Annotated in this window: 438 protein-coding genes, 4 tRNA genes, 3 rRNA genes, 1 other RNA gene, 5 pseudogenes and 1 riboswitch (2 of these 452 cut by a window edge); of the genes and pseudogenes, 214 read left to right on the top strand and 237 right to left on the bottom strand. The window is 39.9% G+C overall.

Translation table 11 applies throughout. The features are described 5' to 3' along the window. The 3 genes from lon to QUE03_RS14360 form a co-directional block, all read left to right on the top strand. On the top strand, positions 1-157 hold the 3' end of the coding sequence (gene lon / locus QUE03_RS14370; RefSeq protein WP_286262633.1) for an endopeptidase La. It extends 2,195 nt beyond the left edge of the window; 157 of the gene's 2,352 nt are visible here — the last part of the coding sequence; the start codon falls outside the window, past its left edge; its stop codon occupies positions 155-157. A 273-nt stretch (positions 158-430) separates the two neighbouring features. Further along, on the top strand, positions 431-703 hold the full coding sequence (gene hupB, locus QUE03_RS14365) for a nucleoid-associated protein HU-beta (protein ID WP_085299093.1): 273 nt from the start codon (positions 431-433) through the stop codon (positions 701-703). Positions 704-910: 207 nt separating this feature from the next. After that, positions 911-2,818, top strand: coding sequence for a SurA N-terminal domain-containing protein (locus tag QUE03_RS14360; RefSeq protein ID WP_286262632.1), 1,908 nt, complete (start codon positions 911-913; stop codon positions 2,816-2,818). Between the two features lie 231 nt (positions 2,819-3,049). Here the strand turns inward: QUE03_RS14360 and QUE03_RS14355 are convergent, their stop codons facing one another. From QUE03_RS14355 to QUE03_RS14345, 3 genes are all read right to left on the bottom strand, one after another. Then, positions 3,050-3,460 (bottom strand): hypothetical protein, encoded by a 411-nt coding sequence (locus QUE03_RS14355; RefSeq protein WP_286262631.1) that lies wholly within the window; start codon positions 3,458-3,460, stop codon positions 3,050-3,052. Between the two features lie 308 nt (positions 3,461-3,768). Next, positions 3,769-5,934, bottom strand: coding sequence for a malate synthase G (locus QUE03_RS14350; protein ID WP_286262630.1), 2,166 nt, complete (start codon positions 5,932-5,934; stop codon positions 3,769-3,771). A 401-nt stretch (positions 5,935-6,335) separates the two neighbouring features. Further along, positions 6,336-7,271, bottom strand: a complete 936-nt coding sequence (locus QUE03_RS14345; RefSeq protein WP_286262629.1) for a LysR family transcriptional regulator — start codon at positions 7,269-7,271, stop codon at positions 6,336-6,338. Positions 7,272-7,588: 317 nt separating this feature from the next. Here QUE03_RS14345 and QUE03_RS14340 point away from each other — a divergent pair, with 317 nt between their 5' ends. Both QUE03_RS14340 and QUE03_RS14335 read left to right on the top strand, forming a co-directional pair. Next, positions 7,589-9,187, top strand: coding sequence for an isocitrate lyase (locus tag QUE03_RS14340; RefSeq protein ID WP_286262628.1), 1,599 nt, complete (start codon positions 7,589-7,591; stop codon positions 9,185-9,187). A gap of 181 nt (positions 9,188-9,368) precedes the next feature. After that, positions 9,369-11,393, top strand: a complete 2,025-nt coding sequence (locus QUE03_RS14335) for a methyl-accepting chemotaxis protein (RefSeq protein WP_286262627.1) — start codon at positions 9,369-9,371, stop codon at positions 11,391-11,393. 72 nt (positions 11,394-11,465) lie between these two features. Here the strand turns inward: QUE03_RS14335 and can are convergent, their stop codons facing one another. After that, positions 11,466-12,071, bottom strand: coding sequence for a carbonate dehydratase (gene can / locus QUE03_RS14330; protein ID WP_286262626.1), 606 nt, complete (start codon positions 12,069-12,071; stop codon positions 11,466-11,468). A gap of 147 nt (positions 12,072-12,218) precedes the next feature. Here can and QUE03_RS14325 point away from each other — a divergent pair, with 147 nt between their 5' ends. Further along, positions 12,219-12,497 carry a peptidylprolyl isomerase gene (locus QUE03_RS14325; RefSeq protein ID WP_286262625.1) on the top strand — a complete coding sequence of 93 codons (279 nt, stop codon included), beginning with the start codon at positions 12,219-12,221 and terminating at the stop codon, positions 12,495-12,497. 39 nt (positions 12,498-12,536) lie between these two features. Here the strand turns inward: QUE03_RS14325 and QUE03_RS14320 are convergent, their stop codons facing one another. Continuing rightward, positions 12,537-13,154, bottom strand: coding sequence for a hypothetical protein (locus tag QUE03_RS14320; protein ID WP_286262624.1), 618 nt, complete (start codon positions 13,152-13,154; stop codon positions 12,537-12,539). Positions 13,155-13,326: 172 nt separating this feature from the next. Further along, the gene (locus tag QUE03_RS14315; RefSeq protein ID WP_286262623.1) at positions 13,327-13,494 is read right to left on the bottom strand and encodes a DUF2897 family protein; all 168 of its coding nucleotides are present in this window, start codon (positions 13,492-13,494) and stop codon (positions 13,327-13,329) included. Positions 13,495-13,672: 178 nt separating this feature from the next. On the opposite strand from QUE03_RS14315, the gene QUE03_RS14310 reads away from it, so the two are divergent. Next, positions 13,673-14,839 (top strand): methyl-accepting chemotaxis protein, encoded by a 1,167-nt coding sequence (locus QUE03_RS14310; RefSeq protein ID WP_286262622.1) that lies wholly within the window; start codon positions 13,673-13,675, stop codon positions 14,837-14,839. Between the two features lie 97 nt (positions 14,840-14,936). Here QUE03_RS14310 and QUE03_RS14305 read toward each other — a convergent pair whose 3' ends face one another. Next, positions 14,937-15,569, bottom strand: a complete 633-nt coding sequence (locus QUE03_RS14305; protein WP_286262621.1) for a PilZ domain-containing protein — start codon at positions 15,567-15,569, stop codon at positions 14,937-14,939. A 196-nt stretch (positions 15,570-15,765) separates the two neighbouring features. Here QUE03_RS14305 and QUE03_RS14300 point away from each other — a divergent pair, with 196 nt between their 5' ends. The 6 genes from QUE03_RS14300 to QUE03_RS14275 all read left to right on the top strand — a co-directional run bounded on the left by QUE03_RS14300 (position 15,766) and on the right by QUE03_RS14275 (position 22,997). After that, on the top strand, positions 15,766-16,314 hold the full coding sequence (locus QUE03_RS14300; RefSeq protein WP_286262620.1) for a GNAT family N-acetyltransferase: 549 nt from the start codon (positions 15,766-15,768) through the stop codon (positions 16,312-16,314). Between the two features lie 52 nt (positions 16,315-16,366). Continuing rightward, positions 16,367-16,861, top strand: coding sequence for a nuclear transport factor 2 family protein (locus QUE03_RS14295; RefSeq protein ID WP_286262619.1), 495 nt, complete (start codon positions 16,367-16,369; stop codon positions 16,859-16,861). A gap of 173 nt (positions 16,862-17,034) precedes the next feature. Continuing rightward, on the top strand, positions 17,035-18,261 hold the full coding sequence (locus QUE03_RS14290) for a lipoprotein-releasing ABC transporter permease subunit (protein ID WP_286262618.1): 1,227 nt from the start codon (positions 17,035-17,037) through the stop codon (positions 18,259-18,261). Then, the gene (lolD, locus tag QUE03_RS14285) at positions 18,254-18,937 is read left to right on the top strand and encodes a lipoprotein-releasing ABC transporter ATP-binding protein LolD (RefSeq protein WP_286262617.1); all 684 of its coding nucleotides are present in this window, start codon (positions 18,254-18,256) and stop codon (positions 18,935-18,937) included. The genes QUE03_RS14290 and lolD overlap by 8 nt, the downstream gene beginning before the upstream one ends. Positions 18,938-18,944: 7 nt before the next feature. Then, complete coding sequence (lolE, locus tag QUE03_RS14280) at positions 18,945-20,219, top strand: lipoprotein-releasing ABC transporter permease subunit LolE (RefSeq protein WP_286262616.1); 1,275 nt, start codon at positions 18,945-18,947, stop codon at positions 20,217-20,219. A gap of 144 nt (positions 20,220-20,363) precedes the next feature. Next, positions 20,364-22,997, top strand: coding sequence for a M1 family metallopeptidase (locus QUE03_RS14275; RefSeq protein ID WP_286262615.1), 2,634 nt, complete (start codon positions 20,364-20,366; stop codon positions 22,995-22,997). A 45-nt stretch (positions 22,998-23,042) separates the two neighbouring features. On the opposite strand, the gene QUE03_RS14270 is transcribed toward QUE03_RS14275, so the two are convergent. Then, positions 23,043-23,558, bottom strand: a complete 516-nt coding sequence (locus tag QUE03_RS14270) for a DUF2062 domain-containing protein (RefSeq protein WP_286262614.1) — start codon at positions 23,556-23,558, stop codon at positions 23,043-23,045. A 32-nt stretch (positions 23,559-23,590) separates the two neighbouring features. Here QUE03_RS14270 and QUE03_RS14265 point away from each other — a divergent pair, with 32 nt between their 5' ends. The 5 genes from QUE03_RS14265 to kdsB all read left to right on the top strand — a co-directional run bounded on the left by QUE03_RS14265 (position 23,591) and on the right by kdsB (position 30,031). Further along, positions 23,591-26,125, top strand: coding sequence for a DNA internalization-related competence protein ComEC/Rec2 (locus QUE03_RS14265; RefSeq protein ID WP_286262613.1), 2,535 nt, complete (start codon positions 23,591-23,593; stop codon positions 26,123-26,125). A gap of 99 nt (positions 26,126-26,224) precedes the next feature. Further along, positions 26,225-27,970 carry a lipid A export permease/ATP-binding protein MsbA gene (gene msbA / locus QUE03_RS14260; protein ID WP_286262612.1) on the top strand — a complete coding sequence of 582 codons (1,746 nt, stop codon included), beginning with the start codon at positions 26,225-26,227 and terminating at the stop codon, positions 27,968-27,970. A 14-nt stretch (positions 27,971-27,984) separates the two neighbouring features. After that, on the top strand, positions 27,985-29,019 hold the full coding sequence (gene lpxK / locus QUE03_RS14255; protein WP_286262611.1) for a tetraacyldisaccharide 4'-kinase: 1,035 nt from the start codon (positions 27,985-27,987) through the stop codon (positions 29,017-29,019). 59 nt (positions 29,020-29,078) lie between these two features. Next, positions 29,079-29,261, top strand: a complete 183-nt coding sequence (locus QUE03_RS14250) for a Trm112 family protein (RefSeq protein WP_286262609.1) — start codon at positions 29,079-29,081, stop codon at positions 29,259-29,261. A 2-nt stretch (positions 29,262-29,263) separates the two neighbouring features. Continuing rightward, positions 29,264-30,031 carry a 3-deoxy-manno-octulosonate cytidylyltransferase gene (gene kdsB, locus QUE03_RS14245; protein WP_286262606.1) on the top strand — a complete coding sequence of 256 codons (768 nt, stop codon included), beginning with the start codon at positions 29,264-29,266 and terminating at the stop codon, positions 30,029-30,031. 70 nt (positions 30,032-30,101) lie between these two features. Here kdsB and QUE03_RS14240 read toward each other — a convergent pair whose 3' ends face one another. The 6 genes from QUE03_RS14240 to QUE03_RS14215 all read right to left on the bottom strand — a co-directional run bounded on the left by QUE03_RS14240 (position 30,102) and on the right by QUE03_RS14215 (position 36,648). Next, positions 30,102-33,242: an efflux RND transporter permease subunit gene (locus QUE03_RS14240; protein ID WP_286262605.1), complete on the bottom strand. Its 3,141-nt coding sequence runs from the start codon at positions 33,240-33,242 to the stop codon at positions 30,102-30,104. A 14-nt stretch (positions 33,243-33,256) separates the two neighbouring features. Next, positions 33,257-34,555: an efflux RND transporter periplasmic adaptor subunit gene (locus QUE03_RS14235; protein ID WP_286262602.1), complete on the bottom strand. Its 1,299-nt coding sequence runs from the start codon at positions 34,553-34,555 to the stop codon at positions 33,257-33,259. Positions 34,556-34,806: 251 nt separating this feature from the next. After that, complete coding sequence (locus tag QUE03_RS14230; RefSeq protein WP_286262600.1) at positions 34,807-35,175, bottom strand: hypothetical protein; 369 nt, start codon at positions 35,173-35,175, stop codon at positions 34,807-34,809. Between the two features lie 252 nt (positions 35,176-35,427). Continuing rightward, positions 35,428-35,871 carry a YaiI/YqxD family protein gene (locus QUE03_RS14225; protein WP_286262596.1) on the bottom strand — a complete coding sequence of 148 codons (444 nt, stop codon included), beginning with the start codon at positions 35,869-35,871 and terminating at the stop codon, positions 35,428-35,430. A 4-nt stretch (positions 35,872-35,875) separates the two neighbouring features. After that, on the bottom strand, positions 35,876-36,319 hold the full coding sequence (locus QUE03_RS14220) for a DUF3291 domain-containing protein (RefSeq protein WP_286262594.1): 444 nt from the start codon (positions 36,317-36,319) through the stop codon (positions 35,876-35,878). A 26-nt stretch (positions 36,320-36,345) separates the two neighbouring features. Next, positions 36,346-36,648 (bottom strand): antibiotic biosynthesis monooxygenase family protein, encoded by a 303-nt coding sequence (locus tag QUE03_RS14215; RefSeq protein ID WP_286262592.1) that lies wholly within the window; start codon positions 36,646-36,648, stop codon positions 36,346-36,348. Between the two features lie 229 nt (positions 36,649-36,877). On the opposite strand from QUE03_RS14215, the gene QUE03_RS14210 reads away from it, so the two are divergent. The 4 genes from QUE03_RS14210 to QUE03_RS14195 all read left to right on the top strand — a co-directional run bounded on the left by QUE03_RS14210 (position 36,878) and on the right by QUE03_RS14195 (position 40,866). Then, entirely contained in the window at positions 36,878-37,543 is a 666-nt protein-coding gene (locus QUE03_RS14210) for an SDR family oxidoreductase (RefSeq protein WP_286267869.1), read from the top strand. A 20-nt stretch (positions 37,544-37,563) separates the two neighbouring features. Further along, positions 37,564-37,914: an MGMT family protein gene (locus QUE03_RS14205; protein WP_286267867.1), complete on the top strand. Its 351-nt coding sequence runs from the start codon at positions 37,564-37,566 to the stop codon at positions 37,912-37,914. A gap of 433 nt (positions 37,915-38,347) precedes the next feature. Next, a complete protein-coding gene (gene codB, locus QUE03_RS14200) occupies positions 38,348-39,598 on the top strand; it encodes a cytosine permease (protein ID WP_286262590.1) in 1,251 nt (416 codons plus the stop codon). After that, positions 39,592-40,866, top strand: a complete 1,275-nt coding sequence (locus QUE03_RS14195; protein ID WP_286262589.1) for a cytosine deaminase — start codon at positions 39,592-39,594, stop codon at positions 40,864-40,866. Before codB ends, QUE03_RS14195 begins: the two co-directional genes overlap by 7 nt. An 82-nt stretch (positions 40,867-40,948) precedes the next feature. On the opposite strand, the gene QUE03_RS14190 is transcribed toward QUE03_RS14195, so the two are convergent. The 9 genes from QUE03_RS14190 to QUE03_RS14150 form a co-directional block, all read right to left on the bottom strand. Next, on the bottom strand, positions 40,949-41,434 hold the full coding sequence (locus QUE03_RS14190) for a hypothetical protein (RefSeq protein ID WP_286262587.1): 486 nt from the start codon (positions 41,432-41,434) through the stop codon (positions 40,949-40,951). A 111-nt stretch (positions 41,435-41,545) separates the two neighbouring features. Continuing rightward, the gene (locus QUE03_RS14185) at positions 41,546-42,898 is read right to left on the bottom strand and encodes an FAD-dependent oxidoreductase (protein ID WP_286262585.1); all 1,353 of its coding nucleotides are present in this window, start codon (positions 42,896-42,898) and stop codon (positions 41,546-41,548) included. Continuing rightward, entirely contained in the window at positions 42,895-44,172 is a 1,278-nt protein-coding gene (gene kynU, locus QUE03_RS14180; RefSeq protein WP_286262584.1) for a kynureninase, read from the bottom strand. Before kynU ends, QUE03_RS14185 begins: the two co-directional genes overlap by 4 nt. A gap of 11 nt (positions 44,173-44,183) precedes the next feature. Next, the gene (locus QUE03_RS14175) at positions 44,184-45,023 is read right to left on the bottom strand and encodes a cyclase family protein (protein WP_286262582.1); all 840 of its coding nucleotides are present in this window, start codon (positions 45,021-45,023) and stop codon (positions 44,184-44,186) included. Next, complete coding sequence (locus QUE03_RS14170; RefSeq protein WP_286262580.1) at positions 45,020-46,030, bottom strand: amidohydrolase family protein; 1,011 nt, start codon at positions 46,028-46,030, stop codon at positions 45,020-45,022. Before QUE03_RS14170 ends, QUE03_RS14175 begins: the two co-directional genes overlap by 4 nt. Before the next feature lie 11 nt (positions 46,031-46,041). Then, positions 46,042-46,566: a 3-hydroxyanthranilate 3,4-dioxygenase gene (locus QUE03_RS14165; RefSeq protein ID WP_286262578.1), complete on the bottom strand. Its 525-nt coding sequence runs from the start codon at positions 46,564-46,566 to the stop codon at positions 46,042-46,044. Positions 46,567-46,574: 8 nt separating this feature from the next. Further along, positions 46,575-47,021 (bottom strand): RidA family protein, encoded by a 447-nt coding sequence (locus QUE03_RS14160; protein ID WP_286262577.1) that lies wholly within the window; start codon positions 47,019-47,021, stop codon positions 46,575-46,577. Positions 47,022-47,330: 309 nt separating this feature from the next. Continuing rightward, entirely contained in the window at positions 47,331-48,773 is a 1,443-nt protein-coding gene (locus QUE03_RS14155; RefSeq protein ID WP_286262575.1) for an aldehyde dehydrogenase, read from the bottom strand. A 37-nt stretch (positions 48,774-48,810) separates the two neighbouring features. Continuing rightward, positions 48,811-49,587 (bottom strand): SDR family oxidoreductase, encoded by a 777-nt coding sequence (locus QUE03_RS14150; RefSeq protein WP_286262572.1) that lies wholly within the window; start codon positions 49,585-49,587, stop codon positions 48,811-48,813. Positions 49,588-49,902: 315 nt separating this feature from the next. Between QUE03_RS14150 and QUE03_RS14145 the strand changes: the two genes are divergently transcribed. Beyond that, a complete protein-coding gene (locus QUE03_RS14145; RefSeq protein WP_286262570.1) occupies positions 49,903-50,844 on the top strand; it encodes a tetratricopeptide repeat protein in 942 nt (313 codons plus the stop codon). Between the two features lie 106 nt (positions 50,845-50,950). On the opposite strand, the gene QUE03_RS14140 is transcribed toward QUE03_RS14145, so the two are convergent. Continuing rightward, entirely contained in the window at positions 50,951-51,403 is a 453-nt protein-coding gene (locus QUE03_RS14140; RefSeq protein WP_286262567.1) for an Hsp20 family protein, read from the bottom strand. Between the two features lie 277 nt (positions 51,404-51,680). Here QUE03_RS14140 and QUE03_RS14135 point away from each other — a divergent pair, with 277 nt between their 5' ends. Continuing rightward, the gene (locus tag QUE03_RS14135) at positions 51,681-52,847 is read left to right on the top strand and encodes an energy transducer TonB (protein ID WP_286262566.1); all 1,167 of its coding nucleotides are present in this window, start codon (positions 51,681-51,683) and stop codon (positions 52,845-52,847) included. Between the two features lie 95 nt (positions 52,848-52,942). Beyond that, positions 52,943-53,215 carry a hypothetical protein gene (locus QUE03_RS14130; RefSeq protein ID WP_286262564.1) on the top strand — a complete coding sequence of 91 codons (273 nt, stop codon included), beginning with the start codon at positions 52,943-52,945 and terminating at the stop codon, positions 53,213-53,215. Positions 53,216-53,290: 75 nt separating this feature from the next. Here QUE03_RS14130 and QUE03_RS14125 read toward each other — a convergent pair whose 3' ends face one another. Both QUE03_RS14125 and ygfZ read right to left on the bottom strand, forming a co-directional pair. After that, on the bottom strand, positions 53,291-53,779 hold the full coding sequence (locus QUE03_RS14125) for an FKBP-type peptidyl-prolyl cis-trans isomerase (protein WP_286262560.1): 489 nt from the start codon (positions 53,777-53,779) through the stop codon (positions 53,291-53,293). A gap of 17 nt (positions 53,780-53,796) precedes the next feature. After that, a complete protein-coding gene (gene ygfZ, locus QUE03_RS14120; protein WP_286262558.1) occupies positions 53,797-54,780 on the bottom strand; it encodes a tRNA-modifying protein YgfZ in 984 nt (327 codons plus the stop codon). Positions 54,781-54,909: 129 nt separating this feature from the next. On the opposite strand from ygfZ, the gene QUE03_RS14115 reads away from it, so the two are divergent. Then, entirely contained in the window at positions 54,910-55,182 is a 273-nt protein-coding gene (locus QUE03_RS14115; protein ID WP_286262557.1) for an FAD assembly factor SdhE, read from the top strand. Positions 55,183-55,231: 49 nt separating this feature from the next. Further along, positions 55,232-55,657, top strand: coding sequence for a hypothetical protein (locus tag QUE03_RS14110; protein WP_286262555.1), 426 nt, complete (start codon positions 55,232-55,234; stop codon positions 55,655-55,657). 39 nt (positions 55,658-55,696) lie between these two features. Here the strand turns inward: QUE03_RS14110 and nadB are convergent, their stop codons facing one another. Next, the gene (nadB, locus tag QUE03_RS14105) at positions 55,697-57,295 is read right to left on the bottom strand and encodes an L-aspartate oxidase (RefSeq protein WP_286262553.1); all 1,599 of its coding nucleotides are present in this window, start codon (positions 57,293-57,295) and stop codon (positions 55,697-55,699) included. 289 nt (positions 57,296-57,584) lie between these two features. On the opposite strand from nadB, the gene rpoE reads away from it, so the two are divergent. From rpoE to QUE03_RS14045, 12 genes are all read left to right on the top strand, one after another. After that, positions 57,585-58,163 carry an RNA polymerase sigma factor RpoE gene (gene rpoE / locus QUE03_RS14100; protein ID WP_286262551.1) on the top strand — a complete coding sequence of 193 codons (579 nt, stop codon included), beginning with the start codon at positions 57,585-57,587 and terminating at the stop codon, positions 58,161-58,163. A 16-nt stretch (positions 58,164-58,179) separates the two neighbouring features. Beyond that, complete coding sequence (locus QUE03_RS14095) at positions 58,180-58,773, top strand: sigma-E factor negative regulatory protein (protein ID WP_286262550.1); 594 nt, start codon at positions 58,180-58,182, stop codon at positions 58,771-58,773. Then, positions 58,770-59,729: a MucB/RseB C-terminal domain-containing protein gene (locus QUE03_RS14090; RefSeq protein WP_286262547.1), complete on the top strand. Its 960-nt coding sequence runs from the start codon at positions 58,770-58,772 to the stop codon at positions 59,727-59,729. The genes QUE03_RS14095 and QUE03_RS14090 overlap by 4 nt, the downstream gene beginning before the upstream one ends. Beyond that, a complete protein-coding gene (locus tag QUE03_RS14085; protein WP_286262546.1) occupies positions 59,726-60,199 on the top strand; it encodes a SoxR reducing system RseC family protein in 474 nt (157 codons plus the stop codon). Before QUE03_RS14090 ends, QUE03_RS14085 begins: the two co-directional genes overlap by 4 nt. Positions 60,200-60,340: 141 nt before the next feature. After that, entirely contained in the window at positions 60,341-62,131 is a 1,791-nt protein-coding gene (gene lepA, locus QUE03_RS14080) for a translation elongation factor 4 (protein ID WP_286262544.1), read from the top strand. A gap of 7 nt (positions 62,132-62,138) precedes the next feature. Next, positions 62,139-63,053, top strand: a complete 915-nt coding sequence (gene lepB / locus QUE03_RS14075) for a signal peptidase I (RefSeq protein ID WP_286262542.1) — start codon at positions 62,139-62,141, stop codon at positions 63,051-63,053. Continuing rightward, entirely contained in the window at positions 63,053-63,745 is a 693-nt protein-coding gene (rnc, locus tag QUE03_RS14070; protein ID WP_434019780.1) for a ribonuclease III, read from the top strand. Before lepB ends, rnc begins: the two co-directional genes overlap by 1 nt. Further along, on the top strand, positions 63,735-64,646 hold the full coding sequence (gene era, locus QUE03_RS14065; RefSeq protein WP_286262539.1) for a GTPase Era: 912 nt from the start codon (positions 63,735-63,737) through the stop codon (positions 64,644-64,646). The genes rnc and era overlap by 11 nt, the downstream gene beginning before the upstream one ends. A 6-nt stretch (positions 64,647-64,652) precedes the next feature. Beyond that, complete coding sequence (gene recO / locus QUE03_RS14060) at positions 64,653-65,327, top strand: DNA repair protein RecO (RefSeq protein ID WP_286262537.1); 675 nt, start codon at positions 64,653-64,655, stop codon at positions 65,325-65,327. Positions 65,328-65,335: 8 nt separating this feature from the next. Beyond that, a complete protein-coding gene (pdxJ, locus tag QUE03_RS14055; protein WP_286262535.1) occupies positions 65,336-66,067 on the top strand; it encodes a pyridoxine 5'-phosphate synthase in 732 nt (243 codons plus the stop codon). Between the two features lies 1 nt (position 66,068). Further along, positions 66,069-66,449, top strand: coding sequence for a holo-ACP synthase (acpS, locus tag QUE03_RS14050; RefSeq protein ID WP_286262533.1), 381 nt, complete (start codon positions 66,069-66,071; stop codon positions 66,447-66,449). A 210-nt stretch (positions 66,450-66,659) separates the two neighbouring features. After that, positions 66,660-66,908, top strand: a complete 249-nt coding sequence (locus tag QUE03_RS14045) for a hypothetical protein (protein WP_286262531.1) — start codon at positions 66,660-66,662, stop codon at positions 66,906-66,908. 56 nt (positions 66,909-66,964) lie between these two features. Here QUE03_RS14045 and barA read toward each other — a convergent pair whose 3' ends face one another. Continuing rightward, the gene (gene barA, locus QUE03_RS14040) at positions 66,965-69,745 is read right to left on the bottom strand and encodes a two-component sensor histidine kinase BarA (protein WP_286262529.1); all 2,781 of its coding nucleotides are present in this window, start codon (positions 69,743-69,745) and stop codon (positions 66,965-66,967) included. A 131-nt stretch (positions 69,746-69,876) separates the two neighbouring features. On the opposite strand from barA, the gene rlmD reads away from it, so the two are divergent. From rlmD to QUE03_RS14020, 4 genes are read left to right on the top strand one after another with little or no spacing between them, the layout of a single operon-like run. After that, positions 69,877-71,202: a 23S rRNA (uracil(1939)-C(5))-methyltransferase RlmD gene (gene rlmD / locus QUE03_RS14035; protein WP_286262527.1), complete on the top strand. Its 1,326-nt coding sequence runs from the start codon at positions 69,877-69,879 to the stop codon at positions 71,200-71,202. Positions 71,203-71,252: 50 nt separating this feature from the next. Next, positions 71,253-73,454: a GTP diphosphokinase gene (gene relA / locus QUE03_RS14030; RefSeq protein WP_286262520.1), complete on the top strand. Its 2,202-nt coding sequence runs from the start codon at positions 71,253-71,255 to the stop codon at positions 73,452-73,454. Positions 73,455-73,480: 26 nt separating this feature from the next. After that, complete coding sequence (gene mazG / locus QUE03_RS14025; RefSeq protein ID WP_286262518.1) at positions 73,481-74,281, top strand: nucleoside triphosphate pyrophosphohydrolase; 801 nt, start codon at positions 73,481-73,483, stop codon at positions 74,279-74,281. Positions 74,282-74,329: 48 nt separating this feature from the next. Then, the gene (locus QUE03_RS14020; RefSeq protein WP_286262516.1) at positions 74,330-74,704 is read left to right on the top strand and encodes a YbaN family protein; all 375 of its coding nucleotides are present in this window, start codon (positions 74,330-74,332) and stop codon (positions 74,702-74,704) included. 23 nt (positions 74,705-74,727) lie between these two features. On the opposite strand, the gene QUE03_RS14015 is transcribed toward QUE03_RS14020, so the two are convergent. Further along, positions 74,728-76,329: a GGDEF domain-containing protein gene (locus QUE03_RS14015; protein WP_286262514.1), complete on the bottom strand. Its 1,602-nt coding sequence runs from the start codon at positions 76,327-76,329 to the stop codon at positions 74,728-74,730. Positions 76,330-76,509: 180 nt separating this feature from the next. Then, the gene (locus tag QUE03_RS14010) at positions 76,510-77,091 is read right to left on the bottom strand and encodes a DUF4202 domain-containing protein (protein WP_286262512.1); all 582 of its coding nucleotides are present in this window, start codon (positions 77,089-77,091) and stop codon (positions 76,510-76,512) included. Between the two features lie 284 nt (positions 77,092-77,375). On the opposite strand from QUE03_RS14010, the gene pyrG reads away from it, so the two are divergent. The 12 genes from pyrG (at position 77,376) to rpoS (ending at position 87,770) form a co-directional block, all read left to right on the top strand. Next, on the top strand, positions 77,376-79,016 hold the full coding sequence (gene pyrG, locus QUE03_RS14005) for a CTP synthase (protein WP_286262510.1): 1,641 nt from the start codon (positions 77,376-77,378) through the stop codon (positions 79,014-79,016). Positions 79,017-79,133: 117 nt separating this feature from the next. Further along, positions 79,134-80,432, top strand: a complete 1,299-nt coding sequence (eno, locus tag QUE03_RS14000; RefSeq protein ID WP_286262508.1) for a phosphopyruvate hydratase — start codon at positions 79,134-79,136, stop codon at positions 80,430-80,432. Between the two features lie 177 nt (positions 80,433-80,609). Beyond that, positions 80,610-81,227 (top strand): hypothetical protein, encoded by a 618-nt coding sequence (locus QUE03_RS13995; protein WP_286262506.1) that lies wholly within the window; start codon positions 80,610-80,612, stop codon positions 81,225-81,227. Positions 81,228-81,337: 110 nt separating this feature from the next. Continuing rightward, on the top strand, positions 81,338-81,634 hold the full coding sequence (gene ftsB, locus QUE03_RS13990; protein ID WP_286262503.1) for a cell division protein FtsB: 297 nt from the start codon (positions 81,338-81,340) through the stop codon (positions 81,632-81,634). A gap of 27 nt (positions 81,635-81,661) precedes the next feature. Then, positions 81,662-82,372, top strand: a complete 711-nt coding sequence (gene ispD / locus QUE03_RS13985; protein WP_286262501.1) for a 2-C-methyl-D-erythritol 4-phosphate cytidylyltransferase — start codon at positions 81,662-81,664, stop codon at positions 82,370-82,372. Further along, a complete protein-coding gene (ispF, locus tag QUE03_RS13980) occupies positions 82,369-82,854 on the top strand; it encodes a 2-C-methyl-D-erythritol 2,4-cyclodiphosphate synthase (protein WP_286262497.1) in 486 nt (161 codons plus the stop codon). Before ispD ends, ispF begins: the two co-directional genes overlap by 4 nt. After that, a complete protein-coding gene (gene truD / locus QUE03_RS13975) occupies positions 82,847-83,890 on the top strand; it encodes a tRNA pseudouridine(13) synthase TruD (RefSeq protein WP_286262495.1) in 1,044 nt (347 codons plus the stop codon). Before ispF ends, truD begins: the two co-directional genes overlap by 8 nt. Positions 83,891-83,900: 10 nt before the next feature. After that, complete coding sequence (surE, locus tag QUE03_RS13970) at positions 83,901-84,653, top strand: 5'/3'-nucleotidase SurE (RefSeq protein WP_286262493.1); 753 nt, start codon at positions 83,901-83,903, stop codon at positions 84,651-84,653. After that, complete coding sequence (locus QUE03_RS13965; protein ID WP_286262491.1) at positions 84,650-85,312, top strand: protein-L-isoaspartate(D-aspartate) O-methyltransferase; 663 nt, start codon at positions 84,650-84,652, stop codon at positions 85,310-85,312. The genes surE and QUE03_RS13965 overlap by 4 nt, the downstream gene beginning before the upstream one ends. Then, positions 85,309-85,887 (top strand): YqaA family protein, encoded by a 579-nt coding sequence (locus QUE03_RS13960; RefSeq protein WP_286262489.1) that lies wholly within the window; start codon positions 85,309-85,311, stop codon positions 85,885-85,887. Before QUE03_RS13965 ends, QUE03_RS13960 begins: the two co-directional genes overlap by 4 nt. 38 nt (positions 85,888-85,925) lie before the next feature. Then, the gene (locus QUE03_RS13955; RefSeq protein WP_286262487.1) at positions 85,926-86,765 is read left to right on the top strand and encodes a peptidoglycan DD-metalloendopeptidase family protein; all 840 of its coding nucleotides are present in this window, start codon (positions 85,926-85,928) and stop codon (positions 86,763-86,765) included. A gap of 75 nt (positions 86,766-86,840) precedes the next feature. Further along, positions 86,841-87,770, top strand: a complete 930-nt coding sequence (gene rpoS / locus QUE03_RS13950; RefSeq protein ID WP_286262485.1) for an RNA polymerase sigma factor RpoS — start codon at positions 86,841-86,843, stop codon at positions 87,768-87,770. Positions 87,771-87,841: 71 nt separating this feature from the next. Here the strand turns inward: rpoS and QUE03_RS13945 are convergent, their stop codons facing one another. After that, positions 87,842-88,102 (bottom strand): hypothetical protein, encoded by a 261-nt coding sequence (locus QUE03_RS13945; RefSeq protein WP_286262483.1) that lies wholly within the window; start codon positions 88,100-88,102, stop codon positions 87,842-87,844. 292 nt (positions 88,103-88,394) lie between these two features. Between QUE03_RS13945 and QUE03_RS13940 the strand changes: the two genes are divergently transcribed. Genes QUE03_RS13940 through rlmM form a run of 4 tightly spaced genes read left to right on the top strand, consistent with a single transcriptional unit; the run spans position 88,395 to position 91,402 of the window. Next, positions 88,395-89,312 carry a transcriptional regulator GcvA gene (locus QUE03_RS13940; protein ID WP_286262481.1) on the top strand — a complete coding sequence of 306 codons (918 nt, stop codon included), beginning with the start codon at positions 88,395-88,397 and terminating at the stop codon, positions 89,310-89,312. Next, the gene (locus tag QUE03_RS13935) at positions 89,309-89,956 is read left to right on the top strand and encodes an alpha/beta family hydrolase (RefSeq protein WP_286262479.1); all 648 of its coding nucleotides are present in this window, start codon (positions 89,309-89,311) and stop codon (positions 89,954-89,956) included. Before QUE03_RS13940 ends, QUE03_RS13935 begins: the two co-directional genes overlap by 4 nt. Continuing rightward, complete coding sequence (locus tag QUE03_RS13930) at positions 89,937-90,317, top strand: DUF423 domain-containing protein (protein ID WP_286262477.1); 381 nt, start codon at positions 89,937-89,939, stop codon at positions 90,315-90,317. The genes QUE03_RS13935 and QUE03_RS13930 overlap by 20 nt, the downstream gene beginning before the upstream one ends. Then, entirely contained in the window at positions 90,314-91,402 is a 1,089-nt protein-coding gene (rlmM, locus tag QUE03_RS13925; protein WP_286262475.1) for a 23S rRNA (cytidine(2498)-2'-O)-methyltransferase RlmM, read from the top strand. The genes QUE03_RS13930 and rlmM overlap by 4 nt, the downstream gene beginning before the upstream one ends. A 78-nt stretch (positions 91,403-91,480) precedes the next feature. Here the strand turns inward: rlmM and QUE03_RS13920 are convergent, their stop codons facing one another. The 5 genes from QUE03_RS13920 to QUE03_RS13900 form a co-directional block, all read right to left on the bottom strand. Continuing rightward, on the bottom strand, positions 91,481-92,488 hold the full coding sequence (locus QUE03_RS13920; RefSeq protein ID WP_286262473.1) for an isocitrate dehydrogenase: 1,008 nt from the start codon (positions 92,486-92,488) through the stop codon (positions 91,481-91,483). Positions 92,489-92,691: 203 nt separating this feature from the next. Next, on the bottom strand, positions 92,692-93,069 hold the full coding sequence (locus tag QUE03_RS13915) for a DUF3192 domain-containing protein (RefSeq protein WP_286262470.1): 378 nt from the start codon (positions 93,067-93,069) through the stop codon (positions 92,692-92,694). A gap of 109 nt (positions 93,070-93,178) precedes the next feature. Continuing rightward, positions 93,179-93,991, bottom strand: a complete 813-nt coding sequence (xni, locus tag QUE03_RS13910; RefSeq protein WP_286262468.1) for a flap endonuclease Xni — start codon at positions 93,989-93,991, stop codon at positions 93,179-93,181. Then, a complete protein-coding gene (ppnN, locus tag QUE03_RS13905; protein WP_286262465.1) occupies positions 93,988-95,355 on the bottom strand; it encodes a nucleotide 5'-monophosphate nucleosidase PpnN in 1,368 nt (455 codons plus the stop codon). Before ppnN ends, xni begins: the two co-directional genes overlap by 4 nt. 43 nt (positions 95,356-95,398) lie before the next feature. Then, positions 95,399-97,009 carry a diguanylate cyclase gene (locus tag QUE03_RS13900; protein WP_286262464.1) on the bottom strand — a complete coding sequence of 537 codons (1,611 nt, stop codon included), beginning with the start codon at positions 97,007-97,009 and terminating at the stop codon, positions 95,399-95,401. Positions 97,010-97,281: 272 nt separating this feature from the next. On the opposite strand from QUE03_RS13900, the gene QUE03_RS13895 reads away from it, so the two are divergent. Continuing rightward, complete coding sequence (locus QUE03_RS13895; RefSeq protein WP_286262462.1) at positions 97,282-99,081, top strand: M61 family metallopeptidase; 1,800 nt, start codon at positions 97,282-97,284, stop codon at positions 99,079-99,081. A 40-nt stretch (positions 99,082-99,121) separates the two neighbouring features. Here the strand turns inward: QUE03_RS13895 and queF are convergent, their stop codons facing one another. After that, positions 99,122-99,970, bottom strand: a complete 849-nt coding sequence (gene queF / locus QUE03_RS13890) for an NADPH-dependent 7-cyano-7-deazaguanine reductase QueF (protein ID WP_286262460.1) — start codon at positions 99,968-99,970, stop codon at positions 99,122-99,124. A gap of 54 nt (positions 99,971-100,024) precedes the next feature. Here queF and syd point away from each other — a divergent pair, with 54 nt between their 5' ends. Beyond that, positions 100,025-100,588, top strand: coding sequence for a SecY-interacting protein (gene syd / locus QUE03_RS13885; RefSeq protein WP_286262458.1), 564 nt, complete (start codon positions 100,025-100,027; stop codon positions 100,586-100,588). Between the two features lie 103 nt (positions 100,589-100,691). Here the strand turns inward: syd and QUE03_RS13880 are convergent, their stop codons facing one another. Further along, positions 100,692-101,003, bottom strand: coding sequence for a hypothetical protein (locus QUE03_RS13880; protein WP_286262456.1), 312 nt, complete (start codon positions 101,001-101,003; stop codon positions 100,692-100,694). A 171-nt stretch (positions 101,004-101,174) separates the two neighbouring features. On the opposite strand from QUE03_RS13880, the gene QUE03_RS13875 reads away from it, so the two are divergent. Continuing rightward, positions 101,175-101,546 carry a DUF3192 domain-containing protein gene (locus tag QUE03_RS13875; protein ID WP_286262452.1) on the top strand — a complete coding sequence of 124 codons (372 nt, stop codon included), beginning with the start codon at positions 101,175-101,177 and terminating at the stop codon, positions 101,544-101,546. Positions 101,547-101,613: 67 nt separating this feature from the next. Here the strand turns inward: QUE03_RS13875 and QUE03_RS13870 are convergent, their stop codons facing one another. Continuing rightward, a complete protein-coding gene (locus QUE03_RS13870; RefSeq protein ID WP_286262450.1) occupies positions 101,614-101,844 on the bottom strand; it encodes a DUF2789 domain-containing protein in 231 nt (76 codons plus the stop codon). A 195-nt stretch (positions 101,845-102,039) separates the two neighbouring features. Here QUE03_RS13870 and QUE03_RS13865 point away from each other — a divergent pair, with 195 nt between their 5' ends. Further along, complete coding sequence (locus tag QUE03_RS13865) at positions 102,040-102,693, top strand: GNAT family N-acetyltransferase (protein ID WP_286262445.1); 654 nt, start codon at positions 102,040-102,042, stop codon at positions 102,691-102,693. Between the two features lie 6 nt (positions 102,694-102,699). Next, positions 102,700-103,002, top strand: a complete 303-nt coding sequence (locus tag QUE03_RS13860) for an Mpo1-like protein (protein ID WP_286262442.1) — start codon at positions 102,700-102,702, stop codon at positions 103,000-103,002. A 95-nt stretch (positions 103,003-103,097) separates the two neighbouring features. On the opposite strand, the gene QUE03_RS13855 is transcribed toward QUE03_RS13860, so the two are convergent. The 10 genes from QUE03_RS13855 to QUE03_RS13810 form a co-directional block, all read right to left on the bottom strand. Then, positions 103,098-104,249: a patatin-like phospholipase family protein gene (locus QUE03_RS13855; protein WP_286262440.1), complete on the bottom strand. Its 1,152-nt coding sequence runs from the start codon at positions 104,247-104,249 to the stop codon at positions 103,098-103,100. A 170-nt stretch (positions 104,250-104,419) separates the two neighbouring features. Further along, positions 104,420-104,779 carry a DUF3718 domain-containing protein gene (locus tag QUE03_RS13850; protein ID WP_286262438.1) on the bottom strand — a complete coding sequence of 120 codons (360 nt, stop codon included), beginning with the start codon at positions 104,777-104,779 and terminating at the stop codon, positions 104,420-104,422. Between the two features lie 70 nt (positions 104,780-104,849). Beyond that, positions 104,850-104,937, bottom strand: a riboswitch (cyclic di-GMP riboswitch). Positions 104,938-105,080: 143 nt separating this feature from the next. After that, entirely contained in the window at positions 105,081-105,737 is a 657-nt protein-coding gene (locus QUE03_RS13845) for a 3-oxoacid CoA-transferase subunit B (protein WP_286267863.1), read from the bottom strand. Between the two features lie 19 nt (positions 105,738-105,756). Further along, a complete protein-coding gene (locus QUE03_RS13840) occupies positions 105,757-106,458 on the bottom strand; it encodes a CoA transferase subunit A (protein ID WP_286262436.1) in 702 nt (233 codons plus the stop codon). Between the two features lie 59 nt (positions 106,459-106,517). Beyond that, positions 106,518-107,429, bottom strand: coding sequence for a hydroxymethylglutaryl-CoA lyase (locus QUE03_RS13835; protein WP_286262435.1), 912 nt, complete (start codon positions 107,427-107,429; stop codon positions 106,518-106,520). After that, a complete protein-coding gene (locus tag QUE03_RS13830) occupies positions 107,426-109,441 on the bottom strand; it encodes an acetyl/propionyl/methylcrotonyl-CoA carboxylase subunit alpha (protein ID WP_286262433.1) in 2,016 nt (671 codons plus the stop codon). Before QUE03_RS13830 ends, QUE03_RS13835 begins: the two co-directional genes overlap by 4 nt. 3 nt (positions 109,442-109,444) lie before the next feature. Then, entirely contained in the window at positions 109,445-110,242 is a 798-nt protein-coding gene (locus tag QUE03_RS13825; RefSeq protein WP_434019779.1) for an enoyl-CoA hydratase/isomerase family protein, read from the bottom strand. Between the two features lie 6 nt (positions 110,243-110,248). After that, positions 110,249-111,856 (bottom strand): carboxyl transferase domain-containing protein, encoded by a 1,608-nt coding sequence (locus QUE03_RS13820; protein WP_286262431.1) that lies wholly within the window; start codon positions 111,854-111,856, stop codon positions 110,249-110,251. A gap of 154 nt (positions 111,857-112,010) precedes the next feature. After that, a complete protein-coding gene (locus QUE03_RS13815; protein WP_286262429.1) occupies positions 112,011-113,180 on the bottom strand; it encodes an isovaleryl-CoA dehydrogenase in 1,170 nt (389 codons plus the stop codon). Between the two features lie 32 nt (positions 113,181-113,212). Further along, positions 113,213-113,605, bottom strand: coding sequence for a MerR family transcriptional regulator (locus tag QUE03_RS13810; protein WP_286262425.1), 393 nt, complete (start codon positions 113,603-113,605; stop codon positions 113,213-113,215). Between the two features lie 409 nt (positions 113,606-114,014). On the opposite strand from QUE03_RS13810, the gene QUE03_RS13805 reads away from it, so the two are divergent. The 12 genes from QUE03_RS13805 to rrf all read left to right on the top strand — a co-directional run bounded on the left by QUE03_RS13805 (position 114,015) and on the right by rrf (position 126,566). Next, positions 114,015-115,199, top strand: coding sequence for an acetyl-CoA C-acyltransferase (locus QUE03_RS13805; RefSeq protein WP_286262423.1), 1,185 nt, complete (start codon positions 114,015-114,017; stop codon positions 115,197-115,199). A gap of 96 nt (positions 115,200-115,295) precedes the next feature. After that, a complete protein-coding gene (locus QUE03_RS13800; protein ID WP_286262422.1) occupies positions 115,296-116,453 on the top strand; it encodes an acyl-CoA dehydrogenase family protein in 1,158 nt (385 codons plus the stop codon). Positions 116,454-116,461: 8 nt separating this feature from the next. After that, positions 116,462-117,238 (top strand): enoyl-CoA hydratase, encoded by a 777-nt coding sequence (locus QUE03_RS13795; protein ID WP_286262420.1) that lies wholly within the window; start codon positions 116,462-116,464, stop codon positions 117,236-117,238. A gap of 10 nt (positions 117,239-117,248) precedes the next feature. Then, positions 117,249-118,370 carry an enoyl-CoA hydratase/isomerase family protein gene (locus QUE03_RS13790; RefSeq protein WP_286267861.1) on the top strand — a complete coding sequence of 374 codons (1,122 nt, stop codon included), beginning with the start codon at positions 117,249-117,251 and terminating at the stop codon, positions 118,368-118,370. 18 nt (positions 118,371-118,388) lie between these two features. Then, a complete protein-coding gene (mmsB, locus tag QUE03_RS13785; RefSeq protein ID WP_286262418.1) occupies positions 118,389-119,285 on the top strand; it encodes a 3-hydroxyisobutyrate dehydrogenase in 897 nt (298 codons plus the stop codon). Further along, positions 119,286-120,047, top strand: a complete 762-nt coding sequence (locus tag QUE03_RS13780; protein WP_286262414.1) for an SDR family oxidoreductase — start codon at positions 119,286-119,288, stop codon at positions 120,045-120,047. Between the two features lie 75 nt (positions 120,048-120,122). After that, on the top strand, positions 120,123-120,659 hold the full coding sequence (gene gmhB / locus QUE03_RS13775) for a D-glycero-beta-D-manno-heptose 1,7-bisphosphate 7-phosphatase (protein ID WP_286262412.1): 537 nt from the start codon (positions 120,123-120,125) through the stop codon (positions 120,657-120,659). A gap of 531 nt (positions 120,660-121,190) precedes the next feature. Next, positions 121,191-122,733: ribosomal RNA gene (locus tag QUE03_RS13770) — 16S ribosomal RNA — on the top strand. A 105-nt stretch (positions 122,734-122,838) separates the two neighbouring features. Further along, a tRNA-Ala gene (locus QUE03_RS13765) sits at positions 122,839-122,914 on the top strand. A 29-nt stretch (positions 122,915-122,943) separates the two neighbouring features. Next, a tRNA-Ile gene (locus tag QUE03_RS13760) sits at positions 122,944-123,020 on the top strand. A gap of 389 nt (positions 123,021-123,409) precedes the next feature. Continuing rightward, positions 123,410-126,290 (top strand): 23S ribosomal RNA (locus QUE03_RS13755). Between the two features lie 161 nt (positions 126,291-126,451). After that, positions 126,452-126,566: ribosomal RNA gene (rrf, locus tag QUE03_RS13750) — 5S ribosomal RNA — on the top strand. The 16S, 23S and 5S rRNA genes sit together here with 2 tRNA genes alongside, the layout of an rRNA operon. A gap of 79 nt (positions 126,567-126,645) precedes the next feature. Here rrf and QUE03_RS13745 read toward each other — a convergent pair. Together QUE03_RS13745 and QUE03_RS13740 are read right to left on the bottom strand one after the other, a co-directional pair. Continuing rightward, positions 126,646-127,152 carry an acyloxyacyl hydrolase gene (locus tag QUE03_RS13745; RefSeq protein ID WP_286262410.1) on the bottom strand — a complete coding sequence of 169 codons (507 nt, stop codon included), beginning with the start codon at positions 127,150-127,152 and terminating at the stop codon, positions 126,646-126,648. A gap of 88 nt (positions 127,153-127,240) precedes the next feature. Continuing rightward, positions 127,241-127,648, bottom strand: coding sequence for an ExbD/TolR family protein (locus QUE03_RS13740; protein WP_286262408.1), 408 nt, complete (start codon positions 127,646-127,648; stop codon positions 127,241-127,243). Positions 127,649-127,826: 178 nt separating this feature from the next. Here QUE03_RS13740 and ylqF point away from each other — a divergent pair, with 178 nt between their 5' ends. After that, a complete protein-coding gene (gene ylqF / locus QUE03_RS13735) occupies positions 127,827-128,762 on the top strand; it encodes a ribosome biogenesis GTPase YlqF (RefSeq protein ID WP_286262405.1) in 936 nt (311 codons plus the stop codon). Between the two features lie 17 nt (positions 128,763-128,779). Then, positions 128,780-129,205, top strand: a complete 426-nt coding sequence (locus tag QUE03_RS13730; RefSeq protein WP_286262403.1) for an HIT domain-containing protein — start codon at positions 128,780-128,782, stop codon at positions 129,203-129,205. Between the two features lies 1 nt (position 129,206). On the opposite strand, the gene megL is transcribed toward QUE03_RS13730, so the two are convergent. Continuing rightward, positions 129,207-130,418 (bottom strand): methionine gamma-lyase, encoded by a 1,212-nt coding sequence (gene megL / locus QUE03_RS13725; protein ID WP_286262401.1) that lies wholly within the window; start codon positions 130,416-130,418, stop codon positions 129,207-129,209. A 315-nt stretch (positions 130,419-130,733) separates the two neighbouring features. On the opposite strand from megL, the gene QUE03_RS13720 reads away from it, so the two are divergent. Next, complete coding sequence (locus QUE03_RS13720; protein ID WP_286262399.1) at positions 130,734-132,308, top strand: sigma 54-interacting transcriptional regulator; 1,575 nt, start codon at positions 130,734-130,736, stop codon at positions 132,306-132,308. 30 nt (positions 132,309-132,338) lie between these two features. Here the strand turns inward: QUE03_RS13720 and QUE03_RS13715 are convergent, their stop codons facing one another. The 4 genes from QUE03_RS13715 to QUE03_RS13700 form a co-directional block, all read right to left on the bottom strand. Continuing rightward, positions 132,339-133,136: a response regulator gene (locus QUE03_RS13715; RefSeq protein ID WP_286262396.1), complete on the bottom strand. Its 798-nt coding sequence runs from the start codon at positions 133,134-133,136 to the stop codon at positions 132,339-132,341. Positions 133,137-133,156: 20 nt separating this feature from the next. Beyond that, positions 133,157-133,486 (bottom strand): SUI1 family translation initiation factor, encoded by a 330-nt coding sequence (locus QUE03_RS13710; protein ID WP_286262394.1) that lies wholly within the window; start codon positions 133,484-133,486, stop codon positions 133,157-133,159. A gap of 101 nt (positions 133,487-133,587) precedes the next feature. Then, positions 133,588-134,514, bottom strand: a complete 927-nt coding sequence (locus QUE03_RS13705) for an electron transfer flavoprotein subunit alpha/FixB family protein (protein WP_286262392.1) — start codon at positions 134,512-134,514, stop codon at positions 133,588-133,590. Beyond that, positions 134,511-135,263: an electron transfer flavoprotein subunit beta/FixA family protein gene (locus tag QUE03_RS13700; RefSeq protein ID WP_286267860.1), complete on the bottom strand. Its 753-nt coding sequence runs from the start codon at positions 135,261-135,263 to the stop codon at positions 134,511-134,513. Before QUE03_RS13700 ends, QUE03_RS13705 begins: the two co-directional genes overlap by 4 nt. Before the next feature lie 310 nt (positions 135,264-135,573). On the opposite strand from QUE03_RS13700, the gene QUE03_RS13695 reads away from it, so the two are divergent. Next, positions 135,574-137,223: an electron transfer flavoprotein-ubiquinone oxidoreductase gene (locus QUE03_RS13695; protein ID WP_286262390.1), complete on the top strand. Its 1,650-nt coding sequence runs from the start codon at positions 135,574-135,576 to the stop codon at positions 137,221-137,223. A gap of 90 nt (positions 137,224-137,313) precedes the next feature. On the opposite strand, the gene QUE03_RS13690 is transcribed toward QUE03_RS13695, so the two are convergent. The 4 genes from QUE03_RS13690 to QUE03_RS13675 all read right to left on the bottom strand — a co-directional run bounded on the left by QUE03_RS13690 (position 137,314) and on the right by QUE03_RS13675 (position 141,655). Further along, positions 137,314-139,488, bottom strand: coding sequence for a S46 family peptidase (locus tag QUE03_RS13690; protein WP_286262387.1), 2,175 nt, complete (start codon positions 139,486-139,488; stop codon positions 137,314-137,316). Positions 139,489-139,722: 234 nt separating this feature from the next. Next, positions 139,723-139,926 carry a type II toxin-antitoxin system antitoxin gene (locus QUE03_RS13685; RefSeq protein ID WP_286262385.1) on the bottom strand — a complete coding sequence of 68 codons (204 nt, stop codon included), beginning with the start codon at positions 139,924-139,926 and terminating at the stop codon, positions 139,723-139,725. Between the two features lie 13 nt (positions 139,927-139,939). After that, on the bottom strand, positions 139,940-140,788 hold the full coding sequence (locus tag QUE03_RS13680; RefSeq protein WP_286262383.1) for an SPFH domain-containing protein: 849 nt from the start codon (positions 140,786-140,788) through the stop codon (positions 139,940-139,942). 201 nt (positions 140,789-140,989) lie between these two features. Further along, on the bottom strand, positions 140,990-141,655 hold the full coding sequence (locus QUE03_RS13675) for a DUF3313 domain-containing protein (protein WP_286262381.1): 666 nt from the start codon (positions 141,653-141,655) through the stop codon (positions 140,990-140,992). A 369-nt stretch (positions 141,656-142,024) separates the two neighbouring features. Here QUE03_RS13675 and QUE03_RS13670 point away from each other — a divergent pair, with 369 nt between their 5' ends. Continuing rightward, entirely contained in the window at positions 142,025-144,055 is a 2,031-nt protein-coding gene (locus QUE03_RS13670) for a S9 family peptidase (RefSeq protein ID WP_434020202.1), read from the top strand. A 100-nt stretch (positions 144,056-144,155) separates the two neighbouring features. Here QUE03_RS13670 and trhA read toward each other — a convergent pair whose 3' ends face one another. Further along, positions 144,156-144,827 (bottom strand): PAQR family membrane homeostasis protein TrhA, encoded by a 672-nt coding sequence (gene trhA / locus QUE03_RS13665; protein WP_286262376.1) that lies wholly within the window; start codon positions 144,825-144,827, stop codon positions 144,156-144,158. Between the two features lie 283 nt (positions 144,828-145,110). Here trhA and QUE03_RS13660 point away from each other — a divergent pair, with 283 nt between their 5' ends. Continuing rightward, positions 145,111-145,563 carry a hypothetical protein gene (locus QUE03_RS13660; RefSeq protein WP_286262374.1) on the top strand — a complete coding sequence of 151 codons (453 nt, stop codon included), beginning with the start codon at positions 145,111-145,113 and terminating at the stop codon, positions 145,561-145,563. A gap of 112 nt (positions 145,564-145,675) precedes the next feature. Then, positions 145,676-146,248, top strand: coding sequence for a PhnA domain-containing protein (locus tag QUE03_RS13655; RefSeq protein ID WP_286262372.1), 573 nt, complete (start codon positions 145,676-145,678; stop codon positions 146,246-146,248). A 155-nt stretch (positions 146,249-146,403) separates the two neighbouring features. Here QUE03_RS13655 and QUE03_RS13650 read toward each other — a convergent pair whose 3' ends face one another. The 4 genes from QUE03_RS13650 to QUE03_RS13635 form a co-directional block, all read right to left on the bottom strand. Continuing rightward, a complete protein-coding gene (locus tag QUE03_RS13650; RefSeq protein WP_286262370.1) occupies positions 146,404-147,192 on the bottom strand; it encodes a YggN family protein in 789 nt (262 codons plus the stop codon). A gap of 44 nt (positions 147,193-147,236) precedes the next feature. Then, entirely contained in the window at positions 147,237-148,919 is a 1,683-nt protein-coding gene (locus QUE03_RS13645) for a flagellar assembly protein A (RefSeq protein ID WP_286262368.1), read from the bottom strand. A gap of 62 nt (positions 148,920-148,981) precedes the next feature. Further along, positions 148,982-149,308 carry a hypothetical protein gene (locus tag QUE03_RS13640; protein ID WP_286262366.1) on the bottom strand — a complete coding sequence of 109 codons (327 nt, stop codon included), beginning with the start codon at positions 149,306-149,308 and terminating at the stop codon, positions 148,982-148,984. Positions 149,309-149,509: 201 nt separating this feature from the next. Further along, positions 149,510-150,802: a CinA family nicotinamide mononucleotide deamidase-related protein gene (locus QUE03_RS13635; RefSeq protein WP_286262364.1), complete on the bottom strand. Its 1,293-nt coding sequence runs from the start codon at positions 150,800-150,802 to the stop codon at positions 149,510-149,512. Between the two features lie 101 nt (positions 150,803-150,903). On the opposite strand from QUE03_RS13635, the gene QUE03_RS13630 reads away from it, so the two are divergent. The 4 genes from QUE03_RS13630 to dapA all read left to right on the top strand — a co-directional run bounded on the left by QUE03_RS13630 (position 150,904) and on the right by dapA (position 153,901). Beyond that, a complete protein-coding gene (locus QUE03_RS13630; protein ID WP_286262362.1) occupies positions 150,904-151,674 on the top strand; it encodes a DUF4097 family beta strand repeat-containing protein in 771 nt (256 codons plus the stop codon). A 193-nt stretch (positions 151,675-151,867) separates the two neighbouring features. Then, positions 151,868-152,584 (top strand): hypothetical protein, encoded by a 717-nt coding sequence (locus QUE03_RS13625; protein WP_286262360.1) that lies wholly within the window; start codon positions 151,868-151,870, stop codon positions 152,582-152,584. A gap of 5 nt (positions 152,585-152,589) precedes the next feature. After that, positions 152,590-152,970 carry a hypothetical protein gene (locus tag QUE03_RS13620; protein ID WP_286262358.1) on the top strand — a complete coding sequence of 127 codons (381 nt, stop codon included), beginning with the start codon at positions 152,590-152,592 and terminating at the stop codon, positions 152,968-152,970. Positions 152,971-152,989: 19 nt separating this feature from the next. Further along, positions 152,990-153,901: a 4-hydroxy-tetrahydrodipicolinate synthase gene (gene dapA, locus QUE03_RS13615; protein WP_286262355.1), complete on the top strand. Its 912-nt coding sequence runs from the start codon at positions 152,990-152,992 to the stop codon at positions 153,899-153,901. A gap of 37 nt (positions 153,902-153,938) precedes the next feature. Here dapA and QUE03_RS13610 read toward each other — a convergent pair whose 3' ends face one another. Further along, entirely contained in the window at positions 153,939-154,802 is an 864-nt protein-coding gene (locus tag QUE03_RS13610; RefSeq protein ID WP_286262354.1) for an RluA family pseudouridine synthase, read from the bottom strand. Positions 154,803-154,871: 69 nt separating this feature from the next. On the opposite strand from QUE03_RS13610, the gene QUE03_RS13605 reads away from it, so the two are divergent. Further along, complete coding sequence (locus QUE03_RS13605; RefSeq protein ID WP_286262352.1) at positions 154,872-155,231, top strand: ribonuclease E inhibitor RraB; 360 nt, start codon at positions 154,872-154,874, stop codon at positions 155,229-155,231. Positions 155,232-155,570: 339 nt separating this feature from the next. Here QUE03_RS13605 and QUE03_RS13600 read toward each other — a convergent pair whose 3' ends face one another. The 4 genes from QUE03_RS13600 to QUE03_RS13585 all read right to left on the bottom strand — a co-directional run bounded on the left by QUE03_RS13600 (position 155,571) and on the right by QUE03_RS13585 (position 160,402). After that, positions 155,571-156,245, bottom strand: coding sequence for a nitroreductase family protein (locus QUE03_RS13600; RefSeq protein ID WP_286262350.1), 675 nt, complete (start codon positions 156,243-156,245; stop codon positions 155,571-155,573). Positions 156,246-156,437: 192 nt separating this feature from the next. After that, the gene (locus QUE03_RS13595) at positions 156,438-159,221 is read right to left on the bottom strand and encodes an ATP-binding protein (RefSeq protein ID WP_286262348.1); all 2,784 of its coding nucleotides are present in this window, start codon (positions 159,219-159,221) and stop codon (positions 156,438-156,440) included. Positions 159,222-159,247: 26 nt separating this feature from the next. Next, on the bottom strand, positions 159,248-159,952 hold the full coding sequence (locus QUE03_RS13590) for a response regulator transcription factor (protein WP_286262346.1): 705 nt from the start codon (positions 159,950-159,952) through the stop codon (positions 159,248-159,250). Positions 159,953-160,015: 63 nt separating this feature from the next. Continuing rightward, entirely contained in the window at positions 160,016-160,402 is a 387-nt protein-coding gene (locus tag QUE03_RS13585; RefSeq protein ID WP_286262344.1) for a hypothetical protein, read from the bottom strand. 393 nt (positions 160,403-160,795) lie between these two features. Between QUE03_RS13585 and QUE03_RS13580 the strand changes: the two genes are divergently transcribed. Then, positions 160,796-161,191: an MAPEG family protein gene (locus QUE03_RS13580; protein ID WP_286262342.1), complete on the top strand. Its 396-nt coding sequence runs from the start codon at positions 160,796-160,798 to the stop codon at positions 161,189-161,191. A 103-nt stretch (positions 161,192-161,294) separates the two neighbouring features. Here the strand turns inward: QUE03_RS13580 and QUE03_RS13575 are convergent, their stop codons facing one another. Next, positions 161,295-161,939 carry a glutathione S-transferase family protein gene (locus QUE03_RS13575; protein WP_286262340.1) on the bottom strand — a complete coding sequence of 215 codons (645 nt, stop codon included), beginning with the start codon at positions 161,937-161,939 and terminating at the stop codon, positions 161,295-161,297. A gap of 325 nt (positions 161,940-162,264) precedes the next feature. On the opposite strand from QUE03_RS13575, the gene QUE03_RS13570 reads away from it, so the two are divergent. From QUE03_RS13570 to QUE03_RS13550, 5 genes are all read left to right on the top strand, one after another. Further along, on the top strand, positions 162,265-163,131 hold the full coding sequence (locus tag QUE03_RS13570; RefSeq protein ID WP_286262338.1) for a MipA/OmpV family protein: 867 nt from the start codon (positions 162,265-162,267) through the stop codon (positions 163,129-163,131). Then, positions 163,119-163,568, top strand: coding sequence for a DUF3019 domain-containing protein (locus QUE03_RS13565; RefSeq protein WP_286262336.1), 450 nt, complete (start codon positions 163,119-163,121; stop codon positions 163,566-163,568). The genes QUE03_RS13570 and QUE03_RS13565 overlap by 13 nt, the downstream gene beginning before the upstream one ends. A 277-nt stretch (positions 163,569-163,845) precedes the next feature. Next, positions 163,846-164,553 (top strand): TonB-dependent receptor, encoded by a 708-nt coding sequence (locus QUE03_RS13560; RefSeq protein WP_286262334.1) that lies wholly within the window; start codon positions 163,846-163,848, stop codon positions 164,551-164,553. Between the two features lie 92 nt (positions 164,554-164,645). Then, complete coding sequence (locus QUE03_RS13555; RefSeq protein WP_286267858.1) at positions 164,646-165,365, top strand: response regulator; 720 nt, start codon at positions 164,646-164,648, stop codon at positions 165,363-165,365. Positions 165,366-165,383: 18 nt separating this feature from the next. Further along, positions 165,384-166,724, top strand: a complete 1,341-nt coding sequence (locus QUE03_RS13550) for an ATP-binding protein (RefSeq protein ID WP_286262332.1) — start codon at positions 165,384-165,386, stop codon at positions 166,722-166,724. 38 nt (positions 166,725-166,762) lie between these two features. Here the strand turns inward: QUE03_RS13550 and QUE03_RS13545 are convergent, their stop codons facing one another. Next, a complete protein-coding gene (locus QUE03_RS13545; RefSeq protein ID WP_286262331.1) occupies positions 166,763-167,155 on the bottom strand; it encodes a glycine zipper domain-containing protein in 393 nt (130 codons plus the stop codon). 395 nt (positions 167,156-167,550) lie between these two features. Between QUE03_RS13545 and QUE03_RS13540 the strand changes: the two genes are divergently transcribed. Further along, the gene (locus tag QUE03_RS13540) at positions 167,551-167,787 is read left to right on the top strand and encodes an RNA recognition motif domain-containing protein (protein ID WP_286262329.1); all 237 of its coding nucleotides are present in this window, start codon (positions 167,551-167,553) and stop codon (positions 167,785-167,787) included. 139 nt (positions 167,788-167,926) lie between these two features. Here QUE03_RS13540 and purL read toward each other — a convergent pair whose 3' ends face one another. Continuing rightward, entirely contained in the window at positions 167,927-171,868 is a 3,942-nt protein-coding gene (purL, locus tag QUE03_RS13535; RefSeq protein WP_434019778.1) for a phosphoribosylformylglycinamidine synthase, read from the bottom strand. A gap of 254 nt (positions 171,869-172,122) precedes the next feature. Between purL and mltF the strand changes: the two genes are divergently transcribed. Then, entirely contained in the window at positions 172,123-173,559 is a 1,437-nt protein-coding gene (mltF, locus tag QUE03_RS13530; protein WP_286262326.1) for a membrane-bound lytic murein transglycosylase MltF, read from the top strand. 725 nt (positions 173,560-174,284) lie between these two features. Here the strand turns inward: mltF and QUE03_RS13525 are convergent. The 5 genes from QUE03_RS13525 to QUE03_RS13505 all read right to left on the bottom strand — a co-directional run bounded on the left by QUE03_RS13525 (position 174,285) and on the right by QUE03_RS13505 (position 177,716). Further along, positions 174,285-174,530: a GNAT family N-acetyltransferase gene (locus tag QUE03_RS13525; RefSeq protein WP_286262323.1), complete on the bottom strand. Its 246-nt coding sequence runs from the start codon at positions 174,528-174,530 to the stop codon at positions 174,285-174,287. A gap of 373 nt (positions 174,531-174,903) precedes the next feature. After that, complete coding sequence (locus QUE03_RS13520) at positions 174,904-175,383, bottom strand: arginine repressor (protein WP_286262319.1); 480 nt, start codon at positions 175,381-175,383, stop codon at positions 174,904-174,906. 22 nt (positions 175,384-175,405) lie between these two features. Then, positions 175,406-175,975, bottom strand: coding sequence for a tRNA adenosine(34) deaminase TadA (gene tadA / locus QUE03_RS13515; protein ID WP_286262317.1), 570 nt, complete (start codon positions 175,973-175,975; stop codon positions 175,406-175,408). Then, a complete protein-coding gene (hemW, locus tag QUE03_RS13510; RefSeq protein ID WP_434020200.1) occupies positions 175,975-177,123 on the bottom strand; it encodes a radical SAM family heme chaperone HemW in 1,149 nt (382 codons plus the stop codon). Before hemW ends, tadA begins: the two co-directional genes overlap by 1 nt. 8 nt (positions 177,124-177,131) lie before the next feature. Then, positions 177,132-177,716, bottom strand: coding sequence for an XTP/dITP diphosphatase (locus QUE03_RS13505; protein WP_286262313.1), 585 nt, complete (start codon positions 177,714-177,716; stop codon positions 177,132-177,134). A 200-nt stretch (positions 177,717-177,916) separates the two neighbouring features. Here QUE03_RS13505 and QUE03_RS13500 point away from each other — a divergent pair, with 200 nt between their 5' ends. Then, a complete protein-coding gene (locus tag QUE03_RS13500) occupies positions 177,917-178,828 on the top strand; it encodes an EamA family transporter (protein WP_286262311.1) in 912 nt (303 codons plus the stop codon). Between the two features lie 130 nt (positions 178,829-178,958). Here QUE03_RS13500 and QUE03_RS13495 read toward each other — a convergent pair whose 3' ends face one another. The 4 genes from QUE03_RS13495 to QUE03_RS13480 all read right to left on the bottom strand — a co-directional run bounded on the left by QUE03_RS13495 (position 178,959) and on the right by QUE03_RS13480 (position 181,627). Continuing rightward, positions 178,959-179,408 carry a DUF4426 domain-containing protein gene (locus QUE03_RS13495; protein WP_286262309.1) on the bottom strand — a complete coding sequence of 150 codons (450 nt, stop codon included), beginning with the start codon at positions 179,406-179,408 and terminating at the stop codon, positions 178,959-178,961. Between the two features lie 63 nt (positions 179,409-179,471). Further along, complete coding sequence (locus QUE03_RS13490) at positions 179,472-180,020, bottom strand: YggT family protein (protein ID WP_286262307.1); 549 nt, start codon at positions 180,018-180,020, stop codon at positions 179,472-179,474. Between the two features lie 93 nt (positions 180,021-180,113). Further along, the gene (gene proC / locus QUE03_RS13485) at positions 180,114-180,926 is read right to left on the bottom strand and encodes a pyrroline-5-carboxylate reductase (RefSeq protein WP_286262305.1); all 813 of its coding nucleotides are present in this window, start codon (positions 180,924-180,926) and stop codon (positions 180,114-180,116) included. Between the two features lie 26 nt (positions 180,927-180,952). Beyond that, on the bottom strand, positions 180,953-181,627 hold the full coding sequence (locus QUE03_RS13480; protein ID WP_286262303.1) for a YggS family pyridoxal phosphate-dependent enzyme: 675 nt from the start codon (positions 181,625-181,627) through the stop codon (positions 180,953-180,955). Between the two features lie 32 nt (positions 181,628-181,659). Between QUE03_RS13480 and QUE03_RS13475 the strand changes: the two genes are divergently transcribed. Both QUE03_RS13475 and QUE03_RS13470 read left to right on the top strand, forming a co-directional pair. Beyond that, positions 181,660-182,703 (top strand): type IV pilus twitching motility protein PilT, encoded by a 1,044-nt coding sequence (locus tag QUE03_RS13475; protein WP_286262301.1) that lies wholly within the window; start codon positions 181,660-181,662, stop codon positions 182,701-182,703. Positions 182,704-182,727: 24 nt separating this feature from the next. Next, entirely contained in the window at positions 182,728-183,867 is a 1,140-nt protein-coding gene (locus tag QUE03_RS13470) for a PilT/PilU family type 4a pilus ATPase (RefSeq protein ID WP_286262299.1), read from the top strand. 73 nt (positions 183,868-183,940) lie between these two features. Here the strand turns inward: QUE03_RS13470 and QUE03_RS13465 are convergent, their stop codons facing one another. The 8 genes from QUE03_RS13465 to QUE03_RS13430 all read right to left on the bottom strand — a co-directional run bounded on the left by QUE03_RS13465 (position 183,941) and on the right by QUE03_RS13430 (position 191,444). Next, positions 183,941-184,660, bottom strand: coding sequence for a substrate-binding periplasmic protein (locus QUE03_RS13465; RefSeq protein ID WP_286262297.1), 720 nt, complete (start codon positions 184,658-184,660; stop codon positions 183,941-183,943). Positions 184,661-184,808: 148 nt separating this feature from the next. Further along, positions 184,809-185,732, bottom strand: a complete 924-nt coding sequence (locus QUE03_RS13460) for an AEC family transporter (RefSeq protein ID WP_286262295.1) — start codon at positions 185,730-185,732, stop codon at positions 184,809-184,811. A gap of 96 nt (positions 185,733-185,828) precedes the next feature. After that, complete coding sequence (gene ruvX, locus QUE03_RS13455) at positions 185,829-186,275, bottom strand: Holliday junction resolvase RuvX (protein WP_286262293.1); 447 nt, start codon at positions 186,273-186,275, stop codon at positions 185,829-185,831. Continuing rightward, a complete protein-coding gene (locus tag QUE03_RS13450; protein WP_286262291.1) occupies positions 186,275-186,829 on the bottom strand; it encodes a YqgE/AlgH family protein in 555 nt (184 codons plus the stop codon). Before QUE03_RS13450 ends, ruvX begins: the two co-directional genes overlap by 1 nt. Before the next feature lie 45 nt (positions 186,830-186,874). Continuing rightward, positions 186,875-187,828 carry a glutathione synthase gene (gene gshB, locus QUE03_RS13445; RefSeq protein ID WP_286262288.1) on the bottom strand — a complete coding sequence of 318 codons (954 nt, stop codon included), beginning with the start codon at positions 187,826-187,828 and terminating at the stop codon, positions 186,875-186,877. Positions 187,829-187,837: 9 nt separating this feature from the next. After that, a complete protein-coding gene (gene rsmE / locus QUE03_RS13440) occupies positions 187,838-188,566 on the bottom strand; it encodes a 16S rRNA (uracil(1498)-N(3))-methyltransferase (protein WP_286262285.1) in 729 nt (242 codons plus the stop codon). Positions 188,567-188,683: 117 nt separating this feature from the next. Beyond that, the gene (locus QUE03_RS13435) at positions 188,684-190,066 is read right to left on the bottom strand and encodes a sensor histidine kinase (protein ID WP_286262281.1); all 1,383 of its coding nucleotides are present in this window, start codon (positions 190,064-190,066) and stop codon (positions 188,684-188,686) included. Then, positions 190,026-191,444 (bottom strand): sigma-54-dependent transcriptional regulator, encoded by a 1,419-nt coding sequence (locus QUE03_RS13430; RefSeq protein ID WP_286262279.1) that lies wholly within the window; start codon positions 191,442-191,444, stop codon positions 190,026-190,028. The genes QUE03_RS13435 and QUE03_RS13430 overlap by 41 nt, the downstream gene beginning before the upstream one ends. Before the next feature lie 177 nt (positions 191,445-191,621). On the opposite strand from QUE03_RS13430, the gene QUE03_RS13425 reads away from it, so the two are divergent. The 3 genes from QUE03_RS13425 (at position 191,622) to QUE03_RS13415 (ending at position 196,224) form a co-directional block, all read left to right on the top strand. Then, positions 191,622-192,935: an efflux RND transporter periplasmic adaptor subunit gene (locus QUE03_RS13425; RefSeq protein WP_286262277.1), complete on the top strand. Its 1,314-nt coding sequence runs from the start codon at positions 191,622-191,624 to the stop codon at positions 192,933-192,935. An 86-nt stretch (positions 192,936-193,021) separates the two neighbouring features. Beyond that, positions 193,022-193,702 carry an ABC transporter ATP-binding protein gene (locus tag QUE03_RS13420; RefSeq protein ID WP_286262274.1) on the top strand — a complete coding sequence of 227 codons (681 nt, stop codon included), beginning with the start codon at positions 193,022-193,024 and terminating at the stop codon, positions 193,700-193,702. 14 nt (positions 193,703-193,716) lie between these two features. Beyond that, a complete protein-coding gene (locus tag QUE03_RS13415) occupies positions 193,717-196,224 on the top strand; it encodes an ABC transporter permease (RefSeq protein ID WP_286262272.1) in 2,508 nt (835 codons plus the stop codon). 76 nt (positions 196,225-196,300) lie between these two features. Here the strand turns inward: QUE03_RS13415 and QUE03_RS13410 are convergent, their stop codons facing one another. The 3 genes from QUE03_RS13410 to murI form a co-directional block, all read right to left on the bottom strand. Beyond that, a complete protein-coding gene (locus tag QUE03_RS13410; protein WP_286262269.1) occupies positions 196,301-197,842 on the bottom strand; it encodes a tetratricopeptide repeat protein in 1,542 nt (513 codons plus the stop codon). Between the two features lie 256 nt (positions 197,843-198,098). After that, the gene (gene metK, locus QUE03_RS13405) at positions 198,099-199,286 is read right to left on the bottom strand and encodes a methionine adenosyltransferase (protein WP_286262267.1); all 1,188 of its coding nucleotides are present in this window, start codon (positions 199,284-199,286) and stop codon (positions 198,099-198,101) included. A gap of 167 nt (positions 199,287-199,453) precedes the next feature. Then, positions 199,454-200,350, bottom strand: coding sequence for a glutamate racemase (murI, locus tag QUE03_RS13400; protein WP_286262266.1), 897 nt, complete (start codon positions 200,348-200,350; stop codon positions 199,454-199,456). 96 nt (positions 200,351-200,446) lie between these two features. Between murI and QUE03_RS13395 the strand changes: the two genes are divergently transcribed. Continuing rightward, positions 200,447-201,691, top strand: a complete 1,245-nt coding sequence (locus QUE03_RS13395) for an MDR family MFS transporter (RefSeq protein ID WP_286262264.1) — start codon at positions 200,447-200,449, stop codon at positions 201,689-201,691. Positions 201,692-201,748: 57 nt separating this feature from the next. Here QUE03_RS13395 and ssrS read toward each other — a convergent pair. The 3 genes from ssrS to QUE03_RS13380 form a co-directional block, all read right to left on the bottom strand. Continuing rightward, a non-coding RNA gene (gene ssrS / locus QUE03_RS13390) (6S RNA) lies at positions 201,749-201,930 on the bottom strand. Between the two features lie 89 nt (positions 201,931-202,019). After that, positions 202,020-203,198 (bottom strand): hypothetical protein, encoded by a 1,179-nt coding sequence (locus QUE03_RS13385; protein WP_286262262.1) that lies wholly within the window; start codon positions 203,196-203,198, stop codon positions 202,020-202,022. A gap of 12 nt (positions 203,199-203,210) precedes the next feature. Further along, complete coding sequence (locus QUE03_RS13380; protein ID WP_286262260.1) at positions 203,211-203,570, bottom strand: cell division protein ZapA; 360 nt, start codon at positions 203,568-203,570, stop codon at positions 203,211-203,213. Between the two features lie 108 nt (positions 203,571-203,678). On the opposite strand from QUE03_RS13380, the gene QUE03_RS13375 reads away from it, so the two are divergent. From QUE03_RS13375 to QUE03_RS13305, 15 genes are all read left to right on the top strand, one after another. Beyond that, the gene (locus QUE03_RS13375) at positions 203,679-204,245 is read left to right on the top strand and encodes a UPF0149 family protein (protein ID WP_286262257.1); all 567 of its coding nucleotides are present in this window, start codon (positions 203,679-203,681) and stop codon (positions 204,243-204,245) included. After that, the gene (gene pepP, locus QUE03_RS13370; RefSeq protein ID WP_286262255.1) at positions 204,245-205,582 is read left to right on the top strand and encodes a Xaa-Pro aminopeptidase; all 1,338 of its coding nucleotides are present in this window, start codon (positions 204,245-204,247) and stop codon (positions 205,580-205,582) included. Before QUE03_RS13375 ends, pepP begins: the two co-directional genes overlap by 1 nt. Positions 205,583-205,656: 74 nt before the next feature. Continuing rightward, on the top strand, positions 205,657-206,913 hold the full coding sequence (ubiH, locus tag QUE03_RS13365; protein WP_286262252.1) for a 2-octaprenyl-6-methoxyphenyl hydroxylase: 1,257 nt from the start codon (positions 205,657-205,659) through the stop codon (positions 206,911-206,913). Between the two features lie 25 nt (positions 206,914-206,938). Next, positions 206,939-208,177 (top strand): FAD-dependent monooxygenase, encoded by a 1,239-nt coding sequence (locus tag QUE03_RS13360; protein WP_286262249.1) that lies wholly within the window; start codon positions 206,939-206,941, stop codon positions 208,175-208,177. 380 nt (positions 208,178-208,557) lie between these two features. Further along, positions 208,558-209,646, top strand: coding sequence for a glycine cleavage system aminomethyltransferase GcvT (gene gcvT, locus QUE03_RS13355; RefSeq protein ID WP_286262247.1), 1,089 nt, complete (start codon positions 208,558-208,560; stop codon positions 209,644-209,646). Between the two features lie 121 nt (positions 209,647-209,767). Beyond that, on the top strand, positions 209,768-210,157 hold the full coding sequence (gene gcvH / locus QUE03_RS13350) for a glycine cleavage system protein GcvH (protein WP_286262244.1): 390 nt from the start codon (positions 209,768-209,770) through the stop codon (positions 210,155-210,157). A 99-nt stretch (positions 210,158-210,256) separates the two neighbouring features. Further along, positions 210,257-213,145 (top strand): aminomethyl-transferring glycine dehydrogenase, encoded by a 2,889-nt coding sequence (gene gcvP / locus QUE03_RS13345; RefSeq protein ID WP_286262242.1) that lies wholly within the window; start codon positions 210,257-210,259, stop codon positions 213,143-213,145. 217 nt (positions 213,146-213,362) lie between these two features. After that, positions 213,363-214,022 (top strand): HEPN domain-containing protein, encoded by a 660-nt coding sequence (locus QUE03_RS13340; RefSeq protein ID WP_286262240.1) that lies wholly within the window; start codon positions 213,363-213,365, stop codon positions 214,020-214,022. A gap of 261 nt (positions 214,023-214,283) precedes the next feature. Further along, positions 214,284-215,180: a WYL domain-containing protein gene (locus tag QUE03_RS13335; RefSeq protein WP_286262238.1), complete on the top strand. Its 897-nt coding sequence runs from the start codon at positions 214,284-214,286 to the stop codon at positions 215,178-215,180. Then, positions 215,180-218,056, top strand: a complete 2,877-nt coding sequence (locus QUE03_RS13330; RefSeq protein ID WP_286262236.1) for an SNF2-related protein — start codon at positions 215,180-215,182, stop codon at positions 218,054-218,056. Before QUE03_RS13335 ends, QUE03_RS13330 begins: the two co-directional genes overlap by 1 nt. Continuing rightward, positions 218,056-219,849: an AIPR family protein gene (locus tag QUE03_RS13325; RefSeq protein ID WP_286262234.1), complete on the top strand. Its 1,794-nt coding sequence runs from the start codon at positions 218,056-218,058 to the stop codon at positions 219,847-219,849. Before QUE03_RS13330 ends, QUE03_RS13325 begins: the two co-directional genes overlap by 1 nt. A gap of 8 nt (positions 219,850-219,857) precedes the next feature. Further along, positions 219,858-221,486 (top strand): site-specific DNA-methyltransferase, encoded by a 1,629-nt coding sequence (locus tag QUE03_RS13320; RefSeq protein ID WP_286262231.1) that lies wholly within the window; start codon positions 219,858-219,860, stop codon positions 221,484-221,486. Then, positions 221,486-223,198, top strand: a complete 1,713-nt coding sequence (locus QUE03_RS13315; RefSeq protein ID WP_286262229.1) for a site-specific DNA-methyltransferase — start codon at positions 221,486-221,488, stop codon at positions 223,196-223,198. The genes QUE03_RS13320 and QUE03_RS13315 overlap by 1 nt, the downstream gene beginning before the upstream one ends. A 23-nt stretch (positions 223,199-223,221) precedes the next feature. Then, the gene (locus tag QUE03_RS13310; RefSeq protein WP_286262228.1) at positions 223,222-225,960 is read left to right on the top strand and encodes a DEAD/DEAH box helicase; all 2,739 of its coding nucleotides are present in this window, start codon (positions 223,222-223,224) and stop codon (positions 225,958-225,960) included. Between the two features lie 58 nt (positions 225,961-226,018). Beyond that, positions 226,019-226,144, top strand: coding sequence for a hypothetical protein (locus QUE03_RS13305; protein ID WP_286262226.1), 126 nt, complete (start codon positions 226,019-226,021; stop codon positions 226,142-226,144). A 105-nt stretch (positions 226,145-226,249) separates the two neighbouring features. On the opposite strand, the gene QUE03_RS13300 is transcribed toward QUE03_RS13305, so the two are convergent. Continuing rightward, positions 226,250-226,501 (bottom strand): hypothetical protein, encoded by a 252-nt coding sequence (locus tag QUE03_RS13300; protein WP_286262224.1) that lies wholly within the window; start codon positions 226,499-226,501, stop codon positions 226,250-226,252. 335 nt (positions 226,502-226,836) lie between these two features. Between QUE03_RS13300 and QUE03_RS13295 the strand changes: the two genes are divergently transcribed. The 3 genes from QUE03_RS13295 (at position 226,837) to QUE03_RS13285 (ending at position 229,249) form a co-directional block, all read left to right on the top strand. Further along, entirely contained in the window at positions 226,837-226,965 is a 129-nt protein-coding gene (locus QUE03_RS13295) for a hypothetical protein (RefSeq protein ID WP_286262221.1), read from the top strand. A 39-nt stretch (positions 226,966-227,004) separates the two neighbouring features. Continuing rightward, the gene (locus QUE03_RS13290; RefSeq protein WP_286262220.1) at positions 227,005-228,603 is read left to right on the top strand and encodes a hypothetical protein; all 1,599 of its coding nucleotides are present in this window, start codon (positions 227,005-227,007) and stop codon (positions 228,601-228,603) included. 250 nt (positions 228,604-228,853) lie between these two features. Next, positions 228,854-229,249, top strand: a complete 396-nt coding sequence (locus QUE03_RS13285; protein ID WP_286262218.1) for a PDDEXK-like family protein — start codon at positions 228,854-228,856, stop codon at positions 229,247-229,249. A gap of 29 nt (positions 229,250-229,278) precedes the next feature. On the opposite strand, the gene QUE03_RS13280 is transcribed toward QUE03_RS13285, so the two are convergent. Continuing rightward, entirely contained in the window at positions 229,279-230,118 is an 840-nt protein-coding gene (locus QUE03_RS13280; protein ID WP_286262216.1) for a BrxR family helix-turn-helix transcriptional regulator, read from the bottom strand. A 179-nt stretch (positions 230,119-230,297) separates the two neighbouring features. On the opposite strand from QUE03_RS13280, the gene QUE03_RS13275 reads away from it, so the two are divergent. From QUE03_RS13275 to QUE03_RS13260, 4 genes are all read left to right on the top strand, one after another. Further along, positions 230,298-233,813 carry a hypothetical protein gene (locus tag QUE03_RS13275; protein ID WP_286262214.1) on the top strand — a complete coding sequence of 1,172 codons (3,516 nt, stop codon included), beginning with the start codon at positions 230,298-230,300 and terminating at the stop codon, positions 233,811-233,813. Positions 233,814-233,883: 70 nt separating this feature from the next. Further along, entirely contained in the window at positions 233,884-235,764 is a 1,881-nt protein-coding gene (locus tag QUE03_RS13270) for a hypothetical protein (protein WP_286262212.1), read from the top strand. Positions 235,765-235,786: 22 nt separating this feature from the next. Continuing rightward, positions 235,787-236,446: a hypothetical protein gene (locus QUE03_RS13265; RefSeq protein WP_286262210.1), complete on the top strand. Its 660-nt coding sequence runs from the start codon at positions 235,787-235,789 to the stop codon at positions 236,444-236,446. Positions 236,447-236,569: 123 nt separating this feature from the next. Next, positions 236,570-237,250: a hypothetical protein gene (locus tag QUE03_RS13260; protein ID WP_286262208.1), complete on the top strand. Its 681-nt coding sequence runs from the start codon at positions 236,570-236,572 to the stop codon at positions 237,248-237,250. Between the two features lie 260 nt (positions 237,251-237,510). Here the strand turns inward: QUE03_RS13260 and QUE03_RS13255 are convergent, their stop codons facing one another. Then, positions 237,511-238,974: a KAP family P-loop NTPase fold protein gene (locus QUE03_RS13255; RefSeq protein ID WP_286262206.1), complete on the bottom strand. Its 1,464-nt coding sequence runs from the start codon at positions 238,972-238,974 to the stop codon at positions 237,511-237,513. 1,155 nt (positions 238,975-240,129) lie between these two features. Between QUE03_RS13255 and QUE03_RS13250 the strand changes: the two genes are divergently transcribed. Continuing rightward, complete coding sequence (locus QUE03_RS13250; protein ID WP_286262204.1) at positions 240,130-240,954, top strand: hypothetical protein; 825 nt, start codon at positions 240,130-240,132, stop codon at positions 240,952-240,954. Between the two features lie 196 nt (positions 240,955-241,150). On the opposite strand, the gene QUE03_RS13245 is transcribed toward QUE03_RS13250, so the two are convergent. Next, positions 241,151-242,755, bottom strand: coding sequence for an energy transducer TonB (locus tag QUE03_RS13245; protein WP_286262202.1), 1,605 nt, complete (start codon positions 242,753-242,755; stop codon positions 241,151-241,153). Positions 242,756-243,694: 939 nt separating this feature from the next. Further along, the gene (locus tag QUE03_RS13240) at positions 243,695-244,360 is read right to left on the bottom strand and encodes a GAF domain-containing protein (RefSeq protein ID WP_286262200.1); all 666 of its coding nucleotides are present in this window, start codon (positions 244,358-244,360) and stop codon (positions 243,695-243,697) included. A 391-nt stretch (positions 244,361-244,751) separates the two neighbouring features. Here QUE03_RS13240 and QUE03_RS13235 point away from each other — a divergent pair, with 391 nt between their 5' ends. Beyond that, positions 244,752-247,613: a M16 family metallopeptidase gene (locus QUE03_RS13235; protein ID WP_286262198.1), complete on the top strand. Its 2,862-nt coding sequence runs from the start codon at positions 244,752-244,754 to the stop codon at positions 247,611-247,613. A gap of 152 nt (positions 247,614-247,765) precedes the next feature. Here the strand turns inward: QUE03_RS13235 and QUE03_RS13230 are convergent, their stop codons facing one another. Genes QUE03_RS13230 through QUE03_RS13220 form a run of 3 tightly spaced genes read right to left on the bottom strand, consistent with a single transcriptional unit; the run spans position 247,766 to position 248,910 of the window. Then, entirely contained in the window at positions 247,766-248,170 is a 405-nt protein-coding gene (locus QUE03_RS13230; protein WP_286262196.1) for a hypothetical protein, read from the bottom strand. Then, entirely contained in the window at positions 248,170-248,724 is a 555-nt protein-coding gene (gene def / locus QUE03_RS13225) for a peptide deformylase (RefSeq protein ID WP_286262194.1), read from the bottom strand. Before def ends, QUE03_RS13230 begins: the two co-directional genes overlap by 1 nt. A gap of 15 nt (positions 248,725-248,739) precedes the next feature. After that, positions 248,740-248,910 (bottom strand): hypothetical protein, encoded by a 171-nt coding sequence (locus QUE03_RS13220; protein WP_286262192.1) that lies wholly within the window; start codon positions 248,908-248,910, stop codon positions 248,740-248,742. A gap of 84 nt (positions 248,911-248,994) precedes the next feature. On the opposite strand from QUE03_RS13220, the gene QUE03_RS13215 reads away from it, so the two are divergent. Both QUE03_RS13215 and zapE read left to right on the top strand, forming a co-directional pair. Then, positions 248,995-249,360: a hypothetical protein gene (locus QUE03_RS13215; RefSeq protein ID WP_286262190.1), complete on the top strand. Its 366-nt coding sequence runs from the start codon at positions 248,995-248,997 to the stop codon at positions 249,358-249,360. A 68-nt stretch (positions 249,361-249,428) separates the two neighbouring features. After that, positions 249,429-250,643: a cell division protein ZapE gene (zapE, locus tag QUE03_RS13210; RefSeq protein ID WP_286262188.1), complete on the top strand. Its 1,215-nt coding sequence runs from the start codon at positions 249,429-249,431 to the stop codon at positions 250,641-250,643. 54 nt (positions 250,644-250,697) lie between these two features. Here zapE and QUE03_RS13205 read toward each other — a convergent pair whose 3' ends face one another. The 4 genes from QUE03_RS13205 to QUE03_RS13190 form a co-directional block, all read right to left on the bottom strand. Further along, positions 250,698-250,973 carry a hypothetical protein gene (locus QUE03_RS13205; protein WP_286262186.1) on the bottom strand — a complete coding sequence of 92 codons (276 nt, stop codon included), beginning with the start codon at positions 250,971-250,973 and terminating at the stop codon, positions 250,698-250,700. Positions 250,974-251,125: 152 nt separating this feature from the next. Then, the gene (hmpA, locus tag QUE03_RS13200; RefSeq protein WP_286262183.1) at positions 251,126-252,331 is read right to left on the bottom strand and encodes an NO-inducible flavohemoprotein; all 1,206 of its coding nucleotides are present in this window, start codon (positions 252,329-252,331) and stop codon (positions 251,126-251,128) included. 334 nt (positions 252,332-252,665) lie between these two features. Then, positions 252,666-253,100, bottom strand: a complete 435-nt coding sequence (locus QUE03_RS13195; RefSeq protein ID WP_286262181.1) for an RrF2 family transcriptional regulator — start codon at positions 253,098-253,100, stop codon at positions 252,666-252,668. Between the two features lie 247 nt (positions 253,101-253,347). After that, a complete protein-coding gene (locus QUE03_RS13190) occupies positions 253,348-256,617 on the bottom strand; it encodes a VPS10 domain-containing protein (RefSeq protein WP_286262179.1) in 3,270 nt (1,089 codons plus the stop codon). Positions 256,618-256,931: 314 nt separating this feature from the next. Here QUE03_RS13190 and QUE03_RS13185 point away from each other — a divergent pair, with 314 nt between their 5' ends. The 3 genes from QUE03_RS13185 to QUE03_RS13175 all read left to right on the top strand — a co-directional run bounded on the left by QUE03_RS13185 (position 256,932) and on the right by QUE03_RS13175 (position 262,340). Then, on the top strand, positions 256,932-258,020 hold the full coding sequence (locus QUE03_RS13185) for an efflux RND transporter periplasmic adaptor subunit (RefSeq protein ID WP_286262178.1): 1,089 nt from the start codon (positions 256,932-256,934) through the stop codon (positions 258,018-258,020). Further along, the gene (locus tag QUE03_RS13180) at positions 258,017-261,139 is read left to right on the top strand and encodes an efflux RND transporter permease subunit (RefSeq protein WP_286262176.1); all 3,123 of its coding nucleotides are present in this window, start codon (positions 258,017-258,019) and stop codon (positions 261,137-261,139) included. Before QUE03_RS13185 ends, QUE03_RS13180 begins: the two co-directional genes overlap by 4 nt. A 127-nt stretch (positions 261,140-261,266) precedes the next feature. Continuing rightward, a complete protein-coding gene (locus QUE03_RS13175) occupies positions 261,267-262,340 on the top strand; it encodes a type 1 glutamine amidotransferase domain-containing protein (protein WP_286262174.1) in 1,074 nt (357 codons plus the stop codon). Between the two features lie 106 nt (positions 262,341-262,446). On the opposite strand, the gene QUE03_RS13170 is transcribed toward QUE03_RS13175, so the two are convergent. Continuing rightward, the gene (locus QUE03_RS13170; protein ID WP_286262172.1) at positions 262,447-263,055 is read right to left on the bottom strand and encodes a peptidylprolyl isomerase; all 609 of its coding nucleotides are present in this window, start codon (positions 263,053-263,055) and stop codon (positions 262,447-262,449) included. A gap of 261 nt (positions 263,056-263,316) precedes the next feature. On the opposite strand from QUE03_RS13170, the gene QUE03_RS13165 reads away from it, so the two are divergent. Continuing rightward, positions 263,317-263,535: a tautomerase family protein gene (locus QUE03_RS13165; RefSeq protein ID WP_286262171.1), complete on the top strand. Its 219-nt coding sequence runs from the start codon at positions 263,317-263,319 to the stop codon at positions 263,533-263,535. Positions 263,536-263,629: 94 nt separating this feature from the next. Here the strand turns inward: QUE03_RS13165 and QUE03_RS19670 are convergent. Together QUE03_RS19670 and QUE03_RS19665 are read right to left on the bottom strand one after the other, a co-directional pair. Then, positions 263,630-263,926: pseudogene (locus QUE03_RS19670) on the bottom strand (tyrosine-type recombinase/integrase); the annotation flags it as partial. Between the two features lie 33 nt (positions 263,927-263,959). Continuing rightward, positions 263,960-264,154: pseudogene (locus QUE03_RS19665) on the bottom strand (site-specific integrase); the annotation flags it as partial. Between the two features lie 111 nt (positions 264,155-264,265). Here QUE03_RS19665 and QUE03_RS13155 point away from each other — a divergent pair. From QUE03_RS13155 to QUE03_RS13135, 5 genes are all read left to right on the top strand, one after another. Further along, complete coding sequence (locus tag QUE03_RS13155) at positions 264,266-264,604, top strand: hypothetical protein (RefSeq protein ID WP_286262169.1); 339 nt, start codon at positions 264,266-264,268, stop codon at positions 264,602-264,604. An 88-nt stretch (positions 264,605-264,692) separates the two neighbouring features. Beyond that, a complete protein-coding gene (locus QUE03_RS13150) occupies positions 264,693-265,193 on the top strand; it encodes a GNAT family N-acetyltransferase (RefSeq protein ID WP_286262167.1) in 501 nt (166 codons plus the stop codon). Positions 265,194-265,302: 109 nt separating this feature from the next. Next, positions 265,303-265,941: an NAD(P)H-dependent oxidoreductase gene (locus QUE03_RS13145; protein ID WP_286262164.1), complete on the top strand. Its 639-nt coding sequence runs from the start codon at positions 265,303-265,305 to the stop codon at positions 265,939-265,941. An 822-nt stretch (positions 265,942-266,763) separates the two neighbouring features. After that, the gene (locus tag QUE03_RS13140; RefSeq protein ID WP_286262162.1) at positions 266,764-267,591 is read left to right on the top strand and encodes a hypothetical protein; all 828 of its coding nucleotides are present in this window, start codon (positions 266,764-266,766) and stop codon (positions 267,589-267,591) included. A gap of 182 nt (positions 267,592-267,773) precedes the next feature. Beyond that, a complete protein-coding gene (locus QUE03_RS13135) occupies positions 267,774-268,007 on the top strand; it encodes a CDGSH iron-sulfur domain-containing protein (protein WP_286262160.1) in 234 nt (77 codons plus the stop codon). Positions 268,008-268,205: 198 nt separating this feature from the next. On the opposite strand, the gene QUE03_RS13130 is transcribed toward QUE03_RS13135, so the two are convergent. After that, positions 268,206-268,889, bottom strand: coding sequence for a winged helix-turn-helix transcriptional regulator (locus QUE03_RS13130; protein WP_286262157.1), 684 nt, complete (start codon positions 268,887-268,889; stop codon positions 268,206-268,208). A gap of 168 nt (positions 268,890-269,057) precedes the next feature. Next, positions 269,058-270,245, bottom strand: coding sequence for a methionine aminotransferase (locus tag QUE03_RS13125; RefSeq protein WP_286262155.1), 1,188 nt, complete (start codon positions 270,243-270,245; stop codon positions 269,058-269,060). 319 nt (positions 270,246-270,564) lie between these two features. Between QUE03_RS13125 and QUE03_RS13120 the strand changes: the two genes are divergently transcribed. Genes QUE03_RS13120 through arsJ form a run of 5 tightly spaced genes read left to right on the top strand, consistent with a single transcriptional unit; the run spans position 270,565 to position 275,283 of the window. Then, positions 270,565-271,389, top strand: a complete 825-nt coding sequence (locus tag QUE03_RS13120; protein ID WP_286262153.1) for a metalloregulator ArsR/SmtB family transcription factor — start codon at positions 270,565-270,567, stop codon at positions 271,387-271,389. A gap of 51 nt (positions 271,390-271,440) precedes the next feature. Continuing rightward, positions 271,441-272,472, top strand: coding sequence for an ACR3 family arsenite efflux transporter (arsB, locus tag QUE03_RS13115; RefSeq protein WP_286262151.1), 1,032 nt, complete (start codon positions 271,441-271,443; stop codon positions 272,470-272,472). Between the two features lie 21 nt (positions 272,473-272,493). Further along, complete coding sequence (locus QUE03_RS13110) at positions 272,494-272,985, top strand: phosphatase domain-containing protein (RefSeq protein WP_286262150.1); 492 nt, start codon at positions 272,494-272,496, stop codon at positions 272,983-272,985. A 27-nt stretch (positions 272,986-273,012) separates the two neighbouring features. After that, positions 273,013-274,023: an ArsJ-associated glyceraldehyde-3-phosphate dehydrogenase gene (locus QUE03_RS13105; protein ID WP_286262149.1), complete on the top strand. Its 1,011-nt coding sequence runs from the start codon at positions 273,013-273,015 to the stop codon at positions 274,021-274,023. Positions 274,024-274,029: 6 nt separating this feature from the next. Further along, the gene (gene arsJ / locus QUE03_RS13100) at positions 274,030-275,283 is read left to right on the top strand and encodes an organoarsenical effux MFS transporter ArsJ (RefSeq protein ID WP_286262148.1); all 1,254 of its coding nucleotides are present in this window, start codon (positions 274,030-274,032) and stop codon (positions 275,281-275,283) included. A 45-nt stretch (positions 275,284-275,328) separates the two neighbouring features. Here arsJ and QUE03_RS13095 read toward each other — a convergent pair whose 3' ends face one another. Continuing rightward, entirely contained in the window at positions 275,329-276,255 is a 927-nt protein-coding gene (locus tag QUE03_RS13095; RefSeq protein ID WP_286262146.1) for a LysR family transcriptional regulator, read from the bottom strand. Positions 276,256-276,384: 129 nt separating this feature from the next. Between QUE03_RS13095 and QUE03_RS13090 the strand changes: the two genes are divergently transcribed. The 3 genes from QUE03_RS13090 (at position 276,385) to QUE03_RS13080 (ending at position 278,775) form a co-directional block, all read left to right on the top strand. Further along, the gene (locus QUE03_RS13090; protein ID WP_286262144.1) at positions 276,385-277,410 is read left to right on the top strand and encodes a zinc-binding alcohol dehydrogenase family protein; all 1,026 of its coding nucleotides are present in this window, start codon (positions 276,385-276,387) and stop codon (positions 277,408-277,410) included. A 52-nt stretch (positions 277,411-277,462) separates the two neighbouring features. Then, the gene (locus tag QUE03_RS13085; protein ID WP_286262142.1) at positions 277,463-277,753 is read left to right on the top strand and encodes a putative quinol monooxygenase; all 291 of its coding nucleotides are present in this window, start codon (positions 277,463-277,465) and stop codon (positions 277,751-277,753) included. A gap of 239 nt (positions 277,754-277,992) precedes the next feature. Further along, positions 277,993-278,775 carry a phytanoyl-CoA dioxygenase family protein gene (locus tag QUE03_RS13080; protein WP_286262140.1) on the top strand — a complete coding sequence of 261 codons (783 nt, stop codon included), beginning with the start codon at positions 277,993-277,995 and terminating at the stop codon, positions 278,773-278,775. Positions 278,776-278,837: 62 nt separating this feature from the next. On the opposite strand, the gene QUE03_RS13075 is transcribed toward QUE03_RS13080, so the two are convergent. Then, the gene (locus QUE03_RS13075) at positions 278,838-279,740 is read right to left on the bottom strand and encodes a LysR family transcriptional regulator (protein ID WP_286262138.1); all 903 of its coding nucleotides are present in this window, start codon (positions 279,738-279,740) and stop codon (positions 278,838-278,840) included. A 129-nt stretch (positions 279,741-279,869) separates the two neighbouring features. On the opposite strand from QUE03_RS13075, the gene QUE03_RS13070 reads away from it, so the two are divergent. The 3 genes from QUE03_RS13070 (at position 279,870) to QUE03_RS13060 (ending at position 283,853) form a co-directional block, all read left to right on the top strand. Further along, on the top strand, positions 279,870-280,415 hold the full coding sequence (locus QUE03_RS13070) for a carboxymuconolactone decarboxylase family protein (protein WP_286262135.1): 546 nt from the start codon (positions 279,870-279,872) through the stop codon (positions 280,413-280,415). A gap of 50 nt (positions 280,416-280,465) precedes the next feature. Further along, entirely contained in the window at positions 280,466-282,055 is a 1,590-nt protein-coding gene (locus tag QUE03_RS13065) for a pyridoxamine 5'-phosphate oxidase family protein (protein WP_286262134.1), read from the top strand. A 163-nt stretch (positions 282,056-282,218) separates the two neighbouring features. Continuing rightward, the gene (locus QUE03_RS13060; RefSeq protein WP_286262132.1) at positions 282,219-283,853 is read left to right on the top strand and encodes an AMP-binding protein; all 1,635 of its coding nucleotides are present in this window, start codon (positions 282,219-282,221) and stop codon (positions 283,851-283,853) included. A gap of 110 nt (positions 283,854-283,963) precedes the next feature. Here QUE03_RS13060 and QUE03_RS13055 read toward each other — a convergent pair whose 3' ends face one another. Then, positions 283,964-284,419, bottom strand: a complete 456-nt coding sequence (locus tag QUE03_RS13055; protein WP_286262130.1) for a hypothetical protein — start codon at positions 284,417-284,419, stop codon at positions 283,964-283,966. Between the two features lie 494 nt (positions 284,420-284,913). On the opposite strand from QUE03_RS13055, the gene QUE03_RS13050 reads away from it, so the two are divergent. The 5 genes from QUE03_RS13050 (at position 284,914) to QUE03_RS13030 (ending at position 289,845) form a co-directional block, all read left to right on the top strand. Beyond that, complete coding sequence (locus QUE03_RS13050) at positions 284,914-285,402, top strand: hypothetical protein (RefSeq protein ID WP_286262128.1); 489 nt, start codon at positions 284,914-284,916, stop codon at positions 285,400-285,402. A 348-nt stretch (positions 285,403-285,750) separates the two neighbouring features. Further along, positions 285,751-286,413 carry a substrate-binding periplasmic protein gene (locus tag QUE03_RS13045; protein WP_286262127.1) on the top strand — a complete coding sequence of 221 codons (663 nt, stop codon included), beginning with the start codon at positions 285,751-285,753 and terminating at the stop codon, positions 286,411-286,413. Between the two features lie 128 nt (positions 286,414-286,541). Then, positions 286,542-287,366, top strand: coding sequence for a M90 family metallopeptidase (locus QUE03_RS13040; protein ID WP_286267855.1), 825 nt, complete (start codon positions 286,542-286,544; stop codon positions 287,364-287,366). Between the two features lie 267 nt (positions 287,367-287,633). Then, positions 287,634-288,017 (top strand): hypothetical protein, encoded by a 384-nt coding sequence (locus tag QUE03_RS13035; protein WP_286262125.1) that lies wholly within the window; start codon positions 287,634-287,636, stop codon positions 288,015-288,017. A 79-nt stretch (positions 288,018-288,096) separates the two neighbouring features. Beyond that, positions 288,097-289,845 (top strand): peptidoglycan-binding domain-containing protein, encoded by a 1,749-nt coding sequence (locus QUE03_RS13030; RefSeq protein WP_286262123.1) that lies wholly within the window; start codon positions 288,097-288,099, stop codon positions 289,843-289,845. Between the two features lie 186 nt (positions 289,846-290,031). Here the strand turns inward: QUE03_RS13030 and QUE03_RS13025 are convergent. Continuing rightward, a pseudogene (locus QUE03_RS13025) lies at positions 290,032-291,015 on the bottom strand (TonB-dependent receptor domain-containing protein); the annotation flags it as partial. Between QUE03_RS13025 and QUE03_RS13020 the strand changes: the two are divergent. Next, a complete protein-coding gene (locus tag QUE03_RS13020; RefSeq protein ID WP_286267854.1) occupies positions 291,015-291,401 on the top strand; it encodes a trehalase family glycosidase in 387 nt (128 codons plus the stop codon). The pseudogene QUE03_RS13025 and the gene QUE03_RS13020 overlap by 1 nt on opposite strands. Here the strand turns inward: QUE03_RS13020 and QUE03_RS13015 are convergent. Genes QUE03_RS13015 through QUE03_RS13000 form a run of 4 tightly spaced genes read right to left on the bottom strand, consistent with a single transcriptional unit; the run spans position 291,394 to position 295,770 of the window. Next, entirely contained in the window at positions 291,394-292,632 is a 1,239-nt protein-coding gene (locus tag QUE03_RS13015) for a sensor histidine kinase (RefSeq protein WP_286262121.1), read from the bottom strand. The two genes, QUE03_RS13020 and QUE03_RS13015, sit on opposite strands and share 8 nt — an antisense overlap. 1 nt (position 292,633) lies before the next feature. After that, positions 292,634-293,323, bottom strand: a complete 690-nt coding sequence (locus QUE03_RS13010; protein ID WP_286262119.1) for a response regulator transcription factor — start codon at positions 293,321-293,323, stop codon at positions 292,634-292,636. Between the two features lie 19 nt (positions 293,324-293,342). After that, positions 293,343-294,764 carry an ArnT family glycosyltransferase gene (locus QUE03_RS13005; RefSeq protein WP_286262117.1) on the bottom strand — a complete coding sequence of 474 codons (1,422 nt, stop codon included), beginning with the start codon at positions 294,762-294,764 and terminating at the stop codon, positions 293,343-293,345. After that, the gene (locus tag QUE03_RS13000) at positions 294,757-295,770 is read right to left on the bottom strand and encodes a glycosyltransferase family 2 protein (protein ID WP_286262115.1); all 1,014 of its coding nucleotides are present in this window, start codon (positions 295,768-295,770) and stop codon (positions 294,757-294,759) included. The genes QUE03_RS13005 and QUE03_RS13000 overlap by 8 nt, the downstream gene beginning before the upstream one ends. Positions 295,771-295,895: 125 nt before the next feature. On the opposite strand from QUE03_RS13000, the gene QUE03_RS12995 reads away from it, so the two are divergent. Beyond that, a complete protein-coding gene (locus tag QUE03_RS12995) occupies positions 295,896-296,264 on the top strand; it encodes a GtrA family protein (protein ID WP_286262113.1) in 369 nt (122 codons plus the stop codon). Positions 296,265-296,392: 128 nt separating this feature from the next. Here QUE03_RS12995 and QUE03_RS12990 read toward each other — a convergent pair whose 3' ends face one another. Together QUE03_RS12990 and QUE03_RS12985 are read right to left on the bottom strand one after the other, a co-directional pair. Next, a complete protein-coding gene (locus tag QUE03_RS12990) occupies positions 296,393-297,946 on the bottom strand; it encodes a methyl-accepting chemotaxis protein (protein ID WP_286262112.1) in 1,554 nt (517 codons plus the stop codon). A 443-nt stretch (positions 297,947-298,389) separates the two neighbouring features. Then, complete coding sequence (locus QUE03_RS12985; protein WP_286262110.1) at positions 298,390-299,256, bottom strand: AraC family transcriptional regulator; 867 nt, start codon at positions 299,254-299,256, stop codon at positions 298,390-298,392. Positions 299,257-299,440: 184 nt separating this feature from the next. Between QUE03_RS12985 and QUE03_RS12980 the strand changes: the two genes are divergently transcribed. Further along, positions 299,441-300,598: an iron-containing alcohol dehydrogenase gene (locus QUE03_RS12980; protein WP_286267852.1), complete on the top strand. Its 1,158-nt coding sequence runs from the start codon at positions 299,441-299,443 to the stop codon at positions 300,596-300,598. A gap of 40 nt (positions 300,599-300,638) precedes the next feature. Here QUE03_RS12980 and QUE03_RS12975 read toward each other — a convergent pair whose 3' ends face one another. The 4 genes from QUE03_RS12975 to QUE03_RS12960 all read right to left on the bottom strand — a co-directional run bounded on the left by QUE03_RS12975 (position 300,639) and on the right by QUE03_RS12960 (position 303,923). After that, on the bottom strand, positions 300,639-301,238 hold the full coding sequence (locus QUE03_RS12975) for an acyl carrier protein phosphodiesterase (RefSeq protein WP_286262108.1): 600 nt from the start codon (positions 301,236-301,238) through the stop codon (positions 300,639-300,641). A 206-nt stretch (positions 301,239-301,444) separates the two neighbouring features. Next, positions 301,445-302,548: a c-type cytochrome gene (locus QUE03_RS12970; protein ID WP_286262105.1), complete on the bottom strand. Its 1,104-nt coding sequence runs from the start codon at positions 302,546-302,548 to the stop codon at positions 301,445-301,447. Between the two features lie 167 nt (positions 302,549-302,715). After that, the gene (locus QUE03_RS12965) at positions 302,716-303,423 is read right to left on the bottom strand and encodes a pirin family protein (RefSeq protein WP_286262103.1); all 708 of its coding nucleotides are present in this window, start codon (positions 303,421-303,423) and stop codon (positions 302,716-302,718) included. Between the two features lie 56 nt (positions 303,424-303,479). Further along, complete coding sequence (locus tag QUE03_RS12960) at positions 303,480-303,923, bottom strand: DoxX family protein (protein WP_286262102.1); 444 nt, start codon at positions 303,921-303,923, stop codon at positions 303,480-303,482. A 130-nt stretch (positions 303,924-304,053) separates the two neighbouring features. On the opposite strand from QUE03_RS12960, the gene QUE03_RS12955 reads away from it, so the two are divergent. Together QUE03_RS12955 and QUE03_RS12950 are read left to right on the top strand one after the other, a co-directional pair. Next, the gene (locus QUE03_RS12955) at positions 304,054-304,947 is read left to right on the top strand and encodes a LysR substrate-binding domain-containing protein (protein ID WP_286262098.1); all 894 of its coding nucleotides are present in this window, start codon (positions 304,054-304,056) and stop codon (positions 304,945-304,947) included. A gap of 193 nt (positions 304,948-305,140) precedes the next feature. Continuing rightward, entirely contained in the window at positions 305,141-305,656 is a 516-nt protein-coding gene (locus QUE03_RS12950; protein WP_286267850.1) for a YbhB/YbcL family Raf kinase inhibitor-like protein, read from the top strand. 307 nt (positions 305,657-305,963) lie between these two features. On the opposite strand, the gene QUE03_RS12945 is transcribed toward QUE03_RS12950, so the two are convergent. Further along, complete coding sequence (locus QUE03_RS12945) at positions 305,964-306,140, bottom strand: hypothetical protein (protein ID WP_286262097.1); 177 nt, start codon at positions 306,138-306,140, stop codon at positions 305,964-305,966. A gap of 153 nt (positions 306,141-306,293) precedes the next feature. On the opposite strand from QUE03_RS12945, the gene QUE03_RS12940 reads away from it, so the two are divergent. The 3 genes from QUE03_RS12940 (at position 306,294) to QUE03_RS12930 (ending at position 307,434) form a co-directional block, all read left to right on the top strand. Continuing rightward, the gene (locus tag QUE03_RS12940) at positions 306,294-306,524 is read left to right on the top strand and encodes a hypothetical protein (protein WP_286262094.1); all 231 of its coding nucleotides are present in this window, start codon (positions 306,294-306,296) and stop codon (positions 306,522-306,524) included. A gap of 122 nt (positions 306,525-306,646) precedes the next feature. Beyond that, on the top strand, positions 306,647-307,045 hold the full coding sequence (locus QUE03_RS12935; RefSeq protein WP_286267848.1) for an OsmC family protein: 399 nt from the start codon (positions 306,647-306,649) through the stop codon (positions 307,043-307,045). Between the two features lie 71 nt (positions 307,046-307,116). Further along, entirely contained in the window at positions 307,117-307,434 is a 318-nt protein-coding gene (locus tag QUE03_RS12930) for a DUF2956 domain-containing protein (protein WP_286262092.1), read from the top strand. Between the two features lie 35 nt (positions 307,435-307,469). Here the strand turns inward: QUE03_RS12930 and QUE03_RS12925 are convergent, their stop codons facing one another. Next, positions 307,470-307,808 (bottom strand): GIY-YIG nuclease family protein, encoded by a 339-nt coding sequence (locus QUE03_RS12925; RefSeq protein ID WP_286262091.1) that lies wholly within the window; start codon positions 307,806-307,808, stop codon positions 307,470-307,472. A gap of 328 nt (positions 307,809-308,136) precedes the next feature. On the opposite strand from QUE03_RS12925, the gene QUE03_RS12920 reads away from it, so the two are divergent. Continuing rightward, the gene (locus tag QUE03_RS12920; RefSeq protein WP_286262089.1) at positions 308,137-309,741 is read left to right on the top strand and encodes an ABC-F family ATPase; all 1,605 of its coding nucleotides are present in this window, start codon (positions 308,137-308,139) and stop codon (positions 309,739-309,741) included. 84 nt (positions 309,742-309,825) lie between these two features. Here the strand turns inward: QUE03_RS12920 and QUE03_RS12915 are convergent, their stop codons facing one another. Continuing rightward, on the bottom strand, positions 309,826-310,683 hold the full coding sequence (locus QUE03_RS12915) for a PA4780 family RIO1-like protein kinase (protein WP_286262088.1): 858 nt from the start codon (positions 310,681-310,683) through the stop codon (positions 309,826-309,828). Between the two features lie 154 nt (positions 310,684-310,837). Continuing rightward, a complete protein-coding gene (locus QUE03_RS12910; RefSeq protein WP_286262086.1) occupies positions 310,838-313,162 on the bottom strand; it encodes a peptidase U32 family protein in 2,325 nt (774 codons plus the stop codon). A 150-nt stretch (positions 313,163-313,312) separates the two neighbouring features. Here QUE03_RS12910 and QUE03_RS12905 point away from each other — a divergent pair, with 150 nt between their 5' ends. After that, entirely contained in the window at positions 313,313-314,032 is a 720-nt protein-coding gene (locus QUE03_RS12905; protein WP_286262084.1) for a glutathione S-transferase, read from the top strand. A gap of 189 nt (positions 314,033-314,221) precedes the next feature. Then, positions 314,222-314,974: a hypothetical protein gene (locus tag QUE03_RS12900; protein ID WP_286262082.1), complete on the top strand. Its 753-nt coding sequence runs from the start codon at positions 314,222-314,224 to the stop codon at positions 314,972-314,974. Between the two features lie 61 nt (positions 314,975-315,035). Here QUE03_RS12900 and QUE03_RS12895 read toward each other — a convergent pair whose 3' ends face one another. From QUE03_RS12895 to QUE03_RS12860, 9 genes are all read right to left on the bottom strand, one after another. Beyond that, positions 315,036-317,828, bottom strand: a complete 2,793-nt coding sequence (locus tag QUE03_RS12895; protein ID WP_286262079.1) for an ExeM/NucH family extracellular endonuclease — start codon at positions 317,826-317,828, stop codon at positions 315,036-315,038. A gap of 464 nt (positions 317,829-318,292) precedes the next feature. After that, positions 318,293-318,958: a hypothetical protein gene (locus QUE03_RS12890; RefSeq protein WP_286262077.1), complete on the bottom strand. Its 666-nt coding sequence runs from the start codon at positions 318,956-318,958 to the stop codon at positions 318,293-318,295. Between the two features lie 34 nt (positions 318,959-318,992). Beyond that, positions 318,993-319,337, bottom strand: coding sequence for an antibiotic biosynthesis monooxygenase family protein (locus QUE03_RS12885; protein WP_286262076.1), 345 nt, complete (start codon positions 319,335-319,337; stop codon positions 318,993-318,995). A 221-nt stretch (positions 319,338-319,558) separates the two neighbouring features. Next, positions 319,559-320,449 (bottom strand): hypothetical protein, encoded by an 891-nt coding sequence (locus QUE03_RS12880; protein WP_286262073.1) that lies wholly within the window; start codon positions 320,447-320,449, stop codon positions 319,559-319,561. Between the two features lie 198 nt (positions 320,450-320,647). After that, positions 320,648-321,418, bottom strand: coding sequence for a hypothetical protein (locus tag QUE03_RS12875; RefSeq protein WP_286262071.1), 771 nt, complete (start codon positions 321,416-321,418; stop codon positions 320,648-320,650). 117 nt (positions 321,419-321,535) lie between these two features. After that, the gene (locus tag QUE03_RS12870) at positions 321,536-322,378 is read right to left on the bottom strand and encodes an MBL fold metallo-hydrolase (protein WP_286262069.1); all 843 of its coding nucleotides are present in this window, start codon (positions 322,376-322,378) and stop codon (positions 321,536-321,538) included. Positions 322,379-322,543: 165 nt separating this feature from the next. Beyond that, complete coding sequence (locus QUE03_RS12865) at positions 322,544-322,705, bottom strand: YqaE/Pmp3 family membrane protein (protein ID WP_286262066.1); 162 nt, start codon at positions 322,703-322,705, stop codon at positions 322,544-322,546. A 170-nt stretch (positions 322,706-322,875) separates the two neighbouring features. Further along, on the bottom strand, positions 322,876-323,235 hold the full coding sequence (locus QUE03_RS19640; RefSeq protein WP_350227389.1) for a nuclear transport factor 2 family protein: 360 nt from the start codon (positions 323,233-323,235) through the stop codon (positions 322,876-322,878). Positions 323,236-323,565: 330 nt separating this feature from the next. Beyond that, positions 323,566-324,027 carry a nuclear transport factor 2 family protein gene (locus QUE03_RS12860; protein ID WP_286262064.1) on the bottom strand — a complete coding sequence of 154 codons (462 nt, stop codon included), beginning with the start codon at positions 324,025-324,027 and terminating at the stop codon, positions 323,566-323,568. Between the two features lie 243 nt (positions 324,028-324,270). Between QUE03_RS12860 and QUE03_RS12855 the strand changes: the two are divergent. Continuing rightward, positions 324,271-324,519 (top strand): annotated as a pseudogene (locus QUE03_RS12855) (IS110 family transposase); the annotation flags it as partial. Positions 324,520-324,917: 398 nt separating this feature from the next. On the opposite strand, the gene QUE03_RS12850 reads toward QUE03_RS12855, so the two are convergent. Beyond that, positions 324,918-325,415 carry a cytochrome P460 family protein gene (locus QUE03_RS12850; protein ID WP_286262062.1) on the bottom strand — a complete coding sequence of 166 codons (498 nt, stop codon included), beginning with the start codon at positions 325,413-325,415 and terminating at the stop codon, positions 324,918-324,920. Positions 325,416-325,538: 123 nt separating this feature from the next. Here QUE03_RS12850 and QUE03_RS12845 point away from each other — a divergent pair, with 123 nt between their 5' ends. From QUE03_RS12845 to QUE03_RS12835, 3 genes are all read left to right on the top strand, one after another. Further along, complete coding sequence (locus QUE03_RS12845; RefSeq protein WP_286267846.1) at positions 325,539-325,961, top strand: MarR family winged helix-turn-helix transcriptional regulator; 423 nt, start codon at positions 325,539-325,541, stop codon at positions 325,959-325,961. A gap of 193 nt (positions 325,962-326,154) precedes the next feature. Beyond that, on the top strand, positions 326,155-326,394 hold the full coding sequence (locus QUE03_RS12840) for a type II toxin-antitoxin system ParD family antitoxin (protein ID WP_286262060.1): 240 nt from the start codon (positions 326,155-326,157) through the stop codon (positions 326,392-326,394). Then, positions 326,394-326,687 carry a type II toxin-antitoxin system RelE/ParE family toxin gene (locus tag QUE03_RS12835; protein ID WP_286262058.1) on the top strand — a complete coding sequence of 98 codons (294 nt, stop codon included), beginning with the start codon at positions 326,394-326,396 and terminating at the stop codon, positions 326,685-326,687. The genes QUE03_RS12840 and QUE03_RS12835 overlap by 1 nt, the downstream gene beginning before the upstream one ends. Before the next feature lie 42 nt (positions 326,688-326,729). Here QUE03_RS12835 and QUE03_RS12830 read toward each other — a convergent pair whose 3' ends face one another. From QUE03_RS12830 to QUE03_RS12625, 42 genes and pseudogenes are all read right to left on the bottom strand, one after another. Then, positions 326,730-327,221, bottom strand: a complete 492-nt coding sequence (locus tag QUE03_RS12830) for a hypothetical protein (protein WP_286262055.1) — start codon at positions 327,219-327,221, stop codon at positions 326,730-326,732. A gap of 130 nt (positions 327,222-327,351) precedes the next feature. Continuing rightward, positions 327,352-328,544: pseudogene (locus tag QUE03_RS12825) on the bottom strand (IS3 family transposase). 93 nt (positions 328,545-328,637) lie between these two features. After that, a complete protein-coding gene (locus tag QUE03_RS12820) occupies positions 328,638-328,853 on the bottom strand; it encodes a hypothetical protein (RefSeq protein WP_286262053.1) in 216 nt (71 codons plus the stop codon). A gap of 161 nt (positions 328,854-329,014) precedes the next feature. Beyond that, on the bottom strand, positions 329,015-329,602 hold the full coding sequence (locus tag QUE03_RS12815; RefSeq protein WP_286262051.1) for a hypothetical protein: 588 nt from the start codon (positions 329,600-329,602) through the stop codon (positions 329,015-329,017). 153 nt (positions 329,603-329,755) lie between these two features. Continuing rightward, positions 329,756-330,544, bottom strand: a complete 789-nt coding sequence (locus tag QUE03_RS12810; RefSeq protein WP_286262049.1) for a hypothetical protein — start codon at positions 330,542-330,544, stop codon at positions 329,756-329,758. Positions 330,545-330,682: 138 nt separating this feature from the next. After that, positions 330,683-331,875, bottom strand: a protein-coding gene (locus QUE03_RS12805; protein WP_286262047.1) for an IS3 family transposase whose coding sequence is annotated in 2 segments (ribosomal slippage) — positions 330,683-331,567 and positions 331,570-331,875 — 1,191 coding nt in all. Because the reading frame shifts where the segments join, the coding sequence is not laid out codon by codon here. Between the two features lie 85 nt (positions 331,876-331,960). Then, positions 331,961-332,629, bottom strand: coding sequence for a DUF6998 domain-containing protein (locus tag QUE03_RS12800; protein WP_286262045.1), 669 nt, complete (start codon positions 332,627-332,629; stop codon positions 331,961-331,963). 130 nt (positions 332,630-332,759) lie between these two features. Continuing rightward, positions 332,760-333,083: a hypothetical protein gene (locus QUE03_RS12795; RefSeq protein ID WP_286262043.1), complete on the bottom strand. Its 324-nt coding sequence runs from the start codon at positions 333,081-333,083 to the stop codon at positions 332,760-332,762. A 107-nt stretch (positions 333,084-333,190) separates the two neighbouring features. Beyond that, on the bottom strand, positions 333,191-333,760 hold the full coding sequence (locus tag QUE03_RS12790; RefSeq protein WP_286262041.1) for a hypothetical protein: 570 nt from the start codon (positions 333,758-333,760) through the stop codon (positions 333,191-333,193). Between the two features lie 127 nt (positions 333,761-333,887). After that, positions 333,888-334,709, bottom strand: coding sequence for a hypothetical protein (locus QUE03_RS12785; RefSeq protein ID WP_286262039.1), 822 nt, complete (start codon positions 334,707-334,709; stop codon positions 333,888-333,890). Between the two features lie 138 nt (positions 334,710-334,847). Then, complete coding sequence (locus QUE03_RS12780; protein ID WP_286262037.1) at positions 334,848-335,879, bottom strand: DUF2157 domain-containing protein; 1,032 nt, start codon at positions 335,877-335,879, stop codon at positions 334,848-334,850. A 128-nt stretch (positions 335,880-336,007) separates the two neighbouring features. Beyond that, positions 336,008-336,331, bottom strand: a complete 324-nt coding sequence (locus tag QUE03_RS12775) for a low molecular weight protein tyrosine phosphatase family protein (protein ID WP_286262035.1) — start codon at positions 336,329-336,331, stop codon at positions 336,008-336,010. Between the two features lie 119 nt (positions 336,332-336,450). Beyond that, complete coding sequence (locus QUE03_RS12770; protein ID WP_286262033.1) at positions 336,451-336,699, bottom strand: hypothetical protein; 249 nt, start codon at positions 336,697-336,699, stop codon at positions 336,451-336,453. A gap of 145 nt (positions 336,700-336,844) precedes the next feature. Continuing rightward, positions 336,845-337,417, bottom strand: coding sequence for a hypothetical protein (locus tag QUE03_RS12765; RefSeq protein ID WP_286262031.1), 573 nt, complete (start codon positions 337,415-337,417; stop codon positions 336,845-336,847). 131 nt (positions 337,418-337,548) lie between these two features. Further along, positions 337,549-337,917, bottom strand: a complete 369-nt coding sequence (locus QUE03_RS12760; RefSeq protein WP_286262029.1) for a DUF2200 domain-containing protein — start codon at positions 337,915-337,917, stop codon at positions 337,549-337,551. 125 nt (positions 337,918-338,042) lie between these two features. Then, the gene (locus QUE03_RS12755) at positions 338,043-338,570 is read right to left on the bottom strand and encodes a GNAT family N-acetyltransferase (RefSeq protein ID WP_286262027.1); all 528 of its coding nucleotides are present in this window, start codon (positions 338,568-338,570) and stop codon (positions 338,043-338,045) included. A gap of 87 nt (positions 338,571-338,657) precedes the next feature. Continuing rightward, positions 338,658-339,725: a DUF6414 family protein gene (locus tag QUE03_RS12750; RefSeq protein WP_286262025.1), complete on the bottom strand. Its 1,068-nt coding sequence runs from the start codon at positions 339,723-339,725 to the stop codon at positions 338,658-338,660. 103 nt (positions 339,726-339,828) lie between these two features. Continuing rightward, positions 339,829-340,422 (bottom strand): hypothetical protein, encoded by a 594-nt coding sequence (locus QUE03_RS12745; protein ID WP_286262024.1) that lies wholly within the window; start codon positions 340,420-340,422, stop codon positions 339,829-339,831. A gap of 104 nt (positions 340,423-340,526) precedes the next feature. Further along, positions 340,527-341,348 (bottom strand): FRG domain-containing protein, encoded by an 822-nt coding sequence (locus QUE03_RS12740; protein WP_286262022.1) that lies wholly within the window; start codon positions 341,346-341,348, stop codon positions 340,527-340,529. Between the two features lie 126 nt (positions 341,349-341,474). Continuing rightward, positions 341,475-341,822 carry a hypothetical protein gene (locus QUE03_RS12735; RefSeq protein ID WP_286262020.1) on the bottom strand — a complete coding sequence of 116 codons (348 nt, stop codon included), beginning with the start codon at positions 341,820-341,822 and terminating at the stop codon, positions 341,475-341,477. A gap of 14 nt (positions 341,823-341,836) precedes the next feature. Next, complete coding sequence (locus tag QUE03_RS12730) at positions 341,837-342,379, bottom strand: hypothetical protein (RefSeq protein ID WP_286262019.1); 543 nt, start codon at positions 342,377-342,379, stop codon at positions 341,837-341,839. A 105-nt stretch (positions 342,380-342,484) separates the two neighbouring features. Continuing rightward, positions 342,485-342,916 (bottom strand): hypothetical protein, encoded by a 432-nt coding sequence (locus tag QUE03_RS12725; RefSeq protein ID WP_286262017.1) that lies wholly within the window; start codon positions 342,914-342,916, stop codon positions 342,485-342,487. Between the two features lie 180 nt (positions 342,917-343,096). Beyond that, positions 343,097-343,450, bottom strand: a complete 354-nt coding sequence (locus tag QUE03_RS12720; RefSeq protein ID WP_286262015.1) for a hypothetical protein — start codon at positions 343,448-343,450, stop codon at positions 343,097-343,099. A 398-nt stretch (positions 343,451-343,848) separates the two neighbouring features. Beyond that, positions 343,849-344,307: a hypothetical protein gene (locus tag QUE03_RS12715; RefSeq protein WP_286262013.1), complete on the bottom strand. Its 459-nt coding sequence runs from the start codon at positions 344,305-344,307 to the stop codon at positions 343,849-343,851. Positions 344,308-344,422: 115 nt separating this feature from the next. Further along, positions 344,423-344,764, bottom strand: a complete 342-nt coding sequence (locus QUE03_RS12710; protein ID WP_286267844.1) for a DoxX-like family protein — start codon at positions 344,762-344,764, stop codon at positions 344,423-344,425. Positions 344,765-345,336: 572 nt separating this feature from the next. Then, positions 345,337-345,690, bottom strand: a complete 354-nt coding sequence (locus QUE03_RS12705) for a 2OG-Fe(II) oxygenase (RefSeq protein WP_286267017.1) — start codon at positions 345,688-345,690, stop codon at positions 345,337-345,339. A 109-nt stretch (positions 345,691-345,799) separates the two neighbouring features. Then, entirely contained in the window at positions 345,800-346,165 is a 366-nt protein-coding gene (locus QUE03_RS12700) for a hypothetical protein (protein WP_286262011.1), read from the bottom strand. A gap of 119 nt (positions 346,166-346,284) precedes the next feature. Continuing rightward, complete coding sequence (locus QUE03_RS12695) at positions 346,285-346,578, bottom strand: hypothetical protein (protein WP_286262009.1); 294 nt, start codon at positions 346,576-346,578, stop codon at positions 346,285-346,287. A 153-nt stretch (positions 346,579-346,731) separates the two neighbouring features. Then, a complete protein-coding gene (locus tag QUE03_RS12690; RefSeq protein ID WP_286262008.1) occupies positions 346,732-347,154 on the bottom strand; it encodes a hypothetical protein in 423 nt (140 codons plus the stop codon). A 109-nt stretch (positions 347,155-347,263) separates the two neighbouring features. Then, positions 347,264-347,578: a DUF2834 domain-containing protein gene (locus QUE03_RS12685; RefSeq protein WP_286262005.1), complete on the bottom strand. Its 315-nt coding sequence runs from the start codon at positions 347,576-347,578 to the stop codon at positions 347,264-347,266. 137 nt (positions 347,579-347,715) lie between these two features. Continuing rightward, positions 347,716-348,408 carry a hypothetical protein gene (locus QUE03_RS12680; RefSeq protein ID WP_286262003.1) on the bottom strand — a complete coding sequence of 231 codons (693 nt, stop codon included), beginning with the start codon at positions 348,406-348,408 and terminating at the stop codon, positions 347,716-347,718. Positions 348,409-348,827: 419 nt separating this feature from the next. After that, positions 348,828-349,094, bottom strand: a complete 267-nt coding sequence (locus QUE03_RS12675; RefSeq protein ID WP_286262001.1) for a hypothetical protein — start codon at positions 349,092-349,094, stop codon at positions 348,828-348,830. Between the two features lie 119 nt (positions 349,095-349,213). After that, the gene (locus QUE03_RS12670) at positions 349,214-349,690 is read right to left on the bottom strand and encodes a hypothetical protein (RefSeq protein WP_286262000.1); all 477 of its coding nucleotides are present in this window, start codon (positions 349,688-349,690) and stop codon (positions 349,214-349,216) included. A 131-nt stretch (positions 349,691-349,821) separates the two neighbouring features. Next, positions 349,822-350,340 carry a hypothetical protein gene (locus QUE03_RS12665; protein WP_286261998.1) on the bottom strand — a complete coding sequence of 173 codons (519 nt, stop codon included), beginning with the start codon at positions 350,338-350,340 and terminating at the stop codon, positions 349,822-349,824. 184 nt (positions 350,341-350,524) lie between these two features. Next, entirely contained in the window at positions 350,525-350,815 is a 291-nt protein-coding gene (locus QUE03_RS12660; RefSeq protein WP_286261996.1) for a hypothetical protein, read from the bottom strand. A gap of 131 nt (positions 350,816-350,946) precedes the next feature. Further along, a complete protein-coding gene (locus QUE03_RS12655) occupies positions 350,947-351,474 on the bottom strand; it encodes a hypothetical protein (protein ID WP_286261994.1) in 528 nt (175 codons plus the stop codon). Positions 351,475-351,603: 129 nt separating this feature from the next. Continuing rightward, positions 351,604-351,966, bottom strand: a complete 363-nt coding sequence (locus tag QUE03_RS12650) for a hypothetical protein (protein WP_286261993.1) — start codon at positions 351,964-351,966, stop codon at positions 351,604-351,606. Between the two features lie 129 nt (positions 351,967-352,095). Further along, entirely contained in the window at positions 352,096-352,845 is a 750-nt protein-coding gene (locus QUE03_RS12645) for a hypothetical protein (RefSeq protein WP_286261992.1), read from the bottom strand. A 400-nt stretch (positions 352,846-353,245) separates the two neighbouring features. After that, on the bottom strand, positions 353,246-353,533 hold the full coding sequence (locus QUE03_RS12640; protein WP_286261991.1) for a hypothetical protein: 288 nt from the start codon (positions 353,531-353,533) through the stop codon (positions 353,246-353,248). Between the two features lie 108 nt (positions 353,534-353,641). Continuing rightward, positions 353,642-354,001 carry a hypothetical protein gene (locus QUE03_RS12635; protein WP_286261989.1) on the bottom strand — a complete coding sequence of 120 codons (360 nt, stop codon included), beginning with the start codon at positions 353,999-354,001 and terminating at the stop codon, positions 353,642-353,644. Between the two features lie 117 nt (positions 354,002-354,118). Further along, positions 354,119-354,394, bottom strand: a complete 276-nt coding sequence (locus QUE03_RS12630) for a hypothetical protein (RefSeq protein ID WP_286261987.1) — start codon at positions 354,392-354,394, stop codon at positions 354,119-354,121. 109 nt (positions 354,395-354,503) lie between these two features. Beyond that, positions 354,504-354,902: a DUF6508 domain-containing protein gene (locus QUE03_RS12625; RefSeq protein ID WP_286261985.1), complete on the bottom strand. Its 399-nt coding sequence runs from the start codon at positions 354,900-354,902 to the stop codon at positions 354,504-354,506. A gap of 239 nt (positions 354,903-355,141) precedes the next feature. Between QUE03_RS12625 and QUE03_RS12620 the strand changes: the two genes are divergently transcribed. The 4 genes from QUE03_RS12620 (at position 355,142) to QUE03_RS12605 (ending at position 357,473) form a co-directional block, all read left to right on the top strand. Further along, complete coding sequence (locus tag QUE03_RS12620; protein WP_286261984.1) at positions 355,142-355,261, top strand: phage integrase N-terminal SAM-like domain-containing protein; 120 nt, start codon at positions 355,142-355,144, stop codon at positions 355,259-355,261. Positions 355,262-355,409: 148 nt separating this feature from the next. Then, a complete protein-coding gene (locus QUE03_RS12615; protein ID WP_286261982.1) occupies positions 355,410-356,615 on the top strand; it encodes a DEAD/DEAH box helicase in 1,206 nt (401 codons plus the stop codon). Further along, positions 356,616-357,098 (top strand): GNAT family N-acetyltransferase, encoded by a 483-nt coding sequence (locus tag QUE03_RS12610; RefSeq protein ID WP_286261979.1) that lies wholly within the window; start codon positions 356,616-356,618, stop codon positions 357,096-357,098. Positions 357,099-357,209: 111 nt separating this feature from the next. Continuing rightward, complete coding sequence (locus QUE03_RS12605) at positions 357,210-357,473, top strand: DUF2999 family protein (protein ID WP_286261978.1); 264 nt, start codon at positions 357,210-357,212, stop codon at positions 357,471-357,473. Positions 357,474-357,551: 78 nt separating this feature from the next. On the opposite strand, the gene QUE03_RS12600 is transcribed toward QUE03_RS12605, so the two are convergent. Then, the gene (locus tag QUE03_RS12600; protein ID WP_286261976.1) at positions 357,552-358,763 is read right to left on the bottom strand and encodes an immunoglobulin-like domain-containing protein; all 1,212 of its coding nucleotides are present in this window, start codon (positions 358,761-358,763) and stop codon (positions 357,552-357,554) included. Between the two features lie 302 nt (positions 358,764-359,065). Here QUE03_RS12600 and QUE03_RS12595 point away from each other — a divergent pair, with 302 nt between their 5' ends. From QUE03_RS12595 to yegD, 3 genes are all read left to right on the top strand, one after another. Further along, positions 359,066-359,803, top strand: a complete 738-nt coding sequence (locus tag QUE03_RS12595) for a dienelactone hydrolase family protein (protein ID WP_286261975.1) — start codon at positions 359,066-359,068, stop codon at positions 359,801-359,803. 289 nt (positions 359,804-360,092) lie between these two features. Further along, positions 360,093-361,784, top strand: a complete 1,692-nt coding sequence (locus QUE03_RS12590; RefSeq protein ID WP_286261973.1) for a M28 family metallopeptidase — start codon at positions 360,093-360,095, stop codon at positions 361,782-361,784. 200 nt (positions 361,785-361,984) lie between these two features. Further along, on the top strand, positions 361,985-363,343 hold the full coding sequence (gene yegD / locus QUE03_RS12585; RefSeq protein WP_286261971.1) for a molecular chaperone: 1,359 nt from the start codon (positions 361,985-361,987) through the stop codon (positions 363,341-363,343). Positions 363,344-363,387: 44 nt separating this feature from the next. On the opposite strand, the gene QUE03_RS12580 is transcribed toward yegD, so the two are convergent. Continuing rightward, entirely contained in the window at positions 363,388-364,626 is a 1,239-nt protein-coding gene (locus QUE03_RS12580; protein WP_286261970.1) for a MalY/PatB family protein, read from the bottom strand. A gap of 216 nt (positions 364,627-364,842) precedes the next feature. Beyond that, the gene (locus tag QUE03_RS12575) at positions 364,843-365,385 is read right to left on the bottom strand and encodes a DUF2780 domain-containing protein (RefSeq protein ID WP_286261968.1); all 543 of its coding nucleotides are present in this window, start codon (positions 365,383-365,385) and stop codon (positions 364,843-364,845) included. A 336-nt stretch (positions 365,386-365,721) separates the two neighbouring features. Between QUE03_RS12575 and QUE03_RS12570 the strand changes: the two genes are divergently transcribed. The 10 genes from QUE03_RS12570 to QUE03_RS12525 all read left to right on the top strand — a co-directional run bounded on the left by QUE03_RS12570 (position 365,722) and on the right by QUE03_RS12525 (position 375,052). After that, positions 365,722-366,375, top strand: coding sequence for an ANTAR domain-containing response regulator (locus QUE03_RS12570; RefSeq protein WP_286261966.1), 654 nt, complete (start codon positions 365,722-365,724; stop codon positions 366,373-366,375). 442 nt (positions 366,376-366,817) lie between these two features. Then, positions 366,818-368,140, top strand: a complete 1,323-nt coding sequence (locus QUE03_RS12565) for a CmpA/NrtA family ABC transporter substrate-binding protein (protein ID WP_434020191.1) — start codon at positions 366,818-366,820, stop codon at positions 368,138-368,140. A gap of 87 nt (positions 368,141-368,227) precedes the next feature. Next, positions 368,228-369,172: an ABC transporter permease gene (locus tag QUE03_RS12560; RefSeq protein ID WP_286267842.1), complete on the top strand. Its 945-nt coding sequence runs from the start codon at positions 368,228-368,230 to the stop codon at positions 369,170-369,172. 88 nt (positions 369,173-369,260) lie between these two features. Next, positions 369,261-370,064 carry an ABC transporter ATP-binding protein gene (locus tag QUE03_RS12555; protein WP_434020188.1) on the top strand — a complete coding sequence of 268 codons (804 nt, stop codon included), beginning with the start codon at positions 369,261-369,263 and terminating at the stop codon, positions 370,062-370,064. Between the two features lie 72 nt (positions 370,065-370,136). Further along, positions 370,137-371,342, top strand: coding sequence for an alginate export family protein (locus tag QUE03_RS12550; RefSeq protein ID WP_286261959.1), 1,206 nt, complete (start codon positions 370,137-370,139; stop codon positions 371,340-371,342). A gap of 181 nt (positions 371,343-371,523) precedes the next feature. Beyond that, entirely contained in the window at positions 371,524-372,348 is an 825-nt protein-coding gene (locus tag QUE03_RS12545; RefSeq protein WP_286261957.1) for an SDR family oxidoreductase, read from the top strand. Between the two features lie 51 nt (positions 372,349-372,399). Next, positions 372,400-372,936, top strand: coding sequence for an SRPBCC family protein (locus QUE03_RS12540; RefSeq protein ID WP_286261954.1), 537 nt, complete (start codon positions 372,400-372,402; stop codon positions 372,934-372,936). Between the two features lie 114 nt (positions 372,937-373,050). Next, positions 373,051-373,461, top strand: coding sequence for a GFA family protein (locus QUE03_RS12535; protein WP_286261952.1), 411 nt, complete (start codon positions 373,051-373,053; stop codon positions 373,459-373,461). Positions 373,462-373,699: 238 nt separating this feature from the next. Continuing rightward, a complete protein-coding gene (gene yghU, locus QUE03_RS12530) occupies positions 373,700-374,572 on the top strand; it encodes a glutathione-dependent disulfide-bond oxidoreductase (protein ID WP_286261950.1) in 873 nt (290 codons plus the stop codon). A gap of 93 nt (positions 374,573-374,665) precedes the next feature. Further along, positions 374,666-375,052, top strand: coding sequence for a VOC family protein (locus tag QUE03_RS12525; protein ID WP_286261948.1), 387 nt, complete (start codon positions 374,666-374,668; stop codon positions 375,050-375,052). Positions 375,053-375,112: 60 nt separating this feature from the next. Here the strand turns inward: QUE03_RS12525 and QUE03_RS12520 are convergent, their stop codons facing one another. Then, entirely contained in the window at positions 375,113-376,105 is a 993-nt protein-coding gene (locus QUE03_RS12520) for a GlxA family transcriptional regulator (RefSeq protein ID WP_286261945.1), read from the bottom strand. Positions 376,106-376,222: 117 nt separating this feature from the next. Here QUE03_RS12520 and QUE03_RS12515 point away from each other — a divergent pair, with 117 nt between their 5' ends. Beyond that, positions 376,223-378,325: a molybdopterin-dependent oxidoreductase gene (locus QUE03_RS12515; protein WP_286261943.1), complete on the top strand. Its 2,103-nt coding sequence runs from the start codon at positions 376,223-376,225 to the stop codon at positions 378,323-378,325. Positions 378,326-378,377: 52 nt separating this feature from the next. Further along, a complete protein-coding gene (locus tag QUE03_RS12510) occupies positions 378,378-379,295 on the top strand; it encodes a DUF1295 domain-containing protein (RefSeq protein ID WP_286261941.1) in 918 nt (305 codons plus the stop codon). 125 nt (positions 379,296-379,420) lie between these two features. Here QUE03_RS12510 and QUE03_RS12505 read toward each other — a convergent pair whose 3' ends face one another. The 7 genes from QUE03_RS12505 to QUE03_RS12475 form a co-directional block, all read right to left on the bottom strand. Continuing rightward, positions 379,421-380,197, bottom strand: coding sequence for a type 1 glutamine amidotransferase domain-containing protein (locus QUE03_RS12505; protein WP_350227388.1), 777 nt, complete (start codon positions 380,195-380,197; stop codon positions 379,421-379,423). 110 nt (positions 380,198-380,307) lie between these two features. Further along, on the bottom strand, positions 380,308-380,478 hold the full coding sequence (locus QUE03_RS12500; protein ID WP_286261940.1) for a hypothetical protein: 171 nt from the start codon (positions 380,476-380,478) through the stop codon (positions 380,308-380,310). Between the two features lie 84 nt (positions 380,479-380,562). After that, positions 380,563-381,093 (bottom strand): GrpB family protein, encoded by a 531-nt coding sequence (locus QUE03_RS12495; RefSeq protein ID WP_286261938.1) that lies wholly within the window; start codon positions 381,091-381,093, stop codon positions 380,563-380,565. Positions 381,094-381,125: 32 nt separating this feature from the next. Then, positions 381,126-381,431: a hypothetical protein gene (locus QUE03_RS12490; protein WP_286261936.1), complete on the bottom strand. Its 306-nt coding sequence runs from the start codon at positions 381,429-381,431 to the stop codon at positions 381,126-381,128. A gap of 103 nt (positions 381,432-381,534) precedes the next feature. Beyond that, a complete protein-coding gene (locus QUE03_RS12485) occupies positions 381,535-381,987 on the bottom strand; it encodes a hypothetical protein (protein WP_286261934.1) in 453 nt (150 codons plus the stop codon). Between the two features lie 485 nt (positions 381,988-382,472). Continuing rightward, positions 382,473-384,329, bottom strand: a complete 1,857-nt coding sequence (locus QUE03_RS12480; protein WP_286261931.1) for a bifunctional protein-serine/threonine kinase/phosphatase — start codon at positions 384,327-384,329, stop codon at positions 382,473-382,475. Beyond that, on the bottom strand, positions 384,319-385,788 hold the full coding sequence (locus QUE03_RS12475; protein WP_286261929.1) for a NarK family nitrate/nitrite MFS transporter: 1,470 nt from the start codon (positions 385,786-385,788) through the stop codon (positions 384,319-384,321). The genes QUE03_RS12480 and QUE03_RS12475 overlap by 11 nt, the downstream gene beginning before the upstream one ends. Before the next feature lie 870 nt (positions 385,789-386,658). Here QUE03_RS12475 and QUE03_RS12470 point away from each other — a divergent pair. Continuing rightward, positions 386,659-387,213, top strand: a complete 555-nt coding sequence (locus QUE03_RS12470) for a cytochrome b (RefSeq protein ID WP_286261928.1) — start codon at positions 386,659-386,661, stop codon at positions 387,211-387,213. 51 nt (positions 387,214-387,264) lie between these two features. Here QUE03_RS12470 and QUE03_RS12465 read toward each other — a convergent pair whose 3' ends face one another. After that, on the bottom strand, positions 387,265-388,287 hold the full coding sequence (locus QUE03_RS12465) for a GGDEF domain-containing protein (RefSeq protein WP_286261926.1): 1,023 nt from the start codon (positions 388,285-388,287) through the stop codon (positions 387,265-387,267). Between the two features lie 375 nt (positions 388,288-388,662). Here QUE03_RS12465 and QUE03_RS12460 point away from each other — a divergent pair, with 375 nt between their 5' ends. After that, positions 388,663-389,382 carry a hypothetical protein gene (locus QUE03_RS12460; protein WP_286261924.1) on the top strand — a complete coding sequence of 240 codons (720 nt, stop codon included), beginning with the start codon at positions 388,663-388,665 and terminating at the stop codon, positions 389,380-389,382. A 366-nt stretch (positions 389,383-389,748) separates the two neighbouring features. Here QUE03_RS12460 and nirD read toward each other — a convergent pair whose 3' ends face one another. Together nirD and nirB are read right to left on the bottom strand one after the other, a co-directional pair. Beyond that, positions 389,749-390,087 (bottom strand): nitrite reductase small subunit NirD, encoded by a 339-nt coding sequence (nirD, locus tag QUE03_RS12455; RefSeq protein WP_286261922.1) that lies wholly within the window; start codon positions 390,085-390,087, stop codon positions 389,749-389,751. A 12-nt stretch (positions 390,088-390,099) separates the two neighbouring features. Beyond that, positions 390,100-392,715, bottom strand: coding sequence for a nitrite reductase large subunit NirB (nirB, locus tag QUE03_RS12450; RefSeq protein ID WP_286261920.1), 2,616 nt, complete (start codon positions 392,713-392,715; stop codon positions 390,100-390,102). Positions 392,716-393,099: 384 nt separating this feature from the next. On the opposite strand from nirB, the gene QUE03_RS12445 reads away from it, so the two are divergent. Further along, positions 393,100-393,846 carry a DUF6090 family protein gene (locus QUE03_RS12445; RefSeq protein WP_286261918.1) on the top strand — a complete coding sequence of 249 codons (747 nt, stop codon included), beginning with the start codon at positions 393,100-393,102 and terminating at the stop codon, positions 393,844-393,846. A gap of 69 nt (positions 393,847-393,915) precedes the next feature. Here QUE03_RS12445 and QUE03_RS12440 read toward each other — a convergent pair whose 3' ends face one another. From QUE03_RS12440 to QUE03_RS12420, 5 genes are all read right to left on the bottom strand, one after another. Beyond that, entirely contained in the window at positions 393,916-395,154 is a 1,239-nt protein-coding gene (locus tag QUE03_RS12440; protein ID WP_286261916.1) for a hypothetical protein, read from the bottom strand. Next, positions 395,129-396,541 carry an MBOAT family O-acyltransferase gene (locus QUE03_RS12435; RefSeq protein ID WP_286261913.1) on the bottom strand — a complete coding sequence of 471 codons (1,413 nt, stop codon included), beginning with the start codon at positions 396,539-396,541 and terminating at the stop codon, positions 395,129-395,131. Before QUE03_RS12435 ends, QUE03_RS12440 begins: the two co-directional genes overlap by 26 nt. A gap of 194 nt (positions 396,542-396,735) precedes the next feature. Beyond that, the gene (locus tag QUE03_RS12430; protein WP_286261911.1) at positions 396,736-398,274 is read right to left on the bottom strand and encodes a M56 family metallopeptidase; all 1,539 of its coding nucleotides are present in this window, start codon (positions 398,272-398,274) and stop codon (positions 396,736-396,738) included. Positions 398,275-398,301: 27 nt separating this feature from the next. Further along, positions 398,302-398,682: a BlaI/MecI/CopY family transcriptional regulator gene (locus QUE03_RS12425; RefSeq protein WP_286261908.1), complete on the bottom strand. Its 381-nt coding sequence runs from the start codon at positions 398,680-398,682 to the stop codon at positions 398,302-398,304. 249 nt (positions 398,683-398,931) lie between these two features. Then, the gene (locus QUE03_RS12420; RefSeq protein WP_286261906.1) at positions 398,932-399,450 is read right to left on the bottom strand and encodes a prepilin-type N-terminal cleavage/methylation domain-containing protein; all 519 of its coding nucleotides are present in this window, start codon (positions 399,448-399,450) and stop codon (positions 398,932-398,934) included. A gap of 191 nt (positions 399,451-399,641) precedes the next feature. Between QUE03_RS12420 and QUE03_RS12415 the strand changes: the two genes are divergently transcribed. Then, positions 399,642-400,442, top strand: coding sequence for a formyl transferase (locus QUE03_RS12415; RefSeq protein ID WP_286261903.1), 801 nt, complete (start codon positions 399,642-399,644; stop codon positions 400,440-400,442). Positions 400,443-400,468: 26 nt separating this feature from the next. Here QUE03_RS12415 and QUE03_RS12410 read toward each other — a convergent pair whose 3' ends face one another. The 3 genes from QUE03_RS12410 to QUE03_RS12400 form a co-directional block, all read right to left on the bottom strand. After that, positions 400,469-400,882, bottom strand: a complete 414-nt coding sequence (locus tag QUE03_RS12410; RefSeq protein ID WP_286261902.1) for a hypothetical protein — start codon at positions 400,880-400,882, stop codon at positions 400,469-400,471. A gap of 79 nt (positions 400,883-400,961) precedes the next feature. After that, on the bottom strand, positions 400,962-403,061 hold the full coding sequence (locus tag QUE03_RS12405) for a DmsC/YnfH family molybdoenzyme membrane anchor subunit (protein WP_434019776.1): 2,100 nt from the start codon (positions 403,059-403,061) through the stop codon (positions 400,962-400,964). Positions 403,062-403,094: 33 nt separating this feature from the next. Continuing rightward, on the bottom strand, positions 403,095-405,299 hold the full coding sequence (locus tag QUE03_RS12400; protein ID WP_286261899.1) for a molybdopterin oxidoreductase family protein: 2,205 nt from the start codon (positions 405,297-405,299) through the stop codon (positions 403,095-403,097). Between the two features lie 963 nt (positions 405,300-406,262). Here QUE03_RS12400 and QUE03_RS12395 point away from each other — a divergent pair. From QUE03_RS12395 to QUE03_RS12385, 3 genes are all read left to right on the top strand, one after another. After that, positions 406,263-406,682 (top strand): RidA family protein, encoded by a 420-nt coding sequence (locus QUE03_RS12395; RefSeq protein ID WP_286261897.1) that lies wholly within the window; start codon positions 406,263-406,265, stop codon positions 406,680-406,682. A 115-nt stretch (positions 406,683-406,797) separates the two neighbouring features. After that, positions 406,798-407,121, top strand: a complete 324-nt coding sequence (locus QUE03_RS12390) for a hypothetical protein (protein WP_286261895.1) — start codon at positions 406,798-406,800, stop codon at positions 407,119-407,121. A 70-nt stretch (positions 407,122-407,191) separates the two neighbouring features. Further along, positions 407,192-407,386, top strand: coding sequence for a hypothetical protein (locus tag QUE03_RS12385; RefSeq protein WP_286261893.1), 195 nt, complete (start codon positions 407,192-407,194; stop codon positions 407,384-407,386). Positions 407,387-407,587: 201 nt separating this feature from the next. Here QUE03_RS12385 and QUE03_RS12380 read toward each other — a convergent pair whose 3' ends face one another. From QUE03_RS12380 to ctlX, 3 genes are all read right to left on the bottom strand, one after another. Beyond that, positions 407,588-408,379 carry a S1 family peptidase gene (locus QUE03_RS12380; protein ID WP_286261891.1) on the bottom strand — a complete coding sequence of 264 codons (792 nt, stop codon included), beginning with the start codon at positions 408,377-408,379 and terminating at the stop codon, positions 407,588-407,590. A 328-nt stretch (positions 408,380-408,707) separates the two neighbouring features. After that, positions 408,708-410,120 (bottom strand): alanine/glycine:cation symporter family protein, encoded by a 1,413-nt coding sequence (locus QUE03_RS12375; RefSeq protein WP_286261888.1) that lies wholly within the window; start codon positions 410,118-410,120, stop codon positions 408,708-408,710. A gap of 52 nt (positions 410,121-410,172) precedes the next feature. Further along, positions 410,173-411,093, bottom strand: a complete 921-nt coding sequence (ctlX, locus tag QUE03_RS12370; RefSeq protein WP_286261886.1) for a citrulline utilization hydrolase CtlX — start codon at positions 411,091-411,093, stop codon at positions 410,173-410,175. A 154-nt stretch (positions 411,094-411,247) separates the two neighbouring features. Here ctlX and QUE03_RS12365 point away from each other — a divergent pair, with 154 nt between their 5' ends. Continuing rightward, entirely contained in the window at positions 411,248-411,685 is a 438-nt protein-coding gene (locus tag QUE03_RS12365; protein WP_286261884.1) for an Lrp/AsnC family transcriptional regulator, read from the top strand. Positions 411,686-411,692: 7 nt separating this feature from the next. On the opposite strand, the gene QUE03_RS12360 is transcribed toward QUE03_RS12365, so the two are convergent. Further along, positions 411,693-412,469, bottom strand: a complete 777-nt coding sequence (locus QUE03_RS12360; RefSeq protein WP_286261882.1) for a pseudouridine synthase — start codon at positions 412,467-412,469, stop codon at positions 411,693-411,695. 117 nt (positions 412,470-412,586) lie between these two features. Beyond that, entirely contained in the window at positions 412,587-413,735 is a 1,149-nt protein-coding gene (locus QUE03_RS12355; RefSeq protein ID WP_286261880.1) for an acyl-CoA dehydrogenase family protein, read from the bottom strand. Positions 413,736-413,885: 150 nt separating this feature from the next. Here QUE03_RS12355 and QUE03_RS12350 point away from each other — a divergent pair, with 150 nt between their 5' ends. Together QUE03_RS12350 and efpL are read left to right on the top strand one after the other, a co-directional pair. Beyond that, positions 413,886-414,908, top strand: a complete 1,023-nt coding sequence (locus QUE03_RS12350; protein ID WP_286267836.1) for a GlxA family transcriptional regulator — start codon at positions 413,886-413,888, stop codon at positions 414,906-414,908. A 125-nt stretch (positions 414,909-415,033) separates the two neighbouring features. Then, a complete protein-coding gene (efpL, locus tag QUE03_RS12345) occupies positions 415,034-415,609 on the top strand; it encodes an elongation factor P-like protein EfpL (RefSeq protein WP_286261878.1) in 576 nt (191 codons plus the stop codon). Positions 415,610-415,690: 81 nt separating this feature from the next. On the opposite strand, the gene QUE03_RS12340 is transcribed toward efpL, so the two are convergent. The 4 genes from QUE03_RS12340 to QUE03_RS12325 all read right to left on the bottom strand — a co-directional run bounded on the left by QUE03_RS12340 (position 415,691) and on the right by QUE03_RS12325 (position 417,479). After that, positions 415,691-416,554, bottom strand: coding sequence for a hypothetical protein (locus QUE03_RS12340; protein ID WP_286261876.1), 864 nt, complete (start codon positions 416,552-416,554; stop codon positions 415,691-415,693). A 19-nt stretch (positions 416,555-416,573) separates the two neighbouring features. Next, the gene (locus tag QUE03_RS12335; protein ID WP_286261874.1) at positions 416,574-416,945 is read right to left on the bottom strand and encodes a GntR family transcriptional regulator; all 372 of its coding nucleotides are present in this window, start codon (positions 416,943-416,945) and stop codon (positions 416,574-416,576) included. A 322-nt stretch (positions 416,946-417,267) separates the two neighbouring features. Further along, a tRNA-Asn gene (locus QUE03_RS12330) sits at positions 417,268-417,343 on the bottom strand. Between the two features lie 60 nt (positions 417,344-417,403). Beyond that, positions 417,404-417,479 (bottom strand) — tRNA-Asn (locus QUE03_RS12325). A gap of 594 nt (positions 417,480-418,073) precedes the next feature. Between QUE03_RS12325 and QUE03_RS12320 the strand changes: the two genes are divergently transcribed. Both QUE03_RS12320 and uvrB read left to right on the top strand, forming a co-directional pair. Then, a complete protein-coding gene (locus tag QUE03_RS12320; RefSeq protein WP_286261872.1) occupies positions 418,074-419,450 on the top strand; it encodes an MATE family efflux transporter in 1,377 nt (458 codons plus the stop codon). After that, positions 419,447-421,447, top strand: a complete 2,001-nt coding sequence (uvrB, locus tag QUE03_RS12315) for an excinuclease ABC subunit UvrB (protein ID WP_286261869.1) — start codon at positions 419,447-419,449, stop codon at positions 421,445-421,447. Before QUE03_RS12320 ends, uvrB begins: the two co-directional genes overlap by 4 nt. A gap of 5 nt (positions 421,448-421,452) precedes the next feature. Here uvrB and QUE03_RS12310 read toward each other — a convergent pair whose 3' ends face one another. The 3 genes from QUE03_RS12310 to QUE03_RS12300 form a co-directional block, all read right to left on the bottom strand. Then, on the bottom strand, positions 421,453-421,665 hold the full coding sequence (locus QUE03_RS12310) for a hypothetical protein (protein WP_286261867.1): 213 nt from the start codon (positions 421,663-421,665) through the stop codon (positions 421,453-421,455). Positions 421,666-421,786: 121 nt separating this feature from the next. Beyond that, a complete protein-coding gene (locus tag QUE03_RS12305; protein ID WP_286261864.1) occupies positions 421,787-423,151 on the bottom strand; it encodes a sigma-54-dependent transcriptional regulator in 1,365 nt (454 codons plus the stop codon). Further along, entirely contained in the window at positions 423,141-424,655 is a 1,515-nt protein-coding gene (locus QUE03_RS12300) for a sensor histidine kinase (RefSeq protein ID WP_286261862.1), read from the bottom strand. The genes QUE03_RS12305 and QUE03_RS12300 overlap by 11 nt, the downstream gene beginning before the upstream one ends. Positions 424,656-424,942: 287 nt before the next feature. On the opposite strand from QUE03_RS12300, the gene QUE03_RS12295 reads away from it, so the two are divergent. Continuing rightward, positions 424,943-425,518, top strand: coding sequence for a hypothetical protein (locus QUE03_RS12295; RefSeq protein WP_286261860.1), 576 nt, complete (start codon positions 424,943-424,945; stop codon positions 425,516-425,518). Positions 425,519-425,611: 93 nt separating this feature from the next. Here the strand turns inward: QUE03_RS12295 and QUE03_RS12290 are convergent, their stop codons facing one another. Genes QUE03_RS12290 through QUE03_RS12280 form a run of 3 tightly spaced genes read right to left on the bottom strand, consistent with a single transcriptional unit; the run spans position 425,612 to position 428,185 of the window. Continuing rightward, complete coding sequence (locus QUE03_RS12290) at positions 425,612-426,601, bottom strand: endonuclease/exonuclease/phosphatase family protein (protein WP_286261859.1); 990 nt, start codon at positions 426,599-426,601, stop codon at positions 425,612-425,614. After that, positions 426,591-427,154: a hypothetical protein gene (locus tag QUE03_RS12285; RefSeq protein WP_286261857.1), complete on the bottom strand. Its 564-nt coding sequence runs from the start codon at positions 427,152-427,154 to the stop codon at positions 426,591-426,593. The genes QUE03_RS12290 and QUE03_RS12285 overlap by 11 nt, the downstream gene beginning before the upstream one ends. Continuing rightward, the gene (locus QUE03_RS12280; protein WP_286261855.1) at positions 427,154-428,185 is read right to left on the bottom strand and encodes a hypothetical protein; all 1,032 of its coding nucleotides are present in this window, start codon (positions 428,183-428,185) and stop codon (positions 427,154-427,156) included. Before QUE03_RS12280 ends, QUE03_RS12285 begins: the two co-directional genes overlap by 1 nt. Before the next feature lie 360 nt (positions 428,186-428,545). Between QUE03_RS12280 and QUE03_RS12275 the strand changes: the two genes are divergently transcribed. The 6 genes from QUE03_RS12275 (at position 428,546) to QUE03_RS12250 (ending at position 435,844) form a co-directional block, all read left to right on the top strand. Continuing rightward, complete coding sequence (locus QUE03_RS12275; RefSeq protein ID WP_286261853.1) at positions 428,546-430,582, top strand: TonB-dependent receptor; 2,037 nt, start codon at positions 428,546-428,548, stop codon at positions 430,580-430,582. Positions 430,583-430,717: 135 nt separating this feature from the next. Beyond that, positions 430,718-432,505, top strand: a complete 1,788-nt coding sequence (locus tag QUE03_RS12270) for an ABCB family ABC transporter ATP-binding protein/permease (protein ID WP_286261851.1) — start codon at positions 430,718-430,720, stop codon at positions 432,503-432,505. A gap of 21 nt (positions 432,506-432,526) precedes the next feature. After that, on the top strand, positions 432,527-433,102 hold the full coding sequence (locus tag QUE03_RS12265) for a DUF1415 domain-containing protein (RefSeq protein ID WP_286261849.1): 576 nt from the start codon (positions 432,527-432,529) through the stop codon (positions 433,100-433,102). 301 nt (positions 433,103-433,403) lie between these two features. Next, entirely contained in the window at positions 433,404-434,054 is a 651-nt protein-coding gene (locus QUE03_RS12260; protein ID WP_286261847.1) for a LysE family translocator, read from the top strand. A gap of 129 nt (positions 434,055-434,183) precedes the next feature. After that, entirely contained in the window at positions 434,184-434,972 is a 789-nt protein-coding gene (locus QUE03_RS12255) for a hypothetical protein (protein ID WP_286261844.1), read from the top strand. A gap of 23 nt (positions 434,973-434,995) precedes the next feature. Further along, a complete protein-coding gene (locus tag QUE03_RS12250; protein ID WP_286261842.1) occupies positions 434,996-435,844 on the top strand; it encodes a glucosaminidase domain-containing protein in 849 nt (282 codons plus the stop codon). An 80-nt stretch (positions 435,845-435,924) separates the two neighbouring features. On the opposite strand, the gene QUE03_RS12245 is transcribed toward QUE03_RS12250, so the two are convergent. The 4 genes from QUE03_RS12245 to torS form a co-directional block, all read right to left on the bottom strand. Next, positions 435,925-436,689 (bottom strand): outer membrane protein OmpK, encoded by a 765-nt coding sequence (locus QUE03_RS12245; protein ID WP_286261840.1) that lies wholly within the window; start codon positions 436,687-436,689, stop codon positions 435,925-435,927. A gap of 3 nt (positions 436,690-436,692) precedes the next feature. Next, positions 436,693-437,985, bottom strand: a complete 1,293-nt coding sequence (locus QUE03_RS12240) for an NCS2 family permease (protein ID WP_286261837.1) — start codon at positions 437,983-437,985, stop codon at positions 436,693-436,695. Between the two features lie 56 nt (positions 437,986-438,041). Next, positions 438,042-438,953 (bottom strand): tRNA 2-thiocytidine(32) synthetase TtcA, encoded by a 912-nt coding sequence (ttcA, locus tag QUE03_RS12235; protein WP_286261835.1) that lies wholly within the window; start codon positions 438,951-438,953, stop codon positions 438,042-438,044. 222 nt (positions 438,954-439,175) lie between these two features. Then, a complete protein-coding gene (torS, locus tag QUE03_RS12230) occupies positions 439,176-442,154 on the bottom strand; it encodes a TMAO reductase system sensor histidine kinase/response regulator TorS (protein ID WP_286261831.1) in 2,979 nt (992 codons plus the stop codon). A gap of 53 nt (positions 442,155-442,207) precedes the next feature. On the opposite strand from torS, the gene torT reads away from it, so the two are divergent. Continuing rightward, positions 442,208-443,215 carry a TMAO reductase system periplasmic protein TorT gene (gene torT, locus QUE03_RS12225; RefSeq protein WP_286261829.1) on the top strand — a complete coding sequence of 336 codons (1,008 nt, stop codon included), beginning with the start codon at positions 442,208-442,210 and terminating at the stop codon, positions 443,213-443,215. A gap of 5 nt (positions 443,216-443,220) precedes the next feature. On the opposite strand, the gene torR is transcribed toward torT, so the two are convergent. Further along, positions 443,221-443,943, bottom strand: coding sequence for a two-component system response regulator TorR (gene torR, locus QUE03_RS12220; protein ID WP_286261827.1), 723 nt, complete (start codon positions 443,941-443,943; stop codon positions 443,221-443,223). Positions 443,944-444,130: 187 nt separating this feature from the next. On the opposite strand from torR, the gene QUE03_RS12215 reads away from it, so the two are divergent. The 5 genes from QUE03_RS12215 (at position 444,131) to torD (ending at position 449,805) form a co-directional block, all read left to right on the top strand. Next, a complete protein-coding gene (locus QUE03_RS12215; RefSeq protein ID WP_286261825.1) occupies positions 444,131-444,892 on the top strand; it encodes a TorF family putative porin in 762 nt (253 codons plus the stop codon). Positions 444,893-445,170: 278 nt separating this feature from the next. Beyond that, positions 445,171-445,350 carry a trimethylamine N-oxide reductase system protein TorE gene (gene torE / locus QUE03_RS12210; RefSeq protein ID WP_286261823.1) on the top strand — a complete coding sequence of 60 codons (180 nt, stop codon included), beginning with the start codon at positions 445,171-445,173 and terminating at the stop codon, positions 445,348-445,350. Between the two features lie 71 nt (positions 445,351-445,421). Beyond that, positions 445,422-446,600: a pentaheme c-type cytochrome TorC gene (gene torC, locus QUE03_RS12205; RefSeq protein WP_286261821.1), complete on the top strand. Its 1,179-nt coding sequence runs from the start codon at positions 445,422-445,424 to the stop codon at positions 446,598-446,600. 14 nt (positions 446,601-446,614) lie between these two features. Further along, entirely contained in the window at positions 446,615-449,107 is a 2,493-nt protein-coding gene (gene torA, locus QUE03_RS12200; RefSeq protein WP_286261819.1) for a trimethylamine-N-oxide reductase TorA, read from the top strand. Next, on the top strand, positions 449,104-449,805 hold the full coding sequence (gene torD / locus QUE03_RS12195) for a molecular chaperone TorD (protein WP_286261816.1): 702 nt from the start codon (positions 449,104-449,106) through the stop codon (positions 449,803-449,805). The genes torA and torD overlap by 4 nt, the downstream gene beginning before the upstream one ends. Before the next feature lie 155 nt (positions 449,806-449,960). Here torD and uspE read toward each other — a convergent pair whose 3' ends face one another. The 10 genes from uspE to ccoN all read right to left on the bottom strand — a co-directional run bounded on the left by uspE (position 449,961) and on the right by ccoN (position 459,030). Continuing rightward, positions 449,961-450,887: a universal stress protein UspE gene (uspE, locus tag QUE03_RS12190; RefSeq protein ID WP_286261814.1), complete on the bottom strand. Its 927-nt coding sequence runs from the start codon at positions 450,885-450,887 to the stop codon at positions 449,961-449,963. 159 nt (positions 450,888-451,046) lie between these two features. Continuing rightward, positions 451,047-451,766, bottom strand: coding sequence for a fumarate/nitrate reduction transcriptional regulator Fnr (gene fnr, locus QUE03_RS12185; protein ID WP_286261812.1), 720 nt, complete (start codon positions 451,764-451,766; stop codon positions 451,047-451,049). A 47-nt stretch (positions 451,767-451,813) separates the two neighbouring features. Continuing rightward, positions 451,814-452,485 carry a sulfite exporter TauE/SafE family protein gene (locus QUE03_RS12180; protein ID WP_286261809.1) on the bottom strand — a complete coding sequence of 224 codons (672 nt, stop codon included), beginning with the start codon at positions 452,483-452,485 and terminating at the stop codon, positions 451,814-451,816. A gap of 77 nt (positions 452,486-452,562) precedes the next feature. Then, on the bottom strand, positions 452,563-452,769 hold the full coding sequence (gene ccoS, locus QUE03_RS12175; protein WP_286261807.1) for a cbb3-type cytochrome oxidase assembly protein CcoS: 207 nt from the start codon (positions 452,767-452,769) through the stop codon (positions 452,563-452,565). Beyond that, entirely contained in the window at positions 452,766-455,147 is a 2,382-nt protein-coding gene (locus QUE03_RS12170; protein ID WP_286261806.1) for a heavy metal translocating P-type ATPase, read from the bottom strand. The genes ccoS and QUE03_RS12170 overlap by 4 nt, the downstream gene beginning before the upstream one ends. Next, entirely contained in the window at positions 455,147-455,641 is a 495-nt protein-coding gene (locus QUE03_RS12165) for a FixH family protein (protein ID WP_286261804.1), read from the bottom strand. Before QUE03_RS12165 ends, QUE03_RS12170 begins: the two co-directional genes overlap by 1 nt. A gap of 154 nt (positions 455,642-455,795) precedes the next feature. Then, positions 455,796-456,770 carry a cytochrome-c oxidase, cbb3-type subunit III gene (ccoP, locus tag QUE03_RS12160; protein WP_286261802.1) on the bottom strand — a complete coding sequence of 325 codons (975 nt, stop codon included), beginning with the start codon at positions 456,768-456,770 and terminating at the stop codon, positions 455,796-455,798. Next, positions 456,763-456,945 (bottom strand): cbb3-type cytochrome oxidase subunit 3, encoded by a 183-nt coding sequence (locus QUE03_RS12155; RefSeq protein ID WP_286267834.1) that lies wholly within the window; start codon positions 456,943-456,945, stop codon positions 456,763-456,765. The genes ccoP and QUE03_RS12155 overlap by 8 nt, the downstream gene beginning before the upstream one ends. 5 nt (positions 456,946-456,950) lie before the next feature. After that, positions 456,951-457,595, bottom strand: coding sequence for a cytochrome-c oxidase, cbb3-type subunit II (gene ccoO / locus QUE03_RS12150; RefSeq protein WP_286261800.1), 645 nt, complete (start codon positions 457,593-457,595; stop codon positions 456,951-456,953). A gap of 10 nt (positions 457,596-457,605) precedes the next feature. Further along, a complete protein-coding gene (gene ccoN / locus QUE03_RS12145) occupies positions 457,606-459,030 on the bottom strand; it encodes a cytochrome-c oxidase, cbb3-type subunit I (RefSeq protein WP_286261798.1) in 1,425 nt (474 codons plus the stop codon). 266 nt (positions 459,031-459,296) lie between these two features. Here ccoN and QUE03_RS12140 point away from each other — a divergent pair, with 266 nt between their 5' ends. Further along, positions 459,297-459,767 carry a hypothetical protein gene (locus QUE03_RS12140; RefSeq protein WP_286261797.1) on the top strand — a complete coding sequence of 157 codons (471 nt, stop codon included), beginning with the start codon at positions 459,297-459,299 and terminating at the stop codon, positions 459,765-459,767. Positions 459,768-459,778: 11 nt separating this feature from the next. On the opposite strand, the gene QUE03_RS12135 is transcribed toward QUE03_RS12140, so the two are convergent. Both QUE03_RS12135 and QUE03_RS12130 read right to left on the bottom strand, forming a co-directional pair. Continuing rightward, positions 459,779-460,405: a LysE family translocator gene (locus tag QUE03_RS12135; protein ID WP_286261795.1), complete on the bottom strand. Its 627-nt coding sequence runs from the start codon at positions 460,403-460,405 to the stop codon at positions 459,779-459,781. A gap of 242 nt (positions 460,406-460,647) precedes the next feature. Further along, positions 460,648-461,373 carry the 3' portion of a porin family protein gene (locus QUE03_RS12130; RefSeq protein WP_286261793.1) on the bottom strand. Its footprint extends 378 nt past the window's final position, so only the last 726 of its 1,104 coding nucleotides appear in the window; its start codon lies off the right edge, out of view — the gene reads right to left on this strand; the stop codon is at positions 460,648-460,650.

Raw genomic sequence — 461,373 nt, 5'->3', positions numbered from 1 at the left:
AACAGTGGTTATTCCTAAAGACAACGAACGTGATCTGAAGGAAATTCCAGCAAATGTTAAACAGGATTTAACAATTCACCCAGTCAAATGGATTGAAGAAGTGCTTGAAATTGCACTGGAACATCCAGTTGAAAAGTGGAAGATTGCTGAAAAATAGAGTTGTTAAGGTACTTTTTTAGACAAAAAGTGAAAAAAAATCAAAAAAACTGCAATTTTCACTTTTCAAACGCTGAAACTATGGTAAGTTAACTAACGCTGATAAGGCTAGACCTCAATATTAATAGGGGTTTGGATAAAGATAATAATAATTATCTATATTAATTTTTCTTAAACTCAGTGCTTGATGTTCAAAAAGAAGCTTGCTATAAACTTCTGCAGGACGCTACAAACAAAATAGTGCTGAATAATAACAAATGAAGGGGAAGACACTGTGAATAAGTCTCAACTAATAGAGAAAATTGCTGCTGGTGCTGATATTTCTAAAGCTGCAGCTGGCCGTGCGTTAGATTCGTTTATCGAAGCGGTTACTGAAGAATTAAAAGGTGGTGAGCAAGTAGCACTTGTTGGTTTTGGTACGTTCTCAGTACGTGACCGCGCAGCTCGCACGGGCCGTAACCCGCAAACGGGTGCAACGATCGAAATCGCTGCGGCTAAAATCCCATCTTTTAAAGCTGGTAAAGCATTAAAAGATGCTTGTAACTAATCATTAGTTATAGCAATTAAGATTACAAAGACCACCTACGGGTGGTCTTTTCTTTTGTACGCCATTTAAAAATATCATTCGAATGCATATTTAAACGATATATTGGTTAGATTATGTAAAATATCGCTGCATGTGACTTCAAGCAAGGCGCTGCATCTGTTAAAATCGCGCACAAAGAAGATACTCATAAGTGTTTAAGAGATAAAAATGTTAGAGAATATTAGAGAAAACTCTCAAGGAGTGATAGCCAAAGTGATTCTTGGCTTTATTATTTTAACTTTTGCTGTAGCTGGGCTAGGTAGTTATACCAATTCAGTTGACACGTCAGTAGCAGAAGTTAATGGCGCAAAGATATCTCAAGCAGACTTTGAGAAATCATATCAAAGCCAACGTAATAGAATGGCGCAACAATTTGGGGAAATGTTTGAAACTATTGCGGCTGACCCAAATTATATGGCAACGTTTAGAACGGGTGTTTTAGACACTCTTATCAATGAATTATTGATGGATCAAAATGCAGACGAATTAGCCATCCGCGTATCAAACGAAAAAATTAAAGAAACGATACGCACGATGCCAGAATTTCAAATAGACGGTGTTTTTGATAACAATCGCTACCTTGCTATGATCAATCAGGCAGGCTTTTTCCAATCATCTGATTTTAGAGACTACCTACGCGTTGAAATGACACGTCGTCAGTTAAGCCAATCACTTGTTTCAAGTGAGTTCAGCTTACCGTACCAGTTAAAGCAATTAAATGATTTGCAAAATCAAACTCGTGACATCCGTTACGCGACTATTTCAGCTGAGCAATTTAAAGCGCAAGTAGAAGTAACAGATGAAGAAATAAAATCATTTTATCAAGCTAATCAAGCGAGATTTCAAAATGACGAAAAAGTTAAATTAGAATACGTAAGCTTAAACGTTGACGATATTGCAAAAACGATCATTGTTTCAGATAAAGACATCGAAACATATTACCAAGAAAACATGGCTGCTTACCGCACCGATGAACAGCGTCGTGTTGCTCATATCTTAATTGAGTTTGGTGAAGATGAAGACAGCGCAAAAGCGACAGCAGAATCCGTATTGGCGAAATTAAACCAAGGTGAAGACTTTGCTGCACTTGCCAGAGAGTTTTCTGCAGATATCGCCAGTGCTGAAATTGACGGTGACTTGGATTGGATTGAGCGCGGCGTTATGGAGCCAGCCTTTGAAGAGGCAGCTTACGCGCTTTCTGGCGTTGGTAGCCACTCTGAACTTGTCGAATCTAGCTTTGGTTTTCATATCATTAAGTTAACGGACTTTAAAGCTGAAGAAATTCAAGCGCTAGCTGATGTTAAAAGTGAGCTAGAAAGTAATGTGAGTAACGAGAAAGCCCAAGATAAATTCTTCGAATTACAACAAGAGTTGGCGCGTGTGAGTTTTGAATTTCCTGACTCACTAGAAGATGCCGCTGAAATTGTGAGTAGTGAAGTTAAAGTCTCTGATTGGATTGCTCGTGCCGGTAACTTACCACCATTTAACAATAACAAAATTATTGACGCTGCATTCTCAGATATCGTGTTGGTCGAAAACTTAAACTCTGACATTATCGAAGTTAACGATAGTGTGGTGATGGTTTTACGTTTAGCAGAGCACCAAGAAGCTGATGTTAAACCACTAGAAGAAGTAAAAGCTGGTATTAAGGCGAATCTGGTTGCTGAAAAAGCATCGGAGAAAGCTAAACAGAGCGCCGATGAGCTGTTAGCCTTGTTCATCGAAGGTGCTGATGTTTCAACGAAGCTTAGTGAAGTTAACGCAACCATCACACCTCAGACTGGTGTTACTCGAAACTCTGCTGATCTAGATAATTCACTTGTTAGACAGGCGTTTACATTAGCGCATCCTACTGAAGGAGCTGTATCGGCGGCGACTGTGACCTTGAGTAACGGTGATATTGCAATTGTAGAAGTGCAAGCGGTTAATATTATTGAAGGTGAACCTAACCCTAGCCTTAAGCAACAGCAGGACGCACAAATCTCTCAAGCGAGTTATAAGAGCTACCTTGACGCTTTAAAAGCAAAAGCTAAGGTTACGCGTCGTCAAACGGTTGAGCCTGCAACGCCATATTAGGCTACTCAGAATATAAATGATGAAAGGCGCATTGTGCGCCTTTTTTATTACCAAATAGCTTTGGCTTTGATGCACGATGCCTATTATAGGTGAGTAACTATAGGCAGCTTTTAGATAATCGAACTAATGGCTTTAAAAATTATGGTGCTAAGCTAATTAGATTTTTTTTAGGATCAAAAAAGGTCCTTCACAGACCTTTTAACAAATTCATTAAAGAGGAAGTTACTGTAATTATGATTTACACGTTTTCTGCCCTGCAACATGTCTTAAGCCTTTTTCACCTTCTACATCTTTATTTTCATAAATGGGTAAATTGATGTCGGCGATAAACTGTTGTAGCTTGTCATTGAATACAGTCGCTAGTTCAAAAAACTGATTTTTCTTACGTGCTTGTTTAAATTGTTCGCTCGGTGGTGTTGCCATTGGGATACGTACCAATGGTTTATCAAAAACTTGCAAAAATGATTGAGGATCTTTGAATTCTTGATTGTTTGTGATCGGGAATATTTGAGTCATGACCACCATTTTTGGTGCTTCAACGTCTTGAGTAGCAGAAATACTGGCAGCATGAGAGAGCGTAAAGCAAACCCCTAAAGTACTTAGTGCTGTGCCCAAAAATATTGGCTTTAATAGTGCTTTCATACATCTCCCCCTTTAACGACAATCCTAAAACTTTGTCTCTTGTGCCAAAAAAATGTAACTATTTTGTACATTGTTACTATAAGCGTTAAATTCTTTCTGTGCGAGTACTGTGGGATAAGTGGACGGTTATTTAAGATAAAGCGCATTTAATGTGCGCTCTGCCTTATTTTTTACTCAGTATCCGTATTGATTTATAGGGTTGTGGGGGTTAACCATTTACTTAGTATTCACGAATTCTGATACACTTTTTTCATTAAAATAGCACAGATGGAAACTAGAACAGGAAAAGTAATATTCTACCTTCAAGGTTATGAATTTTTTTTCACTAGTCGGTAATGGTGCAGCAGAGGCTCTGTATAACCACTGGGTTGACTGTCACCTTTAAACACTAAATCGCAAGCAGCGCTGAATGCAATACTGTTATCTATGTCATCGCACATCGCGACATAAGTTAAGTCATGTACATTTTGCTGGTCGACTATCCGAGCCATTTTTTTCATGCTGTTCATCACTTGGTCTTTGGTGCAAATGCCATGCATCAACCAATTGGCAATATGCTGACTAGAAATGCGTAAGGTTGCTCTATCTTCCATTAAACCAACATTGGTAATGTCAGGTACTTTTGAGCAGCCAATACCTTGATCAATCCACCTAACGACGTAACCTAAAATGCCTTGTGCGTTATTATCCAATTCGTCAGATATTTCTTGCTCGCTCCAATTGGTGTCGGTAGCTAGTGGAATGTTTAAAATATCGTCAAGTAGTGCGTCTTCTCGCTCGAATATAGCTTGTTGTAGCGAAAAGACATTATGTTGATGATAATGCATTGCATGTAATGTCGCAGCAGTAGGTGAGGGCACCCAAGCAGTGTTTGCCCCAGATTTAACATGCGCCACTTTCGTTTTGTACATATTTAACATCTGATCAGGTATTGGCCACATGCCTTTACCAATTTGCGCTTTACCGCTTAATCCGCAGCTAAGGCCCACATCAACATTGTTGTTCTCGTAAGCTCCAATCCATTTGGTTAGCTTAATATCACCTTTTCTGGCCATAGGCCCAGCATGCATCGAAGTGTGTATTTCATCTCCAGTACGATCCAAAAAGCCAGTATTGATGAACACGACGCGAGATTTCGCTGCATGAATACAGTTTTTTAAATTAACAGTGGTACGTCTTTCTTCATCCATGATCCCCATTTTTATGGTGTTAGGTCTAAGGTTAAGTGCTTGCTCAGTTCGTGCAAATAAGGTGTTGGCAAAAGCGACTTCTTCTGAACCATGCATTTTAGGTTTAACTATATAAATCGAGCCTTGCCGACTGTTTATGCCCTGATACTTGCCGCTTATATCTAAACTGGCAATTAAGCTTGTAATCACTGCGTCAACGATACCTTCTGGTACATTGTTGCCTTGCTCGTCGAGTATAATGTTATTTGTCATTAAATGGCCAACATTACGGACAAACATTAAACTTCGGCCTTTAACTGATACTGAGTTGCCACTAACTGTCTTAAATGACTTGTCTTGAGCCATGCGACGGACAAAAGATGATTCACCTTTATTAATAGATTCAGTTAAACGACCCGTGATTAATCCAAGCCAATTTTTATAGGCTATTACTTTGTCTTCAGCATCTACAGCTGCTACCGAATCTTCACAGTCCATGATGGTAGTTAATGCTGACTCGAGTTTAATGTCAGACATGCTTGCACGGTCTGAGCGGCCAATAGGGTTGTCGTCAAAACACAATTGAATATTTAATTTGTGGTGCGAGCAAAGGATTTCAGTAGGCTGGTTTTTATCACCGTTAAAGCCGACCAATGCATCAACGTCCTTCAGTAATGTTGATTCGCCATCCGTCAATGTTGCTTTCAAGTCATTGCCAATGATCTGATAACTAATAACGTCTGCATGAGAGCCATTAGCTAATGGTAGATTGTCATCCAAAAACTGTTTGGCAAAAGCAATGACCTTGTTGCCTCTCACTGGGTTATAGTTACCCGCTTTTTCTGCACCGTCATTTTCATCAATAATGTCTGAGCCATACAATGCATCATAGAGGCTTCCCCAGCGCGCGTTAACAGCATTTAAAGCAAATCTAGCATTCATGATCGGTACAACCAATTGTGGTCCTGCCATGTGAGCCAATTCATCATCGACTTGTGCTGTTTCTATCTCAAAATCGCTTACTAGGGGCTCGATATAACCAATTGAAGAAAGGAAAGATTTGTATGAAGATAAGTCTTCCACTTGATAAGAGTTGGCTTTGTGCCAATCATCAATTTGTACTTGCAGGCTCTCTCTTTTGGCTAACAAGGCCTGATTAACCGGAGTTAGATCAGTAATGATTTCTGCAAAGTCTGACCAAAATTTTTCAGAAAGTAATGAGGTTAGAGGTAAAACCTCTTGTTCTACAAATTGGTACAAAAGCGGGGATACTTGAATATTTTCTATAGCAATGCGTTGGTTCATCGAGACAGCCCTTTACATGAGATGATTTTCCGAATGTTCCATTAAATATGGAACCGATAAGGCAATGTATTGTTTCTGAGTCTGCCAATCAATACAGTGAATTATTAATGAAGCGAATCAGTCCTGAGTGTTTCCTGTTTTTGTCTTTTAATTGGTTTGGTAATAGTCTGTATTTACAAAGAGTTGCAGACTTAATGAATGAATTTTATTACAGTATTATATGTTTTATTGTATCGTATTATACTTGGTATTCATTGTGTGAATTAAACCCCTGTAATTCATCATGTTCAATGAATAATGGACATTTGAAAATTCTAAGATTGAAAATGTGTAAGCTATAAAAAACCAGAAGCATAAGCTGCTTCTGGTTTGTTTTTTGTCGATGCATTGGACTCTATACCTTAACTTTCCGCCGCAGCCTCCATCACCAACTGCCTGAACCAAATGTGGCTTGCATCATGATGCAGTAGCGGGCTCCAGATCATTTTCAATTCAATATCTGGAATGTCAAAGGGCGGTTTTAAGATGGTGAAATTAGCATCATCTTTATGCAGCAACGCCGCCTTACTTGGCAATGTCGCGATTAACCCGTCTTCATAAGCCAATTGCATGGCAACATGGTAATTACGGGTGAATACTTTTATATCCCTTTTCTTACCTAAGCGTGATAATGCCTCATCAACCCAGCCAAGCTTTTGTACGTCTTTGGGATCCATCCCTACACCAACACCAAAGCCGGTTTTAGATACCCAGACGTGTTTAGAGGCTAAATATGAATTCAGATTAAATTTAGTCACTACCGCATTGTCTGCGCTAAGCAAACAGGAGAATTCATCACGCCAAATAGTTTTTTGATGGAATGATTGTGGCAACTCATCAAAGCGGTTAATCGCCATGTCTATCTTGCCCGCTTCTACATCGTGAAAATTAACATCACTTGGTGTCATGATGTCCATTGTGACACTAGGGGCAATCTTATTCAGTTTCTTAAGCAATTTAGGAATCAAGGTAGATGCGGCATAGTCGCTAGCCATAATACGAAATACACGCTGACTACTTTCTTCGTTAAACTCTTCTTCGCCTTGCAAAGCTTCTTCCAGCTCTAATAATATTTTCCTGATCACAGGTGATAATGCTCTCGCTCTTTCAGTGGGCACCATGCCATCAGATGTGCGTACTAAAATAGGATCGCCAAATAAATTACGTAATCGTTTTAGGCCGTTACTCATTGCTGGTTGAGTGATGTTTAGCTGACTTGCCGCCCGAGTTACGTTTTTCTCCCTTAATAGAACATCAAGGTAGATTAGTAGGTTAAGATCTATTTTAGATATATTCATAGTGTCTATATTTTTTCATTAAAACATAAGTAAGTAATATATTTGTGCCGCCTGAAATAAGCAACCAATTGTTTACTAATTAATGCTGTTAGGCTTATCTTTTTGTTCTATCTTACTGTAATTTAACGCATATTCTATCTACAGTTGCCGAGAAATTCACATACATAAATGGTGTGAATGCTCACGATAAAAACTATAAATTTAGTAAATCATAACTCGGTGAAATAGTATTGGTGTCACAGGAAACGAATGGTTTCAGTTTGAACAACAAACCAATTAGTGGCTTACCACTGAGTATATTAATAAGGGTGTTTATCATGTCTAATTATCAAAGCGCAATTGAAGCAGTAAGAGCAATTAAAGCAAAAGCAGGAAGTTCGTGGGATGTTATTGATGCTGAGTCTGTAGCACGCATGCGTACTCAAAACCAATTTAAAACAGGTATTGATATCGCTAAATATACTGCCGACATTATGCGATCTGATATGGCAGCGTTTGACGCCGACAAAACCAAATACACACAATCATTAGGTTGCTGGCATGGGTTTGTTGGGCAGCAAAAAATGATTTCAATTAAGAAGCATTTTGGCGGTCAAACAAAGGGGCGTTACTTATACCTTTCAGGATGGATGGTTGCGGCGCTTCGCAGTGAATTCGGCCCTCTTCCTGATCAGTCTATGCATGAGAAGACGTCAGTAGCTGCACTAGTTAAAGAGCTTTACACTTTCTTACGACAAGCTGATGCACGTGAATTAGGTGGCTTGTTTAGAGAGTTAGACGCAGCAAAAGCAGCGGATGAGTGTGCCAAAGCAGCGCAAATTCAAGACGCGATTGATAACCATGTGACCCATGTTGTACCAATTGTTGCAGATATAGATGCAGGTTTTGGTAATGCAGAAGCAACTTACTTAATGGCAAAACAAATGATTGAAGCGGGTGCTTGTGCGCTTCAAATTGAAAACCAGGTGGCTGATGAAAAGCAATGTGGTCACCAAGATGGTAAAGTTACCGTTCCACATGCAGACTTTCATGCAAAAATTCGCGCATTGCGTCATGCTTTCCTTGAGCTTGGCGTTGACAATGGCATTATCGTGGCGCGTACTGATTCAGAAGGCGCCGGCTTAACAAAAGAAATAGCCGTAGTTAAAGAGCCAGGCGATTCAGGTGATATCTACAACTCGTACTTAGATGTTGAGGAAATTGATGTGGCGGACATGAAACAAGGCGATGTTGTTTTCAATCGCGACGGTAAGTTAGTTCGTCCGAAGCGTCTGCCATCAGGTTTATACCAATTCCGCCAAGGTACAGGTCATGAGCGTTGTGTATTTGATTGTATTGGAGCTATCAATGCAGGTGCTGATTTATTATGGATTGAAACAGCAGTACCTACAGTTCATGAAATCAAAGGGATGATGGATGAAGTGCGCAAAGTTCACCCAGATGCGAAACTTGTATACAACAATTCACCATCGTTTAACTGGACGTTAAACTTCCGTCAGCAAGCTTATGATGCATGGGCAGAAGCTGGTAAAGATGTTTCAGCGTACGAACGTGCTGATTTGATGAATGCTAAGTACGATGATTCTGAATTGTCTGCAGAAGCTGATGAGCGTACACGTACTTTCCAAGCAGATACATCACGTGAAGCCAATGTATTCCATCACTTAATCACGTTACCAACTTACCACACTACTGCGTTGTCTGTTGATAACCTAGCTAAAGAGTACTTTGGTGAACAAGGTATGCTGGGCTACGTTAAAAATGTTCAACGTCAAGAAATCCGTCAAGGTATTGCATGTGTTAAGCATCAAAATATGTCAGGTTCAGACATTGGTGACGACCATAAAGAATACTTTGCCGGTGAGAACGCACTTAAAGCTGGTGGAGCGAAAAACACCTCTAATCAGTTTAACTAATTCAACGTATTGTTGTTGAATACAACACCCAACCAGTGAAAAGACCGCTTAGCGGTCTTTTTTTTGTTTTAAAAGTTAATTTCTACAAACAAATTATATTTGTTAATATACCAGTGGTAGGACAAGCAATTCGACAATCATAAAAATAATAATAAAACTAAAAAATTGAAGTAGGTGTTCCATGAACTTAAAAGTTGCTCATAAAGTCATTATTGGCTTCGGCGTCATTATTTTATTGTTGATATTCACCAGTATGAGTTCGATAGGGATTTTGGCTGATATTGAAGAGGCAACGGTAAAAGTTGACGAACTTGCTATTCCAACACAACAGCAAAGCAATGCCATGCAAATCAGCTTGCTCAAGCAGGGTAAGTTGTCTTCGCAAATACCTAACACGACAACATTAAATCAATTGGAGCAGATTGAAAGCTCATACCAGAAAATTGGTCAACAACTTTCGACGCAAAAATCTTCACTCATAGCGCTACTCAAACAGCAAAAACTAGACAAACAAGTATCAGCCATTTCTAAAACGTATGAGAGTTTTAACAATGGCTTTGAATTAATGCTCTCTTACAAACGCAATGTTATAAAAAGCACGGCACAGCTAAGCGAATATCAAGCGACGTTAAACTATAGCCTTGATGAGGCAGGCTTGTTTTTAGGGGATTTATCGTATTTGGATGATCCAGATAATCAGGCTACCGTAGATCGTATAGCTGGCTCTGCGGGACAAATTGAAGGCTACCTCATTGGTGTGACCAATTCTAGTCAAGGCGTGGCGATGATCAAAGACCTTATTGAGCTAGAAGACAACCAAGCTGTAATACAGTCATCGATAAGTAACATCAATCAAATGGTGAGCTACCTTGTGCGTGAAGGCGAAGAATACAATACAGATGGCGTTATTGAATCATTTGTTGAAGAGTACAACAAAGCAAGCGCTATTTTAATGAGTGAACAAGGTTTTTTCAGTGCAAAAAGATCACAACTTGAATACCAAGAAGCCTTACTTGAGAGTACGAGTGAAACAGAATCATCAGTTAATCAACTGGTAAGCTTGATTGACAAGCTATTACTGCAAGTTGATGATAATCTGCAAGCACTTCAAACCGGTGTACTTGAAGACGTTAATCAAGGGCAATTGACTACCATGGTTATAATGGTTGTAATGATTGTCGCGGGCTCTGGCATTGCCTTCGCCACTGTTCGAGCGATGATTTTACCGCTAAGTCGAATTAACAATGTCTTGGGCTATATTGCCCAAGGCGATTTATCACGCCACTTGCATGTGACCTCTCAAGATGAATACGGTGTGCTGTCGACCAATGTCAACTCTGTTCTTGACCACCTTAAGACCTTGATTGCCAATATTGGTGACAATTCAACTTCACTTAATGCGGCTGCTGCACAATCTACACATGAAATTAAAGCGGTGGCGCAATCGCTAACTCAACAACAAAGCACGGTCGAGAAAATGACTACAGTAACTGATGAGTTAAACCGTAATGCGGATGATGTACTTTCTAAATCAACGCACGCAGAAGAGCAAATGACGCAAGCGCTTTCACAAAGCGGTGAGTTGGAGCAGCGGGCTAATACTACTGCGGCTCGCATCAGTGCGTTAACCTCAATGTTAGATGATACTGCTGGTCTTATTTCGGTATTAAATAGAGAAGCGACTAACATTGGCGGAATTTTAGAAACTATTCAAAGTATTGCTGATCAAACCAATTTATTAGCGCTAAATGCAGCAATCGAAGCGGCAAGGGCTGGCGAGGCTGGTCGAGGTTTTGCGGTGGTTGCGGATGAGGTCAGAATGTTGGCCAGTCGTACGCAAGAGTCTACGGCCGAAATTAACGCCATGATAGAGTCGCTTCAAAACCAGACGAATAAAGTAGTTGATGAAATAGGAAATGGTAAAGCTGAAGCTAATCAATGCCAGCAGCAAACTGAGAACTTGCTTGAGTTCTTAGTGATCATTAATCAAGCTATTGAGCAAATGCATCAAATGAGCAGTGAAATTTCAGCATCAGCAACTCAGCAAAACTTATTGAGTAACGAGATAAACTCGGGCATTTTAGAAGTGTCTCAAATTAGCCAAGCAAGCAGTGAAAAATCAGTTTCAACACTCGAATACAGTGAAGAAGTATCGATTTTAGCTGATAAGTTGAAATACTCGGTGGATGAATTTAAAGTCAATTAGTTAGAACGTTATGAAACTTATCGACAAAAAAAGCCGCAAATAGCGGCTTTTTTTGTCGAAGTACAATGAGATTTATAAGGTAGATCCGCTAACGGCAACATTCAAATCTTTCAATATCCCATCTTTCAAGTTGTAAACTAAACCATAAACGGTAAGCTCTTGTCCATTGTCCCATGCTTTTCTTAAAATTGAGCTATTCGACACATTGGCGACTTGTTCAATGACATTTAACTCACAAAGTAAGTTAATTCTGTCTTTTTCATCAGTTAGGCCTTCAAATTTGTCTTCATGGAAACGATACACGTCTTTAATGTGGCGTAACCAGTTATCAATCAACCCGCGTGATTCATTGTCCATTGATGCCATTACCCCGCCACAGCCATAATGACCACAAACGATAATATGCTTAACTTTTAATACTTCAACTGCATATTGAATGACAGATAAACAGTTAAGATCCGTATGGACAACAACGTTTGCAATATTACGATGAACAAAAATTTCGCCAGGATCCATACCCAATAACTGATTGGCCGGTACACGAGAATCTGAACAACCTATCCATAAATACTCAGGTGATTGCTGTTCTGATAAATTTTGAAAAAATTCTGGGTCGTTTTCTTTTACCTTATCTGCCCAGTTCTGATTGTTTTTAAACAAGTTTTCTATTGTGTTCATAAAAATAAAAAGACCTATTAATTAATTTTGACGACAGGTTAACATAAAAATAACCTTGTACTGGTTGAATTAGTGCTCATATGAAATTTTACATGAAATAAATTTTCGATTTTTATAAAATACGTACACTTAATGAAGGAGACAAAAATGGCAACAGCCTGCGCACGACATATTCTAGTAAAACAAGAGGCATTAGCAAATAAGCTTAAAGAACAAATTGCTAAAGGTGCTGATTTTGGTCAAATAGCGAAAAAAAATTCAATTTGTCCGTCCGCTAAAAAAGGAGGCGATTTGGGCGAGTTTAAACGCGGCCAAATGGTTAAAGCCTTTGATGATGTGGTCTTTAAAAAAGAAGTGTTAAAAGTACATGGACCGGTAAAAACAAAATTTGGCTTTCATCTGATACAAACCATCTACCGCTCTTAAGTGAGCCGTGCTGATAGTGTTGTTTAAATACTACTGTCGCTACTCACACGTCAAAGCAATAAAATCTTTTCGCTGAAACAAGTCATCATATTTGTTTTCTAAGTATTTTGTTTGGATAATCCACTCATTAATCATTTCTGTAAGCACAACAAAACGCTTAAGTGGTGGTTTATCTTCCAAAATCTTAAGATCAATGATCGTATTGTTCATGCGCTGAACAATCATTTTGTAGCTATCTTCTTGGTAATCAATAAGAGCACCAATTTCTGTAGCCAGTTCAAAATTTGCATAGACGAGATAGCCTGATTCTCCCGCTAGTGTCCAAGCTGAATAGCGAAGCGGCTCGCTAAGCAGCATTTCCTGAAATTGGCTAAGTTGGGTTTTTGTTTCAGATTGTGCTTGCAGTTCAACAATGGCAGACTCAGCAAGGGATAACATGCCCTGTTGACGTGGAATGAAATCGTTCTTTAGTAGTACCTTATTAAACGTTAATTCTGACTTTACGTTACATAAGGCAATCATGGTTCGTTGCTCTATGTCTTTATCTTCATCCCAATCTTGCAATGCAAAAGCAAATAAAATACTCGCTCCAATAAATATCGACTCAGCAAAGATTGCTCGCCATTTTATTGGTGAGTGTTTTCGCGTTAACGGCATTAAAAATATCCTTTTAGTAAGGGGAGATCAGAAAGTAAGTGTGAAATTAGCATACTCAATACCTATTCAAAAGTTAAAGTAATAAGGTTAAGGAGCGTTGGTTTGCCGAGAAAGCAAGCTCAAAATGCTGGAATCAATTAAAGTTTGCTCAACTTAACTAACGCAGTACATGCTATTTTTCTTGCTCTTCTATCGCATCAAGCTCTTTATTACGTTGATTGATTTCTTCAAGTTGTTGTTCTGTCAATTTGAATTTCTTGGCTGATTGTTTTAACAACAAAATGCCGCCAACAATTAATCCCAATGCTATTGCACAGATGGCGATTACCCAAAAGTTCATACGTGCTCCCTGATCGATGTTGAATTTGGCTGTCTACTAATTGTACGATTAAACATAGAACCTTGCTAAATTCACTTAATTGCATTCAATTGACTAAATAGTATTAGCAAAACGGGTAATTTGTCGATAAATTGGTTAGTCAGAATTAAATAATAATAATTAGAATCGGAACACGCATATGTTAGATCGTATACAAGTCAAGCTTCTACTCCCTACAGCTGTTATTGGACTGATCTTTGTTGTCATAGCTTTCTTATTTGGTGAAGGGCTAGGTAATAATGGTACGTTAGTCTTAATTTTAGTCATGGTGCTAGCACAATCTACTGGTAGCTATTTCTACAGCAAATTGCAGCTGAGAGATCGCTTGAATAAACTACAGACGTTTTTAGATTTAGTGGTGAGCACAGAGCAAGCCCCAGAAGCGCCACTCAAAGATCAAGGTAGCGATGAGCTGTCTCATTTCACTAATCAGTTAAGTGATTTTATTGTCAATTTAGCCGATGTAATTAAAGAAATTCGTGGTGAATCGGAGCAATTAAGCCAAGGCTCAAATCAGCTAGCAACACAAATGAGTGAGTCGGTTGAGTCTGTCAATGAGTCGACCGGTCAGATTGAACAAATTGCCGATTCGATTCATCAAGTCGCGGAAACTTCAGGTATTTTATCCGAAAGTGCAGAGCAAGTGAGCGAAACAACAAGTCGAGTGATGGAGATTTTAGCGCAAGGTACTTCGTCATCTAATACTAGCCAAGTTACCATTGAAGCCGTGACAAAAGAAGTTAACGGTATGGCTCAAGATTTGGCTTTATTGCAAGAAGAATGTTCTCGCATTGGCACGGTTTTAGATGTTATTCGCGGTATTGCCGAGCAAACTAACTTGCTGGCGTTAAATGCGGCCATTGAGGCGGCGCGTGCAGGTGAGCAAGGAAGAGGCTTTGCCGTCGTTGCAGATGAAGTTAGGGCTTTGGCGCATCGCACACAAGAATCTACGGTTGAAATTCAGTCGATGGTTGAAGGGTTACAAGATAAGTCAAACAATGCTGTTAATGCGATATCACGTGGCCAAGAGTTGACCCAAGAGTCTCTGGCACATTCACAGGAAGTTGTTGGGGCGTTAGACCAGGTCGGCGATGCGTTTGCTGATGTTGATAATTTAACCTCGCAAATTGCCAGTGGGACAGACGAACAAAGACTAGCTACTGCTTCGATAAATGAAAAAGTGGCAACGGTGGTTGGCTTGAGCCGCGAAATCACCGCGGGTTTATCTTCGGTAGCAGAGCATGCAGAGCGACAAAAGCATACATCGGCAGAGGTTGATACCACCCTTAATAGAATTTGCGTATAGTTATATCACGCTATACCTTAGGTATTAAAAAAAGGGCGATGACGCCCTTTTTTATTGGTTAGATCTCACTGATGAAGCTACTGCTATGAAAACTATATCACTGGTTCGCTTGATTGCGCTGTTTTGATAAGTCTTGTAATTGCTTTGATTGCAAATGCAAACTAGTGCGCACTAACACTTCACGGTCTTCTTCTCGAAGGTAATGGAATATGACTTTGTGTTGATGACACTCATTTTTATTATTACTATCACTATCACTACTTTGAGGCATAGCCTCTAACTCAATAACTTCACCAACACAGAATACAGCACAATTTTCTTCTAACAAAAATACTTTCATTTCTAGCATTTGGCCAATATTAAAAGCGCAATCTGATTCAAAAATGACACCGCCGCCACCAAATTTAATGCCACGGTATCGGTGTTCAGGCTCATCTTGTTGACTGAGAATGTAACCGACAAGCAAGTCAATTTTGTTGGCTTGATGATTCAAAAATTCGACCAATTGACCCGCTACACCGCTGAGTGCCTGAATCGGTCGCAGCGCTGCTTGATCGAGTGCTACTATGTCGCTGGATATGCGAAAAGGGAGTGGCATTTTACTGAGGAAATGTTCAAAACTTGGCAGACGGTTAGTATCAATTGCCACCAAGTTTACAGAAAATTTATGTTCAATTGAGAAAAACTCATTAAATTGCTCAAGTTTCGTCGTGTTTTCGGCAGTGGTCATAATATCCTAACTTATTGATTTACTAGTCGCTGAGTCATTAATATGACATTATTCAGTGAGAAATTAGTTCATTTTATACTAGCGTTTAGTTGATATTCAATCTAATCAGCGTTTTACATATGCTGACATGAATTGATTAGTGATAGAGAGTTAGCTTTGCTAAAGTATTTGAATCTAAAAACATGCATGTGATCTAATGAATAAATTTTCAAATCAAACGATAACCTACCGCAACGAACTAAACGGCGACCAACCACATATTTCTGGTGTTATTACAGCAGCATTTGCCGAACATCCATACTCTGATCATAAAGAACAAGATATTGTTCAGCGACTAAGAGAGGACGAGCAACTATCCGTGTCGATTGTAGCGACTTGTACTAACACAGATCTGGATGATGAAAACAATACTTCTATTGTGGGACATATCAGCTTTTCTAAAATCACGATTGACGGTGAAGACAAGCAATACTATGGCCTTGCGCCCGTGAGCGTTTTACCTGCCTATCAACAACAAGGTATTGGCGCTAAATTAATTGAATTAGGGTTAGAGCAAATCAAGCAATTAGGCGCAAACGGATGTGTCTTGGTGGGTGAGCCTGAGTATTATCAACGATTTGGTTTCGTTCATGATGCAGCTGTAACATACTCTGGCCTGCCAGCAGAATTTTTTATGGTGCTACATTTTTGTGAGAGAAATGTAGCAGGTGAAGTGCAATATCAAGCTGCATTTATGCCCGAATAAGTGTTATAACATGCACAAATAGTGCTAAAGACAATAAGGAAGTGGAGTGTACATGATAATACTAAGGGCACTACTTTTATGCACGCTACTAAACACGAATGCTGTCGATGCCCAAGCTCATAAACCCGTAGCTGAGGTTGCTAAGTCATATTTTGATACATACTCAAAGCGTAAAGACTTTGAACGATTTATGACGTTCTATTCGGATAAGGCGCAGTTTGTCGACGTGATTTATGGTAATAATCTAAAAAACAAAGCTGAAATTAAAGCATTTTTAAACTGGCACAGAGGGGAATTTAAACGCTTATCCGGTGATCGTATTTTAACCGTCACTCGACAAATCGTTGAGGGTAACTCCGTAGTTACTGAAGGCTATTTTCACCAATTTAGTTATGATGGAAAAGTGCTGGGTCCTTGGTTATTTGTTATTAGCCAAGAATTTGATCATACCAACAAAATTGTGAAGCAAACAGACTGGATCAATTATACCCCCAGAGAAATCTTTTTAGGAGGTGAGAATTTAAATAATAAGTTGATTAATAAGTAGGGAGGTTAATACATAACGCTTTCTTTCGAAAAACAGTGTCGCAACAAAAAAGGGCAATCGATAAACCTCTTTACATTCAGGCGCATTTAAATTGCATAAGTTTGTGTTATGCTTGGCGCAATACTTCAATTAGCCATTAGTACATTAACTGGCTGTAAGCTAAATAGTTTTTAATGTTTCAACCTGTAAGTTTTTTCATCGGTCTCAGATACAGCAGAAGTCAAAATCATTCTGGCTTTATTTCGTTTATCACATTTTTTTCCATTGCAGGAATATTACTTGGCGTTGCCTCATTGATCACGGTTGTGTCGGTCATGAATGGTTTTGAAGGAGAGTTAAAAAAGCGTATTCTTGGCATTGTTCCTCATGTGATCGTTGAAGCGCCAACTGCGAGTCAGTTACCTCAAGATATTCAAACAAGATTGCTTGCCCACCCTAGTGTCGTCAAAGTTACGCCATTTGTTGAAATGGAAGCTTTAGTACAATCTGCCAGTCAACTCCAAGGCGTTTTAGTTCATGGTCTCTCACCTGAACTAGAGCAAACTAATTTGGTTAATGAACACATGACCCTAGGTACACTATCTTCTTTATCTGAGACGCCATATCAAGCGGTTATTGGACGGTCATTAGCGCGCAAACTATCGGTAAATATCGGTGATAAGTTACGCCTTGTGTTGCCTAATAAAACCCTATTTACCCCAATGGGGAGAATACCTATACAACGCACATTTAAAGTGTCGGGTATCTTTTATGTTGGCTCGCAAATTGATGACAGTGTCGTTTATATTCACACAGATGCCGCTAATAAGTTACAAAGAAAAAAGCCTGAACAATCCTCACAATTAAGGATTTATCTTGATGATCCTTTTATCGCTGATGGCGTTGTTAACCATTTTAAACAGCAATTTCCGAAACTCGAGTTTACTGTTTGGAAACAGAGCCAAGGGGCGTTATTTTCCGCGGTCAACATGGAAAAAAATATGATGTGGCTTATGCTCAGCCTGATAGTAGCGGTAGCTGCTTTTAATATTGTTTCAGCCTTGGTCATGGTCGTGAATGATAAACAAGGGGAAATTGGTATATTGCAAACCATAGGGATGTCACGCCTAGGGATAGTGAAAATATTCATGACTCAAGGGTTAGTCAATGGCAGTTGGGGCGTTATTTTAGGGGCAAGCCTAGGGGTATTATTAACCCAAGCCTTAAACCCAATCATGGAGCTTTTTGGTCTAAATGTATTTGGACAAGGTTATGCAAGTCAACAATTGCCGATTCGAATTGAGTGGCCAGACATTGGCGTTATCGTATTGTCAGCCTTTGCCATGAGCCTACTTGCCACCCTTTATCCCGCTTATCGAGCATCACAAACACAGCCCGCAGAGGTATTAAGAAATGAGTAGTGTGCTTAGCTGTCAGCAGCTTTCAAAAGTATACCGCCAAGGAGATGTTGAAACTCCCGTTTTAGCTGATTTGAATTTAGAAGTTAAAAAAGGTGAATTGCTGGCTATTGTCGGTAGTTCAGGTTGTGGTAAAAGTACGTTTTTGCATTTAGCAGGAGCGCTTGATCTGCCCAGTGCAGGACATGTTTTTATTAACGATATTGATATTCATACCTTAGACGATAAAAAACGGGCAAAATTTAGAAATCAGCATATTGGCTTCATTTACCAATTCCATCATCTAATGATGGAGTTTACCGCAGAAGAAAATGTCGCGATGCCATTGCTAATTCGTGGAGATGCACCGAAGTTAGCCGTTCTTGAAGCGCGAAAGGTGCTCGAGCAAGTGGGCTTGGCTCACCGAATGAGTCATAAACCGTCAGCGCTATCTGGAGGCGAAAGACAACGTGTCGCGATTGCGCGAGCGTTAGTGACTAAGCCTGCGATTATTTTAGCGGATGAACCCACGGGGAATTTAGATTTCGACACCGCAGAAGCTATTTATCAATTGATCAAACAGCTCAATCAGCAGGTGCAAACCAGTTTTGTTGTTGTCACGCACGATTTGACCCTTGCAGGTAAGATGGATCGTCAATTAAAGCTAGACCATGGCAAATTATTGCCATTGGATGAGTAGCAGAAAGATGTTTAAGCCACTAAGTTTATTTCTTGCCTTTCGTTATATTCGTGCACGACAAGTGGGTGGATTTGCTTCGTTTATTTCTGCTTCATCAACCATAGGTATTGCCTTAGGTGTAATGGTGTTGATCATCGTCCTTTCGGCAATGAATGGTTTTGAGCGGGCTTTGGCGGATCGTTTGTTATCCATCATTCCACATGGTGAGGTTATCGCCGTCAATGAGCCAATTGTAAATTGGCGGGATAAAGCGAAAAAAATCATCACTCACCCTGATGTTATTGCAAGTGCGCCTGTGATTAAGCTCAATGGCATGATCCAGCATAAAGCGGAGCTTAAGTCCCTTGAAATTAGAGGTGTTGATCAAACGCTAGAACAACAGGTTTCTGCAATCACAGACTACTTAATTGCAGGGCAGTGGGATACATTGTATTCAAGTACTGACCCTTCTCAGTCACAAGGTATTATTATCGGCAGTGGTATCGCTAAAAAGTTGGGTGTTAGCCTTGGTGATAAAATTCAGTTGTTGCTGCCCGCATCAGATATTAATCAAGGCTTGTCAGTTAAATTTCCAACGCCGAAAAAGCATAATTTAATGGTTGCCGGAATATTTAAATTTGGCGGCATTGTTGATGATAATTTAGCTTATATCTCTTTAGCTAAAGCTCAAGACATTAAGCAATTGTCGCCAGAGCAAGTGGACGGTATTCGCGTTAAAGTGAGTAAAGTCTTTAATGCCCCATCGATAACTCGTGACGTTGCTTACAGCTTTGATCATTATGTTTATATTCATGACTGGACACGCACGCAAGGGCATTTATACAACGATATTCAATTAGTGCGTATGGTGATGTTTATTGTCATGGTATTGGTTATCGCGGTGGCAAGTTTCAACATTGTTTCCACACTGATTATGGTGGTCAATGAAAAGCGTGGTGACATTGCGATATTAAAAACCATGGGCGCAGCGCCTAGCACCGTGATGATAGCTTTTGTGATTCAAGGTATGATGAACGGTTTCATTGGAAGCCTTTCAGGTGGCATTTTGGGAGTTATCATTGCGCTTAATTTGACCGAAATTTTTGCTGCAATAGAAACGTTTTTTGGTGTCACGTTCTTATCTGGTGATGTTTACTTTATTGATTATTTGCCAACACAGTTAGTGCAGTCAGATGTTATTGCTACTATTGTTGTGGCTTTGATTATGAGCACCTTAGCAACTATCTACCCCGCGTGGCGAGCAACAAAAGTAGAGCCAGCAGCAGTACTTGGCCAAATTTAGTTGCCATTTTAAGTGGCAGTAATATGACCAACAACTTGTTCTCACGCCTATTTACAACTGCTAACAAATTGCGTTAGCGTCGATCAGTCCATGCCTAGTGTTTACATTTTTTTTACATTATAGTGTGAGATTGGTACCCCATACATGGTAGATAGAATAATGAATAAGCTCTTGGCTAAATTACTTAGTCCATTGGTACTGTTGTGGTCGTTATTGACTGTCAGCACAGTATTCGCACACGTTGATAGTGCACACAACAATCAAAAGCAGCACGACTATCAATTACTCAACACGGTTAACCCAACACACCAAATTGTTTCGCTGAAGTTAGACCCAGCTTCAGACGCTTTTACCGGACAAACCAAAGTCGACTTAAATTTTGCAGAAGACGTTAAGCGCTTTAACATGCACTGGATCGGGCTAGATATTGAAAAAGTGGTGCTTTTAAAAGGGAATGAGCACAGGGCATTGACGATTACTGATGCTAAACAATATGACATGTTTTGGCTAGGTGATGGTGATGTTATCAAAGCCGGTGATTATCAGCTAAAAATTAAATTTAAAGCAAAGTATTCTAAAGACGCTTTAGGTTTATATAAGACCAATTATCAAGATAACGACTACCTATTTACTCAGTTTCAGTCACTGTATGCACGCCGTGTATTTCCAGTATTCGATGAGCCGTCAGCCAAAATACCTTATCAACTGATCCTGACAGTACCGACAGAACTAACCGCGCTGACCAATACCCCCGTAAAAAGCTCAAAAATACACAGCGATTTTAAAACGATCGTATTTGAAACTAGCCCTCCGATGCCAAGTTATCTAATTGCCCTAGCGATAGGTCCGTTTGACAGGAGCCCAATTGAAGGGCTTTCCGTCCCAGGAGCAATTTATTCTCCAAAAGGCAGCGGCTCACAAACAGGTTATGCGGTTACGCATACCCCTGCTATTCTAACAGCGCTCGAGCAGTATTTTGGTATCGACTACCCTTATAAGAAATTAGATTTTATTGCAGTGCCGGATTACGCCTTTGGTGCGATGGAAAACCCAGGGTTAGTAACCTACCGAACAGAGTTGTTGCTACGTGGTGATAACGCTAGCGCAGGACAAGCAATCAGCACTCTCAATGTTATTGCTCATGAATTAGCGCATATGTGGTACGGCGATTTAGTCACCATGAAATGGTGGGATGATTTATGGCTTAACGAAGCGTTTGCTACTTGGATGGCGCAAAAAATACTCGATAATCTATACCCAGAGTTACGCTCTGAGCTGCAATTGCCACAACAAGCAGCCTTTGGTGAAGACGCTTTAGTCGCGACAAAATCGATTCGCAAAGAAGTTAAAAATAATAATGATATTGAAGATGGTATGGGGCTGAACTATACCAAAGGCCATGCCATGCTTGCGATGATTGAGCAAATGGTCGGTAAAGAAACCTTCCAACTCGCTATTCAGACTTACATGAAAAAGCACAGCTGGGGCAATACCATTGCTGATGATTTATGGAATGAAGTTTCTATTGCATCAAAGCAAGACGTCAAATCTATTGCTGATAGCTATTTGAATCAACCGGGCTTTCCGTTAGTGACGTTTGGTGAAAAAGGTAAAATCTCTCAACAACGCTATCGAAACTTGAATGCACAAGTGACAGAGCAAAATTGGCAAGTGCCTGTAGCAATTAAATACAAAGTGAATGGCGAAGTGAAACAGACCTCTTATTTACTGAGTGAACAAGAAAGTGTTTTTGCACCGGGCACTGAAGCTGAATGGGTTTTCCCGCTAGATAATGGTAACGGCTATTACATGTGGCAAACATCAGCGCGCCAATATCAAGCGCTATTGAATGATCTTGATGCATTGACGCCAAAAGAACAAATTGCGTTAATCATGAACAGTAATGGTTTACTTACAGCAGGTAAAATTGGTATGGCAGAGCATTTTGAACTGCTATCAAAACTTGCGAAAACAGAAGATGCCGTGGTGTTTCGCGAAATTATGGAAAACATCAAATATACCAGCGAGCTTTATATCAGCAATGACAATCAAGGCAAAATTAGCCGATTGGTTAATGACAGTTTAAACCCTTGGTATGAGAAAATTGGTGTTAGCACAAAAGAGACGGATAGCGACGATATCTTGTCTTTACGTCCACGATTATTGCGTACTTTAGGGCAGCTAGGTAGTAATCCTAAACTTGTCACTGAGCTTAATAAAATTGCGATAACATACTTAGAATCTCCTAAAAGTGTTGATGCCAGTCTAGGCCGTGAAGCACTGCGCATAGCTGCAATGAAAGGCGATGCAAGCTTAGCCAAAAAATACATAGACACATACTTAAGTACTCAAGACGCGACTTTAAAATCAAATATCACCGCATCGTTTTATTTTGTCGACGAGAAAGCCATAGACTATGTGCTTGCTGAAATGCTTGCTGACAGAATGCCATCGGGTGATAAAGCAAGACCGGTATCTGGGCTGTTTTATATCAATAAGGATCACAGTTACTTATACCAATGGATGGATAATAACTTTGAAAAATTTAGCCACGCTATTCCTGAAAATATGCAAGGGTATATGCCATTTATTATGGGTGCAGAATGTCGAGCTGAAAACTTAGCTAAGTTAGAAGCGTTTTTCAAAGACAAAGACGCGGCATATCAGGCGAGTATGATTAAAGCGATGGAAAGTGAACAAAACTGTATTACCTTGAAACAAAAAGAAGAAGCTTCTTTCAATGCCTTCTTGGACGAGTACACCGGACTTTCTGATTAAAGTTACGGATTGAACTGATAAGTTTTATCGATAAAAGCGAGTCGTTTAGTTACGGCTCACTTTTCTTTTATTCCATTCTTTGATGACGTGATAACGCCATAAACCTTGGATGGCAAAATACCCTAAAGTGGAAAACGTAATTGCCGCTGCACCACAGCCAATCAAAAATTCTGGACCGATAGTTGTAATGCTATCAACGACCCATTGCCAACTGGCCTCAAAATAAAATTCATGTTCTTCGCCACCAACAATCCAAGTGCCTAATAGCCAACAAAAATAAAATATTGCCGGCATGGTTAGTGGGTTAGTGATCCATACCAATGCAATCGCAAGCGGTAAATTTGCATGTACTATAATGGAAGTGCCAGCAGCTAGTATCATCTGAAAAGGGACAGGGATAAACGCGAAGAAAAGCCCTACAGCAAATGCTTTTGCAACGGAATGACGGTTTAAATGCCATAAATTTGCGTTGTGTAATAACGCACCAAACACCTGCAAATGCTTATTGCTTTTAATGGTGTTGTGATCTGGCATTAATCGTCTAATGGTTTTTTTAGGCATAAATAAATATAGGTTTAAGGATATTCATCACCATGGATAGGTGGTTACTGAGCTTCTTTATAGGGGCTATTTTGTCATTGTTTAGTCCTACAGTGCCAGTCATTTTTTACAAAACTTTGCTTAGTATCATGCTTTTAACCTTTTTAATCGCTAAGCAATGGCGTTCGTCTTTAGCATTTATTATAGGCGCACTTTGGCTATTATTTAATGCTTATCAAATAGAAAATATCTGGCAACGAAACGATGTAATACCAGCTGCTTTGTGGGGTAAAGAACAGCGGTTGACAGTACACGTCTCTTCAATCGTTACCCATCCTTCCTCTGAGTATAGCCAATTGAGCAAGCAAGCTCGGGGGACGATGTGTCAGCTTAAACAGCAGAAAACAAGCATAGATAATGAACACTTCTATGGTCAAATTACTTATTTGAATGCTCAAAAGTTGCTTTACCCAGTCAACATTCGGCTTAGCATTAGCCGTCAATTTCTCATCTGTCACCCGGAAACAATACAGCACGGACAAACGCTAATATTGTTCGCAAAACTCAAACCTAGCTATAACTTTGCCAATAAAGGCACTTTTAATTATAAAACATGGCTGTTGAGCAAAGGAGTTTCTACCACTGGCTATATCAATACGCAAAAGGTGATCTCAGTAGCTGATGGGTCATTAAGTACACGTTATCAATGGTACCAACAATTTGAACAACTCGTCGAAGAAGAGCCATTAAGAGCCATCTTATTTGCTTTGACTTTTGGCGAGCGGGCTTCGTTTAATGATGAAACATGGCAGGTGCTACGACAAACAGGAACGCAGCATTTAATCGCCATTTCAGGGTTGCATATTGGACTAGTAGCAGCGTTTGCCTACCTGTTTTTACGACTATGTATTAGGACCTTTCCCTTGTCCAGATTGCTCAGAAATCAAGGTTTACCTACCAATGTATCTAATGCTTTATTGTCAGCCAATGCGCAGCCTTTATTGCTCTTAATAGCTGGTTTTACAGCCCTGTTTTATGGATATTTAGCGAATTTCAGCACGCCAACGACACGTGCGTTAGTCATGCTATTTTTAGTGCTAATCGCTCGAAGTTGCTATCTTCATCTCTCTTTTTTACGGCTGATGCTACTGACTTTATTTCTATTGGTTCTCATCGCGCCGATGAGTCTTTTGACGGCGAGCTTTTGGCTAACGTTTTATGCAGTGATAGTTATCGTGTTTATTTTGTGGCGATTTAAACCGACAGCCAATCACGTATTGAATCAAAGTCTTATTCAATCATCCGCCAGCAAAATAAAAAAGTACATCGTGATATTGGTGAAAATTCAACTGGCGATAACGCTATTGATGTTGCCGATTAATTTAATCATTTTTGGCCAGTTTTCTTGGTTATCAGCCGTGGCAAATCTTGTTGCTGTGCCTGTAGTGAGCTTATTGTTAATGCCACTTTTACTGTGCGCTATGTTAGCACTTCCGATAAACCTGTCGCTTTCGTCTATTTTTATTGAATTGGCACTACGAGTTTTAACACCACTGTGGCATTTTTTAACCTATTTATCACAGCGACCACACGCCATTGTTGAGTTGAGCATCCATCTGCAAGTGCTGATGATTATTATTGTTTTATGCTTTATTGTCCTGCTGTTGTCACCCAAAATTTTGTTATCCATTTCATCACAATTGCGCAACATAAAATTAAGGTTTAAGACTCATCTCTTACCACTGATACTTTCCTTATTGACGCTTGCGTTTGTTCAATTTAAAGATGAAGCTTGGCAACTTCATGTCTTAGATGTTGGACAGGGCTTAGCGGTTGTTATTATTAAAAATCAACGGGCGATTGTTTACGATACAGGTGCTCATTACCCCTCAGGTTTTAACTTTTCAGCTAGCGTAATTACCCCGTTTCTAAAGGCAAATAACATCAATGAAATTGATTACTTGTTTATCAGTCATGATGATAATGACCATGCCGGCGGGATAATCACTTTGCGTGAGAATTTTGAGATAAACCATTTGGTCTTCAACGAAGCGCATATGCTAGGCGATAAAACTTCCTTAGCAAGTCAAAGTAATCATCAACCCTGTATTTCCGGGCTAAATTGGCAATGGCAAGGATTAGCTATTAGGGCGCTTCATCCTTTAAAGGAAGCTGGTAAAGACAATGATGATTCCTGTGTGCTGATTGTTAAAGGATCATCTCATAGTGCGTTACTGACAGGCGATATTTCGAAAAAAGTTGAACATCAATTAGTTAACCTTTATGAAACAATACAACCTCTGAAAAAGCTCAATGTTGATGTTTTGGTCGCGCCGCATCATGGCTCAAAAACGTCCTCTAGTCAGAGATTTATCAACTGGGTTTCCCCTCAATACGTCGTCTTTAGTGCTGGTTTTATGAATCGGTGGCATATGCCTAATGCAGAAGTACTTGCAAGGTATGAACGGGCGGCTATTGAGCACTTCACGACGTCAAAAAGTGGCGCCGTAAGTTTCATTTTTTCGGGTTCTAGGGTTGAAATAAGCCAACATCGTCTAGATATTGTCCCATATTGGTTCGCAAATTAATGGCTTACGGTCAATTATCAAGGCAATTGCTTGGTAGATAAGGGATTTAAGGCTAGAATATGTGGGCGCTATTATTACTTCTTTTTCTCTGAGAGCTGCATGCAAGACAAACCACAAACGAGCACTTGGCAAAATTTCATTCGTTTAATGCAATACGCAAAGCCTTACAAGGCGGGCTTTATCGTCGCAATTATTGGCATGTTAGGTTATGCAGCGGTTGATAGTTACTTTTTTTCCAACTTACAGCCGCTACTTGATGATGGGCTAACAGGAAAAAACCCTAACATCATGAAATGGGCTCCCGTTTTTGTGATTGTATTGTTTATCCTTCGCGGTATTTTCCATTTTATGGGTAATTACTGCCTTGCATGGGTGGGCAATAACATCGTAGCAGATATTAGGCAGCGGCTGTTTGAGCACATCATGGCAATGCCGGTTAAATATCATGATAAAGAATCCACAGGTACGTTAATTTCCAAATTGACCTTTGATACCGAGCAAGTGCTTAGTGCTACCAGTAAAGCCTTACTGACGCTCGTGCAACAAGGGGCGTTTGTTACCGGTTTACTGATCGTGATGTTTTATAATAGCTGGAAATTATCAGCCATCTTTTTACTGATTGTGCCGATCATTGCAGTTATCGTTACGTTTGTCTCGAAACGCTTTCGTATGGTTAGCAAAAAAATTCAAGACAGCATGGGCGTGGTCACCAGTGCCGCAGAGCAAACCTTTAATGGTCATAAGGTGGTACTAACCTTTGGTGGTCAACAACGTGAAAGCGAACGCTTTGGCAAGATCAACAAGCACAACCGTCAACAACGCATGAAAATGGTGGCGACTAAAGCGTCAAGTGTTCCAATTATTCAAATCATTGCGTCATTTGCATTGGCATTTGTGCTCTATATCGCTAATTTAGAATCGATGAAAGAAAGCTTAACACCGGGTATCTTTACTACGGTGCTAAGCTGTATGGTGATGTTGCTCCGCCCATTAAAGTTATTAACTACCGTTAACAGTGAGTTTCAACGAGGCATGGCCGCATGCGCCAGTATCTTCAAAGTACTAGATGCTGAGAAAGAGAAAGATTTAGGCACCACGGCACTGGAAAAATCTCGAGGTGTATTGGAGCTAAAGGATGTTGATTTTGGTTACGACGGAGAAGAGCAACTGGCGTTGAAAAAGCTTTCGTTTAAAGCTGATGCTGGGCAAACTATTGCTTTAGTTGGCCGCTCTGGTAGCGGTAAATCAACGACAATTTCATTGTTACTACGCTTTTATCAAGCCAATGCCGGTAAAGTTCTTGTGGATGGTGAAGACATCAATTCTTATAAATTAGCGGATATACGAAAGCAGTTTGCCTTTGTGTCGCAGCAAGTGGTGCTTTTTAATGACTCTATTGCTAATAATATCGCTTACGGTAAACCCGATGCCAGCCGAGAAGAAATTAATGCGGCTGCTAGAAGTGCCCATGTCATTGAGTTTGCCGATAATATGCCAGACGGATTAGACACCAACATAGGCGAAAACGGCGCCATGCTCTCCGGTGGCCAACGACAACGCGTTGCCATTGCTAGAGCTTTATTGTGTGATGCGCCGTTCTTAATTTTAGATGAAGCCACCAGCGCGTTAGATACAGAATCAGAACGGCATATTCAAGACGCATTGCAAGTATTACAGCAAAATCGAACATCTATTGTCATTGCGCACCGTTTATCCACCATTGAAAAAGCCGACCAAATCCTAGTGATGGAACAGGGCGAAGTGATCGAGCAAGGCAAACATGGGGAATTGTTGGCCAAAGAAGGGGCTTATGCTCAATTGCACAGCTTTCAATTTGGTCAATAAAGGCTTGATTTAAAATGAGATTAATCGAGAAGGTATGGTTTTCTGGACATAATGCAAAATGGCTTTTAGTACCATTACTTTTCCCTTTAACCCTACTTTTTTGGCTGTTATCATCGCTTCGTCGTCAAGCCTATAAATGGCAACTCCTTAAAGCTTCCTGTTCAGGTATTCCCGTTATCGTTGTTGGTAATATTGGTGTTGGCGGTAATGGTAAAACGCCATTGGTGATTCACTTAATTCAAATTTGTCAGCAGCTTGGTTTACGTCCAGGGGTGATAAGCCGCGGTTATGGCGGTAAGTTGCAAGCAAGACAAACTTACCCATTGACCCTAAATCAATATACGCCAGTTGAACAAACCGGTGATGAACCGTTTTTGATTTATCATCGCTGCAATGTGCCAGTTGTTGTGGGGCCTGAACGCATATCAAGCGCAAAGCAGCTTAAATCTTTAGGTTGTGATATTGTCATTGCGGACGATGGCTTGCAGCACTATAAATTAAAGCGAGACTGCGAAATTATTGTGGTTGATGGTAAACGCGGATTCGGCAACGGTTTGTTGTTACCTGCCGGGCCGCTTCGTGAAGGTCAGTGGCGCTTATCAAGTGTACAACATGTTGTGCTCAACGGAGACAACAAGTTAGCAATTGATGTCAAGCATCAGAAAATGAATTTACAAGCCTGTGAAATAGTGAATATCAGCACGGGTGAGCGATGTCATGTTGATGAATTTATTCATAGCCATCCGCGAGTTAATGCTGCGGCTGGTATTGGCGATCCGAGTCGCTTTTTTAACACGTTAAGGGACAACGCTTTTATTACAGAGCAAGTAAAAGCCTTTGTTGATCATCATCATTTTGTTGAAAAAGATTTTCAATCGTTCAAAGATGACTTACCTCTGTTGATGACTGAGAAAGATGCGGTAAAATGCAAAGCATTCGCCAGTGCAAACTGGTGGTATTTAGCGGTCATCGCGAATTTTAGTGAATCAGATAATCAAGCGTTTGTTGATACCATTACTGATATCAAGAATGTAAAAAAAGATAGTTAAGCAAGTTCGTACTAAACAATACGGTTTAGACAATATTTAATGACAAAAGAGTAGTAATTATGGCATTTGACATCAAACTAATGGAAATTTTGGCCTGTCCAGTTTGTAAAGGTAAGTTGGACTTAGATCGTGAAAACAATGAGTTAATTTGTAATTTTGACCGACTGGCTTACCCAATTGAAAAAGATATCCCAGTGCTTTTAGAAAATGAAGCACGACGTATAAATTCAGAAGAGGCGTAATTATGTCTTTTGTTGTTGTTATCCCTGCGCGTTACGAGTCTTCGCGTTTACCAGGCAAAGTGCTAGCAGAAATTGACGGTAAGCCGATGATCCAATGGGTGGTTGAGAAAGCTCAGCAAAGTGGTGCGGAGCGCGTAATTGTCGCGACCGATAACAGCAAGGTTGAACAAGCCGTACTTGGCTTTGGTGGAGAGGTGTGTAGAACAAGTGCGGATCATCAATCAGGTACTGAGCGACTTGCCGAAGTGGTGGAAAAATACCAGTTTGCCGATGATCAAGTGATTGTCAATGTGCAAGGTGATGAGCCATTTATTCCAGCTAACAATATTAGCCAAGTAGCAAAAAATTTAGCGGGTCAAAACGAAGCCAACATGGCAACCTTAGCGGTCAATATCGCCAGTGTTGAAGAGGCGTTTAATCCTAATGCGGTAAAAGTATTGTGCGATAAAAAAGGGTATGCGATGTATTTTACCCGTGCAACCATACCATATGATCGTAATCGTTTTCTAGGCAAAGACACGGTGACTGAAATAGGTGATTTTTATCTACGTCATATCGGAATTTATGCGTATCGTGCGGCTTTTATAAAAGAATATGTCGCGTGGCCAGCAAGCCAGTTAGAGCAAACAGAATCATTAGAGCAGCTAAGAGTTTTATGGCAAGGTGAAAAAATCCATGTTGATGTCGCGCCGCACAATTTACCGGTTGAAGGTGTAGATACGCCTGAAGATTTAGAAAAAGCACGCGTGTACGCAGCGAGTTTAAAGTAACACTTTATCGGTTATTTTTTTGTGTATTCCCCATTAAAAGGCCTCATCAAATGATGAGGCCTTTTTAGTGTTAGTCGCTGTGATTTGAAAACTTAGGGTAAAGAATCGGCAACACATAAAGTGTTAACAGGGTTGCTGAAAATAACCCGCCAATTATTACCGTTGCTAATGGCTTTTGTATTTCCGCGCCAACGCCATTTGACACCAATATAGGTATCAGGCCGAGTGCCGAAGTGATAGCTGTCATTAATACCGGTCTAAGGCGAGATTGAGCGCCCTCAAATATTGCTCGCTGCATTGCAACACCAGCAGCAATACGTTGGTTAATGCTTTCCACCATCACTACACCATTAAGCACAGCAACACCAAAGAGGGTGATGAAACCCACGGAGCTTGGTACCGATAAGTACTGTTCAGAGATGTAAAGCGCAAACACTCCACCGATTGCAGCAAGCGGAATATTGACCAGTATCAGCCCTGCTTGTTTTAGTGAGCCAAAGGCAAAGAACAGTAAACCCGCAATTAGCAATAAGGATAACGGAACAACGATTAATAATCGTTTTTGTGCACGTTGCTGGCTTTCAAATTGACCGCCGAAACTCACGCTATATCCTGCTGGTAGTTCAACCTTTTTGTTAATTGCCTTGCGAATGTCAGCGACTATACTGCCCATGTCTCTGCCTTGAACATTGGCTTGAATAACCACACGACGCTGGACATCATCACGACGAATTTGTGGTGGCCCTGAGGCAATGCTGACATCGGCAATATCACCTAGTCTTACCCAAGCCCCTGTTGGTGATTGCATCCTTAACTCGGCAATGGCCGCTTGGTTTTGTCGAAAACGCTTGGCTAAACGAGTGTAAATATCATAGCGTTCATTACCCTTAATGATTTGTCCTGCCGTTTGTCCGCCTACGCCATCTCGCACGACAGACATCACATCTTCTACAGATAAGCCATATCGAGATAATTGTCTGCGATTAGGCGCAATCACTAATTGAGCTTCCCCTGATATTTGCTCAAGGGCAACATCTCGTGTGCCGTCGATTTGTTGTACCAGTAGCTCTAATTCTTTGCCTTTTTCGGCGAGCACATCAAGATCAGCGCCAAATAATTTTATCGCTAATTGCGCTTTAACACCGGAAAGTAGTTCATCAACTCGGGTGGCAATTGGCTGTGAAAAATTAAGTAGTAAGCCCGGAAATTGCTCTAACTTTTTAGCCATTAAGTCTTGCAATACTAAACGCGAATTTGCGCTTTGCCACTTCGTGATGGGTTTTAATCCTAAGTAAATCTCAATGTTATTAACCGGCTCAGGATCGCCGCCTATTTCCGCGCGACCGATGCGGCTCAAAGCATATTCAACCTCAGGAAATTCCATCAACATATCTTCTAGTTTGGGTGCTAATTCTAATGCAGTTTCTAGGCTGCTTGATGGCGCCAAAGTGACCCGCAAGTTAATGGTGCCTTCTTCTAATTCAGGAATAAACTCTGTCCCTAGCTGTTGTGATAAGCCTATTGCTAACACTAATAATAAGCTAGCAGTCGATAACACTAACTTGGGCGCTTTAATCGCCGCGGCTAAGCTAGTTTTATAAGCGTGAGCGATAGGGGTTAAAACAAAGCTTTTCCTAAACGTAGGTTTTGATTTAAAGAGCAAACAGGCAGTTGCTGGAACAACGACCAAAGCGACTAATAAAGCTGAAACAATCGCCAACATGATACTGATTGCCATGGGTTGAAATAGCTTTGCTTCCACCCCTTCAAAGGTGAACATAGGCGCAAATACCACTAAAATAATTAACGTTGCAAACAGGGTAGGCTTGGCCACTTCTTGGCCAGCGATTTTGATCCGCTCGATATTGGACAGCTCTTGCTCGGATGCTGATTGCTTAATCGATAAGTGTTTAAAAATATTTTCAACCATCACCACCGAGCCATCAACCAACATACCAATGGCGACGGCTAAACCGCCAAGCGACATCAAGTTGGCAGAAAGCCCAAGCCATGACATTAACATTAAGGCGATGCCGATTGAGATTGGGATAGAGATCAACACCAATAGTGTGGCGCGCAGGTTCATTAAAAACAGCGCCAGAACAATAACAATAAAGACAAAGGCCAATAACAACGCTTGAACGACTGTATCGACTGAAGCGGTAATCAATTGACTTTGATCGTAAAACGGCTCAAAGGTAACACCGTCAGGTAAGGCTTGTTGAATTAAAGTCACGCGCTCATTAATGCCATCAATGGTTGATTTAGTGTTTGCACCCATGCGCTTTAACACAATACCTGATACCACTTCGTCTAGCCCTGAAATGCTATTGTCAGAGTTTCGACGAGTCATGGTGACCGCGCCTTGACGAATTTCACTACCGAGTTCTACCTTGGCAACATCTGCAACGGTAATTACAGCACCATTAACGGTTTTAAGTGGCGTTTGAGATATTTCAGTAAGGCCTTGCAGATCCGGCTTGATCCAACCTGTACCTCGGATCACCAATTGCTCTTGGCCACGATTCATGTACCAACCGCCTACGTTAGTGTTGCTTCGCTCAATTGCTGCAACCACATCTTGTTGTGACAAGTTGTAAGCGAGCAAGCGAGACGGGTTAATGTTGACTTGGTATTGCTTTACCTGACCACCGAACGAAAGCACATCAGTGATGCCATCAACAGGCATTAATAAAAGCTTCACCACCCAATCATTTAAACTACGTAGTGCAGTTTGATCGTAGCCAGATACATCGTCTGCCATCAGTAAGTATTGATACACTTGGCCCAGCCCAGATGTATTTGGGCCAAGCTCTGGTGTACCTAAACCCGCAGGTATGATTTCTTTTGCACTTTGCAAACGCTCAAACACTAACTGTCTGGCAAAGTAAATATCGGTGCCTTCCTTAAACACCACGGTGATGCCTGACAAACCTGTTTTAGAAATTGATCTTACTTCCTCTACATCAGGCAGGGCATACATGACCGATTCAATCGGGAAGGTGATCAGTTGCTCGACTTCTTCAGAGGCTAAGCCTGGCGCTTCCGTATTAATGGTCACTTGCACGTTGGTCACGTCAGGAAAGGCATCAAGGTTTAGTTTGGGGATTGCTATAAATGCCGCGGTTAAAATACTTAACAAGGCAATGACCACGATGAATCGATTGGTTACCGCCCAACCGATCAGACGACTTACGCTATGGTTATTCATTACGTTTGCTCCGTTTAGTGGTTGTGCGGGTCAAAGCCGCTTTTCGCTTGTTCAGATGCAATAAAAAACGCTCCTTGTATGGCAACGTTCAAACCCGGCTGTATACCTAATATTTCTTGAAAACTCCCAAACACGCGGCCTAAGCGAACTTCGGTGGGCACAAACTTGCCCGGTGCTTGTTCAACAAAAATTGTCCAGTCGCCATCAGCGCCGCGCATCAGTGCGGTTTGTGGCACGGTAATCACTTTGGTTTGGCTGTTTGCTTCAAAAAATACATCACCAAACATACCGGCGTGCAGATCATGGCTGTTGTTTTTAACGGATAACCGGATGATCCGGGTTCGAGTGACAGGGTCAATAGTGTGGCCTTGTTGGATAATGCGGCTAGGGTAGTTTTTGCCATTGATGGTCAATGTGGCTGTGCCGCCCAGCGGGAGTTTAACATCTGCATTTGGGGCAAGATTTGCTTCAACCCATAACTCTGATTCATCGACGATTGTGGCAAGTGCTTGTCCTGCGTTTACGCGTTGTCCTTGTTGAAAATCATCATTGAGAATTACACCATTTTGCCCCGCTTTTAAGTAATACCGTCCTAACGTGGCGTTATCATTATTTACTAACGTAGCAATGTCTTTTTGGCTTAGGCCGTAGGCCAGTAATATCGCACGCGCCGCAATGTATCGAGTATAAGCCTCTGATTTTTGTTTCTCGCTTAATATTGTGTCATTAAGGTTTTCCACTCGCTGCCAATCTGCATAAAAGGTGCGATATTCAGCTTGTGCTTGTGCCACTGTTTCACTAAACAAGGTAATTAGAGTTTGGTCTTTCTTAACGTGCTGACCAAGAGAAATGTGACGTTTTATCACCACGGAATCAACGCGTGGAGAGATTAAAAAGCTGGTATAGCCATTCGCTTTTACTTCGCCTGGTGCATATAGCTTTTCATTCATCAATTGAGCATTAAGTATTTGTACTTTGATGTTGGCCAATTGCATTTGTTTTTGGGTGAGTGAAACTAACGCTACGTTTTCATGATTTTCATTAGCGTTTTGATGCTCTTGATGTTGATCTGTATGGTCCTTGTGGGACTCGTGCTCATCATCATGGTCATTTGTGTTCTTTTCTTCTTGATGGGGTTCTTCTTGATGAGTTTCTTTATGGGCATGTGTTTCGTTTTCTGCATGCTCATGTGTAACTTCGCTCAGTTGTTCAGCCTGTGCGCCTGGGGAGGTGTTCAGGCCATACGCGGAAAACTGACAAGAGAGTAGAATAGACGCGACAATCAACGCGCCGTTTTTTGATAAAACAGTCATTTTTAAAGCTCTTAAAATAGAAATACAACCAATGAACAACTAAGGCTTTGTGCTAAGTTATTCGTAAAGTGATTAAGGCTATTGACCATAATTGTGGGCTGTCTGCTGTTCATTAGACGGCGCTTTCAACACGATGCACTAGATTTATTTAATACATACATGTGTGAACCCATTAATGGGTAAAATAATCGTAAGATCGGTCATAAAGCTGACAGAGCGCTCAACAAAGAGATCAATAGACCATTTCTAGGTTAAGCGGTTGGAGGGCGGTATAAACCGTTGTAATGGCCTAGTTTGGGAGCATTTAAGTAGGTGAAAACAGCCAACTGTTGACTAACAGGTAATAAACTTTCGTTGTCGGGTGTTACCCAGTTGGTGTGTGAACCATGGCAATGACCACAGTGATGACAATCAGATACATTGTGATCCGCGCCAGTAGAATTTCCTGCATTCGTCTCGTGGTTCAATGGATTAGCTGAATCGTCACTGAGATGATTGTGTTCAATTTGAATGTGTTCAATATCAAGTTGATGAGCATCTTGAGCGCTAGACACAACGGCAAACGATTGTGAAACAATCGATAATAATAAAAAGATGCTTATCGCTAAGCGTTTTATCATTTTGCGTGGTCCTTAACGTTGATGGCTTGGCAGATTTGCATTGGAAATTAGGTACAAGTCTATCATTTATTGTTTATGACTGACAAAAAAGCACCGTCATTATTCGTCAGTTTTTCACTTAATAACCACCAAATAATTAATTAATTTTATGATGATTGTTCAATATTTATTGAATTATTAATAAGTTAAGAAAATGTAGCGCGATTACAATTATTAACATTGTCGCGTTAGCAGATGACTTCTTACTTAAATTTAACGCTTGGCCAATATGCTATCTAGATGATTTGCAAAGGCTTGTCGATCGCTTTGACTCAGCGCCGCAGGGCCGCCCGTTTGTACACCGCTCGCGCGCATGGTGTCGTAAAAGTCGCGCATATTAAGACGTGATTTTATGTTGTGTTTAGTAAACAGCTCGCCGCGAGGGCTTAATGCGGTTGCCCCTAATGTGATCACTTCATCTGCAAGGGGAATGTCTTGCGTGATCACTAAATCACCCGCTGACACGCGTTTGACGATTTCATTATCCGCCACATCAAAACCTGAGCTCACTTGCATGAAGCGTATATTGGGAGAAGGTGGAACGTTAAGTGGATGGTTAGCTAATAGTACAGTGTTGACCTTTGTACGATCAGCTGCTTTAAATAAAATGCTTTTAATTACGCTTGGACAAGCGTCAGCATCAACCCATATATTCATTAAATTAATTGGCCTCAAATGTTTGCTTAAAACTGAACGCTTCAGGCGTTTCACCATTAGCTCTCAGCGCTTCGAGTCTCTCAATACCTTGCTCTACGGTGGGGTGTTCATTGTCTTCAATCCACCACAGCACATAAGTCGCAATGCGAGGTTTTTCAAACCATTGAGCTTTTCGTTTAAAGAATTTTACATGGTCTGTTTTAAACATAAAAGTTTTAAGTGCGTCTACGTCTTTCCATACAGACAAGTTGATGATGGTGTTAGGATTATCAAAGGCTTGAATATTGGTGGCATTGCCCGTTTCGTCTTCAAGTCGCCAAACAAAACCGGGGCTTTGCTCAGCAATACCATTGATACGGTCAAGGTTGTCAGTAAACTCTTTAAGTTGTGGGCTATCTAGAGGTGCAAGTGCGGTTGCAATGTTTAGTTCAGCGAGTACTTTCGCCATAGTTAGTACGTCCTTTTAAGTGAAAATTAAACTTTGTCAGTGTCAAATTGGTAATCGCGTTGTACTTCAACAACTTGAATGCGGTATTGACTATACCATTTTTCTTGTCCCATTTTTTGGGCAAATAAATGTCTGGTATCTTGTTTCCATTGTTTGATGTCTTCAAGCGAGTGCCAATAAGAAATGGCAATTTCATCTTCTCCTTCGCTCACGGCAACAAACTCAATGCAACGGTATTTTGAAAACGCTATTTCACGTAACTCTTGCACTAAATTGTCATATTCTACGTCTAAATTTTTCGTGGTTGCTCTAAAGATAACAGCAAACATAGCTTTTCCTTGAGTTGAAGGGAATTGACGAAATTACAAGAGCTTAAACATAGCGGGTTTGTCTTTGTTCGCCAACAAAATGATCGTAAATATATGTTTTCTTAATCGCAATTATTGTTCAGGTTTTGCCAATATATCGTTTTAATGAACGTTAAAAGTCCACCACGCGGTATTAATTTTATATACTGTATTTCATAATAAAATTTACCTACTGAACAGGAATTTCATGATGACAAAAAATGTGGTGATCACAGGAGCAAATCGAGGCATTGGTTTAGCCATGGCAACGCAATTTAAGCAACAAGGCTGCCATGTGTTTGCCCTTTGTCGTCGTACTTCATCGGCGTTAGATGCGCTCGGCGTAAGCGTGATTGAATCAGTTGACGTGGCAACAGAGCAAGGCATTTCAGTGATGGAAAATGCACTAGCCAACGTCAATATTGATGTCTTGGTGTGCAACGCCGGTATTTTAAGAGATGAACAACTAACCAACCTAAACTTAACCACCATTCGCGAGCAATTTGAAGTTAACGCCATTGCACCACTACGGGTTGTTGAAGCCTTGCAAAACCAAATTAATGAAGGCGGCAAAGTGGCGATGATCACCTCTCGCATGGGCTCAATTGCCGATAATGGCTCCGGTGGTCGTTATGGCTATCGGATGTCAAAAGCAGCGCTTAATGCCGCATCAGTATCATTAGCACATGACCTTGCACCGCGAAATATTGCGGTCGGTATTTATCACCCCGGATATGTGCAAACCGATATGGTTAACCATGGCGGTGATATTTCTGCCGATGTATCAGCCACTAGAATCGTGGGATTAGTTAACGAACTGACTATGGCGCAAACCGGCGGCTTTAAACATTCAAACGGTGAGACACTGCCTTGGTAATTGCTAAACCGCCTCAGCCCATTAATCCGCAGTACGTTAAAATATGGCGTACGGTGCAATTAATCCCGATGGGAAAAGTTGCCTGCTATGGGCAAGTTGCTGATTTAGCAGGCTTGCCCGGACGTGCGCGCATGGTAGGAAAGGCGCTCGGCTATGTGCCTGAGGCAGGGCACAACGGACAACCCGTGCCATGGTATCGAGTGATTAATTCACAAGGTAAGATATCCTTCCCTGTTGGCAGCGAGTACTTTGAGCGACAAAAAGCCCACCTACAAGAAGAAGATGTGGTAGTTATTGGCGTGCGAATCAAACTCAAAGAATTTCAATGGCAGCCCGACCTTGCTGAGTTACTGTTTCAGTTAGAGTATTAATTTTACGCGCTTATACGACGGTTAAGCGCGACACCGATTTCCCCCTTCCACCCAATCTTACAAAAGTGTTACGTGTTTTTGCTCTTATTAAGCTGTTAGGCATTTCAGGGATTGGGAGTTAACCTTTGACCAAATTAGCAAATAAAATTATTTTAACCACCGTTGTATAAATAGCTAGTTATCCAAGATATATGACTTGATTGTGCGCATGTAAACCTACCTACGGACGTGCTGAACCCGCTAAAAAAACCACGCTGAGTTAACGCTTTTTTACATTAGTACTTGCTGGATTTTGCTATATTCCCCGCCATTAATAGAGGCTGTTTGGTATTACTTTTTGTGGATTGTGATGTACCTTGCCGATTGGTTTACCCGATTAGCCTTACACAAGGTTATTTAATGCTTGTGTTGAATTAACCAAGAGTAGTTAACAATGACAGACAGTGAATACGGGCTGGCACCCGTCCCTAAAACCGAACGAAAAAGTTTTATGGCGTTAACCATGGTGATGCTGGGCTTAACCTTTTTCTCTGCCAGTATGTGGACGGGCGGTAAGTTAGGTACAGGCCTTTCTTTTGATGATTTTTTTAGCGCAGTACTGATAGGTAATTTATTATTGGGTATATATACCGCAACACTGGGCTACATTGGCGCGAAGACAGGTCTTTCAACACATTTATTAGCGCGTTACTCCTTTGGTGTACGCGGCTCTTGGTTACCTTCTTCTTTACTGGGTGGTACCCAAGTCGGTTGGTTTGGTGTTGGCGTGGCGATGTTTGCCTTGCCTGTGCAAAAATTTACCGGCATTGATGGCAATGTGCTGATTGGTGTTTCTGGCTTGTTGATGACAGTAACCGCTTACTTTGGTATGTCGGCATTAATGATTTTATCTTCCATTGCGGTACCTGCAATCGTTGTTCTTGGTGGTTATTCGGTATTACTCGCGGTTGACTCTGCTGGCGGCGTGTCAGCACTTGCGCAGCACACACCTTCTGACCCGATTGATTTTAATATCGCATTGGCGATGGTGGTTGGTTCATTTATTAGCGCAGGTACTTTAACAGCCGATTTTGTTCGTTTCGGTAAAAGCCCACGTACGGCGGTATTTATTACCTTAATCGCTTTCTTTATTGGCAATTCGTTAATGTTTGTTTTTGGCGCTGCCGGTGCTGCTGTCACAGGCGAAGCTGATATTTCAGAAGTGATGGTGCTACAAGGATTGTTACTGCCTGCCATTATCGTGTTAGGGCTAAATATTTGGACAACGAACGACAATGCTTTGTATGCTTCGGGCTTAGGTTTTGCCAATATTACGGGCTGGAGTTCAACTAAGCTCTCTTTTATCAACGGCATCATCGGTACTATTTTCGCGTTGTGGCTGTATAACAATTTTGTTGGCTGGCTTACCTTTTTATCGTCTGCTATTCCACCAATCGGTGGAGTGTTAATTGCAGATTATTTATTGAACCGTGCGCATTATCACTCATTTGAAAGCGCGACTTTTGCTGATGTGCGCTGGAATGCCATAATCGCCGTCGTGCTGGGAATCATGGCGGGGCAGTTTTTACCGGGCATTGTGCCAGTTAACGCGGTACTTGCTGCGGCAGTTAGCTTTGTTGTACTTAATAAACTACGTTCAGATGATGTTGAGTCATCTTTGGCAGAAGAAGAGCAATCATGTTAATTAAAAATGTATGTTTGTCAGGTAAGCCTGGCCTTTGGAATATCATAACTAAAGACGGTAAGTTCAGCGCTATTGAATTTGCCGATGTGGCGATTGCCGATTCAACAGAGTTGGATGTTATTGACGCCAATGGCGGCATGGCGACTGCGCCATTTATCGAGCCTCATATTCACTTAGATACAACACAAACGGCAGGACAGCCAGCGTGGAACCGCTCTGGTACTTTGTTTGAAGGTATTGACCGTTGGGCTGAGCGCAAGGCAACAATTACTCATGAAGACGTGAAAGAGCGTGCTAAACAAACGATGCTTTGGCAAATTGCTAACGGTGTTCAATTTGTTCGAACTCATGTGGATGTGTCTGATCCTACATTAAAGGCGTTAAAAGCCATGTTGGAAGTGAAAGAAGAAATGGCGCCTTACATTGAAATGCAGATTGTTGCCTTTCCTCAAGAAGGGATTTTGTCTTTCCCTAACGGTAAAGCTTTAATTGAGCAGGCGATGGAGCTAGGCGCTGATGTAATTGGCGCAATACCGCATTTTGAGTTTACCCGTGAGTACGGGGTTGAATCACTAAATTACATGTTTGACTTGGTAGACAAATACGACTGTTTGGTTGATGTGCATTGTGACGAAATAGATGATGAACAATCACGGTTTTTGGAAACGCTTGCAACTTTGGCGTACGAGCGTGGGATAGGGCACAAGGTTACAGCAAGTCACACGACCGCGATGCATTCATATAACGGAGCTTACACGTCGAGATTGTTCCGTTTGTTATCAATGAGCGGCATTAACTTTGTTGCTAATCCTTTAGTGAATATTCATTTGCAGGGGCGCTTTGATGATTATCCTAAACGCCGTGGTATCACGCGAGTCAAAGAGCTGCTTGAGGCAAATATTAATGTTTGTTTTGGCCATGATGACGTATTTGATCCGTGGTACCCAATGGGCACAGCCAATATGCTGCAAGTGCTACATATGGGGCTACATGTTTGTCAGCTCATGGGATACGACACCATCAATGATAGTTTGAAGCTGATTGGGCAGCATAGTGCGCGTACCCTGCAAGTAGAAAACAAGTATGGCATTGAAGTAGGTAAGCCAGCGAGTTTACTTATTTTACCTGCAGAAAGTGAGTTTGATGCCGTGAGACGCCAAGTACCTGTGCAGTATTCTATTCGCGCCGGCAAAGTGATCGCAGAGACCCAATTGCCCAAAACGCAAGTTAATCTAGAGCAGCCTCACATCGTTGATTTTCGTCGCTAATAGCGCCTTGAACAATTCTAAATGCCTAGTTACGCCTAGTTGTACAATGCGCGAGCTAGGCGTTTTTTGTTGCCTATTTTGGCTAGTATCGCCTAACAAAATTCCCATAGAGCCGACCTTGAATTGGCCTTTCAATCAGATAAATAGTCCCGTTGTTTCTCATTGTTTGAAGCTTATTTATTGGGATGGTGTAGAGCTTATCTGCGAAATAATCCTCATTACTTAAATCTCCATGCTCAATACTATTGACCACCGCGTGTTGCCATTGATAGTAAATTCTGCCGTGAACGAAGACGACATTATTGCCAGTCACACGCACAACTTTGGCTAATTGATATTTGTTTTTAAGCTCTGAGCTGTTATTGAGTTGTTGGACGTTTAGAAAATAAAGATCATTAATTTTAGGGTCTAAAACTAACACAGAGGCTCTGGTTTGAGCGGCCGTATGAGAAGCATATTCTACATAGCCAAAATAGGCTGCCATGAACAAACAAGTGAACAAGACGAGCTTATTTAACGTTATTGAGAATGGCATTTTTCGCGCTTGTGTTGGTGCGGCTACGGTCACTTTAATGTTCCTTTTAAAGTTATAAATTGCTGCTACCTCAGTCAATTGAGGTAGCTAGCATACTGATTGATATACTTAATCATATCACCTTGAAGGTGTTTTGATTCAACGCTACAAATCGTACTTTCGTAAAAGCTGGTCAATCATGGATTTATCCAATTGACTTGAACAGCTATAACAGTCAGTTAATTCGCTTAACAAGGCTTGGTGTTTTTTGCCCAATTCAAACGCTTGTGAGTAGGGGATATGCTCAAACATGACCATGGCATAACGGGGCGTAAATCGCTCAGGGAACCACTCTTGAATTTTAAAGGAAAATTGCTTTTTCAATAAAAATTCATGCTGGCGAACGCTATCACGCATTTCCACATAGTTTTCTAATGCCATATTAGCAATGGCATCGGCATTGACTTTGCGAGCAGCGGTAATGGCTTTAAAATACTGTTGCCAATCGGTTGGTTCAGTTGTTAACTCTGGCACGAGTTGGGCAATGGTGTCGCAATCTTCAAAGCCACAATTCATGCCTTGGCCATGAAACGGCACGATGGCATGAGCGGCATCGCCGACGATCAATGCTTGATCGTTATAATGCCATGGCGCACATTTGATGGTGGCAAGCCTGCCGGTAGGGTTTTGCTGATAACGATCGGTCAGATCGTCGAGTAACGGCTGAATATCAATAAAGTGGTGCGCAAAGAAATTGTTGATCTCTTCATCGGTTTTAATGCTATCAAAACTGGTGACGCCGTGATTAGGCATAAACAAAGTGACAGTGAAACTGCCGTCAAGGTTTGGCAGAGCGATTAACATAAACTCACCACGAGGCCAGATATGCAGCGCATGCTTTTCTAGTTTATGTTCGCCATTATTATCAGGCAAAATCGTCAGTTCTTTGTAGCTGTGATCAAGCACCGCTTCTTCATTCTCTGTACTGCCTTTGTTTAAAATGGCGGTACGTACTGGAGAGTTAGCTCCGTCTGTACCAATTACTTTATTAAAATCAACAATGGTTGCTTGTTGATTTTGATGAGTCATCGTTAAGATGTTTTGGTCAAAATCAATAGCAGTAACGCGATGTTCAAAATGAAAGTTCACTCGGCCCGTTTGCTCAGCTTTCGTCATTAAAAAGCTATTTAACTGAGCACGGGAAATAGAATAGATGACGTCTTGCTCACTTTGACCATAAGCTTGTAATGTCGAAGGCTGGCCATCAAGGTGGATCATTCGGCCGCGCATTGGGATCAACAGCTGGTTAATTTCATCCATCAAGCCCAAATCTTGCAGGGGTTTAATGCCGCGATTGGCTAGCGCAAGGTTGATTGAACGGCCAGCAGAAATGTCTACTTTTCGCATGTCAGCACGCGACTCATACACGTCGACTTGGTAGCCTTTACGCGCAAGTATAATAGACAATAGCGAGCCGACCAAACCGCCGCCCACTAGCGTGAAATGTGGCGTGTTCATGCGATACACTCCTTTAAAATTCTAACAAAGTGATAGCAATCGGCAAAGCTATTATAAAGCGGGACAGGGGCGACACGAATGACATTGGGCTCGCGCCAATCCGTGGTGACGCCACGTGCTTCAATGGCGTTGAACATGGCTTTGCCATCAAGCCCATCGACGTTGATCATGATCGATAACTGACAGCCATACTCTGCTTCATTGTTGGGGGTGATCACGCGAATTTTCTCACCAAGCTCTGCGGCTAAAAGCGATCGTAAATAACCACTTAGTTTGAGTGATTTTTCTCTAAGTGGTTTCATACCGCCAGCAAGTTCAATGGTTTCATACGATCCTCTAACTGCTGCCAAACTTAGAACAGGTGGATTGGATAACTGCCAGCCTTCCGCAGATGGAATGGCTTGAAACTGATTTTCCATTTTAAAGCGGGTGCTTTTGTCATGGCCCCACCAACCCGCAAAACGATTAAGTTTTTTATTTTCAACGTGTTGTTGATGGACAAAACAGCCTGCAACCGAGCCTGCGCCACTGTTAAGGTATTTGTAACTGCACCAACAGGCAAAATCGACCTGCCAATCATGTAAATTCAGCTCGATATTGCCTACCGCATGTGCAAGGTCAAAGCCGACTTTAATGCCTTTGGCGTGAGCCTTTTCAGTGATGGTTTTCATGTCTAACACTTGTCCTGTGTAATACTGAACGCCGGGGAGTAAAATCAGTGCTATTTCATCGCCATGCTCTTCAATCAGTTGATACAAATCATCATGATTGAGTAGCTCTTCTGCTTGGCGTGGCTGCCAGAGCAACATATTTTCATCAACATTTAGGTGATGGTGCTTTAGTTGAGATTCAACCGCGTAGTGATCAGATGGAAAGGCATGATCTTCGATTAAAATTTTTGTGCGTTTGCCACTGGGTTGATAAAAACTAACCATCATTAAATGTAAGTTGGCGGTTAGTGAATTCATCATCACCACCTCTTTGGGCAATGAGCCGACCAGCCGACTGGCATGTTCAGTTAGAAATTCGTGGTAGGGCATCCAAGGGTAGTCGCCTTCAAAGTGGCCTTTTACGCCGCGCTCTTGCCAAGCGTCGAGCACTTCCATGACTGCTTCTTTGGCTAATATTGGCTGTAGCCCTAAAGAATTACCGGTGAAGTAATATTCTTCTTCGCCGTTTTCCTGTTTGGGAATTGAAAAGTGGTTACGCATGTATGCCAAGGGATCGTTTTCGTCTAACTGCTTGGCGTATTCCAATGTTGTATTTATTGTCATTTTTATTCTTCTTATTCTTGTAGTGGCTCAGCGGCATATAAAACCGGCTTCGATGGTGTGGCGTCATTGATCAGCGCGGTGAGCTGCAAGTTGATAAAGTAAAACCCGTCACTAATGATGTCATCAAAATAGGCCAATTCGGTGATGGTCTTATTGATTAAGCTGTTGGTTGTTGGCTGATGTTGCTCTTCAATAACTTGCCAAAACAAATGATGACAGGTGAGTAGGCCATCATCATGCAGCCGATCTATTGACGGTAAGTCGACCAATAGATGCTCCACACCACGCTCATTTAACAACAAAATGGCTTCACGACTAAAAAATGCAGGTTGATTGTCATCATTATAAATTTCCGTTTTTTTAGTGCTGGCGTTGGGTAAGGTGCGAATGGCCAAGCTTTGCAATTGAGCGTTGCTGTAGGTATTAAGCGATGGTTCAAGTTGCGCACGGGTAATCAACATATCGTTATCAGTTAGCGCTGGGGAATAGTCTTCTTGTGAGCTTATACCGTGTTCTGGCATAACAGATACTAAAACACAAGGCATCAACGGCGGCGGAGTGATTGTGCCAATAGGTAAAGATAATGCGGCTGATTGATCGCAAATGTGGGCGATAGATTCTGTGTGAGTACCATTGCAGTGAGGGTTAAAATTGAGTAAGTTCACATTGCAACTGCCACCTTGTTCAGTATTGCCAATAAAGCTGCCTGCTGTCATCGGTGTTTTTTGTGCTTGTTCTGCGCCGTAATGGTTAGGTTGCTCACCATTGAAGTTGAGCTCGATGGCAGCGCTATACGGGAAGTCTGTATTGACTTCATAGTTTGTGTTGTCGAGGGTTATCGTGCATTTCACAAAAATTGCTCCTTGGTTAGTCCAAGCCAATCTAGCGCGCTGCCATGGAGTAACTGTTTTTTTGTTGGTAGATCTAACCCTGCATTTTCAATCAGCTTGCCGGGTTCAAGTTCACCTAAGGGGAAGGGGTAATCAGTACCAAGCGCTAAGCGCTCTGCGCCCATTAAATCGATAAGGTATTTGAGCGCTAATTTATCGTGTACTAAGGTGTCTAGGTAAATCTGCTTAAGAAATTCTCTTGGGTTAATATCGCAATCAACTGCACACAAATCAGGGCGAACATTAAAACCGTGCTCAATTCTGCCGATGGTTGCAGGAAATGAACCACCGCCATGAGCAAAGGCAATTTTAAGTTGTGGTAATCGGGCTAATACACCGCCAAAAATCATCGAGCAAATAGCTAAACTCGATTCGGCTGGCATGCCAACGAGCCATGGCAACCAATAGTCAGGCATTTTTTCTTTTGCCATCATGTCCCACGGGTGAACAAAGACGCTGGCGCCTAAATCTTGAGCCGCTTCAAAAATAGGAAATAGGTTATCGTTATCTAAGTTCCAGTCATTAATGTGCGAGCCAATTTGAATACCGGCTAAGCCAATATCTTTAACACAACGTTCTAGTTCTTTAATGGCAAGATCCGGTGATTGCATTGGTACAGTACCTAAACCAACAAAGCGTTTCGGATGGTCGGCAACAATACCTGCAATATGATCGTTGAGGTACTTTGATAAGTCCAACGTGTGTTCAGGTTTTGCCCAATAGTTGAACATAACGGGCACAGTAGACAATACTTGCACGTCGACTTGGTGTTTCGCGCAGTCATGCAGTCGCGCCCCAGGATCCCAGCAGTTTTCTTCAATTTCTCGAAAAAATTTATCGTCCATCATCATTCGAGCACAGCCGCACTTGTGATGATCTAAATGAACAAAACCGCCATAGCCGTACTTCTCACGCAAGTTCGGCCACGTTTTAGGTAAAATGTGGGTATGAATATCAATTTTTAACATATCGACCACCATTAGGATTTAGTACTGACAGTGCCACATTGCGTACAGGTGCAGTGGACTGGCATGTTGAAGAAATTGTTAAAAACCTTTGGCAAATCCGTTTCGATATTGGCGAGGCTAAATTGCTCACGGTAGAGTTGCTGAGAGCAGTTACTGCAAAACCAAACGAGCGCATCTTGCTGCTTTGGCGCACGTTTTTGTTCAACCACTAGGCCGACACTGTGCTCAAAACGTTGTGGAGAATGAAGCACTTTAGGCGGCAGTAAAAATATCTCGCCTGCTTTAATGGCAATGTCTTTAAACTCATCGTTCTCGACAACTTTTAAGATCATTTCACCTTCTATTTGATAAAACAATTCTGGGGTTTCGTTGTAGTGATAGTCACTGCGGTTGTTTGGGCCACCCACGACCATGACAATAAAATCGTCTTGTTCAAAAATTTGTTTATTGCACACAGGAGGCTTCAGCACATCGCGGTGTTCGTCTATCCATTGCTGTAGATTAAACGGTTGGCTAAAAGATGTAGTATCAGACATGACAGCTCCTATTGATGGTCGGAAAGTGTGGCAATGCACTTGAGTTCGATGGCGATAGGGGTAGGTAATTTATTGACTTCAACGGTGGTGCGACAAGGTTGATTATCAGCAAAATACTCGGCGTATATTTTATTATAGGTGGCAAAGTCATCATCCATGTTTGTGAGAAAAACCGTGACATCGACTAAGTCCATCCAAGTAGCACCAGATGCTTCAAGTACCGCTCTGACATTGTCAAACACACTGCGACACTGTGCTTCTATATCATAACTAACAATTTTATTGTCTTTATCGAGTGTGACGCCGGGAATGTCTTTACTGCCTGCCTTTCTTGGACCCACGCCAGAAAGAAAGAGTAAATTGCCGACTTGTCGAGCGTGTGGGTAAAGCCCAACGGGTTTTGGCGCTTTGTCTGCATTTATTTTTTTATTGTTTTCACATGAACTTGCTGTCATCACAACTATCCTGTTTGGCTAAAGCTCAGGCATTACCTTCGCTAAGAGTTTATGCACTTTGTTTATTAGTGTTTTAGTAACAATGCACAAATTGACGATGCTTATTGTGGCTATCGTTTTAAGTTTAGAAAATATTGAGTAGGTCGCTATTTTTTGCACGCAATGGTTAAATCTCGCAGCATGAACAGTGCTAAATAACGTTGAAAGGCAGAGGTTATTTCGGCGTGAATTTGCAGCCTTGAGAGCTGGCAAATATGGCTCCGGAAGATTTAAATTTATAGCAAATATGGCTCATTGGTATTTAGCTCATTAATATTTAATACAAACGTTCTTCGGCTCGGTAAAAAAGCGCATGGCTTCGAGACCACCTTCGCGTCCTACACCTGACTGGTTCATGCCACCAAAGGGGGTACGTAAATCTCTAAGTAACCAACAATTGACCCAAACTATGCCGGTATTAATGGCCTCACTTAATCGATGGGCACGGGCAAGGTCTTGTGTCCACAGGGTCGAAGCCAAGCCATATTGGCTTTCATTAGCAAGTTCAAGGGCTTGTTCATCAGTATCAAATGGTTGCATGCTGACCATAGGGCCAAAGACTTCTTCTTGATTACAACGAGCAGAGTTGCTTATGCCTTCTATGACGGTTGGCATAATAAAATACCCTTGAGCGCAGCGATTATCGCCTTGAACGGAGTGACCACCCGTTAGTATTTGTGCGCCTTCTTGTTTGGCTAAGTCGATATAGCTTAAAATTTTGTCAAAGTGTGGCTTTGATACAATAGCACCTAACTTTGTGTCTTCGATCATAGGATCGTTAGGTACCAGTTGTTTAACTTTTTTGACAAAGGCCATTTTAAATTTATCGTAAATACTGCGCTCAATATAAATTCTTGAAGCACATAAACAAATTTGTCCTTGATTGGTAAAACTTGCCTTGACTAATTGCTCAACGGTATTGTCAAAATCACAATCGGCAAAGATAAGTGCTGGATTTTTACCGCCTAATTCGAGCGATAGCTTCTTAAATTTAGGTGCCACTTGTGCGGCAATTGCAGCGCCAGTATTGCTGCCGCCCGTGAAAGAAATGGCTTTTATTTTTGGGTGCTCACAAATAGCGGCGCCCACTGAAGCGCCTTTACCGTGCAAGATATTGAGCACGCCATTTGGCAGACCAGCGTCTTGACATATTTTACCGAGTAAGTACGCCGTATATGGGGTGATTTCTGATGGCTTGGCAATGACGCAGTTTCCGGCGGCTAGTGCAGGGGCAATTTTCCAAGTAAAAAGGTAGAGCGGTAAATTCCAAGGTGAAATACAGCCAACAATACCAACTGGCAGGCGTAGCGTGTAGTTTATCGCCTGATCTGCCATGGCATGAGATTCACTGGAAAACTGTGAACTGGCATGGGCAAAGAATTTGAAATTACTCGCGGCTCGAGGGATATCAACACTTCTTGCCAGTGATATTGGTTTACCGTTATCTTTGGCTTCTGCGTTTGCTAACGGTTCAAGTTGGCGTTCAATTTCTACCGCGATATTAAATAAAATTTCAGCGCGTTGCTCTATGGGCATTACGCGCCAAGCAGACAATGCCGACTCAGCGGCTTTAACAGCTAACGTTACATCGTTTTCATCACTGTCGGGCAACTGGCTATATATTTGCCCAGTTGCCGGCTCAATATTATCGAGGTATAGACCACTCAACGGAGCAACATATTGACCATCAATAAAGTTTTTCAATAATTCCACAAATGATACCTATTTTAATAAGCTAATACGTTTGCGCTTACAAACAAAGTGTGCGGCCGCCATCAACAGGTAAGTTAATCCCTGTAATGTAGCCTGCAGCAGGAGAGGCTAAAAAGGCGGCAGCGGCTGCAAACTCGCTGGGCTCTGCAAAACGGCGCACTGGGATCTGTGCTTTTTCATTGTCTGTTGCTTGCTCTATGGTGATGTTTTGTTTTGCGGCTTTGCCCTCGATGATGGCATCAAGTCTAGCGGTTGCGGTTGCCCCAGGGAGAACATTGTTGACGGTAATGCCAAACGGCCCTAATTCGCTTGCCAGTGTTTTTGCCCAACTTGCTACAGCACCTCGAATGGTATTAGAGACGCCTAGACCAACTATAGGCTGTTTTACTGAAGTTGAAATAACATTGATAATTCGCCCATAACCGTTGTTTCTCATCGCAGGAATGAGTGCTTGGACGAGATGGTGATTGGTCACTAAATGTAAGTTAAAGGCATCAATAAAAGCCGTTGAATCAGCGACATGGGCGGGTCCTGGGGCTGGGCCACCTGTATTATTGATGAGAATGTCGTAACCACCGTGCTGAGTGATATCATTTTCGATAGTGCTTTTTACTTCCTCTGGTTTTGAAAAGTCAGCAATGAGGACATGGTGTCTTTGATTACGCTCAGTAGAAAGCTCATTTTTTACTTGTTCTAAAGCTACTTTGTTACGCGAAAAAAGGGTGACATGTGCACCAAGGTTTGCAAGCTCTATCGCACAAGCTTTACCAATTCCTTGGCTGCTGCCACAGACAAGTGCTCGTTTATTACTCAAATTGAGATCCATAATTAACCCTATTGTAATATTTTTTATTGGTCATTTTTTGACGGATTGTCATTGTTTTATCACAGTAAATTTTTTTTTGTCAGCAATTTACCAAAATTAACTGTAACAAATGAGTAAATTATTTTTGACAATCAAGAGTGGGCGGAGATAATAAAGTTAAAGGGCTGTGTTTTTATGTCGTATGAGTCGTTGATAATAATTATGACTAATATGTCCCTATAGGCTCCAAAAACACGTTAGGTTAATTTGTCATCACCGCCTTTAGAAAATGGCTTTTCACTAAATTTATAAATAAGGATTATTTTGAAGTTTGCTAGTCATAAGGCGCATTCAGTTTTAGTATCTTTAGCGATGTCCTGTTCGCTTGCCATAGTTTCGTCTAGCGCTAAAGCTTCTGATAGCCGTATTCATGAAACATGTGAAACAAATCCTCAGCAGTGCTTGATAGATATTCAATTGAAACTTGATACTGAAACGTATCAAAGTAGAGTTTGGTTTCAATACAAACTTTACCAATTAGATGCACTATTTGAGCTACTAGAGTTAGACGAGCTTTACAATGAAGTGACACCTTGGCTTAACGCTGATGATATACCATTGAAATTTAAACTTGCTGTTGAAATATATTATGCAAAATTGCTTCGTGGTAAAAATGAGAAAGAAAAGGCGGTATTTCACTTAGAAAGAGCCATTCATACATTACAGGACATTAATGAAGTTGCTCCTGATCCTATGTTAGAGGTGCAAATAGCGAATGCGCTTAACTCTCTAGAGCGTTATCAGCAAGGTTACGACTTACTAAAGCCACTTGAAGATAAATATCGCAATCGGCATATGCCTGAGTTCAAGCATGAACTGTATGAAAATTTAGGACACTTTGCATACCGCCTTGGTGATTTTGAACAGCACCTACAATACCGATTAAAAGCGCAGCGCTGGGCAAAGGAACATAGTAATAAAGTGCAAATTGCAATTTCTACCTACAATATTGCTAGGGCTTATCAGATGCTGTCAAAATATGAAGAGGCATTTGTTTACTTTGCTAAAGCAGAAGAAATGCAAGCGATGGGCAAGCATGATCAAAATATGATTTGGTTTCGCCGAGCAGAAATGGCACTTGAAATGAGTGAGTTATCAAAAGCGAAAGAGTATTTTGCTTTTGTTGATCGTGAAATACCTAGTGATTATTACATTGAGATGTTTGATCAGTTTGAGGTAAAGCTCAAAGCTAAAAGGGAAAATTAGCGAATCTGTGTTGCCATTATAGTTGTTGAAATAGACAAACTCTTACATAAAAAAGCCCGGTGACAAACCGGGCAAAAACAATAAGGGAGAAATATGTCTAGAAAGGTTACTCAGTGCTTCCTTCTAGTAGGCTTTTGCCATTAATTGCAATTTTTCTGGGCTTTAATGCTTCCGGAATTTCTCTTTCTAAATCTACATGCAGTAAACCATTTTCCATAAAAGCACCAATGACTTTTACGTGGTCTCCTAGCTGGAATTTTCGTTCAAAATTACGTTCGGCGATACCTTGATAAAGAAAGTTACGTTCGCCTTTGTCGGTCACTGCTTTTGTGCCGGTAATAATGAGGTGGTTTTGTTTAGACTCAATGTCTAATTCAGTTTCAGCAAATCCTGCTACCGCCATGGTAATGCGATATTTATCTTCGGCTAAAGACTCAATATTGTATGGAGGGTAAGAAGATTGTTTTTCTGAACGTGCCGCTTTATCAATAAGACCTGCTAAGTGGTCGAATCCGATGAATGAACGGTAAAGTGGGCTTAGATCTGTGTTAGTACGCATAATTCATATCCTATCTATGTAAGCAATATGTAATACCTAAATTTCCATTGGCTGTGTTCAAAAACCGATTAACGCGAATTTGAAATATATCCAACTTCATTTAAGTGTGCCTTTCCTAAAGGAACAGGCGGTTAATGAAATGTAATCCCTATTCAGGCGACTACGTAATAAGAGATAGGGCCATCAAAATTGTTTTCAAGAGAAAAACATAAAAAAAATTAAAATAAATTTAATTGTGCTAATTTAGCACAGTGAAATTAACGCAAAGGAGCTGCAAATGGTTCATTTCAAAACTAAAAATCTGCTTATCATTTTTCTTTTCTGTGCTTTTAATTTATCGGCTGCGCCAACAGCAGAGTCAATTGCAAAAGAAATTACCACCATCACCAATGCGAAAGCGCTCAAACGAGTACCGCCTAAATACCCCGTTGAATATGCGAAACAAGGTGCTGAAGGCTGGGTGATTGTCAGTTATGTTGTCGAGCCTGATGGCAACACCAGTAATGTTTTGATTGAACGCTCTTCAGGTCGAAAGCGTTTTGAAAAAGAAGCATTAAGAGCGATTAAAGATTGGAAATATAACCCAGCGCTTGAAAACGGAGAACCCGTTCAACAGTGTCGTAATAATGTCAGACTTGATTTTAGAATGAAGAAAGAAAGAGCCGGTGTTTCTAGAAAATTTCTCTCGTTATATAAAAAATTTGTCTCTGCGCTAAATGAGAAAGACGCTGAAAGAATCGAGAAATTGGCCCCTCAAATGAAAAGCTATAAGATATTTGTGGCCAATGAGAGCTTTTTTAAGTTCACAAGTATGGCAGATTATTACGAGTACAAAGGAGACATTGAAAAGCAATATTCAAATTTAGGCTTAGCTGTACATAGTGGCGTTGATGCTAAATTTTATCGTAAATTATCTGACAAAACGTCAAAAGGTGACAGTGAACCACAAGAGGCTTGGTCGACTAAAGAACGTAACAAAGCTCAACAAATTCGAACCGTTTTACACCGTAAGTTAATGATTGAGCTTGATAAAGGCAGTGTCTCACATGCGCTAAATACGGTGAATAAGTTGCTGGCAGTGTCACCTACAAAAGAGATTGGCTCCATTTATCAGCGGCAGAAAGAAAGCTTGGATAATTTTATCGCCTCTGAGCATGTGCTTTCTACGAAAGCGACAGTAAATAACAATGGTATTTGGCAACACCAATTGTTACGGAGTGATTTTTCATTTACTGAAATTCAGGGAAAACTCGACTCAGTAGATGTTCGCTGCCAAAACAAGCGGCATGTGTTTTCTATCAACGAGCAGACCCAGTGGAAAATTCCGGAGAATTGGAAAACTTGTCACTTATATGTCAAAGGGAAAGAAGGCACAGAATTTTCACTGCTTGAATTGCCACGCTCATTGAGCAATGACACAAAGGTAGCTGCGCATAAAAACTGAAATTAGGAATTTTCTTTTTTTTTTGTAATAAATTTATCCAATGACAGACTAGTACTATTAAGAAAAACAATTCAGTCGAACGTTGGGAGAAAATCATGGAAGTTATTCAAGTGCTTGGTCTTGTCATTTTAGTTATCAGTTCAATTGCCGTTTTGGCGGTTATAGAAAAAAAATACGACCTTAATTTGGGCATCAGCTCTTATAATTATGATGATATGGATTGCTGGGGCTTTGGACACCAGTCAACAAGAAAGCAGTTGGCAGAGAAAGATAAAACTATCGCACAATTGATTGAACGAGTTGAGGTGTTGGAGAAGATTGTGACGGATCCAGCAGAGCAGTTAAAAAGAGAGATTAATCAACTTTAGTTATTGATACATATCGACATAAAAAAAGCGCCTTATCTGGGCGCTTTTTCAGTTCAAACGAGTTATCACATGCTATTAGTGCTCGTGACCACAACCGCCTTCAACATGAACATGGCCATGTTCAAGCTCTTCCTCAGTTGCTTCTCGAACTTCCAAAATTTCGACATCAAATTTTAAGTCTAAACCAGCAAGCGGGTGATTGCCATCTACCGTAATTTCATCTTCAGCAACATCGATCACGATAACGGTTTGTTCACCTTCGTCTGTAGATGCTCTTAGTTGAGTACCAACGTCTAAGTCTTCAATACCTTCAAAAAGTGATTTTGGTACCGTTTGTACGTAACCGTCTTCACGCTGGCCGTAAGCTTGTTCAGCAGCCACTTCAACATCAAATTTATCACCGGCTTTGTGTCCCGCCAACGCACTTTCTAAGCCAGGAATTAAGTAACCTGTACCGTGAATAATAGCGAGAGGTTTGTGATCGTATGAGCTGTCGATTAGTGTGTCTTCACTGTCTGATACCGCGTAGTGCATTACGACGACTTTATTTTCAGCAATGTTCATAAAATTTCCTGTACAGGTTATTGGGTTGTATATGGGAGCGCGATCATCGAAGCGGTCGAAGATGGCTGTTGTTTAAATCTTATATTAGTGTCGGTAGTTAAATCATTGGCGACAACGGCCTGAACATAGTATTTACCGCTATCACTTCGATAATAGCTTAATGTGTCTCCAGCATTTCGCCAGTTATCGCCCAATTGTTTTTCTAGAGAAACTTCTTCATTAAAGTCAATGAGCGTGCCTGTGAACAGACTCATTGTTTTCTTATTTTTACCAAGGTATTGCATGCGTGCGACGGTTTCTTGGCCTAGGTAGCAGCCTTTGTTAAAACTAATGCCGCCAATTGCGTCTAAGTTCAACATTTGTGGCACATATTGTTGAACAGCATGTTCAGGTAGAATTGGGAAACCTTCGGTGATCTCTAATAGCGTCCACACGGATTCATTCATTTGTGGAACGGTCATTTCCGCAAGATATTTTTCCAATGTTTCATTATGGCCTATCAATAAATATCGTCTGATATTACCAGCGATGTAAACGATAGTTGTATCATCACATTGCACCACAGGGCTAAGCTCATCAGGCACTTTATTGAATTTTTGTTTAATGAATTCAATACTTTTTTTACCAACACAGGCAAGTAATGAATTGTTGGATTGCGTAATTTCTACTTTTGCAAAAACACCAAATTTTTTGAGCTCAGTTAAAGACTTATCGATACTTTGAGTGGGTTGTAATAGCAATAGGTGCTGTTGTTGCTGAATTAACCTAAACACAGAGAGTAACTTTCCTTTGGCGTCACAATGACCACCGGTAAGAAAATTATGTTCTGTAAGCGACGCAACATCGCAAGTAACTTGCCCTTGAAGGTACTTTTCTTGCTCGTCACCCGCGATGGAAATGGCTGAAAAATCAGTTAATTTCATGACAAAGCTTTCAGGAAGTTGTTCTAGTGTCGGAGAAGAATATGTTGCTTTGCCTGATTCATTTGTGCTTGAAGACATAAATAATAGAAAACCAATAACAATTTATTGTCTTAAATATAGGCGAAAGCAAAAAATTCAAGTCTAGTGGTGCGAATTTGTTTGTTAAATTGCTAGAATAGTCCTAGGTTTATTTAATTGTGGTGAATTATGCCAACAGAAAGTGCTACTTCGACAAATGAAAAAAACAAAGCGCGTTTACGATGGGCTTGCCGTCGTGGAATGTTAGAGCTTGATGTACTTTTTCTTCCTTTTGTAGATGAAGCGTATGACAATATTAGCGACCATCAAAAGTTAGAGTTTGAGCGTTTATTAACGTGTGATGACCCTGACTTATTTGCTTGGTTTATGGGACATGCGGTTTGTGAAGACAAAGAGCTTAACGAAATGGTCCAACTTATACTCAAGCGAGTTAAAGTGTGATCTATCGGTAAAACCTTCCTTATTGATTATTGAGCTCGTTTTAGGGCTCGTGTTTATTGCAATATCTTTCCTGAGTTTTTCCTATGTTGCTGTAGCAGCAATCGCGTGGCAAATCGTACTTTGTAGCGCCTTGTCACTTATGGTTGTTTATAAGCTGCTGATTAAACTTTTTAATAAGCGAAGGACAGGTGAATCTTTATCAATTGAAGGCGGTAGTCAAAAAGTCGTTTTCAACAATCAACAATATCAGCTAAAGCAAACAAGTCGCGTTGCCTTTTATGGTTGCTATATTATTGTTGGTCAAAAAAAGCAGCTCCTCGTTGATGGCTTAACGTTTGCTGATCGTTTTCTTCAATACTTTTATTCGCTTTATCAACAACGGCTAATTTTTGTTGATCGTAGATCCTTAACGGCAAAACAATTCTCAACCTTGTGCTTTATTATTAAATGGGCACAACAGGGTGAACATGAATAACTTACAAACTTTCTAGACCAAGTATTTGTTTAAACAATATTACCGTGGCTTTAAAATCGTCGGGCTAGTTTCTGTCAACATATCTGGAAAATCTAATGTGTAGTGTAACCCGCGACTTTCTTTTCGTTCTAGTGCACTATTGATAATTAATTCAGCCACTTGTGCTAGGTTTCGTAACTCCAACAAGTTATTAGTTACTCTAAAGTTACGATAATATTCATCAATTTCTTTTTGAAGTAACTCAACCCGACGTTTTGCTCGCTCTAAGCGTTTGGTCGTTCTGACAATACCGACGTAATCCCACATGAATAGACGGAGCTCGTGCCAGTTGTGTTGAATGACTACTTCTTCGTCTGAATCGGTGACTAGGCTGTCGTCCCACTGTCGTAATTTTAAGTAAGGTTTTTTGGTATCAATTGTGTTGGTAATATCTTGTGCTGCTGTTCGGGCATAAACTAAACACTCAAGCAATGAATTACTGGCCATTCGATTAGCACCGTGAAGCCCAGTGTAGGCTACTTCACCAATGGCGTATAAATTATCAATGTCTGTTTTCCCTTGCTCGTTTATCATCACACCACCACAAGTGTAGTGCGCTGCCGGAACCACTGGAATAGGGTGCTTGGTCATATCGATACCAAGCGACTGGGTTTTTTGATAAATAGTGGGGAAATGTTGCTTAATAAAGTCGGCAGGTTTGTGGCTGATATCCAAATACATGCAGTCTGCACCAAGACGTTTCATTTCATAATCAATAGCCCTTGCAACAATATCTCGCGGCGCGAGTTCAGCTCGTTCGTCAAACTCTGGCATAAATCGGCTACCGTTAGGGCGACGTAATATTGCGCCTTCGCCTCGTAAAGCTTCGGTTAATAAGAATGTGCCAGCTTCGGCATGATAAAGGCAGGTCGGGTGAAACTGGTTGAACTCCATATTGGCAACACGGCAACCGGCGCGCCAGGCCATGGCGATACCGTCGCCACTTGCGACATCAGGATTTGACGTATATTGGTAAACTTTACTAGCACCACCCGTAGCTAAAATGGTTTTTTTAGCATGCACTGATTCAACTTTCTCACTATTTCGATTCCAAATATAGGCGCCGACACAGGCTTTATCTTTGTTTTTATCGCAAATCAGATCTATTGCGTTATATCGCTCAAAAATACGGATACGATTATGTTGCTTTATTCGACTTACTAAGGTTTCTTGGACTGCTTGACCGGTGGCATCTGCTGCATGCAAGATACGTCTGTGACTATGTCCGCCTTCTCTCGTTAAATGATACTTGATATCGCCGTTATCATTCTTAACTTGATTCGGCTCTTGATCAAAATTAACCCCTTGGTTAATCAACCACTCTAAACAGCCTTTAGCGTTTTCCGCGGTGAAACGAACGGCTTGCTCTTCACACAACCCAGCTCCGGCGATGAGTGTATCTGACACATGAGCATCCACACTGTCATTTTCGTCAAATACCGCAGCGATACCTCCTTGAGCATAAAAAGTTGAACCTTCGTTTATCGGACCTTTGCTTAATACAATAACATCGGCGTTTTTAGCTAAATGAAGTGCTAAGGTTAAACCTGCTGCGCCACTGCCAATTATTAAAACATCGCAGTTATGTTGCTTATTCATTTAATTTCCAAGGAGTTAATCTGACAAATTTGATATTATTCGAAGTTCTCAGCAATTTTGTCGTAAACAAGGTAAAATTCAAGAACGCAATAAGGTTTAATGCGCGCTAATACACATTTAATTTTACCGATTTATTATGATACAGCAAAGTAAATGCAGCGGTTTGGCGCAAAATAATAACTTTTTTTTAATTTTAGAGAACTTTTTTACATAGACGTAGTCATAACTGATGCGTTTGCTAAGAGCCAGATGTAAGAATAAGTAGTTTAGTTTGGGAGAATTGGCTCGGATGAGCGAACAAAACGTCGATCAAAAATTGGTCGAGCGGGTTCAGAAAGGGGATAAAAACGCTTTCAACCTGCTAGTGAAAAAATATCAACATAAAGTGTCCAATTTAGTGACGCGTTATGTGAAAAACCAAGCAGATGTGCCTGATATTGTTCAAGAAGCTTTTATCAAAGCATATCGCGCCTTGCCTAATTTTAGAGGTGAAAGCGCATTTTATACTTGGTTGTATCGTATCGCGGTGAATTGTGCCAAGAATCATATGGTTGCTGGTTCAAGGAAACCGCCAAGTTCAGATGTTGAAATTGAAGATGCGGAAATTTATGATGGGGGTGACGCATTGCGTGAAAATGCATCGCCTGAGAAATTATTACTGACAAATGAAATTAAAAAAGTAGTTTTTGACACCATTGAGCAATTGCCAGAAGAGTTGCGTATTGCAATTAACTTTCGAGAGCTTGAGGGGTTAAGTTACGAAGAGATAGCCACTATCATGGAGTGCCCTGTTGGCACGGTACGCTCAAGAATTTTTAGAGCTAGAGACGCGATAGATAAAAAAATTAGGCCATTACTTCAGCGCTAATAATTAAGGTGTATTTATGATAGAAAAAGAGTTTGAGGCAGTATCATCGCTTGTTGATGGTGAACAACCAAATAATGAGTTGCTAGATCAAATCGGTCATGATGAACAACTGTCTGATACTTGGGAACAATATCATCTCATTGGTGATATTATGCGTGATGAGGTCAGCGACAATATATCATTGGAACTTTCTGACAATATTGCTGCTGCTATTGAACAAGAGCCTACGGTTTTAGCACCTAGAGCAAGTAAGAGCTTTACTAGTAAAGTGAAAGGTAAAGTGGTTCAGTTTGCAAGACCTTTTGGTCAGATGGCTATCGCAGCGTCAGCGGCAGGGCTAATGATCCTTGGCGTGCAAACCAATGTTGCTGAGAATGAAACTGTTGCTCCTTCACAGGTTGTACAAACGATACCGTTAGGTGGTATTGCAGATCCTGTAAGCTTTAACTATACGACCAATGATAGAGCGTCTCAGAAGCAGGCTTATATCGAACAACAACGTCGTTTTCAGGCATTATTAGCTGATCATCAGCAACAAATTAAATTAAGCTCAGTCACCAAAGTGCAAGAGACTGAAGCAAATGAAAAGGTTGAAGAATTACCTAAATGAAATTAATCAGTAGTTTGTTGCTACTGTTAAGCATAAGCTTTTCAGTAGCTGCAATTGAAAATGAACTAGCCAAGACTTGGCTTGAACGTCTATCCGTCTCCCTCAATAAACTTAATTTCAATACTTCTTTTGTTGTTGTTAAAAATAATCAAGCAGAGCCTTATCACTGGTTCCACGGTGTTGTTGAAGGCAATACAGAACTTGAGATTTTGGCGTTACTTAATGGACCCCGCAGAGATGTTTTAAGAAAAGGCCAAACGGTGAGTTATATTGAGCCTGAATTCCCTCCTTATTCTGTTATTGCGGACAATATTTCTGGTCCCATTCCGTCAGTTTTTAGTAAAGATGTCAGTGTATTGGAGCAGAGTTATAATTTTATCTCCGTTGGACGTAGCCGAGTATTAGGTCGAGCCGCCCAGCTTGTTAGAATTGTGTCAAAAGATGAACACCGACACGGCCACTGGCTATGGTTAGATCAAGAGTCTGGCTTACCATTGAAATTGGCGTTGATCACTCGCAAAGGACAACTGTTAGAGCAAGTTCAGTTTACCCATTTAGAGATAACCGATCAGCCAGCAGAAAGTCTTACTCAGCTTAACGTTGCAGAGTTACCTGCGGTTGTTGAAATCCCTGATGCTGCTGTTCAGAAATTTGCTTGGAAAGTTAATTGGTTACCTGACGGTTTTAAACGCTTGAAATCTGATCGTCACCGTATCACGCAAACAAAACAGCCAGTTGAATTTATACTCTTTAGCGATGGACTAGTAGACGTGTCAGTGTATGTTGGAAAAAGCCAGGACAGCCAACGTGCTGTTGATTTTGCTCGAGACGGTGGCACGGTGGTCTTGAATCAAGTGGTTGATGGCTTTGAGATTAGTGTTGTCGGGAAAATTCCTTCGAAGACTGCTAAAATAATCGCAGACTCCGTAGCTTTTGTTGCCCCAATATCTGAATGATTGAAGAACGTGCTGTTGTAAAAGAACTTTTCCCAGATGCGATTATGGTGGAAAGTGTTATTAAGTCGACTTGTAGCCAGTGCCATCAAGTCGATAACTGCGGCAATGGTCAAGTTGCAAAAGCATTACCACAGAAAAAACTCTCGCTATTAATCCCAACAACAGAGCGTTTTGTTGTTGGAGATGAGCTAATCATCGCTATTCCTGAACGTTTTTTATTGCAATCAGCTTGGCAAGTATACATGTGGCCGTTACTTGGACTGTTAATTTGTGCAGGGGGAGGCCAGTATTTGCTAAACAAAGGTTTTTTGACTCATGAGCTTTATGTCGTTGGCTTTGCCTTACTAGGCGGTTTTAGTGGCAGTAAATTAGCTAAGTGGTGGCAAGACTATTCTGGTTTACAAAAAAAACTTGTGCCGAAAATTTTGAAAACGGCACCTAAGAATATAGAGACCCTTTACGTCTCTTAACATTTATTCTCATCAGAATTGCCAAAACTGGCAACTAAAGATAGCCCCTAGCGAGTAAATTCGCTAAAATCTCGCACCAGAATCCCAGTTTGTACCCAGAAACGTGTGAATGCGTTTCCATAAATGAGAAAGTCTTTTTAAATGAAGCACATACGAAATTTTTCTATTATTGCCCATATCGATCATGGCAAATCAACACTTTCAGATCGTTTGATTCAACATTGTGGTGGCTTAGCTGAACGAGAAATGGAAGCACAAGTTCTCGACTCTATGGACATCGAGCGTGAACGCGGTATTACGATTAAAGCCCAAAGTGTGACATTGGATTATAAAGCTAAAGACGGTGAAACATATCAATTAAACTTCATTGATACACCGGGACACGTTGATTTCTCGTATGAAGTATCACGCTCGTTAGCCTCGTGTGAAGGTGCATTGCTAGTTGTTGATGCTGGACAAGGGGTGGAAGCACAGACGGTTGCAAACTGTTATACCGCAATAGAAATGGACTTAGAAGTTCTACCTATATTAAATAAAATCGATTTACCTCAAGCAGATCCTGATCGCGTAAGTGAAGAAATAGAAGATATTATAGGTATCGATGCCACTGGTGCAGTCACATGTTCAGCGAAAACCGGTATTGGTATTGAAGATGTATTGGAAACCATCGTAGAAAATATTCCACCGCCAGAAGGTGAGCCTGAAGCTAACCTTCAAGCCCTGATTATCGACTCTTGGTTTGATAATTACCAAGGCGTTGTGTCCCTGGTACGCGTTATGAATGGCGAAGTGAAAAAAGGTGACAAGATGGTCGTTATGTCGACTGGACAGACGCATATCATCGATAAGGTCGGTATTTTCACTCCTAAGCAAGTGGAAACGGGGGTACTAAAAACCGGTGAAGTTGGCTTTATCATTGCCGGCATTAAAGAAATTCACGGTGCACCAGTTGGTGATACAGTGACGTTATTTAAAAGAGAAGCAGAAAGTGCATTGCCTGGCTTTAAAAAAGTTCAACCGCAAGTGTATGCGGGTATATTCCCGATCAGCTCAGATGATTATGAAAATTTCCGCGATGCTTTGAATAAATTAAGCCTAAACGATGCTTCACTGTTTTTTGAACCGGAGAACTCTTCTGCACTTGGCTTTGGTTTCCGTATTGGTTTCCTTGGCATGTTACATATGGAGATCATTCAGGAACGTTTGGCTCGTGAATATGACCTAGACCTTATCACCACTGCGCCAACGGTAAACTATGAAATCGCTTGCACCAATGGGGAAATCTTATCGATAGATAACCCGAGTGATTTACCTGCGACGAACAATATTGATGAAATTCGTGAACCAATTGTTCAGGCTAATATCTTAGTGCCTCAGGAACACTTAGGTAATGTAATTACTTTGTGTATTGAAAAACGTGGTGTTCAAAAGGACATTATCTATCATGGTAACCAAGTGGCAGTAACTTATGAGTTACCAATGGCCGAAGTGGTGATGGACTTCTTTGATAAGCTAAAATCAACCAGTCGGGGTTACGCGTCATTAGACTATCACTTTGTGCGTTTTGAAGCAGCGGATATGGTGCGCGTTGATGTGATGATCAATGGTGATCGTGTAGATGCATTGGCGATGATTACCCATCGTTCAAATTCGGTGTCTCGAGGTCGAATGTTAGTTGAAAAGCTTAAAGAGCTTATTCACCGTCAAATGTTCGATATCGCCATTCAAGCCACGATAGGCAACAACGTAATTGCACGTACTACTGTGAAACAGTTACGTAAGAACGTAACGGCGAAATGTTACGGTGGTGATATTTCTCGTAAGAAGAAGCTTCTTCAAAAACAAAAAGAAGGTAAAAAACGCATGAAACAAGTGGGAAATGTAGAAGTACCACAAGAAGCGTTTTTAGCCGTGCTGAAGCTAGATAAATAGGATATTTATGGCAGTTTATTTTTCAATATTTTTGGTTATTATCACCGTTGTTACAGGGATAGTATGGGTTGCGAATAAGTTCTATTTGGCACCACAACGTCAATTAAAACTGCAGGCTGTATTGGAGCAGAGTGATAAAGTATTATCAGACACAGAGAAAGAAAAGTTAGTCGAACCGACAGCAATGGTTGATACCGCAGTGCAAATCTTCCCTGTTATAGCGTTCGTGTTGATATTGCGTTCGTTTTTATACGAGCCATTTCAGATTCCATCAGGTTCAATGATGCCGACATTACTCGATGGTGACTTTATTCTCGTCAATAAGTTCAATTACGGTTTACGCGATCCTGTTGTGAGAAATAAATTCTTTGAAAATGGTTTACCAGAACGTGGTGATGTCGTGGTTTTCAAATACCCGGTGAATCCTCAAATTGACTATATCAAACGTGTGATAGGCCTACCTGGTGATCGTGTTATTTATCGTAACAAGTCGATTTATATCAAACCCGCGTGTTCTCAAAGCGACGAAAAATGTCCAGAGTATCAACAAGTGGCGCAAAATTTTGTAGAAAAATACGAAGATGAATCATCAGATTTAGGCCGTTTTGTTTCTGAAATGCCAAACCAGACTCATGAAATACTGATTGATGCCAATACGTTGCCGCGAACTATGCATTACTTTAAACAGCAAGGTACACAGCGCGATGAGTTTGTCGTACCCAAAGGACAATACTTTGTCATGGGTGATAACCGTGATAACTCGCTAGATGGCCGTTTTTGGGGATTCGTACCTGAAGATAACTTAGTTGGCCAGGCGGTTGCGATATGGATGAGCTTTGATTTTGATAATGATGCAGATAGCTTTTTTCCTAGCTGGATACCAACGGGCGTTCGATTAGAACGTATTGGCGGAATAGAGTAGTGATCAAAAATACACCGCAAGCATTGGCGCGATTAAGTAAACGATTGGGTTATGAATTTAACGACGAGCAATTATTAATACAATCGTTAACGCATCGCAGTGCCAAAGGCGATCACAATGAGCGTCTAGAGTTTTTAGGCGACTCGATACTCGGGTGTGTTGTTGCTGAGCGCTTGTTTAATCAATTTCCAAAGGAAAGCGAAGGTGATTTAACACGCATGCGCTCTAGCCTAGTAAAAGGCGTCACATTAGCTGAAATAGCAAGGGACTTTAAATTGGGGGAGCACCTAATCTTGGGGCCAGGTGAAAAGAAAAGTGGTGGTCATCGCCGAGAATCCATTTTGGAAGATGCGGTTGAAGCTATTATTGGCGCTGTTTATATTGATTCTGATATGGCAACGTGTAAGGCCTTGGTATTAAGTTGGTTTGATGTCAGGTTGAGTAAAATTAAGCCTGGTATTAATCAAAAAGATCCGAAAACACGCCTTCAAGAGTTTTTACAAGGCCGTAAGATACCACTACCTCAATATGAAGTGGTTGATATTAAAGGTCAGTCTCATAATCAAGAATTTACCATAAAGTGTACAACGCAAGTGACAGAGCAAAGCATTATCACAAAAGGCAGTAGTCGCAGAAAAGCTGAACAAGCTGCTGCAGAAAAAGTATTGGAGATAATAAACAATGACAAATAACACAACCTTTTGTGGATTAATTGCCATTGTCGGACGACCTAATGTTGGCAAGTCGACTTTACTTAATGCGCTTTTGGGGCAAAAAGTCAGTATTACGTCTCGCAAACCACAAACAACACGACACCGCATTTTAGGCATTTTAACCGAAAAAGATAAACAGGCGGTGTTGGTTGATACGCCTGGATTACATTCGGATGAGAAACGTGCCATTAACCGTTTGATGAATCGCGCAGCAAGTAGCTCTATTTCTGAAGTAGAATCGATCGTTTTTCTTGTTGAAGGAACCCACTGGACCAAGGACGATGAATTGGTCCTCAACAAGGTCAAACAAAGTGGAGCACCTTGTATTTTGGCTATCAACAAAATTGACAATGTACAAGATAAAGAAGCGTTATTACCACATTTAGAAAAATTGGGTAAATTGCATAATTTTTCAGACATTATCCCTATCTCTGCTAGCAAGGGTGACAATGTCGATAAAATCAAAGCGATGTGCCTAAGTTCATTGCCTGAAAGTGATTTTTGGTTCCCAGAAGATTACATCACCGATCGCTCTAGTCGTTTTATGGCATCCGAAATTTTACGTGAAAAGCTAATGCGTTTTACCGGAGATGAATTACCTTATTCGACAACGGTAGAAATAGAGCAGTTTAAACAAGACGCTAAAGGCATATTACACATCAATGCCTTGATTTTGATTGAACGAAATAGTCAAAAGCGCATGGTGATTGGTAATAAAGGTGAACGCCTTAAAACGATTGGCCAAGAAGCGCGTCGTGATATGGAAGACTTGTTTGATCAACAAGTCTTCTTAGAAACATTTGTGAAAGTGAAATCGGGCTGGGCAGATGATGAAAGAGCACTGCGTAGTTTAGGTTACGGAGATGACTATTCAGGATAAATTTTTATGATGGACATCGAGCAACGAGCATATGTATTGCACAGTCGTCCATATCGTGAAAATCAATTATTGGTTGATTTGCTAACTGAATACGACGGTAAAGTAGGCGCGGTTGTTTACAGTGGTAAATCAGCTAAATCTAATAAGAAAAGTATTCTTCAGCCGTTTAACCCTATTAAAATTAAACTAAAAGGCCGCTCTAGTCTAAAAAAGCTGAGCTTGCTCGAAAATGATGGAAAGTCCTTAAAATTACAAGGTAATTACTTATTTAGCGCATTTTATGTCAATGAGTTATTAGTGAGATTGCTGCCTGAACTCGTTCCTTGTGAGCCTTTATATCAAGTGTATCTAAAAACCTTACAGCACCTTGTAACTCATGATGGTATTGAACCTGCGCTACGACAATTTGAAATGACGTTGTTGCAAGAACTAGGTATAGCGTTAGATTTTGAACCTGCGTATCAACTTGATTTACCATATCTTCGTTTTTGTGCTGAAATGGGGCTAGTATCCACAGATAAAAAACAAGGGAGTTATGATAAACTTCATGTCCAAGCTATCGCCGAACAGTGCGTCAGTAGCCCAGAAGTGCTATTGACTTTTAAGCGTTTAATGCGACAGATTATCGAGCAATTGCTAGGTAATAAGCCATTAAATAGCCGGAAACTATTTATAAAATGAGTAAAAGAATGAAGGAAATATATTTAGGCGTAAATGTTGATCATATTGCTACGTTAAGACAAGCACGAGGAACAAACTATCCAGATCCTGTGCATGCTGCCTCTGTTGCTGAACATGCTGGTGCTGATGGTATTACGGTGCATTTGCGTGAAGACAGAAGGCATATACAAGATCGAGATATCTACGTACTTAAAGAGACTTTAAAAACACGCATGAATTTTGAAATGGCAGTCACCGATGAAATGCTTGATATTGCTTGTGACGTTAAGCCTGAGTTTGTATGTTTAGTCCCAGAAAAACGAGAAGAACTAACCACTGAAGGTGGTCTTGACGTTGTCGGTCAGTTGGACAAAATCACGCAAGCTGTTGCGCGTTTATCTGAACAAGCTATCAAGACAAGTTTATTTATCGATGCTGACAAAGCACAAATCGAAGCGGCAGTTGCAACGAAAGCGCCATACATCGAAATTCACACTGGCCATTACGCAGATGCGACAACAGAAGCAGCACAAGAAAAGGAGTTAGCACGCTTAATTGAAGGCATTAAATTTGCTGACAGCCTAGGCTTGAGAGTGAACGCAGGTCATGGATTACATTATTTTAATGTTAAACCGATTGCTGCAATCGAAGAAGTGATTGAGCTTAACATCGGTCATGCCATTATTGCTCGTGCTGCGATTGACGGACTTGACAAAGCGGTACGAGACATGAAGCAATTGATGACAGAAGCTCGACGTTAGTATGTCAGTTGTAGGAGTAGGCACGGATATTGTGGATATTTCACGCATTGAAAATATGCGTGAACCTGCATTGTCAAAACTGGCTAGGCGTGTGCTAACTGACGCTGAGTTGGCACACTATCAAACGATAAAATATGCATACCGATTCTTGGCAAAAAGGTGGGCAGCCAAAGAGGCAGCATCAAAAGCTTTAGGCACTGGCATCGCGGCAGGCGTGTCATTTCAACATTTTGAAATTCAATCTTTGCCAAGTGGGCAACCGAAACTGCACCTGTCTGGTAAAGCGCTAGAGCTAGTGAGTGAGCTTGGCGCAAACTCATGGCATATCTCTATTTCTGATGAAAGCAACTTTGCTACCGCATTTGTTGTGCTATCGAATTAACACAAACCTCTAATAAAGAGCTGTACAAGTCAATGATTCTTATATGCTTTTAGAGGACAGTAATTTCTTTCCCTCGATAAAATTAACGCTTAATTAAAACTTACAATAAAATATATCTGTATGATTTTTAATCTCTGGTTATTCTTGAACTATACTCTAATATAGGCCCACTGTACGCTTAAGGGTGTAGTTATAGAAGGTGTAGTTAAAATGACTGAAGCGGATAGGAAATCATTAATCGAAAGGAGAACCGAACAACCTGAAAACTCGGTTTGGTGGTCTCGCTTGTCTCTTGCACAAAAGTTTTCAGCAAGTAGTCTCGGTAAATTTGGTTATGAGCTTGCGTTTATACGTAACGAGAATGGTCATAGCTTAGCGGTCTTATCGTGCAATGGTGGAGTTGCTGTTATTACCGAAGATGGCGAAATTAATACGTCACCTAGTATACGCATTAGGTAGTCTAGCTTCCTTGATAGTAGCGATAGAATTATAATAGTCAGCAGTAAATTGCGATTTTAATGTACCACTTCATTTATTTCTTTCATCACTTCTGGTGTTTGTTCAACGATGTTATCGATATGCTCAAAAAACTCAAAAAATTCAGGCTCTAAGTCATCTAAACTTTTTCCTTGTTTAAGATCGGTTTCTATTTGATGGGTTATTTTTCCAAGCAACGGAACGCCTGTGTAGCAGCAAGCACCGTTAAGCTTGTGGATCAGTATTTTGGCTTGTTCAATATCTTGGCTAGTGAGAGCATCTAATATATGCAATTTGGTTTCAGGTAAACTATTGACTAAGCCACTGAGCAAATCTTTAGCCAAGTTCGCTTTATTTCCTGCCCGTGTCAATGCAATTGACCAGTCAATTTCTTCCGTAGAAAAGTTAAAGAGGCTTTCATCAAGCTCACTCAAAAACTCTTTGTTTGAGGAACTGAGTAAATCGATATCACAATACTCATAGATGGTATGTCGTAGCATCGACTCATCAATAGGTTTAGTCATATATGAGCTAAAGCCCTCTTCGATTAGTTTTTCTTTTTCTCCGCTCAATGCATGTGCCGTGACCGCAATGATTGGTGTTTCATCGTTAAAAGTTTGTGATTTTATGGTCTTTAACGCAGTAACGCCATCCATGACCGGCATTTGAATATCCATAAAAATAAGCGCGTACTTTTCATTTTCACAGCACTCTACTGCTTCTTTACCGTTCTTTGCGGTAATTACTTCAGTTACCTGCTCGGTTAATAGTGCCTTAATAAGCTTCAGGTTGGCTTCATTGTCATCAACTGCAAGAACCTTAAGTGGGGCTTTTTTATTACTAATAATAGGTAGTTTTTCGGCCAACATTTCCTGGTTCGGAATTAATGCTCGGCTTAGTCTTTCTGGTGTTAGTGGTTTACTCAGACAACTTCTTGCACCGGCAGCAACAAGCGCTTCTTGAAGGTTAGGTGAGTTACTGTTAATCGCTAAGTGCAAGTTAGGTATTTTTGCTTTAACGTAAGTGATCAGGTTTTTAAGATCATTTAGTGCATCTGGGGTGACGGGGTGAGATATTAATGCGTAATCATAAAAATCACTTTGCTCAATGGCAGTGGTAAGTTCATCTAAACGGTCAACGGGCATAACCTGCATATCCCAGCTGGCCATAATCTCGCTCGTGGCAATACGTCCGTGTGTATGCGGTTCGAAATATAGTATGCGCTTACCTGCCAGCTCACTATGCAAAATGGGCGAACTGATAGGCATAGGATTAAGTTCGCAACTAAAGCTGAACCAGAACGTAGAACCTCTATTTTCTTCACTGACAAAGCCGACATCACCATTCATTTCTCGCGACAGTCGTTGTGAAATAACTAACCCTAAACCTGTACCTCCGTAAAGGCGCGTAACACTTTTGTCCGCTTGGCCAAAGGCGTCGAAAATCGTTTTTTGCTGATTTAAATTCATACCAATACCGGTATCGGTAACGGTTATTTTTAATACGGCACGGTTTTCTTCAATGGTGATGCTATCAATATCGATACAAATAGAGCCTTTGTCGGTAAATTTTATCGCGTTATTGACCAAGTTGATCATGATTTGCTTAACACGCATCGCATCACCAATGAGTGAATCAGGTAATTGTTGATTAATGCGTAGCGACAATTCAATATTTTTCTTATGAGCACTTGGCGCTAACAAGGTCAATGCTTCTTCTATCGTTTCTCGTAGTGCAAATGGAATACTCTCAATGACCATTTTACCTGCATCAAGCTTGGAGAAATCCAAAATGTCATTGATGATGGCTAGCAGGTTGTTTGCCGAGCGTTCGATCGTTTGTAAGTAATCGCGTTGTGTTTCAGTTAAAGGCGTTTTTAGCACTTGTCTTGTAAAGCCAATAACGCCATTGAGCGGCGTACGTAGCTCGTGACTCATGTTTGCCAAGAATTCTGACTTAACTTTGTTGGCGTCTTGTGCCTTACGTTTTGCAATATCAAGTTCTACGTTTTGTATTTCAAATTGTTCTAAACTTTCACGCAAATCTACGGTGGCTTGATCAACGCTGCGCTGCATCTCATCGTGATAGTCTCCTAAAGATTGAGCCATCGCATTGATACCATTTTTTAGAAAATTAAGCTCGCCTATGAGCATACCACTAACTCGGCTTTCCAATTTGCCTTCACGGATTCGATCGACCGCATGAACCATTGAGGAAACGGGACGGGTTACGTTACTGATCAATTTAAAGGCAAAAATTGCACTGATCAATGCACCAAAAACAACGATAGCAAAAGCAATAAGAATTTGGCTTTGTTGATTAAACCGAATTTTACTTTTATCAATTTGAATTGCGATATAGCCAATTTTCCGCTCATCGACATTTAAAAAGCTATCACTGGCGCCTTCGTCAATAATAGGTGTTCGATAAATAAGAAAATCGTCTATATCAATAGCAGTGGTTTCGTTAGGGATGATTTCAGTGGGACTTAAACGCATTAGGTTGGTATCGCCACGCAAACTGCTGCTGACAACCACTTGATTGTCCTTCGCTAACACCGCAATGTTTTTAACCAATCCTGAATGGTTTTTATGAGCTAGGCCAATCAATTGCCTTAGCTTAAAACGTTCTTTGTTTTTCAGTGCATCAACACTTGAAATAGCGATCGGCTCGATGATGCTTTGCGCACGCAACGATAAATAGTCATTGAGTTCAATATATCGGCTATAAGAGAAGTAACTTGCGATACTGATACCAATCAATGTGGTTGGTATAATGGTCAGCAACACTACCCAATCTTTAAGACTAATTTTATGCATTTGTTAGGCGAACTTAGTGTAAAATCATATGCTTGTTTTTGTACATCATGTCATATCACGGTTGAAAATTATAGCACTCGCATTCTTAGACTATGTAAAGCGCTTTAGGCAAAGGTAAATGGTATCAACAAATGGTTAAAATTTTTAAAGCAACCCAACAAAAAAAAGCGATAGGTCAAACACTCGATCTAGAAATCGAGCGATTAGACAATAACGGTCTTGGGGTTGCAATATATAAAGGGAAACCTGTCTTTGTTGCAGAAACTTTACCTAATGAGAAAGTTAAAGTTCGTGTTGTGGAACATAAAAACAAATATATGAAAGCAAAGCTGCTTTCTGTAACTTCAATGAGCTCAAATAGAGTTGATGTACAATGTCGTCATTTTAGTCAGTGTGGTGGCTGTGATTTGCAACATTTGTCATCGGAACAACAGCGAGCGTTTAAGCAGCAAAAAATTTCTAACTTGTTTAACCGCGAGGGGATGAATAACTTACCTTGGCAGTCTGCCGTTCACGATGAGGCATGGAAGTATCGTCGTAAAGCGAGGATCGGTGTTCAATTTGATAAACGTGGTGATGCAATCATTGGTTTTAGAAAGAAATTAACCAATGAACTTATTTCGATTAAGACATGCCCCGTATTAGAGCAAACATTAGCGAATGTATTTGTTGAACTTAAAAGTACTGTTGCTCAGCTAACACAGTATAAGTCCATCGGACATATTGAAGTTATTGCGAATGCCGAGCGAAACAATGTGGTTATTCGTCAATTGGAAAAACTGACAGAGCACGATAGAAATTGCTGGTTGGCTGCAGAGCAAAAATTTGACTGGCAAGTTTTTATTGATGATGGAAACAAGGTTTCAACGCTATGTTCAAATAGCCACATAGCGTTAAATTATGCGCTAAATGAGCAGTTAACAATTAACTTTAGACCGGATGATTTTATTCAGGTTAATGCAAAAGTAAATCAGAAAATGGTTGCGCAAGCAATCGATTGGCTGGCGTTGTCGAATGATGAACAGGTGCTAGATTTATTTTGTGGTATCGGTAACTTTAGCCTTGCGATGGCAAAACAATGTAAGCACGTTATCGCTGTTGAAGGAGTCGCTACCATGACGGAACACGCTAAGCTCAATGCCAAAGCTAACCGCATTGATAATTGTCAATTTTATCATGCGGATTTAAACGCCGACTGGAAACTGCAAGGGTGGGCGAAAAATAAATTTGATAAGGTGCTTTTAGATCCAGCTAGGGCGGGGGCGTTCGAAGCGTGTCAGCAACTAGCTGAGCTTAAGCCAAAACTAATCTTGTATGTCAGTTGTGAGCCAGCATCTTTGGCGCGTGATAGTAAGCTATTATTAGCAGCCGGCTATCAAATTGAAAAAATAGCGCTAATTGACATGTTTTCTCAGACAAAGCATGTTGAAACTATGGTATTGTTTCGACAAAATTAAGCGCAATCAAACTTCCAATCAACGAATGTTCAGTCAGTTAAGGATACCTAATGGTCTCAGTGCGTAAATCACATTTAATGTCGGATACAAGTTTTGAGCAATGGCTTGAAACATTGGACATAAGTGACGCAAAAAAGTTGGCTTTAGAAAGCCTATGGCGAGATGTTTCTGTTCATTTTTCAAAAGACCATGAATGCCAAATCAAGTCATTAGAAATGGTGGAAATTTTATCTGAGCTAAACCTTGATAATGACTCATTGTGTGCCGCATTCTTAGTGCCTTTAATAGAATATAAGCATTTGACGCTTGTTGAAATACAAGAAAGTTTTAGTGATCAGATATTCCTTTTGTGTAAAGGTGTTGCACAAATGGAGGCGATAAAAACGCTTCAGCAAAGTCAAACCAGTCAAGTTGCGGCTAACCAGGTGGATAACATTCGAAAAATGTTATTAGCAATGGTCGATGATGTGCGAGCTGTCGTTATAAAACTCGCGGAACGTTTGTGCTACTTGAGAATTGTAAAAAACAGTGAAGAAGAACTAAAAGTTATTGCCGCGAAAGAAACCGCCAATATATATGCCCCTTTGGCTAATCGATTAGGGATTGGTCAATTAAAATGGGAACTTGAGGACATAGCCTTTCGTTACCTACACCCGGATGTCTACAAGAAAATCGCTAAACAGCTCGACGAAAAGCGATTAGCGCGTGAACAATACATGGTCGACTTTGTTTCTTCACTTCAGGCACAACTGGATGAAATGAATGTCAGCGGCACCGTTTATGGTCGGCCAAAGCACATTTATAGCATTTGGAAAAAAATGCAGAATAAATCGCTAGATTTTGACCAGCTGTTTGACGTGCGAGCGGTCAGGGTGATTGTTGATGAGCTTCAAGATTGTTATGCCGCGCTAGGGGCTGTACACACTACGTGGAAGCATTTGGCAAATGAATTTGACGATTATGTCGCGACGCCAAAACCCAATGGTTATCAGTCCATTCATACAGTGGTATTAGGACCTGAAGGTAAATCAGTTGAGGTGCAAATACGTACCGAGCAAATGCATCAGGATGCTGAGCTAGGTGTGGCAGCACATTGGCGCTATAAGGAAGGCAGTGCCAGTGGTAAAACCTCTGGTTTTGACGAGAAAATTAGCTGGCTAAGAAAAATTCTTCAATGGCAAGAAGATGTTTCAGAAAATGGCCAAATGCTAGATGAATTGAGAAGCCAAGTTTTTGAAGACAGGATCTATGCATTTACACCTAACGGTGACGTGATTGATTTACCCGTGGGCGCCACACCGCTCGATTTTGCTTATTACATTCATTCTAACGTAGGGCATTGCTGTATCGGTGCCAAAGTGTTTGGACGAATTGTGCCCTTTACACATAAATTACAAACGGGTGATCAGGTTGAAATTTTAACCAGTAAAAAGCCTAACCCTAGCCGCGATTGGTTGAACCCTAATTTAAATTACATTCATTCGGCGCGGGCAAGAGCGAAAGTTCAGCACTTCTTTAAGTTACTTGACCGCGACAAACACACGGTACAAGGCAAAGAGTTACTCGAAACGGAATTGGCAAAACACGCAATAACATCACCAGATTTTTCCCGTGCCATCGAGCGATATAATGTCAGCACAGTTGACGATTTATATGCAGCTATCGGCTCTGGAAATGCTCGATTACAACAAGTCATTAATTATTTGTTGCAGCTTCATGAGAAAACTCAACCTTTAGTCGATATAGACCCCGAGAGTATTGTCACAAAACCGCAGCAGCAAAACTCGCAAACGCAAGAAAAGGATAGCGTAACGGTATCAGGTGTGGGCAACTTACTCACTCACATGGCCAAATGCTGTCAGCCAGTACCAGGAGATGAAATTGTAGGGTTTATTACTCAAGGGCGAGGGATCTCAGTTCACCGGAAAGATTGCGATCAATTATTTAATGCATTGCATCAACACCCAGAGCGTGAGATTGAAGTACAGTGGGCGAATAACGAACAGCAAACTTATCAAGCTACATTGCAAGTGACCGCTAGCGATCGCCAAGGACTATTGCGTGATATTTCCACTATTATTGCAAATGAACGAGTACACATTGTCGGCATGGCAAGTCATTCTGATGAACAAAAACGAACAACGAGAATGTCACTCACTTTAGAGATTTCAAACAGTGAAATGCTGAGTCGCTTATTGGTTAAATTACGCCAGCTGGATGACATAATTGACGTCAAGCGTTTGTCTCACTAATGCTTGTAAAAATATAGGAAAGTAGAATGCTTGATGCAAAACCCTCAATGGAAAAGCTACGCTGGATCATGACACAATTGAGAGATCCCGTGTCCGGGTGTCCGTGGGACATTAAGCAGGATTTTGCCTCTATCGTCCCACATACGCTAGAAGAAGCATATGAAGTTGCAGATGCAATTGCACAACAAGATTTTACAGAGTTGGAAAAAGAGCTCGGTGACTTATTGTTCCAAGTTGTGTTTTATGCGCAATTGGGACAAGAAGACAGAAAGTTTGATTTAGATTCTGTGATTGCGGCGATATGTGAAAAACTCATTCGTCGCCATCCTCATGTCTTTGGAGATACGTCTTTAACTACAGATGCTGAAATCAAAGCAAATTGGGAAAATGAAAAGGCTAAAGAACGTCAGCACAAGAATAAAACTCGTGCGCTGAGCATTCTCGCCGATATTCCTAAAAATTTACCCGCGTTGTCACAAGCAAACAAGATTCAAAAACGCTGTGCTCATGTTGGTTTTGACTGGAATAATCTTGATGATGTTTTTGCTAAGGTGGAAGAAGAGGTTCAAGAAGTTAAGGAGCAACTTTATGGAGAACAAGATAAATTAGCAGAAGAGTTAGGGGATCTGCTGTTTGCAGTAGTTAACGTTTGTCGACATATTAAACAAGATCCTGAAGCAATATTGCGAGCCGCAAATAATAAGTTTACCAAGCGCTTTGAAGCGGTAGAGAAAAAAGTTGAAGGCTCAGGAAAAACTATTCAGGAACACGACATTACAGCGCTGGAGCAGTACTGGCAGCAGGTAAAAGTTGAACAAGCTTCTTAAATTGAATGAATTTATACTGAATTTGCCATTGTATGCAGAGTTAACTAAGTGAAATCAATCGCCTTAAAACTAGTAGGTCTTGTATTTGTTGGGCTTGCCATTCTTGGCGCGGCTTTGCCTGTTTTACCTACAACACCATTTTTATTAGTTGCCGCTGGCTGCTTTGCCAAATCATCGCCTTATTTGTATGAAAAACTGTTATCAAATCGTGTGTTTGGTCCATTAATTAATGATTGGCAAGAACATAAGTCTATTGCACGTAAAAGTAAGTACATTGCATTAGGCTCTATTGTATTAGCGCTAATGTGGTCATGGTTCTTACTTGATGATATTAAAATCAAACTCTTGGTGCTCGTTTTAATCTTATTTCCGGCTGTATTTATTTGGCGGTTACCTTTAACTGAGCATAAAAAAAGCGGCTAATTAGAGCCGCTGTCATGTTTGTATCAGTTGGTTTCTTTCTGTTTATCAATCATTGCTAATTCGTCTTTGTGAGCAACGACGATGCAATCTTTTCCACTGCTTTTGGCTTTATAGAGAGCTTTATCGGCCATATTAAAAACATCAATTGTATTGCTGGTTTCTTCAGAAAAAGTAGCGATACCAAATGAACAGGTGATGCGCAGTACTTTGTTTTTACGGCGCAGCTCAAATTTTAATGAGTTGATTACTTCGCGTATTTTTTGCGTAATATTAATGCTCTTCTTAATGTCCGTTGCTGGTAAAATGATGACAAATTCTTCACCGCCATACCTAGCGACATAGTCAGTTGAACGAATACTCTTTTTCAGGGTTTGTCCTAAACATTTAAGTACTTGATCGCCAATACTATGGCCAAAGGAATCATTAATGCTCTTAAAATTGTCAACGTCAATTACCATCAATGACAAAGGTTGTTTAGTGATGTTCCAATCTTTTCGTTCTTTATTGATTTGATAGACATAGCCCTTACGGTTTCCTACGGTGGTTAGTTCATCGACAAGGTTTGTTTCTTCAGCAACATTTAGTTTTTGTTCAAGCTTGTCAACAAAGGTCGTAGTACTCTCTATTTTGAAGTTGAGCTCTTTGATGGTTGCTTCGTTATTCTGATGTATATTATTTTGGGTTGTTGCATATTCATTCATGATCTTTGACAACAATTGGACATTGTCTTTAATGTGTTTCTGCATACCTTCAATGGTATCGATTGAACGAGCTTTCACTTCCATATTTTTTAGCTTTGTAACCATGCTTTTCTTCATGCCCTGACTTTCTGCTTGGGCCGACTCTACTAAATGTTCAATCACGGTTGTTTTGTTAAACGCCTCAACTAAGCTAGCGTGAATATCATTTAGCATTTCTTCTGCGGCGCAGCGTTCCCTTTGTATCAGCAATGCCAAATATGTGGTGGTTCTTTCAAGAAGGTTTATCGAAGCGAAAAAGGTTCCTTTGCCTTCTGGGATTTTGTTTGCTTCATCTAGCAAGTTGCCAATAAATTGATCGTTAGGGTAAGTTTTGGCTAGTTGCTTCGAAATAATTACCACGTCTTTGATCAGCTTTTTACTGGCCAAATGAATATCGGCAGCCACAACATCAGTTTCTTCGGTTTCAACATCTTTCTTAGCAATAATGACCTTAGAGTCATCTCTCAATTCGCTTAAATTACTGCTAAAGGACTCAATGGTTCGGCCCGTTTTGATCAAAATGCTGTGCAAAGGTTCATTGATAGCTAAATCTTCAAGAATATCGTTAATTTTATTTAGCTGTTCAGTAGATAAATTCTTGGTAAGCGTCTTTTTAAGGATCGCCTTTAATGTTCTTAAATCTCGTTGCTGGGCTTGGTAGTCGACATTATCAACATTCTTCTTCATTTTAGCGTATTGCTCAACTAAAGATGCGAAGGTGAACATCGCTTGATTAGATTTTAGCGCATTACGGATATTGTCAATTTGTACGGCTAATGGTCCATAATTCGGGGCAGATTCAATAAAATGCCGTAATGCTCTTTTTAATTCAGTATTAGAGCGCTTCAGCGTTTGAAGGTCTTGAGTTGATACGTCGGTGTTCATTCAATATTCCGTACAAATTAACCGTAGAATAAATGGTTATTAAATTTATAAGCCACAGAGTGCTTACGTTGCTACTTGCTCACTCTCTTATACCGCTGATTGAATTTCAATCAACCAGCGAAGTGTGACTACAAACAATACCAAAGTTTGGCAGTAAATTGTAGTCATCGGCATGAATGGCTACGCTAGCGCCTTTTGTATTAATGAGGCTAAATGCGCTGGAAGAGTTAAAGTAAGCGCAATGTTTTTTGCTTGGTCAGACATTTTTTTCCATGTTTTTTGCACAATGGAAATAATCTTTTCTTCACTATGTTTTGCGGCAAATGGTTCAAAATAGTAGGTTAAAAAAACCAAGCAAGCGACATCTTCTAACGTTTGTGTGTTTGGGTTTGTGCGTAATTTTTCTTTTCTGACAATGGCGCCTGTTATTTGGATATCTTCTAAATTATATCCACACTCTTGCATGACTTGTTCGGTCAATTGTGCGTGAAATAAGCCAAGCTCTTTACGCCATTTTAAATAGCCAGCTTTACCTAGTGGATATTCATTACGTTTGATATGCCATCTTTTAATATGTTGTGCACGTACTGCTATTTGTAAATACTGATCTGCATCAGGCCAATATTGAGATAGACAGGCCGACATACGTTGTCCATAAATCAATTCTTTTGCAACAGGCTCACCACCGACTATAGTGTGATTGGGATCTTGAGCGTTTATTTCGTCAATTTTGTTGAGTACGTCGATTAACGCATTGTCCATAGTAAAACTCTTATTCTCGTATTAGTTTGGGGATATCAGGGAGTATATAGTAGGGTGGATGCTCACTAATTTCATCAACTATTTATGTTTTAATTTATCGACGAGAACTTAGCAAAATTGTCTATATTTATCCTGATATTTTCTGCGTAGGTGCCTTGTCGTTAAGGCTCAATTTCGGTATAATGCCGCCCCGTCCTGCTATTCTAGCTTCGTTAAATTTAATTGAATCAATTTAACGGTTAGCAGTAGCCAATTTTCAATACTTCCTGACTTCTGGGTTTAACATGACGACAAGATATATTTTTGTAACGGGCGGTGTAGTTTCGTCCTTAGGTAAGGGCATTGCTGCTGCCTCTTTGGCTGCCATATTAGAAGCTCGTGGTTTAAAAGTAACCATGCTAAAGCTTGATCCTTATATTAACGTTGACCCAGGGACAATGAGCCCTATCCAACACGGTGAAGTTTTTGTAACTGAAGACGGTGCAGAAACTGATTTAGATTTAGGGCATTACGAGCGATTTATTCGTACCAAAATGACTAAACGTAATAACTTTACTACGGGCCGTATTTATCAAGATATCCTGGCGCGTGAGCGTCGTGGTGAATTTTTGGGTGCGACCATTCAAGTAATTCCTCATATTACCAATGACATTAAGCGCCGAGTTATTGAAGGTGCTGAAGGTTACGACGTTGCCATGGTAGAAATTGGCGGTACGGTAGGTGATATAGAATCACAACCGTTCCTTGAAGCTATTCGCCAACTAGGTACAGAGCTAGGCCGTGAACGTGCCATGTTCATGCACTTGACTCTTGTGCCATATTTAGCAGCGTCAGGAGAAATTAAAACCAAACCAACACAGCATTCTGTAAAAGAATTACGATCTATTGGTATTTTCCCTGACATTTTAGTTTGCCGTAGCGAAGGCGTTATTCCGGCGAATGAACGTTCTAAAATTGCGTTGTTTACTAACGTCGAAGAAAAAGCTGTTGTTTCAATGCGTGATGTTGACAGTATTTATAAAATCCCTGCACTGTTAAAGTCTCAAGGAACAGATGAAATCGTTTGTAAGCGATTTGGTATTGAAGCACCAGAAGCGGATCTTTCAGAATGGGAACACGTCCTTTATCAAGAAGCAAACCCAATTGACGAATTAACCATTGGTATGGTGGGTAAATACATTGAATTACCGGATGCCTATAAATCTGTTAATGAAGCATTAAAACATGCAGGTATTAAGAACCAAGTTAAAATAAAAATTCAATACGTTGATTCTCAAGCACTTGAAGCAAAAGGCTCTGACGCATTGAAAGAGTTGGACGCTATTTTGGTTCCTGGCGGCTTTGGTGAGCGTGGCGTTGAAGGCAAAATTATTGCTGCGCAATATGCTCGTGAGAACAAAGTGCCTTACTTAGGTATTTGTTTGGGGATGCAAGTTGCGTTAATTGAATACGCAAGAAATGTCGCGGGTCTTGAAGGTGCTCACAGTACTGAGTTTGATCCAGAAACTGAGTTTCCTGTAGTTGGTTTAATTAACGAATGGCTAGATGAAGAAGGCCAGATTGAATACCGTAGTGAGCATTCAGACTTAGGCGGCACTATGCGTTTAGGCTCTCAATTGTGTCACCTTGTGAAAGGTACCAAAACATGCGACGTATATGGCAGTGAAACAATTTATGAAAGACACCGTCATCGTTATGAGGTAAATAATAACTACCGAGACCAATTAGAAAAAGCTGGTTTGGTTTTCTCGGGGCTATCTTCAGATAAGAAGTTAGTTGAGATGATTGAACATAAAGATCATCCATGGTTTATCGCGGGTCAATTCCATCCAGAGTTTAATTCAACTCCACGAGATGGGCACCCATTGTTTGAAGGCTTTGTGGCAGCAGCATTTGACTACCACAAATCAATATCAAACCAATAACACGAAAACCGTAGCCATTTGCTGCGGTTTTTTTATCGTTCTAGATTAATGTTAAACATGGTAAAGCACGCCTTTGCCAATAAAAAATATGTGCCGAGAAAGGCGAAGAGGAATCAAATGTCTACTATTGAAAAAATTATTGCTCGTGAAGTCATGGACTCTCGTGGAAACCCAACCGTAGAAGCTGATGTTTATTTGGCATCAGGTGCATGGGGGCGCGCATGTGCTCCATCTGGCGCTTCAACCGGTTCACGCGAAGCACTCGAATTACGAGATGGTGATAAAGCGCGTTATTTAGGTAAAGGTGTTTTAAAAGCAGTAGCAGCAGTAAACAACGACATTGCAAAAGCGCTCGCAGGAGTTAACGCTTTAGAACAAGCCAATGTTGACCAAATTATGATCGACTTAGACGGCACTGAAAACAAGGAAAATTTCGGCGCTAACGCTATCCTTGCTGTATCTCTAGCAAACGCAAAAGCTGCTGCTATGGAAAAGAAAGTGCAATTATTTGAACATATTGCTGATCTTAATGGCACATCAGGTCAATACTCTTTACCTTTACCAATGATGAATATCATCAACGGTGGTGAGCATGCAGATAACAACGTTGATATCCAAGAATTCATGATTCAACCTGTTGGTGCGCCGAACTTCCGTGAAGCATTGCGCATGGGGGCTGAAATCTTCCACGCCCTTAAAAAAGTGCTTTCCACAAAAGGCATGAACACGGCGGTAGGTGACGAAGGTGGTTTCGCGCCAAACTTAGAATCAAATGCTGATGCGCTTGCTGTTATTAAAGAAGCAACAGAAGCGGCAGGTTACGAACTTGGTAAAGACGTAACTTTAGCACTTGATTGTGCAGCGTCAGAATTTTACGATGCTGATAAAGGCATTTATGACTTAACGGGTGAAGGCAAGCAATATACGGCGAATGAATTCTCAGATTTTCTTGCAAGCCTTTGTGCACAGTACCCAATCATCTCAATTGAAGACGGATTAGATGAATCAGATTGGGATGGTTTTAAATACCAAACTGACCTTATTGGTGATAAAGTGCAAATCGTAGGTGACGATTTATTCGTGACTAACACAAAAATTTTGGCGCGTGGTATAGAACAAGGCATTGGTAACTCAATCTTAATCAAATTCAACCAAATCGGTTCATTAACAGAAACACTAGCGGCAATAAAGATGGCGAAAGATGCTGGCTTTACCGCTGTTATTTCACATCGTTCTGGTGAAACTGAAGATGCGACGATCGCTGATCTAGCGGTAGGTACGGCTGCCGGTCAAATCAAGACAGGCTCTTTATGTCGCTCTGATCGTGTTTCGAAATACAATCAACTATTGCGTATTGAAGAATTCTTAGGTGATAAAGCTGTATTTAACGGCCGTAGCGAAGTAAAAGGTCAATAATAGCTCTTATTATCCGAGTAAAGATTAGAAAGCCAATGCTACCGCATTGGCTTTTTTCGTTTTATGGTAATAATGTTTTGAGCCTTTAGAAATGGATGAAGATTTATCTTTGCCTTGTTATCAAGTATGCTTAAATACTAAACAAATATTTTATAAAACTCAGTAATTTAAACCTTCATGACTCAAGCTTCTTTTTGGCATCAGCAATCGCAGTCTCCGGATTATGCTGAGCTGTGCAATGCGCTGTACGAGCGTGAAATCAGTATATTGACACGCGCTAACATTGACTCTGTACAAACTTTGCAAGCTAAGTTGAAAAGCTTGCCTTATTATATTCAGCGCGCTGCCTACTTGATGGTTACGATAGATACGCCGCTGGATTTAGATACTCAAAATGCGACATGGTCAGCAAAACAAGGTAAGAAAATGCCATTGGCTGGTCAGACAAACGATGAAGTCTGGCAGTGGTATATAAAATCAAGCATTTCTGTTGGTGTTGTTGTCCCAATTTACAAAGAAAGTCACATAGCGATAGATTGCATTGATCGTATTGACATAGAAAATCAACGCTATAGAACAAATCTACATGGCTGGTTTTCACCACAGCAAATAAGCGATGCCAATATTAGGTTATTAAAGCCAACTAAGAAAGTGATGATGGCAGCGTGTGCAGGCCATTGCTGGCAAAGCTCTGGTCCGGTAAGACCGCAGATCCCCTCCATGCGAGAACTTTTACTCTCTTGCTCGATTAATTGGCGCAATTTTAAGCGTTCAGTGCAGATAAATGAGCACTAACGGCTCATTTATGAGGATAGTTATTTACTCTAGCTGATCGCTACTTATAATAGCTGTTAGAGTTTTGTCATTTTTATCATGAGTGTACTTCGTTTGAATTTACTGGTGCCATGCGCGTAATTACCGCAATTTTATTTGTTTTTTTATTACTACTACAACACCGGCTTTGGTTCGGGAAAAATAGTGTGCCTGACTATTTAGCACTAGAAGCGGATGTCGCACGTCAAAAAGAAACCAATGAAAAATTAGTGCAACGTAATAAATTACTTTATGCCGATACCGACGACTTAAAGTTAGGTGTTGAAGCCATTGAAGAGCGTGCCAGAAATGAGCTAGGGATGATCAAAGAGAATGAAACATTTTTCCGTATTATTCCAAATGACAACAAACCTAGAACCACCAAATGATCCTATTTATTTTTGAGAAGTACCTAAGTGCCATTAATTAACAACATTTCGCTTATTGCAGTAGTACCCGCAGCCGGAGTGGGAAAACGAATGCTAAGTGATTGCCCTAAACAATACTTAACAATTGGCGGGAGGACTATCATAGAGCATACCCTTGAGCGTCTATTAAGCCACTCGATGATCAAAGAAGTGATCGTCGTGCTTGGTAAAGAAGATGGTTACTTTGCTCATCTCAACATTGCTTCTCATCCTCAAATTCGTACTGTTTATGGTGGAAAAGAGCGAGTAGATTCTGTTCTGGCTGGGCTTAAGGTGATTGACTCTGTGAAGTACCCTTGGGTATTGGTGCATGACGCGGCCCGTCCTTGCGTCAAACTAACAGATATCGACTCACTTATCTCTCATTGTATTGCTACTGAACAGGGGGGGCTTCTCGGCTATCCAGTGCGAGATACGATGAAGCGAAGTGAAGATAGTGGTGTAGTGTTAAGTACGATAGAGCGTGAGCGTTTGTGGCACGCATTGACGCCGCAAATGTATAAGGTGACTGACTTGATCCAATCGATTGAAGTTGGCTTTGACAAAGGGCTCACTATTACTGACGAGTCTTCTGCAATAGAAGCGTTTGGCTTACCTAGTACACTGATTGAAAGTCGAAGTGATAATATTAAAATTACCCGCCCAGACGATTTAGCGTTAGCTGAATTTATCTTAACAAACCAGATGGAAGAAAAATGAGAATAGGTCATGGCTTTGATGTTCACAAATTTGGTGGTGAGGGGCCTCTCGTTATCGCTGGAGTTAGTATTCCCTATCAACAAGGGTTTATTGCACACTCTGATGGGGATGTTGCCATACATGCTCTGTGCGACGCTATTTTAGGTGCATTATGCTTAGGAGATATTGGCAATCACTTCCCTGATACGGATGCCAGCTATGAGAATATATCCAGTCGCATATTACTAAGGCACGTTGTTGACTTAATGACTCAACACAATTACAAAATTGGCAATGCCGATATAACAGTCGTAGCGCAAGCGCCCAAAATGGCGCCGCACTTGCTAGCTATGCGGAGCTGTCTTGCTGAAGATTTGGCAACAAATATTAATCAAGTAAATGTAAAAGCAACGACAACTGAGCAATTGGGTTATACCGGTCGAAAAGAAGGGATAGCAGTACATGCTGTAGTGTTACTTGTTCAAGAGAGCGCTAATGACTAAAAAAAATCTAGCTTATTTACATGGTATCCCCAAGGCATCTGGAGATTTGCGTAGTGAATATGCAGACTTCAAAGTATTTGAATTGTTACCTTTTTCGCCAAGTGGCGAAGGAGAACATCTTTTCATTCATATTCGAAAAACCGGTGCTAATACAGTTTATGTGGCAAGGCAGCTAGCAAAGTATTTTGGTGTTAAAGAGAACCTCGTTGGCTATGCGGGATTAAAAGATCGCTTCGCCGTGACTGAGCAATGGTTTGGTGTGCACGTACCCGGCAAAAAGGTATATGACTTGTCTGATTGTGAAATTGATGGAGTCGAGATCCTCAGTTATCAACGTCACAATAAAAAACTTAAAACGGGCGCCTTGCTGGGCAATCGATTCGAGTTATTATTGCGCAATGTGACGGACATAAACGATGTGAAAGCTAGATGGAAGCATGTAGAACAACATGGCGTTCCTAATTATTTTGGCGAACAACGATTTGGTTTTGAAGGCGGTAATATTGATAAAGCTAAAGCGCTGTTTGCCGGTGTAAAAGTCAAAGACAAGAAAAAGCGCAGTATTTACCTATCGGCGGCGCGCTCTTTTATTTTCAATGAGCTCGTTCATCAACGAATTGAAGATGAAACATTTAATGAGATTCAACAAGGTGACGTTTGTATGCTTGCAGGCAGTCAATCGGTGTTTATTGTTGATGATAAAACAGAAGAGTTAGCACAGCGGTTAGTAGAGAATGATATCGACCTTACAGCTTCCATGTGGGGGGCTGGTGATCTCATGACCCAAGGTGAAGTTGAGCAATTTGAAAGTAAGATGTTGTCTCTGTTCCCAGAGTTATGTGCAGGTCTTGCCAAATTCGGCCTGAAACAAGAGCGTCGACGTATGCGTTTGAACGTTGCGCAGTCAAAAATTGATGTTCGGGATAATAATGTGCTGCTAACTTTTGTATTGCCAGCAGGCGCATATGCAACTACCGTATTGCGAGAAGTAATCAATTATCAAGATGTTAGTGAACGACATCCGATTCAAGAGTAAGTAATTTATTATGAAAATTTTATTAAGCAATGACGACGGTGTGCATGCTCAAGGGATTAAAATACTTTACCAAGAACTGGTTAAGTTTGCCGAAGTGATAGTTGTTGCTCCAGACAGAAACTGTAGTGGAGCGAGTAACTCATTAACACTGCTCAACCCACTACGTGCCCATAAACTAGATAGTGGTTTTTACTCTGTAAATGGGACCCCTACAGACTCTGTCCATTTAGGGATCAGCCAGCTTATGTCTAGTGCACCAGATTTAGTAGTTGCCGGCATCAATAACGGCGCTAATTTAGGTGACGATACCTTGTATTCTGGTACGGTAGCGGCGGCGGCGGAAGGGCGCCATATGGGGTTACCTGCTGTGGCAGTATCATTAGTTGGCAAAGAAGAAAGCCATTATCAAACTGCTGCAGTCATTGCCGCCAATATTATTAAACGTTTGGATCAGCACCCATTAGCTGCAGATCAAATCATAAATCTGAACGTACCCGATATACCGTTGTCAGAAGTGCAAGGCATCGAGGTGACACGCTTAGGGCATAGGCACAAAGCAGAGACCATGAAAAAGACGACCGATCCATGGGGGCGAGATATTTTTTGGTATGGCTCCTTAGGACAAGAGCTTGATTGTGGAACAGGTACCGACTTTAATGCAGTCAGCCGCAATTTTGCTTCGGTAACACCTCTAACGGTAGATATGACAGCCCATCAAAGTATGGATAATATGAAGAAATGGATGAGTGAATTGACGGTATGAATCTCAAAGTAGGACGGAGCGCAAGCGGAAAATCAGGACGAAGTGGTGAGCTGCTTGCTCAAAAGTTGCATGCTGAAGGGATTTCAAATCAGCAAGTACTTAAAGCAATAGCGTTATCTCCACGCCATATATTTGTTCCTGAAATATTGGCACACAAAGCGTATGACAACACAGCGTTACCGATCGGCCAAGGTCAAACAATCTCTCAACCTTATATTGTTGCTAAAATGTCGGAGCTTCTATTGACCGAATATTTGCCCCAAAATGTACTAGAAATAGGTACAGGATCTGGTTATCAGACGTCAATATTGGCCCAAATTATTCCAAAGGTTTTTTCAGTTGAACGTATTAAGTCACTGCAATGGCAGGCTAAAAGGCGTTTACAGTCGATGGATTTACATAATGTCTCAATGAAACATGGCGATGGTTGGCAAGGGTGGGCTTCTAAAGCACCATTTGACGCGATAATTGTTACTGCTGCGCCGACATCAATACCAGAAGCTTTGTTAACACAACTGGCTGAGGGAGGGAAGCTTGTGATCCCCGTCGGAGATCATGCGCAAATATTGAAAATAATTACTCGCAATGGCGATAACTTTCATGAACAACAAGTCGAAGCTGTGAGATTTGTACCTTTGGTACCGGGTTCAGTGATATGAAACTGTTTTCAGCCCTTTATGACTGGACGATGAAGTGGGCAAAACATAAACTAGCGCCGCTCATCTTAGCTGCTTTAACTTTTGCTGAATCCGTATTTTTTCCAATTCCACCAGACGTGCTGCTGGCGCCCATGGTGTTGGCCAAACCTAAACGAGCTTGGCATTATGCCACAATAACAACGATATCTTCTGTGCTGGGCGGTATTGCAGGTTATGCCTTAGGTTATTACATGTTTGATGCATGGGTTCAGCCACTAATTGCTGAATTCGGTTATCAAACGCGATTTGATACAGCGGTCACGTGGTTTGAAGAGTGGGGTGTTTGGGTGGTTTTTATCGCTGGATTCTCGCCCGTTCCCTACAAGCTCTTTACGGTAAGTGCTGGCTTTCTGAATATGATGTTTATTCCGTTTTTGATCGCGTCAACCATCGGCCGTGGGATGAGGTTTTATCTAGTCGCAGGACTGATTAAACTAGGGGGAGAGAGCATGGAAAGAGCCCTTCGCAAGTGGGTTGATGTAATCGGCTGGGGGCTAGTAGTTTTGATTGTTATTGCGTATGTTACATTAAGGTAATGAATTTTTATGAGTATGCTAAGGACTAAGCAATAGGCATGAAGGCAATTAGCGAATGGGTGTTTTTCTTCCTGATTTTGATAATGACAGGCTGTTCTTCGAGAAATACGCCAGCACCGGTTGTCGAGTCAAAAACAGCTATTTCTTTAAAGCGTCCATCGGTCAGCAGCATAAAGACAAGTACCTACCGGGTTAAAAAAGGTGAGACCCTTTATTCTATAGCGTGGCGGGCAAAAACCGACGTTAGAACTTTAGCTGAGCTCAATAAGTTATCCTCGCCATACAAAATTTATCCTAATCAAAAGTTAATTTTAGCCTCAAAAAGCACCCAGCCTATTAAAAATAAGCCTTCGGCGAATAATTCGATTAAAAGCTCTGGTTCAACCAGTACTAAAGTGAATAATAAACCAGTTGCATCTAGTAAAAAGCCGGCGTATGGTGGAACTGTAAGTGGACAAAAAACAAGCAAAAAGTCCGCTTCACAGGCTAATGTTTTTTCTCAAAAAATAAGAAAATGGCAATGGCCAGCCAGAGGGAAAGTTATTGCGACATTCTCAACGGCAATCCAAGGTAATAAGGGAATTGACATTGCAGGTCGCCGTGGCGATAAGGTTAAGGTAGCTGCTGATGGTGTTGTGGTTTATGCAGGTAGCGCATTACGTGGCTATGGTAAGTTAATCATAGTAAAACATAATGATGATTACCTCAGTGCATATGCTCACAATGACCAGATCTTAGTTAAAGAGCAGCAAGTTATTAAAGCCGGCAATGTAATAGCCAAGATGGGAGATACTGATGCTGAAAGAGTCATGCTTCATTTTGAAGTTCGCTTTCGGGGTAAATCTGTAAATCCTTTGAAGTACTTGCCTAAAAAATAATCATAAGAATATATATGGAGTTTTAGTGAATAGATAATCAATTATTGGCCGTTGCTAGTTGAGGGGATATTTAGCATGAGCATACAAAAAGAACAAACAATTGAACGGGAATCAAAAACGAGTAAGAAAGCAAAGGAGAGTGCGAGTAAAACTCAAGACGAGCCATCATCTAACTTAGATGCTACACAAATTTATTTGAGTGAAATAGGATTTTCACCGTTATTAAGCGCAGAAGAAGAAGTTTATTTTTCTCGATTATCACTTAAAGGTGATGAAGCCGCGCGTAAACGTATGATTGAATCCAATCTTCGCCTTGTGGTAAAAATTGCTAGACGCTATAACAATCGTGGCTTACCTCTATTAGATCTTATTGAAGAAGGAAATCTAGGTTTAATACGAGCAGTTGAAAAATTTGATCCTGAACGAGGATTTAGATTCTCTACTTACGCTACTTGGTGGATACGTCAAACCATTGAACGTGCCATCATGAACCAAACACGTACCATTCGATTACCTATCCATGTAGTTAAAGAATTAAATATTTATCTAAGAACTTCTCGAGAACTGGTTCAAAAGCTTGATCACGAGCCGACCGCTGAAGATATCGCTCTCGCATTAGATAAACCCGTTGCTGATGTCAGTAAAATGTTGCGTTTAAATGAACGCATTACTTCTGTTGATACGCCGTTTGGCGGAGATTCTGATAAAGCGCTTTTAGATGTTATTCCGGATGAAAAAAGCCAAGGTCCAGAAAACAGCCTACAAAATAATGATATGAACAATAATATCATTAACTGGTTGAACGAGCTCAATAGTAAACAAAGAGAAGTATTGGCACGTCGATTTGGCTTGATGGGGTATGAAGCGGCAACTTTGGAAGATGTCGGCGCTGAAATTGGCTTAACACGAGAGCGTGTTCGTCAAATTCAAGTTGAAGCATTAAAACGTTTGCGGGACATTTTAAGCCAACAAAATTTATCTATCGAGTCAATATTCCAAGTTTGATTTTTTCTTAGAAAAACTAATGCCGTCTTGATGTAAATTTGATATATCAAGACGGTTTTTCATTTTCATCGTTATTCTGCAATTAAGCTATTGTTTGCGATAAGCTCTTTGTCATTGGCTTTAGCATTAATGCTTATTTGAGCTAGTAGCGAACTAGCATCTTGTTTTACATCATTTGTTGCAACTAACATTAAGCTTTCATTTAAATATGCATGCGCTACGTTTTGAAAGTCTTGTGTATTGATTTTCGTCACATCTGTAGGCTCTGCAGCTTGTACGAAACCAGCTGAAAACAATGTGCTGAGTAAAATGGCTTTAGTTAAGTTTTTCATATTGGTACCTCAAATTATCGTTAAATATCCATATAGAAATTAAAGGACCTATCTCATGCTGCAATAAATGGGTTGGGGACATTTATTACCATGCGAGCTGTTATTCAGTGTCTAGAGATGATGTCCTTCATCTACGAGGCGAATAATACGCCTGTTTGTACATTTATTACACCGATATAAAGTAATGTTATTCATTAAAAAAACTAATGAATAAGTTTTGTTTTCTTTCGATTTGTTGTCATAATGTCGATATGGGTAAATTCCTTAAACAAAACTAGAATCAAGGTATGCAATGTCTACTAGACTTCCTCCATTAAATGCATTGCGGGCTTTTGAAGCATCAGCAAGACACCTTAGCTTTACAAGGGCTGCAGAAGAGTTGTTTGTTACTCAAGCTGCTATAAGTCATCAAATAAAATCTTTGGAAGAACACTTAAGTATCAAGTTATTCATGCGAAAAAATCGCTCGTTACTGTTAACTGAAGAAGGACAGTCATATTTCTTAGACATCAAAGATATTTTTAATGCACTTCATGAAGCAACAGATAAGTTATTAGCTAGGGGGGCAAAGGGAGCAATTACTGTAAGTTTACAACCAAGCTTTGCCATTCAGTGGTTAGTGCCACGATTGAATGCGTTCAATATTTTACATCCCGACATTGATGTCAGGATCAAAGCGGTTGATCAACCTGATAACTCACTTACTGAAGACGTGGATGTGGCAATTTACTATGGACGCGGGAGATGGTCGAATGTGCATGCTGAAAAGTTACACACGGAGTACCTTATTCCTGTATGTTCTCCTTTATTATTGAGTGGGAAAAAACCGTTGTTTTCGTTAAACGATCTGACGCAACATACGTTACTTCACGATACTTCAAGAAGAGATTGGAAACGTTGGTTTAAAGAGGTCGGTGTAAAAGGGATTAATGTTAACCACGGTCCTATTTTTAGCCATTCCTCCATGGTACTTCAAGCGGCGATTCATGGCCAAGGAGTAGCGCTAGCTCATAGTGTGCTTGCAAAACCAGATATTACCTCTGGTCGCCTTGTATGCCCTTTTAATGAAGTACTTGTTAGTAAAAACGCCTACTACATTGTTTGTCGAGAGCAACAATCTGATTTAGGTAAAATAGCCGCGTTTAGAGACTGGGTTATGGATACAGTAGAAAACGAGCAAGAAGAAATTAGCGATGGCCAATTAAAATGAAGACTTCGTCTATTATGGAACATGCAGAAAACCCAAAAGCACTGTTTGTTTTTGCACATGGCGCCGGTGCAGACATGAATTCCTCTTTTATGAAAATCATGAGCGAATTGTTATTAGGTCGCAACATCAGTGTGATGAAGTTTAACTTTCCTTATATGGACAAAAGGGGGCAAGACGGCAAACGCCGCCCGCCTGATCGGATGCCCGTACTACTTGATACCCTCGCGCATCATCTTAACGTGTTAGAAAACAAGCTGCCGATAATGTTGGGTGGAAAATCTATGGGTTCACGAGTTTGCGCTACGTGGCTTGCCGATACAATAGACCATGGTTCAAATTGTATCTTAGGGTTAGTTGCGCTGGGTTACCCTTTTCATCCTATTGGCAAGCCTGAGAAGCTGAGGTTAAAGCCGTTACAGGACAATTCACTGCCAACACTGATTATTCAAGGTGAAAGGGATAAACTAGGTTGTAAAAATGAAATAGCCAATTACCATTTGCCAAAAGAGTGCAACATTAAATATATGATTGACGGTGATCATGACTTAAAACCTCGTGTAAAATCAGGTTATACGCATCAGCAACATATACAACAGGCAAGTGAACTCGTAGAGAAATTTATTGATGAAAGACTGCAGTATTAAAGGTGCTATCAAGTACTTTATTGCCAGTAGTGGGGCATTTTGCGTGTTGTTTGGTGCGTGGCTATCACATGGTGCTGCTTTTCTTAATACTGGGCAGCAGCAAAGCTTAATAACGGCATTAAACTATCAATTTATTCATACGTTAGCGTTACTTTCAGTGTATGTCTGGTATAATCTCGCGCCTCAAAAGTCACTTAAAATTACGTTACTGTTGTTTACAGCAGGTATACTGCTTTTTTGTGGCAGTATTTATTTAAAAACACTAACAGAATTTTCTATGCTCGGTAAACTTGCTCCTATAGGGGGAATGACTTTAGCTGTCGCTTGGATTTCGTTGGTATTTCAGAGACAGAAATCATGAAAACCTCAATTGTTCTGTATTGTCGCCCTGGTTTTGAAAAAGAATGCGGTGCGGAAATTCAAGAAAAAGCCGCTTGGAAAGATGTGTTTGGTTACCTAGAGATCATCAAGAAGCAAGGTGTTGTCTATTTCCATCTACAACAAAAAGATGATGCAGAGCGCTTAATGGAGTCATTACCATTATTTAGGCTAATCTTCACACGCCAGTGGTTTATCACATTAGGTGAAACGTTAGCGTTGCCAGAATACAATCGGGTAGAAGCAATTGTGGAACAGCTAGGTACTGATTGGCAATATGCAGATCTACGCATGGAAACTCCAGACACTAATGATGGTAAGGCGTTGTCTAAGTTTTGCCGTAAATTAGCAGTTCCTCTTCGTCAGGCATTAAGAAAAGGCAAAGTGTTGACTGCAAAAGGCGATCAGGAAGGCGCAATATTGCACGCATTATTTTTTAATGGTCAAGAAGTACAACTTGGTTATTCTCTGCCGGGTAATAGCTCTCCCCATGTGATGGGTATTCAGCGCTTAAAATTTCCAAATGAGTCGCCAAGCCGTTCAACATTAAAACTTGATGAAGCTTTTTTAACTTTTGTTCCAAAAGATGAGTGGCCTGAACGATTAACGTCAGGTATGAATGCTGTAGATTTGGGGGCTGCACCTGGTGGGTGGACATACCAATTAGTCCGTCGTGGTATGATGGTTACTGCGATTGATAATGGGCCAATGGCTGAGTCGCTGATGGAAACTGGTCAGGTTAAACATCGCATGGTTGATGGCTTTAAATATATTCCACAAAAGCAAAATGTTTATTGGTTAGTATGCGATATGGTTGAAAAACCGCATCGAGTTGCTTACTTAATGGCGCAGTGGTTGTTGCATGGCTACTGTAAGGAGGCAATGTTCAATTTAAAGCTGCCTATGAAAGGACGTTATCAACAAGTCAGCAAAGACATTCAAATGATAAAAGATACTTTCGCCGAGCATGGCGCGAAATACAAACTTCAAGCAAAACATCTGTATTATGACAGAGAAGAAATAACGATTCATGCACGTTTGCTAACGCCACCACCATTAGCAGATTAAGTACTTTTCTAGGGACATAAAAAAAACCGGTAATAGCCGGTTTTTTTTATGTTTAAAACATGAACTAATTTCGTAAAATTATAAACGTTCTAATAAGGCGTCAGTGAAGTCTGTTGTGCCGTGTGAGCCACCTAAGTCACGAGTTGTACGATCGCCACTTTCAATCACCTCAGTAATAGCGTTTCGAATATTCTCTGCTTTATCGCCCATATCTAAGTACTCTAACATCTGGATAGCCGCTAAAATAACTGACGTTGGGTTTGCTAAGTTTTTACCGGCAATATCTGGTGCACTACCATGTACCGCTTCAAAAATGGCGCAATCTTTACCAATGTTAGCGCCAGGCGCCATACCTAAACCACCGACAAGGCCGGCACAAAGATCTGATAAAATATCACCGAACAGATTCGTTGTAACAATCACGTCAAATTGCTCAGGGTTCATCACTAATTGCATACAGCAGTTATCAACAATCATTTCTGTTGATTCGATATCTGGGTATTGCGCCGCAACTTCGCGAGCTACTTTAAGGAATAAACCTGAAGTAGATTTCAAAATGTTCGCTTTATGTACAGCAGTGACTTTTTTACGACCTTCTTTACGAGCAGTTTCATAAGCAAACTCGACAATACGCTTAGCACCTTCTCGTGTGATCAAGCTCATTGCTTCTGCCGTTTCACCACAATCAGATACTGTTTGACCTAAACCTGAGTACATGCCTTCTGTGTTTTCACGAATAGTAATGATGTCGATATCTTCGTAACGGGCTTTTGTGCCTTTAAAAGAAATTACAGGGCGAACATTGGCGTACAATTGGAATTGTTTACGCAATGTCACATTGATTGAGGTAAAACCTTCACCTACAGGGGTTGTTAATGGGCCTTTTAAAGTAATTTTATTCTTCTTAATCAGCTCCATTGTTTCTTCAGGAACTAGTTCACCATGTTTTTCTAAGGCAGTTAGGCCTGCATCGGCAAATTCATAATCAAAATTACAACCTGCTTTGTCTAAAACTTTAAGTGTTGCATCGATAATATCTGGTCCGATCCCGTCGCCTGGAATTACAGTGATAGTTTGCTTAGCCATTAAAATGTACCTTTCAATAAAATGAGATCAATATAGCCTGTGGCAAGGCAGCGAGTGCATTAAAGAATATAACTGCTCAAACCACTTGGTCAGTTGCGCCGCTTTATACCATGGTTAGCTTATGTAAGCTAGTGTAAAAACTTACAACAAAACGTTAACTTGATGTATTAGCCATTAGTATAGGAAAGTTCTAAATAAAATGGTCAAAAGGACTTAAATTGTTCGTAAGCCGTGCTGCCTATGGCGGTAAGTATTCCATTACTAAATAATAGAGGAGTGCATTCTTCTAACGTAGTAATTCCGTCAGATTTCATGTGTTGAGTACGGTAAAAAAGTACTTGATAATTGGTGCCCGCACTTTTTTTCGCTTCAGTGATATCTGGGCTTCCAAGCTCGGTCAGTGCTTGTTCGAATGTAAAAGTATCTAATTTCAACTTGGCAATATATTGACGATTAAAGGCTTCACGATCTTCCCATTTCATGTTTGACGGATTATCGTCATAGAAATTCACTACTAGCAATACAAAAACACCATATGCAGCCAAAGCCAATAATACACGAGAGATAATTTTCTTATTCATCAATAGTTACTTATACATTTTTTATTCAATTAATCTGTGTGTAAGAATAGCGTTTAATGTGAGCTTTTAAAATAGCTTTGAATAGTTTCTTTACAAAGTTTTAGCAAATTTAGACCGGTTGGAGGGTCGGTAATCGAATATCTTTTAAATTAAAGCCTAGTGGAATGTCGTACTTAAGTGACAATAGCTGATGGCTTAATTTTATAGCATCTGTATGTTCTTCTATTTTAGCTTTGACTGACGATTTTAGGTCATCAGCACTAAGAATGGATTGAATAGAGCCATATTGGTTGATGAGCGCAGATGCCGTCACTTGGCCTATACCTAGAACGCCAGGGATTTTATTTGTGTTATCTCCTGTTAAAGTCCATAGGTCTACTAGTTGTGATGTTTTGACATTGAACTTTTCAAAAACGTACTGTGGATTTAAAAAACGGCGGTGGAAATAGTCATAGACGGAGACATTGTCGTTTAATAATGACAAAAAACATTTGTCGGTTGAGATAATGGTTGTGCGCTGATTTCTTAATGCGACCTTGATTGCTAGTGTTGCAATGACATCATCTGCTTCGTCTTCATCAGGATCAAGTGAGTCGACTCCCATGGCAAGAAATTCATCTTGGATGTCGGGGAGCCTTTCAAATAAATGAATTGGCATCTTTTTCCGTCCTTTTTTATAGTCGGGAAAAAGTTCATATCGCCAACAAGGCTTCTCACTGTCAAAAACCGCTAGGGCGTGCGTAGGTTCAAGAGTAGAAAGTATATTTGATAGTGCCGTGGAGCAGGCTTTTTGGGTATTAAATAATACTTGTTGTTTGGTGTTTTCTGACAATTCATTGTTAAGTAAGAAAGGACGCTCTTGAACCGCATAAATGCGGCGGATCAAGTTTAGAGCATCGACTAGTACTACATGAGCTGTCATTCAGGAGCGCCTTGTGCAATTTGGTAACAGGGTACATACTTGCTACCTGGTAATTTCATCCGTTGTTGTTCTACAAACGAAGCCAATAATTTATCCATCAGCTTCATTATGCGAGATTCTCCGGTAATGGTAAATGGTCCATGCTCCCTAATGGCTTTGATGCCTTGAGATTTTACATTTCCAGCGACAATACCTGAGAAAATTCTTCGTAAATTCGCGGCGAGTTCTGCTGTCTTCATATCACTCTTTAATGCCATCTCTGACATGTTCTCGTGAGTAGGCTCGAACGGGTGCTGAAAATCTGATTCAATATTCAGTGACCAGTTAAAATGAAACCCATCACTGGTGTCAACACGGTGTGAGATGACTTCACTTAACCCTTTTTTCATCTCCACGGCCACGAGTTGCGGGTCGTCAATAATAATTTGGTATAAGGCTTGTGCTTCAGCCCCTAGTGTTGCTTCGATAAAGTTGTCAATTTCTCGAAAGTAAGCTTCACTAGCTTTTGGTCCGGTTAAAATAATTGGTAAGCGTTGTTCTTGATTTTCTTCATGCAACATAATGCCAAGAATATAAAGCAGCTCTTCTGCTGTGCCTGCGCCTCCGGGAAAAATAATAATACCATGAGATAATCGAACAAAGGCTTCAAGACGCTTTTCGATATCAGGCATGATCACTAATTCATTTACAATAGGATTAGGTGGCTCTGCCGCGATAATACTAGGCTCAGTTAAACCAATATAGCGACCAAAATTATTACGTTGTTTAGCATGGCCAATTGTAGCCCCTTTCATAGGCCCTTTCATTGCCCCAGGTCCGCAGCCAGTACATATATTAAATCCACGCAAGCCTAGCTGATAGCCTACTTCTTTGGTGTATTGATATTCGATACTATTGATTGAGTGTCCGCCCCAGCAGGTAACTAAATTTGGCTCTGTATCAGGTAAAATAACGTCAGCATTGCGTAAGATATCGAAAACGACATGAGTTGTTTGTGCACTTGATTGTTCTGGTTTTATCGTCAGTTGATTGTAGCGATTGTGGGTAAATAATATATCTCTGAGCACGGCAGATAAATGCTCGCGAATACCACGAATTATCGTGCCGTCAACAAACGCTTCTTGTGGAGGATTAGTCAGTGCTATTTTTATGCCGCGTTCACGTGTAACGACTTGAATTTGAAAATCTAGAAACTGTTGATAAATTTCTTCTGCGTTGTCTGTATGACTCCCAACATTTAACACTGCCAGCGAACAATTTCGATATAAACAGTGTATTTTGCTTTCAGCTGATTCTTGCAGCTCATCCACTTCTATTTGTGATAATAAATTCATATTACCGACAGGGTTTAGCAAAATTTGCATATAGACTTCTCCTTGTGACTGGAAATTGAGTTCTGATTAAGGCTTATAAATAAATCACCTTATTCTTACCTTGCTCTTTTGCCTGATACAACCCAGTATCAGCACGTTCAAAAGCCGTATGAATGTTGTCTGAAACATTGACATGGGTGGCACCAAATGACGCACTAATGTTGACTTTGGTGTTCTTAAACTTAAACGGCAACTTAGCTATTTTTTTGCGTAATGTATCCAAGCTTTTTAGTAGTGCGGTTTGATTGACTCCGCTATAAATAAGGACAAATTCCTCACCGCCATAACGAGCGATAAAGACCGAATCATCGATAGATGATTTCAAAATATTAGCAATAACTTGTAAGGTTTTATCACCAGCCGTATGTCCATAAGTGTCATTAATGCGTTTGAAGTTATCCAAATCCAAAACCACTATTGCCAAATCGAAGGGCTGATGATGAAATTTGACCATGTTATACGAGAAATACTCGTCAAATGCCGCACGGTTATGGAGTTTAGTTAACGCGTCTCGTAGACTTTTCTGTTTTTGCTCTGCCAAACGCTTCTCAAATGTCTTACTTTGCTTTTCTAACAGGTCAACTTTCTCTTGCATAGAATTTAGTTGTTCATTTAGTAAGGTAAAATGGCTTAGCTCAACATCTGATTTATTGTTGATGGTGCTTGCAATTGTGAGCAACTGATTTTGTATTTCGTCTTTCACTTCTGTTAATGAAGGAGACTGTTCAACGGTTTGTGTTAATTCTGATAATTGCTTAGATAATTCACTATTTATTTTTTTCTGCTGCGTTTGATAGCTCGATGTACTGTCCATCGTTTCACATACAGATGATTGAACTGTTGCGAGGGCTTTGCTCAATGAAGAAAGAAAAGATTTCGCTACTTTACGTTCTATGCGCATGTCCTCAATAATGATATTGAAGATAGTTAATAATGTTTCAAGTAGTTCATCTGCACCCAATTCCGTGGATAAATTTGATTTTAATTTATTCAGTTTTTCGAGTTGTTTATCAGAAAGCTGAATATCACTTAAAATCCTAATAATTTCCCTTAGTACGTGATTGTTAGATAGCGCGTCACTTTTACTCGCAGCATGTTCGCCCTCCGAATCACTAGCCTGTGCGCTCTTTTGATTTTGTCTCGTTTCAGATAGTACTAACTTATTGCCGATTGCTTGACCATACAAGTCAATTAGCTCATTAAGTTTTGGGATATATTGAATTAACGCTTCTTTATGATCAGGGTTGTCGTTCAATAATTTGCGTAAATTGCGGCGCACGTCATTAGGTAATCCATTAACTTTTTGCAGCGTTTTACCGGCAACATGTAACTGTTCATGCATGTCACGTATATGTCTTTCATTTTTACTTGCGTGTTGATTGATGATTTTAGATATTGTTTCGATTTCTTTTTCTATCTCTGATATAGGAGCAGATTTTTTTAATAAAGCACGCAGTTTTGCTAAACGATTATCCAGTTCTAGATCTATGCCTTTGCATATTTTTGAAAGTTTACCAATAAAGGTCGTTAATAGGGTAGTCTGAGCATTAAAATCTTCTTCTAACAATGCTCTAGACTTGATGGCGGTATCGAGTTTTTCTTTCGCTATTTTTAGTTGCCTTGTAACAACCAATTGCTCGCTCATATTTACTGCTTCCATGATTTTAGATATTAACGTTTCTATTCATCTTATGTGAAAGGATGTTCAAGGTACTGCTCACTCTTATAGCAAGCATTCTTCCAAAGTAAGTATAGGTTATATATACCAGAACTCGTTGATAAATGTAGTATAAGTCGCATAAATATCAGTCACTTTTAAAGAAAAAATGTATTTTTGTATTTCAAAATACCGAAAATGCCAAGAAGTAGGTACACTATAGCATCGGTAGCACAAAGCAGAATAAAGATATTAGAAATATGACAATAAAATCTCCCCTTAAATACCTTGCAGGCGCCTTAGCTTTGTCTGCAATTTTCCAAAGTACAGCAGATGTTGCAGTGAATATTGATTTATCTGAGGCTGAACATCATTATGCGCTGGTTGAGCTGCAACTTCCACAATCTACCAAAGCAAGTGTTGACTTTCATCTACCTGTTTGGCGCACTGGTCGTTATGAAATACTGAACTTAGCCAATGGTATTAGAGAATTTCACGCGAGTTCAAAAAATAAGCAATTAACATGGAATAAAATTGACAAAGACACATGGCGCGTTTCAGGAGACTTATCAAAAGGTTTTAATATCACCTACCAAGTATATGCGAATCAGTTAGCTAAGCGCACTCGACATGTTGATGATAGCCATGCCTATCTCGATGCTTCAGCCGTCGTTATGTACACTGATGAAGTACGCGATGATAAGCATGTGGTCAGTCTACATGTGCCTAGTGATTGGCGTTCTGTGTCTGGCCTAGAGTCTGGGAGTCATGCTCACCAGTTTATTGCGCCTAATTATGATGTGTTAGTTGATTCGCCGATTGAAACAGGTATTAATGAATGGCATCAGTTTAAAGTCGATGGTCGCGACTATGAATTAGTGATTTGGGGAAAAGGAAATTACGACAGCGAGCAAATGGTTAAAGACCTAAAAGTGCTTGTGGCACAAGGTGATGTTATTTGGCCAGACTATCCTTTCTCAAGATATGTCTTTATGGTTCACGCCACCAGCGGGGCACGCGGTGCCACTGAGCACTTAAACTCAACTATTATCCAACGTTCACGTTATAGCTTTTCTGAACGGAAAGATTATTTAGGTTTTTTATCTACTGCTGCCCATGAATTTGTACATACATGGAATGTTAAACAGTATCGCCCTGAAGGTTTAGTTCCTTATGACTATCAACAAGAAAACTATTCTAATTTGTTATGGTTGTCTGAAGGCTCGACTAGCTATTTACAAAATCAACTGTTGATGCGTGGTGAATTAATGACCACCAAAGAATGGTTAGATAATTTATCAAAGCGTATTATCGGCTATCAACATAAACCCGGACGCAAGGTACAATCTGTTGCTCAAACCAGCTTTGACAAATGGATTGAAGAAGGCGGAGATTATGGTAAAAATCACGGTGTGAATATTTATGCTGAAGGCTTCTTAGTGTCATGGATGCTTGATTTTGAAATACTCGAGCAAACCCGTTTAAAGAAAAGCTATCGTGATGTGCACAGTGCTTTGTCTACTGATTTTGCTATTCCTAAAACATTTAATGATCAAGATGTTAAAGACATCTTAAAGCAAGTCACCGGCAATGATTATCAAGCCTGGTGGCAGAAAAATGTTGATGGTTTAGCTGATCCAGATTTTGACGCGTTGCTAAGTAAAGCAGGTTTAGAAATTAGTTATGGGAAAAAAGAGAAATCTAAAGCGTGGTCGGGTATTTCTGCTAAAGCTCACGCAAGTGGCTTTATTATTACCTCTGTGGAAAAAAGCTCCGCAGCTTGGCAAGCCGGCTTAACTACTGATGATATTATTGTTGCAGTGGATGGTTTAAGACTTCAAGGCAAAGATTTAGAAACTCGCTTGAAAAACTTTAAACCAGAACAAAAAATTGCGTTAACGTTTTTCCGCCGCGATCAACTTATGACCAAAGACATCGTGTTGGCGTCGTTACCTGCTGAAAAATTAAAAGTTGTTACTAAAAATAAAGCCTCTCGAGCACAAAAAGCGTTTTTTAAAGCATGGACTGGATTGGATTTTCCTAAGTCTGACAAAAAATAATGCTCAAGGTTAAGTAAGCATTAAAATGAAGAACACTTCGTTATTGACGAAGTGTTCTTGCATTTGGCGCAGACATTGGTTCGGAGCTTCTAAAAGGATTAATATCTAATCCGCCTCGCCTTGTGTATCTTGCAAACACTTCCAAAGAAGAAACATCACAAAACTTTTTGATATCACAGTATATACGCTCTACACATTGTTCATGAAATTCATTGTGCTCTCGGAAAGAGACCAAGTAGGATAGTAATTTTGCGTGATTTATCGCCTTGCCAGAATATTTTATGTAGACGCTAGCCCAGTCAGGTTGATTAGTGATAAGGCAATTTGATTTTAATAGGTGACTAACTAAATGTTCTTCAACTTTTGCATCGCTTGGAACATCACTGGCCAATAAGCTTGGATCATAATCGTAGCTGAGCACTTCTATGTCTTCTTCATCGATGCAAGTTGCGGTGATTGGCGTTATTGATAGCGCAGGACATTTATCGACGGCAAACAAGCTCACGACAACTGGTGCATTGGCTGTTTTTGACAAATCCTTAATCAGAGCTTCTTCAACTTGCTGTTGTGAAACGAACTGGCTTTGATTAAAGCTGTTGAGATATAACTTAAAGGACTTTGATTCAACTATATTATCGCTGGTACAAGGAACACGAAATTCGGCAACCGCAACCACAGGTTTACCTTTGGTGTTTAACCATGATAACTCGTATCCGTACCAAACATCTTCACCGTAAAATGGTAAATTTTCAGTGGTCAATGATAAATTGTCGCGATTAAGGCTTCTAGGGACGCCTTGAAGCAAGGTTGGATCATATTTATTACTATACTCGGTTGATTTTCCGAGCGTTAAGCCTTCTAATGCGCTAGAGTTTTGATAGTTAGCCATGGTGAATTTGTAGTAGTTACATCTTAGCCGCTATTTTAGAGGAAATTGGAATTAATGACAGGTAAAAATAGTTTACTTCAGCAAGCTCTTTTAGGTTTTGCTCAGCAATATGTTCAGGCATATCAGACACAATATTCACACCTGCCATTAATTGAGCATGATGATGAATGGCCATCACCTTGTTTTGTCTCAACATTTAAGGAAGGGGAAGCTGATTGTTGGCAGCCGATTGCTATTGAAGAGTCATTGTCATTGAGTAATGTAGAAAAGGCTTTGGAGCTAAATCTACATCTTGATATTAAAGAATTCTTTACAACTCTCTATAGTGATAGCCTTGATGCTAGCTGTGAGCACGGTGATTTGAGTTTGCTGTTTTTGTGGAGTGAGCCTGATTTTGAGCGGTTACAAGAAAACATTATTGGTCATGTGTTGATGAAACAAAAGCTCAAGCAAGAATTAACTATTTTCTTTGGTGTTACCAACGAAGAAGATCTTATTTTATCCGTTAAAAATGATAACGGTGAAGTGTGGGTCGAGAGAGTGGGCAAAGAGCCCCATAAAAAGTTGGCTGATTCTTTAACAGAATTTATTGGCCTACTAACGCCTAGAATACCCTAACTCTTATTTAATCTGTGGACAGGGCAATACAAAAAATCATTTTGATTAACAAACAATTGATTGCCCTAAACAGCCCCATTACCTTATATGGTCTTTAATAAGGCTAACCACCTTTGCTCTCAACTAATTTTCTCAATAATTGCTTTATCTCATCAATATCAGCTTTGAGCGGGGCTAATCGCTGCTCTAACATTTCTAATGTAATACTAGCTGCTTCTACCGTTTGTTCAGGCTCTTTGTTAACGGTGGGGAGTTCGGTATTTTCTGGTTCATGTTGCCAGCCTTTTAAAGTCGAAATGATAATAGGCAATGGAGCCGAATTACTGAGTTTGTTTTTTATTAAGGCGACCGTCGGTTTTTTCCCTCGATTAGCCAGTTGATTGGCAATGGCGATTATTTCATCTCTAATGGTCATTTATCTTAACTTGGTAGTGAAAATTTTAACTATGTTAGCTAATTTGACTAACTAATTCTTGTGGTTTTTACCTGATTAATATCAATACCCTTTAAAATCAATGGGTTAAATAGTTGGCGCGATGGTTGCCTTATTAGAATTATCATAATAATGAAATTGAGAGAATTAACGATGAAAAAATCACTTTTACCTTTACTACTTATTGCACCATTGACTTTAGGATTAACAGGGTGCGTAGTTGCCGTTGGTGGTGACGATGATGGTTATTCTATGGGCCACAGTTTTGAAGATCGCGAGTTTGAAAACCGAAAAAAAATTGCGCGATTAGAGCTAAACAGCTCGTTTAATGATGTTCAATCACGCTTTGGTACAGCCGATTTTAATGAAGTGTACCAAAAAGACGGTGAAAGCATTCAGGTTTTATATTACCGTACGAATCGCAAACATAAAGATGGTGTGACGACTAAAGATGAATGTACGCCATTAATTTTTAAAAACGGACAACTGGTGAGTTGGGGTGAAACAGCCTACGCCATGCTTTAATTATTTACATAGTATATCAATCAAGGGAAGCAGTGCTTCCCTTTTTTATTGTCTCTGTCTGTCTGACCTAGCGTAACATCGTATCTAAGGTATCAACTATTTCTGCCCAGTCAGAATCTTCGGAGATGGCGTCAGATAGAAAACTTGCTTGTGCATCACTCCAAAAGTGTGCTTTTGCAAGTGTTGTGTGGCTTGGTATACCACGATGTAGGTTCAAAAATTCTTCAATATTTTTATCAGAATTTTCCAAGCCAAGTTGGGCAAATAAACAAGGCAAAGTATGGTTTGATCTATCCATTTCATCATCCAACTTTATGAATAATTATTATCTTAAGTATAGTTGCTTTAGTCGACGAATTTATAAAATATTGACCTAGTTTTAAACTTCCTGTTAAGGTGAACCACTAAAAAATAAGAATAAGAATTAACCAAAGTTTATTATTTATTAGCGATTTATTCGACAATAAATACACCAAGTAATGGGGAATATGCTATGACAGATGCAGTATCAACAAAGACAAACGTTGATATCAGAGCAACATATCTAACTGCTGAAGAGCTAAAGCTTGCAGCTTCGTTATTGTATCAAGCTTACCATGATGATCCCGTTTTCTTAGAAATATTTAACGGAGACAAAGACGATTATGAGCAGCGTTTACGAGCCTCAATTCGTGAAGAACTTGGCGTGTTTTGGCAAGCTAAGCAGCCAATGGTCGGTCTATACCTAGGTGAAGCCATGGTGGGCGTAGCCTGTTTAAATAGTCCTGATGATGGAGTTGGTAGTGAGCGATTTTGGCATTGGCGGCTAAAGATGTTACTGAGTGCGGGGTATTTCAGCACCAAGCAAATGATGGAAAAAGAAAAAACCGTTATGTCCGCTGTGCCACTAGACAAGTTTCATATGTTATCTTTTATTGCAATCCACCCGTTACATCAACAACATGGTTTTGGTCATTATTTGATGGCGGCCGTAAATACTGTACTTCAAGAACATTCACAAAGTCAGGGCGTTGCTGTTTATGCCACCAATGAGAAATATCGAAAATTCTTTGAAGATGTTGACTATCAGCATGTGAAAGAAGTTCAGGTGGGAAAAGTTTCAGGCACGCTAATGGTTCATTACCGAGAACAGCCGGCAACGGATTAAAAGTAGATGAGCAAAGAGTATCAATCGTTCAAAGAATTTTATCCATTTTATTTATCACAACATGAAAATAAAATTTGCCGCATTCTACATTATGTTGGAAGCATTGTTGCGCTGTGTTGGCTTGTTATGGCGATTATGTCCTTGACGCCAATCTTCTTACTGTATGGTGTTATTAGTGGCTATGCATTTGCTTGGATAGGTCACTTTTTCTTTGAAAAGAACCGTCCTGCGACCTTTAAATATCCTTGGTATAGCTTTATTGGCGATTGGCAAATGCTCAAAGATGCAATATATAAAAGTACCAAGTAAGGTACTTTTTTATGTGTTCCTTCATTTTACGGCTGTATTGCTTGAATTAGCTGAGCTTTATTAGCATCAGTTTAGCCTTTGGGGTTGGTTACACACTAAAGCGACAAAAATTCGCGTATTTTCGCCTCTTCGTTCAAGGCATCCTCATAGCCTAACTTTATTAGTTGTTTACAAAAGTTTTTTTCAAATAATAAGTAACTGATCATACTCGATTCAGCATCATTGGTGATGCCCATTGTTCTGAGTAATATGCGAATAGATACAGGCAATTCATCATAGTATTCCGTCGCAATAGCATTGAAATCATGACTTGGATTTATTACTAAGCTCTCAATCGGCTTTAACCCTTCTTGTGAGGCGTGTAATTCGTCAGGGATCAAAGATAGGGTTTTGTTAATCCTTTCCATACGCTCCAAATCACTTTGCAAGGTATCAGAGAATACGGAATCAAGCATATGCCCAGCAATAGCGGAAGTAGATGGTGGGTGAGGGTTATTCTCTTTTGCATGAATCAGCTCTTTGGGCTGTTCTACTCCTACAATGAAGAGTTTTTCAGCACCTAAGTGAATTGCTGGGCTTAATGGCGAAAGTTGATGAATTGAACCATCGCCAAAATGTTGATGTTTTATTTTTACTGAAGGGAAAATCATCGGGATGGCTGAAGATGCCATAAGGTGCTCACTGTCGAGCTGACAGGGCTCACCTCGACGTTTAGCTCGAAACCATGGAGCAATGCTCTGTTCAGATTGATAAAAGCTTAATGAGTCGCCATTAGAATAGCTTGACGCTGTGACTGATACCGCAGATAGATACCCACGTAATATATTTCGATCTATGCGTTGAAAGTCGATCACTTGGTTAAAGAGTTTTCGCAATGGTTCATTATTCAGTAAGCTATGAGGCGTTTTAGTCGCATAGTCAGCCTGATAACTGGCTAACACTCCTTGAAAAATGTAGCCGAAAACCCTAACTGGATCACCGTAGTAAATATGTTGTGTCTTTAGGTTTTTCCAAATCCATTCGAGTTTTTTCACTCCTAAGTGGAAACAGGATGAGTAGCAAGCTAAGGCGGTTGCATTAATTGCTCCGGCAGAGGTACCACACAAAATAGGAAAGGGGATGCCGTGATTTCGTGGTATAAATTGTGCGATAGCTGACAATACACCTACTTGGTATGCGGCTCTTGCCCCGCCTCCGGTAAGTACAAGTCCTTGTTTGCTTCCTTTGTAAGTTTTTTTTCCAGCCATATCAGCGCATTTGTATTTGTTATAAAGTTAATTTTAATGGGTGAAATACAATAGTGCGAGCGATAAGTGATTAAAATTGATAATAAAAAAGCCAGCGAATGCTGGCTTTTTAAGCGACATAAGAATTATTAACTAGTAAAACATTAAAACTAACGTCTACCAGAGAATAATTAGCTACTAACGCGAGCGTTAGCGGCGTCTATTAAAGGTTGCGACCCTGTTTGAATTGTTGAAAGATTAGCTGCCACAATTTTCTTAGATAATTTTTTAATCATCATAGAGCCTGTTTCTACTGATCCCCTTGCCGAAGCAAATTCTAACAAGTTTTTCCCATTACATTGAATACCGTCAAAAATACTACGTATTTTTAATTTGTTCGACTTTAAAAACGAACGCATGCGTTTTTTGTCATCAGCGGCAACATACTCGCAAACACTTTGTGCAATGTTTGCTGCTTGTGCCTGTGGTGCAGTAACTACAGACGTCATAAATAAAGCTGTGATGGTAGAAGCTAGTAATAATTTTTTCATTTTTAATAACCTTAAAGCAAATTTGTTAAACAGTTATAAAAAGAAAAAACCACTGGACGTACCCTTTTAACGAGGTAACTCCGCTGTCATAGATATTAAATATCCTTAGACCGGTGGTTTTGCGTAGCACACTTTCATGTGCCTTGCCTTTTCTTTGTCAATATTAGTATTAACAGAAAGTGTAACACAATGCAAATATTCTTTGATTTGTTGTGAGCTAACAACTAGTGAATATGGCTTTATTAAAACAGCGAAAAACAAAAAAAGAGGCCGTAGCCTCTTAATAAATTTGAAGTTATTATTAGAATGTCATCTCTGGTACGTGATCTGGTATGACGAGTTCGCCTTCCGTCAATGTTACAATTTCTTCAACACTTACACCTGGAGCGCGCTCAAGCAAAAAGAATTTCCCGTCTTTGATTTCAATGAAAGCAAGATCTGTTAATACTTTTTTGATACATCCTTTGCCTGTTAATGGCAAAGTGCACTTTGAAAGAAGTTTCGAGACGCCATGCTTTGATGCATGAGTCATGGTGACGATAATATTGTCAGCACCTGCAACTAAATCCATTGCACCGCCCATCCCTTTAATTAACTTTCCAGGGATCATATAAGAAGCGATGTTACCGTTAACATCTACTTCAAAGGCGCCTAGTACCGTTAAGTCAACATGTCCGCCACGGATCATCGCGAAAGACTCTGCTGAATCGAAGATTGAAGCGCCATCAATGGCGGTTACTGTTTGCTTACCTGCGTTAATCATATCCGCATCAAGCTCTTGCTCAGTTGGAAACTGCCCCATACCCAGTAAGCCATTTTCTGATTGCAGCATCACTTCCATGCCTTCTGGCACATAGTTGGCAACCAGTGTCGGAATACCTATACCTAAGTTAACGTAGTAACCGTCTTGTAATTCTTGCGCAACGCGCATTGCGATTTGCTCGCGAGATAAAGCCATCATGTTCTCCTTTGCGCAGTTATGCTGTTTTTATAGTACGTTGTTCTATACGTTTTTCGAAGGTACCTTGTATAAGGCGATTAACGTAAATGCCAGGTGTATGAATTTGATCTGGATCCAACTCGCCAGGCTCTACTATTTCTTCAACTTCAACAACTGTAATTTTTCCTGCGGTTGCTGCCATCGGATTAAAGTTACGTGCCGTTTTGCGAAATACTAGGTTACCGTATCGGTCTGCTTTCCATGCTTTAACAATGGCAAAATCACCTTTAATAGATTCTTCCAAAATGTACTGACGATTATTAAACTCACGCTCTTCTTTTCCTTCTGCAACGGGAGTGCCAAAGCCAGTTGCTGTGAAGAACGCGGGAATTCCGGCACCACCAGCACGCATTTTTTCAGCTAATGTGCCTTGTGGTGTTAGCTCGACCTCTAATTCACCACTCATCATTTGACGTTCAAACTCAGCGTTTTCTCCAACATACGAAGCAACGATTTTCTTTATCTGACGATTTGGTAAAAGCACACCTAAGCCAAAGTCATCCACACCACAGTTATTTGACACAACAGTTAACCCTTTTGTGCCTTTATGTTTTATTTCTGCGATCAAATTCTCGGGAATACCGCATAAGCCAAATCCACCAGCGATAACGGTCATGTTATCTTCTAAGCCAGCCATTGCTTCTTCATAACTTGATACGACTTTGTCGAACCCTGCCATTGTAAACTCCTCTATTCTTGCTCTTGTGAACTTGCTTTCATTGTGAAACGCAAGGGCGATTATTTTGCTTGTTGTGCACGATATGCATTAGATACTTTCGACACTGGCACCTTGCCTAATATGTCGCTGATGAACCACCCAGCGGCGAGTAACTTGTCTAAATCAACACCTGTCTCTATGTTTAATCCATTTAGTAAATAGATGACATCTTCAGTAGCCACATTGCCTGAAGCTCCTTTAGCATAAGGACAACCACCTAAACCAGCAACTGCACTGTCAACAACGGCGATACCCATGCTTAAAGCAGTGTAAATGTTAGTTAACGCTTGTCCGTACGTATCATGAAAGTGTACGGCCAGTTTTTCAACCGGTACTTTAGTGCTAACCGCATGTAACATTTTCTGTACGCTCGTTGGTGTACCTACGCCAATGGTGTCTCCAAGGGATATTTCATAGCAACCCATGTTGAATAGCTTTTCCGCAACGTCGGCCACTTTTTCAGGAGATATCTCTCCTTCATAGGGGCAACCGACCACACATGAGACATAACCACGTACCTTGATATTATTCGCTTTTGCAGCATTCATAATGGGAAGAAAACGCTCAAGGCTTTCATCAATCGAGCAGTTGATATTTTTCTGACTGAACGACTCAGATGCGGCGCCAAAAATGGCGACTTCTTTGACACCGGCTGCTAAAGCTGCTTCAAAGCCTTTCATGTTTGGCGTTAGCGCTGCATAAGTAACATTATTGCCTTGTGTGATCCCAGCAAAAACATCAGCTGAAGTTGACATTTGTGGTACCCATTTTGGCGACACAAAACTACCACTTTCAACATAACCAAGACCAGCATTTGTGAGCTGATCAATTAAAGCGATTTTATCTATAGCTTCAATAAACTGTTTTTCATTTTGTAGGCCGTCTCTTGGGCCTACTTCAACAATTTTTACTGAAGAAGGGAGCTTGTTCATGCGTTTTTCTCCGCTTCAAAGGCCAACAGCTCTGCACCGCCGTCAACCATATCGCCTTCACCGAAAAATAGCTCTGTTACTATGCCACTTTCAGGAGCGCGAATGGTATGTTCCATTTTCATCGCTTCCATGATCACTAACGGTTGATCTTGCTCAACCTTGTCACCAACCTTAACTAGTACACTGACCATAGTACCGTTCATTGGAGCTGCTAAACCGCCTTCACTAGCTTTATCGTCACAATCCCCTAAATCAGGCAATACACGAGTAAAGTTAAATACGCCATTAGGACGATATAAACTAATTTGCTGCTCATTCTTAGCTATGGTGGCACAGCTACGGTAGCCATCAATGGTAAAGAACAACGTATCTCCGGTGATATTGCCTTGGCAATCAAATATTTTACCGTCCACACTGATTAGATAAAAGCTGTCATCGCCCTGACGCTTATTTTCGATCATCACTTGATATGGCTTGTCACCGTGGCTTAAAGTGAGTTCATGGATGTGAGGTTCATTTAGACGCCAAGAATTCGTTGAATTCCACGGAGAGTAGGGGTCATTCGTTTTTGCTGCTTTTGTTTTCGCATGATCAGCACGTGCAAGTACTAAATACAAAGCTGCCATTGGCAACTCATTGCGAAGGGCTTGTTCATCTTCGTGGAAGATAAGGGCTTGATGTTTTTCGATAAACCCTGTGTCTAAATCGGCCTCTACAAATGGTTTTGATGTTGCCAAGTTGTACAAGAAATCGATATTGGTTGTAACACCACTGATTCTATATTCAGCCAAGGCTTTGCTAAGGCGCTGCAAGGCTTTGTCACGGTTCTCGTCCCATACGATCAATTTAGCGATCATTGGATCATAAAACACACTGACGTCGTCACCTTGGCGAACGCCAGTGTCGACGCGGACATATTCACTTTCTATCGGAGGTACTAAAAAGGACAGCTTTCCTGTGGCAGGTAAAAAATCGTTGTCGGGATCTTCTGCATATATACGTGCTTCGAAAGCGTGGCCTTTGATCGCTAATTCATCCTGAGTTTTCGGCAGGTTTTCGCCCGCAGCAACTCTCAGTTGCCATTCCACCAAGTCTTGTCCAGAGATAAGCTCAGTGACAGGGTGTTCTACTTGAAGTCGAGTGTTCATTTCCATGAAGTAGAATGAGCCATCAACGTCTAACAAAAATTCCACTGTACCAGCGCCCTGATAACCAATCGCTTTTGCAGATTTTATCGCTGATTCACCCATCTCTTTGCGCAATGCCTCACTCATGCCTGGCGCCGGTGCTTCCTCTATGACTTTTTGGTGGCGACGTTGTACTGAACAGTCTCGTTCAAACAGATAAACCGCATTGTCGTGATTGTCGCAAAATACTTGAATTTCAACGTGGCGTGGTTGAGTTAGGTATTTTTCAACTAGCATTCTGTCATCACCGAATGATGAACTGGCTTCTCGTTTGGCTGCTGCCAATTCAGCGCTGAAATCTTTTTCAGCCCATACTTGGCGCATACCTTTACCACCGCCACCAGCTGTAGCTTTGAGTAGAACGGGGTAACCCATGTCATCCGCAGATTTTTTCAACACCGCCTCAGATTGGTCATCGCCATGATAGCCAGGTACTAAAGGTACGCTTGCTTTTTCCATGATATTTTTAGCGGCAGACTTTGAGCCCATCGCTTCGATTGCGCCAACAGGGGGCCCAATAAAGGTAATGTTTTTGTCACTACACAAGCGGCAGAAATCAGCATTTTCAGACAGAAAACCGTAACCTGGGTGTATTGCTTGTGCGCCAGTTTGAAGCGCAGCTTCAATGACTTTTTCACCGAGCAAATAACTCTCTCTTGATGGTGAAGGGCCTAAGTATACCGCTTCATCCGCCATGTTCACGTGCAATGAATCTGCATCCGCATCAGAATAAACGGCGACGGTTAATATACCCATTTGGCGGGCTGTTTTGATGACGCGGCAAGCAATTTCACCACGGTTTGCAATTAATATTTTAGAAAACATAAGCTACTTTGACTCCTGTTGCCAAGCGGGTGAGCGTTTCTCGAAAAATGAACTTAGGCCTTCTTGACCTTCTGGAGATACTCGAATGGTGGCTATACGCTCAGAGGTGGTGTTCATTAGTGTTGGCGTAATTTCCTGATAGGCAACATCAAACGCTAATTTCTTCGCGCTTTGCACCGCTTCTGGTCCGTTCTCGAGTAAGCATTGGATGAAGCGTTCAACTTCGTTGTCTAACTGTTCGGGTAGAACGACTTCATCAACTAGCCCTATTTTTGAGGCTTGTTCGGCAAAAAACCTCTCTGCCGTTTGGAAGTAACGACGTGATGCTCTAAGTCCTATCGCATTAACAACATAAGGACTGATGGTCGCTGGGATTAAGCCCAGTTTAACTTCACTCAGACAAAAACTTGCTTTGTTACTGGCAACCACAATGTCACAACAGCTCGCTAGCCCTACTGCGCCACCAAATGCAGCGCCTTGAACACGTGCGATAGTGGGCTGTGGCATAAAGTTTAGCGCATGAAGCATTTTTGCTAGGGCATTCGCATCGCGCAAATTTTCTTCATAGCTATAACCAGCCATGCGTTTCATCCAACCTAAGTCAGCGCCAGCAGAGAAACTTTTCCCATTTGAGGCAAGTACCATGACTTTGACTAATTTGTTTGATGCAATTTGTTCAAAGCTTTCAGTTAATTGAGCAATGATAGTGTCATCAAATGCATTATGTTTGTTTGGATTATTCAGGGTAACAGTGGCGACGCCGCGCCTATCAACTTGAGTAATAACTAAATCGTTCATCATTTGCCCCTACATTCTAAATACGCCAAATTGCGTGTCTGCAATTGGCTTATTTAATGAAGCAGAAATGGCCAAACCTAGTACTTGTCTTGTTTCAGCAGGGTCTATCACTCCATCATCCCATAAGCGTGCCGATGCATAATATGGATGGCCTTGATGTTCGTAATTGTCGATGATAGGCTGCTTAAAGCTGGCTTCTTCTTCCGCTGTCCAGGTTTCACCACGTTTAGCCATTTGATCGGTTTTCACCTGCGCTAATACGCCAGCGGCTTGTTCTCCGCCCATCACTGAAATTCGTGCATTTGGCCACATGAATAAGAATCTTGGGTCATACGACCGTCCACACATACCGTAGTTACCAGCTCCAAAACTACCACCAATAAGTACGGTAAATTTAGGCACTTGCGCACACGCAACCGCCGTTACCATTTTGGCGCCGTGCTTTGCTATACCGCCCGACTCATATTGTTTTCCTACCATAAAGCCGGTAATGTTTTGTAGAAACACCAATGGAATTTTGCGTTGCGCACATAGCTCGATAAAGTGGGCACCTTTTTGTGCTGATTCGCCGAATAAAATGCCATTGTTAGCAACAATGCCTACAGGGTAGCCATAAATGCGTGCAAAGCCACAAACTAATGTAGTGCCGTATAACGCTTTAAATTCATCAAACTCACTGCCATCAACAACGCGAGCAATTACTTCTCTTACATCGTAAGGTTGACGTGAATCTTTAGGAATAACGCCATAAATATCTTTTGGGGCGTATGCTGGCTCTGCAACTTCTTTAATCGTCACTTGTACCGGCTTGATGCGGTTTAGATTTTCAATGGCATTGCGTGCTATTTCTAAGGCGTGATGATCGTTTTGAGCGTAATGATCTGAAACCCCTGAGGTACGACAATGCACATCAGCGCCACCTAAATCTTCAGCACTAACGATTTCACCTGTCGCAGCTTTTACCAGTGGCGGCCCAGCAAGGAAAATTGTACCTTGCTCTTTAACTATGATTGACTCATCCGCCATGGCGGGTACGTATGCGCCACCTGCAGTGCATGAGCCCATTACTACCGCTATTTGAGGAATGTTTTGTGCTGACATGTTTGCTTGGTTAAAGAAAATGCGACCAAAATGTTCTTTATCCGGAAATACATCATCTTGATTAGGCAGGTTAGCACCGCCAGAATCAACTAAATAGACGCACGGGAGATTGTTTTCTTGCGCTATGGTTTGTGCACGTAAGTGCTTTTTAACAGTTAAAGGATAATAAGTACCGCCTTTTACCGTTGCATCATTGGCAACAATTACGCATTCTTGTCCACCAACACGGCCTATGCCTGTGATGATGCCGGCGGCTGGTACATTGTCGTCATAAACGTTGTAAGCGGCCAGTTGAGACAGCTCAAGAAATGGCGAGCCGGCATCTAACAAGTTGAGTACACGGTCACGAGGTAATAGCTTTCCTCGAGATAAGTGACGATCCCGGCTTTTCTCGCCACCACCTTGTTTGATCAAATCTAGCTTGGCTTTTAAGTCATCAACTTGAAGTTGCATATGGGCAGCATTATCAAGAAAATCTTGGCTGCGAGTGTTGATTTTGGAGTGTAATTTTGCCACGGTTTAACCTTACTTAGTTTATTGCCGTTATTTCGTGTTAACGTGAATACAAGACGTTAACTTATTTGCGTTAGTTTGCTAAAAGTCGCTGGACCTTAACCATATTTTACTGATACAGCGACATTCATTTTCATCTTATTAAGAAGAGCTTCAATTAAACCGATTCGTTGAATAGCTCACGACCAATAAGCATACGTCGAATTTCTGATGTACCTGCACCAATTTCATAAAGTTTAGCGTCACGTAATAAGCGGCCCGCAGGAAACTCATTGATATAGCCATTACCACCAAGTAACTGAATAGCATCTAAGGCCATTTTGGTTGCTAACTCGGCTGAATATAAAATAACCGCTGCTGCATCTTTACGGGTTGTTTCGCCGCGGTCGCAGGCTTGAGCTACCATGTAGATATATGACTTTGCCGCGTTCATTTGCGTATACATATCTGCAATTTTGCCCTGAATCAGTTGGAATTCACCAATAGATTGACCAAATTGTTTACGGTCATGAATGTAAGGAACAACTAGATCCATACAAGCGTCCATGATGCCTAAAGGGCCGCCAGATAAAACTACGCGTTCGTAGTCAAGACCTGACATTAATACGCGAACACCTTTGCCTTCTTCACCCAAAATGTTCTCTGCTGGGACTTCACAGTCTTCAAATACTAATTCACAAGTATTTGAACCGCGCATACCCAATTTATCTAGTTTCTGGTGACGACTAAAACCAGGGAAGTCACGCTCTACGATAAAGGCTGTGATACCTTTTGAACCGGCATTGACATCTGTCTTTGCATAAATAACGTATACATTGGCGTCAGGACCATTGGTGATCCACATTTTGTTGCCATTTAGGATGTACTTATCACCTTTCTTAACAGCGCTAAGTTTCATGCTTACAACATCAGAGCCAGCGTTTGGTTCAGACATAGCTAATGCGCCAATGTGCTCACCGCTACATAATTTGGGTAAGTACTTTAATTTTTGTTCGTGACTGCCGTTTTTGCGTAATTGGTTCAAACATAAGTTAGACATTGCGCCATAACTCAAACCAACGGAAGCTGACGCCCGGCTAATTTCTTGCATTGCTACCACATGTTCAAGGTAACCTAGACCTGAGCCGCCATATTCTTCTTCTACGGTCATACCAAGTAAACCCATGTCACCAAATTTGCGCCATAGATCATTTGGAAATTCGTTATCAATATCGATTTGCTCAGCACGAGGAGCAATTTCATCGCGAGCGAAGGCATTAACTTGATCACGGATCATGTCAACGGTTTCGCCTAAGTTAAAATTGAGTGAAGAAAAAGTGGAAATCATGTTGGTTCCTTAATTTATGGCAATGTGCTTAACTATTGCTGTTTAATTTGTTTTAACGTATTCAAACAACTTTTTTCGAGGTTAGTCAGTTCAATTAAGACGACTTTTATATCTTCTAGTTGCTGTGTTAAGTCATTTTTTTTGTTGGAGATAAGATCCATAATTGTTTCCAATTGCTTCTCACTGGATTTATCCATGTCATATAGTTCAAACAAGCGACCTGTTTCGGCCAAAGTAAAACCTAAGCGCTTGCCCCGAAGAATTAACTTTAGTCGAATCTTGTCACGTCGACTGTATATTCGGGTTTGGCCTTTGCGGCTAGGTGAAACAAGCCCTTGATCTTCATAAAAGCGGATAGTACGAGTCGTAATATCATACTCTTTTGCTAGTTCACCGATGCTGTAGGTAGGCTTTTCTGAATTCATTGCTTGGTACTCACAAACTGAGTGGATCTTGTTTTATTATGTTAATAACGATACTGTAAGTTTACGTAAACGTAAAGCTAAAAATTCTGAGTATACAATGTCTCTTGTAAGGTATAGGTTACAGCTCGAACTTGTACGACCAATGATTATTTAACTTACAAAGCAGACTGTGAGAACGGAATCTACTACATTAGTCGTAATTTAAGGTGTCATCCTAATATTAATCTACAGTAACGAGTAGTTTTAGTTCTAAAGTAGCATGTAAAACCTGTGCTAAATCGTTTAAGTTGTACAAGTGTTATTGTTCACCTTACGTTGGCGTAAACGTTAAATTAGGTTACCCTAATACTAATCTTAGATTATAGAATATAGATGCAACCAACGTTGCTTATAAATTGGAGAATTGATTATGTCTGTGACAGATCCTATTGTAATTGTTTCGGCTACACGTACGCCAATGGGCGGATTTATGGGAGCGTTGGCTAATGTGACCACGCCAGAGTTGGGAGCTACAGCAATTAAAGGAGCGGTTGAACAAGCAGGTATTGCAACGGATCAAATTGATGAAGTTGTGATGGGCTGTGTTTTACCGGCGGGTTTAAAACAAGCACCTGCTAGACAAGCGGCTCTAAGCGCAGGACTAGCACATTCTACGGTTTGCAATACCATCAATAAAGTGTGTGGCTCAGGCATGAAATCAATTATGGATATACATGACTCCCTGCTTGCTGGCTCGATTAATGTTGCTGTTGCAGGCGGTATGGAAAGCATGTCAAACGCACCATATATGTTACCTAAAGCAAGAGGTGGTATGCGAATGGGACATGGTCAAGTGCTTGACCATATGATGTTAGACGGTCTAGAAAATGCCTATGATGGTGTTTCTATGGGTTGTTTTGCACAATCTACCGCGGACGATGAAAACTATTCACGTGAGCAAATGGATGAATTTGCGATCCGTTCATTATCTCGTGCAAATACTGCCATTGAATCTGGCGCGTTTGCTAATGAAATTTCTCCGGTAACAGTTAAATCTCGTCGCGGTGATACTGTTGTTGACACTGATGAACAGCCGGGCAACGCGCGCCCTGATAAGATTCCATCGTTGCGCGCAGCATTTAAAAAAGACGGCACCATTACTGCTGCAAACTCTAGCTCTATCTCTGACGGCGCTGCAGCATTGGTACTAATGAGACAATCCGAAGCACAAGCTCGCGGACTGACACCTTTATGTAAGATTGTCGCTCATGCAACCCATGCACAATTACCCGAGGAGTTTACGGTAGCTCCTGTAGGTGCCGTAAACAAGTTACTAGCCAAAGCCAATTGGTCTGTGGCTGATATTGATTTGTTAGAAGTTAATGAAGCTTTTGCAATGGTGACTATGTTAGCGGTTGATAAATTGGGTCTAGACATTGAACGCGTGAATATTAACGGCGGGGCATGTGCATTGGGTCACCCGCTAGGCGCGAGTGGTGCACGCATTATTGTGACTTTGATTCATGCACTGAAAAACAAAGGTTTATCGAAAGGTGTCGCAACCCTTTGTATTGGTGGTGGCGAAGCGACAGCAATTGCGGTAGAAATGCTTTAGACCGACAGGCTTTATTTCAACAGTAGTATTAGATTCAGCATCCTAATAAAAACGATAGCTGAGTCCAATCGTTTGTGTTTAATTTGAGGATAATAAGTGAATTTCAATTTAACTGAAGATCAGCAAATGTTTGCTGATACAGCGCAACAATTTGCTCAGGCAGAGTTTACCCCTAATGCAGCTAAATGGGATGCAGAGCATATATTCCCAAAAGAAGTAATCGCCAAAGCTGGTGAATTGGGCTTTTGTGGGCTTTATTCTCCAGAAGATGCAGGCGGTTTAGGTCTTAGTCGATTAGATTCTTCAATTATATTTGAGCAGTTGGCAATGGGGTGTACAGCAACAACGGCTATGATGACCATCCATAATATGGCGACATGGATGATAGCAACTTGGGGACAGGATTCAGTTAAGGATGAGTGGTGTCCGTCATTAGTCATGGGCGAAAAGCTTGCCTCTTATTGTTTGACTGAGCCAGGTGCGGGATCTGATGCAGCCTCTTTAAGAACCTCGGCTAAAAAAAACGGCGATCACTACCTTGTTAACGGGTCTAAAATGTTCATCTCTGGTGCTGGCGAAACTGACATGCTTGTCGTTATGGTCCGCACAGGTGAAGCTGGCGCCAAAGGTATATCGGCATTAGCGATCCCTGCCGACAGCGAAGGGATCATTTATGGCAAAGCGGAAGAGAAGCTGGGATGGAACGCTCAACCGACACGTTTAATTACCTTTGAGAACGTCAAGGTGCCTGTTCAAAACCTACTAGGCGAAGAAGGCGAAGGCTTTAAAATCGCGATGAAAGGTTTAGATGGTGGTCGAATTAATATAGCAACCTGTTCTATCGGTACGGCACAGCAAGCGTTGAATACTGCTATGGAATACATGCAAGAACGGGAGCAATTTGGTAAGCCAATCGCTGCATTCCAGGGCTTGCAGTTTAAGTTGGCTGATATGGCTACGGAGCTTGTCGCAGCGAGACAAATGGTAAGGTTAGCAGCCTTTAAATTGGATGAAAATGATCCTGAAAAAACCGCCTACTGTGCCATGGCGAAGCAATTTGCAACCGATATTGGCTTTAAAGTGTGTGACGCAGCTCTGCAAATACATGGTGGCTACGGCTATATAAAAGAATACCCTCTAGAGCGACATTTCAGAGACGTTCGAGTTCATCAAATATTAGAAGGTACGAATGAAATTATGCGCGTAATCGTTGCTCGTCGATTACTAACTGAAGGCGCTGGCCAATTATTATAGGTAAAAATATGTCTGAATTATTAAAACTATCCAAGCAAGAACACACGGCAATTATTACGTTTAATAATCCGCCTGCTCATACCTGGACAAAAGAAAGCTTAACTCAATTACGTGATATTGTTTTATCACTTAATGAAGACAAAGAAATTTACGCGTTGGTCATTACCGGTGACGGTGATAAGTTCTTTTCAGCAGGAGCTGATTTAAAATTGTTTGCTTCAGGATGTAAAGACATTGCAACAGAAATGTCTAATATTTTCGGTGAAGCGTTTGAAACCCTGTCTGCATTTCACGGTGTTTCTATTGCAGCCATTAATGGTTACGCCATGGGCGGCGGATTAGAGGTTGCACTTGCTTGTGATCTGCGCATTGCAGAGCATCATGCCCAAATGGCCTTACCTGAAGCAACGGTTGGTCTATTGCCTTGTGCTGGTGGAACGCAAAACTTGCAGCTATTAGTCGGAGAAGGATGGACTAAACGGATGATTTTGTGCGGTGAGCGTATTAAAGCCGACAAGGCGCTACAAATTGGTTTAGTCGAAGAAGTTGTAGAACAAGGTCAATCTTTAGAAACTGCGCTCAAACTAGCAGCAAAAGTAGCTAATCAAAGCCCTGTTGCGGTCGCTGCGTGTAAAAAATTAGTGCAGCATAATCGTGAAATGCCTATTTCAAAAGCTTTGCCAATTGAACGAGAAGCATTTGTCAGCCTTTTTGATTCTGAAGACCAAACAGAGGGCGTTAATGCATTTTTAGAAAAGCGTAAGCCTCAATGGAAAAATAAATAAGGAACACATGATGACTGATGTTGTGTTGTTTGAAGAACGTCTTTGTGACAACGGTAAAAGAATTGGTATTGCGACATTAAACTCAGAGCGATCGCTAAATGCGTTAAGTGGCGATATGGTCGATGCACTTTATCCTAAATTACTCGATTGGCATCGTAATGATGAAATTGCAGTGGTTTTCCTTCAGGGCTCTGGTGAAAAATCTTTCTGTGCTGGTGGTGACATTGTCAATCTTTTTAATGAAATGAAAAGCCACCCAGGTGAATATGCGCCAGCTATAGAGGACTACTTCACCAGAGAGTACAAGTTAGATTACCTTATTCATACCTTCAATAAGCCTTTTATCGTCTGGGGCAATGGTATTGTTATGGGCGGTGGTTTAGGCATGATGGTTGGTGCTAGCCACAGAGTAGTGACTGAGTCGTCACGCATCGCAATGCCTGAAATTAGTATTGGCCTATACCCTGATGTTGGCGGTACATTTTTCCTTAATAAAATGCCAGATAACTGCGGCCTATTTTTGGGGCTGACAGGAGCCTCTATTAATGCCGCTGATGCTAAATATACCGGCTTAGCTGACTTCTTTATTCAAGCGGATAAAAAACAAGCATTATTAGAGCAGCTAATTTCAATTAAATGGGGCGATACCGTCGCACTCAACCATGACAAGCTCAGCGATGCTATGAATGAACTTGAACGCTTATCAAATTCAGCTGTTCCTGTTTCTCATATTCGAGCACAAAAATCTTTGATTGACCAAGTTACTGAACATCATAATTTGGCGGACGTGGTTGATGCAATTACCTCTGCAGAAGTTGATGACAAGTGGTTTAATAAAGCGCAAAAATCATTAGCACACGGCAGTGCAGTTAGTGGGCATTTGGTTTACCAACAATTGAAAGTTGGTAAGTCTATGTCCTTAGCTGATTGTTTTAGAATGGAGTTAAGTCTATCTGTTAAATGTGGACAATATGGCGAGTTTTATGAAGGCGTCAGGGCATTACTTATCGACAAAGATAGTAATCCTCAATGGAAATATAAAAACATTGCAGATGTCGATGCAAAAACAATTGATTGGTTCTTCACACCTAAATGGAAAGAAGCCCAGCATCCACTAGCTCAGCTAGGATAAAATTCAAGGGGAAAGCAAATGGCGAATGTAGCATTTATTGGTTTAGGAAACATGGGTGGCCCAATGGCCGTCAATTTGGTTAAAGCTGGGCATCAAGTTTGTGTCTATGATTTATCAGCACAGGCCGTGATTGATGTGGTTGAGCACGGAGCTTCAACTGCGGTGTCTGCACAAGAATGTGTCAAAGATGCCGAGTTTATTATCTCAATGTTACCTGCGGGTAAACATGTAGCAAGTGTATATTTAGGTGAAAATGGCCTTATCAATCACATTCAAGCTGGAAGCCTAGTCATTGACTCATCTACCATTGATGCACAAACCTCAATCGTTGTTGGTAGTACATTGAAAGAGCAAGGAATTGAGTTCATTGATGCTCCCGTTTCAGGTGGTGTTGGTGGCGCAACAGCTGGCACGTTAAGCTTTATGGTCGGTGGTAGCGTTGAAAACTTTAATCGCGCAAAAAGTGTATTGGACAACATGGGGAAAAATATATTTCATGCAGGAGAACATGGTGCAGGCCAAGTAGCCAAAGTCTGCAATAACATGTTGTTATCTGTTTTGATGGCTGGTACAGCCGAAGCACTACAGCTTGGAATCGCGAATGGATTAGACCCCAAAGTGCTTTCTAATATCATGAGCAAGAGCTCGGGCAGTAATTGGACATTAGATGTCTACAACCCATGCCCTGATGTTATGGAAAATGTGCCATCGTCAAATGATTATCAGGGTGGATTCATGGTGGACTTAATGGCTAAGGATTTGGGCCTTGCAATGGATACTGCTGTTACAAGTCAGTCGTCAACACCTATGGGATCATTAGCGAGAAGCCTTTACGCTATGCATGCAAGCGCAGGAAATGGTGGTAAAGACTTTTCAAGCATCTTTAACTTATTTAATAAAGAGAGCAAAGAATAAATGAACATTCAAGACAAAGTGATTGTTGTCACGGGCGGTGGCCAAGGTTTAGGCCGTTCAATGGCAATCGACTTAGCAACAAGCGGTGCAAAGCTTGCTCTTATAGACCTTAATGAGGAATTGTTAAAAGAATCCGTTCAATTGGTCGAAGAAGCTGGGTCTACTGCTCAATATTATTTGGCGAATGTGACGAATGAAGCCGAAGTTGAAGAAACGTTTAACAAGATAAATAATGATTTTAATGGCTTTGATGGGCTTATTAATAACGCCGGAATTTTGCGTGATGGTATGTTAATCAAAGCTAAAGATGGCGAAATCGTTAAAAAGATGTCATTAGAGCAGTTTCAATCAGTCATTGATGTTAATTTAACAGGTGTATTTTTGTGTGGTCGAGAAGCATCTGCACATATGGTTAAAAATAAGCGCAAAGGCGTGATCATAAACATGTCTTCTATTGCGCGTAATGGCAACATGGGACAAACTAACTACGCAGCGTCTAAAGCTGGCGTAGTTGCTATGACTGTTTGTTGGGCAAGAGAGTTAGGTCGTCACGGTATTCGTGTTGGAGCTATCGCACCTGGTGTTGTTCGAACGGCAATGACAGATGCAATGAAGCCAGAAATGCGTGAACGACTTGAAAAGATGAAGCCCGTAGGTCGACTAGGTGAAGCAAGTGAAATTGCCCATACGGTTAAATATATTTTGGAAAATGAATTTTTCACTGGTCGTGTAGTAGATATTGATGGCGGTTTGAGCATGTAAACCATGCTAATATAAATAGATTCACATAAGGCGAGTATTTGACTCGCCTTTTTTCGCTATACAAAAAGTATCAATATGAAAAAAGCATTATTTCTCGATCGTGACGGTATCATAAATGTAGACTTTGGCTACGTACATAAAATTAGTGATTTTGAGTTTGTCGAAGGGATTATGGATCTATGCCGTTATGCCTCCGATATGGGCTATGAAATCTATGTAATAACAAATCAAGCAGGTATCGCAAGAGGTTATTATTCTATTGATGATTTCAATGTATTAACAGACTGGATGATTAAAGTATTTAAAAAAGAAGATATCGCCATTAAAGGGGTTTATTTCTGTCCACATCACCCTGAAAAGGGAACAAATGACTTTGTTGTGAGCTGTAAATGTCGTAAACCGGAGCCCGGAATGATTTTACAGGCTGTAAAAGAGCATGAACTTGATGTTAACAAAAGTGTATTCATTGGAGATAAACTTTCAGATATGCACGCGGCTGAAGCAGCAGGCATTCATAATAGAGTACTTGTTGCTAGTCAATATCATGACAATTCAACGGCGCATGTACATCGCGTAAATAACATAAAGGAAGCTATTGCTTTTCTTTCTTGAATATATAACGCTCTTTTTGTGCAAAAAAACAACATTTGAACTAGAATTACAAATTATTCGAAAAAAGAAGTTGACGCGGTGCTAAAAATCCCTAAAATTCGCTCCACTTCTTCGGGACAAGCCCAAGAGGTTGTTTTGAACAGTTTAGTTAAACAATAGTTTGGTTAAGCTCGAAGATAACTTAGAAAAACAAGTTAAATTATTTTTCAAAAAGTTGTTGACATCAAAACTGAGTTGCGTAGAATGCGCATCTCGCTTCGGGACAGGCTACTAGCCAGCTCCAAGCAAACAGTGATAAGCGAATGCGACTTACACTGACTACTTAATCAAGTAGTGTTCTTTAACAATTAGTTATCATGCAATTTGTGTGAGCACTCACATTAGTGTTGATTTTACATAGTCCTTCGGGACAAAAAAAACAGCTTAATGATGAAGTTCACGCAAAACTACTTATGACCTTCGGGTTATAAGAACATATGTTTTAAATGTACAGAATTCATTGAGCCGCATCTTATGATGCACAAACGATTTTAATTGAAGAGTTTGATCATGGCTCAGATTGAACGCTGGCGGCAGGCTTAACACATGCAAGTCGAGCGGAAACGAAAAGTAGCTTGCTACTTTGGCGTCGAGCGGCGGACGGGTGAGTAATGCTTGGGAATATGCCTTATGGTGGGGGACAACAGTTGGAAACGACTGCTAATACCGCATAATGTCTACGGACCAAAGGGGGGGATCTTCGGACCTCTCGCCATTTGATTAGCCCAAGTGAGATTAGCTAGTTGGTAAGGTAAAGGCTTACCAAGGCGACGATCTCTAGCTGGTTTGAGAGGATGATCAGCCACACTGGGACTGAGACACGGCCCAGACTCCTACGGGAGGCAGCAGTGGGGAATATTGCACAATGGGCGAAAGCCTGATGCAGCCATGCCGCGTGTGTGAAGAAGGCCTTCGGGTTGTAAAGCACTTTCAGTCGTGAGGAAAGGTGCTAGTTTAATAAACTAGTACTGTGACGTTAGCGACAGAAGAAGCACCGGCTAACTCCGTGCCAGCAGCCGCGGTAATACGGAGGGTGCGAGCGTTAATCGGAATTACTGGGCGTAAAGCGTGCGTAGGCGGTTTGTTAAGCAAGATGTGAAAGCCCAGGGCTCAACCTTGGAACTGCATTTTGAACTGGCAAACTAGAGTATTGTAGAGGGTGGTGGAATTTCCAGTGTAGCGGTGAAATGCGTAGAGATTGGAAGGAACATCAGTGGCGAAGGCGGCCACCTGGACAAATACTGACGCTGAGGTACGAAAGCGTGGGGAGCGAACAGGATTAGATACCCTGGTAGTCCACGCCGTAAACGATGTCAACTAGCTGTCTGTAGACTTGATCTGTGGGTAGCGTAGCTAACGCGCTAAGTTGACCGCCTGGGGAGTACGGCCGCAAGGTTAAAACTCAAATGAATTGACGGGGGCCCGCACAAGCGGTGGAGCATGTGGTTTAATTCGATGCAACGCGAAGAACCTTACCATCCCTTGACATCCAGAGAATTTACTAGAGATAGTTTAGTGCCTTCGGGAACTCTGAGACAGGTGCTGCATGGCTGTCGTCAGCTCGTGTTGTGAAATGTTGGGTTAAGTCCCGCAACGAGCGCAACCCCTATCCTTATTTGCCAGCGAGTTATGTCGGGAACTTTAAGGAGACTGCCGGTGATAAACCGGAGGAAGGTGGGGACGACGTCAAGTCATCATGGCCCTTACGGGATGGGCTACACACGTGCTACAATGGCGTATACAAAGGGCAGCAAGACCGCGAGGTGGAGCGAATCCCATAAAGTACGTCGTAGTCCGGATCGGAGTCTGCAACTCGACTCCGTGAAGTCGGAATCGCTAGTAATCGTAGATCAGAATGCTACGGTGAATACGTTCCCGGGCCTTGTACACACCGCCCGTCACACCATGGGAGTGGGTTGCAAAAGAAGTAGCTAGTCTAACCTTCGGGAGGACGGTTACCACTTTGTGATTCATGACTGGGGTGAAGTCGTAACAAGGTAACCCTAGGGGAACCTGGGGTTGGATCACCTCCTTATCTTGAAGTAAAACGCCTAATGGAAGCCTTCGGGTTTCATGAGTGTTCACACAAATTGCACTGATAACAAATTAGAAGAAGAAAAGTAAAACCCTAGCATAATAAGGGGCTATAGCTCAGCTGGGAGAGCGCCTGCCTTGCACGCAGGAGGTCAGCAGTTCGATCCTGCTTAGCTCCACCACTTATTGTGTAGTACTTAGGTACTTATGCAGGTCTGTAGCTCAGCTGGTTAGAGCGCACCCCTGATAAGGGTGAGGTCGGCAGTTCAAGTCTGCCCAGACCTACCAATCTTCTTCACAAAGAATTAAATGACCAAATTTAAGCTATCTTTTTTAAGATGATTTAAATTTGGTTTTTTAAACCACGAATTAGCCGAATGCGCGCTAGTTTGAAGCTCTTTAACAATCTGGAAAGCTGATATAAATACCCGGTGTTTATATGGTGTTGAACGTGTCGCGCGTTTCAATACATCAACATATAGATACCAACAGCGAGTGAGATAACCTTATCGTTTATCGAACAAGCTGATTAACTTCTCCTCCTCGGAGAATGTTAATAAAAAATCTAAATCAAGTAACTCATCTACATCGAAAGATGTGAGAGTACGTGAAAATGTCAGGCTGTACGATTAGTTCGGATTAGTCTCCGAACATTCTAAGACTACTTAGGGTTGTATGGTTAAGTGACTAAGCGTATGTGGTGGATGCCTTGGCAGTTAGAGGCGATGAAAGACGTGTTAATCTGCGATAAGCTGAGTTGAGGTGATAAAAACCGTTATAGACTCAGATTTCTGAATGGGGAAACCCAGTGTCATAAGACACTATCACTTAGTGAATACATAGCTAAGTGAGGCGAACCGGGAGAACTGAAACATCTAAGTACCCCGAGGAAAAGAAATCAACCGAGATTTCCTTAGTAGCGGCGAGCGAACGGGAATTAGCCCTTAAGTGGTTTGTAAGTTAGTGGAATAAGCTGGAAAGCTTAGCGATACAGGGTGATAGCCCCGTACACGAAAACAAACTTACCATGAAATCGAGTAGGTCGGCACACGTGAAATGTTGACTGAATATGGGGGGACCATCCTCCAAGGCTAAATACTCCTAACTGACCGATAGTGAACCAGTACCGTGAGGGAAAGGCGAAAAGAACCCCTGTGAGGGGAGTGAAATAGAACCTGAAACCGCATACGTACAAGCAGTGGAAGCCTTCGGGTGACTGCGTACCTTTTGTATAATGGGTCAGCGACTTATTTTTTGTAGCAAGGTTAACCGATTAGGGGAGCCGTAGCGAAAGCGAGTGTTAACTGCGCGTTTAGTTGCAAGGAATAGACCCGAAACCCGGCGATCTACCCATGGGCAGGTTGAAGGTTGAGTAACATCAACTGGAGGACCGAACACACGTATGTTGAAAAATGCGGTGATGACTTGTGGGTCGGAGTGAAAGGCTAATCAAGCCGGGAGATAGCTGGTTCTCCCCGAAATCTATTTAGGTAGAGCCTCGGACGAACACCATCGGGGGTAGAGCACTGTTAAGGCTAGGGGGTCATCCCGACTTACCAACCCTTTGCAAACTCCGAATACCGATGAGTGATATCCGGGAGACACACGGCGGGTGCTAACGTCCGTCGTGAAGAGGGAAACAACCCAGACCGCCAGCTAAGGTCCCAAAGTCATAGTTAAGTGGGAAACGATGTGGAAAGGCCCAGACAGCTAGGAGGTTGGCTTAGAAGCAGCCATCCTTTAAAGAAAGCGTAATAGCTCACTAGTCGAGTCGGTCTGCGCGGAAGATGTAACGGGGCTAAACTATGCACCGAAGCTGCGGATTTAACTTTTAAGTTAAGTGGTAGGGGAGCGTTCTGTAAGCCGTTGAAGGTGAACTGAGAGGTTTGCTGGAGGTATCAGAAGTGCGAATGCTGACATGAGTAACGATAAGGGGAGTGAAAAACTCCCCCGCCGAAAGACCAAGGTTTCCTGTCCCATGTTAATCAGGGCAGGGTAAGTCGGCCCCTAAGGCGAGGCGGAAACGCGTAGTCGATGGGAAACAGATTAATATTTCTGTACTTCTATATATTGCGAAGGAGGGACGGAGTAGGCTAGGTGAGCACGGCGTTGGTAGTCCGTGTGAAAGTATGTAGGCTGAAGACTTAGGTAAATCCGGGTCTTCTTAAGGCTGAGATACGAGACGAGAACCCAAGGGTTTGAAGTCATTGATGCCATGCTTCCAGGAAAAGCTTCTAAGCTTCAGATATATAGGAACCGTACCCCAAACCGACACAGGTGGTTAGGTAGAGAATACTAAGGCGCTTGAGAGAACTCGGGTGAAGGAACTAGGCAAAATAGTACCGTAACTTCGGGAGAAGGTACGCTCTCTAGTGTGAATCCCTTGCGGAGTAAGCACAGGAGAGTCGAAGTAACCAGGTGGCTGGAACTGTTTATTAAAAACACAGCACTGTGCAAAATCGAAAGATGACGTATACGGTGTGACGCCTGCCCGGTGCCGGAAGGTTAATTGATTGGGTTAGCTCTGCGAAGCTCATGATCGAAGCCCCGGTAAACGGCGGCCGTAACTATAACGGTCCTAAGGTAGCGAAATTCCTTGTCGGGTAAGTTCCGACCTGCACGAATGGCGTAATCATGGCCACACTGTCTCCACCCGAGACTCAGTGAAATTGAATTTGCGGTTAAGATGCCGTATACCCGCGGCTAGACGGAAAGACCCCGTGAACCTTTACTATAGCTTGACAGTGAACATTGCTCCTACATGTGTAGGATAGGTGGGAGGCTTTGAAACCGCGTCGCTAGATGTGGTGGAGCCAATCTTGAAATACCACCCTTGTATGCGTGATGTTCTAACCTAGGGCCCTAATCGGGCTTGGGGACACTGTCTGGTGGGTAGTTTGACTGGGGCGGTCTCCTCCTAAAGAGTAACGGAGGAGCACGAAGGTTGGCTAAGTACGGTCGGACATCGTACGGTTAGTGCAATGGCATAAGCCAGCTTAACTGCGAGACAGACACGTCGAGCAGGTGCGAAAGCAGGTCATAGTGATCCGGTGGTTCTGTATGGAAGGGCCATCGCTCAACGGATAAAAGGTACTCCGGGGATAACAGGCTGATACCGCCCAAGAGTTCATATCGACGGCGGTGTTTGGCACCTCGATGTCGGCTCATCACATCCTGGGGCTGAAGTCGGTCCCAAGGGTATGGCTGTTCGCCATTTAAAGTGGTACGCGAGCTGGGTTTAGAACGTCGTGAGACAGTTCGGTCCCTATCTGCCGTGGGCGTTTGAGAATTGAAGAGGGCTGCTCCTAGTACGAGAGGACCGGAGTGGACGAACCTCTGGTGTTCGGGTTGTCATGCCAATGGCATTGCCCGGTAGCTACGTTCGGAACTGATAACCGCTGAAAGCATCTAAGCGGGAAGCAGGCTTTGAGATGAGTTCTCACTGGGACTTTAAGTCCCCTAAAGGGTCGTTGGAGACTACAACGTTGATAGGTCAGGTGTGTAAGGGTTGTGAGGCCTTGAGCTAACTGATACTAATTGCCCGTGAGGCTTAACCATACAACACCCAAGTGGTTTTGTGTGTCTGACATGAATAAAAGTCACGTACTCGTGTTACTGATTAGATTTAGATAAGTATTTACATCGCTCACTGACATCCATGTCATTGCGATATTAGTGCATTCGTGCACGTCATCAGCTTTCAAGATTGTAGTTTTTTGCTTGACGACAATAGCGTTGTAGAACCACCTGATCCCATGCCGAACTCAGAAGTGAAATGCAATAGCGCCGATGGTAGTGTGGGAGTTCCCATGTGAGAGTAGGACATTGTCAAGCTTCTATTATGAAAAGCCCGTTACGAATGTGACGGGCTTTTTTACGTCTGGCGTTTAAAGCTTTATTGAAAAATAACTCATCACCAATGAACGCTATAATTCAAAGACACGATATTTGTACCGTCATTATTTTTGTTTAGCCTAGCATTTGAATAATGAGTTAGTGATAAGCCTATTCTATTGTGTTGATTTATTTCTGTACCAATCTCTAGTTTATCTGAAAACAACCAATTATCACCTAAACTTCTATTACCCCACTGTGTTTGTTCAACGTAGGCAACACCCACTCCTACTCGGATAAACCAATTTATGGTGTTAGTCGTATTTACGTATTTTAAAAATGGTGTGATTGACCCCGTTTTGATATCTGGTCCATAAAGGTTCTCCCACTCACTTGCAGAAAATTCGAGCTCCCATGTAAAAGCATTCAGTATTAAAAGTGGTGATGACTTTCCCGGTTCAATGATATACCCAAACTGTATTACACTTGATTTGTCTTTAGAGGTTGATTGACCGCCAGATAGAAGAACACCATCAGCGTGCGTTATTGAGCTCATCAGTAGAAATATATATGAATATTTGTGCATTATTCCGTAAGTATTTAGGTATATTAATTATTTTTTGATAATTTAAATGTAGTTTAAAATCTCACGTAGGGTATTAATATCCTACTTATTATTGAGAATTGATCCCAATATTAATTTTAAGATGACTAAACTGTTTCAGTTCATCTAAAACTTCTACTACTTTTTGGTAATTGGTATTTTCATGGGGGCGAAATAAAATATTTTCGGTGGGATTGTTCGCTATGAAATATTCTACTCTTGCAGGCAACCTCTCTATATCAACGGATTTACCGTTAAAATAAATTATATTGTTAGCATCCAAATGGATCATTATGTTGTTAGATGGTGTTGAACTGGCTTTGTTATTTTTTAAATGCTCCACTAAAAAGCCTTTTTCTTTAACGAATGATGTTGTCACAATGAAGAATATTAGAAGAATAAAAACAATATCAAGCATAGGTGTCATATCTACGCCTGCATCTTTAGGGTCTAAAATAGGCTGCTTTCTTCTTCTCATCAAATTCAACTAGTGAAATAAATCGAACAATAATTAACCTATCATCAAATGACCATGAAAAAGTTGTTCTGTATCAAATGCCCGTATTGTTAAAAAGAGAGTGTTTTGACTGTAATCGTTAGTGTATTTTCTTTGGAGTTGATAGAATTTACAAAATTTTAGATATTTCTATAACAGCATGGCTATTAATTGGTTCCCAGGGCATATGCATAAAGCCCAAAAAGAAATTAAAGAAATCCTACCGCAAATCGATGTGGTGATAGAGGTTTGTGATGCACGACTACCATTTAGTAGCGAAAATCCTATGATCACTGAAATAAGGGGTAATAAACCGCTTATAAAGATTTTAAATAAATGTGATTTAGCGGACGCTGCATTAACACAAGTTTGGTTAGATTATTTAGAAGCGCAGAACAATGTGCGAGCTATTGCGCTAACAACAGAAACACCGAGCGTAGCTAAGCAAATCCCTCAGCTTATTCGTAAACTTGTACCAAATAAAGATGAAACGGGTAAACAAATCAATGTTGTGATTATGGGCATACCAAATGTTGGTAAATCCACGCTGTTAAATACACTTGTAGGCAAAGCTAAAGCAAAAGTCGGTAATGAACCAGCGGTAACGAAGGGACAACAACGAATTCGTTTAGAGGACGGGTTGTACCTTTATGATACGCCAGGCATGTTGTGGCCGAAAATCGTGAATGAAAATAGTGGCTATCGTTTGGCTATTACTAGTGCTGTGAAAGATACTGCATTTGATCACGAAGAAATAGCTTGTTTTGCTGCTGAATACTTATTAGAAAGCTACCCTCAGCGACTTATCGAGCGTTACAAGCTTCAAGATGAATTACCAGAAACAGAAGTTGAGCTTATTGAAACGATTGGTAGAAAGCGCGGATGTGTTAAAAGTGGTGGTCATGTCGATTTTCACAAAGCGTCTGCAATTTTGATTAATGAAATTAGGGACAAAACCTTAGGTGGTTTAACGTTTGAGACTCCTGCTATGGTGGAAAAGGAGCAAGTGCACTTCGCAGAGCTTGAAGCAAGCAAAGCAGCTGAGCGTGAAGCACGCAAAAAGGCTCGCGGCCGTGGTCGAAAAAACAAAAGATAAAAGATAAGGGATATACAATGACTGAACAATTTGAACTTCATTCACAACTTGCTGCTGACTGTGTAGAGGTCGCAGAATTGCCTTTATGTAAGTTATTGCTATGCAACGACAGTAATTATCCGTGGTTTATTTTAGTACCTAAAGTTCACGGTGTTTCTGAAGTCTTCCAGTTAGAGTGGAACGAGCAGCAGCAATTATTGAACGAATCGAGCATGATTGCAGAAATGCTGATGCAAACCTTTAACGGTGATAAGCTTAATGTGGCCGCCTTGGGCAATGTTGTACCACAGTTACACATTCATCATGTGGTTAGGTTTGAAAATGATGCTGCATGGCCTAAGCCTATTTGGGGGGTTGTACCGACAAAGCAGTATTCGAATGCACAGCTAGAAGAAATAAAGCTAAAAGTACTACCTCAGCTCGAGGCAGTACTTGCAAAATAAATTAAGCTACTTGAGCTGATTTTTCTTCTAAGCGGATTTGATTCAGAGAATGTTCAAGATCAGTAATAAGATCTTCAGCATTCTCTAAACCAACTGAAATTCTAATAAGTGTATCACTGATCCCTGCCTCTAAACGCTCTTCTTGAGAGTAAGGAGAGTGAGTCATTGATGCTGGATGTTGTATCAATGACTCAGCATCACCTAAGCTCACCGCAATAGAAAACAATTGCATTCGGTTTATGAATGCCTCACCTTCTTTTAGATTTCCTTTGAGTTCAAACGCAATTACACCACCTGCAGCAGACATTTGTTTTCCAATGTACTTATTCCCTTGGTGACTTTTTAACCCTGGGTAATACACCTTGTCGATCATTTCGTGTTGTTCTAAATACTCGGCGATGGTTTGGGCATTTTTGCAATGTCGCTCCATTCTTATCGGTAACGTTTTTATACCTCGCATAATAAGCCATGCATCATGTGGGCTAATTGTCGCTCCCACATCTTTTAATATAGTTAATTTAATATGGCTGATCATTTCGTTACTACCACAAATAATACCCGCTACAACGTCGCCATGGCCATTTAGATACTTAGTCGCACTATGAATTACGACATCTATGCCAAACTCCTTAGGTCGCTGTAAAACAGGTGTTAAGAAGGTATTATCTACGATAGATAAAATTTCGTGCTTTTTGGCAATATCAGCGATTACTTTAATATCTAATACCACTAAATTGGGGTTAATAGGGGTTTCTAGAAATATTACCTTAGTATTTGGTTTGATAGCGGCTTCTATTTCTTGAGGGTTAGTCATATCGACAAAAGAAACCTCTATACCCCAGCGAGTTAACTGATGAGCCATTAGTGCATAGGAACAACCGTAAACGGCTTTCGATGATATTAGGTGATCGCCGCAAGATAAATTGGCTAACAAAGCCCCAGATACTGCGCCCATACCTGTAGCTGTTGCCGCTGCATCTTCCATACCTTCCATCGCTGCGACACGTTGTTCTAACTGTCTTGTTGTAGGGTTACCGAGGCGAGAGTAAATAAAGCCGTCTTCTTCGCCAGCAAATCTATTTGCTCCTTGTTGAGCATTATCAAAGATAAAAGTTGATGTTTGATAGAGCGGTGTTGCTAGTGATCCAAACTGTTCATCTTTAATACGGCCGGCATGAATAGATTGAGTCTCGATATTTTTGCTATTACTCATAGTTTCCTCAGAATTTTGTTGCACCCAGTCTTGATACTTTGTGCATAGAACATCGTTTTATTTATAGATAGACATAAGCAATTTACTTGCCAGTAAAAATATACAATAAAAACAAATGGTTAGCTTGGTGATTGTTTTTGGTGTAATATATTTAGTACGATATTGTTGGGGAGTTACTATGAATGCAGATAATCTAATTAAAGTTCGCTATTAAGCTGTATTCAAGCACGTCTTAGTTGTACTAATGGATCAAAAATGATGTAATAAAATTATTACTTATTGTAATATTTTTATTACTGTTATGGTGGGGGTTAAGTGAGAATTCAGATCAGTTCAACAGACAGAGTTGGAATTAGTCAGGAAATTTTAAGTGTGATCGCTGAGAATAAGTGGAATATCGTCGCGATGGAAATAATCCCCAAGACTATTTTTCTTCACGTCGAAAGCCAGAAAATTACATTTTCGAAAGTTGCGCAAGCGCTCAAGAAGGTTAAAGGTGTCTTAGGTTGTAACCCCATTGATTTATTACCGACAGAATCTAGAGAGCAGCATTTAAATGCAATGTTAAGCCGAATACCCGATCCGATATTTGACGTGGATAGAAATGGCGTAGTGATCTCCTGCAATCTAAATAATGCTCCAATCCAAAAAGATAATGAGACTTTTCAGGACAAGTTAAGCATTATCGGACAAAATATTTCCGAATTATTCGCCGTTAATCAAGAGATTCTAGTGACGCCAAAGCGTAACGCTTTAGAAGTTAATTTTAATGGACAGTTATATCTTGCGGAATCAACACCAGTCATTTTTGAAGGGAAGCTCAATGGGGTTGTAATCATACTTAAAGGCATGGACGCTATTGGTCGCCAAATTTCAATGATGCAACGAAGTGATGCCCATCAAGTCGACAATATTATTGGTACGAGCGCTAAAATATCCCTGTTAAAGAATCAATTGCTCAAGTTCTCGACCTTAGATTTGCCAATATTACTGACCGGTGAAACAGGCACGGGGAAAGAGTTATTTGCTCGGGCAATTCATGAAGCCAGTGGTAGAAAAGGTGCCCCATTTTTAGCAATAAATTGTGCATCACTGTCTGAGCACCTTTTAGAAAGTGAATTATTTGGTTATATGGCTGGTGCATTCACTGGCGCTCAGAAAAGCGGTAAGCCAGGCTTGTTTGAACTTGCACATGGAGGCACGGTTTTCTTAGACGAAATTGCAGAAATGTCAGGTTATCTGCAAGCCAAGCTCTTAAGATTTCTACAAGATTATAGTTATCGCCGTTTAGGGGGAACAAAAGAGCTAACTGCTAATGTGAGAATAATCTCGGCAAGTCATCAACCGTTTGATTTAATGATTCAAAATAAAGTCTTTCGAGAGGATTTATATTATCGACTGAACGTATTAAGCCTTTCGTTGCCAGCTCTGAAAGAACGTAATGAAGATATTCCTTTATTATGTCACCATTTTATGAAAAATGCCGCCAAGCAAGTCAACCAAGTTGTTCCACTATTAACGGAAAGCGCGTTAGCCCAATTGATAGAATACTCATGGCCGGGCAACATCAGACAGTTGCAAAATGTGCTCTTTAGGCTTGTGGCTTTAAATACAAGTAATGAGATCAGCGAAGAAGATGTACAAAAAGTTCTAGCAGATTTTGGCGCTCCTGTAGCAAAGCAAATTTTGGAAAATGTTGAGGAAAAAAGTGGAGGGCAGCATTGGTTAAAGGTAGAAGATTGGCAATCAGCACAATATCAGTTTGAGCATGAACTTTTATCTCAATTTAAGCCTGTATACACATCAACCAGAAAACTCGCGCAGCGATTAAAAGTATCACACAACAAAATTGCAATGAAGTTGCGTCAACATAAATTGAATGAGGGCTAAATTTGCTTCAGCCCTATTGTAACTCTAGAACTAATGCTCAAGTAATTGAAATAATAGTTTTTTGACAAACTTAGGTTCAAACGGTTTATCGCAAAGCGCGTTAACACCGTCTTGTTCAATGTTGGCCAAATGAGTGTCATTTCTTTCGCTTGTTACCATCAAAATGGGCAAATGTGACTGCTGACTTTTCTCGCGAATATATCGTGTTAATTCTCGGCCATCTACTTCAGGCATATTGTAATCAGTTACTACTAAGTCAAACATATTGTCTTGCAATAAATCTATCGCCTGTTGGCCGTCTTCAGCTTCTGTGACTTTGTTTAATCCAAGGTTATTGAGTACTCGTCGAATATGATTTCTCGCTAACTTGCTATCATCGACAAGTAACACCCTAATTTCATGGACATCAAAATGGTCCAGCTCCATTTCATCAGGAGATAAGAGGTCAATGGTGGTATTAATCGCCGCACCTAGGTGTTCTGCGGTAAAAGGTTTCGGTAACAATGCGACTACACCCGATTGCTTGAACTCTTCAAGATGCTCTCGTTTAACTTCACTTGTGACCAACATAAAAGCAATGTCAGCCAACTTTTCATTATTTTTAATGGTCTTAATGAGCTCTTTTGCTGTACCATCTTCAAAATACATGGCACTGGCGATGAGATCGGGTGGGTGACGTTCAATAATGTCGATTGACTCAGTAATATTTTTTGCTGTACTAACCTCAGTAATTCCCTCTTTATTGAGCTTATTAATGATAATTTTACGTTGAGTATCTGAAGGCTCTACCAATAATATTGATAAATCACTTGGGGTAATGTGGGTCATCGTTTTACTTCCTAGGGGACTTAGCCACCAATAAACTTCACTTTAAAACCAGATTTTTCTAAAACCAGCTTAATCTGATCTCTTTTATCACCCTGAATTTCTATGGTTTCGCCCACAACACTGCCACCGCAGCCACAGGTTTTCTTTAATTTGCTGGCCAAGTCTTTAAGCGCTTTATTATCTAGGCCTAAACCCGAAATGGTCATGACACCTTTGCCTTTACGACCTTTGGTTTCTCGGCGCACTTTAGCAAAGCCATCACTTGGGGTTACGGTGTCTATTTTTTTTTCTTTTACTCGACCGGTTTCAGTGGAGTAAACAACTTGGGATAGTTGATCTTGCCAAGACATAAGGATCTTCGATCAATGAATGATGATTGATTATAAATAAAATACAGACCAAAAAAAACCAGCATTACTGCTGGCTTTTTATTTTTAGCTGCAATTAAAGTTTACAGTTTGCCTTCAAGCTCAGGAAGCGCTTCAAATAAGTCTGCTACGATACCGTAATCAGCTACTTGGAAAATTGGTGCTTCTGGATCTTTGTTGATTGCAACAATGATCTTAGAGTCTTTCATACCTGCTAAATGCTGAATTGCACCCGAAATACCAACGGCAATGTATAAGTCAGGAGCAACAATTTTACCTGTTTGACCTACTTGCATGTCGTTAGGTACGAAACCAGCGTCAACCGCTGCGCGTGATGCACCGATTGCTGCGCCTAGCTTGTCAGCAATACCTTCAAGCAGTTTGAAGTTGTCACCGTTTTGCATGCCGCGACCACCAGAGATAACTACACTTGCAGCGCCTAAGTCTGGACGTTCTGATACTGTTAGTTCATCACTTACATGGCTAGAAATGCCTGCATCAGTTGCACTAGCTAATGAAACAACTTCAGCACTACCATCTGTTGCTACTGAATCAAAACCAGTCGCTCGAACCGTAATAACTTTTTTCGCATCTAAACTTTGTACCGTTGCAATGGCATTACCTGCATAGATAGGGCGAACAAATGTGTCAGCACTTTCTACTGCAATGATGTCAGAAATTTGAGCGACATCTAACAATGCAGCAACGCGAGGCATAAAGTTTTTACCCGTTGTTAATGCAGTTGCAATAATAGCGTCGTAATCACCCGCAAGTTCTAACACTAACGCACTAACATTTTCAGCTAGTTGATGTTCATAGGCTGCATTGTCTGCAACTAATACCTTTGAAACACCGTTGACTTTAGCCGCTTCTTCAGCAACGGCGCCACAGTTAGCACCCGCAACCAATATATGAATATCACCACCAATAGCTTGTGCGGCAGCAACTGTTTTTAATGTATCAGCCTTCAGGCTGCTATTGTCATGTTCTGCGTATACTAAAATGCTCATGAGATCACCTTGGCTTCATTTTTTAACTTTTCTACTAATTCGTCGACAGTCTCAACAATAATACCTGCTTCACGTTGAGCAGGAGGAGTGACTTTCAATAAGTTTGTACGAGCAGTTAAGTCGATACCAAAATCTGCAGCAGCTTTAACATCTAAAGGCTTACGTTTTGCTTTCATGATGTTTGGCAATGACGCATAACGAGGTTCATTTAGACGTAAATCTGTAGTAACAATCGCAGGTAAGTTCAACGCAACAGTTTGTAAACCGCCGTCAACTTCACGTGTTACATTGACTTTATCGCCATCAACTTTTACTTCTGATGCGAATGTTCCTTGTGCCATACCTGTCAATGCAGCAAGCATTTGACCTGTTTGGTTGTTGTCTGAGTCTATAGACTGCTTACCAAGAATAACCAACTGAGGCTGCTCTTCTTCAACAACCTTTTGAAGTAGCTTAGCAACATGCAATGAATCGAGTTTTTCACCTGTCTCAATTTGAATAGCGCGGTCTGCACCTAATGCTAAAGCAGTACGAAGTTGCTCTTGACAGCTTTTATCACCAATGGAAATAGCAATAACTTCAGTTGCCGTGCCTGCTTCTTTCAAACGAACGGCTTCTTCAACAGCAATTTCACAGAATGGGTTAATTGCCATTTTGACGTTGGCTAAATCAACGTCTGAATTATCTGGTTTAACGCGAACTTTGACGTTGTAGTCAATCACGCGTTTGATGGGTACTAATACTTTCATCATCGCCTCAGCTTGTTTAATTTTGTAGTTAAGTAAAATTTTTATTTACAGTTTTTAAAAGTAACTGTTAGTTTTTTTATTTGAGTAATTGCTCCACAGACTACTGACTGTTGGTGCATTCGTCAATATTATTGTCTCTTAAACATTGTGTCTTATTACTCAAAATCAATACTTACGCAGTAATTTCTCATATACAGGATAGTAATTGTCGACAAAATATCTATAATGGTTCGATGCTATCAAACACATGTTTGAATTTCAAACACTTGTTTGAAATTCAAATTGTCTGTAAGAAAATTAGGGGGGAATTATGGAACGTGAATCGATGGAGTTTGATGTCGTGATCGTCGGTGCCGGTCCATCAGGTCTGGCTACAGCGTGTCGTATTATGCAAATGGCTCAAGAAAAAGAACAAGAGCTTATGGTATGCGTTGTTGAAAAAGGATCTGAAGTTGGAGCGCACATTTTATCTGGCGCCGTGTTTGAACCACGCGCACTAAATGAGTTGTTTCCAGATTGGAAAGAAAAAGGTGCGCCACTTAATACACCAGTAACGGGTGATGATATATACCTACTTAATAGTGCAGAAAATGGCATTAAATTACCTGGTTTCTCAGTACCTAAGACTATGCACAATGATGGCAATTATATCGTCAGTATGGGCAACATTTGTCGTTGGTTAGCAGAACAAGCTGAGCAACTTGGTGTTGAAATATTCCCAGGTTTTGCAGCACAAGATGTTATCTACAATGAAGATGGTAGTGTTGGTGGGATTATCACGGGTGATATGGGGCTAGATGCCGAAGGCAATCAAAAAGATTCATTTATGCCGGGCATGGAATTACGTGCCAAATACACAGTGTTTGCAGAAGGTTGTCGTGGTCATTTAGGTAAAGAGCTGATCAGCAAATTCAACTTAGATGCCGAAAAATCACCTCAGCACTACGGTATTGGTTTTAAAGAAATTTGGGACATAGACCCTGACAAACATCAAGAAGGATTAGTAGTCCACTCTGCCGGCTGGCCACTAGATAAAGACACGACAGGTGGTGGTTATTTGTACCATGCCGAAAACAATCAAGTATTTGTTGGCTTAATTGTTGATTTAAATTATTCAAACCCTCATTTAAGTCCGTTTGAAGAATTCCAACGTTATAAACATCATCCAAAAATCAGCCAGTATTTAGAAGGTGGTAAGCGTGTTTCTTACGGTGCACGCGCTATGGCTAAAGGCGGTTATAATTCATTACCGAAGCAAACAATGCCAGGCGCTATTTTAGTGGGTTGTGACGCAGGAACAATTAACTTTGCCAAAATCAAAGGTAATCATACCGCTATGAAAACGGGGACGTTGGCGGCTGAAACTATCGTTGAAGCGCTAATTTCTGGTGATGAAGGTGGTAAAGATTTAACCGCCTACGAAGAGAAGTTTAAGTCATCATGGTTATTTGATGAGTTATATAATACCCGTAACTTTGGCCCAGCAATGCACAAGTTTGGTACCTTCTTTGGTGGTGTTTATAACACAGTAGATCAAAACTTCTTTGGCGGTAAGTTGCCGTTTAACTTCAAAGATGACTCTTTAGATCATGAGCAATTGAAACTAGCGGGTGAAGCGCCGATGATCAATTATGCTAAGCCGGACGGTAAGCTAAGTTTTGATCGGTTGTCTTCGGTATTTTTATCAAACACGAACCATGAAGAGGAGCAGCCTTGTCATTTAAAACTTGCTGACGCAAGTATTCCTATGACGGTTAACTTGGAAAAATACGCAGAGCCTGCACAACGTTATTGTCCTGCCGGCGTTTATGAAATTCAAGAGACTGAAGAAGGACAACAGTTTGTGATCAACTCGCAAAACTGCATCCACTGTAAAACCTGTGATATTAAAGATCCGAGCCAGAATATAACGTGGGTGACACCAGAAGGCACTGGTGGTCCCAATTACCCGAATATGTAACGACTTATAGAGTTGGTCTTAATAAGCCAAATATCAGCATTAAAAAGCCTGCTATAAGCAGGCTTTTTATTAACTAGGATAAACGAGTGTTTATTCGATAATATCCATTTCTTCTATTAGGTTTTTTGCCCCATCTACATGCTCCATTACCCACAGCATGTAACGAACATCAACGTGAATAGAACGATTTAATTTAGTGTCGTAATCCCAATCACCAATGATACTTTCATATACGCCGTCAAATACTAAGCCGACAAACTCTGCTTTAGCATTTAATGTTGGTGAGCCTGAATTACCTCCGGTAATATCTAACGTACCTAGGTAGTTTACGGGAACAGAATTCAGGTCAGCTTTTTCGTATTCACCAAACATATTAGCTTTGATTAAATCTAATTGTTTTTGTGGAGCATCAAATGGGTCTTTTCCTGTATATTTCGCTGTAATGCCAGCCAGTGTAGTGAATGGTGTTGCTGTTAAACCATCTTGCGGAGAATAGCCTTTTACATTGCCGTAAGTGACACGCAAGGTGCTATTCGCGTCAGCGTAAACAGGCAAGTTTTTGTCATTGTAATAAGCAATCAGTGCTTCCATATATTTAGGGCGATAAGCTTGGATACTTCCTGTTAAGGCTTCATCACTTTCTTCAATGGCATTTCGCTCCTCATAAGTGGCAACAGCCAATTGAATAAAAGGGTCATTGTTTGACTTAAAGTCTTCAAGGCTCTCGTTCATTAACGCTAAACGAGCTTCTTCATTGACCAGATCAGTTTTAGCGTACATTGTGTTTAGTTTTGTTGAAAATGCGTTAGCATTAAACGCCTTGTTTAAACCAAAAAAGGTGTCTAGAGAAGCTAAACGTAGGTTTTTAGGCAAACTAACATAACGCTCCATTAAGAGCTCAAATATTGCTTGATCAATTTTAGGGTCGAATCGGCGGTCAATAGTTTTCATACCTTGTTCAAAACGAGCAAGGTCTCTTTCTTGATAACCTCTTTTGCGGCTAGCGTCTGGTTTAGTTTTTTCATTAGCGAGTTTGTATAAGCTATTGGCTGCGCGCCACATACTGTTATAGCGAAGGTAACCCAAAACAAGATCACGCTCTTGTGTGGCATCACTTTCTTTAATTAACGAACGTAAGCCAGAGAGTGCCTGTCCGTATTTCGCTTTACGCTTGCTATCGGCATTTACCCAATCCATGAGATCAGACTCTAGCTTTTGTTTACGTTCAAGCATGTCTCCTTTGTTATAGCTCTCGATCATGCTGCCGTAGTTCTTTGCATAGTTGGCAAGCCCTGCTAGCGTGCTTTCATATTTTATACGGGCATCAGAGCCTTCAGCCGACTGCTCATGAATAAGGTTGATAATAGATTCACGATACTCTTTTGCGTTCGGATAAACCCAAGTGAATTGGTTTTCTACTTCCTGTGCAATGCGGTATCGATTGGTACGGCCCGGGTAACCGAGCACCATGATGTAATCTTTGTCCTTAACGCTGCTCTTATTAACTTTTAAATAGTGTTTTGGCTTGTACGGTACATTGTCTTCGCTGTAATCAGCTGGTTGTCCGTCTCTACCCACATAAGCGCGGTAAAAGCCATAATCACCAGTGTGTCTTGGCCACATCCAGTTGTCGATATCACCGCCATACTTACCTATACTGCTTGCTGGCGCGTGTACTAAACGTACATCACGTATCGTTAACTGTTTGAATAAGTAATATTCTAATCCGCCATGAAAATTCACAACACTACAACGGTATTTATCGTCACTTTCACATTCAGCTACTAGCGCTTTGCTGTTTTTATCGATTGTTGAATATCTGTCTTTGCCCGACATTGCCTCGGTAATGTTAGACTTCACAAGCTTAGTTACTTCAGTAATTTCTTCAGTTACGTATACACGTGAGCCTGGCGTGGCGGGCAATTCGTCTTTTAAGGATTTTGCCAAAAAACCATTGGCTAATAAGTTATTTTCTTCTGTTGAATTATATTGAATCGAACCGTAAACACAGTGATGGTTTGTTGCAATTAACGCCTGATCAGAAACAAATGATGCAGTACAACCACCAAGGCTTACAATTGCTCCCATAGGGAAACCGGTTAAATCAGTCAGTGCGCTAGGCTCAAGTTTTAAACCGGCGGCAGTTAACTCTTTGGCTATCGTGGGGAGTTGATGAGGTTGCCACATACCTTCATCAGCTGCTGCGTTGGTGCAGATTCCAGCAAATAGAAAGGGAAGCGTACGTTTAAATATGTCACGTTTCATTTAAATTAAATCCTATTGTTATTTTCGAGGCTGATTTTGCGTTATTGCGCCTTGTGAGTCAAAGCTTGCCAAAGAGGAAATTGTTAATTTTGTCACTATTGTTGAACAGTGCACGTCTAAAGGTAGATCTGTACTAGATGGGTTAGTATTTAAGGTTTGAAAAATAGGCTAGCGCGAGTGGCCAACCTATTTATTAGTCATGCTATTAACTAGTAGTTTGAGCGTTCCTCAAGATTACTTGTCTTTGCTCTGATCTGTATCTTCAACAATTGTGGTTACTTGTTGTACTAATTTTACGCGACCAGATTTTACTAAAGCTTCACGTAGGATGTACTCAATCTGCGCATTGACACTGCGTAGCTCATCATCTGCCCATCGTTGAGTTGCCGCTAGTACTTCTGGATTAATGCGAAGTGGAAAGCTTTTTTTAGCAGCCACAATCATGCCTCCATTAATATATACTACCAGCGTTAATCACGGGTTGTGTGCTGTGATCGCCACATAAAACGACTAGTAAGTTACTTACCATTGCCGCTTTTCGTTCTTCATCTAGCTCAACAATTTCATTTTCTGAAAGTTTAATGAGTGCCGCTTCCACCATACCTACTGCTCCATCCACTATTTTACTACGTGCAGCAATAATTGCAGACGCTTGTTGGCGCTGAAGCATCGCACTTGCAATCTCTGGGGCATACGCTAAATGACTTATTCTTGCCTCAATCACATGTACACCAGCCTTACTTAATCGTTGTTGGATTTCTGACTTTAATGCCTCAGAAATTTCTTTTGGATGACTTCTTAAGGCTATTTTGTCACCTTCGTGGAGATCGTATGGAAAGGTGGTTGCCATATTTCTAAGTGCAGCTTCACTTTGAATATTGACGTAGCTTTCGTAATCATCAACTTCGAATAGCGCTTCGGCACTGTCGTCTACCATCCAAACAACTACTGACGCTATTTCAATAGGGTTACCGTGATTATCGTTTACTTTTAATTGCCCGCTTTCAAAATTACGGATCCTAAGTGAAATGTTTTTTCGAATAAAAAATGGAATAGTCCATCCTAACCCTGCCTGCTTTACCGTGCCGACATAGCTACCAAAAAATGTCATGACTTTGGCTTGGTTGGGTTGGATCATGAAAAATCCCCCCCAACAAATGGCAACAATAACTGTAGAAATGATTGGTATGAATGGCGCATTGCTGGATTCTTTCAACCACATCACAGTTGTAATTTGCAACGTTAAGAGTATTAACGCCATGACATAACCGTTTATATATATACCTTGTTTTTCTTTCATACTCACCTCAATGTGATATCATTTTGATATCACACTAGTGCATTTTGATTTTAAAAGCAAATAAAAGTATTTCTAAATCAGCATGGAAATTATTTAGAACGATGCTTTGAATCGAACGTGAAAGTTCACCTTATAGCGAATGAAGAACAAAAAAGGTAAGCATTTGCTTACCTTTTAGGTTTTACAATAATGAAATTAAAATCACATCTCGTTGATAATTGTAGATTTTAATGTTTCTGACCATTTATCTAATAGCGGAGCTAATTTATCGAGGGTTAGTGCGGTTTTATCATTGTCCATCACTTCACCTACGCCAGATTTAACGGCTTGCATTAATACTTCACCTGATTGTGAGTCAACAAGTTCAGCTTCAACGCGAAGCTGTGCATTTACGTCATTAAGCTTTCCTGATGCAGCTGTAACTAAAAAGGCAATTGGGATATATTGCAGTGCACTTAGCTCTTTATCAGACACTTCAACACTAGAAATTGCCACCTTGAGTCGGGCGGTGTTCGGTCCGGCTTGAGTCACTAAATTGGCTGATGACTTAATTGATTCTGCAATAGCTTTATTGGCATAACTGGAAATCTCATTTAGCACTTGTTTACTGATGGTGTCAGTAGCTGCTAGCTTAGGATAGAATGACACAGGCTCTAGAATGAAATTATTGTACCCGGCGCCTTTTAAACCTGGCTTGATATAACGAACTAGATTTGAATCATCATCAGCATTCACTTCTTTTAATTGGTTGTAACTGCTTAAGAAGCCAGATTGGTTTGTCTGCGTAGCTGAAATTTCTTTATTCTCAGTTGATGTACAACCTGTGATCGATATCATCAAGCCAAATGCGATTGCTTTTATTTTCATGTATTACTCCATTAAATTTAGCGAAGTTGATGCTTTGCTAATAATTATTGTTACAAATATCTAACACTTAATGTAAATACTAGAAGTTAACCTGTTGTGCTGTCTAGTTTTTTATCGTTTAAATATGTTGTTCTATGATAACAGATGGTAACTAACTTGAGTGTGGAGGAGAGATTACGAGCATAAAGTGTATGTACGGGAACACTCGTCCAGTTTTCTCTACTTTTGGTCACAATTTTATCTCTAGGCAGTTGATTTTCATATGCAGTCTGTGAGACTAAGTGTAATTATTTTGTTAAGTATAAAGAGACAATAAAGATGAGAAAATTAATGAGGGCCGTGTTACCAGCAGTAACATTTGCTCTGCCAATGATACTGGCAACGTATAGTAGCCATAGTACAGCATATGAAGTACAAGGTGCTCCTGCTTTGCCGACATCAACATTATTTCAATCTGAAGATATTTTTGATTTAGAGTATGCAACTCATCCCCAAATATCGCCAGACGGCGCTAAGATACTTTATACAAGAAATAGCAACGACATAATGACAGATAAACGTCATTCCAGTATGTGGCTTATTGACACTAAATCTGGACAACAAACACCTTTATTTTCAGATCAGTTTCAATATTCCCAAGCAACGTGGTCGCCTGATGGCAAGCGAATCGCATTTGTTAGTAATAGAACCGGAAGTAATCAAATCCACGTCCACTATATTATGCAAAATAGAACCATGACGGTTAGCAGGCTTGAAAAATCGGCAAGAAATCTGTCTTGGTCTCCGGACGGCGATGCCATTGCATTCACTATGTCGGTGGATGATAAACCAACAAAGCTTGCTAAAATGCCTAAGAAACCTATAGGAGCAAATTGGGCACCACCTGTCATTGTTATCGATAAGGCACGATATCAAGCTGATGGGACAGGGCTGCTAAAATTAGCCTACACCCACATCTTTGCCATTCCATCAATAGGTGGTACGGAGCGACAACTTACACAAGGTAATTTTCACCACCGCGGCAAGCTCACTTGGACTGTAGATAGCAAAGCTATCGTGTTTTCAGCTAATCGCAGCGTTAACTGGGAATATGAAACACTAGAAAGTGATTTATATCAGGTAAACCTATCTGATGGTGAGCTAACACAACTAACAAAACAGTCGGGTAGAGAATATCATCCCGTATTCTCGCCAAGTGGAAAAAAGCTGGCATTTTTAAAAACGTCAGCAGAAAATAATCCATACAGAAATGCTAAATTGCACGTTATGAATTGGCAGAGCAAGTCTACTCAAGCCATTGCTGCTGATTTTGATCGCTCAATAGTCGACCCTCAGTGGATCACAAATAAAGCCCTTGCTATTCAATATGATGATTTTGGCAAACGTAAAGTGGCGAAATTATCGCTCAAAGGAAAAATCACCGATCTAACCGATGGTGTGTCTGGTACATCAACAGGGCGTCCATATATCAGTGGAAATTACAGTATTGATAAACACGGAAGTGTTGCCTTTACGCACGGTAGTGCCAATCGCCCCGCAGATATTTCGTTGATAAACCAGAAAGGTCAGTTGAAAAAGTTGACGCACTTAAATGAAGATTTACTCGGCCATAAAACCTTAGGTGAAGTGCATGAAGTAACGTACTCCTCTTCATTCGACCAAGAAAAGATTCAAGGTTGGTACATTACGCCACCGAACTTTGACCCGAATAAAAAGTATCCGTTAATTTTGGAAATTCACGGTGGCCCACACTTGGCCTACGGCCCTCACTTTAGTGCTGAATTACAGCGATTTGCCGCTCAAGGGTATGTGGTTTTCTATGATAATCATAGAGGCAGTAGTTCATATGGTGAGCGCTTTGCTATGTTACTTAAATACAAATACAGTTCAAAAGAAGATTACGCTGATCATGATTCAGGTGTAAATGCGATGATTGATATGGGCTTTATCGACAAAGATAATCTGTTTATTGCAGGTGGCTCTGCTGGCGGAATTGCATCTGCTTATGCTATTGGTTTGACTGACAGATATGCTGCTGCCGCAGTGGCGAAACCTGTAATTAATTGGATCAGTAAAGTGCTTACTGCAGATAGTTATCTTGGCCAAACAGCGACTCAATTTCCGGGACTACCTTGGGAGCACGTAGAGCATTATTGGCAACGTTCGCCGTTATCGCTTGTCGGTAATGTCACTACGCCGACATTATTAATCACAGGAGAGTCGGACAGAAGAACACCGATTTCTGAGACGGAGCAGTTCTATCAAGCTCTTAAGTTGAGAAAAGTGGATACGGTGATGGTTAGAGTGCCGGGCTCACCTCATGGAATTGCAGGGCGCCCATCAAGGATGATCGCGAAAATAGAGAATATTCTGGCCTGGTTTGAAAAATACAAAAAGTAATTAATCTAAAAAGCCACCGTTAAGGTGGCTTTTTGTTTGACACTAGAAAGCGTTAACTTAGCCAATGCGGCTATAAATACTGCAGTCAAATATATTGCAACTAAACGTAATGCACCATCATGAAAAAGTGACAACTTGCTCCGCCTAAAACAAACAAATGCCAAATTGCATGATTAAAAGGTATTTTTTTGTCGACATAGAAGTACACGCCCGCCGCATATACAAGCCCGCCGCTAGCTAATAATACAGTTCCGCCTAAAGAGAGCGCCTGGTAAAGATGATGAATAATAAGCAATGAAATAAACCCCATCCCGATGTATGTCGCTAATGATATTGCTTTGTACTTCGTACCAAACTTTAGTTTAAAAGCTATGCCTATTGCAGCCAGTGACCAGATAACGGCTAACATGCTATAGCCTAAGGTTCCTTGCAATGTAACAATCATGAGTGGCGTGTATGTGCCAGCGATCAGTAAGTAAATAGCACAATGATCCACTAGCTTTAATACCCGTTTCGCTTTCTCATGGGCGATTGCATGATAGAGGGTTGATGCGAGAAACAAGGCTACGAGCGTTGCACCATAAATTGAAAAGCTCGTTATACGCAACACGTCACCTTCTATCGCCGCATAAACCACCAATAGCGTGAGTCCAGCTACACTGAGCAGTGCGCCAACACCATGGCTAATGGCATTGGCTAGTTCTTCAGCTAATGAGTATTGACCGACCGGTGGCGCTATAGGGTGTTCAGCCTGTCTTAGAGTTGATGTCATGTTTATCCTATTGTTTAGTGTACACGTGTACGCTGAGTATGTTATCAATATTTTCCACGTGTTTAAAGTCATCTGACCACATAAAAAGACGAAATAGATCAACTTTGCAAATAAACAACCATTACACAGTTTATTTGTAAATCGTAAGCCTTTAACTTTATATGGAAAACGGCATCCGTCTGTAACTTGGTTGCAAACTGTTGCTACTGCATGACAATTGATAACAATGCAACTTTGCTGGTCATAATATAATCAAAGTAATCGAAAATACTGGACTTAGATCATGAATGTACTGCCAACAGGAAATAACGCAGCATTAGCGTCTGCTTCTAAAGTGAATTCTGAAACTTTAGTAGCTGATACTCCCAAACCTGATGTTGAGAAAGTGAAAGAAGTTGCAAATGTGAAGTGGCAATTTCAATTGCAATCAGGCTATTACCAACATCAACAGGATCTAATTGACAGCTATATGGGCACCGAGAGTGAAGATGAAAATCAATCAAATCTCATGCCAGTTGTCGATTTAACTGAGCTCTATACCGAAGCTTATTATCTCAAAGTGAAAAAATATTTTTATGATGAACTAAAGGCAGGTGTGCCTTCTCCTGAAGAGCCAAGTGTTCAGCCTATTGAAGAAGCATCTGCAAAAGCGACTGAGCAAAATATTAGGGTAAAAAGTGAGTACCATCAAGTGTCCAATACATTACCTTCTTCACTTGTAACTTTCGTTGTATGATCAGCTACTAACAGGGCATACAAGCCTCGGAGTTCATCGAGAGTATTTCGCTTTTTTGTTATGGATGAAAAGGGCATAATAGCGCCCATAAATTTATTCGAGAATACAGACCATGTCGATTGAAAAATCTTTAAGAAAACGTAGCCAAGATAAATGTGAATTATGCGCTGCAACTGAGTCATTAAGAGTGATGGAAGTCTCTCCGTCAGATGGTAGCGCTGAGAAAAGCATTTTGCTTTGTGCTACCTGTGAAGTGCAAATTAATGGTGCGGAGTTAGATGCAAATCATTGGCGTTGTTTAAACGACAGCATGTGGAGTCAAGAAGCAGTAGTACAAGTGATCTCCTATCGCATGTTGCACAAGTTATCTGTTGAGTACAGTTGGGCTCAAGATCTTATCGATATGATGTACTTAGAAGATGAGATTAAAGCATGGGCTGACGAAGGGATTGAGTTTATCGATCCGGATTTAGAGCCAACTAAAGATTGCAATGGTACAGCTTTAAAAGATGGTGATATGGTTCACTTGATCAAAGATTTGGTGGTTAAAGGCGCTAATTTCACTGCAAAACGTGGTACTCCGGTGCGTAATATCTCGTTGACATCAAACCCTGAGCACATAGAAGGTCGTGTAAATGGAACGCGTATTGTTTTAGTGGCAGCCTATTTGAAAAAGTCAGTTTAATCTATTAGGTATATTGATACCGTCTAGTTTGGCTGAAGCATAAAAGGCCAATATAAGCAGGCAAAAAAATTGAGCCAATGGGCTCTGTCAGCTTATATATGGCCTGGCACATGGTGAGAGCATACCTTTCACTAGGTAGCACTTATCATTGCGTGTTATTGATGCTCTTGTGTGCTGGTCGTGATTAAGTTGAACTTCGACAATGCAGGTATAGTTAACTGCATTTCTGTTTCCACTTTGTCTAATTGACTCAGGTTCAAACAAAACTTTTCAGCTTTGGCTTCAAGTTGCGTCGCTCTGTCACCGACTTCCAATTTTAATTCTGTGCCCATAGACTGTATTCGTTCGTCAAAGGTATCAACTCTTTGTTCAATGTCTTCTTCATCTCGGTTGGCCATTGCCTCACCGACAGCGACTAGAATGGTGCCGATAGATTCAGATACAATCTCTTCAATTTCATGCTCGAATTCACCTGTAAAAATTTCGTCGAATTCATCAAAGTCTTGCGGTGCGATGTAATAGCTTTCATCACTGTGGTTAAAACGTTTGCGCAGTCGCATTTGCATTTCATCAAAGTTTTCTTGAATTTTTCGATGAGAAGCACTGTTCTCTCCAGTTAAGCCACCAATTACTTTATTGACTGCCTTTAAACCTATTTCGACGCCTTCAATGGCTATTGAAACAATCGTGGGGACTTGTTCTCGAATACCGGAAACAAAAGTTGAGACCGTTTGTTGGTGCGCTTCTGTTAATTCTATTTCTCGGCCGCGGACAAACACTTGATTGTTTTCATTAAACTGCACGTAGGTTTGCCCGTGATCAAGTATGCGCACATGAGTAGGATCAATAACAACGCCATAATTAAAATTAACATTACAATGTTCTGCAAATGCAGAAGTAATGGTAAATGCAGAGCAACATACGAGTAAAGAAAATTTATTCATTGGTTAAGCCTGTAAAGATATTTTTCGTTTGCTAACGTGCATGATTATACAATGGGATCAATGTGAATTTTTCGCTCGCGATACTTCATTCTGCTAGGAGGATATTCCCGCTTAGTTCTATCGCTGAATTCACCTACGATAAGCTCAACGTGTTGATATAGGGTATTAGTCGCTTCTACGTAAACTGACATCATATACTCTTGCATTTCTTGTTCGAGCTTTTCTCGTTCACTTACCATGTCACCCATACGACTCGCATGGTACTGATATGTTGTAACAACTTTTGTCAAAATTGCTTTGTTTTGGTTTTCTTTAGGGAGACTCTTAAGTTTTTTTCTCGCGGCTTGTAGCTCAGTTACTTTTTCGTTTTCAACTTGGATCTTTCCGTCAATCTCAGCCAGTTTGGCTTTGAATTCTTCCACTCGATGTTGAAATTCAATAATGGTCTTACTACCTGCTGTAGCTCCAATAAAACCAGCTTGAACATTATTAGTTGCTTTAATATAACCGCCGATGAGTTTTCCATTAGCGCTGTCTTCGCTGCCAACCCATAAATTACCACCGACTTCGACTAAACTATGCATAAGCTGATTTTCAATACGAATGTCGCCACCACTGATGATTTCAGCGTATTGACCATACTTTGCGTATATTTTTCCTTTCGCTCTGATTTGTGAACTCATTTGGAATTCAGTAATGTCAGAATCTTCGACGTCTTGTTTTTTGCCTATTATGCCTGTTGATATGGTGATGTCTCCTCCAGCCTCAAGTGTGGCTGACTCAACAAACCCGCCAATTGTAATGTCACCAGTAGCAATGACTTTCATCCCTTCAGAAACATCTCCTTTGATGATAACGCTGCCTTGGAAATCGATATGGCCTGTGCTGACATTGACCTCGTTAATCTGATAGGTTTCATCTACTGCCATACCATTGTCAATAATCTTCGGTTGGCCAACAAGCGTGGAAATAAGGACATTCTCGTTCTTTGGACTTATCGTGGTACCATCACCTGCTATCAACGATGTATCTTCACCCGGTTCTGGTATTAAAGGAGTTGCTGTTACTGTATAGCCTTTCTCTCCTTTCGTTAGTGGCAGTTTTTGTGCGAGAGGCTCGCCTACTTTTACGCAAATAATATCACCTAGATCACGCATATCGACACTACCGTCTTCGCGCTCTTTAGGTCGTAAAATGCGATCTTGCGCACTTTCAACTAGATGCTTAATGCGGGCGTCTTTACCACGAACAGCTTCTTTTCCGATGGCGATTTTACGTTTAACCATCGAACTAGGCTCAGCTTGTGCAGCGACATGAGCAAGCTTTAGTAAACTTTCTTTACTGAAGCCTTTTTTGACACCAACTTCTTTTGCTGCGTCTAAAATTGCTTTTGCCGTGAGGTTTTTCCCTCCCATGGCCGCAGTTATTTCAGCAGTTGCACTCATTTCATCGCTATCGATTGAAATAGTGATTTTAGCGTCAATTCGATCCAGTATCTGGTAAGATATTTCTCGGCCAGTCTTCCCATCTTGTAAAGGTTTCAATACCGACTTTAATTCCGCTAACGCATTTCTTATGTTAGCCATATTGACAAATAATGTCGTAAATTCAGAATCGGCGATAAGCTTATGAATGCTCGCTTCGTCAATCAGTACGGGGCCTTTTACTGGCTCTAGAATCAGATCAACGTTGTCTGATTCATTTGCAACTAACCTTGCTTTTGTCATTTTCGTGATACCTAGCTACTTCTTATATATGCAATAACCACAAAATCGAAAAACTAGTCGATTTAAATATAATTGTCTTGATGAACTTTAATAAAATTCCCTGTTCCTTCTTTTGTGTAGTCGACCTTATATTCTTTGTTGTCTAATGCTTGGACAAATAGTAATTTTTTCTCTTCACCAAAAACCTCAATTGCTCCTAAATCGATCACTTCTTGGTAGGCCTTTTTGGCTTCTGACTTTTTACGTGGCACTGGGCCATTATAGACCTCCAGTCCTCGGTGGCTGATCAAAATCACATCGTGGTTGCCATTGATAATTAACAAATCAATTTTGCGGATTTTATGGATTATTGTATTTCTACCGCTGGTAATGAAATTTTTGTCTATCAAAATTTACCCCTTGTTGGCTTTACGCCCATATACTCTAATGTTTAATGTATCGAACGATAAAAAAGATATACTATAGAGTTTAATCCTTTTTAACGAAATAACATAATGTTAACAAAGATATAAATGCTATTAAATTACGTACAGAATATATTCACTTTCGTTCTGCTTGGCAAACTTGTTTTTACAAAAATGTTAAAAATATTATGGTAGTGCCCGATCAAGTACATAACGCGGTTTTTCATCACTTTTTATTAACAGCCGCCTTACCAAATCAATACATATTGCTGTGACATAATGTTGAAAGTAATAGCGACTTCCGGGCAATGATAGGGACACCGTTTGTAATTGATTTTGAGAGCCCCAAGCAATCCAAACCATCCCTACTGGTTTTTCTTCACTGCCTCCGCCAGGACCTGCAATACCTGATGTAGCTATTACATATTGTGCGTTTGATTTTTTCAATGCTCCTTGTGCCATTTCAATTACCGTTTGTTGACTCACCGCACCATCTTTAATTAGTACATTATGATCTACGTCAAGAATATTTTCTTTGATTGAGTTCGCATAAGTGACAAAACCAGCATCAAAGACTTGTGATGATCCAGACACGCTGGTAATCGCACTTGCAATTAACCCACCAGTACATGATTCTGCGGTCGTGATTTTTGCATTTTCCTTGAGCAATAATTCCTGCAAGTGTTGTGGAAAACTGAGGGGCTTTTTATCTATTTCCGCAACAATATGATCGCCTAGTAGCTGACGTAAGCGTTTAATCCATTTGCACTTATATTTCGCCGCTGCCTGTGTTTTAGTTGTGAGCTTAAGCTCTAGTAATGGCATTGAAGCTCTAAACCCAATTTCAATATCGGTAGGCCAGTCTGGGCAATTTTCATCAAGTATTTTCTGTAAGCTTGACTCTCCAATGCCGAACACTTGAAATCGATTCACATGATAGTGTTGAGTTTCTGGTATATAAGCAGCAATATTGGGCTTGATCTCGTCTCTTATCATCCGCTTAAGCTCTACGGGAACGCCAGGTGTACAGTAGACATGACAATCATTTACAATCACTCTAAAACCTACAGCGCTTCCAACACTATTGGGGATTACCTCACACCCTTTAGGAAGAAACGTTTGCTTAAGATTTGGTTTGTTGAGGTTAAAACCTCGGTATTTACACCATCTTGTTACATGTTCAAGTGCCTCTGGGTGTTGAACAAGTTCTACATTCATTAATTTTGCTAGTGCATCGGCGGTCAAGTCGTCAACGGTTGGGCCAAGCCCACCATTAACGATTAAGATGTCTGCCCGTCGAGTCATCTCTGCCATTTCTTCCGTTAAATGTGTTATTTCGTCGGCCACGGCCACTTTTCGCGTGATATTGAGTCCTAAACTTTGAAGCTCTTGGGCTATCAATGATGAATTGCTGTCGACAATATCGCCAACCATCAACTCATTACCAGTTAAAAGCAATTGTACATTCACTACGGCCATCACCTTTTTCAAATTAATTTCAAATAAATTTAAACCAATTGTTCATAACAAACATCAAATAAGTAAACAATCAGATAATAACAAATGTATAGGACAATACGATGAATAAATTTCCATTAGTAACATGTGCTTACACTCTATGTTTTTCACTATTATCAATGCCAGCACTAGCTGATGTGAGTGAAAAAATAGAGCAAGCTTATGCGGTAGATACAAGCAGTGAATTTAGCATTCATAACATCAACGGCAGTGTTAAAATTACTTCATGGCAAGCGAGTGAAATCAAGATTGTTGGCGTAAAAGAAGCAAAGAATCAATCAGATTTAGATCGTATCATTGTCAACATTGAACAACAGGGTAATAGCGTCAAAGTGGAAACTGAGTATGAGAAAGAATCAAGCTCATTTCGTAATCACTCTCACTCTGGCCACGTTTCTTTTGAAATATTCTTACCTAAAGACATTAAAGCCACAGAGGTCGATCTGGTTAATGGCTCTTTGGTGATAGATGAGGTTGGCGGAATGATTGACGCAGATTTAGTTAATGGATCCATTAAAGTTTCCGATGCTACCGGTAACTCCAAGTTGCAGTCTGTTAATGGTAGCATCAAAGTAAATTATCAACGTTTAAGTGAAGACGTTGACAAAATTAGTTTAAATACAGTTAACGGTAGCATCAAATTGTATTTGCCGGATAACGCTAATGCAGAAGTTAGTGCTGAAACAATGCATGGCAGTTTAAAAAGTGAATTTGGTTTAGAGGTTGACAAGAACCTGTTCACAGGGAAAGAGATGAACGGAACAATCGGCTCAGGTCATACACAAATCAGACTAGAAAGCGTTAATGGTAGTATTAAAGTGATGAACCAATAACAGCATAAAGTTACACGGTTTGGGTGCGCCCAATATTTTCTGAATGCTTTAAACGCTGCAATGGTTGAATGCATTCAGAAAAGTTTACAATTGTCGATCGAAATAGTACGTAAAAATGACTACAATAGGGGGTATCTAATGTTTTCTCCCTTATCTTTTAATGACTCAATTTTTTTATGCGTTGATGCTATGTATGTTTTTTTCTTTTGCACTATCTGTGCAAGCGTTTGCTAAAGAGTATGTGGTTGGTGTTGAAGATATTAATTACTATCCACTTTTTAATTTTTCCTCGAAATCCATAGACCATCCTAGCTTTACTCGGGATCTACTTATTTCTTTTTTTGAGGCCCATCAGCTTAAATTTCGATTTGTTGCCCTTCCAATTAAACGATTTGACCGTTGGTATATCGAACAAGATATCGACTTTAAATTTCCCGATAATTCACGCTGGCGTGTTAACAGCAAGGATAAACTTAACATTATATATAGCGATCCTGTCTTGCAATTGGAAGCCGGTACCTATGTGCGTATAGAGAATAAAAATATAGAGAAAAAAAGTGTCCGTAAACTTGTTACAGTACTGGGCTTTTATCCAACGCTTTGGCTTGATGAGGTGGCAAATAAGCAAGTGATCATGCATGAGGAAACCGTGCCGCTCAGTATTGTTAAACATGTATTATATGGAAACGCAGATGGCACAAACATTGATCCTAATGTGATCAGAAGCCACTTAAAACAAATTAATAAAGAAAACGAAATTGTTTTAGCACCCAATATTAAGCATGAGAAATATTTTTATCATTTATCCTCAATCAAACACCCCGAGATCATTCAACTGTTTAATATTTTTTTAAAAGATAACCCAGAGATTTTGTTGAGCTTAAAACATAAGTATGGCATTGAAGAGTAATTAAATTGATATACAACAGAGAACAACTCATTGGACAATGGTTTCGCCAAGTGGCAGTTGAGAATGGTAATCAACTGATCGAGTATGCATCATTTTATAATGACGGTTCATTTGAATTTTGCTTTGTTACCCAAGACAGTGCAGGAAACATTATTGAACAAATTAGTGAGCTAGGTGATTGGGGACTAGTCGGTGATATACATTTTACTATCACTAAAAATGAACTACTCGATGAGAAATTATACGCAGCAGAGTTGGAACATCCGGATAACTATCAAGCCTACAAAGTGTGCCAATTGTCGGTAGATTCATTTAGCTACCAACATATTCTCTCTAATGAAACCTTTATCCTCAAACGAGTAATTGATAATATCGGCCACTGTTAATCTAATGAGCGAGCAATTAATGAAGTCTACTCTAGCTGATGCCAGTCTGATCACCGCAATTAAAACACCGTACAAAACAAACGGCGATCTTGATCTTAAAACCTATGACGAGCTGGTAGAACAACAAATAGCAGCGGGTGTTGATGGTATTATCGTAGGCGGTACAACTGGGGAAGGTCACTTGTTGAGCTGGGAAGAACACCTAATGTTAATTGCACATAGCGTTCATCAGTTTGGTCAAAAATTACTTATTATTGGTAATACTGGCTCTAATAATACCCGAGAAGCAATTAAAGCGACAGAAAACGGCTTTGCTACAGGTATGGATGCTGCACTTCAAATAAATCCATATTATGGCCGAACATCGTTTAAAGGAGTGAGAGAGCATTTCTCTCGAGTGCTTGATATTGGACCTGCGTTTATCTACAACGTACCAGGAAGAACTGGGCAAGACTTAACACCTGATGTGATTGAACCGCTAGCAAAGCACCCTAATTTTATCGGCATGAAAGAATGTGCAGGTAATGAACGAATTGCTCATTACGAACAACAAGGTATTGCCTGTTGGTCTGGCAATGATGATGAGAGTTTCGAAGGACGCCATCAATATCATTCGCACGGGGTTATTTCTGTAACATCGAACATTGTTCCGGGGTTAATGCGCAAATTAATGGATAAACCAGAGCCGTCACTTAATCAACAATTACAACCGTTAATGAGTTGGTTGTTTTGTGAGCCTAACCCGATTGCTATCAATACGGCCTTGATGATGACAGGAGCGATTAAGCCTATCTTTAGATTACCTTATCAAGCACTAACACAAGCTCAACGTGAACAAGGCGTTCTTATTCTCGATGAGATTGCCGTAGCTGACTTGGTTGGTAATGCAGCACAAGTGCTAGATGACTCACTGTTTGAGTACAAGGCATAACACGTATTTTTTATCGTTTTAGATGTAATTGACGCGATTAATCTTTAATCGCGTCAATTTTGGAAAATTGTGGTCTTAATGATACGGGCAACTCATAGCATTTCTGCGTGCCATCTATGGGACAAATAAACTCAAGTTTAACGGCGCAAAGTTGTAAGTTTAGTTGTCCGCTGTAATGATGTGTTTTGTCACCATGGAGCCTATCGCCTACAACGGGGTATCCGAGTCCTGCACTATGCAATCTGATTTGGTGTTTTCTACCAGTGGCTATTTTTACGTCTAACAAAGACATGTCTAATACGTGATGATAGTCGTTAAAAATAAAGGTACTTTTAGCCGTTTTATCTTCGATTTTCTGGTTCACTTCAAGCGGCGACTTAGTCTCTTGAAATTGGCCGTGCACAATAATTTGATAGTGTTTCTGAAGATCATGCAATTCGAATAATTTGCTAAAACCTCTTGCGGCCGTTTTACTGTGAGCAATTATGATCAACCCTGATGCAGCGCGATCCAGCCTATGAACAACAAAAGCGGGTCGCGTCAATTCCTTTTCAGCCCATCTGAGTATGGTGCAATGGTCGCTCCACTTCGAGCCCTGTGATAACATACCATATGGCTTATGCCAAATGCTGTAATTATCTGAATCATGTACTAAAATTGCAGAAGGAGGTGAACGTTCTAGTATGCTTTTATCGTAGTAAAAGTGTAGTTGGTCACCTTGTGTTAACTTTTTCTTAAGGCGCCGTAGTCTTTGAGTATTGTTGTTTTTAGTATGCCATAAGGCTCCTTTGTCTATAGCTTGCTTGAGCTCACTGATTGAAAGTGAACAGGCATTTTTTAGATATGTGATCACATTGAGTTGTTCATCGGTGATATCGAGGTGTAATTCAAATTTATTCAAAACATAGCACTACGTGATTAAAAACCGCGTAATTGTAGCAAATACTAAACTTAATAAGAGAATTTTATCTTGGATAGAAATACAGAGATTTTTCCTGAGGATGCAATAGGTAATACGTTATGGCAAATAAATCAGGAGCATGGGGAGCTTGTACTTGAGCTCGAATGTGAAGTGGAATTTTCCGTGATTTTCACAGAGCAAGAGCAAGCTCTGAAGTTTGGTCAGTTTTTACTTGAAAATGGTCAAAAAATTTCCTTTTCGCCTTATCAGGGTAACGAGACTTTGCCTTGGGAGATAACAGCATACCCAATGATGTTGCTCAGCTATGAGAACCTCGTTAACTATCAAGCGTTATTGATGACCTCTTCCGAAGGCTTCTTGGGGGTGTTTGATGGCTGGTATTGCCCAAGCTTAAATGTCGGATTGTAGTTGATGGTATTGAGATAGGTGTAATGATTGATATTAAAGATTTTAAGCAACTACAAAAAAAGAGCAACCGATCGTTTAATGATCAGAAAGCTATGATCAAAAAAGTGATGGCTGGGCGGGAAATTAAGTGTCCTGATTGTGGCCAGAACGTTCAACTTTTTCCACCAGAGTCATCAAAGCAACCCGGGGTCAGGTGCACTAATCGCTGCACAGATATTGAATTAGATTTTTCATAATTGTAATGTCTTAGAATCTTGAGTTGTTTTGATGCAGGCACAAGATTAGGTGATGTGAAAGGCGAACATTTAATTGCACCCTTCCATCACTTATTAAGGAACATTATTTAAACGTTGCAATATCGCTCAAAGATTTCTTAACGGTTGCGTGTTTTGGCACTGTCGCATCATCTGCGGGGTAACCAGCAATGAGTAACATATAGGCGCGATCGTTGTCGGTGCGTTCACAAATTTTATTTAAAAATGACATGGGCTTAGGGGTATGTGTTAATGTCGCTAAGCCGGCATTATGCAGCGCACTAATAAGAAAGCCCGTCGCGATGCCAACTGATTCATGCACGTAATAATTAGTATTTTTATCCTCAGCATTTATTCCACCTTTTTTCTCACTGAAAATAGCAATGAGCCACGGCGCTGTCTCTAAGTAAGGCTTGTCGGCATCAGTACCTAAATCTTTTAATGCATTTAACCACTCTTCACCCGCACGACCGTCATAAAAGCCGCGTTCATGCATTTCAGCTTGCTCGCGAACTTGCTTTTTAATTGCTGGATCGCTTATGGCAACGAAGTGCCATGGTTGATGATTGGCACCACTTGGTGCCGTTCCCGCGGCTTTGATACAATTTTCTATAATTTCCTGCGCGACAGGCCTATCACTAAACTTACGGATACTATGGCGGCGCTTTATGTGCTGATAAAAATCATCAGAGCGTTGCAACATTTCTTGCTCGGGGTATTCAATGTAATCCGTTAGTGGACAATTTTCATGTTCTTTCATGGCCTGTGCTTCTTAATTAATTATTATAGTTTGTTGTGTGCGAATTAAGATAACGTGTTGTGATGAACGCTTCAATAGCTATGCAAAAGCGCTTTAAATTCACCTAAGAAAGTAATTATGGAATTGACTCAAATTTGTACAATTAAGTTTACTTGTGATTGCTACACAACTTGTTGATTGTCGATAACTTTATTATTTCATTGCGTTTTTTTGCAGTGTATCTAGCATTACCTTAACTAATATTTTGGGGTTAAATGGCTTGGCAACAAACCCGTTCATGCCGATGTCATGGCAGCTCTGTTTAGCACTATCAAGGACATCGGCCGTAAGCGCAATCACGGGAATATGATTATACTCGGGTCGAGATTTGATGATCTTTGTTGCTTCAAAACCGTCCATTTCTGGCATGTGTAAATCCATTAGCACTATGTCGTAATCTTGTGCTTCCATTGCGGTAAGTACCTCAACTCCATTCTCAACAGAGTCGATTGTTGCGCCGTACTTTTGCAGCATGCGCTCAAGCAATTTTCGGTTCAGTAACATATCATCGGCCAGTAATATCTTATAAGGAGAGAGCAAGAGGGGGGGCGGTGATAACGGCTTTATCGTGTTTGTCTCTTTAACTCCATTGTCTACACTAAAACAAGCTTTCAATTTGTGTGGTAACAAAGGCCAGTTTAATCGCTTAGTTACCTTGATTAGTTTATTGTGATGATTGTCATCATCCTGTTTGTTATTCTTTGGTGCGGTAATTTTAAATATGTATTGATAACGCGTGTTTATTTGTGCTACTTGCTGTTCAGTAAGTTGTTCTATTGCTTTCTTATCGATGAATAATCGATGACGTTTACTCGGTTTTTCGCTTAAATCAGTGGCGTTGAGTAGGTTTATATCTTGCCCTATTTGTCTAAAAAGTTTTGTTAAGTTTTGGCTAAAATATTGTGAGCCAATTAATAAGTCGCTTATTGAACTATCAATATCCTGACTATCAGATATTCTCCTGTTATCGGTCGTAATACAAGGTAAGGTCAGCGTAAATATTGAACCTTTCCCTAATATTGAGCATAGGTTGATATTGCCGCCCATTTTTTCAGCTAGGTTTTTAGATATAGCCAGTCCTAACCCTGCTCCACCATATCGTCGGGACGAATGTGGCTCAGCTTGTTCAAAAGGTTCAAATAGTTGGGCCGCTTGTTCTGAAGAAATACCTATTCCTGTATCCTCTACCGTGAAAATTAATTGAGGAGGGGAGGACTTAAGGGGAGGGATGATATCGACGGTTAAGGAGACACTACCTTGTGGGGTAAACTTGATCGCATTTGACAGCAAATTCAATAAAATTTGGATTAACCTTAGTGAGTCGATCTTAATTTGTTTCGGCAAGTTATTTGAAAGCACAACGTTATAACCTAGCTCTTGATTACCTGCACTTAAAGCGGTCAAGTTTAATACCTGCTGAATGGCGGTTTCTAAGTCAACAGCTTTTTCATTTAGTGAAAGCTTGTTGGCTTCAATTATTGAGAAGTCTAAAATATCATTAAGGATAGCCAAAAGAGAATGGGCCGACGTTAGCGAATCGTCGACAAGCGCGTATTGCTCTGGCGTCAGGGCAGAGTCTTTCATTATATGATGCGCACCAATGATGCCATTTAATGGGGTTCTTATTTCATGGCTCATGTTTGCCAAGAAGTGGCTTTTAGCACGGTTACTTTGTTCTGCCCTGGTTTTTTCTGTTGCTAATAGCTTGTTAGCAAGTTTAAGGTTCGCGGTTCTTTCTTCTACTTTACGCTCTAGGCTAATATTTAAGCGTTGCGAATTTTGCTCTGATACATTTAATTTCTCGGTTGTCATTTTCAAATTTTTGATCATCTCGTTAAATGCTAATGAGAGCTTAGCGAGTTCATCTTCTGATTTAACTTCAACTTCAACTTCGAAATTACCATCGCTGACATTTTCTACTGCCGTTTCTAATCTTGCTATTGGTTTAGATAGCAGACGTCGGATAATAAAGACACAAATCAACATGATCATAGATATAGAACAAAGGCTTAATAGTAATGTGTATTGTGTAAATTTTAATGTAGAGGCGTAGAGCAATTTTTCCGGTACAGAAAACACTAAAGACCAAGACAAATCAGCACCTATGATATTTATTGGCGTGTATATGATGTGAATGTTGTCTTGGCTAGATTTATCCCACAACACCTCAACGTATTCGGTACCTGTTTTGATATGCTGTTGGGCGGTTTTGCTGAGTTGTGGGACGGAGTTTCCTGCAATATAGCTTGCATCATTTGACAGCAATGCCACCGGGCTATCTTTCATGATGCGTATATTTTCTACATAAGACCTTATCTGCTGAATATTAAAATCAATACCGACTGCGCCAACGAACTTGTCATTAATGTACAGTGGCGAAGCAAGGCTTAGCAATGAAACCTCTTGGCCTGAGACAAGGTAAGTGTAGGGATCGAGTAGTACGGGTTTCTTGTGCAACTTGGGCAGGTTGTACCAAGTTGCTCCCTCCCAGTTGGTGTTGTTTTCGTGTACTAAAATATCATTGTGCCAATACCAGTACGCGTTAAGTCGGCCTGTGCTATCGTGAAAAGGGGCATTTTGGAATTGAAGATCTTTACCATCAAAGGCATTAGGCTCCCATAAGGTCCATATGCCCATATAGTCATTAGTATTATTCTTTATGATTTTATTTAACGTATTATTGATATGTTCTCTGTTAGGTTTATTATTAATCACGCCACTGGTCATCATGGCATTAAGCGCGTTTAATATTCCTAAACTGTGATGGATGTTTCGTTGTAAATTTATGCCATGGTATTTTGCCAACGACGTCGCTTGTTCATAAGTTTGTATTTTTGTCGTTTTCGCTGATAAACTTGCTATATATATTATAGTCGCCATAAAAAGCGCGATGGTTGTTATGCCTATCCATAGCAATAGTTTCTTACTAATATCCATAGTTCGCTCGACCTATGTTAAAACGTTTAAACGGTCGCAGCGTCTGCATGGGTCAACTTATCTATATCCAGTATGTATCCTTTACCTCTTACACAGGTAAATAAGTTTTCATTGATGTTAGCGTTCTTTAACTTGTTTTGTAGTCTAAAGATACAGGTATCAAAACTTCGACTTTTTCCATCATACTCTTTGTTTTTTAGCGAGCGAAAAAGTTCTTCTCTGCCGATTAAGGTATTATTATGTTTTAGAAAGAAATGTAGCAGCTCGAACTCATCACTTGATAGTGGAATTTTTTTATCATTATAACTGCAGTGAAAGTTTGCCTTATTCAGGTTGAACAAGCCGAGTCTAAATTCTTCTTGTTTATGGGAGGTGTTAACTATTAAGCGCTGGATGCGCTTAAGCAATACTTCAAAGCGCTTACTCTTGGCTACATAATCGTCAGCGCCAGCTTGCAATGCACGTATTTCATCCCGATCATTATTGCAACTTGTATGAAAAACGATAGGGGAATCAGTATAGGGCTTGATGATTTTACATAATTCTATGCCATCAATATCTGGCAAACCAACTTCGAGTATAATGCATTCTGGGTTGTGCTGACGAATATATTGAATGACGTTTTGGCTGTTCGATAACTGATTTACATTATAACCTTTAAGTTGAAATTTTTGTTTCAAAATTGCAGAGGTTGTTTCGTCATGATCAACCAAAAGAATGCTATTCAGCATAAAATCACCTTAGTTGGCACTTGATTCGCGTGCTTTGATTACTACTTATTTTACATCGGTGTGTTAGATGCAGCTAACAGCAACCCGTCTCTTTGCCGTCGGTTTTGACTGGATGTGTTTATGGAATAATTCAATAATGCCTCTGACTTTGTTTTCCATAATTCGTAATTCAGGAGAAGAAGGAAAAACGGAATTGAGCTTGGCGTTTTTCTCCAGATTACTGATGTAGGTAAACTCGTTTGTAAAACCGGTGTATCCAACAGTACCTTTGAGCTTGTGCATTTTTTGAGTAAATGGAAGCAAGTTTTTTTGTTCGAAATCTAGCCTAATTTCAATAAGTAGTGGCGGTATTGTTTCACAAAAGATGCCTGCCAGCTCAGTGGCTAGGCCCATATCATTGTCAACAATAGCTAAAAACTGCTTCAATTTATCATTTATTATTGTTTGCATGTGAGTTCATGTTTTTACAATTAGAACGAGAGCATAACAATAAAAAAACTAAGCACAACAGGGTGTTACACTAAAGTAACAAAATATTCTAGGTTGAAATGGTTAACGGTTTGTAAAGGTTTGTAATCAAGAGGTTTTTTCAGTTGTTATTATGATGTAGAACAAGAATGTGACATTATTTGACGAATTCGAATGAGTCATTAGGTGACTTATTGCAGCACGAAGATGCTCTTAGGGTGTGGATTTTGTCATTTTGGTTAAATAAGTGAATTATCAAAGTTGTTACAGAGCTCTTGTTTCAGTGAACTTCCGTTGCCGTAAATTGCTTTAATCATTGAAATTACTGTATAAAAGAATTCAATAAAGTTACTTAGAAAAAGATAAAGGAGTGATATGACGATATTAATTATTTGTTTATTCATTGCCATGGTACTACCGATTGTTGCCAAAATACCGGTGGCGATCGCAATGAATAATGCTGGAGGGTATGACAATAATCACCCTAGAGCTCAGCAAGCCAAGTTAACAGGATTTGGCGCTAGAGCGTTAGCTGCGCACCAGAATGCCTTTGAGTCACTGATTTTTTTTGCGCCGGCCGTTTTATTAGCGGTCGCAACGGGCAACAGTTCAGTACTGGTTACACAACTGGCGATTGTACATGTTGTTGCTCGCGTGCTTTATAACATTATGTATTTATTAGATTATGGACTTATGCGCTCTTTGGTGTGGGGCGTAGGCTTTTTTAGCTCAATAGTGATTGCTTATCAGTGTATACCTACCCAACCATAATATTCTGATCATGCTGCATTATTGAAAAAAGCGCCACAGGGCGCTTTTTGTTACTGCCTAAGTCGGTGTTTTTGACAACACCGTTAGGTTGAACTGTGCTGGCTTAGTTAAACAGGATGCCTTTTTCTATGTTGAGCTGGGCTTGCACAAATTCAAAAGCCACGAATCGCTGATAAAAGTCAGCAAGATTGCGATAGCTGGAAGAGTCTATTTCATATTGAGCATGCTCTAAGTTAATAAGGAATGCTCCTACGGCGATATCTGCAACAGAAAACTCATTGTCAATAAGCCATTGCCCAGCAGACATTTGACTGTTGAGATAATTAAATGTCTCGGGGAGGAGTTGTTTTCGAATTTCAATAATTCTGTTTTCATCTGGACTGTGGCCGAAAAATTTAGGACCAACAATCAACTGAAAATATAAAGCATTACAAGCCTCTGCTAGCTTACTATCAGCATATTCTTCGAACCAAAGTGCTCTGGCAAGAGACTCAGGATTTTCAGGATAAAGTGGGTTTTCAGCATGTACTTTTTCTAAATAGGCAATAATCACGGAAGAGTCGGAGAAAAGTGCGCCGTTATCTGTTTTATATCCGGGTATTTTTCCTAGTGGACTGGCTTGTCTAAACTCTGCATCTTCATCACCTGGTGGCAACATTTTTATCTCAAATTGAACACCTTTGTATGCGTGCGCCAATATTGCTTTTCTAACGAAGGGAGAGACTGCAACCCCGAAAATTGTACTCATGTTTTAACTCCTACTGGTCAACGATAAACTGAGCATAGGTAAATAATGCAATCTTGAAAACAGTGAAAAGTGTAAATAATCATATGAAAAGTGCAGCTAGTGCGCTTTAGTCTTTTCGAATAAAGCGGACAATTCAACGGTACCATCTCAAAAAAGCGCTTCTTCTCAACATCAAACGCTAAGTTTAACGTTAATATTATGTCAATCACGCATAGACCTCGGCTAAAAACGTCCTAGCAAAATATTACTTCACGCCTTACAATTTAGCTTGTGCACCCGTTTAGGGAAAATTTCTATAAAACAACGCACAATATACTGGGAACTTATGAATTACGTATTACGAGTTATTGTCTACTTATCGTTATTTAGCTTTTCTGCTTTATCGTCTGCCAAACAAGCTGAATCAAAAGAACAAGTTGTACCAAAACAGCAAGCACAAGCAGAGAATGCACTTCAAGAAAGTAGCGGCTTACATTGGGAATTTGATTTAGGCGCAATAGCGTTTTACCAAAAAAGCCTTATTCCTAGCTTAACTGACTACGACAAAGAAACTTCGTTATCAGCTATCGTGTCTGGTGGTATTTATTTTGATAAGTTTTTTGCTGAACTCTCTCCACTTTCAGGACGTCCTTTAACAATTGGTTACAACCTATATAAGGATGAGTCTCGTCAATTAAACCTTATTGCTGAGTCATTGTTTTATGATATTTCAGAAGAAGAGCAAGAGCATGGCAATTTGCTTGATGGCATTAATAAACGCGAGCAATCAATGGAGGTTGGACTTGAGTACTTTGGTATTCTAAAGACATATGATTTTAGGGTGAAACTATTGCATGACGGCTTATCTAAACATGATGGAACTATTGGTAGCATTGAAGTTGCCCGACCAATTTTTACGCGTTATGTCATGTTTGTTCCCGGACTTTCATTTACTTACCTCGATAGTAACACCACTAATTATTACTTTGGCGTTGCTCCAGACGAAGTCACTAGCTTCCGTTCCGTTTATGAGGCAAATAGCTCTTGGTTAGCGACGGCTAGGTTATACCTTGAACGTCCAATGAGTGATAATTGGTCAATCGTCGCGTCGACAAGCTATTCATATGTCAGTGACGAGATCCATAACAGTCCTTTTGTTGAAAATCGCAAAAATACCTACAACTTGAGTGTTGGAGTGTTATGGGCATTTTAAATAATAGATATGCGCTAAAGAAACGCCTCATCGCCATTGCTGCTGTGATGTTTATGCACCCTCAAGCCGTCGCGAATAATGAAACAACGGACGCTACGCTGAAGATGAAAGAGCCTCTACTGATTGCTAGCCCAAATGTATGCGAACTAAGTAAAGGTTCCTATTTATGCGAAATGAAAGCTGCCATCATTTGGGAAATGCCTACAGCTGGGCATTATTGCTTGTTTGAGCAAGGTATTGAGCTACCACTACAATGTTGGCGAGATAGCTGGTCAGGCAGTCATGTCCTAACATTTCAATCAGATAAAAGGCTTACGTTTGAATTAAGGGCATATCAAAATGATCACACCATAGGACAAGCGACAATCAATGTAATTGGTACATTAGAACAACGAATAAGAGCGAAACGTCGCCGTAGTTTCTTTAGAATTTTCTAAGTGAGTAAACAACAAGATGTCCATCGTTGAGTTACTATTCAATGTTGTAAATGTATTTTTAAGTTCTAGAACACAGCATAATAATATCCATGTAAATGTGATATTTTTCTTTCATCAAGCTTCTAAAATCCTATCCCTTACATAGATTTTGACATGTAATATAGTTTTTTACATTTACTCGACAGATTACGACACAAGCATTAAAGATTAAGACAGTGTTCACTTATAAACTTCCCTTTAACAAGTCACTCAACTTATATTTGTTTAAGGGAAAATTATGAAAAAAATATTTACAACAGCCGCTTTACTTTGTCTTTCAGCAACCACATTAGCAGCACAAACTACACCGCAAAATTTAATTGTTCGTCCTTTGACATTAGCCGATGGCGAGTTTAATTTGTTTGCTGGCGCCGTATATGGTGAACAATCAGATGACGATAAAAAATGGCAGATATTGCCAGGAATAGCCTACGGAATTACTGACAATCTAACATTAGGATTTGGAGGATTGACTTATCAATTGTTAGATCGTCCAAGTAATGGTTATGGCTTAGAGCTAAGCACAAGTATTCACTATGCGGGCTCACTAGAAGTAAAGGGCGCCGACGATACCGATGGCATTGGATTTGATATCACAGGTAAATATGTATTATCAAAGGACACCGCGGTGTTGTTCTCAACAGAATATGTGCATTGGGATGAGGAAGTTCGAGATAATCGCTATGAAATCCGTTATTCAATTGGAGTTCAACAAAATGTTTACAATGATGTCAGCGTATTTGCGAACTATACATATAGCGATTTGCATGATTTTAGCGATAGTTCGGCAAATGCAGGTACTATCGGTGTAAATTATGCTTATTCAAAGTCAGTCGATTTAGGAGTAGCTATAAATTATTCTGACTTTGATGCCATAGAAAATGGTTACAAAGCGGATAATGTTTTCGAAAAAAGTGTCGCTCTTTATGTCAGCAAACGCTTTTAATTGTACTATAGGACAACAGCACATAAAAACAGTAGCACGAAAGTGCTACTGTTTTTTGAGTTTTGAAAAAATAGATAGGGAATCTAACATTGATGAATCTGAATCAAGGACATGTATTTCTAGTTGAAGATGATGAAAGCTTAGCTACTTTGGTAAGTGATTATTTTGAACGCCAAGGCTTTAAAATTTCAGTTGAAGGGCATGGTGACTTTGCCGTCGAGCGAATATTGAAAGAAAAACCTGACTTAATCATTTTAGATATTATGCTGCCAGGTAAAAATGGCTTAGATATTTGTCGCGAATTAAGGCCACAGCTAGAAACGCCAATATTGATGTTAACTGCTAGAACGGATGATATTGATCAAATTGTTGGCCTAGAAGTAGGCGCGGATGATTATATTTGTAAGCCAGTGAAGCCTCGTTTATTGCTTGCCAAAGTCAATGCGACACTTCGCCGCTCTACTTTGTCGAGCTCAAAAGAAGATAATAACAAATCATCGGCTGAAATTATTTGTGGTCATTTGAAAGTAAGTAAGAATAAACAAGAAGTACATTTAGGCAATGAATTGGTAGAATTAACCACTAATGAACTTGAATTGCTCTATCAATTTGCTTCACACGCAGATCAAATACTAAGCCGCGACGATTTGCTTAACAATTTACGTGGTTTTGGTTATGACGGATTAGACCGAACCGTTGATATGCTTGTGTCACGTTTACGCAAAAAATTGGGTGATGATTCTGCAAAACCTCAAAAAATTAAAACGGTTTGGAAAAAGGGTTATTTGTTTGTCTCTGATGCTTGGTCTTAAAAGGCGAGAAATTCAGTTGTGAAGAGTTTATTTTTTAGATTGTACCTTTTATTGATTTTAACCTTTGTTGGCTTAGGTTGGAGTATTGATAAGCTATACAATAACACGCCATCAGAAAAACAATTAACCAGCGATCTTGCCTTACATAGGGGCACTTTCTTTTTACTTGATGCGGAATTAAAACGTCACCCTGTATCAAATCATAACCAGCATATTGAAGCTTTATCAACATCTTTTGGCTATCCTATCGCGTTAATCAACCTGAGTGAACTTTCTGACTTTGAAGAAAACGTAGAAGTTTCACTAGAGCTAAACCAGAAAACCTTTTTGCGTGCCGGCGGTATTGTCACGGTATTTGATGATTTAAAAGGAGAGAGTTGGTTTTTTAGGCTTCAGGCAGGTAGCGAACAGGTGATGGTTCTTGGGCCTATTTATACTGAGCCAGTCGTCCAGTCAGACGTTATTTATGTATTGGTGTTTTTTATAGGACTTGCCTTTATTGTATTTATTTGGGCGTGGCCAATATCAAACGGTTTAATGTCATTAACGAAAGCTGCAACGGCATTTGGTAAAGGTGACTTTTCTGTTCGCGCCAATAAGCAAGTATCGAAACCTCTAACTCAACTTGTTGATCGCTTTAATTCTATGGCTGATCGTATTCAGCGTTTGATTAAGTCTCATAAGGAGTTATCGCACGCTGTATCCCACGAATTACGCACGCCTATTGCGCGCATGCGATTCGCGATGGAAATTATACGCGATGAAGAGGATAAGGCGCTCACTCATCAATATCTAGATACTATGGAAGAAAACATTGAAGAATTGGACAGCCTTGTCGATGAATTATTGGTTTACGCTAAGTTTGACCGAGAAAACCCTGAGCTTATCTTCAAACAATCAAATTTCATTGACGTTGTTAACGAAGTGGTCGCAAAATTTGCTCAAACGGAGCCACATTTAAGCTTTGCTATCAATCAACAAAGTTTACCTGCCAACGGCCAAATTATTTGTATGTTTGATAAAGAGAGCATGATACGTATAGTGGATAACCTTGTGCGGAATGCGGTTAGGTATACAAATAACACAATTGAGATAGATGTTCATCATGATAAAAATGATGTCGTACTTTGTGTAAACGATGACGGTGAAGGGATCCCCAACGAGCAATGGCAATCCTTGTTTGAACCTTTTGTGCGACTTGATCAAAGTCGAGATCGAAAATCAGGTGGTATTGGTTTGGGGCTTGCTATGGTTAAACGCTTGATAGAATTACATCACGGTCATGTACGTATTAGCCGTGCAAAGTTAGGAGGAGCCAGCTTTATATTAAACTGGCCTGTATCCTTGCCCAATAGATAACGAATTAACATTTAACCTTTGGATTTCTGTTGTAGAAACTACCTTGGTGAGGTAGCTTCTACAACATTATAGCCTCTGTTTTGCATGCACTTAATGACAATGAATTTTTGCTCATCTTTTGCTTTGTAGCTTCCTCCAGCTGCGCCTATAGCTGCACCTGCTACTGCGCCTATGATGATGTCTTCGCCACTGTCAGCCGCGCCAGCAATTGCACCAGCTGCAGCACCAATCGCCATATCTGTTTTTGTATCAGCGTTTATATAACCACGTTGCTCTGCAACGCTTTGGCACTGTGATAGATCAGTTTCGTAATGTGTCAAATCACCTCCATCGACAATAGGACGATGAGCAGAGCCTGTATTTGAACATGCACTCAATAGTAGGCTTGAACATATAGCAGTGAGCAGAATAGTTGATTTAAAGTTTTTCATGATTGTTTCCTTAGTAACAGTTTGTATAAGTATTCTGCCCAAGCAAGATTTCTATTGCTGTATAGTTTTGTATAAATAGTTTCAAAGCATGATGCACTTAACGTTCGGTGCCATTTTAATTGCTTTAAATATTTTTAAGTCATTGATTTTGTGTAGTTAGTTTTGTGGTTACAATGAAAGGGGCTTTGACACTTTTATACATTTATTGTCGATAAACTTTGTAAATGCAGCAGTGAATTGCTCGTTTAGGAAGCTATGGCTCTGAAATGAATTGCTAGTGCAGTCAGTGATTTGTGCTTCATGTGACTTTGAATTTTCGCCATAGTAAAATAGCTTGGTCTATTGCCACTAACTTGAGATAATCACCCCCAATACCTCATTAATATTAAATTACTATGAAATTATTAGTTCGCAATCTGTCACGCACCACTACCGAGCAAGAGATTCGTATACTTTTTTCCGAGCATGGCACTGTCACTGAGTGCTCATTGGTGTTAGACCAAGAAACGGGAAAATCCAAAGGATTCGGCTTTGTCGAAATGCCAAATGATGAAGAAGCCAAATCAGCGTTATCTGCTTTGCATGAAACTCGAGTGGCTAAAAACAGGATTCGTGTAAAAGTAGCAAAATAAAATTCAATATTTATATGCACATCAAAGTAAAGCCAGCGAATAATGCTGGCTTTTTTATTTCTCATGATCAAGAGAAATAAAAAAGCCTGTCACTGACAGGCTTTTAAACAGGCAAACGAGTGTAAATATTCGCTAGCTATTAACCGATAAATTTACGAGCGTTTCTGAACATGCGTACCCACGGTGAATCTTCCAACCATTCGTCAGGGTGCCATGAGTTAGCTACTGTTCTAAAGACACGTTCTGGATGTGGCATCATAATCGTTACACGACCATCGGTGGTCGTCAGTGATGTGATACCGTCTGGTGAGCCATTCGGGTTCGCCGGGTAAGTCTCGGTTACGTCACCGTAGTTATTGACATAACGCATAGAGACTGTACCAGAATCGTTTGCAGCACCAATAGCTTCTTCTGAGGCAAACTCAGCACGACCTTCACCGTGTGAAACCGCAATAGGCATGCGAGAGCCTTCCATACCTTTAAAGAATATTGACGGGCTTTCTTGAATTTCTACTAACGAGAAACGTGCTTCAAAACGCTCTGATTCATTTTGAACAAAACGTGGCCAAGCGTCTGAGCCAGGGATAATCTCTTTTAAGTTAGACAACATCTGACAACCATTACACACCCCTAATGAAAAGGTGTCTTCACGATGGAAGAATGATTTGAACATTGTTTTTGCTTTAGCGTTAAATAAGATTGATTTTGCCCAACCTTCGCCAGCGCCTAATACGTCACCGTATGAGAAGCCACCACAAGCTACAAGGCCTTGGAAGTTAGCCAAATCAACGCGACCCGCTAGGATGTCTGACATGTGAACATCAATGGCGATAAAACCTGCTCGGTCAAAAGCTGCGGCCATTTCAACATGGGAGTTAACCCCTTGTTCTCTCAAAATGGCAACGCGAGGGTTAGTTTCATTTTCGGCGTCTTTAATGATTAAATCACTAACGATATCTTCGTTAAGGTCAAATGTTAATTCTGCATTAAGCCCTGGATCTTCAGTATCAAATTTAACATCAAATTCTTCTTGGGCACACGCTGGGTTATCACGTAATGCCTGCATTTTCAATGTTGTTTCAGCCCAAACCGTACGGAAATAAGTACGAGAATTTTCAAGTACTGTGTCACCATCACGAGTGAAGCGAATCATGTCGTCGTTGTTTAAGCGGGCTACGTCAGTGCAAAGCGCCAAAATACCATGTTGTTCGAAAATGGCATGAATGGCATCAACGTCTGATTCACGAATTTGAATCACAGCGCCAAGCTCTTCATGGAACATGACTTCTAAATCACTACCGTTTAGCTTACTTAGATCAACGTCTATACCGGTATGACCGGCAAAGGCCATTTCCGTGATAGCTGTAAACAAACCGCCGTCACTGCGATCATGGTACGCAACTAACTTCTCTTCGCGGACAAGTGTTTGCATAGCGTTAAAGAAGCCTTTCAATTGCTCTGCGTTATCAACATCAGGTGTTTCTTTACCCAGTTGTTTATAAACTTGTGCTAAACAAGAGCCACCTAAACGGTTTTTACCGTTTGATAGGTCAATTGCAACGATGCGGCTTTCTAATGCTGAGCCGTCTTTATCCGTCGTCCTTAATTCTGGCGTTACAGTTTTTCTAATGTCTTCAACACGTCCAAAGGCAGTGATAACCAATGACATTGGAGAGGTTACGGACTTCTCTTCACCGTCTTCATTCCATTGTGTTTTCATTGACATCGAGTCTTTGCCGACAGGAATAGTAAGGCCTAGTGCTGGACATAACTCCTCACCGACGGCTTTGACTGCTTCATACAAACCTGCATCTTCACCTGGGTGGCCTGCTGGTGACATCCAGTTAGCAGAAAGCTTGATACGATTTAAATCACCAATATCTGTTCCGGCGATGTTAGTCAGTGACTCTGCTACAGCTAATCGTGCAGAGGCGCCATAATTTAATAAGGCAACAGGTGTTCGTTCACCCATCGACATCGCCTCACCGTGATATGAATCAAGCGCGGCCGCAGTAACGCCGCAGTCAGCCACTGGTACTTGCCATGGTCCAACCATTTGATCGCGATTAACCATGCCGGTTACAGAGCGATCGCCAATGGTGATAAGGAATGTTTTCTCGGCAATGGTAGGTAATCGTAGTAAACGGTCTGCTGCTTCTTTAACCGATACATTGCTTAGGTCTAATGTTTTACCCGTTTCTTTAACTGATTTAACGTCTTTAATAATTTTAGGTGTTTTACCCAATAAGACATCCAAAGGTAAATCGATTGGCGTATCTTTTTCCGAGCCAGCAAAATGCTCATCAGTTACGGTCAAGTGTTCTTCTTCAGTTGCTTTACCTACGACAGCAAATGGCGCACGTTCACGTTGACAGATTGCTTCAAAAACCGGCAATTGCTCATCAGATACCGCCATTACGTAGCGTTCTTGTGATTCGTTACACCAAATTTCGTGTGGTGCCATACTGCGCTCGTCATTCGGGACATTTCGTAGTTCAAAATTACCACCACGGCCACCATCAGACACCAACTCAGGAAAAGCGTTTGATAAACCACCTGCGCCAACATCGTGAATAAATAGAATAGGGTTGTCTTCACCTAGTTGCCAACAACGGTCAATAACTTCCTGACAACGACGTTCCATTTCTGGGTTTTCCCGTTGCACAGAGGCGAAATCCAAGTTTTCAGCAGACTGGCCAGAAGCCATTGATGAGGCAGCGCCGCCACCAAGACCAATGTTCATAGCTGGACCACCTAATACAATTAAGTTGGCGCCAACGTTAATTTCACCTTTTTGTACGTGTTCATCTCGAATGTTACCTAAACCACCAGCGATCATGATTGGCTTGTGGTAACCACGTACTTCTTCGCCGTTAAACGAGTTCACTTTTTCTTCGTAGGTACGGAAATAACCAGTGATCGCAGGGCGACCAAATTCATTGTTAAATGCTGCGCCGCCTAACGGGCCTTCGGTCATGATATCAAGGGCATTAACAATGCGGCCTGGTTTGCCAAAATCTGTTTCCCATGGTTGTTCAAAACCTGGGATTCGTAAATTAGATACAGAGAAACCAACTAAACCTGCTTTTGGTTTTGAACCAACACCCGTTGCACCTTCATCACGGATTTCACCACCTGAGCCTGTTGCAGCCCCTGGATATGGCGAGATTGCAGTAGGGTGATTGTGGGTTTCAACTTTCATTAGAATTTGAATGTCTTCATGATGATAAGCGTATTCTTGAGAATCTGGGTCTGCGAAAAAACGTCCGCCTTCTGAGCCAACCATGACGGCGGCATTATCTTTATATGCAGATAAAACGTAGTCTGGGTTCACTTCATGGGTGTTACGGATCATCTTAAATAATGATTTTGGTTGCTTAACACCGTCAATGGTCCAATCGGCATTGAAGATTTTATGACGACAATGCTCTGAGTTGGCTTGTGCAAACATGTAAAGTTCAATGTCGTGTGGGTTGCGCCCCAATTTAGCGAAGTTTTCCGCTAAGTAAGTAATTTCATCGTCAGCTAATGCCAAGCCCATTTCAATATTGGCATTTACCAGTGCCTCACGACCACCCGATAATACGTCAACTGAAGTAAATTCACCGGGCTCAGCAGTGGCAAATAATGCCGCAGCGTCGTTAAATTCAGCAAATACTGATTCCATCATACGATCGTGAATTAAGTTATTCACTTGTTGTTCTTGTTCGGCTGATAGCGTGTCTGCTTGCACATAATAGGCAATACCACGCTCTAAGCGGACAACTTTGTCTAAACCACAGTTATGAGCAATATCGGTTGATTTAGAAGACCACGGCGAAATAGTGCCAGGGCGAGGGGTGACGAGTAGCAATGTGCCAGCAGGTTCATGCTCTTCTATGGTCGGCCCATAGGTTAGTAACTTGGCTAGAACATCTGATTCATGATCAGTTAGCTCTGCAGATACGTGTGCAAAGTGAGTAAACTCCGCATAAATATCATTAACAGGAAGGCCAAGTTCAGCACATTGTGAAAGTAGTTTTTTAGTACGAAATTCAGAAAGTGCCGGAGCGCCTCGAAGGGTTTGGATCAACATCGCCATTTGTTTACACACCAGTAAATTTTATTAGGGGAAAAAATCGCGCGTATTATAGTTGAAATACTCGGTTTTGATAAGTAAAAAGATCGCCTGCAAACCATCTTTTATCATAGGTTTAACAATCAGATAAAGTTGTTCAAATGGTCAGGAAAATTAGACGTTAATGAATGTCTGATATCAGCCAAATTAGACAAATATTTTCACTATACTTAAAAAAAGCTTTATCAAATTTTTGATTCAAGACACAATGAAGATGTATGAGCATTATTTTTAATAAAACTAATAAGAAAACTAAGTACTTGCACCCCGTTTTTAGCATTATTTTTGCGATGGGAGTTTTGGTACTCACTGGCTGTAAATTTCAGTCTGAGCCTGCAAGTTTGCAACGTATCATCGACCGTGGATATTTAACGGTCGGAACGCTTTATGGCGCCAACTCTTACTATATTGATGCCGAAGGGCCCGCAGGCTTTGAATATGAGCTGGCGAGGAAATATGCAGAGTATTTAGGTGTCGAGATAAAAGTTTACCCCAGTTACAACTTGGATGAGTTGTTTACCCATTTAGATAATCATGACGTAGACTTCCTTGCGGCAGGGTTGTCAGTCACTGACAAGCGCCTTAAAAAGTATGACTTTTCTCCGAGCTATGATGTTATCAGTCAAAAACTTGTTTTTAAGCAAGGCAACGTTCGACCAAGAAAGCTAGATGATTTAACCGGTAACTTTGTTGTGGTTGCAAATTCAAGCCACGAAGAGCATTTAGAAAACCTCAAAAAAGCAAATGGTAAATTAACGTGGCATTCTGATACTTCACTTGATAATGAAGAGCTTTTGCTGCAAGTACTCAATGGCACAATCGATTACACCGTTGTTGACAGCCATTTACTTGCTATCAGTCGACGTTATTACCCTGATATTAGTATTGGCTTTACTATAAAAAAACCAGAGCCTTTGTCATGGGTGGTCAATAAATATGGCGATGATTCTATTCTGGCGAGCATGGTCGAGTTTTTTGGTGAAGCACATCATGATGGAAGCATATTAGCCCTAGACGATAAATATTATGGTCACGTTGAGAAATTTAATTACGTCGACACACAAGCTTTTCTTTCCGCAATCAATAAGACATTGCCTAAGTATCAACCCTTGTTTGAAAAGTATGGTGAAGACATTGATTGGAAGCTGTTGGCGGCCATTAGTTATCAAGAGTCGCATTGGGATCCAAAAGCAAGATCTAGAACCGGCGTACGTGGCATGATGATGTTAACGCTGCCTACGGCTAAACAAATGGGTGTTAAAAGTCGGTTAGATGCAGAGCAAAGTATTAGTGGTGGCTCAAAATACTTTAAAAACTTGATTGATAGGATCCCAGATCGTATTGGTCAACCCGATCGTATGTGGTTTGCACTGGCTTCATACAATGTCGGTTTTGGCCATGTCAACGATGCGCGCATTATTACGCAGCAACAAGGCGGTGATCCTGATCGCTGGGTCGACGTAAAGTCGCGTTTACCGCTACTCAAACAAAAGAAATATTACAAGAAAACCAAGTACGGTTACGCTCGTGGTGACGAGCCTGTGCATTACGTAGAGAACATCCGCCGTTACTATCACACCCTGTCATATTTTGATGACAAAGTGAAAAAACCGACAGAGACAAACATTGTTACAAGCTTAAACTTGACTAATTAGTCAAGTGTTGTCATAAATACGTAATATTCCGTAGATATCATTTACGGTGATACTTAGTTCGGATATTCGCATTAAGTAAAGCATGACAATAAGGAGGCAGTAATGTCTTTAAACCGACGAAGAATTCAATTAAATATACAGCGGCGAAAAATGCTGAGAGAAAATCAGAGAAAGATTTGTAATCGCAGACAAACCTTTTTTAACCAAAGCCTGAGTGACTAAGTCTTCAGGCTTTTTATTGTCAGTCTCTTACGCTAATTTAAGTGATAGAATTATACGATTTTGGATCCGCAGCTTGTAAAATAACCTTTATTAATTATCACTGAACAATGAAAGTATATAATAAAGCAAATCCTCATTGATTGTGTGTTTAACTTCTCTTTTTATCTCTGTAGAAAATCACATTCGCCCAACTTTTGGGTTTCAGAGAAATGTCGCTCTAGCTCTATGATACACTGTCTTGCAGTAGTGATAACGTTCTCACCGTAATAACCTACCTCAGTATAGGCACACGTGCTATTAACACGGTAAAAAGCGTTAATAGAATAGTCCATTTCATATAAACCACTTTGATGTTGGAATGTCTCTTTAATACAATAAGGTTAGTAATAGAAATAATAGGATCACGCTTGGTCGTTATCATTGTAGCTAAACAAATATACACACCCCTAGGCCTAATAATGTGCCAGTACGCTCTAAGTAACCAAAACACGATAAAAGTCTTCTTAGTCTTTAGCAGAAAGTAATCCAATAGTAGCGCCACTAAGTGCATTTTTTGACAAATAGGCTTCTATATTTTGCATCAGTACACTACCAATTCCACCATGTTGAAAATCAGGATCTACGATCAAATCTTGAATATAAAAAAACATAGTACTGTCAATAATAACATAGCACATGTCCATTAACTGATGGTTATATCGAGCAACAACATGGAACAATGAGTTACTCAATACGATTTTAGCTTGCATAGCATTGGTATTACGCCAACCAACTTTTGCTCTAAATTCTATAAATTAGGGGGAAGATCACTAATTAGGTTTACCGATAATACCGCTTTCTTTGTGGTTTGATTGTCGGAAAATAATGCCAACTCATTTAATATTATTAATACGTTATCAGTAATTGAATGCGCAAATAATGGAAATGAATTTGCTAGAAAACCCAGTTAGTGCTCTAAAATCAGTAGTAGCGAGCGCAATACAAGCGGTCAATAAAGGAACTGTGTACCGAATTACTTTTGACTTTGGTACACAGCCAAAGAAGAGAATGGCGCTCTACTATAACTATAGGGAGCTATTGCACTAGCCAATAAGATAATGATTCTATTTATTAGCAAAACAATTAACCCACAATTTCAAACATCTCGATGAGCTTTTGAGAAAGTTGCTCAATATTACTTATATCATCAGGGATGATTAACACTGTGTCATCACCAGCGATTGTTCCCATAATACCAATGGACTCTTCTAAGGTATCAAGTACGCGTGCCATCAGTGGCGCACCGCCGGTACCGGTTTTTAAAATGATTTGGTAATTATTGTGTTTTAACCCCAAAACTATGGTTTCAATAGCGTGTTTCGTTTTTGGTACGATCAGCGCATCAGGCACACTGTAGACGACTTCATTATGAATGTTTCGAGATTTTACTGCTCCAAGCTTAGCCAACATTCTAGAGACTTTAGATTGAGAAACGTTGTCATAACCCTCTCTTGCCAGCGCCATGGCAAGTTCATCTTGCGAACGAAAACTTGCTTGCTTGATCAGTGCTTTAAACGTAGAAAGTAGCTTTTGTTCGTCTTTACTGGTACTCAATTTAGTCATAGGTTTTTGTCTTGTTATCACGTTATTTGGCAACTGGTGCACTTGCTTTTTTTTGCTGCTTTAGTTGTTTTTTCTCTTGACGCCTTTTCTTGAAAAACGCTGATAGCATAGCAGAACATTCTTCGCCGAGTACACCGCTTGTTGTATCTATCGTGTGATTGAGCCTATCACTGTTGACTAAGTTAAAAACGCTGCCAGCAGCGCCTGTTTTCTCATCCTTACAACCATAGACAATGCGTTTAATTCGGCTGTGAACAAGCAAGCCTGCACACATTGGACAGGGCTCAAGGGTGACATACAAAGTGCAATCAAGCATACGGTAGTTTTCGAGTGTTTTGCCCGCTTCTCGAATTGCAATCATCTCTGCATGAGCTGACGGATCGTTTAACATGATTGACTGGTTAAAGCCTTCACCAATAATTTCCCCATTAGCAACAACGACAGCGCCAACAGGAATTTCATTGTGCTGCTCAGCTTTTTTCGCTAGCCCCATGGCGTGACGCATAAGTAACTTATCAATAAAGTCTTGCTTGGTTTTTAGTTTAGCTTCTTTAGCCGTGAGCGCTTCGTTTGATAAAGTGGTTTCGGACATTATAAAAACAGCTCCAATAAATCATTAAGGTAACGGTGACCATGCTGGGTCACTTGCCAATGGTTATCATTGCCAATGAGCAATTTTTTTTGTTCTGCCAATTTTATGTTCGCCAAAATCACGTTTTTTGATAGCCCCGTACTTTGTTCAAAGTGTGCTAAATCAAATGATTCTCTTAAACGCAATTGGTTCATCATAAACTCAAATGGTAATTCTTCAGCCAACACCGTTTTTAGCTGGTCGAGGGCAGGGCGATCTTTTTGCAAATAGCCTTTAGGGTGCTTAACTTTTACTGTACGGTAAATTTTATTGCTATTGAAGTCGGTAATTTTGCCGTGAGCACCACAGCCAATACCAAGGTAGTCGCCAAAGCGCCAATAATTCAAGTTATGCTTGCTTTGCACATTAGGCTTACTGTAAGCGGAAATTTCATACTGTTGATAACCTGCATCGGCTAATAGCTTGATCCCTTGCTCTTGAATATCCCACAAAATTTCATCTTGAGGCAACTTGGGCGGCTTTGAATGAAAAGCCGTGTTGGGCTCTATGGTAAGTTGGTACCAAGATAAATGGTCCGGCGCTAACGCGATGGCTTGGCTTAGGTCATCCAGTGCGTTGGTGAGCATTTGATTGGGCAGGCCGTGCATCAGGTCTAAATTAAAACTTTTAACGCCGCAAGACTTTGCTAACTGCGCAGCGTTTATTGCTTGGTTGCTGTCGTGGATGCGGCCAAGCTTTATTAATTTATCTGACTCGAAACTTTGTACTCCAATGGATAACCTTGACACGCCAGCTTGTGCAAAGCCGGTAAATTTATCTGCTTCTACTGTGCCAGGGTTAGCTTCTAAGGTGACTTCAATATCGTCATTAACCTCAAAACGTTGAAATACTTGACTCAATAGCGACTGTATAGCACTTGGCGAAAATAAACTGGGTGTTCCGCCACCAATAAAAACGCTGTGTAGATGTCTGTTTGTCAGTTTAAATCGTGTAATGTCGTCATCTAGATCTTTGATCAACGCCTGAACATAGTCTTGCTCAGGAATCTCATGCTTGAGCGCATGCGAATTAAAGTCGCAGTAAGGACACTTTTGTACGCACCATGGGATATGGATATAAAGTGATAACGGTTGTTGCTGAAGCACAATTAATCCTACTAAAAATGTTGTACGAGTTTCGCTAACGCTTTAGCGCGATGGCTTAACTGGTTTTTAATCTCTCTAGACAACTGCGCGGAAGTTTTTTGGTATTGTTCTACCCAAAATAATGGATCGTAGCCAAACCCTTGTTCACCTTGAGGTGCTGTCAAGATAGCGCCTTCCCATACGCCGTGGCATATGACTGGAGTAGGATCGTGTTCATGGCGCATATATACCAGTACACAATGAAAGCGTGCGGTACGCTTTGCTGGTTCAACGCCGGTTAATTCAGCCAGTAATTTTTCATTGTTGTTGGCATCAGTTGCATTTTCGCCAGAATATCGAGCTGAAATCACCCCCGGTGCGCCGTTAAGGGCATCAACTTCTAGACCTGAATCATCAGCAATCGCTGGCATACCGGTAATTTTTGCTGCGTGTCTGGCTTTAATAATGGCATTTTCAACGAATGTTGTGCCTGTTTCTGCGATGTCAGGAACATTAAACTGGCTTTGTGGGACAATGGTGATTTGATGTTGTTCTAGTAAATTGGCAAGTTCTTTGACTTTACCTTGGTTGCCCGTTGCTAATACGATGCTCGACATATCAATGAATGGTCTTTTAGTAAAATTTGCCGCACATTATAACGCTATTCTACACTAAGAGGTAGGGACGACTGACAGTAAGTGGTGGTAGTTGAACATATACAAAAAACCGAATTTCAGTTGAAAAACTGTATATGTCCACAAGGGAAATAACTTGCTAATTTAGTTGCCACTGTAAATTAAAAAAACATGGATAACGGATGTCACTTAAAGATAGCTTGATTGGATTGTTCATCATTTTTATCTGGGGCTTTAATTTTGTTGTTATTGCCTGGGGTGTCGATGATATGCCGCCACTACTGATGGGCGCTGCTCGATTTTTATTGGTGGCAGTACTAGGCTCACTTTTTGTTAAACGGCCTGATATTCCACTGAAGTGGCTGATGATGTACGCCTTTGTTTTATGCTTTGGCCAATTTGCTTTTCTTTTCTCGGCAATTGCCTTTGGTATGCCAGCTGGGCTTGCTTCATTAGTTCTGCAATCTCAAGCGCTTTTTACTATCGTTTTGTCGGTCTTTTTACTTAAAGAGTCGATTAGCTTTAACCAAGTACTTTCGATGATAGTCGCCGGTTTAGGACTTTATTGTATTGGCGTATCACAACAACAAACACTGATGACAGGATTAGGCTTCGCGTTGACGCTTGCTGGGGCATTGTCGTGGGCATTTGGTAACGTGATTAATCGGATGATCAATCAACGAGGCTATCGAGCGGGTTTAGGTTTAGTGGTTTGGTCTGCTTGGTTTGCTATTATTCCGTTTGCATTGATGAGTGTTGTCATGGAAGGGCCTGAGCTTATTTGGGCCAGTATTGTTAATATTTCATTAAGCTCAGTGCTCGTATTACTCTACCTTGCCATTATGGCCTCTATTGTTGGTTATTCTTTATGGAGTTATTTATTGGCGCATTATCCTGCGGGTCAAGTTGCGCCGCTCACCCTTGGTGTGCCAGTAGTCGGGCTTGTTTGTGCAATGTTTTTTCTGGATGAAAATGTCTCAATGCTACAATGGTTAGGCATCACTTTAGTGATGTTTGGTCTATTAATTAATGCCTTAGGGAAGAAAATGTTCAAGTGGTGTAAACAGCGTTTGCTTAATCGAGTGCAAGCGTGATATGCGCAATGACTGTTCGATAAATTCGTATACTTTTGATACCGAAGGTGAAGCAATCAGGCTTAGTTAAGCCTGTAGGGTAACAACGTTTTTATGAGTCAAAAATTTGCAAACGTGGTTACCCTGTATTCTACTCTACGTAAAATATCTGTGAAAATTTAAGTTGGTGTGACTCATTGCCATCATTAATGGAGATATCGAATTTTACCGTTTCTTTATCCCGATAATTCAGCTGAGCAAGGTAATAAATAGCGCTACCTTCTTTAACTTCTTCAAATTCTAAACGCTTAAATTGACCAGTAATATTCTCCGCAGTGCCAGATATAGATACTGATTTCGCCGGGGTATTCGGTTTTGAGTTGTCTAAAACAGAAATATTAATCAGCGCATTGTATTTACTGCGCTCTATACCATATGCTCTAGCAATTTCAGGGGTTAAAAATGTCGCTCCCATCGCCATATAGTGAACATTCATGGTTCCAAGCTTTTTCATGTTTTCTGCAGCAGAAACTGTAGAAAAAGCTAGTGCAAATACGGCGATGGCAACACTTAACCATTTAATCATTACATGTGTTCTCATGAGTCATTCCCAAAAGTGAAGGGATAACTATTATTATAGTCCATCCCTCAGAATTTATAGACGTTACAGCATTGCCCAATAAGGTAAGTTACTTGAAAGGAAAATATTGATCACATTAAGCAATAAAAAAGCAACCAAGATCGACAGATCTAAACCGCCAATATTAGGCACTATTCGTCGGATTGGGCGCAAGAAGGGCTCGGTCAGTTGATGGAAAATAGCCATCGTCGGGTTATACCCTTGAACAACCCAACTCATAATTGCCATCACTAACATGATAATAAACAGCAAGAAACCTACCTGTTTAACAAGCGCCATACTACCAATAATCAACGCACCAACAACATCAACCGGCCCGCCATTAATGACAGGAATGACAATAAACTCAAGCACAGAAAACAAGAAGGCAAGTAACACCGTCGCAACATCGATGCCGCCAAAACCTGGAACAAAACGACGCAGTGGTATAACCATAGGGTTACTCACTTTGACAATAAATTGACTTAGCGGATTGTAAAAATCGGCCTTTACTATTTGCAACCATACGCGCAAAACTAACACCATCACGAGTGCGTCAAATACAAACTTGAGCAGGTAATTGATGACTTCCATTGAATACTCCTAAATAAATACTTGGTTCGATAATAGGTAAGTCACCGTAAAAAATCGAGTCATTTGAACAGCTTCTTACAAAATAACGGCTGACTAGTTGTCTTGTGCCATCTCTTTTGCGCGGCTTATTGCCGCTTGCATTGATTTACTGACCAACTGAGGTAAGCCGCCATCGGTAAAGGACTTAAGTGCTGCTTGTGTTGTTCCACCTTTTGAGGTGACGTTTTCTCGTAACTGTGAAATCGAACTATCGTTTTCGGCCACCATTTGTGCGGCGCCCAATGCCGTTTGTTGAACTAACTGTCGAGCATCCTGTTCGCTAAACCCGAGCCTTTTGGCCTCATCGCTCATTGCTTCCATAAACAAGAAAAAATATGCGGGTCCAGAGCCTGATATGGCCGTGATATGATCAATATCAGATTCATTATCTAACCACTTAACAATACCAACAGCTTTCATCAGTTGGTCGGCAAAGGCTTTTTGTTCACTATTTACTTGGGCTGACGGGTAAAGTCCAGAAACTCCTAAGCCAAGTTGCGATGGGGTATTTGGCATGGTGCGAACCACGGGTAACTTCTCGCCTAATGCCTGTTGTAATTGTGCGATGGTGATACCAGCGGCTACCGAGATAAAACACTTCTTGCTGATGTCGATAGTGGCAGCAAGTTGCTGGCATACTTCAACCATGAAGTGCGGTTTCACTCCTAATATAATATATTCAGAAATCTTAGCCGCTTCTATGTTGTCTGCTGTTTGTTTAACGCCAAACTCTTTTGCAAGTGCTAGTCTTTTGTCAGGGGACGGGTTTGACACTATGATATCAGAGGCGGTAACCCCACTGTTGATCAGGCCGATAATAATTGCGCGGTTCATGTTTCCTGCGCCAATAAATGCAATCTTACTCATCTTTTTCTCTTTATTGCCGTAGCAAATTAATTTCGTTGGCCAAAAATAGCGGAGCCTACTCGCACCATTGTAGAGCCAGATTGTACAGCCAATGATAAATCATTAGACATACCCATGGATAAGGTATCTATGGTTGGATATTTAGTTTTCAAGTCATGGTAAAGGGTAAACATTTGATCAAACACAGTTTTTGATGCATTTTTATCTGGAATTGCCATCAATCCTCGTAGTGTTAGATTCTCGCAATTACTAACATACTGAGCTAGTGTAAGAAGTTCATCAACACTCACTCCTGATTTTGACTCTTCATCACTAATATTGACTTGTAAACAAATGTTGAGCGAGGTATCTTGACCACACCTTTGTTCATTAAGACGAGATGCAATTTTGACCCTGTCGACGCTATGGACCCATGAAAAATTAGTCGCTATTGCGCGAGTTTTGTTCGATTGAATTGGACCAATGAAATGCCATTCAATATCAGACAAATGTGCCAGCGCTGCGATTTTTTCAATCGATTCCTGCACATAGCTTTCACCAAACTGTCGTTGACCTGCCAAGTACGCCTGTTCAATCAAATCACAAGGTTTTGTTTTCGTTACAGCCAACAGTTGCACTTGTTCAATATCGCGATTTGCTTGTTTGCACGCATATGCTATCTGCTGGTGAATATGACTCAAATTGTCTTTAATGTTCATCATTTAATAAATACTTACTCAAGAAAGAGGTTCTAATGGATATTACCGAATTATTAGCTTTTAGTGTTGATCATAATGCATCTGATTTGCATTTATCGACAGGCACACCGCCGTCAATTCGTGTTGATGGTGATGTGCGTAAACTCAATATTCCAGCCTTTGATGCAAAAGACGTAAATGCTTTGGTCTATGATATTATGAATGACCGCCAACGCAAAGAATATGAAGAAAATTTAGAGGTCGATTTCTCGTTTGAAGTACCAAATTTAGCGCGATTCAGGGTCAATGCTTTTAATCAAAATCGTGGTCCTGCTGCTGTATTTCGTACCATCCCATCAAAGGTGCTCACTTTAGATGATTTAGGTTGTCCTGATATTTTCCGTGATATTTCTGACACCCCACGTGGTTTAGTGTTAGTAACAGGGCCTACAGGCTCAGGTAAGTCGACTACATTGGCCGCCATGGTTGATTACATTAACAGCAGTAAAAATGATCATATTCTAACCATTGAAGATCCGATTGAATTTGTTCACGACAACAAGATGTGTTTGATTAACCAACGTGAAGTTCACCGTGATACGTTAAGTTTTAGTAACGCACTTCGTTCAGCCTTACGTGAAGATCCCGATGTTATTCTTGTTGGTGAAATGCGTGACTTGGAAACCATTCGCCTTGCTATGACTGCCGCGGAAACAGGTCATTTAGTGTTTGGTACCTTGCATACCACGTCTGCACCTAAAACCATTGACCGTATTATTGATGTTTTTCCCGCTGAGGAAAAATCCATGGTTCGCTCAATGTTATCAGAATCTCTGCGTGCCGTTATTTCACAAACCTTAGTGAAGAAGGTCGGTGGTGGTCGCGTAGCAGCACATGAAATAATGATAGGCGTACCCGCCATTCGTAACTTGATTCGTGAAGATAAAATAGCCCAAATGTACTCCGCCATTCAAACAGGGATGTCACACGGTATGCAAACCATGGATCAATGTTTACAAAACCTAGTCAACCGCGGCCTAATTACCCGCCAAGACGCGATGTCAAAAGCGCAAGACAAAAATCAGTTTTCTAGCTTTTAATTTTAGCGTTAATAAGGAGTAACTATGAGTTTTCATCAGCTATTACAAAAAATGGTGGATGCCGATGCGTCAGATATGTTTGTTACGGCGAAATTACCCGTTAGTGCGAAAATAAACGGCGAGCTGCACCCTATAGATAATGATATTTTATCTGCTGAAGCATCTTTGTCACTAGTGCACGACGCGATGAATGAGAAGCAGAAAAATCAATTTGACGATGAAAAAGAATGCAACTTTGCTATTTCTATTGATGATATTGGACGATTTCGCGTTTCAGCCTTTTGGCAACGAGACATGGCCGGTATGGTTATCCGCCGTATCGTTACCGAAATACCTGAAGCAGATGATTTAGGTTTACCGCCGATACTAAAAGATGTCGTGATGTCTAAACGTGGTTTAGTGTTATTCGTTGGCGGTACCGGTACGGGTAAATCAACATCAATGGCCGCATTAATCGGCTATCGCAATAAGAATGCACGTGGTCACATTCTAACGATTGAAGACCCGGTAGAATTTGTCCATGAACACGGTAAATCCATGATCACCCAACGTGAAGTTGGTCTGGATACAGAAAGCTTTGACGCGGCATTGAAAAGCTCATTGCGCCAAGCACCCGATGTCATTTTAATCGGTGAGATCCGTTCACAAGAGATTATGGAACATGCCTTAAGTTTTGCTGAAACGGGGCATTTATGTATTGCCACCTTGCACGCGAACAACGCAAACCAAGCCATTGACCGTATTATGCATTTAGTGCCTGCGGAGCAGCATCAAAAACTGCAATTTGATTTAGCCTTAAACTTACGCGGCATTATTGCACAGCAGCTGGTGCCAACTAAAGATGGTCACGGACGTGTCGCCGCCATCGAGATATTGTTGAACTCTCCTTATATTAGCGAATTGATTAAAAAAGGCGATGTTGGCAGTATCAAAGAAGTGATGGAAAAGTCTAGAGAGCAGGGGATGCAGACCTTTGACAGAGCGTTATTCGATTTATATGAACAAGGACTGATTAACTATGCTGATGCACTTCATCACGCAGATTCACCAAACGATTTACGTTTAATGATTAAGTTGCGATCTAACGACCAAGGTGGTGTCGGTGGATTACAAGGCGTGACTTTAGCTGGTCTCGAAGATGACAAAGACAAAGACATGTTCTAGCATCTATTGATATATTATTTGTTCAATATTGTATTTTAAATAGCCACTGATTGTGGCTTTTTTAGTGGAAATTCTAGTACTGTTTTCGTGAGTTTTGTTGAAGAAATAACTTTTTCAACAGTGCTTGTGACGCAGGTAGTTTGAGTGCATTATCGATCTTTATTATAAGGTTGCTATGCTTATTTGTTGGGGTCAGCGCAAGGTAAAATGGATTTTCAGACAAGCATCCAGCTTGATTTAATTTTTGTGTATCCCGTTGGCTTATTTGGGCATTCCAATTAAGCACCATAGGATCTTCAATAATAATATCTACTCTACTTTTTAGTAATAAATCTAATAATCGTTTGGTGCTATTGTCTCCTGACAATAGTGTAAGACCGGATACATTTTTCACATATGAATCAACAGGTTCACCATAACCGTAGTCTTGAATAATCGCCAACCTATTGGCGCTTATGTTTAGTGGTGTTGAATATTGCCACTCGTTGCCTTTTTGCGTGTAAAAGCACATTTGATAGGTACTGATTGGCACGCGCGAAAGTAGCAAATTTGGCGCTTCTTGCGGTGCTGCGGTTAACAGCCCGTCAACTTGTTGTTGTTCAGCCATATGGATCGCCCTAGACCATGGGTAGGTTTCTATGTGAAGCTCAATGCCAAGCGTTGCAAACACTTCTTTAATATAAGAGCCAATAATACCTATGTCGTCTTTGTTTTCCCCGCAAGTATAGGGACACCATGTAGTTGTCGCTAGTGTGATCGACTTAGGCGAAGCCGCATGACTAAGTAAAGTCATTCCGAAAATAAATAAGGAAAAGAAGAGGCGGAGTATCATCATCGTTGTTGAATAATTGGTTTAATCATCTATTGCAAGCATGAACAATTTTATTTGATAAATATATCATGTATTTATCAAACATGTTTTGCTGTTTAATTGAGTTTAATCACAAATTTAAGAACATTAACCAAAGCGGAATAGTGACGCCAGATGATACTGTCGATACGATGACACTACTGGCTACCAATTCTTGATGATGTTGGTAATTTTTAGCAATAAGGTAGGCATTGACTCCGATTGGGCAAGAGCTAAGTATAACTAACACTTGTGTCGTTAATGCTGGCAGACTAAGCAGTATATGTGAAAAACAATATACTAATGCGGGTAAAATCAATAGCTTAATAAGACTGGCAACAAAGATAAAACGTTTGTTTTCGGTTACTTGATACGTTGCCAATGAGGCACCTAAAACAAAGAGCGCTAATGTAACGGCGGGTTTACCAAATAATTGTAAACTGTTCTTCAAAGCAGCGGGAACTTCAAAGCCAAGGAGGTTAAAGACTAACCCTGATAAAATTCCTAGGATTAGCGGATTTTTCAAATTTTGAATGATAAATTCTTTCCATTTAAAACCATTTCCTGATACAGAAAATGCCCCTGTTAGCCCAAATAACATTGCGCTATGAAAAGTCACAATAATGAAAATTATTGCAAGAGATTGCTCTCCAATCGCCAATAGCAACACGGGCAATCCGACAATGATGTTGTTCGAATAGCTAACATTTAAACCAAATACTGCCGAGGTAGCTATGCGTGATGTCTTATCGCGATGGAAAAAGTAATTTATGACAAAACCAAGGCCATAACATAGCAGCACTGGCAAGTAGAACGCTGCAAATAATTTAATGCTGAGTTGACTGGATAAGTCAGCTTGCGACATGTGATAAAACAGATAAACAGGAATAAATCCGTAGAAGGTTAGTTTACTGATACCATCGAATTGAACTTGGTTTAACCATTGCTTTTTTGCAGTGCAAAAGCCAATGAATACAATGAATATGAGTGGAGCAATGATGGCAATTATTGACATGTCTAATTAGTGTTACCGCATGCTTATACATTAACCTTTAGAGTTAATGGTAAGTCGAGTGATTAAATGAGCTACGTCGCACTTAAGCTCTGCGCGTTATTCGCCGTATTGATGTTCAAGGAAACTCTCGATAATTAAACGCGCCGATTCCGCATCAATATTATCTTTCTTTAAGTTTTTATAACCACCACGTGAAAAAAGCTGAGCTTTGGCATCAGCAGTAGTTAAACGTTCGTCTTGAAATTCAAGCGGTATGCCGAAGCGGCCAAACACTCGGTTGCCAAACTTCTTTGCATCCAAAGTTAATTGTTGCTCGGTGCCATCCATATTAAGCGGTAGACCAACAACAATTAAATGTGGTTGCCACTCATTGATAAATTTTTCCAATGATGGCCAATCAGGAATACCGTCTTTGGCTTTTACTGAACCAAGAGGGGTTGCGCTACCAGTTAGCTCTTGGCCTACTGCAACGCCGATGTACTTTTTGCCAAAGTCAAAGCCAACGATGGTTCGTTGTCCTTGTTCTGCTTTAATTTTTGCCACTAAGCATGCCCTACATCTGTTGATAAATGAGCTAAATCAATGCCTAGTTTTTCTGTCGCTTTTTGCCATCGCTGCTCAACCGGCGTACAGAACATGATGTTATTGTCAGCAGGCACCGTCAGCCAAGAGTTATCAATGATCTCTTGCTCTAACTGCCCTGGCCCCCATCCAGCGTAACCTAATGTGACAACATATTTCTCGGGAGCTTGTTCGGTCCCTAAGGCCAACAAAATATCTTTTGATGTGGTGATCATTACTTCATCACTAAGTGACATTGAGCTTGACCAACAATCTTGCGGGCTGTGAAGCACGAAACCACGTTGAGGTGAAACAGGTCCGCCAGTTAACACCAATTGCTCAAGAGTTGGATGATTTTCCTTCTCTTCGTCTATTTGGACGAGTAATTCGTTCAGCGTTATGCTGACAGGAAGGTTGATGATCAATCCCATGGCACCTTCATCATTATGCTCACAAATATAGGTCACCGTTTTGTGAAAATACGGGTCTCCCATGGCGGGCATTGCAATTAAGAATTGATTCTCTAAACTTTCCATTCAGACCTCTTTGATTTCATCACGTTAAACATGTTGATGTAACCGCTAGTGTTTGCCTATGCGAACTTCAATGGCGTCCATCAATTTTCCACTGATGTTTATTGGGTAAGCCGCTTCAATTTCTTTAATACATGTTGGGCTCGTGACGTTGATTTCAGTGACTTTATCGCCGATAACATCAAGACCTACAAAAATTAATCCACGCTTTTTAAGTTCAGGTGCAATTGCTTCAGCAACTAGCTGATCACTGGGTGATAGTGGTCTTGCTACGCCAGTTCCACCAGCAGCCAAGTTTCCACGAGTTTCTCCTTGAGCGGGGATCCGTGCGAGACAATAGGGCATCACTTCACCATCTACAATCAAAATACGTTTATCACCGTCTTTAATTTCAGGCATGTACTCTTGAACCATAGCATATTGGCTGCCATGTGCTGTTAAGGTTTCAATAATTACCCCGACATTGGCGTCATCAGGCTTAATTCTGAAAATGGATGAGCCGCCCATACCATCGAGTGGTTTGATGATTACATCTTTGTTTGTACGGTGGAAGTCTCGAATCTTGTGACTGTTTCTAGTGACGAGTGTTTTTGGCGTCACATCGGCAAACCAGGCAGTGAATAGTTTTTCATTGCAGTCTCTTAAGCTTTGCGGCTTGTTGACGATTAATGTTCCTGCTTCTTCTGCGCGTTCTAACATATAAGTCGCGTAGATATATTCTGTATCAAACGGAGGATCTTTTCGCATCAACACAACGTCAAGTTCACTCACTGCAATGTCTTGAACTGCTGACAGTTCATACCAATGTGCTGGATCATTAAAGACTTTAACCCGGCTAGTATTGGCTCTACATTCACCTTGCTCAAGATATAAATCTTGCATTTCCATGTAGTAAATTTCGTAACCACGTGATTGTGCTTCAAGCATCATCGCCATGGAAGAATCTTTTTTCACGTTCACTTGTGAAATAGGATCCATCACTATACCTAGTTTAATTGTCATCTCTTATTCCTATAGATCGCCAAAGCGACATTGCAATGCGGTAATTGCCGTTAAGGCTGCTGTTTCTGTTCTTAATATACGAGGTCCAAGCAAAACATCTGTAAAGTTTGCTTGAGATGCTTTTTCTATCTCTTCATCACTTAATCCGCCTTCTGGGCCGATCAAAAGTCGTACTTTTTTATTCTCAACCGGTAACGTCATTATTGAATGTTCAGCTTTAGGGTGAAGGTTGAGTTTCAGCGCTGAGCTCTCTTGTGCTAGCCATTCATCAATCGTTATCGGCGCTTTCACTTCAGGAACAATACAACGACCACTTTGCTCACAGGCGCTAACGACTATTTTTTGCCACTGTTCAACTTTCTTGGCCAAACGCTCGCCACTGAGTTTTACGCCGCAACGTTCAGTGAATAATGGAGTGATCGTTTGAACGCCCAATTCTACCGATTTTTGTAGGGTGAAATCCATTCGGTCGCCGCGAGAAATACCTTGGCCTAAATGAATGTTCAGTGGAGATTCATTGTTAATAACCGTTACCGTATTGACCGTGACATTCGCCTTTTTTTTACCAACATCAGTCAAGGTCGCTGAAAACTCTTCGCTAGTGCCATTAAACAAGGTGATTTCATCACCAGTTTTAAGCCTCAAAACGCGTACAGCATGGCCAAAGGCATCATCCGATAAAGGCAGTGTTTCACCTTGAACCATCGGGAGGTTCATGTAAATTCTAGGATTACGCATCTAGCGGAAGTACTCAAAAATCAGATTGTTAGATATCACTCAAGATAGGGGCTGGTGCAGGAAAAAACAACCCTAAATTGTGGCTAAATGTGATTTAGCTTTATTCTTGTTGTCATACTAAAAAATCAGCTTAAACGTGCTGCCATGGTTAGGCTCTGTATGCAATGTAACATGACCGCCATGTGCCAGCATGATTTGGCGTGTAAGTGCTAAGCCAACTCCAGAGCCGTCACGTTTTGTGGTAAAAAATGGGACAAAAACATTATTGGCGACATCTTTACTCATGCCATGGCCATTGTCTGATATTTCAATAATTGGATGTCCGCGCGCATTAATATAAGCGTTTAGCGAGATCTCGGCGTTTTGAGCCTCTGTTAATGCATGTTCAGCATTTTTGATAATATTTATTAATACTTGCTCCAGCATATGATGATCGACATTAATGTCTAAACTTTGTGGCGTGACATTTGTCTTAATATCAATGTTTTTATCTGACCAGCCAATTGCAGCTAGTTGAGTCACTTGCTCAAATAAGTCTGCGACCAATATTGCTTTTTTATGGGGCTCAGGCAGGCGTGTAAGTTGCCGGTAGCTACTGACAAATTTCATCAGACCATCGCTCCGCCGAGCGACCGTTTGAACAGCATCAGTAACATCACTCAATTCCTCTTTTATAGTTGGCATGTCGATGACTTGCTGTTGCACATCTTCGACTAGAACGACCGCCGTTTTAGCCAGTGAAGCGACAGGGGTGATACTGTTCATTATTTCATGGGTGAGTACACGGACTAAGTCTTGCCAGGCTTGAAGCTGAGCCGTGATGAGTTCACTCTTGATATCCTGCAGACTGAATAATATTTCTTGTTTCTGGGCAACAATTACTTCTGTGGCGGATACACTCAATTGATGTTGCAGACCGTCTATTTCAATTTGGATCAGCTGGCGCTCACCCGTTGACATGTTGCTTAGTTTTTCGGGGAAATGCTGACCAAATCCGGCTAAATCAGATAGCCTTACGATGGGGTTTGCACCAAATAATCGCCGAGCGCTGTTATTCCACAAAGTAAGCTCATCATTATTGGCTAAGCTCATTAAAGGGACTGGCACGTGTTCAACGATTGCCTTTAAATGCCTAATGTGTTGCTCCTGATTTGTCCTTGCTTTTTGCAAGCGGTGCAAAATCTCAGTAAAGGCGTTGCCTAATTCCTCAAACCCGGAGCCGACTTGTGATAAATCAAAACGTTGAGAAAAGTCAGCGTAGCGAGCCGCATCAAAAAAACGCACCAGTTCAGCGTTGGTTTTAGAGACAAAACGCACCAATTCGGTAAACTGTGCAATCAATACAATCATCAGCAATAAGGTGGCGGTGTGGTAGCCTTCTGCTGTGATGGCGATCGTCACTAACACAATACAGGCCATGGCTAAAACGGTACGAATAACAATCAATAATGAAAACTTCTTAAAGCCCATGTTTTTCCATCCTTCGATAAAGTGCTGCACGTGTTAAACCAAGCTCTTTAGCGCTATGGCTAATGTTGTAGCGATGTTTTCTTAGTGCGGCTGCAATCGCTTGTTTTTCAATGGTGTCTAAATTTAATTCTGATGAACGTTCGACAATATCGGAGGTCTGTTGGGAGGGCGTTGGCTCGCCGGGAGTCACTTGCGCTGCCTTGTCAGACATTAATTGAAAATCCCTAAGCTCTAGAGTGTCTTGTTCACTCAATATGATTGCACGCTCAACCGCGTGCCTGAGCGCTCTAATATTACCTTTCCAGGCGTCTTGTTTAAGCCCTTGCACTGTACTTTGTGCGAGCGTCTTGATGGGTTTGTTATATTTTTTGCAATACAAGGCAATGTAGTGCTCTGCAATCGGCACTATATCATTGGTTCGTTCTCGCAGAGGCGGCAAATTTAGCTCTACCGTATTTAACCTGAACAGCAAATCTTGCCTAAACCTTGATTCATCATTTAAGGCTGCTTTGGTTACATTGGTAGCGGCAATAATACGTACGTCAAAAGGGACAGATTCGTTTGAGCCCACTGGTGTGATGCAGCGCTGCTCTAATACAGTAAGCAATTTGGCTTGAAGGTGCAAAGGTAGGTTGCCAATTTCGTCAAGGAATAATGTTCCCCCGTCAGCGGCTTTTAGTTTGCCAACTCTATCTTGTTGTGCACCTGTAAATGCGCCTTTTTTGTGACCAAATAGTTCACTTTCAAATAAGGTTTCCGAAATAGAGCCTAAATCTACGGACATAAAAATATTTTCAGCACGAAGGCTTTCTTTATGAATGGCGCGTGCTGCTAGCTCTTTCCCTGTACCATTTTCACCTAAAATCAATACATTTGCATCAGTAGGAGCTGCCCGTAAGATAAGCGAATTCACGTTTGACATGGCGTCAGACTGGCCAATGATGTCCTGTTGCTTTAGCTGATTGTTTACTTGAACTAATGTTTGATTGGTGGCTTTTAATTTCTCTGCTTCTACCCGGGTTTTCCCTAATTGCACGGCGGTTGAGAGTGTGGCTATAACTTTTTCATTTTGCCAAGGTTTAGCAATAAAGTCGGTAGCACCTTGTTTCATTGCTTCTACTGCTATATCGACGCCGCCGTGTGCCGTGATCATGACAACAATGCTGTTTGGCTTAATATCTAATATCTGTTTTAGCCAATGAAACCCTTGTTCGCCTGAGCTTTCACCGGGACCAAAATTCATGTCCAGTAAAATGACATCATAATTATTATGTTCGATAAGTTTTGGTATTTGATCCGGGCGATTACAGATACTTATGTCTGAAAACTTTCGTTTTAAAAGCAGTTTCCCAGCTACCAAGATGTCTTCATCATCATCAACGATGAGTATTTTTGCACTTTCTTTCATGAGCGATATTTTAAGCCTTAAGTGTTCATAAACGTACACCTAGTGTTCACAAACGTACAGTTTTTTATTACTTCTTTTTATGGTGATGAGCTAAATATCAATAAAATCATAGACATGCATGTTGGAATGATTTTTGTAACTGTTATGTTATCTGCGTAACAATGTGATATGTAAATTATGAGTAACTCGTTAAAGGCTGTTGATGCGAAAACCGAAAATACAAGTAATGGTGCTGTATCGGGTGCAGGCATGGACAGAAAAGTAACTAACAAGAAATCGCCACTAAAAACATGGGGTGTTTTGCTATTTGGCGTCATTGTAGCCATTTGGTTTGGCTTTAAATTATCTAGTGATTTTTCTGGGAAATCATTGGCGGTGGACAGTAATCGCATTGTTATTTCAACGGTGAAATCTGGTGTCTTTGAAGATTTCATTCCTGTAAGAGGCAGAATTGCTCCAGCGAAAACTGTGTTTTTAGATGCTGTAGAAGGTGGGAGAGTAGAGCGTATTCTAGTAGAAGACGGTGCAACGCTTGCCGCTGGTGACTTAATCGTTGAGCTATCAAATGCAACGCTGCAGCTAAGCGTACTGGGTAATGAAACTCGTGTTGCCGAGCAATTAAACAACATGCGATCAATAGAATTGAGTCTTGAACAAAATCGATTACGCCATAAAAGCAATATTATTGATATTGAGCACCAAATAAGGTTGCTGACTCGCCAATTAGAGAGAGAGCAAGAGCTAGTCGCCACAGGAGCTATCAGTCAATCAAGTTATGATGACACTAGAGACAACCTCGCTTGGTACAAAAATAGATTGGCAATCACGCTTGAAAGTCAAGCGTCAGATACGCGAATGCAAGAATCACAACTTAGCTTTTTAAAAGAAACCAGCACACGCCTGGAAAGTAATTTAGCAATATCTCGCCAGAACCTAGACAACATGAATGTAAAAGCACCCGTTGGTGGCAAGTTGTCAGGCTTTAATGTTGAGATTGGTCAAAGCATTGGTCGAGGTGAGCGTTTAGGTCAGATCGATACGCCTAATAATTACAAAGTGACTGCATTTATTGATGAGTTTTATTTAGGTCGTGTTGATATTAGCCAAAAAGCAACTTACGAGAGTTACCCATTAGAAATCGCAAAAATTTACCCACAGGTGCAAAACGGTCAATTTGAAGTGGATTTGAGATTTATCGGTGATCAACCTCAAGGCATTCGTCGGGGCCAAACCATACAAACCAAACTAACCCTAGGTGATGAATCCGAAGCTGTGCTCATTCCTAACGGTGCGTTTTATCAAGATACGGGTGGCAACTGGATATTTGTGGTTAATCAGAGCAAGGATGAAGCAACGCGCCGACCTGTCCGTTTAGGTAGACGAAATAATCAATACATTGAAGTACTTGATGGGCTGGAAATTGGCGAACAGGTCATAACAAGCCCGTACAACAGTTATCAAGACATGCAGCGATTAAAGCTTGGCAATTAAGCTTAGCTTGTTCGCTTTATAGATAAAAAATAATAGCTTTAAGAATTAATAATTAAGACGAATTGAGATTAAATAAGGAAACCAACATGTTAAAACTACACGATTTATCAAGAGTTTACCAAACAGATGACGTTGAAACATTGGCGCTGAACAGCGTAAATATTGAAATAGCACAAGGTGAGTTTGTCGCCATTATGGGGCCATCGGGTTGTGGCAAATCAACATTGCTAAATACTATTGGTATGTTGGATTCGCCGAGCTCGGGTAAATACCATTTCAATGGCGAAGAAATTTCAGGCTATTCAGAGGCGCAGCTATCATCGATTCGTAAGAAAAACATTGGGTTTATCTTTCAAAATTTTAATCTGATTGATGAGTTGACAGTTGCGGAGAACATTGAACTTGCACTGCTTTACCATGGAATTCCTGCCAGCGAGCGTAAAAAACGCGTAGATAAAGTGATGGATAAGGTTGGCATTGCGCATCGTGCTAAGCATATGCCAAGCCAGCTTTCAGGTGGCCAACAACAACGTGTTGCTGTTGCACGAGCCGTGGTTGGTGATCAAAAAATGATCTTAGCCGATGAGCCTACGGGTAACTTAGACAGTGCTCACGGGCAGGAAGTCATGGAAATGCTACAAGCCCTCAATGATGAAGGCACGACGATTATCATGGTAACGCACAGTCCGGCGCACGCTGATTACGCTAAACGCACCATCAATTTGTTTGATGGGCATGTGATCACTGAAAATGTTAGAGCGGCTTAGGGACAGGGGGTCTCATGTTTAAAAATTATTTAATCACCGCTTGGCGAAATATTGTCAAAAATGGTGTCTTTTCAGCCATTAATATTTTTGGCTTAACGGTTGGTCTAATGAGCTGTATCTTGATCATGTTGTTCGTTCGTGAAGAATCAGGCTATGACAAATGGTTAACCGATAGCGATCGCCTAGCTCGCGTTCATACTGCATTTACTATGCCCAACCAGCCACCATTTCTAACGGTTAGATCCGCTGGTCGCATTATGGAAGCTATCAAAGGATATGCTAATGCTGAAGTGGAGACTGGTGTGCGCATTGTGCGTTTTGGCACGACAATTCAGCATAAAGGTGAAGGATATAGCGAACAAGGGTCTATGGTAGATTCGAGTTTTCTCGATGTGTTCGACTTACCGTTTACTCACGGCGATAGAGTAACTTCTTTTGCCAAACCGAACGATTTATTAATCACAGAAGAAATGGCATTGAAATATTTTGGTCGAACAGATGTTATTGGTGAAACCATGACATTTTGCTGTATCGGTAATGATCCTTCAGTTGCGGCTATTACAGGCGTTATAAAGAACCTACCGTCGGCAACACATTTAGACTTTGATTTTGTCTTCTATTTAAATCCTGAGTTATTTGCTAACGATACCAACGTGCTTCATACATGGAACAGCGTTAATGTGTATACTTATTTTAAGTTAAATCCAGGAATTGAACTTAGCCTGTTACAAGAACGTGTGAATTACTGGCTTAACCACGAAAGCCCATTTATCGACATGGCAAAACAGTTTCTAGGTGAGCAAGCAGCAGATGCCAAGGTCACTGATTTTATCAACTTAAAACTGATGTCAGTGCCTGATATACACCTTAAAGCTAAATATGATGCTGGCAGTATGGGAGATCTCACTCCAATGGGGGATGATCGCATGATTAAAACCTTTACCATTGTTGCAGCGCTAGTGCTTTTAATTGCCTGTATTAACTTCATGAACCTATCTACAGCTAAAGCGAGTAAAAGAGCGAAAGAAGTTGCGATGCGAAAAGTTGTTGGGGCGAGCAGAGCTCAAGTCGCTATTCAATTTTTGAGCGAAGCATTAACTGTTGTGTTTATCGCGTTGTTATTTGCATTGGCTGCGGCAGAACTAGTGCTACCTTTTTACAATCAAGTCATTGGTAAAGACCTGCAGTTGCAATTGTTTGACGAGCCGTCTTTATTGCTTAATTTGATGCTAGTAACAACTGTAGTCGGACTTGGTGCAGGCGCCTATCCTGCGATGTATTTATCTAAATTTTTGCCAGGTCATATCTTAAAATCAAGCAAGAGTTCAGAAAGTCAAGGAGCAACTAAATTTAGAAGTACGTTAGTTGTTATCCAATTTGCGATGTCAATTATGCTAGTTATTGCTACCATTGTGGTGTACGGACAAACCTTGTACTCAAATGCGGCTGACGTAGGTTATCGTTATCACGATAAAATGGTACTAAACGTGCGTGTTGCACATGGTAATACCGATGGCTTAAAGCAGAGCTTACTAAATTTATCTGGCGTGACCGATGTAACCTTCAGCTCTGAATCTCCCACACAGGATTTTGAAAACAATAGCCAATTTACACTCGTTGAGTTAAATCCTCAGGGTGAAAAAGTAGAGCCCGTGCTATTGAACTATCATCATATGGGCTATGGTTTCTTCGAAAGTTACGGGGTAATGCCGATAGCAGGTCGCTTGTTTGATGAAAGCTATGGCAGCGATGCGATGACGCCGTTAGCTGAAGGGGAAGAACAAATAGGTCAAGCAAGTATCATTCTTAATCGAACTGCGGCATTGAAATATGGTTATAGCGACCCAGCACAAGCGATAGGTAATACCTTAAACAGCGGTAGGTACAACTACACCATTATTGGCGTTATACCTGACCTACATTTTCGTTCGATGAAGTACGGCATTAGAGCAAGCGCATATATGCACAATGCTCGACGATTTAGAGTCGCCAATATCAGCTTCAATAGTAACGATGTGCCAAACCTAATGGAACAAGTACAGACTGTTTGGAAAGAGCATGTGCCTATGGAGCCTATTGATTTACAGTTCTTATCTGAAATGATGGCAGCTCAGTATCAAGATGAGTCAACTACGGCAAAATTATTTTTGGCTTTTGCAGTACTTGCCATCATTGTTGCTTGTCTGGGGTTATATGGGTTATCAGCGTTTACTGTTGAAAGGCGTACCAAAGAGATCGGCATTCGTAAGGTAATGGGAGCAGGTGTTACTGATATTATTCAGCTGTTAATTTGGCAATTTTCAAAGCCAGTGATTATTGCCAACATCATTGCTTGGCCAGTAGCTGCATACTTCTTACTTGGTTGGTTGCAATCATTCACCTACCGCATTGATACTTGGTATTTAATACCGATTTGTGCAAGTGTTGGTTTGTTATCATTGGTGATTGCCTGGTTAACGGTTGGCGGCAATGCTGCAAAAGTAGCGAGGAAAAATCCGGTGAAATCATTGCGATATGAATAATTGTTTAGGTATAGTTGCCAAATGAATTAAAGGGCTGCATTAGCCCTTTTTTATTGGTGCAACAGCGGAGTGATAGTTAGAGTTTTGATAGTTGACTCTTAGCGAGACTTATTCCCTTGATACTTTTTGCTCTATTTGGGTTTATGTTCAAACTGGCTTCAAATGCGGAGATAGCGGCCTCATAATCACCCCGTAGCAGTAACATGTCGCCTAATAACTCCCTCGCTGGCAGCACGGCACCAGGCGTGACTGGGTTTTTATCAAGAGAATCTTCTAAGTTGGCAGCACGTCTTAATTGAGAGATTGCTTTTGCTTTGTTACCTGTTTCAAATTTAATCCACGCGTCGAGGGTTTGTCTTTGCGCATCTACTAATATTGCCCAGTAAGTTGGGCTTTTCGCTAAGGTTTTTTCATACAAGGTGTTTAACACCGCTAAGCTTTCGTGTGCTGCTTTTATGTTTTGACTTCTTACAGCGCCAAGGCCACGGGCATAATAGGTGATTGCTTCCACTTCTGGAAAATTGTCCCAGTTGAAATAATCGGGTTGTCTTGTTTGGAGCTGGCTGGCTTTTTGCCATGCATTGGTTTCCAAGACGATGCGAACTGGGATGGTGGTCATTGCATAGGCCGCTGGAAACGTAGTTTGTATAGGGTGGTGCTTTTTGATCTCTTGATAGGCAGCGAGTGCTTTTTCAGTTTGCTGACTTTGCATGTAGCCATACACTAGATAGTCAACAGCATGGACATAATGCATGGAAGTACTGCCTTTAGTGGGAAAATTAAGTGCAGCTTTGGCTGATCGAATATTCCAGCTGATGACATCCTCCCAATAACCGATTCGGACAAAAATATGACTTGGCATATGTAGGGCATGTGGTACATCCGGTGCGATTTTATCGTAGGCTCTTGCCGCGCTAACCGCTTGTTCTGCTAGTACAGGATTGTCATAGGCGTGAATGGTGTAGTGAATCGCGCCAGGATGAGTGGGTGACTTTCTATAAATTTTACTGAGTAATTCTCCTGCCTGTTTTTGCTGTGAAAAACTCCCGTCAGTTTTAGGCGCCGTAACCAGCTGTGACAAGGCGTAAAATGCAGTTGCATCAAGATCATTAGGATAATTATCAAAAACTTGTTTTTGTGCCACTGCCCATAAACCGATTCGTTTTTTATCCGGCGTTGAATTCCAGTCGTGATAATAAGCCGCTGCAGCGTCAATATAATCACTTTCACGTTTGCTCGACGTTAGTGTTTTAGCTGTTGTAATGGCGTTATGGCCTAAAATAAGCGCTTCTTTACTGATTGTATCTGGCCAGAGTGGGTGAAAGAGTGTCATGGCGTAGCCCCAATATAGCATGGCACAGTCAGGCTGCTTTTCAATCCACTGGTTGAAGTGTTTTTCTGCCTGCGCATACATCATGTGATGCAATAGGGCGACGCCGGTGTTGATGGCTGATTGTGCTTCATCATTGCATGAGCTGGAAAAGTCGACTCTGCCTAAGTCACCTAGCTCGGTTACAATCATATCTTTTGTATCATGACCATCGTGTGCAAAAGTAAGTTGGCTTGCAAAGAGAGCTGAGATGGCCAACTCGATGATAAACAAGCATTTTAAGTTCATGAAGCCTCCCAAATGCTACTTATTGTGAACAAGTGCATGTTTAAGAGTTAAAACATTTAAGGGAAAATTGTCCTTGAAAATGCAGTTAGAACCCAAAAGCAATACCGATAAGAGTAGTCCAACTATTGATTGCATTCCATTCTTGAGCAATACGAACACATGGTTGTTAAATATAGCGCAATAAAAAAGGCTTCCTTAATGGAAGCCTTTAATCTAAAGGAGTATGTAAGTACACAACACTTACTAATTCATAATCTTACAGACCAGCCGATTTGCGTAGTTCGTCAGCTTTGTCCGTTTTTTCCCAGCTAAAGGCTGTAAAGGTTTCACCGTCGACGGTCATTTCGTATGGCTCACGACCAAAGTGACCGTATGCTGCTGTTTGTTGGTACATCGGGTGTAACAAGTCGAGCATTTTAGTAATGCCGTATGGGCGTAAGTCAAAGTGTTCACGTACCAGTTCAACTAATTTCTTTTCTGAAACTTTGCCGGTACCAAAAGTTTCTACTGTGATTGACGTTGGCTCAGCAACACCAATAGCGTAAGACACTTGAATTTCACAACGTTCTGCAAGTCCAGCTGCTACGATGTTTTTTGCCACATAACGACCTGCGTAGGCTGCACTGCGATCCACTTTCGATGGATCTTTACCTGAGAAAGCACCACCGCCATGACGTGCCATGCCGCCATAGGTATCAACAATGATTTTACGACCAGTTAAGCCACAATCACCTACCGGACCACCAATGACAAAACTGCCGGTTGGGTTGATGAAGTACTTAGTATTTTCAGTCAGTAGCTCTTCTGGCAATACATGCAAGATAATGTTTTTCATGACTGCATCATGTAATTGCTCTTGTGTAATATCAGGGTTGTGCTGTGTGGACAAAACAACGGCATCAATCGCTACTGGCTTATTGTCTTCATAAACAAATGTCACTTGGCTTTTCGCGTCAGGGCGTAACCAAGGCAAAACGCCAGATTTACGTACTTCAGCTTGACGTTCTACTAATAAATGAGAGTAATAAAGCGGTGCAGGCATTAATGTTTCAGTTTCATTGGTTGCATAACCAAACATTAAACCTTGGTCGCCAGCACCTTGCTCTTCAGGTTTAGAGCGATCAACGCCCTGAGCAATTTCTAATGACTGCTGGCCAATTAAATTCATGATGCCACAGGTCTCACCATCGAAACCAACGTCTGATGAGGTGTAGCCAATATCACAAATTACTTTACGAGTAAGGCTTTCCAAATCAACCCATGCTGAAGTCGATATTTCACCAGAAATAATGGCAACACCCGTTTTCACCATAGTTTCACAGGCAACACGAGCGTTTTTATCTTTAGCGATAATCGCGTCTAAGACGGCATCAGAGATTTGATCCGCAATTTTATCCGGATGACCTTCTGATACTGATTCAGATGTAAAAAAATGAGTAGACATAAAACCTCAACAAAATTAACTGGTTGAAAAAGGCATACTTGAGTAATCGTTAACCAAGAGCCAAATTTTTCGCAATTTTAGCTTATATTAACTGTGAAGGAAAGTTTTTTACGCCTAGACGTCTAAATGTCTCTTTTCTTGTTGTGGCAGATCAATAAATAACAAATTCAGACAAAATTTTGCAGAGATAATTGCATTTGGTTTGAGTTAGTTTGAGCAGTGTTCTCTGGCGTGTTTAGATTATCTTCAGTGGTTTTCCAGAGCTGTTGGATAATGTGCTGCTGATTTGCAGACGGCTTGGTGCTGTAAAAACGGATATTGGCGCTAGTATTCACTTTAGCAAGAGTGGATTGTTCAAGGGATGTCGACAAATTATGTTTATTAAGCTGTCTTGTTAACTCCTGTGTAACAGGCAGCGCGGTTTCTAATAAGCTGACTTTATCTCCTAATATCTGCTTAATTTGTTCACTGACGAAAGGGTAGTGGGTACAGCCCAATACAAGTTTATCGATGTTTTTTTCAAGCAGCGGTGATAAGTATCTTTTCAATAAGGTATAGCTCATTAGCGTATTGGCATGGCCTTGCTCAATAACATAAGCCAAATCTGGACAGGGTTGAATGTGAACATTAGCACCGTTACTGTGTTTTTCAACCAAAGATAAGAACCTTTGATTTGTCGCCGTCGCTTGGGTCACTAATAGTCCCACGGATTTGGTTTTACTGTGTTGGGCTGCGGGCTTAATGGCAGGCTCAACGCCGATAATGGGAATCGATAAATTTGCTCTTAGCTGGTCGATGGCGTTAACGGTTGCTGTGTTACAGGCAATGACAATGGCTTTCACGTTCATTTTGACTAGCTGGTCTGCAATGTAATTGACGCGCTCAATAATTTGTTCGGTGTTGAGCTTACCATACGGTGCGAATTTTGAATCCGCCACATAAACAAGGGACTCATGCGGCAATGTTTCATGAATGCACTGTGCAATAGACAAGCCACCAATGCCGGAATCAAAAATACCGATTGGTCGAGTATCTGCGCTGTTCTTAGTATGATTTTCGTACATTTGTGAAAATAGTGAATAAACTCGTTGCCGTTATAGGAGCTTTTGTATTTAATGTAAAGAAAATCATTATCACTTTTCTCCTAAATTTCGAAGGCTATGGACAGTAATATTTCAATTTCAACGCTTAAAAAGTTTCCAACATTAATGTGGATAATACTTTTTGGCGATTTCATCACTCGTGGCAGCTTCTATATGGTGTGGCCATTTCTTGCTGTGATCTTGTATCAAAAGTTTGGCATATCAGCTACTGAAGTTGGTCTTATTCTCTCTGGCGCAGCATTCATTTCTGTGTTTATCGGCTTTTTTGGCGGCGCATTGTCAGATTTATTAGGCCGTAAAAAGGTTATGTTTACTAGTGGTATTTGTTATGTCATTTCGTTTGTCTTACTTGCACAAGCAGATACCGTAACTGGTTACATTGTAGTTATCACGATTTGTTCAATGTCCAAAGCTATTTGGGATCCGCCAACACAGGCCTTAGTCTCTGATATTTTGCCTGATGTAAGCGTCAGAGAGCTTGCATTGCAAATGCGCTATTTTATCGTCAATGTTGGTTGTGCAATAGGCCCGATGTTGGGCGTATATTTTGGTGTTACGGGGCAACAGTCAGGCTTTTTATTAACAGCATTGACGTTTGCCTTATGGCTGGTGTTATTGGTGATAGGAATGAAGCGCCATGGCGACATTGCCGAGCATAAACAAGAATCGAACCATAAAATGTCAGATACGTGGCGAATACTGCTGCAAGACAGGATGTTGCAGTGTTTAATCATCGCAAACATTATTTGCATGTTTGTTTATGCGCAAATGGATACAACACTAATTCAGTACCTTACTCGCGCTGAAATGCCTGATCTAATTAAGTTGATCTCTTCAATCATATTCACAAATGCGTTAGTTATTATTACAAGCCAATTCTTATTATTAAGAATGATGGCTTCATTGACCCTAACGCATCGTATTCAAATTGGTTTGGTGCTACTCGCAATATCTCAACTATGGATGGCGTTCAACCCCATCACTGCGTTTTGGGGCTGGATAGGAGCCGTGGTTGTAATGAGCTTTGCTGAAGCTATTTTGTTCCCAACCATGAATGTGCAAATAGACAGGTTGGCTCCTAAACATCTTAGGGGAGCTTATTTTGGCGCCGCTTCATTTTACTCTATTGGTTACGCCATAGCGCCTTTAGGTGGGGGGATATTGTTAGACTACTTGGGTGGGCCTTGGGTCTTTGCCATAGGTGGCGTACTGATCCTATTAGTGATGTATTTATACAGCGTACTGCACAAGATGCGCCGACCTGATTTTGAGCAACTAAAAACGAGTGAACCCGTTAGTTAAAACGGTAGCTATCTTTTTAGGGGGCAAAATATTGAAGGTAGAGCTTTGAAAGGAGGTTCTGCTTCCAGAATGCCGTAGCCAACACTAGTCCTGAACACCGTGTGTTCAGGGCGGAAATTGTACTAAATCCGTAGGCTTCCCGATACAAGTCGGGCTTGCGCAATAGAAATGGTTTAATTTCCTAAGGTAAAACTTATCGGCTCAGGGACATAGTTAACTTACAAGCATCCCAGAAGACAGAGTGCAATTATAACCAAGAATCGACAAAAATTTTAGTATTTTTTAGCACAAAAAGACTGTTTGAAGTTTCTTTGAACAAATTGCGTTGCTATTGAACAACTTGCGCTTTACACGGGTTATAATTCGGATCTTGAGAGCGCCATTTTGCTTCTTCGGTAAGTTGTTTTAAAGCAGAAAATTCGCCGTGCTCTAGTCCCAACTGAAGCCATAAACGCATCAAATCTTCATCGTGATACATCAATAAAGTTGCTTTGCTTGTTTGCTCATTGAAACTCTCTTGATATTGTGACGAAGATCGCTGTTCACTCGCAGCAGCCGCATCATCATCTTGGAGCTTTAAGTAGTATTCTTTTACTAACGATGAGCCCAAGCTTGACAGAAATAACGAATGACTGTTGTGTTCCATGTTTTCGCCTAATTGAAAACAAGCGTCTAATACTTCAATATTTTGAACTTCAGTTTCTAAACAATACTCAAATGCTTGCCCATAATTAACAGAGTGGGCTGATATATGGCCAATGGCTGATGCGATGTTTCCTGCATAACTCTTGGAAGTCATTGGGCTAACTGTTTGATCAAATAGCGCAATAGATTCGTAAAAATACTCTGAAAAGAATGACTTTTTCGCTGCAACTGTTAGTGATTCAAAAGCACCTTGTAGATCATTGTGAGTGAATTTATGAGCCGCAATACTCAGCCATATCATGCCGTTTTCTTGATCAACGGCGTTAGCTTTATCAAAAAGTTGCTGATTACAAATATTGTTATTATTAGATGAGTGACAAGCGCTTAATAGCTTGAGGTATGCGATTTTATTTGAAGGGTATTTTTGGTGAAATTCATTTAGTTCATTGAGCTTTTCTTTAGTGCTAATCCCAATATCAAAGAGTATGCCAGCAAGTTGCTCATGATCAATGTTTGAGTGTTTTAGGGCCTGAATTATTACGTCATGCTGTTGCTCGTCTTCGCTTAGTAATCGCTCCTGCTGATCAAGCGTCATCTCTTGGCTGTCAAAACCAGGGGTTGGACAAGTGATTATTTCAGCCAATTGGTCGGTAAGAGTTGTGTCGATGGTGCGATTAAAGAGAGTGGCTTCTAATTGTTCTTCTGTTGCCGTCAGTGGCTTTTCTTGCCGTAAGCTAGCTTGATTGGAATTATTTTCATTTAAACCGGTGTTAACTGCGATTTTTTCGGATTGTATAAATTGCCGGCTAAGTATCACTATGACAAGAAAAGCGAACACACAAAAAAGCGTTAGCTTTCTCATGTCTTTTTCCTGTTAAGCGCTTTTAGATTGCTGTGAAAGTAAGGCGTGTTCGATAGTGGATTGTAATAACTCTATTTTGTTTTGCGTTTCGACACGATCTTTTTCTTGTGCTTTTTGCGTTTTTAACAAATCGTTCGCAAGGTTCAACGCCGTCATTAGCATTGCTTGTTCAGGTGTAGCAACACTGTTCGATTTATTGGCCAGCTCAATCCGTTGAGTCAACTCATTTGCAGCAGCGATAAGCGCGCTTTCTTCCCCTTTAGGGCAGGCGACTCTGAGTTTTCGTCCAGCTACGTTTATTTCTACTTGATGACGCATCGCTGTGGCGAAGTCCTTGTTAAATTCATTAATATCAGGATGCACTATAACCATACGCCATAAGCTATGCAAGCCAAACTAACGCGTAATGGTTTTTCTGGAATCAAAAAGGGGGCAATGTTAGGATATATCCTTATATTATAACGACATTAGTGAATGAATATGTCTGACGAAAGTTTACTCGATTTTGCCGCCGTACAAGCGGTCTTAACCGCTGAAAATGTTAAAGCGCATGGTGCAGAATTACACGGTGTTTTAACGGGATTGATCAGTGCCGGTTATGCCTTTGAAAGTACCGATTACTTAACCATGATTAACGATTTGTTTAATAACGGTGAAGGGTTACCTGTAGCAGTTAAAAGTATAGTGAAACAACTTTATAGTGAAATTTGGCAAACATTACTAGATGACTCATACGGTTTTAGGTTGATGCTTGCTGACGATGATGATTCTATGGCCGAACGTGCCAACGCTATTGGTGCTTGGGTGCAAGGCTTTAATTTAGGTTTCGGTCTACAGCAAAAAGATACCGCAATTGCTTCTGAAGATGTCAAAGAAGTGATCAGTGATTTTGCTGAAATCGCCAACCTTTCAGATGACATTGATGAAGACGAAGCGACAGAGCAAGCTTATTATGAAATAGCTGAATACGTTAAAGTATCTGTACTATTATGCTTTTCTGAGCTAGGCACCCCTCTTGAAACTAAGCAAGAAGAAACTTTACATTAATGATTAAACATACTCTATTGCCTGCGAGCGAATTTGTATCGCGCCGTGATAAATTTGCTGCACAAATGGAACCGAACAGTGTTGCTTTTATCAGTGCCAACAAAGAAGTGACGCGGAGCAACGACACAGAATATTCTTTTTGCCAAGACAAAAACTTCTATTATCTAACCGGTTTTAATGAGCCCGACGCTTTGCTATTGCTGATTAAAATTGCTGGTGCTCAAGCTGAATATCAATCGATACTTTTCTGCCGTGATAAAGATCCGATGCAAGAAGTATGGCATGGTCGACGTGTCGGCCCTGAGCTAGCAAAAGAAGCTTATGTCTTTGATCAAACCTTTACGCTAGACAAGATGGATGAACAAGTTACGTCACTTATAAATGGTGTAGAAAATGTCTATCATTGTTTTACTGATGTCGACTTAAACAAGCAAGTTGATCTTTGGATCAAGCAAGTCGCCAGCCAATTGAAAATGGGTAAACGCTCGCCAACGGTTAAGTTTGATTGTAGTGATATTATCCATGAATTACGGTTGATTAAATCAGAAGCTGAACTTGAAATTATGCGTCAAGTGAATGTCATCAGCGGCAATGCTCATCAACGTGCAATGAAATATAGTCGAGCAGGTCGATTTGAGTATCAAATAGAAGCTGAAATATTACATGAGTTTGCCAGCAACGGTGCGCGCTTTGCTGCTTATAACTCAATTGTAGCGGGTGGTGACAACGCTAATATCTTGCACTACACCGATAATCAAGAAGAACTTGAAGCAGATCAATTGCTGTTAATTGATGCTGGTGGAGAATATGCCGGTTACGCTGCTGATATTACGCGGACATTTCCTATCAACGGTAAATTTACTGAAGAACAAAAAGCAGTTTATGAATTGGTGTTGAAGTCACAAATTGTTGCTATCGAAGCGATTAAGCCTGGTATGACCTTTGCTCGCTTGAATGAACTGGTTGGTGAAGTTCTCACACAAGGGTTGTTTGATTTAGGCATTCTAACAGGCAACATTGATGAATTGTTAAAAGCGAATGCCTGCAAAAAGTTTTTCATCCATGGCTTAGGGCATTGGTTAGGCCTCGATGTGCATGATGTTGGCGATTATCATATCAATGAGAAACGTCAGCAATTACGTGAATTCAAGCCAGGTATGGTGATGACCATAGAGCCCGGAATTTATATACCTAAAGGCTGTGATGTTGAGCCAAAATGGCAGGGCATTGGTGTACGAATTGAAGACAACATTGCTGTTACTGAGTCAGGCTATGAAAACTTAACCGTTAATTCACCTAAAACGATCGCTGACATCGAAGCACTGATGCAGTCATAATTTAAGCAGAACCAACGAAAAACGGGGCTCGCTAGTACTAAACCATAGTATTTGCGACGGCGAGGACAGCAAGTATGTCGACAAAACCTGTCGAAGCACACGAAGAATCAAGCGCAGAACAGCAAGCTAAAACAAAAGTAGCAACACATTTCGATGTTGTTATCGCTGGAGGCGGACTTTCGGGTGCATTAATGGCACAAAGTTTAGCGTCTTTAAGAAATGCGCAAGGCAAATCGTTGTCTATTGCAATTGTCGAAGCAACAGCGGTGAAACAAAATATCGCCCAGACCTTTGATGATCGTGTGCTGGCGTTAGCGCATGGCACAGCGGCCTATCTTGAACGTTTACATGTTTGGTCAGAACTGGCACCCGATGCAACCGCTATTACCGACATACATATTTCTGATCGTGGTCATTACGGTAAAGCGAGAATTAGCGCAAAAGAGCATAATGTTAATGCGCTAGGTTATGTAATCGAAATGGTGTTAATTGGCAAAAGCTTAGTTAACGCCTTGAAAACGCATACTAATATTAGTTGGTTTTGTCCTGATAAGATTGCCGAAATCACATGGCAAAAAGAACAAGTGCATTTAACGCTGGAATCAGCTGAGAAGTTAACGTCAACACTATTAATAGGTTGCGATGGTGGTCATTCATCTTGTCGGAAAAAAGCTAATATTCAAAACAGCTTTTTCGATTATCAACAATCTGCGGTTATTGCTAATATCAGTACCGAAAAATTTCATCAAAATTTAGCCTTTGAGCGATTCACGGAAAGTGGCCCGTTGGCCATGTTGCCGTTGTCGAAAGGGCGCTGTTCATTGGTGTGGTCTCTAACGCCAGAAAAAGCAGAGCAAATTAACCAATTGGATGACAACAGCTTTGCTCAGGCATTGACTGAAGCGTTTGGCCAGTGGTTAGGCAAAATTACCCATGTTGGCAAACGCAGTACTTACCCTTTGGTTTTAGTAAAGGCAAATGAGCAAGTGTTTCATCGTATGGCGTTGGTGGGAAATGCGTCACATACTATACATCCTATCGCTGGGCAGGGCTTTAATCTTGGTGTTAGGGATGTGCAGTCGTTAGCTGAGCTAATCAAGCAGGCCTTTTTAAACAATGAGGATATCGGTCAGTTTTCACTGCTGAATAACTATGCCAATGAACGCGATATTGACCAAAACCAAGTCATCAACTTGACGGACTCACTAGTGACCCTATTTTCTAACCAGCATTGTCCACTGGTTGCTGGACGTAACATTGGGCTCAAAGCGATGAATTATCTATCACCTCTACAAAATGTCTTTGTTGAAAAAACAATGGGCTATAAGTAGCAAACTCATGACTCAAGAGTAGGCAATGAACAAATACGATTTACTGATTATTGGCGGCGGCATGGTGGGGCTAACCTTAGCTCTGGCGATCCGCAAAGAAACATCACTGACCATTGCTATTGTCGATAATCAACCAGCCAGCCCACTAACAAAAGAGCCAGAGCTTAGGGTTAGTGCGATTAATGCGGCCAGTCAGAAAATTTTTGAAAACCTTGATGTGTGGTCTGAGGTTATTAGCCAACGCGCTCAGGCTTATCACCACATGCATGTTTGGGATAAGGAGGGATTTGGAAGTCTGGACTTTGATCTACAAGCATTGGGTCTAAGCAAGCAGTTTGAACAACTTGGCCATATAATCGAAAACAAAGCAATTCGTTTTGCCTTATGGGAAAAAGCGCAAGCAGACGACGGTATTACATTTTATACACAAGAGCCAATCACCAATGTGGCCATGGGTGATAGTGAAGTGTTTGCCACATTCACCACGCAAATGCCAATCACTGCTAAACTTGTCATTGGCGCTGATGGCGCTAATTCATGGTTAAGACAGCAAGTGGATATGCCGATTGCATTTCGAGACTATGATCATCATGCTATTGTTGCCACAGTTAAAGCTGAACATGGCCATCAAAACACGGCGTGGCAAGTGTTCTTAGAATCAGGCCCATTAGCCTTCTTGCCACTTGCGACCGAGCAGGGGAATGAACATTTAGCGTCAATTGTGTGGTCAACATCACCCAGTGAAGCCAAGCGATTATGCGGACTTTCAACTGACGAATTTAACAAAGAAATCACCGCTGCAAGTGATGGTAAATTAGGGCAAATCTCCCTAGAGAGCGAAACCGCGACTTTTCCGTTAACGATGCGACTAGCCCATGATTTTGTAAAAGGCAAAGCTGTGCTTGTTGGTGACGCAGCCCATACAATTCATCCGTTAGCGGGACAAGGTGTGAATTTAGGATTGTTAGATGCATCCTCGTTGGCACAAATTATTGCCGAGCAATATCAAAGAAAAAATGAGTTGTGGTGTAATGAAGCGATGCTAAAACAGTATTCACGCTGGCGCCGAGCAGAAGCGTCTGACATGGTGATGGCAATGGAAGCCATCAAACAAATATTTGCCCCAAGGCACCCTGTCACGAATATTATTCGAGGCGTTGGCATGAAAGTGTTAGACACCATAACACCAGTTAAGTCTTTGATGGTGAAACAAGCGCTTGGATTAAAGAGTGACCTGCCAAAGCTGGCTAAAAAACACGTGTAATAGTTGCGGCTCATCCTTAACGATTAAGCACTCTACTTGATGTTAGCTAAATATGTGAAAAAACACTAAAAACTTGACCAATTGAACAGTTAAATAATTTTCAAGAATTAATCACGAAAGCGGCTATACGCCGCTTTTTTATTTTGTGTTAAATATTTTATATTGTGCTTTTATGAAATTATATTCGGAAAAGGTGCTGTTAAGCAGTATTTGTGAGTGATACTTGTGATAAGAGTTGTTGAATCAACGAAGTTTGTCACATATAATTCTGCGCAATTTTTGTAAATCTCTGGTCTATCGCCTATTTTCAAAAAGCTTGCTCAATTTAGAGCAAGAAAGCAGAACATAGGAACGGCCTACAACATGAGTGAAACAGTCACATGACCAACAAAACGGTATTGCATGCAAAGCACTTAGAATCAAGTGCAAAAATGGTAGATTTCCACGGTTGGGAAATGCCGATTAATTACGGCTCTCAAATCGAAGAACATCACGCTGTTCGTCAAGACGCTGGTATGTTTGACGTATCACACATGACCATTGTTGATATTAAAGGCGATGACGCACAAGCATTTTTGCGTCGTTTAGTGATCAACGATGTTGCTAAATTAGATGTTGCAGGTAAAGCACTTTATACCGGCATGTGTAATCATGAAGGCGGCGTAATAGACGACTTGATCGTTTATTACTTTACTGAAACGGATTACCGTTTAGTAGTAAACTCAGCAACACGTGAAAAAGACTTAGCGTGGATAAACGAGCAAGCTAGCGCATACAGCGTCTCTATTACAGAACGTCCTGAATTTGCGATGATCGCCGTACAAGGTCCACAAGCAAAAGCAAAAGTTGCCACATTATTAAATGCTGAACAAACTCAAGCGGTTGATGGCATGAAGCCATTCTTTTCAGCACAAGCGGGTGATTTGTTCATCGCGACTACAGGTTACACGGGTGAAGCAGGTTATGAAATTGCTTTACCAGCAGAGCAAGCTGCTGACTTATGGCAACAATTACTAGACGCTGGTGTTAAACCATGTGGTTTGGGTGCTCGCGATACATTACGCTTAGAAGCAGGTATGAACCTATACGGTTTAGACATGGATGACTCAGTCTCTCCACTTGCTGCTAATATGGCATGGACAATTAGCTGGGAGCCTGAAGACCGCGACTTTATCGGTCGTGAGGTATTAGCGACACAACGTGCAGCGGGCGACCAACCTAAACTTGTTGGTTTAGTGTTAGAAGAAAAAGGTGTATTACGTACAGGCTTAAAAGTGATCACCGAACACGGTGAAGGCGTGATAACATCAGGTACTTTTTCGCCAACCTTAGGTCATTCAATTGCCATGGCGCGTGTACCACGCAGTGTTAAACTTGAAGACACTGTTCAAGTTGAAATGCGTAAAAAATTAGTAGATGTAAAAGTCATTAGACCGTCTTTTGCTCGTAATGGTAAAAAAGCGTTTTAATCGCTGTTTAGATCAAAGAAAAGTTATTGATTAGTGCAGTAAATCCTCTATATTTTATAGGGTATTTACTTCGCTTACTTAAATCACACAGAATTCACAGATTAAATTTAGGAACATAAAAATGAGCAACATTCCTTCTGAGTTAAAATACGCTACTTCTCATGAGTGGGTACGTAATGAAGGCAACGGTATTGTAACCGTTGGTATCACTGAGCATGCACAAGAATTATTAGGTGACATGGTATTTGTTGAACTACCAGATGTAGGCGACAACATCAGCACTGGCGACGACGTTGCCGTAGCTGAATCTGTTAAAGCAGCTTCTGATATCTATGCACCGATTACGGGTGAAGTGGTAGAAGTAAACGAAGATTTAGAAGATTCACCAGAGTTAGTAAACTCAGACGCATTCGGCGACGGTTGGATGTTCAAAGTTAAAATTGAAGATGCGGGTGAGTTAGATAACTTGCTTGACGCTGAAGGTTATGAAAACTCAATTGACGAAGACTAATCGTTAATTAACAAATAGATAAGAGCCTCGGACACTGTTCGGGGCTTTCTTTTTTATTATCGATACTTTACTTATAAAATACGAAAGCGAAGCTGTTTTATGACTACTCAAACTCTGAAAGATTTAGAGCAAACTCAAGATTTTATCCGTCGCCATATTGGCCCTGACGAAGCACAAACACAAGCCATGTTAAACGATATCAATGCAGAATCAGTTGATGCATTAATTGACGAGATTGTGCCTGCGAATATTCGTCTTGCTGATTTACCTGCAATTGAAGAAAGTAAAACAGAAGTCAAAGCATTAGCTGACTTAAAAGCCGTAGCAAGCAAGAACGTGGTTAATACCACGCACATTGGATTAGGTTACTATGGCACACTAACGCCAAACGTAATTTTAAGAAACGTACTAGAAAACCCAGGCTGGTACACGGCATATACGCCATACCAACCAGAAATTGCTCAAGGTCGTTTAGAGTCATTATTAAACTACCAACAAATGTGTTTAGACCTTACAGGTTTGGACCTAGCGTCGGCTTCATTACTTGATGAAGGTACCGCGGCTGCAGAAGCTATGGCACTAGCGAAACGTGTGTCAAAAAACAAAAAATCAAACTTGTTCTTTGTTTCTGAAGAAGTCTATCCACAAACCATTGACGTTGTTAAAAACCGTGCAGAATTTTTTGGCTTTGACTTAGTTATCGCGCCAGCAAATGATGTTGAAAACCACGATGTATTCGGTGCGTTATTACAATATCCAGCGGCAAGTGGTGAAGTGTCTGACATTTCTGAGCTAATCGAAAAAGTACATGCTAAAAAAGGTATCGTGGCTGTAGCAGCAGATATCATGAGCTTAGTGTTATTAAAAGCACCGGGCGAATTAGGTGCTGACGTTGTTATTGGTTCAAGCCAACGTTTTGGTGTACCGATGGGTTACGGTGGCCCACACGCTGCCTTCTTTACTACGTCTGACAAGTACAAGCGTTCAATGCCGGGTCGTATTATTGGTGTATCAAAAGATACACGTGGTAATGCTGCATTACGTATGGCAATGCAAACACGTGAACAACACATTCGCCGTGAAAAAGCCAACTCAAACATTTGTACAGCACAAGTATTATTAGCGAACATGGCGGCATTCTACGCGGTTTACCATGGTCCTAAAGGCTTAAAAGTGATTGCTGAGCGTATTCACCGTTTTACTGACATTTTATGTTTAGGTATGGCGACTAAAGGCGTACAAGCTGATCACGCAAACTACTTTGACACCTTAACCTTTACGTTAAGCAACAAAGAAGAAATTGTTTCTCGTGCATTAGCAAAAGGCGTTAACTTACGTACTGACGTTGAAGGTAAAGTATCGGTTTCATTAGATGAAACAACCACCCGTGAAAACGTAGCTAACTTGTTTGATATTTTACTCGGCGAAGGACACGGCCTTGATGTTGCTGCACTAGACCAACAAATTATTGATTGTGATCATGCTTCAATTCCAGCATCGCTTGTTCGTGAATCTGAAATTTTAACGCACCCAGTATTTAATTCGTATCACTCAGAAACTGAGATGCTACGTTACATCAAGAAGTTAGAAAACAAAGATTTAGCGCTTAATCACTCAATGATTTCATTGGGTTCATGTACCATGAAGTTAAACGCGACGGCACAAATGATCCCAGTATCATGGCCTGAATTTGCCAACATGCACCCATTTGCACCTGTTGACCAAGCGCAAGGCTACAAGCACATGATTGATGAGCTTGATAAGTGGTTAGTTGAGCTAACGGGTTACGATGCGATGTCAATGCAACCTAACTCTGGCGCACAAGGTGAATACGCAGGTTTAATCGCGATTCAAAAATACCATGAGAGCCGCGGTGATGCTCACCGTAACATCTGTTTAATTCCTTCGTCTGCTCACGGTACTAACCCTGCGTCAGCACAAATGGTAGGCATGAAAGTCGTTGTTGTTGATTGTGACAAGAGCGGTAACGTTGATATGAGCGACCTGAAAGCGAAAGCTGAAGAGTTACGCGACAACCTTTCTTGTATCATGATCACATACCCGTCTACACACGGTGTATACGAAGAAACCATTCGTGAAATTTGTGAAATCATTCACGACAACGGCGGCCAAGTGTACCTTGATGGCGCAAACATGAACGCACAAGTAGGTATTACATCACCTGGTTTTATCGGTGCTGACGTTTCTCACTTAAACTTACACAAAACTTTCGCTATTCCACACGGCGGCGGTGGCCCAGGTATGGGTCCAATCGGTGTTAAAAAACACCTTGCCCCGTTCTTACCAGACCATGCCCTAATCAATGTTGATGAAAGCACTAAAGGTAACGGCGCCGTATCGGCGGCACCTTTTGGTAGTGCAGGTATTTTGTGTATTTCTTACCTTTACATTGCGATGTTAGGTAAAAAAGGCGTAACTGATTCAACCAAATACGCGATTACTAACGCTAACTACTTAGCGCACAAGTTAAGCCAACATTACCCAATTCTATACACAGGTAACAATGGCCGCGTAGCGCACGAATGTATTGTTGATTTACGCCCACTTAAAGAAGCGTCAGGCATTACTGAAATGGACGTTGCTAAACGCTTAATGGATTACGGCTTCCATGCGCCGACTATGTCGTTCCCAGTAGCGGGTACGTTAATGATTGAGCCAACGGAATCAGAAGCAAAACCAGAGCTTGATCGTTTCATTGAAGCGATGACCTGTATTCGTGATGAAATTCGCAAAGTAGAGCAGGGTGAGTGGACGGTTGAAAACAACCCACTGCACAATGCGCCGCATACGCTAGCAGATATTACCGACCCAGCATGGGATCGTGCTTACACCGTAGGTGAAGCGGTATTCCCAGTACCTGCGGCAGCAGCGAATAAATTCTGGCCAACGGTTAATCGTATTGATGACGTATTCGGCGACAGAAACTTAATTTGTTCATGTCCAAGTGTGGATACGTATAAAGACTAGTTAACATATTGATCACGACAATTCTAGTTGGAAACCGATCAGATCTAGTTGGAAACCGACAAATCTAGTTGGAAACTCTGGAATTGTTTATTTGAAAAGCGAACTTTTATAGTTCGCTTTTTTGTTTTTAAAGTCAAAATAACTACTAAATAGGGTTTGCTTATTAATATTATTAAGTGATTATAGGACAATTAGCATATAAAACAGGGAAGTATTTATGATTTTAACGTATAAAAATTTAAAAGAACGACAGCGTAAAGAGCGTGATAATTATCCTTTAAACTTAAACCTTCGAGTACATCGAGCTTTAAGCTGGTTAGATCGAGCCGAGCAAGCTGAAGGTGACCAAGACGCGCAGTTTATTTTCTTATGGATAGCCTTTAATGCGGCATATGCCAATGAAATAGATAACCACCACCGCTTCACCGAACAAGAAACCTTTCGAAATTTTATTGATAGGTTATGCCAGTTAGATAAAGGTAGCTTACTATCAGACCTAGTCTGGAAAGAGTTCACCAGTAGTATTAGGGTGCTTCTTAGTAACCAATATGTATTTCAACCATTCTGGGACTTTCACAATAACAAAAAATCAGAGCAAGAATGGCAAGATGATTTTAAAACCGCTAATGCTTTCGCACATAAGGCACTAGGTCACAAAAACACCTCAGCAGTCCTATCCGTAATATTCTCTCGTTTATATACGTTACGTAATCAAATAATGCATGGTGGTGCAACATGGAACAGTGCAGTTAACAGGGACCAAATGCGTGATGCTGTTGCTTTCATGAGTAAATTTGTACCATCTGTTATTACAATAATGATGGACAGTTCGAATGAACTTTGGGGCGAGCCATGCTTTCCTGTTGTTGAGTGCTAAGGAGGTAATGTGGAGAGCGTATCTAGCATTTTAGGCTTCATAATTAATATTATTTGGGCAGTTTTAATCATCTATCTGGTTATCAAAGTATGGAATGGTTTCTGGCATTGGTTATTCCCAAGTGAGTAATTCTATTAACCGTACAAAAAGTAACTGAAATCCAATATTTTTACGATTGACATAGTCCTAAATTGTGCGAAGATTAGCACTTAATCAAATTGATGATGTTTTGAAATCAATCCTAATAGCTGACATGATGATATGAGTAATAACAATAATAAAAAACTTGAAGAAGTTAGCTTCGCTCAGAAACAAAGATTAGCCTTTATCGATTTCTTATTGATGTTTAAAGGGACGTTTGTACGTAGCGATTTAACTTCAAAATTTCAAATGGGGATGGCTAATGCGACAAGGGATATTGCCCTATACCGAGAATTAGCTCCAAAAAATTGTGATTTTGATAATCCAGCTAAAATGTACTGCCAAACAAAGCTGTTCAAACCTTTATTTAAGCACGATGCCCGAAAAACACTTGTTAAGTTAGCGAACAATATTACCGATGGTTTTGATGCTATTGGCGATATTAATTTTCCCGTGGATGCCCCTAGCCAACTGAATGTGCCAGATATATTCATCGTAGCTAAACTAGTCCAGTCTATCCTCAATAATAAGGCAGTAAGTATTATTTATACTTCACTTTCTAGTGGCTCCGCTGCAAGAGAGTTAGTGCCCCATAGTATTATTGATAATGGACTAAGATGGCATGTTCGAGCTTTTGATCGCAAATCAAATTCATTCAGGGATTTTGTTCTTACCCGTATCAGTAAAGTCACTATTAAAGACGATGTACTTCAAAATCATGAAGATAAGTTAGAAGATAATCAATGGATGCGCATGATGCCACTTCAGTTAGTTCCGCATCCTAACAACATAGAACACGCTACCGCTATTCAAATGGATTATGCCATGGACAAAGGTGTTTTAGAGCTGAATGTGAGAGCAGCACTAGCAGGATATTTACTGCGTCGTTGGAATGTTGATTGTACTGAAAATGCATCGTTAATAGGCGGCGAGTATCAACTTTGGCTTAGGAATAGACAAACACTTTATGGTGCAGAAAATTTAGCAATTGCACCAGGTTACAAGACAATAGAATAATGCAAATAACTCCATACCAAGCAAAGTATTTTGCACATGAACTAACAATACAACATGCATCGAATGGTGTTGATAGATTGTCTCAATCTCTTTTTGATGCAAGTGTTGATTTAAACCCTCATCAAATAAATGCCGCTTTATTCGCTTTAAGTAATCCTTTGAGTAAAGGTGTAGTGCTAGCTGACGAAGTAGGCTTAGGTAAAACAATTGAAGCAGGACTTGTACTATCTCAATATTGGGCTGAACGCAGAAGAACGTTACTCATTATTTGTCCTGCTTCATTGAGAAGGCAATGGGCACAAGAACTCAAAGACAAATTCAATTTACCAACACAAATATTAGATGCGAAAACATGGAAACAGCTTCAAAAAGAAGGTGTTTATAATCCTTTGGCCCAAAGTTGTATTTCTATTGTGTCATATCACTTTGCAGTTCGAATGGAAGAGAAGCTACTGATTGAACCATGGGATATAGTCGTTTTCGATGAAGCACATAAACTAAGAAATGCGCATCGAAAAAGCAATAAAATGGGGCAGGCTCTAAAGCGAACATTTGAAGGCCGAAATAAACTTTTACTTACAGCGACCCCAATTCAAAATTCTTTGATGGAGCTATACGGGTTATCTACTATTATAGATGATACTTTGTTTGGTGATGACAAAGCATTTCGTCAACAATACGTGCAAAATGATAGAGCACTAGCTAGCTTGCAAGTTCGACTAAAGTCCTTCATCCAAAGAACATTGCGTAAAGATGTACTGGAGTATGTTCGTTATACCAAAAGACAGACGCTAACTGTTCCATTCCTGCCTTCTCCGCAAGAGCAAGATTTATATAATGGCATTAGTTCTCTATTAGAAAAAGATGAAAGTTATGCACTACCAAAAAGGCAGCGTCATTTAACCGGGCTAATTTTAAGAAAACTATTAGCCTCTAGTACTTATGCTGTATTAAATACCTTGAGTACCATAAAACAACGATTAGAAAAACTCAGAGCAGGCGAAATACTTAACACGCATTTAATTGAATCATTAACTGATGGCGATGACCTTGAACAAGATTATGTTGATGAGTATTACTATGAAGAGCCATTGGTTGAAGAAAGTGAAATTGATCATCAGTTATTAGCTTCTGAGATCGCTGAATTAGAATATTACATAGATCAAGCAAGTAACATCAAAGTCGATAGTAAAGCTAAAGCACTACTCATCGCTTTATCTCAAGGTTTCGAGCAAATGGAATTTATGGGAGCACCTAGAAAAGTAATTATTTTTACTGAGTCAAAACGCACTCAAGAATATCTAGAGAATTACTTAAATGCTAACGGCTACCTCGATAAAATAGTAACATTCAGTGGCACCAACAATAAGCCATTAGCAACAGAAATATATCAAAACTGGCGTGATGAAAATAAAGATTCAGATATTGTAAGTGGCTCTGCTCAAATAGATCGTCGATCTGCTCTTATCGACTATTTCAAAAATTCAGCCGAAATAATGATAGCTACAGAAGCTGCTGCTGAAGGTGTTAACTTACAATTTTGTTCCTTAATTATAAATTATGACCTTCCATGGAACCCCCAGCGTGTTGAACAACGAATTGGACGGTGTCATCGATATGGCCAAAAATTTGATGTAGTTGTTATAAACTTTTTAAATGAATCAAATAAAGCTGATCAACGAGTTTTAGAATTACTAACCGAAAAATTTCACTTGTTTGACGGTGTATTTGGCGCTTCAGATGACATATTAGGTAGCATTGAGTCAGGTGTTGATTTCGAAAAACGAATTCAATTTATCTATGACAATTGCCGAACGCCAGATCAAATTGAGTCTGCTTTTTCGCAATTAAGAAAAGAACTAGAAAAAGATATCAACGAGAAAATGACTCAAACTCGCCAGCTATTGCTAGATAACTTTGATGAAGATATTCATGATCTTTTAAAAATTCAATTAGATGCAGCAAACCAACGTTTAGATAAAATTGGAAGGTGGTTTTGGGCATTATCAAAATTTCAGCTAAAAGATCATGCCGTCTTTAATGAGCAAGAGCATAGTTTCGAGCTTAACTCTCCATTGGCCGAGTCACCAACAGGTAAATATCAGCTAATACGTCGAAATAAGAAAAGTAATGAGGCTTTGCTACCTCACACCTATACATATCGTTTAACTCACCCTCTTGGTGAATGGGCAATCGAAAATGCTAAAAGCCTCTCATTAGATAATGCTCATATTACTTTTGATTATAGTAATCACGAAGCCAAAGTTTCGATGGTTAAAGGTTTAGTGGGTAAGTCAGGAACATTAACATTACAGAAGTTTTCAATTGAATCTCTTGAACGTAATGAAGATTACTTACTATTTGCTGCAATAGATGAAAATAACAATATTATCTCTAGTGAAGTAACTCAAAAGTTAATGCAGCTATCTGCCGTTATGGAACAACATAATTCAGTAATTAAGCCGTCAGAAGAGACAGAAAATATACTGGAATCAATATTAAATGATGATCGTAACAAAACCACCAAAAATGTGAACGACAGAAATTTAACCTTTTTTGAACAAGAAGTAATAAAGCTTGATTCATGGGCTGATGATTTAAAAGAAGGTTTAGAGCAAACGATTAAAGAATTAGATAAAGAAATTAAGCAAGTCAGAAGAGAGGCCAAAATAGCCGCGACTCTAGAAGAAAAATTATCAATGCAAAAACAGCAACGAAAATTAGAGAGTTTAAGAAATAAAAGCCGTAAAGAGCTTTTTGACAAACAAGATGAAGTTGATGAACGAAGAGAAGAGTTGATCGACAATTTAGAAGCAAAATTAAGTAAAAAAACGGAAATAGAAAGTTTATTTACAATTCAATGGAGTGTGAAGTAGTGCCAGCAATTCAAAAACCAATGTTAGTTGCATTAAAAAAATTATTACAAGAAAGATTTGTTCAATATCTCCCGCCTTTATTAGGCAACGCTAATACTGATAATAAACAAGATAAACAAATTTCCAGAGCCTTTAGTGCATTTGCATTACAAGCATTATTCGATGCCAACCCAAAAACTGCCTCACAAGCTGTTGTCGATGATTATAACGATAACGGTATTGATGCTATTTATTACAATGAGTTAGACAAAACACTATATATAGTACAATCAAAATTAAAGGGCGCAGAACAATTTCAGTTGGCTGAAGCTCAATCTTTTCTTAGCGGTGTAAAACTGATTATTAATAAAGATTTTGATTCGTTTAATGCAAACGTGAAGAAGCTTATCCCTGCAATTGAAAAAGCGCTTGATGAATGTGATCAAATAAAGCTAGTTATTGCATACACTGGTGACGGTATTTCCATACAAGCTCAAAATGAAATAAAGCGAGTAGTTCAAGCTGAAATTGATGATGGTGAAGAGCAATTACAACTAGCCTATGTAGATTTTGGCCCAACTAATGTAGAACAAACATTACGTGATGAAAGTGCCATAAAGCTAGTAAATGATAGAATAAAAATACAAAAATATCGTTTAAGTGAAACACCTAAAAAAACAGTATTCGGAATCGTTAATTTAAAGGATTTAGTTAAATTACATGAAAAGCATGGAAGAAGTTTCTATGAAAAGAATATTAGGTATTTTATAGGGACAGGACGTAGAGGCGTTAATTCTGCAATTAAGAATACTTTATTGAATGAACCGGAGCATTTTCTGTATCTTAATAATGGTATTACAGTTGTAGGTAATTCTGTTAAACAACGTTCCAAATCTAGAGATAACAAAACAACTAGAGAGTTTGAAGTTACTGGTATGTCTGTTGTAAATGGCGCACAAACCATTTCAACAACAGCCCAATTTTTAAAAGAAAATCCAGGTGCCAATATTGATAGTGCTCAGGTAATGTTAACACTCATAAATACTGGTTCAGACAGCTTTCATAAACAAGTCACAAAAGCTCGTAACTTGCAGAACCCAGTTGACCTATCTAACTTTGCTGCTCTAGATGACAATCAAGAAAAGTTGAGGCAAGAAATAGCATTATATGGTGTTGAGTACCATTATCGCCCTCAACGCCAACTATCTAAAAATATACCTATTATAGAAATTGAGACATTGTCTAAAGCTTTAGCCTGTTTAGAAAAAGATATTACTTTCCCTGTGCGCCTTAAGACTGAACCGAGCCAGTTCGTTAATTATGAGTCTGACGTATATAAAGGCATATTTAAAGCTGACTTGTCGGGCAGTAAAGCAATTAATGCCGTTTATGTATATTCCGTGATTATTGAGTTGCTACTTATTGCAGAGAGATCTAGTCCTAGTCCTGAAAAGCTAGTTTATAGGCACTGTAACTATGCTATGGCAAGTATTTTAATGAAAAGTTTTAATAGTAAAATTTGCGGTGATGTAATTCTAACAAAGGAAGATATCAAGGCAACAATCAGTGGCTCTTTTGATGAATTACGACAAAAATTTGCGGATCAATACCTTATTGACGGACTAGGTTCAGCTCATCACGCATTTTTTAAAAGGCTATCAGATACTACAAAATTAATACAAAATGTAGCGATCAAATATCAAGGGTTAACTCAAGACCAAAATGTGATTAAGCTTCAAGCTCGCATAGATTACAGTGACCCATATAATCAAAATTTAACTAATTGCTTATCCGGTAAGTCAGTGCAGTTATAGGAATTGAAATGAATAATACGAAATTAGAACTTACTTGGATTGGTAAAGACACGTCCCCAAGGCTGGAGCCTAGGATATTATTGGAAAACACAGTTAAATCATATCATGCAAACCACAAAATAGCTGAAAGCGATATTTTCGATAACAAGCTTATTTTTGGAGATAACTTATTAGCATTGAAAGCGTTAGAAAGTGAGTTTTCCGGTAAAATTAAATGTATTTATATAGACCCCCCCTTCAATACTAAACAAGCATTTGAGCATTATGATGACGGAATCGAACATTCGTTATGGTTATCTCTTATGAAAGATCGATTAACTATTTTAAAAAAGCTATTAAGTAGAGATGGTGTTATTTGGGTCCATTGTGATGACAATGAGCACGCATATTTAAAAGTGATGATGGATGAAATCTTTGGGCGCTCTAACTTTATAACCAATTTTATATGGCAGAAGGTTGATAGTCCTAGTGAAAATAAAAAACCTTTTTACTCTGATCACGATTATATACTTTGCTACGCAAGTGATGCAGATGTATGTAAATTAAAACAAAAACCAGATTCAAGTATATTAGACGCTTACCGCAAACCGGATGAAGAGTCATCTAGGCCATATAGGGACCGTTTGTTGAAAAAAAATGGAAAAAGTAGTCTTCGTAAAGACAGACCATCGATGTATTTTCCAATAACAGCTCCAGATGGTACAGAGATTTACCCTGTTCACGATGATGGCCAGGATGCTAGATGGGCATGCGGGCAAGCAAGAGTCAGTGAGCTTGTTGAACGGAAAGAGTTAGTTTGGAAGTTGAGAGATGAAAAGTGGATTCCGTATACAAGGGAATATGCCCCTTTAAATCCGACTAAACCATATCCGACAATTTGGTGTGATGTTCAAACATCGAGACAGTCTAAAGCTCATTTAAAAACCTTGCACAGGGATGTAGTTCCATTTGATACACCCAAACCAGAACCGTTATTAGACAGAATTATTGAAATGTCTACTAATAAAGGAGACATTGTTCTAGATTCATTTGGTGGCTCAGGAACAACAGGTGCTGTAGCTCATAAAATGGGACGTAAGTGGATCATGGTTGAGCTTGGTGATCACTGCCACACTCACATTATTCCTCGCATGCAAAAAGTTATTGATGGTGAAGATCAAGGTGGTATTTCTAAAGCAGTTAATTGGCAAGGTGGTGGTGGCTTCCGCTATTACAGTTTAGCTCCTTCACTGTTAGAAAAAGATCAGTGGGACAACTGGGTAATCAATAAAGACTATAAACCAGAAATGTTAGCTGAAGCGATATGTAAGTTAGAAGGCTTTACTTATTCACCCTCAGAAACTGAATGGTGGAATCATGGTTATTCAACTGAGACAGACTTTATTACGGTTACCACACAAAACCTTTCTATCGAAAAATTAGAGCAACTTTCCGAAGCGGTAGGTAGTGATAGAACGCTATTGGTTTGTTGTACCGCATTTCGCTGCAACCCAGACCAATTTGCTAATTTAACGATTAAGAAGATACCTAAGATGGTGCTTAATCGCTGTGAATGGGCGCACGATGATTACAGTTTAAATGTACAAAACTTGCCGATGGCTGATGATACTGATGAACAAATAGGATTAGATATTTAATGAGTCATACAAAACTAGAACTTACATGGGTTGGGAAAAACCAGCGTCCTAAACTGGAACCAAGAATTTTACTTGAAGATCCGAGTAAATCTTATCACGCATCTCATAAAGTAAATGAAAATGATATTTTTGATAATAAATTAATTTTTGGTGATAATTTATTGGCATTAAAAGCTTTAGAGCAAGAGTATACAGGCAGAGTAAAGTGTATTTATATCGACCCTCCTTTTAATACCCAGCAAGCATTTGAGCATTATGATGATGGAGTAGAGCACTCCCTTTGGCTTAATTTAATGAAAAGTCGTATAGAAGTTCTTCATAAGCTTTTATCTGATGACGGTACGTTTTTTATACATATCGATGATAATGAATTAGCTTACATTATAGTTCTATTAGATGAAATTTTTGGAAGAAGTAACAGAACTTACATATCAACCTTTAAACAAAGTTCGGTATCTGGACCCAAATCAGTGAACCCAGGATTGGTAAGTACAACGAGCTTTGTAATTATTTATGCTAAGAATAAAAGTAGCTGGAAACCTAACAAGCTATATGTCAAAACAGATAGAGATAGTCGTTACTCTAAATATATAAGTAATTTCGAGGATGATTATAGTACGTGGAGGCTTGAACCTATTGCTGAAGCATTTGCTAGTTTTAAAGGGATTGAAAAAAAATTACTAAAAAAAGAGTTAGGTGCTAAATACGAAAGTGAAATTGAGAAGTTTGTTCTTGCAGAGCCTAGAAGGGTTGTTCGTACAGCACGAATTGCGGAAAAGGATGTTGCTGCGGCTGCTAAAGAACAACTCCGTCTCTCTAAAGAGAATAAAAATATTGTTTTTAAAGCTGAAAGGGAAGGCAGTAGTGACATCTATTTTCTCAATGGGGAGCAATTAATTTTTTATTCATCAAAAACTAAGCTTATTGATGGTGAAACTGTTACAGCACAAGCTCTGTCAACTTTGTGGGATGACTTATTATCCAATAATTTACATAAAGAGGGTGGAGTAAAATTCCCAAATGGCAAAAAGCCAGAAGCACTTCTTAAACGAGTTTTGGAGATGTCCACTGATAAAGGTGACTTAGTCTTAGATTCTTTCGGTGGTTCAGGTAGTACGGCAGCAACTGCTCATAAGTTAGGTCGTAAATGGATAACTATTGAATTAGGCGAACATTGTCACAGTCATATTATACCTCGGTTTAAAAGAATAATAGACGGAGTTGACCAAGACGGCATATCTAAGGCAGTGGATTGGCAAGGTGGTGGCGGTTTCCGCTATTACAGCCTAGCTCCTTCACTGTTAGAAAAAGATCAATGGGACAACTGGGTTATCAATAAAGACTATAAACCTGAAATGTTAGCTGAAGCGATATGTAAGTTAGAAGGCTTTACTTATTCACCGTCAGAAACTGAATGGTGGAATCATGGTTATTCCACTGAAACTGACTTTATTACGGTTACCACACAAAACCTTTCCATCGAAAAATTAGAACAACTTTCCGAAGCGGTAGGTAGTGATAGAACGCTATTGGTTTGTTGTACCGCATTTCGCTGTAACCCAGACCAATTTGCTAACTTAACCATTAAGAAGATACCTAAGATGGTGCTTAATCGCTGTGAGTGGGCGCATGATGATTACAGTTTAAATGTAAAAAATTTACCGATGGCTGATGAGTTAGATCAAGACATTGATACAGTTTTTAGCGACTAATAATAAAAATTAAGGATAATAAAATGGATACAAGAACATTAAACTCTATTACTGGTCGCTTAAGTTTAAGAGCGCCTCAGAGAGAATCTTTAGAGGCATTAGCAAAAGCAATTGATGCTACGGATGAAAGGCTTTTAGACCATAAACACGATGTGCCTGCATTATTAGACACTTTAAAGGCAGAGTTTACTACATTAGAAGACTTTGAGCGTGAATTCCCTTCATTATGTTTTGCTCTAGCTACAGGTGTAGGTAAAACAAGGCTGATGGGAGCTTTTATTGCGTACCTTTATCAAGCTTTCGGCATCAGAAATTTCTTTGTACTTGCTCCTAATCTCACTATTTATAATAAGCTAATAGCTGATTTTTCTCCTGATTCAGCAAAGTATGTATTTAAAGGGATTGCTGAGTTTGCTAATTATCCTCCAGAAGTTATTACTGGAGACAATTATCAACAACGTGGTGCCCAGTACATGGATGATATGTTTGGTAATGTTACGATTAATGTATTCAATATCTCTAAAATAAACTCAGAAGTTAGAGGCGGTAAAGCACCTAAGATTAAACGCTTATCAGAATATATCGGTGATAGTTACTTTAACCATTTAGCCAAATTACCTGATTTAGTGCTCTTAATGGATGAATCTCACCGCTATCGTGCAAGTGCCGGCGTTAAGGCTATTAATGAATTAAAACCAATATTTGGTTTAGAGCTAACAGCGACACCATTTGTTGAGAAGAAAGGTGGCTCAGGTAAACCAGCACCATTTAAAAATGTCATTGTAGATTACCCATTAGCACGTGCAATGGATGATGGTTTTGTGAAAGAACCTGCTGTTGTAACACAACGAAATTTCGACGCTAGCCAGCATAGTAAAGATCAATTAGAAACAATTAAGCTAATGGACGGTATTCGATTACATGAGGCAACAAAAGTTGAATTATTGACTTACGCTAATGTAAACGAAGTTAAAGTCGTTAAACCTTTCATGTTAGTTATTGCAAGGGATACAACCCATGCGAGTGAGTTGTTAACTAAGCTAGAAGATGTATTTGACGAGCGCTATAAGGGTAAGGTTATTCAAGTCGATAGTAGTAAATCGGGTGCTGCTGAAGACGAGATGATCGCAAGATTACTTGCTGTTGAAAGTGTTGAAGAAAAAACTGAAATAGTAATACATGTAAATATGCTTAAAGAAGGTTGGGATGTTACTAACCTTTATACGATAGTTCCACTTAGGGCAGCTAACGCACGAACACTTATAGAACAATCGATAGGTCGTGGTTTACGTTTACCTTATGGTAAGCGAACTGGTGTTGAAGCGGTTGACCGTTTGAGTATTGTTGCACATGACAAGTTTCAAGAAATTGTTGATGCTGCCAATGATCCTGAAAACCCTTTACGATTAAAACAGCTCATTTTAGAACGTCCTGAAGACGAACAAGCAAAAGAAAGTGTTATTGTTGGTTCAAATGTTGAAAATTTGATATCAGGTAATACCCCAGTTGGTAGTGCTGGTACTACTTATAATTCAAGTACTGCATCAGTACCACAATTTGATGGTGTTGCAGAAAAAACTATTGCACAAGTTACTTTGGATGTTATTAAACAGTTTCAACATAAACCTTCACAAGCTCCTACCAGTAGCTCTCTATTAGACGCTGAATTACAAGAAAAAATCACTAAAGCAGTTACTGAACAGTTATCAAATGTTCAACAAACATTAATTGATGAACAAGGTAACGTGAATGTTGGAAAAGTAATAGAAAAAGCGACTGAGCTTGTTGTGAACAACACCATTGATATTCCGCGTGTAATTGTTACTCCAAAAGGTGAAGTCAGTAATGGTTACCGCCCATTCACTCTTGATGTTTCAGGCTTGAAATTTAACCCGCAAGATAGAGAGTTGGTAAGTCAAAGTTTACAAACGAACCAACAAACTGAAATTGGTGAAGGTGATACAGGTAACTATGAACCAATAAAAGAAAATTACATTTTGAAAAAGCTCTTTAACTACGATGATATTTCTTATGATGAACATGCAGAAATTCTTCATGATTTATCACAACAAGTAGTAGAGCACTTAAAAGGCTATCTACAAGATGATAAGGATGTAGAAAACGTACTTCAAAACCAAAGTGACGCAATTGCTAAAAATATTCATTCGCAAATGGATAAGCACTTTTATGAAGATGCAACTGAGTATGAAGTTGAAGTAAGAAGTGGTTTCACTACCTTAAAAGGTTGTTCGTACACTGCAACCAAAGGGCAGGATATTCATAGCTTTAGAGATACAGTAAAAGAAGTTGCCAAAATTAAACAAATGCTCTTCGGTAACTTCGCTAAATGTCTTTACCCTATTGTGAAATTTGACTCTGATACGGAACGTCGATTTTCTGTCATAGTAGAACGAGATGCTGAAAAGTGGTTCAAGCCTGCTAAAGGTCAATTCAAAATGTACTATAAAATGGGGACTGAACACCCTGAATATGTACCAGATTTTGTTGCTGAAACGTCTAATGCTGTTTATATGATTGAAACCAAGAGTACTCAACATAGAAATGAAGATGGTTCATGGAATGAAGAAGTAACCGAAAAAGCTAAATCTGGCGCTAAGTGGTGTGAGAACGCATCTCAATATTTACAAAAGAATAGTGGTAAAGAGTGGAAATACTTGCTTATTCCGCATGATGAAGTGAAAGAACATAATACATTGAGCAGCTTTGCTTCTAAATTTGAAAAAACTTCTGTCGATTTTTAATTAATGTATAAATAATTAAATTAGGAACTTTACTGGTAATTATTAAGGATAATTTTAAATGAAATTTGAAGAACTGGTTGCTTGGGCTAACAAGCTCAATGTAGATGAAATATATAAGCTTTCAAGTAATCCAGATCTTCAAGGTAAAGAAAAAAATTCTTATTTGAAACAGCCCGGAAGCTGAAAGGCCAACATAATTTATCTCTGCGTCAGCTTGAATGGCTACATTCAATTTATCAAACAATTACCCAGCCAGATCAATTTACTAAACATAGTTCAGATAAGAGCCTTATAGTTCAAACTCGTTTAGCTGGATATCTTCATATTGCCCATTGTCTAAAATTTGATAAAGGCTACCTGTTTGAGTTTTTACTAATTTAGTGTCTAAGTTGATTGCTGTTATAGCAGATGTGCAAACGTAATCCCCCTTTAAATATCGACAACTGCTGTCATCAATTACTGTTCCGTATAGGACCTTACCAATCAGCAGATTTTCATCATAAACGGAAACAACGAACCAGTCGGAAATCACAGTATTCATATCTAACACCGCCAAAGAAACTTACTTAAATTTTAGAGGATAAAGTGCTCACAACGCCAATAACTTTTCGTCTGGTTTAGAGGAGATTTAAGTACCAACTAGTCTTTTTGAATGTTACTTGGTAGAATCAATGTGGGTTGGCTAACATTCTGATAAGTATATATTTTAATGTTTATTTATTCGTTTTCAACTTAATTGATATTACGATTGATTTTCTTGTTGCCAAAACGCCTGCATATTATTAATTAGCCATGATTTAAAGTTCGTTTCGACTTCACTGAGTTCATTCAAAAACCAGGAAGCATTTTTATATTAACTTTAAAGGAAATTAAATTATGGCGAATAACAACAACTCTAGACCAGCATCAAATCAGCCTGCTAATGGCGGAAATTGGCCTTCCACAACGGGTGGGAAATCAGGTGGCAATCGAGGAAATGCCGCCCCTAAAGGCGGTAAAAAATAAAATGGAGTTTGGCCCCTTACATTGGGGCCTTTTATAATTATGGAAAATATAGAAATCTCATTCCCCACTATTGGTGAAGTAGTTAGGGAAATCTTTAATTGTTCTGGGCTACTGCCACAAAAAGAAGATCCAAATAACTCAATATTATCAGCTAGTGACAAGAAAACGCTTCAAATGCAATTGAAACGACTTGCTGATGAAAGCTCAAAAATTGACGGCAAACTTGATGAGTTATTAATTACACTTAAAAAACTTCTCATCAAAGCGATCCCTAATGAGCGAGTCGCTTGTATGATTATGGAATTCGTCGAAGAGCTTTTAGTGACCTATAAAGCTGTGTTAAAAGACGATGGAACATACTTAAGCAAAAAGAAAACGACACAATGGTTTATCAAGGTTTACTTGCTAGATAGATTGGTTATTTCTTTTTATAAGAACTACCTACGATTTAATGTTGTTGATGAGAAGCTCAATGTTCCTGAGCTAATTTCTTGGGTGCTGCCGGAAACTAATAATAAAAAAACTACTTGGCCTTTGGCTCATGCATGGAATTTCATTTATCGTTCCCTTTCGATTAGTCAATCAGGATTTCACAATTCAGATAAAGATGCAGGCGACTATAAAGCGATTCAAAATCTAGAAAAGGCACAACGCTGGGTGGCTGGGAAGCAATTGCCAAGTATCAGCTCTTTGTATGCAAACCTTGATTATTCATTGAAATTATTAAAAAGCTCAACAGATGAAAAGACTCATCGACTAGTGAGTGATAAGCAGGCGAGTGAGTTCAAATTAATGCTGTTTATTGCAAGAGCCGCCACTTTCTTTTTTAAAGAGCTTCAAAAATCTTTTGGGGACTATTTCCTTTTAAATGTGTGTGCGCACATTAAAGGGCAGTCAGGAAGGTTAAAACGAGTTAACAAAAGGCTTGGAGCCGAATTAGATTCAATTAAATCGGATTATAGAAATCTAACTGTGGCTGAAAAGGATGAGATAAATTATCAGTATGTTGGGCAGTTTTGGCAACGGTATGCTGCTCAGCAGCAAGCCGGAGCTAGTGTATTACAGGACTACATTGAAGCTGATGCTTTTAAAAGTATTTCTGAGAGAGAAGCTGCAATGGTGCATATATCATGTGTAGGGTCTTTGCAGGCATATTCACTACTTGAAACTGGAAAATTTAATATTCGAGAACAAATGCCCACGTCGTTTCCAGAACTCTTTGGAAAAGGACTAAAGTTGAAAAATAGTATTAGTTCCCTTACCCAAGCTGAAAATTTTGAAAGTGAATTAAGGGTGAAAGGGCTTGAAGATACTTTAGGTTGGTTATGCGATTGGGCTTATGCAAATTTTTATTACCGTAGAGAAGATAATGTAAATGCTAATGTTTTTTATAAAAAAGCTTTTACTAAAGCAAAGTACTCTGCTGGTGGGCATCAGTATAAATTGGTAAATCAATACATTGAATCTTGTGCTAAAAGTAATAAATACAGGGATATGAAAAAAGCAGTTGCATGGGCTAATTATTTGGGAATAAAAGTTCGGTGGTTAAGAGGCTGGGATGATCCTGAATCAGAAGAAAGTTTAAAAGGGTTATTTATGTTTATGGGGCAAAATAACTTAAGGTATGCTCAATTATAAGTTGGTTGCTTTAGTTTTTTGTATTTGTTAGATTTGTTTTAAGCTTTATCACAGGCACTATCGTCTGATAATAGTATTAATGCATGATACCCGTTATGGGAAATTGCAAGGCTGGCAGCCTTTCTATTAGATACAAACCGTTCAGGTTGTATGGTGATATTAAATTGGCGGTGATCTTTTATAGATACCGGGTTCGCAGCATATAGAGGTCCCTACTGGCCTGCGGCATTAATTTATATCGGATATAACTATGCCTGTTAAAAATGCAAACCGCACAGCACCAGCAAATCAATATTATAAAAATACCTCTTTTGAAACTTTAGCAGCCAGTTGGTTTACCTACGATGGTTGGGAAGTTTTTGTTCCCGTTATTGACCATGATATGAAAACAGATCTATTGGTGAGTGATGGCGTTAACTTCTACCGGATTCAAATTAAAACGGTTGAGTCAGCAGATGAGTCTCACTTAGTTGAAAATAAATGGGGTGATGCGAAGATTGATTACGTCATTTATTTTTCGAAAAGTGCTAATTGGGGCTATATATCTAAACCCTTCAAGAAGCGCAGAAAGCGCTTAAATTCCCCAGACAATATAAAATTTCATCAACATCATAAGCCGTTTATTAAAGCGTTTAATTTGATTTGATGATCGTAGATTATATAACTTAGTCACTATTAAGATAGTTTAAGTGTTAAATGATATTGTTCAGGGTGACTTTTTAACAAGTTATCATCCTCACAAATATGAAAACGTTGTTTGTAGTACATTTTTAATGGCTTTCTGACATTAAGTACTAACTCATTGCCTTTCATGTTGTAGTCAGTGGAGATGATTTCTTGTTGAGCTTTAGATAAATAGGGATTGGGAGTGATAGTGATATCTATATAGGTATTCCAGCTTTCATCCCCATCTCTTGTGTGAGTTGAAATATCCATTAAATCAGGCTCATTTCTAAATCGACTAAGCACCAGATCAATATAGGTCTTAACTTCTTCACAGTAAGCCCGGACATGCCATCTAACTCCATCATAAATGATAGTATGTGGCGTTATGATTCGACCTTTTACGTATGGCGATGATAGTGAAACATACTCAACATCCACACGACGACATTCGCGGGCCGCTATGATCAGTTTTCTAACTATATTAGGTGATACAGCTCTGTCAGGAACATTTAATATTTCACACTCGGCATTGCCCCAGTTAAAAAACTCAAAACAATTATCCATGGTTTGCTGTTGGTGTAAGAAAGACAGGTATTCACCTGGAGCACCTTTGATAAATTTTGGTAAGAAATCAGGCGTAGGTTTATAGCCCTTTATTTTTTGATCTAGAATGATTTGCTCATGCTCAAAAAGCGATTTGTACTTTGATATGTCACGAGATGCTTGTTGTCTGCCAATTTTGAATGCATCGCAGAGGTGATTGGTGGTTAACCTACCTTCCCATAGAGCGACTATCTCTATAAGTCTGAATCTTAAAATTTGATCCCATTTTAATTCATCAAAGTTCATTCGCACCTGCTCGAAAATGGTACACATATATGTGTACAGTATTTACATGTAGCAATAATATACATTAAATTGTAAGTATAGAAAACGACCTGTTATTGAATGAAGTTTATTCTGAGTCAAGGTGCAGATTTTTAAAGCATTTATTATTTTATGCTTCAACTTATAGGGATAGAATTGAAATGAATAGTGAGCTGTATAAAGCATATATAGATTTAGCGGGTCCAGAAGCTGTACAAAAGGATGAAGGATTCATAGCATTAGTTGATGCTCAAACAGGGCTTGGAAAGACATATCAGGCAACTGAACTGCAAATTGAGCACCTAATAAGTGATTCAAAGAAAAAACTAATTTACGCAACCAACCTTAGAGTAAATGTCAAAGAAGCATATGAAGATTTAATTAATCGAATTAATTCCAGTTCAAAAATATCTTCAAAACAGAAAAAGCTCGTATTAAAAAACATCATCCATATACCTTCTCAAGAAACGTCAATAAAGTTGTTAAGTGAAGAAGATTGGTTGTTGTTACTGGAGGAGATTGAAGGCACTAGCTTTAGAAAGGTTAATACGCTCAAAGATAGTATCAAAATACTTAATCAAGCTGCACAAACATCAACTAACTCGCAACTAAATGATGATTTAAGTGATAAATATCGTAAGTTATTTCGGTTAGTTCAAACAATATTTAAAGATAAAATAAATAAGAAAGAGATATCTAAATCATCGGCTGTTTATTGCGTTTTAACTAAGATATTTCCTGCGTGTAGAATCGATGATAGCTCTACTCAGGTTATTTTTATGACTACCGCCAAGTTACTTTATCCTTGGCATTCTCTAGAGAAAAACTATCGGATCAGTGATGTCTTAAAAGACTCATTAATTATATTTGATGAATTTGATCGGCAGCAAGGAGAGTTTTTAAGCCATTTACTTAAAGATTCAAAAGAGTTTGATGTTATTTCTCTTGTCCGCAGACTCTATTCAAGCTTCCAAAGTTTTAAAGTTGAAGGTGATGAAGAGTTTGAAGGGGTTGATTCGAGTTTTAATAAGTTTCGGTCGCAATTAAAAGAGTTTAATGCAAACTGGAATATTAGTTATAGACCTTATATTACGGACACAACAATTCAGGCAGGTGCTGAAAACCAAAACAGAGTTTTCACGATGCTATCCGACAGAATGTCATTACATACAATTAATTTTAAACACGATGAATTAACTTCAAATATTAATGAGGTAGCTGGTTCACATGAAATTGGAACTGGAGGTGATAAAAGCGCTATAACCTTCGTAAATAATGGTAGTCAGGTTATTAGGGCTTTCTGTAATGCAATGCTTAGCGCTACAAATACTTTATCAAATAATCTAAAGAAAATTGATGGTAGTAAACCTCATTCAACAGAAGATTTAGTCGTTAAGGTTTTGAATCATTTTGGGTTAGCTGAAATGAGGTACGATATTATTTCTCTATTGAGTGCTAGGTTAAGTTTTCGATTGCAGAAAGAATATAAGTCTTATAGTTACCATGATAGCGGCTTTGAAATAGCGAGAGTTAGCAAATTTAATGATCTAGATAATACCGCTACTGCTGCAACTTTTGAACTAGCACTAACACCAACGGGGTTATTGGCAAATTGGGTTTTAGAAGGCGCACAGATTTTGGGGATTAGTGCTACGGCAACAAGCAGAACAGCAATTCATAATTTTGATTTACCTTACTTAAAGAATATTCTTGGAAGTAAGTTCAAGCATTTAGATAACCAACAGAAAAAAGGCATTCAACAGGAGTACTTGTCTAAAAGGCGTTATGAAGAAAACAATGTAAATATTTCCGTGGCAGCAGTATCTGAAAATGATCTTCGTGGTGGTGTTAAGTCGTTATATAAAGAGTTTTTAGGCGGTATGGTCGATGACTTAATGCTTGAGAGCCGAATTGCGAAACTACTTGAAGTGTCCTCTGATCCAAAATCAATTGATTTCGCAACTAAGAGAGTTAATAAATTAATAGCTTCAATTAAAAAGTTTTCTGATCACTCATCTAATAGATACCATTTTTGTATGCTTAATAAGAGCTATAAAGGAACTGAATTCTTCAGGTTCATGGAGTTCATTGGCGTTAAGTATGGCATTAAGGTTTTTGAAAATATCAATGCTGCTTCATTTCGAAATGATAAGTTTAATTCGGTGCTTGAATTGCTTGAAGAGACTGATGAAAAGGTGGTTGTCATAACAAACTATCAGGCGACAGGCGCAGGTTTATCACCATCATATAAAATCAATAATACCAAGGGATTATTTTATATTGGACCAGATGGCGAGCCTCCACTTCAAAATAAAACAGATATTGATTCTATATATTTGGAGCAGCCCAAAAGTCTCATCGGAAGCTATATCTTTGAAGATCAAGCATTAGAAGAACGAAGTATTGCGATTAAAAAGAACATTCATGATGCTTTAATGCTTCACGAGCAGGAGTTGTTGGTTGCGAATGATGTAAAGCCAATATTAAACAAGTTTATAGCATCAAATATTAAAAGTATGTCTGTGAACTCAATGATTGGTTTATATAAAGATACGGATGACTACAGGTATGCAGTTTATCGGTTTATAGAGCAAGCCCTTGGTCGTATGTGCAGAACAGAGTGGAAGCAGCCTGAGATTAGCATAATGTTTGATGCTGAATTCGACTTTATTGAAACATTAGCGTCCGATAATCGTGAGTTATCATATTTATCTTTTGAGTATTCTGCACTGATAACTATGATGAAGAAAGAGTTTAAGTTTGAGGCAAAAGAAAAACTAGCTAATGCATATTCTGCAAAAGCAAGCCGTAACCATTCTCACATTCAAAGGTTAATCACGAGTGTTTATCGCCACCAAAATAGCGATGCTATAGGTCAGTATAATCGGTTAAGAAAGTTGGTGTTGAATAAACCTACTTCTTCGGAAATACCAACAGGCGAAGCTAACCGTTATTATATTCGTTCTGAAATATTAGGCAGCTATGCTTATCATATTGATAATAAAGATGAGCATAGCGTTACTCAAGTCTTCATTAATTCAGATGATTACTCGCCTCAGAATATCGTATCTGGTTTGTCCGCTAGGTTGAATATCCTAATGTTAAATAAAGTAATTAAAGAGCATTTTGAAACAAACGGGTTCGCTACTTCTTTTGGACAGCACGAATATATTATTTCTCCAGCAATGTATGACATATACATGGGAGCACTTGGTGAGGAAGCCGTATTTTCTATATTAAAAGAGTTTAATTATTATATTGAAGAAATGCCTGAAGGGACGGTTGAATGGTTTGATGGTTATTTGGCCGTTGGCAATACGGTTTTATTAATTGACGTAAAACATTGGGATATGGATAAGTCTTGTTTACAAAGAGATGACACCTTTGAAAAATGTAAAAGTAAGCTGAAAAATTTAAAAGAAAAGATGCCACCTGACTTTAAAGGTAAAAAGCTACAAGCATTATATATCAATGTATCGTATAGCGAAGGAAGCAACATTACTGGTTCTACTTTTTCTGACAAAGAAAATGTTTTAGTTGAGTCAGCAAAACTGCTTGATGCAGACGTAATCGATGTGCCGGGCGTATTGGATATTAAAACGGGTCAATCAAATATCCCACCAATGGAGCAATTGTTGAATCTTTTAGAAACAATAAAAGGAATTAGTGATGAGTAAGAGCTTAACAACCTTAATTGATGTATCAATAACACACTCAGTTCTTGACGAAAGGTTCTGTTTATATCAGGTGAGTTTTTCTTCAGATATTAAGCAATTGACCTATGGTAAGCGGCTTGCAAAAATTGATAAACATACATCTCCTTTAGGCTTGATTTCCCATGGTGGTAGGCACTGGATACTTCTGAGTAAAGATTCCCAGGCACCTGCAAAACTACCAGATATAGGTTTTGTAAAATCTAGCTTCTTAGATTGTGATGATCTTTTAATTACTCGTTTACTGACAAGGGCTTTGGGGAAGCTGGCCGGAGAACAGGTGTTCTCTGGGTTAGGTGAAACATACTTTTATCTTGGAGCTGATACTTACAGAAAAGAAACAATACATAAATGTGTAAGTATTGATCTTAAAGAAAGTGTTCGGTTTAACTCTATGTTTGTTGATCTTAAAGGTACTGTTTTTTGCCCAACTGAGATTGTATTTAAATCACCTGCTTACATTGAACAAGCGACTAAGTACTCTTTTGACATGATGACGGGAATGTTGAACAGAGATAAAAAAGGCTCATTGATTATTCATAGTCCTGGCAAAGGAAAATTCACAAGCAATGCTGTTGATATTTCAGGGCAAAAACCAATTTCTTTAAGAAAGTCTAGAACAGGTGCTTTGCATCATTACATTGAGCTAATTAATAAGGTTTTTGATGGAGCGTTAGAAATCAAACTGAAACAAGTGAATGCTGATTGGCGTCAACAATATGGTAACGCTGAAATCAAAAGTGTTTACAACAAGATTTATGATGTTGTTAATGAAGCTGGCGGTATTAATATTGTTAATGCCTCACTTTCAACTGAGGGTTTTGAAGCACTTAAAAATGAGGCTTGGCCTGTAGATGTTACTTTCATATCTCCTGATGAAGTTGATGATAACACCCCGTTACTGGTTGTGTTAGATAGCAAAAATGAATATGAAAATGCTGGTTTAGAAGATAGAAAACAATCTTTTTACAACCGTAGTTCTGCTACACAAAGCGTATATACCAGCACCATAACCTCAAAGGACAGCAAGGGGTTGAAGGTGTTGATTGATACATGGGTGAAAGAAATAGCGATAAAGTTGGAATGCAAGAAACAACAGTTTTTGATTCAAGAGTTTAATGATAATTATTGGTTTGTATCGGTAGAGCAACGATATCAAAAAGACCCTCTCATCTATCATATCATGAAGTGCCAAGATGGTAAGTTTACTTATGAATCTGGAGATGAATATTACTTTGATGATTTAGGGATTGAACTTCCTGAAAAGCAACGATTCTTTGAAAATATCAGTTATGTTATCGACATGAGTAAAGCTGATGTTCAGGTTTGCTCAATTATTCACGAGGGTATTGCCGCAGTACCAGATGGCAAAGTGTTGTTTGATATATTAAGTCGACTCGATAAAAGCAGTATTGAAGGAATGACAAGGAAGCATATTGATAGCTTTTTAACTAACAACCATGACTCTGACGACCCGATAAAACCACGCTTAGTCTCAATGTTGGAACAATTTCCAAATAAAAAGGAATTTTATAAAGAGGACTTTAAAAAAGCAGAGATAAAATACCGCTCAAATGCAGAGAAACAGTTATTTGATGAATATTTTGAAGAAACAGGTGTTCTTCTAAATTATTCATTGAAAGGTGGGCATAATGAGTATTTGGAGTCTCAAACTGGGCATTTTTATGACGCAGAGCATTCGGCATATTTTGTTGGTATGCCAAAAGGTGGTTTCAAGTTTAGTCGAGGCCAATTCAACCATATTAGATTTCTAGATGGGCCTGATTACTTGAAGCAAAAATGCGTTGAGCTGACAGCTACTTATTATGTGAGGAACAAGTCAGCAACGGTCTTGCCATTTCCTTTCAAAACACTTTCCGAGTGCGCAGAGTTAAAAAAGAATTACAAAAATTAAATATTAAGGATAAATAAATTACATGATCCCAAAAGTACTGTTTAGAGGTGCAATTCCGAATATTAAAGTGCAAAAAATTAGTAATTATGATCAAAAAGAACCACTAGGCCCCGGTATCTATGCAACAAGTAGCTTAGATACTGTTGAATACTATACCAGCAGAGGCAGATCCGTTTATAAGCTTGTAGTTGATAGTAATTATTTACACCGGGAGCATTGTATTATTGAGCTTTCTAGTAAACTGAATGAACAAGCAGAGTCGATCCAAGACAAATTAAAAGTGGTACTTAATGAACACTACGACTTTTTAGAGCTAGATGAATCGAGAAATGTTGTAGATCTTTTATTCAATAGAGAGTATGAAATTCAGAATTATAACTTTGAGTGCAAAATAGCTCATAAGGAGCGTTTTAAAGGTTCTCTATTAAGTATTCCTCATTTTTTTGCGAAAGCTTTTTTTGAATTTTTGAAGCCAAAAGTCTGCAAAGCCCCGTTACCCAAAGTCGCTCCCAGGGATGAAGATATAGTAAACAGTTTAATCTCTATCGGTATATGGATGGGAATCGGTTCAATTGAAAATGATCCATATACTGATAATGGAAAAATGGATGCTGGGATTCAATACTTGTTTTATGATGAGAAAGCAATCACAAATAATTTAGAATTAACAAAAGGCAATTAGCAGTTAGTTGTTTTAGAACATACTAGCTTTATTGGCTTTTATTGAGGTAAATGTAGGCTGTTTTTCAATCGAACAATTTCTCCTAAGAAAATAGCGTTAAGTAATTACGGAAACAAGAAATAAATGAGTAATATATTATCTACAGAAGCAGTAGTCGAAATTCGTAGGAAAGGAATCACTGAAGGACAGTGGGGAGCATTAAAAGCTAGGCAAAAGTTCAACTGGAGAGTTGCTCTCCTTGGTGTATTAGCTTTTTCTTATTTTGTTTTATATATCGCTGCCGCAGAGGTTATTGCTTTATCAGATTTACCTAAGTGGTTTTTTCATATAATTGGAGTTTATAGTTCTTGCTGTTTTCTTATACTTACGGCAGGAGAGAGGGAATATAGTTCACTCTCTATTATACAGCAAAATATGATTGATATAGTTTGGAAAATTGGCGCTTCTATACTGTTCTTATTTGTCGGTATTCTATTTGTGGCGTTCATATCCTCGGTGATGTGGAAGGGGCCACTACAGTTATATCTCTCAAACGTGTCAGGGCAAGTAGGACCTGATTGGTTGCTTTCTGCGGCAATAAACGTGGCATTTTTTATAGTTGTTTACCAAAAGTTTATCTCATCAGGGATGCTATATGATTTTTTTAAGATTCCTCAGTTAATCGGGGATAGTTGGAAAATGTCAGAAGCACAAGGTTCTCTGGTTCCACTTGCAAAAATGGAGTCTGTTTTAGCTATAGCTTTTTCGATTGGCCATATAGCTATAAGCAGTTTACTGTCAGCTTTGCTATTCTTATGGGTTTAATATTGTATAAGTTAAACTCATCGCTTCAATGATCTTTCTATTAATTTAAAGCCTTTAAATATAAGGACTTCAGAGCTGTTTCCAACTAGAATAGTTTTTAGCTTATTTAAAACCATTGAAAATGCTCGATAGTTTCCAACTTCATTAGTTTTTATGCTCCTCCTAAGTCATTGAAAAATATAGGGTGGCGGTTTCCATCTAGATCTGTCGTGATCAATATTGTTAATATTGATAAAAAGCGAGCCTAAGGCTCGCTTTTTTTATTCGATATTACCTGCTAATTCGATAATTTTTTTTAAGTCACTCCACATCCAATATTTGGCTTGCTCAGGTGCTCTTTTGTAGTTATTGATGTTAGTGCTTAATGAACCTATGAAATTTTGCAATTCAGCACTAGAGTTGCTTTCCATTATGTTACGTAAATCACGTGGGTTTGGTAGTTCTTGCTGTGTTATATTTCTTCCCCACGGATCTTGAGTTGAAACTTCCATAGTTACGACGCACTGCATGTTTTTTTCTATATAAAGATTTATATTTAAATCTGGCCCAAATTCTATATCTTTATTGATTGGGGGAGTATACGTATGGCTTGAATCATTCCTATTTTCATAAGGTTCAAAATTTCCATCCTGTTCAATTAGACCAATTATTAAGGCTGCAATGTTGACGATTTGTTTCTTTTCAGTACCTTCTTTAATGACACAAATAGATCTTAAACAGGAGTGCATTTTACTAAATAATTGATCAACGTCCCTGATTTTTAATTTAAATGCTGAAGCTAGCTTAGCAATAATACTGTTTACTTCCTTTTCTAAATTTCCTTGGTTTATAAGTGGAAATAAACTCAATGATGAATAGTTTGTAAAGCCCTTACTCGTTGCAGAAATATAGTGTTCTAAGTCAGGCTCAGGGAGGCTCACTTTTCGGTCAAAAAAGCGTTTTAAGTATTGGTTAGAGTCAAATTCAGCGCCATATACGGATTTGATGGAATGAGACAGCTGTTCTGTATCTGTAGCGATAACAAACACAAAGTTATCAGTTGTGAAGAAGTGCTTAATAACTTCGAGCATCTCAATAGCGTGAGTAGGGCGGCAGCGATCTAATTCATCTACTAGTATTACTGCAGGTAATTTGGCTCCATAGTTTTTCTGCAATACTTCTGCTAATTGTCCTAGCGACTTACGAATTCCATGTATGGCTTCTATTTGTTCTGTATATTCTTTGGTTAGTTGTTTAGTGAAGTTTTCTGAATCACTTTCAATCATTTGCTTTATAGTTTCCATGCCAATATTAGAGTCGTTTAAAATTTTTGCAGATGTGAAACCTGCGACCCCAACTAATGCAGCCTTCAATGCCTTTCCGCACAGTTGCTTTACTCGTTTAGTTGTTTCTTCGCTTCCTATACCGCTGTTGAACTTTTCGAACTGACTTAATAGTTCACTTGTGATTACAGTTAGTGGCTCTTTTGAAAAGTCGCTTTCCCACGAGTTTATATAAACAACAGGGTGCTCCTTTACTAAGAGATATGAATAAAAGCGTTTTAAAAATTCAGTTTTTCCAGTTCCCCATGAGCCATTCAAATTTAAAACAAAGCCGTCTTGCTCACCTGTAATATAGTCGGCGAGAAATTCTCCATAGTTCTTTCGTTTTAATTTACAGTTGTTGAAATTGTGAGAATTTCGCCACTGTTCGTATTTAGCATTGTTTTGTATCAAATCAGCCATATTGAATTTATTATTTAATGTGTAATTACAAAATAATACAGCAATTTCAAGTTGATATTTCTTAAGTAAGTCAATTTGCTTTGATTTAGAAATCTAAATAGTCAGATTTATTGTTTGTTCGTTGTAATTTGTTGTCGCGGTGGCGACGACTCGGTAACCGCTCCTGCGTTGCCCTACCTCCTGCACCCATGCAATCGACCCAAAGGGACGCTTGCGCCGCTGTCCCCTTGGAACCTCGGCAACTGCTCCTGCGTTGCTCTACCACCTACATCCATGTAGGCGCCATGGCGCTGCTCACAAACTTAACCTGAAGTATAAAAGTTCTATCGATTTAACGCTTAGATGACACTGCGCTCTTTGCCTTCCATGGCACCGCACGTTACCGCTCATCCTGAACATAATCCTTGTGTCACTGCGCTTTGCCATCTTCCATGATGGCAATAGCTACGAACTTTTCAATTTTCAGACGTTTGCTAAAGCAGATTTAGGCTTCGTTTAACCTCAGTGATTAATCTCGTTATGCTTTGGTTTGTATAAATATTCCTCTTTGTTTCTATCTATTTGGGTTATTTATTAACTATAGAAACGAGCCTATCAAGTTTAACCATTCCCATTTGAAGCATTGAAAAGTGAATTTAGATAATGAATTTGCTGCTCGAAGCACGGATGCTGAGAGCTAACGAGATACAGGAAGTATCTTCGTTAGGCATAGCAAAATCATCTAAATACACTTTTCAGTAAATGCTGATTGGGCACCGAGGGGGATGCAAGGGGGAAACCGGTGTATTTTCCCCCTTGTGTGAAGTCGCCACCGCGACAACTAACTTTTCAGCTAATGCTGTTTGGGCGGTGAGGGGGTTCCAAAGGGGAGAAAACCGTGTTTTCCCCTTTGGGTGACGTCGGCACCCCGACAACGTATTTCTATTTTTTCTATGAGTTTGTTCGCAAACTATCGAAACGAGTCTACCAAACTTAAATACTCACGCCTGTCAATGAACAAAAAAATGAGTTTTTTTAGCCATTCTTTCCTATCCTTAGAGTGCGATAATTTCAACGTCAGCCTGACATCAAGGGAACTATTGCGCAGTTTGGAAAAGTACTAAGTGAGTTAAGTGCTTATAAAGCCAAGCAATAAAAATCAAAAAGGATTTCGGTATGTATGAACAAATAGCTAAGCCAAAAGAGAGCAAAAATAAGACTGTCTCGAATGCTGTAGGTCAGAAAAAAAGTTGTGTGAAGCAAAGTTCAGGGTTTGTAGATAATCGTTTTGAGGTTGTTGCGTTGCAAAAGCTGGCTAATGCTAATTCAATTTCAAATATTACAGTAGCTAAACGAGAAAAGCCCAAAGAGAATAAAAACAGTGCCTCAATAGATGCAAATGTACAGAAGAAGGCTATTATCCCAGCGAAGGGGAAGAGTAGTAACATAATACAAAAATATAGTTATAACGCCGATGGTGCAGAAATAACTGCACATTTTCCAAAAAATGACACCAGAAAGTGGATCGAAAGTGTTGACGCTGAAGTTTCTTGGAATAAGGGCGAGATTATGGACCCAAATTCACAAGGGTCGAGCACCGTAAATAACCATGGTTGGAAAGGGGTGCTTAAAAACCAAAGTAACGGTAACAACGCTACAGGTTTACACATGGTAAATGCAAAATGGGGGGGATCCGCAAATGCGCTGGATGGAAATCTGGTCCCAGGGACTCCCAGCTTAAACGGCCATCATAAATCAATTGAAAATGTAGTGCATAACCTGTTCGATAACAACGGTGGAAAAGCTCCTGCAAATATATCTTACAGGGCAGATGTTTGGACCCCTTATAAACAAACAATAGATCTTAAAAAAGCTAACTCAGGAGACGAATTTGTTTATCGTGATCCAACAATAAAATGTACTGTAAAATCAGGCTCCAACAAAATAGTGGATAATCAGAAAGTGGATTTAGGAGGGGGAACCAAAATAGTAGTACCTTAAATCTCAATACATGCTGAAGTCAGCGCTCATTTTAGCTCGTTACAAAACTGAAAGGCATTGAAAGGAATTCAACGAGATCAGCGTCACTGGGTATTCGTTGCAATTTTTTGCTGAGAATACAAATAGGGTGAAGTTGATTTCCCCTTTGGGTGAAGAAAGCACTCCTACAGGTGCAAAGGTAACGCTAAAAAGTGATTTAAAATTTTCGCGTCAAGCGTAAATAAAAATCTGCCTGATTTTCTTGGATCGGGTTCGATTCAATCGCTTGAGTATCATCAAGCTCTTCTTGCCAGCGGACTCTCGCTTCAAATAAGTTTTTTGATTCGAGTAGCCACTGGTAACGGATCTCAACTAATTTTGTATTGGGTTTATATTGTGGCGACAGTTGCCAGCCTGCACCGGTATGCGCATAGTTAATACCTATGTTTTGCCCAGGCAAAAAGTCCATAATATTAAATACCGCGTTCCATGCTAAGCCGCTGACGTCTTGGTTATCAGCGATATCAACAATATTATGTTCAGGTTGTGTTGGTGAGTAACCCAGTTCAAAGCCGCCACGTAGCGTATATCGATTATGTTGTTGTGGCCATAGCCATGCGACTTTGCCGACCACGCCAACATAATCTTCATGATTGTTTGTCACTTCTTGTGCTGCTCCTTGTGATGTGAGCAAAGCGGAAGGTAAATATGAAATACCAAAACTGCGTTGAGTGACGTTTGAAATCTTTTGGTTGTTTTCAAATGAAGCAAAGTAAGATTGCCGTGCATCACTTTTCGAAAAGTCTATGGCGTCGTGGTAGACATTACCTGAGCCCTTTCTGCCATTGTATTGCATGATGAAATTTGATGTCCAGCCGTTATCAAGCTGATAAGTAGCATGGATTCCATCAGTCCAATTGATACGTGCATTATTACTGTTTATCCGGTCGAGTGACTTGTTAAAAACCCCTGTTTTTAGCACTGAACGGGTTTGCATTCGTCCGATAGCGATTTTAAAGCGGTGTGGTTCTTCACTCAACCAATGCAAGTAAAGCTCATCAATCGTTATTTGTCCTAGCTTTAAGCCTGTACTGCCGGGTATGTCGGTTTGCAGGATAAAATCCGCATCGCACTCATTTGTCGCACATGTGCCCGCGATACCTATACCGGCTCTTAAATTGTTTGAAATGGTGGCGATGGCATCTCCACGCATACGTATCAGGAAATCATTCTCCTGGATTACATCGCCATTAGTTAGCTCTCTGTCATAACCAGTATAGACGGCTCTTACATCGGCAGATAAATCCCAGATTTGATCACGCTTTCTAACCGTAGCTGGAAAAAGTTCAATGGAACTGCTTGAATCATCGTTTTCTATTTTAGCACTAGCTAGTTCAGTTTTTTCTAGGCTAGGTTCTAACGGCTGAACAATGTCAGTTGCGGAATTTTCTACTTTTGCTGTTTTTACTTTAGTAAGCTGTAATTTTGCTGGCTTAGTTAGTTTTGCAATTGTTGGCTTCTTTACTTTAGGGAATTGTTCAACTGTAGGTGACTGTTCAACTGCAGGTGATTGTTCAACTGTAGGTGATTGTACAACTGTAGGTGATTGTACAACTGTAGGTGATTTTTCAGCTGCACTGGCCGGCTGTGATTCATTGTTATTTTTAACCAATGAAAATGTGGGCTCTTTAACCGCTATTTTAGCCAAACTCGGTGCTGAAAAGAAGAAGTGATAGATGAAAACGGCGGCAACACAAAGTACGGTCAGCAAAGCTAGCAGACTATGCTTATTTAACTTTGTAAACAGTGTTGTGATGGTCATATTTTCTTTATTTCCTTATAGTTCGCAAGGTAAATGCCAAAGATAAATAGCGATAAAGGTTACATTTGTTAATCTAATCTTTACTTGAAGACTGAGTACAGATGCTTAGTCAACTAATAACGTACAGCTGGTAACTAAAGGTTGACGAAAGTTAGATTTACAGGGTTATTTTAAAGTGAAAGGAATTAAAGATGCTGAAAGGAAGTGTAAAATTATTTGGTAAAAATGTAGCAGTGTCACAGGTTGTGATTAATACAGAGCTAGTTTGCGTTATAAGAGCTATTTAAAGAAGGTTAAATGAAAAGCAAAGCTTAATGGGTTTGCTTTTTTATAAGCCAAGGTAGCGCTACTTGCTCATACTTTATTGATGAATATCTCCTAGTCAGACGGTTAGTGTCATTACTGTTTTAAAAGTAGTTAAAAACTAATAGGTCCGTCCGACATTACAGTCAATAGAAATGGAGTAAAACCAACCATGCCTATTATCATTAGTGTTGTCAGTATCATCAGAGCGCCGCTTGTTGCAAATTTAAGTGCATTGCTGTTTTCTTCTCTTGCGTAAAAGAATAGTTGTAGTATCAAGCCTGCATTGGATATATGTATTGGTGCAGTTAACATTGGCTGTTTACATCAGTGATGCTAATTCCAGCGTCAATAGGTTGGCTCAAGTCTATGCCACAGATAATTTTATTTAGCACTAAATGTCCCTCTTTAGTTTTTAGTTGGTTTTATTGAGGCTTGGCTATTGTTCTATATAGAAACATGACTTTTAAAATATAAGGGGAATAACCAAAATGTCAATTTTATCGACGATATGTTCTTCTAATTAGCCCATGATAGATTTACTACTTAAAAAAATATGGCATGGTTAACTGAGCACTTCAACATTTCAGTCATTTGCCCCCCTTAACGTGGATTGGAGGGCTATTCATAAAATGATCAAACGGGAGGGTTGTATGCATTTGGATTAAAGTGGCTATACCCCATATGAGTAATATATGGGTGGTCTTCTAGGAAAATCTCAATCGCTTTTTTCACTTTGGTTCGGATAAAGTCAATTTTTTCGTCGAAGAAATTTTCACGGTGATCTTCACAATCAAAAATACCGATCACATCGCCTTCGGGATCAAAAATTGGGCAGCATAGTTCAGATTTAACCTTAGCATCACAGCGATAATAAGGTCCGTCATGTTCATCGACATTAGGAATATAATAATGCTGTTTTTCCATGATCACGCGAGTGTTTATCGATTTATCAAGATATTCAGGTGCAATCGGAAATTCTGCTTTAGACATATCTCCGGTATAAACATACTTCACCAGTTTGTCTCCATGAGACAAGTAAATGCCAAACCACATTACATCAGTTTTTAAATGGATAAAGCGAACCAGTCGGTTAAGTCTTGTAACCAAATCAAGTAAATTGGCGCGTTGCTCCGGCGAGTCAGCATACTGGAGCAGATCATAACTATCACCGGGCTCTTTGAAGATTGGACAAGTTCCATCCTCATTGAGTTTCGGTTGGATATATGACAATAAATGCTCATGATTATCCAATGGGTTTACTGGTTCATAAAGAACCGACAAGATATCAAACAAACGCATAAATTTTTATGTCCTGAATTTCATTTTTAGGCAGTTAATTAAATACAGCTATTGCAAAGCCAAAGTTAGCTGATTTTAACTCAACCCTAAACCATAGTGTTAGATCATTTGATTCTAATTCAATGGAACTTGTTATGAAATAAATACCTAAATGTCTAAACGCATTTCTAGGTATGAATTGAGCGCTACGGTGATGCATTTCTATGGTGATATGGCGACAAGCTACAATGAGGAAAAAAGTGATACTTTTGCCTCTTCTTCGTAATATGATGACTACATAAAGAGCCTTACTTTATTTAATTCAAGGGTTTATTCAGTAGACAGCGTCGCAATATCATTTTAGATTAGCGTCCATTATAGAAATAAAAGAACCATAAATTAAGGACGATCAATGCGAATCAAACCGCTTTCAATTGCCATTACTGCCAGCCTATTCATACTGACAGGTTGTGGATACTCAAATGAAAACACCACCAGTAATGAAGCGGCTCAGCCAAATGCTGACCTACATTATCAGCAATCCTCTCGACTATCATTTGAACAGTTTGAATTAAGCAATGGCTTAGAAGTTATTTTTCATGTGGATAAATCAGATCCTGTTGTTGCAGTGACTTTGGCGGCGCATGTTGGCTCGGCACGTGAGAAACTTGGAAGAACAGGCTTTGCCCATCTGTTTGAGCATTTGCTTTTTTTGGAGTCTGAAAATCTAGGAAAAGGTGGTTTGGACAAAATGAGCGCTAGAATAGGGGGCTCTGGTGCTAACGGCTCTACCAGTCGAGATATCACCAATTATATGCAAACGGTACCTAGCGACGCGCTTGAGAAGATGATTTGGGCCGAAGCTGATAAATTAGGATTTTTTATTAATACCGTGACAGATCCTGTTTTAGCCAAAGAAAAAGAAGTAGTTAAAAATGAGAAACGACAACGTGTAGATAATCAACCTTATGGGCATGTATTCGATGTTATCTCATCTAACCTTTACCCTAAAGGACATCCTTATAGTTGGAGCCCGATAGGTTCGTTGGAAGATTTGCAAGCATCAACACTTGATGACGTGAAAGAGTTTTTTAAACGTTGGTATGTGCCCAATAATGTCACCTTGGTGATCTCTGGCGATTTTGATAAAGCACAAGCAAAGGCGTGGGTTGAGAAGTATTTCAATGAAATTCCACGTGGACTTGAAGTGAAACCAATGGCTGCACAACCTACGCACCTATCGGCGACTAAACAATTTTATTATGAAGATAATTTCGCTCAGGTTCCTCAATTAACTCAAGTATGGCCAACGGTTGAAAAATTCCACCCTGATAGCTACGCAATTGACGTTCTTATTAAGTTGTTGGTTGATGGAAAAGATACGCCATTGACTCACGAGCTGGTTGAGAAACGAAAACTAACATCCAATGTTACCTTGTTTGATTATCGTTCGGAGTTAGCAGGTGAACTCTTTATGATGGTGCGCGCTTTTGACAAGGTTGATTTAGATTCAGTGCAGCAGGGCATAAAAAAGGCTTTTAAACGTTTTGAAACTGAGAAATTTAGCAATGAAGATTTAAACCGTATTAAAGCAGGTTTAGAAACTCAATTCTACCGCAGCTTGTCAAGCGTAGTGGGTAAGGGAACACAATTGGCCGATTATAATTTAATGGCAAATGATCCTGACTTAATTAACAAAGAAATTGATTTAATGCGCAACGTGAGCACAGATGATGTATGGCGTGTGTACAACCAGTACGTCAAAGATAAGCATTTTGTATCGACTAGCTTTGTGCCTAAAGGGCAACAAGCACTTGCCGTTGAGACAGCGGTATTAGTAAAGATAAAAGAAGAGAAAGTTGAACTAGGCTCTGAAGCCGATTTTGATGCATCAACGCAAGCTGAATATAAGAAAACGCCATCAAGCTTTGATCGCTCCATAGAGCCAGCTTATGGCAAGGCGCTGGTCATTTCTGTACCGAATGTTCAACGCACTGAACTAAGCAATGGTATCGATGTATTATCGATATATAGTGATGAAGTACCATTGGTGGAAATTGAATTAACTTTAGCTGGCGGTATGCTATTTGACGTTCAAGGCAAATCAGGTACCGCTAACTTGCTTGCTAATGTGTTAAATCGCGGCACTAAAAGCAAAACGGCTAGCGAATTGGAAAAAGCGATAAAACAATTAGGCTCGAAGGTGAATGTATTTGCCAGCAAAGAAAAGCTGACAATAAGTGCAAGCACGTTGTCACGTAATTTCGCTGCCACTATGTCAATTGTCTCAGAAATGTTGATGGAGCCTAGATGGGATCCACAAGAGTTTGAACTCGCTAAAACTGCGGTATTAGGGCAAATAAAACAGCGTATGAGTGATCCGAAAGCCATTGCAACGATGCAAATGGGTAAAATCACTTACCCTAAAGGTCATCCAATGGCGAATACATTGCTTGGTGATGAGCAAAGCCTGACGTCGCTCAGCTTGGCTGACTTAAAGTCGTATTATCAACATAATCTGGTGCCACAATTTGCTGATGTACAGGTTGCTGGTGCAATAAAACACAAAGATGTTGTTGATGCGTTATCGACCATGGAACAGAACTGGACTAAAACGGATAGACAACTACCTCAAATAGATGTTCCCGACTTGGCGGACAGCCCTACAGTCTATTTCTATGATGTTCCAGGTGCCAAACAGTCGACGTTGCATATTGCACACCCCGCGGTAAAAGGGAATCACCCTGATTTTTATCGTGCTCATGTGATGAATTATATCCTCGGAGGAGGAAGTTTTGCGTCACGATTAACACAAGAGTTACGGGAAGGTAAAGGGTATACCTATGGTATTAGGTCTCGTTTTGAATCGTCTAATTATTCATCGATGTTTACCATAAATACGGGGGTTCGCAGCAATGTCACCCTAGAAGCCTTAGAGCTTATCAAAGAAATTGTTGAGCAATACAGTGACACTTTCACTTTGGAAGACTTGGCTACAACCCAAAGCTATTTCTTGAAAAGCAATGCGAGAGGTTTTGAAACACTTAATGCAAAACTTAATATACTGGAAAATATCGCGACGTTGGATCTGCCTGTTGACTATATGCAGCGCTATGCCAAGCAAATTGAAGCGTTGACCATAGATGAAGTTAAGACACTTGCTCAGCAGCATATCAAGCCGAGTAGCTTAGTTTATCTAGTCGTAGGGGATGCAAAAACTCAATATGAACGTCTTGCCAAATCAGATATTGGCAAGGTTGTGCGTTTGAATTAGGTGATGAATCTTGGGAGCGCTTGTATCGCTTGACAACAAGCGTTCTCATGTTTCAAATTTTAGCTGCCAACGAGAGTGCAAAGGCAACAGTTCACTCTCTGCCGGTTAAAGCATCGCAAAAATACCTATTGCATTTTTTACATAGATGAAAGTCATATCATGGCGTCATAAGTATTATTCATCACTTCAATGGTAATATTTTCATTGTAGTTGCCGACAATTCGGTTGAATTTAAGTTGTTGTTTTCGAACAAAGTCAATAAAGGTTTTTGTGTAGCTTGGTATCACCTTGGCAATGGTATTATCGAATGGAATGTGTAGAAAGTGTGATTGAAAAATACCCCCGCCGTTTTTGAAATAAACAAAGTCTTGTCTTTTGGAGTGCATATTTTCTAATATATAAAAATGCGAGTCTTCAATGGCTTGTTCATGTTTAATGACGCGGAATTTAAACTGGCTAATGCCATTTTTACATGTCGGGTACGCTTTAATCGCATCGATCGTATACGCGTCGGCAGTTGTTTCGATACCTTGTTCAGCAATTTCCGTTGTAATCATCAAGCGTACTGTCGATACCACTCCTGTTCACTTATCAAATCTTTACTCGACTCCAGTTGATCAATAAAGGTCAACCCGTTTAAATGATCTAATTCATGTTGAAAAATACGAGCGATAAATCCAGTAAATTCTGCACGATGCTCATTAGCTTGTTGGTCAAAATAACGCACGGAGATCTGTTTATACCTTGGTACTAAACCACGCATACTGGGCACACTTAAACAGCCTTCCCAATCTTTTTCTTTATCAACAGAGCAATGTATTATCTCGGGATTAATAATCGCAGTCGGTGTCATTAATGGTGCATCAGGATAACGCGCATTAGGTTTAGAGCACATAATAAAGATACGTTTACTGTGATGAATTTGTGGCGCTGCAATACCAACCCCACCGGCTTCTGATACGACTAACAGCATTTGTTCAATTAATTGCTGGCATTCAGGTGAGAGAATATTATCAACTTCTGTCGCCCTTAATCTTAAAACGGAATGTCCTAGCTGAGCGATAGCATAGTTGAGTTTGTCTTTATTATTTGTGTCAGTGGTTTTGTTCATTGCAGCTTAAGTGTATTAATCTGTTATTTTTATAGTTAATTCGATATTTTTCTTGTCGCCAGCAAACCACTTTTGTACATAAATAGAGCCTAAGACAGGTGGCATGCCATCTTCTGGGACTTCCTTATAACGAACACTGTTTTTATTGTTTTTCTCTATTTCAAATTTGATAGTTTTTTCAGTCACGTTGAGTTAACTCTTGTTAATGTTTTCATCCTATTTTACAAGTACTATATGGTAAATGCATCAGTAATGAAGTAATAGCAGTGTATGGCATTAATCGTTGATTTAAGAGATTTCCTTGATGAACAAGGACATGTGGTCGAGCTGACAGAACAAGCGGGCAGGGTGTTCACGTTTTTGACTCAAATTGTCTTAGCGGTGACAAAGCGCAAGATAAATTCTGCAGATAATCATATCAATGGCCAAATGACTCACCTCGATAATCAAAAATGTATTAAAGTTGATTTGAACTGTAATACGCGTGCTTTACAGCTATCTTGTGATGGAAAAATCGCTGCAACATGTAATGAGAATGCGTTAATTGAGTGGCATTGTGATACGTGTGAAGCATCAGGTACCATTTCAAATTGGCAAACAAGTCTATGGGATAAGCAGGCTCGTACGCTTCATTAACTTGATGAGCTGAATATGCCTCGCTTGTTACGCTATAATCTCCCCATTTTTAATTACTGTTAGCATTCATGTCTAATAAATCTCCTCTCAGTCAATATCAAACGTTAGTGAGCTTAGATCAAATAACTGATGATGTAGCTCAACAACAAGCGGTTGACTTGTTGCAACAGCTTTATGTTCAACTTCACTTAACTAACTCAAATAAACACTGCTTAGCTAATAACCAAGTTAGGGGCGTTTATTTGTGGGGTAAAGTTGGGCGCGGAAAAACATTTTTAATGGATATGTTTGTTAATAGTTTATCGGGTGACTTATTTAAAGGAACTGCGAATAAAATATGTAAAAGGCAACACTTTCACCATTTTATGCGAGATGTTCATCAACAGCTTAGAGAGTTGTCAGGCAAGGTAGAGCCGTTAAAACGTATTGCTAAATCATTCAGTCAGCGTTATCGGGTGTTGTGTTTTGATGAGTTTTTTGTCTCTGACATAGGCGATGCTATGTTGCTAGGGAATTTACTGCAATACCTGTTCGAACTAAATATCATCGTGGTTAGTACCAGTAATAGTGCACCGCAAGAGTTGTACAGAAATGGTTTACAGCGTCAGCGGTTTTTACCTGCGATTGCGGCCATTGAACAGCATATGCATTCGGTACATTTAGCAGGAGAACAAGACCACAGGCATCGCACCTTAACCTATGTGCAAAATTACTTTGAATTGCCTGATTCACAAAAGCAGCAAACTGTTTTGCATCAAAAGTTACTAAATCGATTCAATTTAAAGCCATTCACTCAAAAGACAACAATTACTATTTTGGGGCGAGAAATAAACACCATAGCCAAAAGTGCAGAGCAAGATGAACAAGTAATCTGCTTTGATTTTTCAGCGATTTGTCGAGGACCTCGTAGCCATTTTGATTACATTGAAATTGCAAAGCAGTTTAATACCCTATTGCTGTTTAATGTACCGCCAATGAGTGGCCAAGCGTATGAAAGAATTAAAGCCAGAGGCACGGAAGATAATGGCTCAAACATTAATGTTTCAACAGCTGAGACAGGTGAGCGGGAAGTGGTATTAGCGCCGATGGATGATGCCGTCAGGCGATTCATTGCACTAGTTGATGAATGTTATGATTGCCACATCAATCTAGTGATGAGCGCTTTTGTACCACTGAGTGATCTTTATAACAACGGAACATTGTTGTTTGAATTCGAACGAACCAAAAGTCGGTTAACCGAAATGGCTTCACAGGAATATGTAGATAAAAGTTTATCTGGTTAGCACAGAGGTCAACCCTACTCGTTCTATACGGAACAATAATCGGGCCTTCGGACATTACTTAGTGGGACAACATAAATTACTAGCAGAGTTTGTATTTGCAGTGATCGTTTTAAGTTCTGACGTGACCGCCATTAACGCAACAACAGCAATTTTGAAGCTACCTGCGAAAACGATGGTTAGAATGTGAGCTGCAACTTGGATTGGAATACTGAAAAGCTCTGCGTAGGGATAGCTGATCAGCAAACAGGCCGCTGTCGCAAGAAATGAAAATACGAGTAAGTAGTAGCTTACCTGCTTAACTTTATTAGCCATTCGGTAACGTTGACACATTAGATATTCCCCAAAATTGTAAAACAACATGTGACAATCAGGGCTTGGTTGATAACTAAAACTAGCCCTATGGTTAACTGTCATTTGATGACACACAAGACCAATGCCGCTAAGAATGCGCATAGAGACATTGGCTATAACAGATAATGTCCTTAGGCTGCTTTAATACTTTCTTTTGGGCTTGCTTCTAGGTCTTCAAGCGGGCCAAAAAATTCAAAGTGCACTTGTTCGCTCGGAAGGGCTAGCACTTTTGTTAGTTGATTCATGCTACGCATAAATGGTGTTGGACCAAGGTAGTAGAAGTCGACATCTTTTGATGACGGTAAGCGCGACGCGATGTGTTCCTGTGATAAATAACCTACGGCGTGCGGGGAATCTATGTCCAAGGGTTGGTCGTAAACATAAAATACATTAAGGTTTTCATGTTGTTTGGCAAGTGTATCGACATGTTCTTTAAACGCATGTACCTGACTATTTTGAGCAGCGTGAATAAAATGAATTTCTCGCCCACTCGCTATCGCCGTATTAAGCATACTGATTGCAGGTGTTAACCCCACGCCTGCAGTGACTAAGAACAATGGACGTTCACTGTTTTTTAATACAAAGTCGCCACAAGGTGCTGATAAATTAATATTGTCGCCTACCTCAAGCGAATTGTGTAAATAATTAGAAACCACACCGTCAGTTTCGCGTTTGACACTAATACGCAATGTAGGTTTGCCCGGGGCGTCAGACAAACTGTAGTTACGTCGGATCACTTCTCCATCAATGTTCAGTACGACCGCAACATATTGTCCAGCTTGAAAATCGATGACTTCAGCTCCTGAAATTGGTTTAAAGTAAAATGACGTTATCACTTCACTTTCGATTTCTTTGTGAACCAACTTAAACGCAAGTTCTCCGCGCCAGCCACCTGTTCGTTGTTCATTGCTTGTGTTAACTCCCTCTTCTGCTTGAATCAAAATATCAGCCAATTGCTGATAGGCTATGGTCCATGCCTCTATAATGTCTTGCGTCGCTGCCTCGCCTAACACAAAACCAATTGATTCCAACAAACATTCTCCAACAAGGGGGTAGTGCTCAGGTAAGATCCCTAAAGAGCAATGTTTTTGTGCAATTAAGCTAACGGCATCACCCATAAGCTCCAAGCGCTCGATATTACTTGCATAGGCTATGACCGCATTGGCTAACGCCTGACGTTGGCTGCCTTTTTCTTGGTTAGTTTTGTTAAAATACTCCAACACTTGTGGGTAACGATTAAACAGTAATGGATAGAAGTGCTCAGTAATTTGTCGCGCGTGAGCTGATACGGCTGGTACTGTTGCGTTGATTGTTTGAATTTGAGCAGGTGTTAACATCTAAATATAATCTCCTAGGTTTAAATTATAAGACTTTGCCTTTGTGATGCTTCACTTGAAGCGGAGCATTGCACGTGACGTCCTTTTACTTGATTCGGGCTATAAGTTGAGGCAATTAGGTAGCTGCATAGCATCAAAGTAGTTGTAATGACTTTAATTTTTACTCTCATTATATGTTTACGAAGCGACATTGTTGTATTTAAAATGCAACAATGTCGCTAAAACTAAACTCACGTTAAAGACAGCATAAGTATGTGACTGATGCGTGAGAAATATATGTTGCATTTATAATGCAACATATAGGGTAAATAACCGGTAATGTTAGTGAATAGTGTTAGGCGTATTTGACATGCATCTCTATTATCTTATTACCTGTTTGGCCTGTAACTGAGTCAGCTAATGTATAGCGTTCCATTTCATCGTAAAACGCCTTCAAGCCAAAGTCTAAATACTGCTTTACCTGACACCCCATCCTAAGTCTGCACAGCGCATTCTCACAATCGATTAATTGATTGCACTCTTCTAAAGCTTTAATGATAGTTGCTAACGTTATTGACTCTGGTGGTACTGCCAACTGCAATCCGCCATTTCGTCCACGCGTTGTCAGAATCCATTCTAGATTAGCGAGTTTGTTAACCACTTTAATTAAGTGATTTCTTGGTACTTTGAATTGCTCGGCAATCTCACTAATTTTAACTGGTTCAGATCGACTATAGGTTAGGTACATTAGCACTCTGATACCCAAATCGGTAAAATGCGTTAGCTGCATATTGCGAACTTATTCTCGTCTAATTTAGGGCTAGAATAATAAAGTTGCATTTTAAATGCAACAATTAAAGTGATGGATCTAATCAGATTGAGGCAACGGGACATTTAAGCTATGTATGTTCGGTGCTAAAAGAGTATGTAGATAGTGCCAAAGGCGCAAATAAAAAAGGCAATTGACCTCATCAGCCAATTGCCTTTGAACTTAGCCGTTTCTTGATTTAAACGGTGTGGAACTTAAATATTAAAAATTAAAGTGATTGCCCTTTAACCCAAGGGGCGTTGACCTTTTTAAGGGCTGCTTCTAATGCGGCTATGTCGTTATTTATCACGTTATTGAGTTTATTACTCATTTCATCAAGATCTGACTTTGCTATCGCTAACGCCTCTTTATGCGTAGGCGTTGGGCCATAACTAGATAAGCCTGTACCTAAGGTGGCAACAAACAAGCGTTGACCCACCGTAACGTGATCATCAAGCACGCCAACTTCACCGCGAACTTTACTACCGCTGTATCGATGATTAAGAAGTGATAACTTATCTCTAATGGCTTCTAGCTGTTGTTCTAATGCACCAACATCTGCTTGTGAGCGAAGTAGCGCTTCGCCTAAGTCTTCAACGCGTTTATTAGTCAACTTAAATTGATTATTCAATGTACTGTTTTGACCTTGTGCAGCTTCTAGCTCTCGCCAAAAAGCTGAGACTTGTTCATGTGATGCTTCGTTTAACTGGCTCTCATAAAGGCGTGTCACATTAAACGGCATAGGCTCTGCTAACACTTTGACTTTGCTATCAACTTTTGACGCCATTGTTATGGTATATTTGCCCGGCATCGCTAACATGCCTGTGGGTTCGTCTGAGAAGAAACCGCCTTTATCACCAATAGCACCACGGGAAGGTAAACGCAGGTCCCAATTAATGCGTTGTATACCTTTTTTCATTTCAGTTTCGATGCGGCGCACCACTTGGCCTTGATCGTTTTTGATCACGAACTGTAATTGTGGCTTGCTTTGTTTTTTCTCTGCTTCAAGCTTTTCCCAGCCTGGGAAAGGAATGTTCTTATTGTCTTTATCAAGCGCTTTTTCTTTTGTTGTACGCTGTGCTTTTAAAGACTCTGGTACGTTTTTAATATAATAGGTAAAGTTTGCGCCAAACGGCGGGTTATCGGCAACATAATGCGATGCCCCAGCATTGCCTTTTTTACCAAATCCAAGACGCATTTTCTCAATGTACCAAAGTGCATCACGTGCAGGGAAAATCATGGCGTCTTGTTTCAGCGTTTCTTCATCAATATCACGCAATGCTTGATAGTCGTCCAGTACATAAATGCCACGGCCAAAAGAGGCAGCGACTAGATCATTTTCACCTTTGTGGATGGCTAAATCCCTAAAAGATATCGTTGGCAATCCACCATTAAGCTCAATCCAGTTTTTACCGCCATTAACCGTGGTGAAAATACCAAACTCTGTGGCTGCAAACATTAGCTCAGGATCAACATGATCTTGCACTACGCGCCATACTAAATGCTTATCTGGTATGCCGTTATTTAGCTTTTTCCAAGACTTACCCTTGTTGGTACTTTTTAATAAATAAGGTTTATAGTCGCCAAATTTATGATTATCTAAGGCAATGTAGACGGTATCTTTGTCATGTAAATCGGCCTTGATGTCATTAACAAACGCAGTGTCTGGCACATCGGGCAATTTACCCACTTTCAATTTACGCCAATTCTGACCACCGTCTTCAGTCACCTGAATCAAGCCATCATCGGTACCTACATATAAAAGACCTTCTTTAAGCGGCGATTCTGACAGCGATGTAATGGTGCTGTATTTAGACATTGCGTATAAATCCCACGCATTGTCCCAACTTTGCGTACGCCCCATGATAGGTTGCTCAATACGCGGTAGATTATTCGTTAAATCACCTGAAATAGGTGTCCAGCTGTCGCCACGATCGTCACTTTGCCATAAGCGTTGTGAAGCAAAATATAAGCGAGTAGAGCTGTGCGGGCTAACAAGTATAGGGGCATCCCAATTGTATCGTTCTGGTTTTTCACCTTTGCCTGGTTGTGGTTGCACATAAACCATCGAGCCAGTGCTTTTATCAAAACGGACTAAGTTACCTTGCTGCCACTGTGAGTAGAATACGTTAGGGTTGCCCGGTTCAGTAGCTGGTTGGTGGCCATCACCAAACAAGGTCACAGTCCAGTCGGCATTTTCAATGCCTTGTACTTTATCCGTTCTAACGGGACCAGCTTGAGAGTTGTTGTCTTGTGTGCCGCCATAAACATTATAAAACGGTTTTGCGTCATCCAACGCAATTTTATAGTATTGAAGGATCGGTAAGTTGCTAATAAACCTCCAATTATCACCATTGTCAAAGCTCTCGTAAATGCCGCCATCAGAGCCCATTAGCATGTAGTCATCATTGTCTTTTAAAAAAGTCAGTGAATGATTGTCTGAATGTTTATGTTCTTCTTCCATTGCCTTGAAGGTTTTACCACCATCGGTAGATTTTTTCATCCGAACCCCAGCAAGGTAAATTTCATCCATATGGTGGGGGCTCACGTAAAGCTCAGTGTAGTAGTGTGGACCTGTGCCACCTGCTACAGCATCTGATTGTTTGCTCCAAGACGCTCCTTTATTTGATGAGCGATACACTGCTCCTTTTCGTCGATCTAGTACAATCGCCGCGTAAAGTACATCGGGGTTTATCGGCGAGATCGCTAAGCCAATTTTGGCTAAATTTCCTTTTGGTATGCCATTTTCTAGTTTAGTCCAAGTGTCGCCGCCATCGGTAGATTTATGAATTGCGGTATTTGGACCACCACCTAAATAGGCAGCTACGGTTCGGTGGCGCTGCCAAGTGGCAGCGTACATCACATCAGGGTTTCTAGGATCGGCAACAACGTCGGTAACACCAGTCCACTCATCATCCCCTAAGGTTTTATTCCAGGTTTTACCACCATCGGTTGATTTATATAAACCGCGCTCATCACCTTTTGACCAAAGTGGGCCTTGGGCCGCTACCCATATTGTATTTGAGTCAGTAGGGTGAACAATGATTTCAGAAATATGCTCCGACGCTTTTAGCCCCATGTTTTTCCATGATTTACCTGCGTCATGAGAAACATACACACCATCACCAAAACTGACATGACGACCGCCGACATTTTCACCTGTGCCTACCCAAATGGTTTGAGAGTTACTTGGGTCAATGGTAACTGTACCAATAGAATAGACATCTTTATCGTCAAATACGGGTTGCCATGTTGTACCTGCATTACTGGTTTTAAACATACCACCAGAGCCAACGCCAACGTACCAAGTATTTTTGTTATCAGGGTCAATTTCGATGTCCGCGATACGACCTGACATAAAGGCAGGGCCGATGCTACGAAATTCAAGTGCGTCTAGTGTTTTTGAATTGACGAGAGAGTCGTCTTTATCTTTTGCACTAGAGGACATAGCTGCTATCGATATGATGACGCAGGCTAACAATGAGAGGGGTTTATTCATTAAAGTTCCTTATATGCCTTGGACACATTCCATTATGCTCGTTGTTTGACCTTGTACTTTATGACTTAATATTGAGCATATTGTTATTTTTATTTGCCGAGAGTAATGCGACTTGCGCGTTATAAGCTGATCAAATATAGACAAAACTTAGACAACGGCTACGCTAACTTACTAATATAGCTCACAAGGCTCTAATGTTTAAATTTATTTATTAGTCGCAGCAATAGGTTATCTGTCGTAAAACAGGTGAAACTCTGAGCTAAATAATTTACGCTAATGCAAACAATTATCATTTAGAAGAAAAGGCGCTAAAGTTGAAACTTTCTACACCCATATATCTGCTCTTAATCATTGGCTTTGTGCATACGCCTACACATGCAACTGAAACAGCCAAGGTCAACGCCATGTTTGTTGAGGCGAGTAAGGCACACCAAACACTAGTGCTTAGCGGCACAGTTGAGGCAAAACAAAACGCGGAATTAGCACCGCTGCAATCTGGTGTCATTGCCCAGTTGTTTGTAGAGGTGGGTGACGTGGTTGAACATGGGCAAAAGCTGATGCAGTTAGATGACAAGCTTGCCAAACTCAATTTAGCTAAAGCAAAGGCTTCATTGGCCGGTGCTGCAGCAAAGCAACAAGAAGCGGAGCGTTTATATCAAGAAGTTATTTTACTTTCTAGCAAACAATTAGTTGCTGAAACTCTGCTGGCTCAACGTCTGTCTGACGTTGAAGTGGCCAGAGCTGAATACGTGCGCTTGACTGCAGAAATCGACCAAGAACAAGAAGTGCTCAGGCGGCATACATTATACGCGCCTTTTTCTGGTGTAATAGCGTACCGTCACATCGATATTGGGGAGTGGGTGACGCAAACCACGCAAGCATTTACCTTGGTAGAGCAGGATGAATTGCGTGTTAGACTTGCTATTCCTCAAGAGTACCTCGGGCAATTAGCTGGCGCTAATGACGTAGATGTCGTGATCTCCCCAGATTTTAATCAGGCGTTATTGGGGCACAGCAACTTTATCAGTGCTAAATTACACCGCATTGTCAATGTGGTTAATGATGTTAATCGTACGGTTAGTGCACTTGTTGGGCTGCCGCCACAGTCAGCCTTAGTTGCTGGTATGTCTGTACATGCCGAAATCACTTTGCCTGAAAGTGAACATGCGGTCATTTGGCTACCTAAATCAGCAATAAAACAACATCCCGATGGTGGCACTAGCGTATTTGCCGTGAAAAACAATACCGCTCAACGGATACTAGTAAAAGTGGTCAAGCATCAAGGTAAGCAAGTGGCGATTACTGGAGCACCGGCTGAACAACTTTATGTATTAACAGGCATTGAGCTATTAAAAAATGGTGATGCGTTAAAAGTGACTGAGCTACAAGGTGATGCGCTATGATAGCTGCGGCAGTAAATCGCGGCATATTGGTTGCGGTCGTTGTTTTAATTACCACGATTTTAGGCATAGTGGCGGCGCTTACTATTCCTGTACAAATGATCCCTGATCTTGAAGTACGAACGATCACTGTGCAAACAGGTTGGCCTGGGGCAACGCCTCAAGACGTTGAAAAAGAAATTCTGATTGAACAGGAGCGCTACTTACGTAGTTTATCGAATTTAAAACGCATGGTTTCATACGCCAATATGGGCTCGGCTAGAATTGAATTAGAATTTCCTTTTGGCACCAACAGCAATGATGCATTATTACGGGTTAATAATGCCCTTAGTCAGGTACCGAGTTACCCTGAAAATGTTGACCAACCTCGATTATATTCCAGTTCTTTTTCGGGCAATGCGTTTATGTATTTTGTACTTAAGCCGCAACCAGGTAATCCGCTTGATTTAGACGTTGATTTACTAAGAGATTACGCTAATGACTTTATTCGCCCACGCATGGAAAGTGTCGCAGGTGTCTCAGAAGTGGGTGTGGGTGGCGGAGCACAACGGCAAATACAAATAAAGGTTGATGCTGCGCGGTTAGCTCAACGAGGCATAAGCTTACCTGAGCTGAGAACTGCCATTCGTCAGCGTAACAAGAATACTTCAGCCGGTGATATCGAGAGTGGAAAAAGTCGTTATCTGTTGCGCGTCATGGGGCGTTTTGAACAGCTTGATGAATTGGAAAACTTAATCATTAGCCGTCAAGACAATGCCAACATTTTATTAAAAGATGTTGCTAGCGTTACTTTAGATCATTTTGAAACCCGCGGCTTATCTTTTAATTCGGGCGAGCGCACCATTAGCTTGTCAGTGCGCCGAGAAAGCGGCTCAAATGTGTTAGCGATTAAAAAAGCTATGCTGCCAGTGGTTGAAGATATTAATCGACAGTTACTGCAACAAAATGGCTTAGAGTTAAAATTGACTAGTGATGACGTCAAATATGTTGCCAGTTCATTAGCTAATGTTTGGACTAACCTAGGGTTAGGTGCACTGTTGGCTACGTTGGTGATGTATTTTTTCTTGCGCTCAGGCAAGGCGACATTAATTGGCGTGTTGGGCATCCCCTTATGTACTATCGCGTCGTTCATTGCCTTGAAGATGTTTGGCCGTACCATCAATGTAATTTCGCTCGCTGGCGTTGCGTTTGCCATCGGTATGACGGTGGACAATACCATTGTAGTTTTAGAATCGATAGTACAAGCCAAGCGTAAAGGTGTGAGCAAGAAACAAGCGGCCATTAATGGTGTGATGGAAGTGTGGCCAGCGGTGTTGGCGTCTACTGCAACAACTGTGCTTGTTTTCGCGCCTATTTTGTTTGTTGAACAAGAAGCGGGACAATTGTATTCCGATATTGCCATTGCTATTTCAGGGGCGATTATTGCGTCGATGCTCGTTGCGATTTTTGTTGTGCCTGTGGCGCTCGCCCATTTAGGTAAAAAAGAAGGGGTACAACAAGACAAGCAATTTGTATTGTCAGAAAAATGGCTACAATTGGCCAAGTTTTTTACTCGCTCCGTTAAGCAGGCGCGCGTAGCTTCGCTGAGTTTTATTGTATTTATTTTAGGTGCTGCGTATGTATTTATGCCGGCGGCAGAATACCTACCGGAAGGTGAAGAACCCAAAGCGTTTTCGATGATGATTGCACCACCGAGCTATAACCTATCAGAAATGAAAAGAATAGGGGTTGAATTACGGACCTATTTTGATGATTTTGTCCAAGCAGACAGCGCTGATTATAACGCCGGCAACACTAATATGCCCCCGTTAGAATACTACTCTATGTCTGTATCGGTTGGTCGCATCTGGTTTTTAAGTGCGCCAGTTGACCCCGATAACATTAATGACATGATGAACGCTATCACAGAAAAATTTAGAAGTTATGATGGCATGCGGGCGTTTTCTTCGCGTGGTTCCATTATTTCGAGTAATGACGGCGGAACACGTGCGGTAGCAGTAGATATTGCAGGCAACAATATTGTTGAGCTTTATCAAGCGGCAGAAGCGGTTTATCAACAAGCTGAAAAAGTATTTGATAACCCGCAGATTAACTCGGAGCCAGGCTCACTGACCTTAGATCAACCTTTGATTGAAATAAGGCCTCGTTGGCAGCGTTTGGCTGAGCTAGGTATTAATAGTAGTGACTTTGGTTATGCCATTTCGGCGATGAGTGATGGCGCGTATGTTGATGAATTTATTCTCAATGATGATAAAGTCGATATCTTTTTGTTCAGTGGTGCAGGCAATGAACAAAACCTAGAAAAACTGGCGGTTACGCCTATTGTAACGCCGAAAGGTAATGTTCTACCACTTAACGCCTTAGCCGATTTAATTACAAGCCAAAACAGTAACTCAGTGCGCCGAGTTGACGGAAATCGCACCGTGACGGTTTATATTATTCCACCGCGTGACGTTGCCTTAGAAACTGCAGAGCAGCAGGTACGTGAAGAGTTATTATCGACGTTATGGCGTGAAGGAAAAATAGCACAAGGCATCAAAGTGAGCATAAGTGGTGCTGCCGATCAGTTAGAAGCCACCAAAGCGTCATTATCGAGTAATTTTATCATCGCACTGGTGCTAAGTTACTTATTACTTGTTGCTATTTTTACCCATTGGCGCTATCCGATGTTTATTCTTGCAACGGTACCTTTAGGCATGGCAGGCGGTTTACTTGGTTTAATCAGTGTTAACGGTATTAATGCCATTATTGCAAATATGGGCTTGCCAGCCTATCACCAACCGTTTGATATGATCACCATGCTGGGCTTTTTAATCTTGCTAGGTACTGTGGTGAACAACCCTATTCTTATCGTTGATCAAACACGTTTCTTTGTTTTAGAGCAGGGCATGAAAGTGCGAGACGCGGTTATAAAAGCCGTGGATAAACGGTTAAAGCCGATATTGATGTCAACAGCCACCACCATTTTTGGTTTAGCGCCATTAGTGCTTATCCCTGGTGAAGGCACTGAACTTTATCGTGGTATTGGTGTGATTGTGCTGTCGGGCATTGTGGTGTCGACATTCCTGTCGTTAACCTTTTTACCAGCGTTGCTTGTTTCGGTGGTCAAAGACAAACATTAGGTCATTTGTACAAAACAGTCCGATCAAGAGTTAATTTCATTACCTTCTTTATCGGACAACACATTTCACATTCATTTCACTTAACTCCTTTTAAGCTAGCTTCAACAGAATAAAAGGAGCTATGCATATGCTGAAGAAAATAATCATTACTTTAGTCACATTAACAGTTTTAGGTTTTGGTTTAGTCACTGGCGCTAAATCTTGGGTGAAAAGTTTACTGCCTGACAAAGCACACTTTGTTGCGCTAAAAGCAACAAAAGTCAGTGACTTACCGTATGTTACGAAAAATGTTCCTGACTACCGAGGTAAAATTTTAGCGGTAGTGACAAGCGTCGACAAAATGGGTGAAGACAAAGCAACGGGCTACGAACACACGGAGCTTGCTCGCGCTTATTGGGTGTTTGTAGCCAATGGTTTTGACGTTGATATTGCCAGCCCTAAAGGCGGTAAACCGCCAGTCGTTATCGATGGTGAAGACATGGGCGCGTACGATTTTGCATTTTTAAATGATGAGGCTATTCAGCAAAAAGTGGCAAATTCCATCGCTTTGGTTGATATAGACCCGAATGAATATGAAGCTGTATACTTTGTCGGCGGCAAAGGGACTATGTTTGACTTCCCTGACAACCTTGATATCCAGCATATTGCAAAAACCCTGTATCAAAACAATAAGGTTGTGAGTGCGGTGTGCCATGGCCCCGCAGCGCTGGTTAATGTGGAGTTAGATAATGGAGAAATGCTGTTAGCTAACAAGCAGGTTAGTGGCTTTACTAACGATGAAGAACTGTTCTTAATTCCTGACGCAAAAAAAATATTTCCTTTTTTATTGGAAGATAAGTTAGTGGCACAAGGCGCGAAATTTCAAGCAGGCACTAAGTACTTAGAAAAAGTAAGCCAAGATGGCAAACTTATTACGGGTCAAAATCCTTGGTCGGTATGGACGCTAGCGGAGAAAGTGATTGCTGAAATTGGTTATCAACCCAAAGTCAGAGAGCGCACGCCTGAAGAGTACGCGGTGGAATTGTTGATGACCTACAATACAAATGGTTTTGATGCAGCAAAACATGAATTAAGGGCACAGCCTCACCAATATCAACGAATACTTATTTTGATGCATGGTATGCTAGCGGCGATGCAATTTGAGCTGGGTAAAGCGATTGACCTGTTAAGCTTAGCCAATCAATTAAAACAGTTGAGTTAACAGAATCAAATAATGTTGTAACATGCCTAATCTCTTTGGCTGGAGATTAGGTATGTTTTATTTGCGTATCAGTTGCTGAACGCATAAAGGCAAGGAGTAAAGGCGGTTATGGCGTGTTTTCTTCGTCAAGTATCACTACTCTGATAATCGTAACCATTTTCTTTGGCACGGTAGGGTAGCCTAACTCTTTGCTGTAGCCTACTTCAACTTCTGAAATAGCTTCAACGATTTCGTATCCTTCGACTACTTCCCCAAACACAGCATAACCCCATGATCTTCCTGGATCCAAATTGGTGTTTTTATTCAAATTAATAAAAAATTGATTGGTAGCTGAATGGGCATCATTGAGCTGCTTAGCCATGGCAATAGTGCCGAACCTGTTTTTTAGTCCATTGCCTGATTCGTTAAAAATAGGCTCGTCGGGCTCTATTTCTGTGTAATTAGTCATAAATCCACCGGCTTGGATGAGATAGCTTTCTTCTACCCGATGCACCATCGTGTTGTCGTATTGTCCTCTAGAGACGTAACCCAGAAAATTATTAACGGTAATTTTCGCTCGGTAGCGGTCTAATTGGATAACAAAGTTACCCATATTGGTTTCAACCCTGACCTTAGGAGATAAATTACTTGGTTGAATGTATTGACCTTTAGCACCTGCAGCCATTAGCTGAAATGATATCAATACTGAAATAACGACTATTGAAACTCTGATCACACCGATCCCTTTTATTGGCGATTGCCGACGATTGTTTGTTCGTATTTTATCAGCTAATAGGTTTTTATCTATCGCTTAATATACGCAATGCTCATATGAGGTATGCCACTTAACAATGTGTGCATTATTCGAGTATCAAATAAAAGCATTACTACGTAAAACGTAGTGAGTTACTACATGTTGCGTAGCAGATTGAGCGTTCAATATTTCATATGATGTTTGAACCGAGTATTCGGAATGACTCATCAAAGGAATAAGACTATGCCAATAATTAATGTAAAAGTAATAGAGAACGTATTCAACAAAGAACAAAAACGAAAAATTATTTCTCGTCTAACTGACACCATGGTTGAGATTGAAGGCGAAAACATGCGAGGCGTTACTTGGGTGTATATTGAAGATGTCAAAGAAGGAGAGTTTGGTATTGGAGGACAAGCACTATCCGCCGAAGATGTTCATCGTATTCAACGTGGTGAGTAAATCTATAGGGCCTCGCCGGGCCCGCTAAATTCTAGTAGGTTATATCTGATCTTACAGTTTTAACTAATAGGTTTATATTTCACCTTATAGACAGCTATGTAAGTGTACTTTGTAAATCATCCAAGGGACTTTTGACACCATTAGCCCCTTGTTCTATTACATGTGTATATATTTGAGTTGTGCGAACGTCTGTATGACCAAGTTGCTCTTGAACCGTACGAATGTCAGCTCCTCGCTGTAATAGGTGAGTAACAAACGAATGGCGTAAGGTGTGAAAAGTGACATGCTTGTTTAGTTGTAATGTTCTAGCTACCTTGTTTACCGCCTTTCGTAAAACAGTATAATGGGTATGACGACGAATTTCGCCAGTATTAGGATCAGCACTTAACCGTGTAGGCGCTAACTCCAAAGTTAATGGGTTGTTCAATATATGCTGATACATGAAAACCAGCGCACTTAATGTTACAGCTTGGGTTTTAGGTGTAACATTGATGTGTGTTATTAGGTAGGTAAGAATACTCTCCACTTCTCGATCGTGTAAAAGACTAGGGCGCTGCTTCGCGTTAAAGTTAATAAACGCTTTTATCCAATATGAATAGGTCTCAATAGTTCGTTTAGCGTAAGTACCACTTTTAACGGAGTATAAAAGTTCTCATTTGTAGAAAGGAAGCATTTTGCACCCTATTAATCTGTTAGTTCTACCAAGAGTATGGTGATGGAATCTAGGGATATGAGTGAAATATATGGCTATGAAGCAAGAGTTCAATTGAGCTTTACTTCATCCATGAAAATAGCTTCAATAATTTGTTGTACCTTTGCTATTGTGGTAACTATTTTTCTTCGTACTATCGTAATAACAACTACTGAGCCTGGCGTAAGTGAATCAACTCTAAATACTTGGATGGCTGGTTACATGCTTATTGGTTTTTTCCTTGCTAGTTTCATAAGTTCAGCTATCTCATTTCCTATATATTCTTTTATTTGCTCTAAGCAAAAAGGTCAAAGAGTAACTGGTAGGTTTGCTGTATTGGTAAGTAGCTCTAACAAGTCATTAAAGCAGGACAAATAACAGTTGGCTTTTGCTCGTGCCTCGCTTATTTTAACCAACTATTTTATTGCTTCTTAATGAAGCGTTATGTGCATGGGAGTTTCATCGCATGAAAATTCATTCTCGACACCTTAATGACGTCGATTTTCAAATAATGAAAAAACTTTTACTTAAAGAAGGTCCTAACGAGTGGAATTATATAACTGATGAAAGTATTGAACATCAGTTTAAGCTTATACAAAATGGAAACGCATTAGCTGTTCTTGCGGAAGAAAATGAAATTTTAGGTTTTGCCGTTGTTATATTGAAGGAGTCATGTCCCAGTAAACTAAGTAAGTATGATCAATTATCAACTATTGCATATATAAATGATGTAGTTATTGCTGCAAGCCAAAGTGGTAAAGGTTTGGGAACTAAATTACTGAAAGAATCTATTCGACTGGCAAGCGTTGAAAAATGCAGCAGGGTGTATATTGAACGTCATGAAGAAAACCTAGCATCAGCAGGCATGATGAGAAAAGCTGGATTTGAGCTAGTAGAAACATTCAATGATCCGAATAAACGAACTTCTGGCTCACGGAATACAACTGTTCAAAGTGTAAGCACATAACAAGCAACTAAAGCGGGACAAAATCACGAAAACGCTTGGCTTTTGCTCCTTGGTCGCTAATTTTAGCCAACAATTTTTAGCCTCTTAACGAGGTGTATAAGTATTGGAGATGAATTTGAATATTCTGCTAGTGAGTAGTAGTCAAAGAGAAAATTCTAAAAGTTTTGAAGTCTCAAAGTATTTACAAACGAACATATTGAATACAATGGAAGGGATTAAGTCTTCGATATTAGATTTATCGCAATATCCTTTTTTATTGGATCATTATGGTACAGGTAGAGATGATCAAATTTCATTAGCCAATAATAAAGATGAAGTGCTAGCGCAATTATATGCCTGTGATGCCGTAGTTGTTATTGTTCCTGAATGGGGAGGAATGATCCCTCCTACACTTGTAAATTTATTACTTTTGTCTGCTAACGGCTCAGCGAATGGTTTGCCTTTAGGTCATAAACCGGCATTTGCTATCGGCGTTTCTGCCTCGGGTGGTGGCAGTAATCCTATTTCTTTATTAAAAGGATACGCCGCAAAAAATAGTCATCTCACTTGGCTACCGTTGCATGCAATTATTCAAAACGTAGGTGATTTTCTAGTTCAAACGTGGGCACCTACACTTGATAACAGATATTCGCAGGTGCAGTCACGTTTGTTGGTTGGTTTAAAGAGTTTAATTATCTATTCGAAACAACTAGCTTCTATTAGAAATGAGTTGTTGGAGTTATCAAAAAAGCACCCTTATGGTCAATAAAATGCTTATAACGCTATTCAAGCAGGGCAAATAACAGTTAGCTATTTGCTCGTTCGTGGCTTATTTTAGTCAACAATTTTTTGCTCATTATTGGGGTGTTATGTGAATAGTTTTAACACACAGTATTTGATAATTCTCATATATTAGCTGTTATCTCTACGTAGTTTTAACAACCACGAAGAATTACTCTTCTCCGCATCGTAAAATATTGCCATAGTGAAAAAAAACATCAGTAGCAGTATCGCATGAGCTGCCAAGCTAACTCCGAAGTAAATTATACTTCCCAAATAAATAGCAAAAGAAAAACTCCACATACTAGCTAAAATTGTCATGATGTAAAACCGACTGACAGGGTCAGGAATATGTCTAAGTGGGTTTTTCTTTGAATCAAAAATATACTTGTAGTATTCATATAATCTTAATGTAAAAAATTTCATAATATGCTCACTATTTCAATCATTGCCCAGATTTTAATACGGTTGAAGTTCGTATTTAGATCTTAATTTTCGACACATTTAGACGCTATGTCTTTAATAATCACATAACAAGCTGTTAAACAAGGACAAAATACAGTTGGCAAGCTTCGTTCCTCGCAATTTTATTCAACAATTTTACACCGATTAGTAAGGCGTTAGGTGCGCAATATAGTCATCCAGCAGAGGAACTATGACGCAATGGGTGTATAAAAAGCTCTGGCCTTTACCAGCTAAGTCAGCGTACTAGAGACCAATATAAGTATAGATACAGTCGAAAATTAAACCTACCGTGGATTTTTGAAGATTAAGTTTTAGGCAGTGAATATAAGCCTATAATAAAGGCTAAATGAAATTTAAAAAGGTTAGGGATATGTATGCACAAATTGAGAAGCCAAAAGAGAGTAAGAATAGCTCTGTTGCTAATTCTGTTAGCCTGAAGAGAGGTAACGTGCAACAAAAATTTTGTTTTGTGGATAGTCGCCATGAAACAATTGCGCAACGAAAATTACAAAGAACAATGAATGCTAACTCGCTGGTGAAGCAAAAGATATGTACCAAATGCAGTGAAGAAAAGGACAGTGAAGATACAAGTATCCAGAGAAAAGTTAGCTCTGTTCAATCTGTGCTACAACGCGATCCTTGTAGTCAAACAGGTCATGATACTAGCCCTGAACATGTTGCAATAGAGAATGAATTCGCTGATAGAACGGGTGCAAAAAAGGAATATGAAATTCCACAAGGGAGTGTACTCAAACACGTAAATGGAATAAATAAAACAGGGTATGCAGATTTGGCAGATGAGGCGGGTAAAAAAATTTATGACATCAAGCGGTCTACAGAAGGCTACCCTGAAGAACAATTGGCTCGGTATATTATTGGTGCTAATGCCCATTGTAGTGGTGGCTGGGAAAAAGGCACGGCATATGGTGAACCACGTGTCATTCCATTTACAGCACAGCAGAACATTAGAGCATATCAAGATGGCGACGGAGTTATTAGTTATAGAAAAGAAGCTAAGGGCGTTCAGAGCATATCGAGTTTTCTTGCAAATCAAGAAGGGCCTGAAGATTCTGATAGCAGTGATGATTGGGCAATGGATTGGAAAGCTCATGAACAAATGAATGCACTAATGGAAGATGCGGGAATGTTTAATGAAGATGGAAGTTGGAAATGACAAAAGCCTATCGCAAAGCCTAAAAGTCATTGAAATCGTTTTTAACCAAATTGTTACGAAATGAAGAACATACATAATAATCAAATACACTCGGACAACAAAATACGCCATTCGCTCCTCGCTTTGATTGTTTTTGCCGGTGATGCGGGCGTTATGTTTATATCAAATTATGGAGAATTATTATGACTAAACCAGTACGTGCATCTGATACGCCATTTGCAGTTGAAGTAGAAGAAGGTAAAAAATACTCTTGGTGTTCTTGCGGTAAAAGTGAGAAACAGCCATTTTGTGATGGCTCTCATAAAGGATCTGAATTCTCCCCCGTAGGATTTACGGCAACTGAGTCTAAGAAAGTGTTTTTTTGTGGCTGTAAGCTAACCGCATCTCAACCAATGTGCGATGGTAGTCATAAATAAAAATAACAAGGCATTATGGCAGCACAAAAAGCAGTTGTTTTTTTTAATCCTTGGTCACCTATTTTAGCCAACTATTTTTTGCCAGTTAACAATTGAAGCTATTTATCAAACTCACTATGGCACATAGGCGACTGTCATATTTGATTGGGTCCTATTAATCAAATATGACAGTTCAAGTTAAGATTTATTCAACAAAATTTATGTATTGGCCGCCTGAACATCAACATATCTGGAAAATGGAAACCAATGCTCAGGATGCTTTTGTAAATGACGATTTCCTGTCAACTTTATGTGCCCATTATGGATTTGCTTCGACAGCTTTTCTTCTCCCATCCATACTTTGGCTAAGTCTGTTAATGTACTAGTAATGTAGAGGGTTACGTCATAGCCAGGGTCTTCATTACACAAATCAACTGAACTATTGCTAACAATTAACCACCACTTTGTTGCTTCTGTTTGATCAATGAGAAGTACACAAAACACATGTTCACCTTCGGGTAGTTGTTCGGTATTTAATGTGCGATGAAAGTCCCACATAAAACTGCCGGTATCAATGTCGACATCACTCAGTTGGTCACGCGCCCATCGCAAGCCCCAACGCGCTAGTTGGTCCATTATCGGTGCTAATTCTTTTCCACTTTGCGTCAGGTAATATTTTCCTCTGTTTTTACCAGTGTCTATTTTGTGGATGATTAAACTATTTGTTTCCATCGTTTTAAGCCGGTTGCTTAGCACTGTAGGTGATATCCGTGGGAGAGCATGTTGAAAGTCACTATAGCGATGTGCTCCCATAAATAGCTCACGCAATATTAGTAAGGTCCATTTGTCACCGACAATATCGCTCGCCTTAAGTGTCGGGCATAAGCTACCAAATTTGTTCATAAGCATCCTAGTTGTAATAAACGTTTAATAAGAAATTCATCTTAAAGATACTCTAGCACCAGAATCACCATTTAGTTAGTGCTCCAATTTCCCTTCAGGTGTTTGCGGCAAAAAGGTCTTAACCTTAAAGACAAATAGTATCGCATTGAGGCTTAAAACAGTTTCGGTTTACAGTTGATTTAATATAGCCGCTGCTTTAAGCAAGGTTTTGTCATTTTTAGCAAAACAAAGTCTGATTATTTGATGCTTTTGATGGTAACTTTCCCGCTGTGAAGCTGGGTAAAATGGGCTTAATGGAATGGCCGCTACTCCTTTTGCTTTCGTTAACCATTCACAAAATGCACGATCGTTAAGATCACTTATTGCCGTGTAATCCAATAATAAGAAGTAAGTGCCTTTTGATGGCAATACCTTAAACCTAGAATCTTTTAACGCGCCAACAAGCACATCTCTTTTTTGCTGGTAGAAATTGGGCAAATCAGTAATGTGTGAAGGTTGTTCTTTTAACATTTGTGCAATGGCTATTTGTGCTGGCGTAAATGAGCAAAAATTGACGTATTGATGAATTTTTCTAAATTCGCTCATTAGTGCTGCTGGCGCAGCGCAATACCCCATTTTCCAGCCGGTACAGTGAAAAGTTTTGCCAAAACTAGATACTACAAATGAACGGTCAAATAGCGCAGGATAACGCAGCACACTTTCATGGCGTATTCCGTCAAAAGTCATGTGTTCATAGACTTCGTCACTGATGACATACAAGTTGTGTTGCTTAACTAAGTCTTGTAGCTTGATAAGGTCAGACTGACTCAGCACTGTGCCTGTGGGGTTGTGCGGGCTATTGATAATAATGGCACGTGTTTTTGCATTAATTGCTTGCTTCACTATTGTCCAATCGATGGCATAACTTGGCGCATCAAGTGTGATATGACGACAGCTGCCGCCCGCAAGTTCAATGGCGGGCTCATAAGAGTCGTAGGCAGGATCAAAAATAATCACTTCATCACCGGGGCGTACAAGTGTTTGTATTGCTACCCACAAAGCTTCAGTTGCACCTGAGGTCACGGTGATATTATTTTGTCCGTTGAGTTTTTGTTCATCGGATAACTCAACTTGATAGTGTCTGTGCACCATATTAGCAATTTGAGTTAACAATTCAGGTAGACCATTTGATGGTGAGTACTGGTTCTTTCCTTCATAGATTGCTTGATTGATCTTATCTTTTAAAAAATCAGGTGCATCAAATTCTGGGAATCCTTGAGACAAGTTTATCGCTTGATGCTTATTAGCCATGGCCGACATTTCAGTGAAGATACTGATCTCTACGTTTGGTAATTTACTGATAAAAGATGATGACAAAAAAATTCCCCGCGGTGCTATTTTATGTGATGAATTTGCCAAGGAATGTTAAGGCGTAATACAGACTTGTTCAATGCTTATCCTGAATCACTGAAATGTAAAAGCTGTGAGGCAACAACGATTTGCTCGCATATTTTTCTTTTTCTCACTCTCTAGCTGCCCGTTAAAACAAGTTTAAATAGGAGAATAGTGGTGATGAGCAGCATCTATTTTATTGGAAAGGAACTCACTGGGAAAATGAGATCATCCAATAAAATCTTTACATATGAAATTTCGCATATATAATATTTCATATGTTTTTGGCAGGTTGCTTATTTTTATGAACAGTATAAACAAACAGACAGTGCTTTTTCTTTGTACTGGTAATTCCGCTAGATCACAAATGGCTGAGGCATTATTAAGACACAAAGCCAGTGATAAATTTGATGTATTCAGTGCTGGTACTCAACCAGATAGGGTTGACCGTAGAACGGTTGATGCATTATCAAGTTTTGGTGTAGACGCTAAATCTCTGCGCTCAAAAAGTGTGGATGTTTTTGAAGGACAGTCATTTGATTTTGTTATTACGCTTTGTGACAAAGCAATGAGTGAATGTCGAAGCTACCCTGGTGCAGCAAAGCAGTTAGCATGGGATTTTCCAGATCCCAAGTATCGAGGCGGTAGCAACCCTTTTTCAGTAACATTAAATGAATTGAACAATCGCCTATCGATGTTTTTGTTGGTTGAAGAGAAGTTGCTTGAAAGTGACGAAAACAAAGAGGCGGACAACCACGATGCACTTTCAGACCAGCTTACTGACTTTGAACCTATCTCGTTTTACAAAAGCCTTACCGATGATATTCGATTAAAAACCTTAATGCTGACACATTACCATGGTGAGATATGCGTATGTGAATTAATGGAAGCACTCGATGAACAGAGCCAACCTAAGGTTTCACGAAATTTAGCCGTGTTAAAAAAAGCGAATGTAATTACTGACAGAAAACATGGTCAATGGGTCTTTTATCGAATCAACCCAGCGCTACCATTGTGGGCAAAATCAGTTATTGCACAAACTACAGAAAACAATATTCCGCTGATAAATAACCCGCTTCAACGTCTAGCAGATATGCACAATAGACCAGACAAGTCGAGTTTTTGCTAGCAAATATTTTCTTTCCCAAGAGAGATTAATTGAGTATTTAAGAGGTACAAAATGGGAATTTTTGAACGTTATTTATCTGTTTGGGTTGGCCTAAGCATTTTTCTAGGTGTGGTATTAGGCTTATGGTTTCCAGACGCTTTTCAACTGATTGCTCATTTAGAAGTGGCACATGTAAATATTGTTGTCGCTGTGTTTATTTGGGTAATGATTTATCCGATGATGGTGCAAATTGATTTTTCAGCGATAAAAGATGTTGGTAAAAACCCGAAAGGTTTAGTGCTAACTGTTGTGGTTAATTGGTTGATCAAACCTTTTACTATGGCCGCTCTTGGTTGGCTGTTTTTTAATTTATTGTTTGCTGATTTAGTCGATCCTGCGTCGGCACAAGAGTATATCGCTGGGATGATTTTACTCGGTGTTGCCCCTTGTACAGCAATGGTATTTGTATGGTCACAATTAACCAAAGGTGATCCAAACTATACCTTAGTGCAAGTTTCGGTTAATGACGTGATAATGATATTTGCCTTTGCCCCAATTTCTGCTTTTTTACTGGGTGTGAGTGATATCCAAGTACCGTGGGAAACTTTGCTTATTTCGGTTGTGCTTTATGTATTATTGCCTTTGGTTGCCGGCATCATCACCAGAAATATATTGAATAGAGGAAGTAACGATGAGGCGTTGAGCGTTTTATTATCAACGCTGAAACCTTGGTCGATGATAGGCCTATTAGCCACTGTTGTTTTATTGTTTGGCTTTCAAGCGAATACCATAGTGTCTGAGCCTGAAACTATTGCCTTAATCGCGATCCCCTTGATGATTCAAACATACGGTATCTTCTTGATTGCTTACATCGCCGCAAAGTGGATGAAGTTACCCCACAATATCGCAGCGCCAGCGTGTTTAATTGGCACATCTAACTTTTTTGAACTGGCCGTCGCGGTGGCCATATCTTTGTTCGGTTTACATTCAGGCGCCGCATTGGCGACGGTTGTTGGCGTGCTCGTGGAAGTGCCAGTGATGCTTTCCTTGGTTTACATGATAAATCGCACACATCATTGGTTTAGCCCTAATCAATCAAATTAGTGACTTTTGGAACTTATTAATATGCAATTACATCCATACGATATTTTAGCTCTCGACAATGGTGCTAAGCTCATTTTCACGCCTTGTCCTGGGACAAAGGAGACAACACTTGTTGAAGCCATTTCGACATTAAAACAAGCAGGCACAGATATGCTGTTAACTGTAATGTTTGACGAAGAAATGGAAAAACTCGGTGCACTTAGGCTACCTGATGAGTGCGCGGAGCAAGGCATTGACTGGCTTCAGTTACCCATTTCAGATGAGGCAGGGCCTGATGAGGCATTTGAGTCTCAATGGCGCGCTCAACAAGAAAATATTTTGGCAGTGATAAATAATAAAGGCACAATTGCCGTGCATTGCAAGGGAGGTTCAGGGAGAACGGGCTTAGTCATAGGACTCATTCTATTAGCGTATGGTTGGTCAGGCGAAAGGGCCATTGAACAAGTGCAGCATTTGCGTCCAAAAGCGCTGAAGCACCCAGTACAACTAAACTATTTCAACTCTTATTTATAATGATTATCTTCATATTAGGACACACTAATGACAATTAAAATTGGTATCAATGGCTTTGGCCGAATGGGACGATTATCGATGCGTGCGGCGTTTGATTGGGACGATATTGAAATTGTTCATATTAACGACCCAGCTGGTGATGCTAAAACACTGGCTCATCTACTAACCTTCGATTCGGTGCACGGTCGTTGGCATCATGAAGCAACTCATCATAACGATGCCATCGTCATAAATGGCAAAGAAATTCCTTGTACCCAAAATACTGCAACTCAAGATACTGATTGGTCGAAATGCGATCTTGTTATTGAAGCTTCAGGCAAAATTAAAACGAAAGCGTTGCTCGAAGCTTACCTAGAGCAAGGCGTGAAACGCGTTGTTGTTACTGCGCCGGTGAAAGAAGAAGGCGTCTTGAACATAGTTATGGGTGTAAATGATCAACTGTTTGATAAAAATATTCACCCAATTGTTACCGCCGCCTCGTGTACGACCAATTGTTTAGCGCCGGTGGTGAAAGTTATCCATGATAAAATTGGTATCAAGCACGGCTCGATGACCACCATTCATGATATTACCAACACGCAAACCATATTAGATGCTCCACACAAAGATTTACGCAGAGCGCGTGCTTGTGGCATGAGTTTGATCCCAACAACAACCGGTTCAGCAACAGCTATCACGCATATATTTCCTGAGCTTAAAGGCAAACTTAACGGACATGCTATTCGAATTCCTTTGGCCAATGCATCGATTACCGATTGCGTGTTTGAAGTGGCGCAAGGAACAACGGTTGAAGAAGTGAATCAACTGCTTCAACAAGCAAGTGAAAATGAACTCAAAGATATTTTAGGATTTGAAGAGCGACCGCTAGTGTCGATTGATTATAAAACGGACCCTCGTTCAAGCATCATTGACGCACTTTCAACGATGGTTGTTAATGACACACAGGTAAAACTGTATGTGTGGTATGACAATGAATGGGGCTATGCTAATCGAACAGCAGAACTGGCACTCAAAGTCGGCTTGGCCGACAAAGAGTAAACAGCAATGGGGCTTTTATCCTTGAGAGGGAAATCACAACACTTGTCCAAGCAAGTGAAGCAGTATTTAGTGATTACGGGCAACTATTGGGCATTTACATTAACCGACGGCGCATTACGCATGCTCGTGGTGCTGTATTTTCATCAATTGGGATACAGCCCTTTAAACATTGCGATGCTATTTCTGTTCTACGAAATCTTTGGCGTGGTGACAAACCTTGTTGGTGGCTGGCTTGGCGCTCGGCTTGGTTTGAATAAAACCATGAACATCGGTTTGGCTCTGCAAATCGTAGCGCTGAGTATGCTAACCGTATCGGCAGAGATGCTAACGGTAGTTTATGTTATGGCAGCCCAAGCTTTGTCAGGTATTGCCAAAGATTTGAATAAAATGAGTGCAAAAAGCTCAATAAAATTGTTGGTGCCAGAGGGCGCAGAAGGAAAGCTCTATCAATGGGTAGCTATTTTAACAGGCTCTAAAAATACCCTTAAAGGCATAGGTTTTTTCCTTGGTGGCCTATTGCTGACATTGTTGGAATTCAAAGGCGCTATCTCTGTCATGGCGGTTATGCTGGCTGTTGTGTGGATATTCAGCCTAATCACCTTAAAAGAGGACTTAGGCAAGTCGAAAAACAAACCCAAGTTTAATGAGATTTTTTCAAAGAGTTCATCCATCAACATTTTATCAGCGGCGCGGATGTTTCTATTTGGCGCAAGAGATGTGTGGTTTGTGGTGGCATTGCCGGTATTTTTAGCGGTAACCTTTGATTGGAACCACTGGTGGGTTGGTGGTTTTATGGCGAGTTGGGTTATTGGCTATGGTCTTGTGCAAACAGTAGCTCCGCATTTTACGGGCAAAAAACAAGGAAAAGTACCCTCAGGAAAGGCAGCTTTTCAGTGGGCAAGTTATTTAATGTTTATTCCCGCTGCCATCGCGTTGGCGTTGCATTTTGATTTCTATATTCAAACCTCGATTATTATTGGCTTGCTAATCTTTGGCGCTGTATTTGCGATTAATTCGTCTCTACACAGTTACCTTATCGTAAGTTTTGCTGGAAAAGATGGGGTTTCGCTGGATGTCGGTTTTTACTATATGGCGAATGCAATGGGCAGGTTAATTGGCACTGTTCTGTCTGGCTGGGTTTATCAAGAATATGGCCTAGCAGCTTGTTTATGGATATCGTGCCTATTTGTAGCAACGGCATCCTTATTATCGCTATTGTTAAATAATGAACAACAAAGCACACAAAGGGCTGTTGATTAAACAGCCTTATTTTTACCGGTAGAGATCGTGCGTTATCATGTTTAGCTACTCAATCATCATTTGTCCTTTACTAGCCAACTGAGATAAAACATCTTCACATTTCTCTTTTAAATGTTCTCGTAGCAATCGAACCGCTGGGGTAATTGTTTGCTTTGTAGGACAAACAAGCCATAACTCTGTAGGTTTTGGTGAAAACTCATCTAATAGGGTGACAAGGTTTTCATTGAGTAAATCCTGTGACATATCTAATAATGATTTCGCGGCTATTCCTTTACCATTTACACACCAACGCCTCACCAATTCTGCATCATTAGACGCGCGATTACCTTGGACTTTTACCTTAATCAACTCATTTTGTTGAGAGAACGCCCAAACATCGTGAATAATGTCATGCAATTGATATAAAAGAGCATTATGGTTAATCAGCTCATTAGGGTGGCTTGGAATACCATATTGTTCTAAATACTCTGGTGTTGCACAAAGCACTCTTGGAACATTACAGATTTTGAAACCATATAGGTTACTGTCATTTGGTGAGCCATACCGTAATGCTAAGTCAATTGGGTCTCGATAGAAGTCGATATTGCTGTCGCTGATATGTAGCTTGATACTAATGCCCGTATGAACTTGCATGAACTCATCAAGCCACGGTAATATCAAATTCCTGCCCAGATCAGACGGTACTGAAATTCTTAATTCGCCATCGATAACATCCAAGTCATCTTTAACGTTTTGTTTTGCGGACTCTAGCATCTGCAGCGCTTGTTCACATTTCGGCAAATACCTTTCACCTGCCGCTGATAGTCTCAGTTGACGAGTTGTTCGAACAAAGAGCTCAACACCCAGTGCACGTTCAGCTCTTTTTAACGCTGCACTGGCCGTAGCTGTTCGCATATCTAGGCTTTCCGCTGCGGCAGTAATGCTACGAAACTTCGCGACGTTTATTACAACATTAAGATCTTCTAATAACATTATTGTCAAAAATAATTTGATAAAGATTCAATCATTATGCTGTTTTTCGATGATAAATCAACGTTTATACTGAGCCCTAAGTTAACAACTCGTTTTAAATGACAGCATTAAGATTATCGGAGAGACATCATGAAAGCCATTGGATATCAACAATCATTACCTGTTACTGAGCCAGCATCTTTAATTGATATTGAGTTACCACAGCCCTCAGCGTCAGGTCATGACTTATTAGTAAGAATAAAAGCAGTCGCTGTTAATCCAGTAGATTTCAAAATTCGCCAAAATGTCGCACCACAAGGTGATGACTTTAAAGTATTAGGTTGGGATGCTGTCGGTGAAGTGCTTGCTACAGGGGAATCTGTTAGTCATTTTAAGCCGGGTGACATGGTGTTTTATGCTGGCGATTTAAATCGACAGGGGAGCAATGCTGAGTTTCAGTTAGTTGATGAGCGTATTGTTGGTCGTAAGCCAAAGAGCTTATCTGACAGTGACGCTGCAGCTTTACCTTTAACTGCAATTACGGCGTGGGAGCTTCTATTTGAGCGTTTAGCCATAAAGCAACAAGCGCCACAATCGAAAGAGCAATCTGACGACATTTTATTAATAACGGGTGCTGCTGGTGGAGTCGGATCGATATTGGTTCAATTAGCTAAAACACTTACAGGTGCTACAGTGATTGGTACTGCTTCACGTGAGAGTTCATCCGAATGGGTGAAATCACTTGGCGCAGATTATGTCATTGATCACACCAAACCTTTAGCTACACAAATTGAAAACTTAAACATTGGTCAAGTTACTCATGTTGCCAGCTTAACGCATACTGATTCATATCTAGACAGTTATGTTGAGCTATTGGCACCAATGGGGAAACTAGCGCTGATTGATGATCCTGAATCTCTTGATATCAGCAAACTCAAATTCAAAAGTATCTCTTTGCATTGGGAGTTTATGTTTACTCGTTCGATGTTCAATACTAAGGACATCAATAAGCAACATGAACTACTGAATCAAGTGGCTGACTTAGTGGATCAGGGACATATCCAAACCACGGTTGGTAAAAACTTAGGCAACATCAACGCTGAAAATTTAAGAGCCGCTCATCAAGCACTAGAGTCTGGAAGATCAATTGGAAAAATTGTACTGGAAAGTTTTTAACTTTACCGACTAAAACAGTAATAAATTCATTAATTAAATAAGGAATTCTTGTATGACCCAGTTAACTATCGTGGCTAATATTACCGCTAAACCTGAACATATCGCATTGGTTAAAGCCGAATTGCAAAAGCTGATTGACGTGACTCGAGCAGAGCATGGCTGCATTAACTACGACCTACATCAAGACAATGAAAATCCCGCTCATTTTATGTTCTATGAGAATTGGCAAACACGTGAATTGTGGCAAACTCATATGAATAATGAGCACTTAGCACATTACATGGCTGCAACAGAAGGTGCAGTGGCTGAATTTTTGTTGAATGAAATGACCGTTATTGGCTAGTACCGTCTTCATAAGGGGCGATTAATTACATCGTATAAAGGTAACAGCGAATTATGATTCACTGTTACCTTTTCTAATTTTCACACTTGGAATGTAATTGTACGAACTATTTCAACCGACATTGCGCTTGAGTCAATCAACATAGATAAATATCAAATAAATCTAAAACAGGTGATGGTTATTTTCCTTATTGAATGAGAAAATTAGTGGCTATGGTTAATGGTTTTCAAGAGTAGTACATGTTAAATAACCGCATTCAATTAAACAGGGAATATGATGAGAATGGCTATTTCGTTGTTAGAAATTATTTTAGTGCACCTGAAGTATCGTCACTTAGAACAGTCATCCTTAAGTTCCATGAGTTATGGAAACAAGATAATGCGGAGTTTTATCAGCAGGAAGCATTTAATTCTTCATTGATCACCGGCAGTCAATATTTGGCTAATGAAGATAGAATTGCACTGTTTAATTTCATCAGCTCTAAAAAAATGATGGAGGCTGTGCAAACAGTGATCACCAATAAGCCTGCCTTTATGAATACGCAGTTGTTCTTCAACCCCGTTAACCCAACACAAAAAGATTTTTGGCACCGAGATTGTCAATATGACTATGATGTTGAAGGGCAAAAGCGCATTATTCATGACACTCAGGTCGTACATCTTCGAGTGCCGCTATTTGATGAGCTGGGTATGGAATTAGTGCCAGGAACGCATAAACGCTGGGACAACGAGGAAGAATTCAATGTGCGGCAGGAAGAAAAGGGGAGAGACAGTACAGAGGATCTTTCTACTGGTAAAAAAATTCCCTTAGCAGCAGGCGATTTACTGGTTTTCTCCGCTGATATGATTCATCGTGGTTTGTATGGCATGGACAGGTTAGCACTAGATGTTTTAGTGTTTGACGTCGCGGACGATTATATTGACTACGTTGATGACGATTGTTTGCCTGATGTCGCAATGCTTGAGCACATAAACGATCCTCGCTTATACAAAAATACTATCGAGCTAAAATCAGCAGGTTGATGCCTTCATTCTTGACTAAGTTTTGTCCAATAAATCACTAGCAGACCATAGTGAGCTTCTGGTTAATTAATCGCCGTATTCTTTATTAAATTATGGGCAAGTAAATCAATAAAACTTCTAACTTTGGTTGATGATAATCGATCTTCGCGATGGATAATATTGACGGGTAATGGAGGTTGTTCAAACGGCTCAAGAATAATTTTGAGTTTGTTTTTTTTAAGTTGGTTTGCCACTTGGTAGGAAATGACACGTGCGATACCAAATCCCGCAATAGCCGCATTTATTGCTGCTTGGTTGGTGGTAACACTGAGTCTAGGTTTTATTGGTTGATTAACTAACGTTTCTTTTTGTTTGAATTTCCAATGAGGATCAAGGCTCCCGGCTTGTACTTCGATTAGTGAGTGTGCATCTAACTCAGAAAAGTGCTGTGGAATGTCATAGCGACTTAAATACTCTGGTGACGCGACCAGTATTAATCGTACGGAGCCTACTTTTTTAGCTCGCATTGAAGAGTCAGAGAGATTGCCAATTCTGACGCCCACGTCATAGCCTTCTTCTAATAGGTTGACGATACGATCTAAAAACACTGTGTTTACGCTTGTGTTAGGGTAGGTTTTTAAATATTCCAATACGCTAGGCAATACAAATTCTTGCCCAAAAAGCACCGGTGCGGTGACACTTATTTTGCCGATTGGCGTTTCATTAATACCGCGTGCAGCTTCGTTTGCTACTTTAATGTCATCAAGAATACGTTTCACGTCTTCCAAATAACGCATACCTGCATCGGTAACTCGTACGTATCTTGTCGTTCGGTTAAATAATTTAACGGACAAACGTTTCTCTAATGTAGATATTGCGCGAGTAACGGTCGGTGGCGACATTGCTAAACGACGACTTGCCGCTGCAAAGCCTTGCTCTTCAGCAACGGTGACAAATATTGTCATTAACTGTATTTGATCTAACATTGATTATTTCATTTTATGAAATAATCAATTGTATATCGTGGTTATTCTTGTTGGAAGTGGTTTGTTTCATACTGGCTTCGTCCTATTGTTACAGGATTCAAAAATCACTTAAAACCAGAGGAAATTATCATGAGTAGAATTAACGTTGTAACACCAGAGCAAGCAACAGAAGAACAAAGTGCACTATTTGATGCTATTGAGCAACAACTAGGCATAGTCCCTAACTTCTTAAAAGTATTCGCTAACTCTCCAGCGGCGTTACAAGCTTTCCTAGGATTGCACAGTATTGCTAACGAAGGCGACTTGGATGGCAAGACTAAAGAACGTATTGCATTAGGATTAGCAGAGCAAAATGCATGTCAGTATTGTGTTTCAGCACATACTGCTATCGGTAAAAATGCCGGACTGTCTGGAGATGAAATGTTAGCCAACCGCGCAGGTGGTAGCCAAGACGCGAAAGCGGCTGTTGCAGTAAAATTTGCTCGTTCATTAGCTGAAAATAATGGTGAAGTTACTACTGCTGAATTGCTAGAGATTCGTAATGCAGGTTATTCTGACGCAGAAGTCGTTGAAATTATCACACATGTCGGCATGAATATTTTGACCAATATCTTAGGCAAAGCAAGTCGCGTTGAAATAGATTTTCCAAAAGTCGAGTTAAGAAAAGCGTCTTAACAGGTACCCAATGAGGAGCTTGCTCCTCATTCTATATCGAGGAAAGAACGATGGCTCACCAATACGCACAAGTAGCATTTACAGAAACCGTTAGAAAAATTCAAACTGAGCTAGGTAGCCGATCAGGTTATGCTGGTATGGATGTTGGCGAAGACTATAATCATCTCATGTCTGAGGCTGAAGCCGAATTTATTAGCCAACGCGATAGTTTTTACATGGCCAGTGTAAGTGAAACTGAATGGCCTTATGTTCAACATCGCGGCGGACCGAAAGGTTTCCTAAAAATAATTGATGCCCAAACCTTAGGTTTTGCAGATTATAGTGGCAACAGACAATACGTTAGCACTGGTAATTTTAGAAAAAATGATCGCGTGTCGCTTATCCTAATGGATTATGCCAACAAGCGACGCCTTAAAGTTTTAGGGCATGTTACACAAGTGGATGAGCAAGACTGGGATACTCTTGCATTACTCGAAGACGACCATTATCGAGCTCGCGTGGAGCGCGGTTTCATTATCAAGATTGTCGCCTTTGATTGGAATTGCCCGCAACACATCACGCCTCGTTACAGTGAAGAGGAGATCATCAAGTTAATTGATCCTCTGCAATCTAAGGTTAAAACACTTGAAGCTAAGCTAAGCCAAAGTAAAGCGCTTCAACAAAGCTCGAATAATGAATTAGGCGATGGGCCACTTTCTTTGACCATTAGCGGAATTCGACAGCTCACTTCCGATGTTAGAGCCTATGAATTACGCGCAGTCAATGGTGGTGACTTACCTAAGGTAGCAGCAGGTGCACATTTACAAGTGCCAGTAGCCACAGCAAATGGCGAAATTATTTGGCGTCACTACTCAATCAGCACAAATCCAGCACGTACTGATTGTTATGAGATTGCAGTAAAAAACGAGTCTCAAGGGCACGGTGGCTCAAAAGCAATTCATTTACAATATCAAGTTGGACATACTCTTCATTGTCAGCTTCCCGATAACTACTTTTCGATTGACGAAGAGCATAAACATACAGTACTCATTGCTGCAGGTATTGGTATTACGCCAATTAAGGCGATGGCTTTAGAATTGCTAGCTCAGCAGTCTAGCTTTGAATTACATTATGCAGGGCGTGAATTAACGCAAATGGCGTATGCTGATCGATTAACCCGTCAACTTGGCGATAAATTACATTTGTATCCTGCCAATCAAGAGGAGCGCATTTCGCTAATCGGGCTATTGCAAACGTTAGAACAACATAGCCACGTCTATTTTTGCGGCCCTCAAACGATGCTTATTGAGCTTAAAAAGTTGGCAGCTGAACTTAATATTGCGCCAACACGAATTCATTACGAGCAATTTTCTGCGCCACTAAATAGTGAGGCTCAACCTGTACAGCTGACACTGGCGAAGTCTGGTATTGATATAAGCATAAGTGCGGACGAAAGTTTACTTGAAGGTGTACTAAATGCTGGCGTAGAAGTGCCATTTAGCTGCCAAACAGGAGAATGTAAATCGTGCGTAGTTAGCACGAATTCCGCAGTAGAAATAGATCATCAAGATAATTGCTTAACGGTTCAGGAACGAGAATCCGGTAAACTCTGTTTGTGCGTATCTCGACCTAAATCTGATGTTTTTGTTATTGATTTATAGGTATTTAGTTTGGCGTTTCAATCAATAAGAAAAGATGATTGAGCGCCAAGTTTCTACTAATCGAAAGTTTATAACTTTCAGTAAACTAGCTTACAAATTTAGGGATAGCCATAACCGATAAATAGCGCTAAACTTTTTGAAAATCAAAAAAATAGAAGTGCTTATGGACTATCAATCAAATGTCGAATACTTACTGCATCATGCTAAAAATAAAGCCAATGACGTGTATCTGCATCAACCTATTGATGGTCAATGGCATGAATTTACATGGGCAGACGTTGAGCTTCAGGCAAGAAAAATAGCCGCAGGTATTAAGGCTCAAGGCTATCCCGAAAAAAGCCGCATTGGCATAATTTCAAAAAATTGTGCGCATTGGTTTATTGTTGATTTGGCTATTATGATGGCGGATATGATCAGTGTGCCGATCTTTTTCAATGCCAATCAAAACACCATAAAGCATGTCATTGAACACAGTGACATTAAAGCGATTTTTGTCGGCAAGTTAGATGAGCCTGACAGTGTTGATAAAGCCATTTCTGCTGATGTATTGCGTATTGCTTTTCCTTATCCAACCGTGCCGTCACAACAACAATGGCAAACATGGCTTGATACCTATGAGCCGCTTGATCCAATTTATTTGCCGAAAAGCAGCGATATTGCCACCATTATTTATACCTCTGGTAGCACAGGTGTACCTAAAGGGGTGACACTGACTCATCAAAATTGTTTATCAGCGACACGTTGTGGTGTGGAAAAACTAGAGATATCTGGTGATGATCGCTGTGTTTCTTATTTGCCACTAGCCCATATCACTGAGCGCAGTTTAATTGAAGGGACATCGATAGTGGCTGGTGCCAGTGTCTATTTTATTGAGTCGCTCGATACATTTATCGATAATTTGAAATATGCTAAACCAACTCGGTTTGTCTCAGTGCCAAGACTGTGGCTTAAGTTTAAGTCTGAAATTCTAACCAAAATTCCGCAACAGAAACTTAACTTTTTACTCAGTATTCCTATTGTCGGTAAGTTAATATCAGCAAAAATCAGAAAGAATTTGGGCTTTGAATGTGTACAGCGTTTTGGCTCGGGCTCAGCACCTACACCTGAGTCAGTCATTCAGTGGTACGAAAAAATCGGAATATGTTTGGAAGAAGGGTGGGGCATGAGTGAAACATCTGGTCTGTCTTGTGGCAATATTCCCTATGATGATCAAGATGTTGGGACTATAGGTCATCCTTTATCGTGTGTTGAAATGAAATTGTCGGATCAAGATGAAATCTTAATTCGCGGGGACGCCGTATTTGGTAGTTACTATCTAAACCCTACAGCCAATGAAAGTGCCTTCGAAGAGGGTTGGTTTCGCACCGGCGATCGAGGGTTAATCACCAATACTGGTGCATTCAAAATTATCGGACGACTTAAAGAAGAATTTAAAACCAGTAAAGGTAAATACGTAACACCGGCGCCAATAGAAGGGAAGTTATGTGCGTCAAACAATATTGAACTGGCCTGCGTGATGGGTACGGGATTAAAGCAGCCTATAGCCCTAGTGATGTTGTCTGAGTCAGCAGGGGACATAGATGACGTGCTTAGTGCTGAGCTTTTCCAAACACTAACTGAGGTCAACGGGACACTTGAGCGCCATCAGCAACTCGATTATTTACTCGTGTGCAAAGAACAATGGACCATAGAGAACGGGTTGTTGACGCCTACTATGAAAATCAAACGCTCAAGTATTGAAGAAAAGTATGAACCATTGATTCAAAAAGACAGCTTGAAAAAAATTATTTTTGAATAGCAGTTTAGTGCGATGAATACGTTTGAACTCGTTACATCCAGTATTCATCGCTACTTGGTTAAGGCGTATCATTTATAAGAGGTTAAGCCGTAAACTTCTTAGTTTAGATGTTATTTATTTGCATAATTTATCGTTCGATAAAAGGCTCTATATATTCCCAAACCACTTGTTGATGCATTCGAATAGGTGATTCGCCATGAATGGCCAATTTCGTGGGGCAGTATTCGTTGAAACAAAGGAAGTGAATAGCTAGCCCCAGCATTGTTATTCATAACGATATCAGATCCTATAATTGACCATGCATCAGTGTAATCAGCGGTACCAGAGGTAAGGGTGGCATCGTTTGTATTGTCTGCCCAAAAGAAAGAGGTACCGCTTAAAGCGCCACTTCCTCTATCTGAGCCAAATAAATCTATTTCAGCACCTAAAACGTTAGCAGAGCCAAAAATATCACCGATCGGCAGAGTATTAGCGCTGTCGTCTACAAAGTATAAATCTGTTCCTAGCCCAGAAATTGGGTCGACGGATGTCCATGCGGCAAAGGCTAAGTCAATAGCTGTCGACATTTGAGCGACAGTTGGCAATGTATCCCAAACAAATAAATCACGATATGCTTCGACAGAGCCGCCTTCGAGTGAATAGCGAATACCGTTATTTAATGACCGTTCTAATGTTATGTCTTGTGTAAATTGATAATCATAAGGATCTGCGTCCTAGCGAAAACCCCACCTAGGTTGCCATCAGAGCCGAACATAACATCTGCCATTGTTGGCTGCAGCGTTAACAGTAAAATTAACACAAAGAAAGTTAAATGGTTGAGGCTAGTCATCAAAGTTCCTAAATAGGCTATGTGAACTGCTCGAAATTTGAGCACTGTTGATGCCAACTAAATTAAAGTCAAAATTTTCAACGTATTAATTGAAAGAGTTGCAATACTGCCTAATAGATTGAAAAACTATGTAAATTATCTAGACAGTTCTACTCATCATTTTCATAAAGCTTGTTGTGCACGATAATGTTGTGCACAATGCACTTACAGATAAAATAATAGGAAAGTGTTATGCCAGAAATTTCGTTATTTGGTTGGTTTCACACCGGTGTTGCGATTATCGCTTTAATTGCCGGTTTTTATTCATTAGTGCGATTCAAATATATATTGATTGAACAAACTGCAGGTAAGGTTTACTTAATTTGTACGTTACTTGCAGCCGGTAGTGCATTAGCAATATTCAGACATGGCGGTTTTGGTGTTGCGCATGGCTTGGCCGTATTAACATTGCTGGCATTATTAGTAGGTACTATTGCCGCTAAAACACAAATACTCAGAGGCCTTTCACCTTACGTGCAAGCGTTGAGCTACTCAGCAACCTTGTTATTTCATATGATTCCGGCGATTACTGATGGCTTAATGCGTTTACCAACAGACGCGCCTATTGTTACCGATATTAAGGATCCATTATTAAAAGGATTCTATCTGACCTTTTTGATTTGTTATATTGCGATCGTTATCTGGCAATTTATTTCTATTCGAAAAAATAATTCGGCATAGACAACTTAATCAAAATGACTAGATATGGAGCTTTTTACTCCTTATCTAGTCTTACTGAAAACTGTGTTTCCAAACGTAATTTTCAATTTACAATTCATATTGTTTTTAACAATAATAGGAAACATTTAAGCGCAAAATCAGCAATATTCACTGGTATTGAGTTATTCGCAAGTATCTAACCTTAATAATTAATTGAAAGAATTAAGACTATTAGCCTTGTGTAGCTATACTTTATCGTTAAATGTAGTATTTATCGCTAGGGGTTGGCTAATTATATGAAGTATATTTTTTGCTGTGTTTTGCTTTTATTTTCAACTACCGATCATGTAAAAAATCATAAAAATTCAATTGGCTGCTTATTCCTATCCTCCTTTCTCTGGAGAGTTATTAAGGAATGGTGGTGTGTGGCTTGATTTAGTTTCTCAAGCATTTGCTAAGGTAGACTATCACGTTGAGTATACCTTTTTCCCATTCGCACGAGTATTTTCCGAATCACAATTTGGTCAACAACAGGGTGTTGTTTGTCTGTGGTATTCTCAAATTCGTTCGGAAAGTTATTTTTTTAGCGCTCCTTATTTTTATAATGAAATGAAAATATTAAAGAAAACGGGCAGAGCACTGCCAATTGAAAAATTGTATGATCTAACGAAATACCGCGTAGGGAGCGTACGCGGTTATCTGCTACCGCCTAAGCTAGAGTCATTGGGCTTAAATTTAGAATTTGTTGATACGGACAGTCAAAACTTGAAGAAGTTAGTTGCCGAGCGGATTGATTTTATGATCGTTGATAAATACACCGCGTCATACATGTTACAAAAAGAGCAGCCCGACAGTTCCCATCTCATATCTACTCTAGAGACAACATTTGAAAGAGAAGCCAACTACTTGGCAATTGCTAAAACGCAAGTCAATGGTAGTGATCTTATTGACGAATTTAACAAAGGTATGTTGTTGCTAAAAGAAAGTGGTGAATACCAACGCATTATGGCGGTTCACGGTTTTGAACAATAAACAGTGTTTCGGACTACACTTCTTTGTTGGCGTAGATTTGCTCATTTTGACGTTATTTCAACCTAATACCTTGATATTTAATCCGCTCATTCATACCTCATAGTAAATACTTATTATTTTGGCTAATGATGCTTTCATATTTTTTACCGATATTTATTGCCGTTTTACTGATCGGTTTTTCAATAGCAAAACCCTATTGGCGTGAAGCTCAGCGCGATAAAATAAGGCGTAAACCATTTAAGAAAGAATGGCGTAAAATCATTCAACAGCGCATGCCATATTTTAAGCAGATGCCTGCAGACTTGCAGTTGCAGTTAAAGCAGCATATTCAAGTCTTTGTACATGAAAAAAACTTTGTTGGCTGTAATGGCGTTATTATTACGGATGAAATCAAAATTACCATCGCAGCTCAGGCATGCTTGTTATTGCTGAATCGTAAAACCGACTACTACCCTAAATTACAAACGATATTGGTGTATCCCCGAGCCTTTATCAAACAACAGCAAAACACCAATGGTGTGGGCGTGCAATCGATTCAGCAAAAAGTACTTGCTGGGGAGTCGTGGGAATTTGGCAAGGTAGTATTGTCATGGCAGGACACAATCGTTGGCGCTGAAATTCCTGATGATGGTCAAAATGTGGTTATCCATGAATTTGCTCATCAGCTAGATCAGGAGAATGGAAAGGCGAATGGTGCGCCAATTTTAGGAAAAGCTCAGAGCTACGCTCAATGGTCAGCTGCTTTTTCAACACAGTTTTCATTATTGCAAAAGCAGGCAGCACAAGGCCATCCTTCGTTGTTTGATCATTATGGTGCGAGTGAGCCTGCAGAATTTTTTGCTGTTGCCAGTGAAGTATTCTTTGAACGCTCTCAACAGTTTTATGCGCAATTTCCTACGCTGTATCAGCAGTTGAGAGAGTACTATCATGTAGACCCTGTGCATTGGCACTAATCGCGTTTTCCCAATACTGACCACATCAATTAAAGGATAGTTAATTAAGCTGAATTTAAGTGAAATACTTCTTGGTACTGCAAGTGTTCAGCTGCCTTGATTAATTTTGTGTTTGTCAAGCGCACCGATAGAACATGGGAAAAACACTTAACTTTGACTATAGTTGAATGCAAAGTAATAGAATGGAATCTACCCTCCTAGATATGTTTTTCCATTTGTTAAGTTATTGAGCTCACTCAACATTCAATCAAAGATAAGGAACACCCTATGGCTGGCAAATTTGAAACACTACTTGATGATTTGAAAGACGTCGCAATTGACTTCTCAAAGCTAACCGTAACTACTGCAACGGGCGATATTGAAGCTGCACTTTCGGGTAAGGAAGTCGACCTTAATAAAGTGGACATGGAAGAGCTTTTTAAAGACGCGGCAACAGGCAAAGTCGATGGAAATTTGATCATTGCAGCGGTCGATAGTTATAAGCTTGACGGGGATGCATTTGTCTTTAGAACAAATAATCCTAAAGTGTCACCAGAAATGGCTGCTAGCCTAGAAGAAGCGCACACTAACGCAGTAATTGCTGGGCAGTCTCTAAGAGATGGTATCTTTGATATTGTCAAAGATGGTATTGAAACGCTTGTAAAAAAGTGACAGTTAATCCTACCCGTCCACCTAAGGATTTTGTTGTATACCATAGTGTCATTGAACTCTATAAGGATATTCAGAGACTATGATCACCGCTTCACTTAATGCTGAAAAAGTCGTGTATTTAGAAAAGTTCTCGGCACAGGGAATTATAGATGGCTACCTGCCTAAACTCCCTCATAGTAAACCCAAGGCAGGTAAGATATTCATGGACAAGGCGCTGCGCAAAGTCGTGGTCGATAGACTTGTTCACCTGCAATATCTGAAAACTCGCGCTAAGGTCTCAAATGCTGCGTTAACCTCGGCCGTCCGTCAACTTCAACGAGACGCCAATTTGCATGATGATGGCTGGTTGGGATATCAAACGTGGCAGGCAATTCAACAGGTATTTACGTTTGAAGAGGCGACCCATTTGGAAATGTGGCTAATTGATGCTCAGCCAAACAATTTTATCTTGCGTGCCGCCTATGTTCGGCTCCGTGCGTTGGGCGTTATTGAAGGTGAACGAGAGGACTTCTCGAAAGCTGCACAAGATATCAAAAACAGTTCACTCTCGCTGCAAGAAAGAGAAGATACTGTTCGAAGGCAAGTTGTTGACTCTGGGCTAAAGCAACTTCGTCTTTTGCTGATCGAATTAGGTATTGACGCTGCAAGTTTTCCTGTTGATGCGGGCTTTAGCTTATCGTTACTGGATGTTTTATTTGATCAAGATCGTTTAGTTCAATTGGTACATGATAAGCGCAAAAAACTAAGAAAAAAGCTTGCTAGCGTTCCTTTATATGAAGAAAACGTCAACAATAGTCTGCAAGCATTATTAAGTCATACACTAAGGTTTATTGGCCACTTAGCCAAAGTCGAACTGTGGCTACATGGTTATCATCAAGGTGACAGTTCGGCTCCCGACGGTACCGTTATTGCCCCTGACGATGATCGCCTCATGTTTAATCCTATCTTGTCTAGAAAACGTACAAAACCTAATCGACAGGGCAAAACGAGGCCCGTACGAATGCGGTCACCAGCTGCGATCAGAGTAGGTGGCCTGTTAAGCGTGGCGATAGACTTTTATCAAGAATGCGCTTCGGATAAGCGTAAAGTTGCTTGCTTATCATTGTCAGAGCAAGATTTAAAGCAAGGGATTTTCAATGGTCAGGTGACCAATGCGCATGTCATTATTGATATTTTGGTGTGTGCTTGCGTGACAGAAGATGAACCTGAGCTCCCGCTGGCGCAGACGAATAAAATCATCAAGGTTCTTCGCAATAAAGACAACAATATAAAAGACAGTCATTGGAAGTCGATAGGTTTTGGTAACTTCTTGCTTGATGGTGTCAAACGACTCTGGCGGCTAATTAAAGGCGCGGTCAATTGGGTGATCAGTCAGGTAAAAAAAGTAATAGGAAAGTTATCAAATGCGGTCATACGGGTACTACGATTTGCAAAACAAATAGCCTTTAAAGGGCTGATTATCTTTGAGCGGGCAGGTATCGCAATGTCAGAAGGGTTTAGCCTGTTATTTAATCACCTTGTGCCAGGCTCCAATAAAGCTATTGCCATGAAACGACAACTCGATATGGATTATTTTGTCCTTGTAGATAATATGACACCACCTCAACAAATTACTCAGTTTATCAATGAACTAAGGATCAAAGTGCAAGGCTTTAAGTTTTCAATTGTTGTTTTTAATCTGATCATCAAAGTATTCGATATCATTAAAAAAGTGTTAATTAATCCTGTTTACGGAGGACTAGCTTTGGTGAGTTACATGATGACATTACACAGCTTGGTGGATGAAGAAGCATCTCTGATCCTACGAGAAACTTTACTCGCCAGCTAACAGGGCTTGGTCTCGCATGACCAGAAAGTGAGTTTAGGTAAGGCCTCAATAAATAGGGCAAATGAGTGCAAAATAAAAAAGACTCCAGAATTATTTCAAGAGCCTTTTGAATATTAAGAAGAACGGTCGACAGATTTTTATTTGTTCAATCCAAGGATTGGACCAAATATCGACTGATTTATTGGATTAGAACTCGTAGCTCTCGCTAAAGTCGATTGTTCTAGGCAGTATATAGCGGCCATTAGATGACAATGAATCACGCGGGTCGCCTTCGGTTAATGCTTCTTCATCGGTTAAGTTATTAACCGCAAATTGCATCTGTACTTCATCAGTGACATTGAAAATCACGCCCAGATCAACTTTTTCGTAGCCCTCTAAAGTGACACTGTTCTCATTGTTTGCGTAACGATCACCGACCGCTGAAAGGGTGCCGTAAATAGTTGCATACATGCCGTTGTCCATTTCGATGTCATAGCTTGGCATCATACGCACTTGCCAGCTAGGCTGACGCTGGGCTTCATTACCTTCGTTTGCTGGACTTTCGGTGATTTCTGTTTCCTGCACCGTTGAATTTAAGTTCAATGAAAAGCCATTATCGCTATAGTAATTAAAGTCTAACTCGATACCGTAAGCCTCATTAGTGAGTACTTCTGCTGGTGCACCAGGTTGCGAGACAAATGTATCGCCTTTTACTTCGTTAAAAAAGCCTGTAGCGTAGAGCTCATAATCATCACTTGAAATTTTATAACCCAATTCATACTGAGTGACTTCTTTGATCAAGTCCTCACCGTTTTGATATGCGCCATAGTTATCCCTGAAGTCATCAAAGAAAGGCATTTTGCTACCGTCACTGATACGTGCGAACACGCCTTGTTTAGGGGTAAACATCCAGTTAATACCAGCAGTCCAAGCAAGTTCGGTCTCATCATAAGAAACGGCTTTCGTGATCTTACCGTCTAACCCTTCGTCAACCGTGTAATCGATTTGGTGGTTTTTACTACGAAGGCCCGCATCTATGGTCAATTGATCATTGATTTCATAAGAACCCGTTAAATAGAATGCTTTGGTTGAACCATCACCAATACTATTGATATCGTAATTCCAACCGCAACTGTCTTGATTATCATTACAATCAATACCCGTTAACATCTCTTGCCGGTGTTTTACCACTGTTTGTTGAACTTGCGAGCGAGCAACAAGCGGAATACGTAGCAGGTGTGTTAGCTGCACAATTTCTGCAACAGGGGGGACTCGTTACGACTTGCTCTAATAGTGAACAGCAGTGGGACGCCCCGAACGGTTGGGCCCCTTTGCACTGGTTTGTCGTCAATGGCTTATCCAAATATCAACATCAGGATTTAGCAAATACCATTTTAAAGCGATGGCAGAACACTGTTGAAATCTACTTCAAACAAACCGGTAAGTTGATGGAAAAATACAATGTTTGTGAGCAGCGAAGTAAAGCTAGCGGCGGAGAGTATGACGTGCAAGAAGGCTTTGGATGGACAAATGGTGTTTACCAAGCCTTTGCGAAAATAATGTCATCCGTTAATTAAACTCTACCTTGGCAGTGCAGCCGGAATCATCGTTATTGCAAAGCGAGAAATGCCATTGGTATTTCTCGCATATGTCTTTAACAATGACCAAACCAATGCCAAAGCCTTCATATCCTCGGTGTTTACTGTCTAAGCCGCTACCATTGTCTACGACGGATAATTGGCTTCTATCAACAAATAGGGTGATTTGTCCGCTTGGTGTGCAGTTAATTGCATTGATTAGTAAATTTTTGATAATCGCATTCAACAGAATAGGCTCAACATGTAATGTCACGTTGTTAAGCACTTGAACATTAACAAGGCATTGATTGTTGTCGATATAGCTGGCTAAATCTTCTAGTTGTCCATCAATATATTCTTGACTGACTATTAATTCGCTAGGCTGTTCAGACTCTTCGCGTGCCAACAATAAAAAGGTATGGGTGAGTGATTGCATTTCATCAATTGCGTCGTTAATTCTTTGACACTGCTTTTCTACGGCGCTATTTTTCTGCTTTCTTAATATGCTGATGCAGCCTTTAATAACCGTCATGGGGGTGCGCAATTCATGACTGACATAACGAGTAAATGATTGTTCTCTTTGTATCGAGTAAGCAATTTTTTCACGGTAATTATTTATTGCGGCAAGCGTTCGATTAAGTTCAAGCGTTTCCATTCCCGTAGCGGAAATCTTTTCAAATGTCTCCCCTGAGTCTTTTGATAATTGCTCGGCCAAATGCGTAAACGGCTCAGCAATCTTTCTGGCGCGGTAAACAATCGCGAATGCCGCGACCAAAAATAAAAAAATGCCGAATACTAGCAATATAAACTCAAGAAGAATAAACACATCATCACTCCACTCAACCGCATCAACATTTTCTAACAGGTAAACCGTTCTTCCTGCTACTTTTTGAGCGACAATGGCAAACTCACTGTCATCTTCTTCAAAATGTAATGAATCTACACCAACCCACTCCGGTGTGATGACTTGTTTAATTTTTGTTGGCAATTGCTGGAAGTGACCATAACTGGTCAGCAAGGGATCGATTTTGATGATATCTGTCGTACCATGCTCATATTGTGATAGGTAGTGCGGCGCTATGATAAACAAGCGGTGCATACCGGTTTTGTTCTCAGTAAGTAGCACGGCATTTTTAAACAAAAATCCGTAACATATCAGTAATAATGCAGCGCCGATAAGAAAAACATGGGTAATTTTTTTGGCAATAGTTGCCTCGTTGATTGACGTCATTTTATTGCTCAATTTTATACCCTTGTTTGGGGACGGTAATAATCATTTCACGATCAAATGGTTTATCTATTTTCGAGCGTAACTGATAAATGTGCTTACGCAATATGTCTTGGTCTGGCAGTTCATCTGGCCAAAGTACACTTTCTATTGCTTCTCTTGTTACTAAATTGGGGTGATGTTCACACAGTAGCTTGAGGATTTTGAAGCCGCTTGGGTTTAAAGAAACCCGCTTGCCTTGACGGGTAACACAATGAGATTTTAAATCGATGGAAAGCTCACCAACGGTTAGCGAATTCTTAAAACCTAAGCCACTGCTTCTGCGCACGACCGCAGTAATTCTTGCCTCAAGTAATTCCAAATCAAACGGCTTGACGATGTAATCGTCTGCACCAATATTGAGCCCTTCAAGCATGTCTTGGTTTGTATCACGCGCGGTAAGCATAATAATGGGACAGTTATTACCAGCATCTCTTAATGTCTTACAGAGCGTAAGACCATCGATACCGGGTAACATAATATCTAGGATTATGCATTGATATGAGTTTTGCTGAGCTAAGGTTAATCCACGAGTGCCCGTCGCTGCGTAGTCTAGTTCTATTTCAGTGTCCTCGAAATATTCGTAAATTACGTCAGCAACTTGTTTACTGTCTTCTACTAGCAGGACATTCATGTGCTCTATCGTCTCAGTCATTTTTTCCATATTATTAAGGTTAATTGCAACTAAATAAAGTGAATTTGCCAGACTTATTGATCGCAGAACAAGCTTGGTCGATAACTGACTTTAGACTGTTGACTTCTTTAGTGCGAATCGCGAATAAGAATTGCTGATCTGTGGAAAGAGCTTTAGCGATTTGCTGATGCTCTGTTAACAATGCAGCCTTGCCACGAGAATAAAAACGGGCTGAAAAAGGACGTTTATTCCAATAATAAAGCGGTACACTTTCTTTTAAAGCATTATTGCCAATTAAATCAACGTGACTTTTTTTTGTTGTTCCCCCACCAATGATAATGCAGAGCAAACATATAATAATAATTAACGATAATAAGCTCGTCATTATCACTTGTTTTATGGATGAACACTTTGGCGCTAACCACAAAGCAAATGCAGGTACTCCGGGTAAAACATATATTGGCAATGTATTTCCGGCAAAAGTAAACAGCACCATCGGCGCTAAAAACCACGCGACTAAGTAATTGTTGAGTGCCTTGTTAGTATTTTTTCTTGTTAGGGTCTTTCTTCGCCACGATTTAAGTAAATGGTGCAAAGCGATAAAAGACCATGGAAAAGCGATAAGTAGACCAAAAAGCCAAATTGTGCCTTTCGCCTTTTTATGGGCGCTCCCGTATAAATCGCCTTGCCAACCAGGGTCTAAAAAGCGTTGAACGTGCTCGCCCCATAAAAAATATTCTAAAAAGCCGGGCGTAGCTATTTCAGCTTGTATGTACCAAGGCAAGGTTAATACTGAAAATATCAGTAACCCTTTAGTCCAAGGCAGTGAGGCTATAGCTTGCCAAAAACAGTGATTAGCAACGCTCCAGATGACCAGTGCAATACCGATGATTACAATAGCGACAGGCCCTTTGACTAACATGCCCAGGGCTAAAGCGATAAAAAATAGATAGCCAGCTTTGGTGGATGTAGACACTGTGTAGTTATGCCAAAAGCTGACCATAGCCATGGAAATAGATAAGGTCAATATGGCGTCAGTCATCACCATACCTCCAGCAATAATGAATCCAATGCTTGATATAAGAATAAGAGCAGCAATGAGTGCCGTATGATGACTAATATGACGTTTGGCAAAAACGAATATTGTTAAAAGTGTCGCCAGTGCTGCGATAAAATGCGGCAATCGACCACTAAACTCTGATATACCTAATAGTTGAAAGCTCGCGGCACTAGCCCAAGTATGCATAGGCGGCTTACCCCAGAAGGGCACATCATAGTCAAAAAAGGGGGTGATCCAGTTTTGAGTTTCCATCATGATGCGGGCAATTTCGCCGTAACGGGCTTCCGTTGAATCAAAGAACGGATAAAGTCCAAGTGAGCCTAGCCGAACCACAATAAAAGTGAAGACCAAACCTATAATGAGCTTGGATGTCTGTGATTGGTTGGTGAATAGCTTATCCATGCATAATGCCAGCCTTTTGTGCTTTTTTACTGAGGTTTTCCATCACTAAGTAAACTGGTCGCTGTTTTGTTTCGGTGAAAATTCGACCAACATATTCCCCGAGTAACCCTATGGCCATAAGCTGAACACCGCCTAGCCAAAGCTGTACTAGCATCAATGATGGGTATCCAGCAACGGGGTCGCCAAGAAGTAAGGCTTTTATGAAAACGAAAAGACTGAATATAAAAGCTGAAGCAGACACGAGTATGCCGAGCCAAGTGGCTATGCGAAGAGGGCGAACGCTGAAAGACGTAATGCCAGATAACCCTAATTGTACCAATTGTATGAATGACCATTTTGTTTCACCTGCGGCGCGCTCGGGACGGTCAAAAGTGATGACGGTTTGTTTAAAGCCAGGCCAAGCCATGATGCCTTTCATGTATCGATTTCTCTCGGGCAAGTTTTTAATTTCGTCAATCACTCTTCTACTCAATAAACGAAAATCTCCAACATCTTTTTCAATTTTTACGTCGGAAAGTTGGGCGAGTAAACGATAATATAGATGGGCAGATAGTTTTTTTAAACTGGACTCCCCGAGTCGCTCTTTACGCTTCATATTGACGACATCAGCTCCTTCACGCCACGTTGCAAGCATCTGGGGTATGAGCTCTGGCGGGTCTTGTAAATCTGCATCTAAAAGAATAGCTGATTGTCCTTTAGCTAAATCAAGACCGGCTGTCATTGCTGCCTCTTTTCCAAAATTCCTACTTAAATTTATCAATTCAATCGTTGCATGATGGGCTGGAAGTTGTTGCATTACTTGCCATGTTTGATCTTCGCTCCCGTCATTTATATATAAAATTTCAATGTTTTCGTTCGGTAATGTTGCCAGCACTTTTGATAATTCGTAATGAAACAATGGCAACATTTCGGCTTCATTGTACGCCGCTACTATGATGCTTAGCGTTATCGGCTCTGCTTTAAATGATGAGTTAATGGACTTTGCTTGGCTTGAAACTAACTGCATGAATGAATCCTCATATATTGATGCCAAGCAGTGTAATTGAGCTCAAGTCTAAAAAATGTCAATAATCCTTTAGACGTTTTATGGACATTTGTAGGTGAATAATGGGGTTTTAAAGTGAGGAATATATGTTGATTTTTAGTCGTTTCGCCGTTGTTGGTGGTGTGGGTTTTGTTGTCGATGCGAGTATTTTTTACATACTAATTACGTCATTGATCTTGCCTTACCCTGTTGCGAGAAGTGCATCATTCTTATGTGCGATGTTATGTACATGGCTGGGTAATCGATATTTTACTTTCACTGACGCTAGTCGAGCAAATTCTAAGCATCAACTAGCTAAGCACTGTTGCTGTGCCAGCTTTAGTTTTCTGTTTAATTACTCGATATTTCAAATACTATTGTTTGCCGAATCACCTTTAAGTGTGGCATTTATTGCAGGCATTCTAGTTGGCATGGTGTGCAACTACTATGTATCAAAAAAGGTTGTTTTTGTGTAGATGGCGACGCTGTTTACTTATTGATGATGGTTAATTGTGTTCAGCCACCTCTTTTTTGAAAACAAGAGGTGGCTTTGTTAACGTTTCTGAGCAAACATCAACCAGACACGTAAATGTGTATGCGAAGCTTAGCCGAACGTGCTACTTAAGCGCTCTAAGTTATCGACATTATTGTTAACAGAAGTACCATTTTCATTGACTTCTCTTGATATGTTGGTGTTTTCTTGTGAAATTGACTGAATGGTGTGAACACTTTCTGTTATTTGATTGGCAACGACACTTTGCTCTTCTGATGCAGTAGATATTTGCGCGGTCATATCTTGAAGTTCGCCCATCATTTCAACAATTTTGTCTATTGCATTTTGTGCTTGAGCCGACTCTTCCTGACAAGTTTGAGCATTTGTTTTGCTGGTCAACATTAGTTGACTCCATTGCTCTAATGTTAATTGCAACTTCTGAACGGTTGATTGTATTTGTACGGTAGCCATTTGAGTACGGCCAGCCAACGTCCTGACTTCGTCAGCAACGACAGCGAAACCACGACCTTGCTCTCCAGCTCTTGCCGCCTCAATCGCTGCATTCAATGCTAACAAATTGGTTTGATCGGCAATGCCTTGAATTTCCGTCATGACTGAAGCGATATTTTGTGTATCAGCAGATAATTCACTTGCCATTGAAGCAGCGCCATCAACGTCTTTAGCTAATTCGCTGATCGTCGTTTGTGTTGAATTAACGACATTGGTTGCTTCCATGCAACTGTTTTGAACCACTTGCACCTTGTCATATACGCCAGTAGTGTTTTGGCTGACTTCTTCAATAGTGATACTCATTTGGGTAATGGCTGTGGCAAGTTGCTCTAAATGTGTGTTTTCCTCGATCAAACCAGTTAATGAACGATCAGAAGAAGACTTTAGTTCATCAGAGATTAACCTTAAGTTGATGCCAGAATCTTTACTGCGCCCTAAAATGGTCCGGGCTTTTGCTTCTAACAGCACAACAGGGTAACTGAGGATATTTACACCGCCTTTTCCTGTGTATATCAATCTGGATGGACTATCCGAGTTATCTCTGACCGTGCTAATAAATTTCGGTAATTGCACTAACTCTTGATAAAAGACTATTGATAGTCCAATAAATAGTGCCAAAGGCGAGAACGCAAACCAAAGGTTGTCGGAATACAAAGCGACAGGTAAGAATGTTGATAAAAATAATGCTATACCTAATAAATACTTAGTTCTATAGCTTACAGTCCATTCTTTTATGGATTTTCCATTGTTGATTTTTTGATATAGCGCTGTTGCATTAATCTTCATTTCTGGTGTTGGACAACTTCTAACGGATTGGTATCCCGTTACAACACCATCTTCTAACAAGGGCGTCACGTAGGCATCGACCCAATAATAGCCACCGTGTTTACAACGATTTTTTACCATGCCGCGCCACGCGTCACCGTTTTGTAATTTTGTCCATAAATCATGAAATGCAGCTTTAGGCATGTCAGGGTGGCGTACCATATTGTGCGGCTTGCCTATGAGTTCTTCACGGCTATAACCAGAGATTTCACAGAAAGCATCATTGACATAAGTAATAATGCTGCTGGTGTCTGTGATAGAAACCAGTTGCGTGTCAACAGGAAAAGTCACTTCGCTAGCTGAAGTAAAGCTTGATTTGTTCGTCATCATGAAAGTCCATTTTTCATTTGTGTTTTTTCGTTCCTTAGACTGAGAGTAAGAGAAATATAAATAGCTGTCAAACCTTGTGAGTACCCAAAATTACAGGAAGAATAAAATGAAAATTATACGAATAATAGCTTTTTAACGAAATAAAATACAAAGTTGTTACGTTTTACGGTTGTTTGTTTTGTTTTTGTTCGTTTTGATTAGGTTTTGGGCGACAAATGAGTTTGTTGAGAATTGCTATATACGAGCAAAAAAGCTAAAAGTCAGACATTTGTTTACAGAATAGTTGTTTATCTCTTTTTGTGTCTATTAGGAATTCACTAGGCCTGTCAATGAACGGGTGATGTATTCAATGTTTTTGAGTCTTTACGTTCAACAGCTGATTGCATATTGGTTCCGCCTAATTAGCCGCTGTATTTCAAAATGTCATGTATGTTTGATTTAGACTAACGGCCAATTTCACTTGGACTTGAACCAAAGTAGCGGGTAAATTCTCGGCTAAATTGTGTAGGGCTTTCATAACCTACCTGTGCGGCAGCTTGTTTTACTTTTAATCCTTTATCTTGGAGTAACTCTCTGGCGCGGCTTAACCTTATCTTTTTGACATATTGAATAGGGGAAGACGCTGTTGCTTGCTTGAAATTTCTATGGAAAGTTGAGCTACTCATATTCGCCATACTGGCCAGTTGCTCAACATCTAAATGGCTCTGAAAATTATGATGTAAATGTTTTAAAACACGTTCCATTTTCGATAAATGCGTATTATGCGACACTAAGGAAAACAAAGGTGCGGCTTGAGAGCCAGTTAATACATGAAAAAATATCTCTCGTAATAAGCCTTTACCAATAACATCGCACTGCAGCGATGAGGTCAAGCATTCAGCCAGCCTTGACACCACACAAGACAGTGGTTCGGTGCATTGACTGACAAATAATCCTTTGTTATGAGAGCTGGCGTCACTTTGAATCACTTGGCCGTGATCATCTAACACTCTGACCAATTCACTTAACATGGCTAAGTCTAAATCAAGTACCAATGATAATAGTGGCTTCCCTGGCTCTACAATGGTTTCACATTCCGCGGGTAACGGCAGGGTAAGCACGAGGTAATTGTCAGGGTTGTAATCATAAGCTCGTTCATTAAAGTAAACCCGTTTTTGTCCTTGCACAATAATTATGATGCCTTGGCTATAACAAAGAGGCACACGCATTGATGACTGACTTGCTTTAAATATCCCTACGCCTTCAATGGAGGTTTTATTGTAGCCTTCCTCAGTTGCAACCGTGGATAAATTGTCAATAACTGTGCTCATATTTGTTCCTCGGTATTAGATAGTACACGTTTAACATTTAAAGAATAGAGTATAAATAAAATCAAAAATAAAAGTACTATATTTGTCGCTATCGATAGCTTTAGGCATGAAATTGATGTTTTTACCCATTCTCTAGTTTAGGTGGTGCTATAAAATGCACCCATCTAAACAAGAGGCAGATTTTATGCAAAACTTTGATTATTTTAACCCGACTCATATTGTTTTCGGTCAAGACCGTTTAAACGAACTGGATAACTTGGTTCCACAAAATGCCAAAGTGTTAGTGCTTTTTGGTGGCGGCAGTGTCAAGCGATTTGGCACGCTGGATAAAATTAGAGCCAGCCTTGGTGACCGAGAAGTATTGGAATTTGGTGGTATTGAAGCCAATCCTGAATTTGATACCTTGATGAAAGCGGTTGATGTTGTTCGCGAAGAAAATGTCGATTTTTTATTAGCTGTTGGTGGTGGCTCGGTCATGGATGGCACAAAATTTATCGCCGTTGCTGCCAAACAAGCCAGTGAACACAGCAAGCTTTTATCCCATGGCTTTGAACCGCTGCCCATTGACAGTGCAATACCACTTGGTTGTGTGGTGACGTTACCTGCAACAGGCTCTGAAATGAATACCTTTGGTGTGGTCACCTACAAGCAACAAAAATATCCATTCACTTCGCCTTTGGTGTATCCGAAGTTTTCATTCTTAGACCCTGATCTCACGCTAACCTTACCAAAAGAGCAAATAGCGAATGGTGTTGCTGATGCTTTTATTCATGTGATTGAGCAATACTTGACGAAAACAGAGAATGCCAAAGTGCAAGACAGATTTTCAGAAGGCTTACTTAAAACGTTGATTGAAGATGGCCCTGTTACCTACAATAACAACACTGACATTGATGCACGTAAAAACTTCATGTGGTCAGCGACTTCGGCGCTTAATGGCTTAATTGGCGTTGGGGTTATGCATGACTGGTCAACCCATATGATAGGTCATGAAATGACGGCGATGTTTGGTATTGCTCATGGTAGAACGTTAGCGATAATTTTACCGAGCTTGCTGCGTGAGCGTAAGGTACAAAAACGAGACAAACTTATTCAGTTCGCTGAGCGTGTTTGGGATATTTCTACAGGCACTGATGACGAAAAAATTGACAAAGCAATTGATAAAACTGAAGCGTTTTTCAACTCACTTGGTATCGTAACAAACCTAAGTCACTACAGTATAAATGATACTGATATAGATACTTTGGTCAATAACATGAAGAAAATGGGCTTAACTCATTTGTCTGAAACGGGTGATTTAACCTTAGATATTGTTCATAACATACTGACGTCGGCTAAATAAGCTAGCAATATAAAAAGCGCCTTAAGTATACTTGTTGTGGTTAAGGCGCTTCATTGTTTGTTTCTAGTCCATGAGATTTAACATGCTCAATCAATTGCGGAAAGAACATTAAAAATATGGCTTCTAGTTCGCCATAATGGCGCTCTATATCTTCAATTGCGCCGTTAAATTCATTGGCAAAGCGAATACGCTTAGCAATGTTATCCAGCGCTATGCCTACCCCTGATAACGTTTCGTACTCATTGAACCAATCATTTGTTGTTAAATTGTAGATCACATGCTGCATTCTCGCTGGCATCACATGAATTCGCTCAGTTAATAAGCGATAACTTGACCGTTTAAATTGGGAATGGGATGAGGCTTCAAAACGAGACCAATGTTGGATCAAGAAATGATCAAACAGCACATCAATGGCAATACCGGCAAAACGCCTTCGCTTAGGAGAAAATAAGTGCTTGGCTTGTTTCACTGTGTCGTGATTATCGGTATAACGGTCTACCAAATAATGATTGTCGAGTCCTTTTATAACGGCAGTGGGCAAGGTTTTCACTTTTCTCATGCCGCCAAAATCGCCGAGCAAATTGCCATAATGAGAATCTGCATTGGGCTGTGCTAAATATAAATGGGCTAAATAATTCATTATTTAGTTAACCATTGTGCTCGAATATTGGTTTTTGTCAAAGGATTTCAAGAGTCCCAAAATGCTCTAACTCCTATTGTAAGTTATCCCTATTAGAGGAATTGGAAAAGCCGGCACACTAGCCTACATTTTAGCCGATAGGGGCTATACAGTGACAATATTACGACTAGGTGTAGCCCGTACTGATCTCGATAGAACAACACGTATTAGTCATCGATACCTTCAATATCGCCGCGCATGACCGGAAATCCTTTATGCATCCAACCAAAAATACCTTCCCATAAAACGGCGGTACGTGTGTAGCCACGCTTTCTCAGCTTGTTTATGGTGTAATCTGCTGCGGCCCTTGGGCATGAACAATAAGCGATAATTTGAACATCTTTTGGGATCCCAGCAACCGTTTCATCTAAATCAGCGTAATAAGGAAAAGGTATCGAGCCTTCAATATGTGCGGTTTGCCATACAGAGGGCACTCGGGTATCAAGCAGCACCATTCTTTTTTTGGCCACTAACGCTGCGCTTAGTTCCTCAGAGGATACATACATATCATCTTTTAAATCAAAATTAGGATCGTCACCTTGATTGTTAATGATGTACTGTTCGGGTTTAGGCAGTGCTTTTAAAATTGGTGTTTCATCTTTCCACCCTAAAGCTTTGCTGCGCAAAAAGGCGGTTATATTGTCAATGTCTGCTTGTGATAATTTATCTTTAAAAGCTGGCATAGGCGTATCTTGACGGCCATTTTCTATGGCATGACGAATAAAGTCATCAGTATTATGCGCGAGCGCAGAAGGATTCGCTAATGCAGGCCCTGTAACGCCTTGGCCTTTATCGCCATGACAAGTCGTACATTCTTTTTGATACACTTGCTCGCCTAGCTCAATATCGCCGAGCACGGGGTTGGTTGAGAATTTAAGCCTGTCATAGCCTGCTTGTTCGAAAAGCCAATAGGTTAGATTCCATGTTTCATCTAGTGTCATCGGGCCGCCCACTTCGTCTAAGTAGCCGCCCATCGCGGTGCCAGTACGACCATATTGCATGGGGCGCAGCACCTGATGGGCTATACCTGACTCCATTAAACTTTTACTACGCAATGAAGGGGCGTGGTCATTAGCGTGACCTTGACGGTCAGCGCCATGACACAGTGCGCAGTATTTTTGGTAATTCTTAGCAGCAACTTCAGCCTGCTGTGATGTTAGCGTTCTCGGTGGGGAAATGGTACTGCGCTGAGGCGCCTCGGCTAGTGCAAACGTTGACACTTGCAGCAAGATCATTGCACTGAAAAAGTTTGCTGTAATACGTTTAGTCATAAGAATTATTCTTTCATCCATAATGACTAAACGTTAACTAACCTTAAGCGTAGTTTCAATGTTATTCCAACTGATGAAAAGATTGGTAACAAAACTTTTGATATTCAACGGCTTTAACTTTGATTATTAACAACAAGGAAACAGTTAAGGCTGTCACCTAATACCTTTTACGGTGTGTCGATGATCAATAGCTCACTGTTAACAAGTGCACGAATCTCGAGTTGTTTGCTGAGCGTGATTTCAGCGCCATCACCTTTGTTCAGTACCGTGCGCTGATTACCGTCACTGATTTCAAATGAGCCTTTAGAAGCCAGCACATAAGCTTGATCATTAATACTATGTGACACTGTTGCTTGTCTTGCCAACAGGCCACCATAAATACGTGCATATTGATGTATAAAAAGGGCATCGTTTTTATCTTCTGGATAACCAGATACAAGTAAGGGTAAAGCATCCCCTGTTGATTTGGCTGGGAAGGTCATTGTATCCCAGCGCGGCGGCACATTTTGTTTGTTTGGTTCGATCCAAATTTGAAATAGTGTCACGTCAGATTTTGTTAAATTGTACTCACTGTGCCAAATGCCTTGACCAGCACTCATCACTTGTACTTGACCAGCAGAGGTTACACCTTCATTGCCACGACTATCGGTGTGAGTTATCGCCCCAGAGCGAATATAGCTGATGATTTCCATGTTCTTGTGTGGATGCTCAGGAAATCCTGATTGTGGCGCAATTTCGTCATCGTTAATAACGCGCAGTTTACCAAACCCCATTCTTCTAGCGTTGTAATATTGTCCAAAACTAAAGTGGTGATTTGCTTTTAACCAGCCATGATTGGCCTTGCCAAGCTGTTGAAAGGGAATATGCTTGATCATGATTTTCCTTAATGGCTGTTAGGGCAGGCCCTAAGCAGCCGATATGAATTAATGGATTAAAGTGTCTTATTCAGTTGTCTGTCTAATGAATATTTGCCACCGCCATGTATCATTAAGGTTATGGTTATTGCCAATAAACTTAACGCAAACTCATAACCGTTGTTGGCCATGAACAGTCCATTGACTAAATGCACTTTGACAATGGCTACGATCATTGTTGCCGCTAAAATTGCTGCAGAAGGACGAGTGGCTAAGCCGGCAATTAATAACAAACCGCCAAAAAATTCAGCACTACCGGCCATCATTGCCATCAAGTATCCTGGCCCTAAGCCAATTGAGTCCATCCATTGTCCTGTACCGTCAAGGCCGTAGCCGCCGAACCAAGCAAAAAGCTTTTGAGCGCCATGCGCTGCGAAAATAATGCCAGCGACAAGTCTTAGCGGTAGGGTAGATGCATTGTTATCAGTTTTTATTATGTTCTTAAAAATTGAAGTTTTCATATTTGTCTCTCTATTAATGAAGTGCTTTACTTGTTTGATATGACGCTATTGTATTGTTTGCTTGATTAGTGAATAACCCCTAAAATTTGTTTAATAACATCAAAAATTTTGAATGGTTGTGGAGGCAAAAATGAAAAGTCCTATGTTAACGTTGGAATCGATACTAGTGCTTGATGCGATTGAATCTCGAGGTAGCTTTGCCTCTGCGGCAGAACAGCTCAATAAAGTACCGTCTGCTTTGTCTTATATTGTTCAAAAACTAGAGGAACAATTATCGGTGACGATCTTTGTTCGAAAAGGGCGACGTTCGGTATTAACGCCAGCGGGAAAGCACCTGCTTGATGAAGGGCGCAAAGTTCTGTCTGCAGTGAGTAAAATAACGGAACAAACCCAAACACTTGCTCATGGTTGGGAGCCTAAAATCCGTATTGCGTATGACTCCGTGATAGAGATTGAACCTGTTTTTTATGTCTTAGAGCGATTTTTGCTGGAGCACCCAAATATAGAAATTGAGCTCTGTGAACACGTTATGCACGGCTCATGGGAAGCACTGTTTGAAGACAAGGTAGATTTGCTCATTGGTGGCGCAGGGCCGATACCTGCACAAGCGGGGATCCGTTCAGAGAAAATCCTCGAGCTAGATAGCCAGCTTATCGCTTCTAGCAATCATGAGATTAACCATATATATAAACCGGTTACTCATGATGATATTGCAGGTTATCGTACAGTTGTTGTACATGATTCATCAGAGAATTATGTACCCTGGTCAACAAATTTTATCTCGCAGAGTCGTCATTTTTATGTCTCAACAGTGGCTCAAAAAATCAAGGCAATAGAGGCGGGCATTGGTGTTGGATTTCTTCCAACAGAGCGAGTTAGTCAACAATTGCAAAAAGGTTCATTAACAGTAGTTGAGACGGACAACAAATTACCTGTCGTCGAACTGTTTCTATCGTGGAAAACAGTGAATAAGGGAAAAGGGCTAATGAGATTGAAAACTTTACTGCTTGAACAATACGAATGATTTTTACTATATTTTTAGCTGTAAAATCATCTGATTAAATGCTTTTGTGCCAATGTTAGTATAGGTAAAACGATTTGTCGTCTATGATGGCAAACACATAAATCAACACAAGACACTAAAAGGGGTAACAACAATGAGCATTATGAATAAAGGGAAAGGTGTGATCGTACTACTAGCGTTGTCATGTGGACTGATGGCCCCAGTGATCGCTGGCTCACTCACGCTAACCAGTAATGATATCAAACACGGTAAGCATATGAGTACAACGCAAGAGTTCCAAGGCTTTGGTTGTTCTGGTGAGAATTTATCGCCACAGCTTGAATGGTCAGGAGCGCCCACTGGTACAAAAAGCTTTGCTATTACCGTATATGATCCGGACGCGCCAACCGGCAGTGGTTGGTGGCATTGGCAAGTGATTAATATTCCAAAAGGGGTTAATGAGCTTGCCGCAGGTGCGGGCAGTAGCTCAGGCTTAAAATTACCGGCAGGTGCTGCGCAAGTTCAAAATGATTATGGCATAGAAGAGTTTGGTGGTGCTTGTCCGCCACAGGGGCATGGCGTGCATAGATACCAATTTACATTACATGCGCTTAAGGTAGCTAAAATCGAATTACCTAAAGGCGCTTCAAGTGCATTAGCCGGTTATATGATTAACGCAAATGCCATTGAAACGGCCACCATAGAAGCTCTATATCAACGGGGCGAATAACGATACAAAAAGCGCATGTTTTGAATTTAACTGTGCGTCACATGTATTGTGCATTATTGGCGCTCAACGTGATGACGCATAAACTATTTGAATGAAGTTAAGGGTTGATGATTATCCCTTGCTCAGGTGACATCTCGCCGTTACAGACTTGTTGGTAAATAGCCTCCATATTTTCTAACCCTTTTATATGAGTAAACTGCAACCAAATACTGAGTAAAAGGATGAATATTCCAAACATCAGCGCAGGGAAAAGAGCAATTTAGGTCTTTGCTTGAAAAATGCTTTAAGATTATCAATGTGTATGGAGTTAGTTGTTGTCTTCATTAATAATCCCTTGTTTTAACAGTGCTGAGTTATGTTTAAACAACTCAAACAAGAAGTTTTCGTCAATGTTGATTCCGTGCAGTTTAAGAATTTCTGGAGGAGCAACAAAAGGAAACAGGGTTAAGCTGAGCATAGTGAAATGAGCAAGTTGTGCGTTCACGTCTTTTTTCGAGATCCCATCTTTATTCAGTTCAGCGATAGCTTTTTTTCTTATTGAAGGAAGATCTTTTACTATTACTTTTTAGGTGATTTGCCGCTGAATTTTATTGGGTGGCAATTGCATACTACGACTAATAAAACGTGGGAAGTTCTCATGCTTTCACCAGTAACCAGCCATGATGAGCCCAATTTACCTGTATCTCAGCTTATTGTGATGGGCAAATTTATACTCGATTCTCCCGCAGAGCAATTAACCTATTCAGCAGAGTTGTTTGGTCAATCTGAATCTGAGCGAGTCATCAATATGACAGCAACAAGTCAATTGACAGGTAGCGAGCGTAGTTTTGTATTAACGCCAAAGACAGGAGGCGTTTCAGTATTTTAATCAAGGCCAAATATGATCATTTTATTCGAATAAATTGATCGCAATATAATCTATCTAGGTCAAAGAACTTGATAATTTAATGCAGTAAAATATTTGGACTATTTTATTGAGGAAGTTTCGTGATGGACATCGTTGTCGATATGTTGACAGGCCAACAATTAAGTGCAAAATTTGGTGACTTTGAAATTATTAGCGATCAAAGTCAGCACATAGGGGGAGATGAGCAGTATCCTGAGCCGTTTGATTATTTCCTCGCTAGCATGCCTTTATGCGCTGCTTTTTATGTTCGCCAGTTTTGCAAGACGCGTGAAATTGACGCCAGAGACATTGTTATTCGCCAATCGACAGCAAGTGACAGTGAAGACAAATATAAAAAGACATTTCAAATTGAAATAGATTTACCGGAATCTTTTCCTAAAAAATACAAAAAAGCCCTCATTGCAGCAGCCAATACTTGTACAGTTAAAAAGGTGATTCAAGCACAACCTGAATTTAAAATTTCACTTGCAAATACAGACTAAGATATTAATTTCCCCACAGGGCAAAATAAACTGTTAAAGTCTCTGTAATGTCTTAAATTTGTATTGTTTTTATGAAAAATAAAGTGTCACCAGAAGTTCAAGAACAAGCGCTGAAAGTTGCCAAAGGTATTCAAAAGCCAGGCCAGACAAAAGAGCAAACCAAGTTAATTGCTCAAGGTATAGAAAAGGGGATTGCTGAATACAAAAAACAGCAAAATAAAAAGTTGCGTGAAAAAGATAAGCAGCGCAAACAAAAAATAAAACAACAAGCGCAGCAAACAGAAGGTGATAGTCAGCAGGCTGAAAAAGCACAAAGTGTGAGCAAAATGCCTTGGCTGCTATTAACTATTAGCTGGCTTGGTTTTATCGCATATGTCACTTTAACGTGAACAAAGTGACTGCAATGGCCTCTTAGGTCTCAATATTAAGCGGGGACAATTGGTATTCTAAGGGTTTCTCTTCTTAATAAGTTTACGGCAACTTCCGGCGGCACTTCATAAAATTCATTGACGTATTTTTTTGCTTGTAAGAAATAACTTACTTGCTTTCTTACTGAACATGGGTTTTCGCATTGTTGTGCGAATACTAGCGTGTAATTTCCTGGTGTTTTAATTGAAAGTTTTTTTGCGTGCTCTTCAGGAACATCAGGTGTACAGCCTATTCTTATCACATTAGAAAATAAGCTATGCGTCATCACATAAACGCTACCTGTTGAAACTTCATTTGGATTAAATTTTTGTACAGAATTGTCCATTTCACTCATTCACTTTGTTCCATTATTCAGAAAATACGGGCTATCGGCATCTGCCTATATGGTTAAAATACCATTATATCTAATCCAGACAATATAAATACAGTTATTCATTACAGGAGCATGGCTTTCTTGCCGATTACTATTGGCCTACCGCGCTGTTGAAAAAACATTCAATAAAGAGTGAAGTTTAGGTAGGGGACATCCTTTTATTACTGTATACTGCGCGACCTTATAATTTGACGTAAATGAGTCAATGAAGCCTTGGTTTCATCAAATCATTTATTGTTATCAGATCGCTGCACGCAGCCATTCATAAATAAAGCTAGGAAACCTCCTTTTGATCACTACATCGAACATTACAATGCAGTTTGGCGCAGAGCCATTGTTTGAAAATATTTCTGCCAAATTCGGCAACGGAAACCGTTATGGTTTGATTGGTGCGAATGGTTGTGGAAAATCAACGTTTATGAAAATTCTAAGCGGAGAACTAGCGCCCAGTTCAGGCAATGTCTCAATTACGTCAGGAAACAAAGTTGGTACATTAAGCCAAGATCAATTTGCTTTTGAACAGTACAGCGTCATTGATACCGTGATCATGGGGGATGTAGAGCTATGGAAGGTTAAGCAAGAACGTGACAGCATTTATGCTCAAGCAGAAATGAGTGAAGATGATGGAATGCGCGTTGGTGATTTGGAAAGCGAGTTTGCTGAAATGGATGGCTACAGTGCAGAAAGTAGAGCCGGAGAAATCCTACTTGAAGCAGGTATAGAAGAGTCATTTCACTACGGTTTAATGGAGCAAGTAGCTCCTGGTTGGAAGCTACGTGTTCTTTTGGCACAGGCGCTATTCGCTAATCCTGATATTTTATTGCTAGACGAGCCGACCAACAACCTTGATATTCATACTATCAGTTGGTTAGAAACTGAATTGAATAAACGCAAATGTACCATGATCATTATTTCTCATGACAGACATTTTCTTAATGCGGTTTGTACACACATGGCAGATATCGACTACGGTGAATTACGTATTTATCCAGGTAACTACGAATTCTATTTGGCGCAGTCAAGCTTATTGCGTGAGCAATTGTTAGCGGGTAACACCAAGAAAGAAGAGGAAATTGCAGAGCTGCAAGACTTCGTTAATCGTTTTGGTGCAAATGCCTCAAAAGCAAAACAAGCAAGCTCTCGCGCTAAGAAAATGGACAAAATTAAATTAGACGAAGTAAAGTCATCTAGCCGTATTACACCAAAAATTAGCTTTGCATCGGGCAAGAAAATGCATCGTCAGGCGTTAGAACTTGAAAACTTAGGTCATGGCTTTGAAGAAGAAGTTTTATTTGAAGGTGGCGACTTATTACTAGAAGCTGGCGCTAAATTAGCCATCATTGGTGAAAATGGCGTAGGAAAAACTACATTTTTACGCTGCTTAATGAGTGAGCTTGAGCACAATGAAGGTGTTGTTAAATGGTCTGAAAACGCTTCAATTGGATATTGCCCTCAAGACAGTGGCCATTTCTTTGATAACGATCTGACGTTGATGGACTGGATGCAGCAATGGCGTAGACCTTGTCATAACGATCTGATGGTACGTGGCATGTTGGGACGCATGTTGTTTACTGACGACGATGCCAACAAAAAAGCACGTAATTGCTCAGGCGGCGAAAAGAATCGTTTGTTATTTGGCATGCTGATGATGCAAGACATCAATGTGTTAATTATGGATGAACCTACTAACCACATGGACATTGAAGCGATAGACGCCTTAAACAACGCACTAAAAGCTTTTGAAGGCACGCTAATTGTTGTTAGCCATGACCGAGAGTTTGTCTCCTCATTAGCTACACGTATTATTGATATTAAAGACAAAAAGTTGGTTAATTTCCAGGGAACATTGGACGAGTATTTGGCGAGTCAACTTGACACGCAACGTGTAGCATAAAGGCAGTTCCACGCTTTGATTTACTTGAAAAAGGCACGTAACAGTGCCTTTTAAGTATATATGGATTCAGTAGTTTATACTTGATTAATCTACCGCATTAGCTTCTTCAATACGCTCAAGCCTTGCTTTTTCTGCTTCAAAAGCTGCTTCAATTTCTTCTAAAATACTGTTTACATTGGCGCTTTTGGTTTGCTCTGCACAGTTTCCTGTTAATTCAGTCTCAGGCGTTAGTTCGCTTTTTTCATATAGTGCCCACATCTCGTGTGCGTATCGGGTTTTAAGTAGCTCTGGCGCAAACTGTCCGTAATACTGGGTCATGTTCTCAACGTCACGAATTAACATGGCTTTGGCATTATTGTTTGCTGATGCATCTACGGCTTGTGGTAAATCAATAATCACTGGCCCATAAGCATCTACCAGTACATTAAATTCGGATAAATCACCATGAACAACACCAGCACACAACATTCGAAGAACATAGATTATAACCTCTTCAAAATCTTCAATGGCTTGCTCTGTTGACATAGTGACATCATTTAAGCGAGGAGCTACATCACCGTCATCGTCAGTGATTAACTCCATCAACAAAACCCCGTCGTAACAACCATACGCTTCTGGTACACGTACACCTGCTTCAGCTAAACGACTTAGTGCATCAACTTCGGCATTTTGCCACGCTTCTTCTTGCTGTGCTCTGCCATATTTCGAGCCCTTTTCCATCGCACGTGCACGGCGACTGTTACGGCTTTTCCTGCCTTCTTGATAGGTTGCCGCTTTCTTAAAGCTGCGCTTATTTGCTTCTTTATAAACCTTGGCACAAATGATGTCGTCGCCACTACGTACCATATACACAGTAGCTTCTTTTCCACTCATCAGTTGGCAAATAACTTCGTCGACTAAACCGTCGTCAACAAGAGGTTGTATTCTTTTAGGTATTTTCATGGCGCGTTTATACCTTAGTTATAAGGTGTTTGGAACTAATAGTTTGAAATTTGAGCAATTTAGTTGGATTTACTTCAATAATTGCTAAATAAGTAAAGAAAGAAACAAAGCACGCTAGCGTTTTGTGAGCTGTTAGCGTGCATTGCAAACTAAATTATAAACCATTGTGATATTGAATATTGGTTTGTTCTGGCACCATGATATTTAGCGATTCTTTAACATTAGCGCTAATAGCAGCGTCTGTTAATGCATCACCTTCAAGCAACTGTTCAAATTGCTTAATCAGCTCTGCTTTATCTGGTGATTGTTTATCGCCGGCGCCAATATTAGTTAAATCAATCATAAAATCATCGAACAAATCGGCGAGGTCATCAATGACTTCGGTATTTAAAAACTGATCGTTATTATAGATACTAGGGTAGCCCGCTTTCTGTTTATCAATAGCGAATGAATCACCTTTTAGGTTGGTAATACTAGTTGATTTATCACAAGAGAGCATGCAGCCGTTGTCAATACGCGGCTTTTCACAGCCAACACTTTGTTGGAAGAAACATTGCCTACTCGTCATCAACAAAATAGGGTGATAGATGCTGTAAAGCATTTTGAAATTCTTAGGCGGTGCAATGGTTTTGATTTGCTGCTTATTAATTTCGTTTGAAATAAATGCGCCGCTACAATCAAACTCTTCCTGCATCGCTAGCAAGGCGTATGAGTTAGTTGTATTCAAAAATGGTCCGGCAATCCATTTAATGCCAAGCTCATAAGCGCGACACGCAATACCGGTATTATTGGTAACAATTAGCTTAGGGTTAACTTGCTCTAAAATATTCAATGCAACGTCATAGTCCTTGCCGATAAGCACCGATGGGAACCAAGGAATAAGCCTAGGGTTTTCCTGTAAGAAACCAACGTATTTAGTACAGCCACGTTTGTACGCATCGGGTAATTTAAAGTAGATATCCGCGTCGGTCACGTCAGCTAATGCGACATCAGCTTCACCACATATTAATAGTGACAAGTTGGCACGTGCGTTAGCTTTATTTGCAGGTAACTTTGCATGGCGGGCTAACTTCGGCAGGGTAACTTCAGGTAAATGTTGAATACCATTGTTTAATCTGCCTACTACTTCATTTTTAAGTGCAGTAAGTGCCTTAAATGGAATGCTGACATTTAGAGTTAGGTGCTCACAATCTAGAGACTTCAATTCAAAAGCAGCATTGTTTAGGCTTTTAAAGCGCTTATCAATTGCGGCTTTATCGATAGGGGCCTTGTCAGAATGCCTTAACAGCTCGGTCGACTGAACAACGAAGCTTTCTATTTTAGGTGCTGACGTCAACGAATTGCTTTCCGTTGTTGTAACGGTTATCGACAACGGTTGCCCTACGTCACCAGAGAAACTTAAATCAAGGGTAGGCTTTTCAATACTGAGGTGTTTTATTTTTTCAAAAACAGACGCAGTGATCTGGTCTTTTTCGTTGTTTAAGTTTTGCTCAACTTCGTGAATTTGAACGACAGAAATAGTATTGTTTGCTTTAACCGCAGCATCGACTGCATGATTTTTTGAATTATCGCGCGGGTTTTCAATAAACATCGATTGATTTAAATCGCCCCGTAAAAACGCATTGGAAAAATCCCGGTTAAATACCTTGTATAATCGCTCACCGCCTTCGGTCAACTCGCCAGTATTTACAAAACCATCAATTTGCTTTCTAAAGCTATCGATCACCGTATGTACATAGCTTGCGCCTTTAATACGACCTTCTACTTTAAAAGAGTGTACCCCTGCACCAATAAGCGCGGGTAAGTCAAAAAATGCAGAGTTGTCTTTTAAATTGAGTGGAAAATTATTGCCTGACGGGGTGGTTTCATACTCTTCTCGACACGCTTGGCTACAACGGCCTCGATTCCCCGAATTGCCAACACTGGCGGAAGTTGAATAACACAATCCTGAAAAGGCTACACAAAGTGAGCCGTGTACAAAGACTTCCGTCAACATGTTATGTTCGTGTCCCACTTTTGTCATGGCAGTAATTTCACGTAAATTTAATTCTCGTGACAAGTTAACGCGAGAGGCCCCCAGTTTTTGCAAAAACGGTATTTGGCCAATGTTATGGGTGGTCATTTGGGTTGAAGCATGAATATCAAGCGTTGGAAAATGTTTTTTCAGAATGTAAAACATGCCAAGATCTTGCACGATAACGCCGTCTAACGTGGTGTTAGCCAGCTTACTTAACAATTTAGCCAGTGTTTTAAATTCACGTTCTAAAATAACAATGTTCAATGTTAAGAAAATTTGGCATTGATACTGATGGGCTAATCGAATGATGCCAACAAGTTCATCGAAAGAAATGTTAGATGCACGGTTGCGGGCATTAAAGGTATCTAAGCCGCAGTATACAGCGTCAGCACCCGCGATAATGGCTGCTTTTATGGCATTGACATCACCACCGGGCGCCAATAATTCTATTTTTGGATTCATCTAATCAACTTAATTTGCGAATGACTCAATCAGTAATTTCATGAGAATTTTCAAGAAGAGGGATCTTACCCGTATATTACCTCGCTGAATACCGATAAAATGCGTAAACGCTAAGCAAAGCTTTTATTTGAGTTGCAATGGCCTTTATCGATGAACAATATGAGTTACGGGAAACAGATGACGCTACCTATTTTATATTCCTTGAGAAACTGCCCATTTGCGATGAGAGCAAGGTTGGCTATTTTTAAGTCACAACAGCCCGTTGAACTTCGTGATATTGTGCTAAAAAATAAGCCTGAAGAAATGGTGCTCGCATCACCTAAAGCGACGGTACCTGTCGTTGTTTTACCTTGCTCGACAGTTATTGATGAAAGTTTAGACGTGATGCTGTGGGCGTTGGGTGAAAGCGATCCCAATAATTTACTTCGTTCAACACACAATCAGCTCCAAGAAAATGAGCCGCAACAACCAGCTACTTCTCCTGAACTAAATGAAATGCTGACATTAATTCAGAAATTTGATATTGATTTCAAAACGTGTTTAGAAGCCTACAAATGTTCCAAGCGCTATCATGAAACTAACTTGTTGGAATGCCGCATCGCGTGTGAAGTGTATATTAAAGGTTTGGAAAATCGTTTAACGCAACATCAGTTCATATTTGACGGTAATGAAAGTCTAGCGGATATTGCACTGTTACCTTTTATCAGGCAGTTCGCCCGCGTAGAGAGGCAGTGGTATTTGCAATCACCATATCCAAACGTTAAACGCTGGCTTAATCAGTATTTGCAAAGTGCAATGTTCACTAAGGTGATGGCAAAGCACAGCTTGTGGTCGAGGGGGCAACAACCGCTTGTATTTGGTGATGTGTAAAATAGCTATTAGCAGACAATTGGCATTAATTTATTAGACACGTTTGATGACTTTTCATTTCATTTCCTAAATTGCCAAATGGCAATACAGGTGTTCTTTACTATACTGGCTCTGTTATTAATCAATATTATTGACGTCTCCTTTAACCTCTTGGTTTAAGGCAGTAATAGTATAGCAAAAGGTACTATTATGAATAAAATATCAACTCTATTTACGATTCTGTTTTTCGCATTTTCGGCTATCGCTGAAGAATCCAAATCCTATACCCAATGGGATACATTTCGATTTACAGTGGACAACCAACATGCCAAGAAATTCACTAAAAATATGCGGGCACATATTAAAAAATACCACACCGAAGCACCCCTAAAAACGAAAATATACAATGTCACATATGGTCCTGATGCCAATGAATTAATTTGGGTAATGGGCCCTGTCAATTTTTCTGAATTAGACGCTCGACCTGAGAATAAAAAACACGATGATGATTGGGCCGATAACATCAACCCTTATATTACGTCTTATAAACAAAGTGAATTATGGCGTTTGATGGAGGGGTTAGAGATAAATAATTTGGATAAGAACGATGCTCCTGAAATGTTTATGACGAGATACCTAACCGTAAGCAAGAGTTATGATCCCAAAGTCGGAAAATATTTATTAACGCAAATAAAGAAAACGCTGGATAAAATTGGCAAAGTTAAATATTGGGCAGTAATGGACAACCAGTTTATCCAAGGTTACAAAAATGGCCGTCATTTGATGGGGATTTCTTCCATGGAATCATTTGCTGCATGGGATGAAGACTGGGAATTTAGCAAACACTTTGAAGAGTTATACGGTAAAGGCAGCTTTAAAGCATTTCAAGCTAACTACGATAGGTCTTTTAAAAATCAATGGAATGAGCTTATTACGGTGAACAAAGAAATGAGTGGTTTATAAGCTACCTATTTTCAATCATAGAATGTGAGGGAGAGGGGAACTCTCCCTCACATTAACTTTACTACTTAGTTGTGGAATCGAATAAGGCGCCGCCGTCTACAGGATTAGACTTCTTACCTTTACTCTTTGGCACGATGACTTGTACCGTATTTGAGCAACTGGCGCCATTGGTATCGGTAGCAGTAAACGAAATATGATAAAATCTACCGTCGCCATTGCCATCTCGTTCGGCCCTAATTTCAGCCGTTTCGGTGTTAATGCCTCGACCATCTACGGAAGTGTCACCACTACCTGTTCCATTCACTTCTTCATCTTGAAAGATACTGTCAATTGAAATAGAGATTTTGTCATTATCAGCATCAGTAACCCCTAAAATACTTATTGGTACAAATTTATGGTTGGGCGACCATAATTGGCTTGTGCTAGGCTGTGCTAATTGACATTCGGGGGCATTATTCAATTGTAACCCTATAATCACGGGATCGTGATCTGAAGAGCGGAAGCTGTCAACACTATAAAGTGAGTTCACTTGCTCGTCGGATTTAAACTCTACGTTATAGTCCAATACACGTGGCTCATCCGCATTTATGTGCCATTCTGCCACACCTGTCACTTTATCAACCATTGATTCACTTGCTATTGCGTGGTCTAAATAACCACTTTCACCAGAGAATATAAATGAATAAGCTTGAGCGCCGTTAAACATATCGATGAGGTTAATAAATCCGTTATCGGTAAGGTAAGTGACAGTATCTTCTTTAGCGTATGAATTTAGATCGCCAAGAATAATAAAGTCATCATCACTACTCTGTGTTGGATCTGTTTTTAACCAGTCAGATAAAGCAATGGATGCATTCTTGCGCGTAGCGCTACAGTTCCCTTGACCATCATTTTTATTAGGATCACCGATGTTAGCACATGAAGATCCTTTAGACTTAAAGTGATTCACTACCACAGTGAAGGTTTCACCGTTATTTGATGTAAAGGTTTGAGCAAGGCTTGGACGATTTTTGTCGTCGATAAAGAGTGGGTTCACGCTGCTATCTAAAATGGCAAAATCATTTAATAGACTAACTTTTGACGCTTTATAAATAAGCGCTACTTTAATGGCATCAGTACCAATAGTGCCAGTATCAACATAACTATAGGTGTTTTCACCCATCAAAGCATTAAGACCATCTACTAAGTCTTTAATTGAAGCAACACTATTGTTTTCAATTTCATTGATACCAACAATATCAGCATCGATTTTAGAAATAGCCTGAAGTGTTTTATCGCGCTGGCGAGTAAATTCAGCTTCACTATCTGCACCGCGACAACCTAATACTCCATCAGGACCACATCCGGTGCCAGCGTTGTCAATCGTATTAAAGTAATTCAGAACATTGAAGCTTGCTAACTTCAAGTCCCCACCAACTAATGGTGGCTCAGGGTTACGGTCGTTATCTTTTGCAAAAAGAACACTTTCAGTTGGGTGAATACGGTATTTGCCAAAAGCATAGCTCAAAACACCTGTGACACTTGTCGTATAACCTATTCGCAATGTATTTTCTGACGTCAGCCCCAGCTCCGGATAAGGAATAATCTCAGGGTTTTGTTTAGTACTTCCGTCATCTAATGTGATTTTATTAAGCGCTACTGCAGTCTGATGGGCGCTATAACCATCTACGTTGGGTAGGTTGTTATGCGTAAATTGATACAAACGACCAGCTGAAAGTTCTAATTCACCATAACGAGCTAAATTAAAATTGTCGTTAACCGTCAGAGGCTGAGCAAAATCGACCAACATTCCTTCCACCTGCTCAAATTCTTCTATCGAGTTTAATGGTAATGTTAAGGACGATTGACTAATGGCTCCACCGGTATCACAAATAATTAGATCGCTTACTTGGTCTAATTGCGTATTACCTGAGAACTCATTAACTCGACCAATGACACGAACCTGATCACCCACATTGACATTGTCACTGGAGTGATAGACAAAAAGCCCCTCAGAAGTCGTAACATCGGCATCTGTGTCTTCATCTTCTTCTTGAATAAAGAAACCACTTAACTCGTTTGATGCCTGAAAATCGGCAGTTACTATACCTTCAATAATAATGTTGTTTTCGCCAAACAGCGGACTTGATGCGCCATTGCCTTGAATATCGTGAATGTATGTTGCTTCATCACTACACTGTCCAATCTCAACAACTTCTATTTCACAAGTGTTACTCATACCCGGCGTTGGCGGGAACTGTTGGTAGCCATCGGTATTTCGGCCAATACGAGCATCAATATCACATCGTTGATTTGAGTCTGTATCTTTGCTGCCATTTCCACCTTCATTAACTTGTGGCTGGCCTGGGTTGAGCAAGACAAGCAGTTGAGGGTCATCACCATCAAACGTGTCATAGACGATGGCGTCAATTAGATTTTCCGTCGAAACAGGCGTGTCGTTAGGAAAGTCAGACGCATCACCTTGAACAAGCGCCACAGCATCAGCACCGTTTTGAATAAGATTCGTATTAGGATTTACGTCTAAGTCGCAGTTTGCAGTGTTTGCGGCATCGCCGCATAATACAAAATAACCTTCTGCATTTGTCGATAGGCCGTCTAAATCAAAGGCATTATAACTTGCATTATCAGAGCCATTGTATAAAACGATTGAAAGACCTGTAAGATCTGTATTTCCAGCACCACCGTCGTACAGTTCAATAAATTCTGCGTTATCTGTGCTTGTTTGATCAGCATCAACTTCGTTTATAAGTACCGAAGCATTTGCTCCTGTAAAGCTACACCCGGCCAACGCTATAATTAGCGGTTTTAAGCGTGAACTCATTGAACCTAAGATAGGTAAATATCTTTGTTTCATGTTTATTCCTTTGAGAGCTAAATTAAAGTGGTCAAACACACCAAGGTTTTCTTGGTTTAACTGCATAGATAACGTGATTGAGGTTTATAATTATAATTTTTAATACGTAATGGTTAATGAAGGTTTTATTAAACAATTCATGCAATTTCTAATGTGTTCATGCGCAAAATCTATCTCTGCATAATGCAATTACTTGTTACAGAATTGTTAATTTAAAATCTTGAATATAGTTTTATAGAAGAGACTGACCAATTAGTCAACTTATTAACTGTACACTTGGTAGTAATGTTAAGTGAACTGCAATAGTTGAAACAATACTTCCGTATGTTAAGAAGTCAGTGTGCAGGCAGAGTAGAGCAGACATATTACTAGTATAAGGCTGGGGGCTTTTTCATTTTTTGACAGCCTAGCTATGCGCCCATACCAGTATTTACAATAGTTTTCTTTTTTGTTGAATCCAAACATTAGTTATTGTGTTTGAACTCTGTAAAACCTTTATCAGGACAAAACGTGTAATTATTATCTTGATTTCTTCTTTCACCGAGTCCAATTACCCATCGAAAGGTAAGACAATGGTTAGGCCCATCAAGCTCCACGATTTCGATCCTTGTAGGTCTATCTGAGGGGTACGTACGCACTTCACCTTGCTTCCAATATCCCAGTGGAAATTTACTCCCTAATCCTTTATAAGTTCTGACGCCCCATTGTTTCCGTTTGTCATAAATTCTCACCAAACCATCTCTTGAGTTATTAATGGTAAAGAAAGATTCAACCTCACCACCACGCTGGGTACTGTATGTTCTTTTATAATAGGGGATTTCATTACCTGCCCATTCAATTTTGGTGTTGTTGGTGTCTGTTTTAAAAGGGCCTGAAAGGTAATAATTGTCGCAAGGTCTATCTCGACCAATAACAATAGCGCAGGCAGTGGTAGAAGCTTCTTTTAGGTTCAATTCATGCTTACCGTCCCAGCGTTCTCCGGTAAAAAGTTCAACAGGAATGAATCGCTGTTTTGTTGCACTATTATAAGCTTTATCCCAGGAATCTTTTTCATCTGAAGTCGAATCGGTATACCCTAGAATGGGTAAAAATAAAATCGTGACAATAAAGATTTTTATATATTTTTTCATGATAGTTACCTTAAAATAAAGCCAGATCTGATGGTTAACCATATACCTCTAGGCTATCTTTTGGGGCTTCACCACGGCGTTGCATACCGTAGTCTCGAATAACCCCTGCAATTCTTAGTCTGTAATCCTCGAATACTCCGCCACGACCTTTCAATTGGGCAAGGCGATGAGATTCCAAACTACGCCATTCTTGAATTGCTGCTTCGTCACGCCAAAATGACAGTGATAAAAGCTTACCGTCATCAGTTAAACTTTGAAATCGTTCTATGGAAATGAAACCGTCAATTTTTGTAAGTAAAGGTTTAATTTCATTGGCTATGCTTAAGTATTCATCCGTCATGCCTTTAGCGACTTCAACTTCAAAGATTACTGCGATCATAAGTTACCTTTTAATTTAAAAAATAAGACCATTGTAGTTTGTCACAATAAGACAAATACGATACGCAGCAATAAAAAGCCATATAAAAACTTAGCGCTTTGATTGTTGGTATTTAGTTTTGATAAATGACCAATATGAGAGATTTATGATTGCGTTTTACTCACTTGCCGTAATAAATAGGGCCGTCTTTTAATCTCTCGATTCATTTGATTAAGTAAAACTCATTGCTGGGCTCTGAGGTTATCAATCACCTGAGCGTCTACCCAATACCGTTTTCCAACGTAATTACGACTGCCGTCTTCTTTCTCTTTCCATTCGCCTCTCGTAAAAAATAGATATTTTCCATCAGGTGTCACTTGAGGAGAGCTTTCTTGAAGTGCAGTGTTTATTGTTGGGCCCATATTCATGGCTGGTAACCAAGTGCCATCTTTGCGCCTGAAACTGATATAGATATCTGCTTGCCCGTATCCGTCCTCTCGTACTACATCCCAGATTAAATAGGATTCATCTCGCGCAACATAAGGGTGAGCAATGTATTCCCCTGTATTAATTTCGGTACCTAACTTTTTGGGATTTTCATACTTACCGTCTATCAGGCGTGAGTAACCAAGGTTGCCATGCCCGTTATCTTCTTTTTTAAAAAAAGGAAAATAATAGGTTCCGTTTGAAGTAACTGACAAACCATGTGCTTGTTCATTTAAGAATTCACCTGCGCTTTTAAGAGGTGACCAACCGGTGTCGGTTTTTTCTCTATACTCCTTTCCTTGATACATAATGTTGCCATCGAAAGAGAATTGCGGCCATCTTATTTTAGTCTCAGATTCTTGACCCCAGTGATTATTTTCATAGCGAATAACAAAAAATGTGCGCTGTTTATATTTGCCATTTTTCCTCGTGAAATAAAACTCCGTCATATCTGGCGAAAACGTACCACCTTCAAATAAGCCATCTGGAGAGACTATTTCAGGTTCAAAAAGTTGAGGGATAAGGCCCGGAGATTTTTCGCCAAAATAGCTATTTTCATTGATTGGAGGTTTACTTTTGCCATAACTGTTATCACTGATAGTGAAAGTTAGAAACAACAACGCAATTAAAAAATAAAGACGGCTCATCACTTATCCTTAATGTAAATTTAACGAATTATCTAACGTCAACATTGAGGCCCGCCGATAAAACGTTTAACTGTGATTGAATAAGTGGTTACCCTAGCAAAGTTAATTAAAAACGCATGACGTCTTTATGATTTTTAACTGATTTTGCGCTGATGGTGACAATCAACGAGTTAGGTGAGTGATTTAGTTTTAATTTTGCTAAGTTCTATTCGCAACAAGTTGAATGATCTTATCGTGAGGAGTGGCTAAACAATCTTCAAAACCTTCACTGCCGCCTTCGCTAGCTGAGCCGGTAAACTCATTTAGCCTTTTCATTTTTTCAAAACTTACGCTATCTCGATTATGCTCTAATTTAGGGTTCACCTCTTGATACTCTTTTAGAATTTTTCCCAAATATTGCTCCATTGATCTCAATAAATTATCCAAATTAGGTAGCTCAACCAAGTCAGGCAAACTCATGGCTTCAATTTTCAGTGCTTCCAATTCCAGTTGAGCCTCGTTTATCTGTGTCATACTTTCTCGATAGAAGGTAACTTGATATTCAGATAAAATAGTTGGAGAGAGGTTAAATTTATTCGTTAAACCGGCAGCTCTTAAATCTCTACTAACAGCTTTGGCCACGCGATAAGATGTACCGACGCGTTTTAAGTAGTCAGACCGAATCGCAGATCTAAATTTTGCCTCTTCGTGCAATTTTTCGTCTTCTAGTCGTATCAGCCGACGCTTTTCTTCTTCGCTTTCTTTATTTTCTTTATTGCTCGTCTCAAAAGCTTTTATTAACGCTGTAACTGTGCCGCCAATTAGCACAACTACAATTAACTGAAATAATGATTTAGCAGCTTCTACAGCGATATTTATTTTGTATTGTGGGAGACCAGTATCTGGTACTAAAAAAACGAGCATGAATATGCCAGCCACGGCTAACATTAAGAGTCCGCCTAAAATATAAACTAGAGTTTTAAACTTCAAATTGAATCCCTCCAATCATTTAGCGCCACAATAATGCGACTTGGTATTTGTTGGCTACCCTCAAGCAAGACTCGAACGATAAGCCAACGGTTATTTGTCCTGTTCGATTTGCCTTCTTTACACTTTCAATTCATTTGAAGCAACAATTGAAACGCTTCTTTCGATAAAACGCTTAAATGCTCTTTCAGGGATAAATTCCTTTCTTTGCTCGGTATTAAAGCGCTGTAAAATTTCATTTATTTGCTGATCTTCCATGATCTGTTCTATTGACATGTTTTCTTTAAGTAAAGTAGAAATACGCTCTAACCAAACTATTGTATTTTTATAGAAAGTTTCTACCACCTTCTTACTCGCAGGAGCTCCATGACCCGGTATAATCAACGTGTTTTCATCGCCAGTTGCTAATATTTTATTAATCGTTGCAGTAAATCCCTCAATGCCACCAGCGTAAAAAGTAGGGTGCCAACTATTATCAAAGACATCACCTACAAATAGAATATTACTCTCTGAGTGGAAATATAAACTATCTAAACTTGTATGTGATTTCACTTGAACCACGTCCAAACCAAACTTAGTCGATAAAAGGGCGGTGGTCTCATGGGTTTTATGGTTTAACGTTTCTTGTTCAAGAATTTTTGCGCCTTTATTTTGGAAATATTCGTTTCCACCAGAATGGTCTTCATGATTATGAGTGTTAGTAACATATGAAATTGGAAGGTTAGTAGTTTTTTTTATTAAAAGGTGAAGATCATCAAGTGCATTTTCTCCCGGCATAGGATCAATTAATAATAGCTCCTCACCACTCACAATTATGCCGACATTGGTACCGTATGCTTTACCCTCCAACACCCAAAATGTACCGCTATATTTTTTAATATCAAAGAGCGTATCTTTGGAATTTGCGAAGACAAATGAGGGAAGGAGTAAGACTAAAACTACAATCGATTTCCATATCATCATTAATTACCTTTTTTGTTATTAGAGTTAAACTATAGTGCTCTGGAAATTACACAGCGCTAGGCTAAACGGAACAGGAATTCGGCCTAGAATAAGAGTCGGTGTGGAGCCACGCAAGCGGTTAACATTTACGCTTTGCAATGGCCTGTTATTTTGCTTAGACGCCGATCAATCTTTTGTGATGAGCCAAACCGCGTGCAAAATACCCGGCACGTAAAAAAATAGGCACAGCACTATATTAATGAGTAAATCTTTACCCACGCCGCTTTTTAAAAACACCGCAATAGGTGGCAACAACAAAGCTAAAATAATATGTATTATCTTGTTCATATTGAATCTCCAATAATTTGATATTTAACTAGGTTTTCTCGTTTTATAACGTCCAGTGATTAGGACTAATAATAGCTTGCTAGTATAGTTTAACGTAGTAAAACTGAGCAAATTGTTAGCAGCCTCTCTTTCTTATGCACCTGTTATCTAACCCAAATACTAAATTATGATCAAAACATTGTGTTGTTGTTCTTAGATTTTTCATGAACAGGCTGTCCTACTCCCCAATGCGCCACAACCATACTGTCTTTCATTCGGAAAATATGTATGAGAGCCGCCCTGCGAGAGTCTGGCGTACATTTCACATGAAGATGTAACCACACTAGATCGCCCTCAGAAGCACTTCGCTTAATAGATATTGAAAGCTCTGGATATTCTTTATATTGATTTTGAAATAATCGGAATAGTCTTTCTCGGCCATCGCTTATATGAGGGGAATGTTCAATAAAGTTCACCCAATAACACTCGTCACGCAGAATATCTATTCTTTGTTGCGGCTTCAGGTCTTTTATGTCTTCCAATATTTCCATACAATAAATAGCTTTCTTTAGATTTGACAGCTCTATAGAGCTGTATGATTTGTCATCCGCGTGGCAAGACAACGTAAAAAATGCCGCTATAAATCCCGACAAAATTGAACTAACGCTTTTTTGATCATTCCTTTATAAATAGATAATCAATATTAAAAAATAACTTCAAATAATACGTCTCATGAAGAGGCAAATAAAAATCAGTTAAATAAGCGTCAAAAGGGGAAAAACAGCGGTATTTTGTCATTGTTTAACAAGCTTTAATTGATCCAGTACCCACCAAATTGAAGAAAGGCATGACCATTTTAATTGCTGGTTAGTTTCCATTAGTTACTGTTTCTTCTTTGCAACAAACGTTTTATTAATAATGCGCCATCCGTTCTCGCGTTTGTACATTACAAGATAGTCAATGTAATGTGTTTTTGGTGTATCAAAATCTAGCTTCACCATAGCCATTTTGTCATCAACTATATCGACTGACAGAATATTTGCTGACCATGTATCTTTAGTTGCTTTTTTAAAGTATCCAGCGAATTCTTTTAATGGCACTGTTCTAATGGTTTCTTTTCCTGTTTCCTTATTCACGCTTATCATTTTTACATGACCAAACTCCAAATCAAAAGCTTCTAAAAGGAGCTTTTGGTCTCCATTTGCAGCGCCATTAAAATAGTTATACGCCGTATCTATAACTGCTTGGTATTCTTTACCTGTCACAGAACCAGCACTACTGGTTGCAGTAAATAAAAAGGTGAAAGCCGCAACAGCCACTGAAAGCAGTGTTATTTTATTCATTGTATTTATATCTCACTAATTAACTTAGAGTTTTATTAGTAATAAACAATAATATGAAAACATTATTTGGTACACACTTGATGAATAAGTAAGCTATTTAAACTGTTACAAGTTGTGAGTATATTGCGATTGTAAAAATATATTCCAGTTGGGCGAGTATACAGATAAAGGGATGATAATAGCTTGCTAAACTGTAAAGCCGAGCGAAACTGAGCCAAGCTTTAGTAGTCCCGTGACTTTATTGAGAGTGGTCGTTACAAGGGGCAACGAAAAATACAAGGAGGCCGTCATCAAGTACGCACTATCTGATCCATGGCGATGATGTCTGCGATTCAAAGTAACCCAGTGTTCAAAGAAACATATCAGCGCTTTGTCGCATTTAGAAAACCTAAAAAAGTAGCAATAATCGCCTGTATCAGAAAGATGGTGGTGATATTAAATTCAATGCTCAGGGACCGTGTAATATGGGAAGCGCCAACGGCTAAAAATTAGTTATTGACGCCATAATCTCTTGTTATATTACATAGCTTCTACTTTACAGTTTATACAATGCTTGGGGATCTCAATATGATTCAAGCTCCAGTATTGGCAAGTTGCACCATATGGTTTGTTGCAACAAGTGCATTTTACATCACTAGCCGCGAATTTGACTTTAAGCAAAAACCAAAACGATATAGGAAAAGCGAGTAAATACATTTCCATTTTATTTAACAGAGTAGAAATAATAAGTAGTGCAAATATGGCTAAAAACAATTTGATATATAGCTTCTTTTGAACTTCTTACACTTCTTCAAGTAACGAATATCTCGATGGTTTCATAATGTAATATAACGCTAAAAGAACCCGCGCCTATGGCGTCGGGTTGCTTGCATTGTTAGCCGACTTCTAGGCTACGGTAAATGCTCCCCAGAAAAAACGAAATCACTTTCCAAAAGAGGGGTATGACATGCACGGCATGCATCTAAATCTTTAGATGCAGCTTTACCATTCGGTTTGTAAGCGCCAAAGTCCCAGTTTCCGGTGTTGATTTTGGACGTGCTTGTTTTTGCAAAATTCGCCTGTTTTTCCATTATTGCGATTAGTAGTAGTTTATCTTTTATTCTTCGATTCAAGACAGATTTTTTAACCGTACCATCTTCATTTTTTTGAACAGAATATACCTCTGCAACTAAGACTGATCCATTTAGAAATTCGCCCTTTGTATTTTTTCCTGCCATAGCAGTATCATTAGCAAATAATCGTATAAACTGATCATGGTTTTGCACCCTATCTAATGATAGATATTCCACAAAACTTTCTTTGTAATTTCCAGGTAGTGATACACGTTGATCATCTGCATTAGCTCCGAAAGTAACAAACAACAATAATAATATAATATTCGATTTCATACGATGCTCCAGTTCTACAATGTATGGGTACATAATATTCGTATACGAACATTGTTGTCAATTAATAATTAAAACTGCATAATATTTGTCTTCGAATACGTTAAAGGAGTTAAACTCTTGTCGGTGAATGCTGCTCGACTAAACGACCAATTGTGCTTTGCGCTATATTCAGCATCGCATCACTTAACTGCCATTTATAGGCCTATTCTTGAACCGTTAGGGCTAACGTATACACAGTTTGCTGTAATGATGGCTCTATGGGAATCAGATGGCATTTCAATCACTGAGCTTGCTTCTCGCACAAATCTCAGTAAAGCAACTATGACCCCACTACTAAAAAAGCTTGAGGAGAAAAGCCTGATTAAGCTTGATCGAATGCTTGAGAATGACCGGAAAAAAAAGGTTACGGTTACAGCTACGGGAAAGAAACTCGCATCAAAAAGTATAAGTGCGACTGAAAAAGCATTTTGCGCCAGCGGTTTATCAATGGATGAAGCAAAGTTAGTCATTAAGATTTGCCATAAATTAACCTTAAACAATGACTAAAGGTTAAATATGTGGGGCCCAGCTTTATTGCGATTTTTCAAGGCAGCTAACGCCTTACTAATGGGCGCATAAATGCTTGGCTAAAATCAGCGACGAAGGAGCAAAAAGCCAACTGTTTTTGTCCGTTTAATTGCCTTGTTATATTTTTTATACCATAATCCAATATATATTGGTACTACAAGGGTTTTACATTATGGCTAAAAATACGAGCGTAACATTAGGCGAGCATTTTGATCAATTTATAAATCAGCAACTTAACTCAGGTCGTTATGGTTCAGCAAGTGAAGTTGTGCGCGCTGGTTTAAGAGTCTTGGAAGATCAGGAAACAAAGATAATGAATTTACGCAAAATGCTAGTTGAAGGTGAAAACAGTGGCGTTGCAGATTACTCATATGATTCTTTGATTTCAGAGCTGGATAAAGATAACCATTAATGTCGAAATTCGAATTATCAGGTAAAGCCAAAAGTGATTTAATTAAAATAGCCAAATATACTCAATTAACTTGGGGAACAGCACAAAGGGATGATTACTTAAAACTGTTAGATAATACTTTCCATCAACTAGCAGGTGAACCGATGCTAGCAGTTAATTGCGATTATATAAGAGAAGGTTACCGAAAACGTCCTCAAGGTAGCCACATAATTTATTATAAAGCGCACAAAGCAAACCAAATTTTGATTGTAAGAATATTACACAAGAGTATAGATGTTAACCGCGCGCTCTGAAAAATATAACGCCCAATTACACAGTCCCGCTTGAATTGCTTGTTATACAACTTTTAATTGTTGCTCCCAGTTTTTCCATGAAACGCTTCTGCCAGGGTAAACTACATTTTTAAAAGGCCATTCTTTTTGCAACCAGCTCGATATAAATGCAAACAGTTTATTTTCTAAATCAATCCTATCAGAACGCACCCAAAAATAAACTTCACATTCGTATTGCTTTAAGTTGCATGGATCTATGTAAATAGAACCGAGACATATATTTTTATCCGTAGTTAAAACAGAGTATGCGAAAGCTTCTCTATTTTTAAATTCATCTTCATGAACAAGTAAACTAGCTATGCTATCTGCCAAAGTCATATGTGGCTTTGGCCAAGAATCATTTGGACCAAATACACCTCTAAGTTCATTGTGACAAGACATCACTGCCTCAAAGTCTAATTCAGCAACATTCCTGTCTAAAGGACAAATATGGAAGTCCTTAACATCAAAGCTTATAGGGATTTTAAAATTAGTAGGAATAAATAGTTTAGACATTCACCGAACCATAGAGTTGTATAACGCCCCTGTTAAGAGGCAGAAAATAGTTGGTTAAAATAAGCGACGCAGGAGCAAAAACCAACTGTTATTTTGTTCTTGCCCCGATAAAGTGGACACGCTCCGTGTGTTAATTTGCTGCTAATTCAAATTCAGCAGGTGTTTTATATCCTAAACTCGAATGTAAACGCTGTCTATTGTAAAAGTGATTTAAGTAACTCTTTAATAAAACACGTAATTTATCAACGCTGTTAAAAATATGTCCACGGATAACATCAGCTTTTAACGAATGAAAAAACGATTCAACTTCTGCATTGTCTGTACAGCATCCTGGGCGATTCATGCTCGCTTTCACGTTCCGTTTCTTCAAAAAAGCTTGCATGACATGGGCGCGATATTCAGCACCTCTATCAGTATGGAATAACACCGTATCTGATGGTTTTCGTTGAGCTAATGCTTGCTTTAATGCTTTCATGGTGAGGTCAGTTGATTTCTGTTGGCCTAACGACCAACCAATAATGCGCCTTGAGAACAAATCGAGTACCACAGCCAAGTAGTACCAACGATTACTGACTCATAAATAAGTGATATCCCCCGACCATTGCAGGTTAATAGAAGTAGGTTTTTCACTGTCTTTACGGTGATTTTCAATGGCTTTATAAAAGAACTTAACCTTTGCAGGCTTACTGTAGGTTTTAATCGCTCGTGCTCGTAAACCGTGTTCTTGCATTAGTCGCGCGACACGTTTTCTACTGGTGCGAATACCTTCTCGTTTTAGCGCATGAAATACGCTTGGGCTACCGTAAGTTTGTTTGTTGTGTTTAAACACACGCTTAATATGCTCAAGTAACTTTTTATCCGCTAGCGTCCGTGATGATTCAGCTCGACTACACCACGCGTAATGACCACTGCGTGACACGTTTAACCACGCACATAAGTAGGTAACACCTAATCGTTTTCCGTGTGCTTGGATGAATCCAAATCGCTCTGGTGGACTTCCGCCAGATACCGTTGCCACTTTTTTAACAAGTCGTTTTCCTGCTTTAACCGTTGGTTTTCTTTTTGCAGTTGTTTGATTTTATTCAGCTCTTTTTTACTAGGCACTTTACTCATTAATTCAGTGTTGCAGTGGTAGCGAGGCTTGTTCTTAAACTTTCCTTCTCGATATTCTTTGCGCCAACGACTGAGCATTAACAGATGAATATCGAGTGCTTGAGCAACATCCTTTGACATGACATCGTCTCTTAAGCTTAGTTCGACTGCTTTTATTTTGAAATTGACGGGATAAAACCAGGTTTTTCTGGGTTGGGTATATCTAGGCATTTTAGCCTCCTCAATGTGATGAGGAGGTGTCCACTAAAACGGGGGAACTACACAGTCCCGCTTTAGTTGCTTGTTAGCTGCAGTCACTAATAATTACTTTTTATTTGAAAGTGAATACTTAATGGATAAAAAACCAACTACAAATTTAAATGTTATAGAAAGAAAAAACTCAATTGGATTTCTATCAGTTGTAATGTCTCGAGGAGACATATTGCCAGCAGCAAACCCATTAGTTACACTTAGAGATAAGTCATACATACCTAGAGCAAAAAATGCCAAACCAAAAATAAACATTCCTGTTTTATTCATAAATCATCCCTTGAAATACAACAAATGCAGACATTTTTAGAGGCAGCTAACGCCCCAATAAGGGGCTAAATAATAGTTGGTTAAAATGTGTAGCGCAGCGAAACCCAACCAACTGTTATTTGTCCCGTTGCTTAATGCGCTTGTTAGGTGCTAGATGAAAATTAACTACTACTACTTTGGGTAATTACCGACTCCAAGCCTTTACTAAAACTCTTATTAATCTCTATTAATATAGCCAAACGATGCGATAAGCCTTTGGCGAACCCATGTAGTTCATCCTCTTTTAATTCACCCATTTCCATAACCTTATCTATGATTTTATCCTGATTTGAAAGATAAAGATCTTGCATTTGATACATTTGGGAGAAGCTTGTTATTTCTTTAAAGCTAAACGACTGTACAACCTGTGTCATTTTCGCTGAATTCCATGCCGAACTAGAAATAAGAACCATTGTATACTCAAATTCTAACTCGTTGGCATTTGACTCTTTTTCATCTACTTTTTTAATATATGAATTAATTGCTTCTAATATTTTTTCATGAGCTATTATTTTATCATCTAGCTTTTGTTTATTGTCCGTTAGCTCAGCATAAATGGCACTTTTCGCATTTTTGGCTAGCTCCAGTCCTTTTTGTTCATCTCTCCACTGATCAAGAGCCAGTGCTAACAACAGAGCAACTACGATAAAAAACGATTCCAATAATATATCAGGAACTCGTTCAGCAAATTTGTACTTTAATTTTGTCATTTCTATCCTAGTTAAAGACATGAATTCAAATAATGCACTGAACCACTTATGCACCTAATGCCCAATTAAGTTGCTGCAAATTTTTGGCTAAAATTAGCAAGGTACGAGCTGAGCCAAAAATTTGCAGTCCACTTGAATTGTTTGTTAGCAATATTAAAAACCATAGCCTGAATTATTGGAAGTAAAGTGTGTTATTCCCTCGCCTATTTGCCCTGATTTTTGATCTGTAAGCTTCACCTTTAAAGTATGCTGTCCCTGTTCAAGTTTTGGCTTTCTAAATTGAGCAATGACCATTGGCATATAACAACCACTTGATAGATCAAAGTCTTTGGGGAAATGCCCACACCCATCTAGTTTTTCATAAGTCCAAAAGTAATCTATCAAATCTATCGGTTTGTTATCTATAAAACCTAAAATCAATTCGTCAGATAATTCAGGGGCTATATTTAATATGGCTATTTTCTTTCCATTCACTACTTTTTGTATGAAGTTATCTTTTTTCAATTGCATTTTTTGGGTTTCAGATGAGTTTTGCAATAACATAGGTCTAAAAGATGCAAAAACTGAATTTGAGCCCCCATTTGATGCCCATGTAGATAGACTATACACTTCAATAGTCTCAAATGATGCATTAATGACCTGAGATTCAGTCAAATTTAAATTCCACCCCCAAAACTCCAGTGCTGTTTTAGCATATTTATCCTCATCACATATATACAATGAGTTATAAAATCCGGGTTCAATCTGTGCCGTATATTGACCATGTTCGTTACAAGTTACATGTACACTTTCTTTAGTTATCCACTTTTCTTTATTAAAGAAAACATCGCATTTTGAAACAGGAACACCTTTACCATCTAATACTGTACCCTCAATGGTTATTGCAGAGTGGGAAAAAAAAGGCATAAAAGTAATAAACAAAAATAAGACTCTGAATTTCATATATACTCCATTTCTTCACTAATATTGCTAACGCCCCTGTTAAGAGGCAGAAAATAGTTGGTTAAAATAAGCGACGCAGGAGCAAAAACCAACTGTTTTTTGTGATCTTGCCCCGATAAAGTGGACACGCTCCGTGTGTTAATTTGCTGCTAATTCAAATTCAGCAGGTGTTTTATATCCTAAACTCGAATGTAAACGCTGTCTATTGTAAAAGTGATTTAAGTAACTCTTTAATAAAACACGTAATTTATCAACGCTGTTAAAAATATGTCCACGGATAACATCAGCTTTTAACGAATGAAAAAACGAATCAACTTCTGCATTGTCTGTACAGCATCCTGGGCGATTCATGCTCGCTTTCACGTTCCGTTTCTTCAAAAAAGCTTGCATGACATGGGCGCGATATTCAGCACCTCTATCAGTATGGAATAACACCGTATCTGATGGTTTTCGTTGGGCTAATGCTTGCTTTAATGCTTTCATGGTGAGGTCAGTCGATTTCTGTTGGCCTAACGACCAACCAATAATGCGCCTTGAGAACAAATCGAGTACCACAGCCAAGTAGTACCAACGATTACTGACTCTTAAATAAGTGATATCCCCCGACCATTGCAGGTTAATAGCCGTAGGTTTTTCACTGTCTTTACGGTGATTTTCAATGGCTTTATAAAAGAACTTAACCTTTGCAGGCTTACTGTAGGTTTTAATCGCTCGTGCTCGTAAACCGTGTTCTTGCATTAGTCGCGCGACACGTTTTCTACTGGTGCGAATACCTTCTCGTTTTAGCGCATGAAATACGCTTGGGCTACCGTAAGTTTGTTTGTTGTGTTTAAACACACGCTTAATATGCTCAAGTAACTTTTTATCCGCTAGCGTCCGTGATGATTCAGCTCGACTACACCACGCGTAATAACCACTGCGTGACACGTTTAACCACGCACATAAGTAGGTAACACCTAATCGTTTTCCGTGTGCTTGGATGAATCCAAATCGCTCTGGTGGACTTCCGCCAGATACCGTTGCCACTTTTTTAACAAGTCGTTTTCCTGCTTTAACCGTTGGTTTTCTTTTTGCAGTTGTTTGATTTTATTCAGTTCTTTTTTACTAGGCACTTTACTCATTAATTCAGTGTTGCAGTGGTAGCGAGGCTTGTTCTTAAACTTTCCTTCTCGATATTCTTTGCGCCAACGACTGAGCATTAACAGATGAATATCGAGTGCTTGAGCAACATCCTTTGACATGACATCGTCTCTTAAGCTTAGTTCGACTGCTTTTATTTTGAAATTGACGGGATAAAGCCAGGTTTTTCTGGGTTGGGTATATCTAGGCATTTTAGCCTCCTCAATGTGATGAGGAGGTGTCCACTAAAACGGGGGAACTACATTTTCCCTCTTGAGCGACTTGTTAGGCAAATGTTTAGCTATTAATCGCTTTAATTACCAAACTACCCAATTGCCTAGTGTTATAAGGGTTACCGTTACCATTCAAGAGACTTAAATTGAAATGTAAAGCGATCTCTCTTAAAACAGGCTTTGATGGTGAAATAATCTCTCCATTTGAACATACGGTTATAGTGCCATTTTCTAATTCTTGAATTGTATACGACTTATAATCTGCAATTTTAATAGCAGGAATATTCAATTTTTCGATAGCTGGAGACCTTAATTTTGACAATGAAATGGACGTTTTACCATTTGAACTAACATTCCCCATTAATTCTACAGCCGCTTCTTTAGGTTCGTTAAGTAATATCTCAATTTGCATTTCTTCAGTGTTAATCCAAAGAATGACCACTCGGTCAACTTTATCTAGGGTATTTGGGTTAAACGCAATATGTCCAGAGCTTCCCATCATGGCTGTTGTCTTTACTGAAATACGCTCCCCTTTGGAGCTAACAACGTCATAACCTTTTTGGTTAACCTCTGTTGCCATTTGACCATTCATGATCAAAGCAGTGTAAAGCTCACCAATGCGACCACTTAAATGTCTTAACTCTGTAGGAGGAACTCCCCATTGTAGTTCTCTCTCAAACCAAGACATTGCTTCACCAAGTGATTGGATGATTTGCATTTGTGTAAGAGCCACTGATACTCCAGTATATAAATGAATTTGCCTAACGCCCGCATAAGGGGCTGATAATAGTTTGCTAAAATGTGAAGCGAAGCGGAACCGAGCAAACTGTTAGCAGTCCCGTGCTTAATGCGCTTGTTAGGTTTTACTTGCTACTATTTTTAAGCTGAATCTGTGATTGTAACTCTTTAGCTCTAGCTAGGATTTGTTTATCGCTGTCAGTTGTCGAAACCCAAATCGAGTTTTCACCATCATTAGCCATACTTATAAACCATTCCAAAGATGACTCAATAGCAAACTGCGTTAGCTCTGAATCCCCTTGCTCAATTTGTCGATAAAAAATTACGTTGTCAGATAATTTTCCAATCACAGCTTGATAACCAATTCCCATAGCAAATTTAAAGCCTATTAAACCACTTAGGAGTGCACCAAAAATAAAACTTACTATCGCAATGCCTGCCGTTTTCATTTGTTCCTCCGTGAAACATAACGCCCTAATAATGGGCAAAAAATTGTTTGCTAAAATGTTGAGGAACGAAAACAGCAAACTGTTTTTTGTCCTTATTAATTAGCTTGTTATAACGCATTTCTAACACCCAAACCACAAGCCCATAGAAATAAAAAGTATGGTACAAAGTGACCTGATAAACTGGGTTTCCTGAAAAAGATATAAATTGCACATAAAAATAGAAGCAGTTTGTCTCCTAACGTAATGATATCCTTTGTTTCATTCAGTTGAGCGTTAGCTTCACTTTTAAAAATATGTTTAAACTTAAGACTGTTTCCGTGATTGTTGTCAAACATAAACCAATGCCGATCATCATGATATGACCGAGAATAATCATTAGTTAAGCCAAATTTTTTAGTTAAATATTTATTGTAAAAGAACTTTGGTACATAGCTTAATTCAGCGTAAAAGTCTTTTCTCCATTCGCCCTGATGTATTAACCAATACCGAAACATAAACCAAACAAGTAAACCCCAAACAAAAACTACAAGAATTTGAGGGTTAGAAAAATCAATGTTTATTACCTGTAACCGAACGGTATTATCGGTAAACTTACCATCAGCAAGAAAAAAAATAATAATTGATAGAGCTAAAACTGATAAGTTTCTTCTCTCAGGGTTAGAGTCTTGAAGTGCCATACTACATCCTGTACACGAGCGGTTCGATTTGCGTTATAACGCTTTGCTAAGCGGCAATAAATTAGCTGGCTAAAATTAGCGAGGAACAAGCAAAAGCCAGCTGTTTTTTGTCCGTTTAAGCAACTTGTTAGAGTTTACTTTCTAGCAACTCAATAAGGTTATCTGAAACTTCTAAATATCTAAGATCATTTTCAGTATTCGAAAACTTAGATTTATACTGTAGCCCTTTTAAAGCAGGTTCATTCTCAGATAGCCACTTTAAATAACCTATTAATTCTTCACTCCAAACAATAATACTTTCATCTGGATTTTCTTGAATCGTCGCATTAATTCGTTCAGCTATAAATGATGCTTTGAATAGGTAATATAGCGTTTTTGATTTTTTTTCCAAATACCCCTCTAAACGAGAAATAAGTTCCCAAGCTTCATTAACTCCCTCCCATTGAGAAAGAGTTCTAGTTCTGAGCATAGCTAGCTCATCATTACGGTCAAAACCCAAATACTCCATTCGACTAATAGCTTCCATTTTCTCATTTGTATAAATCAGATCAGACATATCATCAAATTCACCAGTACCGTTTTTGTAACTAATATGATTATCTATTTCGTCTTTTACATATTCTAGCGATCTCCCAAGTTCATAAGATTTAAGCATGTCAGCAGTAGTAATTGGCGGAACAGGATCTACGGCTAACCTTGCAGGGCTAAAGAAAAAGACGATAACAAAAACAGCTATTGCACCACCAGCTCGAACCCAGTCCCCAACCTTAACGCTTATAAATCCAGGAATAAATGCGGCAACACCTGCAGTAGCAAGAGCTAATACTATTTTGAAAACTTCATATTGAAAAGGCTCCGGTTTGGGTATGAAAATAGCGGCGGCTAATATAGCTAAAACGAATGTTACACCAAATATATATGCTAATAGTTTTTCTGTTTCTTTTTTCATATGCTATCCATGTATGGCTGAAAGTTGATGTAAACTCTAACGCCTTACTAATGGGCGCATAAATGCTTGGCTAAAATTAGCGACGAAGGAGCACAAGCCAAGCGTTTTGTGTCCTTTTGAGTAACTTGTTAGATGCAACTACGCATGCTTAGATTCTAATAACTCACGTAATGCTACAGGCAAAAAGCTTCTCGCTTTTGTTGTAATTAGCGATTCATTTTTTTGCCAAAGAACTCCCAAATAAATAACGAACAATCCAAGCAGAGTTAATGTGATAGGAAATAACCAACTATCTTTAAATATATTTGACGCTAAATGTCCGATGTAACCAGAGCAACCTATTGCCCCAAATACGACAAACACTCTCCTGACAATTAAAACACCCGCAAAGATCATGAAAATGTTAATGGAGAAATATATAAACTTAGACAATTCACTATCTGAATGTTGAAGTGACATCCCGCCCCAAAAAGCAATAACGCCAAAAAGATAAATCCAAAATGAATAGTCCGCTTTATTGTGCGATCTAATATCAACCCAAAAAGCGAGAGCTATCATAAGCAACCCCGTATACATAGAAACTAATTTTCTTAGCTCCCAACTATAATCCCCGCCATTAATCATCACGGCGACATCCATGGTTAAGTACCAAAGCGTAACTGCAATAGGCATGATTAAGAAAGGATATTTATATTTCCAAGCAATAATAGCACCTACAGCTAGGGTACTTAATTCCATGTAAAGCCAATGCCACTTTATGTATCGGTGGTATTCGCGATAAACACTTTCATCAGGCCAAACACCCAGTGCATGTTGAAGTCCATAAACGGCTAATGGAGTTAACGCGATAACAAACGTGCCGCAAATACCAGCAGGAATAGCTAATCCTTTAGATTTGAAGATATTAGTCAGTTTTAATCCAACTGCACCATAAAATAGAGAAATAAATAATATTCCAATTCCACCGAAAGACTCCCACCCTAAGTTCATAAAAAGCGTCATTGCTCCAATTGCAATCATTCCGCCTATATAATAAAGAACGTGTGTAAAATCGAACTTAGGAGTTGCGTTTGGTTGTTTATTTAAAAACTCTATTAACTTTTCAGACTGCTCTAATGAAATAATATTTTCACTGACAGCATCTTCCAAATTCTTTTTATTAAAGTTCAATCAAGACTCCTTTCTATGATGAGCATCTAACGCCCTGTTAAGGGGCTGATAATTGTTTGCTAAAATGTGTAGCGAAGCGAAACCGAGCAAACTGTTAGCAGTCCCGCCTTGAACAGCTTGTTATATGCCTATATGCGAATATGCTTTAACACTCTGTTTTTTAGTATTTTTACTAGCTCAGGTTGCATTCTATCGTAGTTATCAGGAATATCTAAGCACACAAGTTTTTTACCTTTAAGTAAGTCTTTAAACTTTTTAGAGGTTTTATTGCGATGTGTCTTTTCCATTACGAAGATTATATCTGCCCATTCAACTAGATCACCACTAACAGGTGTTTCAGCGTCTGAGTTAGTGCCACAACCAATAGAGTTAATTCCATCATATTGAGAGAATACCTCTTCACCAGTTGGGCTTCTTAATCTATTTTCGGAGCAAACAAATAGTAGATTCACACGATTCCTTTCTTGGCATATAACGCCTCACTAAGAGGCAAAAAATTGTTGGCTAAAATAAGCGACGAAGGAGCAAACAGCCAACTGTTATTTGTCCTTTTGAGTGCCTTGTTAGAGAGCTATTTATAATTACGCTTATCAAATTCCATGAATAAAGCTCCGTACAAGGCAAAAATTGTAACGAATGACATAAAGGCAACCATTAGCCAAAATGCAAAAGGGTTTGCGGTTTCACTTATGAATATATTTTTATAAGTAAACTCTCTGCTGGGAATAACTTCCCAAAGATAATTGACTCCAATTAAAACAGCGAAAGCGCAAATACCTTCTATTATAGAAAACTTACTTTTTAGTTTAGGTAATTTCATTGTGCTATTTTGCACCCAAAATATGATTAAACACTTTTAGCTCTCTAACGCCTCACTAAGAGGCAAATAATAGTTGGTTAAAATAAGCGACGAAGGAGCAAAAACCAACTGTTATTTGTCCTTTTGAGTGACTTGTTAGGGTTACTTATAAGCCTGACTTATTCATCACACCTAGTATTGCAAACATTGCGCCTATTGGGATAGCTGCCATAGCGTCAATTGCTACAGTAGCTGGAGTTGCTACTATTTTTCCTGCTGTTGCTATACCACTTTCAGGTGTTTCGACGAGTAAATAGTGATCGTCTTCTAGCTCTACAAAAGGGAAACTTCCTTCAACAATGTATCGTTTACCTTTTAATTGAAGCTTAATTTCCATATTCCCATATTTATCTTCAATAAAGCCTAAGCTACTCAATTTCTTTTTCTGAGTAGCTTTGAATGAAATTAAGCTTAAAGTACCGATAACATTATTGTGTTCATCTAATTTAAACCCATTATATCTAGGGTTAAACTCAATGCTGCGACTTAGAATCAGAGTGTCTTTGAGGTTTTGGTTTGCCTCAAAGACGTAACTAAATTTTTGACCTGTTACTATGAGCAAATCTTCGTTTTTAACACCAAAGAAGCCCGTTATCTTTTCCTCGTAATTTGGTGCTTGCCATAATTGCGAGGTACACCCAGATAAAAGTAGTGAAAGAATAAAAACTCGAAAATACATACCAAACTATCCCTGTAACCCTAACGCCCTGTTAAGGGGCTGATTAATGTTTGGCTAAAATGTGTAGCGAAGCGAAACCGAGCCAAACGTTAGCAGTCCCGCCTTGAACAGCTTGTTATATGCATATATTGCTATTTTGGATCTCTTAGTATTTTCTCCATTTTTTTGCCTTTGGCAAGCTCGTCTACTAATTTATCCAGATACCTTGCTTGCTGTGTTAAAGGCGTTTTAATGTCTTCGACTTTATAACCACAAATTTTTCCTTTAATTAGTTTTGCATTTGGATTAATTGTTGCCTTAGCAAAAAATTCTGTAAACGTGACTTGATTATCAATCATGGTTTGCAAAGTCATTTCGTTGTAACCAGTAAGCCATAAAATAACTTCTTGAAGCTCTTTAGCGGTTCTACCTTTGCGTTCTACTTTTGCGAGGTATAAAGGGTAAATGTCCGAGAAAATCATACATGCAATTTGTTGATCTTGTTTTTGTGTATCTTCCATTGTTAATCCAGACTCTAAATTTGAATTGCATATAACGCCCTGTTAAGGGGCTGATAAATGTTTGGCTAAACTGTGTAGCGTAGCGAAACCTAGCCAAACTTTAGCAGTCCCGCTTGAACAGCTTGTTATATTGCCTGTTTTACCAAACCGTAAAGAAAATCATCAACTGACTTACCGTTTATAACTGAGTTATTTTTTAGCACCGTTTCTTGTTTAAAACCATGTTTCTCTAATAATGAAAAAGATGCTTGGTTTGCAGTAGAGCAAGTGGCTTCTATTTTATTTAAACCTAAATCGTTAAATGCAAAGTTTTTAGCAAGAGAAAGAGCTTCTGAGGCAATACCTTTACCTTGGGATTGTTTTCTTATCATAAAGCCGACCTCTGCAACCTTAGATTCATGATCTTTGATTTTTAATCCGATATTTCCAACTTTTTCACCAGAAGAAATAAGCTCAATAGAAAAAGATAACCAATCATTGCTAGATTTATCCCATGGGGCTAAGTAAGCAGAAAATTGTTGCTTAACTTCTTCCAATGTAAATGGTGTATATATATGTTCCATCATTTCAGGACACATTCTCATATCTGCGAATATATTAAAATCGGCTTCAACAAACTTAGCTAACTTTATTCTAGAATTGGAAATTTTCACCTAGTGCTCCGTGGCAATATAACGCCTTGCTAAGCGGCGTAAAATTGTTGGCTAAAATTAGTGAGGCACGAACGCAAGCCAACTGTTTTACGTCCGTTTAAGCAACTTGTTAGGCTTAATTGCGCGATATATAGCTATTGGTTGAAGCATAATCCGCGGATACCTACAGGTTCGAATCATTGCTTCTAAGCCGTCAAAACCTCTAAACATTCCACGAAAAGCACTTTCTACTGATAAATGCTCATTACCTTTTTGATCAAGATCTTCACTATCAAATTCCTCCATAGGATCAAAACCTTCGTCATCTCTTTTAGGAATTGAAGTGATTACCCCTAACATTGTTACTTTAATGGTTGGCTTTGAACCAAATAAAAAGTGTACTGATTCAGTATCATCATCGAGGAAAAACTCTCTTTTAACATTTGACATTACATGGAAGTTCATAAGATCAGAAAACGGGTAAAGACGTACATTAAAGATATTTGGCAAAAATACGTTTACCCAAGTTTTAAGCCCCTCAATAACCCACTCATCGACTTTACCAACCAACTTAGTGCTGATTAAAGTATCTAGTGAGTTTTCAAGTTCTTTTAACTCATTTATTTTCTTGTTTTTCTGAGAACCATTTTTAGTTTTGCTAATGTCTTCTTTCATGGTTTTTATATTATCAAAAAAGCTCTCTAACTCAGGAGCCTCTTTTAAACTGGACTTGATACTATTATTAATAAAGCCAGTGACATCCTCATAATTATCAGCTATTCGAGTTATTCTTTCATAATCTTCTAATACGATATGTCCTTCAGCTTTTACACATAAAGCACTTTCAAATATATCAGTAGCAGCACCTGACTCAACATGTTCTTTAGTAACATCCGTTCCAATTTCAGCAATGTAGCCATGCTTAAATAGTTCTCGTTCTAATTCCGTATATACCTCATGATGACTCACTCTGACTTCTTTCAGACCTTGTGATTCTGTCTCAGTTCCACCAGCTTCATGTTTGAATATTTTAAAATTATAATTGCGTAGATTTTTGCTGTTTTCTGAGGTGTTTGATGATACTTCATACGTTTGCAAAATCCCTCCTGAAACTTGACTATAAAGGGAACTTACCTTACTCATATCCAAATAAATAAAATCTTTAACTTCTTCCATGCTACCCACTTTGATTTTAAGCCTAACGCCTCATTAAGAGGCTAAAAATAGTTGGTTAAAATAAGCGACGAAGGAGCAAAAACCAACTGTTTTTTGTCCTGCTTTAATGACTTGTTATGCTTTTATACCACCCAAACGCTTCTATTTTAATTCTTGCCTCTACACCTTGAATATCTATATTCATACAAGCCAAAACTTCTGCCGCTGTTAACCAAATAGAAATCTTTGGGTTACTAGTCACGAAGTCGTGTCTAGTGATATGAGAGCCATTGTATTCGGCAGTTTCTACCACTCCGTGACCAGCCCATTTAACAAAAGCGCTAGCTTGATTTTTATCCATTTTGGTTAGGTAATCATTAAAGCTAAAATTTACATTTTCAATTTTGTGAGCTAATTGGTTTCTCAAATTAGCTAGTTTTGTTAAAAAACCAGCCTGTTCTTTATATATAGCGTCCATTTTTTCAAGAAGTACAATTTTCCCGTTGCGTGGATTAGCTTGCTCTAAGAATGCTAATTCAGTTTCAATTTCAGGTGCTCTAAAACGAATAGCTAATAAGTGAGTTGTGGCAGCTTCAAATAAAGCACTAACTTTGATAATAAATGACCAATCATCTTCTTTTAGTAAGTCTCGATAAAAGTCTTTTGGTAAATTAAGTCGTGATTCAAAATCGGAAACATCATTAAAAATATTGCTCACTTAAACTAATTCCTTACACCAAACTTCGAGAAAAGCATAACGCCCCAATAAGGGGCTAAAAATTGTTTGCTAAAATGTTGAGGGACGAAAACAGCAAACTGTTTTTAGTCCCGCTTGATTGGCTTGTTAGCATCACTTTGCGCCAAATATTTTTGCCAATCAAACGACATACGTGTTGGTACTTCATCACGTTTTGATACTTGAAAGTGCATTGCTAGATTTTCGAATGACTTTTTACAAACAGCCTCTATGCTTGGAGTTAGTTGTAAAGCGGAAACACCCATAAGGGATAGATCATTCATAATCTTTGGTCGTTCACTTATGTCTAATTCGTATTTATTTAAATACTCTCCAGGCTCCGATTCAAAATTTCCAATATGCTGTTCAATATCATCACAGTTTGTATACATAAACAAACCTTGTTGCAGCATTTGCTTATGGTTTCCCCGATAAGATGGTCTCAGTGAACTTACATGGAGCTTATTGCTTTTGTAATCGTAGATTTGCTCATATTTACTGAGCCATTTTAATTCGTCAAAACTATAAATAGCCGCTGACTCATTATCTACGTTAAATGGGTCGATAGCATTAAAAGCGAAATAGGCTGCAACGTATGGAGAATCAGTCCAATCTAGCAAAGGGGTTGGGTAACCGTTATGTTGAAGAAACGCTACGAACTGCGCCATATCTAAATCATTCGACAAATCTCTTCTTGTTCCGTCCCAAGCTTCGATACTTTCTTGAACTGAGGGAATTACTTTTTCAAAGTAATCGGTAAGTGCATCTAAGTTTGTTATTAATTTAGTTCTGTGGAGTGTAGTTTGCAGCTTCCAAGAACAATCAGATTGACCGCGATAGACGAGTTTAACTCCATCTTTCACATGTTCACTTATTAGTGATTTATATTCTTCCCAACTAACTTTCATGCACAAACTCTCCTTGTGATGCTAACGCCCATTTAAGGGGCTGATAATAGTTTGCTAAAATGTGTAGCGAAGCGGAACCGAGCAAACTGTTAGCAGTCCAGCTTTAAATTCTTGTTAGGTAGGCTTTTACACCAATTTCTCAAATGCTACCTGTGCAGCCTCAACTACTTTTTGCCATTGAGGATTTTTTAATAATTCATCAATTTGTAGGTCGTGGCTATCAATATTTTGATCAAAGAATTGGGTGAACTCCCAGAGAATAAACCTCTCACTTTCGTTGAAACTCTGAGAAATTAACCCCGTTCCCTTTGGCAGAGATTCCATTACCAAATCGTCAAACCACCAACAAGCGAATTCACTTTTATAGTCGATATATTCAACTTTAGAAGCAAACTCTTTTTGTTCAGTAGGAGATGATAAGAACTTTAATGTTTCTAGACACGAATCCCTGAATTTTATCGCCGTACTATCCATAGCTACCTAACGCCTCACTCAACGGACGCGTCAGCGTTCCGTTGGAGTGACTTGTTAGGGATTTTTAACACTACACCCGCATGATGCCCGCGAGTGCTTTTGTAGTAATTGAAACGCCCCTTTACTAGAAGATATTCACAGCTGCTAGGAACGACAGTAATAAAGTTGTAATCAGTTTTTACCGAAGGATATATAAATGAGTACTTCCACTCTTTTGGAAAAAAGCACCCATTCGCCACTTCATGGCAAAAATTTAATTGGTTTCGAATAGCTTCTCCGCCCAACTCAAGGTTATCTCCTGATTTTATAGCTCTTATTTCACAATCAAAATTTTGGATCTTAAGAGGAACATAGCCTTTGTTTTCTAGAGTCGATATTACATCCACTATTATGAGGTCATCTTTTTCATCAATGATATTAGCCGCTATATCAAAGTTAACTCTAGGGAAATGCTCATCCCTTTTCCACCACTTCTCGAAAGCCCAGATAAAGCCGAATACTGCCGCAATGACAGAAACAAGCTTACCCAGTAATTCGAAACTTAATGACACTTCCATACTAGTATCCCTAACGCCCTGTTAAGGGGCTGATTAATGTTTGGCTAAAATGTGTAGCGAAGCGAAACCGAGCCAAACGTTAGCAGTCCCGTCTTGAACAGCTTGTTATGTTCTTTTTTCTATTTTAAAAATACACGATATATTTTGATTTGAATTTAAATTAGAATCTTCCTTCCTAAAGCCGGCTCGCGTTGGAAGAAAGGTAACTCTAATTTGTTCTCCGACAGCTAAATATTTCGAGAGAGTTTTATATTCAATACACCTATTTGCTCGCCAGTGAAAATAGAATTGTTTATTTGAAATAGTTACTTTTTCAATACTTGAGTTATATTCTTCGATAGATTGAACAAGGCCTTCCACAACTTTCAATTTATTATTTTCAGTACTTAATATCGTAAAAACTTTCCGATATTCAAAGTAACTATTCAAAGTTAGTGATACATGCAATAAACAGAACGCTATAAAGAAATATTTAAAAAGGCTAGATTTATTACGGAACACTAATAAAGCCATCCCTAAAGGAAGTAAACCGGCCATTAAAAGAGTCCAAAAATTAACAGGTGTACTGCTAATTAAAAATACGGTATCCAGAATTACTCCTGCAACATAACGCCCATTTAAGGGGCTGATAATAGTTTGCTAAAATTGTGTAGCGTAGCGAAACCGAGCAAACTGTTAGCAGTCCCGCTTTAAATTCTTGTTATGTGTACATTACACTTAACCTTTTTTAAATACGCTTAATAACTGCCTAAATAATACAGGACTCATCGCCCGAATCCATGCAAAACCAACAATAGTGAAAGGCACAGAAAACGTAAATAATATAAGAGTTACTGTTTTCCTAAACTGAGACTCATCAAATAGAATGTTGTTGTTATAAATAGCACCTAACATAAAGCCCATTAATAGCATCAAAGCAATTAACCATTTAGATATTTTCAGCTCATTGTATAAAGTTTTATGAGAACCAGTTTTCTTTAAATATAAAAAAGTTCCTACATGCAACAAACCAAAAAAAGTTGATAAGATTAAAAATACTTCGAATTTAACAACAGACTCCTTTGTACACATAACGCTATGCTAACTGGCAAATAATGGTTTGCTATAATGCGCGAAGCGCGAGCAAACTGTTATTTGTCCATTTAAGCAACTTGTTATGTGTTTGACCAAAGCAGGGCGGTTACGCCTGTAACCTGAGCGCTTGATTAAACACATAAGTTTAAATTTGTAATTGAACTAGAAAGTTTAAAAGGAAAAGAACTACGAAGGGTAAATTCAATCCTTGAACTTAAACGTTTAATCACCTGATTAATGCGCCTTATATTAAATACTTAGCTAAGTTTTAACAACTTAAAACAGTAAGAATTCTGTTGACACATAACGCCTTACTAATGGGCGCATAAATGCTTGGCTAAAATTAGCGACGAAGGAGCACAAGCCAAGCGTTTTGCGTCCTTTTGAGTAACTTGTTAGGTGCCGAAATACAGTTGATTAAAGTTATAGTCATGCATGATTGCAAACATAATTTTATCAATTACATCTTTATCTTCAGAGAAAATATTTACATCGCAATATTCTGATAGATTTAACCAATTAACACGATAAAACACTTCAGCTGTAAATTCCCCGTTGAATAATACCTTTGTGGAATTTTTACCATTTATTTTTTTAGGTACGCAATATTCAATGATAGAACTGTCGTTAAATTTAAATGTTTTAGGCGATGATATTTTACTTACATCAACTTTTTCACCGAAAAAATAACTGTTTTCATAAACATCGCCAGAGAAAACTAATTGGTTACCTTTTTTGAGTTCTAATTCCAGTGTTGATTTCTCAATAGAGTACCCTAAATCTGATTCACTTTTTATTTCATACCGTCGGAAAAATAAAAACCAGTTTGTTCTTTTTATAGTGACGCGAACCATTAAGGGCACCTAACGCCCTCGTTAAGGGGCAATAATATTGTTGGCTAAAATATTGAGCGGAGCGAAAACAGCCAACTGTATTTTGTCCCGCTTTAACAGCTTGTTATACATACATTTAACCATGCTGTCGAGATTGAGTGTTACTTAATAAGATTAAACTTAAACCTATTAAGGGAATATTAGTTGTGACTGGATTAAACGCGCCAACTAATAACTGGGGCTGTAAGATTGCCACAAATAGCAACAAACCACTTAAGCCCATAATATTTAGAATTATAACGATACGACTCTTATAAAATGCGATAAAGATTAAGCCAAATATGAGTTCACCAATACCAGCAGATTTAGTGATTAAATAAGAGATTTCTTCAGAAAAACCAAGGCTAGCTGTCATTGCTTTTTCTAGAGGAGCAATATGTAGCAATTTAGGGAATATTCCATGATACAGCCAACTCATTCCAATTATGAATCTAGCAATTTGATCAGATGACACCTGACACTTCCTTGTATGTATAACGCCCATTTAACAGGCAAAAAATTGTTGGCTAAAATAAGCGACGAAGGAGCAAAAGCCAACTGTTTTTTGTCCTTGTTTAAATTCTTGTTATGTTTCTTGCAAACAATTTTGGTTAGTCTTTTTCGCTATTTTTGTCTTCCTTAATTAAAAATATTAATAAGATTACACCTCCGATTCGTAAGATAATATCAATTATGTATTCAATAGGGTTGTTAGCGAAATTAATAGTGTAACCATGTAATGATCTCCCTGAAGCTATGCCAGGTAAGTTGTCGTTAATAATGCCACTTATTGTTGTTGATACAATAAACAACAAAATAACAATATAGAGAAACCTAGTCATAGTTTTTACACCTTAATTCCATTTCAAATGAAAATATCTACTACCCGAGTTACCAATAAATATCGGATAAGGTTGAAACATAACGCCCTGTTAAGGGGCAAAATTTAGTTGGCTAAAATGTTGAGGAACGAAAACAGCCAACTGTTTTTTGTCCCGCTTGAACAGCTTGTTAGGTGTTTTTTACCCAACCAATACTAAGTAAATACCTGTTACCTTTTACAATTTTTGAAACTTGATGTTCGCTTACATCAGGACGAAAAAATTTAATCCGTTTTGTTTCGTAAATGGGATTAGAGCAAATAAACTCACCGCCTTCATCTGCGTTTTTTAATACGATATTTAATCGATAATGTTTACCTGATACAACTTTATCCGTATGCGGAGATATTTCACTTCCTTCAGGGAATTTAAGCAAATAAGTATCAAATTTTATAGGCCACATTGCTCCGCAAAGTAGCATCTTATCGTAACCCGATTTTTGCCTGCCTCGTTCCCAACGGAATAATTTACTCAGAAAAGACATACAGACTCTCGAAACACCTAACGCCTCGTTAAGAGGAAATTTATAGTTGGCTAAAATGTTGAACGCAGTGAAAACAGCCAACTGTAAATTTTCCTGCTTTAATGACTTGTTAGCTGACGCTTTTACAAGACGTTTTAAGATCATGTTTTATTGACTTTATTAGCCTTGTATACCCATTATCCGTTTTATAACCAACATGAACACCTGTAGGAAAAACAACAATTGAATAAGAAGGATATGAGTAAACTAAACCAGCAATTGGTGTATTCCAATCGTTAGACCACCCACTTTTATTTTCAATTAACAAATTTTTGATTTTAACGTATTCAGCGTCACCACGAGTAATAGTTTTATTACAAAACTTAAACTCTGGGGGCATAACTTCAACATTTACTTCCAGAGCTTGAGTGTAATATGTATATGCCCCAATTAAAGAGAGCAGACTAAGTATTAGAAATAGTTTTACAAATTTCATCTGAACTCTCATAGGCAGCTAACGCCACATTAAGCGGCTATTTATAGTTGGCTAAAATATGTGAGGCACGAACAAAAGCCAACTGTAAATTGTCCGATTGAATGCCTTGTTAGGTGTTTTTACTTATCTTTTGATGAAAAAAGATAACCAATTATCCCACCCGCTATAGGAGATAGGCCTGTCATAACTGTTTTAAAAACCTCCATACTAGCATCTGACTTTAGACCAACAGCAAACACGGCAGTTAATAGGACAAGAAGCATAATTCCTGTAAACGTTACTGCCGCAAACCGTATTTTAAGTGTCTCAAACTCTTTGGTTTCAGGGGTGCTTTTAACAACATAAGCAGTAATAAACATTGCTAATACAAAAACAGCTAATACTGAAAGTACAATTATAGTTGATTCATCCATTTATTATTACTCCATACTAGTTGAAAACACTGACACCTAACGCCCCAATAAGGGGCTGATGATAGCTTGCTAAACTGTGTAGCGAAGCGAAACCGAGCAAGCTGTTAGCAGTCCCATCACTTTATTGGCTTGTTAGGTATATTACCTGCCTATTTATTTTTCTAAATATTTTCTCAAAGGGTTATTGTTTTCGAGTCTCTTTAAAGCTTCAACTTTAAAACTCGCAAAACCATCAAGAAAAAGAGGAACCCATAAAACACTTTTTGTGTCATTACTTTCAATTTTTATGTACTTCAGAAACCCGAATCTAGTTGCTTTGACACTTACAATACTTGCCCAAGAAATAGAATGATATTTACCATAATAATCATAACCTGTTAAGTATTTGTCAGTTATCGTTACTTTATAAAAACGAATGACAATTAAGGTAAAAATAAGAATTAGCAGTGAAGCAAATATAAATGCGGAAATACTTATATCTATTCCGTTATCCAATATGACTAAGATAAAAAAAAGTACAAAAACATGCCCATATGAAATTAGGATCTTTGAACGATAAATATGCTTTTCTTCCATGGAAAACCTATATACCTAACGCCCCAATAAGGGGCTGATAATAGTTTGCTAAAATGTGAAACGAAGTGGAACCGAGCAAACTGTTAGCAGTCCCGACTTAATTGGCTTGTTATATTTTTGATGCCTCTGTATTTGGCTTTAACGCTAAATAAAGTAACGGGCCAATTGAAACAAATACCAAGGTTAGTAACGCAAACGGTAAAAAATACAAATTTGATTTACCTAACCTTTTACAATCATCGTACATCCAAACCATAGCCAAGAATGCCATAATATATAGATCAAAGATAACCTGAGCTGTATCAGGGCTGGAAATTAACTGGTAGCCAAAACTTAACAATGACTGTTGAGCAATTGACATCGTAAATGCGGTATAACCAGTAAATAAGAGTAATAGAATTATTGATGTAATTCGTAGCTTCAAACCAATTTCCTTATGGCAGACTGTGTGAAAATATAACGCCTCGTTAAGAGGCAAATAATATGTTGGCTAAAATTAGCGACGCAGGAGCAAAAGCCAACTGTTATTTGTCCTGCTTTAACGACTTGTTAGAAATACCTTTATGCTAGGTTAGAGTATGCCCAAACAACAACTCCAAATGCTAAGGAATAAAACACTATCGGTAAAACCACAAACCAAATTAGAGCTTTCCACTTTACTACAGTAAAGTTAGCTAATATTCCTTTGTAGCTTACAAAGACTGCCCAGAATGGAAAAATAATTATTATAGAAGACCAATATTCATCTGCTTTAAAGGTAGCTATATAGTCTTGATATAAAAACACACTAACTAGTAAAATTGCTATATGCGGAATGACTGCTATTAAACTTGAAAATACGTAAATAAGCCTTCCATTCACTTTATCGAATTCCCCTGCACCGCTCCAAGAAAGCCTTAAATTATAAAACCAACCACCAATCAGCCAAACAAAAAAGGCACCGAAAGCTCCTATTCCTGCGATTATAAGGAAAAATACAAGCCAACCTCCTGAGATTGCATCTAGCATTATCTGATTAGAGTTAGTTGCTGTTCCAAGATCTGATTTCATTAACTTTTGATCTATTCTATCAACTGCATTTGAGATACCGATTAACCATAGTGATGCATGAACTAATAGAGGGACATTAAGTAAATCCAGATCTTTAAAAAACAGACTAGGTTTGAAAAAAAGTAGATGGAAGTTTTTGAAAAAGAACTTAAATCCAGCGTCTTCTTTAATGCCTGATAAATCTTCCTTAATTACGGTATCCATTGAAACTCCTTGGTATTTCTAACGCCACATTAAGCGGCTATTTATAGTTGGCTAAAATATGTGAGGCACGAACAAAAGCCAACTGTAAATTGTCCGATTGAATGCCTTGTTAGCAGTTTACAAATAAACTTGAGCGGTTTACCGCTTAAACTATTTATAAGCTACTGATTAATTTAATGACTTTACCTTAATTAAAAAGAAGCGCTAAGAATAGGGCAACTTAAGATAAATGTAAAAAGATTGATTTGAACGAGGAATTGCATGATATGAAAATCCATTTTATTCGTTAAAAACTAATCCATGTTTTTACACTTAAAGATAAAGACTGCTAACGCCACATTAAGCGGCTTAAAATTGTTGGCTAAAATGTTGAACGGAGTGAAAACAGCCAACTGTTTTAAGTCCGTTTGAATGCCTTGTTAGGTGAAATTACCCAATACATTCTGAATAATTTCAACGAGTTCGTTTGTATACTCTAACAATTCGGGTGGAACATCAATATTTGATAGGTTATCTAAGTTATCAACAATCTCATTCCACTTATCTTTGATGAAGTCTTTGGCCGCATACTTTAAATCTTTCGGTAGTTTGGCTGACTCTAAAGCTAAAGAGATTCTGAAATCTAAATCAGTACCACTTAAGTTATAGTTACCTGACTCAAGTTTTATTGAATAATGATTTGGCATCGAAACTCCTTTTCACCTAACGCCCAAATAAGGGGCTGATTAATAGTTTGCTAAAATGTGAAGCGAAGCGAAACCGAGCAAACTGTTAGCAGTCCCGCTTTATTTTCTTGTTAGGTGAATTATACGTACCGAACTTCACTATAATCGTTGTCTAACTCAACTACTTCAAGCTCTTCTGATGGTTCCACCACACGATCATTAACCATTTTTAAGTTTGACCAAGAATACCAAATATTTTCTGTTTTCCGTCCTGAACTTTTAGTTGTGTCTGGTACAAAAAGTATTTTATCTTCATTTCTGTGCCTAGGAGTAATATCAATTAAAACACCGTTTTCTTTGATTACTGAATGAAATTCGGCCTCAAAAAAGCCTTTTTTTCTATCTTCCCAGAGAGTCCAACCATAGACAACTTGGCACCCAGTTTTATTTTTTTCATCTTCACAGTTATTAAAACAATATGCGTTACGATATTCGCTTGAGCGATTAATAAAACGCAAGTATTCAGGCTTTGAATTAGCTATTCCTAGCTCAGAAAGTAAAGCTTTTATATTGGAATTAACCTTTTTCGGTGTTTTAGGATTAATTGATACTTGCATACTTAGTCTATTCACCTAACGCCCCATTCAGGGGCTGATAATAGCTTGCTAAAATTGTGAAGCGAAGCGGAACCGAGCAAGCTGTTAGCAGTCCCGTTACTGTAATGGCTTGTTATGTTTTGTAGTTTTCACTAAGTCCGCAATTCAGGGTTGTTACCTATTCTCTCTATTTTTAGAATACAAAGCTGATCAAATTTCTTATTAGTAGCTCTTTTTGTGCTACTAACAGAGTTGTCAAAAGCTATATAATCGATTTTGACAACTCCGTTCAATAATTGACCTTGTTTCATTACTGAACCAGTCCAACAACCTTTCTTAAAATACTTCTTGGTGGGGTTATCCCTTATTATTTTTCTTGAGCCGATAGTAAAACGATCAATTCCATCACCTTTATGTTTAACAAAGCTTTCAAAAGTTACTTTTCCAATTATCGTTTCATATTCTCCTTGAGAAAAAGTATCTTTTAAAGCCCTAAGCTCCTTGTTGCTATGGTTAGTACTCCATACGAATAAGACTACAAATAGTGCACAAAACGTAGGAACTAAAACTGTATGTGGTTTTTTCTTATCTTTTGAAAATAAAAAACCAATATAAAACACAAAAATATAAAGAAGGGGCCAAGAAAACAAAGGCTCTTCTTTTAGAGTCAATATGTCATAAACCACTTTTTACAACCAAAAGTTTAATTAAACCTATGTCAAAACTAGTAGAAGTCACCAATTCTCCAAAAACATAACGCCCCGCTAATGGGCAAATAATTGTTGGTTAAAATAAGCGACGCAGGAGCAAAAACCAACTGTTATTTGTCCTGTTGAGCGACTTGTTATGCGTATATCACCGGAAGTTAGGAATACTAACAACTACAACACTATTAAACTTTTTAAGAGCTTCTTCTTTGATAGGGCTAGGTAAGTCACTAAGAATATCGGGGATCTCACGTAAACCTTGCTCTAAACCCGATACTATTTGTGATTTTTTAACCTTTTGAGTGTTTATAAAGTCATCTATTTGCTTCAACGAAGTCTCCCAACTAGCTACAAGTTGAGAGATTAAATCACCTTCGATAGATTGAAACTCAATAATCAATTCACCGTAAACTTTAATCAGCACATCAAATTTTGTCATTTACTCAAAGCTCGAAGTTTGCCTATACGCATAACGCCCTAATAATGGGCAAAAAATTGTTTGCTAAAATGTTGAGGAACGAAAACAGCAAACTGTTTTTTGTCCTTGTTTATTAGCTTGTTATATACCCATTAACGCAGTGGTGACACCCACTCACCAAAGAGTATTAAACTAATAGAACACAAACCAATGAGTACCCATATTACCGCATGTAAGTTGGCACTTTTAGGGTTATTTTCAAAAAATGATTTTCCGTCATCAAGTGTATCTACAGTTTGATCTTTAGAAAGAAAATAACTAATGCTTGGGTACATGACTAATAAAGCAAAACCAGTAAACTTACTAAAGTGAATTTGAAGCACCACTTCTTCATAAAACATTACCCAAGCACTGATAAATAAAAATGAAACGTGTTTTGCCCGTTTTTCATTTACAGGCTCTACAAAGGTATCTTGGAAGCTCGCTTTTTGTTGGTTAGAAGCGATGGAAAACAAAATACACAATCCCATGTTTAGACCAATGACTGTCGTGTATTGCCCCTCATTTAACGAATAAACATCAAAAACTATAAAATTGATTAAGTAGTAATAAGCAACGATAAAACTAAAGTAGCCAATAAACTTAATATTAAGGTAGTTGAGATTTGTATCAGAATTCACCAAGACTCCATTTGGGTATATAACGCCCACTTAAGCGGACAAAAATAGTTGGTTATAATGTGTAGCGAAGCGGAACTTAACCAACTGTTTTTGTTCCGTTTGAAGTGCTTGTTATACGTACTTTTAACGCTACTTTATTCCGTTACTCTTTTGATGGTGAATAGTTATTTTATTACCGCTAGGGTCTTTTAACCGCAGAAAACTCCCAGCAATACAGTTTTGTAAATCAAAATCAAATAAGTTAGCGGCTAGTTTATCACTTAATAATAATCTTGCGCTATCATGATCATGGCTTATCGATAAATCTGAAATAACATGGTCAGCTTGTTCAAAAACAACTCGATGTTCATCAGTATTTATTTGGTATAAATCAATAATTAGATTTACACCCGAATCACAAATTAGTCTGTTAGAGTCGCCTAATTTAAACAAGCCTAAAGTTCCCACGAAGAAATCTTTAGATTGTTTAATGCTTTGAACTGAAAGACTCACGAATACCATAGTTGCCTGTACGTATAACGCCCCATTCAGGGGCTGATAATTGCTTGCTAAAATGTGTAGCGAAGCGGAACCGAGCAAGCTGTTAGCAGTCCCGTTACTGTAATGGCTTGTTATGTGCCACTATCTACTTTTTACAGATTTTTCTAGCATTTTAAACTCTTTAGATTCTTGAAAATCTCTAGGCACAACTTTAAGGCTTCCACCATTCTTAATCTCAGCATGCTTAAACTGAGCAGGCACTCCACGTTCATCAACGCGAATCCATATGTTATAACCACCAAAATAAAACCTATAATAGTTGCGTCCTTCAAGAGTCGTTTTGTCAGGATCTAATATAGACTTTTCTACTCCTTCAATATTTGCAGGTAGGAACTTAGCAACTACACACCCAAAAGTATGATTATCGTCATCCTGTTCATTCCATATTAGTTCTTTAAGCTTGTCTTCGTATTGAGCTAGTGAAACTCGCCTGAAAAATGGCCTAGAAGAAATGGACGCTCGCCAAAGTATACTTAAGAAAAATAGTTTTAATTTAAGATAATCAAAGTTGTGTACTTCCCATCCTAGAAGTTGGCCATTTCTTTCATGTTCAATAAAGCTGTCTCTTTGATCAAGGAGTAACTTTTTTCCATAATCATCATATTTTTCCATGATGGTGTCACAATCTTTACAAAGTATATTTGTATCGTAATCACCTATATTGGAACGACTTTGTCGCTCTCCAACATTGCTTGGAACGATGTTTAGATGATTAGCGTTCGCCCGCAAATCCATATAAAAGGATTTAGGAATTATGTGGGCTTTTATTAGTTTTTTGTTTTCACCGCAACCTTTGCAGAACACTAAACCTTCCTCGGCACATAACGCCACATTAAGCGGCTATTTATAGTTGGCTAAAATATGTGAGGCACGAACAAAAGCCAACTGTAAATTGTCCGATTGAATGCCTTGTTAGCAGTTTACAAATAAACTTGAGCGGTTTACCGCTTAAACTATTTATAAGCTACTGATTAATTTAATGACTTTACCTTAATTAAAAATAAGCGCTAAGAATAGGGCGACTTAAGATAAATGTAAAAAGATTGATTTGAACGAGGAATTGCATGATATGAAAATCCATTTTATTCGTTAAAAACTAATCCATGTTTTTACACTTAAAGATAAAGACTGCTAACGCCCTAATAATGGGCAAAAAATTGTTTGCTAAAATGTTGAGGAACGAAAACAGCAAACTGTTTTTTGTCCTTATTAATTAGCTTGTTATGTAACGCTACCACGAAACGTAACCTATTGCTTCTTTGTACGATGCTAGTGCTTTATACATTGCTAATTTAACACGCAACTTTTTTATAAAAACTTGATAGCAGAATACAGGTAATAGCCAAAATACAAGTAGAGCTGATTGAATGAACAATAAGACAAATACGAATTCGTTAAATATGCCGTCAAGGAAGAAGAAAACTAATACGAAGAAATTAACAATGATAAAGAGCCAAATAGCCCAACGAGCATCTTTAATCAATTGGCGTAATTCTGAAGATTGACTCTCAGGTTGCATCACTTTCCCTAGTTACATAACGCCTCATTAAGAGGAAATTTATAGTTGGCTATAATGTTGAACGCAGTGAAAACAGCCAACTGTAAATTTTCCTGCTTTAATGACTTGTTATGTGTAAAGTTTTAACTGAACTTTACCATTTATAATTTCTACGTTACCAAACTCACCAACAACCTTAAAGCCTTGATTTGTTTTAAGTAGCGAATCTATATTGCCATAATCAAATGTACCATTTATATCTTTGGTCGGTTTGATACTGCTTTGTTCGATGAGTCCTGAATGCGAGGTAAAACCAGTAAATTGGATTTCGCATTTACGGTAACAGGTATATTCATCAGCTTTTGGTTTTAGATAATGCGGTGATTCAGGCCAGATACTAGCCTCAATTTTGAATGTGATTACTGTTTCATTTGAACTCCAACCAAGAACAAAAGAGTCATTGAAATTTATACCTTTGAAAATATCCATATACTCGACAATATCCGTTTACACATAACGCCCAATTAAGGGGCTTTTTATAGTTTGCCAAAATGTGAAGCGAAGCGAAACCAGGCAAACTGTAAAAAGTCCCGCTTGAATTGCTTGTTATGTACCAATACCACTGACTACTGCCCAAATAGAGAATAATATCCCAGCAATAAAAGCTAATGCTGTTAAAAGTAAAAAACTATAAACACCAAAACGAAAAGAGCTTACCAAAGAAAACATTAATAGCGTCACTGGTTGCTTTAAAGTTTGATCAATTTTTCCATCTCTAGCCAGTTGACCAAAATATAAATAGTAAATTGGATAGATTAAACCAACCAACACACCTATTAAAACTAGAGAATAATATCCCCCAATTATAATTATCCAGCCCATCTAGTTCCTTGGTACATAACGCCCATTTAAGGGGCTGATAATAGTTTGCTAAAATTGTGTAGCGTAGCGAAACTGAGCAAACTGTCAGCAGTCCCGCTTTAAATTCTTGTTATGTTTTTATACTACCAATCTTGGTTATTAGTTTAGAAATAAAAGACTTATTAGGAGCTGTTAATTCTTTTCCACGGTTGATTAACGGCATCAATGTACCGTCTTTCATTACTTGAATCCAAGATCCTGTACACCATTTTTCACTTCGATTTAAACGAGTAATAGCACATTGAATTTGTTCCAGACTTGCACTATTAATGCTTTCCAATACAACATTAAGTTCATGCTTTTTATAGTCACCATAAATCCAATTTGATTTGGCAATGTATCTCATTAAATTAAACAAAGACTTTGGATAATCAGGGTGATGTTTCTCCCACGGAATTTCCACACAGTCTTCTTGTGTCTCATTTAATAATCTTTCGATTTCTACAATTTGTGAATATAGCTCGGTCATAGAGAAAAACATAACAGCTTATTAGAAGGCAAATTGCGCGCTTTCTACAATTTATCTTCCTTGATTTATTAATTACTTAATAATTTAGCTTAATCAGCTTTTCTTTACTAGTCAGACAGTTGAATTGTTTTTCAAACTGGTTCGATGAGTGAAAGCGCGCAATTTGCGCGCTTTCACCGCGGAAAGAAGGATTTGTGTAAAACTGTGTTTATATACAGTGCTTTTTGTGAGGAGAAAAAATGAATTCACCTTATTTACGATTTGTCGCTGAGCAAATGCGAGCACGTCGGTATGCAAAACGTACTATAGAAACGTATATCTACTGGATAAAAGGTTTTATTAATATCTATAATAATTAGCTCGTTAAATAGATATGCCGTTATCACATCAAGTCATCTAATGTTTTATGTGCGCTCCGCTTTACTGCTATAATTCAATCCTTTGTTTTCATCGAACGCGGTATAGTACTAACTCGTTATATCTGCGACATCTGAGGCTCTTTCTGACATGCCATTTTCCTCTCTGGGTTTGTGTGAACCATTAACCAACGCACTTTCTAATTTAGGTTATGAAAAACCTACTGCCATTCAAGACAAAGCCATTCCAATTGTTTTATCAGGTAAAGACATTATTGCGGCGGCGCAAACTGGCACAGGGAAAACAGCAAGTTTTGTGTTGCCGATACTGCAAATGTTAAGCCCGCACCATACGGGTAAAGAGCGAAAATTGCGCGGCAAACGCATTCGAGCGCTAATTTTAACGCCAACCCGTGAGCTTGCAGTGCAAGTTGAAAAAAGCATTAAAGCCTATGGTGAACATTTAGAACTTAGCTCAATGGCGATGTACGGCGGTGTTGACAGCCATGCTCAAAAACAAGCATTGATTTGGGGGGTAGATATTTTAGTGGCAACGCCAGGGCGTTTACTAGATATGGCACATCAGCGGGCTTTACATTTTGATGAACTTGAAATGCTAGTGCTTGATGAAGCCGACCGTATGCTAGACATGGGCTTTATTGATGACATTAATAAAATCATTGAACGCTTGCCAGAGCAAAGGCAAAACTTATTGTTCTCTGCCACTATTTCTGAGGATGTGCGATTATTGGCTAGGCGCACCATTAACAAGCCTGTTGAAATATCAATAAAAGCTGACAGTGCATCAAAGCCCAAAATTGCACAATGGTTAGTGACTGTTGATAAAACCAATAAGTCAGCCTTATTAAGTTATTTGATAAAAGAACAGCAGTGGGATCAAGCCCTTATTTTTATAGAAACCAAGCATGGCGCCGCTAAGCTGGTGAGTCAATTGGAAAAACGTGATATCAAAGCCGAATGTATTCATAGCGGTCGTACACAAGCGGTGCGTGAGCAAATTCTTGCGGACTTTAAGTCAGGTAAAATCAATTTTCTTGTATCAACGGGGGTTGCAGCGCGCGGTATTGATATCGGTGAGCTTTCTCGAGTGGTTAATTATGACTTACCAGATCAGCCAGATGATTACATTCACCGTATCGGTAGAACAGGACGTGCAGGTAAGAGCGGTGCAGCGGTGTCTTTTGTCTCGAAAGATAACTTTAGAAACTTATGCGCCATTGAAAGTAAGTTGGGTCATGTTATAGAGCGTAAAGCATTTGAAGAGTTTCCCGTTAAGAAAGTCGTACCAGTCTCAATTTTAAACTACGTACCAAAAAATCAGCGCAAGGACAGTTAAATGAGTGAAATAGTTATCCGCCCAGCCGTAGCAGAAGACGCTAACGTGTTACTTAAATTTATTATGGACTTGGCCATTTATGAAAAAGCAGAGCATGAAGTGCTTGCAACAGAAGATTCAATTAAAGCCAGTATGTTTAGCGAAAACAGTCACGTATACGGTCTTATTTGTGAAATAGACGGTCAAGCGGTGGGCAGTGCGATTTACTTTTATAACTATTCTACGTGGCTTGCAAAGCCAGGGCTCTATTTGGAAGATTTATACGTTGACCCAAGTTTTCGTGGTAAAGGCGCGGGTGTTAAGTTGCTAAAAGCCCTTGCTAAAATAGCGTTAGATAAAGGCTGTGGTCGTTTCGAATGGAGCTGCTTGGATTGGAATACGCCATCACGCGATTTCTATCATGCCATTGGTGCCAGAGCGCAAGAAGAGTGGGTGAGTTACCGCATGACAGGACAGACGCTTATTGATTTTGCAGAGCAATAAAGTGTGCAAAAACGTATTATGTTCAATGTAGCGATTGAACAACGCACATGAATAAGTAAAATATGCACTCATCAGGTGTTAATCCTTTTTTTGAATTACCAAGGTATCGTAATGAACCCTATTTTAGCTGTATTAAAAGAGCACAATGTCACTGATGCTCAAACGAAAGACGTTTTCCAAGCGTTAACAGACAACCCATTGATGGCCATGGCCACTATTCAAGCGTTAGGTATTCCACAAGAAAAGCTGCAACCAGTGATGTTTGCAGTGATGCAAAACCCACAACTGATTAAAGAAGCAGTTGATGAACTAGGTTTAGATTTTTCGAAAGTTGAAGCAGCAAAAGCAGCCGTTCAAGAAGCGTCGCAAAAGTAAATGTTGCAAAAAAAATGATAAAGGGGCGAAGATACTTAATATCTTCGCCCCTTTTTTATGACGGGAAAGTAACGAGTGTTATTCGGCAGCTATCTCATAGCTTAATAACCATTGGTATATGCTCTGATCGTATTCATCAAACCTTGCATCGTATTCATGGCCATTTTCAGCACCAGCCAAACCGGATAAGTCAAAAATACTGTCGTGTAAGGTATGACTCGCACCAATAGCCACTGACAACTTAGGTATAGTAGTGGGTTGACACTCATCCATTATTTTACCTTGTCCTGTGATACTGGCAGCAGATGGAACTACTTCATCTTGATCGCCGTGGAATAACCACAGTGGCACGGTTTCAATGTCACAGAAAAAATATGGCAGTAAATCACCGTATGGGTTTCCGCCTGACACGCCAACAACGGCTGCTACGTTTTCTGGAAAGGTTGTTGCATATTCAAAAGACAAGAAAGCCCCTTGGCTCCAACCTGCCATGTATACTTTGCTGGTGTCGACGTTGTAGGTGTGTTTTGCGTATTCAACAAACTTATTAATTCTGTACATGTCACTGGAAAACTCAATCCTACCAGCTTGGGGCGTTAACACGATAAAGGGGAGTTCGTTGTCCCAAGTACCTTGATGAATTTGTGTTGGTGGCCCACCGTTTTCGAGTAACTTACCAAGTGCAACTTTAGGATCTGTACCTGATCTTTCTGCATTAGCACCATTACCATGATGGTAAATTATCAGTGGAAATTTCTTCTCTGGGTCAACACCGTAATCGATGGGTAAGTGTTCTAAATAACCAAAGTTAGCTTGTGTATCTCCAATAAAACGCTGGGTAATGGCCGTTGGCTCAGCATCGTAAACCCTAACCAAACGATTAAGTTCAACCGCGTTATTACCATCACTGTCGGTAAGTTGGTATCTCACTAAATAATCACCTGGTTGGCTGACATCTACTGAGTGGGTAATGCTAACACTGTCAGATAAATCGCCATCTACTGTGTCGCTTGCAGTTGCTCCGGGCTCTTCATATGCTTCGCCCACTGCCAGTAACATTGTGTTTTCGCCTTTTAAGGTAATTAACGGCTTTTCTTCGTCATGCGTGAGATCAGGGGCAGGGACATTCCACCATAAATCAGCCGGATTTTGTGCTGCTTGAACAGGCACTAAACCTTCTGCTACTCCTTCAGTGTTACAGCCTGATAGGCCGAAAGTGGTTGTTGAAACAAGCAGAACACTTGAGAGGAAAACCTGTCTTTGATGAGAGGTTATATATTTATTTATCATTATTATTTTCTACTACAATTTTTTAACATCAGTCCTTAATAGAGCTAAAACAACATTTAAATACCATTGAGTAGTGATAAACGGTAGGAATTTTGTGATAAGTGGTTTTTGAATGAAAACGAATGAAAGTAGGATAAATAAAGCCTGTAAAATCAGTGCTAAATGATTAGAAACAATTAGACATATTTAAATTGTTTCAGCATACAAATTCTGCGCTTTAACGATTTTAACTTCTTATTGTTTGTTGAATTATGTAGTTTAAAAATGAATCAATACCAATATTAGACAAGAACGGGTACTTTATGAATTTAATAACTAAATCTGTCGCATTTGCTGCGTTTACTATTTCTTTAGCAGCTCAAGCTGCGCCTGTTACCCTTAGCACAGCCGAAGGCTTTGATCTAAAAGCAGACTATTTTCAAAGTAAAGCTGCCAGTAACCGCGCGGTATTGATGTTACATCAATGCAATTACAACCGAAGCATGTATGACAATATAGGTAAGAAATTGGCAAAGAAAAACATTCATGCATTAAGTCTAGATTTTAAAGGGTTTGGTGAAAGCGTTTCTGCTGAATATGATGTTGAGAAACTACAAAAACTCCCTGATGACCAGCGACGAAAAGCCTGGGGTGCTATGTCTAAATCATGGCCAAGTGATGTTCAACAAGCATACGACTACTTAAAGAACAAAGCGGGTGATAACGCGATTATAGGCGTTGTTGGTGCAAGCTGTGGCGGCTCTCAAGCGATTACGCTGGCAGAAAACAACGATATTAAAGCGATCAGTTTCTTTTCATCGGGCCAGCGTGAAAAGAACATTAATCGTTATGTTGAAGGTTTAGCGGATAAAGCGACCTTGATTATTGCGGCGGCAGATGACGGCGGCACTTATACGAGTGCTCAAACATTGTTTGCATCGGCGAAACATGCCGATAGCAAGTTTATTGCCTATAAAAGTGGTGGTCATGGTTATCCGTTGCTAGACAAAGATAAGAGTTTAGCTAAGGTAATTGCGCAGTGGTTTAATAGTCAGCTCTAAGTCTTTAGCATTTGTTTAAACCTTATTGTTATCATAATTTCAGGTGATAACTAGACTCAAAAGGAACCTAGATAGAGGTTCCTTTTTTTTATTTTAAAGTTAGTTGTCATGCAAGAATGTTGGGTGTACATCCATTCACATTGTGATAGTGTGCTGCTAGCTTTAGTTGCTAGGATGCAAAGTAAAACAAGATATTAGTTGGCTATTCACTTATGTGCATAGTGTTTCTAACGGTTATCAAAACATCATACAAAAACGATAATTTCTCTTCAGAGAAAAGGTACTACATATGAAAAAGTCCTTGGTTACCCTTATTCCTTTCACTTTATTAATGGCGTGTAATCCTGCACCTGAGCCTACGAAAACTGAAGTATCAAGCGCAGCTGAGCCGGCAGCATCACCGCAAAAGGCCAAAAACGCAATTTCAAAAACAAGCTATACCGCTAATGTTAAATTGCTCGCTTCCGATGAGTTTGGTGGTCGTGCGCCTGGTACAAAAGGTGAAGAGCTTACCGTAAACTTTTTAGTGAATGAATTTAAGGCGTTAGGTTTAGCGCCGGCCAATGGCAATAGCTATACCCAGTCAGTACCACTAACGTCAGTAGAAGTGACGAATTCGCCTCATTTAACGTTTACCGATAATAACGGTGAACAAATAGTGTTAGCGTATGGTACGGAGCAAGTGATTTGGTCACGCAAGCAAATATCATCTTCTGCTATTAACAACAGTGAGCTGGTGTTTGTTGGCTACGGTATTAATGCGCCTGAACGTGGCTGGAATGACTATCAAGATATTGATGTAAAGGGCAAAACCGTAGTCATGCTGGTTAATGATCCAGGTTATGCAACACAAGATGATAGCTTATTTAACGGTAACGCGATGACTTACTACGGTCGTTGGGATTACAAGTTTGATGAGGCATCAAAACAAGGTGCTGCCGGTGCCATTATTATTCACGACACCAAACCAGCAGCTTATGGCTGGGCTACGGTAAGTGCCAGCTGGACTGGCCCACAGTTTGACATGGTGCGAGCTGACAAAGGTGAAAACTTGGCGGCTGTTGAAGGTTGGATAACGAAAGAGCAAGCGGTTGGGCTATTTGAACGAGCTGGCCTTAACTTAGACGAGCAATACACTGCGGCACAAACACAAGGCTTTAAAGCGGTACCGTTAGCGGGCACAGTGAGTGCGAGTATTGAAACTAAAATAAACCATGTTAATTCGCGCAATGTTGCCGCTATGATAAAAGGCAGCGAATCACCTGATGATGTTTTCATTTACATGGCACATTGGGATCATATTGGTACTGACCCTACAGTCGAAGGTGATGGCATATACAACGGCGCGTTAGACAACGCAACCGGCACAGCTGGTCTGGTTGAACTTGCCAGAGCTTATACCGCACTCAGCGAAAAACCTAAGCGTTCTGTTATGTTTTTAGCGGTTACCGCTGAAGAGCAGGGCTTATTGGGCTCAGCGTATTATGCGGCGAGCCCGTTAGTGCCGTTAGCTAATACCATTGGTGGTTTGAATATGGACGGTTTAAATAACTTTGGCCGCACTAAAGATGTCACAGTCATTGGACTTGGCATGAGCGAGCTAGAAAGCTTTCTAGAAAAAAGGGCTAAAGAACAAGGCCGAACATTAACATCGGACTCTGAAGCCGAAAAAGGTTATTTTTATCGTTCAGATCATTTTGAGCTAGCGAAATTGGGTGTTCCAATGCTTTACCCTAATTCTGGCTCAGCGCATATTGAAAAAGGTGTTGCTTACGTTGAAGAAAAAGCAAACGAGTATTTGTCGAATCATTATCATGGGCCTAGTGATGAATACAACGAGAACTGGGTGATGGACGGCGCAATTGAAGATTTGCAATTGTACTTTTTAACCGGCTTAGATGTTGTTAACGCTGGCCAGTGGCCAAACTGGCATCAAGGCACCGAGTTTAAAGCCGCGCGAGATAAGTCGAGAAAAGAGTGACATCGCTCCGCACTGATGAAGTTACCTGTGATTGTTCAGCTCAGGTATAACTAAAGCCCTCAATTTGAGGGCTTTATTGTTTCTTATGGGGAATTAAGCACACTAAACTTTTTAACCTTATCGATTGAAAGTCACTTGCGATCTTTTAGGTGCATATGTATTCTACGCGGCCGTTTTGACTTGGTAGAGGTATATAGAAGATGATTGGTTTTGATTACGGCACGTCAAATTGTGCAGTGGCAACAATGGATAATGGTCAACCGAAGTTATTGTCTTTGGGCGAACATGGCCAATTTATCCCGTCTACCTTGTACGCGCCAAGTCGAGATATTATTGTGAATTGGCTCTATCAACAGTTAACGTCTGCAGAGCAGGCTAGCTTCAAACTACAGCGTGCACAGCAGCTTCAAAAATCCCAAGCAGTCCTTCGTGATTTGGCCCTAGACGGTATATCACCCGATCTATTCTTTGGTAAAGCAGCATTAGCGCGGTATTTAGAAGAGCCAGAAGAAGGTTACTACATAAAATCGCCTAAATCCTTTCTTGGCGCGAGTGGATTAATGCCTGTGCAAATTAACCTGTTTGAAGATATCGTTGGTGCGATGATGTCTAACATTAAATCTTTAGCAGAGCAGTCGTTACAGCGCGATATCACTAAAGCGGTGATCGGTCGTCCAATTAACTTCCAAGGATTAAAAGGGGAAGAAAGTAACAGGCAAGCAATTAACGTATTAACTAACGCGGCCAAACGTGTTGGCTTTAAAGATGTTGAGTTTCAATATGAGCCAGTGGCAGCAGGCTTTGAATATGAAGCATCACTTACTAAAGAAACTAAAGTGTTAGTTGTTGATATCGGTGGGGGAACCACAGATTGTTCAATGTTATTGATGGGGCCTGAATTCATAAAAAGCACATCAAGAGAGCCGCATTTACTTTCTCACAGTGGTATTCGTGTTGGTGGTAATGATTTTGACATTCAACTTGCACTAAGGGGCATTATGCCAAGCTTAGGCATGAATAGTTACTTAAAAGCCGGTAAACCTATGCCTGTTGCAAGTTACAGACAAGCGGTTGCGATCAACAACGTTAATGAGCAAACTGAATTTTACAGTGAGCGTAATCGTCGTTATCTAATGCAGCTTAAACAAGATGCAGTGGAGGCGGATGAGTTTTCTCGACTGATCAAAGTACATGATAACAAACTCAGTTACCGATTAGTTAACGGCGCAGAGCAAGCAAAAATTGGGTTAACGGATAATGAAAACCAAAACATTGACTTATCGGATATCGCCGCTCAGCTAAACACGGATGTATCTCGTGAACTGATGCGCGAGGCGAGTGTAAGCCAGCTAGATAAGATAGGGCAGATGATGGACGATGCGGTTGCTCAAGCAGGTGTCACACCCGATGTGATTTTTGTTACTGGTGGTACGGCCAAGTCCCCAGTATTGAGCCAATTCTTGACTAACAAAATGCCAAATACGCCATTAATTGTCGGCGATCATTTTGGCAGTGTAACCGTTGGGTTAGCGCGTTGGGCAGAGCGCGTGTTTGCATAGTGCCAAACACGCGACTGCGTTTGAAGGTGATTAATATCCTTTTATCAATCGCAACAATTTGAAGACGATTGCTTGCCCTGACAGGGAGGCATTAGAGTAATTGAGCCGTTGTGATAGGCGCTAACTGCGTTGGCCAAAAGCTCAAATGAAGTCTCAATACTGTCTCTTGAGGTGGCAATGTTCATTCTCATGAAGTGGCTTTCGTCAACGCCGAACCAAGTACCTGGCGTTAATCCCATTTTAGCCTCATTAAATATCAATGTTTTTAACTGTTCGTCGGATAACGACAAGCCTGAAAAATCAAACCATATTTGGTAAGTGCCTTCTGGTCGATACATTTTGATCTCAGGGATTCGCGTTGCAATGAAATGTTCAATCCAGTCAACTGTTCCTTGTAGGTAGCTCAACATATCCTCAAGCCATTGTTCACCTTTGTTATAAGCAGCAATAGTCGAAAACGTACTAAACGCATTACCATGGTCGAGGTACATTGCCGAAACCTGACTTTTTATCTGGGCTAACATTGTACCGTTGTTGGTATATATATAGCCATTTGAGATACTGTGCATACCAAAGGTTTTGGCGGGAGAGCCAATTAGCGTGACGATGTTGTCATAATCAAAATTTGTCAGGCTTGTAAAAGTGCTATTGTCATAAATGATATCAGCATGAATTTCATCGCTGATGATGGTGACGTTGTGACGCTTTGATATGGTAACAACCATCTCCAATTCTTTTTTGCTCCACACACGACCGGTTGGATTGTGTGGGTTGCAAAAAATCAGCACTTTTACATTTTGCTGTTTAATTTGCTGCTCTAGATGATCAAAATCGATCCTGTATTTGGTTTCATCTGCGATTAAGTCGCTAGTCACTACTGTTCGGTTAGCCTTGTTTATGAGGTTAGCGAATTGATGGTAAGCTGGCGTGTGAATAAGTACTCTGTCACCTTCTTTTGTCATTTGACGCAACAATAGCGCGATCCCTGATAACACGCCGGGAACCTGGACAAAATTTTGCTCAGATAGTGTTATATCATGTCGCTTGGCATACCATGATGAGATTGATTTATAAACAGCGCTTTCATTGAATTCATAAGAATATACACCACGTTTAACTAAACGAGCTAACTCTTGGCTTATAGGCGCTGCCACTTCAAAGTCCATATCAGCAACCCAGTACGGGAACACATCAGTGGTACCGTAGAAATTGTTGAGCATGTCAGGATTATGCTTAACAAAGGTATGTTCGCTATTTTTTGATGCACTGTTAAATAAAGCCATGAAACTCTCCAATAATAACTAACTAAATATATTACAAAACTGCAGAGTCAAAACCACAATTCTAGAATTATGGAAATATAAAGAATCATCAAATCGCTGTCAACATATATTTCGTCTTTTGTCGAATTATATGGCTGGTGGCAATTGTAGTGCAGGGAAATAAAAACGCCTCAAAATAGAGGCGATTAGTTGTTTGTGTTAAACGTGAATTTTAGGCTAGAGAAAACTCAACCCTTGTTTTAATAATCCAGCTGCTTGCCCGTAGCCATTTTGCTCCATGTAACCTGTTAGCATATTCGTTAAAGGCATGATGGTTTCTTTCGGAATACCTAGTTGTTTAAAGGCACTGTCAATGTAGCCTAAACTTGCTGTTGCTTTGGCTTTATCATCTGACTTACCTAACATAGAGGTCAGTGCAGAAGTGTCCATTTTAGGTGCTGCGCTCATGAATTTATCTGAGTCAGGTAACACACCGCTTATCATGGAAAAGTTGTCTTTGCTAAGATTACTTTTTGCTGCATTGAGTAATGCACCTATTCCTGCTTCGGTTGTCTCTGGCGATAAACCTAAGGTGTTTGATGCCATAGATAACAAATTAGTTGCAGACAATTGTGATGTTAATCCATCTACACTTTGCGTGTTACTTTTTACGGCATCTTTTGCTTTTGATAATGACTTATTTAAGTCAAAAGATTGTGACATGACCGGCGTAGAAAGGGCGATTAATAATGCGCTGGTTAACATGATATTTTTTTTCATAGCTTTCTTCTTTTATCTTGTGATGCGAACTGTCTTAATAGGTAAGTGTAACAATAAAGTAAGTATTTAACTAAGCGCATTGATGGATTCAGTGAAATACTAATCAACCCCGTCTCAATTTTTATTAGCTCATCGATGTGTAACTAAATACCTCGCTTGATGTATCGATTTAGTGCTCGTGTGCAATAAAGGCATTTTAAATGGTGCAACAAGAAAACTCTAATTTTAGATTCTTACTTCAACCTATTGATATTTAATGGATATATTCTTTGGTGTGTATTTTGCGTGTTTGGCCCTAAGTAAGACACTTGATGTCAGTTGATTTGGGGTAAAACGATGAGAGTTACAGATGGAATGAGCGGAAATATACCAAGCCAGTTACCCAGTATGAAGGACGAGCAAATTATTTCAGTTTTATTAATTGAAGAACAAAGCACTAGATGTTCAGCTTTAAAGAAAGCGCTTGTTGATTTTAACTATCATGTCACAAAGCACCTGACCTTTGATGACAGCATTATTACGCAATTAGAGCTATGTAATCCTAATGTACTAATTCTAGCGGCAGATTTACCTAGCCAACGAATGCTTAAAGAGCTAAGTGAAGTCAGTCAATTGCTACCATTACCTATTATTATTTTTGCTGAAAATGATTCGCCCAATGTAATACAAAGTGCGATAAAAGCAGGGGTGAGTGCTTATGTTGTTCATGAAATATTACCTCAACGGATAAAAAGCATTATTTCAGTAGCTAATGAACGATTTAAAGAAGTACAAGCATTACGAAATGAATTAAAACAAACAAAAACACAACTGGAAAGCCGAAAACTTATTGAGCGAGCCAAAGGGTATATTATGCAGCAAAAGCAAGTTAGCGAAAATGAAGCCTATAGTACATTACGGAAAATGGCGATGGACCAAGGCTCGCCTATCGCGATGGTGGCAAAAAACATTATTGATGTTTGCGAATTACTTTCAACTTCAAAAGTATGAGCTTATATGGTGCATTTCATTTTCTTGGTGCAATTATTCTATTCGCCCGTACTTGCAGGGCTGTCTTAAGCCAATAAATTTAAGAAGTTTAATGTTGGCAAATAAATTGCTAAATAGTATTTAAGTAATGCTTAACGGTTGTGGCTAAGTAAAGGTCACCACGAAGTTTTATATTGGATCTTGAATTTATCAATGGCGATAAGTTCGAAAAATTAAACCTGTTAGCAACGACGCTATACAGAAGCGCGAGGCAAATGTCTTGAGCTAAAAGAGCAATGGCGCTCATCAACCCATGATCAACCCATGACTATGTTGATCATGGGTTGATGAGCGTTTTTTTTTGAAAAATTTTTACTATTTCAATTTGAAGGAATAACTAATGAGTTGGAAAAAAACAATGACGGACACATTAAAGTTGGTATTGCTAAGTGTTGCTGTGCTGATGTCCTTAACAAACACATCGAAAGCCATTGAACTGGGAGAGCCAGAAAAGGAAGAGCTGAAGTTTGGTTTTATTAAACTGACTGATATGGCGCCCATTGCGATTGCATATGAAAATGGCTACTTCGAAGATGAAGGCTTATACGTCACCATTGAAGCGCAAGCAAATTGGAAGGTGCTTTTAAATGGCGTTATTGACGGCAGTTTAGACGGCGCGCACATGTTAGCTGGTCAACCCATTGCTGCCACTATGGGGTACGGCACTAAAGCACACATTATCACACCATTTTCAATGGACTTGAACGGTAATGGCATAACGGTATCCAATGCAGTTTGGCAGAAAATGAAGCCCAACATCCCTAAAATGGCTGACGGCAGACCGGTTCATCCCATTAAGTCAGACAGCTTAAAGCCAGTGATTGAACAGCTTAATGACGAGGGAAAATCGTTCAAAATGGGCATGGTTTTTCCTGTTTCTACTCATAACTATGAACTGCGTTATTGGTTAGCGGCAGGCGGTATACACCCAGGTTACTACGCGCCTCATAAAGGTGATACGTCAGGGCAGATTGATGCGGACGCATTATTGTCGGTGACGCCGCCTCCACAAATGCCCTCTACCATGGAAGCAGGCACTATTCATGGCTACTGTGTTGGTGAGCCATGGAACCAACAAGCCGTATTTAAAAATATTGGTGTGCCCGTTGTCACTGATTATGAAATATGGAAAAACAACCCTGAGAAGGTTTTTGGTATCACGGCTGAATTTGCTGAGAAATACCCAAATACCACTATTCGTTTAACGCGCGCCCTTATTCGAGCAGCTAAATGGTTAGATGATAACAATAATGCTAACCGCCCGGCGGCGGTAAAAATTCTATCTCAATCTAATTACGTAGGCGCTGATTATGACGTGATTGCAAACTCAATGACAGGTACGTTTGAATACGAGAAAGGGGACAAACGCCCCGTGCCTGACTTCAATGTGTTTTTCAGATATAACGCGACTTATCCTTATTACTCAGATGCTATCTGGTACTTAACGCAAATGCGTCGTTGGGGACAAATCTCAGAGGATAAAAGTGACCAATGGTATAGAGAATTGGCTGCCAAAGTCTATCGTCCTGATATTTACGAGCTAGCGGCTAAGTCACTTATAGCGGATGAACTGATCCCTGCAAGTCAATTTCCAAACTTTGCTACAGAAACAGGTTTTAAACAGCCACAGCAACATTTTATTGACGACATTATTTACGATGGCAGTAAACCCAACGCCTATTTAGAGAAGTTCGCGATAGGGTTAAAAAAAGGTGAAAAGTTGTAATAGCTTTTTACCAAGCAATTTTGCTAGAAGGAGTGTGACATGGGTTCAACAACAGTGAGAATAACGAGTTCAACAATGGGGGAGCAAATGCTCAGCACCCTTAAAAAAGTACTTGGGCGATCAGCAAAAGCAATGTTATTGCCCCTATTTGGTATCACCGTATTTTTACTTTTATGGTCTATCTCGGCCCAAAACATTAATACGTCATTGGGAGTATTTCCTGGGCCAAATGCCGTTGTAAAGCAATTTTCAGTGCTGATTAATGAACATATAAATGAGCGTGAAAAAGCTGAAGCATTTTATCAGCGACAAGAAAAACGTAATGCGGCTAAGCTTAAAAAGAACCCAGACTATGTGGTAAAAGCTCGTGCCTATACCGGAAAAGAAACGTTTCTTGACCAAATACTCACCAGCTTATTCACAGTAGTATCTGGCTTTCTATTGGCGGCCATTATTGCTATTCCTCTTGGCATTTGGATGGGATTGAGTAAACGCCTTAACAATGCAATCAATCCATTAGTGCAAGTATTCAAACCGGTTTCACCGTTAGCATGGTTGCCTTTGGTCACTATGGTCGTTAGTGCTCTGTATGTGTCTGATGATCCAATGATGTCAAAATCGTTTTTAACCTCAATGATCACCGTCAGCTTATGTAGTCTTTGGCCAATGGTGATCAATACCTCTATTGGGGTGTCTTCTATTGACAGTGACCTGGTTAATGTCAGCAAGGTACTGCGACTTCCAGCCTTTACTCACATTCAAAAGATTGTATTGCCTGCCGCTATTCCAATGATTTTTACTGGCATGAGGTTATCGTTCGGTGTGGCGTGGATGGTGTTAATTGCCGCAGAAATGCTGGCGCAAAACCCCGGATTAGGGAAGTTTGTTTGGGATGAATTTCAAAATGGAAGTTCTGACTCATTAGCAAGGATCATGGCGGCAGTTATTGTAATTGGTTTTATTGGTTTTTTACTCGACCGAGCCATGTTGCAACTGCAACGAAAAGTATCCTGGGATAAAGCAAGTGTTTAAGGAGAGCAACATGAAATCTGCCACACAGACTAAAAGCAATGTATCAACGTCTATCACTAAACCTTTTTTAGACATTAGCCATATTGATATGGCGTTTCCAACACCAAATGGGCCATTTACGGCATTAAAAGGAGTGGACCTACAAATAGACAAGGGTGAGTTTATTTCACTTATTGGCCATTCGGGTTGCGGAAAATCAACGGTACTTAATATTGTCGCTGGGCTATACCAAGCAACAACTGGCGGTATTTTACTAAAGAATAAAGAAGTGGATTCACCAGGACCTGAGCGAGCGGTAGTGTTTCAAAATCACTCATTGCTTCCTTGGTTAACCGCTTATCAAAATGTCGAGTTGGCGGTTAAACAAGTCTTCCATAAAAAGATGTCGAAGGGGCAAATGAAGGACTGGATAGAACATAACTTAAAACTTGTTCATATGGATCATGCTATGCACAAGCGCCCTGATGAAATTTCTGGTGGCATGAAACAGCGTGTTGGTATTGCTCGGGCGTTGGCGATGCAGCCAGAAGTGCTACTAATGGATGAGCCTTTTGGTGCTTTGGATGCGTTAACAAGAGCACATATGCAAGATTCACTTATGGAAATACAAAATGAACTTAACAATACGGTGATCATGATCACGCATGATGTCGATGAAGCTGTGCTGCTTTCAGACCGCATTGTGATGATGACAAATGGACCAGAAGCGACCATCGGTGAAATCTTAAAGGTAGAACTTGAGCGACCAAGAAATCGTTTGTCACTGGCAAAAAATACGGAGTACAACCGATTGCGTTCGGAAGTGTTGACCTTCTTATATGAGAAACAAAGAAAGGTTGAAAACATTTCAGAAAAAAGCACTGCGCCAGTTGTAAAAACAAAAAGCGCGTGAATGAAAACTAATCAAAAATAAAGTTATCCCATTACATTATTAAAAATAAAACATGAATAGGAAGGTAAACAAATGACCTGGAAGAATATTGCGATATGTGTGTCTAGTGCTTTAATTGCTGCAAACTCTACATTTGCATACGCCGATGCAATTACCGAAGCATTGCTTAATGGTAAAACTCAATTAAATGCAAACTTACGCTATGAGATGGTTGATCAAGACAATCGCTTAAAAGACGCGGATGCATTATCGCTACGTACGCGGTTGACTTATTCTACCGGTAGCGTTTCGGGCTTTTCATCATTAATTGAATTTGAAGACTCGCGCACTGTACTGGGGGTTGACGATTACAATAATACCTTAGGCGAGCATACCCAATACTCAGTTATTGCTGACCCTGAGTCTACCGAACTTGATCAACTTTTTGTGCAATATAAGCAAGATGGATTAGGCATAAAAATGGGGCGACAAGTGATCACGATGGACAATCATCGTTTTGTTGGTCATGTTGGTTGGCGTCAAGACAGGCAAACTTTTGATGGAGCGACATTCTTCTACCAACCGATGGATAATTTGACTTTAAAATATGGATATCTCTCTAAGCGAAATAGAATTTTTGCACAGGGGAAGGATATTGACGCTAAGGATCATTTAATTAACGTCGCGTATAAGTCGTCGGTGGGCACCTTGAGTGCTTATGGCTACTTGCTTGAAGTTGATAACAACACCAACAATGCCCTTGATACTTATGGTTTTCGTTTTAATGGCGCCGCTAAAGCGGGCGGCCAAAAACTGACTTATATGTTGGAGTACGCCACTCAGGATGAAGACAGCCAAGGAATTTCATATTCTGCGGACTATTTAGCAGCAGAGCTTGGTACTTCGGTGTCTAAGCTTGCTATTAAGTTAGGTTATGAACGATTGGGCTCGGACAATGGCGAATATGGCTTTGCAACACCGTTGGCAACCTTGCATAAATTTAATGGTTGGTCGGATCAATTCTTAGTGACCCCGAAAGAAGGCTTGGCTGATCTTTACGCGAGCTTTAGTGGTAAAGCTGCAGGTGGTAAATGGTCTGTTATTTATCATAAATTTGATGCAGATGAAGGCTCAGACAATGTTGACGACTTAGGCTCGGAAATCGATGCGGTATACACTAAAGCACTATCAAAATATTATACTCTAGGTGTTAAGTATGCCGCTTATTCAGCAGGAGATAGTAGCGCAGGAAAAGTGGACACCGATAAAATATGGTTGTGGCTAAATGCTAAGTTTTAGTTCGAGTAGCGCCTACCTTTTAAACGGAATCTTCCACTAATTCATAAGGGAATGATAGTTTATCAGTAGCTTTCATTCCCATTGTTAATGATTATTCATAACGGCTTGCAAAATAACTAGCTACTACTCCTGCTTTTCAAGTAACCTAAACGTCACTTTTACTATCCACCTCTTATTTAATATGAATAAATCCATTTTGATTACTGGTTGTTCTTCTGGAATAGGCCTAAATGCAGCGCTTACTTTATCTGCAAGAGGTTATTTAGTTATAGCAACGGCAAGAAAAGCTGAAGATGTTGAAATGCTAAAGGAAAGAGGATTAATAGCCTGCACGTTGGACTTATCCGCTACTGACAGTATCAACAATGCCGTTGCATTTGTCGTAGAGCATACCGGTGGAACATTAGATTTTCTGTTTAATAATGGCGCTTATGGACAACCGGGTGCATTAGAAGATTTATCTAGCAAAGCGTTGCAAGAACAGTTTCAGACGAACGTCTTTGGTTGGCATGAATTAACCAAGCAAATTATTCCTATTATGCGCAATCAGGGGCATGGCCGCATCATTCAATGCAGCTCTGTATTAGGATTTGTTTCAATGGCATATCGCGGGGCGTATAACGCATCAAAGTATGCGCTTGAAGGGTTAACAGATACTTTACGTCTTGAGCTAAAAGACGCCAATATCGACGTGATCTTAATTGAGCCAGGGCCAATTAATACTCAGTTTCGCGCTAATGCATTAACAGCATTTAAGAAACATATCGACATTAATAGCAGTGTGCATCAATTACAATATGAACAACAAATGGCGCGTTTATCTTCTGAATCGTCAACGGTGAAATTTGCTCTTGAACCTATAGATGTGACTCGCGCGCTAATTCATGCGCTTGAAAGCAAGGCTCCTAAGTTAAAATATAGAGTGACTTGGCCAACAAAAATATTTGCAGTGTTAAAACGAATACTGCCCACTAGGTGGTTAGATCGGCTACTTATAAAAGGTTAAGTTCAATTGAAAAACACTAATTTCAGATTATAAAAAAAGAGATCAAAACTCATGATAAAAAAACTTTCTTACCTCGTACTTTTCATTATTGCTATACCTTTGGTGACCGCACTATTCGTGCATAAAGAATATGCAGTAGAGCGCGAAGTGATAATTGATAAGCCGAAAAACGAGGTGTTTAACTATGTTAAGTATCTTAAAAACCAAGATAATTTCAGTAAGTGGGCAATGATGGATCCGGCAATGCTCAAAACCTACCGCGGTATCGACGGTGAAGTAGGTTTTGTTTCTGCATGGGACTCTCAAAATCCAGATGTTGGCACAGGCGAGCAAGAGATTACCGGTATTGATGAAGGCAAACGTATCGATTTTGAATTACGTTTTTTCAAGCCTTTTGAATCAACAGAGCCAGCTTATATGGTGACAGAAGCAATTAATGAATCAAGCACAAGGGTAAAGTGGGGCTTCAGTGGCCACATGGATTATCCAATGAATTTAATGTTCTTGTTTATGGACTTTGAGCAAATCATTGGTGACGATTTGCAAACGGGGTTAGACAACTTAAAAACGCTTCAAGAAAAGTATTAACATAAGTAATGTAGCGTATGTGATGCCTGCCTAATGGTGGGAATTTTTGTTTATTGCGTGTATTAGCGCATGCAATTGATTTTACTATCAAATACATAGGAATATTTTAGCATTATGACAGACAAAATATCAGGCAGTTGTTTATGTGGAAAAGTTCGTAGTACCGTGACTGGTGAGTTTCAACGTTTTTATCAATGTTATTGCGACCGATGCCAAAAGAAAACCGGCTCAGCATTTGCTTCATTGATGTTTACTGCGCCAGATAATATTGAATGGCACAGTGGGCAAGAGTATATCAAGCGATTTGATTTACCAAATGCGGTACGGTTTAGTAACTGTTTTTGCACTGAGTGTGGTTCTCAAGTGCCTTATTTGAGCAGAGATGGTGCATTTTTGGTGGTGCCTGCCGGTTACATGGAAGGAGAGCCAAACATTAGACCGTCGGCTAATATATTTTGGGATGAAAGGCCTTGCTGGTTTGATGAGGGAAAAATAGCGCCGACATTTAAGACTTACCCAGAATAACTTTTCTTATGCTTTCAAGGGTCTGAACTGCTTAGTCGAGCTTTGAAATTTAAAGATAGCCTTTAAGGTCTTATAAAACTCGTTAAGGTGTACTTTATCAAATTAGACGCTTGGTCATTGCTATGCATTGTGTAATGTGATTCAAATTACGTTAACAACGCATTAAGAGTTGATTTAATCATCCAATTAATTTAATTAACAATGTCTAATTATTATAAAAATTGCCACGGAGTAAAAAATGTCTGAATCAGCTTATGTCCCAGCCAAAATATGGAAGTGGGACAGTGAAAACGGTGGTAAATTTGCCAACATTAATCGACCGATAGCCGGCGCCACATACGATGCTGACTTACCTGTAGGTAAGCATCCAATACAACTTTATTCTCTAGCAACACCAAATGGTGTAAAGGTAACCATACTGCTTGAAGAGCTACTTGCTTTAGGGATAAAGGAAGCGGAATACGATGCATTCATCATTAATATTATGGAAGGTGACCAATTCAGTTCGGGTTTTGTTGAAGTTAACCCAAATTCAAAGATCCCTGCCTTAGTTGATCGCAGTAGCAAAAACCCACAGCCGCTATTTGAGTCTGGCGCTATTTTGATGTATCTCGCTGAGAAATTTGATGCCTTCATCCCCAAACACCCAGCACAAAGAGCGCAATGTTTATCTTGGCTCTTTTGGCAAGTAGGCAGTGGTCCATATTTGGGGGGAGGCTTTGGCCACTTTTATGCGTACGCCCCTGAAAAATTCGAATATGCTATTGAACGATTTACCATGGAAGTTAAGCGCCAACTTGATGTGCTTGATCGGCATTTGGCTGACAATAAGTTCATGTGTGGCGATGAATATACCATTGCTGATATGGCGATTTGGCCATGGTACGGCGCTCTAGTACAAAACAAAGTGTATGAAGCCGCTGAGTTCTTACAAACACATGAGTATAAGAACCTGGTGCGTTGGACTGAAGAAATGGCTAATCGAACTGCCGTGAAGCGCGGTGTTATGGTGAATCGTAGCTGGGGAGAGCCTAGTGAACAGCTACGCGAGCGCCATGACGCCAGTGACTTCGAATTGCGCACTCAAGATAAACTAGAAGACGCTGAATAATTCAGTCGCCTTCTAGTAAAACCAATAATTAACTATTTAACATTTGCCTGTTAAATAGATGCTTTTTTCAAAATAATTAAAAGGAATGTATAAATGTTTAGTCATGTTATGTTGGGTGCCAACAATGTTGAAGAATCAAAAGTGTTTTATGACGCCGTGTTAGGCGCGCTAGGTTATGAGCCAGGTGTTATTGATGAGAAAGGGCGCTGTTTTTATTTTACTGAATCTGGCGTATTTGCTATCACTAAGCCTATTAATGGCGAGCCAGCATGCAACGGAAATGGCAGCACTATTGGTTTTGCTGCGAAAACACCAGCGCTTGCTGATGCTTGGCATGCTGCAGGTGTTGCCAATGGCGGTACAAGTTGTGAAGATGCGCCAGGTGTTAGAGAAGGTGGTGCGATGAAGCTCTATTTGGCTTACTTGCTTGACCCATCAGGCAACAAAATTTGTGCATTGCATCGTATGCCGAGTGAATAAAGGTAGTCATGCTAATTTAAGAGAGCGGCTATTGTAGCTGCTCGATTAGGCTAACCTTTATCAACCGTTTTGTGTGTGGATTGGTTTATATCTGGCGCGATAATTACTGGGTGAAAGCCCTGTTTTTCTCTTAAATAATTTCGTGAATGAACTGGCATCACTGTAGCCGGTAGCATGAGTAATTTCGTCAATCGTTTTATTCGACTGCACTAAATATTTACTAGCGACATCAATCCTGACATCTTGAAGATAATTTGATGGTGTTACGCCAGAAGCTTCTTTAAACCGCCGGATCATCGAACGGTTTGATAAACCAAACTTGCCGCCTATGGTGTCGATAGAAATGTTGGCGTTATAGTTGTCTTCCATCCAATCCTGAATTGCTAATATGGTTTTATCGTTATGATATTTCATACTAATCAGTGGAGAGTAACTTAGCTGTGTCTTTCGTCCCGTATCAATGACAAACGCTTTAGCTGTGCCTATTGCGGTTTCATGATCACAAAACAGTTCAATGATATACAAACCTAAATCGAACCATGCTAAGCCACCTCCATCACACAAAATATTTTGATCATGTGTTATTAGTTGATCAGCTTTTAGTTTCACCTTTGGGTATTTTTGAATGAACTCTTGTTCAACACCCCAATGAGTTGTGGCGATTTTATCATCAAGTAGCCCAGCTTCAGCAAGAAAAAAAGACCCTGTGCTATTACTGCCTATAATGCAGTTGTCTTGATTAAGGCGCTGTAAAAATTCAACAATCCCGTTGTTTTGTGCCAATGTTTTATCAATATCCCCAGCGATACATGGCACCAAATAAACATCACTGTGACCAACGTCTTGAATAGCACAGTGGGGCATGATGACAATATTATTTAGCGTGTAAATGGGTTTTTTATCCCAGCTGGCAATTTGTACGTTAAATTTGGGCGTAGGGTCTTGTTGATGGAGTTTATTCCAAGACACACCGGCTAAGCTGAGTAAATCATTTATGCCCGTTAATGCACTGGCTAGGACATAATCGAAAGCTAATACGGTAACAGTTATCAATTTTTATCTCAGATTTGGCAAATTTCACCTAATATATGTCAAATCCTACGGTTAGTCTCCAAGTTATTTACTGTCACACTAGGTTCAATTGATTTAATCAGTCTAGGGACAAGCCTTGTGAGTGAAGTTAAAACGCATTATCGAAACTGCAATATCTGTGAAGCCATGTGTGGCGTGGAAATTAAGTATCAAGATAAACAGATTCTCTCTATCAAAGGCGATAAGCAAGATCCCTTCAGTAAAGGACATATGTGCCCGAAAGCATTGGCACTGCAAGACTTCTACGAAGATAAAGAGCGTTTGAGAACACCAATCAGACGTACAGCCACTGGCTGGGAAGATATTTCGTGGGAAGCGGCATTTGACGAGATTGCCGCGAAGTTCACGGGTATTCAATCACAGTACGGCAAAAATGCACTGGGTGTGTATTTAGGTAACCCTAATGCCCATAACCTTGGTAATGCCATGTTCTTGAAGCCTTTTATGAAATCGTTAGGAACTATCAATCGCTTTAGCTCAGCCTCGACTGATCAAATGCCACACCATGTTGCCTCTAACTATATGCTGGGCAATGGCATGCTGATCCCTGTCCCCGATATTGATCGTACAGACTTTATGTTAATAATCGGGGGGAATCCTGTCGTCTCGAATGGCTCTATGATGACAGCGCCGGGTGTATTAGGGCGGATGAAAGCAATTCAGCAACGTGGTGGTAAAATCGTGGTGGTTGATCCGAGAAGAACACGTACGGCAAAAATCGCCAATCAGCATCTATTTATTCGCCCTGAAAAAGATGCGCTGTTGTTGATGGCAATGATTCACTGTGTGTTTGAATCAAAACAAGTGAAGTTACGACATTTAGCTCCTTTAGTAGATGACATTGAACTGCTGGAGCAAATCACCAGCGCGTATTCGCCAGAAATCGTGGCTGAGCATGTTGGCATCAAATCGCAGGAAATACGGACACTGGTTGCTGAAATGTTAGCTGCCGATTCTGCGGTCTGTTACAGCCGTATGGGCGCTTCAACACAGAGTTTTGGTGGTTTATGTCAATGGTTAACTAATATTTTTAATATTGTTACTGGTAACTTTGATCGTCAAGGTGGCGCAATGTTTCCGCAGCCTGCGTTCGATTTACTTCGAGGGCATCAGCGAGGACAACCGACTTCGTTTGGTCGCTATACATCGCGGGTCAATAATATGCCTTTCTTTAACGGTGAATTTCCCGTGGCGACGCTTGCCGATGAAATAAACACTGCTGGAGAAGGACAAATTAAGGCGATGATCACTATTGCCGGTAATCCGGTATTGTCGACACCGAGTGGACATAAATTGGCAGAGGCGTTTGACCAGTTAGACTACATGGTCTCTGTCGATATTTATCTGAATGAAACCACTAAGCATGCCAATATCATCTTGCCTGCGACCACTGGCGTTGAAAACTCACACTATGATATTTTCTTTAATAGTTTTTCCGTTAGAAACACGGTGAAATACTCGCCCGCATTATTTGAGCCTGAGCAAAATCAGCGTAGTGATTGGCAGATCTTAAAAGAGTTGTCATCACGTATCACTGGGCGACCTACAGATAACTACACGCCTGAAATGGTGTTAGATATGGAACTCAAAAGTGGTCCCTATGGTAGGCAGGGTATAGATTTGCAGCGGCTTAAAGATAATCCTCATGGCCTAGATCTTGGCCCGCTTCAACCTTGTTTAACGGAGCGAATTTTAACACAAGACGGCAAAATAAATTTACTACCTGAATTATATTTAAGCGATTTGCCTCGACTTAGCGAGGTTATTGAAAAGCCGGCAAAAAATGAATCTTTTCCATTTGATTTGATCGGACGCCGATTGGCTAAAAGTCATAACACATGGACGCAAAATTCCGAGCGGTTAGTTAAAGGTCGAAATCCTTGTACGTTAGAAGTTCATCCAAATGATGCTAAAGCCCTTGGTATACAAAAGGGGCAATGGTTAACGGTTAGCTCTGCTGTTGGGGAAATTCAAATAGAAGCAGAGGTTACCGATGATATTCAACAAGGCGTGGTGTGCATGCCACAAGGGTGGGGGCATAATCAAAAAGACACGAAAATGTCAGTAGCGGCAACACAGCCGGGGGTGAGTATTAATGACTTGACCGATGCAAGTCGAGTTGACAAGTTAACTGGTAATGCGGCGTTAAATGGTACGCCTGTGGCTATAAATGTCGCGTAAATAATTATTAAAAAACTCGAATTAAAACAAAGCTAAAAGAGTAGGTTGAACAATGAAGTACTTTTCCCCTTTACTGCCTTTCATAGGTGGTTGGATATTATTAATGTTGTCTATGAGTTTCATGGAAGTGAGCATGGTTAATGGTATTGCGCAATTGCTACTTTTTACCTTTGTGGTGTGTATTCCAACATGGTGCACGGGGCGGATGTCCTATGTTGATATTGGTTGGCCGTGGGGATTAACTGTCATTGGTGTCATTACGTGGCTTTATGGCGAAGGAGATGCCGTGCGCGTTGCTGTGGTCAGTATTGCTTACATTTTTGCCGGCAGTCGTATGGGATTGGGAGCGATAAAATTACTGAAAATGGGGCATTTAGATACCGAGTTACCGCGATATGAATTTCAAAAAAAACGTTGGGACAAAGCGGGGAAATCTAATACCGCACTGGCAATGCAAATTGAAGCCATATTGCAAGGGTTAGCAAATGCCGCCTATTTAGCATTCCCGGCGTTCATTATTGCGTCAAACCCAAGTGAATCCATTTCAATATTTGAACTAGTAGGCATTATTCTTTGGCTAAGTGCTTTTGCGATGGAGTCGATTGCTGATATGCAAAAGCTTTCTTTTTTAAAGGCCATGAAGCATGCCGAAAAGAAAAATACCGTATGCAATGTCGGCCTATGGAAATACAGTCGTCATCCTAATTATTTTGCCGAGTGGATGGTTTGGAATGCGTTGGTGATAGCGGCTATTCCATCATGGCTGGCGTTATTTGAAAGCGAGTCATTAGCCATATTCATATTACTGGGCTTGGGCTTATTGTTCGTGTCTAAAATCATGTATACGACGTTAGTGACATATACAGGAGCAGTTCCTGCGGAATATTACTCTGTGCAAAAACGTCCTGCATATAAAGTTTATCAACAAACGACCAATATGTTTTTCCCTGGGCCGAATAAATCGCAATAGGGTGTTGTCGAATATCCGTATGGAACTATGTCCGTATGAAATAGTTCCAGCCATTTATAATTACGCTATCAAACTTGCTTTATATCAACCCGCTTCGTAATTAATAAAATAATTTGAAGAGAACACTAATTTTTTAATTTTGAGTGTATGCTTGCGTGTAAATTGATCATTTCTTTTGCTACAAGCGCCGCAGATGGCAGAAACATCGTAGAAACGATACGTTGATCAATAATCACCTGATGTTTGTCTTTTAATATTTCTTTGTTTTGTGCCAGCGCACCGCGCTTGTTTAGCTGACTTTCGACAAGAAAGGGAAGTAGTGTGCCTTGTTTAGCCCATGATTTAGTTTTTTCCGTCGAATCAGGAAAGCCAGCTACTTTTTTGCCTTTGACAAGGTACTCACCCGAAGACAATACCACATCAGCTATCGCTCCTGCGCCATGGCCACTCGTACCAATAACGCCGCCTGACTCGTAGATCACAGCAATCAACGACAGCAACGCTTGATTGTTTGCCACATCAAATAAAGGGCCGTAGCCGCCGCCAATGTATACACCCCAGTAATCATCAGGGTTGATGTCTTTAGGGCTTAGTGTATGGGCAGCTTTTTCTAAAAAACCTTCATACTTAATGGTGTAGCTACTAATACCGAAAGGATCCATCATAAACTCTACTTTTCCGCCATTAGGTGAAGCAAAGTCTACTTGTAGATCATGGCTTACAAATACGTGAAAAGGTGGTGCAACTTCCCATAAGTTGTTTCTTGCATCGTGTTGTTCGGCATCGCCCATATCAATTTTGTTTGATGCAATGATTAATAATTTCTGTGCTGAAGTGGCGGTTGTATGTGTTGATATTAGAAGCAGTAGTGATAGTAAAACAGGTGTGAGAAATCTCATCATTTTCCTTAATGTAATATGAATATTCCTATTGTGATGCGCGACTTGGTCAAAAGGTTTAAATTCACTTCATTAAAATAATGCTACCGCAGCAGAAAATTCTTAGTTGATTGTTATTCTTTAGTGTTATCGGTGTTGTTCTTGTTTTTAAAAATACCAACCATACCTATAATAATAAACATTAGTGCAACGCCGTAGTAAGAAATTTGGCTGTCAATAATGCCAGAGATTAAGAACAGTAAACCGGTAAATATAAAAAGATAAGCACTTTTATTGTTGGTCATTATATAGTCCTTCCAATTGTTAATTCTGCTAGAGTTATCGTTGCGGCAAGACCGATGTGTGTTGCTAAAAAAAGGATTTCCTTTCTACATTGCTTGCTTTTTATTCCTATTATTCAATGCTATGTCCTGATGATATTGAATAAAAGCATTTTTATGTTTCATATAATTTCTCATGTCATTATTGCACTGGTTTGCTGCGTCGAATTTAATTGATGCGTATTCTTGCGCAATAGCTTTATTTGCTCGTAAATAGTCTCGAAACGCGAGATGACGAAAAACATGAATATCACCTTGCTTAAAGGCGTGAACATGATGTGTTCTTTGGTGACCACCTTTTTGAAAGTAACGCCTTCCGTAAATTCCATTTTCACCTTTGGCTATATATTCTAGCGAAGTCATGTTATCGCTTTTCGCGTCTAGCTCTGATAAGGACGTCACTTCAATCAAAATATCAATGATTGGCTTTGCCGTTAATCCTACAACCGCGGTACTACCAATATGAAAAATAGTAACGGCTACATTGCCTAAAGCATTTTTGAGGAGTGATTTCTCCAAGTTAAATTGCTGAGCCCAGTCAGCATTGTAGCTAACAACCTCGACTATTCGTTGGCTCAAGCTAAGCTCCTTTACTGGTTAATTTAAATGTTCTAGGCGACTTTGAAATATACAATACAGGCTAATAAAACCAGCATAACATAGGCCAAAAACTGAATGCCTGCTCTACGGTGTTTACTGGCATGTTCAATTACGGTTTGATGTTGCGATTTAGCTAGTTGTTTTATGCCGTTAGGCGATACAAAAATAAAGGGTGCTTTGAGAAAGCTTGGAGACCCCAAATTTTTCCAAATCTTAGGCTCACATATTCTGACAGATTGATAGTATTTATACTCAGCCATAACCGAGCGCAACATTAACTGTATCCAGATAAAAATGAGTACAAATGAAATGGCCATAACTTCTCCTTAGTATTGAATATAATACGATACAGCAAGATATTTAACGTTCTAACAATTTGCCTTTATTGAGTCAGCTTATATTTTGAATATCAAATTGTTATCATTGGTTTCGAATTTCTAGAACAATATGTTTTTGAAAGTCTTCAGAAAAACCGAACTGGTTTTTCTTCCAAAACTCCTTAGCTGCAGTTTTCTTAAGCAGAGGGGTATATGAATTATTCCAAGCTTGCCACATCGAAGGAGCTATCAAGCCCGCAGTGTTTAGCTTAAAGGCATGCTCCCAAATATCAAATTTTCGTGATACAAACGCTTCGTATCGAGTTCTTTCAATTTCGCTTAAACCAGTATAGTTATTTTGTACTTTTATTTTAAGCGCGGCAACTTCGCTGTTTTCGGTGATAACTTCTCTCATTGAAAAGCTGGCTAGCAGTAAATCGATGTTTGATTGAGACTGCAAGACCCTAGTGTTTTGCCTGATTTGATAGCCTACAAAGACTAATGATAATATCCCTGCAAGGGCTGCTATCATATTTATGTATTCGTTAATCTTCATTTTTGTTTCCTTATTGGTTCCGTGCATATTTCGATTAAATGAAGTTTTCGGGATGACATAAGTTTATTTGGAGTTACAACAGGATAAGCTTATGTTAACCGTATTATTCAAGCCTACTCGTCTGCCTTAACTGCCTTGTTTAAACTGATTTATGCTGATGGTATTAACGCGAGTCATAGGCGTGAATTGTGTCAATACTATTCTACGGAACCATCGATAAGCATTTACAATGAATGCTAGCGATGATGAGTAGATTGTCTCCCTTAACATAGTGTTTAAATGGTTGTTTGTTATTGGGCTGCTTACTATCAATTAATCATTATAGACTAGGCTAAGCGGTCAAAAACCTTAGCGGCTACATGAGTTTGAAGCTCATGTTTTTTTAAGTAATTAACAACTCATCATTATTTAATGAACCATGAAATTTGTAGAATAAGAATGAAAGGCGCTGTCTAAACTTAAGTTTTAGGGGGCAACGTTCATTATTATATACTCAACGTGATGACTAAACTAATGGCCAATATTAGTGATACCCCTTTCCAAAACATAACGGGATTACGTTGTAATAAGGGTTGTTTCTTGTATTCTTCTAGCGCGCTTGCACTGGGCTTGTTTAAATCAGCAGAAAATTCAGAAAACGCTTGAAACCTTGCTTTTGGATCTGCCTCGGTACTCTGCTTTAAACATAAATCTAACCAAAAAGGTAAATCCGGACGAAATTGTTTGATTGACCGGTATGTCCAATCCGAGTAACTGTGTTGGGTTATTTGCGCCCGCTGCATCGGTTTATAGGGTAGTTCACCGCACAGCATTTCAAAACAAATAACGCCTAAAGAAAACAGGTCACTTTGGTGATTTGCTTTAAGCGCTAATAAGGTTTCAGGGGCAATATAATTAAGGCTACCTTGTGGCATGGTTTCTTCAATAGTGTCATTGTTTTCCTCCAATGATGCGACTAAAACCGTGCCGTAATCAATTAGCTTAATGTTGCCAACAGCGTCGATCATGATGTTATCAGGCTTTAAATCACGATGAACTAGCTCAAATCGTTGGAATTTCCTTAATGCCAAGATGATTTGAGCAATAATATCTCTGACTTGTGAAATACTGGGCTTGGGGTTATCGTGCATCCATTCAGTGAGGGTTTGGCCTTCAATATACTCACACAAGTGATACAGAAATTTAGAGTCACTAGGCGCACTTTGAATGCGCATAATATGATTGTGCTGAATACGCTCGCCAACCCACGCTTCACGGATGAACCCCTGCAAATATAGACTGTCGTCACTGAAGTTCTCTGAAGGTACTTTAAGTACTGCTTTCTCAGTGCTTTCAATGTGTTCAACTAAATATAAGTGTGAACGAATACTAGCATGGATCACTTTGCACACTTTATAGCTATCAAGTGTCATACCAACGCTTAATGCTGGTGGAATAACTCTGTCACGTAAATCTCGTTCAACTTCGGTCATTGCACGGTTGGGCGTGCGGGTAATATGCACGACTAATGCGCTGAGGTTGTCGTGGCTACCTGCGTTGAGGGCATGTTCAGTTAAGGATTTACTGACTTGTTCTAAGCGACTGTTGCAGACGTTTTGTGATAAATCTATCGTCGATAATATCTGCTTTATCTGTTTATCCGATAAATAATCGTGCACCCCGTCACAGCTGAGCAAATACATATCATCTTTTTGTATTTCAACATCATGAAAATCGACTTCAAGGCGAGGATCAGCACCCAGTGCGCGCGTTAAAATCATGCGTTTTTGACCTTGTTTTCTGTTATGGTCGCGAGTAATTTGTTCCAGTTGTCCTTGTCGAAAACGATATAGCCTTGTATCGCCAACATGAAATACATAGCCAGTAGATGACTTAGCAACGAAAGCGGTAAAGGTGGTTAGCCATTGTTGACTAGCATCTCGGTTATGTATTGATGATGCAATCGAGTCAGTTTGAGAATACAGCCACTGATTTAGCCCCGTCAGCACTTTCGCAGCAGACTTTCGTGTTGACCATGTTTGAGGTGTGCAGTAGTACTCTTCAATAAATTGTGTCACTGCAAGTTGAGCGGCCTCTGCCGCTTTTGAAGCACTTGATACACCATCGGCAATGGCAGCAACGCCACCTTTAGCCTCCATTTCATGCGGACGAGGGCAAAACGCGGCAAAGGCATCTTGATTGTCTGCCTTCTTACCCGCACAAGAAAACCCACCAAAACTAAGCTGTAAGCTATCAGAAGACTGCGCTTTTGATATCTTTTCAGCGGCGTTAACTGTTGCGGTAGGCTCAAAGGGTACCTGTTTTGCGGTATGCGAGCTTGCTTTAGATATATTATGTGACACTGATCAGCTCTACAGTTCCATCTTCTCTCACTTCAGTCATACTTCCCTTAGGCTCTTCCATAAACAATAAAGTGATAAAGCCAACCACGGCAGTCGCGGCAATTACGAGGAAAAATGTTTGGTAACTTACCATAGACAAAACTGTTAAATATACTACCGCACCCACGTTGCCATAAGCTCCGGTCATCCCCGCGATTTGTCCCGTTAAGCGACGTTTGATCAGTGGCACTGCCGCGAAAACGGCTCCTTCACCTGCTTGAACAAAGAATGAACATGCCATCGCCGCAAGTACAGCAAGAAATAATGGCCAAGAGCTGTCTATTGCTGACATGGTTAAATAGCCAGCCGCTAAACCCGCAGTTAAAATTAATAATGTTTTTTTACGGCCAAACTTATCGCTGATGTAACCGCCGCCAGGTCGAGACATTAAGTTCATGAACGCGTAAAGCGAAGCTAAAAGACCAGCATAAACCATGTCTAATTCGAATACGTCGGCAAAAAATAAGGGTAACATTGAAATAACCGCCAATTCAGATCCAAAAGTGGCAAAGTACAAGATATTCAGTACGGCAACTTGCTTGAACTTATATTGGTGAATTTCAGGAACGGGAGTCTTAAACACATGACTATTTACTTTATAGGTTTGTTTAACTTCAAACACAAACAGTAGGGCAAGAGCTATATAAGCTAAAAGAGAGGTTTGCTCTGATAACAAGCTGACACCTTCAGGAGATAGTTTCCATGTTAGTAGTGTTAAAGCGCCGTACATTGGCAGCTTCATCACTAACAGTAACCAAAAATCATTGATGCTAGTCACCTCCATTGCGCCAGTTTGTTTAGGCTTGAAATAGGTCGATCCTTTTGGCGTGTCAGTAACATTAATGTACCAAATAACGCTGAACACTAGGCTTAATAGACCTGACAATCCGATAGCGTAGCGCCAGCCATCTTCACCACCAAATAGCAACGCGATCGTCGGCAGTGACATAGCACCTGCGGCAGAGCCAAAGTTACCCCAGCCGCCGTATATGCCTTCTGCTGTACCCAACTCGTTTGCGGGGAACCACTCACTGACCATACGAATACCAATCACAAACCCGGCGCCGATAAAGCCCAACAAAAATCGCGCAATGGCCGCTTGTTCAAAGGTATCGGCCAAGGCAAACATAAAACATGGAATAGCACACAGTGCGAGCACTAATGCGTAAACTAATCTTGGCCCATATTTGTCGGTAAGCATACCAATGATGACACGGGCTGGGATAGTTAGTGCCACATTCAAAATTAGCAGTGTTTTAATTTCACTTGCGCTCAACCCTAAACTGTCGCCAATTACAGCAAGTAAAGGGGCGTGGTTGAACCACACCACAAATGTGATGAAAAAAGCCATCCAACTTAAATGTAGAATTTTCATTTTGCCGGTAAAAGACAATAACTTAATTCCTGCTTGTCCGCTCATCGATTACTCCATTTGATCATTTTAATTTTTCACTGAACAGAATTTTGCAAAGCAGATGCCAGAATATAAAATATATTTTATTTATATATAACAATTGGTTGCGTTTGTTTTGTGACGAGATAAAAGAAAAAATACGATTGATGTGGTGCGTATGCACTTAAATTGTGCGTAACCGAAAAGTAGAATTAAAAGAAGAAAGCGCAGACTGTAAGCCGCAGTATAACTGCCTAATTATTATTTTACGGTAAAACTACTCGGTTTCTTTCTCATGACTAAATAAATTAAAGGCAATGATATTAACGAAGTAACATTCACTATAATTCCTGAAATACTTTTGACAGAGTCAAAATCAAATAACGCTATTGTAAACATTACGTTTGGGGTAAATACTACTAATTGCATTAAAACGATAGCTAACAAATTAAAAGGAAACTTTGCTAACAAGTACCTATAAATAGTAAGCATTAAGGTGCTAACAATGATTATCAGCATCGCGTCGTGCACGCCTAGTAACCAATATTCACTACTATTATGATTTAGGTTTGGGTTCGCACCGAGGTAATCAATTATAGGGGAGTATTTACCCGCGAAATAAAAAGCATAATTAAGCACATAAAAATATACAAGGCCCAATAGCAGAGCGGGGATATATCTCATAGCAATTCCTTTGCAAATGTAATCACTTAAGTTGAACAATTCAGTGTAATCGATTTATCTTTAACTGCAATATTAAGTGATTTTCATTATTTGATTGATACACTATTTAAAGAAATGTAAATTTCGCTTACAGATCGGTCTATATTTCATAGAATCCTTTTATAATCAAATAGGTTTTTGTCATACAATATTTTAACGTTAGGAAAATTCAATATGTCGAGCAGCGTACGTCTTTCGTCAAGGACTAAAGTCCTTCACCTCATTATTGCCCTCACCATGATTTGCTTAATGACTGTTGGTTATTATATGGAGGAGTTTGAAGTTTTTGCGCTTTACCCAATACATAAATCATTTGGCACTCTTCTTTTATTCGTGGCAAGTTTCCGCGTGTATTGGCGATTTAAACAAGGTTGGCCGACTCCCCTAGGTAATGTCTCAGTGATACAACATGCAGTGGCAAAGGGTGTTCATTGGGTATTACTCATTTCAACTCTTTTATTTCCATTATCTGGCTTAGCGATGTCCATCGGTGGAGGCAACGGTTTAAGTGTATTTGGGCTGGAAATTGTCGCTCAATCCATTGATGCGATAACCGGTGATAAAATACCAGTAAACGAGATGGTTGCCGGTGTAGGGCGCAGAGTGCATGCTACATTATTGTGGGTTGTTGGCATTACGCTAATTTTGCATATCGTTGGCGCCTTTAAGCATCATGTCATTGACAAAGATGAGACTATTAAACGTATGTTTTCATTTAAAAACAGCTAATTGTTTATTCAAAACTGTATTGCAGTTATTTTAAGTTTAGAGCCAGCCACGCTATGCGCGGTCGGCCATTGGCTCAGCAGTAACACAACGATTCCGGCCTAAACTTTTTGCTTGATATAATGCTTTGTCTGCTCGTTCAAATAGTGAAGGCCAATCGTCACTTGCTCCTCTTTCTGCAATGCCAATAGATACTGACATTGGTGGCAAGTAGGTATTAGATTGGCGTTGAATGAGTTTTAACTCTTCTACAGATATGCGAATTTTTTCGGCAATAAAGTGGGCGTTTTCTTGTGATTTGTTCTTCATCACAACAATAAACTCTTCACCACCATATCGCACGGGGATATCTTCTGAGCTAATGTGCTTTTTAATGATAGAGGCAACTTTTTGAATGACTTTATCACCTACGGAGTGACCAAATTTATCATTTACCGTTTTAAAATGGTCGATATCAATCATGATTGATGAGTGCGGCTGCTTACGATCGAGCGCTTGCAACATGTTATCACAGCCCCGTCTGTTGAATAGCCCAGTTAATACATCAATTTGAGCCTCTTGTTTAGACTCCGCCAATTGTGCTCGAAGTAAATTTACCTCTTCAGACGTTCTTGTTAATTCATCAGTCAATGATTTACGTTGACCCTTGGATTTATCTATTGAACTCAATAAAAAACTAACGACTTTATGCAGTGGTTGATGGCCGTCTAATTTTGAAAGTGCTTTATCAGCTGAGACTAAGTTCTGTGCAATTTTGTTTTCGTTAACGACTTGGGTATTGATTTGAGAAAGCGTTCTTTTCAATGTACCTTCAAAAGGAATTAAAATGTCTTGATCAATCCTTTCATTACTTGAAATATAGCTATTAAACAGGTGTTCAAGAAAAACGGCATCGACAGGCTTTTTAGCACTTAATTGCTTGGTGATTTCAGTCTTTAACGGTTTATTTTGATTGCTATAGTAAAGATATATAACTGAATAATTTATTGGTGTTGGTGCTATATTTTGGCTTATAAGAAAACCTAAAACACGCTCACTTAGATCGGTTGCATACTGTACGTCATCTCCGTTAACCATTGATATCCCTCGTCCCTTGAAAACAATTAATACAGTGAACTATTCTTTGGAAATAATTAATACAGCAATGATATTAATTTATTATTTTTATGAGGAAGTATTTTAACAACAAGCGCAGTCACTCATCAATGTAAAGTTATTGTTAATTTTGTGTTTTATTTGTGTTTATCGTGTATCAATCAATAAAACATCGATTTTAATATAGTGACCCTTGTCATTAATTATTTAAAAAGGAGCCAGTGGGGAAATCGCCTTAAGATAGAGCAAACATTTAAAAGCCTATTTTTCATTTTAGGTCTACAGTCCTTATTTTCTTGAGATTTATTTATGATTAAAGCTTTCCTATACTCTTAAAAAGAATAAAGGGATGTAATCATGAGCGTTTCAGACATTTTAGTGATGTTAATCGGAATCGTGCTTATTGGCATCGGGCTTTTTTTATTTGTTTCAGGTAAAAAAGAAGCCAGCCAAAACCATGTAGAAGGTTTTGGCATAAAGCTCAATGTCAGTAACCCATCAGTCATATTAATTATTATTGGTGTTGGCTTATTAGTTTTACCAAGGTTTATGCCTGACAATATTGATGAACGCCAAAGTCCTGTGAGGGTAGAAAATAATAACCAGCCTGTACCCATTGAAACTATACAACCAGCACCTGTTGAAACGCTGAAGCCGGTTCCTGTAGAAGCCATACAGCAATCACAAAGTCAAGACACTAAGCCTAGCACTGCACAAAGCACTGCTTTTCCACAAGGCTCGTGGCAATTAGCAAGCATTCAAGAAAACGGTATTGATTACATGGTACCAATGCAAGTAAACGGCCGCCTTACCTTCTCAAAACATACCGCCAATAGCGTTAACTGGAACTCTCAAGTTTGGATTGTTGATGACTATGGAAACGAAATTTATGATCAATACAGTGGGCAAATCATTGTGAGAGGAAATATTTACTTTATTTCGTTTCTTCAAGGCTCGAGTAGCGATTTCACCCAAGAACTCAATATACCATTAGAGTTTTATATGGAAGAGGGTGGATTACTTCATATGAAATATCTTACAGAGGGGAATGTGCAAATAGTGCATTGGCAACAATAAAATGATTTATTAAGTTAAACATTATTTTAATGTGGATATTTATCTTTTACCGGAAATTGGTCTATATCCAAGAAAGTAAATTTCGCTATAAATTGAACAATTTTTCTTAAAAATCAACTTTTTTCAAAACTTCTTCGCACACAAAGTATATGGAATTGTGATGCCTGTTTTGTAATTGAAAACTCTAATTTTTATACCTAGCTGGGAAAATTGTGACTAAATATGGATATGTTTATCTATGCAATGAGGCATTGTGTCTGATATTAAAGCCAATAGCTTAAGTGCTTAAAAAGGAAGAGCCGATAGTTTCATTTTCAGCTCTTTTATTATTAAAACCTAGATTAATTCTCCAGGCGCTGATAAATACTAGATTAAACTAACTTGAACTTTATCTTCAACAATTCGCACCTGATAACTCTTTATCGTAATACTCTCATCATCTAAACAACGTCCAGTATTTAAAGAAAAACGCTGCTTGTATAGTGGCGATGCAACAAATAACTCTCCTTGACTATCGCCAATAATACCGCGAGATAGTACATTGGCTTGGCCAATAGGATCCCAGTTGCTGACTGAGTACGCGGTTGTTTCGTTTAACTGAAATATTGCAATTTGTTCTTCGTTTTCGAGTAAAGCACAAATACCTGAATGTTTTACTAAATCATTTTTGTGGCAGATAGTTTGCCAATTTTGTTCGGTTGTCATAGCTATAACTCCTTAAGCTGTTTCAGTTTCACGCTCGTTTTGCTGCTCGGTTTGGTGTTCGGTAACGTCAACCGTTTGAATTTGTATGCCTTTGTATTTTTTCTCGATACCACGTGCAGGACGAATTTGCGCGCGCTCGGTAACAAACTCAATGTTTTTGTCAATTTCTTGAGAATTAACAAATTGGCGGAAGCGCTTTAACTGTGCAGGATCTTCAATAGTTGTTTTCCACTCACATTGATAAGTATCTATCACCGCTTGCATAGACGCTTCTAACTCAGCATTAACGCCTAAATGGTCGTCAATCACCACTTTTTGCAAATATTTAAGGCCACCTTCAAGGCTCTCTAACCAAACAGAGGTACGTTGTAAACGATCGCCTGTTCTGACATAAAACATTAAGTAACGGTCAATGTATTTCACTAACGTTTCATCATCTAAGTCAGTTGCGAATAAATCACCGTGACGAGGCTTCATGCCGCCATTACCACTGACGTATAAGTTCCAACCGTTTTCTGTCGCGATAACGCCAATGTCTTTACTTTGCGCTTCCGCACATTCACGGGTACAACCAGATACAGCGAATTTGATTTTGTGTGGTGAACGCAAACCTTTGTAGCGATTTTCAAGGAATATAGCCATGGTCATACTGTCTTGAACGCCGTAGCGACACCAAGTACTACCGACACAAGATTTAACTGTACGTAATGATTTGCCGTAGGCGTGACCTGTCTCCATACCAGCCGCAATCAGTTTTTCCCATATGTCAGGGAGTTGATCAATTCGTGCGCCAAATAAGTCGATACGTTGACCACCGGTGACTTTGGTGTACAAGTTATATTCTTTAGCTACTTCACCGATAACAATTAACTTGTCAGGGGTAACTTCACCGCCAGGCATACGCGGTACGATGGAATAAGTACCGTCTTTTTGCATGTTTCCTAAGTAGGTGTCGTTAGTATCTTGTAGTGGTAAGTGGTCTGCTTGCAGGATGTAGTCATTCCACACTGAGGCCAAGATTGAGCCAGCAGCGGGTTTACAAATTTCACAACCAAGACCACTGCCATGCTTTTCTAACAAGGTTTCAAAGTTTCTGATGCTCTCAGCTTTGATTATATGAAATAGCTCTGTACGGCTATAAGCAAAATGCTCACAAATATCGGTACTGACTTCAACGCCTCGTTTTTCTAACTCTGCGTCAGTGACAGTTTTTACCAGTGCCGCACAACCACCGCAGCCTGAGGTAGCTTTGGTACAAGACTTCACTGCACCAACATCGGTTGCGCCTGCATCAATGGCGGTAACAATATCGCCTTTAGTTACGTTTAAACAGGAACATATGGTCGCAGTATCAGGTAGAGCATCAACGCCAAGTGTTGGCTTCTCGCCACTGCTGGGTAAAATTAATCCATCTGGATTTTCAGGTAATTCAATGCCGTTTAGTGCGTATTGCAATAATGAGTCATATTCGCTGGTGTCACCAACTAATACGGCGCCAAGCAGCGTTTTACCGTCTTGGCTTACAACAATTTTCTTGTAAATATCGTCACGACCATTTTGGTATGTGAAACATTGTGCGCCCGGTGTTTTAACATGCGCATCACCAATAGATCCTACTTCAACCCCCATCAGCTTTAATTTAGTACTCATGTCTGCACCGGTGAATTTTTTATCTCCACCGATAATGTCGCTTGCCGCAACTTTTGCCATGGCATAGCCGGGCGCGACTAATCCATAGATGAAATTATTCCAAAGGGCGCACTCACCAATAGCGTAGATGTTTTCGTCCGACGTTTGACATTCATTGTTAACAACAATGCCTCCACGTTCGCCGACGGTGAGTTCAAAATCTCGGGCAAGGTTGTCATAGGGGCGAATACCAGCAGAGAACAAAATGAGATCAGTTTCCAAATGTGTACCATCTGCAAATTCCATGCGATGAACGCAATCCTCCCCATCAACAATCACCTTGGTTGCTTTCTCGGTATGAACTGTTACCCCCAAATCTTCAATTTTCTTTCTCAATAATTGACCGCCAGACTGGTCTAGCTGAACGCCCATTAACTGTGGCGCAAATTCAACAACATGAGTTTTAAGTCCGAGTTCTTTTAGGGCATTTGCAGCTTCTAAACCAAGCAATCCTCCACCGACTACAACACCCACTTTGCCATTGTTGGCAGACGTTTGAATGGCGTCTAAATCGTCGATAGTGCGGTAAACTAAGCAATGCTCTCTTTCTTTACCAGGAATAGGCGGTACAAAAGGAAATGAGCCGGTAGCTAACACTAGCTTGTCATACTCAAAAACCTCTCCTGATAGGGTTCTCACTGATTTTTTGAGCTTATCAATTAAAGTCACTTTAGCATCAAGGTGAAATTTTACTTGCCAGTCAAGGTAAGTTTGCGGCGTCGTTAACGCCAAGTCATCGGCGGTTTTGCCTGAGAAATATTCAGAAAGGTGCACGCGATCATAAGCGAGCCTTGATTCAGCGCTCAGTACGGTAATATCGTATTGATCTCGATTTGGATCTTCTTGAACAAGCTGTTCAACGAAATGATGGCCAACCATGCCGTTACCGACTACCACAATGCGTTGTTTTCTAGATAAAGTAGACTTTTGTGCACTCATATTTTATTTCCTAAACTTTGACAATTTCACGCAGAAGCTAATCGCGTGTATCCATCATTACTTCTTTGATAATGTTTTGGCTTTATTTCTGTAGAGCAAACACGGTGCCATATGGTTTTATTTAACATTTACAAGTGGTTATGTGGTTTATCGGATAGTGATAGCATGTTGGGTGCACTAGTATGGTGGGAATTTGCACTATCTTTGAGCGATTGGCTGGATAGAAAACTTGTTTGAAATGATTGCGCTAATCTCGATGTGTATTTCGGAATAATCATATTAAATAGTTGGAATTTAAGTACTAGGGCCCCTTTCTTACGCAGCATTTATACCTATCTGAACTAGTATTGTGTATATCAAAGTTAGATTGAGCGAGTGCCTCATATGATTAACAAGGAATCCCTAAAGAAATTTGTCATCGAAACCCTAGTAATCATATCGAGTATTCTCATTGCATTTTCAATCGATTCGTATTGGGACGTATACAAACAAAATCAGAGCCGTAAGTCTGTGATCTCAGCTTTAGAAAAAGATTTTGAGAAAACTTATGACGGCCTGGAGTCGAGCATTAAGCATAAAAACAGTGTTGTTGAGACAATGGTGAAATTAATTTTGATGCCTGATGCTGAGGTCCAAACGTTGGAACCCAGCCAATTGCGTGAAATGATCAATTATTTATCAACAATTTATACTTATATTCCACCAATAGCTTCAGTAGACAGTCTAGTATCATCAGGAGAGTTAAATAAAATAAATAATCACCAACTAAGAGAAGCGCTGGCCTTTTATAGGATTGACTTACAAAGCTTAAAGAGTACTCAACAATGGGCTTTAGACACCATTAACCTTCGCACGATCCCATTTTTAGCGGAGCGCATTCCCATGCATCTTTTTAGCTATAATGGACCTGACGTAGAAAACAATGTTCAAGACTTGGAAAGAGAAGTGACACCTAATGAGGTAGCAACTTACATTACACCTTTATTCGATGAATTAGCATTTCGAAACTTAGCGCAAAATAGGTTATTAGCGGCTCGAATAACAATTTTAAAGCTTAAAGGCCTCCAGGAGAGTGTTGCTGAGGTTTGTGCGGCTTTGAAAAATGAAAATTGCAGTGAAAATCACAATTAAGACAAAGAGTAAAGGGATGTGCTGCGGTCATGGCTCAATAACGCGCAATGACCGCATATTAGCTAGCTCCTACAATACGTCGCCATACTGCTTAACTAAATAATCGGTATAGGCAATATCACCACGATAGCGAGATAAATGTGTTGTGTCTCGATACATTGCAGGGGTGATCTCTTCAATATGCTGATGGTCAGCTATTTTGATGCCCGTTGCCTGTTCTATTTGTTTAACCACATCTGCTAGTCGTTTTTTACCCGCTGCTGTGTTGGTGATCCACTTGGTATTTTGCGGCAACATGATCACCTCTACGTTGTCTGAAAACCGCTGGAAGTTTTTAACAATATTGATAAAGCTCTCCACCAGTAATGGTTCGAAATTTAGATCTTCAATATCTGCACTTCGAATACGGCTTAGGCGGTCGTTTTTCATCGCTGCATCGGTTTGGGTTACTGCATAATATTGCTCAAATAACGTTAGTGTTTCTTTAGAGCGTTCTTCTGGAATAGTACCCGCACCGCGCCAGTCGTAGCTCCATGCGGCGTTATCAAAGTCTGGATATTCTTGTTCAAATTTTTCATTGAGTAGATTGCCCAGTCGCCGTTGCTCTGCGATGGTCTCTTCATCATCTTTAAAGGTTTGATGTCTTTGCGGAGGAAACAGTTCTCGACCAAAAAATGAAGTGATGATTTCCGCTGATATATTGCCGCGTATATATTTAACGTTGAACAAGTGGATACCGCGGGTAAGATCTTGCTTGGTGACTTCCAGTAACTCTTTATCACTAGCAAGTAACGTAAGAAACGAGTCAATGACTGGTTTTGCGCCATTCCAACGGGTTTGTGTGGTTTGAAAAGGATTAAATTCAATCATCGCTAATTTTAAACGGCGATCATTTTGTGTAAATTCATCAGCGATTCGACGAGATAAAAAATCCTGAAAATAGGGGTTTAATCCACCAAAACCGTAATTAAACGAGGTGATACTTTTGCCTTGTGCTTTTAAGTCGCGGTCAAACTTACGTGGTGAAAACCCCGCCCTAGTCATTGATGAACCAAAAAACATCACCAGCTCGTTAGGCTCAGCGATTATTTTAGGTAGGGCTTCTCTTGCTTCAGTGACTCGGCCTAATACACCTTGTTGCCGAACACCTAGCGAGTCTAAATATGAGTTTACTGCTGCCATGGCAATCGCTAAACATAATCCGATTGCCAATACTGCTTTTGCGTAAATTTTACGTGATGAACTGTCGTTAGTCGTTGTCATTGCTAAATTGTCCGTAACATTAGAATTGGAAGTAGATGAACTCATTGCTCGGCTCCCCTATAAATAAACAAAGTGCCTGTCCTAGTGCCATTAGTAACCAGAATAGCCAAGGCTTGTTTTCTAGTTTGTCAGCGCCTTTGATGACATAAAAATCCATGACATGAACTAGCAATACCCAAACCGCCGTCATAACAAATATCGTCATTGCATGACTACCAGCGGCAACAGTATTGGTTAGTAAATGGAGGTTTAAAATAATGTCAAAAGCAGAGCCGATATCTGTAGCTCTGAAGAAAACCCAACCAATCAATACCAGATAAAAGGTGATCGCCCATTTCACAAACGTTACGACTTTTGCGCTTGATTGATTAAAACGGCTGAATATGGGTAAATTTGCTAAATAGTGGGTCGCGGTAATGATAGCGCCATGAAATGCACCCCAAGCGATAAATGTCCAGGCAGCACCGTGCCACAGCCCACCTAACAGCATGGTTAAAAATACATTGCGTGTGCGGTTGTTATTGCGATTTCCGCCTAATGAAATATACAGGTAGTCGCGTAACCATGAAGATAACGAAATGTGCCAGCGGCGCCAGAAATCAACAGGTGATATTGCAAAGTATGGCACCCTAAAGTTAAGTGGAATGCTAAAACCGAGTATCAAAGCAATACCAATCGCCATATCGGTATAACCAGAGAAATCACCGTAGATTTGTCCAGCAAAAGCCAACACACCAGTCCATAATTCTAAAGTACTGATCGCTTCTTTAGCCTCAAATGCTTTTTGGGCAGGTATCGCGAGTAAGTCGGCACCGGTTTTTTTAATTAAACCAACGGTAATCAGTAAGAAACCATGTTTAATCGCGTCCCATTTAGGCAGGGCAATAGCGTGCATTTGCGGCAGAATTTGTTTAGCACGTAGTATCGGGCCAGCAACCAATTGTGGGAAGAACGAGAGAGCAGCTACAAATTCGACTAAGCCTTTGCGCGGTTTCATGTCCCCTCGGTACACGTCAATGGTGTAACTTAAGCTTTGGAAGGTGTAGAACGAAATACCAACAGGCAATACCCAAGACAACGTAGGAATTGATGCTTGATAGCCCAAGACAGCAAGTAAATCAGCGACCGATTGCAAAGCGAAGTCCGCATATTTGAATAAACCTAGTAAGCCAAGGTTGATTGCCAGTGACGCCATTAACCAGCGTTTTTTCGCTTGCTTAGTTTTGGCGTTAAAAATCGCTTGAGCAATAAAGTAATCGGCGATACCGCTACCGACTAATAACGGGATAAAGCTGTAATTCCAAGCACCGTAAAATACTAGGCTGCCGACGAGAATCAAATACACCCGCGGTGTTTGTTTTAAAAATGCAAATCCATAAAAGAGGATAAATATACTAAAGAACCAAAAAAATATTGGTGTGTTAAATATCATGGTTACTTCCTTGTAAAAGTATTCTATTTCTTTGAAAAACAGATGATTTAATTATTAATGTTGTCATGCTTTTCCCTTTATTTAAATTGAGTTTGGCTACTCCAACTAAGGTTGAAGTAAATTTTTTATGTTTAATAAGTTAGCTTGTTAGCGCTTCTGGCTAACGTGATCCCATTGCTTGGGTAGGTATCTGATTAATTGGCGGCTCCATTAGCAACGAGGAAATCTTTGATTTCTTGCGTTGCAGCTCGATTAAGTGGAGAGCGCACCTGATAGCCGTCAGACATACCGGTGGTCACTGCCAAATTGACGTCTGCGCCATACTCCACCAGTAGCTGAGTCATTGGAAAGTATCCACGATAACTGGCGTTGATCAGTGCGGTTTCATCTCGAGGGACTATCGCATCAACGTTCGCCCCGTTGTCTAATAACACACGTGCTAGCTCGATATTATTAGACATTGCCGCGACAATCAGCGGATTGCCATCGCCGCTGGAGGATTGATCAACATCAGCGCCAAGGTTTATTAATGCATCAACCATATGTCGGTTATTGTTTTTGACTGCAATCATTAACGCTGTACCATCACCAATGACAGGGATATTGATATCTACACCGTCACTTTGCATCGTTTTGATGGTGTCAATGTCATTTCTAGCTACGGCATTGATTAACTGAATACTTTCTTTTTCAGGAAGGAGCGAGTAGTGTCTTGCATCAGCAACGGTGTGTTTGATGCTAATTTTAGGTGAAAACAGCTGAGTTGCGTGCAGCGTTGAAATACTCAAAACACTGCATAATACAGCGATAGTCATCGCCTTAGGTGCTTTACTGTTTTTATGCTTAAGTACAGCGCCAATACGATAGTTTAGTTCTTTTTTCTTACTGAATAACCCCATAGCAAGTACACTCCGTTGCTCTGTTACCATTAATTTTGCGCAATCAACTAAGGATTGTGCGTACTGTTTTTTATTGTTTAACTGGTTTGCTGCTCGCAGATCACAGGCTATTTCGCGCTCAAAGTGAATTTGTTTATTTAATATTCTCATGACCGGACTCCACCAAAATAAAATGGCGATTAGCTCTTGAAATAAACCAAACCAATTATCTTTACGATTGATGTGAGCGTGCTCATGTAAAACAATGGCAGAAAGCTGATCATGATGAAGCTGCTCTGTAATGCTGTTAGGCACTATGATCTTTGGTGTAAACAAGCCAATCACTAAAGGAGACGATACTTGAGGAGACGTGAATACAGGCACATCAACAATCGAGGACAGTGAAGGCACTTCTTCTAATGTTGAGTTGAGTAATCGGCGTGTGCGCGCAAAGGTACTTAATGACGTTAATGAGCGCCACAGGCTACCGGCAAACCATAAGGCAATGGCGAGTGTTAACAAGAAAGAAAAGTTAAATACAATTTCACTCGGTAAATGCCAACTGCTGTCTTGAGTAATTTCAACATTATTTAATGCAATACTGTTTGTCTCGCTATCAACAGCAACCTTTTTATCTGGCGTTGTAATCAATGCTTTATTGCCTGAGCTATCTGGCGATATTAATGAGAAGGGCACAAGGGTAGAAATAACAAAAGCTGTGATCCATAGCCAACTGCGTGTTTCCGCACTTGTAAAAGCAAATTTATTTAAAATTAACAAGGCAATAATAAGCAAGCCACCAATCACTAAGTGATGAAATGCCAATGTTGTTAATAATGTATATTCTATGATCATTGTGTTTGCCCTTTAAGTTGACGCTACTTAGTCATCCGCTTGATCAATTTGACGTTGCAATGCTTCTAAGTCGTCTAAATCAATATCGGTTTCTTGCATTAAATGTTGTGCTAAAACTTTTGGTGAGCCACCAAAAAATTTATTCAACATTGACGTTAAAGCACTTTGCCGAGCGTCTTTTTGGGTAATTTTAGGGCTGTAGATAAAGGCCTTACCTTCTTTTCTAAAATCAGCGTAGCCTTTTTCCGCGAGAATTTTACATAAGGTTTGTACCGTGGTGTAAGCGGTTGGTTTTTCCTCAGATAGCGCTGTTGCTATATCTCTAACAGAGGCCTCACCATTTTTCCACAGCACTTCCATAATGCTTTGTTCGCCATCGGTTAATTGAGTTGATTTGTTTCTAGCCATGTCGTTAATTTACCATCTACTAATTAATTAGTTTTAAATACTATAGCGACAGAAGAAAAAGTAATCAACTAATTAATTAGTTTTTAGAGGGACAAATAAATCGTAGGCTATTTAAAGCCTGCATAAATAAAGGATGATGGGTGAAAATTGGGACGAAAAAAACTAAATCTTAAGTTTAAACTCTAGCAGAAAATAACCGTTGAGGGGATTACGAATGAAAAATCTTAAATAAAATATTTGGATTAAGTGCTAACAACCAGTATCTATTACATCATAAGCAGGGCCGGCGGCTTCCGAGGGCGCTTGTGTGTATCTGAAGTAACAATTATCGTCACTGACTTGGTTGTCTTCATCGAAGTCATAGCCGATAAACACCAAATTTACCCCTTTTTCTTCAAAAACTTTGCCGCCAGACAGTTTAAATTCGTCAGAGACGTCAACTTGCTTGAATACTTCGTGGTTATCCAAATATGAGTGCATCAACCTTAAGTCTTCACCATTTAGGTCGATACTGCCATTACGATCCATATCGATATCAATAAGATCGGGACGATTGGTTACTGGAAAGGTGACATAGCTAGGCATTTTTGATTTCAAAAAAATCAAATCGTTGGCTGCTTTAACACTAACGCTAAACTGCGTTAATACAGCTACTCTTGTATCTTTTGATAAATTAATAAATTTGGGTAATGCGACGACAGATAAAATGCCTATAACAACGATAACCACAATTAATTCAATTAAAGTGAAACCTTTATTTCTTCTCATTGACCACAAACTAATGAAGCTACTACAAATATTTTATCGAATACTAACAAATGTTTAGCGATACTAACAGGGTTATGAGTTAGGCTAAAATTCATGACTGGCAATTTTCTATTTGTTGACGTTTATTGGACGAGTACGTAATGTCTTGAACATACTCGATGATGCTATCTATTATCCATGTGAATTAGAAGATGAAAATACTATTCCTTTGCAACAAAGACTTGGCGAGTAACTTTGCGCTCAATCAGCTACTGCCTGAAATCTCGGCAAATCATGATGTGTATTTGTGGCTGTCGGGAAAAGTCGGCAATAACAGCGCGTTACCGAAACAACTAGAGACGCTTAAATTCTTTGAGCAGGACTTATTTAATCACTTGCTCGCGCCGCTAATGTTATCGACAAAAGGGAACATTGCGTTTAAAGGGTTCGACGGCTTAAACTGTTTTCTATGCGATGAGCTAAAAGAAGTCAATCGTATAAATTCACCAGAAAGTGTAGCGACACTCAATGCTTTGTCGCCTGATCTTATTATTTCAATTCGCTTTGGTGGCATTTTAAAAGAAGACGTTATTAATATTCCGACACATGGCGTCATCAATCTGCATTCAGGCATACTGCCACAATACAAAGGTGTGATGGCGACGTTTTGGGCATTAAAAAATAATGAGCCCATGATCGGTACAACCCTTCATGCAATTGAAGATGGCACAATAGACACCGGCAAAGTGATTATTATCTCAACGATGTCAGTTGAGCGTGATAAATCTTATTTATGGCATGTTTTAGCACTTTATAAACAAGGTACGAAGGATATTTTGGACGCCATCAACATACTCAATGAAGGTAAAAAACTTGGGTTTACACCTCAAGCTCAAAGCGATTCTTATTTTACCTTTCCTAGCGCAATAGAATGCAAAGACTTTGAAGACAAGGGATGGCAATTCGTGAATGAACAAGGCTACTTAAAGTTTATGCAAGCACACTATTTATAGCGTTAGTGAATCTGTGTTTATTTGCGTTAACCGATTTGCGGCGGTACGGTGTTAGGTCGCCATTGCCACCATTGCTGTTCTAAATCTGCTTTATCCGCTTTGGTTTGATGAATGTCCCACGTGACCAAATAATCCGGATTGACCATTTTTACTTGATGTTCGCTAGTATGGAATTCGCCTTTCGGTGCGACAAACCAACAGCGTAAATTACTTGGAATAATAAACTGAGCTGGCTTCTTCGCTTTTACTGACGTCTTATTTTTTTCTTTTTCTGCATTGGCAAGCTCAATGGTAATACCGTTTTCTTTGTCTAAAGCAATCACTTGCCCACCGAGCATTGATTGCTTTAATAGCTGACCTTTAACATCAAAGTAGCTCAGTCCAACGATGCATGTTTTGTTTAGCAGTTTATCTGCACTTTTTTCTACGTCTAAAAGCATGTTAAACCTATATAAAATCAATAACTAAAGAGCACTTATTGAACAAGTGCTCGTAGGGGCGTCGCGTTAATAGTGTCAGTTAATGACACAACGGAGCAACACCGGTTGCAGGGTTGTCAGCAAGACCAATATCGCGAGCATGTTGCTCAAATCCTTTGTTTTTCCAAAAAAACGCACCCGGCATTGTTGTTGGAATAACTAAAATGTAAAACAAAGCACGGCCAATGGCGGCAGTGAAACAATATAACAATGCAGACAACGTCCACAAGCTAGCTAAGCTTAAGCTCAGCTGTGCGCTGTTAATTGTCCACGTGGTTAATGTAATAGCAAACACAATGTTTGATCCAAGTAATACATTTCTTAAGGTGTAGGTTTTACCAAAGGTTGTGCATTGAATGTAATGGGCGGCACCACCTTCGTTTTCACTTCGGTTAAGGTCATGGTTATGTTTAATTAAACCAATTGCCTCGGTAACCAAACCTAAAACAAATACAGCGCCGAAACAAAGCAATGCTTCAAGTAAAATGGCAGATGATTGCTCTTGAACAGCCAATGTTGAAAGTACAACAACGCCGCTGATAAAAGCACCTAGCGACAAACTATTACCAGAGAAAGACGTTGCCGTTTGTATATGATGCCAAAACGGACGCGCTTTGATTTGGTAACATTTGTTCATGTAGTACAAGCCGCCAAAACCTGAAACAAGGGCGAATATGCCTGTTCCCGTTATGATACTTTCAAGCGCTAGTCCTTCAGTTAGTGTTAATAAGTTTAATCCTAACAGGCTCGTCGATAGCTCATTTATCCATTGATTTTGCGGCAAAGCAAATAAAGCTGTTAGTCCACAACCGGCGCTAAATAAGGCTAAACCAAAACCTTCACGGCTCATAGGTGAATATTTTAGGTTGTTAAAACCACGGTAAAAACGAAGCGGTTTTCCTAAATGAGTTACACTCATCAGTAAGGCAAAACTTGTCATTACCAGTGCTAATATGGCTAAAGGTAAGAACATATCTGAAGCAATAAATTGCTCAAAGGCATTAACCCCTAACAAAGCACCTAGAAATGGAATCAAAAAGGTACCAAAGGCGGCTTGGGCAAATAGTGTAAACAGCACTAGCGGGTTTTCACGGCTGTTCAGTTTGTCAAAGTTCCAGTGTTTTTCTTTACCTACTTTTTGATCAACCACAGGCTTGTAATTACCTTGCTTGTCTTTGTGGTACTTCACTGGCATTGAGTCAGTGCGGTTCATCTCAGTAGGCATGGTTTTAGTTTGTTGGAAACGAATATTGGGGTGAGTAATTTCTGGATCAGGAAAACCAGGGATTTGTGTTTTACATTGCTCACGGTTTTCTGGCGTGTTTTCAATAACGCCAAAGTCTAAAGCGTTACCGACACAGGCAGAAACACAAGCCGGTTTTAAGCCTACTTCTAATCGGTCAACGCACATATTACATTTCGACACACGACCTTTTACCGGATCAAGTTGGGGCGCATTGTACGGACAAACCCAAGTACAGTAGCCGCAGCCAAAACACGTCTCTGGATCTTGCAAAACGGCGCCGTATTCAGCATGTTTAGTGTAGGCGCGAGTAGGACAGCCCTTTAAGCAAACGGGGTCATCACAATGATTGCACGCCATTGAAATGTTCATGCGTTTATAGTCAGGGTATGAACCCCCTTCAACATAGCCGACAGAGCGAAACGCTATATGTGCAGGGTTTTCGTTTTTCTCAGAGCAGGCAGCTTCACATGCATGACAGCCAATACAGTTATCTGCTGTGAAAAAGAAGCCATGTTGTTTATTACGGTTTGGGTTGGAGCCTACTTCGGGGTTTTCATTGATAAACATTGATCGCCCAGCTTCAGTTTTCGCAATAGGGCGGTCTGTTATATCAATTAAATCAATGCGTTTACCGTAACGGTTTTCAATGTCGATTTCTTTATCATTAAGCAGGGCGTAACTTTGCTCTTGGGTTCTTACTTCCCAATGGTTTGAACGGCCATCTTGCTCTGTGCCAAGCGCTAGGCTTTTTTCTGTCGATAGCGGCGCTGTGCCGGCGGCAACAGACATCGTGCTAGGGTCAAAACTTTGTACGGACTCATCAATTAAATTGCTATCTTGTGAGCTGTCACAAGAGTTAAGTTGTTCATTTATTTCGGTAATTTCTAGTGCCATTTCTATAACCTTTTAATGCTTTGTTTAGCATTTTTAAAATGCTCTGCGCGCCACGTTCAGTCGTGCCGCTTCATCTTGGTTTACAGCTTCTATTTGTACTGAACATTGTTTAAATGCGGGCTGACGTGAGTGTGGGTCGAGTAACCCAAGAGTTAAGCGATTGACGCAATCATGAAAATGAAACGGTATAAAAACCATGTTTCTGGGCACGCGTTGGGTGAGCTGAACTAACACGACAGCGTCGCCACGACGGCTCGTTAAGCGTACGTATGTTTGATGAACTATGCCAAGGTCCTGCGCAGCATCGGGGTTCATTTCCATGTACGGCATTGGGCTAAATTTATTGCAGTTGCCTATTTTCCCCGTGCGCGTTCTTGTATGAAAATGTTCAACCACGCGGCCACTGTTTAGCCAAAACGGATATTCACCGCAAGGTTGCTCATTATTGTTAAAGAACTTAATTGGAATTAAATTGGCTTTCCCTGATTTTGTTTGGAAATTGCCATCAGTGTATAACCTAGCTTCACCTTTAAGCCCCTTCGTCCCTTCTTTGAAGGGCCATTGAATACCCCGAGCTTTAATAATTTTTTCATAGCTCATGCCTGAAATATCTAAGATTCTCTCATTGCCGTAGGCATTTGTCCCTTTAGACAGTTGTTTCATTTCATTGAATGCCTGCTCCGGCTCATCTGGAAAGTCTATCACTTGGCCATTGTTGAAGCGTTTGGCCATTTGGTTGAAAATCCAAAAGTCAGGTTTTGAGTCGGCATAAGGTGGCATCACGTTATCAATTAAATTAACGCGTCGTTCGGTGTTGGTATGACAGCCTTTTTTTTCAGCCCAAACCGAGGCAGGAAAATAAACATGGGCGTATTGGTTCATTTCAACGTCTTCGTAAACGTCTTGCACAACTAGAAAATCGAGATTTTCTAGTGCTTTACGAATACGTGCAGTATCAGGCATAGAAGTCATGGGGTTGGTGGCAACAATCCACAGGCCTTTAATTTCACCTGTTTCAATGGCTGGAAAAATGTCTGTCTCAGCTAAACCGCGTTTTTTCGGGAAAAACTCAGGGTCTATGCCCCAAAACTCTGCTATTTCTTGGCGGTCATCATCGTTTTCTAAATAACGATAACCGGGTAAGCCAGAGCATGATGACCACTCTCGCGTACCCATCGCATTACATTGACCAGTGATGGATAAACTGGTGCCGCCGGGTTTGCCAATGTTGCCAGTTATGAGGTTTAAGTTATTGATATTGGCTACGCCATCAGAGCCGTGGGTTGATTGATTTATACCCATGGTCCAAATGCTCATTGCCGCAGGCGCTTTAGCATATAACCTTGCTACGGTTCTGATTTTATCTTCATCGATACCGCAAATATGCTGTGCAGATTTAGGGTCGTAGTCTTGAACTATGGCTTTAACTTCGTCAAAACCCTGCGTATGTGCGTCAATATAGGATTGATCTTGTAATCCTTCATTAATGATTACGTTCATCATTGAATTGATCAGTACACAATCAGTCCCCGGTGTAATGGGTAAGTGAATATCGGCAAATTGCGCAAGCATGGTCACACGCGGGTCAACTACTATTAACGGAAACTTACGTTTTTCTAACGCTTCTTTTAAGCGCCAGTAAATAATGGGGTGTTGCTCGGACAAATTAGAACCAAATGCCACAAGACAATGGGTATGATCAAAATCGTCATAACAACCCGGAGGGCCGTCTGAGCCAAATGAGCGTTTATAGCCACTTACGGCTGATGCCATGCATAGTGTGGTATTCCCGTCGTAATTGTTAGTGCCAATACAGCCACGAGCGAGCTTTCCTAATGTATAAAATTCTTCAGTGAGAAGCTGTCCGGTCGAGATAATAGCGAATGCGTCGCGCCCGTATTTTTCTTGGATGTTTTTTATTTTCTCGGCGGTTGTGTCTAAGGCGTTGTCCCATGTGGTTTTCTTAAAGTTATCAAAATGCTTTTCGCGAATAAGCGGCGTAGTACCGCGTCCCGGACTTTCAAACAGTTCATGCTCAAGTAGTCCTTTAATGCAAAGCTTGCCACGATTAACGTCAGCGCCAGCATGTCCTCTACTTGTGACTAATTTTTTATTCTCATCTAGGCCAATCTCAATCGAACAGCCCGTTGAGCAATAATTGCAGGTGGTATATTTCCATTCTTTAACTTTCTTGCTCGGAATAGAAATCGGTTTTCTCTTGGTGCGACCAAACAACATCTAAAATCCTGAATAATTTACTTTAATGCACGTTTAGTAGTTATATAGCAACTATTAAACCAAGTAATATTGTTAGTTATTACAATGCGTTAGCTTTTTTGATGATAATGAGTATGCTCGGTCTATGTGCTTTTGCTCTATTGTGGTGCGTATTGCCATATCAAAAAGATTGGTATGTGTAAAAAATACCTTTCAATTGATATAGAAAATAATAGATTTATTTGGAACAGAAAGTACGTAGAAAGAGAAATCGGTGGAAAAAACAAACCTCTATTTTCGTTCTTTATACATTTGCGCAACAGTAGGCTTTTACCGAACATTACATATCAATCGCTTATAGCTCAATTAGGCTTTATCTCTACAATGTTTGCATTTGTCGGCTCTATTTTGTTATTAATATTGGCCGTTGCATTACTTTTATCATTGATTCTGATGGATGATGCTGCGCTTAATTAAGACAGAAGTTAATGATGTAATACATATAGAACATGGCTAACAAGTCACTCAAAAGGACAAATAACAGTTGGACTTTTGGGCGGACCTCACTTATTTTAATCTACTGCAATTTGCCGCATACAGCGACGTTAGGTGGATGGAGAAATTCAATTGAATTTCATTGAGCTTATTGGATATATTCCAGCGATAATCTTTCCGATTGCAACGATAATTCAGTTGTTTCATTTGCTTAAGTCAAAGACCATGAAAGGCATATCAGCAATGGCCTAGGGGGGCTTTTGTGTTAGGAAATATACCCCTTTACTTTACATTTATACCGAAAAATATTTTGAATATCAGTCAATTATTGGGCTATTGGTTACGTCTGTATTGCAACTATTTATTATTGCGCTAATGTTTAAACATAAGAAAAAGGTTAGGTGTTATTGTTACTTGACAAGTACTATCAGCCCTTTGTAAAAAGGGGAATATTTACTTATTGATTTTGGAGTTAACTTGCTGAATTTTATGAATAAATTTCTGCTTTTATCTTGTGGGATATTCCTTTTTGGATGCACTACGACTGACCAAGTGATTGAAAGAAAGAGCTATCATTCTTGGGAAAATGATATTGGCTACTCACAGGTCGTTAAGGCTAATAACACTTTATATATCTCAGGCATCACAAGCGAAGAATCAACTTTTGAAAATCAACTAGATGATATTTACAATACCATCAAGAAAATATTGACTGATTATAATGTTGGAACAAATGCAATTGTTAAAGAGGTTATTTTCACTACAGATATTGAAAAGTTGAAGGCATCTAATACAACTCGCAAGGCTCATTTTAGTGACAGATATCCGGCTTCAAGCTGGGTTGAAGTAAAAAGGCTTTGGAGTAAATCGCATTTGCTTGAAATCGAAGTTGTGGTTGCGCTTCCGTAAATATAGTAATCAAATAAATTAATACCCAAAAAGCAGCTGGCTTGTCTTCCAGAGTCGCTTATTTTGCCAGCAATTTTTTGCCCATTGTTGAGGCGTTTTTAAAGCATGAGAGTTTATGGACATCAAAGAGTATATTGAACGCTTCGACGAGATTTCCCACTTAAGTAGAGATCAACAATTCGTAGTACTTGAACAGGTTCGAGATGAAATTCAATTGAACTCCGTTTTGCCATGCTTTGCTGCTATTGCGTTTATCGTACGAGTAAGCTGCATATTTGTATTCTTGGGTGGAAGCTATTTATTTTGGGGACTATCTACTTTGGCTATTGTTCTTTCTGTGTTTTTGGGACTTGTCATTAGCAGAGTAATAATTACTGAGATCAAAGATCATTTGATGTTAAAAGTCCTCAAAAGTATTCTGAATAAAAAAGCAATATAACAAGCCCAATAAGCCACTTAACGGGGCATAATGTGATTAGTCACAGTATCAACAAATAAATGGAGTTTTGATGTCATCTCAAATTGGTAATCTTATTAGCGTCGTATTAATTTGGGCACTAGTCGCGTATATATTTGTTTTTGGTTTTGCTCAAATCAAATGGACAGGGTGGGAGGGAGGACTACCTTGGCTAGCAGGTGTTGTATGCCTTTTTGGAAGCGCTGGTTTTACGTCCAAATGGGTAATGAATAAAACCATTGTTTAAACTGAAAGTCACATAACAAGAAATAAACACAAGGTGATCTAGAGTTAGAAAGAGAATCCACTTTTTTTGGTAATGAGCCAATAGCCCCAAGTGAAGCTAGTTTGATAAGGTATTTATACCTAAAAGACGTATTAAATTGCTGATAACACAATTTTAATACGTCTCTTATTAACGTTTTTACTGATTTAATTAAATCCGATACTAATTGTTTTGCACCATCATGTTTACCCAGTCTAAATCATGCTGCCTATCCATACGATAAACACCACCTGTACCAGCACAGTTACCGTTTATGCCGAACGAAGTCACGCCACCAATGACATTTGAGGTTCCCATAAAATTGGGTCCGCCAGAATCGCCAAAACAAGTGCCACCTGTTGCATGATTATTCGACAGTAGCATTGAGAAGTCTCCGGTAAATCCTGGTGAATTAATTTGAATTAAATGGGGACGAGCAAACATTCTATCTAAACTTGCTTCGACGAAAACGGGGTTAATTCTTTGCAAACCATATCCTACAGGAGTAAAAGACTGATCTTGTTTACCGCGACGTTTGGCCAACGCATTGAGTGCCCCTGCGTCCGGCAACGTACCATATTCTTCAAGGATTACAGGAGTATCTAGAATAACAATGCCTAAATCATTTAAGAAAAAAGCAGCAGGGTTGTAGTCTGGTGAGGTGTGGACAGCACTAAATTCAACAGAACTTGCACCGGAAAACGGATAGCCGTTCGCTCGAATGTCTGCTTCATTGTTGTCAAACCAAACTCTTCCACCAGTAGCGCCATCGGTACAATGACCTGCAGTTAGCATAACGGTAGGAGACAGTAGCGTACCACTACATCGCCAAGAAGGCGCTCCGTTTACGTCAAAAATGAGTAAACCCACATGCGGGTGATTATCTCCATCTAGCTCACCATTAGTGACAGCAAGAGCTTGATGTGTAAAAGCTAATAGTAAGGTGAGTGCCATCCCTATTAATTTTTTATACATAATTTAACTCCAAATATTTTAATTCATTCATTTAAATTGATTTTTACAGGAAATATTACTGTAGAAACCATGTGTGAAATGCAAATACTCGAAACAATGCCGCACCGTAAAGGTGAGGTTAATTAAATGTTAAATTCAGCATTGTTGGATTTAGTGTAGTAGAGAACTATAAATTAAAGTAGTTAGCAGATCTGAGAAGGGATGAACTGGCAACATATGTAGACGCTGCCAACGGTTTTATACTTGATACGTCGCCTTTAATGAAATAGTTATGGGCTGTGCAGCCTGACTTTGGTTGTTAGCCCAATGATTATTTCACTGTGTTAGTTTATGTTTTTGGCCAAATATCTGCTTCGGTAGAGCCTTGAATTTCTACATCTTTCAGGTTAAATGTCGGTTCTTTTCCTGCTGCAAGCTTAATTTTATAATCTTGAGTCAAGTTGATAATGGTAGGCGTTAGCAAAATAATCGCGTAAATGTTTACTAGTGTCATGAGCCCTAACGCCATATCAGCCAACCCCCAAACTTGTTTTAACGTAGCACTTGCGCCCCAAAATACCATAGATAAATAAATGATGGTGTACGCAATGCGCCCCGGTTTACTGTCTAGTTTGAACAGATGCAGGTTACTTTCTGCGTAGGCATAATTAGCAACGACTGAAGTAAAAGCAAATAAGGTAATTGCCGCAGCAACAAAGTAGTTTCCGCCGGCACCAAAATGACTGCTCATGGCGTCTTGGGTCATGCGAATGCCTTCCATTTCACCGCTGATGTTGATGTCAGAAAGTAAAATGACCACTGCAGTACAGCTGCATAGCACCATTGTATCTAAAAATACGCCCAGCATTTGTACGTAGCCTTGTGCAACCGGATGATTAGGCACAGGGGAGGCACCAGCCGCGGCATGTGGCACGCTGCCTGCACCTGCTTCATTTGAGTATAAACCTCGTTGAATACCATTTTTTATCGCTGCACCCAAAGCGCCTGCGCCTGCTTCGGTTAAACCAAACGCTGATGCAATAATATCGCCAAACATAGCGGGTAATAATTGAATGTTCATTAAGGTAATAATGATGGCTGTTGCAATAAAGGCTAATCCCATGAACGGGACAATTAACTCAGCAAAGCGAGCAATACTGCGCATACCACCAATAACAATGCTGCCAGCTACTATCGCAATTACAGCACCCGCATAATGAGTTGGTATGTCGAATGTATTATTCAATGCATCTGCGATGGTGTTGGCTTGCATTGCGCTGAATGTAAGGCCGTAACCAAGAAAAAGGCATAAAGAGAAAGTGATTGCGAGCCAAGGTTTGTTCAATCCTGCGCGAATATAATAGGCAGGACCGCCGCGAAACTCTTTGTGATTGTCACGTACTTTATAGAGCTGTCCCAATACACTTTCTGCAAAGCCTGTTGCCATGCCAAGTAAAGCGATTACCCACATCCAAAAGACTGCGCCACTGCCACCAAGCGAAATGGCCATGGCAACACCGGCCAAATTTCCAGTACCTACGCGGGCAGAAAGACCTGTGCATAAGGCTTGAAATGAGCTGATACCAGATTTATCCGACTGTGTACTTCCTTTCATCACAGTGAACATATACCTGAATTGACGTATTTGAATAAACCCGAGTTTGAATGAAAACCAAAAGCCAGCGAATAACAACAGATAAATGAGTATTTGTCCTTGTCCCCACAATATGTCGTTAATTGCACTTACTAGATCACTGATCATGTGTATTCCTTTGGTTATAATTCTTATTAAATTAAGGAGCTATCGTTCCGGCTTAGCGCTTTGATAAATGTATTCCCGCTAACATGCAGCGTACCGAACCACCTGCTAGCTCTATTGCGGACACATCAAGCGGTACAAGTGTTACGCTTTGTTCTAAAGTGGTTTTTTGATGCTCAGTTAAGGCATGGCATGCTTTTGCTGATATCGCTAATATTCTGCCACTTGAAGCTTGTAGCTCTATTGCATTGCCACAGAACGCATTGATCTGCTGTTCGTCTAACTTGATGATGTTTTTGCCCGAATTCTTAAAGCGTTTAATGATTTCTAGCTTACGCTTTTCATTGGTCATCATGTCAAAACCTGCCATGACAAAGTCAGTGCCAATACACATTAATACATTCGTGTGATAAACAGCAACTCCATCTTTGTCTTGTGCATCAAAGATCATAGGTTCAAAATTGAAATGGGAGCAAAAGCGCTCTAACGCATGAGAATCTGTGCGGTTTGAGCGAGCGGCATAGGCGATACGTTCAACATGATCGAGTACCATCGCGCCTGTGCCTTCTAAGAAGATACTGTCGTATTCTAACCCAGAGTAATCGATAACGTCTTGAACACGATACTGTTGCTTCAGTAGCTCTATAATATCTGCACGTCGTTCAAGTCGTCTGTTCTTAGCAAACATTGGATAAATGGCAATATGACCCCCTGTGTGGGTTGAAAACCAGTTATTCGGAAATACCGAGTCAGGTGTGTCTGTGCCTGTGTCTTCAAAAAGGTGAACCCTAACACCGTGCGATTCTAACGTTGTCACGGCTTGAGTGACTTGTTCAAATGCTTGCCTAGCCACAGTATCATTGTTTATCTGCTCAGATGATTGAAAGCTATTGTCACTTTTGGTTTGCTCGTTAGGGCTAAATTGATGAGGGCGAATCATCACGACAGTATTTGGCGCTTGTGGAAATATGATCATAGAAATTCTCAGTATTCGTTTTTCTTAGCGATATGTTATCGCGTAAGTTCGCCAAACAAAATGCCAAAAACTTGCATAAATCAACCTATTATTTATCAATTTGTATAATATGATTAGCAAATTGATAGGTTTTTGCCTAAGTATTGGAGAAGCAATGAAAGAGCATGTTTATTTGTACGACTCAGTAGATAAAGAGTTGGTCGCGATATTACGCGCTGATGCGAGGGCGTCAATTTCGACTCTAGCAAAGCGTTTACATGTTTCAAGAGGAACGGTACAAAACAGGCTTGATCGGCTTGTTAATTCTGGTGCGATATTGGGATTCACCATTCGGGCTCATGATGAACTTGAAACCGATGTGGTTAAAGCGGTAATGATGATTGAAGTGATTGGTAAATCCACTGCCGAGGTTATCCATAAACTACGTGGTATTCCTCAGCTCGAAAAATTACATACCACTAATGGTGCTTGGGATTTGGTTGCTGATATTAAGGCGTCTAACTTATTAGAATTTGATCGTGTTTTACGGGAAGTGCGCGCGATTGACGGTGTATTAAACAGTGAAACTAGTATTTTACTCAGCTCAGTTTAGGCAGTGCTTAATCGGTATGAGGTTTTGGTAGTTTAATTTCTTCCGCCGTTAATGCTCTGTACTTGCCAGCCGCTAAGTTCTCATCGAGCGTAATACTTCCTATCGCACTGCGATGCAGGGCAACAACCGGATTTCGAAATCGACCAAACATCCTTTTGATTTGGTGGTACTTGCCTTCGATTAATTTAACTTCAGCAAAATGAGCATTTATGATTGTAAGTTTGGCGGGTAGGGTGGTGATATCTTCATAGCCAAAATAAAAACCTTGTTTAAAGGCCTCAATGTATTCATGGGTCAGTTTATTTTCTAAAGTCACTTGATAGCACTTTTCCACTTTACCTTCGGGTGAGGCAATGGCTTCAGACCACCTGCTGTCATTGGTTAATAAAATGAGTCCAGAGGAATTTAAATCGAGTCTGCCAGCGATATGTAGTTCATCTTTTGACTGCAAGTGTTCAATATTATTGCAGTCTATTAAATCAATCACAGTTTTATGTTGTTTGTCGCTTGTTGCACTTACCACGCCGACAGGCTTATGCAACATGATATATACAGGCTGGTTATCTAGAATCACATCACCATCAAGTATAACCGTTGAAAATTTATTGATCCGTTGGTCGATATTCGTCGCTACTCGGCTGTCAACAACAACACGTTTTTGCGCTAATATCAGCCTGACGTCACGTCGACTGATATTTAGATGCGCAGCAATAAATTTATCAATTCTAGTAGTATTTAGCGGCACGATTTCAGTCAGGAATAGGATGTTACTATGGTAAGCCATATTATGCAGTTATCAGCGCTTATGTGCCAGTGCACTGGAACAAGTTTGGCTAGATGTAGCCGGCAATAAAGAGTGCTAACTTTTATCTAATCGCTAGCACCTCTAGTGAATAAAGCGTTACTGGCTAAGTAACTCCCTGGAAATGATTTCTTTCATGATCTCATTTGAGCCCGCATAAATACGCTGCGCTCTTGAATCAGCCCAAGCCCGTGTCACTGGGTATTCCCACATATAGCCGTAACCGCCGTGCAATTGTACGCACTCATCAAGCAATTTGCATTGTAAGTCGGTGATGTGCAGCTTTACTCTTGCGGCTTCTACGCCATCGAGTTTTTTCTCTAAGTGAAGTTCAATACATTTATCCAAATAAACACGGGCGACGGTTACTTCGGTATTGAGCTCTGCTAGCTTAAAACGTGTATTTTGAAAGCTAGCAACTTCTTTCCCGAATGCTTTTCGCTCTTGCACATACGTTAGTGTTTGCTCAAGAATAGATTCAGCGACCGCCAAGCCATTGACCGCGACAGCTAAACGCTCTTGTGCTAAATCATTCATTAAATAATAAAAGCCTTTACCTTCTTCGCCTAATAGGTTTTCTTTGGGTACCTTAACATCTTGGAAGAATAGCTCGGCGGTATCGCAGGCATGGCAACCTGCTTTTTCAAGTTTTTGACCTTTTTCGAAACCTGCCATACCCGCTTCTAAAATGAGTAAGCTGACACCCTTAACTCCGGCACTAGGCTCTGTTTTGACCGCGACAACAACGATATCCGAGGTAAAGCCATTGGTGATAAAAGTTTTAGAGCCATTAACTAAGTAATGATCGCCTTTGTCGATTGCCGTTGTTTTAATTCCTTTCACGTCAGAGCCAGCACCGGGCTCACTCATCGCAAGTGCACCAATATATTCACCGCTGACCATTTTAGGCAAGTACTGTTGTTTTTGCTGCTCATTGCCGTAGTGGAGGATGTATTCACAAACAATGTCTGAATGCATCAAAAACCCTGTTAGGCCGGATAGGCCGGCGCGGCCAATTTCTTCAACAACGATACAGTTATAGCGATAATCAACGCCAAAACCGCCATAGGCTTCTGGTAATTGTGGACATAGCATTCCTTGCTCTCCAGCTTTGAGCCAAAAGTTGCTTGATACGTATTTTTGTTTTTCCCATGCTTCATGGTGTGGTGCCGCTTCGTTAATTAGAAACTTACGAACTGTATCGCGAAATTGTTCCATATCGCTGTCGAAAAGTGTGCGAGAAATCATAATGGCCTCATTGAATTTGTATTGTTTGCTTTGGCTTACTAAGCTTGCCTAGCTTTATCATCGCTAATATTTAATTATTTTGATGTGGTATATTTGCCGTTTAGTATGGCAAAATTGCCGTAATTAAATGTTTAGGATAAAAATGACGTGATGGAAGCGCAACAAACAGGCGTGTGTGTGGTGGCAACAGATCATGTCTATGGCATGGGTGTTCTACAGGTAAAAGACATGCTGCACAGTGCTAGTTTGCGCCTTGCATTGCAGTTAAGAGCCAATGAAAAAAAGCTGGTTGCGGAGCCAGCAGCTATTGAACCAGCTTTTGAAGTGATTATCGCTAAACCACAAGGCAAAGAGATACAAACCTACAGCGGCACAAGTATTTTAGCTGATGAAACTTTGACTGATGAAAAGTGTTGGCGCTTGGTGGTTTTGAGTCATTTTTGGGGCGAGACTAGTGAGCAGTTACAGCACAACCCGACATTAATTGAGTGGTTAAAGGGACAGTACCAGCAGGGTGCTAAAATATTGGGTATGGGCAGTGGCGTATTTTGGTTGGCTGAAGCTGGCTTACTCGATGGCAAAAATGCCACGACGTATTGGCGTTATATGGAAGAATTTAAACAACGTTTTCCACAAGTTCTGTGGCAAGAAAATGAGGCTGTTTGTCAATATGATGATATTGCCTGCTCCGTTGGCGTTGCTTCAGCTTCTGACATTTTACTTGACCATATTGCCGAGCTTTGTGGAGCAAAAGTCGCACAAGGGATCAGTAGAGATATTTTATTTGATACCAAGCGTAGCTATAAATTACCTTCATTCTCGTCGGCATCACATCGACGACATCAAGATATTTTGATACAGCAAATCCAACAATGGTTAGACGAAAATTATGCTCAAGTGGTTGAGTTTGGTGTATTGGCGGAGCGGTTTGGCATGAGTAAGCGCAACTTTGCACGTCGATTCAAAGCCGCAACAGGAGACACTCCTAAAGATTACTTACAGCACCTACGTATTTCAGTGGCCAAAGAACGATTGATTTACTCTGAACACTCCGTGAAATATATTGCGTTGGAAGTGGGGTACCAAGACGGTAGCTATTTTTGTGAGCTGTTTAAACGGTTAAATCAATTGACACCATTGCAATACAGAAAGCAGTTTAAGCGAAGACTCTAACTTAGATAAATACATTAGTGGGCATCAATAAACACTCTTATAATTTCACCTCTGGTCATTCATATATTGCAATAAACTCAGTTCGTGTTATTTTCCACTCAAGTTTAAATTTAGGAAAGTAGACAATGCCAAAGGCAAGTGAAATTAAAAAAAATGCAGCTATTGAACATGATGGAAAAGTTTTTATCGTAAGAGATATTGAGCGCTCCGTACCACAAGGGCGTGCGGGTGGTAGTCTTTACCGCATGAGAATGTACGATATCGTTACCGGTGGCAAAGCAGATGTGACTTTCAAAGATTCAGATATGCTTAATTTTGCAGACTTGAGCCGACGCGCTGTAATGTTTTCTTATGTTGACGGCGATGAATATGTATTCATGGATAATGAAGACTACACGCCATATAACCTTAATAAGGACACTATTGCTGATGAGGTGTTGTTTATTAATGAAGATACACAAGGTTTACTTGTGATCATGATAGATGGAACACCGGTTGCGTTGGAATTACCGTCAAGTGTAGAGCTAGAAGTTATTGAAACTGACCCATCACTAAAAGGCGCTTCGGCAACATCACGTACAAAACCTGCGACATTATCAACAGGGGTTGTTGTTCAAGTGCCTGAGCATATTTCTACTGGCGATAAAATCAAAGTCAATACTGAAGAAAAGAAATTTATGGGCCGTGCAGATTCTAAGTAATTTGTTAAGTTCAAAGCCATGAAAATAAAAAAGCGAATATTAGTATTCGCTTTTTTTGTACCTGTTGGACCTAGTTAGAGGTTAATTCATTACTTTTTCCGCTTTATAGACATCAAAATTTAACTCTTCTATCGGAAGTGCTCTTAGTAATGAGCCAAAACCAAAGATAGAAATAAATTGAAAATAAAGGCTATTAACAAATACTTCAAGTTCAATAAAATCGAACCGGTTAATGATTGCAGTAGCCATAAAAAAGATGCTGACAAGTATGCTGACAAAGACCATCGATTGAATTGCAGTGCGAGTTTGTTTACTGCGGTCTGTATTTGCTTGGTAGGGGTCGAGCTTTTTCCCATGCAAGTTTTTGTAAGTAAGAAATATAAATAGGCCATTACATAAAACCAATGCAACAATTTTACTGATCACGTCATCTGTCAAAGTATACTCATTGATGTAAAGTTCAAATAGGATACAACTTATTATGAGAATTGCCGTAAATGACAACAATAACGGAGAGATATAATCAAACAACCGTCTTGGGGTTAAATCTGCCGTTTTATTAGTGCTGGTGTTTGCCGCTCTCATCAGCTTGAACTGTTTAAAGCTTGATATTTCTAAAAGCAATACAGGAATAAACTGCACCATACCAAAAATAAGTGGCATGCTGTCTATTCGTTGGTAGTCTACATTCTCCACTGCATTTAGTGGCATAGTAACTACTAGCAATACAAGGCCCAAAATAGCAATTATATAATTAAGGCCAAGATAAATTTTTCTCTTTAAATGAATGGTATCAATCGACTCTGGATAAAGCTTAGGGTATTCATTGGGCGAAAAATTGTTAGTAACGTATTGAATTCTACGAGTGAATTTATGTGGATAATATATTGATATTAATCCTATTTGCCCTAAAAAAATGAGATAAAAGGCTATTGCAATTAACATGATGCTCTCCTTGGTAATATCAGTTATTCATTGCTTTTGTAAAAGCAATTCTTATTTCCGAATCAGTCGCACCTGATTGTCTTAGGTTACTGATTGTTGTCGTTAACGCATGATCAATTAATGCATTTATATCAACATCTATATTTTCCATCGCTTCTCGATGGATAAAGGTTCCACGGTACCCTTTCGCTTCTATCACATTGTCTCGCTCTAGTATTCGATAAGCTTTTGCTACCGTTTTACTGTTTACCTCAAGATCATTGGCGAGTTGACGAATAGAAGGTAAGGGGTCGCCAGCCTTTAAATGCTGATTGCTTACAGCTCGCTTAATTTGCTCGACGAGCTGATTAAATATTGGGATGGGATCATCCACATTTATCGTAATTTCCATGTCATCTCCTTGTTGTACCCTTTGATGTAATGGTACAACTGGTTTTGTGATAATACCAGTAAAAACATAAAAAACATTCAACTGACTGATAAATAACAGAAAAATATTATTAAGTGGATGTGTAATTATGCAGTTCAAGGCAGAGCCAGCAGGCATAGAGGGGCAAGTAAGTGGGTCATTAAGCATTGATAACCGGTAGATTGTTTAGATGCGTTGGACAGGGGGGAGTTAGGTTTTTGAGATTAGAGCTAAATAACACCTAATAGTGAAGCTTTTAAATGTCGGAAAGCAAAAAGGCCGCATAAATGCGGCCTTTTTTAAGTGGCTCCTCAACCTGGACTTGAACCAGGGACAAACGGATTAACAGTCCGTTGCTCTACCAACTGAGCTATTGAGGAATTGTTCTTTATTCTGGCTTTCGCCTCGTAACCGCTTATACAAGCCATTACTCTAATGTTTGGCTCCTCAACCTGGACTTGAACCAGGGACAAACGGATTAACAGTCCGTTGCTCTACCAACTGAGCTATTGAGGAATTATCTTGTGAAGAACTTGTGTCGCTTCAACGGGGCGGAATATTAAAGATCTGTTTGTTAGCTGTCAACACTAAATTTATAAAAATATTGATATTTAGTTTGTTTGCTTGCTTTGTAGACAAATAGGGCGACAAAGCGTCAAAAGTCGCTGGCTTTTTCTTCAAGCTAGAAATACAACATAGTTATCCACTAATCTTGTGGATAACTATGTGAGTTAAAGTGTAAAAAAGCGTAACCTGAACGATAGAATGCAGGTTGCGCAAAGGTCAATATATATTTTTGTTTTATAAAAAATACTATAGTAACAATGTGTTAAGTTGAATTTTGCTGCTTAGCTGACCTGTCGGTGCGATTTTTGAACAATCACGGTTTTTAGCGAGTTTTCTGTGAATTTAATTGAGAGTTATGAATGTTTTTGTAATTCCAACCTGTGATTGAAATTAACTTTTACACTAAAGTCTTTTAATTATTAGTGAAATAGCATAATTAAATAGCACCTCTTATAGGTATCTTTTACAATAGAATATTCCGCGAAAAAGCGGTTAATTAACGAAACCGTTAATTTTTCCTTATACATGGCGCACAAATAGTTAATGACTACAAAAAAATCAAAACAACAGCACGACTTGTTAGCAGGCTCGGTTAACACAACTCTAAAAAATATGACCATACCGATGATTTACGGCATGGTGCTGCTAATGACGTTTAACTTAGTTGATACTTTTTTTGTCGGCTTATTAGGTACAAAACCACTAGCGGCAGTCAGTTTTACTTTTCCTATTACTTTTACGGTAATTAGCTTAACCATAGGTTTGGGGATCGGTACGTCGGCTGTTATTGCTCGTTTTTTAGGAGAAAAGGATCACATGGCCGCTAAAAATGCGGCGACAGGTGCACTCATATTAACTGCTATTATTGTTGGCTTGTTGTCAGCAGTAGGTTTTTATTTTACCGATGAAATATTTACCATGCTGGGTGCAAGTGCAGATTTATTGCCACTAATTCATGAATATATCGACATCTGGTATATCGGTAGTGTTTGTTTAATTGGCCCTATGATAGGTAATGCAGTATTACGTGCATCGGGTGATACAAAAACGCCAAGTATCATAATGGGAAGCGCTGGCCTTATTAATGCATTATTGGATCCGTTATTTATATTTGGCTGGGGACCCGTACCAGCAATGGGTATTAAGGGAGCAGCAATTGCGACATTGGTGTCATGGATTTTTGGTTTAGCCTTTGTGCTTTATTTACTGATGTTTAAAAAGAAACTGATACATACAAGCTTTTTACCTCCAACGGTTTTCATCGACTCGTGTAAGCGTATTTTACATATCGGTTTACCGGCTGCTGGTGCCAACATGTTAACGCCAATAGCGGCAGCCATTATGACGGCAATCGTCGCTGTTTATGGCGACTCTGCGGTAGCAGCCTTTGGTGTTGGCTCTCGTATTGAGTCAATTGCTAGTTTAGTAGTACTTGCGCTTTCTATGACATTGCCGCCATTTATCAGCCAAAACTTCGGTGCAGGGAACATGGAGCGAGTGGAACAGGCTTATCGCAGTTCGATTAAGTTTGTATTGGTGTGGCAAGTTGTGATTTACGCTGTGTTAATTTTAATCTCAGGATTTATAGCTGATGCATTCTCAAAAGAAGAGTCTGTCGCTGATATCATCAAAATGTTTATCTATACACTACCGCTTGGTTATGGTTTACAGGGCGTCATTATTTTAACTAACTCTTCATTTAATGCGTTGCATAAGCCGATGGTTGCCTTGGTTTTAAGTATTGTTCGTCTATTTGTATGTTACGTGCCTTTAGCGTATTTAGGGTCAGAGCTATACGGCTTAGAAGGGCTATTTGTCGGCGCACTTTTAGGTAACCTAATGATGGCGTTTATTTCTTATTATTCATTTACTCGTCAGTTCACTAAAGACGATGTTGAAGTGGAGCCTGTTTCTTCATGAAAAATATGGAATTAGTATCAGAATACACACCAAGCGGCGATCAGCCTACGGCAATTGAATCTTTGTTAGACGGTATTGAGTCGGGCTTAGCTCACCAAACGCTATTAGGCGTAACCGGTTCTGGTAAAACATACACCGTGGCTAATGTCATAGAGAAACTTAATCGCCCAACGATGATGCTCGCCCCAAATAAAACGCTAGCAGCTCAGCTTTACGGTGAGATGAAAGAGTTTTTCCCGAACAATGCTGTTGAATATTTTGTTTCGTACTATGACTATTATCAGCCTGAAGCGTACGTACCTACAACCGATACTTTTATTGAGAAAGATGCCTCAATTAATGACCATATTGAGCAAATGCGACTTTCAGCCACTAAAGCGTTATTAGAACGAAGAGACGTGATAATTATTGCGTCTGTATCGGCCATTTACGGGTTAGGCGATCCAGACTCTTATCTAAAAATGATGTTGCATTTAAGACAAGGTGACATCATTAATCAACGCGATATATTAAGACGCCTAGCAGAGCTTCAATACACTCGAAACGATGTAGCCTTCCAGCGGGCAACTTATCGCGTGAGGGGCGATGTTATCGATATATTCCCTGCTGAGTCTGACAGGTTAGCACTTCGGGTTGAATTATTTGATGAAGAAATTGAAAGAATCAGTGAATTTGACCCGCTAACGGGCTCGGTAGAGCGTACATTAGCGCGTGTTACGGTTTACCCAAAAACCCATTACGCTACCCCTAGGGATAAAATCCTCGCTGCCGTTGAACATGTCAAAGTTGAATTAAAAGAGCGCTCTGCGCAACTCAAAGAAAATAACAAATTGGTGGAAGAGCAACGTATTGTCCAGCGTACTCAATTTGATATAGAGATGATGACAGAGCTGGGTTATTGCTCTGGTATTGAGAACTATTCACGTTACCTTTCAGGTCGCGAAGCAGGTGAAGCACCACCAACATTGTTTGATTATTTACCGGATGATGGATTATTAATCATTGATGAGTCACATGTCACTGTACCGCAAATTGGTGCTATGTATAAAGGTGATCGTTCTCGTAAAGAAAACCTTGTTGAATATGGCTTTAGGTTACCTTCTGCATTAGATAACAGACCGATGAAATTTGAAGAGTTTGAAGCATTATCGCCTCAAACTATTTATGTTTCAGCGACCCCAAGTAATTATGAGCTTGAAAAATCAGGCGATGATATTGCTGAGCAAGTTGTTAGGCCAACGGGGTTACTTGATCCGCAAATTGAAGTACGTCCGATAGAAACGCAAGTTGATGATTTACTCTCTGAAATTAACAAGCGGGTGAGTATAGGTGAGCGTGTGCTAGCAACTACGTTAACTAAGAGGATGTCAGAAGACTTAACTGACTATTTAGATGAACATAATATCAAAACGCGTTATGTGCATTCGGATGTAGACACGGTTGAGCGAGTTGAGATTATTAGAGATTTTCGTTTAGGTAAATTTGATGTCCTAGTTGGCATCAACTTACTTCGGGAAGGATTAGATATGCCTGAAGTGTCACTTGTCGCGATTTTAGACGCTGATAAAGAAGGTTTCTTGCGATCAGAGCGCTCATTGATTCAAACCATTGGCCGTGCTGCACGTAATGTCAATGGTCGAGCCATATTGTATGCTGATCGTATCACTAAATCGATGCGCAAAGCCATTGATGAAACAGAACGTCGCCGAGAAAAGCAACATCAGTACAACGTTGAAAATGGCATCACACCTAAAGGTGTCGTGCGTAAAATTACTGACGTGATGGATGTTGGAACATATAGTACTGCTGAACAGTTAGCTAAGAAAGCGGCGGAGCCTCATGCTGAATACGAAGTACTTAGCGTTGATGAAATTGATGTTAAGGTTAAGCAGCTTGAAAAATCTATGTTAGACCATGCTCAAAACTTAGAATTTGAACAAGCTGCTGCAGTGAGAGATAAAATCGCTAAATTGAGACTACAACAATTAGCGAGATAATTTCTTTATTTCAGATCCATAATGGAATACCTGCCGATAATATTTGCAACAGCATCGCTGTTGCAACGGCCAAGATGACTGATTTCCTCAATGATCTTGTCTTGAATATCAACTGGAAACAACATTAACTGCTCTAAATAAAGATGTGCCTCTGTTTCGTTATTTTGACTTATCAAGTTGGCTAAATGCATGGCGTGGCTTTTCCATATAGCACTCATATTCTCCTCCTATCATCACTGTACACCTTATTAAGTCTAGCCTAGCGGAGAATGTTGGTTATATTTATTGGTTATCAAAACAGGAATAGTGGAGACCTTTGTTATAACCAAATGGCCAAATTTAGTTAATTTGATATTTTTCAAGACGATATAAAAACGCCTTGTATGACATTTTTAGGTATTTTGCGGCCTTGGTTTTATTACCTTGATTAGTTTCTAGTGCTTGTTGCAGACAATATTGCTCAAATTGCTCCCAGTTGTAGCCTTGCTCAGGGAAGCTGATGTCGGGAATATTCACGTCAGAAGTGAGCCCTGTATTAGCCGAATTGATGGCCAATTGGGTGAGCTCTTCGGTGTCGCCAAGCAATACAAATCGCTCTATGCGGTTTGATAACTCTCGGACATTACCTGGCCAATGATAATCGAGTAGCGCACGGTATTGGTTTTCATCAATTTCGGGCGCTGATAGGTTATGTTGTTTTGCATGAAGGCTGACAAAGTGATCAACTAGAATAGGGATGTCGTCTTGTCGTTCGCGCAGCGCTGGCATTGTTATTGGTACCACATTTAGTCGATAGTATAAATCTTCTCTAAATGTACCCTTGCTGACATCGTCTGCAAGGTTTCTATGGGTTGCTGCGATGACCCTAACGTCAAGTTTAATGTCGTCATGGCTCCCTAACCGGGTAATGGTACCTTCTTGTAAAAAGCGCAGTAAGTGTGCTTGTAATGCTAATGGCAATTCACCAATTTCATCAAGGAAAATAGTGCCATTGTTGGCCGCTTCGAACTTGCCTACCTTGAGCCTGTCTGCCCCCGTAAATGCGCCTTTTTCGGCACCAAAAAGCTCAGCCTCTGCTATCGATTCTGCGATAGCGCCGCAGTTTATCGCAACGAATTTTTCTGCCGCGCGCTGTGATTGTTCATGTAAGGCTCTAGCGGCAAGCTCTTTACCTGTGCCACTTTCACCGAGTATTAATGCCGTTACGTTGGTTGCTGAAATTTTTTCGATACGTTGATAAACTTTCTGCATGCATTGTGCTTTACCAACAATTCCGACGAGTTTGTTTTGTTCAGCTAGCTGAGCCGTAAGCGTTTTATTTTGGCTTCGAAGTGTTTTTGCCTTAAATGCTTTATCAATGGTCAGCAGCAGCTCTTGTCGCTGAAAGGGTTTAGGCAGGTAATCATCAGCGCCTTGCTGTAATGCTTCAACGGCATGAGAAATCGTGCCGTAGGCGGTCGCGATCACAAAGCCTAATTCTGCTTGATTTGACCTGACATAACGTAATAAATCTATGCCCGAAAGTTGACCTAGTTTCCAATCTGAAAAAACAACATCAAAGTGATTATCTTTAATGTGTAAAATCGCTTGTTCGACACTGTCAGCGTCAACTACATGAAAGCCACTCATGGTTAATATATCGCAGACTAAGGCACGCTGTTCTTGCTCATCCTCTACAACGAGTACGGAAATTTTATTGCTCATTTGAAACCTTGAAGTTGACTAGTGCTTTGCAGCCACTGACTTTGTTATTTTCTACCAGATTATTTAACGTGACATCTCCATGATAATGCAAATTGACTAAACGTTTTGCGATATAAAGTCCCATGCCTGCGCCTTCTGGTTTGGTGGAAACGTGAGGTTTGAACAGCTGTTGCTCTATGTCTTTTGACAAACCAGTGCCGTGATCAACAACCGTTAATGTGATGCCATTGATATGATCTGTTTCAGACATTATTTCTACTCGGCCGTTGTCGGGACTTGCCTGACAAGCGTTAATGATTAGTGTATGTACAATACTTCGAATTTCAGACTCGGCCCCTTTTATTTTCATCTCTGCCGCGACATTGACCTCAAAGGTCAATTGTTTGCCTTGGCAGGATTTGTATTCAAGAATAATATCTTGCACCACTGCGAGTAACGGGACATCGTCATTTCGACTTAGCCCTGACGTGGTTAAGGTCAGCAAAGCTTTAATATTTAAATCGATGTGGGCTATTTTGTTTTTAATGGTGGTGATTAGCTTGATCCTGTCTTTTTCTTTTAGTGTTGGCTCCAGCATTTGCTCGATAGATAAACCAATCGTATGAATAGGGTTGCGTAGGGAGTGTGCAAGGCCTCTGCTGACTTCTCCTAGTTCTGCTAAGTTTTCAATATCTTGATTTTGTAATTGTGCCTGAGTGAGTGTTTTTACCTTGGCAACCATGTCATTAAATTGTGTGATGGTTTGGCGAATTTCTTTAACACCGCTTTGCTCTACACTGATTTGGTAGTTGCCTTGTGCAACTGCGTCAAAACCTGTGGTCAGGCGTTTTAGTGGTCGGCTAAATTTCACGCTAAGCCAAAAGGCAAAAGCAAGGGCAATAATCGCACTTGCGGTAATCATGATCTCAATGGTTTGAATGAGTTTTTGAGTATTGTCTCCTAACGGTAATGTTTCTACCAGCAAGTGACGCTCAGCAACGTTGGTGGTGTTTTGGTTAGAACCATTGCTGTCGCTTCCGCTACTACTATCACTGTATACTTCAAAAACGGCTTTGTTGGCACTGTTTGTATGTATCAACCGATTGCCATGAATTTTCTCAACTAACTGATTCAATTCTCGCTTAATTTTTTCAGCATCAATTTCATTACCTTGATGGTCAACGGCTATGGTGTATTCATTGCCATCGGCGTGCTTTTCTAACAATCCACTTATTTCTTCGCTTGACGGCACAGCAATAATTTCTACATTTTGAATATCATGGTGTTCACTGTTATTTGTTACTGATCTTTTTACTACACGTTTAATTGGAGTTTGTGTTTCTTTGTGGATGAAGGCCATTTCATTTACGGCCAACTTGACCACTTGTTTACTTAATTGCGTTGCTTGTTTTTGAACTTCTTGATTTAAATTCTCATTGATCCAGTTGACTAACACCAGTTGAGACAAGGTCAACAGCAAAATTAAGACGCCAATTAGGCAAAACAGATAATTTCTTAACGACATAAAACCAACAGGAACGTGAATACTTAGTAATAGTGTAGTGCCTACAAGTATAATGCCAAGGGGCTTTGATAATAAAGCAGTATAAAAACAGTTACTTAGTGATTTGACTTAGCGTAACGATGAAATTTATTTCCTGATATCAGGAAATCTAGCTCCTGATATCAGGAATATGAGCAGCTTCTTCTTCCATTTTTGTTTTTAATTCATTGAAATTTTTATATTTTTTAAATTGGCACAAATATAGCGTTATCCAAGAGGAATTAAGAATAAACATAATGAGGAATATCATGAAATTTACAAAGCCATTAACATTAGCCCTTTCAATTTTAGCTGGGATGGTCGCAAATTACGCTATTGCTGGTGATGATAAAGCACATCAACTGCACAAAGAAGTACATCAAATTAAAGTTGAAGTGGACGGCGGGCAAGACGCGCATTTATTTATTGATGCAAACGGTAAAAAAATGGAGAAAGTGATCCCTATGGATATCTTTCACGACCAAGATAAATTAGCAGCAGCTTTGTCTGATTTGCCAGAGCAGGAGCGAGAGAAGTTACTCTCAACACTAAGTAAGTTATCGTCTGATTTACACTTAGTGAAGCATCGTCATGTTGAAGGTGAAGACTCAAGCTTTTTCACCGAAAATGGCGAAAATATCGTTGTGATAGATGTGGACAGTGAAGAGCTGGGCGACGATGTCACCAAAGTGGTTAAAAAATTCATTCATCACGGCGGTGAGAAGGTCGTAAAAGTTAAACATAGCGGCAGTAGCACTCAAGCTTTATTGCATATGATTAAGTCTGGTAAATTTAGTAAAGAAGAGCTGATTCAGCTACAACAGGCGTTGGATGAGAAACATTAACCAATTATTTCTTTGATAAAGGCTCTCTGTTTTGATGAAAATAGAGAGCTTTATTATCCAAATACGAATATACCTGCCCACATACAGCCTTTATCAGTCGCTTTCTTCAATAATTACCGATATAGGAAAATGATCTGAAAAACCTTCAGTATTGACAGATTTGCCTAACCCACCAAAACGAAGGGGTTGAGGATAAGCCGAATTTTCATCGATAAATCCTGGACAAGTATTTTCAATAGCAATGGAGTTGATGTCTATTTTGAGGACAGAAGACGGATTAAGCATATAATGATTGACGAGAAACTGATCCAGCATATAAGGGAAATTATCAAAGTAATAAGTGCCTTGTGAATGACTCAATTTTGGCCACATCAGGTTGAGTACTCTTGGCGTGGAGGCGCGCAATACTTTGGTGCGATCACGGGTACTTAGCGCATGATCTACCAAAGAAGTATCAAAGGGCTCATCATTAAAATCACCCATGACCAGTACAGCTGTTTTTTTACCCTGTATTTCTATTGCCCTTTGGTGAAAGTAAGCTAAGGTTTCACCCGCTATTTGCCGATAACCGCTCGACTTTAACACGCCGCCAGAACGGGCAGGCCAATGGTTAGCAAAAACGATTAACTTTCGCCCTAAAGGCTTAGTGGTAAAGTTAGCTTGCAGAATATCCCTCGTCGCTGTGCGCCGCATGACTGAGTGTTGAAAAACTTGGTCGTTGGATGTAATGAATTTTGTGCCTTCATAAATGAAGGCAATATCGATACCTCTTTTGTCTTTGGAGTCGTAGTGTATGTAAGTGTAGTTTCTCTTGTGAAGTTGGCCATTTAATGCATCGACTAGGCGTTTAATTACATAACTGTTTTCTACTTCGCAAACACCAAGAAGGTCAGGGCCAGCACCGTTATTTAAATATGAGATCACTTTAACCAATTGAGATATCTTTTTGTCTCTTAAGCGGGTGGTCCACTGGTTAATAGACTTCCCCAGTGCTCGTTTTAATTTACTTGAACGACGAGGTGATCGCGCCGAGTCAAACAGATTTTCTAGGTTCCACCAACAGACAAAATAATTATTGCTCACAACGCACCTTTATATCTGTCTGGGTCATTTCATATTCGTAGGTATTTTCGACAATCGACATACTCACTGGCACAGAAAGTGTTTTTATTCGATAGATTTTGGTGATCAAATAAGTGTCGGTCTCATACGTTGCAAAAATGTATTCCGTGCTGTTTTCACATACGCCGCCATGACAGAATTTCTGCTTTACTGTGGTTGATTGTTCATTTGTTGATTCGTTACCTACTGAACCACCAACAGATATGCCTTTACCTTCAAATCCAGCACTTACTTCCCATGAATTAGTGGATGTAGCACTAGTGGTGTGCTCAACTTCTATGCAATTACCCGGGATAACCATCGTGATCAGCTCTTCATGGCTCGTACTGTTTATCAGTGTTCGAGAATAGCTTTCCAACTTTTTTTCTAATAAGGGCTCTTTTTTGATTTTGCATTTACAATGTTTATGTGGTTTTCCGGGCTTAGTAACATTTAGCAATGGCCTGGCAAGACACTGAGCACAGGCATTTGCAGATGGTTTCCATTCGTACATATAACCTTTAAAAAATGACATTATAATGTTCCTCCTTGTGGCACAGGCATTCGCTGTTCTCTTAATGTTTCCCTATACTGCCCGGGTGTCATTGCTTCTGGATGTATTTGCCAGCCACTTTCGTTAGGTAAAAGCACATCGCCGTGAGCTATATCATTTGGCAATAGGCTTAAATCAATACGTAATCGATATATAATGACGGTATCGTCCTGATGCTTAAACCATAGACTTCCCGCGATTGCTTCATCAGTTTTGATTGCCTCAATACAAATGGGGGGCTTTTCGGGCAAGCTATCAAGATCAACGGTTCGACGAACAGAGGGCAATATGGTGTGACCTATGGCAAAACCGCCAAGAAACTCGTTGAATTGTGGCAAGCTTTCAGTACCTGCTTTTAGGTAAATGTTGTAGATGTGGTGTGATTGAGGCCTTAATGTACCGAGAAAAGACGACGTTTTATAACCTGCAGCAGTGGCTTTAAATACAGTTGGTAGCGGTGCTATCCCTTCAAAATCAACGACCCCATTGTTGTCAGTCATGTGTTTGAGTTGGTTAAAGCTATTGGTTCGTCTATCACCATTAATCACTACTTCAGCGTCTTCAATAACTGCATTGGTCTCACTGTCGTAAACAACCACTCGGGCTGAACTCGTTACTGCAAGTTGTACTGCCGTCAAAAGCATTTCATGGGCCAAAATAAGGTTACTGTTATTTTTTTCTTCGCCCAAAGCGTCAGATACTATGGTGTGGATATTGCTGATATTGACAGATAAGAAATCAGAATATCTATGATAAGCTGCTTCGACCAAGGCATCTGCGATGGCTTCGGTGCAATGAGGTAATCTTAGCATTCGTGCTTGAGGCAAAATTGAGTGTTCAAGGTTGAATTCACTTAAACCATCAATTTTAGATAAAGTTGCTATTAGTTGGCTTTCTTCTGAGGCAAGCAGATCTACTGCGTGTATATAACCTAGTTTGGACATTTCATCGGCAAATACGGGACCGATACCAGAAATGTTTTCGACGAGTACTCTATCATTTAACTTGAGCATAATTTCCTCCATGGAACAAGTAAATATAGACTCTTGATACTAGTCTAAAAAACTCAAATCACAACTAATGCTAGCCTACAAACCCTTATAAATAAGGGCGTAAAGTTAATTGCTATAATTTGTGAGGTGGAGTTTTCGTATAAGTTGATGATTTTTATACCAGCATTTACGCTACCATGTTTAAGGAAGTTATTAAGAGCGATGTGAGAAATAGTTGTTGAATCATCAGTGAATACTGTTGTGATAAGATTATATGAAAAACAAAACATATTATTCTTGAACCAGAGACGACGATATTAGATCATAAACGATAGCTGCTAATTTTCCCGAATAAAAACTATAAAAAACAGGATGTTATTTTTGAATTATAAACTCCCTCGCGTCTGTAGTTTACTCCTATTGAGCGCCGCTTCATATCCATTGTCAGCGCAAAAAATTGAACAGATCACAGTGACAGCGTCGCTAAATGAACGCGCCTTGCTGGAACTGAACAGCAATTTATCGGTGATTAACGAAGAACAATTGCAATTGATTGAACATGAACATGTTCATCAAGCGATAGTCAGGGTACCTGGCGGCTGGATAAGTAGAGGAAATGGACAGGAACATTTGACGGCTATTCGATCCCCCGTATTAACTGGCACCGGTGGCTGTGGTGCTTTTTTTATGGCGCAAGATGGCATATCACTGCGTGCCCCAGGGTTTTGCAACACTAACCAGTTATTCGATGCAAACACCGAGCAAGCACAGCGTATTGAAGTATTACGCGGACCGTCTAGCACACTATACGGATCAAATGCGGTTCATGGCGCGATCAACGTTATAACCCCTAATGCTTTTCAAGATGAACGCAACAGTTTAGGGGTTTCAATGGGACCTCATGACTATTACAGTAGTCGCTTTAGCACTCAAAGCGATTGGGGCGAGCATGCTCTATTAATGTATGGCAATGGAGCACATGACGGCGGCTATAAAGATGACAGTGGTTTTGACCAACAAAAATTTAACCTTATTCATCAATATCAATCTCAGTCGTTAATGATAAAAAATGTCCTTGCAACCACCAATTTAAATCAAGAAACCGCTGGGTTTATTCAAGGATTTGAAGCTTACAAAGACGAATCGCTTAAAAAGAGTAACCCAAATCCAGAAGCATTTCGTGACAGTCAGTCATTTAGAGCGTATAGCCAGGTTCAATATCAAGCCGATAGCGACACCTTCTATACTATTACACCCTATGTTCGATGGGCTGATATGACTTTTTTACAGCATTATCTTCCGTGGCAACCAATTGAGAAAAATGACCAAAAAAGTATTGGTGTAAATGTGGCAATCGAGCAGCAATTAGAAGATGTAACTTGGTATACAGGAGTCGATATAGATTTTACTCATGGGAGTTTAACTGAAACACAATTTACTGATTTTTCACCAACAAAGCCCGCGGGTAAACACTATGACTACGATGTCGATGCGTTCGTCATTTCTCCGAACGTGCGATTGAATTGGGCAGTGACAGCAGAGCTTTCATTTAATGCAGGCCTTCGTTATGAGATAACAAATTTTGAGTATCAAAACAATCTGTCCGCTGGCAGCGCATGCGGTGAAGGTGTTGAAGGTTGTCGTTTCACCCGCCCTGAAGATCAAGACGTAGGTTACGACGAATTTTCCTACCAAATTGGAGGACATTACTTATTGTCGGAACAGCACAGTGTCTATGGCCAGTTTTCAACAGGCTACCGTGCGCCGCAAGCTAATGAGTTATTTCGATTACAACAAGGTCAAGCCGTTGCAGATCTAAATGCTGAAAAGCTAGATTCAATTGAGTTTGGGGTGCGAGGGCAGTGGCAAGAACTGTTTTATGACGCCACCTTGTTTACCATGCAAAAGGATAACTTTATCTTTCAAGATACCGAGAGGCAGAATATCAGTAGTGGTAAAACATCGCACCATGGTGTTGAGCTGAGTGTTCACTATCAGTTGTCGAGTCATTTTTACTTAACAGGTAATGGCACCATAGCAAATCATAAATACGATAACTCACTGATGTTAAGTCGAGTGGCTATAAAAGGTAATGAAATAGACACCGCGCCTCAACACATTGGCAGCGCTCAACTAGGCTGGCAAGGTATAGGTCACACCAATATAGAGCTAGAATGGACACATGTAGGAAATTACTACTTAAACCCAGAGAATACAGCGCAGTACCAAGGCCATAATTTATTGAACTTACGCGTTCAAGCTACGATTGGTGAAAACTGGACAATAAATACTAAGGTATTGAATTTAACGGATGAAGATTATGCAGAACGAGCTGATTTTGGTTTTGGTAATTACCGCTATTTTGTCGGTGAGCCGCGTTCGTTCTATGTTAGCGTAAAATATGATTTCGGTAGATAAAACGGCTAATTGCTTTGAGAAACAGCGGCGACTTGCCGTGCGTGGGCTTAAGCTATGCCTGCAAAATTGATTGTATTTATTGGCTCAACTTATTATGGTGTCAACCCATTGCCTTATTCCATGATTTTATAGCTGATGCGCGCGTCAAAACACTACCCTGAGAGAGAAGTTACCTCAATAAACTGGCAAGTACTGAAAATGTTGTTGCCTTACCTATTTGAATTTAAAATTCGAATAGCTATCGCCATGGCGTGCTTAATCGCCACCAAAATCGCCAGCGTATACTTGCCGTTCATATTAAAAGACATTGTTGATTATTTAGATAATATCAGCACGCAACAAGCATTGATTGTACCTTTTGGATTAGTGCTGGCGTATGGTTTAGTCCGATTTTCCATTGTTTTCTTTGCTGAGGTGCGTGACACCTTATTTGGTCGTGTTACCGAACGGGCGATTAGGCGAATAGGCTTAAAAGTCTTTCAGCACCTGCATAAACTCGATTTAGACTTTCACCTCAACCGTCAAACGGGCGGGCTGTCTCGCGACATTGACCGCGGCACGTCAGGTATTAATTTTTTAATGCGTTTTATGGTTTTTAATATTGTGCCGACCATTATTGAGATCGTCATGGTGATCGGTATCTTGTGGGTCAATTACGGTATAAGTTTTGCTCTCACGGTGTTCGGCTCTGTTGCGGCGTACATTGCCTACTCAGTCTATGCCACTGAATGGCGTACTGGTTTTATTCGAGAGGCCAATAAAGCAGATTCTTCAAGTAACACCAGAGCAATTGATAGCTTAATCAACTATGAAACTGTTAAGTACTTTACCAACGAAGCGCATGAGGCGGACGCCTACGACAAACAGTTAGCCACATGGGAAGTCGCTAAAGTAAAAAATCGTTTATCGTTATTTGCCCTAAATGGTGGACAAGCTCTTATTATTGCCATTGCAATGACCTCGATGCTGGCAATGGCAGCATACAGCGTCACGCATGGCACAATGACACTAGGTGATTTTGTTCTGATTAATGCCTTTATGATGCAGCTGTTTATGCCATTAAATTTTCTTGGTTTTGTCTATCGGGAAATCAAAGGCTCTTTAGCTAACATCGAACATATGTTTGGCTTATTAACTAAACAACCTAAAGTACAAGACAAGAAAGGTGCCTCAGAGCTAAGCGTTGGCCGTGGTGAAGTGCGATTTGAAGATATTGAATTTAGCTATGACAATAAGAGAGAGATTATAAAGAAGGTTTCGTTTGCTATTAAGTCGGGCACTAAGGTTGCCGTAGTGGGCGACAGCGGCTCTGGTAAGTCAACCTTGGTTAAGTTGCTCTTTCGTTTTTATGATGTACAAGCAGGGAAAATAACCATTGATGATCAAGTGATCACCGATGTCACACAGCACTCATTGCGGTCACATATTGGAATCGTGCCCCAAGACACTGTTTTATTTAATGATACGTTATTTGCGAATGTCCAATACGGAAATCCTACAGCGACTAAAGAGCAAGTTCTACGTGCTTTCTCGTTAGCGCATCTAGATGAATTTGTGAAAGACCTACCCCAAGGTTTTGATACTGTCGTTGGTGAGCGTGGCTTGAAGCTTTCTGGCGGTGAAAAACAGCGTGTTGCTATTGCACGAACTATTTTAAAGAACCCAAGCATCTTGGTGTTTGATGAAGCAACGTCTTCCCTTGATAGCCACTCTGAGCAAGCCATATTAGGCGCAATCAATGAAGTCAGCGAGAATAGAACTTCATTGGTGATTGCACATCGCTTATCCACCATTGTTGATGCTGACAATATTATTGTCATGAAACAAGGGGAAATTGTTGAGCAGGGTAGTCATCAAACATTGATTGCTAAGCGGAGTTATTACCACAAAATGTGGCAACTGCAACAGCGCAATAACCCATAGTAAAATTAGAAATTACCCTTTATGAAACAAGATAGAACAAATACAACTACTTCTGAGATGAATCAATTAGCGATATCGCAAACGAAAGCTTGGTTAGATGAAGTGGTCATCGGCTTAAACTTTTGTCCGTTTGCAAAAAAAGAATTCGTTAATAACACTATCGCGTATGCGGTAAGTGCTCATAGCCAGCTTAAATTGGCCCTTGAAGAAGTGGCGCTGCAGTTTGAACTGCTAGCACATGATGCAGAAATTGAAACTAGTTTACTGATATTTACTGATGGTTATCTACAGTTTGAACGATTCTTAGATTTGGTTGATTATTCCAACGACTTATTGATTGATTTAGGCTTTGAGGGGATATTTCAGCTAGCAAACTTTCATCCAGACTATTTCTTTGAAGGCGAGCCATTAGATTCTGCCAGTCATTATACTAATCGCTCGCCATATCCTACATTGCATTTTATCCGAGAAAAAAGCATGGAAAGGGCGTTAAACCATTACCCAAACCCAGAGCTGATCCCTGAAAATAATATCGCGCTGACACAGGAAAAAGGCTGCGACTATTTTGAGCAAATATTAAAGCGCATTAAACGTTAAGCTAAAAGGCAAGTAACAGTGGTTACATATTGGTACAAAGCTTTACTCTAGCCCTACAGAGTTTTTGAGTGAAAAATATACAATTCTTTTATGTACTAAGGAGAATCGTATGAACACCTCATACCAAGGTAGAAAATATCACTTTGCCGATTTCGATGAATTATGGCAATTTTACCGAAAAATACTCAAAAACTCTGCAACGTTTAGTTGTTAAGCTGCTAATTTTTATAGTTTTATAATTCCCCTTTTCTTTCATTTCTCAGGTAAAATGTCGGCCATTGTTTTTTAGTTTGTTATTGGCATGTCATATTTAGATGAATTCCTTGTTATCGCGGTAGTGCATTTTTTAGCGGTAGCTTCCCCAGGTCCTGATTTTGCCATTATATTAAAACAAAGTGTCCGCTATGGTCGTAAAACAGCGTTAATGACCAGTTTAGGTATTGGTACTGGCATTCTTGTGCATGTCGCTTATTCGTTAGTGGGCATTGGTCTATTAATCGCTAGTGACGAACGCTTGTTCACTCTTTTGAAATATATCGCGGCAAGTTACTTCTGTTACATCGCATGGCATGGATTACGCGCAAAAAAGCCAACGATAAACGAGCAAGGAATGGCTAGGTCTAATGACCCCGTACCATCGAACAAACGTGCTTTTTCTACCGGCTTTCTAGTCAATGGCCTGAATGTCAAAGCAACGTTGTTTTTTGTTAGTTTATTCTCTATGGTGATTTCGCCTGATACCCCAACTGAAATAAAATTGAGCTACGGCATATATATGGCAGTAGCAACAGCGGCTTGGTTTAGTTTACTTTCCTATTTACTTAACCATCAAAAAATGGGCATGCTTATTCAAACCAAAGGATACTGGTTAGATCGTATCATGGGAGCAATTTTATTGTTGCTGGCGATAGAGTTAGTGCTGAGCGATATTTCACAAGCTGGCATAGCGTAAAGGAGCATGGACCATTAGCGCTGGAAAGAGTGAGTGATTCAAACAGAAATAAAATATGAAATCCGATATACTGACGTTACATATAAAACAGCGTCATGATCCAAAGTTGTAATTTAGATAGGGTATTTAGTGGACAAGCAGCAAGTTATTCAAGTAGGCGGTGACATTGAAGAGTCGCTTAAAGGCAATTATAAAATTAACCCAAAGGCCGTGTTAGAAGAGGCTTGGCAGAAAACCAACAATAGCAGAGCATCTATTAATATTGGCTTGTGCTTTGTTTTTTTTGTGGGAATGATTATTTCGATGGTAGCAAGCCATCTCTTGGGCGGCATTGAACAAGTCCTTGAAGATCCTAATGCCCTCAATTTAGTTAATCTAATTGTCAATATCGCCATTTGGCCTTTTTTGGCCGGTATTGAAATGATGGGGGTGTTACATGCAGTTGGTTTAAAAACGGAAGCGAAACTTACCTTTGCGTTTTTAAAGCGTGGCAGTTGGGTGGTACTTTGTGCCTTATTCACTTCAGTGTTAGTGAGCTTAGGATTACAATTGTTTATCATCCCAGGTATTTTCCTTGCGGTTGCATTGTCACTAACGATTCCGTTGGTGGTTGAAAAGCACTTATCACCAATGAAAGCTATAATTTTGTCAGTCAAGGTGTTGAGGTTTCAATGGTTTAATATTTTTGCCATTTACTTTGTCTTGATGGGGGGTCTGGTATTGTCTATTTTGCCCGTAGTAGTCTTAATTAACTCTGAGCTTGTTATTCTAGGGGCTGTATTATGTTTGTTTATTTTGTCTTACCTAGCACCATGTTACTTCAACGCAAAAGGTATTCTTTATCGGGAGATTTTCGGCATGCGATTACAGACAGTTTCAAGTGAACAAAGTATCAGTGATGATATCTTTACTGCTTAATCAACGTCATAAAAAGGAATTTTATGAAGCTTAAATATACTCTTCGGGCGGCCTTACTGGCCGGCTCTGCTGTAGCGATTGTTGCGCCTTTTACTTTTTTAAAGCCAGAAAAAGTTTCAGAGTCGCAGACTGACGTAATCGCTAAGAAACCGATCCCAAAGCCAGTGGAGCTACCACTTCATGATGTTGAGCTTCCTGATTTTTCAAAAATACTAGACGTTAAGACTAAAAAACGAGAGTTTTTTAATTTCATCAGGCCTGCAGTAGAAAAAGAGAATACCCGCTTGTTGGTTTTACGTGCAGAGGTTGATGCTCTTTTAAGTCAGTTGTCTCTCGGTGAACCATTATCTGACGAACAACAAGCAAGATTTTTACAATTGAACAAAAAATACCGTGTCAATAAACGCGCTACGCCGCTTCAGCAAGCGTATGAGTTGTATTCTAAAGTGGATGTTATTCCTAGCCCTTTGGTATTGGTGCAAGCCGCCAATGAGTCTGCTTGGGGAACGTCACGTTTTGCACGAATAGGGCTTAATTTCTTTGGTATTTGGTGTTATCAAAAAGGCTGCGGCATGGTGCCAAATTCAAGAAATGATGGAGCGAATCATGAAGTTAAAGCATTTAGTAATTTAGACGGCGCAGTAAAGCACTATTTGCATAACATTAATACCAATGGTGCATATGCCATGTTTAGAACCATTAGGCAGCAGTTAAGAGAACAAGAGCAACCATTGATCCCTGAAATATTGGCAACTGGGCTGTTACCTTATTCTGAAAGGGGCACCGACTATGTACTGGAGTTGACGCAAATGCTCCGTCATAACCAGCAGTATCTTGTCCAGCAACGACCTGTCGAACCGGTTGCAGAGTAAATTGTAAAGTTACAAAAAAAGGCAGTTGTTCATCGTGAACAACTGCCTTTTTATGAAAGCAATTTATGTCATGATGACGATTACAAGTAAAGCTTAACCATCGCACTCACAACACTTTCGTCATCAATGCCATTAATACCAAACTTATTGTGCCAGTATGAATACTCAATACCTGCTTCTATAGTGTTTGGATTACCAAAGTAATTGCCAATATCGACACGTAATTGCGGATTAAAATGAAAATCTGCTGCGTGGTCGTCCGCCGCAGAAGACCAATCAATATAGCCATCAAACATAATTTTATGTTTACCGGCATTAATAGGATAGCCCCAAACAACGGTCAATTGCTCATCATTGTCAGTAGACTCGTTATTGACAACATAGACGTTAGTGTCGAGATAGCTAAAGCCTGCAACCTTCCATGAAGCCCCCACACCTAACAAGTAATTATCGAAGCCGTCGCTGTATTTAGGCTCAGATATTGAGGCAGACTCCCATGTTGCTGCGATGAAGGTGTCCTTTAAAATATCACTGTCGATTTTAAAGTCGAGTGCGTAGTTAAGGCTTAAGCGCGCAGAAACTTCAGCATAAGTTTCTTTATGCTCGTCTGCGTTTTTATCAGCATTTGCGTCGATTCTGTCGGCAAAGATAAAAACATCACCCCAGTTGTGACCTGACGCATGTTCTAAGGTAAATACATTAACGTCATCATTGGTCAACACTTCAAATTCTGACAAGCTTTTAAGGTAGCTCAAACTATTTGAGCTCCATAATGTTTCTGCACTGACGTGAACGCTTAGTGATGAAAGCAGTGCAAGTGAAAAAATAGATCGGGTAAGGGTCATGAGTTATCCAAAATAAATAAATTTAACGACGAAAAGAAGAGCAATAATGGCAACACTTATGCTTAATTGATTTATCTTGCCACTAAAAATTCTTACTGCCGCATAGCTGATAAAGCCAAAAGCAATACCGTGAGCAATTGAAAAAGTTAACGGCATGATGATACAGATTAGCGCAGCAGGTACAGCATCTAACATGTCATCCCAGTCAATATTCTTAAGTGAAGAAAGCATTAGCACGGCAACAAAGAATAAAGGTCCTGATGTCGCATAAGCGGGAACCATACCCGCTAATGGAGCAAAAAATAATGCCAAGATAAATAGAATACCAACGACCACGGCAGTTAAGCCGGTTCGGCCGCCCACTGCAACACCTGCTGTACTTTCTACGTAGCTGGTAGTGGTTGATGTACCGAGCATTGAACCTGCAACGGTAGCCGTAGAGTCAGCCATTAGCGCTTTGCCTAAACGTGGAAAGTTACCGTCTTTATCCAATAGATTGCCGCGTTGAGCAACCGCAATAAGCGTGCCTGACGTATCAAATAAATCGACAAATAAGAAAGCAAAAATTACGCTTAACATGCCAACTTCTGTCGCACCGATAATGTCTAATTGCATAAACGTCGGTGCCACTTCTGGAGGCATTGAGACGATACCCGTGTATTGAACATCCCCAATGATGAGCCCTAATACGGTGACCGCTAAAATAGAAATCATCACAGCGCCGTTAATTTTTTTCGTTGTTAATGCAACGATTAGGAATAAACCAAAGGCTGATAGTAGAGGACCTGTCGCGGTAACATCGCCTAAGCCCACTAGGGTTGCAGGGTTATCGACAACAATGCCTGCATTTTTAAGGCCGATAAAACCTAAAAATAACCCAATACCCGCACCAATTCCGTAACGTAATGCTTGTGGGATACTGTCTATGATCCATTTGCGGATATTGAACAAGCTTAAGAGGATAAAGACCATACCTGAAATAAACACGCCACCTAAGGCAACTTGCCAGGTATAACCCATTTCTAACACTACGGTATAAGTAAAAAAGGCGTTTAGCCCCATCCCAGGAGCAAGCGCTATAGGGTAGTTAGCCAAAAAGCCCATGACAAAACAACCAATAGCGGCAGCCAGACAGGTTGCGACAAATACAGCGCCGTGGTCCATGCCTGCGTCTGATAGCATTGCTGGGTTGATGAATATGATATAAGCCATGGTCAAAAACGTCGTAAATCCGGCGATGACTTCTTGCTTGATGGAGGTGTTGTGATCTTTCAGTTGAAATAATGCTTCAAACATCGAAAGTGCCTTTTAGTAAAGTTAAATTAATTCTTACTCAATACAACCTAGCCAGTTTATTTTACTTCAATAACATCAATGAGGCTTTTAGGTTGTACTTCAATTGGTTTCTGAGCAGGCTCCGTAAACTCTTCCTTGTCAAAACCAATATCTCCACCATTAATCACGCCAGACGTAGACGTAATATCTGCAAAGGGAAATAAATCGCTATCGCACAAATGTGAAGGAACAACGTTACGCAATGCGGTAAACATCGATTCAATGCGACCTGGAAATTGGACATGCCAGTCTTGTAACATGCGTTTAACGTTTTGACGCTGTAAATTAGGCTGTGAGCCACATAAATTGCATGGAATGATAGGAAACTGCTTAAGTTGCCCATATTGAATCAGTTCTTCTTCTTTACAAAAGGCTAAAGGGCGAATGACCACATGTTCGCCATTATCGGAGACTAACTTGGGTGGCATAGATTTCATTTTGCCACCATAAAACATGTTGAGCATGAGTGTTTCTATCATGTCATCTCGGTGATGCCCCAAGGCGACCTTTGTTGCGCCTAACGCTTTCGCTGTTTTATATAAGAGCGCGCGACGTAGTCGAGAGCATAAACTGCAAGTGGTTTTACCTTCAGGTATTTTGTCTTTAACAATTGAATAGGTATCTTCTTCAACAATATGATATTCAATGCCAATAGAATGTAGGTAATTCGGTAGGATTTCTTCTGGAAAACCTGGCTGTTTTTGATCTAAATTCACCGCTACAATGTCAAAATTGATTGGTGCGGATTCTTTCAACAGCATTAAAATTGACAGCAAGGCATAGCTGTCTTTTCCGCCAGATAAACACACCATAATTCGGTCGCCATCTTCAATCATGTTATATTCGGCGATCGCTTTACCGACATGGCTGCGTAAGCGTTTTTCAAGTTTGACTAATTGTGTTTTTTGTTCGGGCGAAAGGGGTGTCATATTGGCTTCCTACGATTTAAGGCGCGTATTATATAGGAAGTCAAGCACAGTACAAGTTCTAACCTGTTAACGGTTTGTTTCGGATGTTAACTAACAGTACGTAATAAAAATCGAATGATTCAAATACTGAACTAGGAACAACCACACGTACCGGCCTGTTGACTAAATTGCTGTACGATGGATTGTTTCTTTGAAAAACACTAAGTAATTATATCCAGTAAGTTAGTCAGATTTTTGCAGATTGTCTGAGTAATGACGCAGCACTCCCTTTGATAATTTAATCAAATCATCAATCATAAGCAGTTGAGGTGTGGTTAGTTTTTCATCTTTAATAGATACTTCAAGTGCATTGCATAGCTGATATAGCCGAACCAGCCCTAATCCTATTGCTGCGCCTTTGAGTTTATGTAGCTTTGCTTGTTGATCGGCCGCAGATAAGTCTGAGAAATCACTGTATTCACTGTCGACATGCTGGCAAAAGAGCTGCGCAAGCTGTTGTACTTTTTCATGCCCCAAATACTCGATGTCTTGATTAGGAATATCAGCGTCAAACAATGAGTGCTTATTAAATTCGTCATTGCTTATTGTTACGGACTCAGTCGTTCCTATAGTGCCATTTTTTTGTTTTGATACTTGCTTGTTTTCATCTTGATTATTCACGGCACCAACGGCAAACATTGCTTTGTTAATAGCGGGTTTTAATTTCTTCATTTGCACTGGCTTGGCCACAAAACCATCAAAACCAGACTCAATAAACTTAGCAACATCTTCTTTAAAAACATGAGCCGATACAGCAATGGTCTTAAATACTTGTTGTTTTTCTTCAGCTATAGATTTGAGCTGTTTTGAGAGTGTCACGCCGTCAGTATCGGGTAAATTGATATCTAGTAGTGCTAAATCATAATGATTGCTTTGCATTAAACTAATTGCGCTTGTCCCATCCTTAGCGGCAGTAATTGTGTGGCCGAGCTTTTCAACTAATGCGCAGGCAACATCAAGGTTTATATCGTTGTCTTCAACAATAAGCACGTTGTAGTGTTGGAATGATTCATGGGAAGACGAAAACATCTCTTGTTGTTTGTTAATATCGCTTTTATTTGCATAGCTTAAAGGGAGCGTAAAAGAAAAACAGCTGCCTCTATTTTCTTCGCTCTCAAGTGACAAAGCTCCGTTCATGGCGCTTACCAACCGCTGAGAAATAGCTAAGCCCAACCCTGTTCCAGCAGCACTTTGCAAGTTGGCCACTTGGGTAAATGCCTGAAAAACGTCCCCTTGCTTATCTTTAGCGATGCCGCAACCCGTATCAGTCACAGAGAAGGTCACGCTACCTTCATCATGGTTAGGTCTGTCGGTACCAGTTTTATCCCCAGTAATTGATAAAACAATACTGCCTCGCTGGGTAAACTTAATGGCATTATTAATTAAGTTTATAAGTATTTGTCGTAACTTGCCTAAATCAGCAAATCGCCACGGTTCAAGGTGGTTGTCAATTTCAAAGCGGAGCAGTAACGACTTACTCTGTGCTCTTGCGAGCATCAATTGGATAACATCTTGCCCCAGTTTGTTTAGATCAATGGCCCGACAAGACAGCGCAATATGGCCAGCTTCGATTTTTGAATAATCAAGCACATCGTTAAGAATATCGAGTAAGTTTTCGCCGGAATAGAGTATTGTTTGCGCATACTTTTGCTGTTCTTCGGTTAGATCGGTATCGGTTAATAACTCTAGCGTGCCTATCATGCCGTTCATCGGTGTACGTATTTCATGACTCATGCTGGCCAAAAAGACTGATTTGGCCCTGTTGGCTTCATCTGCTTGTTGCTTTGCTAGGGCATGCGCGGTAGATTCACGGTTTAACTTTTCATTGGTCAATCTCAGCTCTTGTGTTCTAACGCCAACCAATTGTTCAAGGTTCTCTTTATGTAAACGCAGCTCTTGTTCACTCTGTTGTTGTTCATACTCAAGCTGCTGCTTTTTAATGGCTTGCTCTCGAAAAACATCCAGGGCTTGGGCCATATGCTTTAACTCTTCATCCATAGAGGATTCAACGGTTATTTCAAGATCCCCAGCGGCAAGTTTTTCTATTGCATCAGTATGCTTTTGCAGTTTGAAAACAATACCTTGATAAACGACTTTCCACATCACAAAGATAATGACAATCAGCGACAATAAGGTGGTGATCAAAAATACATTTTGAGACCACGACACTAACTTGTGATGTTGTTGGCTGGTTTTTGTTGCGAGCTCACCTTGTTTTTCGATCAGTGATAATATGCCCTGATTTAATAGTGTTAATTGGTTGGCAATCTGTTGGTGTAGCAAGCTTTGTTTTTGCTCTAGCTCAATAGCTTCTTGCTGGTAAAGTAGTAGATCATCAAACAGTTTAAGCTTGTTCAATGCAATACGTGCTAATTCTAACCGATAAGGATCATGAATAGCGTCAACCAAATTGGTGATCACTATTACTAACGAGTCCTTACTCTGCCCTAACTCATTAAGTTGTTGGTATTGGTGACTAGTAATAATTAAGTTGGCTATTTGCTCTAACTCTAGCGCATGACGTTCTAATGCTGCCATTTTATCCAGTAAATTAAGGTCTTCATCAATAATCAAATCTATATCTTGTTGTGCCTTAACCAAGCTATTTTTCTGCTCAATTAAGTCATATAGCCCTGACAATCGTACAAGCGCAAAGGTACTGGCATTAGCTACCTGTGATTTCGACAACGTAGAAATTTCATGAACCGATGCTTTGACTACAATAATAGTTTTTTCAATCTGATGAAGGTTGATGATTTTGTCTCTAGCGTAGCGATCAAGTTGTTTAATACCTTGGTTGATTTCATTTTTTAGGTTTATTAAGTCGGTTAAATTCTTGTTATTGAGGTTGAGTAGTTCCAATGAAGAAAATTTCTCTTCAACAGCAGTGTGCAGTGAGAACAAATTATCGCTAATGTTTTTGCGCGTCTCTTCGTCAGTGGTATTTTTCAATACTGTCGTGCTATGAGTAATTTTCAAGCTTAAGTTTGCCAGCTCTCTTGTACCCGTGAGTATAGGTAAAGTTTGCTTGGTAATGACATCTCCTGTGCTGGCAATAAGGCTGAGACTATTCCAAGCAACAATGCTAACAAACAGTAATAATCCGGCAACAAAACTAAAGGCAAATAGTAATTTGTTACCTATACTTCGACGAAAGTGCAATGTAATATCCTCTAATCCTGAGTATCCATATCAATGTTTAAAAAGAGCGTATTGTGAAAAAACTTTTTGTTTTACTACTGGTAGCCGTACCGTGTTTTTTTAGCGTTTTAGTCGCTGCGAATCCAGTTCCAACCCATACCAATAGTAAAATAAAATTGTGTGCAGTGTATCCTCATCTGAAAGATTCTTATTGGCTCAGTATAAATTTTGGCATGACTGAGCAAGCAAAACAAAGTTCGATTGCATTAAAAGTGCTAGAAGCCGGTGGCTATCAAAATGCTGATGAACAGTTTAAACAAATTGAACAATGTATTGAATGGCAAGCAAATGCCATATTAGTTGGCACGGTTAGCTTTGAACAGTTAAACCTTAAATTAGCACAAGTTAACCAGCATACGCCTATTTTTGCGCTGGTTAATGAAGTAGCAACAAAAAATATTACTGGCAGAACAGGGGTTTCTTGGTATCAAATGGGCTTTAATTTAGGTCAGTACCTAGTTAACTATCATCAACAACACGGGAAGTCTGAATCCGCACAACTGGCTTGGTTTCCTGGGCCGAAAGGCGGAGGAGGTAGTTTGCAGTCAACCCAAGGTTTAAAAGCTGCGATTGCAAATAGTGCGATTGAATTGGTCACGGTACAACATGGTTTAAATGAGAAAATCACTCAGTTTTCTCTGTTAAAAAATACCTTTAAAAAATTCACTGACATAGAGTATTTAGCTGGAAATGCAGTGATGGCTGAAATGGCTATTAATGAAGTTTCGAAATTACCTAAGGCACAACGACCTAAAATTCTTAGTCATTACTTTAGTCATGGGGTTTATCGCGGTATTAAGCGTAATAAAATACTGATGGCCAATTCAGATCAAATGGTACACCAAGGCCGAATGGCGATTAATCAAGCTGTGACGTATCTGCAAACAGGAAAAAGTGAAGAACACCAAGCGACTGCGATTATTACTATAGACCAACAAAACATCGATGAGATAAACACTCAGTTATCTTTATCACCAAACAATTTCAAACCGGTATATAACGTGAAACCGCTTGCAAAGTGACCTATTTAACTCACATCTGCAGCAAATAGATATCCCTCTCCATGAATAGTAGTAAATATTTGTGGCTCTTTCGGGTTATCTTCAATTTTGTTACGTAAACGACGAACTAATACATCTATCGTTCTATCGTTTGGGGCGTCAACCCTATGTTCAATTAAGTTCAATAAACGGTCACGGCTTAACACTCGACTTGGATTGGCAACAAACGCCACAAGAATATCGTATTCAGCTTTGGTCAGTTTGATCGGAATATTGTTTTTAAGTAGTTTTCGCTTAGGAATATCGAAGCGACATTGACCAAAACGAAATATATTGTCATCTTCTTCTGCGTCTGCTGAAAATGCTGGCTCTTGTTGCGCCAATGAGATGCGCCACAATATATTTTTAACCCGTACCAATAACTCCCTTAACTCAAATGGCTTAGTAACATAATCGTCAGCGCCCATTTCCAAACCAATAATTTTATCGATAGAATCGGTTCTCCCGGTCACGAGCACAATGCCGATATCAGAGTGGCTACGTAGGTTTCGTGTGATCATTAGTCCATCTTCGTCAGGCAGGTTAATATCTAGCATGATCAAGTCAATATGATGATTGTCTAATATCACATTCATCTGCGCTTTATTCTCTGCTTCACTTACTTGATAACCCGCATGCTGGAAATAACCCACCAATTTGGCTCGGGTTATCGCTTCATCTTCAACTACTAAAATATGTTTGTGGTTCAACCGTGACGTCCTACTAAAAAATTATTGCCAGCAAAAGTGCTTCATTCGATAGCTAACTGACATTATTTCATAAATATTCTTAAACATTGTGTTCATCTAATCACACAATCCTGTTCATAACTGGGCGATACAATAACGCCATCAAAAATTGTTTATCTGATTTATATCAACTCTGGAGTTTTGAACTATGAATAAAGTTATAAAAACAACAAACTGCGCTCTTGTGAGTACGATGTTACTATCTTGCTCTTTTTTAGCAAGTGCGGAACAAGCTAAAGGCGAGTTTTTAAATGGTACTTTTAGCGGCTCCGCTGGAATTGCAACTGACTCAGTATTTCGTGGTGAGTCAACCGTAGCTGATGGAGACACAACGGCAATATTCGCTAACTTCACTTGGTCGCACAGTAGTGGTTTTTACGCTGGTGTATCCGGTGCCACGGCAGAATATGAGTCCACTCCAGATATAAGATCAAACCTTTCTCCCTATCTAGGTAAATCTGGCACTATTGGTGAAAGTGGCATTAGCTACAATGTTTTCGTTTATCACTATACTTACGCTGACTCTGACGATTCAAATTATACAGAACTTTGGATGCAAATCGCCAAAGATTTCGGTCCAGTGAATATGAAGCTTGAAGTAACACCTACGCTTGATGACTGGTTTGGCGCCAAAGGTTGGGACGGCGTAAATTATGCCATTCATCCGAGCACAAGCTTTAGCAACGGTATTAATCTTTCAGGCTCATTAGGTTACCAAGATTTGTCTGGCGATGGAGCTGAAGGCTGGGGGCATTGGAACCTTGGGGTAAGCAAGAACTTCTACGGGCTTAATTTTGATGTACGTTATCATGACTCAAACATAGACAGTTCACACAAAGTGTACGGCTCTGAACAAGGGTTAAAAATATTTGATAGCCGCTTTGTTCTGGGGGTAAGTAAGAGTTTCTAATACTATAAGCTTTCTTAATTAAAACAAAGTCTTTAATACCGCATATATAAGCAGGCACGCCGTAGGAGTAGCCTGCTTATTTCGTTGTTGTAAATAAGCATAATTCCCCTGACATTACAGTAACAGGTCTACCAAACCTTTCATCTACAATTCTGTTCATATTTTTTCACAATTGCGCATAAGCTGTCTTTTCCTGCGCCATCGTTATTCACATTGCTTATCTATAGTTAGCTTATCAAAAATACACAACCCGCTAATGAGTCAAGAGGAGTTTCGAGATGATCGCGAAACAGTTAAATAAAGATAAAGACATCGGTGAAAAGAAAAAGCTCAAAGAGCTTAAAGCATTGGGTTTTATTATTGTTGTGCTTTTTCCAGTTTTGAGCATTTTTGCCGTTGGTGGCTATGGCTTGATCATATGGTTAATTCAGGCATTTGGTGGTGTTATCCCTCACTAGAAATATCACCAAGTAAGTCATTCGTATTTTCAGCAATAAAGTAAAAAACTAGAACATCGAGGGTTATCAACATGAAATGGTTTAAAAACCTCTGGCACACACTTAACACGCCAGCTAAATACCTTACTTTAGGCTCCATTAGTTTAACGGCGTTCTTAATGGGGGTTATTTTTTGGGGTGGTTTCAACACAGCGCTAGAAGCAACCAATACAGAAGAATTTTGTATCAGTTGCCACAGCATGGAAAGCAAACCTTATCAAGAACTACAAAAAACCGTACATTGGTCAAATCATTCGGGTGTCCGCGCTACTTGTCCTGACTGCCATGTACCACATAGCTGGGGTAGAAAAATTGCAAGAAAAATGGAAGCTTCAAGTGACGTATGGGGTTGGTTCTTTAAAACGGTCAATACCGATGCTAAGTTTGAAAGTAAACGTTTAGAGATGGCGTCTCGTGAATGGGCTCGCTTTGACCGAGACGATTCCTTAGCTTGTAAGAACTGTCATAATTACGACTCCATGAAATGGGAAGACATGTCTAAGCTAGCACAAAAGCAGATGAAACGTGCCGCAGAAAAAGATCAAAGTTGTGTTGACTGTCATAAGGGCATCGCACATACCTTACCTGATATGGGCACAGCTAGAGCACCAGAGTTAATTGCAGAGGTGGGTACAGGGCCTAATAGTTTCATCACAGGTCAAGAATACTTCACCGCCTTAACCAAGCCATTATTCTTTAGCTCAAACGGCGATGTTGAAGCAGGTACCCTAAATGTTGCCACTAAAGTTAACGTATTAGAGAGCAAAGACAAGCGCGTGAAAATTGCCATTGAAGGGTGGCGTAAACAAATGGGCGCTGGTCGAGTGATTTATCGAGAGTTTGGCATCAACATGCTTACCGCTCAATTAACTAAAGATGCGGCCAAAACCGAAGGCGTTATGAAAGGCTTTGAAGAAAAAGAAGATGAAATGACGGGCCTTAAATGGCAACGCGTTGAAACAACGCTATGGACCGATGCTGATTACCTAATTACCGAGCAACAACCGTTATGGGATTATGCGCGAGACACCTTTAGAAGTAGCTGCAGTGTTTGTCATACGCAACCAGATGAAGCCCACTTTGATGCCAACACTTGGCCAGGTATGTTCCAAGGCATGATCGCTTTTGTCAACATGGATCAAGATACACAAGCACTAGTACAAAAATACTTACAACAGCACTCATCAACGTTTGTTAAAGAAAAACACTAATTGGAGCCTATCTCATGAAAAGAAGAAGTTTTTTAAAGGGCATATTAGCGACATCATTTACCCTAGCAAGTACCGCTTCAGTGTTAACACCACTAAACGCTTTAGCAAACGTCGGCGCTAAAAAACGTGACGATTGGTTAACCACTGGCTCACACTTTGGTGCGTTTAAAATCAAACGAAAAAATGGTGTTATTGATCAAGTTAAGCCGTTTGATTTAGATAAGTATCCAACAGACATGATTAACGGTGTTAAGGGCTTAGTCTATAATCCATCACGAATTCGTTACCCTATGGTACGGCTAGATTTTTTATTAAAAGGCCATAAAAGTGATACTACACAGCGGGGCGATTTTCGTTTTGTTCGAGTCACTTGGGATCAAGCATTAACACTCCTTAAGCAATCACTTGATGAAGTACAAACTAATTACGGCCCGTCTGGCTTGCATGCAGGGCAAACCGGCTGGCGTGCAACAGGGCAATTACATTCTAGTACCAGCCATATGCAGCGCGCTGTTGGTATGCATGGAAACTTTGTTAAAAAAATTGGTGATTACTCAACAGGTGCCGGGCAAACCATACTGCCGTATGTGTTAGGTTCAACAGAAGTTTATGCTCAAGGAACTTCATGGCCGCTTATTTTAGATAATGCTAAAACCATTATTTTATGGGCTAATGATCCTTATAAAAACTTACAAGTGGGCTGGAATGCAGAAACCCATGAAAGTTATGAATACCTTGCGCAACTAAAAGAGAAAGTAAAACAAGGTAAAATTCGTGTGATCAGTATAGATCCCGTGGCATCTAAGACTCAAGATTACTTAGGTTGTGAAAAAATCTATGTTAATCCACAAACCGATGTCGCCTTAATGTTGGCTATCGCTTATGAGCTTTACTCCAATAATTTACATGATCAAAAATTTATCGACGGTTATAGCTTAGGGTTCGAGCGTTTTGTGCCGTATTTAACTGGCGAAAGTGACGGTATTGCTAAAACCCCACAGTGGGCAGAAAAAATTACATCGGTGCCAGTTGAAGTGATCAAAGACTTGGCAAAAACCATGGTTGCTGGTCGCACGCAAATGTTAATGGGCTGGTGTATTCAACGCCAGCAACACGGTGAACAACCTTATTGGATGGCGGCAGTCTTAGCCACTATGATCGGGCAAATTGGATTACCTGGTGGCGGCATTAGTTATGGTCATCATTATTCAAGTATTGGTGTGCCTTCTTCTGGCGCAGCGGCTCCAGGGGCTTTCCCACGAAATTTAGACGAAGGTCAAAAACCAATTTTCGATAGCGATGACTTTAAAGGTGCAAGCAGTACCATTCCAGTAGCACGTTGGATTGACGCTATTTTAGAGCCAGGCAAAGTCATTGACGCTAATGGCGCAAAAGTTACTTACCCTGACATAAAAATGATGATTTTCTCAGGTAACAATCCGTGGAATCACCATCAAGACAGGAACCGTATGAAAGAAGCTTTTCATAAGCTTGAATGTGTTGTAAGCATTGATATCAACTGGACAGCAACCTGTCGTTTTTCAGATATTGTATTGCCGGCTTGTACGACGATGGAGCGAAATGACATTGATATTTATGGCAGTTACGCAAACCGTGGTTTGCTGGCAATGCAAAAAATGGTTGAACCGCTATTTGATAGCTTGTCTGATTATGAAATATTCACCCGTTTTGCCCGTATTCTAGGTAAAGAGAAAGAATATACGCGTGGCATGACTGAGCTTGATTGGCTTAAGAAGCTTTACAGCGAATGCAAAACTGCTAATGATGGTAAATTTGCAATGCCTGATTTTGAACAATTTTGGCAAGACGGTTATGTACACTTTGGTGAAGGTAAGCCTTGGACTCGACATGCTGACTTTAGAGATGATCCCGAAATAAACCCTTTAGGTACACCGTCGGGGTTAATTGAGATCTTTAGCCGCAAAATTGACCGCTATCAATACGATGATTGTAAAGGTCACCCAATGTGGATGGAAAAAACAGAGCGAAGCCATGGCGGCCCTGGGTCAGACAAACACCCGATCTGGATGCAATCTTGTCACCCTGATAAACGGTTACATTCACAAATGTGTGAGTCAAAAGAGTATCGCCAATCTTATGCAGTACAAGACAGAGAGCCGGTTTATCTAAACCCTGAAGACGCTAAACAACGTGGCATTAAAAATGGTGATGTGGTGAGAGTATTTAATGACCGGGGCCAATTACTTGCAGGCGCTGTTGTCAGCAACAATTTTCCCCAAGGTGTTATCCGCATACATGAAGGTGCTTGGTATGGCCCTGTTGGCGATGATGGCAGCATTTCTGGTGGTGCAAAAGTTGGTGCACTTTGTAGCTATGGCGATCCAAACACATTAACCCAAGATATTGGCTCATCTAAATTAGCGCAAGCTTGCTCTGCCTATACCTGTTTAGTAGATTATGAAAAATTTCGTGGTAAGTTACCACAAGTAACTTCATTTCAAGGACCATTGGAGATAGGTGCGTGACTAAATCAAGAACGGTAAATCAAGGGGCTACGCAAGAAACGGCTGCAGACCTAGCTAAAGAAAGTCAAGCGAGAGCAATCGTATATAACTTTCTCTCATCACTCTTTGCCAAAGAAGTGACCTCGGATTTAGTGATGCAATTATCATCAGAACAAGGGCAGAGCTTTTTAGCTTCACTTGCCCTTGAGCCAAGTTTGTCGGCTTCAATAAGTGAGATTAATACTAAATTGGCGTCGCTTAACTCTGAACAAGCAGTGCTTGAACTTGCCGCTGATTTTTGCGGCTTGTTCTTAGTCGATGGCAGAACCAGTGTGTCACCATATGCTGGGCAATATTTTAGCTCGAAGACAAATGATGCGGTTAGTAATCAACCAAGCTCGCGGAAGAAAAAAGATAGGGTTGAACTTTTTGGCGAGCTTCACCAGAGAATGATTTCGTTTTTAACGGATAATAAATTGCAAATTCATAATGACTTTCCTGAGCCAGGAGATCATATTGCGATAATTTTGGCTTATATTGGCCACCTATGTAATACAGCAGGGCGTAAGGAGCAGCTTGATTTTATAGAGCACTATCTCATGACTTGGCTCGGTGATTTTGTCAGCCAAGTGAATAAACACGATAATGGTTCGTTCTATAATGCGGTTGCAGAGTTAACGTTACAGTGGTTAAAATTTGATATTATCAACCTAAAATAATGATTAGCTCATAAAGTAAAAAATAGCTATAAGCTTTATTTGGGTGAAAAGAGACAATTATTGGCTTCCTACGACTTAGTGTGTGTATCGTATAGGAAGCCAAGAAAGAGTAAGCATTTATTGGTTAATAATTATTGCCGGTGCTAACCGCCTTTTTATTGTAATGGGGATTTATAGCCTTGCGGCTTTAAAGCTAGAACATCACAGTTGAGTCTATCAATAACATGTTCTGCTGTATTACCAATAAGTGCTGCCGAAATTCCCGTTCTGCCAATGGTGCCGAGGATGACTAATTCAGCATCAAGTTGTGTTGAAAGGCTCTCGATAATGTCTTCAGGTAGACCTTCGTTTACATAGGTGTTTTCTACTGGAATACAAAATTTCTCGGCGTGCACCTTCATAGAGTCTTTATGGTGCTGCATCATAGTGTCATTGTATTGACTTGCGTCGAATTCTGGAATTTCAATGGCAATGTTAACAGGCGTGCCAGGAAAAGAATTAACTAAATGTACATTAGACTTGATCAGTCCAGCTATGTGGATAGCTTCTTCCGTGATTTTGTCATTAAGTGATTGATGTTCTGACTCATCACTACCAGCATTGATGGCAGCAATAATATTGCCATTTTCTGGCCAACTATGGTCTTTTACCAGTAATACTGGGCAAGGACATTTACGTAGCAAATGCCAATCAGTTGGGGTAAATATAACGGATTTGAGCTTGTCGTGTTGGTGGGTACCCTTAATAACCATGTCATAGCTATCGTCTATTACTTTTTCAATGACAGCTTCAAAGGGGCGATTATGCCAAACAACTTGAGTGTTGATATTAATGTCACCAAGCTCTATGTCAGCTAAAATATCTTTGATCCACTGTGCGCGATCATCTATTACTGTTTGACGCATCGACTCGCGTTCTTCACTAGAAAGCATGGTGGTCATTTCGTATGAAAAGTCGAAGATACTTAAAAAAGCAGTTACAGAAGCATTTGTTAATTTTGCCATGTGTATAGCACGCTTCAATGCTTTTTGGTCTTCAACAGTGGGATCGATTACAACTAATATTTTTTGATACTTTTCCATGATTGCCTCTCATTACTGTTATGAGCCTGTTATAACCATGATGCAACAGGCATAAAAACAATAATTTGTTTTAAATCAACATTTAGACGCAATAAATTATTGCGTCATTAATAGCATAGTATGGAAAAATAGTGATGAAAAGTGTTGAGCAATATTAAATTAAAGCAACGCTGTACTGTACAGCTTGTCTCTATCTAAAATAGTGATCAGTTTTCCGTTAACTTCAATTAAACCCTCTTTATGAAAGCGGTTTAATAATCGGCTAATGGTTTCTACCGTCAGACCAATATAATTACCGATATCGCCGCGGGTCATGGTTAATCTAAATTCTTTAGAAGATAATCCACGTTCTTTATAACGATCACATAGTGACGCGATAAAGGTAGCTAAGCGTTGTTCGGCATTTTTTCTATTTAGCAACGACAACATATTTTGATCAGTGCGAATTTCCTGGCTCATTAAACGAAGTACTTGACGCTTTAAAGATGGCATAGAATCAGAAAGTTGATCTAGTGTATCGTATGGAATTTCACAGACCATTGCGGTTTCAAGTGCTTGAGCAAAACTTTGGTGTTCTGTGTTTGATATTGCGTCGAAACCAAGTAAATCACCTGCTAAGTGAAATCCTGTAATTTGCTCTTCGCCATTTGCGTCTATGGTATAGGTTTTAAATGTACCAGAACGGATAGCGTATAGAGAATGCAGTTCTTCACCGTCGGCGAAAATTTTCTCATTCTTACGAATAGGTCGCTTACGATCAATAATGTTATCTAATGTGTCTAGTTCTTGCTCATTTAGTGAAAACGGTAAGCATAATTCACTGATGCTACAATTTTGACAATGGATATGATTATTAGCATCACACGATTTTTGAGGCATTGGCTCTCGATTCCAATTAATTAATGCATTTGCAAGTACACATGATATTAAAACCACGCACTATAGGCAACCTGTAAGCTATAAATTCCATAACAAATTAGTGACAAACCTATGAATTGGCGAAATCTAATATCTTTGACTAACTTTCCAATTGAGAAAAAACCAAAGGACAATGTAACGAGCGCTGGCAGTGTACCTAGCCCGAAAGCAAACATGATACTTGCACCATTTAACGCGTTGCCACTTGCTAGCGACCAAGTCAATGTTGAGTAGACGAGCCCACAAGGTAGCCAGCCCCATAATGTACCTAGTAACAGTGCTTTAGAAGGAGTAGTTACAGGAATTAGCTTACGGCTAAGTGGCGATATATGTTTCCACAAATGTTTACCTAGGGTTTCAAGTTTTGACAGTATCATTGCCCATTGCCCCATGTACAGGCCAAGCAATATCAGGAATAAGGCCGCCAAAACCCGTAAAATGGTTAATGGAAAACCTAAAGAATGTATCGCTAATGAGCCAGTAAATCCGGCAATTGCGCCAATTAATGTATAAGAAAGGATCCTGCCAATATTATACGAAAAAACCAGTATAGCACTGGGTTTACGCTTGTTTTGTGGCATCGCGCTGGTCAACATGCTGGTGATACCGCCACACATGCCAATACAATGTCCGCTACCCAATAAACCAATGATAAAAGCAGAAAAAAAATCTATATTCATGTCGCGAAGTCTCTTGTAGGGCAAATGGCTTTTACATTTAACCTAAAATGGACTGATAAAATCAGTTACGATTATTCTTACTTTTTTTTGCTATCAGGGTGTTCTGATAGTTTTTCTGATTCATTTTTACCTGGGCCGTCATTATTTTCATCATCAAACAGTATACTTAAACCTTCTTTTTCTAGGTCATCAAATTGTTCAGTTTTTACGGCCCAAAAAAACAAATAAATACCAATAATTGTTAGCAACACAGCAACTGGAATTAAAACGTAAATTACACTCATGCTTTTAATAATCTTAATGAATTTGTGATAACCAAAATAGAACTGGCTGACATACCAATTACCGCCATATAAGGGGTAATCATCCCTGAAACAGCTAGTGGTAGTACCAGCGCATTATAGCCAAATGCCCAAAGGTAGTTTTGCCAAATAACACGTTTAGTGAGTTTAGCCACTTTACTCAGCAAGGAGATAGATGAGAGCCTGTTGTTTAGTAATATAACATCTGCCCCTGATTTTGCGACGTCCGTACCACTGCCCATAGCCATAGCAACATGAGCAGCGCTAAATACAGGCGTATCGTTTACGCCATCGCCGACCATGGCGACAATAGCGCCTTGATGTTTTTCTTGGATGATTTCCATTTTTTGTTGGGCAGATAAACCGCTATTAAAACTGCTTAGGCTGAGTGCGTCAAAAACACGCTGACAACCTGCTTTATTATCTCCAGAGAGCATCATGGTTTCAATGTTCTGCTGAGTTAATGAATTCAACAACGTTTTTGCATCATCACGGATAGCATCCAAAAGGTAAATTACACCAGCAAGTTGGTCGTCAATGAGTATGACAACCTGACTGTCTAGGTAAGGGGAGTTGATATCATCAAGTAACCATGATGCCTTACCCACTTTAATGGTTTTATTATCGATGATACCGCTAATGCCATTGCTCGGGTGAACTTCTATATTTCGTGCATTGATTGAAAAATCTCTGTGTTCAATAAATGCTTTTGCAATAGGATGTTCAGAATGACTTTCTAGTGCAGCAGCGTACGATAATAGCTGGTTTTTTGTGAAATACGGATTTTCTATTACTACGTTGGAAATAGTAAATTGACCATAGGTTAAAGTGCCGGTTTTATCAAAAGCAAAACACGATATCGTTGGAATTGTTTCCAACACATGTGCTGATTTTACCATGATGCCTTCTTTATTTAAGCGAGTTGTGGCACATGTTAATGCCGTTGGTGTCGCTAAAGATAAAGCACAAGGACAAGTCGCAACCAGCACGGAGAGTGTGATCCAGAACGCTTCACTGGGTAAATGTTGTTGCCAGTAGATGGCAGTACCAATTGCGGTAAGTAAAATGACCGCGATAAAGTACTGGGCTATTTTGTCTGATATTTTGGCGATTTTAGGTTTGTGCGCTTGTGAAGATTCTGACAGTCGGATCAGTTGACTTAAAAACGTATTTGAACCAGGTTGCTTTACTTCAACGGTTAAATTGCCGTCGCCGTTAATTGTACCGGCAAATACACTATCACCGATTGCTTTTTCAATAGGAAGCTGCTCTCCAGATAACATAGCCTCATTTAACTGGCTTTTACCATTAACTATTACGCCGTCTGCGGGTACGGTTTCACCAGGGCGGATAATCACAACATCGGCTCTTACTAGGTTTCTAGCAGCAATGAACTGTTCTTTCTCATCGACTAATTTGGTCGCGGTCATCGGCATCAGTTTTAATAAGTTAGCCGAAACCTGCGCGGCACGTGAGCGAGCACGAAATTCTAAGAATTTTCCTATCAGCAGCAAGAATGTGAACATTGATACTGATTCAAAATAGACCTCACCTTGTTGACTGATAGTCGCCCATGCACTGGCTGAAAAGGCTAATAGTATGGCAATGGAAACCGGCACATCCATAGACAACTGTCTCGAACGTAATGCGTTTATAGCGCCAACATAAAAAGGTAGGGCCCCGTAAAATATGATGGGTATCGTTAAGATTAGGCTGGCGTGGCGCAGGTAAACTAAATTGTGCTCAGACATATCGGAAAAAGCACCGAAATAAAGACCAAATGCAATCATCATTACTTGCATCATGAGTATGCCTGAGATACCTAATCGCCTTATAAAAGCTTTTGCTTTTGCCTGGTTTAGCTCTTCTGCTGTACTGGCTTTAAAGGGCAGGGCGTGATAACCGATTTTATCGATTTGTGCCAAAATTTCACTGAGCTTTATTTGTTGTTCATGCCATCTTACCGTGGCCCGTTGAGTTGTTGCATTAACGGATATTTTTGCTATGCCGTCGAGCTGCAAAACCTTCATTTCAATTAACCAAGCACATGCTGCGCAACTGATACCGTCGACAGTGAGTATCGTTTCTTTGAATTCATTTTCAGTATGAGTGAATTCGTTTTGCAACACTTCGTCATCAAGCAATTTGTGCTTATTCAACTGTTCAGGCACTAAAGGTGAACTTTTTTGAGCTGGCTCAGTTCGGTATTTATAATACTGCGTTAAATTATTATCAACGATTGTCTGCGCCACCGCCTGGCAGCCGACGCAGCACATTTCTCGATTGTGTTTATCAATAAGGACAAACAGAGAAATGCCTTTAGGGACTATTTCACCGCAGTGGTAGCAAGGGTTAACCATTAGTTTGCAGCGGAAGGTGTCGGTTTAATCTCAATAAACTCAGATTGTGGTAGCGTGATCGTTGAGTCTATTTTCCAGTGATTTTCAAATGGCGCTATTGTTAACTTCCATTTGCCACTAATCGATTGTTCAAATTGGTGTCTAAAGTGACCATTACCATCAGGCGTTAACGCAAGGTAAAAATCTTTCTCTTCCTGGGTTGGATGATAGAAATTAACATTGAGCAATGGGAAGGTTTTTTCAATACCGGTTGGTACAACAACAAGCTCATTGTCGATAAGCTTCAACGAAAAACGCATACCAAGTTTTTGTGCGTGCTTTATTTTTGAAAGTTGCAAATTGATTGCTTTACCTTTCTTATAATAATCACCAACTACGAGGTCATCAGGATCATTATTAGCAATAATAAAAGTGGCAATACCCGCTACAACTGCAGAGAATGGAAGAAAAAAGACTAACCAAGCCCAGGGCTCTTTATACCAAGGAGTTTTCATTTAAAAATATACGCAATGAGATAGTGGCGATATTGTACTGTTTTTATCAACTCTGAACCATTTTTTTGAGCACTTAATTATCGTTTTTATCTCAAAATACCAATAAAAAAGCCTTGTGCTAAGACAAGGCTTTTGAGTGCTTAATTATAAGATGTTATTTTTGAGATAAGCTGTAAACATACGCGCTAATAACGTGTACTTTCTCTTCGCCCAAAATATCTTTCCAAGCTGGCATTACGCCTGCTCGGCCATTGCGGATAGATTGCTGAACGGCTTTTTCACTTCCACCGTATAACCAAATATTATCATTTAGTGCTGGGGCACCTAAGGCAATACCCATTGCGTCACTACCTTGGCCTTTGTCACCGTGACAAGCGATACACATGGCAAACTTTTCTTTACCGGCTTGTGCATCACCAACTGAAGCGCTACGGCCACTTAAGCTTAATACATAAGCTGCCACGTCATTAACACCGTTATCGCCACCTAAAGCTGCTTTCCATGGCATCATACCATTTGCTTTACGACCTGCTAATACACTGTGTTTGATATCAGCACCACTGCCGCCATACAGCCAATCGTTGTCCGTTAGATTAGGGAAACCAGTGGTACCACGTGCGTCAGAGCCGTGACACTGAGCACAGTTTTGTAAGAACAAGCGTTGTCCTACTTTAAGTGCGTCTTCATCTGTGGCTAAGTCTGCAATATCACGCTCAGCGTATGCCGCAAAAATAGGACCGTATTTTTCGTTAGCACGTGCTACTTCACGATCATATTCTACTAATACGCCAGAGCCTGCTTGCAAATTAGCAAGGCTTTGTGCTTTTGAGTCTTCAAGTGTCATCACATCTTGGTTAGAGCTTTTCCAGCCTAATAAGCCAGCAAAGTTACCTAATCCAGGATAAAGTGCAAGATAGACAAAACCCCAAACAATGGTTACTAAGAAGAAAATACTCCACCATCGAGGTAGTGGGTTGTTCAATTCTTGAATGCCGTCGAAAGTGTGATCCATTGGTTCACCTTCATCTACGCCAGCAAAGTTTCTCAAACACCATTTCAATAGGACAAAACAACCTACTAATGAACCTAGTGTGATAACGGAAATCCAAATACTCCAGAAGCTAGACATTATTATTAGTCTCCTGTTCGTTTATATCTTTATTATTGCGGTCTTCTTCAAAAATAGAGTTAGCGGCGTCATCAAACGATGTTTTACGCTTTTTGCTATATGACCAAACCACAATAATGATAAAAAGTGCCAATATTAGAAGGGCGATTAGCCCTCTAACTGTTCCATAGTCCATCATGATTATTTCAACGCATGACCAAGTGACTGCAAGTAGGCAATCAATGCCTGCATTTCCGTTTTACCTTCTACGTCTGATTTTGCGTTAGCAATATCTTCTGAAGAATAAAGGGGAATCGCATTACCTTGCGCGTCTTTATGACTACGGTTTTTAGTTAAGAAATTAAATGTTTCAAGCTTTTTAGCGGTAAGCTTGCCATCTAATGTGTTCTCTTCTAACCACTTAAATGAAGGCATATTGGACTCTGGCACAACTGAACGAGGGTCGATTAAATGTGCACGATGCCAGTCATCGCTATAACGACCACCAACACGGGCTAAATCAGGACCCGTTCGTTTTGAACCCCATAAAAATGGATGTTCCCAAACGTGTTCACCAGCAACAGAATAGTGACCGTAACGTTCGGTTTCAGCACGAAACGGGCGAATCATTTGGCTGTGACATGTATTACAACCTTCACGGATGTAGATGTCACGACCTTCCATTTCCAACGCTGTATATGGACGTAAGTTAGTCACAGGTTGTGTAGTTTCTTTTTGGAAAAACAACGGTGTGATCTCAGCTAGGCCACCTAAGCTTATCGCTAAGATAGTAAACGTGAAGAACCAACCAACGTGTTTTTCTACTTTTTCATGTTTATTTTGCATAGGGTACTCCTTAAGCCGCTTCTACTTTCTTAAGGCTGCCGTTTTCAGCACCCATGGTTTTGAACATGTTGTAAGCCATTAGTAAGAAACCAGCAACAACCAACACACCACCTAAGAATCGAATAAAGTAGAACGGGTACGAAGCGGTTAGACTTTCAACGAAGCTATAAGTCAACGTACCATCAGTATTTACTGCGCGCCACATCAAACCTTGCATAACACCTGAAATCCACATAGCAACGATATATAAAACAATACCCGCTGTGTGCATCCAGAAGTGAATGTTGATTAAACGAATGCTGTACATACGTTCTTGATTAAATAACACTGGAATTAAGTGATACATTGCACCGATAGATACCATGGCAACCCAACCCAATGCACCTGAATGAACGTGACCTACTGTCCAGTCAGTGTAGTGAGATAAAGCGTTAACTGATTTAATCGCCATCATTGGGCCTTCAAATGTAGACATACCATAGAAAGACAATGAAACAATTAGGAAACGTAGAATTGGATCGTGACGAAGCTTGTGCCACGCACCTGATAGCGTCATGATACCGTTAATCATACCACCCCAAGAAGGAAGGAATAATACGATAGACATTACCATACCTACTGATTGCGCCCAGTCAGGAAGAGCGGTGTAATGTAAGTGGTGAGGTCCAGCCCAAATGTATAATGAAACAAGTGCCCAAAAGTGAACAATTGATAAGCGGTAAGAATAAACCGGACGTTCAGCTTGTTTAGGAACGAAGTAATACATCATACCTAAGAAACCAGCAGTAAGAAGGAAACCAACGGCATTATGCCCGTACCACCACTGCATCATCGCATCGATTGCACCCGAGTACAATGAATATGACTTCATCATAGAGACAGGAATTACCATCGAGTTACCGATGTGAAGTACAGCAACCGTTATAATGAAACCACCGAAGAACCAGTTTGCTACATAGATGTGAGACGTTTTACGCTTAATTAACGTACCAAAGAACACGATAGCGTACGAGACCCAAACAACAGCGATGAGAATATCGATTGGCCATTCCAATTCCGCATACTCTTTACTTGAGGTGTAGCCCATAGGAAGTGTTATTGCTGCTAAAACAATAACGGCTTGCCAACCCCAAAACGTGAACGATGCTAAACTGCCACCGAAAAGTGTCGCTTTACACGTTCGTTGAACAACGTAATAAGAAGTAGCAAATAACGCACTAGTACCAAATGCGAAGATAACCGCATTGGTGTGCAACGGACGAAGACGGGAGTAGGTTAGCCATGGGGTCTCAAAATTTAATGCTGGCCAAATTAATTGTGCAGCGATTAAGACACCAACTAGCGTACCAACGATGCCCCAGATGACAGTCATCACAGTAAATTGACGTACAACGTTCATGTTGTAGTCTACTGCTGATGTATTACCTTGATTCATGTTATGGATTCCGCAGTTATAATTATTTAATTAAAAATTCAGTTTTGATGCAAAATTGTTCGATAAATAACCTATTTACCATAGTAAGTTATAGACCAAAAAGAAGTGCTTTACATCAGAGAGTTTCCAACTCGAGCGCATGATAATGATTTACAATCAAGAAGTCATTACAATTGGAAACAAAACCTGTTTTATATCAATAAAAATTTTAGGGTTATTACAGCTTTGTGACAGAGATTTACGAAAATGAGGTATTTTTTACAATAATGAAAAGAATAGTTGAAAAACGCATATTTATGGTGTTGCTTTTACTTGCTTTAACAGGCTGTTTTTCGAAAGATGAAATGACTGTTAAAACTATTGAACCTAAATGTATTTCGTCTCAATCAACTTGTGCAGTCGACACCCCTCAAGGTCGCTTTTTTATTAGCTTTGATCAAGAGAGTCCTAAAGCTGAAACACCAGTCAATTTGTATGTGAATTACCTTGGCGAGCATGAAATAATTAAGATCTCAGCACACATGGAAGGTGTCGATATGTTCATGGGAAAAATCCCGTTATTTTTTGTAAAGCAAGCAACAGCACAAGAAGAAGCTAGTGTGTTTAATGCTCAGGTTTTGTTTGGTTCTTGTTCGTTGGCTAAGATGAAATGGAAGATTATTTTTATTATTGATAGTGAAAATAATGATAAGTTAACTCAACATTCATTTTTTGTTGATTTAACAACTTTTCGTTAATTTGATATGAACTAGCTTAATGCCAGCCAAATACCAACCAAAATCATCAGACTACCGGATATTTTATTAAGCAGTTTGACGTTGTTTTTCTGGGTGAGCAATTTACCGATAGTTTTGCCCCCCGTTGCATAAAGTGTCATGCACACTAGTTCTGATAATAGAATAATCGAAATTAACAAGCTTAATTGGCTCGCCAAGGGGTAATCGGTATTAATAAAAGGGGGCAGCAAGGACACCATAAATGCCCAACCTTTAGGGTTCGCAATGGCAGTAATAAGCCCCTGATTAAATAATACAGAACGGGCTGTTTTCTGTTTATCAGTTAAATCAGTGTCAGTTACAGCAAGCTTGCCCTTTGAGCGCCACATGTTTATGCCGATATACATAAGGTAAGTCGCGCCAAAAATTTTTAAGCCATTAAAAATCAACGGGTATTGCAGCATGATTGTTGAAACGCCGATCACCGCAGCAATCGCAACAATCGCCACGCCAATTAGCTCGCCAATCATCATCCAGGCGGTTCGTCTAACCCCAATGGTCATGCCTAATGTCATGGCCAGCGTCATGCACATACCTGGCGTTAAACTGACGAAGAAAAAGGTCGGGATAAAAAGTAGAAGGAGAGAAATGTCGGCCACGGTCTATACGCTCGTTAATTGGGAAAAATAAATTGTAACGGATAACGTTATACCCTGTCCTTACGTCCGTCGTAATTTTTTGTTTGTTGATAGCATTGTTCATGTGTTGCTTTTTAATAAAAGCATAAAGTAAGGCAACCTGTGGTTATTCTTTCGAAATTCACCTTAGATATGAGCAGAGCAATTTACGCATAATATTTTATTATTATGCGCTATTTACAGAACGTTATATTACCGTACATTTACCAGTATAACCTGACTCCCGTGGTAGCACTCCAGCCTGCAAATTTACCTCCGTCAAGGGCTTCGTCTTTCATGTTGGCGTATTGTAGTCCTAGTTGTAGCTTTAGTTTGTGCTGGTTGAGGTAATAGTTGAGTCCGGTATAAAGCTCATGGTATTTATCACCTCTGCCTTCAATCGCTCGGTTCTCATACCTATTAAGGCGCACACCGTTATCGCCATTACTGTTAATGTAGGTATATCTAGCAACTAATTGCGTATGATTTGAAAAATCATAGCTTGGCATGATAACTACGCCCGTGACATTACTTTGATTTGAAAAGCCTTTCCCTATGGCAAAGTCAGTGGCAACTTGCCAATTGTTTTTGTCAAAAACGCTTGAAATGCTGACGATATGTTCAAAGTCACGGGTATCGGCTCCGTCATCTTCATCATTATAAACGTAGTCTAATGTGTAGCTTGCTGCATCCCACCAAGATGTTTGTACATCTTTATAAGTGACTGAAAATAAAGTAAAATATCCGGCGTCAAAATCACTGATCTCTTCTGCGCCATCATTCGCATAAACCGCTGCTTTGTAATTGATTTTATCATCGAATGTGTTGCTGTAACTTAAACCCGTATAATACTCGTTGGTGAACCAAAGATTATTCGTCAGGTTATTTCGTTCAGTGGTTAGCAGTTTTTTTGATGAAGTATTGCCATCTAAAGTAAAGCCTGCGGATTG

It is taken from the genome of Thalassotalea atypica (assembly GCF_030295975.1).
GTDB lineage: Bacteria > Pseudomonadota > Gammaproteobacteria > Enterobacterales > Alteromonadaceae > Thalassotalea_F > Thalassotalea_F atypica.
This window is presented reverse-complemented; position numbering and strand designations above follow the sequence as displayed.

Bases quoted from the DNA above. Each gene is read 5' to 3' on its own strand.
- QUE03_RS12935 (WP_286267848.1), top strand. From the start codon at position 306,647: ATGGACATCGTTGTCGATATGTTGACAGGCCAACAATTAAGTGCAAAA.
- QUE03_RS13545 (WP_286262331.1), bottom strand. From the start codon at position 167,155: ATGAAAAACTTTAAATCAACTATTCTGCTCACTGCTATATGTTCAAGC.
- QUE03_RS14160 (WP_286262577.1), bottom strand. From the start codon at position 47,021: ATGACAGCAAGTTCATGTGAAAACAATAAAAAAATAAATGCAGACAAA.
- QUE03_RS12505 (WP_350227388.1), bottom strand. From the start codon at position 380,197: ATGATGAGATTTCTCACACCTGTTTTACTATCACTACTGCTTCTAATA.
- QUE03_RS12475 (WP_286261929.1), bottom strand. From the start codon at position 385,788: ATGAGCGGACAAGCAGGAATTAAGTTATTGTCTTTTACCGGCAAAATG.
- torC (WP_286261821.1), top strand. From the start codon at position 445,422: ATGAAATGGTTTAAAAACCTCTGGCACACACTTAACACGCCAGCTAAA.
- QUE03_RS12930 (WP_286262092.1), top strand. From the start codon at position 307,117: ATGAAAAATAAAGTGTCACCAGAAGTTCAAGAACAAGCGCTGAAAGTT.
- QUE03_RS13960 (WP_286262489.1), top strand. From the start codon at position 85,309: ATGAAACTGTTTTCAGCCCTTTATGACTGGACGATGAAGTGGGCAAAA.
- QUE03_RS13695 (WP_286262390.1), top strand. From the start codon at position 135,574: ATGGAACGTGAATCGATGGAGTTTGATGTCGTGATCGTCGGTGCCGGT.
- QUE03_RS14335 (WP_286262627.1), top strand. From the start codon at position 9,369: ATGAACTTAAAAGTTGCTCATAAAGTCATTATTGGCTTCGGCGTCATT.
- QUE03_RS13150 (WP_286262167.1), top strand. From the start codon at position 264,693: ATGAAAATTCATTCTCGACACCTTAATGACGTCGATTTTCAAATAATG.
- QUE03_RS19640 (WP_350227389.1), bottom strand. From the start codon at position 323,235: ATGGAAATATTGGAAGACATAAAAGACCTGAAGCCGCAACAAAGAATA.
- QUE03_RS13740 (WP_286262408.1), bottom strand. From the start codon at position 127,648: ATGAGAAGAAGAAAGCAGCCTATTTTAGACCCTAAAGATGCAGGCGTA.
- QUE03_RS12860 (WP_286262064.1), bottom strand. From the start codon at position 324,027: ATGAATAAAATAACACTGCTTTCAGTGGCTGTTGCGGCTTTCACCTTT.
- QUE03_RS13955 (WP_286262487.1), top strand. From the start codon at position 85,926: ATGAAGGCAATTAGCGAATGGGTGTTTTTCTTCCTGATTTTGATAATG.
- murI (WP_286262266.1), bottom strand. From the start codon at position 200,350: ATGTACGAAAATCATACTAAGAACAGCGCAGATACTCGACCAATCGGT.
- QUE03_RS13625 (WP_286262360.1), top strand. From the start codon at position 151,868: ATGTTTTTTTCTTTTGCACTATCTGTGCAAGCGTTTGCTAAAGAGTAT.
- QUE03_RS13490 (WP_286262307.1), bottom strand. From the start codon at position 180,020: ATGGAAGTCATCAATTACCTGCTCAAGTTTGTATTTGACGCACTCGTG.
- QUE03_RS12510 (WP_286261941.1), top strand. From the start codon at position 378,378: ATGAAGTACTTTTCCCCTTTACTGCCTTTCATAGGTGGTTGGATATTA.
- QUE03_RS13260 (WP_286262208.1), top strand. From the start codon at position 236,570: ATGAGTAATATATTATCTACAGAAGCAGTAGTCGAAATTCGTAGGAAA.
- QUE03_RS12795 (WP_286262043.1), bottom strand. From the start codon at position 333,083: ATGAAAACGGCAGGCATTGCGATAGTAAGTTTTATTTTTGGTGCACTC.
- QUE03_RS12880 (WP_286262073.1), bottom strand. From the start codon at position 320,449: ATGAGCCGTCTTTATTTTTTAATTGCGTTGTTGTTTCTAACTTTCACT.
- QUE03_RS12985 (WP_286262110.1), bottom strand. From the start codon at position 299,256: ATGAGCACAGTTATTGACAATTTATCCACGGTTGCAACTGAGGAAGGC.
- QUE03_RS12260 (WP_286261847.1), top strand. From the start codon at position 433,404: ATGTCATATTTAGATGAATTCCTTGTTATCGCGGTAGTGCATTTTTTA.
- QUE03_RS12575 (WP_286261968.1), bottom strand. From the start codon at position 365,385: ATGAAAAAAAATATCATGTTAACCAGCGCATTATTAATCGCCCTTTCT.
- QUE03_RS13230 (WP_286262196.1), bottom strand. From the start codon at position 248,170: ATGATTACAACGGAAATTGCTGAACAAGGTATCGAAACAACTGCCGAC.
- QUE03_RS14350 (WP_286262630.1), bottom strand. From the start codon at position 5,934: ATGAACCAACGCATTGCTATAGAAAATATTCAAGTATCCCCGCTTTTG.
- QUE03_RS12680 (WP_286262003.1), bottom strand. From the start codon at position 348,408: ATGGATACCGTAATTAAGGAAGATTTATCAGGCATTAAAGAAGACGCT.
- QUE03_RS13945 (WP_286262483.1), bottom strand. From the start codon at position 88,102: ATGAAAAACTTAACTAAAGCCATTTTACTCAGCACATTGTTTTCAGCT.
- fnr (WP_286261812.1), bottom strand. From the start codon at position 451,766: ATGCCTCAAAAATCGTGTGATGCTAATAATCATATCCATTGTCAAAAT.
- ppnN (WP_286262465.1), bottom strand. From the start codon at position 95,355: ATGCAAATTTTGCTAAACCCTGTCGGTAATATGAATTTATTATCACAA.
- QUE03_RS13505 (WP_286262313.1), bottom strand. From the start codon at position 177,716: ATGTCGAGCATCGTATTAGCAACGGGCAACCAAGGTAAAGTCAAAGAA.
- rlmM (WP_286262475.1), top strand. From the start codon at position 90,314: ATGAAAACCTCAATTGTTCTGTATTGTCGCCCTGGTTTTGAAAAAGAA.
- QUE03_RS13930 (WP_286262477.1), top strand. From the start codon at position 89,937: ATGAAAGACTGCAGTATTAAAGGTGCTATCAAGTACTTTATTGCCAGT.
- lpxK (WP_286262611.1), top strand. From the start codon at position 27,985: ATGAGATTAATCGAGAAGGTATGGTTTTCTGGACATAATGCAAAATGG.
- QUE03_RS14265 (WP_286262613.1), top strand. From the start codon at position 23,591: ATGGATAGGTGGTTACTGAGCTTCTTTATAGGGGCTATTTTGTCATTG.
- ttcA (WP_286261835.1), bottom strand. From the start codon at position 438,953: ATGACACCCCTTTCGCCCGAACAAAAAACACAATTAGTCAAACTTGAA.
- QUE03_RS14215 (WP_286262592.1), bottom strand. From the start codon at position 36,648: ATGTTTGCTGTTATCTTTAGAGCAACCACGAAAAATTTAGACGTAGAA.
- def (WP_286262194.1), bottom strand. From the start codon at position 248,724: ATGAACAAAACCACTGACACAAATAATAAAGACAAACTCAACTATGCT.
- QUE03_RS13305 (WP_286262226.1), top strand. From the start codon at position 226,019: ATGAAATTTGAAGAACTGGTTGCTTGGGCTAACAAGCTCAATGTAGAT.
- QUE03_RS12720 (WP_286262015.1), bottom strand. From the start codon at position 343,450: ATGTGTACAAAGGAGTCTGTTGTTAAATTCGAAGTATTTTTAATCTTA.
- ygfZ (WP_286262558.1), bottom strand. From the start codon at position 54,780: ATGTCTTCAAGCACAAATGAATCAGGCAAAGCAACATATTCTTCTCCG.
- QUE03_RS12590 (WP_286261973.1), top strand. From the start codon at position 360,093: ATGAAAAAGTCCTTGGTTACCCTTATTCCTTTCACTTTATTAATGGCG.
- QUE03_RS12320 (WP_286261872.1), top strand. From the start codon at position 418,074: ATGACTACAAAAAAATCAAAACAACAGCACGACTTGTTAGCAGGCTCG.
- QUE03_RS12385 (WP_286261893.1), top strand. From the start codon at position 407,192: ATGTCATCTCAAATTGGTAATCTTATTAGCGTCGTATTAATTTGGGCA.
- can (WP_286262626.1), bottom strand. From the start codon at position 12,071: ATGAACACAATAGAAAACTTGTTTAAAAACAATCAGAACTGGGCAGAT.
- QUE03_RS12620 (WP_286261984.1), top strand. From the start codon at position 355,142: ATGAATTCACCTTATTTACGATTTGTCGCTGAGCAAATGCGAGCACGT.
- QUE03_RS14220 (WP_286262594.1), bottom strand. From the start codon at position 36,319: ATGGCGAAAGTACTCGCTGAACTAAACATTGCAACCGCACTTGCACCT.
- QUE03_RS13070 (WP_286262135.1), top strand. From the start codon at position 279,870: ATGAGTAGAATTAACGTTGTAACACCAGAGCAAGCAACAGAAGAACAA.
- QUE03_RS13215 (WP_286262190.1), top strand. From the start codon at position 248,995: ATGGCATTAATCGTTGATTTAAGAGATTTCCTTGATGAACAAGGACAT.
- QUE03_RS12425 (WP_286261908.1), bottom strand. From the start codon at position 398,682: ATGGCTAGAAACAAATCAACTCAATTAACCGATGGCGAACAAAGCATT.
- QUE03_RS13315 (WP_286262229.1), top strand. From the start codon at position 221,486: ATGAGTCATACAAAACTAGAACTTACATGGGTTGGGAAAAACCAGCGT.
- QUE03_RS14250 (WP_286262609.1), top strand. From the start codon at position 29,079: ATGGCATTTGACATCAAACTAATGGAAATTTTGGCCTGTCCAGTTTGT.
- QUE03_RS13850 (WP_286262438.1), bottom strand. From the start codon at position 104,779: ATGAAAAAATTATTACTAGCTTCTACCATCACAGCTTTATTTATGACG.
- QUE03_RS13275 (WP_286262214.1), top strand. From the start codon at position 230,298: ATGAATAGTGAGCTGTATAAAGCATATATAGATTTAGCGGGTCCAGAA.
- mazG (WP_286262518.1), top strand. From the start codon at position 73,481: ATGCTTGATGCAAAACCCTCAATGGAAAAGCTACGCTGGATCATGACA.
- QUE03_RS12635 (WP_286261989.1), bottom strand. From the start codon at position 354,001: ATGGATATTTTCAAAGGTATAAATTTCAATGACTCTTTTGTTCTTGGT.
- QUE03_RS12675 (WP_286262001.1), bottom strand. From the start codon at position 349,094: ATGCCAAATCATTATTCAATAAAACTTGAGTCAGGTAACTATAACTTA.
- QUE03_RS12865 (WP_286262066.1), bottom strand. From the start codon at position 322,705: ATGAACAAGATAATACATATTATTTTAGCTTTGTTGTTGCCACCTATT.
- QUE03_RS12440 (WP_286261916.1), bottom strand. From the start codon at position 395,154: ATGAGTTCATCTACTTCCAATTCTAATGTTACGGACAATTTAGCAATG.
- QUE03_RS12760 (WP_286262029.1), bottom strand. From the start codon at position 337,917: ATGGAAGATACACAAAAACAAGATCAACAAATTGCATGTATGATTTTC.
- QUE03_RS14325 (WP_286262625.1), top strand. From the start codon at position 12,219: ATGGCAACAGCCTGCGCACGACATATTCTAGTAAAACAAGAGGCATTA.
- QUE03_RS12890 (WP_286262077.1), bottom strand. From the start codon at position 318,958: ATGAAAAAATATATAAAAATCTTTATTGTCACGATTTTATTTTTACCC.
- QUE03_RS13155 (WP_286262169.1), top strand. From the start codon at position 264,266: ATGAGTGAAATATATGGCTATGAAGCAAGAGTTCAATTGAGCTTTACT.
- syd (WP_286262458.1), top strand. From the start codon at position 100,025: ATGACAGGTAAAAATAGTTTACTTCAGCAAGCTCTTTTAGGTTTTGCT.
- QUE03_RS13050 (WP_286262128.1), top strand. From the start codon at position 284,914: ATGCCAGAAATTTCGTTATTTGGTTGGTTTCACACCGGTGTTGCGATT.
- acpS (WP_286262533.1), top strand. From the start codon at position 66,069: ATGTCAGTTGTAGGAGTAGGCACGGATATTGTGGATATTTCACGCATT.
- QUE03_RS12340 (WP_286261876.1), bottom strand. From the start codon at position 416,554: ATGTTAATTGCAATAGCCTTTTATCTCATTTTTTTAGGGCAAATAGGA.
- QUE03_RS13660 (WP_286262374.1), top strand. From the start codon at position 145,111: ATGAATGTACTGCCAACAGGAAATAACGCAGCATTAGCGTCTGCTTCT.
- QUE03_RS13245 (WP_286262202.1), bottom strand. From the start codon at position 242,755: ATGACCATCACAACACTGTTTACAAAGTTAAATAAGCATAGTCTGCTA.
- QUE03_RS12955 (WP_286262098.1), top strand. From the start codon at position 304,054: ATGAAAAGTCCTATGTTAACGTTGGAATCGATACTAGTGCTTGATGCG.
- QUE03_RS13670 (WP_434020202.1), top strand. From the start codon at position 142,025: ATGATACTGGCAACGTATAGTAGCCATAGTACAGCATATGAAGTACAA.
- QUE03_RS14165 (WP_286262578.1), bottom strand. From the start codon at position 46,566: ATGTCTGATACTACATCTTTTAGCCAACCGTTTAATCTACAGCAATGG.
- QUE03_RS14170 (WP_286262580.1), bottom strand. From the start codon at position 46,030: ATGTTAAAAATTGATATTCATACCCACATTTTACCTAAAACGTGGCCG.
- QUE03_RS13140 (WP_286262162.1), top strand. From the start codon at position 266,764: ATGAAATTTAAAAAGGTTAGGGATATGTATGCACAAATTGAGAAGCCA.
- QUE03_RS12410 (WP_286261902.1), bottom strand. From the start codon at position 400,882: ATGCTTTTAGACGTAGAAAAAAGTGCAGATAAACTGCTAAACAAAACA.
- ylqF (WP_286262405.1), top strand. From the start codon at position 127,827: ATGGCTATTAATTGGTTCCCAGGGCATATGCATAAAGCCCAAAAAGAA.
- QUE03_RS12915 (WP_286262088.1), bottom strand. From the start codon at position 310,683: ATGAAAATACCTAAAAGAATACAACCTCTTGTTGACGACGGTTTAGTC.
- QUE03_RS13635 (WP_286262364.1), bottom strand. From the start codon at position 150,802: ATGGCCGTAGTGAATGTACAATTGCTTTTAACTGGTAATGAGTTGATG.
- QUE03_RS13285 (WP_286262218.1), top strand. From the start codon at position 228,854: ATGCCTGTTAAAAATGCAAACCGCACAGCACCAGCAAATCAATATTAT.
- QUE03_RS13040 (WP_286267855.1), top strand. From the start codon at position 286,542: ATGCTTTCATATTTTTTACCGATATTTATTGCCGTTTTACTGATCGGT.
- QUE03_RS13690 (WP_286262387.1), bottom strand. From the start codon at position 139,488: ATGAAACGTGACATATTTAAACGTACGCTTCCCTTTCTATTTGCTGGA.
- QUE03_RS13190 (WP_286262179.1), bottom strand. From the start codon at position 256,617: ATGAATAAACCCCTCTCATTGTTAGCCTGCGTCATCATATCGATAGCA.
- QUE03_RS12725 (WP_286262017.1), bottom strand. From the start codon at position 342,916: ATGGCCGGTTTACTTCCTTTAGGGATGGCTTTATTAGTGTTCCGTAAT.
- QUE03_RS13265 (WP_286262210.1), top strand. From the start codon at position 235,787: ATGATCCCAAAAGTACTGTTTAGAGGTGCAATTCCGAATATTAAAGTG.
- QUE03_RS13810 (WP_286262425.1), bottom strand. From the start codon at position 113,605: ATGAATTCAGAAAAGCCTACCTACAGCATCGGTGAACTAGCAAAAGAG.
- QUE03_RS12285 (WP_286261857.1), bottom strand. From the start codon at position 427,154: ATGTCATTTTTTAAAGGTTATATGTACGAATGGAAACCATCTGCAAAT.
- QUE03_RS12660 (WP_286261996.1), bottom strand. From the start codon at position 350,815: ATGACAAAATTTGATGTGCTGATTAAAGTTTACGGTGAATTGATTATT.
- QUE03_RS12960 (WP_286262102.1), bottom strand. From the start codon at position 303,923: ATGAAAACTTCAATTTTTAAGAACATAATAAAAACTGATAACAATGCA.
- QUE03_RS13525 (WP_286262323.1), bottom strand. From the start codon at position 174,530: ATGCAAGCTAAAATCGTATTGAGTAACTCATTGTTCCATGTTGTTGCT.
- QUE03_RS13870 (WP_286262450.1), bottom strand. From the start codon at position 101,844: ATGGATAGATCAAACCATACTTTGCCTTGTTTATTTGCCCAACTTGGC.
- QUE03_RS12770 (WP_286262033.1), bottom strand. From the start codon at position 336,699: ATGAAATTACCTAAACTAAAAAGTAAGTTTTCTATAATAGAAGGTATT.
- ccoS (WP_286261807.1), bottom strand. From the start codon at position 452,769: ATGAGTGTAATTTACGTTTTAATTCCAGTTGCTGTGTTGCTAACAATT.
- QUE03_RS13495 (WP_286262309.1), bottom strand. From the start codon at position 179,408: ATGAGAACACATGTAATGATTAAATGGTTAAGTGTTGCCATCGCCGTA.
- QUE03_RS12550 (WP_286261959.1), top strand. From the start codon at position 370,137: ATGACCTGGAAGAATATTGCGATATGTGTGTCTAGTGCTTTAATTGCT.
- purL (WP_434019778.1), bottom strand. From the start codon at position 171,868: ATGGCGATGTTGATCCAAACCCTTCGAGGCGCTCCGGCACTTTCTGAA.
- ctlX (WP_286261886.1), bottom strand. From the start codon at position 411,093: ATGATCATATTTCCACAAGCGCCAAATACTGTCGTGATGATTCGCCCT.
- QUE03_RS12390 (WP_286261895.1), top strand. From the start codon at position 406,798: ATGGACATCAAAGAGTATATTGAACGCTTCGACGAGATTTCCCACTTA.
- rpoS (WP_286262485.1), top strand. From the start codon at position 86,841: ATGAGCATACAAAAAGAACAAACAATTGAACGGGAATCAAAAACGAGT.
- xni (WP_286262468.1), bottom strand. From the start codon at position 93,991: ATGACAGCTCATGTAGTACTAGTCGATGCTCTAAACTTGATCCGCCGC.
- QUE03_RS12365 (WP_286261884.1), top strand. From the start codon at position 411,248: ATGAAAGAGCATGTTTATTTGTACGACTCAGTAGATAAAGAGTTGGTC.
- QUE03_RS13595 (WP_286262348.1), bottom strand. From the start codon at position 159,221: ATGGATATTAGTAAGAAACTATTGCTATGGATAGGCATAACAACCATC.
- QUE03_RS12750 (WP_286262025.1), bottom strand. From the start codon at position 339,725: ATGGAAGAAGTTAAAGATTTTATTTATTTGGATATGAGTAAGGTAAGT.
- QUE03_RS14315 (WP_286262623.1), bottom strand. From the start codon at position 13,494: ATGAACTTTTGGGTAATCGCCATCTGTGCAATAGCATTGGGATTAATT.
- QUE03_RS12840 (WP_286262060.1), top strand. From the start codon at position 326,155: ATGGCTAAAAATACGAGCGTAACATTAGGCGAGCATTTTGATCAATTT.
- QUE03_RS13205 (WP_286262186.1), bottom strand. From the start codon at position 250,973: ATGTGTCAACGTTACCGAATGGCTAATAAAGTTAAGCAGGTAAGCTAC.
- QUE03_RS13835 (WP_286262435.1), bottom strand. From the start codon at position 107,429: ATGAACAAGCTCCCTTCTTCAGTAAAAATTGTTGAAGTAGGCCCAAGA.
- QUE03_RS13560 (WP_286262334.1), top strand. From the start codon at position 163,846: ATGAAAAAAATATTTACAACAGCCGCTTTACTTTGTCTTTCAGCAACC.
- megL (WP_286262401.1), bottom strand. From the start codon at position 130,418: ATGAGTAATAGCAAAAATATCGAGACTCAATCTATTCATGCCGGCCGT.
- QUE03_RS12790 (WP_286262041.1), bottom strand. From the start codon at position 333,760: ATGGCACTTCAAGACTCTAACCCTGAGAGAAGAAACTTATCAGTTTTA.
- yegD (WP_286261971.1), top strand. From the start codon at position 361,985: ATGATTGGTTTTGATTACGGCACGTCAAATTGTGCAGTGGCAACAATG.
- zapE (WP_286262188.1), top strand. From the start codon at position 249,429: ATGTCTAATAAATCTCCTCTCAGTCAATATCAAACGTTAGTGAGCTTA.
- QUE03_RS13420 (WP_286262274.1), top strand. From the start codon at position 193,022: ATGTTAAAACTACACGATTTATCAAGAGTTTACCAAACAGATGACGTT.
- QUE03_RS13710 (WP_286262394.1), bottom strand. From the start codon at position 133,486: ATGTCTTGGCAAGATCAACTATCCCAAGTTGTTTACTCCACTGAAACC.
- QUE03_RS12460 (WP_286261924.1), top strand. From the start codon at position 388,663: ATGAGCGTTTCAGACATTTTAGTGATGTTAATCGGAATCGTGCTTATT.
- QUE03_RS12415 (WP_286261903.1), top strand. From the start codon at position 399,642: ATGAAAATACTATTCCTTTGCAACAAAGACTTGGCGAGTAACTTTGCG.
- QUE03_RS12695 (WP_286262009.1), bottom strand. From the start codon at position 346,578: ATGGATGAATCAACTATAATTGTACTTTCAGTATTAGCTGTTTTTGTA.
- QUE03_RS14360 (WP_286262632.1), top strand. From the start codon at position 911: ATGTTAGAGAATATTAGAGAAAACTCTCAAGGAGTGATAGCCAAAGTG.
- QUE03_RS13165 (WP_286262171.1), top strand. From the start codon at position 263,317: ATGCCAATAATTAATGTAAAAGTAATAGAGAACGTATTCAACAAAGAA.
- truD (WP_286262495.1), top strand. From the start codon at position 82,847: ATGACTAAAAAAAATCTAGCTTATTTACATGGTATCCCCAAGGCATCT.
- QUE03_RS12820 (WP_286262053.1), bottom strand. From the start codon at position 328,853: ATGAATAAAACAGGAATGTTTATTTTTGGTTTGGCATTTTTTGCTCTA.
- QUE03_RS13175 (WP_286262174.1), top strand. From the start codon at position 261,267: ATGCTGAAGAAAATAATCATTACTTTAGTCACATTAACAGTTTTAGGT.
- torA (WP_286261819.1), top strand. From the start codon at position 446,615: ATGAAAAGAAGAAGTTTTTTAAAGGGCATATTAGCGACATCATTTACC.
- QUE03_RS13680 (WP_286262383.1), bottom strand. From the start codon at position 140,788: ATGAAAGAAAAACAAGGTATATATATAAACGGTTATGTCATGGCGTTA.
- QUE03_RS12525 (WP_286261948.1), top strand. From the start codon at position 374,666: ATGTTTAGTCATGTTATGTTGGGTGCCAACAATGTTGAAGAATCAAAA.
- tadA (WP_286262317.1), bottom strand. From the start codon at position 175,975: ATGTCCGAAACCACTTTATCAAACGAAGCGCTCACGGCTAAAGAAGCT.
- QUE03_RS14010 (WP_286262512.1), bottom strand. From the start codon at position 77,091: ATGGACAATGCGTTAATCGACGTACTCAACAAAATTGACGAAATAAAC.
- QUE03_RS12280 (WP_286261855.1), bottom strand. From the start codon at position 428,185: ATGCTCAAGTTAAATGATAGAGTACTCGTCGAAAACATTTCTGGTATC.
- QUE03_RS13335 (WP_286262238.1), top strand. From the start codon at position 214,284: ATGAGTAATAACAATAATAAAAAACTTGAAGAAGTTAGCTTCGCTCAG.
- QUE03_RS13575 (WP_286262340.1), bottom strand. From the start codon at position 161,939: ATGAGTACAATTTTCGGGGTTGCAGTCTCTCCCTTCGTTAGAAAAGCA.
- QUE03_RS12910 (WP_286262086.1), bottom strand. From the start codon at position 313,162: ATGAATCCAAAAATAGAATTATTGGCGCCCGGTGGTGATGTCAATGCC.
- QUE03_RS12850 (WP_286262062.1), bottom strand. From the start codon at position 325,415: ATGAAATCGAATATTATATTATTATTGTTGTTTGTTACTTTCGGAGCT.
- metK (WP_286262267.1), bottom strand. From the start codon at position 199,286: ATGTCTACTCATTTTTTTACATCTGAATCAGTATCAGAAGGTCATCCG.
- QUE03_RS12600 (WP_286261976.1), bottom strand. From the start codon at position 358,763: ATGATAAATAAATATATAACCTCTCATCAAAGACAGGTTTTCCTCTCA.
- pepP (WP_286262255.1), top strand. From the start codon at position 204,245: ATGATTAAACATACTCTATTGCCTGCGAGCGAATTTGTATCGCGCCGT.
- QUE03_RS13460 (WP_286262295.1), bottom strand. From the start codon at position 185,732: ATGTCAATAATTGCCATCATTGCTCCACTCATATTCATTGTATTCATT.
- QUE03_RS12615 (WP_286261982.1), top strand. From the start codon at position 355,410: ATGCCATTTTCCTCTCTGGGTTTGTGTGAACCATTAACCAACGCACTT.
- QUE03_RS13700 (WP_286267860.1), bottom strand. From the start codon at position 135,263: ATGAAAGTATTAGTACCCATCAAACGCGTGATTGACTACAACGTCAAA.
- QUE03_RS14305 (WP_286262621.1), bottom strand. From the start codon at position 15,569: ATGACCACTGCCGAAAACACGACGAAACTTGAGCAATTTAATGAGTTT.
- QUE03_RS13585 (WP_286262344.1), bottom strand. From the start codon at position 160,402: ATGCAAACAATAATAAATGATAAATTGAAGCAGTTTTTAGCTATTGTT.
- QUE03_RS12405 (WP_434019776.1), bottom strand. From the start codon at position 403,061: ATGGCACTAGAAATTACCGAAATAAATGAACAACTTAACTCTTGTGAC.
- efpL (WP_286261878.1), top strand. From the start codon at position 415,034: ATGCCAAAGGCAAGTGAAATTAAAAAAAATGCAGCTATTGAACATGAT.
- QUE03_RS12215 (WP_286261825.1), top strand. From the start codon at position 444,131: ATGAATAAAGTTATAAAAACAACAAACTGCGCTCTTGTGAGTACGATG.
- QUE03_RS14015 (WP_286262514.1), bottom strand. From the start codon at position 76,329: ATGAACACCGACGTATCAACTCAAGACCTTCAAACGCTGAAGCGCTCT.
- uvrB (WP_286261869.1), top strand. From the start codon at position 419,447: ATGAAAAATATGGAATTAGTATCAGAATACACACCAAGCGGCGATCAG.
- QUE03_RS13095 (WP_286262146.1), bottom strand. From the start codon at position 276,255: ATGTTATTAGAAGATCTTAATGTTGTAATAAACGTCGCGAAGTTTCGT.
- QUE03_RS14320 (WP_286262624.1), bottom strand. From the start codon at position 13,154: ATGCCGTTAACGCGAAAACACTCACCAATAAAATGGCGAGCAATCTTT.
- QUE03_RS13075 (WP_286262138.1), bottom strand. From the start codon at position 279,740: ATGTTAGATCAAATACAGTTAATGACAATATTTGTCACCGTTGCTGAA.
- QUE03_RS13500 (WP_286262311.1), top strand. From the start codon at position 177,917: ATGTCACTTAAAGATAGCTTGATTGGATTGTTCATCATTTTTATCTGG.
- QUE03_RS14140 (WP_286262567.1), bottom strand. From the start codon at position 51,403: ATGCGTACTAACACAGATCTAAGCCCACTTTACCGTTCATTCATCGGA.
- QUE03_RS12500 (WP_286261940.1), bottom strand. From the start codon at position 380,478: ATGACCAACAATAAAAGTGCTTATCTTTTTATATTTACCGGTTTACTG.
- QUE03_RS12595 (WP_286261975.1), top strand. From the start codon at position 359,066: ATGAATTTAATAACTAAATCTGTCGCATTTGCTGCGTTTACTATTTCT.
- QUE03_RS13195 (WP_286262181.1), bottom strand. From the start codon at position 253,100: ATGCAGCTAACGCATTTTACCGATTTGGGTATCAGAGTGCTAATGTAC.
- QUE03_RS12610 (WP_286261979.1), top strand. From the start codon at position 356,616: ATGAGTGAAATAGTTATCCGCCCAGCCGTAGCAGAAGACGCTAACGTG.
- uspE (WP_286261814.1), bottom strand. From the start codon at position 450,887: ATGGAAAAGTATCAAAAAATATTAGTTGTAATCGATCCCACTGTTGAA.
- QUE03_RS12870 (WP_286262069.1), bottom strand. From the start codon at position 322,378: ATGATGATATGGAAATCGATTGTAGTTTTAGTCTTACTCCTTCCCTCA.
- QUE03_RS12900 (WP_286262082.1), top strand. From the start codon at position 314,222: ATGAATAAAATATCAACTCTATTTACGATTCTGTTTTTCGCATTTTCG.
- QUE03_RS12560 (WP_286267842.1), top strand. From the start codon at position 368,228: ATGCTCAGCACCCTTAAAAAAGTACTTGGGCGATCAGCAAAAGCAATG.
- ubiH (WP_286262252.1), top strand. From the start codon at position 205,657: ATGTCGACAAAACCTGTCGAAGCACACGAAGAATCAAGCGCAGAACAG.
- QUE03_RS14355 (WP_286262631.1), bottom strand. From the start codon at position 3,460: ATGAAAGCACTATTAAAGCCAATATTTTTGGGCACAGCACTAAGTACT.
- QUE03_RS13565 (WP_286262336.1), top strand. From the start codon at position 163,119: ATGGGCATTTTAAATAATAGATATGCGCTAAAGAAACGCCTCATCGCC.
- QUE03_RS13705 (WP_286262392.1), bottom strand. From the start codon at position 134,514: ATGAGCATTTTAGTATACGCAGAACATGACAATAGCAGCCTGAAGGCT.
- QUE03_RS13015 (WP_286262121.1), bottom strand. From the start codon at position 292,632: ATGACGTCAATCAACGAGGCAACTATTGCCAAAAAAATTACCCATGTT.
- torE (WP_286261823.1), top strand. From the start codon at position 445,171: ATGATCGCGAAACAGTTAAATAAAGATAAAGACATCGGTGAAAAGAAA.
- QUE03_RS12490 (WP_286261936.1), bottom strand. From the start codon at position 381,431: ATGGCCATTTCATTTGTACTCATTTTTATCTGGATACAGTTAATGTTG.
- nadB (WP_286262553.1), bottom strand. From the start codon at position 57,295: ATGAATAAGCAACATAACTGCGATGTTTTAATAATTGGCAGTGGCGCA.
- QUE03_RS12815 (WP_286262051.1), bottom strand. From the start codon at position 329,602: ATGACAAAATTAAAGTACAAATTTGCTGAACGAGTTCCTGATATATTA.
- mltF (WP_286262326.1), top strand. From the start codon at position 172,123: ATGAGCATTATTTTTAATAAAACTAATAAGAAAACTAAGTACTTGCAC.
- QUE03_RS13655 (WP_286262372.1), top strand. From the start codon at position 145,676: ATGTCGATTGAAAAATCTTTAAGAAAACGTAGCCAAGATAAATGTGAA.
- QUE03_RS12570 (WP_286261966.1), top strand. From the start codon at position 365,722: ATGAGAGTTACAGATGGAATGAGCGGAAATATACCAAGCCAGTTACCC.
- surE (WP_286262493.1), top strand. From the start codon at position 83,901: ATGAAAATTTTATTAAGCAATGACGACGGTGTGCATGCTCAAGGGATT.
- QUE03_RS12300 (WP_286261862.1), bottom strand. From the start codon at position 424,655: ATGTCGTTAAGAAATTATCTGTTTTGCCTAATTGGCGTCTTAATTTTG.
- QUE03_RS12165 (WP_286261804.1), bottom strand. From the start codon at position 455,641: ATGAAAACTCCTTGGTATAAAGAGCCCTGGGCTTGGTTAGTCTTTTTT.
- QUE03_RS12485 (WP_286261934.1), bottom strand. From the start codon at position 381,987: ATGAAGATTAACGAATACATAAATATGATAGCAGCCCTTGCAGGGATA.
- QUE03_RS13600 (WP_286262350.1), bottom strand. From the start codon at position 156,245: ATGAAAGAACATGAAAATTGTCCACTAACGGATTACATTGAATACCCC.
- QUE03_RS12155 (WP_286267834.1), bottom strand. From the start codon at position 456,945: ATGGACTATGGAACAGTTAGAGGGCTAATCGCCCTTCTAATATTGGCA.
- QUE03_RS13780 (WP_286262414.1), top strand. From the start codon at position 119,286: ATGAACATTCAAGACAAAGTGATTGTTGTCACGGGCGGTGGCCAAGGT.
- QUE03_RS13250 (WP_286262204.1), top strand. From the start codon at position 240,130: ATGTATGAACAAATAGCTAAGCCAAAAGAGAGCAAAAATAAGACTGTC.
- QUE03_RS12785 (WP_286262039.1), bottom strand. From the start codon at position 334,709: ATGAAAAAAGAAACAGAAAAACTATTAGCATATATATTTGGTGTAACA.
- QUE03_RS13865 (WP_286262445.1), top strand. From the start codon at position 102,040: ATGACAGATGCAGTATCAACAAAGACAAACGTTGATATCAGAGCAACA.
- QUE03_RS12565 (WP_434020191.1), top strand. From the start codon at position 366,818: ATGTCCTTAACAAACACATCGAAAGCCATTGAACTGGGAGAGCCAGAA.
- QUE03_RS13795 (WP_286262420.1), top strand. From the start codon at position 116,462: ATGTCTGAATTATTAAAACTATCCAAGCAAGAACACACGGCAATTATT.
- QUE03_RS13110 (WP_286262150.1), top strand. From the start codon at position 272,494: ATGCAATTACATCCATACGATATTTTAGCTCTCGACAATGGTGCTAAG.
- QUE03_RS13965 (WP_286262491.1), top strand. From the start codon at position 84,650: ATGAATCTCAAAGTAGGACGGAGCGCAAGCGGAAAATCAGGACGAAGT.
- QUE03_RS12690 (WP_286262008.1), bottom strand. From the start codon at position 347,154: ATGGAAGAAAAGCATATTTATCGTTCAAAGATCCTAATTTCATATGGG.
- QUE03_RS12400 (WP_286261899.1), bottom strand. From the start codon at position 405,299: ATGTTGTTTGGTCGCACCAAGAGAAAACCGATTTCTATTCCGAGCAAG.
- QUE03_RS12640 (WP_286261991.1), bottom strand. From the start codon at position 353,533: ATGCAACCTGAGAGTCAATCTTCAGAATTACGCCAATTGATTAAAGAT.
- QUE03_RS13065 (WP_286262134.1), top strand. From the start codon at position 280,466: ATGGCTCACCAATACGCACAAGTAGCATTTACAGAAACCGTTAGAAAA.
- gcvH (WP_286262244.1), top strand. From the start codon at position 209,768: ATGAGCAACATTCCTTCTGAGTTAAAATACGCTACTTCTCATGAGTGG.
- QUE03_RS12540 (WP_286261954.1), top strand. From the start codon at position 372,400: ATGATAAAAAAACTTTCTTACCTCGTACTTTTCATTATTGCTATACCT.
- QUE03_RS12395 (WP_286261897.1), top strand. From the start codon at position 406,263: ATGAATAAATTTCTGCTTTTATCTTGTGGGATATTCCTTTTTGGATGC.
- QUE03_RS13105 (WP_286262149.1), top strand. From the start codon at position 273,013: ATGACAATTAAAATTGGTATCAATGGCTTTGGCCGAATGGGACGATTA.
- QUE03_RS12250 (WP_286261842.1), top strand. From the start codon at position 434,996: ATGAAGCTTAAATATACTCTTCGGGCGGCCTTACTGGCCGGCTCTGCT.
- QUE03_RS12245 (WP_286261840.1), bottom strand. From the start codon at position 436,689: ATGACCCTTACCCGATCTATTTTTTCACTTGCACTGCTTTCATCACTA.
- QUE03_RS12265 (WP_286261849.1), top strand. From the start codon at position 432,527: ATGAAACAAGATAGAACAAATACAACTACTTCTGAGATGAATCAATTA.
- QUE03_RS13360 (WP_286262249.1), top strand. From the start codon at position 206,939: ATGAACAAATACGATTTACTGATTATTGGCGGCGGCATGGTGGGGCTA.
- yghU (WP_286261950.1), top strand. From the start codon at position 373,700: ATGTCTGAATCAGCTTATGTCCCAGCCAAAATATGGAAGTGGGACAGT.
- QUE03_RS13330 (WP_286262236.1), top strand. From the start codon at position 215,180: ATGCAAATAACTCCATACCAAGCAAAGTATTTTGCACATGAACTAACA.
- QUE03_RS12140 (WP_286261797.1), top strand. From the start codon at position 459,297: ATGAAAAGAATAGTTGAAAAACGCATATTTATGGTGTTGCTTTTACTT.
- QUE03_RS13080 (WP_286262140.1), top strand. From the start codon at position 277,993: ATGTTAAATAACCGCATTCAATTAAACAGGGAATATGATGAGAATGGC.
- QUE03_RS12350 (WP_286267836.1), top strand. From the start codon at position 413,886: ATGGAAGCGCAACAAACAGGCGTGTGTGTGGTGGCAACAGATCATGTC.
- QUE03_RS13320 (WP_286262231.1), top strand. From the start codon at position 219,858: ATGAATAATACGAAATTAGAACTTACTTGGATTGGTAAAGACACGTCC.
- QUE03_RS13570 (WP_286262338.1), top strand. From the start codon at position 162,265: ATGAATTACGTATTACGAGTTATTGTCTACTTATCGTTATTTAGCTTT.
- QUE03_RS13940 (WP_286262481.1), top strand. From the start codon at position 88,395: ATGTCTACTAGACTTCCTCCATTAAATGCATTGCGGGCTTTTGAAGCA.
- QUE03_RS12980 (WP_286267852.1), top strand. From the start codon at position 299,441: ATGCAAAACTTTGATTATTTTAACCCGACTCATATTGTTTTCGGTCAA.
- dapA (WP_286262355.1), top strand. From the start codon at position 152,990: ATGAAGTCTACTCTAGCTGATGCCAGTCTGATCACCGCAATTAAAACA.
- QUE03_RS12545 (WP_286261957.1), top strand. From the start codon at position 371,524: ATGAATAAATCCATTTTGATTACTGGTTGTTCTTCTGGAATAGGCCTA.
- QUE03_RS12470 (WP_286261928.1), top strand. From the start codon at position 386,659: ATGTCGAGCAGCGTACGTCTTTCGTCAAGGACTAAAGTCCTTCACCTC.
- QUE03_RS12430 (WP_286261911.1), bottom strand. From the start codon at position 398,274: ATGATCATAGAATATACATTATTAACAACATTGGCATTTCATCACTTA.
- QUE03_RS13030 (WP_286262123.1), top strand. From the start codon at position 288,097: ATGATCACCGCTTCACTTAATGCTGAAAAAGTCGTGTATTTAGAAAAG.
- QUE03_RS13860 (WP_286262442.1), top strand. From the start codon at position 102,700: ATGAGCAAAGAGTATCAATCGTTCAAAGAATTTTATCCATTTTATTTA.
- QUE03_RS13715 (WP_286262396.1), bottom strand. From the start codon at position 133,136: ATGACCCACATTACCCCAAGTGATTTATCAATATTATTGGTAGAGCCT.
- pdxJ (WP_286262535.1), top strand. From the start codon at position 65,336: ATGAAGGAAATATATTTAGGCGTAAATGTTGATCATATTGCTACGTTA.
- QUE03_RS13630 (WP_286262362.1), top strand. From the start codon at position 150,904: ATGAATAAATTTCCATTAGTAACATGTGCTTACACTCTATGTTTTTCA.
- QUE03_RS13825 (WP_434019779.1), bottom strand. From the start codon at position 110,242: ATGATGAACGATTTAGTTATTACTCAAGTTGATAGGCGCGGCGTCGCC.
- QUE03_RS13145 (WP_286262164.1), top strand. From the start codon at position 265,303: ATGAATTTGAATATTCTGCTAGTGAGTAGTAGTCAAAGAGAAAATTCT.
- QUE03_RS12295 (WP_286261860.1), top strand. From the start codon at position 424,943: ATGAAATTTACAAAGCCATTAACATTAGCCCTTTCAATTTTAGCTGGG.
- QUE03_RS13310 (WP_286262228.1), top strand. From the start codon at position 223,222: ATGGATACAAGAACATTAAACTCTATTACTGGTCGCTTAAGTTTAAGA.
- ccoN (WP_286261798.1), bottom strand. From the start codon at position 459,030: ATGAATCAAGGTAATACATCAGCAGTAGACTACAACATGAACGTTGTA.
- QUE03_RS12445 (WP_286261918.1), top strand. From the start codon at position 393,100: ATGATTAACAAGGAATCCCTAAAGAAATTTGTCATCGAAACCCTAGTA.
- QUE03_RS12810 (WP_286262049.1), bottom strand. From the start codon at position 330,544: ATGAAATTCAGAGTCTTATTTTTGTTTATTACTTTTATGCCTTTTTTT.
- QUE03_RS14310 (WP_286262622.1), top strand. From the start codon at position 13,673: ATGTTAGATCGTATACAAGTCAAGCTTCTACTCCCTACAGCTGTTATT.
- QUE03_RS12905 (WP_286262084.1), top strand. From the start codon at position 313,313: ATGAACAATATGAGTTACGGGAAACAGATGACGCTACCTATTTTATAT.
- QUE03_RS12925 (WP_286262091.1), bottom strand. From the start codon at position 307,808: ATGAGTGAAATGGACAATTCTGTACAAAAATTTAATCCAAATGAAGTT.
- QUE03_RS13540 (WP_286262329.1), top strand. From the start codon at position 167,551: ATGAAATTATTAGTTCGCAATCTGTCACGCACCACTACCGAGCAAGAG.
- QUE03_RS14130 (WP_286262564.1), top strand. From the start codon at position 52,943: ATGGAAGTTATTCAAGTGCTTGGTCTTGTCATTTTAGTTATCAGTTCA.
- QUE03_RS13430 (WP_286262279.1), bottom strand. From the start codon at position 191,444: ATGAAAGAAAGTGCAAAAATACTCATCGTTGATGATGATGAAGACATC.
- QUE03_RS13135 (WP_286262160.1), top strand. From the start codon at position 267,774: ATGACTAAACCAGTACGTGCATCTGATACGCCATTTGCAGTTGAAGTA.
- kynU (WP_286262584.1), bottom strand. From the start codon at position 44,172: ATGACAATAAATACAACATTGGAATACGCCAAGCAGTTAGACGAAAAC.
- QUE03_RS12310 (WP_286261867.1), bottom strand. From the start codon at position 421,665: ATGAGTGCTATATGGAAAAGCCACGCCATGCATTTAGCCAACTTGATA.
- rlmD (WP_286262527.1), top strand. From the start codon at position 69,877: ATGGTTAAAATTTTTAAAGCAACCCAACAAAAAAAAGCGATAGGTCAA.
- QUE03_RS13085 (WP_286262142.1), top strand. From the start codon at position 277,463: ATGACCCAGTTAACTATCGTGGCTAATATTACCGCTAAACCTGAACAT.
- QUE03_RS13375 (WP_286262257.1), top strand. From the start codon at position 203,679: ATGTCTGACGAAAGTTTACTCGATTTTGCCGCCGTACAAGCGGTCTTA.
- QUE03_RS13915 (WP_286262470.1), bottom strand. From the start codon at position 93,069: ATGAATAAGAAAATTATCTCTCGTGTATTATTGGCTTTGGCTGCATAT.
- QUE03_RS13255 (WP_286262206.1), bottom strand. From the start codon at position 238,974: ATGGCTGATTTGATACAAAACAATGCTAAATACGAACAGTGGCGAAAT.
- QUE03_RS13650 (WP_286262370.1), bottom strand. From the start codon at position 147,192: ATGAATAAATTTTCTTTACTCGTATGTTGCTCTGCATTTACCATTACT.
- QUE03_RS13240 (WP_286262200.1), bottom strand. From the start codon at position 244,360: ATGCGTTTGTTTGATATCTTGTCGGTTCTTTATGAACCAGTAAACCCA.
- QUE03_RS12240 (WP_286261837.1), bottom strand. From the start codon at position 437,985: ATGTTTGAAGCATTATTTCAACTGAAAGATCACAACACCTCCATCAAG.
- QUE03_RS12835 (WP_286262058.1), top strand. From the start codon at position 326,394: ATGTCGAAATTCGAATTATCAGGTAAAGCCAAAAGTGATTTAATTAAA.
- lepA (WP_286262544.1), top strand. From the start codon at position 60,341: ATGAAGCACATACGAAATTTTTCTATTATTGCCCATATCGATCATGGC.
- QUE03_RS13470 (WP_286262299.1), top strand. From the start codon at position 182,728: ATGAGTTTTCATCAGCTATTACAAAAAATGGTGGATGCCGATGCGTCA.
- QUE03_RS14235 (WP_286262602.1), bottom strand. From the start codon at position 34,555: ATGACTGTTTTATCAAAAAACGGCGCGTTGATTGTCGCGTCTATTCTA.
- QUE03_RS14270 (WP_286262614.1), bottom strand. From the start codon at position 23,558: ATGCCTAAAAAAACCATTAGACGATTAATGCCAGATCACAACACCATT.
- QUE03_RS13130 (WP_286262157.1), bottom strand. From the start codon at position 268,889: ATGAACAAATTTGGTAGCTTATGCCCGACACTTAAGGCGAGCGATATT.
- QUE03_RS12885 (WP_286262076.1), bottom strand. From the start codon at position 319,337: ATGATCGCAGTAATCTTTGAAGTTGAAGTCGCTAAAGGCATGACGGAT.
- QUE03_RS12630 (WP_286261987.1), bottom strand. From the start codon at position 354,394: ATGGGCTGGATAATTATAATTGGGGGATATTATTCTCTAGTTTTAATA.
- QUE03_RS12950 (WP_286267850.1), top strand. From the start codon at position 305,141: ATGGCCCCAGTGATCGCTGGCTCACTCACGCTAACCAGTAATGATATC.
- QUE03_RS13385 (WP_286262262.1), bottom strand. From the start codon at position 203,198: ATGAGAAAGCTAACGCTTTTTTGTGTGTTCGCTTTTCTTGTCATAGTG.
- QUE03_RS12970 (WP_286262105.1), bottom strand. From the start codon at position 302,548: ATGACTAAACGTATTACAGCAAACTTTTTCAGTGCAATGATCTTGCTG.
- QUE03_RS13280 (WP_286262216.1), bottom strand. From the start codon at position 230,118: ATGAACTTTGATGAATTAAAATGGGATCAAATTTTAAGATTCAGACTT.
- lolD (WP_286262617.1), top strand. From the start codon at position 18,254: ATGAGTAGTGTGCTTAGCTGTCAGCAGCTTTCAAAAGTATACCGCCAA.
- QUE03_RS13415 (WP_286262272.1), top strand. From the start codon at position 193,717: ATGTTTAAAAATTATTTAATCACCGCTTGGCGAAATATTGTCAAAAAT.
- QUE03_RS14275 (WP_286262615.1), top strand. From the start codon at position 20,364: ATGGTAGATAGAATAATGAATAAGCTCTTGGCTAAATTACTTAGTCCA.
- QUE03_RS13875 (WP_286262452.1), top strand. From the start codon at position 101,175: ATGAAAAAATCACTTTTACCTTTACTACTTATTGCACCATTGACTTTA.
- QUE03_RS13555 (WP_286267858.1), top strand. From the start codon at position 164,646: ATGAATCTGAATCAAGGACATGTATTTCTAGTTGAAGATGATGAAAGC.
- QUE03_RS14095 (WP_286262550.1), top strand. From the start codon at position 58,180: ATGATAGAAAAAGAGTTTGAGGCAGTATCATCGCTTGTTGATGGTGAA.
- QUE03_RS12580 (WP_286261970.1), bottom strand. From the start codon at position 364,626: ATGGCTTTATTTAACAGTGCATCAAAAAATAGCGAACATACCTTTGTT.
- QUE03_RS13000 (WP_286262115.1), bottom strand. From the start codon at position 295,770: ATGCAGTTAGTTTCAAGCCAAGCAAAGTCCATTAACTCATCATTTAAA.
- QUE03_RS13035 (WP_286262125.1), top strand. From the start codon at position 287,634: ATGGCTGGCAAATTTGAAACACTACTTGATGATTTGAAAGACGTCGCA.
- QUE03_RS12555 (WP_434020188.1), top strand. From the start codon at position 369,261: ATGGCGTTTCCAACACCAAATGGGCCATTTACGGCATTAAAAGGAGTG.
- queF (WP_286262460.1), bottom strand. From the start codon at position 99,970: ATGGCTAACTATCAAAACTCTAGCGCATTAGAAGGCTTAACGCTCGGA.
- barA (WP_286262529.1), bottom strand. From the start codon at position 69,745: ATGCATAAAATTAGTCTTAAAGATTGGGTAGTGTTGCTGACCATTATA.
- QUE03_RS13920 (WP_286262473.1), bottom strand. From the start codon at position 92,488: ATGGCTAAGCAAACTATCACTGTAATTCCAGGCGACGGGATCGGACCA.
- QUE03_RS13805 (WP_286262423.1), top strand. From the start codon at position 114,015: ATGTCTGTGACAGATCCTATTGTAATTGTTTCGGCTACACGTACGCCA.
- QUE03_RS12830 (WP_286262055.1), bottom strand. From the start codon at position 327,221: ATGTCTAAACTATTTATTCCTACTAATTTTAAAATCCCTATAAGCTTT.
- pyrG (WP_286262510.1), top strand. From the start codon at position 77,376: ATGACGACAAGATATATTTTTGTAACGGGCGGTGTAGTTTCGTCCTTA.
- QUE03_RS13395 (WP_286262264.1), top strand. From the start codon at position 200,447: ATGGACAGTAATATTTCAATTTCAACGCTTAAAAAGTTTCCAACATTA.
- QUE03_RS12895 (WP_286262079.1), bottom strand. From the start codon at position 317,828: ATGAAACAAAGATATTTACCTATCTTAGGTTCAATGAGTTCACGCTTA.
- QUE03_RS12965 (WP_286262103.1), bottom strand. From the start codon at position 303,423: ATGATCAAGCATATTCCCTTTCAACAGCTTGGCAAGGCCAATCATGGC.
- kdsB (WP_286262606.1), top strand. From the start codon at position 29,264: ATGTCTTTTGTTGTTGTTATCCCTGCGCGTTACGAGTCTTCGCGTTTA.
- ccoO (WP_286261800.1), bottom strand. From the start codon at position 457,595: ATGCAAAATAAACATGAAAAAGTAGAAAAACACGTTGGTTGGTTCTTC.
- codB (WP_286262590.1), top strand. From the start codon at position 38,348: ATGACAGACAGTGAATACGGGCTGGCACCCGTCCCTAAAACCGAACGA.
- QUE03_RS12535 (WP_286261952.1), top strand. From the start codon at position 373,051: ATGACAGACAAAATATCAGGCAGTTGTTTATGTGGAAAAGTTCGTAGT.
- gcvT (WP_286262247.1), top strand. From the start codon at position 208,558: ATGACCAACAAAACGGTATTGCATGCAAAGCACTTAGAATCAAGTGCA.
- QUE03_RS12765 (WP_286262031.1), bottom strand. From the start codon at position 337,417: ATGTATTTTCGAGTTTTTATTCTTTCACTACTTTTATCTGGGTGTACC.
- ispF (WP_286262497.1), top strand. From the start codon at position 82,369: ATGAGAATAGGTCATGGCTTTGATGTTCACAAATTTGGTGGTGAGGGG.
- msbA (WP_286262612.1), top strand. From the start codon at position 26,225: ATGCAAGACAAACCACAAACGAGCACTTGGCAAAATTTCATTCGTTTA.
- QUE03_RS12360 (WP_286261882.1), bottom strand. From the start codon at position 412,469: ATGGCTTACCATAGTAACATCCTATTCCTGACTGAAATCGTGCCGCTA.
- QUE03_RS12465 (WP_286261926.1), bottom strand. From the start codon at position 388,287: ATGGTTAACGGAGATGACGTACAGTATGCAACCGATCTAAGTGAGCGT.
- QUE03_RS13790 (WP_286267861.1), top strand. From the start codon at position 117,249: ATGACTGATGTTGTGTTGTTTGAAGAACGTCTTTGTGACAACGGTAAA.
- QUE03_RS14230 (WP_286262600.1), bottom strand. From the start codon at position 35,175: ATGATAAAACGCTTAGCGATAAGCATCTTTTTATTATTATCGATTGTT.
- QUE03_RS12375 (WP_286261888.1), bottom strand. From the start codon at position 410,120: ATGATCAGTGATCTAGTAAGTGCAATTAACGACATATTGTGGGGACAA.
- hmpA (WP_286262183.1), bottom strand. From the start codon at position 252,331: ATGTTAACACCTGCTCAAATTCAAACAATCAACGCAACAGTACCAGCC.
- QUE03_RS13465 (WP_286262297.1), bottom strand. From the start codon at position 184,660: ATGACTTTACTTAGTCATGCGGCTTCGCCTAAGTCGATCACACTAGCG.
- QUE03_RS13295 (WP_286262221.1), top strand. From the start codon at position 226,837: ATGGCGAATAACAACAACTCTAGACCAGCATCAAATCAGCCTGCTAAT.
- lolE (WP_286262616.1), top strand. From the start codon at position 18,945: ATGTTTAAGCCACTAAGTTTATTTCTTGCCTTTCGTTATATTCGTGCA.
- QUE03_RS12335 (WP_286261874.1), bottom strand. From the start codon at position 416,945: ATGGAAATTACGATAAATGTGGATGATCCCATCCCAATATTTAATCAG.
- QUE03_RS12940 (WP_286262094.1), top strand. From the start codon at position 306,294: ATGCTTTCACCAGTAACCAGCCATGATGAGCCCAATTTACCTGTATCT.
- relA (WP_286262520.1), top strand. From the start codon at position 71,253: ATGGTCTCAGTGCGTAAATCACATTTAATGTCGGATACAAGTTTTGAG.
- QUE03_RS13815 (WP_286262429.1), bottom strand. From the start codon at position 113,180: ATGATTTCCACTTTTTCTTCACTCAATTTTAACTTAGGCGAAACCGTT.
- QUE03_RS13480 (WP_286262303.1), bottom strand. From the start codon at position 181,627: ATGATGAACATTAAAGACAATTTGAGTCATATTCACCAGCAGATAGCA.
- QUE03_RS13900 (WP_286262464.1), bottom strand. From the start codon at position 97,009: ATGAGCGAGCAATTGGTTGTTACAAGGCAACTAAAAATAGCGAAAGAA.
- QUE03_RS14115 (WP_286262557.1), top strand. From the start codon at position 54,910: ATGCCAACAGAAAGTGCTACTTCGACAAATGAAAAAAACAAAGCGCGT.
- QUE03_RS13745 (WP_286262410.1), bottom strand. From the start codon at position 127,152: ATGCACAAATATTCATATATATTTCTACTGATGAGCTCAATAACGCAC.
- QUE03_RS13645 (WP_286262368.1), bottom strand. From the start codon at position 148,919: ATGACAAAAGCAAGGTTAGTTGCAAATGAATCAGACAACGTTGATCTG.
- QUE03_RS12670 (WP_286262000.1), bottom strand. From the start codon at position 349,690: ATGCAAGTATCAATTAATCCTAAAACACCGAAAAAGGTTAATTCCAAT.
- recO (WP_286262537.1), top strand. From the start codon at position 64,653: ATGATGGACATCGAGCAACGAGCATATGTATTGCACAGTCGTCCATAT.
- QUE03_RS13010 (WP_286262119.1), bottom strand. From the start codon at position 293,323: ATGACTGAGACGATAGAGCACATGAATGTCCTGCTAGTAGAAGACAGT.
- QUE03_RS12305 (WP_286261864.1), bottom strand. From the start codon at position 423,151: ATGAGCAATAAAATTTCCGTACTCGTTGTAGAGGATGAGCAAGAACAG.
- QUE03_RS12730 (WP_286262019.1), bottom strand. From the start codon at position 342,379: ATGGAAGTGTCATTAAGTTTCGAATTACTGGGTAAGCTTGTTTCTGTC.
- QUE03_RS14300 (WP_286262620.1), top strand. From the start codon at position 15,766: ATGAATAAATTTTCAAATCAAACGATAACCTACCGCAACGAACTAAAC.
- QUE03_RS14340 (WP_286262628.1), top strand. From the start codon at position 7,589: ATGTCTAATTATCAAAGCGCAATTGAAGCAGTAAGAGCAATTAAAGCA.
- QUE03_RS13880 (WP_286262456.1), bottom strand. From the start codon at position 101,003: ATGACCATTAGAGATGAAATAATCGCCATTGCCAATCAACTGGCTAAT.
- QUE03_RS13120 (WP_286262153.1), top strand. From the start codon at position 270,565: ATGAACAGTATAAACAAACAGACAGTGCTTTTTCTTTGTACTGGTAAT.
- QUE03_RS13580 (WP_286262342.1), top strand. From the start codon at position 160,796: ATGACGATATTAATTATTTGTTTATTCATTGCCATGGTACTACCGATT.
- QUE03_RS13845 (WP_286267863.1), bottom strand. From the start codon at position 105,737: ATGGCTTTATCTCGCGAGCAAATCGCAATGCGCGTTGCGCAAGAATTA.
- QUE03_RS12380 (WP_286261891.1), bottom strand. From the start codon at position 408,379: ATGTATAAAAAATTAATAGGGATGGCACTCACCTTACTATTAGCTTTT.
- QUE03_RS12995 (WP_286262113.1), top strand. From the start codon at position 295,896: ATGTTGATTTTTAGTCGTTTCGCCGTTGTTGGTGGTGTGGGTTTTGTT.
- gshB (WP_286262288.1), bottom strand. From the start codon at position 187,828: ATGACAATTAAACTAGGTATAGTGATGGATCCTATTTCACAAGTGAAC.
- QUE03_RS12420 (WP_286261906.1), bottom strand. From the start codon at position 399,450: ATGAGAAGAAATAAAGGTTTCACTTTAATTGAATTAATTGTGGTTATC.
- QUE03_RS13410 (WP_286262269.1), bottom strand. From the start codon at position 197,842: ATGAACTTAAAATGCTTGTTTATCATCGAGTTGGCCATCTCAGCTCTC.
- QUE03_RS13060 (WP_286262132.1), top strand. From the start codon at position 282,219: ATGGACTATCAATCAAATGTCGAATACTTACTGCATCATGCTAAAAAT.
- QUE03_RS13475 (WP_286262301.1), top strand. From the start codon at position 181,660: ATGGATATTACCGAATTATTAGCTTTTAGTGTTGATCATAATGCATCT.
- ccoP (WP_286261802.1), bottom strand. From the start codon at position 456,770: ATGTCTAGCTTCTGGAGTATTTGGATTTCCGTTATCACACTAGGTTCA.
- QUE03_RS13840 (WP_286262436.1), bottom strand. From the start codon at position 106,458: ATGGCAGGGTTCGACAAAGTCGTATCAAGTTATGAAGAAGCAATGGCT.
- QUE03_RS13340 (WP_286262240.1), top strand. From the start codon at position 213,363: ATGATTTTAACGTATAAAAATTTAAAAGAACGACAGCGTAAAGAGCGT.
- QUE03_RS14290 (WP_286262618.1), top strand. From the start codon at position 17,035: ATGTTTCAACCTGTAAGTTTTTTCATCGGTCTCAGATACAGCAGAAGT.
- nirD (WP_286261922.1), bottom strand. From the start codon at position 390,087: ATGACAACCGAACAAAATTGGCAAACTATCTGCCACAAAAATGATTTA.
- QUE03_RS13425 (WP_286262277.1), top strand. From the start codon at position 191,622: ATGAGTAACTCGTTAAAGGCTGTTGATGCGAAAACCGAAAATACAAGT.
- QUE03_RS12180 (WP_286261809.1), bottom strand. From the start codon at position 452,485: ATGAATATAGATTTTTTTTCTGCTTTTATCATTGGTTTATTGGGTAGC.
- trhA (WP_286262376.1), bottom strand. From the start codon at position 144,827: ATGACATCAACTCTAAGACAGGCTGAACACCCTATAGCGCCACCGGTC.
- QUE03_RS14090 (WP_286262547.1), top strand. From the start codon at position 58,770: ATGAAATTAATCAGTAGTTTGTTGCTACTGTTAAGCATAAGCTTTTCA.
- QUE03_RS12355 (WP_286261880.1), bottom strand. From the start codon at position 413,735: ATGATTTCTCGCACACTTTTCGACAGCGATATGGAACAATTTCGCGAT.
- QUE03_RS12625 (WP_286261985.1), bottom strand. From the start codon at position 354,902: ATGACCGAGCTATATTCACAAATTGTAGAAATCGAAAGATTATTAAAT.
- QUE03_RS12975 (WP_286262108.1), bottom strand. From the start codon at position 301,238: ATGAATTATTTAGCCCATTTATATTTAGCACAGCCCAATGCAGATTCT.
- nirB (WP_286261920.1), bottom strand. From the start codon at position 392,715: ATGAGTGCACAAAAGTCTACTTTATCTAGAAAACAACGCATTGTGGTA.
- arsJ (WP_286262148.1), top strand. From the start codon at position 274,030: ATGGGGCTTTTATCCTTGAGAGGGAAATCACAACACTTGTCCAAGCAA.
- QUE03_RS13180 (WP_286262176.1), top strand. From the start codon at position 258,017: ATGATAGCTGCGGCAGTAAATCGCGGCATATTGGTTGCGGTCGTTGTT.
- QUE03_RS12170 (WP_286261806.1), bottom strand. From the start codon at position 455,147: ATGGTTAACCCTTGCTACCACTGCGGTGAAATAGTCCCTAAAGGCATT.
- QUE03_RS13520 (WP_286262319.1), bottom strand. From the start codon at position 175,383: ATGACTAAATTGAGTACCAGTAAAGACGAACAAAAGCTACTTTCTACG.
- QUE03_RS13730 (WP_286262403.1), top strand. From the start codon at position 128,780: ATGACTGAACAATTTGAACTTCATTCACAACTTGCTGCTGACTGTGTA.
- QUE03_RS14045 (WP_286262531.1), top strand. From the start codon at position 66,660: ATGACTGAAGCGGATAGGAAATCATTAATCGAAAGGAGAACCGAACAA.
- QUE03_RS14125 (WP_286262560.1), bottom strand. From the start codon at position 53,779: ATGAACATTGCTGAAAATAAAGTCGTCGTAATGCACTACGCGGTATCA.
- QUE03_RS14195 (WP_286262589.1), top strand. From the start codon at position 39,592: ATGTTAATTAAAAATGTATGTTTGTCAGGTAAGCCTGGCCTTTGGAAT.
- QUE03_RS12740 (WP_286262022.1), bottom strand. From the start codon at position 341,348: ATGAAAGTTAGTTGGGAAGAATATAAATCACTAATAAGTGAACATGTG.
- QUE03_RS13935 (WP_286262479.1), top strand. From the start codon at position 89,309: ATGAAGACTTCGTCTATTATGGAACATGCAGAAAACCCAAAAGCACTG.
- QUE03_RS13380 (WP_286262260.1), bottom strand. From the start codon at position 203,570: ATGGTTATAGTGCATCCTGATATTAATGAATTTAACAAGGACTTCGCC.
- QUE03_RS12435 (WP_286261913.1), bottom strand. From the start codon at position 396,541: ATGATATTTAACACACCAATATTTTTTTGGTTCTTTAGTATATTTATC.
- gmhB (WP_286262412.1), top strand. From the start codon at position 120,123: ATGAAAAAAGCATTATTTCTCGATCGTGACGGTATCATAAATGTAGAC.
- QUE03_RS13005 (WP_286262117.1), bottom strand. From the start codon at position 294,764: ATGGATAAGCTATTCACCAACCAATCACAGACATCCAAGCTCATTATA.
- QUE03_RS12715 (WP_286262013.1), bottom strand. From the start codon at position 344,307: ATGGTTCGCGTCACTATAAAAAGAACAAACTGGTTTTTATTTTTCCGA.
- QUE03_RS13995 (WP_286262506.1), top strand. From the start codon at position 80,610: ATGACTCAAGCTTCTTTTTGGCATCAGCAATCGCAGTCTCCGGATTAT.
- mmsB (WP_286262418.1), top strand. From the start codon at position 118,389: ATGGCGAATGTAGCATTTATTGGTTTAGGAAACATGGGTGGCCCAATG.
- QUE03_RS14345 (WP_286262629.1), bottom strand. From the start codon at position 7,271: ATGAATATATCTAAAATAGATCTTAACCTACTAATCTACCTTGATGTT.
- QUE03_RS14210 (WP_286267869.1), top strand. From the start codon at position 36,878: ATGACAAAAAATGTGGTGATCACAGGAGCAAATCGAGGCATTGGTTTA.
- QUE03_RS13090 (WP_286262144.1), top strand. From the start codon at position 276,385: ATGAAAGCCATTGGATATCAACAATCATTACCTGTTACTGAGCCAGCA.
- QUE03_RS14135 (WP_286262566.1), top strand. From the start codon at position 51,681: ATGGTTCATTTCAAAACTAAAAATCTGCTTATCATTTTTCTTTTCTGT.
- era (WP_286262539.1), top strand. From the start codon at position 63,735: ATGACAAATAACACAACCTTTTGTGGATTAATTGCCATTGTCGGACGA.
- eno (WP_286262508.1), top strand. From the start codon at position 79,134: ATGTCTACTATTGAAAAAATTATTGCTCGTGAAGTCATGGACTCTCGT.
- gcvP (WP_286262242.1), top strand. From the start codon at position 210,257: ATGACTACTCAAACTCTGAAAGATTTAGAGCAAACTCAAGATTTTATC.
- QUE03_RS13450 (WP_286262291.1), bottom strand. From the start codon at position 186,829: ATGGAAAGTTTAGAGAATCAATTCTTAATTGCAATGCCCGCCATGGGA.
- QUE03_RS14225 (WP_286262596.1), bottom strand. From the start codon at position 35,871: ATGAATATATGGGTTGATGCTGACGCTTGTCCAAGCGTAATTAAAAGC.
- rsmE (WP_286262285.1), bottom strand. From the start codon at position 188,566: ATGCGTAATCCTAGAATTTACATGAACCTCCCGATGGTTCAAGGTGAA.
- QUE03_RS13855 (WP_286262440.1), bottom strand. From the start codon at position 104,249: ATGGCTGGAAAAAAAACTTACAAAGGAAGCAAACAAGGACTTGTACTT.
- QUE03_RS13675 (WP_286262381.1), bottom strand. From the start codon at position 141,655: ATGAAAATAAAAGCAATCGCATTTGGCTTGATGATATCGATCACAGGT.
- QUE03_RS14295 (WP_286262619.1), top strand. From the start codon at position 16,367: ATGATAATACTAAGGGCACTACTTTTATGCACGCTACTAAACACGAAT.
- QUE03_RS14085 (WP_286262546.1), top strand. From the start codon at position 59,726: ATGATTGAAGAACGTGCTGTTGTAAAAGAACTTTTCCCAGATGCGATT.
- QUE03_RS12700 (WP_286262011.1), bottom strand. From the start codon at position 346,165: ATGAAATTTGTAAAACTATTTCTAATACTTAGTCTGCTCTCTTTAATT.
- QUE03_RS12990 (WP_286262112.1), bottom strand. From the start codon at position 297,946: ATGATGACGAACAAATCAAGCTTTACTTCAGCTAGCGAAGTGACTTTT.
- QUE03_RS12270 (WP_286261851.1), top strand. From the start codon at position 430,718: ATGCGCGCGTCAAAACACTACCCTGAGAGAGAAGTTACCTCAATAAAC.
- arsB (WP_286262151.1), top strand. From the start codon at position 271,441: ATGGGAATTTTTGAACGTTATTTATCTGTTTGGGTTGGCCTAAGCATT.
- ftsB (WP_286262503.1), top strand. From the start codon at position 81,338: ATGCGCGTAATTACCGCAATTTTATTTGTTTTTTTATTACTACTACAA.
- QUE03_RS13290 (WP_286262220.1), top strand. From the start codon at position 227,005: ATGGAAAATATAGAAATCTCATTCCCCACTATTGGTGAAGTAGTTAGG.
- QUE03_RS13590 (WP_286262346.1), bottom strand. From the start codon at position 159,952: ATGCTGAATAGCATTCTTTTGGTTGATCATGACGAAACAACCTCTGCA.
- QUE03_RS13300 (WP_286262224.1), bottom strand. From the start codon at position 226,501: ATGAATACTGTGATTTCCGACTGGTTCGTTGTTTCCGTTTATGATGAA.
- QUE03_RS12605 (WP_286261978.1), top strand. From the start codon at position 357,210: ATGAACCCTATTTTAGCTGTATTAAAAGAGCACAATGTCACTGATGCT.
- QUE03_RS13235 (WP_286262198.1), top strand. From the start codon at position 244,752: ATGCGAATCAAACCGCTTTCAATTGCCATTACTGCCAGCCTATTCATA.
- lepB (WP_286262542.1), top strand. From the start codon at position 62,139: ATGGCAGTTTATTTTTCAATATTTTTGGTTATTATCACCGTTGTTACA.
- QUE03_RS12735 (WP_286262020.1), bottom strand. From the start codon at position 341,822: ATGGATAGTACGGCGATAAAATTCAGGGATTCGTGTCTAGAAACATTA.
- QUE03_RS14185 (WP_286262585.1), bottom strand. From the start codon at position 42,898: ATGAACACGCCACATTTCACGCTAGTGGGCGGCGGTTTGGTCGGCTCG.
- QUE03_RS13055 (WP_286262130.1), bottom strand. From the start codon at position 284,419: ATGTCGACAGCTATTGACTTAGCCTTTGCCGCATGGACATCCGTCGAC.
- QUE03_RS14240 (WP_286262605.1), bottom strand. From the start codon at position 33,242: ATGAATAACCATAGCGTAAGTCGTCTGATCGGTTGGGCGGTAACCAAT.
- QUE03_RS12705 (WP_286267017.1), bottom strand. From the start codon at position 345,690: ATGTCTTTTCTGAGTAAATTATTCCGTTGGGAACGAGGCAGGCAAAAA.
- QUE03_RS13895 (WP_286262462.1), top strand. From the start codon at position 97,282: ATGACAATAAAATCTCCCCTTAAATACCTTGCAGGCGCCTTAGCTTTG.
- QUE03_RS12710 (WP_286267844.1), bottom strand. From the start codon at position 344,764: ATGAGTTGGCTGTATCATGGAATATTCCCTAAATTGCTACATATTGCT.
- proC (WP_286262305.1), bottom strand. From the start codon at position 180,926: ATGAGTAAGATTGCATTTATTGGCGCAGGAAACATGAACCGCGCAATT.
- QUE03_RS13830 (WP_286262433.1), bottom strand. From the start codon at position 109,441: ATGTTTTCTAAAATATTAATTGCAAACCGTGGTGAAATTGCTTGCCGC.
- rpoE (WP_286262551.1), top strand. From the start codon at position 57,585: ATGAGCGAACAAAACGTCGATCAAAAATTGGTCGAGCGGGTTCAGAAA.